The sequence below is a fragment of the Marinobacter sp. genome (genome assembly GCF_039977835.1).
In the GTDB taxonomy this organism is placed as follows: domain Bacteria; phylum Pseudomonadota; class Gammaproteobacteria; order Pseudomonadales; family Oleiphilaceae; genus Marinobacter.
On sequence record NZ_JBDWCL010000072.1, the window covers coordinates 1 to 389,696 of the forward strand.

The following is a 389,696-nucleotide window of genomic DNA, read 5'->3' on the forward strand; positions in this document are numbered from 1 at the left end:
GAGGAAGACCAGCCGGTTCACCTGAAGCTGTCTGACCCGGAGATTCCCATCAAGGAGAACCTGCCGAAGTACAACGAGCCTGCGCAGCGCTACTGCCCGGCTGGCGTGTATGAAGTGGTTGAGGCTGACGATGGCAGTGGCAAGAAGTTCCAGATCAACGCGCAGAACTGCGTGCACTGCAAAACCTGCGACATCAAGGACCCCGCTCAGAATATTACCTGGGTGACGCCGGAAGGCGGCGGTGGCCCGAATTACCCGAATATGTAATTCGGCGTATTGGAAAAACGGCCCTTGTGGGCCGTTTTTTTATGCCTGAACAAAAAAACGGCCCACAAGGGGCCGCTTTTCATACAACCGGAAAAGCGGTCAGTGAGCGTGACCGTGCTCTTGCTCTTCATCGGTTGCTTCGCGCGCTTCAACCACTTCCACATCAAAATGCAGGGTCTGGCCTGCCAGCGGGTGGTTTGCGTCGATAGTGACAGTTTCGTCGCCTACTTCCACAACACGAACTACCTGGGGGCCACCCGGAGTCTGTGCCTGGAATTGCATGCCCGGCTCGATGGTGTCCACACCTTCAAACGCGGAACGGGGAACCGGCTGAACCAGCTCTTCGTTGACTTCGCCGTAACCTTCACCGGGCTCAACAGATACTTTCACCTGATCGCCGGCGCTCTTTTCGTTCAGCGCATTTTCCAGTCCGCCGATGATGTTCTGAGCACCTTCCAGATAAGACAGAGGCTCGCGACCTTCTACACGGGAGGAATCCAGTTCTTCTCCCTGGTCGTTGGTGAGCGTGTAGTGGATGGTGACAACACGAGGTTGGGCCATGTGATCTCCTTGCGTGTCGCAATGACTGTTTGATTTAAATTTGGGTAATCGAAAGTGATCTTGAACAGCCAGACTGCACAGAGGGACTTACGACCACCGGGCCTCGTTAGAGAGCCAGGCTCGGTAACAAGTTCGAAAATACAGTTTAACAAGTGTCGTACTGCGTTTTCTACCGTCAGTTATTTGGGCCGGCGCCCCTGAATTCAACCGTTGGCGGCAATTTTATAGAAATTTCCGTTACTCCAGACACCTATAGCAGTTTCGCCTGCACCGGCCTCCTCGGTCACAAGATCTGCCAGATCGTAATAAGCGGCGGTGACAAGCCGCGCTTCAATGCCATAGCGCACATCTACCACTGGCCGGGGCTCATCGGTACCTGCGTAGGTTCCAACGTGTAGCGGGTGTGCCTCACCTATTTCCAGGGTTTCGCCGGTATTGGTTGTCACGGAGAGCACCTGCTCCATGCCTTCGCCGGTCGCATTGAGGGAATGAGCAAGAAGCGGCGCATCCTCAACACTAATCCGCCACTTCTCTACTGGCGTGACCAAGTAGTAGTGTCCATCCTCCTCACGCCGCAGGATGGTGGAAAATAACCGTACAATTGCCTCGCGGCCGATGGGCTTGCCCTCATAGAGCCACTGGCCGTCTCGGGCGATGACGATATCGATAGTTCCCGACAGTTCCGGATTCCACTTATCCAGAGGCGGCAAGCCTTTATCAGAGGCCTGGGCCTGCTCAACCTGCTCGGCAATGGTTTCTGGCTTCTGGGTCATAAACAAGATTCCTGAGTAAGTCCGGTTACGGCAGAAACTGCGCCCTGAGGTCTGCGCAACCCGGCCCGGCAACGGGCATTTCGAGTACGACGGCCTGGGCGGTCATGAAGGGAATACCTTTGCGGTGACCATCAACCAGCAACGTCGAAAGACTGCCGACAAAAGGCATATGAGAGACTATCAACAGCTGTGACGGCGCCGTTTCGATCAGCTCATCGAGGCAGCGCCCCGGGTCATCGTCCGGGGTGATGTAGTCTTTTTCGGTAACTGCACAATTGAGAATCTCTGAAGCGATCGCTGCGGTCTGGCGGGCACGCACCAGTGGGCTGCACCAGATGTATTCCGGTCGCCAGGGCGACTCCGCAATCTGCGCGGCAACCTCCGCTACACCCTGCCGGCCGAATTCGGTCAGCTCCCGCTCCCTGTCGAGGGTGTGCCAGCCGGCTTCACCGTGACGCATGATAATCAGATGCACTGTTTACCTCCGACTCACTATTGGCTAAGAGTTCGAGGCAGAATGAATTCTACGTCGGAATTCTGCACTGACATCATCAGACTGTTAATCACTGCGCTGATGGATGCACCATCATAAAGTATTTCATACAGCGCCCTTACCAGGGGCATGTAGATGCCAATGGACTCGGATTTTTCCTTGACCAGTTTGAGGGTGTAAATACCCTCGGCCACCTGCCCCAGTTCGGCAACGGCATCGTCCAGCGCCTGCCCTTTGCCGACAGCGTACCCCACACGGTAATTGCGACTTTTCGGGGAGGTACAGGTGACGATCAGGTCTCCGACGCCCGCCAGCCCCATAAAGGTCATCGGGTTGGCCCCCAGGCTGACAGCGAAGCGGCTCATCTCCGCCAGACCGCGGGTGATCAGCATCGCCTTGGCGTTTTCGCCAAGATCCCGCGCCGAGGCCAGCCCGGCCACAATGGCATAGATGTTTTTAAGTGCGCCTGCCAGCTCGACGCCATAAACGTCGACGTTCGCGTAAACCCGAAGGTATTCGCAGCCCAGAAGCTCCTGAACGGTCCGGCGGACATCCGGGTCCTTGGCCGCGATAACCGTAGCTGTCAGATCCTGACTGACAATTTCCCCAGCCAGGTTTGGGCCGCTGAGAACACCGATCCGGCAGCGGGGTATTTCTTCCTGCAGAATCTCGCTCATCAGTTTGAAACCGTGTTCCTCTATGCCTTTGGTGAGGCTGACAACAATCTGGCCTTCACGGAATTCGGCGCTGTTGTCGCGGATAACGGCCCGGAATGCTTTGCTGGGAATGGCGACCAATACGATTTCGGCCTTGCCTATTGCATCCGAAAGACTGGTTGTTGGCTGGATGTCACCAGTCAGCCTCACGTCCGGCATGTAGCGGCTGTTAATGCCGGTATCGCGGATCTCATCGGCCTGGGCTGAATCACGCATCCAGAAATGTACGGTATGGCCGTTTTCTCCAAGAACCTTGGCCATGGCGGTGCCGAAACTACCGCCGCCGAGAACTGCCACATCGTGGCCTGTCGGAGCAGTCTCCATTGGCCGTGGGGCTTTATTATCAGGCATAGTTGTTCCGTTGTTGCTTGCTTATCGTTGGCCCGGTACGGCCGGCAGGAATGGATAATACGATGACGGTCTCCGGTTTTAACCGGACTCTTCGCATTCCAGGGCGCGCACCAGGTTCCTGAATTCCTCCCGGTTACGGCTATTCAGTCCCATCAACACCCGGTGAGCTTCCAGAACCTTGTCCCGGACGTCCTGCTCGCTGGCACGCAACACGGGTATTTCTTCCAGCTCCTCGATGCGGGAGGCGGGTTCACGAACAATAATGAAAATCTTGTCGAACCCCATGGAAGTAATGATTCGGGTTATATCCGGGTTAGTGGAAATCATCGTTGGCAGGAAATTGCTGCGCTTCTGGGCGGCCATGGCTATCTTGGCGAGCAGCCCAAGGGTGGTGCTGTCGATAATCTCGGTTTCCGTGAGATCAATAACCACCGTTTTGAACTCGGGGTCCTGGGTAATGGACTCAACGAGATTGTCCAGCGTCGAACACAGGTTCAGCCGGATTTCGCCAATAAACTTGAGGACATAAATGCCCTGTTTTACAGCTTGCAGGATCTTGTAACCAGCCATTGAATCCATTGCCACTATTTCGACGTTGGGCTATCGGCGTCCGGCGCCGGAGCGATATCCGTAACTGATACGATAGCAATATCGTCAGGTAACTCTGTGATCTCGTCGAGATTCAGAGCGTCGCTCAGCGAAGCAATAGTGTGACTACCTCCCGAGACGAGTTCAAGTAATGTCTTTTCCTTTTCATCAAGGCTTTTGGCCTTGATGACCTCCAGTATACCGTCTGAGAACAATATAAGGCGAAATGGTTGCTCCAGTGGTACTTCGTACACTTCCCACTCAGGCGCCTCAAACAGCCCTACCGGCAACCCGCTACCTTCGAGAAAGGCCGTTGGGCCACCTTCGAACGACAGGATGGGCATGGGGAAGTGCGCACCCACGGAGTAGCGCAGGCGCCTGTCACTGGTAGAGATAATCCCCACAAACACCGTGACGTGCTTGCCAAGGCCCGTATCGAGCAACTCCGAATTGATTCGCTCAAGGAAGCGCTCGGGGTAAAGGATGTCGTCGCTGGAACCCCGTCGCAGGTTGCGCTGAAGGCGGTTCGTCAGGTTCTTCAGCAATACGGTTACGAACGCCGAACTGGCCCCATGGCCGGATACATCCGCAATGTAGACCAGCACTTTATCTTCAGAAATACGAAAGTAATCGAGAAAGTCACCACTGAGAAACAACGAAGGTTTGATCAGGTGGTTGATTGAAAGCCCGGCCAGCACCTGCTCGTTGTCTGGTAGCATGCGCAGCTGAACCTTGCGCCCTGCCCGCTGGTCGGCCCGCAACTCGGCAATCCCGTCACGCAGGTCGCGGTTGGCTTCTTCCAGTTCCTGCCGATAAAGCTGATTGAGACGGTTAACCCGCACCCGGTCAAAGAGCTTACCGATGACGTCATCCAGCGCACCCCGGTCGTCCGAACAGGGTTTGAGTACAATGTCAGCTGCACCGGCCCGCAGAGCGTTCACCACCTCCGGAGCATCTTCGGTGGAGTAACAGGCTACAATCGGTGTGAAGGTTTCGGCGTCCTCCAGCCTGGACGCAAGTTCACCAATGGCCTCGGGTGGCATGTCGGCGAAAATGATGTCCGGAATATTGTCATTGAACAGGGCGCGTGCCGAATTCAGGTCCGGATAGCCGGTCACGTAGAAACCCCGGGCTTCAAGGTACCGGCCCAGCTCCGAACGGGCGTGCTCATCCGAATCAATTATAAGAATGCGCTCGGTGCGCGCTGTCATGGTTCTTGCCCTAAACTACCATCGGTAAACGGGAAATTGGTTTTCTGATATCTATTCTGGCATGCCCCTGTGATATAACAAGACATGTTTGCTGTTTTTGGGAGGTTGTAATCTATGAGAAGTGCCGTAAATGATCTGCTCGGGGCCTATGACAAGCTGATCATGGACCCGGTTCATGGCGGCATTCCGCTATACCGGCATGAGATAAAGGTTATCGACCATCCCCTGTTCCAGCGTCTGCGCAATATCTGCCAGAACGACATCCTGAGCCTGGTGTTCCCGGGTGCAACACACTCCCGTTTCCTGCACAGCATTGGTGTCATGCATGTGGGCACCCGCATGTTCCGGTCGATGATCGACGCCTATCTGCGGGAGCGGCAATTGAGCGACCAGACCGACCTGAGTCTGAGCCAGCTGGATGCCATCGACTACCTGGCGAAAACCATACGCCTGGGTTGCCTGTTGCACGACAGTGGCCACTCCAGTTTTTCCCATCAGTTCACCCAGGCCCGCCGGATTCACGACCTTATGTCTCGCGCTGACCGTTTCGATGACCTCTGGGAAGGCGTTGATTACTCGCTGTACCACTCGGAGCGGCCGGTGGAGCTTGAGCACGAACATTATTCCGTCCGTGTCGCCCATGAGGTGCTCAGTTCCATCGACCTGGATTCCGCCGGACTGGACGCCAGAGACGTCATTGGAATCATGGAAACCACGGATGTAGCGCCCAGTGAGGCTTTCTGTCGCCACGCCCGCACCTTCTGGAACTTCATTGCCGGAGAGGACGCCGAATCCGGAGTGCTTAGCGAGGCCGATACGCCCGGGCTTGTCATGGACCTTTTGTCATCCATCGTGTCCGGCGAGATTGATGCGGACCGGGCCGACTATATGCTTCGGGACGGATTCCACTCCTCCGTGACCATTGGCGGGTTCAACCTGGACCATCTGCTGAGTAACCTGCGCTTCGGCTGGGATGTGCGCGAGCCGTGGCTTGGCCTGGCTATTACCCAGAAAGGTCTGGGTGCCCTGGAAGACTTTGTCTACAGCCGCCACCAGATGTACCGCAAGGTCTATGCCCACAAGACGGCACTCGGGTTCGACTGGCTGCTGAGAGAAGCCATTAACGAGGTACTGGAAGACCCTGAGATCTTCGACTGGGTGGACACCTGCCTCAGTAACATGCGGTATTTCGCGGAACTCACCGACAGTTTTTTCTGGGAGGCGTTTCGAAAGGTGGCGCGCAAGAAACCGTCAAGCTATTCCCGGTGTATTGTGGATCGTATAAAGCTGAATCACCTGGACACCCGCGAGGACCTGTCATCCACGGGCATCACCGAACACAGCGGCTGGCTGGCACGTGAACTGAACCTGAACCCGGAACAGGTAGTGACCTGCTCCATGCGGGCGCGGTTCTCCAATATTCAGGACAATTTCAACGGCATCAAAGTGCTGACCAGGGACCCGATCAACCGTTCCCGTTCCCTGAAAAAGATTACCGACGTCAGTGCGTTCTTCAGCAAGTTCAGTGATGGAACCATCAGCCACTTCTATGTGCGCCCGGATGTTCTTGGCCAGACCTGAGTCGCTGTAATGGCTCTGGGCCCGAAAAAAGAGTTCTCTCAACGGGCCAGTATTTTTTCCGCCAGCCCCTTGGCACTCTCGAACGCTCCTTCTACGCGTCCACCGCTCAGCCAGTCGCCAGCCAGACCTATGCGGTGGTCGGCAAACCAGCGGAAACCGGGATTGTCGCCGGATGACGATTTGGCGTAGAGCCAGCGATGGGAAACCAGCTCGTCAGGTCGGGTATCGCTCCCGATAACACGCTGAAATGCTGCGACCATTGCTTCGGCCACCTTGTCAGGCGCGGTGTCCTGGTGACGGTGGGACCACTCCGGGTTGGCATGCAGGATCCACCATTCGCCATGGTCGTCCCGGCCGGGTTTGCTGGAATTGTTGGCGATCCAGTAAAGCACGGCGTCCTGGCAGCGCATCCCTTCATAAGGTTGCTTCAGTGGCTGCGAAAAGTGCAATGCAGTCGCCCAGCACGGCTGGATGTGGCTGACAGACTCATCCAGCGCCTGAGCAAGCGTCCGCAGCTCGCTGTTACGGAAAAGTTCCTGCGTCTGTGCCGGTGGTGCTGTGACCAGAACCGCATCAAAGGGCCCGTATGAGTTGCCGTCAGTGTCCTGCAAGGTCCACTCCCGCCCCTCGCCAACCAGGCGTTCAATGCGTGTTTCGACGCGTAAATCCAACGTTGAGGACAAACCCCGGGTAATGGCGGTCATTCGGGGAATGCCGACATAGCGTTTTTCATCCGGAAAGGACTCCCACTCTCCACCGGGACTCTGATAGCCAAACCGCCCCTCCCATGGGCCAAAACAGGCCTCGCCCGCATGACGGGCGAGGAAGCGGAAAAATGCCGGGTTTCTGGCGGTGAAATACTGGGCGCCGATGTCGGCGGAACCACCAGGCACGCGTTTTGCGGCCATGCGACCACCCGGCCCGCGGCTTTTTTCGAACACAGTAACGGCAAGGTTTTCGTCCCTGAGCAAAAGACTGGCTGAAAGGCCGGCGAGCCCTGAACCAACTATCGCTACCCGGCGTATAACAGGCATCTGATCGGTTTGGTTAAACATCGTTTATCGTGCATCCAGGATCGGTTGAAGAAACGTAACAGAGTAAACCACGAACTAAAGGGCAATCAGGGTATGACCCGAGTGCAAAACTGGCTGACAAACATTCTGAGATGGTTCGACTCGACTGCGGGTTCAGATCACCTCGACACTAGCTCGCGAACGTTCAATTTTCTACGGGTGGTGCCCTTTATAGCACTTCACCTGGCGTGCCTGCTGGTCATCTTCACCGGCACAAGTACCTTTGCGGTGGTGTTCGCGGCGGCGTTCTTCGCCGTGCGTATGTTTGCCATTACGGGCTTCTACCACCGGTATTTTGCTCATAAAACCTTTAAAACCAGCCGTGTGGCACAGTTTCTCTTCGGGATGCTCGGGGCCAGTGCTGCTCAACGGGGTCCGTTATGGTGGGCTGCTCACCACAGGCACCATCACCAGCACTCAGATGACGAAATGGACCTGCATTCTCCCCATCAGGGCGGTTTCTGGTGGTCCCATATCGGCTGGTTCACCTGTGATGCCGGTTTTGCGATGAATGAACGCCGGGTAAAAGACTGGATGAAATTCCCGGAACTCCGGTTCCTCAACCGTTTCGACTCACTGGTGCCAGCTGCCGCCGCGATTGCCATCTATGCCCTCGGCGAAGGCCTGGCTGTATGGGCACCGGAACTGGGCACGAACGGGCTCCAATTGCTGGTATGGGGATTTGTCATTTCCACGGTCGTGCTTTTCCATGCCACCGTTTCCATAAACTCGCTCTCCCATGTCTGGGGCAAGCGTCGATTCGCGACCGACGACGACAGCAGAAACAACGTCTGGCTGGCCCTGATTACCATGGGCGAAGGCTGGCATAACAATCACCATCGCTGGCCACAATCCGTGCGTCAGGGATTCAGGTGGTATGAGGTAGATATGACCTGGTACGGACTGTGGATACTCGAGCGCCTGGGAGTCATCTGGGACATGAACCCGATTCCAGAGCACATTCAGGAAGAAACCCGCCAACTGGACGCAATGAGGAGGAGAAGATCATGAGTACCGCCTCAATCATAGATATGGGCAACAGAAACTCGTCAGTACACGAAACACTGGCGCGCTTCCGGCAGCTGTTCAACAACCTCTGCGCAGGCAACATGGCCGAACTGGGCAGCGTTTACGGTGACAACGTTCGGTTTACCGACCCCTTCGCCACCGTTCGTGGGATTGATGAGCTCACTGAGTACTTTACAGGGGCCTACGCGAATGTCATTTCCTGCGGCTTCGACTTCGGCGACCCGGTGATCAGCGGTGAAGACGTATGCATTCCCTGGGTAATGCACCTCCAGCACAAGCGCATTCGCAAAGGCAAGGCTGTTAGTGTGGACGGTATCAGCCAGCTGGTGATTCGCGAAGGCTGCGTGATCTCCCACCGGGACTACTTCGATGTAGGCCAGCTGCTGTACGAGAACCTCCCGGTGATGGGTGGCGTTATTCGCTGGCTGAGGAATCAGGCAGGATGAACCGTCGACTTGATTCAGCATCCAATATCTGGATTACCGGCGCCAGTTCCGGCATTGGCGAGGCTGTGACCCGGGAGCTGGTGCAGCAAGGGCATCGCCTGGTTATCACCGGGCGCAGGCGGGACGCGCTCGACCAGTTGTGCACCCACGCCCCGGACCGGATGAAGGCCGCCCCGGCGGACACCACAGACAGGGAGGCGCTTCAGGCCATCAGTGCCGAGCTGGAAGCCTTTGGCAACCTGGATATGGCAATCCTCAATGCTGGCACCTGCGAGTACCTGGAAATTGCGGAATACGACAGCAGCATCATCGACCATAACGTAACCACCAACGTGGTTGGCACGGCCCGTTGCCTGGACATTGCCCTGCCTGCGCTTCGCCGCACGGCGCGGCAGGGGCGGCCGGCAACTCTGGTTATTGTCAGCTCATCGGCCTGGTGGTTCCCGTTCGGTCGCGCCGAGGGTTACGGTGCCTCCAAAGCGGCGCTGACCTATTTTGCGCACGCGCTCAGGGCGGACCTGGCTGCAGAAGGTATCGATGTGGTTGTGGTATCCCCGGGCTTCGTCAAAACGCCCCTGACTGATCGCAATGATTTCCCAATGCCATTTCTGGTTTCGGCAGACGATGCCGCCCAGCGAATCGTCTCCGGGCTTCGTAATGGTAAAAGGGAGATCGCTTTTCCAAAACGTTTCACATGGACGCTCAGGCTACTCGGCGCCCTGCCCCAGGTCATCATTGACCGTATGGCCGCCAGCATGAGCCGACAAAGCAGAAAAGAACAGGAATCCAGTGAATGAGTGAAAACCGTCAACGTATTGCAGTCATTGGCGCAGGTGTATCGGGGCTGACGACCGCCTGGCTATTGTCGGAAAAATACGACGTTGAGCTGTTTGAAGCCGGCAGTTATGCCGGCGGGCACACCAACACCGAATCGGTGAAGGCCGGTGGGCGCCAATGGCCGGTAAACACAGGCTTTATCGTCTTCAACGACTGGACCTACCCCAATTTCATCAAGCTGATGGATCGGCTGGGGGTCCAGTCGGAAGTCAGCGACATGAGCTTCAGCGTTGACTGCCATTCCTCCGGCTTGCAATACAATGGCACCAGCCTGAACACGCTGTTTGCACAACGCAGCAATTTGCTGAATCTGCCGTTCCTGCGAATGATCCGGGAGATTCTGAGATTCAACAAGGAGAGCCGTGCAGACCTGGCGGCAGGTACTATCGGCGATGAGGAGAGTCTCGGGGAATACCTCAACCGTAACGGTTATTCCAGGTATTTCCGCAAGTACTACATCGTACCCATGGGTGCCGCTATCTGGTCCGCGCCCGAGATCGTGCTGGAGCAGTTCCCCATCCGGTTTTTCCTGCAGTTCTTCAACAATCACGGCATGCTGTCGGTAGATGACAGGCCCACCTGGCGGGTCATTTCCGGCGGTTCGGCCCGCTACGTGGACGCCATGATGGGCCGTCTGGAGAACCATACCCACCTCAACAGCCCGGTAACCTCAGTGGTCCGACAGCAGGACAGGGTGCTGGTAACCGTCAACGGCGAGCAGCAGGCATTCGATCAGGTCGTGTTTGCCTGCCATAGCGACCAGGCGCTGGAAATGATCAAGGATCCGACAGCCACTGAGCTGGAAATACTCGGGGCAATCACCTACCAGCGCAATGATGTGGTTCTGCACACAGACAGTTCTGTGCTGCCCTCTAACAGGCGCGCATGGGCTGCCTGGAACTACTTCATTCCACAGCACAGCACAGAGCCGGTTTCCGTCACCTACAACATGAATATTCTGCAGAACTTCCACGATGCTCCGGAAACTTTCTGCGTGACTCTCAACCGTAGCGCGGACATTGACGAGGACCGTATCATCAAACGGTTCGACTACGCCCACCCGGTCTTTTCACTGGAAGCGGTTGCCGCCCAGAAACGTTACGGCGAAATCGGCGGCCACAACCGCAGCCATTTCTGCGGTGCTTACTGGTTCAACGGTTTTCACGAAGATGGCGTACTCAGTGCGCTGCGTGTCACCAGTGCCCTGGGCGTGGAGCTGTAACGATGAACGCTGCCGTGCAAGACGTGCTGACGGGCAATTGCCTCAACAGCCAGTGGCTGGAAGGTAGCATTCGCCACCGGCGCATGACACCTGTACGCCATGAATTCAGCTACAGCACCGGCATGTTGGCTCTCGACCTGCGTGAATGGCAGACGGTGACCCACATAAGCCCTCTGTTTTCGCTGGAGAAATTTAACTGGCTTTCACTTCGGCGCAGTGATTACTTCCAGCCCGAGAAGGACAACCTGCTGCAGGCTGTGACCAACCAGGTCCAGAGCGCTACCGGCTGGAAACCGGACGGTCCGGTGGAGCTGATAACCCACCCTCGTTACTTCGGGTATGTGTTTAATCCGGTCAGCTTCTACTTCTGCTACAACGCCGGTGACAGGCCCGGCAACGGCGCGGTACCCCGGGTTATTCTGGCCCAGATTACCAACACGCCCTGGAAAGACCGCCACGTGTATTGCCTTGAGAGTACCGGCGTGGAGCCAACCAGTGCCGGTTGGCGCACGGAACGCTTCGGATTCGGTAAACGCTTTCATGTCTCTCCTTTCAACCCGATGGACCAGCACTATCAGTGGACCTTCAGCTTTCGGGGGTCTGAGGTTCGCATTCACATGAACGTATTTCAGGATGACCGCAAACATTTTGACGCTACCCTGGTGGTCCGTCGCACCCCCCTGGATCGTAAAGAACTTCATCGAAGCCTCAGGCGGTTTCCCGTCGAAGCGCTGAAAGTGGTGGGCGGTATTTACTGGCACGCGCTGAAACTGAAGCTCAAGGGTGTGCCCTTTTTCACCCACCCGGACAAACTTCCCGAGCGAGACCCTGCTCACAGACTCGGGAGCGATGATTCAGGCCTGGACATTACCGAGGCCACAGACCGAACAAAGACAACCGGAAAGGTAAGCTCATGGAGAACCTGAACACCTCACTCGAATCAGCAGGCGCAGGCACACATGTGCCGCTGACCAACCGGGCGTCCCGGCACCTGGTGTGCCAGCAATTGTCGCTGCTGAAAGACGGCTCCCTGACGATCCGTGAGGCGGGCCAGCCAACCATGAGCTTCGGTGACGGCGATAGTCGCTATGACCCGGCAGAGCTGATCATCCATGACAGCAGCACCTGGAAGGACCTGCTGACTGGCGGCAGTATTGGTGCAGCGGAGTCTTATGTGGCGGGCGACTGGTCAACGCCGGACCTGGTGGCCCTTCTGCGCTTCTTTACTCGTAACGTGGACCGGATGAACGAATTTGAGGACCGGTTCAGCTGGATTACCAAACCGGCACTGAAAGGATTGCACTGGCTGAACCGAAACACCAAAGAGGGTTCCCGCAAGAACATCAGTGCCCATTATGATCTGGGGAACGAGCTATTCGAAACTTTCCTCGACCCCACCATGATGTACTCGTCCGCTATTTATTCGCGCCCTGAGTCGACGCTTGAAGAGGCGGCGGTGCACAAACTGGACACCATCTGCCGTAAGCTCGACCTGCAGCCTGGTGACCATGTCATGGAAATCGGTACCGGTTGGGGCGGCTTTGCGGTGCATGCCGCTAAGCACTTCGGCTGCCATGTAACCACCACCACAATTTCCCGTGAGCAGCTTGAACTGGCAAAAACGAAAGTCAAAGCGGAAGGCCTGGAAGACAGGATCACCCTGTTGTTTGAAGACTACAGGGATCTGGAAGGTCAGTTCGACAAACTGGTCTCCATCGAGATGATTGAAGCCGTTGGCCCGCAATTCCTGGACAGCTATTTTTCCCAGATCAGCCGGTTGCTGAAGCCGGACGGGCTGGCACTGATCCAGGCCATCAATATGCCGGAGCAACGCTATCGGCGGGCGCTGAAGAACGTGGATTTTATCCAGCGGTTCATCTTCCCGGGCAGTTTCATCCCCTCATTCGGAGCCATCCTGGGTTCTGTGCGCATCGGATCGGACCTGGTGATGACCCACGCGGAAGATATTGGCTTCCACTATGCCCGGACGCTGCACGACTGGTGCGAGCGGTTCATGGCAAACCGCGAGAAGCTTGAAAGCCAGGGTTACGATGAGGCCTTCCGCAGGCTCTGGCATTTCTACTTTGCCTACTGTGAGGCCGGATTCAGCGAGCGGGCCATCGGCGTGTCCCAGTTGGTGTTTGCCAAACCCGGCAACAAACGCGCGAATATCCTCAGCGTATGATTCAGTCAGAGATGGTTCGCAACACCGTCAATTTCGTCCTGTTCCAGACAGGATGGTTCATCTGCGTTCTTTTCCCGGGCCTTCCTGCCGCAGGTTTGGTGTTACTGCTGGTGGCCTTTCACCTGGTGTTCATCAGCAGGCACCGGTTTGCCGAACTCCAGTTCATTGGCGCCGGTGCCGTGCTTGGCGGCGTGCTGGACGGCATCTGGTTCCGGACCGGTATTCTTGACGATGGAACTGGCAGCGTTGAACTCACACCGGTGTGGTTGGTCGGCATCTGGGCAATATTCATGACCACGCTCTCCCATTCCCTGTCGTGGATCAGCAGCAGGGCCTGGCTGCCTTTCGTGTGTGCGCCCATTGCTGGCCCATTCGCCTACTGGTCGGCGAGTAAACTGGGCGCGGTTGAACTTCCTGACCTGACGTTGTCGCTGGCTGCACTGGCACTCGGCTGGCTGGTGGTGTTTCCGGCCCTGCTCTATCTACGCAGATCCCTTTACCCGGAGTTGACCCGATGAGACGAACAGCCGTCGTTATTGCCTGCTCCGTTGTTGCACTTTCGACCACGGCAGCGGAAGTTCGATTTACCGGTGAAGCCACCGCGCCAGACGATGACAGGGTTATCTACGCAGAACACCACCTTGTTGAAGGCGAGTGTGCCGCGGGGCTTTTCCGGCCCGGCACGCAGACCGTCAGCTACGTTCGCAACGGGAACAGTGAATTTGCCGAAAAGAAACTGACCTACGACGATTCGGTATTACGTCCAACCGTGGAGTTCCGCCAGCCGGATTTCAATGAAGCCATGAACATCACCAATCTGGATGACAGCAAGCTGCGGATTGAGTGGCAGACCCCAAGCGGCGACACCGAAAACTACACGGTAGAGGTTACTGAGGCCCTGGTGGCAGACGCCGGTTTTGACCACCTTGTGCGGGAGCACTGGCCAGCCGTGACTTCCGGAGAGCGGGTGAAATTTGATTTCCTTGCCCCCACTCGCGGTAAGGCCTACGGGTTTGTTCTTGAGCCCGCTCAGGATGATCGTATCAAGGCCGCATATACGATCCGGATAAAGCCCTCTGGCACCATACTGAGCTTCCTGGTGGACCCCATTCTGCTGGGCTACAATGAACAGGGGCTGCTGACCGACTACGTTGGGCTGACCAATATCCGCAAGGATAGAGACACTAACTACACCGCCCATATCCGTTATAGCGTCGAAACCGTTCCGGATTGTGAACTGACCCGCTGAATCCGTCCTCACAGCCAACGCGGACACCCCGGCCTGTTATGATAGACTTTCTGCTTTCCGACATACCTACGACAGAGAGTTTCCGCCGATGATGTTCGTCTCCTTCAATGTCAACAGTATCCGTACCCGGCTACATCAGCTTGAGGCTGTCATCAAAGAGCTCAACCCCGATGTCATCGGGTTACAGGAAACCAAGGTGAGAGACGAAGAGTTTCCGGTGGAAGCTATCCGGGAGCTGGGTTACCACGTTCACTTCCACGGCCAGAAAACCCATTACGGTGTCGCCCTGCTTTCGCGTCAGGAACCGGACAGCGTTCAGAAAGGTTACCCGTGGGACGGAGAGGATTCCCAACGCCGACTGGTGACAGGCCACTTCACTGTGAACGGACACAAATTGACGGTGATTAACGGTTATTTTCCCCAGGGAGAAAGCCGTGACCACCCTGTGAAGTTCCCCGCCAAAGAGAAGTTCTATGCCGACCTGATGCGGTATCTGGACGAACTCAAGTCGTCTGGCAACGAGATAGTGGTGATGGGGGACATGAATATTTCCCCCACCGACCTGGATATTGGCATCGGCGCCGACAATGCCAAACGCTGGCTCCGCACCGGCAAATGCAGCTTCCTTCCGGAGGAAAGGGAATGGCTGGGACAGGTAGAGAGTCGCGGATTTACCGATGTGTTCCGCCATCTGCACCCGGAGGAGGCGGACACCTTCAGCTGGTTTGATTATCGCAGCAAAGGGTTTGAGAGGGACCCGCGCCGGGGTCTGAGGATCGACCTGATCATGGCCAGTGACAACCTTCTTCCAAAGGCAAAGGAAGCCGGAGTGAACTACGACATTCGTGCCATGGAGCGGCCGTCGGACCATTGTCCGGTGTGGGCCAGCTTCGACATCTGATCCACCTCCAGGCCGCGTCATGAAAAAAATCAAAACCCGCGACCGCATTCTGGAAGCCAGCCTGATGCTGTTCAACAGCATCGGAGAGCCCAATGTCACTACCCTGCTGATATCTGACGAGCTGGACATTTCCCCCGGTAACCTCTATTACCATTTCAAGAGCAAGGGGGACATTGTCGGGGAGCTGTTCACCCGTTACGAGCACGAAATGCTCGATCTCCTGGCCGTGCCTGAAGACGCTGATATCACTCTGGACCAGCAGAGTTTTTTTCTGCATCTGCTGTTTGAAACCGTCGCGCGCTATCGTTTTCTGTACCAGGACCTGGTGAATGTACTGTCACGCTATGATCAGTTGCAGACCCGCTTCCGCCGTATACTCAAAAAGAAAACCGGTGGTTTCAGCACAATCTGTGAGAGTTTTCGACGCCAGGGTATTATGGAAATCACCGATGGAGAGCTGAACGCCCTGTGCGAGCAACTGACCCTGACCGCCTGTTACTGGAGCAGTTTCGACAGCCTGTCACATTTGGAAGACCGGGAGTCCATGGACCCGGGCCGTGGTGTCTACCAGATGATGTACCTGCTGCTACCCTATCTGGCGCCCGAGGAAAAAGAGCAGATCTATCTGATGAGCCAGGACTATCTCTGAGCCCCAGAGGTTGTCGTGACCGGTCATTCCTCCTCGGAACGGTCTTCTGATTCTTCCCGTAACCTGATGAGCTCCGCTTCGAGCGCCTGAATACGACGCTCCATGGCCTCAATTTCCTCACGCCGGTGAATGCCGAGACGGCGCAATGCCCCGGAAACCCGCTCGTCAAACAGGTGCTCAAGCCTGTCCCAGGTACCAGTGGCCTTGTCTCGCACATCCCCTACGCGGTCTTCCACCGACCGAACGTGCTTCTCCACAACACCGCGGGTCTTGCTTTCCAGTTGCTCACCTTCCTGAACCAGGCGCTCGAAGAACTTGCCGGCGTCTCCTTCTGCCTTGGTGTAGGCGCCCAGCCCGGCAAGCCAGATCTGCCTTGCGGACCCCTTGATCTTACCCGCCAGCTGTTCGTCGTTATCCGGCTTGTTCCCGTTTTCATCAGACATGTAAAACCTCGGAGGACATGGACTCTCTTACCCAGTGATTGTATTACAGCAGGCCCCGGATTTCAGTCAGCAACCCGAAATCTTCCGTAACGGCCTCTGATCGCTTGCTCTGAAACCCGCTCAATGAGCGGCTTTAGTATAAGCACACATTCAATATGAAAAAATGTGATCAAACGAATCGTTCGCTGGCTTGAAGTGTTCAAAATATGGTCAATACTTCACTGTACCGGTATCCCTGCTGATGCCGGTTTGTCTGGAAGTCTTTCATGGATACTACTCGCACGCCTCTGCCCGGCCATTAGCGCCGGGCTTTTTTTATGCCTCAATTTAGATATATAGTTATTACATAAATGCATATCTATAGATTGATTGTTTCACGAGGATGCGCTGCATGATTGAAATTGCATGGGAGAACTTTACCCCGTGGTCGGCGTTGGCCGGCGGAATCATTATTGGTTTATCGGCTGCCGGGTTCATATTGCTGAACGGTCGAATTGCCGGTATCAGCGGAATTCTTGGTGGTTTGCTAGTGCCGCAGAAACGTGATGTGCTCTGGCGCATTGCGTTCCTGGCGGGCATGCTTGCCGCTCCCCTGCTGTGGATGATGACAGCGGAACTGCCAGCCATCGAGATCAAAGCAAGCTATCCGGTCCTTATGGTGGCAGGACTGTTGGTGGGTATCGGCACACGCTACGGCTCCGGCTGTACCAGCGGCCACGGCGTTTGTGGCCTGTCCAGGCTATCCCCAAGATCTCTGGTTGCAACGCTGACCTTCATGGTTGCCGGCTTTGTGACGGTTTTTATCATCCGCCACCTGATGACAGGAGCCTGATCCATGAAATTCAATCTTGCTTCCTTTGGTGCTGGCCTCCTGTTCGGTTTTGGCCTGCTTGTCAGTGGCATGGCCAACCCCGAAAAAGTACTTGGTTTCCTCGATATTGCCGGGCAATGGGATCCTTCACTGGCTTTGGTTATGGGGGGTGCCATTCTCGTGGGCCTGTTCGCCTTCACCGTCGCAAAAAAACGCACGATTTCGTTCCTGGGCTTCGATATGCGTTTGCCTGCTTCGGGTCGCCTCGACAAGCGGCTTGTCGTTGGCAGCTTGGTGTTCGGAGCCGGCTGGGGGCTGGCAGGCTTCTGTCCGGGGCCAGGACTGGTTGCACTGGGCGCCGGAAAATCCGGAGCCCTGGTATTTGTGGCGGCGATGGTTGCTGGTATGGGCCTGTTCGAGGTCATCGAGAAACACCGGGCCACGAAATGAAATAACCCATCATGCCAATGCTCCCCGTCCCTCTGACACAGAGGGACTCACTATGGCATTATGCACAGGCTTTTCATGACTGATCAGAGGATTCCCAATGGACATCAGGCGCATTGATGAGACGATCTCCGTGGCCCCGCAGCTGTCGGTGGACGACATAGCCGAGGCGGCAAAACTGGGCTTCAAAACTCTCGTGGCAAACCGACCGGACGGCGAGGAACCTGGGCAACCAGCCATGGCTGACATCGAAGCCGCTGCTCGTGAAAAGGGTATGGAATGGGTTTATCTTCCGGTTGAATCCGGCAACATCCTGGATAACGACGTAGACCGCTTCGATGCAATGATCCGTGAGGCGGAAAAACCCGTATTGGCTTTCTGTCGCTCGGGAACACGTTGCACCGTTCTATGGGCGTTGAGCTCCGCCCGCTCCAAACCGGCGCAGGACATCATCAGCAAAGCCCGCAACGCTGGCTATGATATCGGCAGCCTGGGCCCAAGAATGGCTGAGCAGGCAACGAAGAACTCCTGAGCCCCCCTTTCGCCCGGACACAAACGCTACCAGGATCCAGCACCATGCAGTACAAGGGTACCGCCAACTTTCGCCACGACCACCCGGAAAAGACCGGTGTACTGGTTACTAACCTGGGGACCCCGGATGCCCCGACCTCATCTGCTTTGCGCCGTTATCTGGGAGAGTTCCTGTGGGACCCGCGCGTGGTTGAAGTACCGCGCCCGATCTGGTGGCTGATCCTCCACGGCATTATTCTGCGGATACGGCCCAGCCGCTCCGCCAAGGCCTACGCCAGTGTCTGGCAACCGGACGGGTCGCCCCTTCTGACCCATACGGCCAGGCAGGCAGAGGGCATTCGCAGGGAGTTACAGGCAAGGTATGGCAACAATATAGTGGTCGGTTTCGCCATGCGCTACGGCAATCCGGGCATCTCCAAGGTCCTGGATGAAATGCAGGCTCAGGGTGTCCGCCAGTTACTGGTGTTGCCGTTATACCCCCAGTACTCGGCATCAACATCCGCGTCCACGTTTGATGCCATCGCCCATGACTTCACCCGGCGACGCTGGATACCCGACCTCCGGTTTGTTTCCCACTACCCGGACTATCCCCCCTACGTCGAGGCCATGGCCAAACACATCCAGGCGCACTGGAACGAACATGGTCGTAATGACAAGCTGATTCTTTCCTACCACGGTGTTCCCTTGAAGTATCTGAAGAAGGGCGACCCGTACCATTGCGAATGTCACAAGACATCGCGGCTGCTGGCCGAACGCCTTGGTCTGTCGAAAGAGGATTACATGACCACCTTCCAATCCCGCTTCGGCCGGGAGGAATGGCTCCAGCCGTACACCGACGAGACCCTGAAGTCCCTGCCCCGAAAAGGTGTGAAGTCCATAGATGTGTTCTGCCCCGGCTTCTCTTCAGACTGCCTTGAAACCGTTGAGGAAATCGATGAAGAAAACCGGGAATACTTCGTGGAGGCAGGCGGTGAAGGTTTCAGTTATATTCCGGCGCTCAACGCGACTCCGGGTCACATCACTGCGTTGACCCAACTGATTGAAGACAACCTGCAAGGCTGGAAGGTACCTACCAACCAGCCGGAGGAACTGGCTACACGGCTCAGGCTTGCGGAAGAACAGAAGCAGGCCCAGTACCCGGGCCGGGATCTGTGATCTGAAATCTTTTAACTTCCGGGATCGCTGCCCTCTGCACCGCTTCCGGAAGACAGGTCAGGTACCGATTGACAGAACGTACACTCATCAGTATCCACCGCAGCTCCTCCGGCTTCCACATATCGAAGTCTGTGCCTTGCCCCACCCCGATTGGCGGACACCGCAAACTTGCGGTCGTGTCGAACCTCCTGCATAGCCTGCTGTTCAGTCTTTGATTTCGGCATAACAAATCCCCTGCAAAGCGACAAGTCTATTATGGGGACGAATCGCGCTGGATCCAACGGAGGTTGCTCGTTCGAGGCGGAACTGGAGAAAATGGGAATCGAGGGGAACAACAGATTGACAAGAGAAAGTGGCGGTGGGCCAGGGATTCGAACCCCGGGAAGGCTACTAACCTTCGGCGGTTTTCAAGACCGCTGCATTCAGCCACTCTGCCAGCCCACCGTTTTCTCCACAGCCGTCATTGCGACAGCGGGGAGCATGATACCGGAATCTCCTGCCCTGTCAACGCCCTGCAAAATTCCTCGCTGGGTTGAGCCATTCAGAGAAATATAAACTGGAGTTAATGATATTTACGGGAATCTTTACCCACCGATTAAGTCAGAAACGATTGAAAGTTGGGAATTCGGCATTATGATGGAGTAAGAATTCGGATGCGGAGCCATGATGGGCTGCTGCGCCACACTAGCTGTTTTATCAACGGCTGTTAAAAACCGGAGAAGACTCAGAATGGAAAACAGACAGTATAACGTTCAGAAGAGTCAGGGCATTACGGTAAACCGTGGCTCTGGCACAGCCGCCATCAGTCCTGAGGCGACGAAAGTTCTGCGCAACACCTATAGCCTGCTGGCCATGACACTGCTGTTCAGTGCCGTGATGGCTGGCGTTTCCATGTCGATTGGCCTGGGACAAGGCGTAAGCCTCATCTGCATGTTGGGCGCACTTGCCCTCGTGTGGCTGGTTCTGCCAAGAACCGCCAACAGTTCCGCCGGTATTGGCGTGGTCTTCGCGTTCACGGGCCTGCTCGGTCTGTCGATCGGTCCCACCCTGAACTACTATCTGGCCATGTCCAACGGCGGCCAGATAGTCATGCAGGCCCTGGGCGGAACCGCCGTTGTGTTCTTTGCCCTGTCAGGCTATGTTCTGACCACCAAGAAAGACTTCAGCTTCATGCGAGGCATGCTGGTTGCCGGTCTGGTTGTGGTGCTTGTGGCCCTGGTGGGTTCTCTGGTTGCCGGTATGTTCGGCGTTGACATCGGCGCCTTCAGCCTCGCTATCAGTGCGGCAATCGTGTTTCTGATGTCTGGTTTCATCCTGTATGACACAAGCCGGATCGTGAACGGCGGTGAGACCAACTACATCATGGCGACAACAGGCCTCTTCCTGAACATCTACAACCTGTTCCTGAGCCTGCTTCACCTCATTGGCGCATTCTCCAACGAATGAGCAGCAGCCTGCCAGAGCAGACAAAAACCCCGGCACCTGCCGGGGTTTTTACGTTGGTGATTACCGGGGCACCCTACTCGTCGCAGGCACCGCAAACAGCCCTGCAGTTTGCACATGCCGTGCTCGCAGCCGGCAAGCGTATCGACCGGGTCTTCCTCTACGGTGATGGCGTTCACCTGGCATCCAGCCTGAGCACGCCACCGTCAGATGAACTGAATCTGTCTGAAGCCTGGTCCCGCTTTCTTACCGAGAACGCAATTCCCGGGGTCGCCTGCATTGCCTCGGCTCTCCGGCGAGGCCTTGTCGACGAATCAGAAATGCAACGCTACGAGCTGAGCGCTTCCAATCTGCGTGCACCTTTTGAGATAGGGGGCCTCGGCGAGTGGGTAGACAGCGCTGCCTCTGAGTCCCGGGTTTTGTACTTCCACAAGGGAGGCTGACGATGAGCACCCTGATCATTATAGACCACCCTCCTTACGGTTCCTGGGACGGCCGGGAAGCGCTGGACATGGCGTTCTCCCTGGCGGCGTTCGACCAACCTGTGTCACTGCTTTTCTGCGGTGCCGGGGTGAACTGGCTGCGCAAAGGCCAGGACGCCATGAAGGTTCAGCAGAAGTCGATTGAGCGAAATCTGGCTGCGGCGCCAATCTTCGGCGTGGAAGCGCTGCTGGCAGACAGTAACGCCTGTGGTCGGTATGGCCTGGCCGAAACGGATCTGCTCGAACATGCAACCATCACAGATTTCGGCCCGGAGCTGACTGGCCGTTATGATCACGTAGCGTTTGCAGGTTAGGAGTTGAACCGATGATCGCATTCAAAACCCTGCACATCCTCAATAAGCCGCCGGATCACAGCCGCTTCAGCTTGTGTCTCGCCGCCATCGGGCCTGAGGATGGATTGCTTCTGACCGAGAACGGCGTGCTGGCTGTCACCCAGCGATTGGCTATCAACCGAGAGCGATGCTTTGCGCTGGCGCCGGATCTCGACGCACGGGGACTTTCGTCGCATATCAGCAGGGAACAAGCTGTGACGTTCGATGGTATGGTAGGCTTGGTTGCCTCTGCAGAAAACGTCATTAGCTGGTGAACCATGACTGACATCCTGATGCCGGAACGAAACAATGAAGGTTTTCTGGAGTGTGCTGGAGACTGGAATCCGAAAGTTGCCGAAGTTATCGCTGGCGACGATGGCATCAGTCTTGGCGAAAACCACTGGGAAATCATCAGGTTTCTTCGGGATTTTTACAAGCAGCATGAGATGTCGCCGCCCTCTAACCGCCTGTTCGTAAAAGCGGTAAAAGAGGCGCTCGGCGAGGAAAAGGGCAACAGCATCTACCTGATGCAGCTTTTCCCCGGCACCCCGGCAAAGACCGCGTGCCGCATTGCCGGCCTGCCACGGCCAACCAATTGCCTATAGGTCGCCGCGTGGCTTCCTGCCCTGGCCCGGTACTTCGCCAAGAAAACTGCTCAGACCATTTTCGAACAGACCCGACCCGAAACGCAGAAACTGCCGCGTGGATTCCTTGACCGTACTTTCGGGAAGCTCCCTCAGGGTTTCCTCAACTCCCTGACGCACCCCTCTTTTAACAGCAGGTTCCACCTCCCTTGCAGCCTCAATGATTTCAGCCACTTTGCGGTCCAGGTGCGGTTTGATGACCACAAACCAGAAAAAGGCAAGCGCAGCCAGTACCGCTGCAGCGGTTACCAGCGCCTGAATAACGAGTGTCCATCCAAAGTTCATACACTGCCCTCCGGGTCAGTCGACCGTGCCAGGCATCACTGTCGGGCCTGTCACGCGAATACTGTGTTTAACATAAGAAACTGCAGCCCACCCGCGAGGGCGCCCAGAGCACCTCCAACCAGCATGAGCTGGAGCTCTTCCTCACGGAACGCCGGCCTCAGAATGTCCTGGAACTCGGCCGGGCCCAGGGATTTCATCTGGCTGGCCAGTACACCAGCGACTACCGGCGCTCTTTCCCGGTTGAATCCCGGGTCTCCGAACACGTCCCGTGTCGCCAGCACGGCTTTCTGGTTCATGGCTTTCTTGAGCTCAGTGTAACCCGTCATCCCCACAGTTACCTGGGCGGCCAGCTTCATCACCACCGAATTGTCCAGGAGCGGCCTCAAGTGTTTCTGGATAATCGCCCGGGTACGGTCGCCATGGCTGCCATTGATCATGGCATCAGCGACCTTCTCAACCGTGATCAGCTCCTCAGACACCAACCTCGCCCACACCTCACTGATCTCGGGCTGGCGCCTGAGAAACAGCCCCTGTACCTTCCAGAACAGAAAACGCCGGGGTGTCAACGGGCGGAATATAAGGTTAATAGCGATCCAGTTGGTCAGAAACCCCACGACAAAACCACCCACGGGTAATAGCCAGGGCTCGGGGTATCGCGCCCAGATCGGCGCCAGGATGGCGCCAAGGATGCCCCCGATGATCGCTCCCCGGTTAATCACGGAGCGGAGCTCCACCGAACCGGCCTGCTGGAATATCCGGTTCATCAGATCCGGGTGGGATTCAAGCTCCCGACTGAGAAGCGCCTTGAGATCCACCAGGTCATTCAGGTCGTCGCCAAAATCCTCCACCAGTGACTCGATCCGTCCCGGTAACTGCTCTCGCCCCCATTGATAGATGCGGTTGCGGACGAACAACGGCAGGTTGTCCCATAGTACGGGCTGGATGTCGTACATGACCTCATCAATATACTCATCCATTCGCGGGCCCACCTGGGAAATCACCTGCTCCACGATTCTCTGGGGTTCCAGCTTCTGATAGACAGCGTTCAGGTCGCCGAACTGCTGAAGAGTGCGGTCGATGCAGATATGAGCCATTTTCTCGGCCTTCCGGGGAATCACCCCCTGCCAGCCGAACACGCCGGCCCCCATGAACTGCACGGGATAGAACGACATCTGGATGGCCAGCCAGTTGGTCGCCCAGCCAACCAAAGCCGCCACAAATGGCACAGACAGAAGTGCTACATCAACCAAGACAAACCCCAGTGTATGAATGGCGGGCACCGTGCAGCGAGCGCGCCGTTAATTATGAGGCGGGAATGTTACCCGCTGTTTGATTCTGATTATGTGCCTGATAATGAAGTAATTGAAGTAAACCAACATTGGCCGTACCGCCAGAGTAAAGACGGTAGCGCGGCAGGCCCGGAGCTGACAAATATCAGTGCGCGCAAAAAAAGAAGCCGGCAATTGCCGGCTTCTGATCACAGTTGAACAATGCGCTTTATCTTACTGATAGTAAGCATTTTCTTTAACGGTATGGTCGGTCACATCCCGCACCGCGGAGATTTCCGGCACGCGCTCTTTCAGCGTCGATTCAACGCCCTGCTTGAGGGTCAGGCTGACGGCACTGCAGCCCTGGCAGCCGCCACCAAACCGGAGCACGGCCACGGAGCCGTCAACAATCTCAACCAGCGACACATCGCCACCATGGGCGGCCAGGTTCGGGTTAATTTCCGAGGCCAGTACGTACTGGATCCTGTCCGGCAAAGGCGCATCATCATCAACCTTGGGCACCTTGGCGTTGGGCGCCTTGATGGTCAGCTGACCGCCCATCTGATCCTTGGAGTAGTCCACATAGGCTTCTTCAAGAAAAGGAACCGAATTGTGATCAAGAAACAGGGTGAATTTACCAAGATCAATCTGTTCGTCAGTCGGCACAATTTCATTGGGCGGGCAGTACGCCAGACAGGTCTCGGCGTTCTTGGTTCCGGGCTGCGTCACGAAAATGCGGACGCCCATGCCCTCAACATCCTGTTTTTCGATAAGTTGTGCAAGGTAATCCCGTGCGGGATCTGTCACCGTAACCAATGCCATAATTGCAACCCGTTGGTAAGTTTAATCGTATTTTAAGTGAGTTCGCGCCAACATGAAAGACCAAGTAAAATAGTCGGACTTTACTTCGTCCATTGATGAACATCATGACGGCGTGGGACGACATCCACCAATTTTGCTATGATCCCGCGCCATTGAGACAAATACGACTTCCGGAAGTAATTTCTATGACCAATCGCAACTCTCGTCTGGACCGCCTGGAACAGCTTGGTAACGCCCTTAAAGAACGCATCGTCATTCTTGATGGCGGTATGGGCACCATGATCCAGAACCTGAAACTGGACGAGGAAGCCTTCCGCGGCGATCGATTTGCCGACTATGACCGTGAAGTCCAGGGTAACAATGACCTGCTCAATCTCACCCAGCAGGCCCTGCTCCGCAATATTCATGCGGACTACCTGGATGCCGGTGCGGATATTATAGAAACCAACACCTTCAACTCAACACAGCTTTCCCAGGCAGACTACGGGCTGGAATCGCTCGCCAAAGAACTGAATGTGGCTGCGGCAAAACTGGCTCGCCAGGTGGCTGACGAATTCACCGCCCGCAATCCGGACAAGCCACGGTTTGTGGCAGGTGCGGTCGGGCCCACCTCGCGCACGGCCTCCATCTCGCCCGATGTGAATAACCCCGGCTATCGCAACGTTGATTTCCAGACCCTGGTCGACAACTACTACGAAGCGGTTGAGGGCCTGGTTGAGGGCGGCTGTGACCTGATCCTGATTGAAACCATTTTTGACACCCTTAATGCCAAGGCCGCCATTTATGCCACCCAGCAGTATTTCATTGACAGCGGTGTAGAACTGCCAATCATGATTTCCGGCACCATCACCGATGCCTCCGGCCGCACCTTGTCGGGCCAGACCACCGAGGCCTTCTGGAACTCCGTGGCCCATGCCAAGCCGATCTCCGTCGGCCTCAACTGCGCCCTGGGTGCCGATGCTCTGCGTCCCTATGTGGAGGAGCTGTCCAACAAGGCAGATACCTACGTCAGCGCCCACCCCAACGCCGGTCTTCCCAACGAGTTCGGGGAATACGACCAGACGCCGGAAGAAATGGCCGACATCATTGAAGGCTTTGCCCGCGACGGCTTCCTCAACATCATCGGGGGTTGCTGCGGCTCCAGGCCGGATCACATTGAAGCCATCGCCAACGCGGTTGCCAAGTATCCACCACGCAAGGTTCCGGTAATCAAAAAGGCGCTTCGCCTTTCCGGCCTGGAGCCGTTTACCGGCGACGAAAACACCCTGTTTATTAACGTTGGCGAACGCACCAACGTTACGGGCTCCAAGCGCTTCCTCCGCCTGATAAAGGAAGAGCAGTACGAAGAAGCCCTGAGCGTTGCCCGTGACCAGGTGGAAAACGGTGCCCAGATCATCGACATCAACATGGACGAGGGCATGCTGGATTCGAAGGAAGTCATGGTGACTTTCCTGAAACTGGTGGCCTCTGAGCCCGACATCTCCCGGGTTCCGCTGATGATCGACTCATCCAAGTGGGAAGTCATCGAAGCCGGCCTGCGCTGCATTCAGGGCAAGGCCGTGGTGAATTCCATCAGCCTCAAGGAAGGCGAGGACGAATTCCTCAAGCGCGCCCGTGACTGCATGCGCTACGGCGCTGCCGTGGTCGTCATGGCGTTTGATGAAGACGGCCAGGCGGATACTTATGAGCGCAAGACAGAGATCTGCAAACGCTCATACGACCTGCTCGTTGGTATTGGCTTCAACGCCGGGGACATTATTTTCGACCCCAACATCTTCGCCATTGCGACCGGCATTGAGGAGCACAACAACTACGCGGTGGACTTCATCAACGCTACCCGCTGGATCCGCGACAACCTGCCCCACGCCGCCATTTCCGGCGGCGTGAGCAACGTGTCGTTCTCCTTCCGTGGTAACGATGCCGTGCGTGAGGCCATCCACTCAGTGTTCCTGTATCACGCCATCAAAGCCGGCATGAACATGGGTATCGTCAATCCGGGCCAACTGGTCATTTACGACGAAATCGACCCCGAACTCAAAGAGCTGGTCGAGGACGTGGTGCTCAACCGCCGTGACGATTCCACCGACCGGCTGCTGGAGATCGCCGAACGCTATCGCAGCAAGGGCGGAAAAACCCAGGAAGAGGACCTTGCCTGGCGTGAATGGCCCGTTGAGAAACGGGTTGAGCACGCCCTGGTCAAAGGCATTACCAATTACATCATCGACGACACAGAAGCCTGCCGCCTGCGCGCAACCCACCCCATCGAGGTGATCGAAGGCCCACTGATGGACGGCATGAACGTGGTCGGCGATCTGTTCGGTGATGGCAAGATGTTCCTGCCCCAGGTGGTCAAAAGCGCCCGGGTAATGAAGCAGGCGGTCGCACACCTGATTCCGTACATCGAAGCCGAGAAGACTGAGGAACAGAAAGCCAAGGGCAAGATCCTGATGGCGACGGTCAAGGGCGATGTCCACGATATTGGCAAAAACATCGTGGGCGTGGTGTTGCAGTGCAATAACTACGAGGTCATCGACATGGGCGTGATGGTGCCCTGTGACAAGATCCTCGAGACCGCAAAGAAAGAGAACGTGGATATCATCGGCCTGAGTGGCCTGATCACCCCGTCGCTGGATGAGATGGTACATGTGGCAAAAGAGATGCAACGGCTGGACTTCCACATCCCGCTGATGATTGGCGGCGCTACCACCTCCAAGGCTCATACTGCTGTCAAGATCGAGCAGCAGTACAAGAACGACATTGCCCTGTACGTATCTGATGCCTCACGCTGCGTCAACGTGGCGTCCCAGTTGCTCAGCAAGACCGCAAAACCTGGCCTGGTGGACGCCGCAAGAACCGAATATCACGACATCCGCGAACGCCGCAAGAACCGGGGCGAGCGCACCAAGCTGGTGTCACTGAAGGAAGCGCGCGACCGCGCGCCTGATGTCGCTTTCGTAAACTATGAGCCCCCGAAACCCGCCTTCACCGGCGTCCGGGCGTTCGAAACCTACGATCTTGAGAAACTGCTCGACTACATCGACTGGACACCGTTCTTTGTGTCCTGGGACATGTCCGGAAAGTACCCGGCCATATTCGATGACCCCAAGCGGGGTGAGGCTGCGAAAACGCTGTTCGAAGACGCCCAGGGAATACTGCGGCAGATGATCGGTGAAGAACGCGTATCTGCAAAAGCCGTCATCGGGTTCTGGCCAGCCAATCGGAGGGGCGACGATATTGTGCTCTACACCGACGAGAGTCGTCAGACCGAACTGACCACCCTGCACCACCTGCGCCAGCAGGATGAAAAGGCTCCGGGCAAGCCAATGATGGCGCTGTCGGATTTCGTCGCTCCCGAAGGCGACGGTCCCTGCGATTACGTTGGCGGCTTCGCAGTAACCACCGGTATCGGTGCCGAGGAATTCTCCCGGGAATTCAAGGACCGTAACGACGACTACAACGCGATTATGGTGAAGGCACTTGCTGACCGACTGGCAGAAGCCTTCGCGGAACACATGCACGAGCGTGTAAGGAAGGAGTTCTGGGGATACGCAGACGACGAATCCCTGAAGAACGACGACCTTATCCGAGAGCGTTACCAGGGCATTCGTCCGGCCCCCGGTTACCCTGCCTGCCCGGACCACACGGAGAAAGCGACTCTGTTCGAATTGCTGAATGCCCCGGAGAATGCCGGCCTGGAACTGACCGAAAGCTTCGCCATGTTTCCCACCGCTGCAGTGTCAGGGTGGTACTTCTCACATCCCCAATCCAAGTACTTCGCAGTGGGCAAGATTGGCGCAGATCAGGTTGAGGACTATGCTGAGCGCAAAGGAATCTCCAAAGTGGAGGCTGAACGCTGGCTGGCTCCCAGTCTCGCATACGACCCGGCAGAATAAACGCTGCCGGAAAGTCTGAACCTGGTTTGATGGAAAGATGTATGACCGAAGAACAGGATAACGAGAAGCAACCTGCCCGCAAAAAGGGCCCTGGGGTATTCAAAGTCATGCAAAGCATTCTCGCCGGCGCTCTCGGAGTGCAATCGGACAAGCGCCGGGAGGAAGATTTCGGAAGCCACAGTCCCTGGCCTTATATTATCGCCGGTATCCTGTTTACCGTGGGCTTTGTCGTCACCCTGATTGTGGTGGTAAACGTGGTGCTATCCAGCCAATAGGTTTATTGGCCGGATACCCAGATCACAGCGAAGGCAACTGCAAGGACTATCAGCAAAACGGCCGCTACGGCGTCCGCCTGGCTATCTGATCGCATTGTCTTCTTCATAGTCTTTCCCCTTTATTTTGTTATGTGTTTCTTCAAGCACGCCTCTTTAAATCTAGGCGGAAAATTGACATCCGTCCAGCAATATCTCGCTTCCTATATCACCCAAATCGATAAACATATTTTGAAATAATCATTTTAAGAATAATGACACGGTGATATTCTCCTCCGCAAGAACAGGCACCAAAGCCGTATTTCCAGCGTTTCAGCAGGACGTTCCACTATGTATGTTTATGACGAACACGATCGGCAGATGGCTGCCGAACGCGTTGCACAATTCCGTGATCAGACCGAGAGGGCTCTGGCAGGCGAGCTGCGTGAAGACGAATTTCTTCCGCTACGCCTGCAGAACGGGTTATACGTGCAGCGCCTTGCGCCGATGTTGCGTATCGCCGTTCCCTACGGAATGCTCCGCTCGGCGCAGCTTCGCCGACTGGCCCGGATAACGCGGGACTATGACAAAGGTTATGCCCACTTTACAACCCGCCAGAATGTTCAGCTCAACTGGCCGGCCATTGAAGATGTGCCGGACATCCTGGCGGAACTGGCAGAAGTGGAAATGCACGCCAACCAGACCAGCGGTAACTGTATCCGTAATACCACAACGGATCAGTTTTCCGGCGTCCAGGCAGATGAAATCACCGATCCGCGCCCCTATTGCGAGATCATTCGCCAGTGGTCAACGTTCCATCCGGAGTTTGCCTTCCTGCCCCGCAAATTCAAGGTGGCGGTGAACGCATCCGAACATACGGATCGCGCCGCGATTCAGGTCCATGATATCGGCCTGCAGATGGTTCGCAATGATCAGGGCGAACTGGGCTTCCGGGTCCACGTGGGTGGTGGCCTTGGCCGCACTCCAATGGTCGGGCCGGTAATCCGTGAATTTTTGCCGGAACTGGATCTTCTCACTTATCTCGAGGCGGTATTGCGTGTGTATAACCGCTATGGCCGTCGGGACAACAAATTCAAGGCACGCATCAAGATTCTGGTCAAGGCGCTGACTCCGGAAGGGTTCGCGGCCAAGGTGGAGCAAGAGTGGTCCCATATCAAGGACTCCCCTACCCGCCTGACGGAAGAAGCCATCAGCCAGTTCAAGGGCTACTTCACAGAGCCGGCGTACCAGACGGTTCCGGATGTCACCGCCACCCTGGCCACCCAGCGTTTCGAGAACCGCGAGTTCGACCAGTGGATTTCCCATAACGTGGATGACCATAAAAAGCCGGGCTACGCCATTGTAACGCTGACCATGAAGAAAACCGGTACGCCGCCGGGCGATGTGAGTGATCGTCAGCTTGAGCAGATTGCGGATCTCGCGGACCAGTACAGTTTTGGTGAGGTGCGGGTTACCCATCAACAGAACGTGGTTCTTGCCGATGTCAGAAAAGATGAGTTGTTCGAGCTCTGGCAGGCTATTACCCCCATGGGTTTTGCCACAGCCAACCTCAACACCCTGACGGATGTGATCTGCTGCCCGGGTGGCGATTACTGCGCCTTGGCCAATGCCAAGTCGATTCCGGTTGCCGAGGCAATACAGCGCCAGTTTGACGACCTGGATTTTCTTTATGACATTGGCAACATCGACCTGAACATTTCCGGCTGCATGAACGCCTGTGGACACCACCATGTGGGCAACATCGGTGTTCTTGGCGTCGATAAGAAGGGCCAGGAGTTCTACCAGATCAGTCTGGGCGGTTCGTCCCATCACGATGCGGCCATCGGCAAGATTCTGGGGCCATCGTTTGCCCGGGATGACATGCCGGAGGTAATCCAGAAAATTATTAATGTGTACGTCGATCACCGCACCGAGGAAGAACCCTTCCTGGACACCTATCGCCGTATCGGCATTGAACCATTCAAGGAGCGGGTTTATGCCTGATCTCATTACCAGCAACGGAAGTATCCGTCAGGACAACTGGGCGGTCGTTCCCCGGCCTGCTGACGGGGACTCTCTGGATATTCCGAATCAGCCTGCGCTGATTCCTGCAGACCTGTGGCTGGCCGGCAAGGAGCACTTCGAGAACCGTGATGATATCGGCGTCTGGCTTGACAGCCACGAGGAGCCGGAGATGCTGGCAGGCGTGGTCAACGAGCTACCGATTATTGCGGTCAACTTTCCGAAGTTCAGCGACGGCCGCGGGTATAGCATCGCCAGACTGTTGCGGGAGCGGCTGAACTACCGCAATGAGCTACGTGCGGTGGGCGATGTCCTGCTTGACCAGCTTCAGTTCATGAAGCGCTGTGGTTTTGACACCTATATACTTCGGGCGGACAAGGACATCAATAAGGCGGCACGCTGCCTGAACTTCTTCACTCAGGGCTACCAGGCTGCGACGGATACCGACGTCCCCCTGTTCCGCCGCCGGGCTTCCTGAGTTTTTGACTCGCCACGCGAACAAAGCGGGGGATTTACCCCCGCCCGTTGAAGACCTGTGGCTTTACAGGGAATGATCCAGGACGATTTTTCCTGAAGACTCTCCTTTCAGAAACGCCTTCAATGCGTCATCCAACTCACCACGCCCAATATCACGAGCCGACGCTTCCGTCTTCTCACACGCCCAGTCACCTGGGAACTTATCCCAAACGGCCTGCTTCTCGGCCAGCGGGATTTCTACCGAGTCCACACCCAGGAGGTTATTACCCCGAAGGATAAATGGCAGCACCGTAGTTTCCAGTTGTGGCCCTGCCACAAGACCGCAGCACGAAACGGAGCCGCCCGGGTGGATCTGTTTCAGAAGTTCTGCCAGCGGGCCGCCGCCGACCGTATCCACGGCATTCGCGAAGGCCGGCTTCAGTAATGGCTTCTTTTCGCTCGCCAGAGCATCACGGCCCAACACTTCGGTGGCGCCAAGGCTTTTGAGTGAGCCTGCCTGGTCCTGCTTGCCGCTGATGGCCACGACTTCGAAGCCAAGATTGGTGAGCAGCTCCACCGCCACACTGCCTACTGCGCCGCTAGCGCCGCTTACCGCGACCTTGCCCTGCTCCGGAGTGGCTCCCATGGTCAGTAGCTTTTGCACGCACAGGCCCGCTGTCAGGCCGGCGGTACCGTAGACCATGGCCGTGCGAGCGTCCCAGCCCTGGGGCATGGCCACGCACCAGTCAGCCGGCACGCGAATGTATTCGCCAAAGCCACCGTCTGTATTCATGCCGAGGTCATACCCGGTGACCAGCACTTTATCGCCAGCGGAGAAAGACCCTGTAGAGGTTTCGACCACTTCACCAGCAGCGTCTATCCCCGGCGTATGGGGATAGTTTCGCGTGACGCCCTTGTTGCCCGAGGCAGAAAGCGCGTCCTTATAATTGAGGGAAGAATGGCTGACCCGGATCAAAACGTCGTTCTCGGGCAGGTCCGATACACGTAGTGTCTGTTCGGAACCAGTGTACTGTCCATCCTGTTCCTGAACACGCCACGCCTTGAACTCGGTGTCGTTCGTCATGATCTTTCCCCGTTGTCGTTGGCTTTACTGGATCTTCTGGTTACGGAATGCACCCAATACCCGCCATACGGTGTGCTCAAGTGCCGCACTGGTGGCCAGGCCGAGCTTTTCCGGTAGTGTACGTTTACGTTCGTAACTTACCGAGATTACGTCCGCACGGTCACAGGCTTCAATCAGAAATTCGTCGGACGTCTTGATTTCATCGATCAGGTTGACCTCCAGAGCGCGGCGCCCGAACCAGATATCACCGTTAGCCACCGCGCTCAAATCCAGCCCCGGGCGGCGCTCGCCGACATACTCCTTGAACAGGACGTGGGTATCTTCAAGGTCTTCAAGGAACTTCGCCCTGCCCTTGTCGGTGTTCTCACCAAAAATGGTCAGGGTGCGTTTGTGCTCGCCGGCCGTAAGAACCTCAAAGTCCACGTCATTTTTCTGCAGGAAACGATGAAAGTTGGGTAACTGGGCAACAACACCAATGGAACCCAGGATTGCAAACGGGGACGCCACGATACGATCCGCTACGCAAGCCATCATATAGCCGCCACTGGCCGCAACCTTATCAACGCACACCGTCAGCTTGATGCCCCTGGTGCGGATACGGTCAAGCTGAGCGGCAGCCAGACCATAGGAGTGCACCAGGCCGCCTCCGCTCTCCAGACGAATCACCACTTCATCGGTTTCAGGCTCGGCAACGCTGAGCACCGCCGTGATGGACCGGCGCAGGGAGTCGGTATCGCTGGCCTTGATGTCGCCATCAAAATCCAGCACGTACACTTTCGGTTTTTCTTCCTCTGCGCCGTCACCGGACTTGCGCTTTGCCTTGGCCGCTTTTTCCTTTGCCTTCTCTGCTTTCTTGCGGGCCTTTTCGAAGGCTTTTCGCTCCGATTCACTACGCAGCCTGGCCTGAAGAGACTCCCTCAGCTTGCGGTACTTTTCGTTGAGCTTGCGAACCTTCAGTTCACCATCGCCGCCGTGATCATCCTTCCCTTTCTGGGCAGCGGACATAATCACGGAAATAATGACCATCAACGCCACCACCAGGGTAACCGTTTTCGCAATGAACAAACCGAACTCTGTCAGAAATTCCAAGTTGCTTCTCCAGGATTATTCTTGAGCGCTCGATTGTAACCGAGGTGCCCAGAGGTACAACCCATCGTCGCAATAAAGAAAATTAAAACAAGCGTTCGATCGAGCTTGACACCGCTATTCTCTCACCCTAAAGTCGAATGCTACGTCGGCTGCCCGCCGTCAATACGCCAAGACAAACACCAATAAGGGTAAAATAATGTCTGTAGCTCCTATCTTTGACAAGCTCGAACAGAATTTTAACGCAGACGCCGCTGAAGGCCTGGACCTGGTCTTCCAGTTCGATATCGAAGACGACACCAACTATCATGTGATCATCAAGGATGGCACATGCAAGTCCGTCGAAGGCACCCATGACGACCCTTCTGTCACGCTGATCATGAATTCCGAAACCCTTAAGGGCATTGTGTCAGGCGAAACCGATGGCATGCAGGCATTCATGGCCGGTCAGCTGCGCGCCGAGGGCGACATGATGCTGGCGACAAAACTGGGTGAACTGTTCAACATGGGTTAATACCCGCGGAGAGCAACCCATAAAAAAACCCTGCCAAGATGTGCAGGGTTTTTTTATTTCAACTTTTCAATGGCAATTATTGGCGTCACAAACCAACGTCATCCAGCGACGACTCGGCAAGCCGCAGTGGGTCGGCGTTACGCTCCTCGCGCTTGCCAATACTTTCAATATAGTATTCGAGGGAGGTAAGCGCATCCGCCAGGGCCTCCAGCACCTGGGCGGGCGGCGCCTCTCTCGCGTCCAGCAGGCGCTCCTGGATGGAGCCCGCCACCCGCTCAAGCACGGAGGCAGCCCCCGGATCGTCAAGCATGTGCAACCCACCCCAGATGCTGTGCAGGGTGCCCGGCAGGTTAGCCAGGTGGAGCTTGTCGTAGTCGGACTCTATAAAGGCGGTAATGGCCCGCTTTGCCAGGGTCAGCGCACTTCTGGCCTCATCGGCAACCACAAACGTGGCTTCCCTCAGATACAGCGATTCTTCCCGGCTCCGCAGGCCGCCTGCCAGTGCGTCGGTTTCCGAGGTAATGCCTCTTGTTACAATCTGCATGACGGCATCTTCTATGCCAAGCACCGAGTCAGCCAGCTTGTAGAGCTCGTCATCCGCCGGCAACCGCTTCTCTTCTTCCCAGGTTCTTAATTTGGCAGCTTCTGCCCGGGCCATGGAACCCAGCTGTTTCAGATCCAGCATCACCAGCGTATTTGCCATACGCTCCAGCGCTTCGGCAATGGATGACAGTTCAGCCAGGTCCGGCTCGATGCCGCGCTCAACAATATCCAGCTTGTCCTTGAGCTGGTTAAGCTCGTCCTGCAAGGCCGTCGAGAGGGATTTGAGTACGTCAGACCCCGGACCATAAAGCCGGCGGGCGTGGGCGTCGAGCATGGAGTCGGGAAATTCCGCCGGTGCCAGACGGAAAGCCGACAGCACGGAAGTTACCTCCGGGTTTGCCGACCCGCTGCGGTATAACAGGTAGACCAGGTCTTTTATCAGGGAATCCGGGGCATCCTTCGCGGTAGCCACCTTGCCGACATAAACCACTTCGCGGGAATATTTTTCAATTCTCATGAACATGCGCTTACGGGCTTTACTGAACCCCATGGCGCGGTCGAGCATGGTATCTGCAACAATCGCTACGAGGCACCACATCTGACCCATCGACTGCCCCTGGCATAAGCGGGCAAATCCCCGAGCGGCGCGACCGAAAAGCTTTTTGCTGACCACTTCGTTCTTATCACGGAGAACGCCCAGCAACGCAACCTGAAAGGTAAGTCGCATGCGGCGAGCCAGAACTTCGTAGTCAGCCTCGTTACCCTCGAACGATGGCACGGAGATTCCGGCACAGAAATCCGGCCGCGCTTTCACATCAACGTCGAAAAAGCAGGATTCGGGATAGGGTTTTTCCTTTCGGGCCTCGCGCAGGTCATTGATAACCGGCAACAGAAGCTCAGGGTGATCGGCACGCTGCTGGTGGTAGTATTCAACATAGCGACGCAGGATGAACAGCGCACTGTTAAGCGTGGTAAGGAGTATGTTCTTGTCATCGTTGGCGCCAACGGGAACGTCGTTCGCCATACTCACCGCTTCCTGGCACAGCAAGGTGCCGGCACGCAGTTCAACAAGAATGAAAATGCCACGGAGCTGGTTCAGAAAATCCACACAGTTCTGCAGGTCCTCACCGCTCTCGCGATTTTCCTGAAAGCGTTCCAGGCTGGACTCTGCCTGTCTTATGGTCTGCTCAATCTCACTTTTGACCAGATCAAATGACTGTGATTTCGTCGCCAGAGACGATTGAACCATAAACGCTTCCTGTAAATTATGCGGAAACTACCGCGTCCTGTTCTTGGAATGTGACCCTTTCGGTTTTTTTTCGGGCCTTTTTATGAGCCGGTTTTACCCTTCCCAGCTAAAACAAAAGTTCGCGAAAACTCGCGAACTTATCATTACTTATAACACAAAACTCAAGTAGCTCAAGAAAGGGGGAATGTAACAAAAAGTACAGTCCGGCACAGTTCTCATTGCCGGGCAGCTACCCGGCCCGGCTTCCTGTTATTCTTTCTGTGCCAGTTTTCCCCATACCGTCTCACCCGCCTGCTTGGCAAGCAGCTCCATAAACTCGTCATGGGCAGACACTTCCTCATTACTGGCGCGAACCACATTGAGCGGTTTTCGGTCCGCGGCCAGACGACGGATGCCACCCTCACCCCCGGCACCATCATTACCGGCATCCAGTGACAGCGCGGTCTGGCCACCGGTGAGAAGGAGATAGACTTCTGCAAGTATCTCCGCATCCAGCAGGGCCCCGTGGAGATCCCGGCTACTATTGTCGACCCCGTACCGTTTGCAAAGCGCATCCAGGTTGTTTTTCTGGCCCGGGTGCTTTTTTCGGGCAATGGCAAGGGAGTCCACCACACCACAGTGGTCGGCCGTCTTGCGGACGGGTTTCAGGCGGGCAAATTCCGCGTCCATAAAGCCGATATCGAACGCGGCATTATGAATGACAAGTTCGGTGCCTTTGATAAATTCAAAGAATTCCGCCGCAACGTCGGCGAATTTTGGCTTGTCGGCAAGAAACTCGTTTGTTATTCCGTGGACGCCGATAGCCTCAGCTTCCACTTCCCGCTCCGGGTTGATATACACATGATAATGACGCCCGGTGGTCTGGCGCTCCATCAGTTCAACGCAGCCGATCTCAATGATCCGGTGTCCCTCCGCCGGATCAATACCGGTGGTTTCCGTATCCAGTACAATCTGTCTCATTATCCGCCCTGCCTGTTATGCATTCGCCAGTTCTTCAACACCACGGTTGGCAAGCTCGTCTGCCAGCTCATTGCCCGGATTCCCGGAGTGACCTTTTACCCAGTGCCAGTTCACCGTATGTCGTGCCACTTCGGTGTCCAGTTCGCGCCAGAGATCTTCATTCTTGACCGGTTTCTTGGCCGAAGTTTTCCAGCCGTTGCGTTTCCAGCCATACATCCACTCAGTGATGCCCTTGCGCACGTACTGGGAGTCCGTATACAACTCCACTTCGCAGGGCCGCTTCAGAGCTTCAAGGCCACGTATGGCCGCCATGAGTTCCATCCTGTTGTTGGTTGTATTGGCTTCGCCGCCATGCATTTTTTTGGTGGCGTTACCATAGTTCAGCACAACACCCCAACCTCCTGGCCCCGGGTTTCCCTTGCAGGCGCCATCGGTGTAAAGAACAACCTTACCGGCCATCAGCATTCCTCGACTTGACTATTATTCAGAGCGGCCCCCCGGCCCGGCAAGGCAATCACCTTCTTGCCCTGCCAGACCGGCTTGCGGGGTATTCTGGAGTAAACCCTTTTTTTGGCAAGGATACAGTAATAGGCGCCTGCCGGCAGGAGCCGGTTACCACAGACCCGTTCCATTATCCCCTTTCTCTCACTCAGTACCGCCCGCTGAAGAGGCACCTGAAAAAATGAGGAGCCAGCCGATTCCACGGAGAAGTCCAGCAACCGAAGCCAGTCTTCCATCCGCCGCTTCATCATGAAACGGCCACCCCAGGGCCCGCTGTTGTGCCTGGACATCGCTTTCCTGAGCCCCCACAGACTGAACGGATTGAACCCGATCAACACCATCATCCCTTCTCCTCGAAGAACCCGGGATGCCTCACGCAAAGCCTGGTGGGGGTGGGGTGAAAAGTCAGCAGTGTGATGAAGTATTACCAGGTCCATGGAATCGCCGGGAAATGGTAGCTCATCCGCATCACACACCGCCACGCCGTCGGGAATCACTGAATTCCAGCGGGGCGTGGTGAGAATTCTCTGGGCGAAATCCGCTGTGCCTGCCAGCGGCAGGCGATGACTCAGGCCAACCTGCAACTGCCGGGCCCCCGACAATCTGGCAGTGTGATGATCAACGCAGGCCCTTTGGTCTGCCAGCAGAGAGCGGCCCAATGGTGTCTGGAACCAGCTCTCAAAGCTTTGCTGTCGGGCAGAGTAATCAATATTACCTGCTGTGGTCATTGCTGCGTTCCCCTGTTTCATCCCCGGCAGTGTTGGGACGTCGCTGTTAATGCACTATCATAACAGTCACACTCGTCTTGCACATGTGGGAGCCTATGCTGACCATTAGCGCTATTCCAGCTTTTAATGACAACTACATCTGGTGTCTGTTCAACACTGAAGACCGCCAGGCACTGATTGTCGATCCGGGCCAGGCAGAGCCCGCTATCCAGTTCCTGGCAGACAACGACCTGAAGCTGGATACCATTCTGGTCACCCACCATCATCCGGATCACGTTGGTGGCGTCGGTGCGCTGGCAAAGACGGCGCCTGGGTGCCGCATCGTCGGTCCCGCCAATTCGCCCTTCAAGGGGACCAATAGCGAGGTCCACCCCGGCGATGAAGTGGTATGGCAGGACCTGACGTTCAATGTGCTGGCCGTCCCCGGCCATACACTCGACCATATCGCCTACTTTACCGACTGCCCCGTGAACAATCGTCCGGTGCTGTTTTGTGGCGACACGCTGTTCGTCTGTGGTTGCGGGCGATTGTTTGAAGGCACACCGGAACAGATGAAACAGTCCCTGGAATCCATTCGGGACCTCCCGGACGAAACTTCAGTCTATTGCGCCCACGAATACACCATGGCCAATCTGAAATTTGCCAGACACTGGCTTCCGGAAGATGCGCCGTTGCGTGAATTCGAAGCCCAGTGCCAGAGGCTCCGCGACGATGGTAAACCGACGGTACCGTCCATTCTGGGTGATGAGAAACGGTTGAACCCCTTCCTGCGCTGGGACGACCAGGCGGTTATCGATTCGGCAAAAAAACATGCAGGCAAGGCAGGACTGACGATCACGTCAGAGAATGACGTTTTCGCAGTAACCCGTCATGGCAAGGACACCTTTTAATAGGCAAGAGGGGGTAACAATTTCTATCAATGCGGTAACGAGAGTCTTGTTGACCCCCCAAAAACTGTTCCAATAGAATCCGTATAACTTTTGCGCCGTAAACTATTAAATATGCCGGGATTTTAGACAGATCATCCCGGTGTCGCCCAGCCAACGGAAGTCTCTATATGTCGGTCTCGCGAATATCAATCCTTTTCCTTCTCGGCACCCTTAGCGGTGGTTGCAGCCTCTTGAGCCCAGGTGAGCGAGATCATACCGACGCTTCCGCAAACGTTCTTGAAACCGAAAAGCTAACCGTTGCTGCCGGTGACGAGGACCTCAAGGAATCCATTCAGTCTGACCCCGACGGCAAGGCCACCGACAGGTCCGCCCGCACTGAGCTTGACGATGCCATTGAGCCTTCGCTCAAGAAAGCAGCAGAAGATGCCAGAAGGAAGCTCGACACACCTGACCAGGACAGTTCCGTCACCGAAGCCGTTGCAGTCCCGGACCTCTGGCAGCGGATGAGATCAGGATTTGCCCTCGATCATGACGCCAGTGACCCCAGGGTTCAGGCCCAGCTCAACTGGTACAAAAAACACCCCCAATACATTGACCGGGTTGTTGAGCGCGGCAGTCGTTACCTGCACTATATTGTTACTGAAACCGAGAAACGTGGCCTTCCAACGGAACTCGCCCTGCTCCCGGTGGTCGAAAGCGCGTTCGATCCGTTTGCCTATTCCCATGGCCGCGCAGCCGGGCTGTGGCAGTTTATTCCCTCTACCGGCAAATATTTCGGCCTTACCCAGAGCTGGTGGCACGACGACCGTCGCGATGTCATTGCAGCTACAGATGCTGCCCTGACATACCTCGACAAGCTGGCCACGCGTTTTGACGGTGACTACATGCTGGCGCTGGCCGCGTACAACAGTGGCGGCGGCACCGTTTCCAGCGCAATGAGGCGCAACCGCAAGAAGAACGCAGCCACGGATTTCTGGTCACTGGACCTGCCCCGGGAAACCCGCCATTACGTGCCCAAGCTGATCGCGCTTGCAAAGATATTCGACCAGCCCGAAAAGTACGGCATTGAGCTGCCACCGCTGGCGGATGAGCCCTATTTCGAGGTTGTGGAAACCGGATCACAGCTGGATCTTGCCCAGGCCGCCGAACTGGCGGACGTGGACATTGACGAAGTCTACCTGCTGAACCCGTCTTTCAATCGCTGGGCCACGTCACCGGACGGCCCCCACCGCCTGCTGGTGCCCCGGGAAAATGCCAAAACATTTACCGCCGCACTTGAAAAGACCGACGCTTCGCAACGCGTATCCTGGAACAACTACAAGGTGGTTTCAGGCGATACACTCAGCACCATCGCCAAACGCTATTCCACCACGCCTTCGGTTATCCAGCAGGTCAACAATCTGGACAACCACATTATCCGTATCGGCCAACGTCTGATGATTCCCTCTGCAGCCAAACAGTCAGAAACCTACGCGCTAAGCGCCAGCGAACGTCTTGCCAGCAAGCAACAACGTAGCGGCAAGAATAATAACGGTACCCGCGTTGACTATACCGTACGCTCGGGCGATACGTTCTGGGACATTGCCCGTGAACACCGCGTCTCCGTTCGGCAAGTGGCCTCCTGGAATGGCATGGCGCCGGGTGACCCGCTGATGCCGGGCAAGAAGCTGGTGATCTGGTCCAGGTCCAAGCAGCCGGCCATGCTGGCAAGCAACGCCAGGGGCAAGGGTATGGTTCGGAAAGTAGGCTACCAGGTGCGCAAAGGCGACTCCCTGTCGACCATTGCCAACCGTTTCGCGGTGAATGTGAGGGACATCGCAAGCTGGAATGATCTCAACACCTCTCGTTATCTGCAGCCCGGCCAAAGTCTGGTACTCTATGTGGACATAAGAAACAGTCCCTGAGCCTGAACCGGATACGTGCGAGATCTATGACAAGAACACGGAAAGCCTCATCCCTGATCAGCATTTTCAGCGTTATCGCCATGGCCGTGGTGCCATGGCAGTCTCCTTCAGCCGCCACCGCAGCAGAGCATGCCATTGCCATGCACGGCGACACCCGATACGCCGAGGGCTTTCCCCACTTTGATTACGTCAATCCCGAGGCCCCCAAAGGGGGCACCTTGCGGATGGCAGTCGTGGCCAATGGCTTTGACTCTTTTAACCCCTTCGTCATTCGAGGCGTGGCCGCAGCCGGCATTAATGCCTACGTTTATGACACCCTGCTAGAAGCTTCGGCCGACGAGCCCTTCTCAGCCTATGGACTGATTGCTGAATCCATCGAAACACCCGAAGACCGGAGTTACGTGACGTTCAATCTCCGCGAAGAGGCGCGATTCCAGGATGGCGAGCCGATTACCGCCGAGGATGTGAAATTTTCTTTCGAGGTCCTGACCACCGAGGGTCACCCGTTCTATCGCAATTATTATGCGGACGTGACCGAGGTATCGATTGAGGATGAGCACCGAATTCGCTTCGATTTTGCCGAAACCAACAACCGGGAACTGCCACTGATACTGGGCCAGCTTCCCGTACTTCCCAGCCACTACTGGGAGAATCGCAAGTTCGGAGATAATGGCCTGACACCCCCAGTGGGCAGCGGGCCCTACCGTATAGGGCATTTCGAGGCCGGCCGGTCAATCACCTTCGAGCGAATCGAGGATTACTGGGCACAAGATCTCGGTGTCCGTAAAGGCAAGTTTAATTTTGACAGAATCCGCTACGACTATTATTCAGACGACACAGTAGCCCTGGAATCATTCCGGGCCGGCAACTTTGATTTCCGCGTGGAATCGTCAGCCAAAAACTGGGCAACTGCCTATACAGGCGATCAGTTCGAGTCTGGCAAGGCCAAAACCGAAGCCGTCGAGCATGGTCGCCCCGCAGGTATGCAGGCGTTTGCCATGAACACCCGGCGCGAGGTTTTCAGCAACCCGAAAGTGCGCGAAGCCCTCGCCTACGCATTCGACTTTGAATGGGCAAACAAGAATCTTTTCTATGGGCAATACACCCGCACTTCCAGCTACTTCGAGAACAGTGAACTGGCTTCGTCTGGCCTGCCCGAAGGGCGGGAACTGGAGATTCTGGAGCCCTACCGCGACCAGTTACCCGAGGATGTGTTCACCGAAGAATACCAACCACCTTCCACCGCCGGCGAAGGCGGCCTGCGCGAAAACCTCCGTACCGCCCTTACCATGCTGCGCGACGCCGGCTATGCCGTAAAAGACGGGACCATGGTCCATCAGGAAACGGGGGAGCCACTGGCGTTCGAAATCCTCATTTACCAGAAAACCTTTGAGCGCGTGGTACTGCCCTTCAAGAACAATCTGGCGAAGCTCGGCATAGAGGTGTCGGTACGCCTGGTGGATACCAACCAGTATATCCAGCGGATCCGTGAGTTCGACTACGACATGACGGTCCAGGGTATCGGGCAGTCTGACTCTCCGGGTAATGAGCAGAGGGAATACTGGCACTCATCGAATGTGGATGTGAAAGGGTCGCGCAATTATATGGGCGTTGAAAGCCAGGTGGTCGATGAACTCGTCGACCTGGTGATTCAGGCACCGAGCCGGGAAGAACTCGTTCACCGGGTACGCGCTCTGGACCGGGTACTGCTCCACGGTCATTACGTGATTCCCAACTGGTACCTGCCGAAGGACCGCATCGCCTACTGGTCTTTCCTGCAGCGTCCGGAAACTGTGCCCAAGAATGGCGTCGATATAAACAACTGGTGGGTAAAAAACACTGGCCAATGATGCAGATCTCTGAAGAAAACGAGACGGAGTTCCGCTGAATGGGCAGTTATATCCTCAGGCGTCTGGCGCTGATTATACCAACCCTGCTGGGCATTATGCTGCTCAATTTCGTGATCGTTCAGGCCGCCCCGGGCGGCCCCGTTGAACAGCTGATTGCGGAAACAGAGGGCCATGGCGGGGGAGCTCTCGCCAGGGCAAGTGGCGGCGGTTCCGGCGGCGAAGTTGTGTCCTCAAGTGGCGACAGTCGCGGCTCCCGCGGGTTGCCGGATGAGCTGCTGCGGGAAATCGAAGTGATGTACGGCTTCGACAAACCACCCCACGAACGCTTCCTGAAAATGCTCGGCGACTACGCCACATTTGATTTCGGCGAGTCCTTCTTCCGCGACCGTTCAGTGATCGAACTGATACTGGACAAAATGCCGGTGTCCATTTCCCTTGGATTATGGTCCACCCTGATTATCTACCTGATCTCCATTCCCCTGGGTATCCGCAAGGCCGTCACCGACGGCTCACGATTTGACGTGTGGAGCAGTTCCGCCATAGTAGTGGGCTATGCCATTCCCGGTTTCCTTTTCGCGATACTGCTGATTGTCCTTTTCGCCGGCGGCAGTTACCTGGACTGGTTCCCACTACGCGGCCTGACCTCTTCCAACTTCGATGAACTCGACTGGTACCAGAAAATCGGTGACTACTTCTGGCACCTGGCCTTGCCGGTCACTGCCAACGTCATCGGCGGTTTCGCCACCCTCACCCTGCTGACCAAGAACTCGTTCCTCGATGAAATCAGCAAGCAATACGTGGTGACTGCCCGCGCCAAGGGCCTGGAAGAAAAACAGGTGCTGTACGGTCACGTGTTCCGCAATGCCATGCTGATTGTGATCGCCAGCCTGCCAGGGGTTCTGGTTTCCCTGTTCTTTACCGGTTCCCTGCTGATAGAAGTGATCTTTTCCCTGGACGGACTCGGACTGCTTGGTTTTGAAGCGGCACTGAACCGCGACTACCCGGTGATCTTCGGCACACTCTTCATTTTCACACTCATGGGCCTGGTGTTGAAACTGGTGAGCGACATCACCTATGTTCTGGTGGATCCACGCATCGATTTCGAGAGCCGAGAGGGATCATGAGCCTGGTAAAGCTGACCCCGATCCAGCAACGCCGGCTTGCCAACTTCCGCAAGAATCGTCGTGGCTTCTGGTCCTTGTGGGTATTTCTTGCCCTCTTCGGGCTATCGCTGATCGCCGAGCTGATTGCCAACGACGTGCCATTGGTCGCCTATTACAAGGGAGATCTCTACTTCCCGGTGGTGGAAAGCGTACCCGAGGAAACTTTTGGCGGTTTTCTGCCAACGGAAGCGGACTACCGCGATTCGTTCATTGCCGATGAGATTGAAGCTAATGGCTGGATGATCTGGCCGCCGATACGTTTCAGCTACAACACCACCAATTACAACCTTGAGGTCCCATCACCGGCGCCCCCCAGTGCTGAAAACTGGATTGGCACCGACGACCAGGGCCGGGACGTTGCCGCCCGGGTGATCTATGGATTCCGGATTTCGGTTCTGTTCGGGCTTATACTCACCATTCTCAGTTGCATCGTCGGGGTCATTGTCGGTGCCATACAAGGTTTCTACGGTGGCAAGATTGACCTGATCGGGCAGCGCTTCATTGAGGTATGGTCCGGCCTTCCGGTTCTGTACTTGCTGATTATTCTCTCCAGTATTGTGCAGCCGAATTTCTGGTGGTTGCTGGGCATCATGCTGCTGTTCAGCTGGATGGGTCTGGTGGATGTGGTGCGGGCGGAATTCCTCCGTGCCCGCAACTTCGAGTATGTGAAAGCCGCCAGGGCCCTGGGACTGGGCAACCGCAAGATCATGTTCCGGCATATTCTGCCCAATGCCATGGTGGCGACGCTTACCTTCCTGCCATTCATACTGACCGGCGCCATCACCGGACTGACGTCACTGGATTTCCTGGGTTTCGGCCTGCCATCGGGGTCCCCGTCCCTCGGCGAGCTGATTGCCCAGGGAAAGTCCAATCTCCATGCGCCGTGGCTCGGGATTTCAGCGTTCATTTCCCTGTCCATCATGCTGACCTTGCTTGTATTCGTGGGCGAAGCGGTGCGTGATGCCTTCGACCCGAGAAAGAACTGATATGTCGCAGCTTCTGGAAATCAAGGATCTGTCCGTTACGTTTGACGCCTCCATACAGGCCGTCCAGCGACTGTCGCTGCGGATCGACCGGGGGGAAACCGTTGCTCTCGTTGGCGAAAGCGGTTCCGGGAAATCGGTATCGGCGCTGTCGGTTCTGCGACTGTTGGATGAACGCCACGCCAGCTACCCGTCCGGCGAGATCATGTTCCATGGCGAGGACATGCTTAAGGCCAGTCAGAAGCGGCTACGACAGATTCGCGGCCGCCAGATCAGCATGATCTTTCAGGAGCCCATGACATCGCTCAACCCCCTGCACACCGTTGAGAAACAGATCAGCGAGACGCTCGCCCTGCACAAGGGCATGCGAGGGCCACAGGCAAGGTCCCGATGCATGGAACTGCTCGAATTGGTGGGTATACCGTCGCCGGAAGAGCGCCTTGACAGCTACCCGCATCAGCTGTCAGGTGGTCAGAAGCAACGGGTGATGATCGCGATGGCGCTGGCCAACGAGCCCGATCTCCTGATTGCAGACGAGCCGACCACGGCCCTGGATGTTACCGTCCAGAAACAGGTGCTGGAATTGCTCAAAGACCTTCAGCACAAGCTGGGTATGGCCATCCTGCTGATTACCCATGACCTCTCCATTGTTCGCCGATATGCGGATCACGTTGTGGTTATGGAACGGGGCCTGTTGGTGGAAGAAGCGGCAACCCAAACCCTGTTTGACGATCCACAGCACCCTTACACCCGACGCCTGCTCGATGCGGAGCCGCCGGCCTCACCCTCAGGGGCCATGGTCAACAACAAGGCACTTCTGGATGTGGACAGCCTGGACGTTCGCTTTATTACCCGCAAAAGCCTGCTGGGCAAGCCGAAAGCCTGGTTTCAGGCCGTCGACAATGTCAGCTTTTCCCTGAACCAGGGCGAGACGCTTGGCATTGTGGGAGAAAGCGGCAGCGGCAAAACCACCATTGGCCACGCCCTGCTCAAACTCACCGGCAGTACAGGCAGCATTCGGCTGGCAGGTCAGGAGTTGTCCCGCCTGGACCAGAAACAGTTCCGTCCCTGGCGCAGTCGTATCCAGATCGTATTTCAGGATCCGTTCGGCAGCCTCAGCCCACGCATGTCCATTGCCGAGATTGTGCGGGAGGGGCTTGAAATTCATGTACCGGCTACCCCCGAAGAACAGGACCGGAAGGTAGTTCAGGCCCTGAACGATGTTGGCCTGGACCCGGACGCCCGACATCGTTACCCCCATGAATTCTCCGGCGGGCAGAGGCAGCGAATCGCCATTGCCCGGGCGCTTGTGCTTCAGCCAGACCTGATCATTCTGGACGAGCCCACCTCAGCGCTGGATCGCACGGTTCAAAAGCAGGTGATTACGCTTCTCAGGGATCTGCAGGACAAATATGGTCTAAGCTATGTGTTTATCAGCCACGATCTGGCGGTTGTGAGGGCGCTCAGCCATAAACTTCTGGTGCTCAAGAACGGCAACGTTGTGGAATACGGGGAAGCATCTGGAATTTTCAGTACACCGAAACACGAGTACACCCGTGAACTGCTTGGAGCGGCACTGTTCTACACCCGCTGACAATTACCCGCCAGCCCGGGCCGGACACTACGACCAATTGAGCGTTACCCGCACCGCTGCGGTTCATGGATAATGCCTTAAACTGAAACACAGGGAGAATCGATATGGGATTACTCAGTGGCAAGAAAGCACTGATTGTCGGCGTTGCAAGCAAGCACTCCATCGCCTATGGCATTGCCGAGGCGTTCGCCAGAGAAGGCGCCGAACTGGCTTTCACCTACCAGAATGAAAAGCTTAAATCCCGCGTGGAGACATTTGCCGAAGGCTGGGGCAGTTCGCTGATTTTTCCGTGCGATGTGGCCAGTGATGAAGAAATCGAGGCCGTGTTCACCGACCTTGGAAAACACTGGGACAATGTCGACGTGATCGTTCACTCCGTAGGTTTTGCGCCCGGCCATGAGCTCGATGGCAACTACGTGGACGTGACCACCCGTGAGGGCTTCCGTATCGCCCACGAAATCAGCTCATACAGTTTTGTTGCCCTTGCCAAGGCCGGCCGCAAGATGATGCACGAAAACAGCTCCATGCTGACCCTGAGCTACCTGGGCGCGGAGAAGGTACTGCAGAACTACAATGTGATGGGGCTGGCCAAAGCCTCACTGGAAGCCAACGTTCGCTATATGGCCGGCAGCCTCGGGCGCGACGGTATCCGCGTAAATGCTATATCCGCGGGACCGATCAGGACCCTGGCGGCATCCGGCATCAAGAGCTTTCGCAAGATGCTCACCGAGAACGCACGCAGGGCGCCACTGCGCCGGAATGTGACTACCGATGAAGTTGGCAATGCCGCCGCTTTCATGTGCTCCGACATGGCCAGTGGCATCACCGGTGAGATCATGTACGTAGACGCCGGCTTCAACATCACCGGCATGGGCGAACTCGAAGACTGACAACGGCTGTCGTTTCCCGGCGGGGCTTTCCCCCTGCCGGGAGCCGGCGTCAGCCTTCCGACATTGCTCTGGCGACCGCTTCAACCCACTCCAGATAGGCTGTATCGTCCGACTCCAGTATCTGCAGCCCCACCAGCCAGCCATTGGCATCAGCCGGCCGGCACCACACCACCTCAACCATCAACCGGAAAGGTTCAGACACCTCTTCAAGGCTCACCCAGGCAGGCAGTAATGCCCCGGTCGTTAACGGTTCAGAGGTGACAAGCCGGATTCCTCTTGCAGACAGATCACTGGTTCGCGAGATCAGCGACCGCTCCGCGCCTTCACCGGACTCCTCGGGAACCGATGACTCAAGCTCCACGGTCACCTTTGCGCTCGCCGTGAGCCGGTACTCGGAACGATTATCCCCGTGTTCCGGAGAGTCGTCATAGTCACCAAAGTTGTAGTCAATATCACTCATGATTTATTCACCTGACCTTCACCTGGCTACGCCGGTTGACGGATCAATTTCTGCCAACCCGGATGCGCCCCACGACCCTGGAGAGGGTGTCGTCAAATTCCGCGGAAGCTCCCAGTACCCGAATGCGACCTGACACAATGTCGTTCACCAGCTCGTCAAACAGGAACTCCCGGCGATTGAGGCCCAGCCGATCCACGAAAACCAGTTTTCGTGAGGCATTGATCCGCACGGCCAGTTTCAGGCGTACTGCATCCTGGTCAGCCCCGGAACTCTCTTCCACGATCCAGCCGCCCAGTTTAATACCGTCGACGAGTTCCCGGGCTGCCGCCAGTTTTTCGCGCATCAGGCGGTCCTGCTCGGCCTCTTCATCGGCCAGGCGTCTGGCTTCAGCCGCCTGCTCGCTGCGGGCCAGTTCCTCGCGCCTTGCGGTCTCCTCTTCCTGCTGGCGGCGCTCTGCCTCTTCCTTTTCCCGTCGCAATGCATCGGCACGGGCTTTTGCTTCTTTCGCAGCCTTGTCACGCTGAAGCTTCTGACGGTCAAGTACCACCGACAAAGAGGAAATGGTTTCTGCCAGCACCTCGCCAAAAGGTTTAAGCGGTGGCAAAGGCCTCAGCGTGCCTTGGTCCAGACCGGCCACAAACCGGCTCCAGGGCAACAAACCAAGCTTGACGCCAGCGCCGTTGGTCCAGAGCACTTCACAGGTATCCGGCATTAGTGCGAAGAAGAACCTGCGCTGCTCACTCGCGCCCTCACCTTCCACGAACCACTTACCCTTGAAGACGGATACATCCGATTCTGCCGGGGCGGAGAACGTCAGCCAGGCCGAATCCCAGGAAAACCGGTCACCGGCCGGAAGAGCGGGCACAAGATCGGGGGTTTCACCCCGCAGACGGGCAACCATGACAGTCTGGACACCCTCCAGGGCCTTGTCTGCCAACGGCGTTTTCTGAACCCGGTTCCACACGTCTACGATACGGTCACCAATCTGCTCACCTACCGTATAGAGTCGGTTTCGGTCTTTGTCCGAGAGGTGAGGATCGCCAATCCAGACCAGCCATTCCAGAAGTTTGCCGGCATGGCGCCAGTTATCACTCTCAGTACCGTCTTCCCAGACTATCTGTTTCAGAAGTCCGAACCAATGCTCGAAAATAAAGCTCACGACTGCCTGTGGCAATTCGCGATTCTGCAGCGCCCGCCCCACCAGTGCGCGCGCTGTGTGCTCCGCCCGACGTTGCCTGGCGGCGCCCTGCTCTGTTTCGAGCAGGCGTTGGCGCAGCCTGTCGTTCTGCTGCTCCCGCTTCGCGGCGTCTTCCTCCCACTGCCTGCAAAAAGCCAGGACCGGTTCGGTGTCGCCCGAATCAAAGCTGCCGGAGACCGCTATAACCAGAGCGTCCAACTGATCCAGCAGGGCTCTGTCGGAGCGTCCCCCAGATGCACTCCAGCCACGGCAATCCTGCAGGCTGTCCAGCCATTGAATGAGTGTATCCTGAAGCGCCTCAGCACCGACAAGGTTCATTCGCCAGGCCAAAAAGAATCGCAGGCGTGCAATCCGACGCGCGAGTTCCGGGTGCAGACCACTGGTTTTTAGGAAGACCCCCATGATGCGGTCAGCGACATAGGCAGAGTTGATCTGCCGCACCGACCAGGTCAGGGAAACGGAACGTATCACCTGGGTGACGGGCTCGTCCCTTTGCTCTGTCCAGCAGGAAAGCAATAACGGCCCCCAGTCGCTGACCGTGTCCGGTGACAGCTTGCGGGCCGGGTATGGAAGATCTGGTACACGAATGCCGGAGAGCACGTCGGCCATCTTCTCTGCGACCCGCTTCCGGGGCAGGACTTTCCCCTTGTTCTGCGTGCTCTGCTGCATCCGTTCTCCGCGCGTCAGAAGCGTTGAAAAGGTCTATCAAATAACGCAGTATAACCAACTCGCTGGGGTTTACTGCAACTTAACCCCGGTAGGTTATGTTTTATGCGACGGGGATAACATCAGAATGTCGGGCACCAAACTAGAGAATCTGAATGTGGCGAGTCAGGAACCATTGATTACACCTGAAGCGCTGAAGCAGGAATTGCCGCTTTCCGGCAAGGCTGCGGAAACCGTGGAAAACGGCCGCCAGGCCATCTATGACATCATGGACGGCAAGGATCACCGCCTGTTCGTGGTTGTGGGCCCCTGCTCTATTCATGATGTTGAAGCCGCCCGGGATTATGCCGTCAAGCTCAAGAAACTGGCAGACGAAGTCAGTGACACTCTCCTGGTTGTCATGCGGGTATATTTCGAGAAGCCGCGTACCACTGTCGGCTGGAAGGGTCTGATCAACGATCCGCACCTGAACGACACCTTTGATATCGAACAGGGCCTGCACATCGGCCGCCGTCTGTTGCTGGATATTTCAGAGCTGGGCCTGCCCACCGCCACCGAGGCCCTTGACCCGATTTCCCCGCAGTATCTTCAGGACACCATTTCGTGGTCGGCCATTGGCGCCCGTACCACCGAATCGCAGACCCACCGTGAGATGAGCAGCGGGCTGTCTATGGCCATAGGCTTCAAGAATGGCACCGATGGCAGCCTGGATGTCGCAGTAAACGCCATGAAGTCGGTCTCTCATCCTCACAGTTTCCTGGGTATCGACCAGCAGGGCAAAGTCGCCATCATCCGTACCCGCGGCAACAACTACGGCCACGTGGTTCTCCGTGGCGGCGGTGGCAAGCCCAACTACGATTCAGTCAGCGTTGCCCTGTGTGAACAGGCTCTGGAAAAAGCCAAACTCCGCCAGTCCATCATGGTTGACTGCAGCCACGCCAATTCCAGCAAAGACCCGGCTATCCAGCCGCTGGTGCTGCAGGACATCACCCACCAGATTCTGGAGGGCAACCAGTCCATTCAGGGTCTGATGGTGGAAAGCAACCTTAACTGGGGCAACCAGTCGATTCCTGAAAACCTGGCCGATCTCAAATACGGTGTGTCTGTGACTGACGCCTGTATTGACTGGGAAACCACTGAAAAAGCCCTGCGCGATATGCGGGACAAGCTCAAGGACGTGTTGCCGAAGCGCCGCGGCTGATCCGGCGCCGCGGCTGGTCGAGAGCGGCGACTGAAGAGTCAGCCGCCCACCCAGTCCAGCCTGCTTCTGAGGGGCACCACCCTGCCTATAATAACCAGGGTAGGAGCAGGCACATCATTTTCCTCGACCCGTTCAACGATATTGGAGAGGTCTCCGGTAACCACCTGCTGATGGGGCGTGGTGCCGCGGGAGACCAGCGCCACCGGCATATCCGGCGACATACCATTGGCAATCAGCTGTCGGCAGATAATGGGTAAGCCCACCAACCCCATGTAGAACACCAGTGTCTGGTTGTTCTGGACAAAGTCCTTCCATGGCAAATCGCAGGTATCATTCTTGAGATGGCCCGTCACAAACCGGACCGACTGGGCGTGATCTCTGTGGGTGAGCGGAATGCCGGCATAGGCTGCACATCCGGACGCCGCAGTAATGCCAGGCACAACCTGAAACCGCACGCCGGCGGCAGCCAGGGTTTCAATCTCTTCTCCGCCACGACCAAAAATGAAAGGGTCCCCTCCTTTCAGTCGCACAACTTTGAGCCCCTTGCGCGCGAGCTCAACCAGGCGGTTGTTGATCTGTTCCTGAGGCAAGGTATGGTTCGACCGTTGTTTGCCCACATGGACCCGTTCTGCGGATTCCGGAATCAGCGACAGGATTTCCGGGGATACCAGGCGATCGTACAACACCACTTCCGCTGACTGGATCAGGCGCCAGGCCTTCAACGTCAGAAGTTCCGGGTCCCCGGGGCCGGCACCGACGAGTGCAACCTCCCCCTCGGAGCTGTTGGGGTTTTCGGTGACCGGATTTTTCTGGTATCGAACTGGTGCGGGCTTCGCACCGACGCCCCTCCATGGTGCATCGTCGGATCTGTCACTCATTGGATTCTTTCTACGCCTCCCATATACGGCTTCAGAACTTCGGGAACCAGAATGCTGCCGTCTTCCTGCTGGTAGTTCTCCATGACCGCAATCAGTGCACGGCCAACGGCAAGGCCGGAACCGTTCAGCGTATGAACCGGCTCAGGCTTGTTGGTTTCCGGGTTACGCCAACGTGCATGCATACGCCGTGCCTGGAAATCCCGGGTGTTGGAGCAGGACGAAATTTCACGGTATTTATCCTGGCCCGGCAGCCAGACCTCGATATCGTAGGTGCGGGCCGCTGCAAACCCCATGTCACCACCACACAGATCCACTAACCGATAAGGCAGTTCCAGCAACTGCAATACCTTTTCGGCGTGGCCGGTAAGAGCCTCCAGCGCGGCTTCGGAGTCTTCTGGCCGTACCACCTGAACCAGCTCCACCTTGTCGAACTGGTGCTGCCGGATCATGCCCCGTGTGTCACGGCCGTAAGAGCCGGCTTCGCTTCGGAAACAGGGCGTATGGCACACCATTCTCAACGGCAGCTCTTTGGCGTCCAGGATGGTATCGCTCACCAGGTTGGTCGCTGGCACTTCCGCCGTCGGAATCAGGTATAACGGCTTCTCACCGTCCATGCGAAACAGGTCTTCCTCGAACTTCGGAAGCTGGCCGGTACCATACAGAGTCTCTGCGTTTACCAGATAGGGTACATAGGCCTCCGTATAGCCATGCTCTTCTGTATGCAGGTTCAGCATGAACTGAGCCAGTGCCCGGTGTAGCCGCGCGACCGGGCCGCGCATCACTGCAAAACGGGAATGGGCCAGACGTGTAGCGGTTTCAAAGTCCAGCCCGCCAAGCGCCTCGCCCAGGGCAACGTGATCCCTGGGTTCAAAGTCAAAGCTCTTCGGAGTGCCCCAGCGCCGGACCTCTACGTTGTCCTCTTCGCTTTTTCCCGCCGGTACCGTTTCATCCGGCAGGTTCGGAATCGCAGCCAGGAAGTCGTTCAGCTCTTCCTGAAGCGCGCGCAATTCCTCTTCAGCCTCCGACTTCTGCTTCTTCAGGTTTTCCACCTCATCCAGCAGCGGCTGAATGTCCTCGCCGGCGGCTTTGGCCTTACCGATGGATTTGGACCGGCGGTTCTGCTCGCTCTGCAAGGTTTCCGTTTTCACCTGGATCGCGCGACGGCGTTCCTCAAGCTGATCGAAGGTGGCTCTGTCAAAAGCAAAGCCCTTGATGGCCAGGCGACGGGCTATCTCTTCAGTCTGGGTGCGGACACGTTTGGGATCGAGCATGGTTATCCTGAGTTTTCCGGTTCAAAGGTGAATGGACTGGTGTCTGTTTTGACGGTTGACTGGGCATTATACCTGCGAGGATGGCTGTGGCTACATCAGGCACGGCCAGGCGGGGAATTTCAGTTTTGCGGGTAACGTTTGCGAGGGCTGCTACGGTTCCATTCATCCAGCCGGTCGCGCTTTTCAGCGAGTTTGATTTCAAGGCCCCGGTTTACCGGCTGATAGTACCGGCGCTGGCATACGGCTTCCGGCAGGTAGGACTCCCCGGCGGCAAAGGCATCAGGTTCGTCGTGGGCATAACGGTACTCGTCGCCATGGCCCATGGACTTCAACAGTTTGGTGGGTGCATTGCGCAGGTGCACCGGTACGTCGTAGTCAGGGTCGTTGCGGATATCAGCCATGCACTGATTGAACGCCTTGTAGACAGCATTGCTCTTCGGTGCCAGCGCCAGATACGTCACCGCCTGGGCAAGAGCCAGCTCGCCCTCCGGTGAACCCAGCCGCTCCTGGGCCTCCCAGGCGTCCATGGAAAGCTGCAGTGCCCGGGGGTCGGCATTACCAATGTCTTCGCTGGCAATTCTTGCCAGCCTGCGGGCGACGTAAAGAGGGTCACAGCCACCGTCCAGCATACGGCACAACCAGTAAAGGGAGCCATCCGGGTCCGACCCCCGGACCGATTTGTGCAGTGCCGATATCTGGTCATAGAAAACGTCGCCGCCCTTGTCGAATCGTCTGAGGCTGGTCTGTAGAACCTGCTCCAGATGATCGCGGGTAATTCTCGCGCCGCTTGCCTCGTCCGGCTCGGCAAGATCCGTGGCCACCTCGAGAATATTCAGCGCCCGTCTGGCGTCACCGCCTGAAGCGGATGCGATAAGATCCAGCACTGGCCCTTCTGCGGTGAAACGACCGCCCAATCCTTCCGGCGATGACAACGCACGCCTCAGCAATTCCAGGATATCGCCATCCGCAAGGTTCTTGAGGACATAAACCCGGGTACGGGATAACAGTGCGCTGTTCAGTTCAAAAGAAGGGTTTTCCGTGGTAGCTCCCACGAAGATGAAGGTGCCGTCTTCAATGTGAGGGAGAAAGGCATCCTGCTGGCTCTTGTTGAAGCGGTGAACTTCATCCACAAATAACAGGGTGTCCCGGCCTTCACTGCGTTTACGCTCCTTCGCGCGCTCAACAATCGCGCGAATGTCCTTAACGCCGCTCAGGACGGCGGAGACGGTCTCGAAGCTTAGATCACTGAGGTTTGCCAGCAGGCGGGCAAACGTGGTCTTGCCGACGCCGGGAGGCCCCCAGAGAATCATCGAATGAAGCTGCCCCTGCTCTACGGCCCGCCGAAGCGGTTTACCCTCTCCAACGAGGTGGCCCTGGCCAACATACTCGTCGAGATTTGCCGGGCGCATTCGTGCAGCCAGGGGCCGGAACCCCTGCTGTTCTCCGAACAGGCTTTCCTGCATCAGGCTCCGTCCCGGATCACATCCACGTCATCGGGATATTCAAGGACAAAGGCACTGTCACTCACTTCTTCGTTGAGGCGGATATCGTCAAAGCTCAGTACGCTCAACTGGGACAAAGAATCCCGCATCCGCATTTCCTGCAGCTCGCCCTTGAAAAAGGTCAACCGCAGGGATACAAAAAGCGAATCTTCGCTTCTCGGCTCGAGGGTGAATTCCCGGTTGTGCTCGCCGACAGAGCGCATTGACACCTTATAGGTCTCGTCAAGATTATCCACTTCCCCGCTGAGCAGCAATGCGGGGGTTGTCGACACTTTCTGATCCAGGCTGTGGATGGTGACCTGCTCCAGGTCCGGGTCGTAAACCTCTACCTTGTCGCCGTCACTGACAACAAACTGGGAGTGCGGCTGGCTGGTCTCCCAGTAAAACAGGCCCGGACGCTTAGCCTTGAGGGAGCCCCGGCTTTCCTGTACACGGTTGCCGTTTTCGTTGACCACAATCTGGATAAAGGTCGACTGAAAGGACTCGTAACTTTCCAGCATGGAGGCCAACTCGGCTGCGGCGTCTTCCCCACTTTCTTCCGCGTGGGCTGGCAGGGCGAACGCCAGTAGCAAACCCACTATGGATGCCGCCCAAAAAGCCTTTGTTGATTTCATCATTAACCTGTACTCCTAATCTCTTGGTGGCGGTGGTGCCAGTACCTCGCGGGCGCCATTGTGCCCGGCGGCGCTGACCACACCCGATGCTTCCATGGCCTCTACCAGGTTTGCTGCCCGGTTATAGCCGATCTTGAATTTCCGCTGCACGGATGAAATCGAAACGCGCCTGCCTTCCGTCACGAATGCCACCGCCTCGTCAAACAGGGCATCCCCTTCACTATCACCACCGCCGTCACTAAGACTGGGCACGCCAGGCAGGTTCTCGCCTTCTGCGCCGTTAAGCACATCGTCTACATAAACCGGCTCACCCCGGGCCTTCCAGGCGCTAACAACCCGATGCACCTCGTCGTCATCCACAAAGGCACCATGGACGCGCACCGGCAGACCGGAACCGGGAGGCAGGTACAGCATATCGCCATGGCCCAGCAACTGTTCGGCCCCGCCCTGGTCCAGTACTGTGCGGGAATCGATCTTGGACGACACCTGGAATGACATCCGGGTAGGAATATTGGCCTTGATCAGGCCGGTAATCACATCCACTGAAGGCCGCTGGGTGGCTAGAATCAGGTGAATTCCGGCGGCACGGGCCTTCTGGGCAATCCGCGCGATCAACTCCTCCACCTTCTTGCCCACAATCATCATCATGTCGGCGAATTCGTCGATCACCACCACGATAAAGGGCAGAGTTTCCAGCTCGGGCCGTTCCTGTTCATCGTTAGCCAGGTATTCATCCGGCTTCCAGGTGGGATCGAGCAAGGGTTCCCCCGCTGCGGCGGCATCTTTTACCTTACGATTGTATCCGGCCAGGTTCCGAACCCCGAGGCTTGCCAGCAGCCGGTACCGTCGCTCCATCTCTGCCACACACCAGCGCAAGGCGTTGGCGGCGTCTTTCATGTCGGTGACCACCGGCGCCAGCAGATGGGGGATACCATCGTAGATGCTCAGCTCCAGCATCTTCGGATCCACCATGATAAAGCGGACCTCTTCCGGTGTAGCCTTCAGCAGCATGCTCAGGAGCATGGCGTTAACACCCACCGACTTACCGGAACCCGTGGTGCCGGCCACAAGAAGGTGTGGCATCTTGGCTAGGTTAGCCACCATCGGGTTGCCCCCGATATCGTTGCCCAGCGCCAGGGTCAGCGCCGACGAGGAATCCTGGAATACGCGGGCATTTAGCACTTCACTCAGGCGGACCATTTCCCGCTCTTCGTTCGGGATTTCAATACCAACAACCGACTTACCCGGAATAACCTCAACCACGCGGACACTCAGGACCGCCAGTGAGCGGGCCAGGTCTTTGGCAAGGTTGGAGATCTTGCTTACCTTGACCCCTGGCGCAGGCTTGATTTCGAACCGTGTAATTACCGGCCCGGGGTTTACTTCCACCACTTCCACAGAAACGCCGAAATCTGCCAGCTTTTCTTCCAGCAGCCTCGACATATGCTGCAGAGACTCTTCGGAGTATCCCCTTTCCTTGTGTTCTTCTGGTGGATCAAGAAGCGAAATGGGAGGAATGGGGCTCTCAATATCTTCCAGCAGCGATGCCTGCTTATTGCCACCGCGACCGTTGCTTGCAGTCTGATCTTCCCGTTTGAATGGAGAAATCTTCAGAGACTTTCCGGGACTTGCGGGTGGCTTCTTGCCACTTTTCATGCCCGGTTCCGGCACATCTGAAATGGCGGCACCGTCATCCCGGGAGCTGAAACTTTCGAGTCGCGCGGGTTCGGCGTCATCCCCGGAATGCACACCTTCGAGCCCCGGCTCTCGCCGTTCTTTCGGCACCGCCGTGGGCCTGGATTTTTCCTTGCGGGGACCAAGGCCCAGCAGGCGCCTCCACCAGGACGCACCACCAGCACGCTTATTGCCAGCCGACGCCGCAACCTTATCCTGCACGACAGGAGGTTCTGCAGGCTTCCTCGCAGCAGGTGCTTTAGGGGCAGCGGGGGCTGCCGGTTTCGGCGCGTTCGACGGAGCAGGTTTCTTGCCAGCCGATGAAAACAGGCTCTTGATGCTGTTGGCGGCGCGCAGGGTCAGCTTGCCCAACTGATCCATCAGCCAGAACCAGGACAACCCCGTACTCACCGTCAACGCAAACAGGAATATGGAAATCAGCAACAGCGTCGTAGCGGGCAGATTGAAGAAGCGCACCATAGCTTCCGAAACGGCAGCCCCCAGCACGCCGCCGGACGTAACCCCGAGGCCGAACACGGAATACAGCGACAACAGGCTGGTTGCTGACAACAGGATCAGCAAAAATCCGCCGAACCGCACCATGAACAGCGGCATGTGCATGTCAATGGGATCATTCCGACGACGGATGAGCATAAGCGCGTAAGCCGCGATCATCACCGGAAACAGGAACGCAACGTGACCAAAGAAATCGCGCAGGAGGCTTGCGAGCCACGCACCCGTGCGACCGGCATAATTCTGCACACTGGTTTCATGACCTATGCTGGCCCAACCCGGGTCGGCAGGGCTGAAGGTCACCAGCGCCATCCCCAGATAAATACACAGCGCAATCAGTGCGATCACCGCCCCTTCCCGGGCCCCCTGGGCCAGAAAGCGACGGAATCGCAACTGTTTGTCTGTCAACTCTTCTGATCTTTTTGCTTTTGCGCTCTCAGCCATGAATGCTCAGACAGTTCCCTGACGGTAATTTTCAAGAATCTCAAACCCACGCTGCAAGTCGGTTTTGATATCCCCAACAGCTTCAATACCTACCGAGATCCGAACCAGGTTTTCGGTAATGCCCGCCTGTTCCTTGTCTTCCGGAGACAGACGGCCATGAGTAGTGGTGGCCGGATGTGTAATGGTTGTTTTGACATCGCCGAGATTGGCGGTGATGGAAATCATCCGGGTTGCATCGATGAACGCCCAGGCCTGCTCTCTTCCGCCCTTTACGGTAAACGAGAGCACCCCACCGAACCCGCTCTGCTGGCGGCTTGCCAGATCATGCTGTGGATGGTCCGGCAAGCCGGCGTAGAATACCCGGTCCACAGTGCCCTGCCCTTTCAACCACTTGGCCAACTCTAACGCATTGTCACAATGGGCGCGCATACGGATTGGTAAGGTTTCCAGCCCCTTGAGAAAAACCCACGCATTGAACGGGCTCATGGTGGGCCCGGCGGAACGCAGAAACCCGTAGACTTCTTCCATCAGCTTGTCGGGGCCAACCACCACACCGCCAACACAACGCCCCTGGCCGTCCAGATACTTGGTGGCGGAATGAATAATGATATCGGCACCATGCTCAAACGGGCGCTGAAGAACCGGTGTACAAAAGCAGTTGTCCACCACAAAAAGCGCATCATTGTCATGGGAGAGTTTCGCCAGGGCCGCCATATCCGCGACCTCGCACAGCGGGTTGGAGGGTGTTTCGATGAAAATCATCCGGGTTTCCGGACGCACCGCCGACTGCCATTGAGCCTTGTCGGTGAGGCCTACAAAGCTGGTCTTCACGCCGAATTTGGCCAGATATTTCTGGAACAAAACGTTGGTGGTACCAAACACGCCCCGCGAGCAGATCACGTGATCACCGGATTGCAGCAACGCCATGCAGGTAGCAAGTATAGCCGCCATGCCTGACGATGTGGCCACGGCCCGCTCACCGCCTTCCATCGCGGCAATCCTGGCTTCAAATGCCTGTACGGTCGGATTGGTGAAACGGGAATAGATATTGCCTGGCTCTTCGCCTCCGAACCGCGCTGCAGCCTGGGCGGCGCTGCCGTAAACAAAGCTGGACGTGGGGAAAATCGCGTCACTGTGTTCAAGCTGGCCAGTACGGATCTGCCCGGCACGGACCGCGAGAGTGTCCACCGACATGCCCTCAAGATCCGACTCAGGGATCAGGACGTGCTCTTCGCGGCGGTAGGTCATGACATACTCCTGTTTTCGACCATGCTCTGGTCAGTCTTCATCGTTATACAGATCAATAATACCGTTATCGCAAGAATCTCCGGAACCGGACTCGAAGCGATTTTCATCGTTCCGGGCAGCTTCAAGTTTGTTGAGATAGGCGGCGTCCACATCCCCGGTGATGTAATTGCCGGTGAACACCGAGCACTCCCAGCCTTCGATGTCGGGATTCACATCGCTGACGCAGGTGATCAGGTCTTCAAGGTCCTGATACAGCAACCAGTCGGCCCCGATCAACTCGCCGATCTCCTCAACGCTGCGATCGTGAGCGATCAGTTCATTGACCGACGGCATATCAATGCCATAAACATTGGGATACCGGACCGGTGGCGCCGCGGAGGCAAAATAGACTTTGCGGGCACCGGCATCCCGCGCCATCTGGACAATCTCCTTACAGGTGGTGCCGCGTACAATGGAATCGTCCACCAGCATAACGTTCTTGCCCCGGAACTCGAGATCAATCGGGTTCAGCTTCTGGCGCACGGATTTCTTGCGCATTTTCTGGCCGGGCATGATGAAGGTGCGGCCAATGTACCGATTCTTGATGAATCCTTCCCGGAACTTCACGCCGAGCCTGTGCGCCATCTGCATCGCGGAGGTGCGGCTGGTATCCGGTATCGGCATCACAACGTCAATATCATGATCCGGGCGCTCCCGCAGGACCTTCTCCGCCAGGGTCTCGCCCATTCTGAGACGTGCCTTGTAGACCGATACCTGATCAATGATTGAATCCGGCCGCGCGAAATACACATGTTCGAATACGCAGGGAAACAGGTGGGGCTCCTCGGCGCACTGCTGGGTGTACAAGGTGCCATCCGTTTCAATGTAGACCGCCTCGCCCGGAGCGATATCCCGTACCAGTTTGAATCCGGCCGCGCTCAGGGCCACGCTTTCAGAGGCAATCATGTACTCCTCACCGTCTTCAGTCTTGCGTACGCCATAACAGGCCGGGCGAATGCCATTGGGGTCGCGAAACCCAACGATGCCGTAACCGGTAATCATTGCGATCACTGCGTAAGCGCCGCGACAGCGTTTATGCACGGCACGCACGGCGGCAAAGATCTCTTCCTTTGTCGGGTCGAGTTTACCCAGCTTTTGCAGTTCATGGGCAAACACGTTCAGCAGTACTTCCGAATCCGAGTTGGTATTGATGTGGCGCAGATCAGTCCGGAAGAGATCATTGCTGAGATCGTCGGCGTTTGTCAGGTTGCCGTTATGGGCCAGGGTAATACCGTAGGGGCTGTTGACATAGAAGGGTTGCGCCTCGGCTGAGCTGGAGCTGCCGGCGGTAGGGTAACGGACATGGCCAATACCCACGTTGCCCACCAGTCGGCGCATATGGCGTGTACGGAAGACATCCCGCACCAATCCGTTGTCCTTGCGAAGGTAAAAACGCTCATCCTGAAAAGTAACAATACCCGCTGCATCCTGGCCCCGGTGCTGTAATACGGTCAGCGCATCGTAAAGCGACTGATTCACGTTGGAAGTACTGACTATGCCGACAATGCCACACATGGATACGGTAATCTCCGAAGCGTTAAAACTGAATGTTAGCGAGACGCGGAAGCAGGTTCCACGTTATCTTCCGGTTGCGATACTGAGGAGTCGTCCGTGCCTCCACCTGCGGGCCCGAGAAAGCGCGCGAATTCATCTCCCAGGGTTCTTCTTGACCAGTCCTCCACCACGGCCAGACGGTCAATCATCACAGAGGTGCGCCACCAGGTGTCTTCCGCAAGGGGGGTATAACGGGTGAAGGCGATCGCAACGATCACCACCACGAGGCCCCGCAACAGACCAAAACCCATACCCAGCACCCGATCGGTCGCCGACAGGCCCGTAGCCCGGACAAGATGACCTATCAGGTTGTTGATGATGGCCCCAACGATCAGGGTGGCGAAAAACAGGATGGCAAACGCCGCGATCAGTCGAACCAGCGGCGTCTCGACGGTGCCCTCGAGAAGAGACTGCATCTGGGGATGGAACGTCCGGGCAATAATGAACGCACCCACCCAAGTTATCAGTGAAAGCGCCTCCTTGATGAAGCCACGCTTGAGACTGATAAGAGTAGAAACAGTGATCAGGGCAATGATGACCCAGTCGATCCAGATCAGCGCATCCATGAAAAACCCGGTGGAGAAAAGGAAGCGCGAATTCTATCAGGAAACCTCACCTGACCAAACCGTCCATTACGCAATCCTGAACGCAGTTGGCTGCCCTACCTGTCGCCAGAGGTTACCAGGCTATTGAGGCCGAACGCTTTGTCGAGAACCTGCTTTGCTTTTTCGGCTTCCGTTTTCTCGGCAAAGGGACCACTGAAAACCCGGGTCAGCTCGGCGTCGCCACGGGTCACTTGCTGGAGGTGGGAGTTGTAACCCTTGTCACGAACCTTGTTCCGCAGGTTTCTGGCATTATCCGCACTGCCAAAACTGCCCAGCTGAACCACCCAGGCACCTTCCAGCGAACGGGTAAACTCAGCGGAGTCTTCCTCGCTGACCGGTGGTTCTTCCGGTTCAGGCTCACTGGTTTCCTGGCGAGCCACCGCAGGCTCCTCAACCGTAGGAGCTGGCTCGGGTGCGTCGGCCTCAGGGGCCTGCTGCGGCGCCCCTTCAAAGGACGGCTCCGGTACAACCGGCTGTTGTTCACCATTAGCGGACTCTTCAAGGCGGTAGGCTGGCGCATCAGCCACCTCGGGCTCCGGTGCTTCAACCTCCGGGAATGGGGGTTCCTCGGGAATTTTGATGGAAGTGGATTCGCGTTCGGAGTGTGGCTCATCAAACATCATCGGCACAAAGATAACGGCAAGCGACACCAGCACAAGCGCCCCGATGATTCTTTGCTTCAGTCCATCCACGTTACGTTATCCCCTGTTAATTCAAGACTCGCGACAATTTACCCAATATGAGCCCGATAGTAACCGCCACCTGTTGAGAACTCAAAGGCTCATGCCAGGCATGACGGATATTTAAGATGCATTATGTCCTCAGAGCTTCCCGGGCCGCCGCAACCGTATAGAACGATCCGAACACGATAATCAGGTCGTCCGCGTCCGCATCCGCCAGAGCCTGCTCGAGGGCCTCCCCGACCGACAAGAAAAGTGTTGGCGACTGCTCCCCGAGGACACCCTTCAAGCGAACCGCCAGTTCCTGGCAACTCAACCCCCTGGGAACAGTCAGCCCCCCAAGGTGCCAATGATCAACAGCCCCAATCATGGCGCCGGCAACCCCTTCTACATCCTTGTCCGTCAATGCCCCATAGATGGCGATGACACGCCCGGACGAGTGTCGCTGGCGGCCGATCCTGTTGGCCAACCAGGCCGCTGCATGAGGATTATGGCCGACATCGGCAATCACCCGGGGCGATGATCTCAAGACCTCAAAACGCCCCGGCAGGGTAAGACCCGCAAGCAGATGCTCAATAGCTGGCAGACCCAGGCCCGGTTCAAGCTGACGAACGGCAACAACCGCCGCAGCCAGACTATGCACGGGAAGCCCCGTATCCGGGAGTCTTACCTCATCACCATAGCGTGCCTGCCTGAGGATGAACCCGTAACCCCCATCGCCGCCTTCTGACGGCACCAACTGATAGGTCTCACCCGGGCGCTCAAGGTGAACCTTCTGGGCGGCCACCTGCTGAAGCACGGAGGCAGGTGGGTCGATATCCGCATAGATCGCATTAATGCCCGGGCGCAGTATGCCCGCCTTCTCAAAGCCGATCACCTCACGGTTGTCCCCGAGAAATGACACATGATCAATATCCACGGAGGTAATGATGGCCAGGTCGGGGTCCAGCACATTCACCGCATCCAATCGGCCGCCGAGACCTACCTCGAGAACCCAGTCATCGACGCCGGCTTCCTGAAACAAAACGAACGCAGCCAGGGTGCCAAACTCGAAATAGGTCAGCGTCGTGGTACCTCGGGCCGCCTCAACCTGCTCGAACGCGCGGACGAGACTCTCATCCGTCACATTCTTACCATTGATCCGGACACGCTCATTGTAATGCTGCAGATGTGGCGAGGTGTAGGCGCCGGTGGACCGGCCGGCCGCGATCAGCAGTTGTTCGAGCGCCGCGACAGCGCTGCCCTTGCCGTTGGTGCCACCAACAGTAATGATCCGCGCCGTCGGATTTCGGCGAAACAGTCGCCGCAAAACCAGAAGCACACGGTCAAGGCCAAGATCGATTTCTGCGGGGTGAATGGATTCCAGATAACCAAGCCACTGCTCAAGGGTGGCTCCAGTGCCCGGCACATTCGATTGCCGGGCACTGGAATCATTCTGCGGGGACATCGCTTTCCGGTCGCTCCGAAACCTCAAATTCGATCGGTGCTTCCGTGGCCGGCTTTTCCAGGCCGGTGAACTTGGCCAGAAGCGCCGCAATACGTTCACGCATCTGGTGACGATGCAGAATCATGTCAATGGCGCCGTGCTCCAGGAGGAACTCGCTGCGCTGGAAACCTTCCGGCAGCTTTTCACGGACCGTCTGCTCGATAACGCGTGGGCCGGCAAAGCCAATCAGCGCATAGGGCTCGGCAATATTGAGGTCACCCAGCATGGCCAGGCTGGCGGAAACGCCACCAAACACCGGGTCCGTCATTACCGAAATATAGGGTATGCCTTCCTGCTTCATGCGCTCCAGTACCGCCGCTGTCTTGGACATCTGCATCAGCGACAGGATGGCTTCCTGCATTCGCGCACCACCACTGGCAGAGAAACACACCAGGGGAATCCGCTCTTCCAGGCACAAGTTGGCAGCCTGGACAAACTTTTCACCCACTACCTGGCCCATGGAGCCGCCAAGGAAGTTGAATTCGAAAGCCACTGCAACCAATGGTGTCTCCAGACAGGTGCCACGCATGGCCACAAGGGCGTCTTTCTCCCCGGTCGCCTTCTGGTTCTGGGTCAGTCTGTCCTTGTAGCGTTTACTGTCCTTGAACTTCAGACGATCCCAGGGTTCAAGATCAGCCGCGATTTCCTGGCGGCCGTCCTTGTCCAGAAAAACGTCCAGCCGGCGGCGAGCTGTTATCCGCAGGTGATGCTGACATTTCGGACAAACATCCAGATTCTTGTCGAGCTCCGGTTTGTAGAGAAACGCCCCGCATTTCGGGCATTTCTTCCAGAGGCCTTCGGGAACTCCGGTCCGTTGCTTGGATTCCGAGCGGATCTTGCTCGGCATGATCTTGTCCAGCCAGTTACTCATGATCTCATCCTGTCCTTTGATGCCTGCCGGATACCTGTCTGTCAGGAGGCCAGGCTGTCCAGTGCTTCGCGCATCGGGTGAAGCAGATCTGACAACGCCCGCTTGAGCTGATCAGGATCTGCCTGATTCCGGGCTATTGTATCCACCAGCACACTGCCGACAATTACACCATCGGATACCCGCCCGACAGCGGCCGCCGTAGCTGCATCGCGAATACCGAAGCCGACACCTACCGGAAGTGCGGTCAGTTCGTGAATATGAGCGACTTTCGCGGCAACTTCATCCACATCAATTTTGCCGGCTCCGGTAACACCCTTGAATGAAACATAGTACACATAGCCGGAACTGTGCTCACTGATTGCACGAATCCGGTCATCGGTGGTGGTCGGCGCCAGCAGAAATATCGCATCCAGGTTGCGCGCAGTGAACAGTGGCGCCACCTCGTCCGCCTCTTCCGGTGGCAGATCGACGGTGAGTATGCCATCAACCCCCGCATCGACGGCCGCATCAGCAAACTTTTCCTGACCCATGGCTTCCATGGGGTTGAGATAGCCCATCAACACCACAGGCGTTGCATCGTCTTTCTCACGGAAGGTTTTGACCATGGCCAGTACCTGGCGAAGGGACGTTCCATGCTTGAGTGCCCGCTCACAGGCCTGCTGGATCACCGGGCCATCCGCCATCGGATCGGAGAAAGGGACACCCAGTTCAATAATGTCCGCGCCCGCACCCACCAACGTATGCATCAGGTCAACGGTCAGATCCGGGTGCGGATCGCCGGCGGTAATATAAGGAATCAGTGCCTTGCGACCCTGCCCTTTCAGGGCTTTCAGAACCCCTTCGATTCGACTCATGCCAGCTCCTTTGCTGTATTAAACCTCAATACCATCTATTTCGGCGATGGTCTGCATATCCTTGTCGCCACGTCCGGAAATGTTAATCACGACCACCTTGTCCTTATCCATGGAAGCGGCAAGTTTGATCGCGTAGGCAACCGCGTGGGCCGTTTCCAGTGCCGGCATGATGCCCTCGACGCGGGTAAGCTTGCGGAAGCCATCCAGTGCCTCATCGTCGGTTACTGACACGTAGTGTGCGCGACCGATATCCTTGAGCCAGCTGTGCTCCGGACCCACGCCCGGATAATCCAGGCCAGCGCTGACTGAGTGTGTGCCGGCGATCTGGCCGTTTTCATCTTCCATCAGGTAGGTCCGGTTACCATGCAGAACACCCGGCCGGCCGGCGCTCAGTGGTGCCGCGTGCTGGCCGGTATCGATGCCAAGACCACCGGCTTCCACACCGTACAATTCAACGCTTTCGTCGGTCAGGAACGGATAGAACATACCAATCGCGTTAGAGCCACCGCCGACACAGGCAACCAGCGCGCCCGGCAGTTTTCCGGTGCGCTCCAGACACTGCTCCCGGGTCTCACGACCAATCACTGACTGGAAGTCACGTACCAGCAACGGATAAGGGTGAGGCCCGGCCACAGTACCGATGATGTAAAAGGTATCGTCAACATTCGCTACCCAATCACGCATGGCGTCGTTCATGGCGTCCTTGAGGGTGCGGGTGCCACTGGTGACTGAATGAACCTCGGCCCCCAGAAGCTTCATCCGATAAACGTTCGGGGACTGACGTCTGATGTCTTCCTCGCCCATGAAAATGTGGCATTCCAGCCCCAGGCGGGCACAGACAGTGGCCGTCGCCACCCCATGCTGACCGGCTCCGGTTTCGGCAATCACCCGTTTCTTGCCAAGAAAACGCGCCAGCAACGCCTGCCCGATGGTGTTGTTAACCTTGTGGGCGCCAGTGTGATTCAGATCTTCGCGCTTGAGCCAGATCTGGGCACCTCCGGTTTCCCGAGTGAGTCGCTCCGCAAAATACAACGGGCTTGGACGGCCCACATAGTGCGCCAGATCCCTGTCGAACTCGGCCTGGAATTCCGGGTCGTCCTTGAGCCTTTTGTATTCCCGCTCAAGGGTCAGCAGCGAATCAAACAGGGTTTCGGAAACAAATCTGCCTCCGTAGGCACCGAAGTGGCCCCGTGCATCCGGAAGCGCCTTGAGCATTTCTTCAGTCAGTTTCATCGACACGGTGAACCTCGTTTATAAAATCAGTGATTTTTTCGTCGTCTTTGATGCCTTTGCTGCTCTCTACACCACCACTGACATCAACCGCCCAGGGCCGAACCTCCGCAACCGCGCGAAATACGTTATCAGAAGCCAGCCCCCCGGCCAATATCAACGGCATAGGGCGGGTTTGCGGAATCAACGACCAGTTGAAGGCCAGCCCCGTTCCACCATATTTATCCGGGTCCCAGGCGTCTACCAGCAGGCCACTGGCCATCCGGTAATCGCGGAAGGCATTTTCAATGTCCGAGCTTTGTCGCACCCTTACGGCCTTGATCCAGCGTACCCCGAAACTGCTGCAGAACGCCGGGGTTTCATCGCCGTGAAACTGCAGCAAGTCCAGAGGTACCTGCTCCAATACATCATTTACGTACTCCGCCTCAGGGTTCACGAACAGACCTGTAGCCGAGACAAACGGAGGCACAGCACTGAGCAGCTCCCGAGCGGTTTCCGGTGAAACGTACCTGGGGCTGGGCTCGTAGAACACAAAGCCTATGGCATCCGCTCCCGCCCTGGCGGCGGCAAGCACGTCCTGTTTCCGGGTAACCCCACAGATTTTCACTCGGGTTCTCATAAGGCGATTATCGCTGCTTTCGATGTATGTGCGTCGGGTTTCGCGGCCGGTTTTCAGCCCGGCTGAACCAGGGAGCCACAAAACCCGGGCCACAGAGCGCTGCGGGAATCGAAAATATCTCCGGATACCCCACATCCACCAGGTACAATCCATGCGGTGGCGCTGTCACGCCCGCTGCCGTCCTGTCCCTGGTTTCAAGTATCTCACGAATCCATTCCGGGTGCTGCTTCCCGGCTCCGACGGCCATTAGTGCTCCGGCGATGTTACGAACCATGTGGTGCAGGAACGCATTGGCCTGCACATCAATTACGACGAATTCTTCCTTTCGGGTTACGCTGATTGCTTCAAGAAACCGGACGGGCGATCTGGACTGGCAACCCGCAGCACGAAATGAAGAGAAATCGTGCTCTCCCCGCAGGAACTGGGCCGCCTTGTGCATCACCTCAGTATCCAGTGGGCGGAAGGTCCAGCTCACCTGGCCGTTGAGGATGCCTGGCCGCACAGGATGATTGTAAATCACGTACCGGTAACGCCGGTAGGTTGCCGAGAATCGTGCATGAAAATCACCAATACCACTGCCGGCCCAATGCACGGCAATATCCGGGGGCAGTGAGGTATTGATACCCATGACCCACGAGCGGGGGTTGCGTATCGAAGGGGTTTCGAAATGGGCAATCTGATAGCTGGCGTGAACGCCCGCATCCGTGCGGCCGGCACAGACAAGTTCAACATCGTGGTCCGCGACTTTTGAAACAGCACGGGTCAACTCGCCCTGTACAGAGCGTACACCGGACTTCTGGTACTGCCAGCCGTGAAATCCCCGGCCGTCGTACTCAAAGGCGAGCGCGACGCGCCCTGCCCCGATCGAGCTATCGGTGGTCAGTGGTTGCGATGAAAGAAACAATGGTTATCCGGATTTCGGTGCTGATAACAAAGCAAAACGCCGGCGTTTGGTCCGGGCTTGGCCCGGTAGCCGGCGTTTTGCGCTTCTGGTCCTGATTATAGCGAATCAGGAAAGATTTTTAAGGAGATCCTGCGCTTCCGCTTTCTGCTCCTCATTTCCTTCCAGCGCGACTTCCTCAAGGATGTCGCGGGCGCCGTCCACATCACCCATTTCAACATAGGCTCTGGCAAGATCCAGTTTGGTTGACGCCTCATCGGTTCCTGACAGGAAGTCAAAGTCATCATCGTCGCCCAGATCAGACTCGTCGATTTCAGCCGTCCGTGACGTCGCTGCCGTGGAAGCAACCGGAGGCTCCTCTTCCGCATCGTCACCCAGTTCAGGCAGTTCGTCCTCAACGGCTTCCGCACCAGCAACCGTTTCTTCGGGGCCCGCCGGTTCTTCGTCGCTCAGAGCGTCTTCAAGACCCAGCTCTTCATCGAGTGATGCCGCCTCGTCTTCCCCTTCCAGGCTCTCGACATTATCAACACCCTCGGTTCTTTCGATGCCTTCAGCACTGTAATCCGTACCTGCGGTATCGCCAGAATCGGCAAACTCTTCCATCAGCGCGAGGTCCTCGTCGGAAACATCAAGTTCGAGGTCATCCAGATCGTTTTCATCGCCTTCCGCAGACGCATCGTCGTCGCCGGCCACCTTGTCCAGTTCAGCGTCGAGTTCGTCGAGGAAAGACTCATCCAGCGAGTCGAGATCGCCTTCCTGCAAATCCTCTTCATCGAGACCAAGTGACTCGAACTCGTCCGCGTTTTCATCTGCCGGTGCTGGCTCACTCTCGTTGATGCCTGCATCCGACTCAAGGTCCTCGAGCTCAAGGCCCAGATCCTCATCATCGCTGGCTTTGACTGCCTCGTCGGCCGACTCGTCTTCCAGGGTGAAGTCGAAAGCATTGTCCGCCAGCTCATCAGTCTCGGCGCTCTGCAAGCTCTCCTCCTCAGGTGCATCCTTTTCGTCACCTGACGAGTCGATGCCCGACAGATCATACTCGATCAGGTCATCCGGACCAGCCGCTTTTTCAGTACCCGCTTCTTGCGGCTCATCGGGGTCGAGTTCGGAGAAGTCCGTTTCCAGGCTGCCAAATTCGTCCTCTTCCTCTTCGCCCGGACGGGCCTCGTAGCGGTCTGACGCGAATTCATCGGAAAGGCCGTCCTCATCGGATGCATCCACCCTTGCCCCGGTCGACTCGGCGCCGGTTTCAAACGAATCGGACCTCAGTTGCGACTCCAGGTCATCAATGCTTGGCATTGACTCCGCCTCTTCAAGGCGCGACCGCAGATCATGGGCCTCAGCGATGGCTTCGTCATCACCCAGCGCCTCAACCTCACCCAGTTGCTTCTCGAACGAAGCCCGGTCCTGAGTATCTGCATAAACGCCAAGGAGTTTCAGCCGGAGATCGGTGCGGCTTGGCTCGCGGGAAATAGCTGTTTCCAGTGACTGAGCAGCCTGGTCCATGCGGCCGTAGGCAATATAGGCGTCAGCTTCCGCCAGGGGATCCCCTTCAGGGCTCGCTGCGCCTTCTTCGTCGTCCAGCGTCAGATCAAAGGTATCAGTGTCGCCCTCGGTTTCCCCGTTGAGCTGTTCGTAGAACGCCTTTTCACGATTGGCATTGCGACGGGCCAGTAGCAGCAAAAGCAGCAACAGGATGACCAGGCCACCGCCCAGGGCGATCTGGTACATGGGGTTGTTGGTGATGGCACTGATCACATTGTCCGGGAAACCCTTGTCGGGCTGCACCGGTGTAGTGGTTGGCTGCTGGCTGGGCTGCTGCGAAGATGGCGCTGCAGTTTCTGCGTCTTCTTCACGCTCGTCATCTGCTGTCGGGTCGTCAGTACCGGTCGCGGCCAGGTCTTCTTCCTCCATGCCGCTCTCGTCAACGGTGGCTGGAGACTCTTCGTCGGTCACTGTCGGCTCTTCACCAACTTCAGAGGGTTCTCCATCGACCGCTGACGGCTCTCCACTCACTGCTGAAGGCTCTCCACCGAGCGCTGATGGCTCTGCGTCTTCGTCGGCAAGCGCAAGCCGATCATCACTCGCATCATCGGCGGCACCGGCACCGGCATCGGCGGCCTGCTGCCCTTCTGCATCGGTAGTCTCGCCTTCAGCGTCATCCGCTGCCTGTCCTGCAAGCGCTTCGTCATCAGGTGACTCGACAGGCTGCTGGCCATCCTCTTCGCCTCCGGCCTGCTGCATCTCCGCAAGCTGCGTATTCTTCAGTTCCAGCAACCGCTGAAGTGTTTCTACCTGCTCCTGAAGATCATCTACACGGCCCGTAAGTTCGTCGTTCTCACGACGGGCGCTTTCCAGCTCTTCCATCGCAATGGCAGAACCGGCATCCACACCACCTGCAGTGTCACCGTCTCCACCTGCCGAACCGCCTTCGTCAGCATTGCGCGAATTGCTTTCCTCGCTGGCAAGCAACCTCAGTTCGTCCCCGCGGGCTTCACCCTGAGCAGCCTGCCCAGAGGCCACGCCGGTATCAGCAGCATCGTCAGTAGCATCAACCGTTCGTTCCGGTCGCGAGAATGCTTCATTCTGAAGTGCCACCTGCCGGTTAGCTTCAGCCCCGGAACGGCTGCGAATGTCATTGATGTCTGGAACCCGGAGTACCTCACCGCGTTTGAGACGGTTGATATTGCCCCCGATGAACGCGTCCGGATTGGCATCCTGCAACGCGAGCATCACCTGCTGAATAGAGACACTGCTATCAGGACGAACGCTGGCGGCAATGTTCCATAGGGTGTCGGAAGGACCAGTGGGACCGAAGGTACGCGAGCGCTGCGTGGCAGTGCGTCCAGGCTCCTGCACCGTTGTCCGGGCCTGCGGCCGGGACTGCTGGCCAGACGGCTGCGCAGCCTGGCGAGTGGAAGGTGCAGTGATCTGTTCCTGCACACCGGATTCCTCAGCGTAAACCGGCGGATCAACCAGAACGGCGTATTCACGCATCAGGCGACCATTGGGCCAGGTTACTTCCAGCAGGAAATTGAGATAGGGCTCCCGCAAGGGCTCACGGGACGATACGGTCACCACCAGGTTCCCGTCGCTGGCTGTGGTGACCCGAAAATTCAGTTTGGTAAGGAAATAGTTCCGGTCGATACCTACCCGTTCATAGGCCGATTCGGGAGCGATGTTTACAAACACATCACCAGGGTCAACGCCCTGGCTTTTACGCAGATTGATCTCCGCGTCCAGAGGCTCATTCAGATAGGACTGTAATTCAATTGCTCCCAGACCCAGGGCCTGTGCGACGCCGGAACCGAGCCCTCCCGCCAGAGCCAGAGCAACCGCAAGCTTGCGTACCTTCATGCTTTTTCCTTACCAGTCTCCGTTATTCGTTACTGCTCCAGGGAACAGATATCGGACGAGGTTGGATGACTTCCGTCTTGATTACTATCGTTATTATGTAATGTTTTTAATATTCAGTTGCGCAAGTATTGTTGATAATACCTCTTTTATCAATCATGCAGCTGCAGACCTTGTACCATTTTTTCACAAATACTTGGTAACATATTGTTACCGCACGATGATCTGTTCGCCTTAACAACCAAAAACCGGCTTTTCAGAGCATGCCTAAGCGGGAACAATTACAAAACGCTTCCGAAAATAACAGGGGCGGAGGCTTATTTCAGCCTCCGCCCCTCGCCGGTTCTCTGAAACCGGACACAGTTGGCATAATCTCGCCAGCTGCGGGTCTGCGTTATTTTTCCTGAAGGATGCGGAGCATCCGCCGCAGCGGCTCCGCCGCGCCCCACAGCAACTGGTCCCCTACCGTAAACGCAGAGATATACTCCGGGCCCATGGCAAGTTTGCGAATGCGGCCAATGGGAACACTCAGCGTGCCGGTTACCTTCGCAGGCGTCAGTTCCCGGATGGTGGCATCGCGCTCGTTGGGAATAACCTTCACCCAGTCGTTGGCCTTCGCCAGAATTGCCTCAATTTCATCTATCGGCAGATCTTTCTTCAGCTTGATAGTGAGCGCCTGACTATGAGAGCGCATGGCGCCGATGCGAACGCAAATGCCATCGATAGGAATGGGGTTATCACTGCGACCAAGAATCTTGTTGGTCTCGACGCCAGCTTTCCATTCTTCCTTGCTCATGCCGTTATCAAGCTGCTTGTCGATAAACGGAATCAGGCTGCCCGCCAGCGGCACTTCAAAGTGCTCCGTAGGGAAACCATCGGAGCGCATGGTCTGGGTGACCTTGCGATCGATATCGAGAATGGCGGATGAAGGATCCGCCAGCTCGTCGCCGACAGCGGCCTTGAGCTCACCCATCTGGTTCAGCAACTCACGCATGTTCTGCGCGCCCGAACCTGAGGCTGCCTGGTAGGTCATGGGCGACACCCACTCGATCAGGTCCTGCTCCAGAAGGCCACCCAGGGCCAGCATCATCAGGCTGACAGTGCAGTTGCCACCAACGTAGTCTTTCACGCCTTTTGCCAGCGCATCGTCGATCACGTTGCGGTTAACCGGATCGAGCACAATCACTGAGTGATCGGCCATCCGAAGCGTGGAAGCTGCGTCAATCCAGTAGCCCTGCCACCCGGCATCACGCAGTTTCTGGTAAACCGCGCCTGTGTAGTCGCCACCCTGACAGGTAACGACCACGTCCAGGGTTTTCAGGGTGTCGATATCGAAAGCGTCCTGGAGTGCAGGAACTCCTTCTTTACCCACATCAGGTGCCGGTTTGCCGGCCTGGGAAGTGGTAAAGAAAATGGGTTCGATATCCGCAAAATCGTTTTCTTCGCGCATGCGCTGCATGAGGACAGAGCCCACCATACCGCGCCAGCCAATAAGTCCAACTCGCTTCATGTGCGACCTTTGAACCTCGTTTTATGCCCGCCCAATGCCTTTATCGCTGGCAGGGACAGGATGGATGATCCCGCGACAACAGCATCGCGTTGTCGTCGGGTCTCAAAATCTGCCGGCCTCAGAGCGCAGCCAGAACCGCATCGCCCATTTCACGGGTCGATACCTTCCGGCCCTCAGAGGACATGATATCCGCCGTTCTCAAGCCCTGATCCAGCACCTTGCTGACCGCAACCTCAATCGCCCCGGCGGCTTTTTCCTCGCCAAGACTGTATCGCAACATCATCGCGACACTGAGAATGGTAGCCAGCGGATTGGCAATGCCCTTGCCCGCGATATCCGGCGCGGAACCATGACACGGCTCATACATGCCCTGCTTCTCGGAGTTCAGGGAAGCCGATGGCAGCATACCGATGGAGCCTGTCAGCATTGCCGCTTCATCGGAAAGAATATCACCAAACATGTTGCCAGTCACAATCACATCGAACTGTTTGGGTGCACGAACCAACTGCATGGCGGCGTTATCAACATACATATGAGAGAGCTCTACATCCGGGTATTCCCGGCGCAAGTCCTCCATGACTTCCCGCCACAAAACGGTGACCTCAAGCACATTTGCCTTGTCCACCGAACACAGTTTCTTTCCCCGCTGCTGGGCCGCTTCGAAGGCGACCCGTCCAATACGACGAATTTCGGACTCTGTGTAAGCGTAAGTGTTGTAACCCTGGCGCTCTCCGCTCTCCAGCTCACGCACACCCCGCGGCTGGCCGAAGTAGATACCGCCGGTCAGTTCACGAACAATCATGATATCCAGCCCGGAAACCACTTCCGGTTTCAGTGAAGACGCAGAGGCTAACTGGGGATACAGAATTGCGGGCCGCAGGTTGGCAAAAAGCTCAAGATTGGAGCGCAGCCCCAGCAACCCTTTTTCCGGACGGCTGGCCATGGGGCGACTGTCCCACTGCGGACCGCCCACGGCGCCCAGCAAAATGGCGTCTGCCTTACGGGCCTTGTCCAGGGTTTCCTCCGGCAGTGGCGTATCCGTCTCATCAATTGCCGCACCACCGACAAGGGCAGACTCGAAATGCAGGTCCAGGCCGAAGCTGTCATTGACCTTATGAAGGACTTTCTCAGCCTCGGCCACAATTTCAGGGCCGATGCCGTCGCCCGGGAGCATCAGGATAGTTCGGGACATTGTGTTTCCTTTAATGTTTTTGAAATTTTGCGATCCAGTGTCAGCCACCGGCACCGAACAACCACGGCGCCGTCTCACGCCGGGATGTTTCGTAGGCCTTTATCAGCTCCGCATCCTCCAGCGTCACACCGATGTCATCGAGTCCGTTGAGCAGGCAGTGCCGGCGGAAATCATCCACCTCGAAACGGAACGACTCACCGGATGGGCTAGTCACCGTTTTTGCTTCCAGGTCTATTGCCAGCTGATAGCCTTCCTGCCCCTCCGCTTCCCGGAACAGCTGGTCGACAATTTCCTCATCAAGAACAATCGGTAACAAGCCATTCTTAAAGCAGTTATTATAGAAAATGTCGGCAAAACTGGGCGCTATGATAACGCGGAAACCGAAATCTTCCAGCGCCCAGGGAGCGTGCTCACGGCTTGAGCCACAGCCGAAATTGCGCCGGGCCAACAGTACGCTGGCGTTCTTGTAGCGGTCCTGGTTCAGCACGAAGTCCGGGTTAATCGGGCGCTGCGAACAATCCTGATCCGGCTTGCCCTCGTCCAGGTAACGCAGCTCATCAAATAGGTTGGGGCCGAAGCCGGTGCGCTTGATGGACTTCAGAAACTGCTTGGGAATAATCATGTCCGTATCCACATTGGACCGGTCCATGGGGGCCACAATGCCCTGGTGTTGCTTCAAAGCTCGCATGGGTGTCTCTCCTGTGGATCAGTTCATCATCTCGCGGACATCAACGAAGTGTCCGTTAATCGCTGCTGCTGCTGCCATCGCCGGGCTGACCAGGTGGGTACGCCCGCCAAAGCCCTGCCGCCCCTCGAAGTTGCGGTTGGAAGTGGAGGCACAGTGCTCGCCCTGCCCCAGCTTGTCCGCGTTCATGGCCAGACACATGGAACACCCCGGGTCGCGCCACTCAAGACCCGCTTCGATAAAGATCTTGTCCAGACCCTCCTGCTCGGCCTGCACTTTCACCAGTCCGGAACCAGGCACAACCATCGCCTGCTTGAGTGACGGCGACACCTTGCGCCCTTTCACAACCGCGGCAGCTTCACGCAGATCCTCAATACGGCTGTTGGTGCAGGAGCCGATAAACACCCGGTCCAGCCTGATATCGGTAATCGGCATGTTGGGCTTGAGCCCCATGTATTTCAGAGCCCGCACAATACCTTCGCGCTTGATGGGATCAGACTCCGCATCCGGGTCCGGCACCTGGCCACCAACGCCGGCGACCATTTCCGGTGAGGTGCCCCAGCTTACCTGCGGCATGATGTCGGAACCCTCAAGCTCCACCACCTTGTCGAATACCGCGTCGTCATCACTGTGCAGGGTGCTCCAGTACGCAATGGCCCGGTCCCGCATCTCTGCTTTCGGAGCAAACGGACGGTCTTTTACGTAATCGATAGTGGTCTGATCCACTGCCACCATACCCACGCGCGCGCCAGCTTCAATGGACATGTTACAGATGGTCATTCGGGCTTCCATGGAGAGATTGCGAATTGCCTCGCCCCCGAACTCGATAGCGTGGCCGGTGCCACCGGCGGTACCAATCTTGCCAATAATAGCCAGCACAACGTCTTTGCCAGTCACACCCGGCCCGAGCTTGCCATTCACCTTCACCAGCATGTTCTTCATCTTCTGCTGAACCAGGCACTGGGTTGCCAGCACGTGCTCCACTTCGGACGTGCCGATGCCGTGAGCCAGGCACCCGAAAGCACCATGGGTAGAGGTATGGGAATCGCCACACACAATGCTCATGCCAGGCAGCGTCGCGCCCTGCTCCGGCCCGATCACATGCACGATGCCCTGGCGTTGGTCCTTGATCTTGAATTCAAGAATGCCGAACTCGTCGCAATTTTTATCGAGGGTTTCCACCTGAATACGCGACACCGGGTCGACGATCCCTTCCACACCACGGGCACGATCCGTTGTCGGCACGTTGTGGTCCGGCGTGGCAAGGTTGGCATCCAGTCGCCAGGGTTTACGCCCTGCCAGGCGCAGGCCTTCGAAAGCCTGTGGTGAGGTGACTTCGTGAAGCAGGTGCCGGTCGATGTAGATCAAAGCCGAGCCGTCATCCCGCTGTTTGACGAGATGGTCGTCCCACAATTTGTCGTATAAGGTCTTGCCCGCCATGGTCTCTCTCACTTTCGGGGGTTTCTGTTGTTAACGCTATGGGGCTATCTTACCGCTTCACGCTGGATAACCTCAATTCATGTTTTTTATGTTGTGCATTCCGGCATGGAATACTAAGCTTTAACCTGGTGCTGCCTTTTCAGAACCTTCACCTTGAGCAGCAGACAAGGAAACCAGACCCGTGGATGCGAATTCTCTCAGAGCCTTCCTGACAATAGTCGACCAGGAGTCATTCTCGGAAGCCGCAGAGCTTTTGCACCTGACCCAGCCCGCCATCAGTAAACGCCTGGCTGCATTAGAAAACCAATTGGGCACGAAGCTGATCGACCGCAGCAACCGGCAAGTTCGACTGACGGATGCCGGGGCGCGCCTATTACCCCATGCCCGCCGGATTCTCGATGAAGTGCACAACGCCCGACAGGCGCTTTCGGATCGGGAAGGTTCCGTTTCCGGGCCGCTTTCGGTCATTGCCAGCCACCACATCGGGCTGCACCACCTGCCGGCGTGGCTGCGGCGGCTGAACCGGGACTACCCGGAGGTCTCGCTGGAATTGCAGTTTATGGATTCCGAGAGCGCCTTCGGACAGATGCGTAAACGTACCGCCGAACTGGCGTTCGTGACCCTGAGTGAAAGCATGGATCAGGCGTTTGAGGTGTATGTGCGCTGGGAGGATGCGATGGCGTTCGTGGTTTCGCCAGAGCACCCGCTGGCAGCGCTGAAGAAACCTGACCTTGAAGACCTGTCCGGGTACGATGCCCTGTTACCCGAAGCAGGAACCGCGACCTATCGAACCATCAGCCGGCTGTTTCTCGATGCCGGGCTGCCCCTGAAGATCCAGATGCCTACCAACTACCTGGAAACCATCAAGATGATGGCCAGTGTCGGGCTGGGCTGGAGCGTCTTGCCAACGAGCATGGTCGACGAATCTCTTACCGTGCTTCCGGTGCCCCACTCCGTCAGCCGGATCCTGGGCGGTGTGGGCCTTAAGGGCCGGTCGTTGAGTCCGCAGGCCCGGGCACTGCTGGACATTGCATCCGAACTGAAATAGAGCCACCTGAAATAGTGCCGCTTGAAATAGTGCCGCTAATGCTCCGGCGGCGGCCTCAGGCCCCGCCAGGTGATCACGATGGCGATCGCCATGGCAACGGCCCCGCCCCAGAAAGCGGCAGAGGTACTGAAGCCGTCCACAAGAAAACCCGACATCCAGGCCCCGATCGCCCCGCCGGCCCCGAATGTCAGCCCGCTGTATAACGCCTGGCCCTGGCCGTGATGGTGCTGACCAAAGAATCCCTGAATGTACTGCACGGAAATGGCATGAAGCGCACCGTAGGACGCCGCATGCAGCAGCTGCGCGAAAATCAGCACGGCCAGGACATCCGTCACTTCCGCTATCAACACCCAGCGGATCATTGTCAGGGCGAGCGCGCCAATTGCAATCTGTCGCACCGTGAAGTTCCTGGTCAACCGGTGCATCACCAGAAACAGCCCGATTTCCGCCAGCACCCCAAGCGACCACAGAAGCCCGATCGCCAGCTTGCCGTATCCATGCTGCTCCAGATGGATACTGAAAAAGGTGTAATAGGCCCCGTGAGACACCTGCAGCAGGAAGTTCATCAGAAAGAACGTCACCACCGCCGGGTGCGTCACAATCGCCTTCAGACTACCCTTTGGCGCCGGCGGTTTGCGCTCTCCCCGGTCCGACGGCACAAGAAACGCCGACACCGCAATCCCCGCAAACACAGGCAACAGCAGCCAGGGCAACAGATCAATCGGCACCAGCTCCAGAATCCCGCCCACCAGGGCCACAGCCCCAATAAATCCTACCGACCCCCAAAGCCGCACCTTGCCGTATTTATCCCGCTGGTTGCCCAACGACCTGAGGGTTATGACCTCGTAAAGCGGAAGAATGGCATTCCAGAAAAACGTAAACGCCAACATCACCAACAGGAGCCCGTAAAACCCTGGCTCCATAAACACACCGGCGAAAAACAACGACCCGGTGATCGCCCCGAACCGGACCAGTCGAACCCGCTGCCCGGTCTTGTCCCCCAGCCAGCCCCAGACATTTGGTGCCACTATCTTGGTCAACTGGATAGTCGCCATCAGGGTGGCGATTTCAAGGTAGGAAAACCCCCGGTCTTCCAGGTAAAGGGACCAGTACGGCAGCAAGCCGCCGAGGAGGGCGAAAAACCAGAAGTAGAGATTGGAAAGGCGCCAGTAGATAAGAATTCTCCAGTGAGTTATCACAGAAGTCCGATCGCCGTGGCAAGCACCGCGTGCGGTATCAGCGCTGGCCTATATCGGGCGTGGACACTGAAACGTCTCCGTTCTGGCCGCGATGGCGCAGGTAATGGTCCATCAACACAATGGCCATCATCGCCTCCGCAATCGGCGTAGCCCGAATACCCACACAGGGATCATGCCGCCCGGTTGTGATCACCTCCACCGGATTGCCATGCACATCAATGCTCCGCCCAGGCAACCGCAAGCTCGACGTCGGCTTCAACGCAATACTCGCCAGAATCGGCTGGCCGGAAGAAATGCCACCCAACACACCGCCGGCATGATTCGACAGGAATCCTTCCGGCGTCAGCTCATCCCGATGCTCGGTACCCTTCTGGTCAATGCAACCAAACCCGGCACCGATCTCTACACCTTTAACCGCATTGATGCTCATCAGAGCGTGCGCCAGGTCCGCATCCAGGCGGTCAAAGACCGGCTCTCCCAGCCCGGGGGGCACGCCATCAGCGACAACATTGATACGCGCCCCAATGGAATTACCTTCCTTGCGCAAGGCATCCATATAGGCTTCCATCTCCCCGACCTTGTCGGCATCGGGGCAGAAAAACGGATTCTGGTGAACCTGCTCCCAGTCCAGCTTTTCGATTTTTATTGGCCCCAGCTGCGAGAGATAACCGCGAATGGAAATGCCCAACCGCTGCTCAAGAAACTTCCGTGCCACCGCCCCGGCGGCAACGCGCATCGCGGTTTCCCTCGCAGAGGAACGGCCGCCGCCACGATAATCCCGCACACCGTATTTATGCATATAGGTGTAGTCAGCGTGGGCGGGACGGAACTGCTCCGAGATTTTCGAATAGTCCTTGGACCGCTGGTCCGTGTTTTCGATGACCAGGCCAATAGGCGTACCGGTGGTTCGGCCCTCGAAAACGCCAGAGAGGATCTTCACTTCATCGGCTTCACGGCGCTGGGTCGTGTGTCGTGAAGTGCCCGGCTTACGGCGGTCCAGATCCCGCTGCATATCCTCAACCGACAGCTCAAGCCCCGGAGGACACCCGTCGATAATGCATCCCAGCGCAGCGCCATGACTTTCACCAAAACTGGTGACCGTAAACAATTTTCCGAAGCTATTTCCCGACATGATTCAGTATCTTATCCAGGGTTCTTAATTAAGGTCTTCAGCAGTCAACAGAAACACTCCGTCACCACCGTTCTCGAATTCCAGCCATGTAAAGGGCATGTCAGGATAGGCTTCCTGCAGCGCTACCCAGCTATTGCCAACCTCCACAATCAGCAGGCCACCGGGGTTCAGGTGCTTTGCCGCTTCGGCCAGGATCCTGTGAGCGATGTCCAGCCCGTCGCCGCCAGCCGCCAGTCCAAGCTCCGGCTCATGGCTGTATTCAGCCGGCATGTCCGCCATGTCTTCAGCATCTACGTAAGGGGGGTTACTGAGGATGACATCGTACCGACCCTCGATGCTGTCAAACACATCCGAACGCACGGTTCTGACCCGGTCGCCCACTTCATGATACTCGATGTTCGCAGCGGCCACCTCCAGGGCATCCGGCGAGATATCCGACAGGTCCACTTCCGCCTCGTCAAACACAGTGGCTGCCGCAATCCCGATACAGCCGCTACCAGTGCAGAGATCGAGAACTCTCCCCACCGGGTGCTCCCCCAGCCAGGGTTGAAACCCGTTCTGGATCAGCTCCCCCAGCGGCGACCGGGGCACCAGCACGCGATCATCGACGTGAAAAGGAAGCCCCATGAACCATGCCTCGCCCAGCAGGTAGGCCAATGGCACACGCTCGCGGATCCTGCGCTCCATTCGTTCCACGATCAGTTGGCGTTCATGCCGGGTCAGGCGCGCATCCAGGAACAGGGTGTTGTTCTCCAGAGGCAGATTAAGGCTGCGCATAACAAGCTGGACCGCTTCGTCCCAGACGTTGTCAGTGCCGTGCCCGAAGAACAGGGGGGAGTCGGCGAAACGTGAGGATACGTAGCGCAGGTAATCCCTGATGGTATGCAGGTCATCAATGGGGCTGGTCACAAGCTGTCTTCCTGTCCGGAAATGGTCAAGGAGCGGAATTATACGCGTCCGCAGCCATGATTACAGTGCCAGCGGCCCGGAGCTATTAAGGTTTTCTTCGTATCGGTCCAGGGCAGATGCCATCCGCTCACGGCCCAGTTGTATCAGCTCCGGAGCCTTGTGATAGTCATAGCTGCGCCCGGCATTTTTGGGAATATTGACCAGCAGGTCCGGCGGGTACCCTGCAATTTTATACTGCACCAGTGCGCTCTGCATGGTTTCGATGGTCAGGTTCATCACGTCAAACTTGCCAATGCCCAGCTTGTCCCAATCGATGGTTTCGTGGTCATCTTTGTGCTTTGACGGCTCCGGTTTGATCGTGGGCAGTATCTTTCGGGTTTCATCTTTTTTAACCGCCTTACTGATCTTTTCTTCCGGTGATTCAGGCGCCTCGCCCCCCTTTCGTGCGGAGAATGTCTTGATGGCATCCCAGTCAAACCAGCGCGAGGCTTTACCGCGGATCTTGTCGACCCACTCTTCCATATCAACACCGCCCTCACCGATGGCCTCGAAAGCCGCATCAGGCAGGCGCCGTCCGCGGTCATCCTCACCGCTGAGATTAACGGCCACCACCATATCTGCATGGGAGGAAATGGTAGGTATGATCGGCAAAGGGTTCAGCAGGGCACCGTCCACCAGCACACGGCCGTTGAGCACCAGTGGAGTTACCACGCTCGGGATAGCGACGGATGCCCGGATGGCCTGGTCCAGCGGGCCTTCCTGGAACCAGATTTCCTTGTGAGCGAGAAGATCCGTCGCAACTGCGGTATAAGCCAACGGGAGGTCTTCGATGCGGGTATCTCCAATCATTTCCCGGACCACGGAAAAAATCTTCTCTCCCCGGATTGCCCCCACGGAATTAAAGGTGACATCAAGCAGTTTAAGCACATCGAACTGCCCCAGACCGGTCACCCAGTCCTTGTAATCCTTCATTTTACCGGCAGCGAACACCCCGCCGATCAGCGCCCCCATGGAACAGCCGGAGATGGCAATAATCTCGTAACCCCTCTCCACCAGTATCTCGATGGCACCAATATGGGCGTACCCTCGGGCACCGCCACTACCAAGCGCCAATGCAACCGTTTTCCCCTTGCCCGGCTTTTCCACAGCCGACGTCTCTTCAGACCGTGAGGACTGCGCTGCCGATATGCCCGTACTGGTGACTATCTGTGAGATGTCCTCTTTGGGCTTCTGGTCTTCATCCTGTGGTGTTGAATCTGTCGGCTTGCTCATCCCCTTCACCTGGTAATCACCATCACTTCAACCCGGTCGCCCTGGCGGTCGGGATTGGGTATCACGACCGCCGGACCTACCGTAATGATTGTCTGCCGGCTTTCGGACACGCCGCTCTTGGCCAGCACCTGTGCCAATGACTTTGCAGCTTTCTCCGCCCGCGCAGCAGACTCGTCGAAACTCTCATCTTCCTTCAGTTCCGAGTAAGCAGTGAGTATAACCCTGGCGCCCTCTTCACCGGCCCAGTCGTTAATAATCCGGCGGTCTGCGCCACTCCATTCGAAGCGGTAAGTAATGCCACCCTGCCAGGGTACGATAATCGGCCCCTTGATGCGGGCGCTTTCGTTGCCCAACCCCGGTATTTCGGTGCCCTGGGGCGCAACCAGATGCTCAACCCAGACATACTGGCGTTGATTGGCGCGGGTAACGGTATACACCAGGGTCAGCCAGGGTTTGCCGTTCTCATCGACCGAACCTGCCACTAGGTAATCCTGATTGTTATCGCGTCCATAAAGGCTGGATTGATCAAAGATCTGATTAGCCCAGACATTGCTACGCCCGCAGTTCCGACCGGAACACTCAAACAGGATCTGCGCACCACGGGACTGGAGTTCCCTCAAATAGTGGTCACGAGCTTCTTCGCGGTTGGCGCCGCCCCGGACTTCGTACAACTGGCCGACTCCCTTGACAGGAAGCCGCGCCATGGCGGCCGACCGGATTTCGTTGTTGACCTCACGCACCGGACTGAACAGTACCAGGTGCCCAGGAGAAGAAATCGTAACCTCCTGCTCCAGTTGTGAATCCGGAAAAGGTTGCGGGGGTGGCATCTGGGCCGACACCACGGCGGAGCCACCCACAAAAAATGCGGCGACCAACATGACAAACTGCGAGAAGCGCTTATTCTGCATCGTCTAAAAAGCCTCTGACTGCATCGACAACAGGCCCGACATCGCCCTCCAGGTGGCAGTGATGGCCACCGGGAACCTCCATCAGGTCAAGCTCTGCAATGGCATTCGTTCGTGAACCCAGATCGGGGCGACTCGCAAGCAGCCCTTTCTCGGCACGCAAAAAGTGTGTGGGAGTAACAACCTTTTCAAGGCAGGCCATTACCTGTGCTTCGTCCATCATGATCATCGACGGATGACGTAAACGGGGATCTGCCCGCCACACGAAACCCTCACCTGACGGTTTCATGCTTCGGGAAACCAGCATCCGCGCCGCCGGCGGCGACAGCGGAATCATTCCTCCCTCCCGGGCTTTCGCTGCTGCCGCGATATCAGGGTATACGACCGGCTTTCCGGAACCCGTCATTCGTTTGGTAATTGCCTTGCGCATCTGCCCGATCACCTCATCGGGTTTACGGCTGATTGGGCCGATGCTATCAATCATCACCAGTCGGCGTACCCGTTCGGGGAAAGCCGCCGCATAAAGCACGCTGACGATTCCGCCAAGGGAGTGACCAACCAGATCGATCCTGCCGTCCTCCGCCTTGTTGAAGTGGGTCTCGACCAGTTCCGCCAGGTCCGCTACATAATCCATCAACAGATAGCCCTGGCCCGGCGGCCGGTGCCCGGAATGGCCGTGGCCCGCCAGATCAATAGAATAGACATCCCGGGCCCCGCACAGTTCCGGCGCCAACCGTGCAAACGACAAGGCGTTGTCCAGCCAGCCATGAAGCATCAGTATCGGGCGGTCATTGGTGGTGCTGGCAGCGGGCCAGTGCAGCCCGGCGAGGGTGATGTGGCGCAGAGGCCAATCTATTTCCCGATGCGCAAGCCCGGCATCGGGAGGGGTATCCAGAACAGTGTCATTCATTGAAACGCTTACATGGTGTGGGTGGGTCGGTCAGAACTCAGTGATCCCGCCAGATAGGACTCAATCTTGGTGCGTGCAGTCTCGTCGTCGCCGTTGAATTGCACGCCGATGCCCGCAGCGCGGTTACCCTGAGCACCTTTAGGAGTAATCCAGATCACCTTGCCAGCCACCGGAATCTTCTCCGGCTCGTCCATCAGGTTGAGCAACAGAAAAACCTCGTCCCCCAGCTGATACTGCTTCTGGGTTGGTATGAACAGGCCTCCCTGGCGGATGTAAGGCATATAGGCAGCATAAAGTACCGCCTTGTCCTTGATCGTCAGGGTAAGAATGCCACTGCGCGCGCCAAAACCGGGCCCCATAGTAAACACCTATCTCTTTTTTGATGACCGGAGCTAAGAAACTCCTGATATTTCGCAATCATAGCAGTAGTTGCCGGAAACTGCCCTATCCTGCCAGACACCTTGCCGGGCAAATTATCCCGCTGCCGGGCGACGCACTGGCATGAGCTTTTGCCAGGCAATAAGCAACCGCCCTGCCTCAAGTTCCGGATTCACATTATAGACACCGGCAGACCGGGATTCATGGATGGCATCCAGAATCTCATGGGCACGCCATGGCGGGTTGTGGCTGGCCAGGAACGCCAGCATCTCCGCTGCATCTTTGTCCCGGGGCGGACTGCCAGCGCCGATACGTGCCAGATCACCGGCCCACCCCTCGAAAAGCCACAGGGCGTTTTCAAGCCCCATGGCCCTGAACGGCTTTGCTGCCTCGGCAACTGACAGCTGGCCTTTCATGAAGCAACGGAAATTTTCCAGAGCTTCGTCGCGTAGACCGATGAAATCACCGGTTGCGTATTCCAGCGCCAGGCGCGGCGCATTGGCAGCAAGCCCCAGGGCTTTCTCACATTGCTCCGGAGTCGGACGACTGTCTGCATCCAGTTCCGCCACGGCACTGACTAGCCAACCAGCGGCCTGATCCCTGGCGGGTGTGGCAATCAGCAGACTCTGGCAGCGAGAACGAATGGTCGGCAACACCGGACGACCACTCTCCTGCAGCAGAATCAGAGTTACATCGTCAGCCGGCTCTTCCAGTGTTTTCAGCAGAGCGTTGGCCGAATTGATGTTGAGCTGGTCAGCCCGGTCGATGATGGCCACCTTGCTTGAGGCCACCTGTGGGGAGCCCACCGCAAAGGAGGACAGGGCGCGTATCTGGTCGATCTTTATCATCCGGGACTTTTCCGGGGTATAAACACGGATATCCGGATGGGTGCCGGCAGAGGCCAGTTCGCACTGTTTGCACTCGCCACAGGGGGCGCCGGCGGTCATCTCCGGCCTCTCACAGACAAGCAGCCCCGCCAGGGCGTCCGCGAACAGGCGCTTGCCGACGCCATTTTCACCGGTCACCAGCAGCGCGTGGGGCAGCCGCCCGCCGGTCATGCGCTGCATAAGCCTGGCCCAGCTGTCCTTCAGCCAGGCCATTGTTGCTATGGACGTGTTCACTTGTTCACCTTCAGTGGTTTCCCTCTGGCACAGCGGAGGGCCGGCGATCAACCTGTGGTTTGCGGTCAGCCTGGCGTTTCATCGTTATCAGCAATCGCTTCATTCTGGCAAGATCGCTCCGTTTCTCAGTACCCGATTCGCTCCCATAGTAATGTTTGTTAACCATGCGGGCAAAAGCGTTTGCGGTCCCTGCCGCCGCGGGTCTGGCACGGGACAGCCTGTCCGCGAGCTGGGATGGCGTTTCGCCATGTCGCACAGGCACCCCCGCGCGATCGCACAGGCGGTGCCAGCGTGCGACGGTGCGGCCAAACGGGTCACGAATTTCAACGCGACGGTACTGCCAGGCGGTCACCAGTCCCGCCAGCAGCAGGCCGGCCCCAATGATACCGGCGGTAATATAACCAAGCTCCCGCAGGCCGATACCGCCCGGCAGCCGGGACATAAGGTCCATCTGGGACTGCCCCTGGTAGCCCACCACCCAACGTTGCCAGTGGTAGTTCATCAGGTCCAGTTTCAGCGAGGCCCACTGAAGCACCGCCATATCACCGTATCGCTGTGGCGAGGTCCATTCATTTTCCAGGAACGACCCCTCCTCCGCCACGGCGTCCCGCAGGCCCGACTCAATTCTTTGAGGGGCGATCGCGGCGGTCGGATCCACCCTTACCCAGCCCTGACCCGGCAACCAGGCTTCCACCCAGGCGTGGGCGTCATACTGGCGAATAATCAGGTACTGGTCATCGGCACCCGAGTCACCCCCCTGGTAGCCCACGACTACCCGCGCGGGAATGCCAGCAGCGCGGAGTACAAAGGTTGCAGCACCGGCATAATGGGCACAGAACCCCCGTTTTTCATCGAAGAGCAAGGCATCTATACCGTCATCGGGCATGGCGGGCGGTCGCAGGGTGTAGAAGTATTCCTGCTGGCGAAAGCGGTCCAGCAGGTGTTGAACAACACCCTCCGGACTGCTGTACTGGCCAGCCAGGTCTTCCGCAAAGGCCCTGGCTCTTGGATTCCCGGAACGGGGCAGTTGAAGGTAACGCTGCGCGTCATCCGGTTGCGCTCCGACCTGACCGGAACGGTCCTCCCCGGAAAGCGCCATACGGTACCGCACCGGACTGTCAGCCGGCCGGTCAAAGCGGAAAAGGCCCTGGTCGTTGGGCTTGACGTTGTCTGATACCGCCTCGGAGTTTTCCAGGGCGAAAGCCCAGACCTGATCCGTGGGCTCCATCAACACATCGTACTGATCCGGTTCCAGTTCACCCACGCCCCCGTCAACAGACACCCTGCCGGGCCTGCGGAACGGGCGCTCGAAGCCCTGTTGCCAGGTTTCGCCATCCAGCCGGTCCAGGATCAGCCCACGCCAGTAGCGATCCCGGTAGGCGGGTATTTCGCCTCCAAAAGTTACACGGAAGGCCCGCTCGCTGCTCTGGGCCAGGCTGGAGATGTCACCAGGAGTCATGGTGTCGCTGATACCGGTGCGCGCCTCCCCTGAAACCAACGGCACGCTCCACAAAGGCGCCATGCGAGGAAAGAACACGAAGAGCAGCACCACAATTGGCAGGGTTTTCACAAGCATCATGCCCAGGCGCCGCCAACCTGATTTCATGGCCCCCGGGATATCGGGTGCATTGACCACCTGCAGGCCGACAAGCAACAGGGCAACCCCCATCAGGTTAATGACGCTCCAGTGAATTTCCTGATGAAACAGGAAATTGACCGTGGCCAGGTACACCAGAATGAAGAAAAGCACATAAAAATCCCGCACCGAGCGGGTCTCCAGCCATTTAAGCCCTACTGCCAGCACGAAGAAGGAGGATGCTGTCTCCACGGTGAAGCGTCCGTGGACCGTGGCGATGTAGACCGCTACCAGGGCCAGCATAATACCGCTTCGAAACCACTTTCCAGGTAGCCTGAGGCGCCCGGACTGAGCCAGCCAGCGCCAGCCCGCCAGCCCGGCGCAACTGGCAATCAGCCAGAATGGCAACCGGTCCCATTGCGGTACCAGCAGCAGTGCGAAGCTGGCAATCAGCCAGATCAGCGCCCTGCCCGACACCAACTCAATGGTTTCTGCCGATTCACTGGCAAACCCTCGGTTTCCACGACCAAAGATCATAGAACGCCCCCGGTCACGCGTCCGGCACCTTCACCTGCACGAGTACCATGGGGAACAGGCGCTCCCTCCCGAGGCTGCTCAAGGCCGAAAATAGCCAGTGCCTTCAGGCAGCGGCTGGTGTGCGCAGCCCCGGTATCCGGCTCGATAACCTGGCCCGGCAAGTTGAGTCCGAAACGACTATTGCTCCTTGAACGCTCCAGAACCTGATGTGCGAGGTAGCCCAGCCGTAACTCCCGGTCCACACCGGCAAAGGCCTCGTAATCGAGCCAATGGGGGCTTCCCTCCTCACTCTCCCAGTCGGCAATCACCATCTCACCGGTGCGGGCATAGCGCTTCCATTGCACCCTCTGACTCATATCACCTTCGCGCCAGGGCCGGATATCCGCATGATCATTGCCATCGAGCGAGCGGGATTTCGACTGCTCGTTACCATCCTGCACCGTGCTTGCCACGTCTGGCGCTGCCAGCGGGTTGGGGTAGACAATGCCTGAGGTGACCGGACGCAACCAGGACCAGGCCCGGAACAGCCCGAATGGAAAGCGGGTTTCCACCAGGATGCGATCCGGTTGCAGGTAACCGCGCTGGTAAGAGGGCACTGAAAGGCTAATGTCCGCCTGCTGACCGGCCGTTATATGCTGCTGCGTGAGAATGACATCATCGCAGGCAAGGGACAGCGCCAGGGTATCGTGCCTGGGCGAGATCGCACGCAGTCGAAACGGAATCAAATCGCCTGCAAACCCCTCGCCGGCCTGAATCAGGGTCAGTTCCAGCCCTGACAGATTGCGATGTGTCTGGTGCATGGCCGCCACCACGACGGCGCCGAGAAGGAACGTCAGCAGGTAAATCAGGCTGTTCTGGTAGTTGATACCGGTGATCAGCATAATCAGCAACAGCGCGCCAAACACCACACCGGCACCAGTCGGCAGAATGAAAATGTTGCGCTGCCCAAATGCCCGCTGATCTGAGCGGGGTATCCGCTGATTCACCCAGTACTGCCAGCGTTTGCGAATTGCCTTCAACATAAATGCCCTGAAAAAACGGATCGATCAGCCACGACTATAAACACCTTTGCAGGCCGTTGCAGAAGAATACTGGAAATACTCCGATTCTGATCACAAATGCCACAGAAGCGGCTTGAATTACCGCCCGTGCGGCCGAATACTGGTAATAAGGAGCCTGCTGACTGCAGTCGACTATCAGCAGCGCCTCATCTTTTCGCGTTTGGACACGGCAAGAGGCTACGTCATGATACGCCGCACACCCCTTTTCATTGCACTGGCTGGAACTGCCGGCCTGGCTGCATCCTTCGCCTCGCCATTGATGGCAGGCGTGCAATCCATGACATCCGATGAAATGGTTGAAACCTATGTGAAGGATTCCGCCGTTATCGTGGTTCCGAAACAGCGGCAGAAATCGGAAGCGGATCGCCGGCAGATTATCCGCTCACTGACCATTTCCCCCGGGGAGCCGGTGCTGACAGAAGCGGAAGAAGAAGCCTACCGTGATGCCCTTGAGCGCTTCCAGCGTGAAGGCAAGGCCGATGCGCTGGAAAATGCCGAAGAAGAATTTCTCAGGCGTGCCCTCCTGCTGCCCCAGGAAGAACTCGCCCGGGCGCAGCCACCACGGGACCTGACACCGAACATTCCGCCCATCATCTTCGGGCAGCAGGCACAGATACCGGATGAGCCCTTCACCCAGACCTTCCTCAACGACCAACTGGGTATCGGCTTCGACGGCCAAAACCTGAACTTTTCCATCGGCAACCCACCGGGTATTGATAATATCCAGGTGCCCCATGGCATTAACGAGGGGCCGGTCACCCTGACGCCACGGCCCGGTGGCGGGTTTGATCTTTCTATCAAGGTGCCGGACCAGTAAAACCTTCCTGTTAATTCAACCACGGCACCAAAAAAAGAGCGGCAACCCTGAAAAGGCGCCGCTCTTTTTTTATGTGTGACCCGTCCTGAATATTTCACAGGCATAAAAAAACGCCCCGCAGGACGGGGCGTTCACACCAGAGGTGCTATCCGATCAGCTTAGCGACCGTATACAGCCAGCTTGGTGTTGCTGATGTGCAGGTTGTCGATACCGATAGTACCGATGTTTGCACCGCCGATAACGGTTTCGGCAACGTTGATGTCCATCAGGACGTCATCAACATCTACACGCAGTACGTCGGTCGCTGTGGAAGCGCCCAGACCGCTGCCCTTGTAGACGTCCAGACCAACGATAGCGAAGCCAGCCTGTGCCAGACCAACCTTGCGCTGCTCTTCTGGAGTCAGGTTTGCAGGATCGTCACCAAAGATCTGAGCCAGACCTGCTGCGCCCAGAACTTCACCACCAGATTCGGAGCTATTGATGGTCATACCACGAACACCGATGCCCAGGAATTCAACGTCGAAGCTCATTTCGTTCACGGTGAACGCAGCGTCGATGTTCAGTGTACCGGTACCCGCCTGGCCGTCTACGTCGTCAGTATCAACAACGATGTCCAGTGCGCCGAGAAGACCCCAGGCGTCCATGTTGGAAACCAGAACGGTGTTCTGGCCACCGTTACCGTCAAGCTCCATGGAGCCGGCGGTGAAACCCCAATCGATGGGAATCGGGTTGCCACTGCCATCTTCCTGCAGTGAGCCAACGTGAATGATCGCGTCGCCATCGTCAGCGATGTCGATGTCAATCTTCAGTTGGTCCAACAGAGCGCCAGCGCCAGTAGCGGCAGCGTAGTCGGTAGCTGACTGTGAGCTACTGGTCAGAGCACCACCCAGATTGATGTCCTTTACGGCGAAGGTACCTTCGTCCGTGTAGGTGAACTGACCGATGCTTACCTGGGTTTCCAGCTCGATGGTCACACCGGCCTGACCGGTGACGTTACCCATCATGCTGTCGTCCATCGCCTGCAGCTCGGCGTGAGCGGCGAAGGGCGCAGCGGCAACTGCGGTTGCCAGTGCAATTTTCTTCAGGCCTTTCATATTGTTCTCCTTGATTGAACTTATTGTTATCCAGTTGAACTTTCTATTATCCGATTTCTTGTGTGAGGCCTAACCTCACCACTCCATTTAAGATTGTTTTACACTCCGGTTCCGTGAATACATTCACAAAATGTCACAAAACAAATCACTTATTAATAGTTGAACGGATATATTCGTAAATTCAATCAGTTACCACTTTCAGAATTGTTTTCTTTTTCGTCATAAAAAATCTGGAATGGCTTTTCCTGGGACATGGGCTCACCAAAGCTCGCCTCTCCGTTTTCCAGCTTTACCGGAATCAACTTGATGCCGGAAACCCCCAGGCGGTGCTCGTGCTCGAGGGCCATGGCGCGAATGGTCTCGCCATCTTTCTCCACACTTCCCGGGTAGGCAATAATCGCAGAATGGATTTCACCCCGACGGGCGATCGACTTCAGCCCCGCCCGGTACATCAACACCTTGACCTGCCCGGGTGCCTCCTCAGCTTCGTCGGCCAGCCTCATCTGCTGGACCTTGTCGGACTTCATCACCATGAACGCCATGGGCCGGAAAATGCCCGCTTCCTCCAGCTCATCACCAGCCTTTTTGACAGCGGCGTCCGTCATCTCTGTAAGATGCCTCTGGGCAACCTTGACCACCGCCGCCAGGTCCTTGTCATCAATTTTTCCATCGGAAAGCACATGGTCTTCCATATCTATCGCATCCTGTGCAAAAGCCACTGTTGAAATCGCAAAACCGATGATGAGTGCCGAGACAAAACGCTTACCAATGCCGTTACAAGTCTTCATACTGGTTACTGCCCTCAGGTTTATTGTTTAGAATGCACCGGACACAACCCTCCCAGGCCTGAAAATCGGTGACTTGCCGCACAGGCTACCGTGAACCCATGCAAGATTTTGTTAAGTATGTAACATCGTGAAAACATTAAATGAGGAAGAGGCTGAACGCCTTATTTCACAGATCAGCACTCATCATGGGTTTATCGATTACACGGACGCAGGCAGACAGCGGCGGGTGGTCACGGCTTTGCCCCTCGAGCACTGGCCGGTACCGCAGGAAGAAGCTGCTTTTTTGGCGCTGACGGACGACATTGAAGCCATCTGGGCCAGGCTTGCGACGGAAGATGCCGGGCCCGGCGGGGTCATCGGTACACTGTTTTACGAGGCCGGCAACCATACCGTCCCGGGATTCTCGGGCTGCGACGACACCGACTGCGGGGACTATGGCTACGTTGGCGTCTACCTTTGGCAGCTCACCCTCGATACCTCCGGTAAGCACCCCCCCAGGCTCGAATTCCATGCCGCCTGCGACAGCGCGACCAGGGAGCAAGTGCTCAGCCTTGCCAGCCATGAAGCCGACTACCCCGCTCCATTGGTCATAACCCGGAATTTTGTGGCAGAAGAAACCCCAGAGCACTACCGGCGTGGCGTGTCCGAAGTGCTGCGCTACATTCATGCCGGGGACTGTTACCAGGTCAATCTGTCCAACAAGTACACCGGTGGCTACCGGGGCGCGCCCTATTCCGCGTTCAACGCGCTATGCCAGGCCGTTCCTGTTCCCCACGCTGCCTACGTCAATGCCGGCGCCTATCAAGTCCTCAGCATTTCCCCGGAACTGTTCCTCAGCATCGAACGGGGTCGAAAGGTGACCAGCAAGCCCATCAAGGGCACCCGGCCCCGGGATCTGATCTCAGCAGAGAATGACCGGAAGATCGCCACCGCTTTGGAATCCTCGGATAAAGACCGCGCCGAGAACCTGATGATCGTAGACCTGATCCGGAACGACCTGTCCCGTTTCTGTGAGCCCTTTTCCGTGTCGGTTCCCCGGTTGTTCAGCATTGAAAGCTACGAGAATGTGCACCAACTGGTCAGTACGGTGGAAGGAAAATTGCGTGCGGATATCACGCCGTTTCGTGCTTTTCTCTCCGCCTTTCCGGGAGGCTCCATCACCGGGGCCCCAAAACGCCGGGCGATGGAGATCATCGACGGGCTGGAGGCGCATAGCCGGGGCCCCTATTGCGGATCGGTGTTCCGCTGGGATTTTTCCAATAATCTGGAAAGCAATATCGCCATCCGAACCCTGATGACGGATTCGGACGGGCAGATTCACTGCTGGGCGGGGTGCGGCATTGTGGCAGACTCAGATCCGGACGATGAATACCGGGAATCCGTGGACAAGGTCCAGAAGCTGATGAAGGTGCTGGAAGCGCTGTAACCGGGAGAGCTCAGCCATCCCGGCATCACCAATAACATCAGTTGTGGATGGCGCTGGCCCTGAGGAACTCGGCTTTCAGTTCGTCAAAGGTATGTACCGCCGGGAATTGCGGAAATTCCTCGATCACGTTCTGCGGTGCATGAAACAGGATGCCCGCTTCCGCCTGCCCCAGCATGGTGGTGTCGTTGTAGGAATCACCCGCTGCAACCACCCGGTAGTTGAGCAGCTGGAACGCACGCACCGACTGGCGCTTGGGGTCTCGCTGGCGCAACAGGTAATCGGTAATTCTGCCCTCTTCATTCACTTCCAGCTTGTGACACAGCAACGCCGGGTAACCCAGCTTCGCCATCAGCGGCATGGCAAACTCATAGAAGGTATCGGAAAGAATCACCACCTGGAACCGTTCGCGAAGCCAGTTCAGAAACTCGCTGGCACCGGGCAGCGGGTCCAGTTCGCCAATCACTTCCTGAATTTGTGGCAGGCCATAGCCGTGCTGATCCAGCAGTTTCAGCCGTTGGGTCATCAGCACGTCATAGTCGGGAATGTCGCGGGTGGTCGCCTTGAGTTCCTCAATGCCGGTTTTTTCCGCAAACGCGATCCAGATTTCCGGGATCAGTACTCCTTCAAGGTCAAGGCACGCGAGTTCCACAGTGGTCTCCTGATAAATTGAACGCTAGTCAGCCCGGTGAAACACCACCGGAGATTGAAATCAGGCGGTATGATAAGAAAATCCGGCACGGAATGCATTGTGGATCTGTCCGGCTATAACGATATAGTCCGGCATTCCTTCAGACTTACCCATGTTAATGGTAGATTTATCACACATTTACACCCCAGGTGATGCGTTCAATGACGGATATTTCACAGCTACAGACCGAACTTGAGGGCCAGAGCCCAAGGGCCATCCTCAAGGCCGCACTGGCAAAGTACGACAACATCGCCATTTCCTTCAGCGGCGCGGAAGACGTTGCGCTGATCGAGCTTGCCCACAAACTGACCGACAACCTTCAGGTATTCACCCTGGATACCGGACGACTTCACCCGGAAACCTACGAATTTATCGACAGGGTTCGCGAGCATTACGGCATTGAGATTGAGGTGATGTTTCCTGATGCCACCGAAGTTCAGGACCTGGTTACCCGCAAGGGCATGTTCAGCTTTTATAAGGACGGCCACTCTGAGTGTTGTGGTATCCGCAAGGTCAACCCGCTGCGGAGAAAGCTGGCTAGCGTGGACGCCTGGATCACCGGGCAACGCAAGGATCAGAGCCCGGGTACGCGTAACGACGTACCCACTGTGCAGATTGACGACGCCTTCTCCACGGAAGACAGAGAGCTGGTGAAATTTAATCCGTTAGCGAACTGGAGCTCAAAGGAAGTCTGGGACTATATCCGCATGACGGAAGCGCCCTACAACAAACTGCACGAGAAAGGCTTTGTCAGTATCGGCTGCGAGCCTTGCACACGTGCCATATTACCGGGGCAGCATGAACGCGAGGGCCGCTGGTGGTGGGAAGAAGCCACCCAGAAAGAGTGCGGCCTGCACGCCGGCAACCTGATCGCCCGGGAATAGGCCCGGGCGACGACCGGTCAGTAGGTGGGCAACTCGACATCATTGAACAGAGCTTCGATTTCCGCCCGGCTACCTTGATGCGCAACCGCCTCATCAACCCGCTCACGGGTAAGGTGTGGCGCAAACCGCTGGATAAAGTCGTACATATACCCCCGCAGGAAGGTGCCCTTGCGGAACCCTATGCGGGTGACACTGGGGCGGAACAGCTTACTGGCATCCAGGGCCACCAGGTCAGTGTCAGTGGCCTCGTCAAAAGCCATGCTGGCAATAATGCCAACCCCCAGCCCAAGGCGTACATAAGTCTTGATAACGTCTGCATCCGCTGCGGTGAAGACCACCTTGGGCGTCAACCCGTAGGCCTGGAAGGCTTCATCAAGCTTCGAGCGGCCGGTAAAACCAAACACATAGGTGACCAGAGGGAACTGCGCCAGATCAGGCAGGGTCAGCTCTGGCTTCTGGGCCAGAGGGTGGTCCCTGGGCACGATGATACTGCGGTTCCAGCGGTAGCACGGCATCATGATCAGGTCGTTGAACAACTCCATGGCCTCAGTGGCGATGGCAAAGTCCACGGCACCGTTGGCCGCCATTTCCGAAATCTGCATCGGAGTGCCCTGATGCATGTGCAGGGACACGTCCGGATAGGATTCTATGAAGCCGCTGATAATCGGCGGCAACGCATAACGGGCCTGAGTGTGAGTCGTTGCAATGCTCAGGTCGCCCTTGCGCTGATTGCTGAACTCCTGGGCAATTTTCTTGATGCCTTCCACGCGGCGTAGAATCTCACCGGCTTCCCGGATAATAATTTCACCACCCGGCGTTATACGTGTCAGGTGTTTGCCGCTGCGGGCAAAGACTTCCAGGCCCAGTTCATCTTCCAGAAGGCGGATCTGCTTGGATATTCCCGGCTGGGATGTAAAAAGGCTCTGGGCAGTGGCGGATACGTTGAGCTCATGGTGCGCAACTTCCCAGATATAGCGCAACTGTTGTAATTTCATCTACCCTGTCGCTCCCCATAGGGCCCGGGCTGAGCCCGGGCATTTATATGCTGGTGTTATTGTAGAAGAATACGCATAAAGGCGTGATTTTTCATTCTTATTGAGCATAGAGAATCCTTTCCACCACAGTTTAGACCAAAATAACGAGAACACAGCATGGTGACGCGGTCATTTGTCTTTGCGGCCCTTGACTTAACGATGACAAAGCACACAATCCCTAATCGAACCATTCACCGGCATTCAGGGCAACAATGCTGTTAACCACCAAATTCCTCAGACCCACCGCGGACCCCCGCTCGGTAAAGCGTGAGCGCCTTAGTGCGCTGCTGCAACCGGATGGCGCGAAACGGCTGAATCTGGTGGTGGCACCGGCCGGCTTCGGCAAGACAACACTGGTGAGCCAGTGGTGTTCCCAGTCACCCACCACCGTGGCCTGGTTATCCCTGGATGAACACGATGATGAACCCCGGCGGTTCTGGCAGTACGTAGTCGGAGCCTTTGAACACAATGGCCTGGCGGGCCTGGAAGAATGCCGGCAACAGCTGAGCCATTGCAGCCAGCAGGAGCTGGAAGGCCCCATCACCGGACTGATCAACGTACTTGCCGCAGACGGTGCGGCATGGTCGCTCATACTCGACGACTACCATTTCATCCGTGATCCGCAACTGCAGCGGCAGGTATCCTATTTCATCGACTACCTGCCGCCCGATATTCTGGTGACTCTTGCCTCCCGTACCGAACCGGCATTGCCGCTTTCCCGCTGGCGTGTTCGCCGCTGGGTCGAGGATGTCCACCCGGGCCTGCTGGCGTTTTCCGAAGAGGAGTGCCAGCGGTTCTTTCACGACACCATGGGCCTGGCGCTTTCCGAGCAGGAGGTTCGCAGGATCTGCCGCAAAACCGAAGGTTGGGTAGCGGCCATGCAACTGTCGGCGCTTTCCGGTGGCAGTATTGAGGATCAAAGTACCGCCGACGGCCATCAGCGGGTTGACCTGGATGAACGGAAAATCAGCGACTATGTACTGACGGAAGTGCTGGAACAGCAGCCCGCACCGGTGCGTGATTTTCTGCTGGATACCGCCTGCTGTCCCCGTCTGTGCGCTTCCCTGTGCGATGCAGTACGGGGCACCACCAATAGCCAGGTATTGCTGGAGCAGCTGCTCCGTGAAAACCTTTTCCTGATTCCCCTGGACACCCGTAATGAATGGTTCCGTTATCACGATCTTTTCCGTGATGCGCTGTTGCAACGGGCCCGGCATCTCAAACCCGAAGACACCGAAAAACACTGGCAGCGGGCTGTGAACTGGTTACTCACACATGGCCACGTGCAGGAAGGCATTTCCCAGATCGTCCAACACCAGGACTGGTCGTGGCTTGCCCGGGTTCTGGCCGAACATGGTAACAACCTGATTCATGGCGGGTTTCATCTACCCGTACTGAGCTGGCTCGATTCCCTGCCCCCTCACAGCCTTCAGGAAAGCCCGCAGCTGCTGATGTTGCGAGTGTGGGCACTGTTCTTCGCCAACCGCGTGGATGTACTCGACCCACTGCTGGGCGAACTGGAAGACATGCTGGACAAGCAGGTGGCGGACTCCCACCCGGATGCCGAAGGTGCCCTGGGTCTGCAGAGCGAGATTTCCTTGATCCGTTCCTACCTTGCCCGCTCCAAAAGCGATGACAAGAGTGCCAGCGATCTCACCCAGCAGGTGTTACGGGATATCGACCACACCCGGATTCCGCTGAAATCGGTAACCTATTACGGCGTCGGACTGGACTATTATGGAAAGGGCGACCTCGCCGCTGCCGAAGATGCACTCAAGTCTGCTGTGCGTTACGGCGAGCTTGAACGCAAGCCCAGCACTGTGCTGTCCAGCGGCGGGCTCCTGGCCTGGATCCAGTACAACCGGGGGGATATTGACGAAGCACTGGACACCTGCACACGTATCCGGCAGTGGGTGGACCAGCACCACAGCGATCCCCGCCAGCCGATGCTGATCTCTTGCTGGCAAAACAGCGCACTGATCGAGATATACCGCGAACGCAACGAGCCCCAACTGGCGGCCTCCTATCTTGCACCGCTGCTGGACCACGTTAACAATGGAACCGAGCCTGGCCAGCATGTCATCATCCAGTATGTCCGGGGGCACCTGGCGTTCAGCGAAGGGCGCTACCAGGAAGCCATAGAGGCACTGGAAGATGCCGCCAGCGTCGCACGGCGCCGACGTGAACACATCCTCTTCGAGCCCCCCGCCTGCTCGGCCATGCTCGCCCGCTGCTATCTGGCCACCGGGCACCTGGACCAGGCGGAAGAATGGGTGCAACAGGTCGACAGTGCCGGCTTTACCAACCCGCTCAATCGCGAACAGAACCAGATCAGTGTCGCCCGGGTGCAAGTGGCACTGGGTGACCCGGAAACTGCTATGCAGACTTTGGCGCCCCTGCGCCTGAGCGCCGAGAAGGACCAGCATTACCGTCACCTGGTCGAGATCCAGCTGGTTTACAGTGATGCGCTTTACGCCGAGGGCAGGACCGAGGAAGCAGAACAGATGCTGGCTCGGGCCGTAAATCGGGCAGCCGATGCCGGCTTTATGCGCCTGCTGGCCGAAGAGAGCCCCACCATCCGAACGCTGTGTCTGGAGTCACCGCAACTGAAGTCACCGGGGCGCTGGAATACACGTGTGCTGGCCATGTTGCGGGACCAGACGGAGGCGAGCATCTCCACACCCGCCCAGGCACCCACGAAGGAAGGCACTCCCCCAGCGGGCTCCCGCAACGACGAGTTGGCCGAGCCTCTCAGCCAGCGGGAACTGGAAGTACTGGAACTTATTAACCAGGGGCTGGCCAATAAAGACATCGCCAACAGCATGGGCGTAGCACCCACAACGGTGAAGGCCCATATCCGTAATCTCTATGGCAAACTGGCCGTTGGGTCGCGAACCGAGGCACTGGCCAGGGCACGGGAATTACGGTTGCTGACCTAGCGACACGCCCTGGCACGTCCAGTCTCGATCCATTTTTGTGAATTGCGTCACATTTTCTATTGTATTTAGTCGCCCACTACGCCCTTTGGACGATCCGGATACGCCCCCTACTCCCTTATGATTCTTCCAACGCTGAGGGAAACCTTGGTAAGAATTCTGAAACTTCAGGCCTTCAGACTTCTTGTTCCGCGTTGTTTCGACGCCCGGGTTCGATAAGAGCCCACTCTATAAGAGCCACCCATATGGGTCGGCTCTTTTTTTATGGCTCAATGATTCGTCGGAAAGGCGGCAATGCATCCAGCAACAGTTGCCCGTACCGACGCGCAATGATGCGGCGATCCAGTATGGTGACCCGGCCCGTATCGGATTCGGTCCGCAACAGACGGCCAACGGCCTGAACCAGCTTGATGGATGCGTCGGGCACGGTGATTTCCATAAACGGATTGCCTCCGCGGTGCGTCACCCATTCTGCCAGGCTGGCCTCAATGGGATCGTCCGGCACCGAGAACGGCAGCCGCGTGATCACCACGTGGCTCAGGTATTGTCCGGGCAAGTCGATGCCCTCCGCGAAGCTGGCAACGCCGAACAGGACACTGGGGAGACCTTCATCCACACGGCTGCAGTGACGGCGCAATACTTCACCTTTTGCCATGTCGTCCTGGGTGGTGATCAACTCCGGGTAGTCTGGCGCCAGTGCGTCCCTTACCAGTTTCATCTGTTTGCGTGACGTAAACAGCACCAGAGTTGCCTTCTCGCCGGCCCAAAGGTCAGGCAGCCGCGACACCACCTGGTCGGTAAAGCTGTCGTCGGTAGGCATGGCCGTCATCGCCGGCACTTCTACTGTCGCCATATCGCCATAGCGAAAAGAGCTGGGAACCACCACAAACCGGCTGGTTTCCGGCAGACCGGCCCGGGCCTTCAGGCGGTCAAACCGGCCCAGCGCGGTGAGTGTTGCGCTGGTAAGGACGGCCCCATAGGCGCGCGACCACAGCCGGGAATACAACAGGTTGTCCGCCAGTACCGGGCTGCTGTAGAGGGTGATATCTTCCGCATGTTCCCAGCGTTGCCGCACTGCCCAGCGCGCGGCAGGCGGGCCGGCGCGCTGCTTTTTTGCCCCGTCCTGTTCACTGGCTTCCGGATCTTCCGCTGGCTGGCCAGGGTTGTCGCTCCATGCAGACCATAAACGCAGCTGGTCCTCGGCCCGGCTGTGGAACGAGCCAATCACGGGATACCAGGATTCCGCCGTATCCCGGTCGACATCGCTCGCCTTGCGTTCGTCGAAGGCCGTCTGCAGCTCCTCCACCATCACCCCTAGCTGGCGCGTGAGCGTTGCTGTGGCAATCCGGGCCTCAACTGCCAATGCGGCCATTGCTTCCGGCAATGCCCCTTCGGGATACCGCCACTGGGCGGAGCGGCGTTCTTCATTGAATTCCCAGCCGGTGTTCTGTTCCGCTTCCTCATAAACTTTCGTCAGGGTGAGATCCACGTCCCGGGACGCGGAGCCGATTCTGTCGATGGTTTTCGCCGCCTGAGTGCCAGGTGCGAGGAACGGCTGCATCTTGCCGAGCGCCTGGGAGAGCTGCTTGAGCCATTGGCGGGTGGAGTTCAGGGGGACGGACGCTGCGAAATGATTCAGCGCCTTGTCGGGCAGATGATGGGCCTCGTCGAAAATGAACAATGCGTTTTCCGGTTCCGGAAGAATCGCGCCACCGCCAAGAGCCAGGTCCGCCAGTACCAGATCGTGATTGGCCACGACTATATCGGCGTCGTCCAGATCCTTGCGGGCATCAAAGAAGGCGCAGCTGTCGAAATAACTGCAATGGCGATTGGTGCACTGGCGATGGTCCGTGGTGACCTGTCGCCAGACATCGTCGGGAATCTGGTCCGGCCAGTGATCCCGGTCGCCGTCCCATTTGCGGGAGCCATAGCTGGCGAGCATGTCCTCGAAGAAGGCCCGGGTTCCGGGTTCTTCCTTGCCGGGACCATCCAGGAGGAACAGCGGCATGGTATCGCTGTCACCATTGCCCTCGTCGTGAAGGCGAGCTTCCAGCCGGGACATACACAGGTATCGGCCGCGGCCCTTGGCCAGAGTCCAGGTGAAATCCTGCTTGCTGTGTCTTTTCAGATCCGGCAGGTCCTTGTGGACAATCTGGTCCTGCAGCGCCACGGTCGCAGTGGAAATCACCAGGGTTTTACCCAGTGCCCGAGCGACAGGAATAGCTGCAATCAGGTAGGCCAGGGTCTTGCCGGTGCCCGTCCCTGCTTCCACCACACAGGCGCCCGCCGGTGATGTACGCTGGCCGTCGTTCTCGGTGATATCGCCCATATAGCGGGCGATCTCCGCTATCATCAGCCGCTGGCCATAGCGAGCTCGGATGTCCTTGCCTGCCAGCACATCGCGGTAGGTCTGTTGTATCTGCTGCTTGACGTCCTCGGAAAGTGCCATTACCGGGGGCTCACCCAGTTCCGGACAACACCGACACGGAATCGGCGGCCGTCCATACTCAGCTCCACACCTTCCTCGGTAATCCGCTCGACGGTAATGCCCGAGAAGGACTCCCCCGGGCGCAGATAGTTGTCATTGATCATCACCCGCCTGGACGACGGCTCGGACGCATAGATGTGACTGTTAAAAATCAGGTCAGGTACTCGTTTCTGGAATGACAATGGCAGCTCGACAAGGTGTGGAGTGCGTGCAGCAGCCGCTCCGTCGTCGGCTGCACTTGAAGGATTAACCGCGCTGGGCTCCCTGGGGCTCGGAACGATTACTGTGGGCCGTTCCCGCTCCATTTCCTCAACCGTGGGCTCAACGGTCCCTGGCATGGGTATCTCGACCGCGTTGGCAAGCGTATTGTCAGGTGTCGCCGGCGTCGCCGCAGGCGCAGGCAGCGACTGGATCGACGACTCAGACCCGGACAGAACCGGCTCCGGCGCGGATGCAATGGGTTCTGCCTGCGGGACCGGGGCAACAGTGTCTGTTGAGGAGGTGGCAGGCACTTCCCGTGTCGCGGTTACGGAGGCCCGGGGCCAGAATACCCAGGCCAGGATGACGGCATTCAGGACAAGAGCAATGGTCACCACCCACACCAGCACCGGTACTGCCTTTTTCTTCGGCTTGTGGATCATCTGGACCTGTTGCCCGAGTTCCGGAACCCGCCCCTGGCGGCGCTCTGTTTCCGACTTTCTCAGGGCGTCAAGAATATAGGACATGTCAGTTTATCATCCCCCCTGAATAAAGCCGGGGACCATCGGATTCCAGGTCGTTATTCATCTGTATGATGGTCATGGCACCGGCAATACCGTCAACCGTCAGACCTTTGCGCTCCTGGTACCAGCGAACCTGTTCCTCAGCGGGCATACGGTTCACCCGGTTTTCTTCTTCACGGGAACTCGAGTAACGGCTGGCCAGCTCCATCATCCGCGAGCCCATCCATATCTGTTCTGACACATCGTCGTCGCCCCTGTCATCTTCGCGCTGCCGGATATGGGGAGGCAACTCCCAAAGCACCGTGAACTCACCGAACCAATAGGGCTCCAGGCTGGAGAAACTTACATCGCGCTGGCCACCCGGAAGCTCGATGGTTGCCCGGTTGTTGTCGAGGCCACTCAATACCGCGTAGCGGCTGCTCCCGTCATCATTGCGAAGCTGCAGAATCGCCGGCCGGTTCAGATACTCCAGGCTCCGTCGTGAGCCCCGGTTCTCCAGGCATCGGAGGCCCTCTTCCTCGGCATAACGGCAGGCGACGGGATTATCGGATACCCGGTACTCCCGTCCCCAGACACTGAACAACTCGGTAAATGCGGCCGGCAAAGACAAGGTATCACCGGAATATTCGAAGCCTGGCAGTGCCTCCTCCGTGACCACGGGTTCTGGTGAAACCTTCGGCGAAGACTCTGCGGAAAGCTCTGGCGAGGCTTCCTCTGGCAGCTCTACCCGTTCGATCATGCCGGAGAATGCCTCACTGCCCGCTTCTGCGGTCGCATCCCGAGTTGTCCCCCCTTCCCCTGGCAGGCGATCCAGCGCCCAAGCCGTCATGATAAAGGCCATGACAATACTGGCCACTACCAATAGAACGTGGGCTTTACCGGTAGACCCGCCGGATCGCCGTCGGGACCGGTTTCCATTCACTTCCCGTGCTGCCGTGCGTATGTGGGACGCTCCAATCTGATGCTCCCCCTCGGCATAAGCCCCCAGCAAAGCGCGATCACTGATCAGGTTGATCAGCCTGGGCACACCATGGCTGGCACGGAACAGGGCCCTGATGGCTGCATCCGTGAAAATCTCACCACGAAGACCGGCAACGCTGAGCCGGTAGCGCAGATAGGCTTCTATTTCCTCACGTCCCAGTGCATCCAGGTGATAACGCGCCGTAACCCGCTGGTTCAGTTGGCGTAACTCCGGCAGTTCCAGAATATCCTGTAATTCCGGCTGGCCCAGTAATACGATCTGCAACAGCTTTTTCTCGGCGGTTTCCAGATTGGTAAGCAGACGCAGTTGTTCCAGCACTTCGGCCGAGAGGTTCTGGGCCTCGTCGATCATCAGAACCTTGTGGCGACCGGCAGCATGGGCCTTGAGCAGATCATCATTGATCAGTCCCACCATGTCCTTGATGGACGCCCCTACCGGATGGGTAATTTCCAGTTCATCACAAATGGACGATAACAACTCCCGGGCGGACAGCCTGGGGTTAAGGATGAGGGCAATATCAACGTGATCTGGCACGTTTTCGATGAAACAGCGGCTGACCGTGGTCTTACCGGTACCGACTTCGCCGGTAATGACGATGAAACCACCCTGTCCCTGCACACCATACATCAGATGCGCCAACGCTTCTTTGTGGCGCTCGCTGAGATACAGGTAGCGGGGATCGGGAGCAATCGAAAACGGGGGTTCCCGAAAACCGAAGAAATCGTAGTACATGAGTGTCCAGTCAGGTGCTCAGGCGGAGCTTGCGGGAGCCGCCATCGGGCTCCCCGGCTATCGCAGTATCATACCGCCCGGCTCCCGGGGCTGTCATCTCATGATGTGCTCGAATCGGCACTGCTTACCAGTCTCAACTCAGCGCCGGAGCGGCGTTGCTGGGTTTTGAGCCTGCTAATGCAGCGCTCCAGCGTCTTGGAGATCCGGGCATGGGAGCGGATCATGGATATCTTCGGCCAGGTCGCCCGTTCACCCTGAAGTATCATCTCCCGCACCCACGCAGGGTCGGGGTTGGCCAGCATGCGGCGGTAATCCTGCAGCCGGTAGGACGGCGAAATCGTCACATCGCCGGAATATCGCTGCCCCATAATGGTGTGCATCTGGCCCGCCATCTGACGAAAAATTTCAGGCCGCACCCGCTTTCGCAGGTAATCAAAAATTCCCTGACCGTGAAACTGAATTTCCGACTTCAGCAGATGCAGCGGCAGGTTGGCAATACTGATTTTCTCGTCCCGTCCACGACGATTCAAAAACGGTACCACATGGGGATTGGTCTGGCTGACGATGGTGAAGTTCACGTCGTACAGGTGCATCAGTCGCTCGATTGGCAGGTCACTGACCACTGAGCCATCCACGAACTTGAGGCGGGACATGTAGGGCAGAATTTTACCCTCGATGTCTTTTTTCATCAGCGGCACCGGTGGAAAAATACCCGGCACCGCCGCACTGGCCAGCACCGCGCTCCACACCAACAGATACGGAGATGTATAACCGCACAACAGGCGGGCCTTCTGATGGGTCTGAACGGGAGAAACGCTCACATTGATCGAGCGACCACTTTTCTGGAAGGCTTCCTCGAAGGTGTATTCCCCGATATTGGCCCGCAGGCAACGCTTCAGTTGTTCCTGGTCCATCAGGCCGTCCCCGCGAATGGCACTGACAAGGCCTCGCCATTTCCAGGCCTTGAGGTCGTGATTTTCCGGCACCAGCATTTCCGGTACTTCGGCATCACTGTGGACACCCAGTATTCCGGCAATGATGGCGCCAATACTGGAGCCGGCAATTACCTGGGGTAAAAGACCTTTTTCCCAGAGTGCCTTGATTACCCCGAAATGAAACATGCCCAGAGTTGCACCACCACTTAGCAACAATGCCGGTCGCCCGAAACTGGTGAGCGTATCGCGGAAGAACTGCAGCTTGTCCGCAACCGGAAATCCCGGGACCGTGGTGTCGCAGAGAAAATCCAGCGACTCGCACACCTGGGCGATGTATTCCTCAATGAGATGCTTGGTGCCAACGTGGGAGCGAGTGTAAAGGGCCGTATTGCCCATGTTACCCAGATCGTGGTGCAGACCTTCCCGCAGGGCACGCTTCAGGCGCTCGAAGTCGTTCTGCTGGCGATAGCTCCGAAGGTTGCTGAGGCGGTCGTAGATCAGTTCGTAGTGGTACTGGTCGGATGCAAAATCTTCCTTCCACTCGACATTGCCTTCCAGAAAATCCAGCTCCAGGGCGGCCGCCTTCCACACCTCATAATTGGGCGCGTCCGCCATCATCTTACGGAACTTGCGGATACGGTCATCGGCCATCAGGTTAACCTCCCTTGTCGCTGCTGCTAGACTCTTCCGTCAGAAATCCTCCAGCATCAGATCTTCGTCATTATCGCTGGCAAAGGGATCATTCACTGTCCGGCCATCATTAATCAGGTAGGCGCGGCGTTGAAGATAGGCGTTCCGTACAAATGTATAGTTATCACCGGACATGAAGGCCTCGGCGGGAATCAGATCGGCGCGCTTGTCTACAACCTGCAGTGCCCTGGCATAATACTTGTCAGGGCTTTCTGCAAGATCCCAGGCCGAGGGCAATACCAGGATATCCGTGGCAAACCCTCCAAAGTCTCTGGGGTTCGAGGGGCCCAGGAACGGAAGCATCAGATAGGGACCGGATTCCATGCCCCAGTACCCGAGCGTCTGGCCAAAATCTTCCGGCCGTTCCGGCAATTCGAACATGGTGGCTACATCGATGAACCCACCAAGCCCGAAAACGGTGTTGTAGGTGAACCGTCCGGCGGCGACCACCGCCGCTTCGCCCTTGAGCTGAAAAATACTGTTGGCGAAGTTTCGGAGTTCTGTGAGGTTATTGAAAAAGTTGGTTACACCACGGTCGGCAAAACCCGGCATAATGGCACGATAACCCTTTGCAATGGGCCGCAGAAACCAGTTATCAATGGTTTCATTGAACCGGTACACCTTGCGGTTCCAGTCCTCGTAAGGATCGACCTCGCTCGCCGGCGCATCCAGCGCTTGCCCGGCCATCTCCGGGTTGGCAGGCTGAACGGTTTGCGCCTCCGCGCCGCTGGCGAAAAGGAACAGTGCAAGCAGGGCGCCAAATAGCCGGGGCCGGAAAAAAACTTGTCTCATCATCAAACCTGAGGTTGTTAAAAAAGGAGCACACCGATGTCAGTACCCGGGAATCTTGTCAGCACCCTTTCCATGCCGCTGCGCTGGGGTGATATGGACGCATACGGTCACGCCAACAATACGGTTTATTTCCGCTTTTTCGAAGAAGCCCGTATCACCTGGCTGGCATGCCTTGAACTTGGCGCAGAAAATGACCCCGACGGACCCATCATTATAAAGACCAGCGCTACCTTTCTGAAGGAACTTTCTCATCCGGCAACGGTGGAAGTGAAAACATACGCTGACAAGGCAGGCAATTCCAGTCTCGACACCTACCATACCCTGACAGATGCCGAGAGCGGGGAGCTTTACGCGGAAGGTTACGCAAAAATTGTCTGGTTTGACCGCACCAATCGCACATCCATGGCCCTGCCGGAAAAACTCAGGGCGTTAGCGGCCAGCTAACCGCAATCGCCCTTCATGCATGGCTTCGTTCTATCGGCGGCGAACCACAACGCTGCCGATGGAATAGCCGGCTCCGAACGAGCAAATAACCCCCAGATCGCCGGCGCTGAAATCATCCTTGTGTTTGTGGAAAGCAATAATGGAGCCGGCGGAACTGGTGTTGGCGTATTCGTCCAGAATAACCGGCGCCTCTTCCGTATCTGCGTCCCGCCCCAGAACCTTGCGAGCGATCAGCTGATTCATGTTCAGATTGGCCTGGTGAAGCCACATGCGCTTCAGATCATCCGGTGCCAGCGACAGACCGGAAAGCTGCTTGAGAATGGTCTCTGCCACCAGCGGCGATACTTCCTTGAACACCTTCCGGCCCTGCTGGACAAACAGCTTGTCCGGCTTGTTGATGCCGGATTTGTCGCCCCGGTTGAGGAAACCGAAGTTATTTCGGATGTTGTTGGAGTATTTGGTCATCAGGCTGGTGCCCAGTATTTCGAACCCCTGACCGCCGGCTACATCGGCGTCCCGCTCGACCAGAATGGCAGTGCAGGCATCACCGAAAATGAAGTGGCTGTCGCGGTCGCGGAAATTCAGGTGGCCGGAACAGATTTCCGGGCTGACCACCAGCACTGCCCTGGCGGTGCCATTTTCCACCGCATTGACCGCCGCCTGCAGGCCGAAGGTGGCTGAACTGCAGGCCACATTCATGTCGTAGGCGAAGCCCTCGATACCAAGGGCATCCTGAACTTCAACGGAAATAGCAGGGTAAGGGCGCTGCATGTTGGAACAGGCCACAATCACGGCATCCACGTCCGAAGCGGACTTACCGGCCTGCTTCAGCGCCTCGTTGCAGGCCGCCACCGACATCTCACACTGTACCGACGGCTCATCGTTGCTCCGGTCCGGAATGTTCGGACACATCCGCTCGGGGTCCAGGATGCCTTCCTTGTCGATAACATGGCGACGCTTGATGCCAGAGGCTTTTTCGATAAACGCAGAAGAAGACGGCTGAAGTGGCTCGACATCTCCTCGGTCGATGTCGTCGGCATGACGGGCATTGTGGAGTTCCACGAAGGCATTGAATGCCTCCACCAACTCGTCGTTGGAAATGGTTGCTGGCGGTGTGTACAACCCGGTCCCGCTGATAACGGCTCTAATCACGCTAACCCCACATCATAGTTATGAATGCACCAATATTGCCCAAATACTAACACAGTCTCGGAGTTTTGCCCGCGACGACCATCGTCTTAAACCCGCGTTTTCTCCCACTGCCTGTCGAGGCGCTTCACCGATACCGGCACCGCTGTACCCAGCTGCTGGGCAAAGGAAGACACCCGGAATTCTTCCAGCATCCATCGATACAACACCAGCTCCGGGTCGCGAATACCCTGACGTTGCTGCTCATCCCGTTTACTGGCGTAACGGGACCACAATGGCTCGATCGTGTGCAGGAACTCCCTTTCCCTGCCAAGCTCTCTTGGCATTTTTTCATAACGGAGACTGGCCGCCTCGAAATAGCGGCCAAAATGGGCCAGCCACGCTGGTGGGGTCGCAACAAGAAATCCTGGATAAACAAGATTCTGGAGCTGAAACTTCAAATCGGCCATACTGTTGGCCAGCGCCAGGCTGATTTTGCCCTTCAGTTGTTTCATTACTCCATGGTAGCCGATCATGGCTTGATGCAGCCTTTCGTCCGCCTCCTCCAGCGCCGGAATGAACTCTGCCCTGCCGGCGTCGAAAGCCCGCTCGAAGGCCAGGCTGTCACGGGGCACCTCGCCCGGTACGAAATGCTGCATGGCCGTTGCCACCAAGAGGTCGTCCAGCAGCACACGGGCCTTGCCCACCGGGGCAAACATCAGCGCAGAGGCTTTGAAATGGGGCAATTTGCGGTCGATCTCATCCAGCCTGCTGCCCAGCCGGATCAGGATCAGCCGAGCCACCGCCCTGCGGGTAGCATCCTCAGCGGTCAGCCGGTCGAGGAAACGGGTCTGGCGAACTGAGTCACCCTGATCTTCCAGCGCCGGGTATACTGTTACCTCCATACCGCCTTTATCGGTTCTGACCGATTGTGCCAGTTCCCCGAAATCCCATCCCGTCGACGTTGTTGCAGGAGTGTCCCCCGGCTGCGTTCGGGTTGCTGAAGACAACGCGGCTTCCGCCCGGCCTTCCAGTTCGCTCTGGAGCTTTTCCGTCTCCCGTCCTTCTGCGATAGGCTTTCCGGCATCGTCCACAACACGCAGGTTCATCCGCAGATGCCTTGGCAAATCTTCCTGGGGCCAGGCATCCGGATCTATCCGCACGCCGGTCATTCGACGAAGCTGCTCACCCAGTTGCAGCGCAAGGGGTTCATTGGACGGCTGGAGGTTTTCCAGTGCTGCTTCCACAAAGTCCGGAACCGGAACGAAGTTACGCCGCAAGGCCTTGGGCAAGCCTTTGACCAGTGCAATACATTTTTCCCGCAGCAGGCCCGGCACCAGCCATTCAAGGCGCCTGGCAGGCAATTGCTTAAGGGCCATCACTGGTGCCTGGAGGGTGACACCGTCCCGTTCGCTGGTGGGCTCGAACTCGTAACTCAGCGGGTAACGCACACCTTCCCATTCCAGATAATCCGGGTACAGGGCACCGGCCTGCTCGTCCACCGGACGCTGGAGAATGTCGGCCTCGGTCAGCTCCATATTACGGAGTTCGTCGGCACTCAATTGCTTCCACCAGCTTTCGAAATGCCGACCACTGACAATGTCGGCCGGCAGGCGCTGGTCGTAGAAATCCACCAGTACTTCATCTTCCACCAGCAGGTCCCGGCGGCGGGTCTTGCGTTCCAGGTTCTCGACGGTATCCAGCAACTCCCGGTTACGGGCAATGAACGGCGCCCTGGACTGGTAATCCCCTTCCACCAGCGCATGACGGATAAACAGAGTGCGGCACTCGGCCGGGTCCACCTTGCTGTAGGGAATCCGCCGCCTGGGAATAATATCGAGGCCGTAAAGGCTGACCTTCTCGTAACCCATCACCTGGGCACGCTTCTGTTCCCAGTGGGGCTCAAAGTAGTGATGCTTGACCACGTGGCCGGCAAGGGGCTCGATCCATTCGGGCTCGATTTTCGCCACCACGCGGGCAAAAACCCGGCTGGTTTCGACAATTTCTGCGGCAACAACCCACTTGGGCCCGGACTTCGATACCTTGGAGCCGGGAAAGATCATCACCTTGCGATTGCGGGTCGCCAGGTATTCCTTTTTTTCCAGTTTCACGGCCACCTGCCCCAACAGGCCCGCCAGTATTGCTTTGTGAAGCGACTCGTAACTGGCCGTGTCCCTGTTCAGCTTCAGCTTCTGCTCGCGGCAGATCAGCGTGAGCTGGCGATGGATGTCGCGCCATTCCCGCATACGCATCCAGGACAGAAAGCTCTTCTGACAAAGCTTTTTCAGCTGATTCTGGGATAGTTCCTGACGCTGCTCCTCGTAGAAGTTCCAGATATTCAGGAGCGTGAGGAAGTCAGACTCCTTGTCATTGAACGGAGCGTGGGCCTGGTCAGCAGCCTGCTGCTTGTCCTGGGGTCGCTCTCTCGGGTCCTGGACACTGAGCCCGGCGATGATCACCAGAGTTTCCGCCAGGCTCCCCTGCTCGGAAGACGTTACCAGCATTCGCGCCAGGCGGGGGTCCAGCGGCAACCGGGCCATGGTACGGCCAAGGCCGGTCACCCGGCGTTTGTCGTCCACCGCGCCCAGCTCTTCAAGCAGTTTGTAGCCATCGTTGATCAGGCGACGGTCCGGCGGTTCCAGAAACGGGAAATGTCGGATGTCCCCCAACCCGGATGTGGTCATCTGCAGGATAACGGACGCCAGGTTAGTGCGGAGAATCTCCGGGTCCGTATACTCCGGCCGGTTGATAAAATCCGTCTCGTCATACAACCGGAAACAGATACCCGGTGCCACACGGCCACACCGCCCGGCCCTCTGGTTGGCACTCGCCTGGGATACCGGTTCAACGGGCAGGCGCTGGATCTTGGAACGTACACTGTAGCGGCTGATCCGCGCCACACCCGTGTCGATCACATATCGGATACCCGGCACCGTCAGGGAGGTTTCCGCCACATTGGTGGAAAGCACCATCCGCCGGCCGCGATGGCCCTGGAATATGCGGTTCTGTTCCTGGTTACTCAGGCGGGAATAGAGCGGCAACACCTCGGTATGGCGCAGGTCGGCGTGACGCAGCACTTTGCTCAGGCTACGGATTTCCCGCTCACCCGGAAGAAACACCAGCACGTCGCCCGGCGGTTGTTTTTCCGCCCGCTCGTGCTGCTCGATTTCCTCCATGGCCCGCAGTACACCGTCAGTCCACCCCTGATCCCGGTCATCCTCATCACCGGTCAGCGGGCGATAACGGATATCCACCGGAAAGGTGCGACCACTGACTTCAATCACCGGCGCATCATTGAAGAACTGGCTGAATCGCTCTACTTCGATGGTGGCCGAGGTGATAATCACCTTGAGGTCGGGGCGCTTCGGCAAAAGCTGACGCAGGTACCCCATCAGAAAATCGATATTGAGGCTGCGTTCGTGGGCCTCGTCGATGATCAGGGTATCGTAACGGTCAAGAAAGCGGTCGTGCTGGACTTCCGACAGTAGAATGCCATCGGTCATCACTTTTAACCGCGACTGCTCGGAGGTGGTATCGGTGAAGCGCACCTGGTAGCCAACCTGGCCCCCGGTCTGCTCTCCCAATTCCTCGGCAATACGGCCGGCAACCGTTCGGGCAGCAATCCGCCTGGGTTGGGTATGGCCAATCAGTCCGCGGATACCGCGGCCACTGTTCATGCAGATTTTGGGGATCTGGGTCGTCTTGCCGGAGCCGGTCTCCCCGGCGATGATTACGACCTGATTCTGTTCAATAGCCTGGCGAATATCGTCAACCCGGTCTGATACTGGCAGCGACGATGGGAACGTAGCTGGCTTGTGCAGTGCCAGACGTTCCCGGACCCTGGCCTGACCGCGGTCAAGCCATTGCGCCATTTTTTCGAGGTCCTTCTGCCCCGGATGGCCTTTCTTCCGGGCCACCAGCTTGTGAATACGGGCTGCTTCAATCTGGTTGCAGGTATCCAGCTGCTCCAGGACGGCCTTCACGGCCGCCCTGCTGTCTGGTGTATTCGCTGGCTGTTCGGGTGGGGCTTGGGTCATCGGGCCTTTTACTTGTTGTTGGCTTCGTCCCGGAGCTCACGGCGCAGGATCTTGCCAACGTTGGTTTTCGGCAGCTCGTTGCGGAATTCGAATGACTTGGGCACCTTGTAGGCGGTCAGACGTTCCCGACAGAACTCTTTCAATTCGTTTTCGGTAACACCTTCGGCGGTGGGTACCAGGAAGACCTTCACGGCCTCGCCGCTCTTGGCATCTTCAACGCCGACGGCGGCACATTCAACCACTTTTGGATGACCGCTCACAACATCTTCGATTTCATTCGGAAAGACATTGAAGCCGGACACAATAATCATGTCCTTCTTGCGGTCAACGATACGAATGTAACCGTCTTCCTGAATCAGGGCGATATCCCCGGTTTTCAGGAAGCCATCATCCGTGAAGGACTTCTGGGTATCTTCCGGACGCTGCCAGTAGCCACGCATCACCTGCGGACCTTTCACGCAAAGCTCACCCGGCTCGCCGATCGGCGTCTCATTGCCGTCGTCGTCAATGGTTTTGACTTCGGTACCCGGAATTGGCAGCCCGATGGTGCCAAGCTGAATGGCGCTGTTGGGGTTGAAGGTAACAACCGGCGAGGTTTCAGTCATACCGTAACCCTCACTGATTTCACAGCCGGTGACACGTTGCCACATCTTGGCGGTGTCGCTGGTCAGCGCCATACCACCGGAAGACGTCAGCTTTAGGCCACTGAAGTCCAGCTCCTGAAATTCCTCGTTATTACACAGCGCCACGAACAGGGTATTCAACCCCAGGAACGCGGTGAACTTGTGGTTCTTGAGCTCCTTGACGAAGCCCGGAATGTCCCGTGGATTGGGAATCAGAACATTATGGGCGCCAGCTTCCAGCATGATGCCGCAGTTCAGGGTAAACGAGTAGATGTGGTACAGCGGCAGTGGCGCAACCACCACTTCCTTGCCCTCTTCCACGGTGTCTTCCATCATCGGGCGAACCTGAAGCAGGTTGGCCACCAGGTTGCCATGGGTCAACATGGCGCCCTTGGCAACCCCCGTCGTACCGCCGGTGTACTGCAGTACGGCAATATCATCTTTCTTGCATTCAACCGGGGTGAACTTTTCCTTGCTGCCAGCGCTGAGCACCGCCGGAAGTTTGTGGGCCTGAGGGAGGTTATAGGCAGGCACCATTTTCTTGAGGTGCTTTACCGCCGCGTTCATCAGCGTGCGCTTCAGCGGTGAGTGCATGTCTGCAATTTCGGTCACAATAACGTGCTCGATGCCGGTATGGGGGAGCACTTTCTCGGCGTTATTGGCCATATTCGCCAATACCACAAGCGCTTTGGCGCCGGAATCGTTAAACTGGTGTTCCATCTCGCGGGTGGTATACAGTGGGTTGGTGTTCACCACGATCAGGCCCGCGCGCATGGCGCCAAAGACAACAACGGGGTATTGGGAAACGTTGGGCATCTGAACCGCAATCCGGTCCCCGGGTTTCAGATCGGTCTTGTTCTGCAGCCAGGCGGCAAAATTCCGGCTCTGGGTATCCAGATCGCGATAGGTGAGCGTGGCCCCAACAGCACTGAAGGCAGGCCGGTCGGCGTATTTTTTCACCGCCTGATCAAATACATCCACCATGCTGGTGTATTTGTCCAGGTTTACGTCCCGGGACACACCGGCGGGGTATTTATCCTGATAGAACTGCTCAAAATCCATCACCATCTCCTGTTAGGCGTTTGTGCTTATAATGTTTACCGATATCGGTTTGATCAAAAAATCAACCAGACAAAAGTATCAGCCTCGAAAAGTCGGGAGAGAATAGCAGTTTTGTGACCGATGAGGTAGTTTTCGAAGCGGAACTGTAGCTTTTGTAGCCAACACGACAATAGCCCTTTCACCAATAACGACACCCAGCGGAGCCCCTATGAGCGATACTCTCGATACGCTTGAGAACATTACCTATGAAGAGCTTCAGGAAGGCGACTCTGCAACCTATGTCAAGACACTCACCGAAGACGAACTGGTGCTCTTTGCCGCCGTATCCGGCGACGTGAATCCGGTACACCTGGATTCTGAATTTGCGGCCGAGTCCGCGTTCCGGGAGCGCATCGCCCATGGTATGTGGAGCGGCTCACTGATCTCCGCAGCGCTGGCCACCGTGATGCCGGGGCCGGGCACCATTTATCTGGAACAGAGTCTGTCGTTCAAGCGCCCGGTGAAACTGGACGACACCCTTACCGTCCACCTGAAAGTGCTGGCCAAGGAACGAAAGAACCGCGTCACCCTGGCATGCGATGTTCGCAACCAGAATGATGAGCAGGTGGTCACAGGCGAGGCGAAGGTGATCGCCCCCACCCAGAAAATGTCATTCAGCAAGCCGCGCCTGCCAAAAATCACCATTGAGCGCTAGCCTGGCAGGAAATCGATGGGGAACCTCACCGTGCGGGCTTCCACATCGTCTTGCCCGAAATTGAACAGTCGTACCCGGGTGGCGATACGCTGCTCCAGGTTGTCGTTATCCAGCTCCGAACTGACTACCTCACAGCGGGATACCGAACCGTCGGGCTCGATCACCAGCTCCAGCATAACCTTGCCCTCCAGGGTTGGGTCCTGCCGCAGTTCCCGGCGATAAAGCGAATACAGTGCGGTTTTCTGGGCGTCAAACACCTGCCGGATGTTGCTCATGGCACGTTCGCCAGGGCCTGAATCCGGCGCTGGCGCTGGTTCGGGAGCGACCTCCTGGGCCACTTCGACCTCTCGGACTTCATGGCCGGCAACGGCAACTTCAGCCTCAGGAGCCAACTCACGACCTACCCCTCCGCTGCCAGCCAGGGCTGCCTCGCGGTCAGCATTCCCCGCGAACAGGTCGCCGGAATCGGGGCTACCCCCAGTGTCGACGTTTGCGGAAAGGGTTTCCACCTGCTTCTCTTCCGGCGCGCGCATACTTGCAAGCTGATCCTTCATCGCCAGGAGCCCCGAACGGGAAGCGGTTTCACGAGCCTGCTCCACGGTTTGGCTGGGTTTGGGCCTGTCAGGCTCCGGTGGTGTCGTTTTTTTGACCGTCTCGGCAACCGACGGGGCTGGCGCCTCCGGTTCTGCCGCCTCGGGTTCCACAGGTTCAGGTTCTGGCTCTGGTTCTGGCTCTGGTATGGCCACGGGTTCCGGCGGCTCGGGTTTCTCCACAAGCCGGGCCAGCTGGGGTGGTATCTCTTGGGCTTCGCTGCGCTCTGGCTCCGGCAAATTCACTGTCGGAATCAGTAATGCCGGTGGAAGAAACACCGCAAGCATGACCATAAGGGCCAGTAAAAAGCGGCGGCGCTCGCCTTTCTCCGCGCCCCAGGGCAAGCCGGAAGGGAGGTTCTGTCGGTCAGCCACTGCTTACCTCCCTGGCTGACTCCACGGCCAGCCGTACCTGGCGGAATTCTTCATCGATACAGGTCTGCATGATCTTTCTCAGCAGCCGGTAATCAGTCGAGCGCCCGGCCATAATAGTCACTTCGTGGCCCTGATCCGGCACCTCTCCCCGGCGCTCCCTGACCCATGCGAGTTCGTCCGCCAGACCACCGATCGTCCTGTCACCGGTCTCGATACTGTCCAGCCTGGCCACTTCACGCCCCTGAACCAGAATGGACTGGCCGATCACCTGCACCATCATGGATTCCACGGCGTCATTCGTCGCGGTGGACTCAGGAAGCGGTACCTCGGCCGTATTCTGCATGACCTTCACATCGGACGAGTTCACCATCAGAAAGAACACCAGGATGGTGAAGATATCCATCAGTGAGACCAGATTGAGCCCCCCAGGACGGTGCATACGCCTGTAGTGTCTCTGTATCCGGCGGGCGCGGCGGGATGTTTTCATGCGCCCTCCCCCGTACCCGTCAGCGTCCTGTCTTCCGGCGCATCGGCCAGTGCAACGTCCGGAAACAGCTCCCCTTCCACCACGCTGGCAGCCACCACGGCGGGATATGAACGAAGGGTATCCATGGCGGTGACCAGTGTCTGATAGTCAATATCCGGGCCGACCTCCAGGACGATATCGGTCTTGTCGGGAACCCGTTTCTTGACCAGCTTCAGAGTCTCCCTCAGGCCGTCGAAATCCTGCTCCCCCTCTACCAGCGGGAGTGTCCGAATCACGCCCCGCTCACTATCCAGCACTTCCAGGCCGGCCGGAATCAGGGCAACCACAAGCCGCAGCTCTTCGGCCTCGGGCGCCTCACCCGCATCCATGCCGGGGAAATTCAGTTCAATCATGCGAATCTGACTGAACACCATGCCCAACAAAAGAACCGGCACCAGCACGATCATCAGGTTCAGAAACGGCGTGATGTCGAGATCGGGATTGCTGACAAGCCTGCGATGCCTTCGTCTCATACTGCTAACCCCCGGCTCAGGCGGCGGATTGACGCGGTGAAGACTGCTCGGAAATGATGTTCAGCAGTTTCACACCAGCCATTTCGAAACTGTCGACAATTTCGTTGGTGCGGGTCTGGAGCAGCGCGTGAAACATCAATAGCGGAATGGCGGACATCAAACCGAAGGCGGTGGTATTCATCGCCACGGAGATACTTTCCGATAACAGGGACGCCTTCTGTGACGGGTCCGCTGAGGCCACCGCCGTAAACGCGGCAATCAGCCCGATGATGGTACCAAGCAGCCCCAGCAAGGTGGCTACGTTAGCCAGAGTCGCAAGGTACTGGGTGCGCTTTTCCAGCCTGGGCAGCACTTCCATCAGCCCCTCTTCCATGGCGTATTCCACGTCTTCGCGGGGATGATTGTTCAGGAGCCTGCCGATACCGGCGCTCATGATGGAGGCGATGGCGCTGTCGGAAGTGGTGGCCGCCTTCATGGCACGCTGGTAGTCCCGCTTTCGCAGGAGCGGCAGTATGCCTTTCTCGAACGCCATCCGGTTGCGGCGGCGCACGGAGGCCAGGTATACAAAACGTTCAATCGTAATGGCCAGGCCAACGGCCAGCACCAGGGCGATCGGGTACATGAAGGGGCCACCTTCCTGAAAAAAACCAACAACAGTTTCCAGCATATTCAGACTCCCGTTTTCACTGCAGGGACAGAGTGGAATCCAGAGACGGATTCAGCGTTTCACGAAATCTCCGGTGACGCTCCAGCGTCAGCGGGTCCTTGGGTTCAAGCAATTCGTCGTTACCGGCCTCCAGCTCCGCCCGGGTACGGCGTGGCAAGGTGGGTGGCTGCCAGGGCAGAATATAGAGCACTGCCGGATCATCGTCCCCGGTGTGACGGGTAATACCATCCACCGTAAGCGCTACGGTTTCAGCGTCGTTCGCCAGGGACTGTGGCGACATTGCGATCAGAAAAACCGTAAGCCCGGTAACGGTCATCAGCAGCGATTTGCGCATCTATTCAACCCTCCTTTCCAGATCCGCAATCCAGCCCGCTACCTGTTTACCCTCGGCTTCGGAAAGATCCTGATAACGCCTGTAATGACGTAATGCTGTGTCCAGGTCGAGCAGATAGAGCTCTGAGATGACCGCCAGGTTGTAATGCAGCTCTTCCGTATCCGGTGAGTGCTCCAGGCCTTTTCGCAATATTGATATGGCCTCTGCAAAACGCCCCTCTTCCCGCAACAACAACGCAAGGTTGTTCGCCGTCATGGCATTGCGCGGGTCCAGGCTGAAAGCCTGCCGGTACTGATCGAGTGCCTGGCCAGTGTTTCCCTGCTGCTGCGCATGCCATGCCTGGCGGACCAACTCGCCAGCCCCCGCGCTGTCAGTCTCCGCGGGTTGGGGTTCCGGCGTACTGGCACATCCGGCGACAAACACAAACAGCCAGAACATCAGCAAAACGGAGCGAAGCACGTCAGGCACCATCGTTAGACTCCTCATTCCATGTCATCCAGCGAACGTCCCGGTCATAACGGCCGGGAAAGAGTTTTGCCAGCACCTGAAGGCTTTGCTCAACCCACTGATCGAATACACCATCCGCCAGACGCTGATGATTCCTGGCATGCAGCTTGATGGCCTTCTCTTCGAACGGATACGCCTCTTCCTCCAACAGCATCTGATATTGCATGGTCTCGAGTTCGTTCAGTTCCGCAGGCGCTTCCGAGGCTATCAGGTCCTCCGCCATCACCCGGTAAAGTTCGGCCCGCCGGTAGAGAATTTCCGAACCCAGGGCCTCACCATCAAGCTGCTCAGCCTGTAACAGGCGGGTCCGGGCCGCCTCCAGTGCCTGCCGCTTTTTCTCAAGCGACGGCCCCAGGGGGTGTTGCAATGACACGTCGGCGAACCGCTGCGCTTCGCGCTCCCCCAACACAACCGCGGCCCGCCCGGCCCAGGCAAGGGTTTCGTCCGAGCGCCACTGACTGGCCAGTTCGCGCTCAACCAGTTCGGTGCGATATCTGAATGGTTCAACGTCAGCCTCTACCAGGCGCTGGCGCATCATCTGACTGCGGATGTGGGTGGTCGCGTCGGATACGGCAAGTGCGTCACCTCTGTTCAGCCACGCAACGTAAATGCGGTTTCGACGGTCCAGGGCATTGGCCTGGTGATACAGTTCCGCCGCTCTGAGCTGACGCTCCCACCCCGGTGACTCGCCCCCGGCTACCGCCATGAGCTCGTCTGCGGCACGAACGGGCTGGTCTGAAGACTGGTATGCGAACACCAGTTTTTCACTGACTGTGCTGGCAAGCTCGTGTTGCGGATAGTCGGTACGGAAGCGGTTCAGTTCATTAACCCCCGCCTGCCATCGCTCTGCCTGAAGCAACGTATTGGCTGCGTCGTAACGGCCCTTGATGGCAATATCAGACCCCGGGAGCACGGATTCCACCCGCTGATAATGAGCAACGGCCCGGTCGGTGTTACCTTCGACAGCGGCCTGCTCGCCCTGATAGTAGATACTGCTTGCCAGTTGGCGCTGGAGACTTTCACTGTCTTCGCCCTGCCTGTCCGGCAGTTCACCGGCTTCCAGTAACGTCAGCGACTTGCGCCAGGCGTTTTCAGCCAAACCGTACGACTCCCCGGCAAGATGGGCGTTGCCGGCCACCAGCCAGGCACTGTACCGCTCCTGGACACTGGCCGCCGGGTGGGCAATGGCGGCCTCGGCAAATCGCAATGCGTCGTCATGGCGGTTCCGCGCCTGAAACCGGTTGGCAATATCGGCGGCAAGCCCTGGCAGTCGCTGATCCTCCGGGAAGCTACCGTGAAAACGTTCTGCTTCAAGAGCCAGATCGTCCAGTGTCAGAGCCAGAGCGAACCGGTTATCAACGGCACCACGCTGAAGGACCACCGCTGCCCAGGCAGCATCGGCCGCACCCGGGTATCCGCTGGTGTCATAGGCCGCGTGTCGGAAACCGGCAAGCGCATTGCGGTAATCACCGGCCTGCAGGAAGGCATCGGCGGAAAGTCTGAGCACTTCACCGGGCTCGGCCATCCTCGGAGCCAGTTGGTGGTAGTATTCCGCGGCCAGGCGGAACTGTTCCTGCTTACGACCTGCGGCGGCCTCTGTCGCCTCGTCATAGTGATAATCCGCCAGCAGCCGGCTGAAATCCTTCCAGCGCTGACGATCAGCCCCGGCAAGCATCTGGTAACGCTCCCCGGCCGCAAACCCGCTCACGTACTGCGCACGGGCTTCCCGCGCCTGATCTGAGCGCCCGGCCATGAGCCAGACATCGACGTTCTGGGCAAGGAACGCGGGTACTGCGGGATGGTTGTGGTGCTCATCAACAAAGCGGCGGTTGACCGCAACACTCTGTTCGTACCGGGCATTGCCTGCATAGTAGTCAGCAAGCCGATCATAAAGCAGATAGTCGTAGGCCCTGCCACCAGCCCTGCTCAACCATTGAGCGAGTGAATCCGCACCCCGGTCGTTCGCTGCCATCTGCGCGATAATCCGGAAGGTGTCGTTGACCAACCCGGCTTCATTGGCAGGGATCTGGCGGAAGCTGTCGGTTTCGGCGCTGAACCGGTCCAGGACCGCCAGGAAAGTTTCTCCGGCTCGTTCCCAGGCGGAAACGCCCTGCTTGTACTGGCTCCAGCCCTGCATGTAGTGCGCCTTGGTTTTCAGGCTTTCCGCGCCGTCTCCCGAGATTACGCGGCTATACTCAGATTCCGCTACGGCGTAATCACCCGCCGAGAACGCCGATTCGGCGATCCGGAATCGGGCTTCGGGCACCAGGGGCGAAGAGGGGTACAGGCCCACAAGCTGCCGCAGACGATCAATAGACTCTTCCGCCTGCCCGGTGTAGGCATGGGCTTTAGCCATCTGGTACAGCAACTCATCAAGCCGGCCCTGGTAGGAGCCCCGGTCAAGAATCGACTCGTAGCTGTCCAGAGCCTGAAGATATACCTGCTGCTCCCGTTCGTTGCTGAAACTGACGTCCTGTTCCGTGACCTTCTGTATGTTCGATAACCGGTTCAGTGCATCAATCCGCACTTCAGGCTCGTCCGAGCTATCGAACAGCCGCTGGTAGCGCCGGGCAACTTCAGCGGGAGATATGGCGGGCATGGGGCGGGATTTGAACTCGAGAAACACTGGCCGCATATCACCAATGGTTTCACCGTCGCGCCCCAGTTCTACCCGGAACGACTCCTGGGCCATGGTGCTCTCGCCAGACAGCAACAGCACCAGAGAGAGATACGCAAGGCGCCTCATGGCTCACCCCGTTCGATGTTCTGCAAGGCCAGATATTCATAAAGATGCGCGATCTGTTGCTCAGTACGATCCAGGGCAAAGGCCATGCGATGGTCCTGCTCTTCGACATAGGCCAGCGCAATCTCGTCGAGGGTCTTTTCAGCGTCATTCCGGAGCCGGAGGGCCCTGCTTCGAATCCCTCGCACTCGCTCAAGAGCCTCACTCGTGCGGGTTAGTAATTCGTTGAGGTACTGGCCTCTCGCTGCCAGCCTCCGCTCCAGCTTCCCCAGAGACATCTTCAGGTCCGCTAATGTCAGGGCGGCACCGCGTAACGCCTCCTGTCGGGCAACCGAGGTGGCACGTTCGTTCAGCGTATTAATACGCCCGGACAATGCCTCAATCTCCTCGTTAAAGTGGTTGCCAGCGGCAGCCGAAGTCTTAGCAGACTCCAGACGCTCCCTGATAGCACGGCGGAACACTTCGAGACTGTCTTCACGCTGAGCAAACTGCTGGTCAATCTGCTCCAGTTCGGCTACACGTTTAACGGCGTTCTGCGCGTCGGGCTGTTCCATGAATCGCAGCAGGTAGGCGGTTCGTGGCTGGGTCAATGTCCTGCTGTCGGCGAGGAACCACTCGGCGTTGGAATCCCGGGCGTCCCGGACCAGGGCCTGGTAGGCGCCCTTACTTCGAATCTGGTCTGCCAGTTTCCGCAGGGTAACCCGCTCGCTCTCGAACGAGGCGTTTGCCGCCAGGTAAGCTTCCCCAGCCTGCCCGAGATAGCCGGAAAGATCGTACCCACGGCCCGTGCCAAGCCAGGCGTTAGCCACACCGGGGTAAGCCAGTGGGTATTTTTTGGCACGATGCCACGACTGCATTGCCGCCCGGTGGTTTCCGCTGGCGGATAGTGCCAGGCCATGGAGATAAAGGCCCTGCGGCGTGCTGTAACTTTCGAGGGGGACCTTTTCCAGAAAACTGATGGCCTTGTCGTGGTCCTCGTGCTTATGGGCGAGGTGCCCTGCCCGTATCAAAAGCCGGCTTTTCAGTTCATCGCTGCGGCGGCTGTCCGAGTCCTTTTCGGACATGGCCAATGCCACACGCAGCGCCACCAGTGCACGGGAGGGGTTCAGGTCCCGCTTGCCATAATCAGCCGCGATATTCATGTAACCCAGGGCCGACCAGTAACCCGGCTCCATGGACGCCAATACCTGCCCGGCCCTGTCTGTTTCCCCCGCCTCACGGTGGATTTCGGCCAGGCGGTACAGGGCCTGCTGGCGGGCGTCACCGTTGGCAAGTTTTGCTGCGGTTTCGAGATACTTCCTCACGTTCTCCGGCTCGCCCCTGCTGTCAGCCAGCTCTGCCAGCAGAAGCGCGGCCTGGCCACGGTAATACTGCCCTGTCAGGAGTTGCTCAAGCAGCTCCCGGGCCACGTTGCCACTACCGGTTGCCATCATCGCTCTGGCGCGGGCAAGCTGGCCCGCTTCAGTGGGCAGATTCCGGGTATAGCGCAATGCCGCGGCCGGGTCTCCGGAGTCCAGCGCAAATTTTGCAAGACCACCGAGCAGTTGCGAACCGGCATCACCCTCAGCATTGGCATGTACCGGCATACCGGCCAACGCGAGGACCATGGAACCAATGCATGCAACGAGCCTGAGCCTCAGCGCCATCATTCCGCCCTATTTCCATTCCTGAAACGAGACAACCGGTTCAAAATCGGGCGCCCGGGCATCCAGCGTCATCTGGATGCGGGATTCGCCGGGGCGTTTGCGGAAATCATGGGTGACTGCTCTGCGAACAAACCGCTCGTTCGCGGATCGGGCGGTCAGTACGGCTTTCAGTTGATGGGTGCCATGGGGGAGGTTGCCGATGTAGAGTCGCTGGACACCGCCGCGCTTCAGTGAACTGCGCTCACGTTCGGTATAAAGATGGGAAGCCACTGGCGTGTCATCGAGGTACAGCTCCACCGTGTCGAGCTCAAGCCCTTCCCGATCCTTGAGTGTCAGAAAAACTGCCACCTGGGTATCCGCAGGATACAGCACCTCTTCTTCGAGTTCGTAGAGAGTCTGGCTGAGGTCCGCCACGTCGGCTTTGAGGCGATCTATCTCGGTGTCGAGCGTATCGGCGAATCCCGCTGGTGCCGACAGAGCCTGGGTTACAAACAATGCCACAGCCGCGGCCACCGTAACTCCGAATCTACGCCGAACTGGCTCTGTTACCTGCGCTATAACCTGCGCTCCGGCGATCATACGCATTCTGCCTCCAGCAATGTTCTGTAACAAACTGGCGGAAAGAGTAACACTTGGTAACAGGCAAGAACGGTATCCAGATCACCAATTGGACATCCGAAAGCGTCGGTTTTTTTGACAAGAGCAAAACAGGGAGGAGTGTCACGTTACGGCAAGGTGGGGGACTATGGCACTAATTAATTGATTTTAAATACTTAGTTTTACATGGCCCCGGACTTGCACGTATTGAGACGCGGGGGAGCTATTTTAGCCACCCCGTTTGATATGCCGAGCTTAGCCGATGCCCTCAACCGCATCGGCTTTTTTTATTTGCTTAACTGCTTCATGGCCGATTCCAGGCCTTCGATCGTCAGCGGGTACATGTGGTCATTCACCAGTTGCCGCATCATACCCAGCGAACCACCCTGCCCCCAATAGCTCTCCGGAAGCGGATTAATCCAAACCACCTTGCGGAAATGATCGCTAATGCGCTGAAACCATGTTGCCCCGGCTTCTTCGTTCCAATGTTCTATGGAACCCCCAGGGTGTGAAATTTCATAGGGTGCCATGGTGGCATCCCCCACAAAGATCACCTTGTAGTCCGGGGTGTACTTGTGAAGGATATCCCAGGTGCTGATGGTTTCGTTCATCCGGCGAATGTTGTTCTTCCACACACTCTCGTAAACGAAGTTGTGGAAGTAGAAGTATTCCATGTGCTTGAACTCCATCCGGGCGGCAGAGAACAGCTCTTCGCATACCCGCACGTGAGGATCCATGGAGCCGCCGACATCAAAGAAGATCAGCACCTTCACCGCATTGTGCCGCTCCGGAACCATTTTAAGGTCCAGATAACCGGCGTTGCGGGCGGTGGAGCGGATAGTGTCGTCCATGTCCAACTGGTCCGCAGCGCCCTGACGGGCAAATTTTCGCAGCCGGCGCATCGCCACTTTGATATTGCGGATGCCCAGGGTAATGCTGTCATCCAGGTCCTTGAACTCGCGCTTCTCCCACACCTTCACGGCGCGGCCGTGCCGGCCCTTGTTCTGACCAATACGAAAACCTTCCGGGTTGTACCCATTGGCACCGAACGGGGAGGTACCACCGGTACCAATCCACTTGTTGCCCCCCTGGTGACGCTCCTTCTGTTCTTCCATGCGCTTCTTGAAGGTTTCAATCAGCTCTTCCAGGCCACCCAGGGAATCGATTTTGGCCTTATCTTCCTCGGACAACTGTTTTTCGAATTCCGCTCGCAACCAGTCGTCCGGAATCAGGGCTTCCATAAGGTCATCGAGGTTCTCAATACCCTCGAAATAGGCCTGGAAGGCACGGTCAAATTTGTCGAAATGGCGCTCGTCCTTGACCAAACACACCCGCGCCAGGTAATAGAATTCCTCCATGTTGGCAAAAGCCAACCGGTTCTGCAGGGCTTCCAGCAGGTCAAGGAATTCACGCAGGCTGGCGGGGACCTTTGCGCGCCGGACTTCGAGAAAAAAATCAATCAACATACAGTGTTGCTCTTGCCGGATTTCAGCCGCGACGACGGGCCATGAAGGCCAGTTTCTGCAGCAGGTGGACATCCTGCTCGTTCTTCACCAGAGCGCCGTAAAGTGGCGGCAAGGCGGAACTGGTGTCCTTTTCCTGCAACATTTTGGCAGACAATTCGTCCGCCATCAGCAGTTTCAGCCAGTCAATCAGCTCGGAGGTAGAAGGCTTTTTCTTCAGGCCCGGCACCTTGCGTACATCAAAGAATACCTCCAGCGCATCCCGCACCACCTGCTGCTGCAGGCCCGGGAAATGCACGTCCACAATGCTCTTCATGGTGTCGTGGTCCGGGAAGCTGATGTAGTGGAAAAAACAGCGGCGAAGGAACGCATCCGGCAGTTCTTTCTCGTTGTTACTGGTGATCACAATGATGGGGCGGTGTTTGGCCCGCACCAGCTTCTGCGTCTCGTAAACGAAGAATTCCATGCGGTCGAGTTCCAGCAAAAGATCGTTCGGAAACTCGATGTCCGCCTTGTCGATCTCGTCGATCAGCAGAACCACCTGCTCCTCCGACTCGAAGGCTTCCCACAACTTGCCCTTGACGATGTAGTTACTGATGTCCTTCACTTTCTCGTCGCCGAGCTGGGAATCCCGCAGACGGGAAACTGCGTCATACTCGTAGAGGCCCTGCTGGGCCTTGGTAGTGGACTTGATGTGCCAGGGAATCAGTCGCATACCAAGGGATGCTGCCATCTCTTCCGCCAGCAGGGTTTTACCGGTGCCCGGCTCACCCTTGATCAGTAATGGCCGCTGCAGCGTAATGGCCGCATTCACCGCCATTTGCAGGTCGTCAGTGGCTACGTATTTCTCGGTACCGGTAAACTTCATGCTGTCAGTATCCTGTTCAATTAACGATTAAACGGCTGTTTGAAATAAGCGCTCAAGTATAAAGAACCGAAGCCCTTCTGATAAGGGTCGGTTACTTTTTCCGCTCGTCAGGCTGATCTTCGTCGTCAAGGAGCCCTTTTTCATCGGTATCCGGCAGGTCGTCAAATTCAGACAGGTCGAAGTCCTCTAGACCAAACTCATCGTCTTCTTCATCCGCCGGTAGTTCATCTTCGCTTTTCTGATCTGGCTCGCTCGCCGGCTCTGGTTCCTCAATTTCAGCGTCGGCGAGAGGAACCTCATCCTCTGGCACTTCCTCGTCAAGTTCTGGCTCAGGCTCAGACTGAGGTTCAGGGTCAGGTTCCATTTCAGGCTCGGGCTCAGCCACAGCGACGGGAATCTCCTCTTCGGCTATCGGGTCCTCTTCGTCCTGGTCTTCCGCCGCTATTACGGGGGGCTCTTCGCCGGCTTCCGATTTCTTTCGGCGTATCACCAGAAACACAATCCCGGCAAGGATCACTACGCCCAGCCCACCAGTGGTGACGATCATCCAGAGGGGCAAGCCGGTGGGCTTCTCAGGCTCCGGCGAAGGCTCCGGTTCGGCTTCTTCAACCATACTGATATCGATGGGCCCGTCGTCGGTAAGGGGTGTTTCCGACACAGCAGGCTCAGGCTCCGGTTCAGGCGCTGGTGTTGGTTGGGGGGCCGGTTCAGGTTCGGGGGGCGCTTCGACAGGCTCTGGAACAGCAACTGCTTCCTCCCCCTCCGGCACTACGAACCGGGTTACGGCACTGAACCGCCGTGAAAAAGTCCGGCCGTCTGCGACGATATCAAGCTCGTATTCGCCCTCATCCGGAAGCCGGGCTATATCGTCGGTGTACACACCGTTTTCGGGGGGACTCTCTTCGGAGAGTATCTTGGTGCCACTGCGACCATCCGCCGATGTCAGCGTAAGCTGAACCTCAATCACGCCCAGAAAGTCGGCGTTATCAATTTTCTGCTCACCTTCAAAGAAGGCAACGCTGATATCAATCGGCTCGTTGGAAGTGAACGTGGGCGGCACAGGGCTGACCACCATTCGCAGGTCACTGACAACCGTCACCCGGCTGCCTTCACCCAACTCTCCATTGATCCGCCACTTGCCCGCCGCGGGGGCGGTGACGGTGATCAGGTCGTATTCGGTTTCCCTTACCCAGCGCATATTGTCGGATACGGAACCAGCGGTTGCTTCCTGCCCGTCGGGGCTGACCAGACCAAGCTCCCGGGTCGCAGCGGGTTCCTTATCCGCGCGGAAAATCAGCGCAGTGAACTCCTCAACGCCCTCGTCCACCGCAAAGCCGTTGGCCTCAATGGGTATCTGTTGCTGGGGGACAGCGGTGTTCAGCGCTTTCAGGAAGGCCCGGGTCAACGCTTCCGCTGACGGCGCCAGGGAATAGCTGCCGCCGGTCTCTGCCGCAAGTGTCTCAAGCAGTACCCGATCCGCCTCCCCGGACAGCGCAACGGTATGGATAGTCGCACCACGGCCCTTCAGGGTTTCCAGCAGCGAGCCCAGAATTCTTTCGCGCTCCTGCTCGTTGGCGCCAGCATCGTCGGCAATATCCACCTTGCCGTCGGTAAGCAGGATAAAGTCGGTAGCGTCCAGCTCGTCCCCGCCGGCCAGGTATCGATCGCTCGCCACCTGCAAGGCCTCGCCCAGGTTGGTTCTCAGGGCAACGGAATTGATCTGCCCGGAGCGCTCAACGGCTTGTCTGCGCCAGGCATCGTTAACCTCACCGTGAGGAACCAGCATGTTGACATATTGACCAAAGGTCCACACCCCGGCACTGGAGCCTTCCGGCAGCATACGGGCCAGCAGCCGGACTGCGGGCTGACGCAGGTTGTCGGGATCGTTAGCTTTCATCGAGCCGGAAATATCCACGATAATGCGGATATCGGCGTTGTCAGGCAGTTCGAGGGCAGGCGCCTGCTGAGCCGAGACCTGCTGGGCGGGCACCGCGAAAGGCAGACTGACTATGGCGACAAACAGACAGCGGAGTAGTCTTCGCATCGGGGCTCCACGCGGATTCTCGGTAAAGGACGGCTTCAGCGTTTCACCAGGCGGTATCTTACCAGGTCAAGGATCCACACCAGCAGCATGGCCGCAGAGGCCATGCCAAAGTTGAGGATGGCACGGCCAGCCTCACTGGCGTCACCCAGAATGGTTTCGTAGCCAGCGTAAAGCCAGGCCGGAATCCACCAATCGGCGACCTCGGCGGACTCCACTGGTGTCAGGAAGACAACGACCAGGGCCGCCTGCAGCAGCGTCCGGATTGCGTAAAGAGGAATGAGGCGGAACAGCCGGCCCATCATATAGAAGAAAATCACGAAGGCGACGGCGTAAAGGGCCCAGAAAATTCCGTAAGCGAGGTTCGTTTCAGCGTCAATCATTAAAGGATCCAGTGAATAATGTGTTCTTCCCAGTCTTGCTCTGCCACGTCGGCTTCCGACATCACCCGATGGCGAACCGACACTCCGGCGTCATGCACGGACTGTGGATCACCTGAGCGCAGCGGGTGCCAGTCCGCCAGCGGCCGGCCCTCCGCAAGTGTACGATACGCACAGGTAAATGGCAGCCAATGGTAATCGCCGAGTGACTCCGGCGTCAGCACAGTGCATGCCGGTACTTTCTGCAAACGCTCGGGATAGACCGTGCACTGGCAGGTGTCCTGGTCCATGTAACGGCAGGCCAGCTCAGTGTAGTAAACATCACCCGTGTCTTCGTCTTCCAGCTTGGCCAGACAGCATTTGCCGCAACCATCACAGAGAGATTCCCATTCTGATGGCGTCATCTCATGCAGACGCTTGCGCTGCCAGAAAGGAATCTCGGCAATCATTCCCGGCTCTGCTCCGGCTTGCGGCGAAAGTCCACCACATAGCCGCTGCTCTCTTCCGGCATCTGCAGGAAGAAATCCTTGTCAGCAATGGCATCCAGTACCTGCTTGCCAGTGGTGCGCGCAAGTTTCCGCTCAGGTGTCATGATCAGATCCATGGCGTGTACCGGACTGCCAAAAATTTCCCGCAGGCTGTCAGGCAACTCATCCCAGGCCTGACCCCGGCGAACATAAAGGTAGGTGTCCACTTTTTTGCTGCTGCGAAACACCGAAACAAAGGTTTTTCCGGTCATGATGTCAGTAATTCCTCAATGTGTTCGCGCACTGGCGCCAGGACTTCCTTCCGCCAGCCTTCATCAAACAGCCCAACAGACAGCTCTTTTTGGTTAACGACGGCCTCAAGGCGCTTGCGCGGTGCCAGTAACTCTACCGGAATATCCCGGGCCTCTGCCGCCTGGATCATCTGGCGCTTGACCTGTTTATAGAACATCTGCTGCTCCCTGGTCAGTGGCGGAGCAATGGTTTCGATGCCGGAGTTATCCGCGGACGCAGCATCAGCAACCAACCCGATGATTTTATCACCATAACGGCGAACAACCGCAGACGGAACGCCCTGCACCGACGATAGTTCCCGCACCGATGTCGGAAGCTTCTGAGCAATGGCAATCAACAACGGATCCGCAACCACACGGCCCCTGGGGCGGTCGCGGTTTCGTGATTCAGATTCGCGCCAACGTACCAGATCCCGCAATACCCCCTGCTGCTGCCGGCTCAGAGTCCATCCACCGCGCAATTTGAGGTAATGGTTGTCCGGGTCATCCTGAGTTGCAAGCTCCCTGGAGAATCTCGTCGATTCCTCCACCAATGCATTCTCAAGGCCTCGCTTCCGCAACTTCGACATCACCCAGTGATACATGGGCACCAGGAAGCGAACGTCGTCCAGCGCATAACGCTCCTGAGCGTTGGACAGCGGGCGCGAGACCCAGTCCGAACGGGTGACGGACTTATCAAGGGTTTCCCCGAACAGGGTTTCCACCAATCGGGCGTATCCCACAGAGAAACCGGCGCCGGCCAGTGCTGCACCAATCTGCAGGTCAACGAGCCCTTCCGGCTCCAACTGCAGCCAGTGGCGGAAAAGCTCAAGATCTTCGCTCATGGCATAGAGCAGCTTGGGCACCTGCGGATCGGTCAGAATCTGACGGAAACCGTGCGAAGCCTCTGCAACCGCGGGGTCTACCAGGCAGAAGTTGTCGCCCATTCCCAACTGGACCAGCCCCGGAATCGGGTAAAAGGTATTCACGCGCTCGAATTCGGTATCCAGAGCCAGCGGCTCTCCTTTGCCTTCAGCAATCCAGCGGTCGAGTTCCTCAGGCTCCCTGATCCAGGTAACAGTCTCGGGAGCCGCGGGAACGAGTGCGGCCGGGTTGGTAGCGTCCATAGTAAAAGCCAGGTCAGGGTCAGTCGGTCAGGGGTTTGCGGCCACGGAAGGCGTGAGTCAGGGTAAACCCGTCTACATATCCCAGCTCACCCCCCACGGGAATGCCATGGGCCAGGCGGGTAATGAGAATATTGCTGCCATCCAGCCTGTCGGCGATATAGTGGGCCGTTGCCTCACCCTCCACCGTCGGATTAGTGGCAAGAATCAGTTCGGTCACGCGTTCGTCGTGAATGCGCCTGAGCAGGCGTTCAATGCCGATTTCCTCCGGGCCAACACCGTCAATAGGAGACAGGTGGCCCATCAGCACGAAATAACTGCCGCGGTAATCACCTGCCTGCTCAATGGCGAGAAGATCCGAGGGGCTTTCCACCACGCAGAGGGTGCCGTTACGGCGCTCGGGATCTTCGCATATATTGCAGGTGGGCGTGTCGGCGAAGTTCTGGCAGCTTTCACAACGGCGAACGCCTGTCATCGCCCGCTCCAATGCACCAGAAAGCCGCGCTCCACCCGAGCGTCCACGTTCCAGCAGGTGAAACGCCATTCGCTGGGCTGTTTTCTGACCGACTCCAGGCAGACAGCGGAGCGACTCCACCAGCTCGTCCACCAACGGACTAAAAGCCATCAGCAATCCTCATCAGAACGGCATTTTGAAGCCCGGAGGCATGCCCATACCGGACATCATGCCGGACATTTTATCTTTCTGGTTTTCTTCCACACGACGAACGGCGTCGTTAATGGCCGCTGCCAGCAGATCCTCCAGTACCTCCTTGTCTTCGGTCAGCAGGGAAGGATCAATATCCACTTTTCGAACATCGTGGCGACCGTTCATGGTCACCTTGACCAGGCCCGCACCGGACTCACCGGTAATCTCGGCTTTGGCAGCCTCTTCCTGAGCCTTCTTCATTTCTTCCTGCATTTGCTGGGCCTTCTTCATCAGGTCGCCCATATTATTCATCATGCTCACCTTCTCCAGATTTGTCTCGAGAGCGCCTCACACAGGGCGGATACTCTGTTCGACTACCCTTGCCTCGAATCGTTCAACGATGGACTGCACCGCCGGATCATTACGAATAGCCTCTTCCGCCGCCTTCTGGCGAGCACGGCGCTGGCGCTCTTCCCAGGCCGCCGGAGTTTTGCCTCCGGCATCGCCCTGCTCTACTCGCAGGGTTATGGTGTCGCCGAACCGATTCCTCAATGCCTCGACGATTTTTTCTTCATGGCGGGCATTCAGCAAACGGGCATGGCCTTCGTCGATAGTCAGTACGATCTCATCGCCATGGCGGCTCATGGCAGCATTGCTGGCCAGGTTGCCCGGCATGCCGACAATCCCCAGGCTGCGGAAATCCCGCTCCCATAAAAATTCGCCGGTATTTGCCACCTCTTCGGGCACGTCCACCGGTTCGTCCCGCGGAGCTTCAGCCTTCGGCTCTTCGACGACAACACGCTCCGGTGCTTCGGGCTCTGGCTCTGGATCTGGCTCTGGCTCTGGCTCTGGCTCTGGCTCTGGCTCTGGCTCTGGCGCGGAAGCATAATCTTCAGCGTCCGCTGATTCAGCCGCTGCTGACTCGGCCGCCGCATCGAGACTCGCCAGCCAGGCATCGTCGGTTTCCACCGGCGGAGGGCCTGCCTCTGGTTCCTCTGCAACTGCCTCGGGTACACCATCGTCTGGTACAGACTGTTGCGGCTCGACTGTTTGCGGCTCAGGCGCAGCTGGCTTCGCAACGGGTTCTGCGAGCTGCGGCTCAGGCGTTGCCGGGCCAGGTTCGGGGTCCTCCCGTGATTCCTGGCTGGGCGACGAATCGCCTGACGCAATTGCCGGAGGGGCCCTGCGGTCAGTTCCCGGCCGGAAAGCGAGCATACGCAGCAATGTCATCTCAAAACCCATGCGGGCGTCAGGCGTTACCGCCAGGTCCTTGCGGCCCATCAGGGCTGCCTGGTAAAACAGCTGCGCATCTTCCGCGCTCAACCGGCGCGCCAGAGATTCCACCTGGGCCGCATCACCAAGGGCATTATCGACACTACCTGGCACCACCTGTTCCATGGTCACCCGATGGAACAGGGACAGCAGGTCTGCCAGTATCACGCTGTAGTCCGGGGCGAAATCAGAAATGCGGCCGATTTCCGAGAGCAGCGCCGGCCCGTCATTCTCAACGAGCGCGTCGACCAGTTTCTCGATATCCCTCTGGTCGATGGTGCCCAGCATGTTACTGACATCACTGCCCGAGAGCTTCTGGTTACCAAATGCGATGGCCTGGTCAGTCAGGCTCAGAGCATCCCGCATGCTGCCATCGGCAGCACGGGCCAGCAGCCACAGGGCCGGCTCTTCAAAGGGAATGCCTTCCTGTGTCAGCACGTGGCGCAAGTGCCCGGCGATATGCTCGGGTGTCATTCGCTTGAGGTTGAACTGCAGGCACCGGGACAGAACAGTAACGGGGAGTTTCTGCGGATCTGTCGTCGCCAGCAGGAATTTGACGTGCTCCGGTGGTTCTTCCAGTGTCTTCAGAAAGGCGTTGAAAGACTGGTTTGTCAGCATGTGCACCTCGTCGATGAGGTACACCTTGAATCGGCCACGGGAGGGCGAGTACTGGACGTTGTCCGTCAGCTCCCGCATGTCATCCACACCGGTGCGGGAGGCGGCATCGATTTCAATCAGGTCGACAAAACGGCCTTCCTGGATTTCCTGGCAGCTGGAACAGGTGCCGCAGGGGGTCGCGGTAACGCCGGTTTCGCAATTCAGGCAGCGGGCCAGCAAGCGGCCAATGGTGGTCTTGCCCACCCCGCGGGTGCCGGTAAACAGGTAGGCGTGATGCAGCCGCTGGTTGTCCAGGGCGTGGATCAGCGCCTGGAGCACATGCTCCTGGCCGACCATATCTTCGAATGTACGGGGGCGCCACTTACGGGCAAGTACCTGGTAGCTCATGTTCTGCCAACTGCCGTTAAAAATGGATCTAACGATAGCACGGTCTACGTATCAGAAGAAGCCGGCACGGAATCGCTCCGCCTTGGAATGCGCTGAGCTAAACTGATTCTGCCGCATTGGCTGAGGCTCGACATTTCGTATTGAAATTTCTACCGTGCGCGAAAATTATCGACCAAAAGGGAATTTGTCGTCTATGCCCCCAAAAAACTTACGGATCGTTGTAACCCCCATCCGCGTGACTACGCTGTTGTGCGGGATGTTTCTGGCACTTTTGACGGCCCATGGCATGGGTCTCCTCCTGACCTACGGGCTTGGACACGACTACGTCAAGGGCCTGGTGCCCTTGTTCAACATCGGCCTGGAGGGGAATGTTCCAACGTTTTTCGCCAGCTTGCTGCTGTTTTTTAACGGTCTTCTGTTCCTTTTCCTGTGGCGGGTCAGTGACACCCGAGACACTGGAAAGAAAACCTGGCTGCTGTTATCGGTCGTTTTTCTGTTTCTGTCACTGGATGAATTCGCCGCCATTCACGAACTGTTAATCAAACCTTTGCGTGAGGCGGTGGACACGGGAGGACTGCTGTATTTTGCCTGGGTAATACCCTACGCCCTGCTGGTGATTCTTCTGGGCATCATTATTGCTCCCACGCTCTGGAGATTAGGTACTCGTTACCGGGTATTGTTCGGGACTTCCGCTGCAATCTTTCTTACCGGTGCCATTGGGATCGAAATGCTTGGCGGCAATTATTTTGAGTCACAAGGCGGAGAGGCAGATCTAACCTATCGTCTGTTTCAAACTGCAGAGGAGTCGCTGGAGTTTTTGGGCTTGATTTTTCTGGTCTATACCTTGCTCGACCTGGTCCGGGCACCCCGAACCCAGATCAATATCGAAGTAAACGCGGCTAAATCAAGACCTTCGCCTTAACGATATTGATCGGCGTGCATCGTGACAAATCTTCAGGTATCAAACACAGGGGGGATATGGGGGTGACTCCATCAGCGACACTCCGGCACACAAGTCCACCGCTTCGGCTGCTCCCTTCCGGGCCTGACCGGGTTCACGGTTTATCGTTGCGGAGGCACCAATGGAGCCACCATAACGGGCTTTGGGGCGAAATCCCCGAAAGCGGCGCGCATATTAGCAAAAGGGTTCCGGCACTACAATGATAAAGACACTACAATGGCAACGGCACCTCATCGCACCGGAACCAGCAGGCAATACTGTAGCGGGTGCGGTTGGCGGGCAACACTTCGTGAGGAATTTCCTCGCTCATGAACAGCGCCATCCGTCCCGCCCGGGGCAGAACGATGCCACAAATTTCATTTTCGTTCTCACGATTGTAAACCTGCAGTGCCCCGCCATCGTCTTCATTCCAGCCTTTGTTCAGATACAGCACCAAACTCACAACCCGCGAGGCCCTGCCCTGAAAGCTGTCCACATGGCGACGATAGAAATCTCCCTGATGATAGGTGGCGTAATGGGCCTCAAACCTCCTCAAGCCCAGGAACAGGCGCTGGTTCAACCCAAGCCGAACGGTCTCGAAGAAAGCGAACAGATCCGCCTGCACCGGGGTCATGCCCTGAAGCCAGGCAATCTTGTCGCGGCGCACTGACCGATCCCGAAGCAGATCCGCCCCGCGCCCCACGCCAGCCCTTCTGAGCGATTGTGTGCGGTCCAGTATCTGAACTTCATTACACAGACCACTCAACAAACCTTCCCCAAGGCGACTCGCCACATCCTGGCTCATCCAGCCATTCTCCGTCAGGCCATCCGCAAGCTCATCGAGCCACTGATCGCTAATAACAGGCGCGTGCATTACGTGCTCTAAAGGAGCAGGAAGCGTGGGTGCAAAAAACGGGTCATTCATTAAACAGGCTCCGGCGGGGATTCGCGATTTTAGGCCGGATTCTCGCCGTAAAGACAGTTTTAATTTACCCTGACCGTAAGGAAATGCCGTAACACCCATAAGCGATCGTGTAGCCACGATACACTGCAGTGACGAGGCACCAAGTGACACTGAAACCCGGGCATTGGTCATTCACCCGCTGGGCAACCGTCGGGCAGCTGGAAGCCATAGAAGTACACCACCCCCAATTTCGCGCCCGCCTGTTTTTACAGGGAGCCCACCTCACCCACTTTGCGCCGCATGATGAACCGGAGTGGCTATGGCTCAGCGACACCTCCCGCTTCGAGCCCGGGAGGGCCATTCGTGGAGGCATTCCGGTGTGCTGGCCCTGGTTCGGTGTGCCTGACAGGAATCCACCGGAAGTACGGCGACGAATACTGACCGACGCTTCCCATGGCTTTGCCCGCACCGAGGTATGGAATCTGGAAGATGTGCGTGAAACCGCCCAGGAAGTCGAAATCAGCCTGTCTCTCGATGCCAACGCCGATTTCGCCGATACATGGCAGGGCCGCGCCCTGTTATTGATGACATTCAATTTCTCGGCGGATGGGTGCCAGCTTGTACTGAGCACTACCAATCCCGGTACCGAGCCGCTCGCTTTCAGCCAGGCGCTTCATACCTACCTGCCTACCCCGGATATCCGTGAGACCCGGGTCGAGGGGCTGGAGCACTGCGGCTACGTTGATTCCCTGAAGGACTGGAGTTACCACACGCAACAGGGGCCCGTGCAGTTTGACGGGGAAACCGACCGCATTTACGAAAGCGGTAATCCGTTGATCGTCTCCAGCCCGGCGGGATTCCGTAAGCTGACGGCCATTGGCAGTGACTCCACCGTGGTGTGGAATCCCGGCCCCGAAAAAGCCGAGCGATTGTCGGACTTCCCGGACGAGGCCTGGCAGTCCATGCTGTGCGTCGAAACCGCCAATGCTCTCAGTGATTATCGTGTGCTTAATGAAGGCCAAAGCCACACACTTGGCGTTATGATTGGACGAGTTTAATAGAACAGGGAGCCCAAATGGGTCTGGCATCGTTTCTGAAATCCAGGCTGATCCCAGCGGAGCTGGACAGTCACATCAATCGTATCCGCAAGCCCATTGGCTCGCTCGGATATGACCCCTGGGGCTACAACAACGAGGTAATGAAGTACGGCTTTTCCCTCACCCGTCAGATCTATGAAAAGTATTTCCGCGTGGAAGCGACGGGCGTTGAGAAAATACCGGCCGAGGGCCCCGTCCTGATTGTTCCCAACCACAGCGGCCAGTTGCCGATCGACGGCCTTCTGATCGCCTACGCCCTGGCGTCCCGCGAAGAGAAACCGCGCATACCGCGGGCAATGATCGAGCGTTTTTTTCCCACCGTGCCCTACCTTGGCAATCTGCTGAACGAATTTGGCGCGGTACTGGGTGATCCGACCAACTGCGCGAAGATGCTGGCTAACGGCGAGGCAGTGATTGTCTTCCCCGAAGGCGTTCGCGGTTCAGGCAAGTTGTATCAGGACCGCTATCAACTCAAACGGTTCGGCAACGGCTTCATGCATCTCGCGATGAAGTACAAGGCACCCATTGTTCCGGTTGGTGTAGTGGGTTGTGAGGAAACCATTCCTGCCATCGCCGATATCAAACCCCTGGCCAGGCTGCTGGGCATACCCTACGCCCCACTTGCCATGCCCGTGGTGCTGCCGGCCAAAGTGCATCTGAACTTTGGTGACCCGATGATGTTTGACGATCTGGAAATCCCGGAAGAACAGGTCACCGAACGTGTGGAGCTGGTGAAGGCGGCAATCAGCGAACTGATCGATACCGGGCTGAGCGAAAGGAAAAGGCTGTTCTGATGGAAGAACAACGCAGACCTCATATTCTGGTTACCGGTGCTGCCGGCGCCCTGGCACAACAAGTGATCGACCGCCTGAGGGAGACCTGTAACCTGGTAGCGGTGGACTTCCGTGAGCAGGTCTACCTGGGCGAAGACATTCCCAGCTACTGCATCGACTTTAACAAGCGCTCTTTCGAGGACCTTTTCCGGCGCTACCAGTTCGACGGCGTCATCCACCTCGGTCGTATCATGTCCAGCCAGCTCACCCGCATGCGCCGCTACAACGCCAACGTACTGGGCACCCAGAAACTGCTGGATCTCGCCCACAAATACAACATCAGACGGGTCGTGGTTTTATCCACCTTCTACGTCTACGGCGCAGTCGCCTACAATCCGGCACTGATCGATGAAGAAGCACCGCTTAAAAGTGCAGGCCTGAGCGCAGACCTTATCGACTCGGTGGAACTGGAAAACCTCGCCAACATCTATCTGTGGCGCTATCCGGACCTGAACATTACCATTCTTCGGCCCTGCAACATCGTTGGTCCGGGAGTGCGTAACTCCATAAGCACGCTGCTGGGCATGGAACGGGCTCCGGTTCTGGCCGGATTTTCACCAATGATGCAGTTTATCCATATTGACGATATGGCCGACGCCATCGTGCTTACCTACAACAAACCCCAGCGTGGCATTTTCAATGTGGCGCCTGACGACTGGGTAGCCTATCAGCACGCCCTGAAGCTCTGCGGCTGCAAACGGATCCCCATACCCTCCATTCCGCCAATACTGCCGAGGATGATATTACGGACCCTCAATCTACGAAGTTTTCCTTCGTATCTGATGCACTTTTTCAAGTATCCTGTCGTGATTGACGGCAGAGCGTTCGCCAGGGAGTTCGGTTTTAACCCCAGACGACCGCTCAAAGAAATATTCCGGTTCTACCGCGAGAACAAGAAACCGGTGTAAATTATGGCGCACAACGCAGGACGCGAGCCATGCTGAACGATTTCAGCCTGATAAGTCATTCCGTCGCAGCCATAGCCTATGGGCTGCTCGGCCTGGTTATCGCCACGCGATACCTTCGGCGGGATATCGACCGTTCCCTGGTACTGGCCTCTTTCATGACCCTGATCTGGGCCAGCTCACTGATTGCCCAGAGCCTGTGGGGCGAGCCCGGATTTTTCATCCGTTATACGCTGGAACTGCTGCGGGACGCCGCCTGGATCGCCGTCCTTTTCGCGCTTTTGCGGGATTCCTTCCGGACTGCCAACCTGGTCGGCCGGCTACGCCGTATCCTCGCAACCGCCACAGTGGCACTGGTCGTCCTGCTACTTGGGTCCGGGGTGCTGGAATACACCTTCGGGATGACCATTCTGGACGGTAAAACCAAGGTGGTGGGCCAGATCGCCCTCTCCCTGCTTGGTCTGTCCCTGGTTGAGCAGATCTGGCGGAACTCGCTGTCATTCGGCCGCTCCAGTATGAAGTATGTCTGCATCGCCGTGGCCAGCCTGTTCGCCTTCGACTTTTTCATGTACGCCGACGCCCTGCTGTTTGGCCAGGTGGCCGACTCCTTCTGGAACGCCAGGGGCCTGGTCAACGCAGCACTGGTGCCGCTGTTTGCCGTCAACGTTATCAACACCCGGAAACAGCCCGTGGATTTCCAGCTCTCCCGGTCGGCGGTCTTCCATGCGGGGACCCTGCTCCTTGCCGGGGCCTACCTGCTGTTCCTGGCGCTGGGCGGCTACTATGTTAAGACCCTCGGCGGCGACTGGGGAGAGGCGCTTCAGGTTCTGTTCCTGACCATCGCCCTGGTATTCCTCGCCACTTTGCTGACGTCCCGGCGCATCCGCTCCCGGCTGATGGTATTCATCAGCCAGAACTTCTTCGACTATAAATACGATTACCGGGAAGAATGGCTGAAGATGACCCGTGAAATGGCGGACCTCAGCGACAACCCCCCTCTGCCGGAACGGGTAATCCGCATACTCACCAGCCTGGTGGAAAGCAACGCAGGCGCGCTGTGGATCCGGGAAGATCAGGGAGATTATCTGCTCAAAACCGCCGTGAACATGGTAACGCCGAAATACACAACCATCGACGCCAAGTCCGAACTGGTCCGTTTTTTTGGTGAACGTGAGTGGATTATCGACCTGCATGAATACCATAGCGACCCGGTTTCCTACGAGCTACTCGAAATTCCCGACCCGATATCGAAGATCTCCGACGGGTGGCTGGTCATACCCCTGTATCTCAGCAACGATCTCTACGGCATCGCCATGATCGGTAACCCCTACGCCCGTGTGGAACTGAACTGGGAAAACTTCGACCTGATCAAGGTTGTCGCCCGTCAGACCTGTAACCTGCTGGCCCAGGCCGATGCCCAGAGTCGCCTGTCACGGGCCATGCAGTTCGAAGCGGTTAGCAAGGCGTCTGCTTTTATGGTCCACGACCTGAAAACCCTCATCGCCCAACTGTCGCTACTGGTGAAAAACGCTCCCCGACATCGGGAGAACCCGGCATTTATTGACGACATGATCAACACCACCGACCATGCCGTTCGCAAAATGTCCAACCTCGTGGACCATATCCGCAAGCCCGCTGACGAGACCATGGTGACCGAAGTGCTGGAACTGAGCGAGGTGGTCACTCAACTGGCAGAGCATTATTCCCGCCGCCAGCCAACACCCCGGGTAGCAGGCGACCCCGGGAAAATCTACATCAACGCCGATCGGGAGCAGCTCTGCAGTATCCTCGGCCACCTGATACAGAATGCCCAGGACGCCACACCACCAAACGGCGAGATCACCCTGACCCTAAAAACCGCCAGCGGCAGTGTGGTACTGTTTATCCAGGACACCGGGGCTGGCATGAGCGAAGACTTCATCCAGAGCCAGCTGTTCAAACCCTTTGAGAGCACCAAGGGATTGACTGGTATGGGCATCGGCGCCTATCAGGCCCGGGAATACGTGCGCAATGTGGGCGGCAATATCGACGTTACCAGCGAACCGGGCCTCGGTTCCTGCTTTTCGATCCGCTTTCCTCTTGCCCGGCCTGTCGATGAGCCGGAAGCAACTGAAATCGAGCAGGAACAACCGACTAGTGAACAGGCCGAGCCACAGAGGAACGCCAAATAGTTGACGAAAAGTGAATCCACCCAAGACTTTCATTGCAAAGTGCCAATGTTCGGTTAAGAATCATGGGGTGGGAGGATTCACCGCGAAGCCATCACAATACAGAAAGGGATTTGTAGCCGTTGTGAGTAGACGACTTTTAATAGTAGAGGACGACCCAGGCCTGCAAAGCCAGATGCGCTGGTGTTTCAGTGAAGACCTGGAGGTGGCCGTTGCGGCAGACCGGGAGTCTGCCCTGGCAGCCCTGCGCAGAACCGAACCCGACGTCATCACCCTGGATCTGGGCCTACCCCCCGATCCCGGCGGAGCATCAGAAGGCTTCCTGTTACTGGAGGAAGTCCTGCGACTCGCACCCATGACCAAGATCATCGTGGTGACCGGTCGGGAAGACAAAGAGAACGCCGTCAAGGCCATCGGCATGGGCGCCAGCGACTTCTACCAGAAACCCCTGGATGCCGATATCCTCACCTTTGTCGTCAACCGGGCCTTCAGGCTGGCGGAACTTGAACGTGACAACCGTGAACTGGCCCGCCAGCGCAACGGCACCAGCATCAAGGGCATTGTAGCCGCCAGCCCGCAAATGCTGTCCATTTGCCGCACACTGGAAAAAGTCGCACCCACGGATGTGACAACCCTGATTACCGGCGAAACAGGTACCGGCAAGGAACTGCTGGCACGTGCCCTCCACGACCTCGGCCATCGCGCAGAGAAACCGTTTGCGGCGATCAACTGTGCGGCCATCCCGGAAAATCTTCTGGAAAGCGAACTGTTCGGCTTTGAGAAAGGCTCTTTCACCGGTGCCACCCAGAGCAAGAAAGGCAAGATCGAAAACGCCAACGGCGGTACGCTTTTCCTGGACGAGATCGGTGATATGCCCATGCCCCTGCAAGCCAAGCTGTTGAGGTTTCTGCAGGAAAGAATGGTCGACCGGGTGGGCTCTGTAAAACCGGTACCCGTGGATGTGCGGGTGGTGTGCGCTACCCACCGGGACGTTCAGGAGCTCATTACCCAGGGTACCTTCCGCGAGGACCTTTATTACCGCATCAGCGAAATCACACTTGATGTGCCCGCCCTGCGCGACCGTGAGGGAGATGCGCTGGTCATCGCGCAGTCATTGCTGCAATCCCTTGGCAAAGAGATGGAGCGCCCCAACCTCGCCTTCACCGAGGATGCCATCAAGGCCATCAAGAGCTACGCGTGGCCCGGTAATGTGCGGGAAATGATCAACAAGGTGAAACGGGCTACCATCATGGCGGACGGCAAACGGGTTACCGCCGCCGATCTGCAGCTGAGTTGCGACCAGCAAGGCCCCGAAAGCCAGCTGAACCTGCGACAGGTGCGCGAAAATGCGGAGCGAGCAGCCATCATCCAGGCGCTTCAGTCCTGCAGCTTCAACATGGCGCAGGCCTCACGCCTGCTGGGCATCACCCGGCCAACGCTTTACAACCTGACCGACAAGTACCGGATAGAAACATCCTCTGAATCGTCGAGTGCCTGAATAACAGGCAGGGAATCCATAAGAATACCCAGAAAGGAAAGGAACAGGGACATGAAACCAGTATTAGCAGTACGTGCCACCCTTCTTTCAGTTGCCATCTCGCTGACCCTTGCAGGTTGCGGCGGCGAGAGCAACGAAATGAGCCAGGAAGACATCCAGTACCTGAGCCACCTGGACCAGTCGCGTTTTTTCCAGCGCCAGGGCGAGCTCAAGGCCAGCACGCTGGAGGCGCGTAGTGCGATTGACCTGCAGCCGGAGAAAATCGAACCCTATTTTCTGATTATCGACAATCTGTTGAAGGCCGGCGATGCTGTCAATGCTGAGCGGCAACTTGACTGGCTCATGGAACAGATCCCGGAGGCGGAGCTGAGTTCGGAGGTGAAAAACCGGGCCAACCTCATGTACGCCGAAGCAAACCTGATGAAAAGCGAGCATGAACAGGCCCTGGCCGCGCTCGACAAAATCAACTCTCCTGACCGGCCGGTAGAGACCGAAGCGACTCTGCTGAGAGGCAAGATATACCTGGCATCAAATCGGCTGGATGAAGCCAGTGCCGCATTCGAGGAAGCCAGAACAATCGACTCGGGTGAGGTTGGATCGGTAATCGGGCTTTCCAGAACTGCGTTCGCGCGAGGCGACATGGAAAAAGCCCGTGAGCTTGTGGCAGAGGCCGAAGAGATTGATGGTGAGGATACTGAACTGTGGCTATGGAAAGCCCAGATGGCTCATGCCGGGGAAGAATGGCAGAAAGCAGAAGACAGCTACATCCGAGCGCTTGAAGATATTGGCCAATACGATGTTATGACCCAGCGAAAATACGCCACTATTTCTGCCCTTATCCGCGTATTAAGAGCCCAGGGAAAACAGTCTGAGGCGTTTGTCTACGAAGAAATACTGGCCAAGTCGGCGCCTGGCACCATTAAAAGTAATCTGATGGCGGCCCAGGAAGCGATGCAGGAAGGCGACCTCACCAACGCCGCGCGTTACCTCGAGGAAGTGCGCGCGCAAGCGCCCGGGCATGAGCAATCTGCCCTGATGCTGGGGCTGGTGCGTTTCCGGCAGGGCCGCGTTGAGGAAGCCGAGAAGCTATTGGCGCCGGTTGCTGAAATGGGCGAGTCAGAGGTTGCAGGCAAACTGTTGGCAGCCACCCGGCTACAAATGCGCAACCCTGAGGGGGCGCAGGACATACTCGATAAACTCGAAGGCAAAGAGTCCGACCCGGAAACGCTGGCCCTGGTGGCAATAGCATCACTTGCAAGCGGGGATACCGAATCCGGTGAGGCGCTCATGGAAAAATCACTGGAGCTCAACCCCGACAATCACCAGTTACGGTTGCGGTATGCAAACTATCTGAGCCTGGGTGGAGAACACGCACGCGCAATAGAACTTGCAAGGCAGGTGGTCAACAAGGCGCCTGAGCTGGAACAGGCCCGCAGCATTCTGATTCAGGCCCAGGCGCGCTCCGGTGATGTTGCCGCGGCGATTACAACGGCGTCTGAATGGATCAAGGATGCGCCCGACAGTATCGCCGCCCTGGTGACTCGTGGAAACCTGGCGGCCAGCCAGAACAACGTTGGAGAAGCGCGCGAATACTTTACACAAGCGCGCAACAAGGACGCCACTGACCCCGGACCCGTTCTCGCACTGGGCAGATTGGCGCTGACCCAGGACAACAAGGCCGAGGCAGAAAAGCAGTTCCGCCACGCCGTAGAACTCGCCCCGGACAATCGCCAGGCCCTTCAGGGGCTGACCTCTGTTCTTGGGCAGGATGAAACAGAGCGTTTCATGAGACAGGTGCTGGAACAGAACCCCGACGCGACCGGACCACGCCTCGTGCTGCTGGAACTGGCGTTGCGTCAGAATAACAGTCAGGAAGCGGATGACCTGACGGCCACGTTGCTGGAGCGAGAGGAGGAAAATACGCCATCACGAGCAGCGCCTCTGGTCGCAGCTATATACAACAACATCGCGGCGAGCCTGAGAGAATCGGGAGAGACCGACCGCGCCTCGGCCGTTCTCAATCGAGCCAGGGCCCTCTTCCCTGACAATGAAGAGATTTCCCTGCAGGCTGCCCAACAAGCCTTCAGAGCAGAAAAAGAAGAGGAAGCCCGGAGCATTCTCCAGGAAGCCAAACAACAGCACCCGGATTCACCAAGGCCTTACCTGATGGAGGCGCGGTATTTTGAAAGCCTGGGACAATACCAGCAGGCAGCCGAATTCTATCAACTGGCAATGGACAAACAGCCCAGTGAAGGCATTATCAACGCCTACGCGGCAGTCCTGCAGGGCGCGAAGCGGCAAGACGATGCTCTTTCGCTTCTTGAGTCCGGCATTGAGACCTACCCCGATAGCCTTCAGCTGCGTCTGAGGCTCGCCCTGCTCCAGCAGACGGAGGGCCAGAAGGACCAGGCCAAAGCCAATTACGAGAAGATACTGGATTCAATGCCCGAGAATACCGTTGTCCTGAATAACCTGGCCTGGCTATATCACGAAACTGGTGATGAGCGGGCTGTGCCCATGGCCAGGAAAGCCTACGACCTTGCCCCGGAGAGCGCGGCTATCGTGGACACTTACGGCTGGATCATGCTGAAAGCCGGCAAACCCGAGGAAAGCCTTCCCATCCTAAAAAAGGCCCACGAGCTCCAACCTGACTCAGAGGAAATCGCACTGCACCTTGCAGAGGCGTACCGTGCTGTTGGCAGGAATGATGATGCACAACGAATTCTGGAAAAATTTGGTGACCAGGGCTAATAATGGATCGGAGTTTTTCAATGCGGTATCTCTGGCTAGCATCCATTCCGTTGCTGACGGTTGGGCTCTGGGCTGAATGGCAGTCGTTTTTCGACCTGTGGTACAACTCGATTATCTACCACCATGGGTTTCTGGTACTGGGTGGCGTCTTCTTTGTTCTCTACAAGAGAAAGGAGTCGCTCGCGGCCCTGAGAGTAACCGGCTCGCCCCTGGGGCTGTTTTTTCTGGCTGGCGCTGTCGTCGGGCTGATCCTCTCCCAGGCGGCAGACATCAGAGTGTTCCGACTGATGCTTGCGTTATTGATCATCCTCTTCTGGGGATGGTCAATATGGGGAAAGGGATTCCTGTCCATCGCAGGCGGCCCAATTCTACTGCTGATTTTTGCAGTGCCCATATGGGACGACTTCTCGCCCCTGCTCCAGCACATCACCGTTTTTTTTAACACCATCCTGCTGCAGGCATTTGATATCCCTGCCACCATCCATGAGTTCTACATTGTCCTGGATGTCGGGACCTTCCTTGTTGAAAACGGCTGTAGTGGTGTGCGGTACCTGATGGTGGCGCTTTTCCTCGCGACCTTCTACGGCCAGCTTTATTACCGCTCGAAGACTCGCATCCTTCTTCTGGTGGTTATTGCCGGCCTGCTGTCCATGGTGGCGAACTGGATAAGAGTCTTCAGCATCATTGCTGCAGGGCACTACACCAACATGGAAACCTCCCTGATCGAAGACCACGAACTCCTGGGATGGGTTATCTTCGTCATCGTTACACTGGTGCCGCTTTTCTTTATCTCCACCTGGCTCGAGCAACCTTCCTCCTCACCCACCGGGGACGGAACGGGCCAGCCCCAGCCAGAAACTGAACAGGCGGACACAAAATCGCGTGCCATCAAGTGGCCTCTGATAGCTTCACTACTTCTCCTAGTGCCACCGCTGATACCGGCTGCCCTGGATGCCAGAACCGAGCATATGGCCAGCTCATGGGAGCCGGACCTGCCTGAGCCTGATGCCGGCTGGAGTGGCCCGCTAAGACACGCAGATTTCTGGCAACCGGACTATTCAAAGCCAGACATTGATCTGAGCGGAATGTATGTGTCAGATGATCTGGAACGAGTGCAAATGCAAATCACAGGGTATCGCCGACAGGCGCAGGACAGGGAGCTGCTCGGGTATCGAAACCAGCTGTTTGACCGAAAGGAATGGAAGCTTGTCTCCAGGACAACACGGACTCGTAACGGCAGCAATACTGCCAGCCCGGATACCGTCAGTGAAACGGTCATCCAGAAAAATGCCGGTGGCGCTTACGTCATTTTATGGTCGTGGTATCAGATAGGCGGGCAGCTCACCACTTCGAATATCGAGGTAAAAATCCAGGGCGCACTAAACAAGCTCCAGGGCGATGCCCGTGGCGCCCTGTGGGCACTCGCCGGACGGTGTGAAAGCGCGTCGAGTGAAGGCGAGACAACGCCGGACTGTGCCGGGCAGAGAGCCACCTTCGAAAGATTCCTGAACGGCGCGCAACGCTGATAAATCATCCGGCTCACAAAAAAACCGGCGCTCATTCGAGCGCCGGTTTTTTGTTCAAGACCACTACAATCTTCGTAGGCAGCCTTTGTTGGTCTCAGGCCTTGCGACGACGCGAAAGTCCCAGACCGGCAAGCCCCAGACCGAGCAGCGCAAGAGTGCCGGGCTCAGGAACCTTGGTAAACACACCTCTAAGCTTGGCTACGTTGTCGCCCTGTTCAGAGGTGAACAAGTCACTCGTGGTAGGGCTGCCATCCTGACTGAACCCTCTCAGGTCAAGTGCATACAGGGTGCCGTCAATCTCGAAAGCCTCTGATGAAACGAGGCTGGCGAAGGACACAATGTCGTCGCAGCAGCCGTTGCCAGAGTTCGGGGTTTCTTCATGCAGGAATGTAAACGACAGAGGCGCTGCATATGGATTTCCATCAACAGAAATATCCATCGAAAGGCTCAGCAGAACACTGCTAACACCTGTACCCCGATCAATCTGGTAGTTGAAATGGGTGAAAGTACCCAGGTCAAACTCTTGGTTAGTATCCACCTCAAAGGCTGCGGGTGCAGATCCATCAAAGCGGTAGCCGCTTTGCTGCGTCTGGACACCACCCCAACGTACCTCCTGGCCATCATAGTTGACGTTAATACCTCCAACAGCATCTGACCACACGCCAGATACGCTATCAACGGAAATTACGGGCATTGCAAAGGCAGGTGCAACTAATGAAGCAGCGAACACTCCTCCCAACATCGACATCTTATTCATGGTAGATCCTTCTTCATTATGGTTACTGCGAAATACACCTCCGCCTATAAGCCATATCCATGCCATTAAATTATAATCGTTAATTTACATAGTGTTATAAGCCTGAAAACTCGCGAATCTTTCTAATGTGTAAAATTTACTGACAGGCACTGTAAAGCCAGCGAAACACTATGCTGATATCCAGTTGCGGTATAGACTCGACTCCGGATAATTCGCGAAACACCCAAATACGTGACAAACGAAAAGGACTTTGGAACATGCGTATTACTTTTGTGGCACTGATACCGGATGCCGGGCACGTTATTCCCCTGCTCCGCATTGCTTCGACACTGAGGTCTAAAAATATCGAGTGCCGCTTCATTCTTCCGGAAGAAGGGAAAAGCCTGCTAGCAACCCATGGGTTCGAGTACGAGCTGCTTCCCCCTGTTCTACCGGCCAATGCCGACTCTCTTCTTAACAAGATATCCCCCACAAGCCCGCTATACAGAAAGCTTTATTTCAGCCGGTATTTTGAGTCCCATTATTTCCAGCCGATTCAATATAAAGGCCTATCCGCCCTACCACTGGTCAAGGACATAATTCAGCAACGCAAACCAGACCTGATCATTACCGACGAACACCTGTTAGGGGCTGCCGTCCATGACCTGGGTGTCCAGTCAGGCATCCCGGTTCTGATGCATCGGGCAGCCGGGTCCAACCAGCAGTGCCAGAATCCTCAGCCATACGCTGACCAGCCGTCACTTCTGTCCAGCAAAATCATCCCCGTATTGGCAAAAATTATTGGAAAGCTCTCAGACGTGGTCCAATCAAAGCTGAACCACAAGCTATACCGCTCCATCAAGGAAATGAAGATTGAGGTAAACCGGAACTGGGGTGAAATCATCGAAAGAAGCAAACAGTCAGGCAAGCCCAAGCAGATCTTCACCACTGGCATGGCAACCACCGAACGGCGTCACCTCAGCTCCAGAATTAAGATATGCGGCGATGCTCAGGCATTTGGCCCGCTTCCGCCCCTGGTGGCCGGAGAAGTAGCCACGGAAGACCGGGCCTGGCTCGAAATCCAGCCGGACAAACCGGTCATTCTGGTCAGCCTTGGATCCATGGTGACCATAACCAACAAGCTCTCCCATTGCCTGATCCACGGAGCCAAAGAAAACCATTGCAGAATTCTCTGGGTGTCGCGCACGGACCCCGTACCAGCAGATTTCAAGGATGACCCGGATATACGATGGATCTCCTGGGGCCCACAACCGACGCTACTGGCAGACCCGTGCATACGTGGGTTTGTTTCCCATGCGGGGTCCGGAGCCGTGCAGGAAGCATTCTGGTTCGCAAAACCCATGCTGTGTATACCCCAGATCTGGGACCAACCCTACAATGCCTGGGTTGTGGAAAGCCTGGGGGCCGGGAAAGTTATCAATAAAAATCGATTTACTGGTGAGCAGGTATCCCGATACCTCGGCGATATCCTCAACGACAACTCGATAAAGCAGGCTATGGACCGTCACTCCCGGGAGGTCCGGGAGCTGGACAGTGCCAGACAGGTCGCTGAGTATATCCTGGCAGCAACCCCGGCCTACAACCGGGAATAGGTCCTGTTGATGTCGTTCACGACTTCCAGTAGGGCCTGTTTTTTCAGATCAATAATCTGTGGCGGGCTAAGCAGCGGCTCCTGAGTCGCGATGACCCGTCTCAGGTTACGTTTCAGGACCTGTCCCTTACCGCGTTTATACAACCGCTGAACGATGGTGGTCGGCTGCCGCCCTTCCCTGCTATCCCAGCATCGTGGCGACAAAGAGTGAACCATTCCGTTGTCCAGGCCCATAGCGTCCATCCAGTCACGCCATTTAAACTCATGGAACTCATGTAAGCCCACAGGAATCCAGGGAACCCGCATCGTGTCCGCAAGAATGGCTCCATGCATGGCTTCTGTGACAACGAAAGGGGCGCTTGCCACAGTGCTGATAAACTCTTCGGCATTGCAACTCGGGGTCAGGTAATCCATATCGAGTTTATCGGCAATGGCCGCCAGCAGTCGCCCCGTTGAAAGGTGGGAATTGACGTGGGGTATGAACACGGCTCTTGAAGACTTTTTCGTGGGCTTACCATAGAGCTCCGAAAGCAAGATGGCGCCATCGGCTATGGCCCTGTCCAGCCCAACACCAAGTGCCCTGGCCGAGCCCGGCCCCCTAACACAGGCAACATCCCAGGTCTCATCAAGCCTGGTTTCGAGCTTCCCATACCCCACGCCAGAACTGAAAATCACCTTTCTGGCGTAGTGATTATGAGTTTTTATGTTTTTGTCGTTCAGAATCGTGCCGATTCCGAACAGTGCAATATCCTCGGATGAGAGAATATCCTTGCTGATAAACCGGCTCATCAGAGCCGGATTTATGTCGTCACCGAAATTACCAACACCCGTTCTTTCCATGAATTTATCAAAGTAAACCAAGGCCACGTACGTCGCTCCTTAACGCTTTTAACCGGGAATCTGCGGCCTCGCTCGAGCAGGGAGAAGACCACACTATTCAATTATCGTAACTTGAGGTTCCGTATAATCACTCGCAAGCCCATCCGTGTCCACAGCTCGTATCTGAAATTCCCATGCACCGGTCGGGAGGTCACTGACGACATAGGACCGGGTCTTGTCAGACTCTATTCTGACCGGCTCTACAGCTTTCGTCACTGGCTCCAGTTTTATGGCATCCGCAATAACGTAGCCATCAGCATCATTCGCCAATAACACGGTTACCTGGCTGGAACCGGGGGTAACCGACCCCAGATCCTGCCATGAGCCACCACCGGAGGTCTGGTTGACAGTGAACTGGCTTTCAACAAGATTACCGTCCACCATTTCATACTGAACGGCATAAGTCGCGTTGGTTGCGCGATTCCTGTACGACGTCCAGTTGGCTGACACCCGGTACTCAGTACCGGGAGTGAGGTCGTTCACCGACCAGCTTGCAAAGTTATCGCCCGTCCCTGCGGGCATAACCACATAGTTCTGCCCCACATAGCCTTCCGTTACGGCCGAAGTGCCCGCATCAGGCCCGTAAACCACAAAGTCCGCCGATTCATTATCCGAGACGATTCCGGTGTTACTCTCATCCACAGCCTGGGCGTATTTCAGCTCGTAATAATCGATTTCTTCCGGGGCAAGTTCGCTGCCGTCAGTCCGCGCCAAAGGCGCGTCCCAGGTCAGCAAAACCGTATCCCCCGCCAATACACTCGTGGTATCCGTAGGGTCTGTTCCCGCCAGATATTCCTGGTAGTTCGTATACCCATCTCCGTCGGCATCCAGGTCGCCATCCGATACTGTCGGATCAAGACCCTCGTCATTTTCGTAACCGTCAGGCACGCCGTCACCATCAGTGTCGGCACTGAATGGGTCCGTCATTCCCAAAGATTCCTGCAGATTGGTCAATCCGTCGCCGTCCGGGTCCTGCTCAGCATCCAGGGCGTTGGTCGGGTCAAGACCTTGCTCAAGCTCCCAGGCGTCAGGCATGCCGTCATTATCCCCATCCACCGAGGGTGTTCCGGCAGCCTCTTTAAAAAGAATCGCATCGGCTATGACATAGCCATCTGCATCATCGGAAACAACAACGCGGCTGGTAAGCGATGACATCCGGAAGGTCCCGAGCTTGAACCACTCGCCACCAAAGTCTCTCTGGTCAACCTCGACGGTCGTGGTGGTCAGAAAGTCCTGATCATCAAGGTGGTGCACAACGTATTTGACGTTCGAGCCGCGGTTGCCATGCGCCGTCCACCTGGCATACACATCAAGCCGCTTTACGATGTTCAGGTTCCAGGTAGCTGTCTTTTCGCCGGTACCCGCTTCACCCGCAAAGTAGTTCTCACCGATGTAACCGCTCGAGACCGAAGACTCCTTCCACTGTCCATCGGTGTAAAAACCAGGGTTGGTATTATCGATAATATACTCGGCTTCAATGCCCGCCGCTGGCGCTGGTAGCTCGTCCACATCAGGCTTTGGCTTGAAGCTGCTACAGCCAGTTACCACGCTTCCTGAAGTCACCGCCAAAACCAGTAATTTCATCCTTTTCATCATCATCCCTCCCTCGTTGTGCAGAACAACTACAGGAAGGATGGCACAGATTCCGGCTTACACAGGCGGGGCGATAGTACGTTTAGCAATATAATCGTCGTCTTTATCGCAGATGGCACTTGTGTCGCTTAATGAGCAAAAAGGCAAGCCCAAGCACTGAAAGCACCAGGGTGCCAGGCTCGGGCACCTTCATAATGCGGGTAATTCTGCCGAAAAGGTCGTGCTCTGAACTCTGCGAGCTACCATCCATCTGGTTGAAGAACCAGAACTGAAAGCCCCCTGAGTGAAACTGATCCAGATTGATCTCGCCGGTGTCGCGGACTAACCGATTTTCCTCGGGTATTGGCACTGTGCCCGTTTGTTCCATACCCAACAACGTGAGGTAGATATCGTTGGGGTGCACCGTCGATCCGCTCCCTTCAGGGGGAGCAAGCGGAGAGAGACTGCCGGTTGTGTACAGGCGCTCCGGCGACCAGTCACCCCAATGGTAAAAACCGTTGGTCTCTTGCTCGAAGATAGTCCAACCGCCGATAACACCCTGAAAAGAAATGCTGTGCTCTCCGGAATCCTGCTTCCCGATATCCAGCCGGATAAGGAACTCATCCCCAATGTCCACATCAGCCAGCGAATCTGCCGCAGCAGCATCCCCTGTAACCGTTCCATACAGATCATAGGAATAAAAAGGCTTCGCGCTTACGTCACACGTCAAGGCAAGCAAAAGACTACAGAAGATTATACGTTTCATACTGCACATCCTATCCTTAGATAATTGAGGCCGGATGACCGGCAAAACCTCTTCCTGAAGTCAATACAGCGGCAGAAAAGACTAAAACAGCGGGAAGGACCGACTGGCCATGAACGACCAACTCGGGTCATTTTTTAGTTTGGCTGGTGATCTTGTCAAGCGTTGCTGCAATTATTGCCAGGTCCCTGTCGGTGACATCTTCATGACTTGGCAGGGTGAGCAATCTGCCAGCAAAGGATTCCGCATTGGGATAATCACTGGCCGCCCTGCCAAGGTAGCCTGGCACACCCTCTATGGCCGGCAATACCTGCCCGTAAAAGGCATTGGCACCGACACCCTTGTCGGTCAACGCCTCAATAGCTTTGTCCCTGCTTTCCTGGTCCGGCGCCAGCAATCCATATCGTAATGTCACCTGGCCTGCCCGGCTGCCGTCCGCAACTTCATTGGCCATAAACGGCTTCCAGCCGCGAGCCTCAAGGAAGTCCAGTTGCGTGACATAGTTCACCGCAATTCCGGGCCAGTGTTCGGCACTACGAATCCCCGCTTCAAGGAGCGCATCCGGAAGCGCTTCACGGCTTAGGCTGGCCAGAGGTTTGTACACCGTAGCGCCCAACCCGAGAAACGGAACCCGCCTCAGCAGGCCATAGCCGAACCGTCCCAGAAGAAAGTTGAAAATATATCGCCGGGCTTTCCACTTCCAGTCAATGTTCAACGGCTTTTCGGGCAGCGTGAACAATATTTCAGCGGCCCCTGCACGATGGTCGCTACGAACCAGTAAAGCTCCACCGCCCATCAGATTGATAGGCTTACCACGACCAAAACTCAGCACCACACAATCCGCAATCGGCTCGCGGGCACATTCTGGAGGAAAACACTGGGCGGAATCTTCAACAAGCCAGACGTCCCTTTCGCGGCACAGGCTCGCGAGCACAGTCAATTGCTCGGGCACCCCCAGAAAGCCCACGGCAATCACAGCAACGGTGGCACCGGAAAAGGCATTGGGCAATTCTTCCGGATCCATGAAAGGGCGGTCAGGCAGTGTATCGACCAGTACCGGTTTTGCACCCTGCGCCACCACGGCCGCAACAAGATCCGGGCACCCATAGGCAGGCAGAATGACTTCCGGCACCGAGTTGTTCAGGCCGGAGCTGCGGATCGCCAACAACACTGCGGCAGACAGAGCCTCTGTACCCGAACCCATGCGCCACGTGTCGTAACTATCCTCCCAGGGCAGGTGCAGGGCTGCACCTGAAGCAGGCGCCGGCACACGGCTTCCGACCGGTCTCAACATACTTATCACCGCTTGGAAGGTGTCCAGACCGTCATTCGCCGGCCTTTGAGAAAATCGATGGTGGCACGGGCGATGGCCAGGTTCACCTGAACAAAGAAATAGGGAATCTTGAACACAGTACGCTCCCGAAGCCCGGGCTTAACGTGCCCGACGATGACAACCCCGTAGAACAGCAGCTGGGCCAACAGTGCGAGGGAATAAATAGCTCCTTTGCCGGCCAGCAATACAGAAGTCACAAACAACAAGATCTGGAACCAGGGCACCGCCCACCGCATCAGCTTGTGGCCGAACACCTGAAAGGAAAACCAGCCGAACCGGAACGGGTTCAGTACTTCAGGATGACGGCTCAGCGCTGTCAGGCCCCGGATAATCGTGCGTATTTTGCGTTGATACTCTTTGGAGGCATCCGCTACATCGTGATAATAGCCAAGCACATCGGACGCAGTGACCGCCACAAGCCCTTTCCGGGCGCTGTTCAGGGCCGTATTGAAATCACTCGGGGAGTAGATATCCCAGTCTTCATCGCAGACTTCGCGCCGGGCGGCAAAGAAAGAGCCACTCAGCCCCACAAGGCCAGCCCGGTCGGATTCAACGCCTCGCAACCACATTTCATAGCGAACATAGGCACCTTCACCGGCCACGGTGCCATCACGGCTGACAAACCGGTCCTCACTGGATACAGCGCCAACGGCGGGGTCATCAAAATACCTGGCCATTCTCTCAATCGCATCTTCCGGAATGGATGTTGCCACATCCGAGAAAATCAGGATCTCCCCTGTAGACGCCTTAATTGCCTGTAACTGCGCGTGCTCCTTTCCTTTGCGTTCTTCTGCCCTGGCGAGCCGGACCCCCTGATCGGCATACTCCCTGACGATCTGGTCTGTTCCGTCGCCAGAGGCATCCGAAGCGATAATCAACTCCAGATCCGGATACGTCAGTTGGAGGCAGTTCTCGATTTTCTCCCGGATACGGCCTTCTTCGTTATGGGCAGTAACAATCAGGGAAACACGCAGAGGCACGGTCGATGCTGAATGTAGTTCTTTGGCGCCAGGCCGACGTGGGGAAAAGCGAAGTAGAAGAGGGTAAAGAAAATAGCTGAACAATACGCCGAAAACAGAAATCCAGAACAAGCCCTTCAGCATTACAATCCGTCCCTGTGAACCTGATGATGACTTTCAATCCAGTGACTGGCAGAATCACTGTGCCAGCAAACTATACATGGACGATTGCGCCAAAACCACAGGCTTGGCCGACGGAGGCAAAAGGCGTGGCTACCCTACGATCCTTTTTAAAATTCTGGATGCTCAGCGCGTTCGCCGCTTATGGATGGATGCGCCTGAAACTTACCCGCAGCCCTACCCTGATCATCCTGACCTACCACCGGGTGCTGCCGGAATACGCCGGCGAACGGACGCGGGAACAACCCGGGATGGTTATTTCACCCGCAAACCTGCAGCGGCACATAACGCTGGTTCGCTCGTTAGGCGCCACCCCTGTCCATCTTGATGAATGGCTCCGCAAGAAAAACGCCGGCGAAGCCCTGCCAGCACTATCAGTCGCCTTTACCTTTGATGATGGCTGGAGGGACAACTACCTGTACGGCTACCCCGTGCTCCGCCAGGAGCAGATACCAGCCACCATCTTTCTCGTTACCGGCATGGTAGACACACGCGACACCTTCTGGCCTGAAAAAGTTATCAGGTTGCTCCGCACTCCCGGTATCAGTCTGAGCGATCAATCACTTGCGTGGCTCCAGCCTTACCTCGGCGATGCTGGCAACAAATCCACGCCGCTGTCACTCCTGGAGGCCGATGAAATAATCAACCGCCTCAAAGACCTGGATGACGCCACTATTATCGGGCACCTGCAGCACGCCGCCTCTTCCCTCACCGCTGACACCAACGAGGCTGATCAGGCGCCCGCTATTTTGCAACACACGGAACTGGAAGAAATGTCCGGAGAGAATCTGGTCAAATATGGCGCCCACACCCGAAATCATTTCCGCCTTAACCGCCTGAACAGTAAAGAGGCGCTTGAGGAACAGATTGCCGGGTGCCAGTCAGACCTGGAGACGATGAACGTCGCCAGTGTGCCGATCTTCTGTTACCCCAACGGCGACATAACCGACGGCGGCGAACAGCTTGTTGCAGACCACTACCAGGCCGCCTGTACAACCAAAACCGGTTGGAACAGAGCCAGCCGAAACGATTTCGATCTCCATCGTTTCAACCTCCACGACGGAAACAGTTCAACCGCCCGCACGTTACTGGCCACCATAGGGCGCAGCCTGGCATGACTGAACAACCGACCACGCCCCCTGTTACCGTAACGCAGATTATTTCAGGAGACCTGTGGGCCGGAGCCGAAGTTCAGGTCTACAACCTGTGCCAGGCCCTCAGTGCTCGCGAGGATATTTCCGTGACCGCTGTCGTCTTCAACCCCGGCATTCTACACGACAAACTGTTGGCGCTCGGCATCCCCGTTACCCTTGCCGACGAGACCAGCACCGGCGCCCTATCCATCGCAAAAGCTATTGCCACCCATTGCAAAATGCAGGGTACAGACATCGTTCACACCCACGGTTTCAAGGAAAACGTGTTGGGCGTGCTCGGCAAGGAAATGGCCAGGGCGCCCTATTCAGTCAGAACCGTCCATGGCAACCCTGAGCACGGGTTCTCTTTCAGAAAGCCGCATAAATGGCTAACCAGCCGCCTGGACATCTGGCTTGGCCGACTACGCCAACAGGCTGCTATTGCGGTTTCCACCCAGCTTGAACAATCTTTGCAAGTGACATTTCCGGGTAAGGTGTTCAAGATTTTCAATTTCGTCAACGTTGAAGAACTCCGGCAAACCTGGCCCCCAGAAACTGACAAAGGCCCGAACAAGGAGGCCTTGCTGGGGATTGTGGGCAGGCTGGTCCCCGTCAAACGCGTGGACCTTTTCATCAGAATGATCGCCACGCTGAACGACTGGGGTTACCCCTGCCGCGGAGCAGTCATTGGTAATGGGCCTCTGGAAGAGAGCCTTAAAAAGCTGGCTTTGGAGCTGGGGGTCAGTGAGCGAATCAGTTTTAAAGGTTTTGTAAATCCCGCGATGAAGAAAATCAGAAAGCTGGATGCGCTGATAATGCCCTCCGATCATGAAGGACTGCCCATGACGTTACTGGAAGCCGCCACCCTGGGAATCCCGGTGGTTGCCCACAACGTTGGTGGAATTCCGGAGGTACTTTCTGGTTGGAAACGGGGGGCACTGGTGGACGAACAAACCCCTGCTGCCTATGCAGACAAGGTTCTGTCAATACTGCCACGACAGGCTCAAACTGGCGACACGGAAGCACCATCCCAAAGCCTAAGCTCCCCCCCTGAATTCGAAAACAAATTCAGTAGCCGGGAGAACGCCAGGAAATACGTGGAGCTATACACCAACATCCTGTCTTTACCCAGGGGTGTTAACCTGCCGACAACATCTTCCTGACCTTTGTCAGCAGTCTGCGCTTTAATCCCGGGTCCGGAGAGATCAGCTCTCTACGGCTATTCTCAAAATCCCGGACGAACTGTGCTACCCACTCGTCGTTAAGACTACTACCCTGCCTGGACGTTACGTGCTCCTCCTGCGTCTGGCTGTCATCTAGCTGGACACCCACAAAGTCGGCGATGGTTTGCACGCTGGTTCCCAGACTCTTCCGAACGGAATCAAAGTCCATTTCAATATAGCGGCAGCCATTCGCGGCGAGCGTGTAGCGCCAGGAAGCATTATCAAGGATTACTTCCCGCAGACATCTTTCAATCTGTTCGAAACGATACTGGGGAGGGTTATCGTTTTTCGGTTCCTGCCCCACAATCCACACTCCGGTTTGCCTGGCGATCGCCAGAGAAACAGCCTGCTTCAGAATGCCTTTACGGGAAAGAAGCACGTAGTGTGCGTCTGGAAAAAGCGACTGAACCCTGTCAAAGCCGCCAAGCACATTGATATGGGTGTAGTGAAGCTTGATACCAAACACACCATTCGGGGAGGTTCTTCTCTGTGTCAGCTCCCGGATAACGCGTTCTGTACTCTCAGTTTCAATCCGCCTTTTCCACTCCTTCAGGTTTACCGGGTTTGCATACTCCAAAGGGAAGCCGAAGGAACCAGCCTGATGTAAAGTATGGCCCAACATGTGACTACCGCAGCGAGGAGTGGAGGCAATAACCAGTGTTTTATCCGGCCCCTCCCGCCGCGGGAAGTCATGAGATTCCGAGAACTGGTCCTTGTACAAAGGCACGCCATAACCTCCTGTTATTAGTCCGGCAACAAAATCTAAACGTTGCTCCGCCGTTTAGCAAACTGAGACTTCAGGATATCCAGAACATCCGTTAACGCCTTGATTCTTAGTACAAAGGCGAACATTACATAAAGGCCTCCGCCAGCCAGTACCTGGATCCCGAAGGACCCCAGCGGGCCAATTCCATACAGCACCCGGTCGAGCAGAATAATCCCGATGGCCATGAGAACGGCTGCGGCCAATGTGCGGAAAAAAGACAACATCAGTTCAAGCAGGCTCAAATTAATCAACCGCCCCGCAATCGATAAGGTAATCAGGCTATTGATCCAGGTCGCCGTGGTCATTCCGATCACGATACCTTCTACCCCCCATGGGAGGCCGGCAATAACGCCTGCTAGCGCAATCGGGCGGGTCAGCAGGTTAACCTTGAACTGGAGCTTGGCGCGCCCAAGTGATAGGTATATCGCGCCGGTTACCGTCACGATGGAGCGGGCCACACCTGCCAGACAGAGTATCTGCAAAAGTGGCACAAGCTCTGCCCATTGCTCGCCAAGAACTCCGAACACAAAGTTTTCGGAAACGGCGAAGATTCCCGCCATCATTGGAAATGTAAGCAGAGCAATAGCCTGGGTGCTCCGCATATAGACTTTCCGGATTCGTTGTCTGTCGGACTGGATCAGGCTCAACGCTGGAAACATCACGCTGCCAACAGTGTGAGATACATTCTGAAGCGGGAAAAGCATCATTGAGTGCGCTTTGTCCAATAATCCTGCCGCATCACCACCTATATATTTGCCCGCCAGCAGTTTGTCCGCTTTCATCGTCGCGAACCGGATGACCCTTGTAGCAAATACATAAAAACTGAAGCCGAAAAGTTCTTTTAGTGCTTCACCACTGAAAGCCATGGCAGGCACCCAGCGCGCAGCGCCCCATACGTAGCATGTTGCCACAAACCGGAGTATTACCGGTTGCCAGGCAAGGCCCCAGTATCCATAGCCTTGGCTGACCATAAACACCGCAATGGTACCGCCAACGATCATCCCCAGCAGATCTGCTACCGCTGTAACCTGAAAGGAAAGATCTTTTACCAGGCGCTGGCGGGGCACCAGCCCGAGGGCTCCAAGAATAAACTGAAGGGAGAGAACCAGCCCCAGATCAGTCAGCTCTTCTCGTCCGTAAAATTCCGCGATGAAGGGAGAAAGCGAAGATACAAGTGCCCACAGCCCCACGCCCAATCCCAGGTTGGTCCAGAATACGGTGTTGTAGTGTATCTCCTGTACATCCTTTTTCTGAACCAGAGCTGACCCGAGCCCAACGTCCATCAGAAGGCCTGCGAAGCCGGTAAACACCATCATCATGGCGATCAGACCAAAGTCATCCGGGGTCAGCATCCTTGCGAGGGCAATGCCGAACCCCATCGAGATGACCTGGCTCACCACCTTTCCACCCGCTGTCCAGCTAAGAGCTTTGAGAACTCTACCTCTGAAGTCAGACATCAGGCAGTTTATCCATCACCGATATTGCCTGCCGGCTGCAGTCTTCCTGAACTGATCGTACCTTTTCCTGCCAGTCAATCAGGTTAACCAGCATGTCAGAGACCACTGCCCGTGATTGCTCAGGTCCCATGGACTTTGTCGAGAGTCTTGCTGCGTCCATTCCGAGCTGATGGAACAATTCTTCAAGTTTAAATTCGTAGGCAATGCCCAAAACTGGCGTACCAGCCACAAGCCCCAGAATGGCGGCATGCATTCGAGTAGCAATCACGAGATCGAATTCCTGATAGGCCTCAACTACTTCTACTGGCTGCCGAAAAGCTGTATCCAGGTTAACGTACGGTGTTACATCGGAAGAAAGATTCTCGAAAATCTTTTGTGCGTAATCCGCATCGTCTGTCCAATATTCATCAATGCCCTGACACGTAGAAAGGAAAGTAACTTCTGCGCCGAACTCTCGAACTACCTGCTCGACCATTGCAACTATGCAAGATACATAGTTGCTTTCCAGACCTTTATCCGGTTCGTCAAAAAAATGGAGACTTCTAACAGAGACAGCAACCTTCAATTCCTGTTTCGCTTCGAGCACACTATCCCGGGGAGCGGACAGTGTTTTCTGCGGTTTCAGAACAAAGGCTGCATCTTTTCCGAGAACAATATTGTTCTCGCCAACACCTAATTCAGCCACATGGCCCCAGGACTTCTCATCGCGTAGAAAAATGCCATACGAGTGCCTAAATATATGCCTGAATGCTGCTTGGTATTTTGCGTTATGGTAGGGCCCCAAAGATTGAGTAAAAAATACGAGCGGGCGCCCACAAGCAAGTGTCAAACGGTAATCATAGATCGCCGGCCATAAATTGTAGTTTTCAATTAAATAGGTCCCGCCAGTACTGATTACCACGTCCGCCGCACAATACTCTTTCAGTGCAGAGTAATCCTCCTGACGAATTAGAGTTCGGGGAATTATCGCAAACCCCGAACGAATAAGAGCTACACAAGATCGCAAAAACCAATAACGCAGACGGTCACTCCAGTGGCCGTAACCAAATCTTCGCAACCCACGAGCTATTTTTCCTTTGGGTGAATTACCAAAAACGGACTGGCGGAACGATGCCCAGGGATAGTATCTGGATGCTGCAGCAGCTAAACGGTCAAACACAACGATGTCGGCGTTTTCACCGTACTTCCGCCGTAATATCTGAAACATTCCCTGTAAAATCGCCGCATCACCCGGATTCAGAGTCACAATGTTTGTGATCAAAATCCGCTTTCTATTCTTATTATTCACCATACCCAAAGGGCTCCAGTTGCGGCCCGACAATCTGTTCAATCATTGAAAGATTCTCTTCACCAAAAAATGCTTCGTAGCTCCCTGAATTGTCGCCTCTGGGTTGATACTGAATATCAACCAGCCCCGAAATATCTTTTGTTGCTTTGAATCCAAGATCCGCAGCAAGCTGCCTCACCTGAGCGACTTTATCGGAGCGAAAGTCTTCATAACGAATCAATCGGAGAGGATGCCGAGCTTTCAAATAGTGCTCCGCTGATATTCGCCATCGCCATGCCATCTTTTCTAGATAGTTGTTGCCGGGGAGGTCTGGTGATACTCCGTTCAAAACATGAAACCAACCTCCTCTGGCGAAACGTGGAAGCTTGTGCTCGCCATGCAGAGGATCTGCCGGTAATTCGAGGCGGTTCAAAATACTACGAATATTATCGAATGGATTTCTGACAATAAACACACGTTTTGCTTCAGGCAAGAAGCTCTCAAAGTCATCCAGGAAAAATGGGAAGTTCGGATCTTTGACAACAGTACCGCTGAATACATCCCGATGGGCCCGCCATAGGCGAGAAAGTGGAAAATCGCCTGCAAACAAGTGCTCTCGGTACTTGACTTCCAACTCGTCCAGCCTGTGAAACGGGTCGCTACAGACATTTTCATCAATTGCTTTAGCGAGCAACGATGCGATGGCGGTTGTGCCAGACTTCGGCATACCAGCAACGATTACTTTGCCTCGCCCTGTTCCAAGCGGATACAAGGTGTGGAAGGCACGTTTGACTTTACTGACTGCCATTCACCGGGCTCCCGTTCTGCGCTGAATCGACCGATGGAAGGTATCTAAGGTCTCTCTTGCCACATTCGGCCAGTTAAGCTTCTCCTGAACCAACTCCCACCCAGCTCGTCCGACAGCCATTGCCAGGCCAGAGTCGTCACGAAGTTTCATAATTTGCGCCAGGATATCCGCAGGCTCGTCACTCGTAAGCAACCCATTCTTTTCGTGCTGGACCAACTCTGCCATTTGGCCACGGTTGGAAGTAACCACAGGGGTCATGCAGGCCATATACTCCCAAAGCTTTGTTGGAGAACCATGTACACCGTGAGGAGTCCAGTACCAATCGGGGTGCAAAGCAATGCATACGTCCGCTCTACATATCTCGTTGAGCACCTCGTCCCGTGGTATTTTCTCCTTGATAACAACATTGTCTCCCTGGGGAAGATTATCTGATCGCTGATTAACGGCGAGGACAAAACGGATGTCTGGCGCTTCGGTTTTAGCCAACTCAATTGCCGCAGCCAGCAAATCCAAGCCTTGCCAAGGGTAGATCGCGCTACCACTATAAAACACCGTGAATTTGTCGTTCTCCCTGTTTTTGCGACGACGAATAATCTCTTCCTCGGAGACTAGTGGTCCACCGTTCGGTGCCACTACTACCTGACCAATACCCAATTTATTACCGGCATACCTTCCCATCGATGAAGAAACACATACTGCAGCATCTACCCTCTGTGCCAGTTTCTTTCTGAAGCGCTCTTCCCGCCGAATTCCGGGCGCTTGCCGGGCTGCGTGAAACCAACGCCTTACCCACCTGAACCACGACTCACTTTGTCCGGCTTGCCTGCCGCCTAACCAAGAGAAGGCGAGATTTTCATCAGCTGGCGAATTTATCTCCCAAACTACTGGAACGCTCGAATCTGCCTCCTCCATGGCTTTTCTAAGGTGTCTCCAACTCTCCAGGGAGCGAGAATCGACCCGAGCGTAAATCACGTCGCAAAACGCAACGAAAGCAGAAACCGACGCATCACCTTCCCCGTCAAAATTCTGCACGTCTGGCATGGTGGGATCTCCCAGTACTGCGACGTTATGTCCACTATCAACAAATCCACGAATCAACTCAAACACATGGATATGATTCCCACCCTTAGGAGGGTATGCCTGGAGGTCGTATAAGTAACCAATCTTCATCTCGTTAGCTCCATTTGACGAGAACAATTCCTACGTAGGGCGTTACTATCAGCATGTTGCAAAGCGGATAATTTCCGCGAGTCGGGCGATACTCTTCTCTGACGTCCAGTTATCAACAACTGACTTGCGGGCTTTCTCCCCCATCTGTATGGCAAGCTCCCTGTTTTCACAAAGACATCGCATAGCCTGGGCCATCCCTTCCACATCGTACTCATCGACCAGGATTCCGGTCTCATTCTCCGATATGATGTCGCAAATGCCTCCATGTCGCGTACTCACGACGGGCAGTCCCAGCCCCATTGCTTCGAGCACTCCGACGGGCGTACCTTCCATGTCTCCATTGGGTGCCTCGACCGAGTGCTGCAGAAAGTAGTCGGATCTTTCCAGTACTGCCATCACAAAGTCGTGGGATTGTGCACCGTGCAGTGTCACCTTGTCTTCTATGCCTAGCGCTCGAACCATTTGCTGTGTCGCCGCAGTTAATGGGCCATCTCCAACTATTTCCAGCGTGGCGTCTGGGACGCTGGCACTAACCTGGGCAAAAGCCATCAAAGAGACAAACGGGGCTTTTTTTTCCACCAATCGCCCAATCATGGCAAAACGATGGCCACACTTCCGGTCATTTGGCTTTTTACGTTGACTGACCTCTGCCCCGCAAGCATTGAAGCGGACCTTTTCCGCAGGTGCCCCAAGCCGGATTAATTGATCACACATGTGCCGTGACACACCGATAATTGCACTGGAGATATCAAATAACCGACGGTACTGCGTGCCGAACTCTTCGATAATGTGAGTCATATACGCGTCGTAACCATGAAAATGAACGACCAGCGGCACACCAGCCAGCCTGCAAGCCTCCATAACTGAAACCGCTGTCGGACCGTACTCTGCTAGCACGACATCTATACGATCTCTCTCCAGCATTTTTACGAACGCACGGGTGTCTTGGGCCGCTACCGTGACTCCCATCACATGCCTCGTCAGCCAACGAGAAGCCAGCGGAACGAGGGCTCTGGAAGCCAGATACCTACCTGGCCCGCAAGATCCTTCGCGGACCACCCGATAACCCGGATTGCCAATCAGGGAAAAACACTGGTAGGGGAGATTATTGATGTGGGCGTGAAGAAAAGTTTCGGATGGTGATAGCTGGCTCCCATCCTTATTAATAACTACGGCTAACCTCGGCGACATCCTGTGCGACCTCTTTAAAGAATCCCTCTGCGACCTGCTGGAACCTATCATTACAGAACAACGAGGGATTCTAACAGATTATATTGGAAAGGATTATGCCAGTATCCTATTTTCAGCGTTGTATTTAAGCACTAAATCGTTATGCTTTTCGGAATGCTGTCGCAGCCGGGACGCTGCAGACCTTTCCCCTCAACAAAATGGACACCACGTGAGCTTATGGTACAAAACTGCGACGGAAATATTCTCTTGGTATCAAACTACCCCTCCGACGTCGGATACGCCTGGTGGCTGATGGAACATTTCTGGACCCTTATCGCAGATGCGTTTGCAGCATCAGGCTCAAAAACTTTTCTTGCATACCCAACTATCACCTCGCTTCCGGAGGCGCTCAGTGGCAGTAGCATCACTCCTATTGAGCTCGAGTTTCCAGCTTCGTCTCCCTGGCCAATGAAAAATATCAGAAATTTTATACAAGACAACAACATCCATTACATTTATTTCACGGATCGCGCATGGTACAACCCCCGGTATGCAGCACTGCGCCAGGCAGGCGTTAAAAAAATTGTCGTACATGACCATACCCCTGGCGACCGGCCTCCAGTTGGAGGAATTAAAGGCCTGTTCAAATTTATTAGACACAGACTTCCCTTTGTTTGCGCCGACAGCCAGTTGTGTGTGTCGGAGTTGATGCGCACCCGAAGCATCGAAAACGGGAGGTTGCCTGCCCATCGGTGTCACGTGGTTCAGAACGGCATTCCGCCGGTCCAGAAAACTCAAAGGTCCCGGGAATCGCTCCTGAGAAACCTGAATATTCCTACAGACAGTCAGATTTGTATAACAACCGGTCGGGCCCACCCCTATAAACGTTTTGATTTTATCATCGACACGGCAGCGGCGCTCCGGCAGCTCAATCCAGACCACAGCCTTGTGTTCCTGCTGATCGGTGATGGACCAGCATATCCCGAGCTCAAACAGAAAGTTAGTGACCTGGGGCTGGACAATCGTGTTTTAATGCCCGGGTTTAGAACCGACGCGCGGGATTTTGTCAGCGTAGCCGACGTCGCTATGCATGCTGCTCTGGGAGAGGGCTTCTCACTCTCGATCGTTGAGTACATGAGCGCCGGTTTACCAGTGTTGGTGCCAGACATCCCTTCCGTCAAACAAGCCATTGACCATGGGAAAAATGGCTTCGTTTACGAAAAAAATAATTGTAGTAACGCTGCTGCATTCCTGAATCGGCTGATATCGGACGACCAAGAAAGGCGGGTAATGGGATCGAAAGCTCGAGAGAAAGCTAACTCTCACTACAGCTTGGAAAACTGCTCACGGGAATTCAAAGCAGTTTGCCGCCACGTTTTTTAAATTAGCTAGCGCGAATTTGGTAGCAACAGCTTCTCCAATTCCTGAACGATGCGCTCTCCGGTTTTTCCATCCCAGAGAGGCGGTATACTTCCTTTCTTCCATTCGCCGGCGAATAATCGGGATAACGCGGGGCCTATCGCCTCTGGATTAGTACCAATCAGTTCGTTGGTTCCAAGGTCCACTGTCTCGGGCCGCTCTGTTGTATCTCGCAGGGTCAGACAAGGCACCCCCATTACGGTGGTCTCCTCCGTTATGCCTCCTGAATCGGTAATGACTGCCTTAGCATTCCTGACTAAATAATTGAACTGAAGGTAGGGCTGTGGCTCAGCCAAAATAAAATTGTCCGGGAGGTCAATAATTTCCCTGAGCGTCTTGGCAGTACGGGGGTGAACGGGGAATACAACGGGTAAACCGCGAGTGTGCTGACCGATTGAGCGTAACGTTTCTGTAAACCTCCCGGATGAATCAACGTTCGCCGGGCGGTGCATCGTAATAACAAAGTATTCTCCTTTTCTGAGGTTCTGATCGTCCCAGACCTGAGGCGGGCTCAGCCTAGCGAGGTTTGTAAGGAGCGTATCAATCATTGTATTACCTACCCAAAATATACGTTCCTCACCTATACCCGCCTTGCGCAGATTGCTTCCTGCCCACTCGCTTGTTGTGAAAAACCAGTTGGTAATACTGTCCGTGACCATACGGTTTATTTCCTCAGGCATTGACCAGTCACCCGACCGGATGCCAGCTTCAACATGCGCAACCGGCACCCCAAGCTTCTGTGCAGTTATCGCACACGCCATGGTCGAGGTCACGTCCCCGACGACCATGCATAGCGCGCTGGGAGACTCCATCAATAACGCTTCGTAACGAGCCATGATACCGCCCGTCTGTTCCGCCTGGGTACCTCCACCGACTTCAAGATTAACATCTGGATGTGGCAGGCCCAATTGCTCAAAGAAAGCTCCGGACATACTCACATCATAATGCTGCCCGGTATGCACCAGACGATAGGAAAGAGTACTACCGGCCTCTTGGCGCTGCTTTAACGCGCGGATAATGGGCGCAATTTTCATAAAGTTAGGTCGGGCACCGGCAACGATATCAATCAACATGAAACTAACTCCTTAGTAACAGCTAGGTATTCGCCAGATAAGCAGGAAAACCATAACCCTGCATACTCATTCTTTCATCAGAGGAAATATCAAAGGCAGGCCTCGTAAATCGACCGTAATTTTTCGCCAAAAAGCCGGGGGTCATGGAACGATCGAATATAAGAGAGTGCCTGGTGCCCTTTACGCTTTATTTGCGCCGGGTTTTCTAATATATCTTGAAAAATCTCCATTAGGCCATCTCTGATTGCTTGGGACAGCGCCTCTCTACGTTCAGGAACACGCAAATAGGCCTCACCCCCTATCGGTTTTTTATCAACAGGAATAAGCCAGCCCCGGTCATTACTATTAATCTCCGGAAACGCCCGAACGTTCGTTGTTATCACAGGGCGGCCACATGCCTGGAATTCCAGCACGGAATAGCCATAGGTTTCAGCGTAAGACGGGAGGAGGCCAACGTCACACGATCGCATCTTTACGAGCACCTCGCTATAAGGAAGGGACTGGTAATGCTCTATCCATTCTTGGTTATCTTCAAGCATCGCTCTAATGCGGACGATATCCTCTTCGTTCGTGCCAGTCGCATAGGAGTCCGGCTTAAGTCGACTAACAATGATTAACCGCACATCGACACCGCTGCTCCGGCGAGCCTCGGCAAGTGCAGCAACAACCTCTTCACCGCCCTTACGGAAAAATTCGTGGCCAATCATCATAAAAGTGATCCCCTCTTGACCTTCATAGGGGTACGATACCGCCGCCCCAGCATCCACCAATGGCCGCTGCGGCGGATGCAAAACGGTTGTTTTACGCTCAATACCATCCTTGAACTCAGGGAAATGATCGAGAAACTGCCCCTGCAACTGTCTAGCGCTATCAGACAATGCAATGAGACCCATACATCGATCTGAAGCGAGCAGCTCAACTGCTTGAATCGTTGCCGGTGACGAACGTACTGTTTGTGAATCCGACAAATGACTCTTCAACGCAAACCGGAAGCGTGGAACCAAAGTTTCATAAGTCGTAATCCACGGCGTTCGGGAGTAACTAATGCCGTTAAACAAATGGAGACAGTCAACCCGATTGAGGCCAAAATCGCGGAACTGGAATTGATGGTCAGAAGAAAGGTCAGAGGAAGGGTCCGCACCAAAAAGTGGCCCAACCTTTCTTAACAAGGAGTAGTAATCACGGCAAAGGTGGTAACTCGCACCCTCGACACAACCGATGATATTTCGCACTTCGGGATACTGCCTGGCGGCGTGCCCGATCTTTAGCGGTGACATGATGACAACCTTAAAAACGTTTAAACAATTGAGGTGGCCGAAGAATAGTTCTGACGTGTCTCGATATTTAACCGCCCCCAGAATTCACTACTTTGCTTCTCAATAGCAGGCGACAGACCCGGCTTGCGATTTTTGCTAACGGAACACGCGTAAACCTCATTGGTCATGGCGGAAGACCACTTTATCCCAAGAAAAGCGCAGGCCTCTCGCATGATTTCATCCGGCTCCTGTACCAAGCGTTCATACCGGATCTTGGTGAGACGGGGGTTCGACTGCTGATCGAGGAACAGGTAGAAGCTTTCATAAAGAAGCCACTTCAGTCCGGCAGCATTTTCAACGGACAGGTCAGCATGACACTGGTTCGGAATGAACTTCCTGAGGTCAGCGAGTGCCTGTGACTTCCGGGCAAAGTCTGTTTCTACCCAATTTTTGAACGCGCACACTTGAGCCTTACCGAAAAAGCGTACCATTGAATTAATCGCATAGCGGGGATTACGAACAACAAATATAACAGCAGCAAAAGGGCATTCGGTCAGGAACTCCCGTTCCCAAAGCGTTTCTGCAATGGGCCTTAACAACACTACTTCAGCTCCACTGGAGTCCACTGCCTGCTCGACCGCATCCAGACCCCTTAGGCGCCAGTTGGAAAAAGCTTTTGCGATATCCTGACTGACAAGCTCATCACTCCAGCCTTTGCTTGAATAATGAGCTAGGATGTCAGTACCTGACCGACAGCTACCAAGAACGAAAACTCGATGTACATATTGGGAAGGATTAAGACGTTGATACAGTCCCTTTACGCAACTCCGACCCCGCCTCTTTGCCCTATACAGAAGAACCTTCCGTTTGCTTTCGACATTCAGAGTCATCAGAAATCCTTTTCGTTTAACTGCGAGCACGATGGTACCGCAAAACCCAAATCAATCAACCAAAACCAATGGAAGCCGACGTTCGCATTCTCGTCCTCCGCCTAAGCAGACATAAGCGTGAACTGTATCTCGGCAGCTCACAAGCAGTAACCAAATCGCAACCTTACGGAACGCAAAATTGTGTCAAATCCGCTATACTGCCACCACATCACAGTTCGGGAGCATGATCTATATGGCACACCTCAAACACCTCACGGCGCTGGCCTTCGCGTCTCTTCTGGCTAGCACGGCCAATGGCGAGCCGCTGATCATAGAGTCCTTCGAATCCGGAGATATGTCAGCGACAAATGCGGCGGGGTTTGACTGGAGCCGAAACAACAGGACATCCATTGTTACTTCCGAAGCCGTGGTCTACAACAATGGCGACAGAGATGTAGCAATTCCTAGTGGACGTGATTGGGACCCTAAACATGGCGAGCACAGTTTGAGGTTTCGATATGCAGCTGGGAGTAACATGTCAGAGCAACGCTTCAATCTCGGAGGCGCTTATGAAAACCTTTGGCTCCAGTATTGGGTTAGAGTTCCGATAAACTACTATCATGGGCAATCCTCACCCAATAACCACAAATTTCTCTCGATATGGATGGACGGCTATTCTCAGCATGGAGAGGGCGCTACCGTTGTATGGGAGTTTTGGGGGACATCTGATGGCTCAAGCCGGCTTGCGGTCTCCTTCAACGAAGGAGAAGCAGGCGGGAAGGAAGGCCACCAACAACACCATGATTTCATATCACCAGCAGACCAAGGGCGGTGGATGGAAATCACCATTCACCTCAAAGCTTCTTCGGACACCTATACGCGGGACGGCATCATAGAAATGTGGCGTCGATGGGAAAACGAGCCTGCAAGCGAAAGAGAACAATTTCATAAACGAACTGATGTGTTGCTTTCGAAACCAAGCTCAGGCCCCCAAGGCTGGAACGCAGGTTATTTTATGGGCTGGGCCAACAGCCCTTACTCGCGATCCACCGAGTGGCTCATAGATCACATAACCGTTTCTGAGGAATCGCTTCTTGATTCAGCTGGCCTGAAAGCCGGGTTATCGGGAAATGCGCCCAATCCTCCTGTTTTATCTGTTTCAAAATAGGTGGAGGCCGGCAGTGCAACTTTCAAACGCCTAAATGCTGCCACTTAAGCTGATCAATCATTGGCAACCATGCCTGTCCTACTTTTGAATCCCGTCAAAAACGGCGGGATTATACTGGAGGATGTAATTGATAGTAATTGCCTTCGAAATCATATCAAAAAGCGGGTACATGTTAGCGGGGTAATGTGATTGCACAGCCGTGTTCAGTCTTTCGTGATTCCAGATCTTATCGGACAATAGATGCGAAAGCCTTTCTATCAATTCCTGACTAACAATTTCGCCGAAGTTATTCCATCCAAAACTGCGGTCCCCATAACGCGATAGCTTTTTGTACAGAGAGAGCACAACCGAATTGTTCTCGGCAAATTTTCTGGCGGCTCTGGAGCTTTCCTGGACCAATAAAGGCCTGCGGGCATTTGCCAAAGTTGCCGCCATAGGAAAATCGAGCAGTTTTGGGTTCAGCCTCTTAATGATCGCCTTATTAATCTTATTGTGCGCACGTTGTGAAAACGAAATCGAAGGACCGGCCGCAAGCAATTCTCTATTCGTAAATATATTACGGAACCCGCTTCCTTGCGCAGCATTCGTCAACTGCCGGTTAATGTATTGCCCTCCCCGGTGTTCCGTATAAAACCTTTCGAACATTGCCTGAGCATCCTCCATCCCTTGTTCTTCATAAGAATGAAATAATGCGCCTAATCGCAGATTAGATTGCTCAATCAGCTCCCTTGAACGGAGGTTTTCAGCTAGCTGACTCTCTACAAACCAGAACACTCCGTAATTGGACATTCTGAGGTATTTCAGCACGGTTTGCTGATCGTGCAGGTGCATAACGTCGTCTAGAAGCGCCCCTGCCCCGAGCATATGCATAAACAACGACGCATACTTTTTCTTTCCCGGAAGTGTGTTCAGGGTACCGTAGTGGCCCCCAAGAACCTCTCCAAAAGTACCAGCCGTCATCACCAACTCGTTCTGCGAAGCGTGTAAGCCCGCAGTGTGCCAATGTGCAAACATTGCTGATTCGTTTTTTTCCAAGTAATTGGAAAAAAGGCCTGCCCGGAAATCCCTTGGTTCGAAGCTATGCTCTACAAGAGGAAGGCCACAGGTCGACGCGATATCTCGGACTATTGCGACTTCCCTGCTTTGAAGGTCGCCATGGGTAAATAGCAAAGGTTTCTTGTGCTCCAGAACGGATAGCAACAGCCTCGAATCCCACCCTCCTGACATCATTACTTGCGCATCCCCGAAGCCTTCTGCTTCGACGCGAAAAATATCAATCAGGTCGTCTATGCTTGAATTAGCCGAAATGGTCCAGAAATTCTTCAGCGGGAACCGGGAAATCACCGGTTGCTCTTCACCATACTCGACCTTCAGGCCATGGTTGGCTTCCAGTCGGGATATACCGTGAAAGAGAGAGTGGCCACCAAAAATATATCCAAAACTGAGAAATTGGTAAAACGACGCCCAATCAATGTCCTGCCCTTCAAAGGCACGCATGGCGTCAGAAACGATTGGTTCCCCGGTTTTAGGTGAACTGTTTACATACACCGGAAACGAGCCATACCCATCATTGAAAACATAAAAGCAGCCATCAACCTTGTTGATCGCAACTAACACCCCGCGGAAGCCCCAAAGCTCGGTAAGATGGCCGGAGGCTAGCAAATCCTCCACGCGCTTGAGACCAGGCTCGGTATTTGCCTCTCCGTACCAGATGAAAGCCCACTCTCCCAGTTCTGTGTGCTTGGCCACACTTCCATCGAAGCGAACCCTCCACTTCGACCCGACCGTTAAAAGATGGTGTTCGGAGCTTTTTTTTTTTCGTCACCTTCAAAGTCAGTAATCTTGTCAATAGAGAATACAGCCATAACCTATTCCTTGTTTTCTGGCTAGAATCCAAAACTTGCATCGTCATGTTGCACAGGCTACGTATAATCGATAACTTCTCATTTTTAACTTAATTTAAATTTTATACCTTCGATATAACCGATCTAAATTTTCCGGACTTGTTTCTCGGTATTGATTTTACATACTCAACATCAATGCTAAAACTATCGCCTACCCTATCCCGCAAAAGACCGACCAATTTTTTCTCATCAATACTCGCACCATCGAACAGAACCAGACGGATCTCAATCAAATTAAAAGAATGCTGTACAATTTGAGCTTCCTTTATTCCCTTCAGCCCCTTTAGAATTGGGTCTAGCCGGCCGACTTTTACCCCTTCGATGGTCGTAATTACGTCATCTACTCTGCCACTTATGCGAGCCAGGTTTTTTGCAAAAGGAGTGCCGGGATAATATTCATGGAGTATAGCCCGATCACCAATGTCATAACGAATCAGCGGCATTGAGCTATTGAATAAATTTGTACATATTAATCGCCCTTCGTCGCCAGGTGAAACGGGATTACCTGAGTCGTCAAGCACCTCCACCAAACAATATTGAGCAGGAACAAAATAAGGTGCATTCTTTTCACTTTTCAATTGAAAAGCAACTACCGCTTGCTCTGCGCAGCCGTAATGGTCAAATACCGGGCAATCAAATACTTCTTCTATCAGTTTCCTTTGATAATGGAATAGTGTTTCCGAGGAGGTAACTATTGCTTTAAGATTAACGCTCGGCTTAATATCAAGCTCTTTAAACAACGAAGCCAACTCGTAAATTGCAGAAGGATAACTATCAATATAGGTCGGCTTCCATGACTCAAGTGCGTCAAAATATGCTTTAGCATTTTTTTTACTAATATGATACGAGGACAGCAAAAGTGTATTCATGGCGTAATTTTTACGCCAGAAAACAGATGACCGCTGTTTTTTTGGAACAATAATTCTTCCGGCGAATGTTGCTGAACGTTCAAACTCACTAACCCCGACTTCAAAAAGGAAACGATGAAAAAAAGCATAGTTAAATTGAAGTGCAAGGGCATTTGTTGTTATCTCTAGCGGAGTTCCGGTTGAACCGCTCGTGTGATTTATAAAAACCTTCGCTTTCAGCTTATTCGAGACATAAAACTTTTGGTTTTCTCTCAACTTATTCTTATCAGTGATCGGGAATTTTTTCAAAATTGAGACAACGTCATTAATCTCTTCTTCGTCTCTCAATGACGATTCCGATAGAACATCACCGTAAGCGGGAACGGAGTGGACCGCCTCCATCAAGAAATGGATTATACTACTCTCTAGCTTGCTATCTCTGGGGCTAAGGCTCAGATCGATATCTTGAAGTATCCTCCTGTACTCCACTCCATGCCTCTCACGTCTTAACTTAAACCCATAAATAGAGATAGCTAGGTTCTGAAAAAATATCGGAAGAATATCATATAGATTTTTCATATTTATCTCGATGAAGCCTCCCTCGGTGCGTATTTGACCATGACCGGGATATTTAAATGTAACGACACCCTAATAAGCATTTTCCATATAATTAAAAACGTTCACTGGAAATATTTAGATTTCCAAGCTGATAAGCATAGTCTCGGCCAATCCGATCATACGAATATTTCTCCCGTATCAACTTAGGACCCCATGACCTCAAGGACCTTTCCAATTCTGGGTCATCTATCAACCGCTGGAGGTTTGAGACGTACTCCTCGGGCGTGCGGGCAAACAACACATCTTTGCCATCAGTGACGTCAATCCCCTTACAGGCAAATGGGTCCGCTATGATGCAGGTCCCTGAGGCAAGGGCGTCAAGAATCTTAAGTTTTGTCCCACCACCTGTGCGGATGGGGCATAAATAAAACTGCGCTCGCCAAAGGTAGTCTCGAACATCATCGACGAAGCCATGAAGACGAAACAATTCATCCGTTGCTGCAAGCTTTAGCATCTCCGGAGTCGGCCCACGGCCGATGATATCCACGCTCATCCCCGGAATCCGCTCCTTGATCAAAGGCCATATCTCGCGGATAAAGTATTCCACCGCTTCGCGGTTCGGGTACCAGGATAGCCCACCGACAATCACAATGCTCTTCTCTGTCACACTGACGGAGGGGTTTGGATAAAAATAAGAGACATCAACACCATTTGGAACGGAGAGGAATTTACCACCAATGGCGGACCCCATTGCCTCGGCGTCGTCGTTCGAGCAGGTGATATTAAGATCTGAAGATCTACAATGCTGAGCCTCGCTTTTGAATAATCGCGAAGCCTCATATCTGTAGTAAAGACTTTTTATCGGGTTTTGCTCAGTTCTGGACCGCGATTCAAGCATGGCTGACTCGAAATTGTGATGGTTGAGAACCACGGGGATTCCCTTAAAAAGGTCAGAGTAGACGCAGAGACTGACGGTATCGATGTGCACCGCATCAAAGGAGTTCTCGGAGAGCAATTTAACGATGGCTTGCCTGGCCTCTGTCGACCTGAGCCATTCCATATTATAGGCTCGTGCACTAATCAATGCCTTCAATGCCGTCCGATATCTTCCTCCGACCAGGGCATCTTCCGGGATTGCCAGCACGTGGATGGATTCGACAATACTCAGTAATTCCTGTTTGGCAAATTCCAGTGGATCATCCTGATCAGGAAGGCTTGCCGAAAGGAAACCTGCCTGATTGAAAGCAACCAGGGTAATGTCATGATACTTGCTCACCTCTCTGATCATATTGTACGTGCGCTGCAAGACTCCCCCTTTTGGCGGATAAGGCACGAGGTGGGACAGCCAAAGAATTTTCATGGTCTTCCTTTTTTCCGTTTAGAATCTTCCATAAAACTGTTTCGCATGGACACTAAAAGCGCCAGATGAATCCAAAGGAATGGATAATAGGTAACCGTTACAAACTGGCCTGCCACAAAAAAACCGATTAACGAAAGATTTGCACAAGCGCCTATCAGTTTTTGATTATTCTCACACCCAACGGCACGGAATCTCTGAGCCTTTCTGAATGCGATAAGAAGTAGAGCCAAAAATATAGCTAAGCCGATAACTCCCGTGTCTGTGCCGACCTGAATAATAATATTATGAGGTAATTCGGCTCGATGAAGGAGAATGTCATCTGCATAGTAACGCGAAAAATACGGCACAAAGTTGAAATAACCCACTCCAAGAACCGGATGCTCTTTGATCATTTCAAGCCCGTTTTCCCAATACAAAATGCGCTGTTGAGAGGTTCTGTCTTCTCCCATCGTGCGGAACCGATCTTTTTGTTCTTCCGGCAGAAACGTCCACAAAAGGACCAATGCTATGCCACAGGATATGAGCACTTTGGGTTTGAAAACGGTTCGATAGTTCATCACTACAAGTTGAACGATTAGCGCAAGTTGCGCACCACGGGAACTGGCACCAAGAATTACCATAATGGCAGTAATGGGCATCAACATGAGCAGCCAGTACCAAGTCTTGGTAATGTGGGGCTTGAGCGAGTGGGCAAAAGCCCAGGCGATGGGCCAGAACACCAGCATTTGGATGGCTAGCTCACCGGAGTTTTGAAAAAACCCTGGTGGACCCGAAAGGCCCCAAGTGGTAAAGGAAAAGCCCCGCATTGCCCACGAAATCGCTAGCGACAAGGAAATCTTGAAAGAGGCCACCAGAAAGATACAAAGGAATATAAAAAAGCGCTTCCTGGTATTAACGATATTGATGATAAGAAAGTAGATAATCACCCAGAGGTAGTAATTTTCCAGTTTACCGAACGATACCGAGGGAAAATAAGCAAATGCACTGGATAGCAGAATTGTAATGAGAAAGAGAATCAGCAAAACGTTTACGGAGGAGGACACCCAACGTACGGTTCGGTCTGCAAAACACCCCAGGAGAGCACCGATAATACTTAACTGTGTCCAGGGCAAAAAATCAATAATTGGGTAGATCGATTGGGGGCGCACATACTCGAAAAACAGGTACATGCAGATCATCCAGAAGGCAAAGCTTTCGCTTTTAAAATATCGCCAGTTCATACCGATATTCAGCGAATAGAGATCCTCCTCAGAAATTTCTTTGGCTTTCTTACGCATAGAGCCCTCGCACAGATTCCATTACTGTTGTCTCGCACCGTGCGAAGAACGCCGGGCAGCAATTGAAGGGGTCGTGGATGTACGGTATCGGGTTTCGGCAATAGCTTCCAGCAAGCACCAGTGAGTACTGTGTTCCTACTTTTTCCTTGAACTGGTGTAGATGGGAGGGTTCCATTACAACGACAAGGTCCGAAGCCCTGAATTCAAAATCGCGGACATTGACCGTTTTATGGCCTTCAAGGCTCAGCCCTTGTTGCTTGGCAAATTCGCGGGCGCGGGGGTCTGCGGGATAGGCATCACCACAGTTCAGGCCGCAGGACGCCGCCTCAAGCCCAAGGCTACGGGCGTACACCTCAGCCAGAGGGCTCCGGCATATATTTCCGCTACAGATGAACACCAGCCGCCGGTCGGCAATAGAGCCAGGTTTCCGGGAGTACTGCCGGTAGGCGCCTGCATACGCCAGGGCGCGATGGTAGATGAATCGGACAAATCCCTGTTTCGAGCCAAACTGCTCGTACACCCACTGGCTCAACGAATAATCTCCCTTTAATTCAAACCGAACGCTGACTGATTTCCCTTTTGACTTCTATCATGCCACAAACAGGGTTGCCACTGGGACCTGTTGAATGCGTTTCCTACGTTACTGTAAGACGGCTGCGATAGAATTCGAGCTCATTATGCAGGATAATCGCCCCTCAGTTGAACACTTGGTAAAAACACAGGACGTTGCTACCTATGGAACCCAGAATTCTGGTGCTGGACGGAAATCAACGGGCAGCACTCGCGGCAGTGCGCTCACTGGGAGCGAAGGGGTTATGGGTAGCTGTCGGTGAGAGTTGTGCGCCCTCCATGGCTGGGCTTTCCCGGTATTGTCGCCAGAGCATCACCTATGCAGATCCTTTCAGCGCGCCCAGGCCGTTTTTTGACGATCTCCTGAGGCAGATCGATGAACAGAACATTTCGTTTCTGTTACCCATAACCGAAGCCACCACCTACGTTATTCTGGCCTATCGGGACGAGCTGCCCGCGCACGTTACGCTCCCCTTCCCGGAAACGGACTCGGTGGAGCAGCTTGCCAACAAGAACAATCTATTCCAACTGGCACTTCAGCAGAACGTACCCGTGCCGGAGACGATATTCTGCGCGAATGCAGAGGAAGGGCTTGAGGCACTGGAGACCATCAATCACTTTCCGGTGGTGCTAAAGCCTTTCAAATCAAAGATTCTGCAGTCCACGTCCATCGTTTCAACTCAGGTTATGGTTGCGCACTCCGCCCGGGAAGCCACCGATGCCCTGAAGAACCACTTTTTCTTTCAGTTCCCTTTCACCATACAGTCCTTTATCGAGGGCTCCGGTCAGGGCATTTTTTCCCTGTTTGATCATGGCGAACCCGTGTGTTTCTTCGCCCATCGCAGGCTGAGGGAAAAGCCACCGGGCGGGGGTGTCAGTGTTCTTTGCGAATCCGCGCCGGTCAATGATCAACTGCGTTCCCATGCAGAGAAGTTGCTTCGCAGTGTCGGCTGGCACGGTGTGGCAATGGTGGAATTCAGGGTTTCGCCCGGTGGTACAGGTTACCTGATGGAAGTGAATCCCCGTTTCTGGGGGTCGCTGCAGCTGGCCATTGATTCGGGAATCGACTTCCCCTGGTGGTTGTATCTGGCCAGTACCGGGCAAACGGTGCCGCAGGCAAGCTGGCAGCACCGGAGAGTGCGATGGTTGCTCGGCGATCTGGACCGGCTTTACCTTGTGTTGAAATCCTCAGCCGACGTCTACACGTTCGGCCAGAAACTTGTTGAGATATTGCGGTTCTTTACACCTGGATTGAGAACCCGTCACGAGGTGAACCGCTGGAAAGATCTTCGCCCTTTCTGGTTCGAGGTGAAACAATATCTACGTGCACTTAAAAGTTGACGATATCTATGAATCAACCCTATGTGATCATACTTGCGAACGGCCTTAACGGCCTTGGTGCGGTGCGCTCTGCCGCCGATGCAGGCCTACGAACCTATACCCTGCTGACCAGCCAGACTGACCTGAGCGCCTATAGCCGATACAGCCAATACCGGTTTATATTGCCGGCCAACCCCGGCGTGGAAGATGTAAGATCAGTTCTTAACCAGCTCCATCGCAATGAAGATGGCCCCGGGGTATTACTTGCCTGCTCAGACCTGGCGGCAGAACTGCTTGGCAAACTGAAAACCGAAGGTTACTCCAATCACCACCTGATTGTTCCTTCATCGGAAACCACTGAAATTCTCAACGACAAGAAACTGGAATGCAGGTCCATGGAGGAAGGCGGCATCACCCTGCCTAAAACCTATTACGAGTTGGCCAGCGATACCCCCGAATCATTCCCGCTGATTATCAAGCCCCGGACATTCCGTGAGTATGCGGTGCTGGGCGCAAAGAACGTCATTGTTAACTCCCAGGCGGAATTCGAGGATTTTCGTGAAGATTTCCGGGGTAAGCTTGACCGTTTTATTGCACAGGAAGTGATTGAAGGTGAGGACGACAACCTGTGGGTATGCAACGTTACCTTCGATCTGAACAGGCAATTAAGTGCGTGCTTTGTGTTCAACCGCCTGGGCACCATGCCTTCACACTACGGCGTGACATCGCTGGCGATCAGCCGGGAAAACCAGGCGCTGCGTGACGAGTGCGCAAAAATCGGCGAAGCCCTCAACTATGCCGGGCCAGCGATGATTGAGTTCAAGAAAGACAGGAATTCCGGGAACTATTACTACATTGAAACCAACCCACGCCTCGGCATGTGTAACTGGTTTGATACCCGTTGCGGTATCAATAACATTCTGGCGTGCACCCGGATTGCTTATGGCAACAAGGTGGCGTTCGCCCCTCAGAAGAATAACCGCCTGTACTGGAACTTCTTCGGCGACCTGGTAGCCCGGCTTGAAGACCGCGAGAACCTGTTTGCAATTGCCTTCCGCTATATCCGCCTGCTCCGCTACCGCCGGGTGGCGGCCCTGTTTTACTGGAAAGACCCGCATCCGGCATTCCGGTACTCTTGCACGTCTATCAGGGATATTGTTTCGCGGGTTATGCGGAAATTACGTGGGGAATCCGGTTAGCCCCGTAGTTTTTCTTTGAATGCTTCAAAGCGGTTAACGATCTGAAGAAAGTCCGCTGTGGACTCCGGCAGCGAATAACGCGGAAGCTGGTAGCGGTCCTGCCCTTGCCTTACATAGGCCGGAACCGTGTTAAAGACCATGTTGAACCCGGCCTGCTCAAGCTCTTTCATGTCGTCGCCATCGTAATCCGACGGGCGGCCTGTGGGATACGCAAACACCTGTGGGGAATACCCCAGTTCTTCCTCCACCCGTTTGAGGGAATCCCGGATTTCCTGCCGTTTTTCTGCCGGGCTCAATGTTGAAAGGATCCTGTGGCTACAGGTGTGTGGATAAACCCCATGCCCCCTCTCACGCAGGGACCTTGCATCGCTCCAGGACATCGGGCGGTATTCGGGCGGAGCAGAAGCCGGAAAATCCACGTCCAGCTTTCCGAACAGCTCCTCTCTCAGCCACTGGTAGATTTCGGTTTGGGGGCCCGCTTTCAGCGCTTCACGGATCTCCTTAACGGTTGTTTTTGCCGGTTTTATTTCAAGATTAACTGAATAGACCTTGCCAGACGGCAGGCGGATATCTGAGTTCACGATGCGGGAATGATTGAGGGCGTATGAAACCTGGTCGTCCCATGGCCACAGTTGGTTGTCCAGCAGGCCTGTAATAACGAAAAAGTTCAGCGGAAAACCGAACTCGTCAAACACTTTTGCCGCCACATCATGATGATCATAAAAGCCGTCATCGATGGTAAACATGACGGACCTGGATGGAATTGGCTGGCCTTCATGAAGACAGCTCCAAAGCTCATCCATTGTAAGGGCCTGATACCCCCTGTCAGTGAGGTACTGGAGGTGGCTGCGCAATTGATCGGCCGCCAGCCCGGACGGAACGCCATCATCGCCCTCCGTAACGCGATGTAACATGAACACCGGCAAGCGGCCTGGGCACAGCCGCCTATAGAGGCCCGTTTCGCCCAGTAGGTTTGCCCATTTCAGCAATTGCTCCTTCAATGCCCGGCTCCCGATAAAGTCGTTTTATGTCCTTGCGCCCCAGAACCGATCACAGGCCCTCCCCTATGCATCATCTAGAGCAATGCTCGTTTCAGTCGGATCAGTGCTCCATGCAGGAATATTTCATCCACCTCCTTCAGCACTTCCCGTTTTCTGAATCGAGCGAGTAATCGACCTATCGCCTTTTGGGCCTCAACATTTCCGACATCTTTCGCAAGTTGATAGTTTTCGGTCCAGAAGACATATTGGTTCTGTTTTTCCAGCCGAATGTCCTCCAGGCAGTCGAAGTTGGGCAGGTCGGGCAACGAGTCGACTTTTCTGTTACATAGTTTAAGGGCGGTCATTGTTCGAAGGCATTTTTCGCATTTCCCGCAGTTATAATCAGAGTGTACGTTACACACTCTTAGCTCATCCAATCCATGCGGCCAATCAATGATATCTCGGGTTTTGTCCGTGCGGAAAACGTTGCCGTGATGAATAACACGGGTCCGTCCGTTGCTTAGCAACGGATCGCTTACCGGGTGGCTGCCGCAGGGGAAAAGATCACTGTAACCATGGCTTGCAGGTACGAACAGTTTCTCCAGACCAATACCAATTCCGGTACTTACCAATATGGCGCCGTGGTTGTCGATCTCTTTGGTATCCAGGTGTTCTTTGACGTTGGTCGTTATCGAAATGAGGTTCAGGCCGCAGCTGCGGGAAAACTGCCGGCAAAACGTCAGGTTTTTTTCCCAGCGTTGCTTTTCTTTTATCGAGATATCAAGACCAAGACAGACTACCAGATGATCGAGCTCTTCGGCGGTTTTCGAGACGGTGTAAAGGCTATCGACTCCGCCACTAAAAAAGCATCCAGACCCGCTGCCAGGATATGAAGACTGTAGCTCGTTTTCGGCAATGATCTGTATTCGAGTCAGGCCCGGGTACCACTGGCCGAAGATCTGCTGATACAACCCCAGATTTTCCAGCAGGCCCCTGCTTACCGGCACTGAATCGTCGATGGAAAGGTTTTCTCCCCGTTTCATGGCCGGAACCAGTGCAGCCATTACGAACGCGTCACCACTGATGACTTCAGGACAACCGACACCCTCATAGGAAAAATAGATCTGCTGCTGATCAACCATTGCCGAGAGCGTCCAGCGCGGCTCATCACTGCTTTCGACCTTCAGATTCCGGATCTGCATCCTGCGCACCTTCCATAGTTAACGAAAAACATGCTAACTGGCAGGCCCCAACTTCCCGGACTGATGCTATGAATCGGCACCTTGCCTATTAGTCAGGTACATCAAGTTTAATGCGGACCACGCCTGTTCTGAGTTACGACTTACAGAATAGATTTTACAGTAAACTTCCTTTTCGGGAATTACAAAATCTTTAATCCATACCGGAAAAGGGGTCGGAAATCCCAGCTTTTCGAGGTATATGGCTTCCGGTTCAATAAACTGACAGGCGAGTTGTTTTAATAACGGCTTTACTTGTTTTGAAGTGTCTTTTCGGAAATTTTTACGAATACTCAGGTTGCTGGGGCCAAACATCTGACGGTTCGATAGCCTGTTTGAGAGGGTAACCATGCGTTGGTTATAGAAAGGAGTAATGATTTTTTTCCCCAGCAAAAGCGCACTGGTTTCTATTTCCAGCATGTGTTGCGAGCAATCCGTTCGTAAATTAAATTCAGTACCAGATATACGGGTAAACACCTTTTTCTGGTCAGTCATATCCTCTTTGGGGGCTCCAACACCGAGGGAATCAAGATTACTTTTAATGAAGCTCTCAGTAATGGAAGGTATTTCAATCAGCTGACCTAAACCATGGTTCTTTATTCCGGCGCAAATGGGCCTTATCCGATCCGGAATAACATAGTCCGGTATAAAACGAAGTATGCTGGCGTACTTTCTGTCCATAATTCCGGACTTTACAGGCCTGCTGCCAAACATCGTGTCTGCGTACTCCCCGTACAAAATAATGTCTTCAGGGATACGCTTGAATAAGGCGTGCAGAACCAGGGAACTGTAATTTCTGTTCGGAACACCACTTGCGTCAATCGTCTCAAAAAAAGACGACTTAAATTCGTCAGGATGTATTGTGACAATGTGATGCTCCAGGCCCAGCTTTTTGGCAAATACGATAGCCCGCGCTAATTCAGGGTTTTCACCTTTTTCCCATGTAGGGGTATAAGCTTTAACGTTATCGAAAAACTGGCAAGCGGTTGCAGCCAGAATAAACGAATCCACTCCGCCACTTAGCAGAACCGCAACAGGTTCTTGAGGGTTAATCTGTCGATAGGACTCAAATAGACTTTCTTTAATGCTGGCAATCAGTTCCTCATCGCTGGACCGATCACCACTTTCCTCGATCCTGAGCTTTTCCGATCCTGTTTCGATGACTGAAAAACCGTTTTCTTCATCGTAAGTGATCCCGTGCAGCAGAGGTAAAACTGAAACATCCTCCTCCAGAGCCACCTCGGTAAGAATTCGGGAGACCAGTGCATAGCGAAGCCCCAGGGGATTCCATCGGGTCTGGGCGTGCCTTATGGCCTGGGGATCTGTTGTCACGATTACATTGTCAGCTGACTCCCTGATAAGAACTCGCTGACTTCCGTATCGGTCACGGACCAGTGTCAGGTGGTTTCCGTTTTCTGAAACAAAAACGGCCAGAAAATTGTACTCAGCGGTGCCAATAAAACCCCACTCTTTTCTGACGATTAACGCAATAACATCCTCTTCAGACATGTTTGCGGGTAATCGCGTGTAATAGAGCGTTCCCGGGTTTGGTCCAGTCGATTGATAGACGCACGGAGCGGTAACATCAATTCTCGTGCTTCCACCCGAAATCGCGCCTTTATGGACCGTAACCGTGATATACATACGAGCGACACCCCTGATCGTGCCCACGTTAATCGACCAACCGGCTATAAATGTCTTTATATTTCAACAACATTGTCTGCAAGGAGAAGCGGTCAATCGCACTTCGCCGCGCCTCTTCTACCACGCCTTTACGCTTTGCGTGATCCATCATCTTCTGAATGGCCACTACGAGGGCCCCGGGGTCTTTTATTGGCACCAATATGCCAGACGCACCGTCGATAATGATTTCTTCAGGTCCTCCGCTGCGTGTCGCAATCACGGGCACCCCTGCCATCATCGCCTCTACGGTGGAAATAGAGAACCCTTCCGACACAGAGGGCAACAGGAAAATATCGGCCTGCCGAAGAATATCCGCGACATCTGGCCGAAACCCCAACCAGTGAACATTGGGCGATCTGGGAGCCTTGGCCATCTGGTTCATCAATTGATTGAAGAGTTGCTTTTTCTGGTGCCCCACGACAACAAAGTGTACTTTCGGGTCCCGCTCCGCCATTGTGATGGCGGCGTCCACCAGGTACTCATAGCCTTTCGCCGGGCGGATGTTGCCGATGGAGACCACAACTGTGGCATCTTGCGGCAACCCCAGTTCTTTCTTGAGCCCCGACGCGGGGGTTCTGGCGAAGGCCTGCGGGTCCACCCCGTTATAGATCAGTTCCAGCTTATGGGCCGGTAATGGGCTGCGGTCGGCCAATTCCTGCTGGAGTCGCTTTGATACGCAAACGATGCTGGAGGCACCGCACCCTATCAGGAAAAACTTCGCCTTGAGAAACCGCTCTCCCGCTGCAACATCCACAGCACCATGGAATGTTGCGATCATCGGCTTTCTGCATATCAGGGCCAGAAGAGCCCCGTAAACATTTGATCCAAGCAGGTGAGCGTGGATCAGATCCACCTTCTCGCTGATGATCAGCTGCCGAAGCGCCTTGATATAGTCAATGTTGAAGCTACCTTTGGAATCAATAAGGTGCGGTGTAATGCCGAGGCTGCGGACCTTGTCGGCCACCCATCCCTCGCCACGCAATACCACGATGTTACGGAATTCCGTTTGCTCCAATTCTTTCAGAAGATTGGTAAAGACGGTCTCCGCGCCACCGGGTCCCGTTGTATCTATAAGATGCAGAATGGTCGTCATCGCACTCCCTGCAACAGTGGTTTACCCTCTCATCCAGTAAAGGGCACGGAACAGAACGCTTTTTACAAGCATGATGGATATGAACTGGTACTGGTCAGTCGCAAACCGGGATTTATAGTCTTCTTTCTTGCCCCAGCCAGCCAGCAAGTCCAGACGGTGGGTGTCTTGAGCCTTGAACGCGCTTTCGATGGCGTAACCGAGATGCAATGAACCAAGGGATAGCTTCCTGTGGAAGTTTTCATCGAACCCCGCCTGGATATTATAAACAACACCCTGATACCAAACGTCATAGAGTACTGAAACCACCTCGTTGTCACAATACAGAGCGGATAGCAGAGGCCTGCCCCCCTCCTCCTCAATTCGTGACAGGAACTTCCGGTGGAACTCCAGGCTGGTAGGCGTAACACAGTTTTTCTTCCAGCGCTCCAGATGAAACCGGTTGAGGTACTGAAAGAAAGTCTCTACATCCGTTGGCCAAAGGTTTTCTTCACGGATGTGCCCAAGTGATTCCAGGACTTTCCTGCGGTTGTAGAGTCGCAACCGGCTGTTGGCACCGAGGGACGCAAGGTAGTTATCGAAGCTGCCGGATGTCGACACAGCGTAACCGTTATCTGACGCTGTAATCCTGAATGCCCAGTTATGGGTGGCCGCGATCGTTACCAACGCAGACAACTCTTCAGAGCCCGTACGCAAGTCATTAAAAACGGCCTCTGTCCACGGTTCAGCCTCGAGAATCTGCTCCATCTCTCGCAACAGTGGTTGCCCGCTGAGGTTATCCCGGCAAAACTGATTATATTCCGTTCTGGGCGTTCTCAGCTCACGATAACTGGTTCCAACGAACTGAAGTGAGCGTACGGGCAACATCCCTTTCAGCCGGTATCGGGACTCATACAGGCCCGATACCTGTCCATCCCATTTGCTGACCAGTCGGAAACCTTTCTGATTGCCCCAGGTTTCCCACCATGCACTTTGCCAGGCCTTGGTCTGGAACAGACTCATCATGGGAGCCTCTTGACGATATGAGGCCCCAACAGGTTTGTTACCATCACCGGCAACCGTTGCCACACGGCGATCATCATCCGGAATTTAGGGTTATCGGGATTGAGCGCCGGTAGTTCTTCACCATCCGGTAGCACATAGTCCCAGTAGAGTTTCAGTGGCTGGGCACCCCATTGCTGTTTGAAGCGATACGTACCAGCATCCTGGCTGCAGCGGCCGAAATCAAACAGGGCAAAGCCCTGGTGGACAGCGAACTCCAGAATTTTCCAGTACATACTCATATTGATACTGGTGTGGTTGTAGCGGCGCAAGGTCGACGCCCAGGGAATTTCCATTCTTCCGTTGTAGCCGGTCAGAAAAGCACAGCCAACGGCGCGCCCCTGTATCCGTGCAACTACCAGCCACGCTTGCCCTTCCAGAGTTCGTAACAGGTTGGCAAAGAAGTCCTTGCCGTAAACCGGGGTTCCGAGGTCACGCATGTTGACCGCAAACACCCGATAAAATTCGTCGAGCAGTTCCGGGCCACCAATGCTGAGCTCGGTCATTTCCCGCTGCCCCCGGCGGATCTGCGCGCGAACTTTGGGCTGGAAACTGTCCCAAAGAGCATCGGTTTTGTCTGGCAATGGCAGCCAGAACGCCACCTTGTCGGTCTTTTGCGGTAGCCCCAGAGCGTTGTCCTGGCAAAAACGAAGTTCCAGGTGCCTGGCATTCACCTCCCGACGCCACTGATCCGCGTAGGAAATCAGCTGCTGGGCAACGTCCCGGTTATCCGCCAACACACCGCCGTAGTTGAAATACGGCATCGCCACCAGAAAGTTACCGAACAGTCGACTGTTGAGCTGAACCAGGGGAAGCACCCCAACCAGCCTGTCGGAATCGTCAAAGGCACAGAAATATCGGGCCCGGTTTCCACAGGTTTCCTCGATAAATCTCGAAACTCCCGGGCGATGCCATACAGAGGTGGCGGGGTGTTCAGCCAGGTAGGCTTCGACGGCAGAACGGTCGCCGTCTGCACAGCGCCGAATGGTTATTGCACCGGAGGCGGTTTTATTGAGGATAGCCGGTGGCGTCTCAATGACCCCGGGCGTCCATTTTTTCGATGCAGAGGTTTCATTGCGCTGTTGTTTTAGCAGTTTCTGGAGCTGCTTTATCTCATCGGAAACCTGCTTGAGCTCATCGATCAGTTTGTCTGCATCGCCGCCGGACTGTTTGGCCTCGCCAATTAGCCGGCTCAGGCGACCTTTGTTAGCTTTCAGCTCATCGAGCCGATGTTTTGAGTCATCCAACCTCGGCTCAGGCATCTCCATTCCCATTGCGCTATCCTTAACGGTCCCTTAGACGACAACAGCACCAGCGGGTATCTTTGTCTCCGATAGTACATCTGAAACCGAGCCGAAACGGAAGTCCCCAAGCAATTGCTCGAGCCTCCCCATACATTTGTTCAGATTGTTATAGTGCCTGAAGCGTGACAGTGGTTTGACTTTTAACCGGGGCTGGCCGGTGTCGATCTCCCACGGATGGAGATAGAAAATGAACGGCTGCCCGGCCCTGTTGATCTTCCCAAGCCCCCATCGGCTCAGCCAGTACGGGTAAAGGCGGAAGTAACCACCGCCCGCTATCGGTAACCGGTAGCTACCCACCGGGCATGTCGAGAGCGGGAATTCGATCAGTGTGCCACCGCCAGGGGCCTGCAGCCGATACGGTTCGTGGGGCGTACCCGGCATCCCGTAGCGGTCATGATGCACGGGGAAAATGGAGGAGTCCCAGGTAAATCCTTCTTCGCACAGGATATCCAGTGCCCAACGTGACTGCGCCGTGATTGAATAACTGGCGGCCCTGTAACCGGTAACAGATTCACCGGTGATATCTTCCAGTATCTGTTTCGATTTTCGGGTTTCTTCCCGGAACACCTCCGGGGTCTGCTGGTAGACCAACTGATGGCTGTAACCGTGGCTTGCAATCTCGTGCCCGGCTTTCTGAATACGCCTGACGAGGTCAGGAGACCGCTCAGCAACCCAGCCCAACGTGAAGAACGTTGCCTTCACGCCACGCTGGGAAAACAGTTCCAGCAACTGATCTGTGTTGGCCTCTACGCGGTACTCCATTGAGGACCATTCGCTCCGGTCCACGGCTTCAGCAAGCGCCGCCACCTGGAAGTAATCTTCAACATCAACGGTCAGCGCGTTCTTTGTCACTTCCATATTGCTCCGGGTAATAGACTTTTCCTGTAACTGCAAATCAGAAAAACTGGTAGTTCAGGGCCAGTGATACCCAGTTCTCCTGGTATTCACCGAAACCTGAGTCGCTGTCTCTGGTGGTATGACCGACACGACTACTGACATCCAGAGCCTGAGTCAGCTCGTACGTCAGGCCGATATCCGCACTGTAGGTGTCGCTGTCAATGTTGTCGGAGTCGAATGAGCGGTGCCGATACCTTGCCCGGGTCTGGAGAGTCAGCAAGGTAGAGATCGTGCGGTTGTAGTTAACCGCGAAACCGACCGCTTCCTCAACTTCGTCTGTCCTGAAATAGTGTGACCGGTTGCCGAATACACCTACATCAATGGTGGATGCATCGCTGAATTGCCTGACAAAACCCGCGCTCAGCGCCGTTACCTCTACCGCACTGACTTCACGCAGGTTGAAGACAACTTCTCCGAACCGGATGTCGAAATCGGATGTCTGATCCGTCAGCTCGCGGCTGCCTCTGATATAAGCCTGGGTTACGGGGTTGATTTCCCGGTCAAGAGAGAAATTCCATACCACCCCATCGTTCTTCTGGGTGTTGCCTCCGAAACGGCTCTCGATCTCACTGACACCAACACTTCCCGACAGGCTTGTTGCCTGCCAGGATTTCGAGAAAACCACGGTGGCCACGTCAGTATCTATTTCCGCGCCAGTATCCAGTTCCGCCCGGTTGGTGCGGAACTGAAGCCCGCCTGAGAGGGTCTGGCTGAATATGTGGTTCCAGCTGGCCGTGCCGATGTAACGGTCACTGTCAGGATCTTCCGGCTCACTGTACTCGGTGTTCTGGTACTTCGCGGAAAACGTTAACTGGTCGAGTTGGCCAAGCATCAGAGAATAAACCGGCCCGGTGCTGAAAACGTTCTTTCGGGTGCGGTTGTCCTGGGTGTCGCTGGCTCTGGCGTTTTGTGTAACGTCTCGCAGGTTGTCTGACGCTTCCCAGGAAAGCCCTCTCGCAATTTCGCAATCTCCGTCAAAATCCAGAGCTACATAGTTCCTGGGGTCAAAGGTTTCGTCATGCCAGACACCATAGCCAAGCTCTGCCGCGGTTCGCGACTCACACTTGCCAGGGTCAGTCCGGTGCGTAAGTGCGAGGTTGGCTCGGGTTTCAGTATCACTGGTTTCGTTAGATGACGTGCGCGCTGCGTTGTCGGTGAACCGACTGGTCACCCCCCCTGACAGGTTCAGTGGCTCGGACTGGGCAATATTGGCAGCCGAAAAGACCGCACAGGCAATCGTAAACCTGAAGATTTCTGGGCACTTCCGTGGCCCGGCTGATCTAGCCATTGATAACAGCTCCAACAAATTTTTCCGGGTTGAATGCCGAGGCGGCATCTTCAACACCGTTGATGGTCATGCCTCCGTGCGGGATAACGAGCATCGCGTAATCACACAGATCGGCAAGGATACGGGCATCAGGCGATTCAGTAATCGGCGCTGTGTCCAGCACAATAAACCTGTCTGGATACCGTCTTCGAACAGCCTGCAGAAACTGCTTCATGCGGAACGAGGTGAAAAATTCACTCGGAGTTTCACGCCGGCTACCTGCAGGTATCAGACGTAATCTGGGGATACCCGTGGGATAAAGAATGCGGGAGATGTCAAAATCAGAATCGTCCAGGAAATCCGTCAGCCCGGCTTCCGGAATAATATCCAGGGTTGAATGGAGGGCGGGATTGCGCAGGTTGCAATCGATAATAAGCGCCGTCTTCGCCTCGTCAAACGCAAAAGCGGCGGCCAGATTCAACGACACGAATGACGCGCCGGCGCCGGTTCCGGCACCACTCACCACCATTGTAAAGTTGTTACCGCCCGATTTTTCCAGCAGTTTGGTACGAAGATTCCTGAAGTGGTTAACCAGCTTTCTGTTGCGGGACTCAGGATAGATTATTCGCCTTTCATCCAGGTCATCCGGGGTGAGCCGCCGCGGCTCCTGCATGCGGACGATCTGTTTGCTGATGACGTACCGGTCGACGGTACCCGGGCCAAGTTCAAGCGAACTTGGCACCAGCATCCGTGAGTCGTCCCAATCAGAGTGGTGTCTCCCGCCCGATACTTCACCGCCTTTGCCATTGCCACGGCTGTCTGACCCGGACTGATAGTCCCCACCCAGGCTTCTGACCCGGTTGTCTTTTCTGGCGGCTGAGTCCTGATTGCCGAAGGTTTCGTTTTCCTGATCCGTTCTGGATTCGTTCATTAGAATACTCCAAACACTGCGGCCAGAGCGACTGCGATATAAGCCCCTGCGACGATCACCGCCATTACGGAAACGGCCATCGTCACTCTGCGCTCCCGCCGTTTTTCAAAAGGCGTGCGCACTTCAGGAAACTGTTCCAGTATCGACAATTCGAGTACGTCCTCAATCTGTTCCCGGGAGCGTACTCTCGGGTCTACCTGCAACAGCGCCGCCACAGCACCGAACGGTGCAACCAACCCGATAAACAGCCCGGCAAGGGCGAACATCGAAAACTTCGGCCCGGACGGGCTATTGGGATACTGTGCCGTTTCATTAATGCGGTAATTCAGTCCCTGGCCTTCAATATCGAGGTGCATGGAAACCCGTGCCGTCTCCCGGCGTTTAAGCAGATCGTTATAAATCTCCTTGTTAACTTCCAGGTCCCGCGTCAGTTCTGAGTACTGAGCCTTGTTCGCCTGGATTCCCTCCATGCGCCCTTTTTGCTCGGCAATCAGCCTCTGGAGTGACTGGATCCGAGTTTCCACGGTCTCAATTTCCGTATTGGTGGTGACCAGTGTGGAGCGCATGTCCTGATAGACCGGGTTGGCTATATTCACATCCCCATACGATTCGGGGGTCCCTACCTGGCTTTCAAGCGCCCGCTCCCGCTGTTTTCGAAGCTCGGCAATCTGTTCGCGCAGAATAACGATGTCCGGGTAGGTGTCGTGGTAGCGCAACCGCAAAGAGTCCAACTGCTGCTCCATTGAGCTGATGCGCTCCTGGTAGGCATCACCGGTCTCCCCCTGTCGAATCCTGGGGTTGATTTCATTCATCTGCCGTTCAATCGCATTGGCTCGGGTTTCAAGCTCTTCCTTCTCAAGCTTGGCCATTTCCAGGCGGTTCTGGAGGTTCGATAAGCGGGAGTTTGCGCTGGACTCTGTTCCGTCGACGTTTTCTGACAGGAACTGCTTCAGCTCTTCCTCTACCCCGGCGATCTGCCGTTCATAACTTTTGACCTGTTTATCGATAAAGTCATAAGCTGAACGGCTTTCAGCCCTTTTCCGCTTACTGTTTTCCTCGATGAACACCTGCCCCAGTCTCTGAGCGATCTGAAACGCCTTGAGGGGAGACGGCGACGAATAGCCGATGCTGAAGTAATTGTCGCCACGGGTCGCCACCGACATATTACTTCGGATTGCGCTTATGCGGCCCGTCAGTGCGTTATCACTCATGTCATCGGCATTTTCGCCAAAAATCTCCGTGTCCCTGGCGATTTTCTCCATTACGCTGCGTGTCCACAGCAGCTCCCTGGCGGCCGACGCTTTTTCACTGATCCCGGTTGTGACGGCCCGCCCTTCCATCAAGGGCTGTATGATATTTCGGTCGTCCACAAAAATAATAACCTGGGACTGGTACTTGTATGGCCACAGGAATCCTGCCGCCAGTACGGCAAAACTGACCGCCGCGAATACAGCTAGAGCAAGCCACTTGCGGGTACGGATCTCACGAGCAATTTCTGTAGGTAACCGACTTAATGGAAGTGCCATAGTTATTACCTGCTACCTGAAGACGCCATCTGATTCACTATTCCGGACTGCATCAGATGCGTCGCTCTGGCACCGTCAGAATGTCTCCCGGACGAAGCCTGTAGTTGGTGGAAATATCACCCCGGGTCAGTATTTCATCCAGCTTGACGGGAATAGCCACAACTTCTCCATCAACCCTTCGATACAATACCGAGTTGTTTGCAGACGCAAACGGAGACAGGCCACCTGAGTTCAGTACCATATCCAGCACGGTCATGCCTGCGCGGTGTGGAACAGACGTTGGTTGCTGAACAGCTCCGGTCACCCGAACACGATCACTGAATTCGTGGCTCCCCATACTGGTCACAACAACACTGACCTGGGGCTCACGAATGTAGGACTCAAGGCGAAGCTCGATATCCCTGGCCAGTTCTTCCGGTGCCAGCCCACTGGCCTTTACGTCGCCTGCGAGGGGAACTGAGATTTTCCCATCAGGCCTGACGGGTACGGAAATGCTGAGATCATCGTTACGCCAGACTGAGACACGGACAACGTCCGTCGCGCCCAGAATGTACTGGTCGACGCTGTTCGTTGTATCAACAGCCAGGGCTCTCTGGATCTTTTCGGGCGATGACGTGCCGGGCCCGGCACAACCCGCGACAAGTGTTACTGCAGTCAGGGACAGCAAAAGTCCCTTCAGTGAATACTTCGACGACATTGTTAATCCTCTCTGGTTCCGTTTCTGTTTCCATGTCTCGGGGAGAGCTGGTCCCGAAACTACCTTGATCCTTTTTTGAACAATACCACTTCTACTGTCTGAATTATAATCAGTAAGTCGAGCAACAGGCTCTGATTCTTGATGTAGTAGAGGTCGTAGCGGAGTTTTTCCCGGGTGTCCTCTTCATTATCCGCATAAGCAAAACAGAGCTGGGCCCAGCCCGTCAAACCCGGTTTGACCCGATGACGCTCGCTGTAGAACGGAATCTTTTCCGACAGTTGCTCTACAAACACCGGTCTTTCGGGGCGCGGGCCGACGAAAGCCATGGTGCCATTCAATACATTAAAAATTTGTGGCAATTCGTCAATGCGGACTTTTCGAATGAATTCACCTACCCGGGTAACCCGAGCGTCATTCTTGCTGGCCCACACCGCCCCGTTCTTTTCAGCGTCGGTTCTCATTGAACGGAACTTGTGTACCTTGAAGACCTGCCCGTTAAGCCCTACCCGTTCCTGGCTGTAGAATATCGGCGCTTTGAAGCCGTCCTCAATCTTGATGGCAATGGCAGTCAGTAGCATCAGCGGCGCGCCCGCCAATAAAAGAACGGTTGCCGCCAGGATATCCAGGGAGCGTTTACCAAATCCGAACACGGACGAGACGGTGAAGCCGTCGGAAAAGACCAGCCAGCCGCGTGTCACCATTTCGAGGGCGACTTTTCTGGATTCCCGTTCATAGAACGAGGCGCCGTCTACAATCCTGACTCCTTCCATTTTGCATTCCAGCAGATCCTCCATGGGCAGGCCTTTGCGGCGATCATCCACTGCAACCACGATTTCATTGACCGGGTGTTTGATAATGTACTGCTGGAGTGTGGTGGGAATGTTCAGCAGGTAGTCTTCGCTGATTTCAATCGGCTCGTCCGGCAGGGGCACAAAGCCGGTCAGGATAAATCCCTTGCGGTTGAACGGCGTTCTCAGGTCTTCGTGGATCTGCCTGGCGCGAAAGCCTGCACCCAGGACCAGCACCTTCCGTTTGAAGGTTTCCTTGCCAACGGACGCAAAAAAGAGCAAACGGGCAATGCCCAGAAGAAAGAAACCGAAAACCGATCCGGTCGTCAGCACGTTACTGGACCCGATGTACCAGAGCCACTCATTAGACAGGAGGTAGGCAAAGCCACACAGCGGGATACTGACAATCAGCGCCATGATCGTACGCAGCATCATGCCCGACATTCCCTCTTCCAGGCGGGACTGATGAACTCCGAGCGCGACCATGACCAACAGGTTTATTGCGGAAAACACGCTCGCTGACGGCAACAGGAAAGCCAGGTTTTCGATAAAGAAGGAAAGGTCGCCGAAATAGCGAAAAAACACGGCGAGTGCGAAGGCAAACGCCAGCACCAGAAAATCGATCAGGCCAAGAATGACGTACGGAAGATGAATATAGTGTCTGAACAATCTGACGTGCGCCACGCCAACTCCTTTTGCTGCTCACAACTACGACAGAACGCATCCAGTGCGTTTACATACGCCGTTACGTGAACAGCAGTGTACTGTAATTTTCTGTAACTGCAATCACCAGTGAACATGCTAAGCCGCCCCAGTGCAACGAAAACTGACAGCCCAAAGCCCACGAAATGCCAGCAATCTCCGTTGATCGAAGGGTTTCCTGATTTTCAATGTGTACATTCAACTGACACAACCGTAACTTTTCCGTAATAACGTCATATCACAAAAAGCTCAACGAATTCCTGCACGGATGTGCCCTCCAGCGACTTCTGATCCTTACAGAGCTCAAATATCTGTTCACAGCGCTGTCCGGGGAATCGGGTGGCGAGATTGCTGCGGAACTTGTCTTCCAGCAGAGGGATTCCATCTTTTCGACGACGACGGTGGCCGATCGGGTATTCGACGGCGACCTTATCGGTGCTGCTGCCATCGTTGAAGAACACCTGGATGGCATTGGCGATGGAGCGCTTGTCCTCTTCAAGGTACTCGCGGGTGTACCTCTCATCTTCGACCACTTCCATTTTTTCCCGGATTCTGTCGATGACCGGGTTGGCGGCATGGAAGCTGTCTTCGTAGTGTTCAGCAATCAGGCTGCCAAAGATCAGCGGTACCGCCGCCATATACTGCAGGCAGTGGTCCCTGTCGGCGGCGTTGGCGAGCTTACCCTGCTTGGAGATAATACGAATGGCGGACTCGTGGGTGGTAATGACAATCCGGTCAATCTCATCAATTCGGTCTTTTACCTGTGGGTGCAGAGTTACTGCCGCTTCAGCGGCGGTCTGGGCGTGAAACTCAGCGGGGAACGAGATTTTGAAGAGAATGTTTTCCATGACGTAGGAACCGAAATCCTGGGGTAAAGAAAACTGACGTTCGCCCTCGGGTTTGAGTTTCTGGTCTTTATTGGTTTTGCTGAACAGTACGTCGTAAAAGCCCCACTGGGGCGCTGTCAGTGCACTGGGGATGCCCATCTCCCCTCTCATGGCAATATCCGCCAGGCGCACAGCTCGAGAGGTGGCATCACCCGCCGCCCAGGACTTCCGGGAGCCGGCGTTGGGGGCGTGACGGTAAGTGCGCAATGACTGCCCATCAACCCAGGCGTGGGATAGCGCCGACAGAAGCTGTTCCCGGTTTGCACCCATCAGCTTTGCGGTGACAGCAGTAGATGCCACCTTGACCAGCACGACATGGTCCAGCCCTACCCGGTTAAACGAATTTTCCAGAGCCAGAACACCCTGGATTTCGTGGGCCATGACCATGGCTTCCAGTACGCTCTTCATGGAAAGCGGCGCTTTGGCCTCCGCAACCCTTTTCTGGGAAAGGTGGTCCGCCACCGCGAGAATCCCCCCGAGATTATCGGACGGGTGCCCCCACTCGGCAGCCAGCCAGGTGTCGTTGTAATCCAGCCAGCGAACGATACAACCAATATCCCAGGCTGCTTTCACCGGGTCCAGCCGGAACGAGGTTCCAGGCACGCGGGCACCGTGTGGAACAACCGTCCCCTCGACCAGTGGGCCGAGATGTTTGGTGCACTCGGGAAATCGGAGTGCGAGCAGGCCGCAGCCCAACGTGTCTATCAGGCAGTTCCGGGCGGTGTTCATCGCCTCTTTGCTCTTTATCCGATAATTGAGCGTGTAATCGGCAATGGTCTGTAAGAGGAGATCGTAGTCGGGGCGCTCGTTGAGATCGAAAGTTGCTGACATTGAACTGTTTCCCTTGTTGGAAGCTTTATTGTTGCAGCCTAGTTGAAGAAACTTGGGAATTCAGTGTATACGTATGTATGATATCGATATATTCTCATATGTATGTATCATTTGAATACACAATTTATTAGCCAAAAAATTTTATATTTAATATTTTCAAATAGTTAACTATCAGCATCGGAATAACCTGCATTCGCTTACTTTTCCTAACCACTTCTTACATAAATAAGTTAACATTATCTTAATAAATAAACCCTATTTCATTACTCTGATTTCACTTTAACTTATTGTTTAAAATTAGGTTCTGCCTCATTATCCGTTTTCCAAGCTGTAATGCTACAACGTGTCGTGGTGGCCTTATCTCGCCTATAATCTCGCCCTAACGATGAACAACCCGTCAGCAAACGTTAAGAAAGACCTATTAACGATATCGATCAACCGTGGAACCGCCAGTGAACAGCACCTTTACCGAGTCTGCAATTGCCGAATGGGTCACTATTCTTGGTGAATCGGGAGTAGTGGCTGCTGGTACTGAAAATTTTGGTGCCTCTACAACTGGAGCCACCCGCTCTATTCCCGCCGTACTTCGGCCGGAGAACCAGGACCAGGTAGCGGAAGTTCTGCGGGTCGCGCAACGGTGGGAGGTTGCAGTCTACCCCGTAAGTACCGGCAATAACTGGGGCTACGGCAGCGCCAATCCTGTCGAGAACGACTGCGTTATTCTTGACCTGAGCCGGCTTGATCGTATTTCCGGCTTTGATCCTGAAATGGGTGTTATCACTGTTGAACCTGGCGTAACCCAGGGTGCGCTGCGAGATTTTCTCGACCGGCATGAGGGCAATTATCTTGTTCCGGTAACCGGTGCGGGCCCCACCTGCAGCATTCTTGGTAATGCACTTGAACGGGGATATGGCATTACACCCATCACTGACCATTTTGCGGCGGTGACAAAAATCGAAGCCATACTGCCCGACGGTACCCGCTACCAGACGCCTCTCAGTGAACTTGGTGCAGGAGAAGTGGACGGCCTTTTCAAATGGGGGCTGGGCCCTTATCTGGATGGGCTGTTCAGCCAGGGGAATTTCGGTGTGGTCGTGAATATGACCATCGCACTTGCGCCGGTTCCCGAGACTGTAACGGCCTTTTTCTTCTCCACAAAAGACGATGCGAAACTGGAAGCACTGGTGCCTACCGTCAGGGCCGTGTTACGGGCACTGGGCGGTTCAGTCGTGGCGATCAATCTGCTCAACAGCCAGCGCATGCTCTCGATGATGACGCCCTTTCCTGAAGACAAGGCTGTTAACGGTGTTCTTCCCGCCCATGACGTAGAGCGCATGGCCGACAGCCATGGTGTTCCGGCCTGGAGCGGCGTTGGTGCCATTTATGCCTCGAAAGAGGTGGCCCGCGCGGCCCGACGCACGCTGCGACGGCTTCTTGGCCCAGTGACGGACCGCCTCATCTTTATTAACCAGCGGAAAGTAGACACAGTCCGCAATGTTGCCCGCTTACTGCCCGGCAGGCTGGCTACACGGGTTAAAGGGATGGCGAATACGCTCTCGGGAGCGCTGGAGATCATGCACGGCAGGCCCAACGATGTTGCACTGTCGCTGGCCTATTGGCGCTCTGGAGAACTACCCGCGCCCGGACAAGCAAAAAACCCCGCACGCGATGGCTGTGGTCTCATATGGTTCGCGCCACTGGTTCCGATACGTGGTAACGACGTTCGCCGTTATGTCGACATGATTGAAAGAGTTTGCCCCCAGTACGGCATCAATCCGTTGATCACATTGACCACCGTAAATGACCGCTGTTTCGACTCCACGGTTCCCCTGCTTTTCGATCGCGGGAATGCCGATGCGACAGCACGGGCCAATGACTGCTATCGCGCTCTGGTAACCGAGGGACAAAAGGAAGGGTTCCTCCCCTACCGCCTCAACGTCGACGCGATGGGAATACTGAATACCAACGGCTCTGCTTTCTCCAGGCTTGCCAGCCAGCTGAAAGCGGCAGTCGACCCAAACTTCATCCTGGCGCCCGGACGTTATGTGCCCAGGATAAAGCGTTCCGAGGTCTGATGAGCTGTAACCTCGATACACCCGTAGTACACCGTCCGTTGCGGTTCTGACGGTGCTTTTTTTCCACTGCGACTATCGCCCTAACAGCTCCCTGAATGGGACAGAATGAGGATATAGAAATGCACACAGGGTTTGCACTTCAACACGACACAGAAAAAACAAAAAACAACCAGGCTCAGGAAGACGTCAGTACGATTTTCAACTCGGTCTTCAATGTCCAGTTGGCGACGTCTCCAGAGACCATTAACGAAGTCTTCGCAGTCCGATACCAGGTTTATTGCATTGATCGGCCTTTCGAAGACCCCAACTGCTTTGCCGACAAACGGGAGCATGATTCCTACGACCCGCAGTCCGCTCATGCACTGATCCGGCACAGAATAACAGGAGACAGCGTAGCCGCCGTTCGTCTCGTTATGGCAGGGGATAACCCGGAACAAAGCGACTTCCCCATGGAACGCCCCTGCCTCCCCCGCATGGACCAGAGTGCACAGAAGGCCTTTGCAGGCGCACGGCGGGAGCAGATCGCAGAAATATCCCGGATGTCAGTGAGCCGGGAATTCAGGCGGCGACTCAACGAGGACCTGTCTGCCACAGGCATCAGCGATTTCACCTGCTACACCGATGCGGAAAACGGCAAACGCGCCATGCCCTATATCAGCCTTGGGCTTTTCTCCGCTATCCTGCAGATGTCGGTCAGACATGGCATAACTCACTGGATGGCGGTCATGGAGCCCGCACAGCTGCGCCTGCTCAAGCGGTTCGGGGTGGAATTCGATCATGTAGGGCCCGTCATGGAGTACCATGGCCGCCGCCGGCCTGCTTTCACCGAGGCAGCATCGCTGATTGAGGGCATCAGGCAGCGTCGTCCGGATGTATGGTCGCTGATCACTGACAATGGCCGATACCTGCCGGCAAAACCGGATACAAAGTATAAGGTGAACGAAAGAGAGGTTGCCTGAAGCTGCGCCCGGGCAGATCTGAACTGCCTTCAGCTTTTTTTGCAAAGGGAAAGCCCCAGAACGACAAAAACCCCCGCCATATGGCGGGGGTTTTCTTTTAAAAGCACTTTCAGCTAAACGTCAGAATTTCTAAAACGTTATGCTTTTGCTGCTTTCTTCCTGCGTGACAGACCAAGCCCTGCGAGGCCCAGGCCCAGCAATGCGAGGGTGCCTGGCTCAGGCACTTCGGTAGCCGTGATACGGAACCGGGTATCGAAATCGCTCACCTGGCCCTCTTGAGTGATCAGGCCAATACAGGTAGCGGAAGCACCCGCTTCTGTACACGCGTCCTCTCCGAGGTAGCCCAGACCAGCCAGTTCAAGGAAGACAGTGTAGCTGTAGTCACCGATGGTGAACGACGGTGAGGCGAACTCGAAGCCGTCATCCGTTTCCACGAGACCCAGATCATCAATGTTATCAATGGTGAAAATGTCATCGCAGTTGGAGACTGATCCGCTGAAACAGTTACCATCGTTCAGAGTTTCATTGAAGAAGCTCTGGAAGGTACGAGATTCCGAAGGCAGAGGATCGCCGGCCGGGTCAGCTGGTGTCAGCGTCAACGTCGACGTCAGATCGAAGCTCGCCAGTGCATTACCTCTGGCAGGGAGCGTATTGTTGGTGTGGGTGAAGGTACCACCGTCCACATAGCCTTGGTTGGTCATCAGGCCATTCGGGGCAGAGACATTACTAGTGATTGAAACCGATGACTGCGGACCAGAAACACCCCATGAGAGCGTGCTGTCTGAGTCAGAGGCTGTAATGCTGCCATCTCCGCCGGTACCAGTCCAGTTGGAGAATGAGCTGTTAACCTCATAGCCCCAGTCTGTGATCATCTGGGCACTTGCAGACTGCGCACCCAGCGCGAATGGCACGACGAGCGATGCTAAAAGGGTTCTTTTGAGTGCAGTATTCATAGGTTTTACTCCTCCTTGATTATGGACACTGGCGACTTGAGTTCAAGTACACACGCCAGCGGTCTACTGTGAGAGTGCATCATCCATACCAGTTATTTAAACTCTTTTTATTTCAACGAATTACTTTTAAACACCAATTAAACAATCATGTCAGGTGTAAGCATATTCGACAGCTAAACAAGCACATATATATCGTGTTAGGCGCCATGTGTTTTACCACGATGCATTTAAGCGGGGAAAGTCCGATACGGAAGCGCTTTGGCTGGTTGGTTTATCGTTATTTCGTAATTAAAGACATGCTGGAAACGTCTTTAAACAAAAGGCTGCCCCGTAAGTGCGTAAATTATACTGACGCCGGCAGAAAGAACGAGAATGTAGTAAGTCGGTATTTGAAAGTGTTGGGTTTTTATACACTCACTGTTTCATTTCCGTTACACCTTGAACTGTAAAATAGTTAATTAGTTGTTTTATATGGAATGTTACTTGGCTGGTGCTTTTTTTGCTAAAAGCGAATCGCCTATCGCTGAAGTAAGCTGATACGCAAAACATACGGAAATCTACGAAAACCAAGGAGAACGAAAGGTGAAAGGATTAAACAACAACCTGTTTGCGGGCCTGGGACTGGCCCTGGCAGTGGCTGGCAACGTTTACGCAGCGCCCATCGTCAACGTAAATAATACTGACGGTGACCTCTACAATACAGGTGCTCTGACCGGGTTCCAGACCCAGGGCTCGGGAATGACCGGAATGGAGGTCACCACCTGCTTTGCCAGCGCCGTCTGCGAAACCATCGCATTCGACGGCACGGTTGGCTCATCCAGTTATGGAGAAGCGGTAGGCAGTGGCTGGAGCCTTTCTGTCGATGGCGACACCTTCAACTCGCCATTCACCTACACAACGGACCAGAGCATAACCAGCATTTTGCTGAATGGCCGCCCGGGCAATACGCTCTTTGATATTGTTGGTGGCGATTTTCTGTCCCCGGATTCTTTTCAGGGTAAAGCATTCTCCGTGGCAAACTCTGGCGACCTGACAGACGACATGACGGTGAATGTCGAATACTCTGACAAACTTGCTGTGGATGGCGTGTTCTACGAGGACCTGTTCACTACCCTGTCCATCGACTTTGGTGGCAGCGTCTTCTCAGGCATGTTCAGTTTCCTTTCGGACACGGACAACAACGACTTCGCCGGTGGAAGCCCTATTACCCCGGTAGACCCGAACCCGGTTCCTGAGCCTGGTTCCCTGGCTCTGATGGGGCTGGGCCTCCTGGGTCTTGGGATGCGTCGCCGTATTAGCAAGGCTTAACGTACGGTTGTCGGATTACGCTCGAAGGGCCGTAATCCGACACATTCTTCACACCGATTTCTGCGACACGAACGAATCCCCTGGCACCCTCACCCAGCCTTCCATAAGTACCCGCGCACTGCGGCTCATGATGGCCTTTGTGGCGGTCCACTGGCCATTTACCTGGGCGGCTTCCGCCCCTACCTGCAAGGTGCCGGAGGGATGGCCGAACGTCACTGAGGTGCGGTCGCCACCACCGGCTGCCTGGTTCACCAGCGTTCCCGGCACAGCTGCAGCAGTCGCTATGGCAACGGCGGCGGTGCCCATCATGGCGTGATGGAGCTTGCCCATGGAGAGGGCGCGCACAAGAACGTCGACATCCCCTGCCCCGATGGTTTTGCCACTCGACGAGACGTACTCCGAAGGCTTCGCTACGAAGGCGACCTTGGGGGTATGTTGGCGGCTGGCAGCTTCCTCCACCTGTTGGATCACTCCCATCTTTAAAGCACCGTGGGCGCGGATGGTTTCAAACATCGCCAGGGCTTCGGGGTTACTGTTGATGTCGTCCTGCAATTCGGTTCCCTTGTACCCGATGTCTTCCGCATTAAGGAAGATGGTCGGTATGCCGGCATTGATCATGGTGGCCTTTAAGGCCCCTATGCCGGGCACCTCCAGGTTATCCACCAGATTGCCGGTGGGGAACATGGCACCTCCACCGTCGGCCGGGTCCATGAACTCCACCTGCACTTCAGCAGCCGGGAAGGTAACACCGTCCAGTTCAAAATCACCGGTTTCCTGCACTTCCCCGTTGGTGATGGGAATGCGGGCTACGATGGTTTTCCGGATGTTGGCCTGCCAGATCCGAACGGTGGCGGTGCCGTTTTCCGGAATCCGGTCGCGGGCCACAAAGCCACCGTTAATGGCGAAGGCGCCTACGGCAGCGGTCAGGTTGCCACAGTTGCCGCTCCAGTCGACGAAGGGTTTGTCGATGGACACCTGGCCGAACAGGTAATCCACATCATGGTCTGGCTGCGTCGGCGCCGCCAGGATGACGGTTTTGCTGGTACTTGACGTGGCGCCGCCCATGCCGTCGATCTGCTTCTGGTATGGGTCCGGGCTGCCGATGACCCGGAGCAGGAGCCTGTCCCTGGCTTCGCCTGGCATTTGTGCGGCCTCTGGCAGGTCCTGCAGGCGGAAGAAGACGCCCTTTGATGTGCCACCACGCATGTAGGTGGCGGGGATTCTGATCTGAGGAGTATACGTCACGCCGCCCCCTCCGATTGAAGGAAGTCTTCTGCAAACCGCTGCAACACCCCACCGGCACTGTAGATGGACACCTCTTCCGCGGTATCCAGCCGGCAAATCACCGGCACACGCTCGGTGCTGCCGTTTTTGCGGTGGATGACCAGGGTAAGTTCGGCGCGGGGCGCAGCTGTGCCTTCCACGTCGTAGGTTTCGGTGCCATCGATAGCGAGGGTTTTACGGGTGGTGCCTTCCTCGAATTGCAACGGCATCACGCCCATGCCCACCAGATTGGTGCGGTGGATGCGCTCAAACCCTTCGGCCACGATGGCCTCCACGCCGGCCAATGCTACACCTTTGGCTGCCCAGTCACGGGAGGAACCCTGACCGTAGTCGGCGCCGGCGATGATGATCAGCGGCTGTTTGCGCTCCATGTAGGTTTCAATGGCTTCCCACATGCGGGTGACTTTACCTTCCGGCTCAATCCGCGCCAGAGAGCCCTGCTTCACGTTGCCGCTTTCATCCCGGACCATTTCATTGAACAGTTTCGGATTGGCAAAGGTGGCGCGTTGTGCAGTCAGGTGATCTCCGCGATGGGTGGCGTAGGAGTTGAAGTCCTCCTCTGGCACGCCCATTTTGTGCAGGTATTCACCCGCTGCGCTGTCCATCAGTATGGCGTTGGACGGCGACAGGTGATCGGTGGTGATGTTGTCCGGCAAAACAGCCAGCGGGCGCATGCCCTTGAGAGTTTTCTCACCGACCATACCGCCTTCCCAGTAGGGCGGGCGGCGGATATAGGTGCTCTGGGGCCGCCAATCATAGTTAGGATTGGTGTTGGCCTGGGCATCCCGGGTGATGTCGAACATCGGAATATAAGTGCTGCGGAACTGCTCGGGCTTGACGCTGGCCTTTACGATGGCATCAATTTCCGCATCATCCGGCCAGATGTCCTTCAGGGTAACGGGGTTACCGTCTTTATCGTAGCCCAGCGCATCTTTTTCGATGTCGAAGCGGATGGTGCCGGCAATAGCGTACGCCACCACCAGTGGCGGTGAGGCCAGAAACGCCTGCTTGGCGTAGGGGTGGATCCGGCCGTCGAAATTCCGGTTACCGGAGAGCACGGCGGTGGAATACAGATCCCGGTCGATAATTTCCTTCTGGATTTTCGGGTCCAGCGCGCCGCTCATGCCGTTGCAGGTGGTGCACGCAAACGCCACCACGCCGAAGCCGAGTTCTTCCAGCTCGGACATCAGGTTGGCTTCTTCCAGATACATTTTTACCGTTTTGGAGCCCGGTGCCAGGGAGGTTTTCACCCAGGGCTTCCGGGTCAGGCCCAGTTTGTTGGCGTTGCGGGCGATCAGGCCTGCTGCCACCATGTTGCGGGGGTTGCTGGTGTTGGTGCAGCTGGTGATGGCGGCGATGATGCAGGCACCGTCCGGCATTTTGCCCTCTTCCTGTTCCCATTTTCCGGCGATACCGCGCGAAGCCAGCTCGGAGGTGGGCAGGTGGGCATGGGGGTTGGATGGGCCGGCCAGAGTACGATTAACCTGTGACAGGTCAAACTTCAGCACCCGCTCGTACTCGGCGGCTTTCATGCTCTCGGCCCACAGGCCGGTTTCCTTCGCGTAGGTTTCAACCAGGGCCACCTGATCATCTTCGCGACCGGTCAGCTTCAGGTAATCAATGGTCTGGCCGTCGATGTAGAACATCGCCGCCGTGGCGCCGTATTCCGGTGTCATGTTGGAAATGGTGGCACGGTCCCCGACGCTCAGGCTGTCGGCGCCTTCGCCGTAGAATTCCAGATAGGCGCCCACCACCCGTTCCTTGCGCAGGAACTCGGTGATCGCCAGAACCATATCGGTACTGGTAATGCCCGGCTGAAGTTTACCAGTCAGTTCCACACCGACGATGTCCGGCAGGCGCATCATGGAGGCCCGCCCCAGCATAACGCTCTCGGCTTCCAGGCCACCCACACCAACGGAGATTACACCCAGCGCGTCGACCATTGGCGTGTGGCTGTCGGTGCCTACACAGGTGTCCGGGAAGGCAACGTTTTTCCCTTCACCGTCCGGGCGGCTCTGAACCACCGGCGACATTTTTTCCAGGTTGATCTGGTGCATGATGCCGTTGCCCGGAGGGATAACGTCCACGTTCTTGAACGCGGTTTTCGTCCAGTTGATGAAGTGGAAACGGTCATCGTTGCGGCGGTCTTCAACCTGGCGGTTTTTCTCGAAGGCGTCTTTCTCGAAACCTGCGTGTTCCACAGCCAGGGAGTGATCCACGATCAGTTGGGTTGGGACCACGGGATTGACCTTGGCGGGATCTCCTCCCTTCTCTTTAATGGCGTCACGCAGGCCGGCGAGGTCTACCAGGGCGGTCTGGCCCAGGATGTCGTGACAGACCACACGGGCCGGATACCAGGGGAAGTCCAGGTCGCGTTTACGCTCAATCAGCTGTTTCAGGGAATCCGTCAGTACCTCGGGATCGCAGCGGCGAACGAGTTGTTCCGCCAGGATTCTGGAGGTATACGGGAGCTTGTCATAGGCGCCGGGCTGGATGTCTTCCACAGCCTGGCGGGTATCGAAATAATCCAGGTCGGTGCCCGGGAGGGGTTTGCGGTACTCGGTGTTCATGGGCGCTCCTCAATCGGTACCCATTTCGCATCCGCCGGGCCAGTGTAGTCGGCGCTGGGGCGGATAATGCGGTTGTTCTCACGCTGCTCTTTCACGTGGGCAGTCCAGCCGGAGACCCGGGACATCACAAAGATGGGTGTGAACAGTTCGGTCGGAATGCCCATGAAGTGGTAGGCGGAGGCATGGAAGAAATCGGCATTACAGAATAGCTTCTTCTCACGCCACATGACCTCTTCGCAGCGCTCTGAAACCGGGTACAACACGGTATCGCCCACTTCGCCCGCCAGTTTCTTCGACCACTGCTTGATAATGGCGTTGCGTGGGTCAGACTCCTTGTAGATGGCGTGGCCGAAGCCCATGATTTTTTCCTTGCGCTCGAGCATGCCCATCAGGCCTTCTTCGGCTTCGTCGGGGGTCTTGAAGCGCTGGATCAGTTCCATGGCTGCCTCATTGGCACCGCCGTGCAGCGGGCCACGCAGGGTGCCAATGGCACCGGTTACGCAGCTGTGAATATCGGAAAGCGTGGAAGCACAGACCCGGGCGGTAAAGGTCGAAGCGTTGAACTCGTGCTCCGCATACAGAATGAGAGACACATTCATGACGCGTTCATGCAGCTCACTGGGCTTCTTGCCATGCAGCAGCTCCAGGAAGTGCCCGCCAATGGAGTCCACATCGCTCTCGGTCTCGATACGCACTCCTTCGTGGGCGAAGCGGTACCAGTAAGTGATGATGGACGGAAAAACCGCCAGCATGCGGTCGATCTTGTCATCCTGTTCGCTGAAATCCTGCTCGGTCTCCAGGTTGCCCAGCATGGAACAGCCCGTGCGCATAACATCCATTGGATGAGCGTCCTTGGGAATGTGTTCCAGTACGGTTTTCAGGGCATATGGCAGGCCACGCATGCTTTGCAGTTTCTTGACGTAGCCGTCCAGCTCCTGACGGTTAGGCAACTTGCCACGCAGCAACAGGTAAGCGATTTCTTCAAACTGGGCTTTTTCGGCCAGATCGGCGATGTCATAGCCGCGATACGTCAGGCCAGCGCCGCTCTTGCCAACGGTACACAGCGCAGTTTCACCGGCAACCTGTCCGCGAAGACCCGCCCCTCCGAGTTTTTTTGCTTCAGCCATGGTGTTTCTCCCTCATTTTGTTTCGGATGTCGGATTACCCTTTCTTTTGCTGGAACAGCTCGTCGAGCTTCTGCTCAAAATCGTGGTAGTTCAGGAAGTCATACAGTTCCATCCGCGTTTGCATGAGATCAACCACGTCTTTCTGGTCACCCTTTTCCAGGATGTTCTCATACACCGTCAGCGCGGCTTTGTTCATGGCGCGGAAGGCGCTCAACGGATACAACACCATACCGGCGCCGGCCTCGGCAAGCTCCTTGCGGTTGTACAGGGGCGTGGCGCCGAACTCGGTAATGTTCGCCAGGATCGGTACGTCCAGCGCCTCCGAGAAGGCCTTGTAGTGTTCCAGTTCGGTGACGGCTTCGGCGAAGATGCCATCGGCACCGGCTTCAATACAGGCCTTGGCACGTTCAATGGCCGCTTCCAGGCCTTCTTTCTGGAAGGCGTCGGTGCGGGCCATGATGAAGAAGTCGTCGTCTTCACGGGCATCCACGGCGGCCTTGATGCGGTCCACCATTTCCTCCTGGGACACGATTTCCTTGTTGGGGCGATGACCGCAACGCTTCTGGGCGACCTGGTCTTCAATATGGACCGCCGCAGCGCCAGCACGTTCCATCTCGCGGATGGTGCGGCCGATGTTGAAGGCGCCCCCCCAGCCAGTGTCGATATCGACCAGCAGAGGCACGTCGGTAGCGGCGGTGATCCGACGGACGTCCTCAACCACATCGTTCATCGATGTTATACCGAGATCCGGAAGGCCGTAAGAGGCATTGGCAACGCCGCCGCCTGAGAGGTAGATGGCCTGGTGGCCCACCTTTTCCGCCATCATGGCGGTATAGGCGTTGATGGTGCCCACGATCTGCAGGGGATGGTTCTCTTTCAGGGCTTTGCGGAAACGGGCGCCCGGGGATGGTTTTCTGGACATGGTGGTGGCCTCTTTTTTGGTCTTCGGGGTCTGACCCTTGGGGTCTGACCCCAGTATATTGATACATTGTCAGCATTATTGGGGTCTGACCCCGAGGGGTCAGACCCCGTTTACATTGATAGCTGGTCAGTATTTTTGGGGTCTGACCCCCAGGGGTCAGACCCCTGCAGCCCCCTATATAGTCAGGCTGCCGTTGTGAATCTTGGTCTCTATATTCCTGCGGGCAGCGTTGATATGGCGCTTCATCAGGAACTCCGCCAGCTCGCCATCGCGCTGAGCGATCGCATCTGCGATTCGTCGGTGCTCTTCCAGTGCCATATGAGGGCGGCCGGAGGAAGTGCTCAGGCGATACCGGTACATCCGGACCATGTAGTAAAGATCACCCAGCAGCATTTGTGCGAGTTTTGTATTGCGGCTGCCGGTGGCGATGCGGTGATGAAAGTCGTAATCCCCTTCGGCCTGATAGTAAGCCTGGCCCTGGGCCTGTTCGATCATTTTCTCGTGGTTGTCGAGCGTCGCCTGGAGGTCAGCTACTTCCTCATCGGTCATCCTTTCGGCCGCCTGTCTTGCAGCCAGGCCCTCCATTGTTTCGCGGATGCGGTATAGCTCCAGGAGTTCATCGGCACTTACCGACACCACTTTTACGCCGGCATGGGGCCGGCGAACCAGTAAGCCGCGGGATTCAAGCCGGCCAAGAGCCTCCCTCAGGGGGCCTCGAGTGAGGTTGAAACGGGAGCAGAGTTCTACCTCACCGATTTTCTCACCAGGAGCAAGATCCCCTTTCACGATTGCTGTTTGCAGACAATCGAAGGCTTCGTCGGCGCGGGTGTAGGTCTGGGTGGCGGCTTCGGGCATATATTGTCAACAATAATGACTGGAATGCCCTGAAACTTACGCCTAAGGAATTATATTGTCAACAATCCATCGACTAAAGAATGCTCCATTGTTGACATGAGTGCTTCATTTTCCCAGCAACTCCCCTACCGGTTTCAGCTTGCCAACGTGGTCACACAGCGTTTTGATGATCATCAGCAGTGGCGTTGCTATGACAAGCCCTATCGGCCCCCAGAGCCAGCCCCAGAACAGCAGCCCAATGAAAATGGCTATTTCGTTGAGACTGGAGACGCGGCTGGTGAGCATGGGTAACAGGAGATTGCCCTGGATGCTGGTGATCACCAGTGACACAACAGCGACGAGAGCCGCCATATCAAGGGCTCCGAACTGAATGAACGCCGCCATGCCGGCACCTATGAACACCAGGAACGGGCCCAGATAAGGTACGGCGCTTGCCAGCCCCGCAACAACTCCCCAAAAGATAGCCTGCTCCACTCCGATCAGGAAAAACGCCAGCCAGGTGAACAACCCCACGAATAACGCAGACAGGAACATCACAAACAGAAAGCGCCGCACCTGGAAATGAAACTCGTTCATGATCCGCGCGGTTTTTCGCATGCTGCCAAAAGAAGGGCCGGACAGTTTGACCGCCTTGCGTTTGTACAATCTTCCTGCTGCCAGCATGAAATACACCAGTAACAGCGCGGAAAAACCCTGGGACACGAACACCACAATCGTTGAGGACTCCTGCATCAGGAATTCCCTGATCCGGAACGGGTCATCGACAACTTTCACGCGCATTATCTCTGGCTGGCCGGGCTCTTCCTCCTCTTCTTCCCTGGTGCTGTCCTCAATTTTCTTGGCCACCGTCTGGGCTTTTTCCATAACGCTTTCTTCTTCGGGCTCCGAGCCCGATTCTCCGCGCTGGAACTGCTCTATTGCCAGGGGAGCCTTGTCAAGCATGGCCATGGTTTCCCGGTGCAAGGGGATGCTGGCTCCGGCAATGGTGGCAACCACAACAGTCAATATAACCGCAGCACCGAGGGGACGGGGGAACCGGAACCGTGCCAGTGCGGACACCAGAGGGTCCAGGGCGTAACTGATGATAATCGCCACCACGACTGGCAGCAGAACAGCCTGGGCCCAGGAAATGAAATACACCCCCACAATGCAGGTCAGAACGACAAGCGCCGCACCGCGCAGATTCACCCCCCGAAAATAGGACTCGCCCCCGTTTCTCTCTTCGTTCTTTTCCATCACTTCATCCTCTCCCCCTCTGGCGGCGGTGTGTACTGGTACAGCCAGGTTTCCGTCAGTACCTGATCACCCAGCTTCAACTGCAGCCGCAGGTCGATAGGCTCCAGGGAGTCGTCAGGGACCAGATCAAACATCGCCCGGTACCCGTCAATGGAGGCCAGCGGACGGGCCGAGGTGATTTCTACCCGGCCCCGGCTGGCGGTAATGACCGGCTCCACCTCTGCATCATCGGCCAGCAAAGGCAGGGAACCGCCTGCGAAATCCACTGCAAACCGCCATGAGAAATACTCTCTTTTTTGACCAACCACGCCACCAAGACCAGTGCGGGTTGCCTGGACAGTCGCCAACTCACGAGGCTGTTCGGGTGGCTGCGCCCCCCAACTCAGTGTGTAGGAGTACAGATACTCGTTGCCCGGTTCCAGTGGCTGGTCGGGATTCCAGAACGCGACAATGTTATCGAAGGTTTCGTCTTTGGTGGGAATTTCAACCAACATGACACTGCCGCTTCCCCAGTCCCCGTGTGGCGTTATCCAGGCACTGGGGCGCTTGTCATAGAACACACCGTCGTCCTGGTAACGGTCAAAATCACGGTCGCGCTGGATCAGGCCGAAGCCCCTCGGATTTTTGTCGACAAACGTATTCACCTGAACGGATCGCGGGTTCACCAACGGGCGCCAAATCCACTCTCCCTGCCCGTTATGAATCGCAAGACCGTCAGAATCGTGGATTTCCGGCCGCCAGTCGTAGGCCATCCGACGATCGTTCTCACCGGTCTGATACATGCTGGTCAGGGGCGCCATGCCAACCCGTTCCATGGTTTTGCGGGGATAGAGCGCCACGTCTATGTTCATTACCATGTTCCGCCCAGGGGTCATGGTGAACGCGTAAGCGCCTGTTGTGCTGGGAGAATCCAACAACGCATACACGACCATTTGATGGCTGCCCGGCGCCGGCTTTTCCAGCCAGAACGCGGTGAACTGGGGAAATTCCTCGCCACGATTCAGTCCAGTGTCGATAGCCAGCCCCCTTGCGGACAGGCCGTATTGCATATCAGAGCCCACCGCACGGAAATAGCTGGCTCCAAGAAATGCCACCAGGTCCCTTTCATAATCGGTGTGGAAGTGAACCCGAAATCCGGCATAGCCAAGGTCTTCAGGCAGTGTGCCGAGAGGCTCCTCTCCTTCGTATTTAAAGTACTCCGGCTTGTAGGCCAGTTCCCGGGCCTGCCCGTTCTCGACCTCGTGGATTCGTACCGGCGACTTGAAATACAGGCCGAGGTGAAACAGCTGAACCTGAAAGGCATTATCGTCGTTCCGCCAGAGAGCCTGCTTCGGCCGAAAACGAATGGCCTGGTAGTCGTCCCACGACAAGTGTTTCAAGGAGCCTGGCAAGCTCCCTTCCTCCGATTTCCACGGTTTTCCGGCCAGAGCCCTGGCGTGGCCCTTAAGCCAGGCATAACTGAACGGTTGCGCATCCCCAAACGAATCCGCCTGTGCGTGCCGGCTGAAAACCAGCGCAGACAAGGGCAGTGCCTGGATGCCTGCAAGTGCAACGAACGTCTTTATCAATTCCCTTCGGTCCATTGTGTGCTCCGTTATGTGCTCCGTTTTCTGCCTTTTCTGCTTAACGTGGTAATACGCCGGCCCCAGAAGCTGTCGGGAGGGGCTTGCCAGGCAAGCCGGTGGAGATCCGCCACTGACTGCCTGTCGCGGAATAAATGGCTGAGTTCGCTGCGGGACAGAGAATCCGGCCCATTGCTACTACAACGCTCTACCAGGGGCTCCAGCAGTTCCGCCCTTCTGGCCAGGCGGATGTTTCGCGCCAGAGCCTGATGAAGCCGGTTGAGGCTTGGCCGGATCACCGCTTGTTCCACGGCGTTCAGCATGGACGTGTTACCCCTGTTGCGCCGGGCAGCACGGGCATCTTCCAGCACCCGCACCGGCTCTCGCTCTTCCGGTATTAAAAGCATTCCCCGTTCAAGCAGGGCCTGACCTGCGCCAACACGACTCAACCACACGGAGGTCGGCGCCGCCAGCACCAACGGAATGGCAACCGGCAATGACCACAGAAAGAACATGGGGTCCAGGCTCCAGGCGAAAGTAGACCAGGCTGCCGCGACCACCATTCCGGGAAACTGTGTCAGAAAGGCTTCCCGCCAGGATGTCTCCTGTGTGCGGTTCTGGCCGGCCCAGGTCAGTGACAGATTCAGCAGCGCGCCAAGAACATAACGGCTATGAGCCATCATTCGTAGCGGGGCGAGCAGTACGGACACCGCAATCTCGATCAACACGCTGAGAAAGAGCCGCCATACCCCACCAAATTGCCTGGAAGTGCCGTGAATGACTGCGTCCAGAATCGCCAGGAACTTTGGGATGAACAGCAGCGACAAGGTACTTATAGCCAGGCCCAGCGCCCATTCGGGTCTCCACTCCGGCCACAGCGGGAACAATCCCTGATGCCCCTCGGGGAAGTAATCAATTCTGGCAACGGTCATCTGCACCGCTTCCACGGTGGTAAGAATCAGGAATGCGAGCCACAGGGGCGAGGCCAGATAGGCCATGACACCGTTCAGCAACGCCATCCGGTGGGCCAGGCGAAGCCTGCGCCCGAACAGCAGAATCCAGAGGTGCTGGAGGTTGCCCCGCGACCAGCGATTGTCACGGGATAACTCATCCGACAACGTGGGCGGCGACTCCTCAAAACTGTTGCCCAGGGCGGGCTCCAGCCACACTTCGTAGCCCGCCCGGCCCATGTAGGCTGCCTCCACGAAGTCGTGGCTCATGATCGGGCCACGGAACAGGCCAAACCCGCGCAGTTTGCGCAGGCCGCAGTGGTCCATAAAGGGTTTGATGCGAATAATGGCATTGTGGCCCCAGAACGCGGCGTCGCCCATCTGAATGGCGGCCAGCCCGGTGGCAAACAAGGTGGAATACAGGCGGTTGGCGAACTGCTGCACCCTGGCAAACAGCGACTGGCCATTGATGATGGAAGGGGCTGTCTGCAGTATGCCCACATTCGGTTCATGCTCCATCAGTTGCACCATCCGTACTATGGTGTCTGCGCTGAGCAGGCTGTCCGCGTCCAGAACGACCATGTAGCGGTAACGGCGGCCCCAGCGGCGCAGAAAATCCGCAACATTGCCACTCTTGAAGTTAAGATTTACACGCCGCCGGCGATAGAACAGCCGACCTTCTGCCCCCAGTTCCTTACAGAGGCGATGCCAGGTGGCCTGCTCTTCGAGCCACACATTCGGGTCGCGGCTGTCCGAAAGAATATGGAACTCGAACTGGTCCAGGTGGCCGGAACGTTCCAGGTCCTGATACACCGCTTTGAGCCCGCTGAGGGTCCAGTGCACGGGCTCATGGTAGACAGGCATGATGATGGCCGTTTTTGCCAGCGGTGTGCTCTCCAGAGCCTCAGCCGGATGCCGTTTCAACAGGCTATGGCGATCTCCACCAAAAAGTCTCAATACAAATCCCAGGATCGCAGTCCAGAAGCCTACTGCAATCCACATGTATAGCAGGGCAAAGAGGACGAGCAGCCCCAGTTCCACGAGAGTGCCACCATGATAAGGCAGAACCCATAGCAGAAAGTAGCAAGCGATGAGGGTTTGCCCCACGACGAAGATGGTCATCAGCAGCCGCCTGACGGTCGCTACCCGGCGCCAGCTGCCGGCACGTCTCCGAGCGAGTATCTCTGTTGCATCAGCCATGTCATTCATAGCCGATGCACCCGCGTTTCAGCGGTGGGGCGGCATCCGGAATGATTTCTTGAGGTCGCTCAAAGTACTCGGGAATGCTGGTGATACAACGGGCGGGCAGATCCGGGCCGGCGCCGTCTGCGAGTGCCGATTCAACAAGGCGAAGGGCCTGCCTGCAGGCCTCTGCAGTCAACACAACGCCATCGTCGCCCAGATACGCCAGCACACGTTCCAACGCGTGCTGGCAAAGGACCTCCGGCATGCTCAGTGCCCCCGTCATGATTCACCCTGTCGATTCCTGGCGGCCTCGGACAGCGAATAGGTCCAGACTTCCGTCAGGGGCTTGTCGTCGAGGAGCAACTGACCGCGAAAAACCGGATCTGCACCTCTGCCGGGCCGCACCAGCATCGACAGCCGCCAGTGGTTGTCTGCTTCAATGAATTCCACGAAGTGCTCAATGACTTCAGCCCCTTCACTACTGCCCCCTTCAGTGACATTGCTGACCACAGGAGCATTGGGTTCAAGTTCACCCAGAGGCCCGCCAGCAAAGTCTACGATGATACGGTAGGCGTTCTCCACATTACCGCCACCGGGCCGATTACCATCCCCGACGAAGGTTTTCTTCACCCGCCCCAGATCCTGTCCTGAAATGTCACTTCCACCAAAACTGAGGGTATAGTCCAGTTTACGGTGTTCTCCCTCGCTCGCGCCTCCCTCAGGTTTCCAGAACGCAACAATGTTGTCATTGGTTTCCGAGTTGGTGGGGATCTCCACCAGTACCACTTCACCGCCGGACCATCCTGGCCGGGGAGATACCCATGCACTGGGCCGCAAATCATAGCGCGCCTCCGCATCCTCGAAATGGCGGTAAGCCGTGTCTCTCTGGATCAGCCCGAAGCCCCCCAGGCGATCAACCTGCAGGTAACTGAGCTTGAGGCGATCGGGGTTGACCAGCGGCCGCCACAACCACTCGCCCCTGCCGGCGTCATGAATCAGCAAGCCATCAGAGTCGTGAACCTGGGGGCGCCACTCGCCGGCTGGCTGGCCGGTATTCTCGCCGTAATAGAACATGGAGGTCAGAGGCGCGAGGCCCGGCTGCTCGACCCCTGTGCGGAAAAACAGTTCTGCACTGACATCAATCCGTGTGGTTTGCCCGGGTTGTATATCGAAACGATAGGCACCGGCAACACTGGGGCCATTCAGCAATCCGTAAACCCGTATACGGTCACTGCTACCGCCGGGGCGTTCGAGCCAGAACTCGATAAAGGACGGAAACTCCTCGCCGGAAGGAAGGCCTGTGTTCAGGGCAATACCTCTTGCCGACAGCCCGAAGCGGTTATCAGCCCCTACCCCCCGCAGGTAACTGGCTCCGGCGAAAACCAGAAACTGATTCTGCTCGGTGCTCTCGCCAAGGGGATACGTCAACTTGAAACCGGCGTGACCAAGATCGGCCGGGACCCTTTTGGCGAGGTCATCGGGGTAGCTGTAGGAGGTTTTGTCAAAGGGGATCGGCCGCACGCCGGTGGCATCAATCTCGTTGAGCTTTACCGTGTGGGTGTAAAAATTCCCCGGTGGAACCATCATTACCCGAAAAAGCGACAGGCCTTCTCTCCAGAGACTGGCCTCCGGATTAAACCGAATGGACTGATAATCCCGGTAACTCAGATCCTTGAGGAATCCGGGCGCCTCGGGTGGCGGTTCGTATTTTCCTTCTGCCAGGGCTCTGGCTTTCTCCACCACATCTCCGAACACAAACGCATGAGCCGGAGCTGCGTAAAGAAAACACGACACTATGAGCAGCGCTAGCAATCTTGTCCCTGAGTGCATGGGTCTCCGACCTCTGTTACGTCCCTTAGATGTACTAATGTAGCACCTGCGGTCGAAACTTACTCAAGTGACAACTTTGTAAGGCGGCGGATCAGATCCCCATGGACAGCGAGAACCGCACGTCCGGATGGTCAGGCATTGTCATTGCGGTGCTGGACGTGCGAATCATCCGGCCCACGCTGACATTGGCAGTGAATGCACGGCCCTGCATTTTCAGGGAGACCTGGCCGGCACTGGCCTTGCCGTAGCGGTTTGCCTGGATGCTTGAATAAGGAACCCAGCCCTGCAGCACAGCGAAGTTCACGCTCGACAGCACGCCGTCGACGAAGGGCATCGGCCAGGTCGGGCTGGCCGTATCGAGGCGTAGCCAGCCACCCCGGACAACAGAAACCGACTGGCCGTTGAAGCCAGTGAGCATGGAAGGGCCAGCGACCGTCAGGTACTCGGACGAGGGAAGGTCTTCATCGGCAAACTGGTAGCGTCCTTTTATCCGCCAGCTCCACTGGAAAAACTCGTGCTCCAACGAGGCAGACAGGGCCACCTTATAGAATTCCTCGTCTTCGGAATTGCCCTCTTTCATCGGGTAGTCGACCGCTTTGTATTCACGGCCGCTCAATGCCAGCACGCTGGTATTCGCGAATATGCCGCCCCAGAGTTGGTGACCACCATTGGCCTGCAGACCAAACGTTGAAAGCTCATAGCTGGATTCTGAAACCAGACTGTTCTGCTCGAACGATGCGCTGTCGCGGCCCCGATGACTTGCGAGACCGTCAAAGGCCATGCCGAGGCGGGAGAACAGCGGCCGCTGAAAACCCAGCCCCATCACCCGGGATTCACCACTGGCGTTGACCCGACGGCTGGCATTACTCACAGCACGGTCGTAGCGGGATCTGCCCGCCTCAACCTGAAAACGGTTTGCTCCCGCCGGAAAGCGGTAGCGGAAGGAGGCTGCGCTGGAGTCGGTATCGTTTTTGTAGGAACGGGCATCGCGATAGTCGAAGCCGATGGCGTCTTTTTTGCCGATCAGTCTGTCCGCCGCCACGCCCACTGAGCCATCAAGACCGTCGCTGTTCAGTGCCGTCTTGCCCGAGAACTTCAGGCGTGACCGCAACCAGTGCTCACGCTCCTCCTTGAATGCATCTGCGCTACCGGCAAGGTTTCCCGACGAGGGTTGCCAGCCGTTACGGAGCCAGGATCCGTTTTCTTCGGCACAAAGGGGCTGAGTGATTGTGCACCATATCAGTGCAATCAACAGGGGTAGTCTCAATGGATATATTCCCGCCAGATAGCGCCGGCCACAATGCGAGAGGAAAGCCGGTTATTCTAAAGAATTTTTCATGGGGGGAATGTATTGCATCGAAAGCGATAAATCCAGCGGCTGTTGCCAAACTTTACAAACGAAATGTGTCTACAATACAGTCATTTACAAAGCTATCTGAAAGTTTTTTCTATGCAAATCAACACGCAATACCAAAGGTGATGAAATTGCGTTTTTTACGAAATTCTACATTTCGGTACCGGGGCCTCCATTTAGACCAACAACTTGGTTACACTTGGCACACTTCGTGAGTCAGCCGTCAAGGATGACTGACTTACAACAGGCCGTGACCCACGCGAATATAAGGACGAACATTATGATCAAGAAGTGTCTCTTCCCTGTTGCCGGATATGGCACCCGTTTCCTTCCCGCCACCAAGGCCATGCCCAAGGAAATCTTGCCGATTGTGAACAAGCCCCTCGTGCAGTATGGGGTGGAAGAAGCCGCGGAAGCAGGCGTTCACGAATTTGGTTTCGTCACCGGGCGGGGCAAACGTGCAATCGAAGATCACTTTGATATCAGTTATGAGCTGGAGCACCAGATTGCCGGGTCGGGCAAAGAGGATTTGCTTACCTCGATCCGCGACCTGATTGACCACAATTCTTTCGCTTTTACCCGCCAGAATGAGATGAAAGGCCTCGGCCACGCCATTCTGACCGGCCGCAACCTGGTGGGCGACAACCCTTTTGCGGTTGTCCTCGCAGACGACTTCTGCGTGGCGGACAGCGATGGCGAAGGCGTGCTGGGCCAGATGGTCAGGCTCTACAATCAGTTCCGCTGCTCTATTGTCGCCATTGAGGAAGTGCCTGAAGACGAGACCCACAAGTACGGTGTTATTGCAGGCGAGTCCATGAAAGATGGCCTGTACCGTATTACAGACATGGTGGAAAAGCCCGCGCCAGAGGATGCGCCAAGCAACCTGGCGATTATCGGCCGTTATATCCTCACGCCTGATATTTTCTCAATCCTGGAGCGGACGCCGGCGGGCAAGAACGGTGAAGTGCAGATTACCGACGCCCTGCTGGAACAGGCAAAAAATGGTTGCGTGCTGGCTTACAAATTCAAGGGTCGCCGTTTTGACTGCGGCAGCATTGACGGATTTGTGGATGCCACCAACTACGTCTACGAAAATATCTACAAGAAAGGCAAGTAGGAGTGCAACGGGTTATTGACCCAGGAGCTGCAGAATCATGCGCCGGTTTTCGCCGGAGGTTTTCCGGAACCGGCGCAGCAGTTCCGCCTCTTCGTCCGACAGCTGAACGCGGTTGATTTCCTGCTCCAGTTCCTTGAGCGCCGCTGACAGGTCATCCCCCTGGCTGAAGGCCAGGCCTGGCAACTCCAGTTGCCCGGTGTCCCCGGTGCCGTCCAGATCCAGCAGGTCTTCAAGCGGTGTTTCCGTCTTGAGGCACAGGTCGAGCAACTCAGTTACACCCGGATAGCCCCGCTGCCTGGCATCCGCTGCCTCCCAGTTGGCAACCCTCACCTCGTCTACCCCACACATCTGGGCCACGTCCCCGCGGGACAGTTGCCCGGCTTCCCGAATCTGCCGCAAACGGCGGTTGAAGGTTTGCAGGTACCGCATAAGGATTATTCTCTGCCGGGTTTCTGGGGGCTTGATCACGCCAATTGTGAATCAAACCGGAAATGTAACGTACATATAGCTTTACACACAATCTGCCTATAATGAATCCACCAGCAACGGAATTACTCGGTATGGCGGCACAGATACTCGACACCAACACAGCCTGGTCATTAATACTGGAGGCAGTGAACCGCAGTAACGTGACGCTGTCGTTACCTGGCAGCGACATCCCGGCACTGAAACTCGGGGAGGGAGGCAACTGGCAATTGCTGCTTCCCGCTGATACAGACGCCAGAAGCCTGTTGTCGGTTTTCCTGCCATTGTGTTGTCCGCTACCAAGAGAGGCTCCTTCCCGGGTGGTCGGCCAGATGGGTCAGAGTCTGGATGGCCGCATCGCCACCGTCACCGGCGCCTCGAAATTCATAAACGGGGAGGATGGCCTTACCCACCTTCATCGTCTTCGAGCCGTGTCAGAGGCTGTCATTGTGGGCGCGGGCACCGCTGCCACTGACAATCCCCGGCTTACGGTTCGCAAGGTTCCGGGCGTAAACCCGGTAAGAGTGGTGATTGACCGTAACCGACGGGTACCCGATGACCACCACCTGTTCTGTGACGAGGCGTCTCCCACTCTCAGGCTGGTTGCTGGCGAATACCGGGCGGGAAACAGACTGGCGCCAAGACACGGCGTTACCGAAGTTCCCTGTCTTGGGGGCGATGAAACAACAGAACCCGCCCATATACTGGAAATTCTGGCAGACTTCGGCCTGCGCAAGATATTTGTTGAGGGTGGCGGACTGACGGTCTCGGAGTTCCTTAATGCGGAGCTTCTTGACCGGCTGCATGTCATCGTTGCCCCGATGATTATCGGGAGCGGGCGACCGGCCTTTTCGCTCCCTGAGATCAGCCACCTCGGCAATGCCCTGCGCCCAAGGGCCCAGATGGTCGACCTGGGCACTGACATGTTGTTTGACCTGGATTTCAGCAACCGGTCCGGCGGCCATTGAGGAAAAACAGCACACCAGGCAAGCTCGAAACCAGTACCGCCAGCCCATAGCCCACGCTTAGCGCCACCCCCTGCTCCGGGGGCAACCCGACCAATGGCCACAACAGCGCCGCGACTCCCTCTCGCACGCCCCACCCCGCAACGCTGACGGGAACAGCCATCGCCAACAGCAACAGACTGCAGAGCGCCATCACCGTCAGTGCCTCTGACGGACCGGCCCAGTGCCCCGCACCGGTAGCCAGCACTGCGAATACCCCCAGATACGTTGCCACCACCACGGCGGACGAAGACACCTGCACCAGAATTGCCGGCCAGCTCAGCAGGGATTTGCGGATATCACGGCGCAATGCATGGACATAACCCCTGCCCCGCGCCCAGAACCTGGCGGCAAGGCCCAGCATAATCATGACAACAGCAGCAACGGCGACTGCGAGCCCGCCGAGATCCGACAACATCCCGATGATGCGTCCCTGGTAAAAAGCCAGCCATGTCCCCAGCCCCAGAGCAACGGAGATCATCACCAACTGACCAGAGAGTCTTTCGATCATTACCGCATGAACCGCCCCCAGCCTTGACCCGGAATCAAGGCCGTGGCGCCAGGCGCGGTTAACGTCCCCGAGCACACCACCGGGTAATACCTGGTTCAGGAACGTTGCCAGATAGTATTCCCGCACCGCGCCGGCAAAGGACAGATTGATGGCTAGCCGCCCCGCGGTGTAGCGCCAGCGCCAGGCCGACACCAAAACCTGGAGCACCGATATCGCCATAGCTGCCAGCAACATTGGTACTGGAAAGTCGCCAAGCTCCGCCCCGATCGCGGAGATATCGAGAAATGTTGCCGTTGTCGCCAGTAACAACAGGGTTAAAACCCATCGCAGCCCGATAGACAAGCCGCCTCGGAACACGCTAGCGGGCATAGTCGTAGTCGGGCCAGGCAAAAAGGTCCTGATGGTCAACACGAATAGCCAGCTGCTGCGCCCGTGCCTGGGCCAGTCGTTTGTCAAACCAGTGACTGGCCCGCTCACGCTCACCTGGGCACTGCTCCTGCACGGCCTGTTGCCAGCCTTCCAGTAATGCCACCTGTAAGGTCGACTGCTCCGATGTCAGCTGCCAGGGGCTGGGTGCTACGGATACCCGATAACCGTAGCTTTGCATGCGCGTCAGAAGATACGTGGTTGCATCCGGGCCCAGGGCAGCACCGGCCCCCTTCTCGCTGTGTTGATGAGCATTGACCGATTCCAGAATCCAGTGGTCGTCGGCCTCCGCTGGCGACAACTCAAAACGACCGTCGTAAGTCAGTGCGATCAGCAGCCCGGCGTGACGTTCCGCCACAGCACTGGCAAGGGCCCTCAGCCATTCCGCAGACATCAGGTCGATCAGAGCCGAGGCGGTCACTAGCCGGGTATCATCAGGAATCTGGCTGGCCAGGGTCTGAGGCGTCAACTGGCAGGCCCGGGTTTCCAGCGGCACATCCAGTTGCGCCACCCGTGCGGCGGCCAGCGAAAGCAGGTGTTCGTCCTGGTCAAGCAGAACCCAGCGTTGAGGCACGGTCAATGCCGGCACCAGATACCGGGCATTCGAGCCCGTGCCCGCGCCCATATCCGCTACCAGCAATGGAGGGGCATGCTGACCACTCGCTGTATCCGGGGTGTTGTACTCCTGCTCCGTCCAGTCCAGCACGTCTGCCATCAAAGACCGGCTGCGGGCTTTATGGTCCGCTGGCTCCCGCAGCGTTAGCCAGGCACTGTCGAAGGTTGTCAGGTCGTCAGCCGGGAGCAGGCTTTCAAGGGCGTTACGGAATTCCCTGACAGCCACGCTCCAGCGGCGCAGGGATTCTGACTCGGTGTCGGCCTGTTGTGTCACGCGGAGCAGCTCCTGTGGGTCACTCAGCCATTGTTCAAGGCAGGCCTTCAGTCGCGCCGTATCGCCGGCCGGGTACTGGCGTATTCCAGGGCGATTACCGGTGTTAGCCAATGCTCCGCCGTCAGTGGTAATGATCGGCAGCCCTACCGCCAGTGCCTCATCAATGACCATGCCATAACCTTCGTAAACAGACGGCAACACAAACATATCCGCACGTTCATAGGCCTGGGCCAGGCCATCATTATCCAACTCTCCTGTCAGCGTGATTCGGGTCGCAAGCCCCTGGCTTTCCACAAGATCCCGTATCCGGCGACCGTAGGCTTCGTCCCTGGCCGTGGAGCCGGCCAGCGTGCAGTGCCAGTCCAGGTGTTTCAGGCCACTGAGGGCTTCAACGAGATGGTGTTGCGCCTTGCGGGGAGAGAGGTGCGCAACACACAGCACATTGAGGCCAGTGCCAGGCGCTTTCGAAGGCTTGCCGGTACGTGCCTGGTTGGTGATGGTGTCGGACCCCGGCTCCACTACGCGAATACGCTTTGCAGGCACGTTATAGTCGTGTAACCGTTCAGCCGTGTGCCGGCTGGTGGTGATCACCCCCTCAACAACAGCGAGCGCCCTGCGCTCGACCCTGAACAGCCAGTCCCGGGCCGGATCTGCCAAACCGGTTTCGTCCGCCAGCGGGTGATGCACCAGCGCCACCATACGCAAGCGCCCTGCATGGGCGGCGACAACGTCCGGCAGCGCGCCCATGGCGAGCCCGTCGAGAACGACGATGGAACCATCGGTCAGGCTCGCCAAAAGGCTTTCCATCGAGGCCTCCGCCAGGTTATCGGCAACCGGGAAAACACCGTTCAGCCCTTCGCGAGAGGCCTCCACGCCAATGTCGTTAAGCCCCTCGGCAATACGACGAACGTACCGGTACCCCCCGGTATTCTGGTCTGGATCGCCTGGGACCACGAAAAGCACGTGTTGCGGCAGATCAGAGCTTGCCATGATAACTGGCCCAGGCAATGTGGGACTCGCCAAGGGTGACCTTCATGCCACACAACCCCTTACCGGTTTCGCCCAACTGGCCCTTATGGATGGCCGCCGCCATACGGTCGAATACCGTCGCAGCCATGAACTCCGTGGTGGTATTACGACCCGCAAATTCCTCAATATCGTCCAGATTCTTCATATTGAACTCGGCAATCACTTGCGACAGAACGTCGGACGCCAGCCCGATATCGACAATCAGGTCATCGTCATCCAGTGCTTCCCTTTCGAAGGTTACGTCGACAACGTACGTCGCCCCGTGCAGGCCCTGTGCCGGGCCGAAGGTTTCTCCGGTGAAGCTGTGGGCGATCATCATGTGATCCCTGACAGTAAGACTGAACATAGGGTCTGGTTCCTTTGAGTAAATGGGTGAATTCAATGTTGGTTATACACAATACGATGGCAGAGGGTTTCCGACGCAGATGGAAATGCCTTGCCGGTGGGGGAATCGCCGGCCAGCGATGCCATGATCTCGGGTAATGCTTCGAAGGGGCCTTCACCGGTTATGAGGTTGTCGAGCGTGTCGTTTTCCAACAGACTCAGAGCCAGGGACATACGGTCACGATGCGTCCAGCGCGGCACCCGTGACGGGTCAAGATGGCCAACCTGGCTCGAACGGATTGTCAGGCGCCGTGAGTGAAAGGCATGGCCAAGGGGCATGGGGACCGTTTTCGCCCCATACCAGCTCATTTCGACAATACGCCCTTCCATACCCGCGAGTTGCAGCGCCGCCGCCAGGCCTTCCGGATGGCCGCTGGCATGAATAACCAGATCATGGTCGTCCTGCCCGGAATGAGTCTGGAAACAAAGACCCAGGGCTTCGGCAACGCCCTGACGGCCGGGATTGGTATCGATCGCCGTTACCCGGGTGCCTGGTATCCGGCTGGCCAGCCATGCCACCAGCAGGCCCACAACGCCAAGACCTACTACCGCAATTCGATCCCCGATCCGGGGCGCCGCATCCCATAATCCATTTAACGCGGTTTCCATATTTGCAGCCAACACGGCCCGGCCAGGCGGCAATCCGTCAGGCAAAGGTACAACCGCCGAGGCGGGCAGACGGTAGCGGGTCTGGTGGGGAAACAGACAGAATACCGTCCGGCCCGTCAGATCATCGGGGCCCGACGTTACCCGCCCAACGCTGGCATACCCATACTTGACCGGAAATGGAAAATCACCTTCCTGAAAGGGCGCACGCATTGAACCAAATTCGGACTCAGGGACCTGATTGGTGTATACCAACGCTTCGGTTCCACGGCTGATGCCGGAATACAGTGCCTGGACCTCCACCGCCGGGGCATCGGCAGTCGCAATAGAGGGAGGATAATGGTCAAAAGTCGCCGGGCGAATTTCCCCTTCCAGAGGGCCCGTTACCCAGAATGCGTTTGTCATATCGTCTGTTTCCTTACAGCGCACGTAAGCAACTATAGTTCATGAAGATATAGTGCATAGAAAGCACATACGCAGAGGTTTGATGATGGATTCCCGAACCCGGACATTTCACCTGCCCGTGGCAGCAGACCTTACCTGGGGAGCCGGGCTGACGGCCCTGCTGGTTGCAGCTGCCGGCGCCGGGTTGCAGATGCCGCCGGTGCTCTATGGTATAGCGGCCTTACTGTATGTGGCCATCGCCCTGCCAATATTCCGCTGCTGGCCCCCAGGCCGGGATTTTGGCTGGGCCAACCGGGCGACCCTGGTCCGCGCAGCCATGGTTGTGTTGCTGGCGAGCCTGGCGCCATTTATCGCCGGGCTGGGCAACTGGCTGTGGCTCTATGGAGTGCTGTGCCTGCTTGCACTGGTACTGGACGGCGTTGATGGGACCATCGCCAGGGCCACCCATTCCACTACCAGTTTTGGCGCCCGCTTCGACATGGAACTGGACGCATTGTTTATTCTGGGGCTCTGCGTTGCCGTGCTGGCACTGGAAAAGGCCGGTACCTGGGTTCTGGCTCTGGGATTAATGCGTTATGCCTTTGTAGCGGCCAGTCATTGGCTGGATTTCATGAGCCAGCCACTGCCCGACAGCTTTCGACGTAAAACCGTGTGTGTCTGGCAGGTGGTCACCCTGATGATCGCCATCCTGCCCGTCACTTCCGTCGTATTTGCCACCTGGACACTCGGCATCGCACTGGCGCTGCTGTGTTATTCGTTCTATACGGACCTGCGCTGGCTTTATCAAACTGGGAGACAGCCATGAAAACCTTTCTATCAACGACTGTATTTGCCGCCACTATGGCCCTGGCCAGTCCGGTCGCAATGGCAGAACCGGAAACCTATGTGATTGACGACGAGCATTTCTCCATGGCTTTCGAGGTCATGCATATCGGTTATGCACCGGTGATGGGTATGTTCCGGGACGTGGAAGGACAGTTCGAATACGACGAGGAAGCGAACCAACTCACCTCCGGCAAACTGACCTTCAAAAGCAAAAGCGTATTCACCAACCACGATAAACGGGACGAGCACCTGCGCAATGACGATTTTCTCGCCAGCGGGAAGTTCCCGGACATCATCTTTGAAGTCACGGGGTTCGAATCAACCGGAGAGAATACGGGCATTGTCACCGGCGACCTTACCCTCCTTGGCCAGACCCGGCCGGTAGAGGTAAACGTTACCCTCAACAAATCCGCCAAGTACCCTATCGGTCACGAGGATTACACCCTCGGCCTCACCGCAGACGCCACGATCAATCGCAGCGAATGGGGCATGACCTATGGCATCGAGAAGGATCTGGTAGGCGACGAGGTACGCCTGCGGTTTGGCCTGGAAGCAGTGCGGGATTCAGGCTGGCTCTGAACGATGTGACAGACATCACACCCTGAACACATTTTGTTACATAAGCGGGCCAAATTTTTGCCAGAAACAAATTTGGCCCGCTATGTTAGGAGTACAACAAGAAAGGTGACACTCTCGTCATTTAATAAATAACACCAACAAGGATCTGACGATGCCACTGCGGGCTCTGTTGACCCTGACACTCGTTATATCCGGCGCTATCGGACTGGGCTATCTGCTGGCAGCCGAAAACCCGGCTCGCTTCGCCTGGAGTGACGGCATCAAGCACGCGGAACCACGCCCTGATAGCCCCGCCTCTCACTCGCCTGACCTTTCCCGAAATCCATCGCCTCCCCCGAAGCCCGAGCCACCGGATGACGCACTTGGCTTCATGCTGGCCAGTGCGGCGCAGCAGTACACGCAGAATATCCGCTATCCCGAATACTCCATCCCGCTCTCGGAAGAACAGGCCAAAGCCTACAGAGGCAATCGATTCGAGCCGATTGAGTTGCCCCTGGAGGGTGACGGCATATTTACCGTGACGCTTGAAAAGTATCGTTTCGTGCAGGACGAAGACATCCTTGTGGTGGCCACAATCACCGGTTCATCGGTAGTGGCCGACAGCCTGGAAGTCACTCTGGAGTCCACAGAAGCCCGCCGGCAGCATGCCAGTTCCTCTCTAACCAGGAACCCAAGCGAGGACTACTACGAAGGCATCATTCAGGCCGATGCCGAACCGGGAGAATACCGCCTGATTGTCGAAGCCAGTATCGACGGAAAACCCGTGCGCCACGCCTCTACCCTGATGATCGAACCGGACCTGGGCGAGTTCGAAGGGGTGGGTAGCCCACGGGTGAGTAATAATGACCTGGTAATACCGGTTCAGTTTGATGCCAACGAACCCGGCTTCTATGCGCTGTCGGCCCAGCTTTATCACAACGGCCGTGCAGTCGCGCAGTTACAGGACGAGAAACGCCTGGACGGTACCACGGACACTCTGGAGCTGAAGGCCCACGGCTCGGTTCTCGCCAACCGCAAGATTACCGGCGAGCTGGAACTGCGCCACTTGCAGATCCGCCGCCTGCCCGCCAGACCGGGCGACCGCACCGATTATGGCTTTGGCCCTGAGGAAGGCTATTCGTTTTCGCCGCCGGACCTGGACGGGCTGACCGATAGCCCGGCAAGCGATCCCGAATCAGAGCAACGCGCCGCCCTGCTCCATAAGCTGGCGGACAAGTTCTGATACAACAATAAAATAGAAACGGAGCATTTATGAAAACAAGAAAGCGAAGTGCCTGTAAGACCGCCCTTGCGGTCGCCCTGGCCGGTGGACTGTTTGCCGGCACCGCCCACGCTCAGTTGGCGGGCCATAACGTAGTTCTGGTTCACGGCTTCCAGCAGGAAGACCTGGCCGACCCACCTGCCAATCTCGATGCCGTAAAAAGTGCCGGCGAGGACTACTGGCGGACCTTCTGGTTATCCCGTTCCGACGCCCGCATTGACTGGGGCAGCGATGGCCGGGTTGAGGGCAACATTGCCCAGCAGGCTTACCAGCAACTGCGGCAGATCAGTCAACAGGGGCTGTGCAATGATTACTGCATTGTGGTTTCCCACTCCACGGGTGACCTGGTAACCCGCTACCTGCTGGAAAACCAGGCTCGGTGGCTTCAGGCCGAAGGCCTCCAGCCCCTGAGGATCCTCGCCGCCATTGACTACTCCGGTGCCGGCGGCGGTACCGAACTGGCGGACCTGGCCATGAGCATCGCCTACAACGACAGCTGGTATAACTGGCCACTGAAACAGGCAGTCCGTGCTTTTACCGGCATAGAACCTGAACCCGGCAAGCTTGGCGTGGTGAACGACCTGCAGACCAACGCAGCGCGTAATCTGGCAGTGAGCCCCAACAATATTCCACGATTGCGGTTTGTGGCCGGAGGTTCGTCCTATGGTGGTATCACCAAACCGTTCATTGCCGGCACTGACGACGGCGTGGTCCCCACCCACTCCGCCTGCGGCGCGACCACCAGCAGTGGTATCGATTCCTGTAGTTCGAACCTGAGCCTGGCAGGCAAGGTGTCCAGCCAGAATGGACCGTCCGACCTGTACTACAACCACTTCCCGATCCTGATGAACGAGGGTGTATCCCACAGCGGCGTTCTGGGTTCGGAGACCGGCAATATTTCTGTGCCGGTGGTAAACAATACAACCCTGAACGGGCTTCAGGTGGATTTCGCCAGCCGTACCTATAACAAACGCGCCTGGTGGCAATGGTGGGGCTCCGGCGACCGCTACGTAGAGGTGCCAGGCTCTGACCAGACGGACATGTCCACATTGGTCTACAACACACTTAATAACTGATAAAAGCAACCACAGGGCTCACCCGCCCAAAGGAGTACCCGCCGGCTCACGGAAGAGCCATTTTCGCCCGTCCATGATAAACTCCGCCGCTGCCCCGCCGTTCCCCGGGCCCAGTCGATCCTCTGCAAGGCGGTTTTGAATGCCTCTATCGGACACCCATAAATCCGACCTGTTACTGGTTGTCGTCACCCTGATGGCCGCCATCAGTTGGATGTTTTCCAAGGAGGCGGTACTGCTGATGCCGCCATTGATGTTTATGGCCCTGCGATTCTTGCTGGCGGGCTCTGTACTGGCCGTTATTGCATGGCCGTCGCTGAGACGGCTGAGCCTTGACCAGGTCAAGCGCAGTGCCGGCGTGGGGCTGGTGTTTGGCGTTGCCATGAGTTGCTGGGTCATGGGCCTCTTTTATGCCTCCCACGTGGGAGAAAGCGCCTTTCTCACCAGCCTTGGCGTCGTTATTGTGCCGGTGATTGCCCGGGTGGTGTTTCGGGAGGAACAACCCCTGAGCACTTGGTTTGCCATACCGGTGGCTGTAGGCGGGCTGGCATTACTTTCGTTAAGAAACGGATTCCGGCCGGAAATCGGGCAACTGTTTTTCGTTGGTGCTGCTTTGATCTTTGCGCTGTATTTCACGCTTAACACCCGCGCCGCCAACCAGCGCACTGTCGTCAACCGCAGGGGCGAGACCGTGGAAAAACATCGGGTACCCGCCCTGCCCCTGACCAGCATTGCCCTGCTTACGGTGGGGGGCGTCACGCTCATCGAATCCACCATCCTGGAGCCCTGGGCGCCCACCCTTGGCAACTTCTCGGGCATGCTGGCCATGTGGATCATTGCGAGCGCCATAGTCGGTACCGCGGGCCGCTTTCTGCTCCAAACGTACGCACAGAGCCTGTCTGCGCACAGCCACGGCGTGGTAATACTGGTGCTGGAGCCGGTGTGGGTGGCCCTCTTTGCCGCGGGCTGGTTCAGCGAAACCATGTCTGCCACCCAGGTGGCCGGTTGCGGGCTGATCTTCCTGGCACTGCTGATCAATCGCTGGGGCGTAATCAGCAAGGCGGTAAAAGGCTGGGCAAGAAAGCAGAAAACCGCCTGAAAGAGGTTGACCATGCCCATCGGAATCAGTATATTTCCACCCCGTTGCAGGATGTAGGACCATAGCTCAGTTGGTTAGAGCGCTGCCTTGACATGGCAGAGGTCGGCAGTTCAAATCTGCCTGGTCCTACCAATTTTTATGCGTAACGTGTTACCTGCAGCCTTCCTATCAGTAGTTTTCTCTTCGATATTTCTCCAGAACTGTCTCAACACAGCTTCCTGTACAGCTCTCTGGTTGACCTGCTGCCTAACCTGAAACACCGAGAAAAATCGGGACGTAAACCACCATAAGCAACACCGCAATCAAGCCCAGCAGGTAAGGAATGATAGCGCGGGTGATGCGCTCCAGCGGCAGGCCGGTGACCGACGAGGCCACATAGAGGTTGATTGCCACCGGTGGCGTTATCATACCGATGGCCAGGCCAACCACTATGATCAGGCCAAAGTGGATCGGATCGATACCAAGCTGGATGACCAGCGGCAACAGTACCGGTGTCAGAATTATCAGCGCACTGGCGGTTTCGATAAACACGCCCGTGAGCAGGATGATCCCGACAATGAGCAGCATAATGATGTAAGGGCTGGTTGAAAGCGACAGAACGGATTCCGCAATGGCCCCCGGTATCTGCCAGCTTGATAGTGTCCAGCTCAGGACCGCAGATGTGGCGATAACGAACATGATGACTGCTGTTGTAATGGCAGAGCGGATCAATATCCGGTAGATGTCCGGAAGTTTGAGGTCACGATAGATAAACAATGAGACCAGCAATGCGTAATTGACGGCCACCACTGCCGCTTCGCTGGGTGTAAACACGCCAGAAAATATGCCGCCCAGAATGATGACCGGTGTCATCAGTCCCCAGCTCGCACTCTTGAGTGTGCCCCAGATGGTCGCGAGAGATAATGCTGTGCCGCGCGGGTAGTTGCGACGGTAACCCTGAGTGATCGCAATGGCCATAAGCCCTATACCCATAACAAGACCAGGGACGAAACCATTCAGAAACAGCTTCGAAACCGATTGTTGAGCAATGACAGCGTAAATAATCATCGGCACTGATGGAGGGATAACTACACCAATCGTGCCGCTGGCGGCAATCAAACTGGCTGCTGCAGCCGGGTCATACCCCTTCTTACGAAGCTCCGGGACCAGGCTGGAACCAACCGCTGCCGTGGTGGCAGCTCCTGAGCCAGAGATTGCAGCGAAAAACATACCCGCCAGTACGGCAACAATGGAAAGGCCACCCTTGAGAAAGCCAAACAGCGAGTCCGCAAAACTGACCAGCTTCTCACTCACCTTCCCCTGAGCCATAAGGTCGCCAGCCAGTATGAACATAGGGACCGCAACCAGGGCGAAGGAATTGATTCCCTGAAACATCTGCTGGGTCACCACCATCAGTGGCACACCTTCAAAATACAGCGCCACCATTGAGCTGGCCCCGATTGCTACCGCAATCGGCACGCCAATGAACATGAACGCAAAGAAGAGTGCGAAGAGCAGGCCAGTCACGTTGGCGGCTCACTTAGATCAGAGCCGGTGTCGGCGGACTCTGGTCCCCCGGCCACGAGTTCCACCAGATCAACAAATGAGTACCAGCCCATCAGTGCCGCAGTAGCAGGGATAACCGAGTAAACGTATGTCATGGACCAGCCCAGAGACGCTGAAGTCTGGTAACTCTGCACCTGTGTGTAGCGATAGCCAACGAACACAAGCGCAATCATGAAGCCCAACGCAATGGCCACAGCGAGAATCCGTGTGAGCTGCCGTAGCCGGCCTGGGAGGGCATTCACCAGAAAGGTAACCGCGATATGCCGACCACGCTGAAAAGCGAGGGTAGCCCCCAAAAAGGTGATCCACACCAGTAGGAACCGTGCCACCTCCTCCGTCCAGCCAACAGCCGTAAAGAAAACCCTGGAGATAATCTGCAGTGTGATCACGGCGATCAATGCCACCATCGCCCCAAACACGACGGGCTGCATGACGGCATCGATTGCACGTTCAACTTTCTTCAGCATTCCCAACATAACTTCGTCGGGCCCTTTGGTTATTGCTGCTGCGCTTCACGAATCCGTTCGAGATAGTCACCAAACTGACTACCGTACTTCTCATAGACTGGCGCAACGGCAGACTGGAAGGCTTCCATGTCCGGGTCTTCTACTATTTCCATTCCCGATGCCCGCAGCTCGGCCAACTGCTCGGACTCCATTTCAGCGTTGACGCTGCGCTCATGTTCGGCGGCTTCCTGGGCGGCCTGTTCGATGACCCCCTGAGCGGCTTCCGGCAGGCCGTCCCATACCGACATCCCCATAACAAATATCGCCGGCGCGTAAGTGTGCCGCGACATTGTCATATGATTCTGGGTTTCATGGAGCTTGAAGGAGTGCACAACGTTGACCGGATTTTCCTGGCCATCAATGGTGCCTTGCTGCATGGCAGTCAACGCCTCGGTCCAGGCCATGGGTACGGCATTTGCCCCTAATTCACGGAAGGTGTCGACGTAGACAGGATTTTCCATAACACGTACCCGCAAGCCATCAATGTCATCCGGGTGGCTTACCGGACGCTCGCTGTTGGTGAGGTTGCGGAAACCACGCTCAGCATACGCGAGACCCTTGAGGTTGACCTCACTTAACTTGTCCAGCAGCTCCTGGCCAATGGGGCCGTCAAGCACCGCGTAGGCGTCTTCCGGAGACGAAAACAGGAACGGCAGCTCAAACACCGCCATCTCTTCTACGAAATTGGCAACCGGACCATTGGTGATGACGCCCATGTCGACCGTGCCAATCTGCATACCCTCGAGCAGGGTGCGTTCGTCACCAAGAGAGGCATTCGGGTAGATATCAATTGTTACCGCGCCATCTGTACGCTCACTGACCAGCTCCTGAAATTTAACAGCAGCAATGTGGAAGCCATCCTGCTCGTTAACCACGTGAGCCAGGCGCAAAGTCACCGGTTCCATATCCGAAAATTCACTGGCAGACAGCGAAGAGGCAAGGCCCAGCGTTAAGCCAAGTATCGCAGTAGCGTGGACGAGTTTATTCATCATCTTTTCCTTTTTATTTTGATTAATTGGTGGTGTGCCCTCCAGCTCCCTGGCTGTCAACGAGCTTACATTCCAAGCCTGTTCTCAGAATAACAGCAATCGACTACATGGCAAGCTCCGCTTGCTGTAGGCAACTGATTGTATTAAGCAAAAAGGTAGGCCTGCTCGAAACAGACTGCAAACAGGCCTACCCCGATCAATCATGAAATGTCGTTATCAGCGTTTGAGAATCCGCCTGCGGAATCCTAGTCCGGCCAGACCCAGCCCAAGCATCGCCAGTGTTCCCGGCTCTGGCACAGGATTAGGTGTGCCGGGTGTGCCCGGAGTCACTGAACCAAAGGTAATATCGTCGTAGCCTGTCTGGTTCGCAGTACCGGAAAAGTCGATTGAACGTGCCAGGCCATTAAAGCCCACTCCTATGGCATCCCAGTTGCAGAACTGTCCGGTTGGATCCCCTGAACAATTGTCACTGAATTGTGCAGTCAGGTTTAGCGTTGCCAGCAGATCACCCGTGGCATCCAGCCCGGAATATATGCCAATGGAAGCCGCGGTCGATGATGTATAGAAAAATGAAAATCCTGTGTCGAACCCGGCTGCCAGGTTCATCACCGAAGATCCACCTGATAACCAGAACATGATGGTATCGGGGCTTGGTTCGTTAGCAAAGTTTCCATTTCCACCCGCGTCCTGGTCAACTATGCCCAGCGTGTTACCTGAAAACTCCACCCCATAATCAGTACCGGAATTACCTGCCGAGTCGGTACCGCCATTATAGAAGTCCTGTATGCTGGCCTGGTTCCCTATACCTTCGAAGTCCAGTACGATCGGTGCTGCCATAGCTGCTCCACCCATACTGCACAGGCCCGCCGCCAGAAAAACTGTCTTAACCCTGTTCATGATAAACATCCTTGATTTTTCAGATTAATTGAGACTGCCCCGGGAATTAAGCATTTTCTATACCTGTACCCCAGAAAACACATAAATGAGATTTAAAATCCAATAATTACAACACTGTGATTATCGAAAGGACGGTTATTCCCGTTTTCAGGAAACCTGAATATCAGGGAGGCATGTAAAATTACATGACACTTTTTTAAGGTAAAAGCGCCCATTCACCTGACTCTTATAGCGGAGACAAAAAGCGCCCTTTGTCAGAGACTTATGGCGTATATCTGGCAGACTTTTTTACGGTTTTCCTGTAAGAACTGGCCGAGAAATCTGACTTGATCATATAAATCAATGAGGTGCGCTATTGGTCCTATATTTGCAACACGGAGCGCCAAGCGACAGATATTTTCTTCGCTTGTAGAGATCAGTCAGTAACAAATAAGGATATATCAAATGGATAGGTTTTTAGGAAAAGCGCTAGGCATAACTGCACTTTCTATGGCCGTTGGACTGTCATCGTTAATGGCTCCCACAGGCGCGCACGCTGCCGCCATCGTTTCAGGATTCGACAGCAATACCCTCGACCGTAATGACGACGGTTCCGATGGCCCCGTTAATTTTGGCTTTACCGCCAATTTCTTCGGCATTGAGCACAATGAACTCTATGTCAACAATAACGGTAACATCACCTTCGATTCGTCGTTGGCGACCTTTACGCCTTTTGATCTGACCTCTACCGGGCAGCAGATCATCGCTCCCTTCTTCGCCGACGTTGATACAAGGAGCGCTGGCGAAGCTGTCACCTATGGCACTGGCACGTACGAAGGGCGGAATGCGTTCGGGGTGAACTGGATTGATGTCGACTACTTTTCCAGCAGCCCCTCACACACTAATCGCAATAGCTTCCAGTTAATTCTGGTGGACCGTTCAGACGTCGCCGCGGGTGATTTCGACTTCATCTTTAACTACGACCAGATACAGTGGGAAGCCGGCACAGCCAGCGGCAGCGATGCGGATGGTCTTGGTGGCGACTCGGCCCGGGTGGGGTATTCAAATGGTACCGGTGACCCGGGAACATTTTTTGAGTTAGCCGGTTCGGCGGTGAACGGTGCTTTCCTTGACGGCGGGCCTGATGCCCTGGTTTCGAACCGCCGGAACTCGGATGTGGATGGCCGTTATGTGTTTTCAGCACGCAACGGAAGCGTTGACAACCCGGTTGAGGTACCTGAACCCGGTTCGCTCGCCCTGATCGGCCTTGGTCTGGCAGGCCTTGGCCTTGCGCGCCGCCGGCGTGCTGGCTGATTAGAGGCATATCTGAGGAAAGCTGAAACGGCGACCCAAAGGTCGCCGTTTCAGTGTGTGGATTAACAGCCTAAACCTTGTAGAAATCCCTGTACCAGTCGACAAAGTTGGCAATACCCTCTTCCACCGAGGTGGACGGTTTGTAGCCCACATCGGTAATCAGGTCATCCACATTGGCGTAGGTGGCCGGCACGTCACCCGGCTGCAGCGGCAGCAGGTTTTTCTCCGCCTTTTTGCCAACACGCTCTTCGATGATTTCGATAAAGCGGGACAACTCTACCGGGTTGTTGCTGCCAATGTTATAGAGACGATACGGTGCCTTGCTGGTGCCAGGGTCCGGTTTTTCGCCGCTCCACTGGGGATTGGGCGTGGCGACGCTGTCCAGGGTCCGGATCACGCCCTCAACAATGTCGTCGATGTAGGTGAAATCCCGCCGGTGATTGCCGTGGTTGAACACATCAATGGGCTCGCCGGCCAGGATCTTTTTGGTGAATATGAACAGCGCCATGTCCGGCCGGCCCCAGGGACCGTACACGGTAAAGAACCGCAGACCGGTGGTGGGCATGTTGTACAGGTGGCTGTAGGTGTGGGCCATCAGCTCGTTGGCTTTCTTGGAGGCTGCATACAGGCTCAGGGGATGGTCCACGTTGTCATGCACGGAGAACGGCATGGTTTCGTTGGCGCCATATACAGAGCTGCTGGAGGCGTAAACAAGGTGCTTCACGTCATTATGGCGGCAGCCCTCAAGGATATTGGTGAAGCCCACCAGGTTGGCGTCGATGTAGGCATGGGGATTCTCCAACGAATACCTTACGCCAGCCTGGGCTGCCAGGTGAACCACCCGTTCCGGCTTGTGTTCCCGGAACAGCGCTTCCATCGCGGGTCTGTCGGCAACATCCTTACGGACTTCGGTGAACCCCGGTTTACAGGTCAGGCGCGCCAGGCGCGCTTCCTTGAGAGTCGGATCGTAGTAGTCATTGACGTTATCCACGCCAATGACTTCGTCACCGCGGTCAAGCAGCCGATGCGCCAGATGGGAGCCAATAAAGCCCGCCGTACCCGTTACCAGAATCTTCAAAGTCCTTTCTCCCTGTTCCTTCAGAAGGTCAGCCCGGCACTGATAAACGGGCCGCCCAGTTCAATGTCCAGACGATCATCGCTGTCTTCGTAATCAATGCTGATCTGGCGATAGCCGGCACGGAGCTGCAACAGCGACAGCTCGTACTGGCCATAGGCGTTGTAGTCGTAAACCGAGTCACCGTCGAAGCTGATCAGGTTGGCTTCGCCACCCACAGACACACCTGTCAGGGGAAGATCAAACCGGGCGGCGAGATAACCCATGGGGATAACGCCGTCGACTTCGGTCTGGGAAACACTGCCGGCACCACCGACTTGCTGAACAGTCAATTCGCCATCAAGATTCCGGGCTGTCAGGCCAAGGTCCATATTGACCCAGTTATCGAGAACCTCGTAATAGAGCGTGACATCAAACTGGGTCAGATCAAGATCGGAGTCAACGGGGCCAACATCAACCAGGTCGAACTCTGTAGACAGTTCACCAGTTCCACTCTGCTCAATACGGGTGTAGTTGAGCCGTACATTCGGCAGTACCGGTACCGGATGCTCGAAATAGGCGCTCAGGTTGGCATTGGTGTCGTTATCCAGATCCAGATCATTTTCAACGTCGACAAAATCATTTTTTTTGCCCGCTTCACCGGACAAGTCGGAATCCCAGTAACTGATATTCGCTCCCACCCCGAGAACATCGGCAGAGACAACGGGAGCGGCAACCATCAGTGAGCCGCCGAGGGCGAGAATCAATTTACGCATAATGCACCTGTTTTCTGTTTGTTGGTTTTGAGGGATCAGTCAAAACTGATACCGAGCCGACGACCCACCTCTTCGTAAGTCTCGATTACATCGCCCAGTCCCTGACGAAAGCGGTCCTTGTCCATTTTCTTACGGGTTTCCTTGTCCCATATACGGCAACCATCGGGACTGAATTCGTCACCCAGAACTATCTCGCCCCCTGCGCGGCCGAACTCGAGTTTATAGTCCACCAGGAGCATGCCGGCTTCGTCAAACAACGCCTTGAGAACATCGTTAACCTTGTAGGTCAGCTCTTTCATTCTCGCAAGTTCATCGGCTTTCGCCCAGCCAAAACTGACCGCCAGCGACTCATTCACCATGGGGTCATGCATGGCATCGTTTTTCAAGAATAACTCAAACGTGGGCGGATTCAGTTCCAGTCCTTCGTCCACTCCCAGGCGGCGACACAGGCTCCCTGCCGATATATTGCGCACCACGCACTCAACCGGGATCATATCCAGCTTCTTGACCAGGGACTCGGTACCAGACAGCAGGCCTTCAAAGTGAGTGGGAATACCCGCAGCTTCAAGTTTCTCCATAATAAAGGCATTGAAGCGGTTATTGACCATGCCCTTGCGATTCAGCTGTTCTTTTTTCTCGCCGTCAAAGGCGGACGTATCATCTCGAAACACCATGACGAAACGATCGGGATCGTCTGTGCGATAAACAGATTTGGCCTTGCCTGCGTAAAGTTCTTCACGCTTTTCCATCTCGGGTCTCCGGATGTGCCCGCACTGCGCGGGCACTGCATGCTGTTAGTAAAGGTATTCGAACAGTTCCGACAACAGCTCCGGGGAGCGGTCGTCGCCGGTATAATCTTCGGCGCGGTTAACACTGACCACGATATCTCCGTCGTTCTGCTCAAGCCGCACGTCAAAGGTGTGTTCAGGCTCGGGATCCTCCGAGAACCAGCTGAACCAACCGGGTTCGCGTTCCGATTCCGGACGGAAGTCGACAAAGAAGTAGCCCTCTTCGCGGTTCAGATCCACTACCGGTATTTCGGCTTCATCAAGTGAGCGCTTCACCTCTGCCCAGGCGCGACCATAATCCAGGCTCATGACAATCTGCCGGGGAGTCTCGTCGTCAGAAACCAGGCGGACAAGCGGTTCACTGACCATACCCAATGCTGCGCGGGAATAGGACTTGGTATCTTCGCGGTTCTTCAGGTGCTCAGCCAGATCATTGAGCAGACGTTTGCTGGTCTCCAGCTGCTCCTGGGTCCGACGGTCCCGGGTACCCCATGCGAGCAATTCGGCAGGATCGCCCCCGACCTCAAACGAGCGAAACTGGATCTCGGTGGTTTTGCGCCGAACACCCGGGGCGATTCGGGCCTGCACCACAATTCGTGCTTCCTGCCCGTCGGGGTCGTCTGGCAGATCCAGGAGTTGCCTGGCCTGCTTACTGAAGTTCGCCAGTTCACTCTGAATCAGTCCCAGTTGAGGGTTATCGTAAGCCACCCCAAGCCCGTTCTCATTCATATACGTGGTCACCGCTGGCCACAACCGGCCCGGAACGTCGTTCACCAGAAGCCACACCTGGCCGTCCAGTTCCTCAATCACATAATTCTCGTCGAGGATATCGGACGTCATGTCAGGGGGATTGGGAATGGTGTCACGGTACATGCGGCCTGAGTCGGCCGCGCTGATTTCACGGATGGGCATTACCTGGGTGAACTTCCCCTCCTCCGCCGTAGGCGGTAACTCCAGAGGTGTTCCTTCCGGTTCGTCAACGTAGCGTTCGGAGCGATCTTCGATAAAGCTACAGCCGGCGAGGGCCAGAACAAGCATCAGGCCCGGGAGGGGCCTGATGAAATATGCGGATCTAGTGTTTTCTGTGCTGAACCTAAACGCCATCAGGCGACTCCAGTTACGATAGATGATACAGCCCGACTCAGAGTACGCCAGAGGCTCTCAATGCTTCTTCCACTTCGTTATGGAACTTGTCGCTCAGCGGGGTAAGTGGCAGGCGAATACCTTCACCAATCATGCCCATGCGATGGAGCGCCCACTTGACTGGAATCGGGTTCGCTTCAAGGAACAGTTTCCTGTTCAGGGGCATCAGCAGTTCGTTGAGCCTGTCGGTTTCCTCCTGATTGCCGGCAATAGCCGCTTCACACAGTGCAGCCATGGCGGCGGGTGCAACGTTCGCGGTCACCGAGACATTGCCCTTGCCACCGGCCAGCATCAGGCCGGCAGCGGTAGCATCATCACCGGAATAGACCACCAGCCGGCCCTTGACTGCTTCTATAAGCTCAGCGCCACGGGGAATGTTCCCGGTGGCATCCTTGATACCAATGATATTGGGGATGTCAGCCAGGCGCTCAACGGTTTCATTGAGCATGTCGCACGCGGTGCGGCCGGGCACGTTATAAAGGATCTGGTTTACCGGAACCGCTTCGGCAATGGTCTTGAAGTGACGGTACAGGCCTTCCTGGGTCGGCTTGTTGTAATAGGGCACGACCAGAAGGCAGGCATCCGCGCCCAGCTTGTGGGCTTCTTCCGTCAGCTCTATGGCTTCGCGGGTGCTGTTGCCACCGGTGCCGGCAATTACCGGAATACGGCCATCGACGCGTTTTATGATATGGCCCACGACCCGCATGTGTTCGTCCGGGTCCAGTGTTGCGGATTCACCCGTGGTACCAACGGCCACAATACCGTGTGTCCCGTTATCGAGATGAAAGTCCACCAGCTTATCAAGGTGCTCCCAATGGATGCTGCCATCGGAATGCATGGGCGTGACCAGTGCAACAAGGCTCCCCGTAATCATAAAAGCTCCGTACGAATAAAAACGATATGGTAATGTTGGGCACCACCTGACACAAGGGAATTAAAGGAGATGTCATGCCCGCCCCCGAACTGAATCAACCTGTCGATGATTTTGCGGCTCAGGCCACCGGAGATCAAACCGTTCGTTTGTCTGATCTCAAAGGCAAAAACGTCGTCCTTTATTTCTACCCCAAGGACAATACCCCGGGCTGCACGACCGAAGGCCAGGACTTCCGGGACCGCATCGAGCAGTTCGAAGAACTGGATACCGTCATCTTCGGCGTCTCACGAGATAGCCTGAAGGTTCATGAGAATTTCCGCAAGAAACACGGTTTCCAGTTTCACCTAATCTCCGACAAGGAAGAGCACCTGTGCCGGCAGTTTGATGTTATCAGACTCAAGAAACTCTACGGCAAAGAATACATGGGGATCGACCGAAGCACCTTTCTGATCGACTCAGCCGGAGTCCTTCGTAGGGAATGGCGCGGTGTCAGGGTCAAGGACCACGCCGACGAAGTACTTGAGGCGGTAAGGAGCCTTTAAGGCTCCTTTGTCACCGCTGAATGCGCCTTATTCACTGGCCATGCTGCAAATATCGCCTTGAGCATGGTTGCCAGCGGGATGGCGAAGAAGACACCCCATAGCCCCCAGATACCTCCGAAAAACAGAACCGCCACAATAATCGCTACCGGATGCAGGTTGTTCACCTCCGAGAACAGGACAGGCACCAGCACGTTTCCATCCAGAGCCTGGATAACACCATAGGCGACCATTACCCATATAAACTCGCTACCCCAGCCAAACGCGAACAGCGCTATCATGGCTACCGGGAGAGTAACGACTGCCGCACCGATATAGGGAATCACAACGCTCAACCCGACCATCAGCGACAAAAGTGCAGCGTAAGGCATCCCCAGCAGCTTGAACGACACGTAGGTCACACCACCAACAATCAAAATCTCAACGGCCTTGCCACGCACATAGTTGGCACATTGCAGATTCACCTCGTGCCAGATCCGGACCATCATCGGGCGTTGGGATGGCAGCATCCGGGACATTGACTCGAGAAGGACCCGACGATCCTTGAGAAAAAAGAACACCAGAATGGGTACAAGGACCATGTAGATCAGCAGGGCGACCAGGTCCGGTATGCTCGCCAGGGAAAACGACACCAGCCACTGGGTCATTCGCCCCGCTTCCGTCGTCACCTGGTTATAGATGGTATTGATACCTTCCATGGATATCAGTGTCGGGTACTGCTGGGGCAGCACTTCAAGGTAGGACTGCATCTCCCGGAAAATACGCGGAGCCTCACCAGCGAGAGACGTTACCTGGGTCCAGATCAGTGGTAACAGACCGAACAGGAAGCCGATCAGAACACCGAGGAATACGAAGAAGACGCCGATGATGGCGACGAGCTCCGGTACGCCCATTTTGTTGAGCTTGGTCACCAGGCCCTGAAGGATGAAGGCGATGATTATGGACGCTATCGCAGGCGCCAGCATTGAACCGAACAGGATGACAAAGACAACACCTGCCAGTATCAGCAGGAAGAGAATGACGGCTTCTTCATCTGAAAAGTATTTGTGAGCCAGGCCACGTAAAATTCTTATCATTCACGACTCCGAACGGTCATCACTGCGGGTTCAGCCGCCGCACTTTATCACAAAGATGAAGCAGCCACCCTGTTCGGATGAACTGACCAGCTCATGGTCAGATAACCGGAGGAACGCAGGAATATCCCGTGCGGACCCCGCGTCGGTTGCAATTACCTCCAGCTCCTGGCCGGGGGACATGCTGTTCAGTTCGAGCTTGGTTTTCAGTAACGGCATAGGACAACGAAGCCCCGATGCATCAAGTGTTCGGTCAGCCATGACAACCAGATACCCGTAAGGTCAAAATTAAGAGCCGGCATTATGCCGACAGTGTTACTTTAATGCATCACAATCGTAACGGGCCACACACACAGGAGCGAACTTTCAGTGGCACAATGCTGTCTGACAAAATCACATGACAAGGGACGCCGTCCATCCATGACCCCGAGAGATCAAAGCCCTGCGCTCTGGCAGGGAGTACTGGCATTCACGCTGATGCTATTGTTGGGCCTGTTTTCAGGTAGAACGCTGGCGCAATCGCCGGACAGCACCCTGCCCTCCATTGGCGGAGCCGGAGGCGGTTTGATTTCAGGCCAGCAGGAAGCCGAAATCGGTCGCCAGGTCATGACGTCTATCCGTCGGTCGGCACCGCAGATCACCGATCCACTGGTTTACGACTATCTCAGCTCGGTGATTTACCAGTTGGTTCCGTCGGCTCCGCTTTCCAGCAGTGACCTGACCCTGGCTATTATCGACAGCCCTGACATCAACGCGTTTGCGGTGCCGGGAAATATTGTCGGCGTCAACGGTGGGTTATTCCTGAATGCCAGCAGCGAACAGCAATTCGCCTCTGTACTGGCCCACGAACTGGCACACCTCAGCCAACGCCATTTTGCCAGGCGCCTGGAGCAACAGGAGGCCAGTACACCTCTGACTATTGCAGGCATGATCGCAGGCATTGTGTTGTCAGCGGTGACCCAGTCGGACATCGGCATTGCCGCCATTGCCGGCACCCAGGCGCTGGCAATACAGAATATGCTGGCCTATAGCCGGGCCCACGAGCAGGAAGCCGACCGTATTGGCATGGAAATACTGGCGGATTCGGGCATGGACCCGAGAGGGATGCCGGAAATGTTCGAGATCATGATGCGCCAGAACCGGCTTCAGGGAAACCGGGTTCCGGAGTATCTCTCTACCCACCCACTCACCCAGAACCGTGTTTCCGATACCCGCAATCGTGCTGAGCAATACCCTCGTCGGGACGTGGCGGATGCTCAGGAGTACCATCTGGTGCGTGCACGTCTCCAGGTGCGTTACGCCAAGTCACCACAGATTGCCGTAGAGACCTTCCGGGATTACCTGGACCGCCCGGATACCGAGAAGCCGGATGCCGTGCGCTACGGGCTTGCCGTGGCCTTACAGCACAGCGGGGACTATACCGAAGCGAGCAATGAACTTGAACGACTCCTTGATAGCGCACCGGGACGCATTACCTACCAGGTCACTCTCGCCGAAATCATGATTGAACAGGGCCAGCTGGAGCAGGCCCGCAGCATGCTTGAGGAAGCGCTGGACCGTAATCCGGGGAACTATCCGATTACCGATATGCTGGCGCAGGTTGAAACCGAGGACGGGAATGGAAAACGCGCAGCGGACTATTTGCACCAACTGACGCGGGAGCTACCGCAAAAAGAACATCTCTGGCTTCGGCTTGCGGAGGCCGAGGGGATGGCACGGAATATTGTGGGTGTTCACCGGGCCCGTGCCGAACACGATATCCTGATGGGGGATCTGGAGTCGGCCCAGCGACAGCTGCGCCAGGCTCAGGAAAGGCTGCCAGCCGGTGCGCCCCTGAGACAGGTGGTGACAGAACGCCTGTCTCAGGTTTCCGCCAGACTCAACCAGCAACGTAGCTGATATCAGGCGTTACCAGCGGCCTTCAGGTTCATGTTGGCGGTAAAGTCCAGCATCCTGTGAAGGGGCTTCAGCGCCTTTTCACGCAGCGCGGGGTCGACATGAACTTCCTGATCGCCGTTTTCAATGACTGATAACAGGTTCTCCAGCCCGTTCATCGCCATCCATGGACAATGAGCGCAGCTGCGGCAGGTGGCGCCGTTGCCTGCCGTTGGCGCTTCAATCAGGGTCTTGTTGGGCGCCAGTTGCTGCATCTTGTAGAAGATACCGTTGTCTGTCGCAACAATGAACTGTTCATTGGGCAGCGTCTGTACGGCATGGATCAGTTGCGATGTGGACCCGACCACATCGGCCATTTCCACCACCGCGTCAGGGGACTCCGGGTGAACCAGTACGGCGGCGTCCGGATACAGAGCCTGAAGATCCTCCAGCCCACGGTATTTGAATTCTTCGTGAACGATACAGGAGCCGTCCCACAACAGGACATCGGCCCCGGTGGTCTTCTGGACATAATGGCCAAGATGCTTGTCCGGGGCCCAGAGAATTTTCTCACCACGGGCATCCAGTGATTCCACAATAGCCTGGGCACAGCTGGACGTAACCACCCAGTCAGCTCTCGCCTTCACGGCGGCGGACGTGTTGGCGTAAACCACAACGGTTCTGTCCGGATGCTGGTCACAGAAATCCGCAAACTCGTCGGCAGGGCAACCAATATCCAGGGAGCAGGTTGCTTCCAGGGTCGGCATCAGCACCCGCTTCTCCGGGTTGAGAATTTTCGCGGTCTCGCCCATAAAACGTACACCGGCGACGACGACGGTCGACGCCTGGTGCTGATTGCCAAAACGGGCCATTTCCAGGGAATCCGCGACACAGCCGCCAGTCTCCTCAGCCAGGCGCTGAATGTCCGGGTCCGTGTAATAGTGGGCCACGAGTACGGCATCCTGAGCCTTCAGGGCGGCCCGGATGCGGAACTCAAGGTCGGCTTTTTCGGCCTCACTGAGGCTCTTGGGCTCAGCCTGGTGTGCCAGGTGTTCCTGAACCAGAATACGGTCTTCACCTCGTGTCATCACAGCATCTCTGTATTGCGCATTAACCTGCGGAGTATATCATCTGGAGTCGATTACGCTCCCTACGAACAGATGTATGACCGTACAGGCAAAAAAAAAGAGCCCTGAGGCTCTTTTTTCAGCAGATAGAATAAACTACCTGTTTTATTGGTGGGTCGTGAAGGATTCGAACCTTCGACCAATTGGTTAAAAGCCAACTGCTCTACCAACTGAGCTAACGACCCGCAACTACCAGCCCGCATCCGGACCCGGAACCAAACAATGACGCTTCCCACCACCTGGCTCGCAATTTGGTGGGTCGTGAAGGATTCGAACCTTCGACCAATTGGTTAAAAGCCAACTGCTCTACCAACTGAGCTAACGACCCAAACGAGGCGCATATAGTAATGATTTTTCAGCGCCGATCAACCCCTAATTCCCAGGTTTCTCAACATTCTTCACGCCGGGGGAAATCAGGTACTACCGGAATCCAGATACTTTTGCGCCAGCTCTGCGGCGCCGGTACCCGGGTAGTCCTCAACCACGTCTTCCATACGTGAACGGGCCTGCTCTTTTTTACCTTGCCGGTCCAGCGTGACACCAAGCTTGTAGACGGCGTCCGAAGCCTTGCGATGATCTCCGTAACGGGTGGCAACGATGGTAAACGCCTGCCGGGCCTGCTCAAGCTGGTTCTCAACCAGATACACTTCACCCAGCCAGTAATAGGCATTGACGGTGAGATCGCCTTCTTCGTACTTATCAATAAAGTCGTACAGGCCATTAATGGCCTGATCGTAGTTCTTGTCCTGGTGAATAAGCGTCTGAACCTTCTGGTAGGCGCTTTGCTCCTCTTCGGAAGGTTGTCGATAAATCTTTGTTTTTACTCCGGTTTTTTCTCCTACGGCGCCAGTACCATCAGTCTCCGGGGGCGGATTCGTCGGCGCTTCAGCCATACTTTCCGAGAGTTTGAGTATCCGCTGGTCAAGATCAATGTAACGATCCCGGGATTGCTTGGTCAGACGGTCTAACCGGTTTTGCTGCTCTTCCACGCGGCCCTGCAACCGGCGAACTTCGCCCTGCAATTGCTGGATCATGTAGAACAGCTCAGCATTGGCCTGACTGTTGCCGGCCTTGCGTTCAGCTTCCGAGGAATTGTTCTGGAACAATGGGGACACGGATTGCGCCAGAGCGCTACCCGCCGGCCCGAAGGCCAGCGGGAGCAACACTGTCGCCATGAGCAGATGTCTCATGGGATTCGCCTGTTACTGGAAAACAAGTTCAACGCGGCGGTTCTGGGCCCACGCACTGTCGTTGGAACCCATAACGGCCGGCTTTTCTTCACCGTAGCTGATGGTTTCCATCTGGCCGCGGGATGCACCGTTCACGATGAGAAAGCGCTCAATGGCGTTGGCGCGACGCTCGCCCAGTGCAAGGTTGTATTCCTTGGTGCCACGCTCGTCGGCATGACCTTCAATGCGTACATTCTGGCCGGGATTTGCCTGCAGGTAACGGGCATGGGCAACCAGCACTTCACGAGCTTCGGACTTGATTTCGGCGGTGTCGAAATCGAAGTAGAAGGTGGTGATTTCACGCATCGCGTCCGCTTCGGCTCGCTCTGCGCGGGCTTCAGCTGCACGGCGCTGCTCCTCGGTCATTTCGGAGGAGGACACACCGCCTTCCTCGTCACCGCCGTAAACGGTGCTGCCGCCATCCTGATCCACTGCACCGTAGGCGCCATCTTCAACGGGGTCGCCAGTGCTGCTACAACCGGCAATCAGGCCCAGGGAGAAAATCAGGGCCAACGCTTTGTGTTGTGCTGTCATTTTCATAATTACTTCCTTCCTGTTGATAGTCTCGTGTTCATGAGTACAAACGAACCCGGCGGGTTCAGGCTCCGGCTTACCGGACGATTGGTGACCACGCCGGCTCCCGGACGTCGCCCTTTGAAGCGGGCAAACTATAAGCTGCACCGCCATCTGCCGCAATTACGGTTAGTACACTGTTTCCACCCTGTTTCGTGGCATAAATCAGCATGCGGCCGTTGGGAGCAACACTGGGTGACTCGTCGGATTCTGTACGAGTGAGGATTGTCTCCTCTTCCGTTTTCAGATTTGTGCGTGCGATATGGAACGACTTGTCCCTCTGATGCACATAATAGACGTATTTGCCGTCATTGTCGGGACGTGGCCGGGCGTTATAACGGCTGCCAAAGGTAATCCTTCGTGGCTCCGCGCCTTCGCTGGCCTTGTGATAGATCTGGGGACCACCAGAACGGTCAGAGGTGAAATAGAAACCGTCACCGGTATGATCCCAGGTTGGTTCGGTATCGATGGACCAATGGTTGGTCAATCGTTTCAAGGAACGGCTTTCAATGTCCAGTTTGTAGATTTCCGCATTGCCATCCTTCGACAACGTAACCAGCAACGAGCGGCCATCGTCGGACCAGGAAGGCGCTGAGTTCAGGCCGCGATAATCCGCAACGCGGGTACGGTTGCCGGTCGAAAGCTCGTGGATATAGATGGCCGGTTTACCGGTCTCAAACGAGACATATGCGAGTTTTTTGGCATCCGGCGACCAGGCCGGTGAAAGAATCGGTTCGTCACTTTCCAGCCTGACTCTGGCTCGCTTGCCGTCGACATCACTCACCTGAAGTCGATAGAGCGGCTCACCGCCTGCGCGCTCAAGGGTCACATAGGCCAGCTTGGTGGAGAAAGCGCCGGGCACACCGGTAATGGCTTCGTACACCCGGTCACTGATGTGATGGGCGAGGCTTCGGGTGTTGTTGACCGACGAAGACGCTGTTGCCCCCATAATCCGCTCTTCACGGTTAACATCGAACAGCTCGTAGCGCGCTTCGACCTTGTCGCCCCTACGTGTCAGCTGGCCAACCAGGACATAGCGCTGGCCAAGCATCCGCCAGTCACGGAAGTAAACCTCTTCGCCTTTTGCTGGAAGGCTGAGCATTTTTTCCGCCGGTAGCGGCCGGAACTCACCGGTCATGGTGAGATCATCCCGCACGATACTGCTTACCTTGTCACCAGAGGGCATGGCTCCGGACTCTGAAAAGGGAACAACGGCGACCGGAATGGCAGCATCGGCCCCCTCGGTGATCCGTATCAGCAACTCGGCACTGGCGGGAGTGCTTCCGATCATCACGGCAATCGCCAACAACCATGTCACCACTATTCCTGAGAACTGCCTGCCTGTACTTGTCCGGTTTGTCATCTGTGTTCCCATCATCCTTATCTCAACCGCCGGGGATTGAACTCAATCGTAAACTGGCGGAAATAGCTTTCAAATGTGTCACGATCATCCGGAATCGGATACCTGCTCAACGATTTCACTGCCCCCAGTGCCGAGTTGTCAAATGCGGTATTGCCACTGCTGGAGACAAGCGTTACCGACGCAAGTTCACCGGTGGGCAGCAAGGTAATCTGCAGCCTCGCGGTCATTTCCTCGGTTGCCGACGACGGTGGATACCACGCCTGGCTCAAGCGTTCCCTGATCAACGCCTGGTACTTCTGGCTTTCCGACAGCATCTGGGCTTCGCGCGCTTTGGCCGCAGCCGCTTCGCGGCGCTCCCGCTCTTCCGCTTCACGCTGCTGCTGGGCCTCAGCCGCCAGGGCTTCCAGCTGCTGTTCCTGCAAGCGCCGCTCACGTTCTTTGCGTTTGCGCTCGGCTTCCAGCCGCTCACGCTCTTCACGTGCCTTACGCTCGGCTTCCTCCTTCCTGCGTTGCTCTTCTGCCCGTCGTTTTTCCTCGGCAGCCTTGCGGGCCGCTTCTTCCTGACGACGCTTCTCCTCCTCGGCTTTCTGGCGCTCCCGCTCCTTCGCTTCTGCCTCGGCTTTCTGGCGGGCGGCCTCTTCCTCCGCCTTCCGCTGTTGTTCCCGCTTGCGCTGCGCCTCTTCTTCCTGACGCTGACGCTCCTGCTCGCGCTCTTTTTCCTGCTGGATACGACGGGCTTCCTGGCGGGCGCGCTCCTCTTCCTCAGCTTTCTGTCGCTCTGCCTCTATCCGCCGCTGTTTTTCCTGCTCTTCCTGCCGTTGCTCTTCGTCCCGGTCCGGCTGATCCACCGGTTCAGTAACCGGGCTCGGCTCCGGCTGGTTCTGGGTGACCAGTCGCGCCGAAATACTCGGCGGCTGCGGTTCGTCCCTGGGAACAGACCAGGACCACCCCGCCAACGCCACCCCGAGAACCAGCCCATGCATCAGGATGGACAGTGCGACAGGCGACTTCCAGGGTGGCTGCCCCGTACTGATTAAATCACGCTCATGACCTCTCACAAAAACCTGCCTGCCCTGTGCTCACTCATCGTTGGTTGGTGCTTCGGTAATCAGGCCCACGTTGGTGGCGCCCGCCGCCTGCAACTGGGACATCAGACGAACCACCGTACCGTATTCCACATGCTCGTCGCCGCGCACCAGAACTTCACGGTCTGTCCGCTGGGACAGAATCTTGGATATCCGTTCACGAATATCCCCCAACGACATCGGGTCACTGCTTTCGTCTCCCACGTCCATGAAATAGGCACCATTGCTGTCTACTGACACCACTATCGATTCCACGTTCTTGTCGGACTGGATGGGCTCGGAGGTTGTCTCCGGCAGGTCCACCTTGACGCCCTGAGTCAACATTGGCGCTGTCACCATAAAGATGATCAGCAGTACCAGCATCACGTCGATATAGGGCACAACGTTGATTTCCGACATCGGCTTGCGGCGGTTTGCCGGCATCATTCCCATGCCTTTCATGTTCCTGTACTCCCGATTGTCTGTCTGTTACCGACAATGCTTGTCACGCAGCTGTTTGCTCGCTGCTGTGAACCCGACGGTGAAGAATGCTGGAGAATTCCTCGGCAAAGGTTTCGTAATTCTTCAGCAATGCATCCGAGATGGCTGAGAAACGGTTGTAAGCGATAACCGCGGGAATCGCCGCGAAAAGACCCATGGCGGTGGCAATCAGCGCTTCCGAAATACCCGGCGCAACCGTAGCCAGCGTGGCCTGTTGCACCTGAGCCAGCCCGCGGAAAGAGTTCATAATGCCCCATACGGTGCCAAACAGACCCACATAGGGACTGGTGGAACCCACTGTGGCGAGGAACGGCAAATGCATTTCCAGCCGCTCCTGCTCACGTGAAAACGCCACCCGCATGGCCCGTTGCGTGCCATCCATGACGGCGTCGGCATCACGGCTCTGCTGGCGCAGGCGGGAAAATTCCTTGAACCCTGCCCGGAACACGGATTCCATGCCGGAGAACGGAGTGGGGTTGCTATTCACTTCACGGTATAGCTGCCCAAGGTCCATACCGGACCAGAACCGCTCCTCGAAGGCATACTGCGCCTGTTTTGCCTTGCGGAACACCTGGAGACGCTGAAAGATTAGCGCCCAGGAGACAATGGAAGCCAGGGCAAGTAACAGCATGACCAGCTGAACCAGTACCCCGGCGTTGGCGATGAGATACCAAACAGAAACTTCTGACTCCACCTTTTACTCCTGGATTATTCCACTTGTGAATTGGTTTTTCGGTCGTTTTCCAGCAACTCCAGCATATTCGCGGGTAAACGCCGTGGCCTGCCGGAGTCCAGTGCAATACAGGCGACGCGAACATCCGCAGACGCAAGCACAGCATCATCCAAAATCCGTACTACCCGCTGACGAAAATCCATCCAGACCCGGCCAAAGGCCGTTGGTTCCGCGGTTACCCGTAACTCGTCGTCCAGCTTCGCTGGTATACCGTAATGGATGGACAGGCGCTGAACCACGTAACTGACATTTTCCCCCAGCCCCGCCCGCAAACCGACGCCACGACTGCGCACCCACTCTGTCCGGGCCCGCTCCATGTAGTGCAGGTATTTGGCATGGTACACAATGCCCCCGGCATCCGTGTCTTCAATATAGACCCGAACCGACAGACCGGCTGATGGTTCGTAGAACTCAGTCAAAAAGGTCCTCCCCCTCCGGCCTGGAGGGCACCACGCCAAAATGCTGGTAGGCGCTGGAGGTCACCATTCGGCCGCGTGGCGTGCGCAGCATATACCCTTGCTGAATCAGAAAAGGTTCCAGGACGTCCTCAATAGTGCCACGCTCTTCACTGATGGCTGCCGCCAGACTTTCGACGCCCACCGGGCCACCGTCAAACTTTTCAATCATTGCCAGCAACAATCGTCGGTCCATGTGATCAAAGCCCAGAGCATCGACTTTCAGCATGTTGAGCGCCTGGTCTGCAATGGTTTCACTGATGCAACCATCCGCCTTTACTTCGGCAAAGTCACGCACTCGTCTCAGCAGACGGTTGGCAATTCGGGGTGTACCCCGGGAACGACGGGCGATTTCGTAGGCGCCTTTGTTGTCGATAGTAACGGAGGACAGGCGCGCCGAACGCAGAATGATGTCGGTGAGATCCTTCGTATTGTAGAACTCCAGGCGCTGTACAATGCCGAATCGGTCCCGCAGTGGCGATGTCAGCAAACCCGCCCTGGTGGTGGCTCCCACGAGTGTAAAGGGTGGCAGGTCCAGCTTGATGGAGCGCGCGGCGGGGCCCTCACCGATCATGATATCGAGCTGATAATCTTCCATGGCGGGATAGAGAACTTCTTCCACGGCGGCGCTGAGGCGGTGAATCTCGTCAATAAAGAGCACATCGCCTTCTTCGAGATTGGTAAGCATTGCGGCCAGATCGCCGGCTTTTTCCAGTACCGGCCCGGACGTGGTCTTGATGGAGACGCCCATTTCATTGGCGATGATGTTGGCAAGGGTGGTTTTACCGAGACCTGGCGGGCCGAAAATAAGCACATGGTCCAATGCTTCCTGGCGCCCACGGGCAGCGGAGATGAAAATTTCCATCTGTTCCCGCACAGCGGGCTGGCCGACGTAGTCTGCCAGTATTCCAGGCCGGATAGCGCGATCCTGAACGTCTTCGTATTGTCCGGCCTGAGATGAAATCAGGCGATCCGATTCAATCATTGCACTACCCGCTCAGAGGGAATCAACAACATGCCTGTACACTCGTCTCGGGTTAATGGTGCCCCAATTGTACAAACCGTTCTTTGGCTGTCACGTTACGCTCTCTACACATTACGCGCCATACCGCCCGCTAATCGGGGGGGGTTTAGCTGGACGGAATCATGCTCCGCAACGCCAACCGGATCAGCTCCTGGCTCGACATTCCTTCCTCGGCAACCTTGCTGATGGCCTTCGAGGCCTCCTGCGGCTTGTAGCCAAGGGCAATCAGCGCAGCTTCGGCCTCATCCGCCGGATGGTGCCCGCCGGCTGTTCCGGCCCCGGAAACGCCAGTGCTGACTGTGGCATCGGGTGACCCGGCAATGAACTGTCCTTCAAGTTGCCCTATACGGTCTGCCATTTCAATAAGCAGCCGCTCGGCGGTTTTCTTGCCAACCCCCGGTAGCTTGACCAGTGCATTGGCGTCGCGGGCCTCTACACAGCGGATAAACTGATTGGCATCCAGCCCCGAGAGAATACCGGCGGCAAGCTTGGGGCCCACACCATTCACCTTGATCAACAGGCGGAACAGGTCCCGGTCCAGCCGGGAAGAAAAGCCGTAAAGGCTCTGGGCGTCTTCGCGGACCACGAAATGAGTATGGAGAACCAGTTCATCACCGGCTTCAGGCAGGTTAAAAAAGGTGGTGTAGGGGATGTCCACTTCATAACCCAGTCCGGCGCATTCCACCAGCGCCTGGGCGGGGGATTTTTCGATCAGGATGCCTCGGATACGACCTATCAACGGGTTTCTCCCTCGAATTCAATCTGGACTTCAATGAGTCTGTTATTGTCTTCTGACCCGGTTATTGCGCACCTTGCCGCCACCACCGGTGGCCAGCCGTGCCACGCTCTGGCTCATGTGGGCATGGCAGAGTGCAATGCCCAGAGCGTCAGCGGCATCCTCCTGTGGTTTTCGGGACAGAGCCAGCAATACCTGAACCATGTGCTGCACCTGGGCCTTGTCGGCTCCGCCCTTGCCTACGACAGCCTGCTTGACCTGGCGAGCGGAGTATTCGTGAACCTCCAATCCACTGTTGGCGGCGGCCACGATTGCCGCTCCCCTCGCCTGGCCCAGCTTCAGTGCCGAATCCGGATTGCGGGCCATGAACACCTGCTCGATTGCAAACTCCCCCGGCCGGTACTCGCCAATCAGTGTCGCCAGGCTGTGGAAGATGGTTTGCAAACGCTCCGCCATGGGCTTTTCGCCAACACGGATACAACCGCTGTCAATATACTCAATCACCCTGCCCTCGGCACGGATAATGCCGTAACCGGTGACCCTCGAGCCGGGGTCGACCCCCATGATTATGGACACGTTGCTTCCTGAGCCGCGTTACTTACTCGTTGCCCGCAGGTTCTGCGTTCCCCTCACCGGGCTTCACAGCGGGCTTGCGACGACGAATATGCAGCTCACGCAACTGCTTGTCGTCGACCTCCCCGGGTGCCTGAGTCATCAGACAGGTAGCGCTCTGGGTTTTCGGGAAGGCAATGACGTCCCGGATGGAGCTGGCGCCGGTCATCAGCATGATCAGCCGATCCAGACCAAAGGCCAGACCACCGTGGGGCGGGCAACCATACTTGAGGGCATCCAGCAGGAAACCGAACTTGGCGCGGGCTTCCTCATCACCAATACCCAGGGTGCGGAACACGCTCTCCTGCATTTTTTCGTCATGAATACGGATGGAGCCGCCGCCGAGCTCGGTGCCATTCAACACCATGTCGTAAGCGCGGGATAGCGCCGTGGCCGGTGAAACCTCCAGCTCGTCTGCAGAGCAAGAGGGCGCAGTAAATGGATGGTGGATCGCGGTCAGGCCGCCGTCCGGTGTCTCCTCGAACATCGGGAAATCCACGACCCACAGGGGCGCCCATTCGCAGGTCAGCATGTTCAGGTCGTGGCCCACCTTGATGCGCAGTGCACCGAGAGCTTCATTGACAATGTTTGTCCTGTCCGCACCAAAGAACACGATATCGCCATCCTCGGCACCCGCGCGTTCGATCACGGCCAGGGCGATATCATCACCCAGGAACTTGATAATCGGTGACTGCAGGCCTTCCACGCCCCTGGACAGGTCGTTGACCTTGATGTAGGCCAGGCCCTTGGCGCCATAGATACCCACAAACCTGGTGTAGTCGTCGATCTGCTTGCGGGTCAGCTCTCCGCCTCTGGGAACACGCAGGGCAGCCACGCGGCCCTTGGGGTCGTTGGCAGGGCCGGCAAACACCTTGAAATCCACACCGGCGACCAGGTCACCCACATCCACCAGCTCCAGCGGGATACGGAGGTCCGGCTTGTCGCTGCCGTAACGCTGCATGGCTTCGGAGTATGGCATGCGCGGGAAATCAGGCAGCTCCACTTCCAGAACGTCCTTGAACAGAGAACGAATCATGTTCTCGTTAAGGGTCATCAGGATTTCCTCGTCGATAAACGAGGCTTCTACATCCACCTGGGTGAACTCCGGCTGGCGATCGGCGCGAAGGTCCTCATCACGGAAACATTTGGCGATCTGGTAATAGCGGTCAACACCGGAGACCATCAGCAACTGCTTGAACAGCTGTGGTGACTGCGGCAGCGCGAAGAAAGACCCTTCGTGCGTCCGGCTGGGTACGAGGTAATCACGGGCGCCTTCCGGAGTTGCACGGGTGAGGATCGGGGTTTCCACATCCATGAAGCCGTTACTGTCGAGGAAGTTACGGATATAACTGGTCACGCGTGAGCGGAAACGCAGGCGGTTCAGCATTTCCGGGCGACGCAGGTCCACAAAACGGTACTTCAGGCGGACATCCTCACCTACATCCACATGTTCATCCAACGGGAACGGCGGCGTGGCGGCGGCGTTCAGAATGGACAACTGCTTGCCCAGCAATTCCACCTGCCCGGTGGGCATGTTGGCATTTTCGGTACCGGCAGGGCGACGGCGCACTCGGCCGGTCACCTGGATTACGAATTCACTGCGGACCTTCTCCGCCAGGGAAAAGCTTTCAGGGGTATCCGGGTCGAACACAACCTGGGAGATGCCATCCCGGTCACGAAGATCCAGAAAGATGACCCCACCGTGGTCGCGGCGACGGTGAACCCAACCGCAAAGTGTGACTTCCTGATCAATGTGAGATTCGTTGATTCCACCGCAATAATGACTGCGCATACCGGTTCCCGTTGTATCTGATGTGTGCGTAAAAGTTTGCAAAAAATGGTTCTGGCGGACCCTACTGCAAAAGCGGCCCATTATAAACACAATGACGATGAAAATCAGGCTTCCGACGCATTGGGTGACGGTAAAACTTTTCGTCGCTACACTGAGCCGATTTACCAGCCTTTGGAGCAGCCCTTGTCAGCCCGAGCCGAACAGAAACTACGCACCCGCCGCGCCCTGATGGATGCCGCCCTCGCCCAGTTGAGCGCCGATCGCGGCTTTGGCAGCCTGAGCCTGCGGGAAGTGGCAAGGGAGGCCGGAATAGCGCCCACCTCTTTCTACCGGCACTTTGCCGAGCTGGACGAACTGGGGCTTGCTCTGGTGGATGAAGGCGGCGTTGCCCTGCGCCAGCTGATGCGCCAGGCCCGCAAACGGATTGCCCGCAATGGCAGTGCCATCAGCACATCGGTGGAGACCTTCATGGAGTATCTGGGCAACAACTCCAATCTGTTGCGCCTGATGTTACGTGAAAGCACGGGGGTTTCGGAATCATTCCGCACGGCGATCAGGGCAGAAATCGATCACTTTGTAACCGAACTGGCGGCGGACCTGGCCCGCATTGCCGATGAGCAGAGCAAGCCACTTTCTGATCCGAAACTGGTGGCGGAAGCCATGGTGACTCTGGTGTTTAACCAGGGTGCGGACGCACTGGATGCAACGGCGTCGGAGAAGGAAGCACTGAAAGTAAAGCTGAAAACCCAGCTACGGATGGTACTGGTAGGCTCCCGAACTATCGCGCGGCACAAGTCGAAGTCTTAGCCCGGTTACCGGGAAAGTCGCTCCAGCAGCGGTTCCAGTCGCTTCGTTAACTCCGCCAGAGCATCGTCGCTGTAGCGGGCGGGAGGTAACTTGCCCCATACAGGCCCGGGCCAGGCCGGATCACCTTCGTGACGTACGATGTGATGGATGTGCAGCTGCGGCACCATGTTGCCCAGTGCGGCGACATTGAGCTTGTCACCGGTGAACAATTCCATCATGCCCTCCCCAAGCAGGGACGATTCTTCCAGCAACTGCAGTTGCTGTTCCTTCGCCAATTGATAAATCTCCCGGACGCCGGGTACACGGGGCACCAGAAGTATCCACGGCCAGTTGCTGTCGCTCATCAGCCGTATTTCACACAACCGGCTTTGCCCGAGGCTGACAGTGTCAGCCGCAAGGCGCTCATGGAGTACAAATGACTGCCTGGTCACTGTCATATCAACCTACGTGGAACTGGTTCCTGCCGCGGCCTATGGCGTAATAGATCAAGCCATGGCGCTCCAGCATATCGGGTTCGTACAGATTACGGCCATCGAACACCACGGGCTCGTTGAGAGCGGCCGCGATTGATTTGAAGTCCGGTGACCGGAATTCCTTCCACTCGGTGCAGATTGTCAGCACATCGGCACCTTTAAGGGCCTGTTCCTTGGTACCGCAGAGAGTCAGCCCGGGCTGATCCCCGTAGATGCGCTGGGTTTCCTCCATTGCTTCCGGATCAAAAGCCTGGACAATAGCGCCGGCACTCCAGAGCGCTTCCATCAGGGTGCGGGCGGAGGCTTCACGCATATCATCGGTATTGGGTTTGAAGGCCAGCCCCCAGAGAGCCACCACCTTGCCTTTGAGGTTGCCGTTAAAATAGTGGCTGATCTTGTCAAACAGGACATGCTTCTGGGCGTTATTGACGGCCTCAACCGCATTCAGCAGCCGCGAGTCGTAGTCACAGTCCCTCGCAGTGCGGGCCAGGGCCTGGACGTCTTTCGGGAAACAGGAGCCGCCGTAACCGCAACCGGGATAGATGAAGTGATAGCCAATGCGCGGGTCGGAGCCGATGCCGCGGCGAACGTTCTCGATGTCCGCACCAAGCCGTTCAGCAAGGTTGGCAATCTCATTCATAAAGCTGATCTTGGTGGCCAGCATGGAGTTGGCGGCGTATTTGGTCAGCTCTGCGGAACGGATATCCATGAAGATCATGCGGTCGTGACTACGATTGAACGGGTAGTAGACCTCGTGCAGCAGTTCCTTGGCACGTTCACTGTCAGTGCCAATAATGATTCGGTCCGGCTTCATGAAATCGTTGATCGCCGCCCCTTCTTTCAGGAATTCCGGATTGGACACCACATCGAACTCCAGCTCCAGGCCCCGCTTGTCGAGTTGCGAACGCACCGCGTCCCTGACCTTGTCTCCGGTGCCGACGGGCACGGTGGACTTGTCCACTACCACCTTGTAATCATCCATGTACTGGCCGATGGATCTGGCCACGGCGGTCACATACTGAAGGTCAGCCGATCCATCCTCATCCGGTGGCGTCCCCACCGCAATGAACTGTAGAACACCATGGCCAACGGCTTCTTCGGTATCCGTGGTAAAGACAAGTCGACCAGCCTCAACGGTATGCCTCACGATGGACTCAAGGCCCGGTTCGTAAATGGGGATCTGGCCATTCTTGAGCTTTTCGATCTTGCCCTGGTCTACATCCATGCAAAGAACATGGTGGCCCACATCGGCGAGGCAGGCTCCGGTCACAAGACCGACATAACCGGTACCAAAAATCGTGATTTTCATTCGTTAAAACCCTGACGTTTGCAATTCAGTTTGAAGCGGAACAGAGCTGTATCAGCTCTGTTTGTCTTGCCAGATCTTTTCCCAGGCCAGCGCTGTTCCCACGATGGTTTCCAGATCGTCGTAATCTGGTTGCCAACCGAGTACCTGTTTGATTCTCGTATTATCCGCCATCAGCGCAGCTGGATCCCCTGCCCTGCGGCCAGTTTCTTTCACCGGAAAGTCGTTGCCCGACTTGCGCTTCACCACGTCAATAACTTCGCGTACGGTAAATCCACGCCCATAGCCACAGTTCAGAACCTGCGATTCGCCACCTTTCGCCATGTAATCCAGCGCCATCACGTGGGCCTTGGCCAGGTCTTCCACGTGGATGTAGTCGCGGATGCAGGTGCCGTCTCGAGTATCGTAATCGGTGCCGAACACGCTCATACCGTCCCGCTTACCAGTTACACATTCGCAGGCCACCTTGATCAGATGGGTAGCCTCTGGCGTTGCCTGGCCCAGCAGTCCGTCCGGATTGGCGCCGGCCACGTTGAAGTAGCGCAGAATAACGTAATTCAGGGACGACGCGGCCGCCAGGTCCATGATCATCCGCTCACTCATCATCTTGGATGCGCCGTAGGGATTTATCGGAGCCAGGGGCAGGTCCTCGGTCAATACGGTTTGCTCCGGCATGCCATAGACCGCCGCCGTAGAGGAAAACACCATGTACGGAACCCGGTGTTGGTCAACCGCTTTCAGCAGGTTCAGTGTGTTGCGGGTGTTATTGCTGTAGTACTTGAGGGGGTTCTCGACCGATTCCGGCACGATAATATTGGCGGCGAAATGCAGCACAGCATCAAAGCGATGCTCGCCGAAAAGGTCGGCGATGGCCGCCTCGTCTGACAGGTCGCCCACCACCAGTTCGCCATGGGTGACTGCCCAGCGATAGCCGGTGGACAGGTTATCGAATACGACGATGTCATGGCCAGCTTCGCCCAGTTGCCTGACTACGTGGCTGCCTATATAGCCGGCTCCGCCGGTTACCAGAACTTTCATAATCGGTAATCACTCCTTCCCTGAAATTAACTGCCTCCGGCGGCGATTATCGGCCCGCCGACGTGCGAAAAAATCACTGATAATACCACTGCACTGATGAGCCAGAACGCCACTAACGGATTCAACGCGCCAGTTCAGGTGTTCCTCCTCAAGCGTTTGCCGGGTAGATTCCACCGCACCGGCTTTTGGCTCGGCAGCACCATAAACAAGACGACTGACGCGACTGTGCACGATAGCGCCCACGCACATGGTACAAGGCTCAAGGGTGACGTAAAGCGTGGCACCCGGCAACCGGTAATTGCCGACACGTCTGGCTGCATCGCGCAACGCACGGATTTCAGCGTGGGCGGTAGGGTCACACCCGCTGATAGGCGCGTTAAACCCGGCACCGATTTCTTTACCGTCAAGAACCACCACAGCGCCCACCGGAACCTCTCCGGCAGTCGCTGCCTGCCCAGCCAGTTGTAATGCCCGGCTCATCCAGGCCTCATCATCACCCTTACACGCCATCGTTTACCGCCTGTTCCGAATCGGCGGTGATTTTCCCCTGACTGGCATTGTCGTGCAAGCGATGCCGTTTTCTCACCACGTCGGGGCGAGTCTTACGAAGCCGAAAACTCTGCGGCTCGGCGCACAGCCTCGATATCGTCCTGAAGTGACATAGCACGCTCCGAACGTGCCACTGCCATGCGGGAATGCTTTTTTGCAGCGGCAGCCATCTCCGGACCGCCTGTTTCGGCCAACGCGCAAAACGCTTTCTGCAGCCGAATGGAAACCTCGACCATACCCGCGCCGTCACGGGCGATAGCCGTAAAGGCATCGTCAAACAGGTCGTCGATGACCAGTTCCGGTACCAAAACCCGGTCATAGGTGATTTCCCGCAAGCAGCCCTTCTCAAGCGGAGACTGCCAGCGCGTAAACAGTCGTACCAGTGTTCCAATAACATTGATCGCGGTTCCCGGGTCATTGATGCCCGGTGACAGAGCCTTGTCGGCAATCTCGGACAATGCGAGGAGTCCGAAGCGGGGATCATCTTCAAAGGCTCGGTTTGAACTGATCGTAAAAGCACCAGCAAAAGCATCCGGCCTGAAGGCTTTACGCTTTTCCACATCCCCATAAACATGAAGCAGCGGGCAACATGTACTCACAAATTTACCAGGCAATGCTGCCACGCTCACGCGACAATTCAGCTCTTCAGCGCAAGACTGCAAGGTATCCACATCAATATGCTGGACATAGCCAACCGTTGAAGACAGTACGGGAACGCTACCTTCCCCGGCGGAATGCGTCGTAACCGCCAATGCGCCCAACGTTGGCGCATACCGGCGACGATCCAGTGCGTCACCGGCTGCCGTTTCAGCTTTCTCTATGGTGTTCACCACCTGGCCCAGCCGGGCGATTCTGTCCACCCAGCGAACGAAGGTGACGATAACAACGGCGAACACCAGAAGTGTAAGCACGAATATCGCAAAAAGGCCCGCCGAGCCAAAGAAACTGTTCTGAACAGCGATCAGGGAAACAATACTGAAGATGAAGGCGCCAATAAAAGCAGACAATGCGTTCTGGGTTACATCATCGGCGATGACCAGCGGAATGGAACGAGGTGTCCCACCGGTGCTGGCGGAGGCATAGGCAGCCACCATGGAGCCTACGGCAAACGTCGCAATAACCAGCATACTGGACGCCATGATGGACAGCAGGGTCTCAACAGACTCCGGAGTGACCCCGGGTAATACCCCCGAAAGACCGGCGTCGTCGGCCAGCCTGGCGACGAATGTACCACCAACAGAAAGCACGCAAAGCATCAGTGGCCTGACCCACAAACGCTCCTTGATGCGGCTGAGCACGAAGCGCAGCCGGTCAGGACTCAACATGGGGAATGAGGCATGCTTACTCCCACTCGATGGTGGCAGGCGGCTTGGACGATACGTCGTAGGTTACCCGGGACACGCCCTCGATCTCATTGATAATGCGGTTGGACACGGTTTCAAGCAGCTCGTAGGGCAGGTGCGCCCAGCGGGCTGTCATGAAATCAATGGTTTCCACTGCCCGCAACGCAATCACGTATTCGTATCGGCGCGCATCGCCAACGACACCGACGGACTTGACCGGCAGGAAAACCGCAAAGGCCTGGCTGGTCTTGTGGTAGAAGTCGGCACGATGCAGTTCCTCCAGGAAGATGGCATCTGCCCGACGGAGGATTTCGGCATATTCTTTCTTCACCTCACCCAGAATCCGCACGCCCAGGCCCGGCCCCGGGAAGGGGTGGCGATACACCATGTCATATGGCAGGCCAAGCTCTAGCCCGATACGACGAACCTCATCTTTGAAAAGCTCGCGCAGCGGTTCCACCAGTTTCATCTTCATGGTTTCCGGCAGGCCGCCCACATTATGGTGGGATTTGATGACATGGGCATTACCGGTCTTGGACGCCGCAGACTCGATCACATCCGGGTAGATGGTGCCCTGGGCCAGCCAGTTTACATCACGGATATTGGCAGCTTCTTCGTCAAAGACGTCGATAAAGGTGTTGCCAATGATCTTGCGCTTCTTTTCCGGGTCATCTACACCCTTGAGCTTGGACAGGAACAGGTCTTCTGCGTCCACGCGGATAACCTTGACGCCCATGTTACTGGCGAACATATCCATTACCTGGTCGCCCTCATGAAGGCGCAGCAGGCCATTGTCCACGAATACGCAGGTTAACTGATCGCCAATGGCCTTGTGCAGCAGCGCTGCCGTAACCGAGGAGTCAACACCACCGGAAAGCCCGAGCAGCACCTTGTCTTCACCGACCTGTTTGCGAATTTGCTCAACGGCGTCATCCACAATCTTGGCCGGCGTCCAGAGCGCCTCACACTGGCAGATATTGAGCACAAAGTGTTCGAGGATGCGCTTGCCCTGCAGGGTATGGGTCACTTCCGGGTGAAACTGGACGCCGTAGAGATTACGGCTGAGATCCTGCATGGCGGCAATCGGCGCACTTTCTGTTGATGCCAGCAGTTCGAAGCCCTCGGGCATGACCACAACCTTGTCACCATGGCTCATCCACACATCCAGCAGGGAGTCGCCGGTAGCGGTCAGGTGGTCGGTAATATCCTGGAGTAAAGGCCCCTTGGCACGCACCTTTACCTGGGCATAGCCGAACTCCCGCTTCTCGGAGCTGGCCACCCGGCCACCAAGCTGCTCGGCCATGGTTTGCATGCCGTAGCAGATACCAAGCACCGGGATGCCTTTCCCGAACAGCCCTTCCGGCGCCCGGGGTCCACCCAGCTTGGTGACAGACTCGGGGCCGCCGGCCAGGATGATGCCCTTGGGATTGAAATCGCTGAGTTCCTGATCGGTGATATCGAAGGCCTTGATCTCACAATAGACACCGATCTCCCGAACGCGACGTGCGATGAGCTGGGTGTACTGGGAGCCGAAATCGAGAATCAGAATGCGGTGGTCGTGGATATTGTGGGCCATGAAATCCTCGGATCAGAAAGAAAAAGCGCGGCTCATACCCCTGGCCGCGCCTGGAACGACAATAATCAGCCGATACGGTAATTGGGGGCTTCCTTGGTGATGGTCACGTCGTGGACGTGGCTCTCGCGCATGCCCGCGTTTGTTATGCGAACAAACTCTGGTTTGGTTCGCATCTGCTCCATGGTAGCGCATCCCGTATACCCCATGGACGCCCGCAGGCCACCCATAAGCTGATGGACGATGTTCCGCATGGGGCCCTTGCAGGCCACACGGCCTTCAATACCTTCTGGCACCAGCTTCTCAATACCCTTGCTGGCGTCCTGGAAGTACCTGTCACTGGAGCCCTGCCCCATGGCGCCGATTGAGCCCATACCGCGGTAGGCCTTGTAGCTGCGACCCTGGTAAAGCTCTACTTCACCCGGTGCTTCATCAGTTCCGGCCAGCAGGCTGCCGATCATGACGCTGTAGGCTCCGGCGGCAATAGCCTTGGAAATATCACCGGAGAAACGGACACCGCCATCGGCGATCACCGGTATGCCACGGTCTTTCAGTGCCGCCGCTACGTTGGATACGGCGGTGATCTGGGGAACACCGATGCCGGCAACGATACGGGTGGTGCAGATGGAGCCGGGACCAATACCCACCTTGACTGCGTCAGCACCGGCCTCCGCCAGGTCAATGGCCGCCTGGGACGTGGCAATATTACCACCGATTACCTGCACATCCGGATAGTTGGACTTGATCCACCGGACACGGTCAAGCACCCCTTTGGAATGACCGTGGGCAGTATCCACCACGATCACATCAACGCCGGCCTCAACCAGTGCAGCCACCCGGGCGTCGGTATCAGCACCGGTTCCTACCGCTGCGCCGGCACGGAGACGACCCTGATCATCCTTACACGCCAGCGGGTAGTCCTTGGCTTTCTGGATATCCTTTACGGTGATCAGACCTCTTAACTCGAACTCATCGTTGACCACCAGAACTTTTTCGATGCGGTGGCGGTGGAGCAGTTCCTTGACATCTTCGAGGTCCGCCCCTTCCTTGACGGTTACCAGCTTGTCCTTTCCTGTCATTATCTCGGAAACCGGCGTATCCAGGCGACTTTCAAAACGAATGTCCCGGCCGGTCACGATGCCCACCAGGTCACGGCCGTCCACGACCGGCAGACCGGAAATGTTGTTCGCCATGGTAATATCAACCAGTTCGCGAACGGTGGTATCCGGGGTTACCGTGATCGGATCCTTCACCACACCGCTTTCGAATTTCTTCACCTTACGGACCGCTGCGGCCTGTTGCTCTACCGACATGCTTTTATGCATGATGCCGATGCCGCCCTCCTGCGCCATGGAGATAGCCAGATCCGCCTCGGTAACGGTATCCATGGCCGCCGACACCAGAGGAATATTAAGCTTGATACCTTTGGTCAGTTGCGTCTGCAGGTTGACCTGATGAGGAAGAACCTCTGAACGTCCTGGAACGAGCAGTACATCGTCAAAGGTGAGGGCTTCTTCGGCAATTCGCAGCATTGGGATCCGCCTTTTGAACGTGCTAGATTGGAGGATTGCGATGCCACTCCCGGCAGGGTGCAACAAAGCAAAATCCTTAATCGACCTATTATAAATGGGCCGTGGTTGACAGTAAACCGGCGTTATTTGACCACCGGGTTGCATCTTTTTGAATTTTCGTTATTTTTACCCTCCATTTTCGGCTTGTGCGTATGCATCAACACGGAGCGCCTCCCTTGGACAGCGGTTTTCAGGATTCCCGGCCCAGGGCACTGAGTGTCAGCGAACTGAATCACCAGGCGCGACACCTGCTTGAGGCCAGTTTCATGCAGGTCTGGGTCGAGGGCGAACTGTCAGGCCTCTCACGCCCTTCCTCCGGCCACTGGTATTTTTCCCTCAAGGACCGCAAGTGCCAGATCCGCTGTGCCATGTTCCGGGGCTTCAACCAACGTGTTAAGGAAGTTCCGAAAGAAGGCGAACAGGTGCGCATCCGTGGCAAGGTTACCCTCTATGAGAACCGGGGTGACTTCCAGATTATTGTGGAGCACATCGAGCCGGCCGGCCTGGGGGCACTGCAACAGGCTTTCGAGGAACTGAAACGGAAACTGCAACTCGAAGGGCTGTTTGATGCGGCGCGCAAGAAACCGCTGCCACCCACACCCCGCCACATAGGTGTGGTCACCTCGCCAACCGGTGCGGCCATCCACGATATTCTCACCGTGCTCGCGAGGCGCTGCCCCGCCATACCGGTCACCCTCTACCCGACAGCGGTCCAGGGAAAAGCGGCCACCGCAGACATCGTTCGCGCCATTGACCGGGCAGTTCGTCATGGCGTTGCTGATGTTCTGATTATTGGCCGTGGGGGCGGCTCACTGGAAGATCTCTGGTGCTTCAATGAGGAAGCCGTGGCTCGTGCGATAGCACAATGCCCGCTACCCACCATTAGCGCGGTAGGCCACGAAGTGGATGTCACGATTGCCGATTTTGTGGCAGATCTGCGCACGCCGACCCCGTCAGCCGCGGCCGAAAAAGTATCACCGGATCAGCACGACTGGCTGCGCCAGCTCAGGGAGCGAGAACTGCGGCTGGCCGGCGCTGCCAGTCGCGCCCTCAAGCGCATGTCGACCCGTCTGGAGCATCTTTCGGCCCGGCTACGTGACCCGCGCCGGGAACTGATGGAAAAAGCCCAGCGCATGGATGAACTGGACCTGCGGCTGAATACGGCCATGAGACAAAGGATTGAGCGGGACAGGGTCAGAGCCACCCACCTTGACCAGCGCCTGGGCATGCAATCGCCGGCCAGACGCCTCAGCGACAGCCAGGCCAGCGTCAGACAGCTTGCTGATCGACTGGTCCGGGTGTCGAAAGAAACCATCCTGCGTCGGCGCGAGCGTCTTGAGCATGTGGGCCAGACCCTCCACGTGGTCAGCCCCCTTGCTACCCTCGGCCGGGGCTATGCGATCGTCCAGCAGGAGAACGGCGATATTGTCCGCCATGCCAGCCGGGTCCGGCCGGGCGAAAAGATAACAGCCCGGGTAGCGAGTGGCCGCCTCGAGGCAAATGTGATTTCAGTCAATTCCGAAGACCAATAACCGCCAAAAAGACAGAAACTTAGCCTATGGTCTAGTAGTCCTGCACCTCAAAGCGCTTACAGTTGAGTGATATGCCCCACACAACAACAACTCTACGAGGTGGATGTTATGGACTACCATTCCGAATTCAGGCAATCCATCGACCGGCCTGAGGAATTCTGGCGCGAAAAAGCGTCTGCCATTGACTGGATTGAGCCGCCCAAGACCATCTGGAAACCAACCGATAACGGACATGGCCAGTGGTTCCCGGACGGCGTCCTGAACACCTCGGATGTCGCTCTTGATGCCAACATCCGTGCAGGTCGCGGCGAGCAGAAAGCACTGGTTTATGATTCCCCCGTTACCGGCTCCACCCAGTCCTACACCTATAACGAACTTACCCGGGCCGTGGCCACCTTTGCCGGCGTGCTTCAGGACCGGGGCGTCACCAAGGGTGACCGGGTAATCATCTACATGCCCATGGTGCCGGAAGCCGTGATTGCCATGCTGGGCTGCGCGCGCATTGGCGCCATCCATTCGGTGGTGTTTGGAGGCTTTGCCGCCCACGAACTGGCTGTGCGCATCAACGATGCCACGCCCAAGGCTGTGATTACCGCGTCCTGCGGTATCGAAGTGAAAAAGGTTATCGAGTACAAGCCCCTCGTCGACAAGGCAATAGACCAGGCGGATCACAAACCGGAATGCTGCATTATTTTCCAGCGGCCGCAGGTGCAAGCCGAACTGAAGAACGGCCGGGATTTCGACTGGAGCGAGCTCATGGCCCAGGCCAACCCGGTCGACCCGGTACCGGTGAAGGCTACCGACCCGCTGTATATCCTCTACACTTCCGGCACCACCGGCAAGCCCAAAGGGGTTGTCCGCGATAACGGCGGCCATGCCGTTGCCCTGCGTTACAGTATGCAGCTGGTTTATGATGCCAGCCCGGGTGACGTTTACTGGGCGGCCTCGGATGTAGGCTGGGTGGTCGGCCACAGCTACATTGTTTATGCGCCCCTGTTCGCCGGGTGCACGACGATCCTTTATGAAGGCAAGCCGGTAAAAACACCGGATGCCGGCGCTTTCTGGCGAGTTGTCCAGGACCATGACGTCAAACTGCTGTTCACGGCACCCACAGCCTTCCGCGCGGTTCGAAAAGAAGACCCCGAAGCCGATCAGCTGTCGCGATACGACATCAGCTCGCTGAAGCGTATTTTCCTGGCCGGAGAACGGCTGGACCCTCCCACTTACGAATGGCTCAAGGAGCACACCGGCCTGCCTATCCTCGACCACTGGTGGCAGACAGAAACCGGCTGGGCCATCTGCTGCAATCCGGTGGGCATCGAGATGATGGAGACAAAACCGGGATCTGCCACGGTGCCCTCACCCGGATACAACGTTCAGGTCGTGGATATGGAGGGCAGCCAGGTTCCAGCCGGCGAGCAGGGCCAGATTGCCGTCAGGTTGCCATTGCCACCGGGCTGCATGACCACCGTGTGGGGCGATGATGCCCGCTTCCGCAAGACCTACCTTGAACCCATTCAGGGCTTCTACAGTTCAGGAGACGGCGGCTATATCGATGACGACGGCTATGTGTTTGTCATGGGGCGGACCGACGATGTCATCAATGTGGCCGGGCACCGGCTTTCAACCGGCGAAATGGAAGAAGTTGTTGCCTCACATCCCGCGATTGCCGAATGCTGTGTTGTGGGTGCTCACGATGAAATGAAAGGCCAGATTCCCATTGGCCTGGTGCTGATCAAGGACGGAGCAACCATCGATCACGATGAGCTTGAAGACGAATTGATCGAGATGGTTCGCGAGAAGATTGGTGCCATAGCCTGTTTCCGCCGGGCCCTGGTGGTGGATCGCCTCCCCAAAACACGGTCCGGCAAGATTCTGCGCCGGGTTATCCGCCAGATTGCCGACGGTGAGGAATACGCTGTGCCCAGCACCATTGATGATCCGGCGATACTGGAAGAGATCAGCCAGCAATTCAAGCAGTGAGAAAAGCCGCTATGGCCGAGCGTCGTCCCCAACCGGAGCCTATCAACCAGCAAAGCTTCGGTCAGGTGACAAGCTTATTACAACTTGTTGTTTTTGCGGCTTAATAAACTTGAATAAAGTACTAAAAAAAGCGTTGACGGACTCCCAGCTCGGTCTATACTGAAAATGCTGTGAAAATACAGCGGTATTTTGTGAATGCGTTTCAACGGCCTGCCGCAGTGCTCTTCGTTGCCCCTTTCCTCAGTACTTTCTGGATTTTTACAGCATCGGTAATCTTACGGGATCATCCCACCGGATAACCCTAAAAGAGCACCGACGGTCCCGTGAGGGCAAAAATCTCGGAAACACAGGAAAGATCAATGTCAGATGATACAAAAACAGGCCACGTAAAGTGGTTTAACGAGTCAAAGGGCTTTGGCTTCATCGCCCAGGACGGTGGCAGTGACGTATTCGTTCACTACAGTGCAATCAACTCCAGCGGATTCCGCACCCTGACCGAAGGCCAGCAGGTGCAGTTTACCGTTACGCAGGGACCGAAAGGCCCCCAGGCGGAAAACGTAACCCCGGTCTGAGGTTTACGTGACCCCGCCCTATGCCCCTCACGGGCACAGGGAACATGAAAAGCCGGCCAGTGCCGGCTTTTTCTTTGTCAGGCGCCTTCTTCGACGCTCTCTTCGCTACCAACGCTGTGCTTGCGATCCTGGCCCACCACCTGGGCAACCGCTGAAAACAGCGCCTGGAGGGTTGCGGACGTGGTGTCCTCCGCCAGGGCCGCCGCGCTGCAGTGCTGGCCGTTAACGGTCACCCGGATGCAGGCCAGCGCATTGGCGTTGGTGCCCTCACCCAGTGCGAACTCATCGTAAGCCTCAACCGCCAGCGACACACCATATTCGGCCTCAAGGGCTGCTGAAACCGCCTCCACGGCACCAAGCCCGTGCCCCTCAAGGGTGACAGAATCGTCTACGGCACCAATGCTGACGGTAGCATTAACGCCCTCGTCATCACGATGAAGGTCGTAGGACCTCAGTTCCCAGGCGCCAATGACCTTCAGGTACCGGTCCTCGAACAGCCTGTGAATGGTCAACGAGTCGATCTCCCCACCGTTGGTTTCCGCCTCGCGCTGAACCAGCTTACTGAACTCAATCTGCAACCAGCGTGGCAAGCTGATGTTGTAGTCCCGCTCAAGAACGTAGGCAACCCCACCTTTGCCGGACTGGCTGTTGATGCGGACGACCTCCTCATAACGGCGGCCGAGATCCCTTGGGTCAATCGGCAGATAAGCCACGTGCCAGGGGTCTCCGTCCTTGCGCTTGCTCAAACACTTGCGGATCGCATCCTGGTGACTGCCGGAAAAAGCGGTGAAGACAAGTTCACCCGCATAGGGGTGTCGTGGATGGGTGGAAATTTCGGTACAGGCTTCCACCACATCGGTAATCTCTGCCATGCATGAAAGGTCTACGGTAGGGTCCACGCCCTGGGAGTAGAGGTTCATGGCCATGGTCACCAGGTCCATATTGCCCGTGCGTTCACCGTTGCCCATCAGTGTACCTTCCACCCGATCAGCCCCGGCCATGACGGCCAGCTCCGCTGCGGCTACTCCACAGCCGCGATCATTGTGAGTGTGAACACTGATACTGATGTGCTCCCGATAGCGGACATGGTCGCAGATCCACTCGATCTGGTCGGCAAACACGTTTGGGGTGGCCATTTCCACGGTCGCCGGGAGGTTGATCACCACCGGCTGGCCCTGGTCGGGACGCCAGACATCATTGACGGCATCAATCACTTCCGCCGCATAGTCCAGTTCTGTGCCGGTAAAGCTCTCAGGTGAATACTGGAAGGTCCATTCGGTATCCGGATATTGTTCCGCGTGAGCCTTGACCAAACGGGCACCGTTAACAGCAATATCCCTGACGCCGGCCCGGTCCATGCCAAACACCTGTTCCCGCTGGACCGTGGATGTTGAATTGTAGACATGCACAATGGCCTTGCGGGCGCCTTTCAGGGCTTCATAGGTGCGTGCAATCAGCTCTGGCCTGGCCTGGGTCAGCACCTGAATGTGAACGTCGCCGGGGATCCTGTCCTCTTCGATAAGCTTGCGGCAGAAATCGAAATCGGGCTGGCTTGCGGCCGGAAAGCCGATCTCGATTTCCTTGAATCCCAGCTTCACCAGCAACTCGAACATCCGTTGCTTCTGGGCCACCGACATGGGCTTTACCAGCGCCTGGTTGCCATCCCGAAGGTCCACGGCACAAAAGCGCGGAGCACGGGTGATGACTTTATCGGGCCAGCGACGATCGGTTTTCGCCACTGGCGTGAACGCAACGTATTTACGGTGATCAAAGGCCATTTGAGGTGATTCCTTGCTGTTCTGACTGGAAACTGATGACTGTGAAACAGGATAACGCGTGATTTGGGGAAAATGATTGCTTTTTTGACGATGGAAGCGGAATAATAGCTATATTATTCCATTTTTAGCAACGGGAACGGCATTTTATGTCAACCACGGCGAAATCACTTGTCAAAATCGACAGGATTGACCGAAACATCCTCGAACAGTTGCAGCAGGACGGCTCCCTGACCAACCAGGAACTGGCGGACAAGGTCGGTCTCTCGCCCTCCCCCTGCCTGCGACGGGTTCGTGCGCTGGAGGAGGCAGGGGTTATTGTCCGCCAGGTCACCATTCTCGACCATAAAAAGCTGGGGCTGTCGTTAACCGCGATCATCCTGATTGGCATGGACCGACATACGCCCGAGCGCTTCGCTGCCTTCGAGAAACAGGTGGGCGAATATCCGGAAGTACAGGAGTGCTATCTGATTACCGGCCAGGATGCCGATTATATGCTGAAGGTTGTGGTACCGGACATGGACCACTATCACCACTTCCTGCTCAATCGCATCACCCGCATTCAGGGGGTGAGCGGCGTGCACTCCAGTTTTGTGCTCAGACGGGTGATCGACAGTACGGCACTGCCACTGGGGTATCTTTCCTGAAACGCTACCGGACCAACTCCGCCAGATAGGCGCGGGCCATACTTTTGAGTTCGCTCACCATCGAACGGGCCTGCTGCTCCGGCAGTGTGGCTGCAAGTCGCAGAACGGTACCGGCAGTGCGAGGCAGCATAAGGCATGCCGTCCAGCGCCGGTTTTCCGGAACATGGGGGCACTCCCTCTTGAGACGGGCATCCATATCGCGGGCATGGCTGTACAGCTCGCGGATATCCAGCTCCCGCAATTCCGGTATGGACTCCACACCACTCCAGATAGCGGAGTACGCCGGCTCGGTCCGGTAGAATTCGTAGAACTGGTCAATCAGCACATCCACCGCATCCATAAGATCCAGGGTTTCAAGCCGGTCCCGTAAGGCGGACTCCATCCTGCTGACATGGTCTTCTGCAATGGCCTTTACAATGGCAGTCTTGTTGGGGAAGTAGCGATAGAGAGAGGCCAGAGACATACCTGACTGACGCGCAATGGCAGACATGCTGGTGGCGTCCACACCGACCTCGTGAAAGATCGCCGCGGCGTGCCTGAGAATACTTTCAACCCGTTCCCGGCTTCGTGCCTGCACTGGCTGGCGGCGGGGTGTTACATCGATGGATTCTTCAGTCATATCCCCTCATCAGTCGCCGTTATAGGGTAAAGCATAGCTGCCAGTAACGTGGGCGACCAGTTGCTGGTCATCCCCCTCCCCGGACAGCAGCCGAACGTCACAGAACGCAATCCGCCTTCCCATGCGTAAAACGGTAGCCTCGCCGATCAGATCGGCCGGCGCCGGCTTATGCAGGAAATTAATGGACAGGTTGCTGGTAACGGCCATTTCCACCTTCCCGAGAGCCGCCATTACGGCGGCATACATGGACGCATCCGCCAACGCCATCTGCACCGGCCCGGACAGGGTTCCCCCCGGGCGAATCAGCCGCTCCGAGAACAGCAGCCGGGTGCGGGCATAGCCCTGGCCGCCGGCCTCCTCGACAGTAAAACCGATATCCTCTGCCATGGGCACGCCGGCGCGTATGACAGCTTCAACTTCGGCCGCGGTAAGGGTCATGCACTACTCTCCCGATGTCCATCTGTACCTTGTGGTAAACGCTCCGTACAATAGCGGCCACCACGTAATTAATAAAGAATCCCTTTTCAACTGTTTACGGATAACACCATGCGAGCAAGCCGTTACCTGATTGCCACCCAGAAAGAAACGCCTGCAGATGCCGAAATCATCAGCCACCAGATGATGCTCCGGGCGGGGATGATCCGCAAACTGGCCGCTGGCCTGTACTCCTGGCTGCCAATGGGGCTCAGGGTGCTACGCAAGGTTGAGCGTATCGTGCGGGAGGAAATGGACAAGAGCGGCGCCCAGGAAGTATTGATGCCTGCCGTGCAGCCCGCCGAACTCTGGCAGGAGTCCGGTCGTTGGGAGCAGTACGGTGGTGAATTGCTGCGGATGAATGACCGCCATGGCCGTGAGTTCTGCTTCGGGCCCACCCACGAAGAGGTGATCACGGACCTGATCCGCAATGAGCTCAACAGCTACAAGGAACTGCCAGCGAATTTCTATCAGATCCAGACCAAGTTCCGCGATGAACGGCGACCCCGTTTTGGCGTGATGCGCGCCAGGGAATTCATCATGAAGGACGCCTACTCTTTCCATGTGAATGCAGAATCGCTGAACGACACCTACCAGGTGATGCACCGCACCTATTGCGCCATTTTTGATCGTCTGGGCATGGATTACCGCCCGGTGGAAGCAGATTCCGGCGCCATCGGTGGCAGCGCCTCCCACGAGTTCCATGTGCTGGCCTCGTCCGGCGAAGACGCTATTGTTTTCAGCACTGACAGCGACTACGCGGCCAATATCGAGAAGGCAGAGGCCATCGCGCCCGCCGGCGACCGGCCGGCGCCCTCGCAGGAACTGAAGGAAGTAGCGACGCCGGACCAGCGCACCATTGAAGCCGTTGCCGGTTTCCTCAATGTCGACGCCAGCGCCACGGTCAAGACGCTGATGGTCAAAGCTGAAGAGGACGACAATGGCGATGGCGGCCTGGTAGCCCTGGTCCTGCGTGGTGACCACACCCTCAACGATATCAAAGCCGAGCAGCTTGAAGGTGTTGCCGAGCCGCTGACCATGGCGACCGACGAGGAAATCGAGCAGGCCGCTGGCTGCAAGGCCGGCTCTATCGGGCCGGTGAACCTGTCGGTACCAGTGATTGTGGACCGGAGTGCAGCCCATCTTGCCGATTTCGTCTGTGGCGCCAACAAAGAGGGCTACCACCTGACCGGCGTAAACTGGGAGCGTGATGTTCCCCTGCCACGGGTGGAAGACCTTCGCAATGTGCTGGAGGGCGACCCCAGCCCCGACGGCAAAGGCACCCTGGAAATCCGCCGGGGTATCGAGGTGGGTCATATTTTCAAGCTGGGCAACAAGTACAGCAAGGCTTTGAACGCCACAGTGCTCGATGAAAACGGCAAGAGCGCCATTCTGGAAATGGGATGTTACGGCATTGGTGTGTCGCGAATTGTGGCCGCTTCCATTGAGCAGAACCACGATGACAAAGGCATCATCTGGCCGGAAGCGATTGCCCCGTTCGAAGTCGCCATTGTCACGTTGAACGCCCACAAGTCACCGGCCGTGATGGAGGCGGGTGAAAAGCTTTACGAACAGCTGCGCCAGGCCGGCTTTGACGTGCTGCTGGATGACCGCAATGAGCGGCCCGGAGTGAAGTTTGCGGACATGGAGCTGATCGGTATTCCCCACCGCTTCGTGGTATCCGAGCGCGGCCTGGCTGCGGAAACTCTGGAGTACAAGGGCCGCCGCGATGAAGACAAGCAGGATGTGCCGTTGACTGAAGCGCTTCCGTTCCTGATCAGTGCTTCGCCTCGTAACGGGCTCTGAGGGCCCGCTCCAGGAACTCTGGTAAAGCGGGAGTGGTCGAGCCCGGCTAGCCGCCGACCACTCCCGGCTCCATCTCCAGCGCGATACCAAAGCGCGCCTGGACATCATTGCGAATCCTGTCCGCCAGTGCCAGCACATCCTGGCCGCTGCCATTGGAATGATTCACCAGCACCAGCGCCTGCCGGTTGTGAACACCAACCTTGCCATTGCGATATCCCTTCCAGCCACACTGGTCTATCAACCAGGCCGCCGCCACTTTGGCATTGTCATCGCCCGGATAGCCGGCAATGTCCGGGTAGGACTTCTGCAGGGTGCGCCAGGTTTCCAGAGGTACCACCGGATTCTTGAAAAAGCTGCCGGCGTTGGGTAGTTGCGCGGGGTCGGGCAGCTTGCGCCGTCTGACCGACATCACGCCCCTGGCCACATCCAGAGGCGTCAGGTCATGAACATCCTGCCCCTCGAAATATTCCGCCAGGTCACGGTAGTCCAGAGAGAACGGCCGGGAGCGGGACAACCTCAGGCGGACGGTGGTAATAACGTAGCGACCGGGCTCGTGCTTGAACACGCTGTCACGATAGCTGAAATGACACAGACTGTTGGTGAGGGTGATTTCGTGGCCGTTGTGTCGGTCCAGGGCACTGACGTCTACCAGAGTGTCTCGCAGCTCGGTACCATAAGCCCCGATGTTCTGAACGGGGGCAGCGCCAACAGTACCGGGAATCAGCGCCAGATTTTCAATGCCACGATAACCGGCCGAAGCAGCGTACAGCACACTGTCATGCCAGTTTTCACCGGCGCCAAGCACCAGTGTGGCCTCGTCGCCATCAATACGCTCCCAGCAACGGCGGGAAATGGCCATGCGAATGACCAGCCCCGGGAAATCCCCCGCGAAGACCAGATTGCTGCCACCACCCAGGATCAACGGCTCTACCGCCCTGGCAGACGCCCAGTCCAGGGCCTGCTGAAGGGCCTCAACGGACGTCACAGACACAAAGTAACGCGCCCTCGCGGCGATACCCAGGCTGTTCAGGTCGCCGAGAAAGACGTTCTCTCTGAACTGCGGCTCGCTATTCAAGCCAACTGCTCCCGGATATGCTGAAGGAGTCCCTCACTGGCGTCGTTGATCAGATCCAGCACATGCTCGAAACCATGATCACCGCCATAATACGGGTCGGGGACCTCGTCGTGCGCGGAACTGCCAAAGTGCAGAAAAAGAACCGGCTCGGTACCTCCGTTCTGCCGCCAGACATCCCGCACATCCGCCAGATTCTGCCGGTCCATCACCAGTACATGGTCGAACCGGTCCAGGTCCTCACTGCTGAACTGGCGCGCCCGCAGGTGGGCAATATCAATTCCACGCAGGCTTGCTGCTGCAATCGCACGGTTGTCGGGCGCTTTACCCACATGCCAGTCACCAGTGCCACAGGAATCGATGATTATCCGGTCATCGAGCCCGGCCTGTTGAACCACGTTGCGGAAAACGCCCTCGGCACTCGGGGACCGACAGATGTTGCCAAGACAGACGAAAAGTACCCGTATCGGCGCTGTCATGGATTCAAGTCCTCCTTTTGCTTGGCGGCCATATACTGGCGTAGGCGCTCCAGATCTTGCTGTGTGTCAACCCCTGAAGGTGGCACCTGGCAGGCTTCTTCCACGTGAATGCGGGCGCCGTTATACAGCGCTCGCAGCTGCTCCAGGGATTCCGTTATTTCCGTAGGGGCTGGCGGCCAGGTAACAAAGCTCTGCAGCAGGCTGACCCGGTAACCGTAGATACCGATATGGCGGTAGTACCCTACCCCTTCCGGTATCTGCTTCTGGGCGCTTTCGCCCTGCCAGGCATCTCTGGCCCAGGGGATCGGAGCACGGCTGAAATAATGCGCCATACCACGATGATCAAACACCACCTTGACAACATTGGGATTGAACACCTGGCCCACGACCGAAATCCTTTCACAGAGCGTCGCAATAGCGGCATCAGGGTGAGCTTCCAGGTTGGCGGCCACCTGGTCAATCAGCTCGGGAGGCATCAGTGGTTCATCGCCCTGGACATTGACCACCCGTTCGTCGGGGCCAAAGTTCATCAGCCGGGCAACCTCTTCAAGCCTATCGGTGCCACTGGCGTGATCCGCCGACGTCATCACCACCTCTGCGCCGAACGGCCGGCAAGCCGCTTCAATACGGGGATCATCAGTCGCTACGATGACGCGGCTGGCGTGGCTTTCGCAGGCACGGTCATAAACATGCTCGATCATCGGCTTGCCGGCGATATCAGCCAGCGGCTTTCCCGGGAGGCGAGTTGACGCATAGCGAGCCGGGATCACAACGGTATAGGACATACAGGCTTCCTGTCAGCGTTTGGCAAGACGCTCGTCGGTGGTCAGAGTGCGGGCCTCGGTAGCCAGCATGACCGGAATTCCTTCACGAATCGGAAAGGCCATTGCATCCTGATAGCAGATCAGTTCGGCCTTGTCCTCGTTGAGCTTGAGGTCGCCTTTACATACCGGGCATGCCAGCAGGGCCATCAGTTTCTTATCCATGGTGTGTTCTCACAGTATCGTTGGAATCCAGTGATTGACGACAATGATTGACGCTGGCCATAAACGCTTCCGTAAACGACTCGGAAAGCACGGCCTTCACGACCAGCACCCAGGTGTTGTCCGGAGCAAACCCGCGGCATTTAACGGCGTCTTTCGCCGTCATTACCAGCCACTCACCTTCTTCTGTCTCCAGATCTTCAGGGGTAAAGCGGTGGTGATCCGGCAGGGCACGGGGCCGGACCTGCGCGCCCAGGCCTCTCAGTGTATCGAAAAACCGTTGCGGATTGCCTATGCCCGCAACCGCCCTCACCGACTGCCCCTGCAGACACTCCGGTGGGAGAATGTCGCCGGTAACCAGGTTGCGCAACTCGGTCGGCGCAAGGGTCATGATGAACTGATGTTCGTGGTCAATGTCGTCGAGGCGGCCACCATTGGTAATGACGAAGTCGACTGAAGCCAGTCGCTCCAGGGGCTCTCGCAGCGGCCCGACCGGGATCAGTGCTCCATTGCCGATGCCACGGGCAGCATCGAATACAGCCAGCTCTATGTCTCTGGGCAACCGGTAATGCTGTAGCCCGTCATCACATACCAGGATGTCACCCAACTGACGGTTCAGGGCCCACAAGGCACCGCGTTTACGATCTGGATCCACCACCACCGGGCAACCGGATTGGGCGGCCAGCATCACCGGCTCATCGCCCGCCACATCGGGCCCGGTCTCCCTGATAACCATCAGGGGATAGTGCTCGGCCTTGCCACCATAGCCCCGGCTGAGGATAACCGGTTGCCAGCCCCGTTCCTGCAATAACTCGGTCAGGGCCACAGTCAAGGGTGACTTTCCGGTACCACCGGCGGTAATGTTACCCACTACCACCACAGGAACCGGGATGCGTTCGTCACGAGCCTGCCACGCCCGTCGCCGGCGGCGTTCAGCAACGGTTCGGTACAGCCAGACCAGCGGATACAGTGGCCACAGCGGGCGTTTTCTGCCATACCATAGCCGGTCTACCAGCGTGGTCATGCCTGCTCGCTGAATTGCATCTGATGGAGCTGGGCGTAGGCACCGCCCTGGGCGAGCAGTTCGTCGTGCCGGCCTGATTCGACGATCTTCCCGCCATCCATCACCAGAATGCGATCAGCCTTTTCGATGGTGGATAGACGATGGGCAATGACCAGTGTTGTCCTGCCTTTCATGACGGTTTCCAGAGCATCCTGAATGTGACGTTCGGATTCGGTATCCAGGGCGGACGTCGCCTCGTCGAGAATCAGAACAGGCGCATCCTTCAGCAACGCCCGGGCAATCGCAAGCCGTTGGCGCTGACCACCGGAAAGCATGACACCGTTGTCACCAATCATGGTGTCCAGCCCCTCCGGCATGCGCTCGATAAATTCCAGTGCATGGGCCTTGGCAGCAGCGTCGATAATCTGCTCACGGCTATGATGGCGGAGGGCACCATAGGCAATATTGGCGGCGATGGTGTCGTTAAACAGCACCACATTCTGGGTTACCAGTGCAATCTGGGCCCGCAATGCCTCAAGAGTAAATTCCTTCAGAGAGTGGCCATCCAGCCGGATATCGCCACCGGTGAATTCATAGAACCTGGGCAGCAGACTGACCATCGTGGATTTTCCGCTGCCGGATCGTCCAACCAGGGCCACACTCTGGCCGGCGGGAATCGTCAGCGAGATGCCCTGGAGAACATCATCCAGCTGATCGCGATAGCGAAAACACACACTATCAAACTCGATGTTGCCTTCGACCCGTTCCGGCGCGTAGGTACCAGGGTCATGTTCCGGCTCCTCGTCCATGGTGCCGAACACGTCGTGGGCGGCAGCAACGCCTCGCTGAATCTTGGCATGCACCGATGTCACCTGCCGTATGGGCTTGGCCATGGTGGTCGCCGCAGTGATAAACGCCACCAGCTGGCCAGTGGTCATCTCGCCACGGAGTTCCGGCGCGAGCATGAACCAGACCAATGCGGCGATAGCGACGGCGACCAGCACCTGGATGATGGGGATGCTGATGGCCTGGGTCGAGGCCATTTTCAGGCTCTGTTCCAGGTTTTTCTCGCTCACCTTGCGGAACCGGTCCCGCTCATAGTGTTCACCGCCGAAGGTACGCACCACCCGGTAGCCGCTGATAGACTCCGAGGCCACATGAGTTATGTCGCCCATGGACCCCTGGATACGCTTGCTGATTTTGCGGAACCGTTTGCTGGCATAACTGACCACGAGGGCAATCAAAGGCCCCACTGCCAGAAACACCAGCGTCAGTTTCCAGTTGGTGTAAATCATGAACCCCAGCAGGCCGAGAATCGTCAAGCCTTCACGAAGAGTGATCGTCACTGCATTGGTGGTGGCTTCGGCGACCTGCTCCACGTTAAAGGTAAGCTTGGACACCAACCGGCCCGAGGCATTCTCGTCGAAATAGCGGGAGGGCAGGTTCAGCAGCCGGTCAAACACCTGCTTGCGCAGCGCATTGATAACCTGGCGCCCGACATAGCTTATGAAGTACTGGCTCATGAAGGTGCCCACCCCACGGAAGGCGAACACACCTACAATCAGCAGAGTCAGCTGGATACGGTTCTCATCGGTGGGGTTTTCCAGGGCGGTGATCACGTATTCCATGGCGGCCGCCATGCCGGTGGAAGCCGCTGCATATATGATGTTGCCCACCACAGCAAGCGAGAAAGCCAGCCAGAAGGGTTTTACATAAGCCAGCAAACGCTTGTATGTTGCCCAGTTTGATGCCGGCTCCCGGCCGGTGTCCGCTGGTGAGGTGGATGCGCTCACTGCCCTTCCGCCTCTCGCTCGGTGGTAATGCTGAGTTTGGCGAAACCAAGGCGACCGGCAACGTCCATGGCACGTACCACGAACTCATGGGGCGTGCGGGCATCGGCGGTGATGATAAAAGGTAACGAGACATCATCGCCTGCAAGTTCGCTGACCGCACGCTCCAGGGTTTCGCGCCGGTTATTCACCAGGGTACGGTCGTTGAGAATGTACTGCCCCTCGGCATTGATCACCACATCAATCAACCTGGTTTCGGACTCGGACCGTTCACCATTGGCTTCCGGCAGTTCGATATTGAGATGGCTCTCACGGGTGAACGTAGTGGAAACCATAAAGAATATCAGCAGCAGGAAGACCACATCGATCAGTGGCGTCAGGTCAACCCCGACTTCCTGACTTCTCTGGCGCTTGAACTTCACGGGGTTCAGGCTCCTTCCACGTCGATTTCGCGGTCACCATGCACAACTTCAACCAGCTTGATGGCCTCTTGTTCCATTCCCACCACCAGCTCATCAACACGACGGATGAAATAGCGGTGGCAGATGAGTGCGGGAATGGCCACGCTCAACCCCGAGGCCGTGGTAATGAGGGCTTCGGAAATGCCACCGGCCAGATTGCCGGCGTCACCAACCCCGGCCAACTGGATTTCAGCGAACACCTTGATCATGCCAATGACCGTGCCGAGCAGGCCGAGCAAGGGCGTAATGGTAGCAACAGTGCCCAGTGGATTCAGGAAGCGTTCCAGATCATGGATGACCTGGCTGGCCTCATGCTCAATGCTTTCTTTCATGATCTCGCGACCATGTTTTGCGTTCATCAGGCCGCCTGCCAGGATGCGGCCCAGGGGAGAAGAGGCCTGTAAGGCTTTGAGCTTGCGTCCGTTGAGCTCTTTTTTCTTTATCCAGCGCCACAATTCGTTAATAGTGTGCTGTGGCGTTACCCTGGACGGTCTGAGAGTCCAGAAACGCTCAAGGATGATGGCAAGTGCAAGAATGGAACAGGCAAGAATCGGCACCATGAGGATGCCACCGGCTTTCAAAAGCTCGAACACGCTTGGTCTCCCTGATTGTTAGCAAGCCGCGCTACTTTAGCATAGCTACCGGCGTAGGCCACACCCGGAATGTCACGGTTTTTATACGGGACATCAGTGGCTTTCCGGTTTTCTGACCCAGAATGGCGTTTCCGACCTCGCCTCCTTTACCGATACGCCTTCCAGCTGCCACACCAGGTGAACAGCACCGGATGTCGCGGTATTGAGCACGCGGCTGCCAGCAGAACGATACCGGTCCACCACATCCGGATGAGGATGCCCGAAGCGGTGCCTGTACCCCGCACTGAACACAACAAGATCCGGCGCCATCTGCGTTACCCATTGTTCTGACGAGGAGGTTTTACTGCCATGGTGGGGCGCCAGGACAACACGGAATTTCGCTGGCCCCGGCTGGTGGTCGGCGATGAACCTCTGTTCTGCACGCCGGGTAATATCTCCCGGCAGAATCACTTCAACGGCCGGCGAGCCGAACCGGATGGTCAGCACGCATGAGGCATCGTTGCTCTCAATTTCGCCCGGGCTTTGCCAGAACGAGAGTTCCAGGCGCCCCATACTACGGGTATTCTCTGCTGCACAGGCTTTCACCTTCACCGCTGCATCATCAGGCAGCATGCCCTTTACCCGCGCCAGCTCCCCGGTAACCACCTGTCGCACATTGAAGCTGTCAAACAACAACGGCAGCCCGCCAGCGTGGTCGCCATCACCATGACTGATGATCAGGGTATCGATCCGTCGTACACCCAGTTCCCGGAGATTGGGGATGAGTACTGAATCCACGGCGGAGTAGACTCCTTCCAGCGCCGGCCCGGTATCGTAAACGAGCACCTTGTCCTGATCCCGAACCATCACCGACAGCCCCTGGCCAACGTCCCACACCCAGAGTTCCGGAGTCCGCACTGGAGTGTTCCGGCCGCCGGAACCCGAATCCGCGACAAAACCAATCCCCACCCACAGTACCAACAGGCAAGTTACCGCTATGCGAAAACCACGGAACGGCACCAGCAATGCCAGCATAACCACAACCGCCAGCAGCAGGAGTACCGACACGCCCGGTGCCGGCACTGTCATGTTGATAGCTGCCAGCCATGACAACCCCTGCCACAGCATTCCAAACACCACGTCAAGAGCGCTTGCAATGATGCTGTCAGCCACCGGGGACACCGCCATGACCAGCGCCCCGACCGCCAGAACCGGCATGACCACCAGCGATACCCACGGGATGGCGAACAGGTTTGCCACGAAACCAACGACCACCTGGGACTGGCCAAGAACTTCCAGAATCGGCCAGAGCGCCACGAACACGCCCACCTGGGCCAGAAGCAACCCGGGAAGCCAGCCTGCCTGGCGCAGCCGAAGGCTGAATAGCAGTACAAGAACGGCCACCGCACCAAATGAAAGCCAGAAGCCCTGATCAAGAGGCGAGAACGGATCGCTCAGCAACACCACAACCAGAGCGCCAAGCAGGCCGGTCAAAGCACCGGTCTTCCGTGCGCCGAGCAATACCCAGCCGGCGATAACCACCATGATCAACGCCCGTCTTGTGGGCACGGAAAACCCTGCGGCAAGCGCATAAGCAAGGCTGGCAAGCGACACGCAGAAAAATACCAGGCCCCGCATTCGACGAGGTGGCACATAGTGCTGGGGCAGACAGAGCAATAATCGCCGGCAGATGAAGCCGGCACCCGCCGCTACCAGGCCAAGGTGCAACCCTGAAATGGCCACCAGGTGAATAGTGCCGGTCGCTTTGAGGACATCCCAGTGGCTGGCCTCCATGTGGCCACGGTAGCCGATCATCAGCGAGGTAATAAGCGGGAAATGCCGGGCGCCCGCAAGCCGCTCCGAAGTCGCGCTGACAAGACGGTTGCGCCAGCGGTGGTAGCGACACCCGAGCTGACAGTCAAAACTGCGGTCCGGAGCCAGCCCCCGTATGGTGCCGGTGGCACCGAATCCCTTCCGGTACAGCCAGGATTCGTAACGGAAACCCACGGGATTGACGGCACCATGGGGCCGTTTAAGGACAACCGTCAGCCTAAGCTGTTGAGGAAGGTTCGTTGTTGCCGCTTCGCCATACCAGGCGAGACGCACTTTGCGCGGCAAGCCTGAGGAATCCGAAGCTTCCAGATCCGCCGGCAGGTGCCATTCGTCAACGCAGAAAGAAAAACGGACACTGCCGAAGCTGCCCCGGGAGGGAACGTCACAGAGATAACCGGAAACCTCCAGCATCTCCCCTTCCAGAGTGACCGGTAGAGCGTTCTGTTGGCGAATATCGGCCTGCCAGCCCGCCCAGATCATACCAGAAAGCCCGCCTGCCACGATTATCGCGGCGCCTCGGAGCACCGCCGGGCCAGCCAGCATAAGCGTGCAAAGCGTGATTACCATCGCGGTAATCAGCCAGAGCAAAGGTGGTAAGACCGCAAGGCTATACAGTAAGATAACGCCGCAGGCGAAGCCCGCGAGGCCAACCCTGGCCATAAAACTTCCGGACAATCCTTGTCCTCCTGATAGTTGGTCCTCTCCGGGCGCCGCAAATTCCCGGAACCATCATTCTGAGCAGGCAGAACTTCCCGATGCCAAAGAAGTTCATGAAACGCTATCTACCATCGCCGGAAAAAGTGCGTGCGATCGAATCGCTGCACTTTCTCGGCGATATCCTTCATGAACCCAACCTGTGGCACATTAACCGGCACAGCGTCGCCCGCGCCTTTCTGGTGGGTATCTTTCTTGCGTTTATCCCCATGCCCTTCCAGATGCTTGCAGCGGCTTTTGTTGCCATCTGGTTCAATGCCAATCTGCCGCTGTCCGTGGTGCTGGTGTGGATCAGCAATCCCGTCACCATGCCCCCCATGTTCTATTTCAACTACAAGATCGGGGCCTGGATTCTGGACAGGCCGGTGCTGAATTTCGAGTTCCAGCTCTCCTGGTCCTGGCTCAGCGGGCGCCTCCTGGACATAGGCATCCCGCTTTATCTGGGGTCACTTCTGGTAGCCACCCTGTCGGCGTGCCTGGCCTATCTGGTCATCCAGTTCCTGTGGCGTCGCAAGGTGCGCTCTGACTGGCAGGAGCGCAGATCGGAACGCATCCGCCATCGACGGCTGGCAAGACGGACGCAGCGGGAACGGACCAGCGACAGTCAAAGCTCCTGAAACAGCTCTCCCTGCTCCAGCCGCAACACCCGCCCAAGACTCCGGGCCATTTTCATATCGTGGGTGACCAACACAAAGGCAATACCAATCTGATCCCGCAGTGACTCAATAAGATCGCGAACACCCTCCCCCGTCTGCTCGTCCAGATTACCGGTCGGCTCATCCATCAGCACACATTCAGGCTCATTCACCAGGGCACGGGCAATGGCCACCCGCTGCCGCTCTCCGCCAGACAGTTCACCTGGCTTGTGGCCCAGCCGATGTCCCAGCCCAACACGGTCAAGGATGGCGCTCGCCTTCGCCGACGCCGGCTTTACCCCGAGCCCTCCCAGGGCGCACGGCATCATTACGTTCTCCAGCGCCGTAAACTCGGGAAGCAGGTGGTGAAACTGATAGACAAATCCAAGGTGCCGGTTCCGGAAGCGGGCGCGTCCGGCCTCACTCATGCGATGAATATCCTGGCCACAGATTTCGATATGCCCTGAAGAGGGCTTGTCCAGCCCGCCGAGAAGATTCAGCAGCGTGGTTTTACCTGCACCACTGCTGCCAACGATACCAACGCTTTCTCCGGCCGATACCCGCAGCGAAATATCCGAGAAGATCGTGAGCTTTCCGGGGCCCTCGTTATAGGTACGGGTGACCTTTTCACAGTCAATCACCAGCGCCCTTTCACTGTTCATGATTGTCGAATTACTCATAACGCAAAGCCTCCGCCGGATCGACGCGTGACGCACGCCAGGCCGGATAAATCGTTGCCAACAGGCTCAGGGCAAGGCCGGCCCCGCTGATAATCCATACATCCTGCCACTGCAACTGGGACGGCAGATAGCTGATGAAATACACATCCGCACTGAGGAACTGGTGACCCATGAACGCTTCCAGCCAGGCGATGAATCCGCTGATGTTGTAGGCGCCAAAGACGCCCAGCGCCGTGCCGACTATCGTCCCGGTGATGCCGATTACGGCGCCCTGAATGATGAAGATTCGCATGATCCTGCCGGGGGTGGCCCCCATGGTTCGCAGGATGGCTATATCCGCGGTTTTGTCGGTGACGACCATCACCAGGGTGGAGACGATATTGAACGCCGCCACTGCAACAATAAACATCAGCAGCAGGCCGATCATGGTTTTTTCCATGCGGATGGCCTGGAACAGATTGCCATGGGTGCGGGTCCAGTCGGATATGTAGTGGCGGCCACTGAGTTCCGTCGCAACTTCCCTGGCCACATTCGGAGCCTGGAACAGATCGTCCACCAGCAGGCGTACCCCCTCAGCCTTGCCGGCGGTTCGCATAAGCTTCGAGGCGTCGTCCATGTGGATCAGGGTGTAGTTGCCATCCAGCTCGGCGCCTACACTGAACACGCCCTTTACGGTAAATCGTTTCAGGCGCGGCAACACGCCTGCAGGCGTCACGGAGGCCTCTGGCAACACCACTGTTACCCTGTCACCGATCTGTAGCCGCAGCGCGGAGGCCATGAGCTTACCAATGATAATGCCGAACTCCCCCGACTTGAGGTCGTCCAGCCCGCCCTCGATCATGTGATTTTCAATGATCGATACGCTTCGCTCCTGCTCCGGCAGAATACCGTTGAGCATAACCCCGCGGACATCGCCCCCGCCCGTCACCATGCCCTGCCCCTGAATATAAGGCGCTGCCGCAATCACCGATGGGTGTTGCTCGACCCTGCGGTCTACATCTTCCCAATCCTGAAGCACGCCGTCGGCCTGGATGGTGGCATGGGGCACCATACCCAGAATCCGCTGTTTGAGTTCACGGTCAAAGCCGTTCATCACCGACAGGACGATGATCAACACCGCTACGCCGAGCATAAGGCCGATCATGGAAGTCAGTGATATGAATGAAATAAAGTGATTACGTCGCTTGGCTGCGGTGTACCGCAAACCAACATACAGTGATAAGGGTCTGAACATTGGGAGGAGCCTGTCGCTACCTTCTGGTCTGTCGAAAATCCTGCCCCGATACGGCGTGGCAGGAAGCTGCTAAACTTCTATCATGAAACAATAATACCGAGTTCTGGAGTTCCGATGCCTGCAACGACACCCCGAAGTAACCCGGAAGAGCTCCCTTCTGACCGCAGGGACTTTTTTCGTATCAGCGATCATATCGGCCTGGAAATCCGCAAGCTTGACTCCGAAGACGCAGGCACGGAGAACCCCTTTAATGGCAGTCACCTGGAAAGCCTACGCTCGGAATTCAGACGCCTCGATCAGGACGTTCGGGCGCAGTTGGCCACACTGGCCGAGCGAGACCGCCTGCTGACCTCACTGATCAAGTCACTTAACGGGAAGCTGGATACGCTGGCGCGCATTATGGCCTTTGAGCAAAATCCGTTGCAACCTGAAGACTGGCAGGACGTCACGCTCAGCGAAGGCGGCCTGTCGTTCCACATGGCAACCGGCAGCGTCACGGCGGACGAAATTCTGGCCCTGAGGATGACCCTGCCCCCGGAACTGTTTCAGCCGGTTGCCATTGCTCGGGTACTCAGTGTTGAGTCGGACGGAAGCGGAGCTGCCAGGGTTCATACAGAATTTACCGACATCCCTGACAGTGACCGCCAGCAAATCGCCCGCCATGTGATGCGGTGGCAGATAAGGCAACGGCAAAAAGAATAAACTGTCCACAAATCACCGAATCCGGGCTGACTTTTGTTAGTCTTTATCAGATATTACGTTTTATCAATGTGATGCCAGGAGTAAGGCTCTGATGAAAAAAAGCACAATGAAAGCAGTCTGTGCCGCCACCACCCTCACCGCGTTGGCACTGGGACCTTTCACCCTAGTGGTGGCAGACGAAGTTCGGGTTCCGGTGAAAGCGCAGGCCGAACGCAGCAACGAAGCGAACCTTCCCCGTACCGGCATGAGCCAGTCCAGCGTTCGTAATGGCTGGGGAAACCCGCTACAAACCACGGGCCCGGTGGGGGATCCACCCATTTCCCAGTGGCATTATGAAAATTTCGTCGTGTATTTTGAAAGCGACAGGGTCATTCATGCTGTACTGAAGCCCCGACGTTGAAAAATCGTTCAATTATACCCTGACGCAACCCCTCCCGTTCGTTAGAATGTCGGTTTTTGAATAAAGGTGTTCGCAACTTGACTTCCAGACCTGTGATGCCCGCAGAGTGGGCACCCCAAAGCGCCGTAATGCTGACCTGGCCCCATCCGGGAACCGACTGGAGTGACTGCCTCGCTGAGGTGGAACCCGTGTTCCTGGACATTGCCCGGGCCGTGCTCCGGTTCGAGCATGTGGTTCTCAGCTGTGAACATGTGTTCCGCCTTCAGGAGCTGGAGCGGGATCTGAACGCCTGGGCACAGGAACAGGGGCTTCCGGGGCGCGTTATCGCGGTACCCGCCCCCGCCAACGATACCTGGGCACGAGACCATGGCCCCATCGCCATATCCGGCAAGAAAGGCCCGGAGCTGCTGGATTTTCGCTTCAATGCCTGGGGCAACAAGTTTCCCTGGGAAAAGGACAACGCCCTTAACAGCCACCTTGCTAATTTCGGCAGCTTCGGCGCTACTTCGCTGGTACCGGTAGAGTTCGTCCTTGAGGGAGGCTCCATTGAATCCGATGGCCACGGGACGATACTGACCACCAGTGAGTGCCTGCTGACACCATCCCGGAATCCCTCGATGGACCGTGCCTCCATCGAACACCTGCTCGGGGAAACCCTGGGAGCAGAGCGGATTCTGTGGCTCAACCATGGGTACCTGGCCGGTGACGACACCGACAGTCATATCGATACGCTCGCCCGTTTCTGCGCACCGGATCATATCTGTTATGTGGCCTGCCCCGACGTCAGCGATGAACATTACAGCGCACTGGCTGCCATGGAAGAGGAACTGCAACAGTTCCACCAGGCCAGCGGGCAACCCTATAAGCTGACTCCCTTACCCTGGCCCGACGCCATCTACGGTGAGGAAGGCGAACGCCTGCCTGCAACCTATGCCAACTTCCTGATCATCAATGGCGCTGTTCTGGTACCTTTCTACGGCGTGCCCCAGGATCAGGAGGCCCTGGAAGTACTGGCTGGCCTTTTCCCCGACCGGGACATGATTCCGGTTAACTGTCGCCCGTTAATCAGACAACATGGCAGTCTGCACTGCGTCACCATGCAGATACCCTCAGGAGTTGTTCAGGCATGATCCGCCCCACCCCCGCCGGTGCCCTGGCCATTGCCGCCATTCAGCAGTCCTGCAGTGCCGACAAGAACACCAGCCTGTCCATTACTGAACGCCTGGTCCGCCAGGCCGCAAACGAGGGGGCGCAGCTCGTGGTGCTGCAGGAACTGCACGCCACCCTGTATTTCTGCCAGACTGAAGACACCTCCGTATTCGAACTGGCGGAAGCCATACCGGGCCCCACCAGCGAACGCCTTTCCGCCCTGGCGTCAGAGCTGGGAATTGTCCTGGTAGGGTCGATATTCGAGCGGCGTATGAACGGCGTCTATCACAACACTGCAGTCGTTTTCGAGCGGGATGGAAGCATCGCCGGCCTGTACCGGAAGATGCATATTCCGGACGATCCAGGCTTTTACGAGAAGTTCTACTTCACACCCGGCGACGCCTTTTTCAATGACGGCACCAGCGGCTTCACCCCGATCGACACCTCCGTCGGCCGCCTCGGCGTGCTGGTATGCTGGGACCAGTGGTACCCGGAAGCTGCACGCCTGATGGCCCTGGCGGGCGCTGAAGTACTGATCTACCCCACCGCGATCGGCTGGGATATCACCGACGATATCGACGAACAGGCGCGCCAGCTCGAAGCCTGGGTAACGGTTCAGCGTGGTCATGCCGTGGCCAACAACCTGCCGGTGGTCGCCCCGAATCGCGTCGGCACAGAGCCTGATCCCGCCGGGTTGTCGGATGGTATCCGCTTCTGGGGGAACAGCTTTATCTGCGGTCCCCAGGGAGAGTTCCTGGCACGAGCCGACGGGCACTCCGAAACCATACTGTCCACGACCATTAACCGCTCACGCAGTGAATCGATTCGACGCATCTGGCCGTATTTCAGAGACCGGCGCATCGACGCCTACGGCGATATCCTGAAGCGGGTGAGGGACTGAGCATTTCATGAAGAAACTGACGGATACGGTTATCCGCGAGCTGAACAGCATCCTTCTGGGCAAGGATCACCAGGTTCGACTCTCCCTGTGTGGCCTGCTGGCCCGAGGACACCTGTTGATTGAAGACATACCGGGCATGGGCAAAACCACGCTGTCCCACGCACTGGCCAAAATCATGGGGCTGAGTTATCAACGCATCCAGTTCACCAATGACCTGCTGCCCGCCGACGTGCTTGGCTTCTCCATGTACGACAAGGAAGCCGGCAGCCTGGTTTTCCATCCCGGGCCCATCTTCGCCCAGGTAGTACTGGCCGACGAAATCAACCGAGCTTCCCCCAGAACCCAGAGTGCGCTACTGGAGGCCATGGAAGAGCGACAGGTGTCCATTGAGGGGGAAACCCGGCCATTACCGCACCCATTCTTTGTGATCGCCACCCAGAACCCGATTGAGCAGGGGGGCACCTATCCGCTGCCAGAGTCCCAGCTTGACCGCTTCCTGATGCGCATCCGGCTCGGCTATCCGGACCCGCGCGCAGAACGGGAACTGCTCGAAGGAGAGGACCGCCGGGCAATGACCGACCGCCTGCAGTCGATCCTCTCCGCAGAGAACCTGCAAACCCTGCAGGACGCCGTCAACCGGGTTACCACCAGCCCGGCACTGCTGGATTACGTGCAACGCCTGCTGGAGCAGAGCCGCCGCATGCCCGGATTGCTCTACGGCCTTTCACCCCGCGCCGGCCTTGGGCTGGTGCGTGCTGCCAGAGCCTGGGCGCTGATGGATGGCCGCCATCATGTATTGCCTGATGACATCCAGGCCGTATTTCCCGCAGTTGCAGAACACCGTCTTGAACAGGGAGAATCCGGAAAGAGCGCTGAACGAATCAGGCAACTTCTGACCTCCGTATCTGTCATTGAATAAATCGTTAACGAGAGATCCCCAATGAGCGAAACCAAGCACTCCCGACTGATCATCCTCGGCTCCGGCCCGGCCGGCTACACCGCAGCAGTCTACGCGGCCCGCGCCAACCTGAAGCCGACGTTGATCACTGGCATAGAGGTGGGTGGACAGCTGACCACCACCACCGACGTAGACAACTGGCCAGGTGATAACGACGGCGTGCAGGGCCCGGAACTGATGCAACGCATGCTCAAACACGCCGAGCGTTTCGAAACCAACGTGGTCTACGACACCATCAACGAAGCCGACCTGCGCAACCGCCCTTTCCGCCTCAAGGGTGACAGTGGCGAATACACCTGCGACGCCCTGATCATCGCAACCGGCGCCTCTGCCATGTACCTGGGCCTGGAATCGGAAGAAAAATTCAAGGGCCAGGGTGTCTCTGCCTGTGCCACCTGTGATGGTTTCTTCTACAAGAAGCAGAAAGTGGCGGTCATTGGTGGTGGTAATACCGCTGTTGAAGAAGCGCTGTACCTTTCCAACATCGCTGACGAGGTAACGCTGGTCCACCGCCGCGACAGCCTGCGCGCCGAAAAAATTCTGCAGGACAAACTGTTCGAAAAAGCCGAAAACGGCAACGTTAACATCATCTGGGACCACACTCTGGACGAGGTTCTTGGCGACGGCACTGGTGTCACAGGCATGCGCATCAAGAGCACTAAAGACGACTCAACCCAGGAACTGGACCTGGCTGGCGTATTCATCGCCATCGGCCACAAACCCAACACCGATCTGTTCCAGGGCCAGTTGGACATGGAAAACGGCTACATCCGAATCCGCTCTGGCCTGGAAGGCATGGCCACCCAGAGCAGCATCCCTGGCGTCTTCGCCGCCGGAGACGTAGCCGACCACGTCTACCGTCAGGCGGTTACTTCCGCAGGTTTCGGCTGCATGGCAGCCCTGGACGCTGAAAAATTCCTGGACCAGGACTAAGCTGAATATTGCGCAGGTAGCGCGATTCGGTGAAGGCAGGTAACTCCCAGGCCTGAAAAGGTGGGTGGGAAGGGCGTTCTGAAACTGTGCGGAGCCATGGATGGCGGAGCCCAAGCGTACATGGACGTATTCACAGCGTGTTTCAGAACGCCCTTCCCACGCACCGACACCCGCAAGCCAAAAGCATAACCAACGGCACCAGATGACCTCACTACCCTGGCTAGAACAAGACCACCTCTGGTTCCCCCCCGCCGAACAGGCCCTCGATGACCCCGACGGATTGCTGGCCATTGGCGGTGACCTGTCCACCGAGCGACTCAAACTGGCCTACCGCAACGGCATCTTCCCCTGGTTCAGCGACGAGCAACCCATACTCTGGTGGTCGCCTGACCCCCGCTGCGTTCTGTTCCCTGACGAAATACACATCGCCAAAAGCCTGAGGCGCACGCTTAACAGCGGACAGTTCACCATCACTGCGGACCAGGCTTTTGCCCGGGTTATCCGACTGTGCGCCAACACCCGCCCCGAGGGCACGTGGATTACCCAGGACATGATCGACAGCTACGGCCAGCTGCACAAACAGGGCGTTGCGCACTCCATTGAAGCGTGGAACCCAAAGGGAGAACTCGTAGGTGGAATGTACGGGCTGGCCATAGGACGCTGTTTTTTTGGCGAGTCCATGTTCTCCCTGGAAACCAATGCCTCGAAAGTCCTGATGGTCCATCTCGCCAACCAGCTCAGAGTCTGGGGGTACCGCATAATGGACTGCCAGGTTGAAAGTGGCCATCTGTTAAGAATGGGTGCCCGCTGTATTCCCCGCAGTGAATTTTTATCTATACTCAGAACATGCGTCGACACTAGCCCGGACCACAACCGCTGGGATTTTCAGTGGCACTGGCCCGGGGACCGGAGGTGTGAATGAGCAATCTCAGGACCCTGGTATTTTTTGCAACACCCGCTCATGACTGCAGCTACCTGCCTGATCGGGAAGCAACCACCATGTTCGTCGACCCGAGGGCACATGTTGATAAACGGCTATACAGCCAATTGACCGCGTTGGGCTTTCGCCGTAGTGGCTCTCATTATTACCGCCCCCATTGTGAAACCTGCAATGCCTGTGTTCCGGTCAGGCTGAAAGTGGACGACTTCCAGCCCGACCGCAGCCAGCGCAGGGTGATGAAGAAGAATTCCGACCTCGACTGCAGAATGGTCCGGGCCACTTTCTCTGAGCGGTACTACAGCCTGTACGCTCACTACATAGAACAACGGCACGCGGACGGCGATATGTACCCGCCCTCCCGCGAGCAGTTCATGTCCTTCCTGGTGGAAGGGGCTACTGACTCCTGGTTCGTTGAGATCATGGATGGCGACAGGCTGGCAGGCCTGGCCGCTGTGGATATGCTCGACGAGGGGCTTTCAGCCATCTACACCGTGTTTGATCCTGCCTACGAAAGCCGGAGCCTGGGCACCTTTGCCGTACTCTGGCAGATAGAAGAGGCCAGGCGATTGGGGCTTCCCCACCTGTATCTGGGGTACTGGATTGAAGAGTGCCGGAAGATGAACTATAAAACCCGTTTTCGTCCCATTGAGGCTCTCCGGGACGGCCAGTGGCGGAAGATGGACGTTAACTGATTTTGCCAAATGGCGGCAAATCAGGCAGAATTGCGCAATTTAAAATCACAGCAAGCCAATTTACGAGGTTTTTACTGAATGGCAAAGTCCGATGCTATTGAAATGGAAGGCGTTATTGTTGATACGCTTCCAAACACCATGTTTCGTGTAGAGCTTGAAAACGGCCATGTTGTTACCGCTCACATCTCTGGCAAGATGCGCAAGAACTACATCCGCATCCTGACCGGCGACAAGGTAAAGGTTGAACTGACCCCATACGACCTGAGCAAGGGACGCATCGTTTACCGCGCCCGTTAATAGCCTTCCGACACAAAAAACCCCGGCATCTCTACCGGGGCTTTTCCTATCAAGCTATCAGACTGAACCCAGCTTCCCTAAACCGCCTCGGCCGGTTCGTCTTCATACTCGAAATGCAGTTCGTCGTCCTTGAGATGAATATGCACGTCACCACCGCGCTCCGACAGGCGACCAAACAGAATCTGCTCAGCCAGTGGCCGCTTGATCTTGTCCTGGATCAGACGAGCCATCGGGCGTGCACCCATGGTGACATCGTAGCCCTTCTCGGCCAGCCATACCTTCGCCGCATCATCCACATGAAGCACAACATGCTTCTCATCCAACTGGGCCTGCAGCTCGGTAAGGAACTTGTCCACCACATGGGTAATGGTGGCTGGTTGCAGGTCGCCGAACTGGATAATGCCGTCCAGACGGTTGCGGAACTCAGGCGTGAAGGTCTTGGAAATAATCTCCATACCATCACTGCTGTGGTCCTGCTCGCTGAAGCCGATGGAACGACGGGCCATGCTCTCGGCACCGGCGTTGGTGGTCATCACCAGGATCACATGTCGGAAATCCGCCTTGCGGCCGTTGTTGTCCGTCAGTGTACCGTGGTCCATTACCTGCAGCAGCAGGTTAAAGACTTCCGGATGCGCCTTCTCGATCTCGTCCAGTAACAACACGCAGTGTGGGTGCTTGCTCACTGACTCCGTCAGCAGACCACCCTGGTCGTAGCCCACATAGCCTGGAGGTGCCCCGATCAGCCTGGACACCGTATGGCGTTCCATGTACTCAGACATGTCGAAGCGAACCAGCTCGATACCCAGCACCTTGGCAAGCTGTTTGGTGACTTCCGTCTTGCCCACACCCGTGGGGCCAGCAAACAGGAAGGCGCCTTCGGGCTTCTCGGGTGCCTTCAGGCCGGCCCGGGCCAGCTTGATCGCGGTGGAAAGTGACTCGATCGCCGGATCCTGGCCGAAGACCACCATCTTGAGGTCGCGCTCCAGGTTCCGGAGCAGATCCTTGTCGCTGGTGGACACATTCTTCGGCGGGATACGGGCGATGTTGGCCACCACATCCTCAATCTCTGATACATCAAGCGTCTTCTTGCGCTTGGCAATGGGCAGCAGGCGCTGATGGGCACCTGCCTCATCAATCACATCAATGGCCTTGTCCGGCAGATGGCGATCGGTGATGTAACGCTCCGACAGCTCTGCCGCCACCCGTAGTGCCTGGTCGGTGTATTTCAGGTCATGGTGCTTCTCGAAATGGGGTTTCAAACCCTTGAGGATCTGATAGGTATCCTCAACGCTGGGCTCGTTCACATCGATTTTCTGGAAGCGACGGGCCAGTGCACTGTCTTTCTCGAAAATGCCACGGAATTCCTGGAAGGTGGTGGAGCCGATGCAGCGGATTTCCCCAGAGCTCAGCATGGGCTTGAGCAGGTTGGAGGCGTCCATGACACCGCCGGAAGCGGACCCCGCACCGATAATGGTGTGAATCTCGTCAATGAACAGGATCGCATGCTTTTCTTTCTTGAGCTCCGCAAGCAGACCCTTCAGGCGTTTCTCGAAATCGCCCCGGTACTTGGTTCCGGCCAGTAATGCACCCAGATCCAGCGAGTAAACCACGGCATCCGAGATAATATCCGGCACCTGACCGTCCACAATACGCTTGGCAAGGCCTTCTGCAATCGCGGTCTTGCCCACACCGGCTTCGCCCACCAGCAGCGGGTTGTTCTTGCGACGGCGGACCAGGATCTGGACGACCCTCTCCACTTCGTGTTCCCGACCAATCAGCGGATCAATGCGCCCCTGACGTGCCTGTTCATTGAGGTTGGTTGCGTAACTTTCCAAAGGACGTGAAGCACTGCCCTCTTCGCCTGCTTCTTCATGAGAAGCCTGGTCATGCCCTTCCTGGTCTTCGGCACCCTGAACGCGGGAGATGCCATGGGAAACAAAATTCACCACGTCAATACGGGCAATGCTCTGTTTCTTGAGCACGTAAACCGCCTGGCTTTCCTGTTCACTGAAGATGGCCACCAGCACGTTTGCACCGGTTACCTCTTTTTTGCCAGAGGATTGCACGTGAAAGACAGCACGCTGAAGCACGCGCTGGAATCCGAGCGTGGGTTGAGTTTCCCGCTCGCTGTCGTTGCTGGGGATCAGTGGTGTGGTTGAATCCACGAACTCAACGAGTTCTTCCTGAAGCCGGGCCAGGTCTGCACCGCATGCTTTCAGGACGCCCACTGCCGAATCGTTATCGAGCAAGGCCAGCAAAAGATGCTCCACAGTCATGAATTCATGACGCTTGTCGCGGGCACTTTTGAAAGCCGTATTCAGTGTAATTTCAAGATCTTTGCTCAGCATGGGCCACCCCAAGGTCTATCAGTCCGCACGTTCAATCTCGCAAAGGAGCGGATGCTCGCATTCCGAAGAATACTGGTTCACCTGTGCTGCCTTTGTTTCCGCGATGTCTCGGGTATATACCCCACATACGGCCTTTCCCTGCGTATGGACGAGCAGCATCACCTGCGTCGCCTTTTCTTCGTTCATTCCGAAGAAGGTCATCAACACATCCACGACAAAATCCATGGGTGTGTAGTCGTCGTTCAGAAGCAGCACCCTGAAGCGTGCCGGACGCTTCAGGGCAGGCTTCTCGGGAGCAACACTGACGTCGTCCTGACGCCCGGGTTGTTCGTCCTCTCCCTGATTTAATACTAGTAGAGAATTCTGGATAGTCCGCATGATTCTTTACCGGAAATCGGTGCCTCTTCCTAAAGATGGTTGTCTGCCGCCCGGTTTTCAAGGTGCATGTCAGAACCGGGCGTGCGCTGGTTATCAATACTGCGATGATACAGGCTCAGGCACCGGTTCAACCATACATTCCAGCTATAACTGCTATTGACTCTGAACGAATATTGGTCAACAGTAAGATAGCAATGTAAAATATTGTAAATTGGCGTAAGCGGACTGTTACATTCATTGCTGTAACAACCCGGTATCCGTGCAAGGCAAAACGCCCGGAATAGTCCAATAACAAAGACACTGACAGTGAAAGAACAGGGGAGTTCATCATGCCAAGAGGCAAAGTAAAGTGGTTCAACAATGCCAAGGGTTATGGCTTCATAATTGAAGAAGGCTGCAGTGACGATCTGTTTGCTCACTTCTCTTCAGTGCAAATGGAAGGTTACAAAACTTTAAAGGCCGGCCAGCCCGTGACCTTTGAGAAAAAACCCAGCGACAAGGGGATCCACGCGGTCAACATTGTCCCTGAAGAGCAGCCGCAGAAGCAGGGTTCATCGGAAGCCAGCTCCGAAAAAAAGCCAGATAGTGACAGTAGCGGCGCCCGAGAGGATCAGAGCAGCGACTATCAGGATCATCCCCGCGCCGCCAACGCCTGACCCGGAATACCCTCGCCCTCGGCGGTTATCGGAATACCCTGCCCGACCGCCGCACGGCACTGCCGCTGCGTGAGCAAGCTTGCGGCGTGATACCCCTGTGCCTCCCGGAATCAGCGGGTCGCTCCGTAACGTCTGAGCGCTCCGATTCAACGCTGTTTCTGGCATACTACGCCTCTCCCACTTCAGATCGGAAGGTTACTCGCCGTCATGGCAATGCTGATCCTGTTTAATAAACCCTACCGCGTGATGTGTCAGTTTACCGATGAGAAAGGCGGCATGGACGGCGACCGCCGGGCCACTCTGGCAGACTGGGTCTCCGTTCCTGACGTGTACCCTGCCGGCCGGCTCGATTTTGAATCCGAGGGCCTTTTACTGTTGACCAACAACGGACAGCTGCAGCACCAGATCGCGTCTCCGCAGAACAAAATGCCAAAAACCTATTGGGTTCAGGTGGAAGGCGAGGTCTCCGACAAAGCATTGCAGCAGTTGCGTGAAGGTGTTGAACTCAAGGATGGTAAAACCCGTCCGGCAGAGGCGGCTTCCATGGAACCGCCCGATCTCTGGCCGCGGAACCCCCCGGTCCGCTACCGGGAAGCGATACCGACCAGCTGGATACGACTGGTCATCACTGAGGGCAGGAACCGCCAGGTCAGACGCATGACCGCCGCCGTAGGCTTCCCCACCCTGCGGCTGATTCGCTATGGTATCGGTGACTGGGCCCTTGATGGGCTCGCGCCCGGGGAATCCAGAACAATCGCGGTGCACGCGCCGGCAGCCCCACCACGGAAACCCGGACGTAAACCGATAAAACCCCGTAAACCTGCCGCCCGGAGAAGCCCTCGCCCATGACCTGGACACCCCACGCAACCGTTGCCGTTATTGTTGAAGATGATGAGGGACGCTTTCTGCTGGTCGAAGAGGTCAGTCATGGCCAGGTGGTTTTCAACCAACCCGCGGGACACGTGGAGGAAGGTGAAAAAATCATCGATGCTGCGCTGCGTGAAACGCTCGAAGAAACCGGCTGGACAGTGGATCCCGAGTATTTCCTCGGGGTATACACCTACAAGGCCCCTGCGAACGGTGTTACCTACTACCGCTTCTGCTTCTCGGCCAAAGCTGTGTCCCGGGTCACACGGGAACTGGATGATGGCATTATTGCCGCCCACTGGCTGACACCGGAGGAGATCAGCCAGCAGTCCGATAAACTCCGCAGCCCGCTGGTGATGCAATGCATAGACGATTACCGAAACGGGCGCCGTTTTCCACTGGATGTCATTGTCGAGCCGCAGACGTAACCGGGCTTAAATGCTAGAATCCGCCCCTTTGAACCCGACAGATCCAGACATGACTAAAGCACCAGAAAATACCCGAGTGATTGTCGGCATGTCCGGCGGCGTGGACTCTTCCGTGGCAGCCTGGCTCCTGAAAGACCAGGGCTACCAGGTGGAAGGCCTGTTCATGAAGAACTGGGACGAGGACGACGGCACCGAGTACTGTACCGCCATGACGGACCTGGCAGACGCCCAGGCAGTAGCGGATACTATCGGCATAACACTGCATACCGCCAGTTTTGCGGCGGAATACTGGGACCGGGTGTTCGAGCACTTCTTGTCGGAATACAAGGCCGGCCGCACGCCGAACCCTGACATCCTGTGCAACAAGGAAGTGAAGTTCCGTGCTTTCCTGGACTACGCCATCACCCTGGGCGCTGATTACATTGCCACCGGCCATTACACCCGCCAGCGGCCGCTGAACGATGGCAGCGGAAAGGCCCAGCTTCTCAAGGGGCTGGACCCCAACAAGGATCAGAGTTACTTCCTTCACGCCGTATCCGGTGAGCGTATTGCCCGCACCCTGTTCCCCGTGGGTGAACTTGAAAAGCCGGAAGTAAGGCGCATTGCCGCCGAACAGGGCTTCATCACCCACGATAAAAAGGATTCCACCGGCATCTGCTTTATCGGCGAACGCAAGTTCCGGGACTTCCTCAAGCAGTATATTCCGGCCCAGCCCGGCAATATTGAAACTCCGGACGGGCAGGTTATCGGCCGTCATCAGGGCCTGATGTACCACACCATCGGCCAGCGCCAGGGCCTGGGCATTGGCGGCTTGAGCGAATTCGGGGACGAGCCCTGGTACGTGGCGGAAAAAGATCTCTCCCGCAATGTATTGATGGCCGTTCAGGGCAAGCACCATCCCCTGCTGTTCTCCCGGGGGCTGCTCAGCGGGCCGGTAGACTGGATCTCAGGGGAACCGCCGGCAACGGAGTTCCGCTGCAGGGCCAAGACCCGGTACCGTCAACCAGATCAGGACTGCGTGGTCACAGCCCGCAGCGGCGGATTCCGAGTGGTGTTCGATGACGCCCAGCGGGCCGTTACACCCGGCCAGTCCGTAGTCTTCTACCATGGCGAGGTCTGCCTTGGCGGCGGTGTGATCGAGCAAACCTGGCGGGACGATGAGCAGGAACCGGCAGCGTCCACCCACAAGCCAGAGGGAGCCGGCGCATGAGCCGTTCCATACATGACCAGACCCTTGCTCTGGCAGGGGTTTTCCAGGCCTCAGCCCTGGTTCAGCAAATAGCCCATTCCGGGCAGTGTGCGGAATCCAGCTTCGAAACCTGCATGCGCTCCCTGTTTGCCACACAGCCGGAAACCACCCTCGATGTGTACGGCGGTGAGCTGAAAGACCTGCGGGAAGGCCTGTCCACCCTGGCCAGTGTTCTCAGCCAGCAGAGCAAGCAGCAGGACATCGAAGTACTGCGCTACGCCCTCAACCTGATCAACCTGGCGTCCAGGCTGCGACGCAACAAGGATATGCTGGATGTCATCGGCAGCCGTATTGACCAGGCCCGGCACACCGCCAGCCATTTTGGCTACAGCCATGGCAACCTCGTTGCCAATCTGGCATCTATTTACGCGGATACCATCAGCACTTTTCGCCAGCGCATTCAGGTCACTGGCGAGCCCACTATTCTCCAGCGCGACGAAAATGCAGCGAAGGTTCGTGCCCTGCTGCTGGCAGGCATCCGATCCTCAATACTCTGGCACCAGACCGGCGGACGTCGCTGGCAGCTGATTTTTAACCGCCGCAAAGTCATCGTGACCGCCCGGGAACTGGCAGAGAAGGCAAACCGGTCGGTTTACGACTGAATCCCGGCCGCCGCTGGTGTATCATGTGAACCCCCAGTTTTTCTTTTGACCGATTCTTGATGACTTGAGAGGTTTTCGATGGAACTCAACGCCCTGACCGCCATTTCCCCGGTGGATGGACGCTATGGCAGCAAAGTCAGCGTTTTCCGTGACATTTTCAGTGAATATGGCCTGATCAGGAACCGTGTGACCGTCGAACTCCGCTGGCTGCAGAAGCTCGCCTCCCACCCCGGAATTACCGAGGTACCAGCCTTTTCCGCTGAAGCCAACCAGTTCCTGGACGACATGATCTCGGGCTTCAGCCTGGCCGATGCGGAACAGATCAAGGGCATTGAGCGCACCACCAATCACGACGTCAAGGCGGTGGAGTACTTCATCAAGGAAAAGATCGCCGGGGTTCCGGAACTGCACGCGGTCACGGAATTCGTGCACTTCGCCTGCACGTCCGAGGACATCAACAACCTATCCCATGCCTTGATGCTGCGCGAAGGCCTGGACCATGGCCTGCTTCCGGCCATGGTCCGCGTTATTGACCGACTGGCAGAGCTGGCTCATGAGCATGCCGAACAGCCCATGCTGTCCCGCACCCATGGCCAGACCGCGTCACCGTCGACGGTGGGCAAGGAACTGGCCAATGTGGTTTACCGCCTGCGCCGCCAGATGAAACAGATTCGTGCGGTTGAGCTGATGGGGAAGATCAACGGCGCCGTAGGCAACTACAACGCCCACCTGTCCGCCTATCCCACCATCGACTGGGCACTGAATGCAAAGGACTTCATCGAAAGCCTGGGGCTGGACTGGAACCCCTACACCACACAGATCGAGCCCCACGACTACATTGCGGAGCTTTACGATGCCATTGCCCGCTTCAACACTATCCTGATTGACCTGGACCGGGATATCTGGGGCTACATTTCCCTGGGCTATTTCAAGCAAAAGACCGTAGAAGGCGAAGTAGGCTCGTCCACCATGCCTCATAAGGTCAACCCTATCGATTTCGAGAACTCCGAGGGTAACCTGGGCATCGCCAATGCCCTGTTCAGCCACCTGTCCGCCAAGCTGCCTATTTCCCGCTGGCAGCGGGACCTGACCGACTCCACGGTACTGCGTAATCTGGGCGTCGGTTTCGCCCACAGTCTGATTGCCTACGAAGCAACACTGAAGGGCCTGAGCAAACTGGAAATCAACCCGGCACGACTGGACGAAGACCTGAATCACGCCTGGGAGGTGCTGGCGGAGCCCATCCAGACCGTCATGCGCCGCTATAACATCGAGAAGCCTTACGAAAAACTCAAGGCCCTGACCCGCGGTAAGGCAATGACACCGGATGTGATCAAAGCCTTTGTGGACTCCCTGGACATTCCCGACTCCGCCAAGGCGGAACTGATGGAACTGACCCCGGGTACCTACATTGGCAACGCCACCCAACAGGCACGGGATATCTGAACCATGAAACTGCCCGGCGGGATGCCCGCGGAGGAATTCCTGCGGGAATACTGGCAGAAAAAGCCACTGGTAATCCGCCAGGCGTTTCCGGGCTTCGAATGCCCGGTGTCGGCGGATGAACTGGCGGGACTGGCCTGCGAGGAAGCCGTCGAATCCCGTATTGTGATCGAGAACGACAACGGCAAACCCTGGCAACTGCACAACGGTCCCTTTGCGCCCGAGCGCTTCGGCAAACTGCCGGAAAGCGACTGGACACTGCTGGTACAGGGCCTTGACCATTGGGTACCGGACATCGCCGATCTGCTGGACGAATTCCGTTTCGTGCCCAACTGGCGGCTGGACGACATCATGGCCAGCTATGCACCCAAAGGCGGGAGCGTTGGCCCCCATTATGATCAGTACGACGTGTTCCTTCTACAGGCGCAGGGACACCGGCGCTGGACCTTCGGCGGCCACTGTGACCATACGTCCCCCCGGGTGGAAGGCACTCCGCTGCGGATACTGAGCAGCTGGGATGGTGAGGAAACCGTGACCCTGGCGCCGGGCGACATGCTGTACCTGCCACCGGGCATTGGCCATCACGGCGTGGCCGAGGATGACTGTATTACCCTGTCCGTGGGTTTCCGTGCACCCACCATTGACGATGTGCTGACCGGATTCACGGACTTCCTGTGCAGCCAATCCGATGCCTCCGAGCACCTCAACGATCCGGACCTGCAGGAGCAGGTTAACCCCGGCACTATTGCCCCTGAGGTCATCGATCGCCTCGACGGTGTGATTCGTGAAAAACTGACCAACAAACGCCAGCTGGCACTCTGGTTTGGCCAGTACGCCACCGCCCCCAAGAGTCTCGACATTGTCGTACCCGCAGACGAACCGGTAACCCCGGATTACGTCAGTGAGCGGATTGCAGCAGGCAACCCATTGCGGTGGAACGAAGGCTCGCGTTTCGCCTACTATGAGTTTGAGGGTGAAACGGCTCTGTTCGTGGATGGTGAGCAATTTCTGCTTCGCGGCGATGCACGGCCTCTGGCGCCATTACTCTGTGCTGGCGCTACCCCGGATATGTCAGCGCTGGCCGGGTTTGTGGGTGACGATGCCATCTGCGGGCTTTTAAGCAACCTCGTCAACCAGGGTTCACTGTATTTCGAATAACGAGCGAGAGTGACAGCGCAATGAAGGTGCGGATTCGCAAGTACAGCTGGCAGTTGGCGCCGGCGGACATCCGGAACATACGCCAGGCCGTGTTTGTGGAAGAACAACAGGTGCCACCTGAGCTGGAGTGGGACGACACCGACGAGATTGCCGATCATTATCTGGCGGTATTGCCCGACAATTCCCCTGCGGGGGTCGCCAGGTTGTTCTCCACACTCGAGGAAACCGCTCACATCGGCCGTATGGCCATTCTGCCTGTCCATCGAGGCAAAGGCATCGGAGAAGCCCTGCTGCGTCATATGATGGTCGAAGCGGCGGGCCAGTTCAGCGAGATTCAGCTCTCCGCCCAGGAACATGCCATCCCGTTCTACCAACAATCGGGTTTTCACGTCTGCTCGGAGTTCTACGATGACGCGGGCATCCCTCATGTGGATATGCGTTGCCTGGCGCCTAAACTGGTGAGTGATGCTTTTGGTGTCCGCCAAACCCCCATGCTACTCGGACACGATCGCGAGGCCTGGCTGTTTGACAGCGAAAGTACCATGACGGCATTGATGGATTCGGTGGCCGGCCAGGCCCGTCAGCGGATCTGGTTGTACGACCGGCTACTGGACCATGACCTCTACGATCGTCTGCGCTTCCGGGAGTTGATCTCCACCCTCGCCCGCCACCACCGGCTGAGCGAAGTGCGCCTGCTGATTCACGACGACAAACCCCTGGTAAAACGCCGACACCAGATTGTGGAGCTGATGCGTCGCATTCCCAGCCGCATTGAGCTGAGACTGATCAACGAGGACTACCCGGTCGAAGACCAGCCTTTTCTGCTCGTTGACCGTGAGGGTGTGGTGTTCCGTCATGACTTCTACAAACCTGAAGGTTTCGCCAAATTTTCCGACAGTGGCCGGGCCAGGCTGCTGGCGGAATCCTTCCAGCGCATGTGGGATGCGGGAAAACGTTCACTGGAGCTGCGGGAACTACCGCTCTGAGTGATGAATGCCGGGAACGTCCGCGGATTCAAACTGCGCCCCGAACGGTGCAAACTCCGCGTCCACTTCCTCCGCCACTTCGGCAATCAGCCTGCGCAGCCACTGGTGGTCCGTATTGTGCTGCAACAGGGGGCTCCAGGCCATTTTCAGCTCGAACGGTGGAATCTCGAACGGCGGCACCTTGACCACCAGGTTGGGATTGTCTTTCTGCAGCCAGGCTGCCCTGGAGGGTAACGTGGCAATCAGATCGTGCTGCTCCGCCAGCAACATCGCGACCTGATAATGCCGTGTGAATACAGAAATCTGACGCTTTCTTCCCATCAACGACAGCGCCTCATCCACCCAGCCCAGACGCTGAACATCCTTCGGATTCACCCCCACCCCGACCCCAAAGCCGGTTTTGCTGACCCAGATATGGCTGGCATCCAGATAGGTATCGAGGGTGAACGGCTCCTTCAGAATGGGGTTACGTGCGTTCATCAGGCAGGCGAAGTATTCCGTCCACAGGGTTTTCTGGTGAAACGACTGGGGAATCTTGTCAAAGCGGTTGATGGCCATATCCAGTCTGCCCTGCTCGACATCCAGGAAGCTGACGTCACTGGGAGTCAGAACATCCAGGGTAACATGGGGGGCCTCCTGGCGAATCCGCCGGAGTACCCGTGGCATCAGACAGGACTCCGCATAGTCACTGGCCATGATGCGGAATACCCGCTGGCTTTCCATGGCGGCGAACGCGGTTTTCTCGTGCACGGCCTGTTCGATATCCGACAGGATGCCACGCACCAGTGGCTGGAGCTCTGTTGCGCGTTCCGTTGCCGTCATGCCCTCACTGGTTCGGACCAGCAAAGGATCACCAAACAGGTCCCTCAGCCGACGCAGGCCATTGCTCATGGCCGGCTGTGTGATGCCCAGGTGATTCGCCGCCTTGGTTACATTACGCTCCCTCAGAAGCACATCAAGATAGACCAGCAAATTCAGATCAACCCGGGAAATATCCATGCATTGGCACCTGTTGTAATAGCCAGCACCGCCTGAAGAAGGACCGTCGTTTGGTCCAGCGGCAGTTTTATTCACAAAAATAATAGGCACAAGCGTAGCAATTCACTGAAATGATATAAAGCCAAAATCGTTCACATTTCAAAACGGAATCGTTTCAGGTTTTCTGCTAGTCTTTCGGATACTTGCTGGATTTCTCCGGTTTATTTGCGTCACCGGAGCCCCCAGTGGCCGTCCACAAGCCGGAGCTGTAGCAATAGAATGGATACCACAATGATTGTGCTGCTATTGGCAGCTATCGTTATCGTTTCGATCGTTATTATTGTGGCCAGCCAGATGCGGGAACGGGCCCGCATTGAGCGCGCACGCAAGATTACTACCCTTGAAGACAGCTACAATCGTGCCAACCGCCTGCTTACCGAGATCCCCGGCCAGTACCTCACCACCGATCTCAAGCTGCTGCTGATCAGGCGCATGGAGGAATCCTGCAAGGATCTCCGGGCACTCAAGTCCGACCAGCCCGTGGGTGAATGGCTCAGTGCCGCCCAGCAGCTGAAAAAGCGGGTGATGGACAACGAAGACCAGCGCGCTCCCGTCAAGATCGATTCACCCGAAAAATCAGGCTATGTCAAAGAGCTGCTGCAGAATCTTTTCAAGATGATTGAAGGAATGCACAAGGCCGGCAAGATTGACAGCGCCACTGCCAAGAAAAACCTCAGGTTTGTGTTGTTCCTCGTGCACAAGACCCATGCCGACCTCCATGTCTTCCAGGCACGTGATTATGTGAAGCAGAACCAGATTCGCAAAGCGATTCATGCCTATCATCTGGCCAGCACCGAAATGGGTAAATCCAGGGATAACCCGCTGGCGATGAAGGCCGTCAAGAGTTTCCGCACCCGCATCAAGGAACTGGAAGCCATGAAAGGGGACGAGTCACCCGGCAGCACTGCCGAAGGGCAATCGCGTCTGGACCGCGAATGGGATACATTCCTCCACGATGACGAATGGCGCAAGAAGGCAGATTACGACGACTAGCCGCACGCCAGAGACACCTCCGCATCATCCGCAACGCTGACCGACAGGGACTGTAGAGATACTGTGACAACTCCATTCAAAAAACGGCTTTCCTATCGCCTGACCCGGGACACCGTTTTGATTGCAATGGTGCTGGGTCTGATACTCAATATTGTCCAGGTCACGCTCGATTATTTCAGCGCCCGGGACTCCATGGAACAGGAAATCCGGGCGCTTATTGAAATAAGCCACAGCCCTGCTTCGCAGATTGCCTATAACATCGACATCCGGCTGGCGGAGGAGTTGCTGGACGGCCTGCTGCGCCACCCCGCCACCATTGATGCCCGCATCATCGATAACAACGACCAGACCATGGCCGCAGCCAGCCAGAGCAGTCCGGATTCCCGCTACCGCTGGATCAGTGACCTGCTATTCGGCGACAGCCGCGTGTTCAGTCAGGAACTGATAGTGCCACAGTTAAGTGACCTTTCCCTTGGCCACCTGACAGTCACTATCGACACTTACCACTATGGACTGCAGTTCCTGCAAAGGGCTGCCTATACGCTGATCAGTGGGTTGCTCAAGAGCCTTGTGCTGACGGCGGCCCTGCTTGCCATCTTCTATTTCATACTCACCCGTCCCATGCTGAATGTGATTGGTGCCCTGAGCCGGGTCCGCGCGGAATCCCCGGAAAAGGTCCGGTTGCCGGTGCCCGCCAACCATCGTGAGGATGAAATCGGCCAGATGGTAGGCATCATCAATCTGCACCTGGAAACCATGGACGCCAGTCTTGAGCAGTTACGAAATGCGGAAAGCGCGATAAAGAATTACTCCACCCACCTGGAACAGGAGGTGGACGACCGCACACGGGAAATCTCGGAAAAAAATGAGGCCCTTCAGCGCGGCAACCGGGCACTGGTCAGAGCAAAGGAAGACGCCGTTCGCCGGGCCAGGGCACGGGCCAACTTCCTCGCCAGCATGAGCCACGAAATCCGTACGCCACTCAATGGGGTTCTGGGTATGCTTGGCCTGGCACTGGAAGGCGATCTGGAGCCGGCCCAGCGTAACCGATTGGAGATCGCGCTCAATGCGGGCCAAAGCCTGCTCGGACTGCTGAACGATATCCTCGACATTTCCAAGGTCGAGGCCGGAAAGCTGAGCCTTGAGAACATTCCCTTCAGTGTGCGCAACCTGATAGAGGAATGCGCGACACTGCATTCCCAACAGGCCCGGCGCAAGAACATAGACGTGGTAACCGATATTGAATGCGATCTGCCCGAATCCTTACTTGGCGACCCGACCCGTACCCGGCAGGTTCTCAATAACCTGCTGAGCAACGCCATCAAGTTCACCGAACAGGGCAGCGTCCGTATTCGCGCCACCCGCTTTAATGGCAATCTGCGGATTGATGTTATTGATACCGGTATTGGTATGTCCAAGGAGGGGTTGCACCGAATCTTTTCGCCGTTTTCCCAGGCAGATGCCGACACTACCCGACTGTATGGTGGAACAGGCCTCGGCCTGACCCTCTGCCGACAGCTGGTTGAACGAATGCATGGCCAGATTCTGGTGGATTCTGAAGAGCGCCGGGGCACGCATTTCACCGTAAACCTGCCTCTACCGGTTCATAACAACGCAAAACCGGGATTAACGCCGGCCGATATACCCGCAGTAGTCAGAACCTCTGGCGTGGATATGGGAATATCCCATGACCACCCGCACCGCCTGCCTATCGAGAGCCAGCTCAGGGCCTGGAACATTCCGGTGCGCGAGGCAGCCCGCAATGGTGGCGGCATCCTTGTAGTCGCGGCCGACAAGGACAGCGATGCCGACCAGCAACTGAGGGCCCAATGGTCGGGGGTCGGAGTCATTCTGGTCGACAGGGACGGCTCGGCAGCGGCTTCCGGTAATCAGCAGATACTGACCATGCCCCTCCGGCGCGACCAGCTCTTTCGCACACTCTGCGCCGCGGCAGGGCTGAAGCCGGCAACGGCAGGCTCAGAAACAGGTCTGGAGGCAAGCGCCGCCGTTACAAGGTCTCTGAACCTGTTGCTGGTGGAGGACAACCAGGTCAATCAGGTGGTTGCCAGCAGCATGCTCCGGAAACTGGGCCACCGGGTCACCCTGGCAGAGAACGGCAAACGGGCACTGGAGGCACTGAAGGCGGGAGGATTCGATGTTGTGCTGATGGATTGCCAGATGCCGGTCATGGATGGCTATGAAGCCACCCGCAAGATCCGCGAAAACGCTCAGTGGCGGGACTTACCGGTCATTGCCGTCACCGCCAATGTCATGCAGAGAGACCGGGATGATTGCCTCGAATCCGGGATGAACGATTACATTACCAAACCCTACAACCGGGCCGACCTGAAATCGGTTATTGATCGCTGGGCTCCCCCCGAGCCTCAAGAAGGCTGAGTACCGCACGCAGCTCCTCACGAAGTGCCACGATGCGCTCCTCGTCAATACCCGTGCCACACAATAATCGCTCAGGAATCTCCCGTGCCTGCCGGCGCATGGCTATGCCTTTCTCCGTTGGGGCTACTGCAACCACCCGCTCGTCGGCAGTATTCCGCTGACGGGTAACCAGATCCCGCTCAGCCAGTCGTTTCAGCAACGGAGTCAGGGTGCCGGAATCCAGACGCAACCGATTCCCCAGATCTGACACCCGCACTACGCTTCCTTCCTGGTGAGCTTCCCAAAGCACCAGCATGACCAGATATTGGGGATAGGTGAGATTGAGTTCCGCAAGCAAGGGGCGGTAGCGGGCGGTTACCGCCCGATTGGCCGCGTAGAGAGCGAAACACAGCTGATTATCAAGAGCCAGTACGTCGTCGTCAGTACTCATGATTTACAGCATTTTCTCAATGTCTGCACGAATGGCGGAAGGTCTGGTTGTGGGCGGATAACGGCCCACCACTTTGCCCTCACGGTTAACCAGAAACTTGGTGAAGTTCCACTTTACCGCCTCGGACCCCAACAACCCCCTGGCGTTACGCTTGAGGTAATCGAACAGGGGATGAGCATTCGGCCCGTTGACTTCAATCTTGCCAAACATGGGAAAATCCACGCCATAGTTCAGAGAGCAGAACTCGCTGATGGCCTTGTCGTCCGCCGGATCCTGGTTACGAAACTGGTTGCAGGGAAAGCCCAGCACTTCAAGCCCTTTTTCGTTCAGCTCCGTATACAGGGATTGCAGCCCTTCAAACTGAGGGGTAAAACCGCACTTGCTGGCCGTGTTGACGATCAGCAGCACCTTGCCGCGGAATTCGTCAAGGGAGTGTTCCTCGCCACGAATATCGGTTGCGGTAAAGTCGTAGACGCTCTGGCTGCTCATGATTGTTAGGCTCCTTTGTATTTTTCTCCATTATATTGCGCACAATCAGTTTTACAACCAGACCGGGCCCGATAATCCCACCAGTTCATGGAAATTATGAGCTTTGGGCGTTAAATCTCCGCTTCTGTGCCACAATTCATCACAATTGGCCTGTTGTCGCTGCCCTCTGCTCCGCTAGAATACAGGCTTGTGTCTATTAATGAGGAAATCCCGGGCTTATGCAGAACTATCTCAAATCCGCCAAGCTGGATAACGTGTGTTACGAGATACGTGGCGTGGTTCTGCGCGAGGCCCGCCGTCTTGAGGAAGAGGGCCACCGGGTACTCAAGCTGAACATCGGTAACCCTGCCGCTTTCGAGCTGGACGTTCCAGAGGAGATCCAGCAGGACGTTATCTACAACATGCACCTGGCTCAGGGATACGTGGAGTCCAAGGGGTTGTTCTCTGCTCGCAAGGCAGTGATGCACTACTGCCAGCAACGAGGCATCGACAAGGTGGATATCGACGATATTTTCCTTGGCAATGGCGTTAGCGAGATGATCGTGATGTCCATGCAGGCCCTGCTGAACACTGGCGACGAAGTACTGATTCCAGCCCCGGATTATCCCTTGTGGACTGCCGCTGTCACCCTGTCGAGCGGCAAACCGGTGCACTACCGCTGCGATGAGGCGCAGGAATGGTTCCCGGACATTGATGATATCCGCAAGAAGATCACCCGGCGCACCCGCGCGATCGTGCTTATCAACCCCAACAACCCGACCGGGGCGGTCTATTCCCGAGAGTTGCTGGAACAGGTCGTGGAACTGGCGCGACAGCACAACCTGATCGTGCTGTCGGATGAGATCTACGACAAGATTCTCTACGACGGCACTGAGCATATTCCCACCGCCTCACTGGCGGACGACGTGCTGTTTTTCACCTATAACGGGTTGTCCAAAAACTACCGAGCCGCCGGTTACCGCTCCGGCTGGATGATCATCAGCGGTGCCAAACACCGGGCACGGGATCTGATCGAGGGCATCGAAATGCTCTCCAACATGCGCCTGTGTGCCAACGTTCCGGCCCAGCTTGCCATCCAGACGGCCCTGGGTGGCTACCAGTCCATTGAAGATCTGGTGGCTCCGGGCGGTCGCCTGTTCGAACAGCGGGAAACCGCCTGGAACCTGCTCAACGATATCCCCGGGATCAGTTGCGTGAAGCCAAAAGGCGCTCTCTACCTGTTCCCCAGGCTGGACCCGAAGCGATTCCCCATCGTCAATGATGAAAAGCTGGTACTGGACCTGTTACTGCAGGAACGCATCCTGCTGGTTCAGGGGTCCGCCTTCAATATTGATGATAAACAGCACCTGCGCGTGGTCTTCCTGCCCCGGGAAGACACATTGGAAGACGCTATGAAGCGTCTGGCCCACTTCCTGTCTTCCTACCAGCTGTAACAGGGGGACTTATGGCGGATATTCATATTGAAGAATTCTACAAGGATGCCGCAATCGCGCTGGTACAGCTCTACAACGCCTTTCCCCGTCGCATAAACGTTTTCGTGGAGGACATTGCCGGCGCTGATGAACCCGACGAATTCGGGCTCCACAGCAAGCGGCACATGGCCTGTTTCGGAACCCTGCTCTGGCTGGCGGAGGAAGGCCTGCTGCGTTACGTCGATACCATCCGCCAGGAAGCCCTCGACCAGGCCGTGCTCACACAACAGGCCTTTGTGCGCATGAGTTCACCGGCCAGCCCGGATCTCCAGGAACAGGAAGTCGCCGCCGGCGGCGCCGAACTGCCGCCGGCCATCCGTGAGGACTTCTCTACCCATATCCACATGCTCCGCACAGCGCTCCGCAGTGGCAGTTCCGCAAAGATCAGCAGGGTGATGCAGGCAACCTTTTTCCGCGACAGTGACGATCATTAAATTGGTGTTAGCCTGTTGAAACCGGAAACACAGGCCACATAAAGCTGTCAGATACAGACTGCCGCGTGTGGCTGATGATTCAACAAGGAATTCTGGATGCGTATTCTGCTGTTTCTTGCGACTAACCTGGCCGTTATTCTTGTTGCCAGCTTTACCCTCAAATTGCTTGGTGTCGACAGTTACCTGGCCCAGAACGGGATCCAGTATGACTCCCTGCTGGCTTTTGCCGCCGTTTTCGGCTTTGCCGGTGCGATCATATCGCTGCTGATTTCCAAGCCAGTAGCCAAATGGAGCACCAAGGCCAGGGTCATCGAGTCCCCCAGAACACCGGCCGAGCGCTGGCTGGTGGATACGGTGCAAAACCTGGCTAAAAATGCCGGCATCGGCATGCCGGAAGTGGCCATCTTCCCGGCGTCCCAGTCCAACGCATTTGCCACGGGGTGGAACAAGAACAACTCTCTGGTGGCTGTCAGTGAGGGACTGCTCCACCGCTTCAACAAGGATGAGATTCGCGCGGTGCTGGGCCACGAGATCGGCCACGTAGCCAACGGAGACATGGTAACACTTGCCCTGATTCAGGGTGTGGTGAACACCTTCGTGATTTTCGCATCCCGGGTGATTGGCTCATTTGTGGACCGCGTGATCTTCAAGAACGAAAGTGGCCACGGTATCGGTTTTTTCGTGGTGAGTATTGCTGCGGAAATCGTACTGGGCATTCTTGCCAGCACCATTGTGTTCTGGTTCTCCCGCCGCCGTGAGTTCCGGGCCGACATTGCCGGCGCCCAACTGGCAGGCCGTGGCGCCATGATCAACGCCCTGGCCCGGCTCAAACAGGAAAGTGAGGTGCCGGACCAGATGCCGGACAGCCTGCAGGCATTCGGCATCAACCGCGGCGCAAGAGCCGGTATCAGCGCCCTGTTCATGACGCATCCGCCGCTGGAAAGCCGGATAGCGGCTTTGCAGAAGGCACAGCTGTAACCGCGAGAGAGGCTAGAGCTTCAGTTTGAAGCCAAGGGCGCGGAACGTGTCCTGCATGGACTTGCTGGTGCCCTTGAGCTGGATCTTTACACTGGAGAATTCCCGCCGCACCGGGTAGTCCCGCCGCAGCCGGTCGAAGGCCGGCCCCCGTTCGTCGGCCGGCAACGCCATTGCCAGGCGCATCCGTGCGTCATCCCTGCGGGGGTCATAGCAGGCACGTATGGCAATGTTTGCCGAGTCCATTTCCTGCGCCGCACTGGTGAAAGACAGCTTGGCCAACGCTGGCTCTGGCAAAAACTGGCCGGCCTTTTTGCGGGCAGGAAGGCCCATGTACCGACTTAGCGCCTGGTACACCATCTCACTACCCTGCACCTTGCCTTCAAGGCTGTAGCCCGCGATATGTGGCGTTGCAAGCCAGACCTTTTCCAACAGCTCGGCGTGAATGCGCGGCTCCTGCTCCCAGACGTCCAGGACGACGGCAGGCGCATTGGGTGCGTCCAGGCGCGACAACAGGGCTGAGGTATCAATCACCTCGCCCCGGCTGGTATTGATCAGCAGTTGATGCTCCTTCAGCGCGGACAAACGTTCCTGCCCGAACAGGTGCAGCGTGGCATGGTCGCCTTCCCGGGTGAGAGGCGTGTGCAGGGTAACCACGTCGCAGGCCATGGCCTCTTCCAGGCTGACAAAATCCGGACTGTCATCGCCCTCCCGCTCAGCGCGGGGAGGATCACAACACAGGACATCAAAACCCAGCCGCTCCAGCTTGTGAGCCAGCTCACCACCAACATTGCCGGCACCCACAATGCCCACACTGAGCTTCGACCAGTCGGCTACGCCCCGGCGCTCGGCATGCAATGAGATCACCGACATCACATACTCAACCACGCTGTTGGCATTACAACCTGGCGCAGCGGAGAAGGTGATGCCACTGGACGCCAGCCATTGCTGATCCACGTGATCTGTACCAATGGTGCAGGTGCCGACAAAGCGTACACGACTGCCTTCAAGCAGGGCCTGATTGACCCGGGTCACCGAACGAACCAGCAGGATATCCGCATTCTGCACGTCAGAAGCCGACAATGTGCGGCCCGAGACACGGTGTATCTCACCGATATCCCCGAAAAAAGAATCCAGCAATGGTATGTTTTCGTCCGCTACTATCCGCATGATCCTGCTTCCCGGCCCGTTAGTTCCTGCGTTGACGCTGGTTGCCACTACGACCGCCCTGGCTGCGGTTGCCCTGGGGGCGCCTGCCACCACGCTTGCGGGTGATTGGCGGTTTGGCGAGTGCGGTCATCAGCTCTTGGTCAGGAACGGCTGTGGTGAGCTTCTGGCTGATATAGGATTCGATAGCAGGCAATGAAAACGAGTCGTCCTCACTGGCGAAGCTGACGGAGACACCATGCTTGCCCGCACGCCCGGTACGCCCGATACGGTGAACATAGTCCTCGGCATTATCGGGAAGATTATAGTTGAAAACATGGGTCACGCCGTCAACGTGGATACCACGCCCGGCCACATCGGTGGCAACCAGCACCTGGATGCTGCCCTCCTTGAACTGCTCCAGCGTCTTGAGGCGCTTGTTCTGGGCGATTTCACCAGACATGAGTGCCACTTTAACGCCCTGGTTCCGCAAGTCCTCATCAAGATCACGACACTGGTCACGCCGATTGGCAAACACGAGCGCCTTCTCCACTTCCGGACGCCGAAGGTAATTCACCAGAACCGGCAGCTTCTCGTCCTCGCCTACCAGGTAGACAGTCTGCTTCACACGCTCGGCGGTTTTCTGTTCTGGCTCGATTTCCACAAACTCAGCGTTGCGGGTCCACATGGAGGCGAGGTTGAGCACGTCCTGATTGAAGGTGGCGCTGAACAGCAGTGTCTGGCGCTCTTCTTTGGGGGTACATTTGCGGATGATACGCTTCACATCGGGAATGAACCCCATATCCAGCATTCGGTCAGCTTCATCCAAGATCAGGATATCCAACTGGTCGAGAAAAACATCCTGGGACCCCAGGAAGTCAATCAGCCGGCCCGGCGTCGCCACCAGGATGTCAACAATTTCGTTCTGCAACTGGTCACGCTGCTTGTCGTAGTTCATTCCACCTACGACGGTAACCACGTTGTGGCCGGTGTAGCCGCACAGCTGCTCCGCATCCTTGGCAATCTGCATCGCCAGCTCCCTGGTAGGGGCCAGGGCAAGCACTCTGGGCTCCGAAGCAAATCGGTCCTTTGCGGGAACAGGTGTTTCCAGCATGCTTTGAATGGCGGTAATCAGAAAGGCGGCGGTCTTCCCGGTCCCGGTCTGTGCCTGGCCGATCAGATCCTGGCAGGCCAGTGTAAACGGTAGCGTTTCCGCCTGAATCGGCGTGCAATGCTCGAAACCGATATCGGTAATGGCGTCGAGTACTCGCTGGTCCAGGTTGAGATCCTTGAAACGGGTCTTGCCGGCTTCGGGTGCGTCAGATGTCATATTGCTTCAATTTACCTCGGTGTCTGTCGTGGAACATACGGGCATAAGGCGCCTGGCGTCTTTATTCCAGGCTTCGTAAAAGTCAGCCCCGGTTCCATAAAATGTGCTGAGCGTCTGAAAGAACATGTCAGCGCGAGCCGGCAAGCCATCTTCCAGGTAATCGTTAGCCTGCGCCGTCACATTCCTGCGAAAGGCATCTTCATCCCATGCGCCGTTGCCTGCCAGATTGTCGACGCTGATGTGAAATCGTGCGCCTGCGGCAACGGAAAACAGCCATTCCAGGGCCTGGGGTTTTATTTCCGCCTTTTCGAAAGCCTGTTGCTGCTCTCTGCTGCGGCCGTCCGGGCAGTACCAGTAACCAAAATCCCGGAGCGTGCGCCGGTGTTCTCCGGCAATGCACCAGTGGCTGATTTCATGCAGTGCACTGGAAAAATAGCCGTGCGCAAAAATAATCTGTGCGAAGCTGTCAGGCTTCGTCGCCGGCACATATTCGGGTTCATCGCCGCCGCTGACCAGAACAGTCCGGTATTTTTCCCGGAACAGGTCATTAAACAGCATGATAAGATCGTCTGGATCATGTCTCATGGGACCGGTATTGTGCGACTTTAGACGATTCAATACCAGAGGGAACTTTTGCCTGGCAACTGTGTCCATTGCAACCTGAAGCGGCGCTGTCTCAACCTCTCCGGATTCAGCGCTGGTCAACACCTGATCCACCAATGGTACGTTATTGACTATGACCGGCAGCAGCACGACCTTATGCAGTAATTCCCTTCCCCGGGTTTTAAGCCGTTTAATCCTGTTTCTGGCATTGTCCTTTCTCTCAACATTAACCGCCGGTGCCGGCAACTCACTGTTTGGCAATGGCAATGACTTTCTTCCGGTTGATGAAGCCCTGCCCTTCAGCTTTACCGCAGAGAACGGTGCTGTGGTGCTGTCGTGGAACATTGCGCCGGATCACTATCTTTATGAGGGGCGCATCAGTGTCAGCAGTAACACAGAGGGTGTTGAGCTGGGTGAGCCTGAGTTTTCTTATACCGGTACCGACACGGAGGATGAGTTCTTTGGCAAAGTCACAGTATTCTACGAGCCGGTCGAAGCCCGGGTTCCTGTAAAGGTTCCCGAAGGCATCCGCGAAGCCCAGCTGCAGGTGACTTATCAGGGCTGCGCAAGCGCCGGGCTCTGTTATCCGCCCCAGACCCGGGACGTACTCTATTACGCCAGCGCTGAAGCCGATTCACTATCGGTATCAGCCAGTGGCCCAGGGAGTGCGACCTCTTTGGGCAATAGCCTGCCCGGCCCCGAAAATACTTCCACGGCAACAGGCCTGGCTGGTTTCCTTGCCAATCAGTCCACGCTGGTCATTGCCGGCCTGTTTCTGCTGCTGGGACTGGGGCTGACATTCACTCCCTGCGTCCTGCCAATGGTACCGATCATCTCCTCCCTGGTGTCCTCCCGCAACACCAGCACAACGGCCCACGCCCTTCTGCTTTCCACCAGTTATGTACTTGGCATGGCCCTCACCTACGCAGCGGCCGGGGTGATCACCGGTTTGCTGGGGGCAAGTTTCAATCTGCAGGCCCATCTGCAGTCTCCCTGGGTTCTAGGCGTTTTCGCAACGCTGTTCGTGATATTTGCCCTGTCCATGTTCAATCTGTTCGAGATTCAGCTGCCACGGTTTATCCGCGAGCCTCTCGATAACGCCAGCCATCGCCTCACAGGCACCCGCGTCGCGAGCATTTTCGGTATTGGCGCCCTGTCGGCCCTGATTGTTTCCCCGTGTGTGTCCGCCCCGCTGGCCGGGAGCCTGTTATACATCAGTACCACCCAGGATGCGGTAATTGGTGGTGTTGCTCTGTTTTCCCTCGGCCTGGGTATGGGCCTTCCCCTGATTCTGGTAGCGGTTGGAGGGCGTAAACTGCTGCCGACAACGGGCCACTGGATGAACGTTGTCAAGGCCTTCTACGGAGTCATGCTGCTGGCTGTCGCAATCTGGCTAATCGAAAGAATAGTACCAGGGTGGGCGGCACTGACGCTGTGGGGACTGCTTGTGGCCATTACAGGTGTACAGCTGGGTGCCTTTGACGCCGCGAAGGCTGGCTGGGAACGCACTCGCAAGGGCATGGGGCTGGTCCTGTTTGCCTATGGCATAGCGCTGCTTGCCGGCGCTGTCTCCGGCGCCAGTGATCCCCTCAGGCCACTCGCGGCCTTCACAGCTTCCAGTCAGCCTTTGGCGGGAACCTCCTCCGCCGCGGCAGTCACACACGCGGAGTTTATCCGGCTCGACTCTCCTGCGGATATTCGTAACGAACTGCAACAGGCCAGCCGCACAGGGACACCGGTAATGCTCGATTTTTACGCCGACTGGTGCATCTCCTGTAAAGTCATGGAACGCAACGTCTTCAGTGACCGAAACGTTATCCAGGCGCTGGCGCCCTACAAACTCCTGCAACTGGACATGACGGATAACACGCCGGAACAGCAGGCTCTGCTGGACGAGCTTGGCCTTTTCGGCCCGCCGGCCATCCTGTTTTTCAATAACAGTGGCGCAGAGATGGAAGCCGCTCGCGTGCTGGGGGAGATGGACCGGGACCAGTTTCTGGGCCACCTGGATGCACTGGGCACTTCCAGCAGGCCCGGTCAGGGTTGATCACTCCCCACGGCGGATAAAGAACACGAATTCTTTTTCATCTTCACCGCTATACACCAGTTCATGGTCAAGAAACTGGCAGAAACGCGGAATGTCCCGGGTTGTCGAAGGGTCCGTTGCCACCACTTTCAACACCGCCCCCGGGCTGATCTCAACAATCCGGTTGTGCAACATCATGACCGGCTCGGGGCAAAACAGCCCCCGGGCATCCAGCTCTGCATCATAATCTGGCTGTCCCAACGTCTGTCCTCCTGAAATTCAACCTGAAATTTGAAAAATACGTGCTAAATTATTGTTTATAGGTGCCAAAATTATACGAGGTAAACAATGATCCGGGTACTGATTGAACGCCATATTGCCGAATCACTTGAAGCTGCTTATGAGGAGAGATCCCGTAAGGTTCTCCAGAACGCCGTAAGCGCGCCGGGCTTTGTCTCCGGCGAGACACTGGTTGATTCCCACGATGCCAATCATCGGTTCACCCTCGCCAACTGGCGCTCGGAGTCAGACTGGCAGCGCTGGTATCTGTCCGATGAGCGCCGGGAGCTGATGGCGGAACTGATCCCCATGATGGACCGTGACGAAATTATAACAGTGCTTCACCACGCCGACTGAGGGCTGGGATCAGCAGCCTGATAGTCAGTCCAGGCGCTCCACGAAGCAGGTAATTTCCTCACGGTCATGATAGAGGTGGCGGGCCCTGATACGGAAGGTCATTTCCGTCCGGCCCAGTCCCTGCTCCAGAATATCCCGGCAAATCAACCACTCGTCGTACCGTTTTTTCATCGGAAGCTTGAGGTTGAACACCGTGTAACGACAGAGCTTCTGATTCAGCCATTCCACCGCCATTGCCGCGGTACGGCGAGGGTGATCCACGATATCGCAGACCATCCAGTCCACCCCTCGCCTGGGTCGCCACTGATAGCCATCGGCCTCTACATGCTCAACATGACCTGAAGCCATGAGCTCGCTATTCATCGGCCCGTTATCAACTGCGGCTACCATCATACCCTGCCTGACCAGCTGCCATGTCCAGCCACCCGGCGCCGCCCCCAAGTCCACCGCCTGCTTTCCGCCACCCAGATAGTCAAGCTCTGACTCCGGTGACAGAAACACTTTCCAGGCTTCTTCCAGTTTAAGCGCTGAGCGGCTTGGCGCGGCAGCCGGCAAGCGCAGGCGGGGAATGCCACTGACGAAACGGGCCCGGTTATCTGCCAGACTCACACCAGCAATAACCCTGTCAAAACTCAGCAGCAACAATTCCAGCCGGGCTGGCAATTCCGCTTTGGGGTCGGGCTGCAGCAGTCCAGCCCCTCGCAGCCCCCTGGAGAGCGGCGATACCCATTTACGGGCGAAATTACCAAGGTCCGGATCACTGTTGTTTTCAGGCAAACGTATTTCCACTCGCGCGCAGGCCGGAAATTCTGCCTCCGCCAGCTTCAGCCCTTGGATCACCGCGCCCACACGGTCCGCAGCCGGCAAGGGTATGCCAGCCAGAACCACAAACCAGTCCCTGACAAAAACCAGCGTGTGGATAGAAACGCGGGCCAGCAGCGTATCCGCAAGCGCCGGGCCGGGAAGATTGAAAATAACAAACCCCTGGGAGTTCCCTGGCTCAAAGTAGCCGTAAACACCTTGGGCAGCAGCGGTATCGGTAAGCTCCCGGCCAGCCTCGGTTTCGAAGCCCGGTCGGCAGAAGGCAATTAATTGTTCCATCCGTCACCTGCAGCGGGTTCACATCGGGAACCCTTAAATTTGAATCTGTTTAACATCCACACGGCCCGCAATTGGCTACACTGTTCAGCTTCCCGTTGGCAGGAATACCTTTAATGCTGCTGTACCTGCGTTGTTTCATACCGTTTGTCGCATTACTACTTGCCACAGATGTGGCCGTCGCAGCCCATCCGGCGCAAACGGAACACTGCCCGCCATTGGAGGCCAACGACCCGCAGCAAAGAGCATCGCTGATGGACCACGTATGCTACCTCAGCGCCACACCCGGGGAGCCTGCGCACTCGGCCAGTAATCCAGCAGAACTGTCGGCTGACTCACTCTGGAAAGCCGCCAATGGCCATGACCTGGTGTTCAGTCACACCAACGCGGTTTACTGGGTCCGCCTAAACGTGCGCAATTCCGGCGCCACACGACAGCTGTGGTACCTCAAGCTTAACTACCCGCTGCTGGATGAAGTTACCTTCTGGCAGGCCGGCGAGGACGTGACAGAAGCCATTGCCACCGGAGACCAGTATCCGTTTATGTCGCGGGGCATAGATTACCGGTATTTCCTGCTCCCCGTCACGCTAGGCGGCAACGAGAACACGACCATTACCATCCGCATCCAAAGCAGTGGCGCCCTCAATGTTCCCCTGTCGCTGGAAACGCCTGCGGCGACCATTGCCCAAAGCAATCACCTCACTCTGGTTCACGGGCTTTTCTACGGCGCCCTACTGGTATTTTCTGCGTTCAACCTGTTGCTGTTCTTCAGCTCTGGCACCGCCTACTACTTCTACAACGCCTTTTATATGGCCTCACTGGGCCTTTTCCTGTTTGCCATGGGGGGCTTTGCCAACCAGTATTTCTGGCCCGACAGCACAGGCTTTGCCAATACCTCAATCCCCATGCTGATGTCGATCAGCTCCCTGGCAATGACCCTTTTTGGCCGTTCATTTCTGGAGGTTCATCCTCACTCCCGTGCCGACCGGGTACTTAAAGGTCTGGCACTGGTCAGCCTGGCTCTGCTCGCCTTCGCATTCATGTTGCCTTACAACAAATCCATTGTGCTGAGCACCACTGTTGCGCTGATGATTATTGCCAGTCTGTTTGTGATCGGGCTTGTCCGCTGGCGCCAGGGGTATCTGCCCGCCAAGTGGTACGTCATGGCATGGTCGGGAATGCTGGCGGGAGCTCTCATATACTCGCTTGCGGCGTTCGGATACCTCGCTGATTTTCTGGCACGGGAGATCTTCATGCAGGTGGCGGTTGGCGCCCAGGTGATTCTTCTGAACTATGCCATGGTTCAGCGGTGGCGACTGCTGAACCAGAAGCTGCTGGATGTGGAGCAGAATGCCCGCACCAACCTGGAGCTCAAGGTGCATGAGCGCACCGCCCAGCTGCGCAATACCATGAGAGAGCTGGAGCGAGCCAACCGGCAGTTGGCCACACTCAGCCTTAACGATGCACTGACCGGGCTACACAACCGGCGCCACCTCGACAACCTGTTACCTGAGTTGTGCGCAGAGTCCCGTCGCAGCGGTCTGCCGCTGACCATCGCGCTGCTCGACGCGGATCATTTCAAGGCAGTGAACGATGATTGGGGGCACGATTTCGGAGACCAGTGCCTGCAGCATATGGCCGACATACTCCGGCGCCACGTCAAGCGGCCAAGGGACGTGGCAATCCGTTTCGGAGGCGAGGAGTTTGCCATACTGTTGCCGGGGACCGGCTCTGACGGAGCGTGCAGGCTGTGCGAGCAGATACTGGAAGACCTGGCCGGTAGTCGGATAACGACCGGCAGTGGAGAGTCTGTCATCCTGACCATGAGCGCAGGTGTCGCAACCCTGGCCACAGGAGAGGACGAAAGAGAGCTCTTCCGACGTGCAGATGACGCTCTTTACCGGGCCAAAGCGGCCGGCAGGAACCGGGCGGAACAATCGGAACCGGAACCTTCCTGACTTACTTCCCACGGCGCATAAAATCTGCAGCCATGCTGGCCGCCTGCCTGATCAACTCTTCCTGGGTCTCCGGTTGCCGGGCCAGTGGATGGTAGTCGTGGTCTCCGCCTTCGAGCCATGAGAGGCAGAGGTTCCTCTCTGAGCCCGGCCCTTGCGCCTCTACTTCGTGCTTCCGGCCAAAGGCGTCACGGGTGCCCTGAATAATCTGAAGTGGACGCTGCAGATCCCCGAAATGCGATGTCCGCCAACGATCCGGCTTACCCGGGGGATGAAACGGGTAACCGAAACAGACCGCGCCGCAAACTTCAGACGGTATATCCGCTTCCGCAATAACATGACTGGCCATTCTCCCACCCATGGACTTGCCACCGATATACAGAGGGCTCCCGTCACCAGGCGCGGCCAACGCGGTCGCTATGGCCCTGCGAAAACAGCTCAACAACACGGGCTGCCGGTCCGGAGGCCTTTTCCGGCCATCCTGACGGCGTTTTTCCATGTATGGAAACTCAAACCTCAGCGTGCTCACTCCCTCTTCGGCTAGCCCTGAAACCAGCCTCTCCATGAAGACCGAGTCCGCCGGCGCGCCTGCTCCGTGTGCCAGCAACAGGCGGACCCTGGCGGGCCCTTGCCGCGCTTCAGACTTGTAAAATGTTACCGAATCCACTAGACCTCCCGATAAGGGCTCATATTGGTAGCTGGGACATCCTTTCACCGCGACCGGTTCTGCACCGCCCAGGTGCATTCCCAAATACTCTAATATATTCGCCATGTTACTGATTTAGCCGTATTTGACAGGGCTGGCGAGTTGATCTGAGTCATTGCAAACAGATAATGCTTTCTCCATACTTGCGCCCGCATCTTTCCCACTCTGAACCCATTGGTAAGGCTATGAGCACAGTAAATCCAAACCTGACATACAACTACAAGGTGGTAAGGCAGTTTGCCATCATGACGGTGGTATGGGGGATTGTAGGTATGGCCCTGGGCGTGCTGATTGCAGCACAACTGGTCTGGCCCGCCCTCAACCTCGACCTGCCCTGGACCCATTTTGGCCGTTTGCGGCCGTTGCATACCAATGCCGTTATCTTCGGCTTTGGCGGAAGCGCACTGTTCGCGACAGCCTACTATGTGGTGCAGCGCACCTGTCAGGCCCGTCTTTTCTCAGACGGACTTGCCGCGTTCACCTTTTGGGGCTGGCAGGCCATCATCGTGGCGGCAGCCATTACCCTGCCAATGGGTTTGACCACCTCCAAGGAGTATGCCGAGCTTGAATGGCCCATCGACATTGCCATCGCGGTGGTCTGGGTATCCTATGCTCTGGTCTTTTTCGGAACAATAATGAAGCGCAGCACGCCACACATCTACGTGGCCAACTGGTTCTATGGTGGCTTCATACTGACGGTTGCCGTACTGCATATCGGCAACAGCATGGCCCTGCCCGCAACCGCCTTCAAGTCCTATTCTGCGTATGCCGGTGTCACTGATGCCATGATGCAGTGGTGGTACGGCCACAACGCCGTGGGGTTCTTCCTCACCGCAGGCTTCCTCGGCATGATGTACTATTTCGTGCCCAAACAGGCCAACCGCCCTGTTTACTCCTATCGTCTGTCGATCGTCCACTTCTGGGCACTGATCGCCACCTACGTCTGGGCCGGTGGTCACCACCTGCACTATTCCGCACTGCCGGACTGGGCACAGACCGCGAGCATGGTAATGTCCCTGATTCTGCTGGCACCTTCCTGGGGCGGCATGATCAACGGCATGATGACCCTGTCAGGCGCCTGGCACAAACTCCGCACCGATCCGATCCTGCGCTTCCTGGTGGTATCCCTGTCGTTCTACGGCATGTCTACCTTTGAAGGCCCGATGATGTCCATCAAGACCGTGAACGCGCTGTCGCATAATACTGACTGGACCATTGGTCACGTCCACTCCGGCGCCCTGGGCTGGGTTGCCATGATCAGCATCGGCGCCATCTATCACCTGATTCCCAAACTGTGGGGCCTCCAGGCCATGTACAGCACCGCCATGATTAACGTGCACTTCTGGCTGGCAACGGTCGGCACTGTGCTCTATATCGTCGCCATGTGGGTGAACGGCATCATGCAAGGCCTTATGTGGAGAGCCGTCAACGAAGACGGCACACTGACCTACAGTTTTGTCGAGTCGCTCGAGGCATCCTATGCGGGTTACTTTGTTCGGTTCTTCGGCGGCGTGATATTCCTGTCGGGCATGCTGATCATGGCCTATAACGTGTACATGACCGTGCGTCAGAAAGAAGCCGTTGCTCAGAACAATACAGCAGCGCAAGCGGCGTAACGGGAGACATTACTGATGAAACACGAAATCGTTGAAAAAAACCTCGGGATAATGATCGTACTGATCATCCTCACCATCAGTGGTGGTTTCCTTGCCGAAGTGGTGCCGTTGTTCTTTATAGAAGAGACCAATGAGCCGGTAGAAGGCCTGGAACCGCTGTCCGCCCTGGAACTGGAAGGCCGGGATATCTATATCCGTGAAGGCTGCCATGTCTGCCATACCCAGCAGATCCGTCCGTTCCGCGCCGAAACCGAGCGCTATGGCCACTACTCGGTTGCCGGTGAATTTGTCTATGACCGCCCTTTCCTGTGGGGCTCCAAACGTACCGGCCCGGATCTTGCCCGGGTTGGCGGCCGTTACTCTGACGCCTGGCAGCGCCAGCACCTTTACGATCCACGCAGCGTGGTACCGGAGTCCAACATGCCGGCCTTTCCCTGGCTGTTCGAGGACCGCATCGACCATACCGACACGGAAGCCAAGCTGAAAACGCTCCGGACACTGGGTGTACCTTATACAGACGAGCAGGTTGCGACAGCCGCTGACGAAGTAAAAGGCAAATTCGAAATCGAAGCTCTGGTCGCGTACCTGCAACAGCTTGGTACCGTGATTTCAGAGAAGCGGTGATCCCATGGATATAAACGAGTTACGCGGCATTCACACACTGGTCATCATGGCCATGTTTCTGGGCATCATCTGGTGGGCATACAGCGCTCACCGGAAGAAAGCCAATGACGAAGCAGCCCACCTGCCCTTCGACGATGAAGAAGTTGAAAAGCGTACTCTTGAACAGGAAAAGACGGAGAAAAAACGATGAGTACCTTCTGGAGCATCTGGATCAGCGTGATCGTGCTCGGTACCGTGTTCGGTTGTTGGTGGCTTCTTCTTGCCACTCGCAAAAGCCAGACCACTGATACTGAAACAGACAAGACTGTGGGACATTCCTTCGATGGTATCGAAGAGTACGACAACCCGCTGCCCAAGTGGTGGTTCTATCTGTTCGTTGCCACGTGCATTTTCGCGCTTGGCTATCTGGCACTCTATCCTGGCCTGGGCAACTTCAAAGGCCTGCTGGGATGGACTTCCACCAACCAGTGGGAGGCCGAGGTCCAGCAAGCTGATGCCAGGTACGGCGAACTCTACGCGAAGTTCGGTGATACGCCGGTTCCACAGCTGGCAGAAAATGATGACGCCATGAGAATGGGCCAGCGGCTGTTCGCCAACAACTGCTCAGTCTGCCATGGATCTGCCGGTCGCGGGTCTCTCGGCTTCCCGAACCTGACCGACGACGACTGGCTGTACGGGGGCGACCCTGATTCAATCCTGACCACGCTTCACCAGGGTCGCAACGGCAACATGCCCGCCAAGGGCACCATGCCGAACATGACCAATGAGCAGGTCGACCAGGTGGTCAACTTTGTCCTGAGTTACAGTGGTCGTGAAAAGGACGCCGAAGCAGCACGCCAGGGTAAAGAGGTCTATGCCCAGGCCTGCGTGGCCTGTCATGGTCCGGAAGGTAAGGGCAATCAGGCTCTTGGGGCACCAGATCTGACGGACAACACCTGGCTCTACGGTTCCACCTACGACTGGATCAGGGAGACCGTTGTTAATGGCCGTCAGAACCAGATGCCCGCACAGGGCGGCCGGCTCTCTGATGATCAGATCCAGATCCTGGCTGCGTACGTTTACAGCCTGTCCAACTGAGTGTCCGGCCGGGGCTCGCCCCGGCCCGGTCTGCTCAACCCTGTGTCTGCCTCCGCGGGCACAGGCTTGAGAAGATCCCCTGCCCCACAGATCTCTGTGATACGGGCGCCACATCATCGGGAGGTTAACGATGAGCAGTGAGATTCCGGTCAAACAGGTTGACCCATCCTCTGACGCCTCCGACAAAAAAAACAACAACGCCGGAACTGTCGAGCTATACGCCAGCCGCAAGAAGATCTATGTGAAAGAGGTCAAGGGCTTCTTTCAGCGTATCCGCAATGTCAGTCTGACGGCCCTGATGGGCATGTATTTCCTGTTTGTCTGGATCACCGTGGATGGCCAGCCGTTGATTCACTTTGACCTGCCAGCGCGGGAATTTCACCTCTATGGCGCCACATTCTACCCTCAGGACTTTATCCTGCTCTCCGGCATGCTGATCATCTCTGCCTTCGGCCTGTTCTTTATTACCACGCTCTTTGGCAGGGTGTGGTGCGGTTATACCTGCCCGCAAACCGTCTGGACCTTCATCTTTATGTGGGTAGAAGAGCGCATTGAGGGCAGCCGCAACAAGCGCATGAAACTGGACAAAGCGCCCCGCTCGGCTGAGAAGATTGCCAAGAAATCCGCCAAGCATTCCGCCTGGCTGCTTATCGCGCTCGCCACCGGCGTTACCTTTGTGGGGTACTTCTACCCCATCCGCGAACTGATCGCAGACCTGTTTACCCTGCAGGCGAATGGCTGGGCCTACTTCTGGGTCGCTTTCTTTACCGTTGCCACCTACCTGAACGCGGGCTGGATGCGTGAGCAGGTGTGCCTGTACATGTGCCCGTATGCCCGCTTTCAGTCCGTGATGTTCGACCCCAACACCCGCGTGGTTTCGTACGACCCCAACCGGGGAGAGCCGCGGGGCAGCCGCAAGAAAGGCGTCGACCCTGCGGAACTGGGCCTGGGCGACTGTATCGACTGTGGTCAGTGTGTCCAGGTCTGCCCGACCGGCATCGATATCCGCGATGGCCTGCAGTATGAATGCATTGGCTGTGCCCTTTGTATCGATGCCTGTGACGAAGTCATGGACAAGATGAACTATCCACGGGGTCTTATCCGCTATACCACGGAGAACGAACTTGAAGGCAAAACCTCCAAGCTCCTGCGGCCCCGAACCTTCGGCTACGGTTTGGTATTGCTGGCGATGATGGCCGCCATTACCGTCACGATCATGACGCGGGTTCCTGCACAGCTCGACGTGCTCAAAGATCGTGGGGCACCCTTTGGCTACAATGGTGAGGGCCGTATCGAGAACAGCTATACCCTGAAGATCGCCAACATGACCGAAGTACCACAGGTCTTTACAATCTCGGCCTCGGGCCTTGAGAGCATCAGAGTGCTGACAGAAACCACCGTCACCGTCGACAGCGGCGAAAACCGCTCTGTTCCGACCGTGGTGGATGTCGACCCCGAAATCATCTCGGAAAGCAACAATGCCATCATGTTCAGGATTGAATCACAATCTGACGAATCGCTGGTACTGGAAACGGAAAGCCGTTTTATTGCCCCCAATCGCTGATTCCTGGAGTCAGCAGTGTGAGATACAACTATGACTGAGAACACATCCGCAGGTCCCTGGTACCGTCAGCCATGGCTCCTGTTCCTGCTGATTTTTCCGGGAGCCGCTATTGTCTGGTGTACTGTCGCGATCACGGTCGCCCTCAACACCGACAACTCCATGGTTACCGACGATTACTCCAAGGAAGGTCGCGGCATCAATATGGAGATCGCTCGTGACCAGGCTGCGAAAGATCTCGGCCTCAGCGCCGAAATGGCCTTCAAGGAGCGGGAAATCAGCCTGTCGATGAATACTTCGGAAGGCACTTCTGATTTCCCCTACCTGATCCTCAACCTTTTCCACCCGACCATCGCGGAACGGGACCGTACTATCCAGTTTCGTGCAATGGGTGAAGGACAGTATGTGGCGAACCTCAATCAACCCATTGAGGGTCGCTGGTACTTTGATCTGCGGGGACCGGATAACAACTGGCGACTCAAAGGTGAGTCCACCCTGCCATCAGAGCATCCATTGACTCTCGGCAAGGCCTCTGAAGACCGCGGGTGAAACCCTTGAATTGCTTTCACTGCGGGGAGCCGGCACCCGGCAAACCCGCCATCACACTCGAGCTTGAGGGAGAGCTGCGTCACTTCTGCTGCCAGGGCTGCAAAGCCGTCTGCGAGACCATCCGGGCGGAGGGTCTCGACGGCTTCTATCAATTCCGTACCGAGCCGGCCGTTACACCGAAGCAGCTGACGCAATCCGAGCTCAACCGGATAACGGAACTGGACCATCCCCTGGTCCAGAAATCCTTCGTATCGCCGGTCAAGTCAGGCCAGGAAGCCACCCTGCTTATCAACGACATTACCTGCGCCGCCTGCATATGGTTGCTGGAAAATCATATGGCAAAGCAACCCGGGGTAATCTCTTTCTCCGTCAATCATAGCACTCAGCGAGCTCGCCTGGTCTGGAATCCGGAGCAGGCCAGGCTCAGTGCGTTGCTGATTGCCATCCACGAACTGGGTTATCGGGCACGCCCCTACCAGGCGGATGAGGCCGAGAAAGCACTGAAAGCAGAGCACCGGTCGGCGCTGATCCGCCTGGCCGTTGCAGGCATCGGCTCTTTCCAGACCATGATGCTGGCTTTTCCATTGTATTTTGAGCTGGTCAGCGAGCTGTCTCCGGAGTTTGTCAGCTTCTTCCGCTGGTTCAGCCTTCTGGTGGCTACCCCTGTGGTCTTCTACAGTGCGCGTCCTTTCTTTACCAACACAGTGAGAGACCTCCGTAGCCGACATCTGACCATGGATGTGCCTGTAGCCACGGCCATCGGGCTGGCCTACATTGCCAGTGCCTGGGTGACCGTATTCGGGGGCGAAGAAGTCTACTTCGAATCCGTGTGCATGTTCACGTTCTTCCTCCAGCTCGGCCGTTACATCGAAATGCAGGCACGTTACCGGGCGGGGCTGACGGGTAATGCCCTGGCTGGTTTCCAGCCAATGGTGGCCAGCCGTCTACGTGGCAACGAAAGCGAGATTATCTCGACCCATGACCTGGCCAGGGGCGACGTGATCAGAGTCAGGCCCGGGGAAACCCTGCCGGCCGACGGCATCATTGTCAGCGGCAATTCGACTCTTAATGAAGCCGCTCTGACCGGCGAGTATCTGCCGGAAACCCGCCATCCCGGGGATGAGGTGCATGCCGGCAGTGTGAACGGCGAGAACCCGCTGGAAGTGGAAGTCCGCCGCGCGGGGGGGCAGACGCGGCTGTCGGGTATCCTTCGCATACTTGACCGGGTTCAGGCGGAAAAACCACCCGTCGCACTGATGGCGGACCGCATCGCCGGTGTTTTTGTCAGCCGTATACTGATCCTCGCACCCGTCATCTGGCTTGGCTGGTGGCTGGCGGGCGCGGACAATGCCTTCGACATCACCCTGTCAGTACTGGTGGTAACCTGCCCCTGCGCCCTTTCCCTGGCCACACCAACTGCCATTACCTCGGCCACCATGCGGCTCCGGAAGCTGGGACTGCTGCCCACCCGCGGACATACGCTCGAATCTCTGAATACCATCGATACGGTCATTTTCGACAAAACCGGAACTCTGACCCGGGGTGAGCTCAGCCTCGTAGACACCCACGTGGTCGGACCCTTCGGCCGTGAGCAATGTCTTGAAATGGCAGCGAGCCTGGAGAAACACTCTGAACATCCTGTTGCCAGGGTGTTTCACCATCTGCGAAGCCCCTCCGCGCAGAACGTACAGAACCATCTCGGCGGCGGATTGTCCGGCGAACTCGACGGGCATCACCTCTACATAGGCCACAAGGATTTCGTCCAGACCAGTACGGGTCATGAGTCGCCCCCATGCGACGACCATCGGGGCATGGAAGTCTGGCTGGCGAACGACTCGCAATGGCTCGCCCGATTCACCCTGGACGACCAGCCCCGGGCGGAGGCAAAAGAAGCAGTTCAACTACTGCAACAGGCCGGGCTGCGCACAATCCTGCTCAGTGGCGACCGCTCCGGCCATGTTACGCAGATTGCGCAAGCGCTGGGTATTGATGAAGCCATCGGCCAGGCATCGCCAGAAGAAAAGCTTCAGGTTCTTGAGGATCTACGTGAGCAGGGCCGCCACATCATGATGGTAGGGGATGGACTCAACGATCTGCCCTCCATGGCAGGCGCAGGTGTGTCGGTGGCTATGGGCAGTGCCGCTGATCTGACACAGCTCAAGGCAGACGCTGTGCTGCTGAACGGGCAGCTCACCCAGCTGGCCGAAGCGCTGAAAACCGCCCAACGCACCCGTCGCATCATTCGCCAGAACATGGCCTGGGCCCTCGGCTATAACCTGTGCGCCCTTCCCCTGGCAGCAGCCGGGCTGGTACCACCCTGGCTGGCAGCCATCGGGATGTCAATCAGCTCGTTGGTCGTGGTCCTCAATGCCATGAGACTGGGGGGAGCACGGCAACGGCCGGAATCGCCCGCGCCGACGGTTGGCGCCGAGGCAACGTCCTGATACCGTGGAAGAGAAATCACCCGCAATGCTTGAGGTAGCACCGTGAAAATCGTAATGATCCTTGTTCCGGTCATGCTGGTACTCGTAGCCTTGGGCATAGTCCTGTTCTCATGGGCAGTCAAAAACGGTCAGTACGATGATCTGGACGGGCCAGCCCATCGCATCCTCTACGACGACGACAAAGACAAAATCCCGGACGACGCGAAGCAGCCACAGCAGCAGACGGCCACCCGCAATAATCGCTCTCCGGTGAACAAGGTCGAGGGTAACAATTCCGGAGACGACCAGACCTCCTGATGGGCGAAGAACTTTACCTGAGTAATTCCAGCGCCTTCCTGATCGGACTGTTGGGCAGCACGCACTGCCTGAGCATGTGTGGCGGGATCAGCGCTTCCCTGTCCATGGCCCTACCGGTAGGCAAGGGGTTTCGTCTTCGCCAGACCTTCATGCTGCTGGCTTTCAACGGCGGGCGCATCGCCAGCTATACCCTGATCGCGGTGTTGCTTGCCTTGCTCAGTACCAGTGCCGCGGGCTACTGGACCCAACTGGGCCCCGTACTCCGCACTCTGGCAGGCCTATTACTCATTTTGATGGGACTGTCCATGGGGCAGTGGTGGCAGGGCATCCGCTATGTGGAGCGCATCGGGGGGCCGGTCTGGAAACGACTTTCGCCCCTTACCCGGCGCGTCCTGCCTGTACACCACGCTGGTCAGGCCCTGGCTCTAGGGGCACTGTGGGGATGGCTGCCCTGTGGTCTGGTCTACAGCACGCTGGGCTGGGCCGCCCTGCAGCCTACTGTAGGCAGTGCTGCTGCGACCATGATGTTCTTTGGATTGGGCACCCTACCCTCAATGCTGGCAACCGGCTACGCCGCCACCTGGATCAGCAAGCTCCGGGAACAGAAGCGTTTCCGGCAGTTAGCCGGGTTGCTGCTGATCGGATTCGGGATCTGGACCCTGCCAATCACTGCAATGATGCATTCAGGGCACGGCTAGTGTTCCGCCGTTTCCTCAGATATTGAGCACATCCAGCCGCCCGAAATCCGGGCCGTCCGGCTCAATGGTTTCAACCGCCTGACCACCGCCTGAGCGTCTGGTTCCTTCACGGAAATCATAAAGACCCGTATCGGCAAGATGGGAGGGCTCGACATTGCACAGGGCACGGAACATGCTTTCCAGCCGCCCGGGATGCTGCTTGTCCCAGGTCTGGAACATGTCCTTGATCACCTGGCGTTGCAGGTTTTCCTGGGAGCCGCAGAGGTTACATGGAATGATCGGGAATTCCCGCAGCCCGGCGTAGCGGGCAATGTCCTTCTCACGGCTATACGCCAATGGCCGGATGACCGTATTACGGCCGTCATCGCTGTGCAGCACCGGCGGCATGGACTTGAGCTTGCCGCCGTAGAACATATTCAGGAACAGGGTTTCCAGCAGATCATCCCGGTGGTGGCCCAGGGCAATCTTTGTCACACCGTGTTCTTCCGCAAAATTATAAAGAATTCCGCGACGTAGGCGTGAACAAAGTCCACAGGTGGTCTTCCCTTCCGGCACTTTTTCCTTAACAATACTGTAAGTGTCCTTCTCGATGATGTGGTACTCAATACCGAGCGCCTCCAGGTAGTCCGGCAGCACTTCCTCCGGGAAGCCCGGTTGTTTCTGATCCAGGTTCACGGCAATCAGATCAAAGCGCACCGGCGCGCTTTTCTGAAGGTTGAGCAGGATATCGAGCATGGCGTACGAGTCCTTACCGCCAGAAAGGCAGCACATGACTTTATCGCCGGCTTCAATCATCGAGAAATCAGCAATGGCCTGCCCCATTTCCCGGCGCAGGCGTTTCTGCAGCTTGTTGAATTCCAGTTTCTGCCTGCGCTCTGCTTCAGAGCTCAGGGCAGTTTCGAAGTGGGCAGTGATTGCTTCGGGCATAAATAAACGTCGTTCATAGGGTCAGTGAGCGTCGGATTATACGCGTGCAAATGTTCCAGGGACAGGATACAGACATGGATATGTCAGAGACAAAAAAAGAAGCCCGTGGCAAAAGGGAATTCAACCGTATTCGTAACCGCGAAGCCATACTGGACGCTGCCCGGGAGTGTTTTCGGGAACGCGGGTACGACAACTCCACCATTCGCGATATCGTACGCCGCACCGGCCTCGCGGCAGGCACTTTCTACAATTATTTTTCCAGCAAGCAGGACATTTTCGCGGCCCTGCTGACAGATTTTCTCGGCCAACTGAACCACAATCTTGCCGACAGCCGGCAGGCTGCCAATTCGGCAGACGATTTCATCTACTACGCCTATTTCGCGCTGTTCAAAGCCACCGCCAATGATCCTCTGGTTTATGAACTGGCCCATCGCAACGACCGCGCCATACGGGACCTGTTCGGTTCAGACATTCTCGGGCTCACCATGATTTCACTGGAAGATGATGTTAAGAGCGCCATTGAGCGGGGCCTGTTGCCTGATCTTGATCAGGAATACCTTTGCGCTGCGTTTTTCGGGGTTGGCTATGAACTCAGCCTGCGCCTTGCCCACCGGGCGCACAAGTATCCGACCCAGGCGGAAGCCGAGGCCAGAAATGCCACACGATTCGCGACCAATCTGTTTCTTAACGGTTTGAAACTCGACTCCCTCTTCCGTAATAACGCCCCGTCACCTACCATGACAGGATGAATCAACCTGATACGGCGGCGAAGGCCCCGCAAACTCCCCGTACCGGCTCACAGGACAACAAACTGAACTTCCAGATTCAGCACCTGCTGGTTGCCACCGAACACATACTCCGGCAGAACCCCGCCGGAATTAATGAACTCGGGCTTATCAAGACGCTACAAAAGGCGCCCTGGGAGTTGATCGGCGCCGTAAACTTTGCGGAGCCGGACAAGCTCTATCCGGTCCACTTCCTGCTGTTTCACGTGCTTTACCGTCTCCGTGACCAACTTGCTGCCAGTGGCGAGACGCTCACCATTTCTCCCCTGGTTATCCGGCTTCAGAAGAGCACCGTTGTGAGCGGCACAGGCGTCCCTGACCAGGCAGATGAGTTACGGAAGTTCTACCTGGACCTGTCAAAATATGAGATGCCCGAAGAATCCATCAACCGGATGATGGACGACTTCTGGGCGGGGCGCAGCGGGTATCGGCCGGAACCGGTGGAGATCCGCGAAGCAGCAGACACCCTGGGCTTTGACGGCATACCGGCGGGATTTGATGAGGTCAAACATCGGTTCCGCAGAGCCGTAATGCAGGCCCACCCGGACCGCGGTGGTGAAACCGAAGCCATTCAAGACCTGAATCAGGCGTTTTCCGTGCTGAAGGCACATTTCAGAAACTGACAGCTCCGGACATCCAGATCACAGAGGACGACACAATGGTGAAACGAATGACGACCCGATCTCTTCTGATGGTATCGCTGGCCAGCTTTGCCCTGGGCGCGAAAGCTGATCTGGTGGTGCTTCAGTATCATCATGTCAGTGATTCCACGCCCCCATCAACCAGCACCTCGGTTTCTCTGTTCGAGGGACAGATGGATATGATCGAAGACCTGGGAATTGACGTTGTACCTCTGGAGAGCGGCACCCGCGAGGCACTCGATGGCAAGCTGGATGGCGACAAGCAGGTAGCCATTACCTTTGACGATGCCTACGAATCAGTCTATTACAGCGCCGCACCAGAGCTCGACAAGCGAGGTTACCCGTACACGATCTTCGTGAACACCGATGCCGTAGGCAGTCATGGCTACATGACCTGGGAGCAGCTTGATGAGGTGCGTGAAAGAAATGGCGTGACCATTGCCAATCACAGCGAAGACCATGGCCACCTGGCAAGGCGTCCGGACGAAAGTCAGGACGCCTGGGCTCAACGCGTGGAAAACAGCCTGGATACCGCCCAGGAAACCCTGTCAGACAGGCTGGGCATTGATGTTCCGATGTTCGCCTACCCCTACGGCGAATTTGATGAAGCACTGGAGGAGAAGGTTGCTGAGCGCGGTTGGCTGGGCTACGGCCAGCAGTCCGGTGCCATTGGCGCTACCTCCGGCGCCACCCGCCTGCCCCGCTTCCCCATGGCAAATGCCTATGGCCAGCTCAACAGCCTTAAGGACAAGCTGCGCAGCAAGGCGTTGCCTGTTGATGCCAACGAGCTACCGGACGGTGTTATCGAGAACAACCCGCCAACACTGGAGTTCACGACCCCGAGTAATATCAGCACAGATCGGCTGACCTGCTTTGCGTCCGGACAGGGACGTATCGATTTCGAGACCGCCGGGAACACAATAATGCTCAAAGCCCCCGAGCGTTTCAGCAGTCGTCGTTTTCGCTATAACTGCACTCATCCTGCCCCGGATGGCAGCTTCTACTGGCTGTCCCAGCAGTGGCTCGATCTCAGCAAGCCGGAAGACTAGTGCCTGTTCACTCGCCTTCCCGTGAAAGGCCGAGCTCGCCAGTACGGGTGTGGGAAATGGCCTCGGGACCGTATTTTCCCTCAATGACGGTCTGACCCTCCAGGTCTTCGTCGCGCGTGAACAGTACCATCCAGCGCTCCTCCCGCCCTGGAAAGACCGGAATATAGGCCTGGAGGTAGCCGTGGCTGTGCCAGGATTCCGGCACGTACTCCGCGACCAGGTCAGTTACCACACGCACAGGCGCGAAGGAGGCATCCAGGAAAGCCACAGAGGGCACAAAGACCCCGTTTCTGGCAAACGACCTGAGACGAAGGATAAAGTCATTATGGGTTTCCGCCGGGGGCAGCCTTACCAGTCGATAGGGACTATCGCCGGTGCTGAACGGATGGACCGGAGCCGTTTCGTCCATATCAATGCCGAATTCCCGGCCCTGCTGCCAACCCTCTGACTCAGCCCTGTCCATAGTCCGGCAGCACTCCCGGGACCATTGCTCAAAGAAGGATTCACCCTCTGGCTCCATACCCAAAACCGCCATGGCCTTGGGGTCGGCGCCCTCCGGCAGGGCAGCTTCCCCGGAAACCGCTCCGGGCTGATGAATACTCGCCTCTGTCAGTTGAACCGGCGGTTTTATACGCCCCTTTTCAACAGCAGAGCGGGTGTCAGGCTGGTAATAGCTGACACGGACATTGCCCTCAGCATCCCGCCAGGTGAAATATGGCTGGGGCTCGCCGGGGCGGATATAGCCGTCTTTCTCCAACTGATTACCGTCGGGATAGTTTTCCAGATTGAATTCATCGTCGTATTCTTGAGCCGCTGAATTCTCAAGGCCTTTTCCCGGCTCTTCTCCCTTCGAATTCTGACCCTGATTGTCATCATCCTTGCCACTCTCAACGGCAGCTTTCGGTATCGGGGTATGTCGCACCCGCCCCTGTTCATCGACCCAGGTAAAATACCCCGACCGGTCACCTGATGAGTCAGGACCTGAAGACTGGCACCCTGCCAGGGCGACGACCAGACAGCTAACAACCAACAAACGGCACTTACACATGGGGGCTGATCACCTGTTTGCAGACGTTTTTGCGTCAGAATTTGGTGCGGAAACTGAGGCCCGCCATCACCACCCGGAGCGAGGTTTTTACATCAAGGCCCGCGTACGGGTTGTAGATGATGTTGGTTATATTGTCACAGTTCAGGTTACAACTGCCATTGGCCGGAATCGTTTCAATGGACTGCAGATAACTCAGGTTCATATCAATTTCAGTATCCTTGTCCCACTGGTACCCCATGCCGATACTGTATAGATTGGCACCACCAAACGGCGCCATGATACTGCGCTGGTCGTCGGGAATGACCGAATCGCGGATTTCGACACCTGCCCGGAGATCCAGACGGGATGAGGCGTGGAATTCCAGGCCGAATCCCCAGTTCCACTGGTCGGTAAATCCAAGTGGCAGTCGCAAGGTGTTCGGCGTTGCATTGTCGGGCGACAGAATTCTCGCGGCATTGAGGAATTCCAGGTTGCGGTCAAACCGGAACACAAATGCATCCCACTGTTTGTAATCGGTCCAGCCCACATCCACGTTGACCGTCAGCTTGGGGTGCACATCCACACTGATACCAGTCTGAAAATGCTGGGGATAGGTCAGGTCCATGGATACGTTACCGGCCTCGCGGGGCGCCCCGGACGGCAGGCTCAGAATAGCCGAGGTGATAGCACCCAGCACAGACCCATTCACACTTTGCCAGAAGCCTGACCAGTCATCGGTGTACTCGATCTCGAAGGTGCCCTTGAGATTCATGTCGGCTTCCGAGGTATAGCTTGCGCCCCAGGTAAACCAGTCCGTCGGCTCCCACATCACCCCAAGCGCGTAGGTGGGCGACAGTGTTTCCTGCACATTGATACTGAGCGCACCAATATCGTCCCAGGGGCCGACATTACCGCCGCAAAGTGCCAGCCAGGGCTGCAGAGGCTCGTCCCCACTTTCACAGTTGAAGGCGTCCTGAAGAACTTCGGCAACGCCCAGCAGCATATTCGGGGCACGCATGTACTGGTCAGCGGCAATGCCCATATGTGACAGGTGGATACCGGCACCAACGGCCCATTCATCATTGATTTTGTAGCCGACTGTGGGCGACAGATACGTTGTCCGCTGAAGCGCCGTAGCCTGGGGCATGTAGCGACCGGGATCGTCCTTGTCGCGATAGAAACCAGCAGCCAGAGGCAGATAGAAGGCATTACCGAAGGTGAGCTTCGACCCCGGCGGATTGATACTGATACCAGCTGATGGCGCCACAGCCGGCCCCGGAGGCGCCCTCAGTATGCCAACGCCGGGCACATAGAGAGCAACATTGTTGGTATGACTGTGCTTGTTGGCAACGGGGTCACGCTGTTTTCCGGTCAGTGGGTCTGTCTCAAGGCCATCAATGCCGAAGATCTCGTAGCCGTCCGGCGCGTGGAAATCCGCATCAATGTCGAGATAGATACTCATCAGGTTCACTTCAAGCTGGCGCCCATCAAGCTTGGTCAGGCCCGCCGGGTTGTAATGAATAGCCATGATACCGGGTGGATCTGCCGTAACGGCGTTCCCCAATGCCAGGGCCTTGGGGTGAATGGTAAGGTTCTGTGCCAGCTGCGCCTCGACACCACAGGTTACCGAGGCTGCGATGACGGCACCGGCAATCCGTTTTTTGTGGCTGGTTATACCCATGAAATCTTCCCTTCCCGTAAAACGTCAGAGGCTGAACTCACTCTTTGAGACCTGAGAATCTGATGGGCAGGGACACGCCCAACGAGAAATCCGGTGCGTCTTCGGTCAGGCCGATACCAAGGCTGGTATTAACAATCGTGGTATCACTCACACGGGTGCCGAGTGACATGCTGAGAAAGCCACTCATCTGGTCCTGGGCAACAGCCTGGGTTCCATCGCTGAAGGAGAGTATGGTCTCGTCGCTGTAACTCAGTTGCGCCGAAATGCTGAGAGAAATGTCATAGGAGAGTGAATAGGCGAAACCGCCAGAAGCAGAGAGACCAAAGCCCGGTTCAATTTCTTCCAGTACCCTTGCCCCCCTCACTTGCTGGAGGTCCGTTTCCGGGAGGTTGTAGGTTGAGCTGACAGAGCCGAACACGACCACAGGATCCAGAACCTTCGACGCACTCACACCAGCCGCCAGCGAGTAGTATCCACTGCCGGTGGACAACTGCTCATCGATATCGATTTCATAAGGGCTGACCCCGGTTTTGGAGGTAAAAGTACCAAAAACCGTGGTAGACATTTTCCCCGGCACGTAGGAAAAGGGCTGCCAGCGTGCCGTAGCGGAGATGTCGCCAAAATCGTAAACGCTGAGTTCGTCCTGTGTGTCGTGCTTGACCACCAGCGGAATTCGGGTACCCACCGTCAGGTTATCCAGCAGACCGTAATCGTAGGAGAATGCATTGGTGAAACTGTGCGTGGCGGAAGGCACAACATCCAGATTACGGACAGAGCCGTCAGTAATCGCCAGGTCCAGTCGCTGGTCGCCGGTGTAGGAGTAATCGAAGGAGTAGTTGAGCGCGTGAGTGCCCTTTTTCTGCAACGAATAACTGGTTTCAGCCGACTGAAAAACTTCCTCGAGCTGCTTGGCAGAGTCTTCATCACCCTCCTGTTTTGCAAGCGCCTCCCTGGCCTGGTCTACGTTTCCTTCCTGCGACAGTGCCATGGTTGAGTAAAGGCCAGTCACGGAAACAAGGATAAAACCTCGCACTAACCAACGATTCATCCTGACTCCCTTATTTTACTTGTAATGGTTCCTATGCAGGGGCTTAGGCGCCCCGCACGTTAATTGCGACGGTAGAACAGCTGCTTTCTGGTATTTTCGACACTGCCATCCGGGTTGTTCTTCTGGCGTTCCAGCATGTTCCGGATGCGGCGTTCGGTAGATTCGTGAAACTCGGGAATCTTCTGCAGCGCCAGCAATGTCATCGTGTCGTCATCCACAAACCGCAGGTCCTCTTCCTTCAGCTCCAGGTAATCCAGCGGTTTGTCGCTACCGGGGAACACGATGAAAAGAACATTGTCATCCCACTTTTCCTCGAACTGGGCGAGCGTGAAGGAAATATTGCCGACTGCCGGGTCGGCCAGGTACACACGTCCGTCCCGGATGGTTCTGAGAACCACAAAATGCTTGAAGCCAGCGTGCTGGATAGGAACGATGGCCGGATGGTCAAGGTCAATCAGGTCATCAATGGTGGCGCGAAAGCCTCCTGATGGATAACCAAGCGCTGTCACAAGCCGCTTCATATCAAGCATGGAGAAGGCACGTCGCTGGACGATACGCTCACTCTCGCCATAGTGAAGCAGGCCTTCCATCACCTGCCGTTCGCCAAGATTCCGGCCCAGGTAATAATTCAGCACGGTGGTTAACGCCGCGCTGCCGCAGCTGTAGTCATAGGCCTGCCGCACAATATTGCGAAACTGCTGTTCTACCAGCGGTTCCACACGGGTGTCGGTTCTCAGTTCTATCGGGCTGGTATCGAAATCCTGTTCAATCACGATGGTGCCCTGCTGATAGGGCTCAACAACGATGGCCTCCTGGGCCATGGTGAACGTGAGGATGGATCCTGCGAGTACCAGCAGCATGGTCAGACGAAGTCCCTGTTATTATTAGACATGACGTTTCCCGAGTTACATCTTGTTACGGTAAGATACCGAAATCGCTACTCCCTTAAAGATAACTGTGCCTCAAATCTGCCGCTGCAGAAGGGGCCCTCTCTGCCGGTTTTGAGAACTGGTTCATGCCCGTCAACACACACCAGAGAGAAGTTGACGCCGAAGCTCAAAGCCGGTATCACATCCCTTGCCACTGTCTGACAACAATTACTGAAGATCCTGATGACAACAACACTGAACCCGGGACAACTGACGTTCATTACCGCCAAAAACCAGAGCCCCCAGCCGCCCCCCGCATTGCTGCACCGGGAAAAGTTCAACGACCTTCTCCATGGCCTGGAGCCGATCAGCCTGTTGCTGGTTCACGCCCCGGCGGGCTACGGCAAGACCACCACCGTTGCTGACCGGCTCGGTGCACTTGAAGCCGATACCGCCTGGTATCGGCTGGAAATCGGCGACAATGATCCGGCCAGATTCGCAGGCTATCTGGCTAACGCTCTGGAGGTGGCTGTGCCCGGTAACTGCGCTGCCACGCTTAGAAAGCTGCAGGAAAAGGGTTACGACAATCTCGAGAATTTCCTTACTGATCTGCTGGCGGAGCTACCGCTGGAAGGGGACCCGCTGTACCTGGTGCTCGACGATTACCACCAGATCGACAACCCGGACATCCACAACGCGTTACGGTTTCTGCTCCGGCACCAGCCGGCCCGTCTGACGCTGGTACTGATTACCCGCACCATTCCGCCTATCGGCGTTGCCCAGCTCCGCATGCAGGGACGGATGTCTGAAATCACATCCCGCGAGCTGGCCTTTGGGGCCGATGAGGCCCAGCACTATTTTGACAGCCGGCTGCCGTTCGAAATTTCCCGTGAGAGCATAGAGAGAGCCGTGAGGCGTGTTGAGGGCTGGGTATCTGCCCTGCAGCTTTTGTCGGCCTCGGCCATGACCAGCCTTGAGTTCAACGACTTTGTTGACCAACTGGAGTTCGGAAACCAGCACATCTTCGATTATTTTGATGAACTGGTCGGCCACGGGCTGACCGAGCAGCAACGCAAATTCCTGTTGCGCACCAGCATACTGGACCGTTTCAATGCGCGGATGGTCATGCGTGTAATGGATGACAGCGACGGACAGGCGCTGTTAAGCAGCCTGCTTGCCATGGGGCTGTTCATCACCCCAGTGGACAATTCCGCCCTTTGGTTCCGCTACCACCCACTGTTCTCGGTTTATCTGCGGCATCTACTCAGCTGTACAACCGAGGAAAACAGGCAGCGACTGCACCAACGTGCCTGTGATGCCTGGCTGGAACTGGACCATGCCGAGGAAGCGGCACGCCACGCCCGGGAGGCCGACGACCCGGAACGAATCACCAGGGTATTGACCGTTCACGGACGCAAGTTCTTCACTGAGGGTCAGTTTATCCTGCTGCAGCGGTGCCTCGACGCCCTGCCCCAGGATGTCATTGCTCAGGACCCCACCCTTACCCTGCTTCGGGCATGGGTGGCCCAGGGCCAGTATCAGTTCGACGATGTGGAAAACTGGCTGTCTGCCGCCGAATCCAGGCTGGCAGCCTCCATGACCGAGGACACCCAGCGGGCCGTGTACGGCGAATTCAGTGCTATCCGGGCCCAGGTCGCCATGAACTACGGTGATGGGGAGCGGGCATTGGCGCTTGCCCGGGAAGCGATAGATCAGGAGGCCCGCTATCTGCCCACCTCCCGGGTAGCCGCCGCCTCGGTGATCGGCGAAGCCCTGTTCGTTCAGGGCGAGCTCGAAGAAGCCCTGGCCCGCATGCAGGAAACCGAGCACCTCGCCCGGGCCCACCAGGCCCACCAGAATGTCATCTGGGCCTTGTGCCAGCAATCTGAAATCAGTGTGGCAATGGGGCTGCTGCAAAAGGCCTACAATACCCAGGAACGCGGATTCCAGTATGCGGAGGAAAACAACCTCAACCATCTTCCGATTCTGGAGTTCCTGTTCCGGATCCGCAGCCAGATCATGTGGGAGTGGCATCACCTGGAAAATGCGGAACGCTGCGCACTTCAGGGTATCGAGATTCTGGAAGCGCAAGGCGAACGCTGGTACGTGCAGAGCTATACATCCCTGGCGAAGGTCGCCCATGCCCGGGGCCGCCAGAGCCTTTGTGCCGACTATATCGCCAAAATCCAGAAAATGCTGGCCTCGGGCGATTACCACCTGGACTGGGTCGCCAACGCCCACGCCACCATGCTGGCCTACTGGGATGCCGTGCGGGACCACGATTCAATCCAGCGCTGGCTGACCATTGCCCCGCCGGTTGATCCGGCCACGGCAACCAACCACTTCAACCAGTGTAACGGCCGCAACCGGGCGCGGGCCTATATGAGCCTTGGCCTCTGCAGCAAGGCGCAACCACTGCTATCGGGACTGCAGACAGTGGCTGAACAGGTCGGGTTGAAAACGGACCTGAACCGCAATCACATTGCATTGGCGCTGCTGTACTGGAATACCGAGGACCGGGAGAATGCCCTCAGGCACATGGTGACAGCGCTTCAGCTGGCCAGCACCACCGGCGCGGTTGGCAGCTTCCTGCGCATGGGAAAGGTGCTGATTGTCATTCTCAAAGCGCTGATTAATGATGAAGCCATCGATGGCATGGAACTGCAGCGGGCGGAACGACTGATCCAGCTGGCGCAGCAACAGCGGGACTTCAGCCGGGCGATTCGCATCTCGCTGGACGAAGCCATTATTCAGGACATTATCGATCGGCCCGATGTCCCGGAGCTGATCCGGACGTCACCACTGACCCGCCGGGAGTGGCAGATTCTGAGCCTGATCCACGCCGGCCTGTCCAATGATCAGATTGCCGAGCACCTGAAAGTAGCCTCGACAACCGTCAAGACCCATATCCGAAGTCTTTACCAGAAGCAGAACATCAGCCACCGTTCAGAGGCCATCGAACTGGCCAAGGATTTGCTGAGCAAGATTCAGGGAGAATGACATCGGGGCCTATTCAGCCCCGAGGTCAGATCGCGAATACCAGGCCAAGCAACAGGTAGCTCAGCGCTGTCACCACAAGAATACCGAGAATGTTGAGGGCAAAACCCGTCCTGATCATATCCTGGATTTTCATATGCCCGCTGGAGAAAACGATCGCGTTGGGCGGCGTCGCCACCGGCATCATGAACGCGCAACTGGCTGCAATCGCGGCCGGCACCGTCAGCAGCAGAACCGACAGTTCCTGGGACATCGCAAGCGCCCCAAGTAACGGCAGGAAGGCCGCCGCTGTGGCGGTATTGCTGGTGACTTCGGTGAGGAAAATAATAACCCCCACTACCAGGGCCACCATCATCAGCACCGGCAGGTGGCCAGCCACTGACAGGCTTTCTGCGATCCATTCCGCCAGGCCGGAGCTGCTGATTACGCCCGCCATGGCCAGTCCACCGCCGAACAGCAGCAATACGCCCCAGGGAATCCCCTGGGCGGTTTCCCAGTCGAGCAGGAATTCCCGCTCTTTGAGGTTAACCGGGGTCAGGAACATGGCAATGGCCGCAGCGATGGCAATGCCGGTATCACTGAGCCAGGGCATGAACCCATCTGACAACAGCGGCCGGAAGATCCAGGCCGCCGCCGTCACCAGGAACACCATGGCTACCAGCTTTTCGCCTCTTTGCAATGCGCCAAGTGCTTTTAACTCGTCTCGAATCATGTCACCACTGCCAGCCTGGCTACCCAGCCCGAAATCCCTTCGGGTCAGCCACCACCAGGTCAGGGACAGCATCACCAGCGACACTGGAATACCCAGCAACATCCACTGTGCAAACCCAACCGATATACCCTGATTCTCACTCAGGTAGGCCGCCAGCAAAGCATTGGGTGGGGTGCCAATCAATGTGGCTATTCCACCAATGCTGGCAGAATAGGCAATTGCCAGAAGCAACGCCGTGGCGTAGCGGCGCACACCTTCCGGGTTCGACGAGTCCATCATCGCAATCACTGACAGGCCAATCGGCAACATCATGATCGATGTCGCCGTGTTGCTGACCCACATGCTCAGAAAGGCAGTGGCAATCATGAAACCGGCTATCTGGCGCCGTGGCCTGTCACCCACCCCGCGCAGTGTCAGCAAGGCTATACGCCGGTGCAGATTCCACCGTTGCATCGCCAGGCCCAGCGTAAAACCGCCAAGAAACAGGAAAATGATGGGATTGGCATAGGGGATCGTCGCGTCGTTGATGCCCCCCAGCCCCAGCGCAGGTATCAGCACAATCGGAATCAGTGCCGTTGCCGGAATGGGTATCGCTTCCGTGGACCACCAGGTCGCCATCAGCAACATCAGCCCCAGTGCCGCCCAGGCCTCTGCGCCCATCCCTTCCGGGGCCGGCATAACCAGAGTCATGAGCAGAAACAGGGGACCGAGAATCAACCCGGCGACCCTGCTCTTCGGCAGGCCGTCGGAGGACGTTTCAGAACGGGCAGCTGCAGACATCAGGCTTCCTTGTTAACGATCAATCTTCCGCGCACTTCACACATACCGTGGTGTATGGCAGTACCTGCAACCGCCGCGGGTCTATCTCTTCCCCGCAGCTCTCACACTCGTCCCCAACTCCATTGGACAGCCTTTCCAGGGCTCGCTCTATCTGGGCCAGTTCACTGCGGGTTTCTGTCTCCAGCGAATCCACCACTTCATCATTCTGGGTCTGGACCGCCTGTTCTTCGGAATCCTTTTCCAGGGCCCCATCCTGACGGTGCTGATGGGCCTCATACTTTGCCAGCCGCGCTTTCAGGTCAGCGCGAAGGGTTTCCAGTTCCGACTTGCGATTGCTCATTTGAACCTCCTGTTATCGGGGCGTTTCCCGGATAAATTCCACCTACAGTAAAGCATAGGACTGACAGGTGTTTGATGCTTGTCAAAATTGACTCAACACGGATCTGTGTCACTATTCCGGGCTTCACGACCGGCGGAGAACACCATCATGTTTTACACCACCATAGCCGCTCTGGCAGCTGCCCTGATTCTTTTCACCTGGCTCGGAATGCGAGCGCGCCTGGCAGATGGCGGCCTGGACGACTATGTGACGGCCCGCAACAGCCAGGGAGCCCGGGCCCTGGGATTATCGTTCCTCGCTTCCGGCATGGGTGGCTGGATACTGTTTGCGCCTCCGGAAGTAGGCGCGCTGGTGGGGCCTATTGCCCTCGGCGGTTACGCCCTTGGGGCGGCGCTGCCATTTATCGTCTTTGCGTTCTGCGGCCCGGCCATTCGACGGTACCTGCCCCAGGGCCGCAGCATTGGAGAATTTGCCCAGGCTTGCTATGGCAATGCTGTGCGCCGCTACGTGTCATTGATCTCCGTACTTTACATGCTGTGTTTCGTCACTGCGGAACTGACGGCCATCGGTGCCATCACCTCGATGCTTTCCAGCGTCAACGGTAATCTGGCCGTGTTGGGCGTGGCCGTCGCCACATTGATTTACACTGCCTGGGGTGGCTTGCGCGCCAGTATTGTCACCGACCAATGGCAGGCATTTCTGCTGATTGGCCTGCTGACCATTGTCGGTGTCGTGGCCATGGAGCGGCTACCTGAACTGACCACGGCAACCGTGCCTTCGGCGCCCCTCGGCAGCGCTCTGGGCGTCGCCCTGACCCTTGTGATTGCCGTTACGGCCGCCAACCTGTTTCACCAGGGCTACTGGCAGCGACTGTGGTCGGCCCGTGACACTTCCGCTCTGCGCCGGGGGGCCCTGTTCGGTGGGTTCATCACCATTGCGGTGGTTGCCGTAGTGGGCGCCCTGGGTATTGCAGCCGCCATGAGCGGGGTGGATCTCGGGTCCCCGCCGATCCCCTTCTTTGCCCTGCTCTCCGGGGCGCCCGCGTGGCTGACGATCCCCGCCCTGGTACTGGCCCTGACCCTGGTCGCTTCCTCAGTGGATACCCTGCAGAATGCCCTGGCATCTCTGGCGGCCACTGAGAAGCAGGGACTTTCCATCACCTCGGCACGATGGATTACCGTCATCCTGATGATTCCGGTGGTGATCATATCTCTACAGGGGGTGTCCGTACTCAGGCTGTTCCTGATCGCCGACCTGCTCTGCGCCACCGCGGTTATACCGGTGCTGATGGGCCTCTGGAAGAGAATGACTACGACAGCAGCGGTACTGGGAGGCCTGGCCGGCCTGGCAGGGGCAATCCTACCCGGCTGGGTTGCCGGTGGCAGCCTGATGACCGGATTGGAAGTTGCGAGCTTTCCGGGCGGCATTCCGACTCTGATGCCATTTGTGGGTGCCCTGACCGGATCTACCCTTGCGAGCCTTGTGCTGGCTCTTGCTGCAGGGAAACGATAACTACCCTGTTTTATTGACTGAGCCCCCGCCGATCGCTTCATCGGCAGAGGCTCCCCTCACACTACCTCTACCCCTGCGCTCATCTCATCCCCTCTACGCCCCCCTCATCCCCCGGGCTACGCCAACAAAAAGTCCGGCAGGAGGATGAACGGTCTGTTGCTTGCTCGCACTATGTGTGAATGCAATTTCCACGGAAACCTTCCGTTCCCGACAAAAACAATCTTTCACCGCCAGGGTGTTAAGCGAGGCATGATGATCAAAAACCCGGACTGGTGGCGTGGCGCCGTCATTTACCAAGTTTATCCGCGTAGCTTCTACGATTCCAACGGCGATGGTATCGGTGATTTGCCCGGGGTTACCGCAAAGCTGGATTACATCGCCAGCCTGAACGTAGATGCCATCTGGCTGTCGCCGTTCTTTACCTCGCCCATGAAAGATTTTGGTTACGACGTTTCGGACTACCGCGACGTAGACCCGATATTCGGCACCATTGAAGATTTCGACGATCTGATTGCCGAGGCTCACAAGCGCGACCTCAAGATCATGATTGACCAGGTTCTGAGCCACTCTTCGGACCAGCACCGCTGGTTTATGGAAAGCCGGGCCAGCCGCGACAACCCGAAATCGGACTGGTATGTCTGGGCAGATCCCAGAAAAGACGGCACACCCCCCAATAACTGGCTGTCGGTGTTTGGTGGTTCCGCCTGGGCCTGGGACAGCCGGCGCAAGCAGTACTATCTGCACAACTTCCTGGCCAGCCAGCCCGATCTGAACTTCCACAACCCGGAAGTGGTGGATCAGGTACTGTCGGACGTGAAATTCTGGCTGGATCGGGGCGTGGACGGCTTCCGCCTGGACGCCATAAACTTCTGCTTCCATGACCCGAAACTGAGGGATAACCCTCCCAGCGACGCGGTTGCAGAAGGCTCCATTGGCGTCCGTAAGGAAAATCCCTACGCCTACCAGTTCCACAAATACGATAAGACCCGCCCGGAAAACCTGGCTTTTCTGCAGCGGCTGCGCACGCTGCTGGACCAGTATCCCGGAACCACCACCGTGGGAGAAATCGGCGACGACAATTCCCTCGATACCATGGCGGAATACACCGGGGGCGGCGACAAGCTTCACATGGCCTATTCCTTTGATCTGCTGACCGAGCAACGGGGCGCTGATTTCTTCAGGAAGACTGTCGACTCCATTGAGAAGAAGCTGACCGATGGCTGGCCCTGCTGGGCCATTGGCAACCACGATGTCGCCCGTGTGGCCAGCCGCTGGGAAGCGGCTTCAGCGCAGCAACTCAAAGCCTACATGGCCATGCTGCTGACCCTGCGCGGGAGTGTCTGCATCTATCAGGGCGAAGAACTCGGCCTGACCGAGGCAGAACTGGAATACCACGACCTGGTTGATCCCTATGGCATAAATTTCTGGCCAGAATACAAGGGCCGGGACGGCTGCCGCACCCCGATGGTGTGGCATCACAGGGAAACCCATGGCGGGTTCTCCGATGCACGTCCATGGCTGCCGGTTTATGATGAACACTACAACGCCGCAGTGGCTGTCCAGCATGACGAAGACAACTCTATCCTGCAGGCGTATCGCTCATTCCTGGGTTGGCGTGCGCAGCAGCCCGTTCTGCTCAAGGGTGACATCGAGTTTCAGAAAAGCCCGAAAGAGACTCTGGTGTACACCCGCAGCTATCAGGGGGAGACTTTTCTGGTGGCCCTGAACCTGACGGACAAGCCGGTTCGGATAACCGCGCCAGCGCCCGGTCAGCCAGTCGCAGGCACGCCTGATTTTGTCGGCGGTGCCTGGAGCGACCGGCAAGTTGAATTGCAGCCATGGGGTGTCGAGATTGCCTCACTCTGACCCCCTGCTTCCATAGACCAGACAAGAAGACATACGTTATGGCCAGCGTCACACTAAGAAACATCTGCAAGAGTTATGACGAAACCCAGGTTACCCGCAACGTGAACCTGGATATTGATGACGGCGAGTTTGTGGTCTTTGTGGGCCCATCCGGATGTGGCAAATCCACGCTGTTGCGCATGATTGCAGGGCTTGAAGACATCACCTCCGGCGACCTGTATATCGGCAACGACAAGGTCAACAATCTGCCTCCCAAGGAACGGGAAGTGGGCATGGTGTTCCAGTCCTACGCCCTGTACCCCCATATGAACGTGGCGGAGAACATGGCCTTCGGCCTAAAGCTGGCCAAGACCAACAAGGCCGAAATTGACCGCCGCGTCAGCGATGCCGCCAGACTGCTCCAGCTCGACAACCTGCTGGAACGCAAACCCAAGGACCTGTCCGGTGGCCAGCGCCAGCGCGTTGCGATTGGGCGAACCATTGTGCGGGAACCCACGGTCTTCCTGTTCGACGAGCCCCTGTCGAACCTGGATGCTTCGCTGCGAGTGCAGATGCGCATCGAGATCTCCCGCCTGCACAAGCGCCTGGACGCCACCATGGTGTATGTCACCCACGACCAGGTGGAAGCCATGACAATGGCCGACAAGATTGTCGCCCTGGATAACGGCACAATCGCCCAGGTGGGCAAGCCCATGGAGCTCTACCACTACCCTGCCACGCGGTTCGTGGCCGGGTTTATTGGCTCGCCGAAAATGAACTTTATCCACTGCACCGTGGACGAAGCCAGCAGTCAGTCCGTTACCGTAACCCTGCCCGGCAAACACTCCCTGGAGCTGCCCATCAACGGTCACGAGCTGGCTTCCGGCGAAACCGTCAGCCTGGGTGTACGCCCTGAGCACCTCACCACCGGTGATGAAGCAGATATGTACATGGACGGCGAAGTCACCGTAGTCGAACGTCTGGGCTACCAGACCCTGGTCCATATGGACGTCAACGGCGTGGATGGCGTTATCACCATGCGTACTGATGGCAGCGACCCGGTCCAGGAAGGTACGCGGGTTACTCTGGGCTTCAACGCTATCAAGTGCCACCTGTTCCGTGAAGACGGCAACGCCTGCCCCCGCCTGTACCGTGAACCCTGCATTGACTTCTAATCTGCTCTGAAGGTTTTCAGGGGTCGGTTCTGTCACGTACCGACCCCTTTTTTTGCCTTTCCGATCCCACCATGATCCGACCTGACCGCTAAACAGGCCGGTAGGTACTTCCGAAACACGCTGTGAATACGTCCGTGTACGCTCGGCTCCGCCATCCATGGCTCCGCACGGTTTCGGAAGTACCTACCGGCCTGTTCAGCTACCAAGGTGGCAGCCGAAAGCACGAGGGGGCATTCACCACGTGTTTCGGGAGGCCCGCGGCCACTGTTCAGCGGTCAGGTAACTGCAAATAGCGTTCAGGTAGCGGCAAAGGAAAGCAAAAAAGCCCGGTCAGCAGGGGGGGAATATTAGCCTGACCGGGTCGCGAAGTGCAAAAAGGAAGACGCAATGCTCGCGGAAGGGCCGCCCGGGATCATCCGTGGCGGCGAAGGAGAACTTTCGGCCTTACGCCCGTGGCATTATCCTTTGACGCCACCAGCTGTAAGCCCGCCAACAATCCATTTCTGGCAGTACAGGAATATGAGCGTGATGGGCAGTCCCGAGAGCACCGCGGCAGCCGCAAAGTCGCCCCACAGGTAGTTCTGCTCGTACAGGTACTGTTGCGCCCCCACGGCCAGGGTCAGCTTGTCGGTGTCCACCAGAAGCACGGACGCCATGGGGTATTCCATGATGGTCATGATGAACGCCAATATGAAAACCACCACCAGTATGGGCACCGACAAGGGCAGCAGGATGTAACGGAATGCCTGCCATGTGGTGGCACCATCTACAATCGCCGCCTCCTCCAGGGAACGGTCGATGGAATCGAAATAGCCTTTGATGGTCCAGATGTGAAGCGCCATACCACCCAGCGAGGCCACAATCACCGCGCCGTGGGTATTCAGCCCCAGCCAGCTGACGTGGTTGCCGATCTTGTCAAACAAAGCGTACAGGGCCACCAGTGACAGTACCGGCGGGAACATCTGGAAGATCAGCATGGACTTGAGCACGAAGCCTTTGCCCGCAAACCGCATGCGGGCGAAGGCGTAGGCGCTGGTGGTGGAAAGCGCCAGAATCAGCACGGCGGACACCACCGCAATCTTGATGGAGTTCCACAGCCACAGCAGCACCGGGAACGGCGGTTGGGTTACAGTGCCATCTTCCCCGGTGTAGGGGATGCCAAGCGCCAGATACCAGTGCTCCAGCGACGGGTTCTCGGGCAGCAGGCTGCCTGAGGCGAAGTTACCACTGCGGAAGGAGATGGAGATCACCATCAGCAATGGAAAGAGAATGATCACGATGAACCCCAGCATTCCCAGATGGGATGCCAGAACGCGATACTTGGTGGAGCGGGGTTGAACCATCGCCATGGGTAGCTCCTTATACTTTGACTTTGGACAGCTTGAGGTTAATCAGCGACAGGGCGCCAACCACCAGGAAGATGGCTGTGGCAATCGCAGCCGCCAGGCCAAAGTTCTGTCCGGAATCCTGGAACGCGATGCGGTAGGTGTAGCTCACCAGCAGGTCTGTGGTGCCTGCAGGCGTGCTGGCGCCGATAATATCGGGCGCGCCACCGGTCAACAGGGCGATCAGGACGAAGTTGTTGAAATTGAATGCAAAGCTCGCAATAAGCAGCGGCATCAGCGGCTTGATGATCAACGGCAGGGTCACGTTGAACAGATTGTTCACCGGCCCTGCCCCGTCCATGGCGGATGCCTCGTAAAGATCCCGTGGAATGGCCTGAAGCAGCCCCATGGAGAGCAGCATCATGTAGGGATAGCCAAGCCAGGTATTGACGATCAGTATCATGGTGCGGGCCAGTGCAGGATCACTGAACCAGTCCGGCCGTATCCCGAACAGGCCCTCCAGGACCAGGTTGATCTCACCGAAGTTCTGGTTGAACAGGCCCTTGAACACCAGTATCGAGATAAAGGCCGGCACCGCATAGGGCAGGATCAGCATGGTGCGGTAAAAGCCCTTGCCACGGATCTGGTCCCACTGCAGCAGGTTTGCCAACAACAGACCCAGTGCCAGGGTAAATACCACCGTCGCTACCGCAAAAGACAGGGTCCACACGAAGATCTCGAAGAACGGCCCGCGAATGCTGGGGTCAGACACCACCTTCAGGTAGTTGTCCCACCCGATGTTGACCGTCCACCCGGGTGACAGGGTCTGACCATCCGCACTGCGGTAGAAGCCGGTGTCGTGATCCGGAAAGTAGGTGATGTCGGTCTGGTTGTCGGTAATACTGCCATTGTCGTGTAGCGTGAACTGGTCGTTGATCGCCGCGAACGCTCGCAGGCTGGCCATGCTCAGTTCCCGGCCGTCTTCAGTCAGCAGCTCCAGCTGCGACAGTTCCGATCTGAGCTGGATAATATCCCGGATGGCCAGAGGCTCTCCTGCCGGTTTCTCCGAGGTCGGCAATACCGGCGCGCTGGAATCCGAACCATCGAGGGCCAGTGGCGCCGACAGCAGGTTCTGGTATTCCCCTTCGAGGTAGATCACGTACCCGGCGTCGGTCTCGTAAAGCTCGTAATTGTAGCGAACAGAATCAGACTGATAGGTGCGGTCCAGAAGGTTTTCCTGCACCCGCTCAAAGCTCAGCAGATTACTGGCACTGTAGTTGGTAAAACCAATACCCACTGTGTACATCAAAGGGAAAATAACGAACAGACCCATACCTGCCACAGCGGGGAAAATATAGCGGTGGGCGTACAGTTTCCTGTTGATAAAAACAAATACCGCGGATGCCGTCAGCACCAGGAAAAGCATCGCGAATACGAACTCCTGCTGGGCATACAGCGCCAGTATCAGATAGAGCGCCATTCCGACTAGCGCGGCCAGGGCGCCCCACTTGAGAATCATTCGGGTCATTGGAAGTCTGCTTTCGGTTCCGGGGGAGGACAGTGTTTCCGTTATCATTGTAGTCAGCCCGTTTAAAGCCGTCGCCGGGGATTACGACGGCAGGTTTGCATCAACAGTTCAGCCAAAAGGGAGAAGCCGCCGGCAAGAGTGCCAGCGGCGGTCACGTTTCCGGTGTTACCGGGTAATGCGCTTGGCTGCGGAGTTCAGGGCATCCTCAACGGATTGTCTTCCAGAAGTGATGTTCTGCAGCGCCGGCCCCATGGAGGACCAGAACGCCCCCATGGCAGGCACGCTCGGCATGGGCTCGCCCAGCTCGGCGTTCTCGAACGTTGCCGCAATGTTCGGATCAGACGACAACTCGTCCATGAATTCCTTGTTGGCGACCGCACCCAGGGGAACGTCGTTGTTCACCATCTTCAGGCCCTTGACGGACAGCGCGTAGTTCTCAAGGAATTCCACCGCCAGGTCCTTGTTGGGGCTTGCGGTGTTCAGGGTGGCTGCCATCACACCCACCATCGGCTTGCTGGGTTGGCCATCAACGGTGGGCAGCTTGGCAACACCAAAGTTGATGCCACTCTTCTCCAGGTTGCCCCAGGCCCAGGGGCCATTGATCATCATGGCCACTTCGCCCTTGTTAAAGCCGGATTCCATCGCGCTGTAGTCTGCCCCGCGGGGCATTACGCCTTCTTCAATCAGGGTGGCCAGCATATTGGCACCTTTCATCGCGCCCTCGTTATTAACGCCGGTGTCCTTGACGTCATAGGTGCCATCTTCGTTCTGGGCAAAGATATAGCCACCAGCGGCGGCGATCATCGGCCAGGTGAAATAGGTGTTGTTGTAGTCCCACAGAATGGCGCGCTTGCCCTCTTCCGCCAGTTCTTTATGGATGGCTGGAATGTCCTCAAACGCCGCAGGCGGCTCGGATACCAGATCCTTATTGTAAATCAGCCCTATGGACTCGACGGCCATGGGGTAGCCATACATCTTGCCGTCGACTGTTACTGCGTCCCAGGTGAAATCAAAATTGGCATCAACCACCTTTTGAGATGGCTTGATCTCGGAAATGATGCCGCTCTGAGCCCATTCGCCAAAACGGTCGTGGGCCCAGATAAAGATGTCTGGCCCGTTACCGGTGGCGGCGGATTGTTGGAACTTGTCAGTGGCGCTGTCCGGGTGGGCAACTTCAACAGGAATGCCGGTTTCCTCGGTAAACCAGTCGCCCACCTTCTGCAGGCCATCGTAGCCCTTATCCCCATTGATCCAGACCAGGAGCTTGCCTTCCTCGATCTCGGCGTGGGCGGGTGCAGACATCCCGAAAGTTGCTGCAACAACGGAAGCTGCGAGCGTGCTGCGGATAAAAGTTCGACGATTCATCAGGTAATTCCTCTGCTTGTTCTTGCCTTATTCTTGTTGGCCGCCCTGGCACAAGGTTGGCCGAGCGGGCTGAACGCAAATCTTTCTATTGCGAGTAACCGAACTGTGTTGCAATTTGCCGTTGCTGGCATCAGCCCTGATTTCATTCCCTGAGGCGTAGAACGGGGGAGTAGTGAGGCGTAGCAAATTCAGTCTACCACCCTCCCCCCAGGTCTGGTTTGATTAGGGTACGACAACAATAAATGCAACCGGAGCCCATTGCATGACCCCATCCCCGAAAACATTCAGGTTAACCGCCAGCCTTGTGACGTGCCTCTCCCTTGCCGGCTGCGCCAGTAGTCAATTCGAGACTGCGACCCCACCCACAGACAACACGTCCGCTTCAGTCAGTGGCGGCCTATGCGTCCCAACGCAGGCTGCAATGACGATTTCCGTGGGCGACACATTTGCCGAGGGTGAGTGGGTGCGGGACTTCTACAGCGGCGAAAAGGCCCGGGTGGAAAACGGCGAGGTCACCATGACTCCCGCCCCGGAAGCGGAAGGCCTGTTGCTGCTTGAGGCCGTAGACGCCCCGGAGCAAAGCTTCAACTGGGCCGGCGCGACTGTCTACTTTACCGTGACTGACCGTTTTGCCAACGGCCGGACAGACAACGACCTCAACTACGGCCGCCAGCCTGACGGCAAGGACGAGATCGGGACTTTCCATGGCGGAGATTTTGCCGGCCTGACCCAGAAGCTGGATTATCTCAGGGAGCTGGGCGTGAATGCCCTCTGGATCACCCCGCCCTTTGAGCAGATTCACGGCTGGGTTGGCGGTGGCGACCGTGGTGATTTCCGGCACTATGGATACCACGGCTATTACGCTTTGGACTTTACCCGTCCCGACGCCAACTTCGGCACCCGGGAGGAGTTCCGCACCCTGGTAAATGAAGCACACGCCCGCGGCATTCGGGTGGTGATGGACGTGGTGATGAATCACCCCGGCTACGCCACACTGCAGGACATGCAGACCTTTGGTTTCGGGGGGCTTCGTGAGGGTTTCGAGAAATACCTGCCCGACCAGTGGGGTGGCTGGCGGCCCGAAACCTGGGAAGACTTTCACGCCTACCATGCACTGATCGATTACGATCACCCGGACTGGTCCCACTGGTGGGGCGAGGACTGGGTTCGCGCGGGCATCGGTGACTACGATACCCCACCCAACGCCGCCATTGATCCGCTTCGGGGTTCACTGGCATTCCTGCCCGACTTCAAGACCGAATCCGACAAGACCGTCGACCTGCCGGTTTTCCTCAAAAACAAGGAAAACACCCGGGCGGAGCAACTCGACGATGCCACCGTACGGGATTACCTGGTTACCTGGCTGACGGATTGGGTGCGAGAATTCGGTGTTGACGGTTTCCGGGTGGACACCGCCAAACACGTTGAGCCTGAGGCCTGGCAGCAACTGAAAACCAAAGCCCAGAAAGCGCTGGAAACCTATCGCGGCAAGAACCCGGGGAAAGCGCTGCCGGCAGAAGACTTCTGGATGGTGGCAGAGGTATTCCCCCACACCGTCACCCGCAGCAGCTACTTCGATGCCGGCTTCGATGCAGTCATCAATTTTGACCTGCAGGAGGAAGCCCGGGGCGGTGCCGCCTGTCTGCCTTCGATGGAGCCCATATATAGCGAATACGCGAAGAAGATGAACGGCGACCAGCCCTTCAATGTGATGAGCTATATTTCGTCCCATGACACCCGGTTATTCAGCCGCATCGCCAACAATGACCCCGTTATGCAGAAGCGCGCCGCCAGTGCCTTGCTGTTTACACCGGGCACCAGCCAGATATTCTATGGCGATGAATCCCGGCGGCCGTTCGGCCCCACCGGTTCAGACAGCCATCAGGGCACCCGTTCCGATATGAACTGGGCCGAGATTGATAGCGGCACGGCGGCGCCGGTACTGTCCCACTGGCAAAAGCTCGGTCAGTTTCGGGAGCGACACCCGGCTATCGGCGCTGGTGAACACCAACGCCTGAGTACCGAGCCCTATGTTTTCTCGAGAACCCACGGCGACGACCGCGTGATCATCGCCTTTGGCAAGGAGTGACCGTGCAAACCACCGAAACCACCGGATTTACACCCCACACTCCACTGGTCCTGGGGATGATGCGGCTACATGACCATCCCGGGCTCATAAAGCCGGCCAGACTGGCCGACTGGGTTGCCGCACGGCTGGATGAAGGTCTGGACGTGTTCGACCATGCCGACATCTATGGTGGGGGCGAGTGTGAACGGTTGTTTGGCGATGCGCTACGGGCCCACCCCCTGCTGGGCAAAAAAGTCCGAATAATAACCAAGGCCGGCATTGTGCCGGCAAGCCAGGACCGCTCACCGTGGAAGGTGAAGCACTACCGGGCCGAAGCCGGGTACCTGAAAGATGCCATTGACCGTGCCCTTGCCTCGCTGGCGGTGGAAAAGATTGATACCTTCCTTATCCACCGACCAGATCCGCTGATGCAGGTGGACGAGGTTGCTCGCGCGCTGGAACGGGCGGTGTCAGCGGGCAAGGTACGCCAGATAGGTGTCTCCAACTTCCTTCCGGAACAATGGCGGTGGCTGGCTGCCAACACCGAACTGCCGTTAGCCTGCAACCAGAGTCAGTTGTCCCTCGCACATAGCGATCCGCTGTTCGACGGAACACTGGAAGCTCACCTGGCTGATGGACTGCACTGGCTGGCATGGTCTCCGCTCGGTGGCGGGAAGCTGGCGGACCGGATTCCCACAGATGTTCTCGACCGCGCACGGGAGGAAACCGGGCTGGATGAGACCGGGCTGGCCATCTCGTGGCTGCGTCAGATTCCGGGAACTCCGGTGCCCGTTCTGGGTTCCATGAATCCCGACAGGATCCACTCAGCCCTTCACGGCGCCCGGTACGACCTGCCCCGTCCGATCTGGTACCGGCTCCTGGAAGCTGTACGCAACAAGGCGGTTGCCTGATAAGCGTGCGTTTCGTGATCGCCATCCAAACCTGACAAATCGTTACACAATTTCCACTTTAGTATCATTGTTGCTTCGGCAGACTCCCGCGACACTGCTCATGCTTTATAAAAACAATACAAGGTGCCAGTGTTTAGCAGCACTGCGCGATCACGGAGACTTTTGTCGATGCTCTGCAAGAAGCTATTTGTGTTCCTCTTATTGACCCTGCTTGTAACCACCACCGTAGCAGCAGAATCTCTTAAAATCGGGCTCAACTACCCACAAACAGGACGATACAAGGATCAGGGCCTGCAACAACGTCTGGGTGCGTTCCTGGCCGTCGATGAAATCAACAAGGCCGGCGGCGTCATGGGGCGCGACCTGGAACTGGTGATACGGAATACCTCGGGCGAACCGGCCAAAGGCGCCAAAAACACCGCTGAACTGATCGACAGTGAAGGCGTACAGATGGTGTTCGGCGGGGTTTCCAGCGCCGTCGCCATATCGTCAGGCAGAGCCGCGAGAGACCGGGACAGGATCTACTTCGGAACCCTGACCTACTCCAACGCCACCACCGGCGCCGCCGGACACCGCCACATGTTCCGCGAACCCTACAATGCCTGGATGACGGCCAAGGCACTGAGCCAGTACCTCACCACCCAGCATTCCAACGATGAATACTTCTACATCACCGCAGACTATACCTGGGGCTGGTCCGTGGAAGAATCTGTCAGGAAGTTCACCAGCACCGACGACACCGAGGCACACCAGGGCGTTAAAACGCCCTTCCCCCGCGCGCTGATCACTGACTTCCGCGAGGCTCTGGAGCAGGCAGAACAAAGCGATGCCAAGGTACTGATGATGGTGCTGTTCGGAGACGATATGGTGCGTGCGCTGAACGTTGCCTATGAGATGGGTCTAACAAAAAAGATGCAGGTGGTGGTTCCCAACCTGACGCTCGGAATGGCCCGTCAGGTGGGGCCGACCATCATGGAAGGGGTTGTCGGTGGCGCGCCCTGGGTCTGGAGTGTGCCTTACCAGTATGACTATCCAAGAGGCAAGGAGTTCGTTGAAGCTTTCTCCAGCCGCTACGAAATGCGCCCTTCCACGGCCGCAGCCTCTGCCTATAGCATCGTCTACCAATACAAGGACGCTGTTGAACGTGCGGGCACCACCAACACCAGCCAGGTGATCCGCGCACTCGAGGGACACAGGTACACGTTCCTGAAAGACGAACAATACTGGCGGAAGTTTGACCACCAGAACGTACAGACCGTCTACGTGGTGCGGGTGAAGCCCCGGAATGAGATCATGGACGACGAGTACTCGAGCGACTATTTCGAAATTATCGATTCCATGCCGGGCGACGAAGCAGCACAGACACGGGCAGAATGGGAGGCCCGCCGCAAGGAGACGGGCCAACCAGTAACGCTGCAATAGTCTAACCGGTTGACGGTAGGTCAGGCCCCTGCCAACCTGCGATACTGCTGCGGGTTGGCAGGGTTACTTCCAGGAAAGGCCAGCCTTAGTTGGCCATCCACTCTTCCATCATCTGATCATACGGCTTGGTCTTGCCCTGGGGCTTTTCATTCTCCAGGGCCGGCTTTGGTGCGCCGGGTTGATCCAGCCAGTACTGCTCGTCACGTGGCTCGTTGAGTTCAGGTGCGTATTTCTCGAAGACATTCGCCCGGGCCAGACGCTCCATGGTGCGATCCATGGCCGTGGCCAGGCTGTCCAGGGCTTCTTTCGGCTCAACTTCACCATTGACGGCCGGGGCCAGGTTCTGCCACCACAGCGGGGCGAGACGTGGATAATCCGGTACGTTGGTACCTGTCGGGGTCCACATGCTCTCGTTTTCACTGCGGTAGAACTCGACCAGGCCGCCCAGCTTGGGTGCCAGCTCGGTCATTTCATCCGAGAAGATGTCGGAACGACGAATCGGTGTCAGGCCAGCGATGGTCTTTTCCAGCGACACAGTCTTGGAGACGGTGAACTGTGCGAAGAGCCATGCAGCGGTACGACGGTCTTCAGGCGTCGATTTGAAGAAGGTCCAGGCACCCACGTCCTGGTAGCCTACTTTCATACCCTCTTCCCAATAGGGGCCGGCCGGGGACGGGGCCATGCGCCATTTCGGGTTGCCTTCGTCGTCCGTGACCGGCAGATCCGGATCGGTCATGTCCGCGGTGAACGCGGTGTACCAGAAAATCTGCTGGGCAATCTGGCCCTGGGCAGGAACCGGGCCGGCCTCACCGAAGGTCATGCCGCGCGCACTTTCAGGGGCGTAATCACGCAGCCACTCGACCATCTTGGTGACGGCGTAGACTGAAGCGGGAGAGTTGGTCGCACCACCACGACTTACACTCGCACCCACAGGGTTCCCGTCTTCATTGACCCGGATACCCCAGTCATCAACCGGGTTGCCGAAGGGCACGCCCTTGCTACCCATACCTGCCATGGAGAGCCAGGAATCGTGGAAACGCCAGCCCAGGGAAGGATCGCGACGTCCGTAGTCCATGTGGCCATAGACACGCTCACCATCTATTTCCTTGACGTGGACACTGAAGAACTCTGCGATGTCTTCGTATGCAGACCAGTTCAGAGGTACACCCAGCTCGTACCCGTAACGCTCCTTGAACTGCTCCTGCAGGTCCTCACGATCAAACCAGTCAGCGCGGAACCAGTAAAGGTTGGCGAACTGCTGGGTTGGCAGCTGATACACCTTGCCATCTGGCCCTGTGGTGTACTGCAGACCGATAAAGTCATCAAGGTCCAGGCCCGGGTTGGTGAAATCTTTCCACTCGTTTTCGATCGCATCCGAGATGGCGATGGTCTTGCCATATCGAAGGTGAGTGCCGATGGCATCCGAGTCGTTCACATAAGCGTCGTAGATGTTACGATCGGACTGCATCTGTGTCTGCATGGTATCCACCACATCACCTTCACCGATGATGTTGTGCTCCACTTCGATACCGGTGATGTCCTCGAAGACCTCTGCCAGCACTTCGGCTTCGTAGGTATGAGTTGTCAGACCCTCTGCCACCGTCTTGATTTCCATGCCACGGAAGGGCTCGGCAGCTTTAATAAACCACTCCAGCTCAGCCAGCTGCTCCTCCCTGTTCAGTGTGGACCGGGGGAAATGCTCATCCAGAGCCTTTTCCGCCGCCGCCCTGTAGTCCTGTGCGTTTACCTGCGATGACGTCAGGAGAGCCCCCGAGATCACCAGCGACAGGTAATTGAGTTTTTTGTTTTTCATACAGACCTCATCTAGCTTAGTTTGCGTCCGTGCAAGGAGGTAAGTCCCTTTATTTGGATTAACCCCAGCGCATCAGAATGACCATCCAGACAACAGACACTGCGGTTGCTACCAAAACGTGAAGTTCAGTCGCCCCTATGAAAGCGAGGTGAATGAACGCGCTGGTCAGAAGACCAATAAACAGCCGGTCACCACGGGTTGTGGCGATCGGCAGGAAGCCTTTCCGCTCTACAGAGGGCGAAAAGTACTGCCATACGCTCATGCCCGTCAGGATCAGGGCAATCGAGATAAAGAAACCTGCCGTCGGGCCGGTCCAGTGCATCCAGCTCATAACAAGCCTCCTCAGGTACGGCCCAGGGCAAAGCCTTTGGCGATGTGATTGCGAACGAAGTAGACCACGGCGATTCCGGGCACGATGGTGAGCACACCGGCAGCTGCGAGTGTGCCCCAGTCAATGCCGGAGGCGCCCTGGGTTCGCGTCATGATGGCCTGGATGGGCTGGGCCCCGGTTGACGTCAGAGTCCTCGCCAGTAACAGCTCAATCCACGAGAACATGAACAGGAAGAACGCCGTCACGCCGATGCCGGACCGGATCAGCGGTATATAGATCTTTACAAAGAACTTCGGAAAGCTGTAGCCGTCGATATAGGCGGTTTCGTCAATCTCCTTGGGAACACCACTCATGAAGCCCTCAAGAATCCACACCGCCAGGGCGACATTAAACAAGGTATGGGCGAGTGCCACGGCAATATGGGTATCGAACAACCCCACTGACGAATACAGCTGGAAAAAAGGCAACGCGAAGACAGCAGGCGGCGCCATCTTGTTGGTCAACAGCCAGAAGAACAGATGTTTGTCACCTACGAACTTATAGCGACTGAAGGCATAGGCGGCCGGCAGGGCCACCGTGAGGCTGATGGCCATGTTCATGAACACATAGGTCATGGAGTTCACATAGCCCATGTACCAGCTGGAATCCGTCAGGATGTTTGCGTAGTTATCAAATGTCAGGTTCTTTGGCCAGAAGCTGAGCTCACCAAGAATTTCGGAGTTGGTCTGGAGTGACATATTGATCAGCCAGTAGATTGGCAGGATCATCACGACCAGGTAAACGATGAATGCGATGCGTGATTTCACGTCTGTCCCCTTGACTTTATTGTTGGGCTGACTTGTCTTTCTGCAGCGTCATGATGGCGGTGTAGAACACCCAGCTGACGGCAAGAATGATCAGGAAGTAGATGATGGAAAAGGCGGCAGCAGGGCCCAGATCAAACTGCCCCACGGCCATAGTGGTCAGGGCCTGGCTCAGGAACGTCGTGGAGCTGCCGGGACCGCCACCGGTGAGCACGAACGGCTCTGCATAGATCATGAACGAGTCCATGAACCGCAGCAGTACCCCAATCACCAGCACGTTGGTCAGTTTGGGCAGTTGGATGTAACGGAAAATTGCCCAGCGTGAAGCACGATCAATTCGCGCAGCCTGGTAGTACGCCTCCGGGATAGCTCGCAGGCCACTGTAACTAAGCAGGGCAATCAGTGGCGTCCAGTGCCAGACATCCATCAGGATGATGGTGAACCAGGCATCCACCGAATTGGCGTTGATGTTGTAGTCCATCCCCAGGCTGCTCAATGACCAGCCCAACAGGCCGATATCAGTGCGTGCAAGAATTTGCCAGATAGTTCCGACAACGTTCAGGGGTATCAGCAACGGCATGGCGACCAGGACCAGGGCTGCAGACGCTGCCCACCCTTTCTTCGGCATCAGCAGAGCAATACCGATGCCCAAAGGCACCTCAATGGCGAGAATCGCAAACGAGAAGGCAAACTGCCGTAGCAGAGCGGCCTGCAGATCCGGGTTCCGGAGCATTTCCCGGTACCACTCAGTGCCCGTCCAGTACGCTGAATCCGTTCCGAAAATATCCTGTACCGAATAGTTGACCACGGTCATCAGGGGGATAACCGCCGAGAAGGCCACCACCACGAAGACCGGAATCACAAAGAACCATGCTTTATTGTTTTCAATCTTATTCATGATCTGCCTCCACTAGCCGCTCGTCGACATACACTTTCAACCAGGGTTCCGGGAAACCGATACTCGCGGCTCCATTGGGAACCTGTTGATCTTCCGGAAGGCGCACTTTGACAGTGACAGGGCCGAACTCGGCGTCGACCATCCGATAGGTACCCAGATCTTCCACGCGGGTGACCGTTACTTCGTAACGTTGATCTCCCATATCGGTACCGAGGGTGACGAATTCGGGGCGTATCCCCAGCTTGATATTGCTTGAACCGCTCCGACGCACCTTCTCGAGAATCTGCTCATTGACTGGAATGTGCCTGCCGTTGAAAAGCAGCCCCTCGTCCGTGAGCCTGGGCTCGAAGAAGTTCATCCCGGGGCTGCCGATGAAATATCCGACAAAGGTATGGGCAGGGTTCTCGAACAATTCCTGGGGGGTGCCGAACTGGACGATCTGCCCCTCGTACATCAGGGCAATCTTGTCGGCAAAGGTAGAGGCTTCCAACTGATCATGGGTCACGTAAACCATGGTGATGTCAAAACGTTCGTGGATCTGCTTGAGCTTTCGGCGAAGCCGCCACTTCAACTGCGGATCGATCACCGTCAACGGCTCGTCAAATAGGATCGCAGTGACATCTTCGCGAACCAGGCCGCGCCCCATGGACACTTTCTGTTTCTGATCGGCGCTAAGGCCCTTGGCTTTACGAGTCAGCTCTCCCGAGAGCTCAAGAACGTCCGCCACCTCCTGCACTTTTTCCCGTATTTTCTCCTCCGAGAATCCCCCCTGGTTTCGCAGTGGGAACGCGAGGTTGTCATACACGGTCATGGTGTCGTAGATCACCGGGAACTGGAAAACCTGGGCAATGTTGCGCTTTTCCGGCGGCAGTTCATTCATTCGTTTGCCGTCAAACAGCACGTCTCCTTCAGAGGGCGTGACCAGTCCGGAAATAATATTCAGCAGCGTCGACTTGCCGCAGCCGGAGGGCCCGAGCAATGCATAGGCTCCGCCCTGGGCCCAGACGTGTTCCATTTTGCGGATGGCATAATCTTCCGGGCCGGAAGGCTTTGAGCTGTAAGAATGCGCCAGTGTCCTGAGTTTTATTTCTGCCATGTCAGAGCCCCTCCGACCGGCCAGGCACAAGAATTGTCGTGCCATCTGCCGCGAACGCATAAAGTTTATGGGTGGGGAAGTACACCTTGATCTGCTCGTCAGGGCTGAACTGATAGATGCCCTGCAAGTGTAAAACCAGCTCGAAAGACTTGCTGTGAACGTGGAGGAACGTTTCAGAGCCGCTGATCTCTGCCAGGTCGACGGTGACCTGAACTTCCAGGTCATCATCCGCATGCGGCACCAGTCCGATATGCGATGGACGGACGCCGAACATGTACTGCCCGGGGGCCAGGGAGTCGAGGTCCGAGTTGAGCCGGAAGTGCACCTGCTCATCAAAGGTCACCTGGCTTTCAGTCACTCGCCCTGGAACGATATTGATAGGTGGCTCGGAGAAAATTTCGGCGGTTTCGATATCCTGCGGCCTGTGATAGACCTTCGGGGTGGGGCCTTTCTGGAGCAAACGGCCTTCATGCAGTACCGCCGTTTCGCCCCCAAGTGCCAGTGCTTCGTGAGCCTCGGTGGTGGCATAAACCGCAATACAGTTACGTGCCTGAAAAAGATCTTTCAGCTCGCTGCGCAGAGCCTCTCGCAGCTTGTAATCCAGGTTGACCAGGGGCTCATCGAAAAGCACCATATCCGCATCCTTGACCAGCGCGCGGGCCATCGAAACCCTCTGCTGCTGACCACCGGAAAGTTCGAGAGGCAGGCGATCCAACAGATTGTCGATTTTCAGTAGCTCTGCGGTTTCCCGGACTCGTCTGTCGATCTCGGCTTTGCTTTTCTTTGCAAGCTTGAGTGGCGAGGCAATGTTCTCGAACACACTCATGGTCGGATAGTTGATAAACTGCTGGTACACCATGGAGATGTTGCGTTTCTGGACGGCAACGCCGGTCACGTCCATGTCATTCATCAGGATTTTGCCGCTGGTTGGCCTGTCCAGGCCGGCCATAATGCGCATCAGGGTTGTCTTGCCGGCAAGCGTCCGGCCAAGGAGGACATTGAAGGAACCCGGCTCCAGCGTCATGGTGACGTCCGATATCCAAGTCGCTCCGTCCACAACGCGCGATACATTCTGCAGCGTTAGAGACATGCTTTTTCCTTTCGTTTGTTGTTTTGACTTGAGGTTAGTCTACAAGAGCTGTGCCAAAACGAAAGGATACGAAAATATTTTTTCACACCCCTGTTATCAGGAGCGTTAGCAGAGGCTTTCGTTTCATGAACTTGCAGACGGAGTGTTCAGACTGTTCATATCGTTCAGTTTTGCCAGTTTTGGTGAACACCTCCGTGTTAAAAACATTTATCCTTAATTATCAATACCATAGCTCGACACCGCCGCCTGCAACATAACCAGACTGGTATACAACCGATAACGAACGTTGACCACGAGTGTGTTGATAAATAATACTTCTGGTGTTCGTAAACAAATTTTTTCGCTCAATAAAAGCGTAGTTTTCCCCATAACGAACACCACGGAGTGACAACCATGGACGATTTTTCCAGTGCCGAGTCATCAACCAGCAGCTCCGCGGCGGACCCTGTCGAGGCATCCTGGATCCGATGCCGGAGCCTGGGCGTGCAACCAGACCAGATGCCGGGATTCAGAAACCTCAGCCCCCGGGATCTGAGGGTACGTCGGGAACAACATGCGCAGTTGATACAGGTAGCCGAAAACGAAGTTGTGCCCTACTTCGACAACATGCTGAATAAAACCCAATGCCTGATTGCGCTGGCTGACTCCAAGGGCGCCATCCTGCATACCTGGCAACCAGAGGGACAGTCGATGTCCGCGTTTGACGGGCTCAGGCCCGGCAGCGTCTGGGACGAACTATCGGCTGGCACGAATGCTATCGGCGCCTGCCTGGCATGCGGCCATGCGGTCCACGTCCGTGGTGACCAGCACTATATCAAAGGCCACCATCATCTCGCGGGATCGGCAGTACCCGTTTTCGACGCCAACGGGGGACTTTTCGCCGCCATTGCCTTGTGCTCCACGACGAAAATGGCCGGGGATTACACGCTCGGCATGGTCAAACTCCTGTCACACGGTATTGAGAATCGTCTGATTTTCGAGACTTACCAAGGCAGTTCCTACATTCTCAAGCTGAACACCAGTGCCTCCAACCTCGACAGCAGCTGGGCAGGCCTACTGGTGATTGGCTCTGACGGCCAGATCCTGACTGCGAGCAGGCGTGCACGGACCATGCTGGGGGACCGTCTGATGAACCACCACCTCCAGCAAATCTTTGACGTTGATCTGGCAGAACTCGCCTCTATCGCTACCGAGCAGCCCCAACGGTTGCAAGCCAGCGGAAACTACCAGATTTTCGGCCAGCTTATGCTCCCCCTGGAAACTCGCCCCACCCATAAAGTCACACTGCAGAACTGTCTACCCGGTGCTCGGGGAGAGACGGATGGTGTAACGATTCCCGACGACGTAATAGCCCCGGAATACCTAGAGCATGGAGACAACAGAGTAAAACGACTGGTGAGTCAGGCTCGGAAGATGATGGAAAAGGACATCCCGATCCTGGTCTATGGCGAGACAGGATCCGGCAAGGAAATCCTGGTACGCAGCTTACACTATTACAGCAGCCGGGCTGCAGGACCATTAATTGCTGTGAACTGCGCAGCAATCCCCTCGGAACTGGCTGAGTCGCAATTGTTCGGCTACGATAAAGGTGCCTTTACCGGCGCTCACAACAAGGGATATGTGGGGCTCATCCGGCAGGCAAACGGTGGCACACTGTTTCTCGATGAGATCGGCGAAATGCCGCTGATGCTTCAATCAAGGCTTTTACGGGTACTGCAGCAGAGGGTGGTGACTCCATTAGGTTCCACGGAAAGCTACCCGGTAGACATCAAGCTGGTTTCCGCCACCAATCGGAGCTTGCGGGAAGACATCCAGCGAGGCTACTTCAGGCAGGATCTTTACTATCGAATCGCCGGCCTTAACCTGGAGCTTCCCTCCCTGAGGGAAAGATCAGACATCAGGGCGCTGATCGCATTCATCCATCATCATCTGCGACAGACAGAACCCGGGCCACCACTGAGCAGCGGCATGCTGGACCTGCTCGCCAGCCATCGCTGGCCAGGCAATATGCGACAGCTTGTGCATGCTCTCAAGGTGGGCATGGCCATGGCTGACGGGGGCCTGTTGGAAGAAGACCACCTGCCTGACGACTTCTTTGCTGACTCAACCGAACCGGTAAGCGTTCCGACTGAACCGCTCAGTGACTTGTTGCCCCGGCTATACCGGGCCAATGCCGGTAATGTATCACGCACGGCCAGGGCTGCCGGAGTCAGCCGCAACACCGTCTATAAATACGTCCGCCCTGCCCCCACCGGTTGAGCGCTGCTTTCTAGACGATACCTACGTTGGGGAATCGGAACTGCTTTGCAACTTTGCAACAGCGGAGCACCACCCGGCGTATAGTTTGTCCCGTTTTTCCTTGCTCATTTCCGGCTCAAAACGACGATCACACCGCCAGGCCTCCTGCAGCGCTTCGAGGGACTTGTATACGCCGGCCTGCAACCCGGCAAGGTAAGCCGCACCCAACGCTGTCGTTTCTACCATCCGCGGCCGGTCCACTGTGGCGCCGAGAACATCGGCGAGGAACTGCAGTACCCAGTTGTTGGCCACCATCCCACCGTCTACACGCAATGCAATCGGGCGTAAACCGTCCTTCTGCATGGCCTTCTGTAAATCCTTGGTTTGGTAGCAGACCGACTGCAGGCCGGCAGTGACTATTTCTTTAATGCCCGTATCCCGGGTTAACCCGAAAATTGCGCCACGGGCATTGGGGTCCCAATACGGGGCGCCCAACCCGGTAAACGCCGGCACCAGATATACCCCATGGTCCACGGGCGTACCCTCTGCCAGTGGTTCGGTTTCACAGGCGTTCCTGATCAGTTGCAGGCCGTCCCGCAACCATTGGACAGCAGCCCCGGCAATAAAAATACTACCCTCCAGCGCATACACCGGCTTGCCTTTCAGGCGGTAGGCTACAGTGGTCAACAACCGGTGCTCTGAAGTCAGGGCCTGGTCCCCAGTGTTCAGCATCAGGAAACAGCCGGTTCCGTAGGTACTCTTCGCCATCCCCGTGTCGAAACAGGTCTGACCGAACAATGCGGCCTGCTGGTCACCTGCAATGCCCATGACCGATGCTCCATTCAGGCGTCCATTCCCCACGATCTGCCCGAAGTCCGCCGATGAATCCATCACCTCAGGTAACAGCGATTCCGGAATTCCGAAGAGATCCAGCAGCTCCTGGTCCCACTCCTGTTTATGGATATTGAAGAGCATGGTGCGGCTGGCATTGGTGGCATCGGTACGGTGAACCTTGCCGCCTGTCAGCCGCCAGAGCAGGAAACTGTCGACGGTGCCGAAAGCCAGTTCGCCCTTGTTGGCCCGCTGCCTGGCTTCGGGAACATTATCAAGAACCCAGCGGATTTTCGTGGCCGAAAAATAGGGATCAATCAACAGTCCGGTCTTTTTGTTCACGGAGGGTTCGAGACTCTGCTTCTTCAGCGATTCACACCAGTCAGCGGTTCTGCGATCCTGCCAGACAATAGCCGGATACACCGCTTCACCGGTTGCGCGATCCCAAAGCACCGTAGTCTCTCTCTGGTTGGTGATGCCAACGGCGACAACTTCGTCATTCCCTGCGCACCCCTTTTCCATAACGTCGTCGCAGACTTCTCTGACTGTACGCCATATATCTTCGGGGTCGTGCTCTACCCAGCCGCTGGCCGGGAAATGCTGGGGAAATTCCTGTTGACTGCTGGCGTGTATATTTCCGTCCAGAGTGAAGAGAATCGCGCGGGAACTGGTGGTTCCCTGGTCGATCGCAAGAATGTATTGAGTCATAGTTGCTCTACCTCCAGTGTTCTTATTTTTTCGCATTTTTACTTTTTTGAAAACAAAAGCCAACCATTTTCACCTCAGGGAAATCAATCGAACGCCACAACTCCTTAAAAAGGCTGCACAAAGCCACAAAACCCTCTAAACTGAACGCGGCTACAGAATCGCTATTTCGTTCGTAACAGAAAAACCGGGAACCGGAGGGAGTTGAATGGCACAGCGACGCAGGCAGGATCTGATCATGGAGCTGATCCAGCAAAACGGCTTTGTGACGACAGAACAGCTGGTCGATCAGTTCAAAGTCACACCGCAGACCATTCGCCGGGATCTGAACGACCTCGCCAGCCAGAAAAAACTCCGTCGCCATCATGGCGGTGCAGGCATCGATTCCAGCACCGTTAACACCGCCTACCAGGCCCGCAAGATCATGGACCTGGAAGCGAAAGAGCGTATTGCCGCAGCCCTGGTGGAGATGATTCCGGACAACTCCTCCATGTTCATCAATATCGGCACCACCACAGAGACGATTGCCAAGGCACTGTTGGAGAAAAACAACCTCCAGGTGGTGACCAACAACCTGCATGTGGCCTCGATTCTGTCCGCCAAGGAAGACTTCCATATCATTATTGCCGGCGGCGAAGTCCGCAATCGTGATGGTGGCATTGTCGGTGAAGCCACCCGGGACTTTATCAACCAGTTCAAGATGGACTTCGGCATCATAGGCATCAGTGGCATCCACACTGATGGCTCATTGCTTGACTTCGATTACCGGGAAGTTCGCGTTGCCCAGTCCATTATCGAAAATTCCAGCCAGGTATTACTGGCCGCGGACCACACCAAGTTTGGCCGCAATGCCATGGTTCGCCTGGGCAGTATCGCCCAGGCAGATCACGTGTTTACTGATGAGCGGCCTCCGGTCGAGATCTGCCAGCTGCTTGGCGAGAACAACGTGGAACTCCACCTGGTCTGATCCTCCCGCCATAACACCACCCCCTCCCGATCGTTGTTCCGCGAGCGCTCTGTCCATTCGCGTACAGTTTTTCGTTTTTTTTCTATATTTTCCTTTACGAATATATTTTGCTTTCGCATAATATGAACATACGTTTCAGTAAAACCCGGAAAGAGCGCCCGGAAACGTCTTTTCATTGGCGTCAGGAGATGACACAAAATGACCGAGGAGAACAATAAATTTGACGTTGTCGTTGTCGGCGGCGGCGTGAATGGAACAGGGATCGCGATGGATGCTGCGGGCCGGGGTCTGAAAGTGTTGTTGTGCGAAATGAATGACCTCGCCTCGGCGACATCGTCCAACAGCAGCAAGCTGATCCATGGCGGCCTGCGCTATCTGGAGCACTACGAGTTCCGGCTGGTACGGGAGGCCCTGGCCGAGCGGGAGTCGTTATTAAGGAACTCGCCTCATATCATGTGGCCTATGCGCTTCCGGTTACCTCACCGCCCTCACCTGCGCCCGGCGTGGATGATCAGGACGGGGTTGTTTCTTTACGACCATCTTGCCAAAAGGGAGGTTCTGCCCGGGTCACGGTCCATAAGGTTTGATGAGAAAGATCCTCTGAAGTCCGACATAACCAGTGGCTTCGAATATTCCGATGGCTGGGTGGACGACGCCAGGCTGGTGGTACTGACAGCCAAGAAGGCTCAGGAGTGTGGCGCTACCATTCTGACCAGAACCAAGTGCATTAATGCCGAGCGTGGCGAGAACTCGTGGGATGTGTCACTCCAGGACATGAACAATGACAGCGTCCACCATGTCTCCGCAAAGGTTATTGTCAATGCGTCCGGTCCCTGGGTCAGCCGCTTGTTCAGCGAAAGTCTTGCCATGAAGGCGCCCAAAAATATCCGTATGGTCAAGGGAAGCCACATCGTTGTGCCCCGCCTGAACCGGGATACCGAGGCGTACATCCTTCAGAACGAGGATGAGCGCATTGTGTTCGTGATTCCGTACGAAGACGAGTTCTCCCTGGTGGGGACGACCGATGTGGATTACGAGGGCGATCCGAAGAAAGCAAAGATTTCACCGGAAGAAACCGAGTACCTGCTGGATATCGTCAATTCCCACTTCAAGCGCCAGCTGACAGACAGTGACGTGGTCTGGTCCTATTCCGGCGTTCGCCCATTGATGGACGACGAAGAGGGCGATGCCAAGAAAGCCTCCCGTGACTACTCCTTTGAAGTCAGCAAGGAAAAGGGCAAGGCTCCGGTGATCTCAGTCTTCGGAGGCAAGATCACCACCTACCGCAAGCTGGCGGAAGCAGCTACAGACAAATTATGCCAGTTCTTTCCTCACGCGCAGGGGCCCTGGACCAAAAAGGGAATCCTGCCGGGCGGGGACTTTGAGAATCACGCCACCCTGGAGGCCCGCATGTCGGCCGATTTCCCCTGGCTGCCCGAGGCGGTCTGCAGCCGCTATGTGCGTACATACGGAACCAGGGCCTACGACATTCTGGACGACTCAAAGTCCGTTCAGAATCTGGGCTACCGGTTTGCCGGCACCCTCTATGAACGGGAAGTGGAATACCTGATCAAGCAGGAATGGGCGATGACATCGGAGGATATTCTCTGGCGCCGCACCAAGCAGGGGCTATACGCCACGCAAGAAGATGTCCGTGAGCTGGACAGCTACCTGTCCGCTCAGGCAACCCCGCAACCACAGACTGTTGCTCTCCACCACAGCGCCTGAATCACTCTCTAAGACGCTTGCGCGGGCCGGCATTACCGATCGAGAATATCTCCGACCCGTCGCTGCAACTCGGGGATCACTTCCTGTTCAAACCAGGCGTTGCGGCGTAGCCACAAATTGTTTCGCGGGCTGGGGTGTGGCAGCGGCAGCAGCTCCGGCCATACCTCGCGCCAACGCTTTACCCGCTCGGTGACGGTCGCTTTCCTGCCAGGCATGTGCCAGGCATGGGCGTACTGGCCGATAGCCAAGGTCAGCTCTATGTGCTCAAGGCGCTCAAGCAGCAGGTCACGCCAGGCAGGTGCACATTCGGGGCGTGGTGGCATGTCGCCGGATTTCCCGGTACCGGGGTAGCAGAACCCCATGGGCAGAATGGCCAGTTGCTCTTCATCATAGAAGGTGTCGCGCGTTATACCCATCCAGTCTCGCAGCCGATCGCCGCTGGGGTCATTAAAGGGTAGCCCCGTCTCATGCACGCGACGTCCCGGCGCCTGCCCCACTACCAGAATGCGGGCGGAGCGTGAGATCTGGATAACCGGTCGTGGACCCAGGGGGAGGTTCGACTCGCAAATCCTGCATCGGCGCACCTGCGCCACCAGCTCATCAAAAGGCAGCCTGGATTCCGTACTGGTCATTCTTGCCACTCACTCCTGAAGAAAAAGCCATTGCATAAACAGCTCGCTACCGTCACCTTAAAGCCTGTTTCCCTTACCCACAAACAAGCCTTTCCAACGTTGGCTACAGAGACTACCCGACATGAATGCCAGGTCCGACATCGCAGCAAATCCCACCCTCGATGAATTCCGGAAAGTGGTGGGCAGCCGGCGCTCTGTACGCCGGTTTACCGATGAGGCGGTACCGGAGCACGTACTGGATGACTGCCTGGAACTGGCCATGCTGGCACCCAATTCCAGCAATCTGCAGCCCTGGGAGTTTTTTGTGGTGCAGACACCGGCCCTGAAAAGCAGGCTTGCCGACGCCTGCCTGGGACAGAACGCGGCAAAAACCGCGCCGGTTCTGATCGTGGTGGTTGCCAGAACGGATACCTGGCGACAACACTCGCGGATGGCACTGGAACAGTGGCCGGAAGAAAACCTGCCGGGCATAGTGAAGAAGTATTATTCAAAGATTGCCCCGCTCCATTACAACCAGGGCCCTTTCGGGCTGTTCGGAGTTGCCAAAAAAGCTGCGGGCTTGTTTGTAGGACTGACACGACCGGTCCCCAGGGGTCCCTACTCTCCCAACGAAATGAAAATCTGGGCCACCAAGTCCACCGCCCTGGCAGCGGAAAACCTGATGCTGGCGCTCAGAGCACACGGCTACGATTCCTGCCCCATGGAGGGCTTTGACGAATGCCGGGTACGACGCCTTCTGAAGTTGTCCAGAAAGAGCCTGGTGACCATGGTACTGGCGGCCGGCAAGCGTTCCGAGAAAGGAGTCTACAACCGCCAGTACCGCTTCGACAAGGAGGGGCTGGTCCACTACCTGTGAGCCACCGGAGCCATTCCCGCACGACCAGCGATGGCTGCGGCAACCTATACTTCCGGGTTGGTCAGCGCTTCTGCCGCACCCAACAGACCGGTATAGCCTTCCATCACAACGAAAACCGGGGTTGATTCAAGCAGTGGCCGCATCCGGCCCTTATCCTCAAAGCCTTTCTGGAAGGGACTCTCCAGAAAGAAATCAATAAATCGCGGAAGAATGCCGCCGCACAGGTAAACGCCGCCAGTACCGCCAAGGGTCAACACCCCATTGCCGGCGACACGCCCGAGAATCTCGCAGAAGTGCCGTAGGGTCAGGCGCGCCAGAGAGTCGGCGTTATCCAGTGCGGCGGCGGTTATTTTCTCCGGTGCGTCCAGAGGTGCAGCTACGTCCTGTATCTCGGCATGGGCCTGGTAGAGGTTCTGTAACCCCTGACCGCAGAGAATCCGCTCGACAGAGACGCGGCCAAACCTGGCCTTGAGAATACGCAGCACGGCCATCTCAGTGTCATCCGTGGGGGCAAAATCCACATGGCCACCCTCTGTCATCAGGGGAATCCAGCCATTCTGTAAGGGAACCAGGCCCGAAACACCAAGACCGGTTCCGGGGCCGATCACCAGTCTCGGCCGCGAGGCATTGCCCGGGCCTCCACAAACATGAATCAGTTTGTCGGCGGCCACGTGGGGAACACCCAATGCCATCGCGGTGAAGTCATTGATAACCTTGAATGCCCTCCATCCGAACTGGTGACGCACCTCCTCGCTGTCAAAGCGCCAGTGATTATTGGTCATCCTCACCCGGGTGCCCGAAACCGGAGACGCTACCGCCAGGCAAACCTCCTGCACCTCCCCTACGCCCGAGCGCTGGAGATAGTCGGCTATGGCAGAGTCGAGATTGTCATAATCGCTGCAGGCCAGTACCTCAACAGCCTCGGGCGTTACATCCCCGGTCCGTACGAGAGCAAAGCGGGCGTTGGTACCCCCGATATCCCCTACCAGCGAGTAGTTGGTTGTTGTCATGCGTCATGATTCCAGAAAAAGCTGGCGCCTTCTTCCGGGGTGCTGGCCGCTTTGCGCATCCAGCCAAACAGTTCCCGGCCCAAACCGTGATGATAACTGCTCAGGTCGGCTTTTTCCGCATCCCGGGCGGCAAGTTCCTCGGCGGGCACATCCACTTCAAGGATTCCGTTTACCGCATCCAGGGTAATGACATCGCCAGCATGTAACCGTGAAAGCGGGCCACCATTGGCTGCTTCCGGGTAGACATGAATCGCTGCCGGTACCTTACCGGAGGCGCCGGACATACGTCCGTCCGTTACCAGCCCCACTTTGAAACCACGATCCTGCAACACTCCCAGATAGGGCGTCAGCTTGTGCAACTCCGGCATGCCATTGGCTTTCGGACCCTGGAAGCGGACCACTACAATGCAGTCCCTGTCCAGATCACCGGCCTCGAACGCTGCTTTAAGCTCGTTCTGATCATTGAAGACCACCGCCGGCGCCCTGACGGTACGGTGTTCCTCGGCAACCGCCGACACCTTGATCACGCCCCGGCCAATGTTGCCATCCAGAACCCGCAAGCCGCCGTCTGGCGCGAAGGGCTCCTTCGCCGTACTGAGTACATCGGGTTTGGCGCTTTTCTCCGGAGCAGGTTTCCAGACCAGCCTGTCACCATCCATTTCAGGCATACGGGCGTAATGCTCCAGGCCGTGGCCAACCACCGTTTCCACATCGTTGTGGAGGAAGCCGGCATCGAGCAGTTCCCGTATCAGGAAGGGCGTACCGCCGGCTTCGTGGAAAGCATTCACATCTTCCTGGCCGTTAGGGTAAATGCGGGTCATGGAGGGCACTATAGACGACAGTTCGGAGTAGTCGTTCCAGTCAATGATAATGCCGGCGGCCCGGGCAATAGCGATCCAGTGAATGGTGTGGTTGGTTGAGCCACCAGTGACCAGCAGAGCTACCAGCGCGTTCACGATGCTTTTCTCGTCCACCATGTCGCCCAGGCCCAGCGTGCCACCGTGAGGTTTGGACAGGCGAATTACCTGTTCTGTTGCGGCGCGCGTCAATTTATCCCGCAACGGGGTGCCCGGGTTCACGAAGGCGGCCCCCGGCAGGTGCAGCCCCATCACCTCAACCAGAAGCTGGTTACTGTTGGCAGTTCCATAGAAGGTGCAGGTACCGGGACTGTGGTAGGACTTTGACTCTGCTTCGAGCAGTTCGTCCCTGCCGACCTTGCCTTCGGCATACAGCTGACGGATCCGCTGTTTTTCCTTATTAGGCAGCCCGGAAGGCATTGGCCCGGCGGGAATCAATACCGTTGGCAGGTAACCGAAGCTGAGGGAGCCAATCAGCAGGCCGGGCACGATCTTGTCACAGATACCCAGTAACACGGTGGCGTCGAACATGTTGTGGCTGAGCGCAACCGAGGTACTCATGGCGATGGTGTCGCGGGAAAACAGGCTCAACTCCATACCCGGCTGCCCCTGGGTGACGCCGTCACACATGGCGGGTGTACCACCGGCAAACTGTGCAACTGACCCCATGCCATGGGCCGCCTCACGGATCACATCCGGAAAAGTCTGGTAAGGCTGATGGGCAGACAACATGTCGTTGTACGCAGAAACTATGGCCACATTGGCCTTGTTCATCAGCTTCAGGGTGTCTTTGTCTGACTGGTTACAGGCGGCGAACCCGTGCGCAAGGTTACCGCAGGAAAGCGTGCTGCGCTGGGGGGATTGCGCCTTGAGCTCCGCCATCCGGCCCAGGTAATCCTCGCGGGTAGGACGACTGCGCTCGATGATACGCCGGGTAACCGCGTCTACGGTCGGGTGCATAGTGGGTCTCCTGAAATTTCTTTTTTGATTGCCTTTTTAATTCCCGTAAGTTTACTGTCTTTTTTTACCTCTTTCACCCGAATATCATTCATTTCTCCAATTTTTGTTGTTATATTTACTACATCACCAACAGATATGAACAATAAACAACCAGATTTGGAGCCCGAACATGACTATTCGCATCGCAATTAACGGCTTCGGACGCATTGGCCGCAATGTTCTCCGCGCACTTTATGAAAACGACTACCGCAACCAGATGCAGGTTGTTGCCATCAACGATCTGGGCGATGCCGAAACCAATGCCCACCTGCTGAAATACGATAGCGTGCACGGGCGCTTCAATGGCATTGTAAGCCACGACGCGGAGTCTCTTTCAGTCAATGGTGATCGTATCGCCATTACCGCCATTCGTAACCCTGAAGAGTTGCCCTGGAAAGACTACCATGTGGATGTGGTGCTCGAGTGCACAGGCCTGTTTACCTCTCGCGAAAAGGCCGAAGGGCACCTCAAGGCCGGAGCCCGCAAGGTCATCATCTCGGCGCCCTCTTCAGACGCAGATGCCATGGTCGTTTACGGCGTCAACGATGACATGCTGACGGCGGACCATCACATTATCTCCAACGCCTCCTGCACCACCAACTGCCTGGCCCCCGTGGTGGAGGCACTGCACAGGAAGATTGGCATCGAAAGTGGCCTGATGACCACCATCCATTCCTATACCAACGACCAGAAGCTGAGCGACGTCTACCACTCGGACCTTTACCGGGCACGCTCCGCCACTCAGTCCATGATCCCCACCAAGACCGGCGCTGCTGCAGCCATCGGCAAGGTGATACCGGAGTTGGCCGGAAAACTTGACGGACTGGCGGTGCGGGTTCCTACTATTAACGTTTCCCTGGTGGATTTCGGCTTTATTGCCAGCCGCGACACCACGGTAGAAGAAATCAACGAAGCCGTCAGGGCCGCAGCCGAAAACAGCCCGGTACTGGGTTACAATTCGGAAAAACTGGTCAGTGTGGATTTCAACCATAACGCCCTGTCCAGCATTTTCGACGCCAACCACACCCGGGCCATGGGCCGTCATGCAAAAGTCATGGCCTGGTACGATAATGAATGGGGCTTCTCCAACCGGATGCTGGATAATGCTGCGACACTGATGAAAAAGGCGAGTCAGTAATACGGGCTGCCTGTCAGGCCAGCAACTTCCGGCAACCATCTGAAAGCTCGACCGCAAAACAAAAGGAAACTCGAACCATGCTCAGGCGTACCAAGATCGTCGCCACCCTCGGCCCCGCCACTGACTCGCCAGAATCGCTGTCAGCCATTATCGCCGCCGGCGTAGACGTAACTCGTCTGAATTTTTCTCACGGCAGCGCTGAAGATCATATGGAACGCGCCCGCCGGGTGCGGGAATGCGCCGCCGCCAATGGCCGGTTCGTTGCCCTTCTGGCAGACCTTCAGGGGCCGAAACTGCGCATTGCACGCTTCTCCGAGAACAAGGTCACACTCAAGGCCGGCCAGCAGTTTATCCTGGACGCTGCCATGGACAAGGAAGCCGGTAACGAGGACCGGGTTGGCATTGATTACGAGCAGTTGATCGAGGACGTCAAGCCGGGCGACATCCTGGTACTGGACGATGGCCGCATCGAAATGGAGGTCGAAACCCTGGATGGCACGAGCATCACCTCACGGGTTCTTATCGGTGGCCCACTGTCCAACAACAAAGGACTCAACAAGCGCGGCGGCGGCCTTTCAGCAGAAGCACTGACTGAAAAAGACAAACAGGACATCAAGACCGCCGCTCGTCTCGGTGCTGACTACGTAGCCGTGTCTTTCGTGCGTACCGCAGATGACATGCATGTTGCGCGTCGCCTGCTAAAGGAAGCCGGCTCAGAAGCCCGCCTGGTTGCCAAGATCGAACGCGCGGAACTGGCCCACGACAACGCCGCACTGGATGCGGTTATTGATGCGTCTGATGCGGTCATGGTTGCCCGGGGCGACCTGGCCGTGGAAATCGGCGACGCTGAGTTGGTGGGTGTCCAGAAGCACATCATTAACCGTGCCCGTGCCCTAAATACCGTCGTTATTACTGCCACCCAGATGATGGAATCCATGATCGAAAACCCTATGCCTACGCGGGCGGAGGTTTCCGACGTGGCCAACGCAGTCATGGATTATACAGACGCTGTCATGCTGTCTGCCGAAACAGCGGTTGGCGACTACCCCACGGAAGCCGTGGAGGCGATGGTGCGCATCTGTATCGGTGCTGAAAAACAACCCTCGATGCACCAGTCAAAGCACCGGATTCACGAGACCATGGAGCACGTGGACGAGGCCATCGCCCTGTCCGCGATGTACGCGGCCAATCACCTGGAGGGGGTCACGTCGATCATCTGCATGTCGGAAACGGGCGCCACTCCCCTGCTGATGTCCCGCATCAAATCGAGCCTGCCGATTTTCACCTTCTCCCGCCATCATTCCACTCAGCATCGGGTGACGCTGTTCCGTGGTGTACAGACTGTGCCGTTTGACTCAGCGGCGATGCCGCCGGAGCAGACGAACTCCCGTGCGGTGGCTGAACTGGTCCGGATGGGTGTGGTCAAGGAAGGCGACCTGGTTGTCATTACCAAAGGTGACTATGTGAATGCCCAGGGTGGCACCAACACCATGAAGATTGTTCGTGTAGGGGCCGATATTCGCTGATTTTCTCTTAATTGGGAGGGGCCTTCCCTTGTAGCCTTCTGGTTTGGTGCTGGGAGACTGCGGGGCGGGGTGCCCCAAAACCGCTACGAGCACGTCCATGTGCGCTTGGAATTGGCCATCCATGGCCAATTACATTTTGGGACACCCCGCCCCGCAGCCTCTGTTTGAACCTTTCTGATATCGCCAGATATCACTGTTTTTGTAGGTCGGATTAGCGAAGCGTAATCCGACAAATGGCAACGATACGCATCACAACGTCGGATTACGCTTCGCTAATCCGACCTACATTTATTGGTGAAGCACCCAAAGCGTTATCTTCGGAGCCAGAACAAGCGGTTGGTGGTAGGGCCGTTCGGGAATGTAATTGGCCAAGGATGGCCAATTCCAAGCGCACATGGATGTGCTCGTAGCGTTTCCCGAACGGCCCTACCACCAACCGCGAACACCCCGATCTCTCAGGCTACAGTCCGCCGATAACTCAAAGGTCAGCAAGACTACCGCGAACTATCTCCGAAATCTGATCCCAGTCACCGGAGTCAACCGCATCAACCGGAGTCAACCAGGTACCACCAACGGCAGACACATTGTCGAGGGCCAGATAGTCTTTGGCGGTGTTCCGACGGATGCCGCCGGTCGGGCAGAAGGTGACGTCCGGGAAGGGCCCGGAAAAGGCCTTCAGGGCCGGGATGCCGCCAGCAACTTCGGCCGGGAAGAACTTGAATTCGCGGTAGCCAAGGTTGTAGCCCACCATCAGCTCGGAGATGGTGGAAATGCCCGGCAACAAAGGGGCTTCGGAGGTGACACCAAACTCGAGGATGGCCTCGGTAACACCCGGAGTGATCACAAACTGGGCACCGGCGGCTTCCACCTGGCGGTACTGGGCAATGCTGGTTACCGTGCCGGCCCCTACCCAGGCGTCGGGGATGGCTTTTCGCACCTCCTCGATGGCTTTTATGCCATGGGGCGTGCGCAGGGTAATTTCCAGAACGCGGATGCCACCGTCAACCAACGCCTGACACAAAGGCAACGCCTCATCCGGATCGTTGATGGTGATGACGGGAATCAGTGGTGAGGCGCTCAGCACCGACCGGACGCGTTCGCGGTGGAAGTCGGACAGTTGGTTCATACATTTCTCCGGAAAAACATGTCAGTAGCGAGCAGCTCTCAGGCGCTCCAGAAAATCTGCAACCCGGGCTTGAGGAAAGCCCGAACGGGCATTTCCTTGACCTGCGAGATATTACGGCAGGCAGCCTGCAGGGTTTCCAGCTTGTCGTCGCCCTTCAGGTGCAACGCTGTCAAGCCTGCCTGACTCAATGCCCGCAACGTGAGCGTGATCCGCTCCTGGGGCTGGGAAGGTGGGGTCATCGGCGAGACGATGGCCGCCGACTCGGGGTCCAGCGCCTGGTCCAGCTCAGGCGCATCCGGAAACAGCGAGGCTGTATGACCGTCATTGCCCATACCCAGAATCAGCACATCCAGTGGTAAATGAAGATCAGCGAGCGCAGCTTCCACGGCGGCCAGGCCATCAGCCGGGGTTTTACCGGGCTGCTTCAGTGCCAGGTATCTGGCTTCCGAAGCCGGGCCCTGCAGCAGGTTTTCCCTGACCAGGCGGGTATTGCTGGCGCCGTCGGTTTCCGGTACCCAGCGTTCGTCCGCCAGCAGGACATCAATCCTGGCCCAGTCCAGGGGTTTCTCCCGCAGAGCTTCGAAAAATGGTAACGGGGTTGAGCCACCGGAAACCACCAGGCTAGCCCTGGGCGCAATCAACAGTCGTTCAGCAAGGTGCCTGGCAACCGCATCCGCCAGGGCAAAACCGGCATCCTCAGGGGTATCAAAAAAATGCGCGTCCACCGCTTCCGGCAGATTCAGGTCATGCATCTTCATACCAGCTCCTTCCATCACGGGTTATCATGGCAATCGAGGCTACCGGCCCCCAGGTCCCCGCGGCATAACGCTTTGGCGGTACACCGCTGTCCTCCCAGTTACGCATGATCTGATCGACCCATTGCCAGGCGTGCTCGACTTCATCGCGGCGCACAAACAGGTACTGGTTGCCCTTCATGACCTCCCACAGCAGACGCTCATAGGCGTCGGGGATGCGGTCGGTCTCGAACGTTTCCGAAAAGGTCAGCTCCAGCGGCCCCTGGCGCAGCCGCATACCCTTGTCCAGCCCCTGATCCTTGGTGAGGATTTGCAGAGACATACCTTCGTCAGGCTGCAAACGTATGATGAGTTTGTTGTTCGCAAGGTGTTTCTGGTCCGGGTCGAAGATGTAGTGCGGTGCCGGCTTGAAGTGGATAATAATCTGCGACAGCTTCTCCGGAAGTCGCTTGCCGGTGCGGATATAGAACGGGACCCCAGACCAGCGCCAGTTATCAATCTCCGCTTTCAGGGCGACGAAGGTTTCGGTCTTGCTTCCCTTGATGGCACCCTCTTCTTCCAGATAACCGGGCACCGGCTTACCACAACTGGTTCCGGCGGTGTACTGGCCGCGCACCACGTGCGTATCCATCAGGTCCGGCGTTATCCGGCGCATGGCCTTCAGCACTTTCACCTTCTCGTTGCGGATACTGTCAGCAGAAAGGTCCGAAGGCGGATCCATGGCGATGAGGCATAACAGCTGCAGGAGGTGATTCTGGACCATGTCGCGAACCTGGCCTGCCTTGTCGAAATAGCCCCACCGGCCCTCGATACCCACACTCTCGGCCACTGAGATTTCCACATGGGAAATGTGGTTCTGGTCCCACTGGGAGGCGAACAGGTTATTGGCAAAACGCAGGGCAATCAGATTCTGTACCGTTTCCTTGCCCAGGTAATGATCAATACGGAACAGCTGGTTTTCGTTATAGACTTCACCAAGCTCGTCGTTGATCACCTTGGAAGATTCGAGGTCATGGCCGATAGGCTTTTCAACCACCACGCGCGTGTCCTGATCACAACAGCCGTTATTCCGCAGATTACGGGCAATCACACCGTACATGGAGGGCGGCGTAGCCATATAGACAATCAGATTGCTGACTTCTGTGCTGCGCCAGTCATTTAGGGCGCTGTAGCCATCGGGGTTGGTAAAATCGAGGAACTGGTAGTCAACGCGCTGGAGAAATCTTTCTGCCACATCAGCATCGAACTCGCTCTTCTTTACATGCTCACGGAGCTTATCGAGAAGCATTCCACGAACCTCCCCGGTGTCCGCCTTGTTTCTCGCGATGGCAAGAATTCGGCTGCCTTTGTGCAGCAGCCCGGCACGCTCAAGCTGATACAGCGCAGGAAACAACTTGCGTTGCGCCAGGTCGCCCAGCGCTCCAAACATCATCAGGTCACAGCGGGTATTTATCGGGTCAGCCATCGGTTCCTTCTCTCTGTGTTTTCGTGCGGAACTGCTCAGCCCGCACGAATCGAGGCGTCAATGTAGTAATTTTATGCAAATAATGACACCTGAAATGAAATTTTCCAAGGATATTTTCCAATTAATGACACTTTTACTACCACAAATTGCCACAAAACGCGCTATAATCACCGCGGATTTTGACAAGAAAGCCGATAAATCAGGGAGTATTCTCAATGGCTGCCAATCAGGCGCAACGCGACGACAATCTGCTCGAAGATATCCAGCTGAGGCTGGACACGCTTAACAAATCCGAGCGTAAGGTTGCCGAGGCAATTCTTCGCGACCCCAGCGCCGCAACCCGATACAGCATTGCTGCACTGGCCAGGGCCGCTGATGTCAGCGAACCGACCGTCAACCGGTTCTGCCGCGGGTTTTCCGCCACCGGCTTCCCTGATTTCAAAATACGCCTTGCCCAGAGTATAGCCACTGGCACACCTTATATCGGCCAGAACGTAGAGCCTGATGATACGGTGGCAGAGTTTGCGGACAAAATCATGCTGACGACCATCGCCGGCCTGGATAAAGCACGTCAAGCACTTGATCCCAAAGCGCTGTCTGCGGCCATCGATTACCTGATCCAGGCCAAGCAGATCAACTTCTTTGGCATGGGCGGTTCCGCCCCCGTTGCCATGGACGCCCAGCACAAGTTCTTCCGCTTTAATATTCCGGTGATGTCGTACGACGATGCGCTGATGCAGCGGATGGTCGCCGCTGGCTGCAGCACTGGTGATGTCATCGTTCTTATCTCCTACACCGGGCGCACCCGCGAAACGGTAGAGATCGCCCAGCAGGCCAGGAATAACGGTGCCACGGTAATAGGGATCACCATGCCCGGCTCACCGCTTGCCGAAGCCTGCACCGTGGTTATCGAGGTCACTGCACCGGAGGACACCGAAGTCTACATGCCCATGTCATCACGCATTATTCACCTGACCGTGATCGATATTCTGGCCACCGGTGTCACACTCAAGCGTGGCGCGGACTTCCTCGGCCACCTGAAGAAAATCAAGGAAAGCCTGAAACCGACACGGTTTCCGGTGTAGCCAATACCCCTGTTGGTGCCCGGAATCCACTGATTTGCGGACTCATCCCTCTACGCCCCTCCTCCCCCTGAAAACTCACCCCCCTTTTTCTTCAGGGCGGAGGATGTACTCATCCGCCGGTTACAGGACTATGAAATCCGGTTTCCCAATGTCTGATTGGCAGAAGCTGCAATCACGGGAACCGGAGGCCTGATCCGGAACCAGCTGTCCCCTGACAGAATGCCCGGAACTCCGCTTCCCTGACATTCAAAAAAGACAAAAAGCACAGGACACAGATGATGCAGAACAATAAGCGCTATTTCCCGAATAAACTCCCGCTTGCGGCTGCGGTCACAGCTGCCATCATGGCTACGCCCGCCATCGCCGTTGAGTTCCACGGTTACGCCCGCTCAGGCCTTTCCACCAACACCAGCAGTGGCGGGGAACAAACCTGTTTCGGTAGCGGTGCCAACGGCCACTTTGTCGGACGCCTTGCAGACGAATGCGACACTTATGCTGAACTGGCCTTTGGCGACCAGCTCTTCAGCCAGGACGGTAAAACGTTCCGCTTCGATTCCATGGTTTCCTACGAAGCCATCAACCAGGGTAACGACTACCAGGCATTTGACGGCGCCGACGATGTCAACGGCGTCGATTTTGCCGGCGAGGAAACCACTCACAACAACGGCAACCCCTATAGCGGCGGCGAAGTAGCGGTGCGTCAGCTTTACGTGTCCGGCACTAACGTCATCGAATCTCTGCCTGGCGCCACGCTCTGGGCTGGCAAGCGCTACTACAAGCGTCACGACGTGCACCAGCTGGACCTGTACTATATTAACAACTCCGGCTACGGTGCCGGCGTTGAAAACATTCAGGCCGGTGCTGGCCAGTTCTCCGCTGCATGGATCAACTTTGACAAGCAGGAAAGCGACACCATCGTTCAGAACAACAAGCTGGACCTGCGCTACGCCTTCCCGGTTGGCGAAAGTACGCTGACACTGGCGGGCATCTATGGCATGGCCGACCTGACCGATGAGCAGGAAGCGGCCGACATCATGGACGAGGATGGTTTCTTTGGTACCGTTGAGCTTGCGACGGGCTTTATGGGCGGCTTTAACAAGTTCGTCCTGCAGTATGCGACCGACTCACTGGGCGAAGCAGCATTCAATAACCAGGGTGGCAATTCAAGCCTCAATGGGCCCTACTACCCCGGTACGCTTGAGAAGAGCTGGCGGGTTCTGAACCATGGTGTAATCAAACTCGGTGGCCCGTGGGAGCTTGGCTACTCCGCCCTGTATTCCAAAGGTGAAACCTACGGCCCGATCAATGAAGAAGAACCCACCCGCCTGAGCGTTGTTGCTCGCCCGATCTACAACTGGAACTCCGTGACCAGCACGGCTCTGGAAATTGGCTACGAGGACGTGCACCAGCCCTATAACGACGAAGAGACCGATCTGCAGAAGGTAGCCATTGCGCAGCAGTGGAGTGCCGGTCCCGGTTACTGGGCACGCCCGGTGATCCGCGCCTACGCCGCAGCGTTCTTTGGCGATCAGGCGGAAGCCGCTCGCAGTGAGGGCATCGATGGCGACATCCAGATCGGTGCCCAGATCGAAACCTGGTGGTAAGGCTCTAAACCCCACACACTCTCGTTGGACCTCCTTGGGCCGGCTTTTCAGCCGACCTTTTTTGTGCGCTCTCCCTTTACTTTCTACTCCCCGTACGCCCCGCGGACTACGCCTGCAAAAGTCGGTTGCCGAAGGATGTGTGTCGCCTGTCATCGCGCAACCATGAAACTGCCACGTTTGCGTGCAGGTTCGCCCCTTCACGCAAGGTATTTATCAAACAAAAACAATGGAAAAAGGATATCTGTCATGCCTGACCATAAACTGGTTGCAGGCGGCTGGGCTCTAGCTCTGTCCCTGGCCCTTGTCGGCTGCAACTCTGGTAGCAACAGCTCACCTTCCGATTCCGGCGATAGCGGGGGCGGGGACTCCACCGCCCTGCTGGAACCCGGAGAGAACGAAGCCGTCCTCTACTATAACCGCCCCGCCGGAGACTATGATGGCTGGGGACCTCACCTGTGGAATGACGCAGCGGCCGGTTGCGATGGGCTCGCGGAAGGCGTCCCCACGGAATGGGCCAGCCCCCGCCCACCCAGTGGCGTGAACGACACCTACGGTGCCTACTACATCATCCCCATGCGCGAAGGCGGCGACTGCATGAACTTCATCATGCACAAGGGCGATGAGAAAGACCTGGGAGGCGATGACAAGCGCTGGCACTTCGGCGCCCTGGGCAATCGGATCTTTACCGTCAGCGGCAGCCAATTGCTCTCGCCCGATCCGATCGAAGCCGAAGAACTGGCCATCGACGGCGCCAAAGCACACTGGCTGGATGCCAACACTCTGGTCTTTGCGGACACCGCCACAGCAACCCGCGTGGAACTTCGCTACGACGCCAATGCCGGCATCACCGTGGATAACGCCAACAAGGCCCTGAACGGCGGCACCACGATTGAGCTGAGCGCAACCACTCTGTCGCCAGAGCTGGCAGAGGCCTTCCCTCACCTGGCGGACTGGCCCGCCTACACCGTGGAGGCCGACAACCAAACCACGGCAGACGCCTTGCGCGGACAACTGATTGCCGGCGCCTACAACGGCAATGATGAATTGATATCCGCCACGCGCCTTCAGATCCCGGGCGTACTCGACGACCTCTATGCCTACGACGGCACGCTGGGCGCTACCGTCAACGGCGCCGATACCGAGTTTGCGGTCTGGGCCCCAACAGCTCAGAGCTTGCGCCTGCACGTATTCAACGCCGATGGCAGCATGGTGAATGGCTACCCCGTGGACATGACTCGAGACAACAGCGTCTGGAGACATACCGGCAACACGGCCGATGTCGACCGTAAGTTTTACCAGTATGAAGTGACGGTCTACCACCCGCGTACCGATGCCATCGAAACCACCATGACGTCGGACCCTTACGCCCTGAGCCTGTCCGAGAACGGCGTGTATGCGCAGGTCGTCAACCTGGATGACAGCGATCTCAAACCGGCCAACTGGGACAGCCTGACGCCTCCAGCAGTGCAGGCACCCGAGGACGTCGTGGTGTATGAAACCCATATCCGCGATTTCAGCGCTACCGACGAAACCGTTGCCGCTGCCAATCGGGGCAAGTACGCCGCCTTTACGGAATCCGCCAGCGATGGTGTCACCCACCTCGAAAGCCTGGCCAACGCCGGCATTACGCATCTCCATCTGCTGCCGACCTTCGATATCGCAACGATTAACGAAGACCCGGCCAACGTCGTCAACATTGACGACGACTTCAGCAAGCTGTGCGACCTGTCTGACGAAGCCGCAGCGAACTACGCGGATCTTTGCAGCAGCGGCGATACCATCCGCACGGTACTGGCATCCTTTGACCCGACAACCGGCGACGCCCAGGCGCTGTATGGCACCTTCCGTGGCCTCGATAGCTTCAACTGGGGCTACGACCCGGTGCATTACACCGTCCCGGAGGGCAGCTACGCGTCTGACGCCAACGGTGTCACCCGGATACTGGAGTTCCGTGAACTGGTGCAGTCGGCCACCGATATGGGCCTCAATGTCGTGCTGGATGTGGTCTACAACCACACCAACGCTTCCGGACTTGCCGACAAGTCGGTGCTCGACAAGCTGGTGCCCGGCTATTACCACCGTCAAAACCCTGAAACCGGGGTGGTGGAACAGTCCAGCTGCTGCGAGAACACTGCATCCGAACACCGGATGATGGAGAAGCTGATGATCGATTCGCTGGTGACCTGGACCCGCGAGTACGGCGTGTCCGGATTCCGCTTCGATCTGATGGGCCACCACATGCTGTCCAATATGGAAAAGGCGCTGGAGGCGGTAACCGCCGTCGATCCGGACACCTATTTCTACGGCGAGGCATGGAACTTTGGCGAAGTGGCCAATAATGCCAGGGGTATCAACGCCATCCAGCCGAATATGGCGGGCACTGGCATTGGCTCCTTCAACGATCGCCTGCGCGACGCAGTGCGTGGCGGCGGGCCCTTCGACGGTGGTGACGCGCTACGGGCTAACCAGGGCTTCAGCAACGGCCTGTTCAGCATCCCCAACGATCGCAACAGCGGCAGTGACGCCGAGAAAAACCGGTTACTGCAGGTCAGTGACTGGATCCGCGTCGGCATCGCCGGCAGCCTGAGCGACTACCCACTCGTCACCGCCGATGGCACCACCAGGACCGGCGCGGAGATCGACTACAACGGCCAGAACGCCGGTTACACCAGCGATCCCCAGGAAATCGTCAACTACGTCTCCAAACACGACAACCAGACGCTCTGGGATAACAACCAGTACAAGGCGGATTTTGCCACCACACGCCAGGAACGGGCGCAGATGCAGGTGGTTGGTCTTTCGCTCCCGATCCTCAGTCAGGGCATTCCTTTCATCCACATGGGTTCAGAACTGCTGCGTTCCAAGTCCATGGAGCGGGACAGCTACGACTCCGGAGACTGGTTCAACGAAGTGGACTTCAGCTATCAGGAAACCGCCTGGAACCGTGGTCTGCCCCGGCAGGACAAGGATGGCGCCAACTGGGACCTGATTACCGAAATCATCGGCCAGTTTGAAACCGGCCCTGGGGCCAGCGAAATCAGCTACACCCGTGAACAGGTCGAAAAACTGCTGGCGGTTCGCAGCGAAAGCGAGCTCTTCCGGCTACCAACAGGCGAAGCCATCAACCAACGGCTTAACTTCCACAACACGGGGGCGGATCAGCTACCGGGCGTGATTCTCTTCAGCCTGGATGATGGACCGGACAATGGGCTGGCTGACCTGGACAGCGATGTCGACCAGATCGTGGTGGTCATCAACAGCGCCGGCTCGGCGCGATCCCTGGACACCGGCCTGAGTGACACCTTCACCGTCATGGCTGATACCTCACCAACCCAGAGCGCAGCTGCAGTGAACGGTACCTTCACGGTACCCGGGCTGTCCGTTGCTGTGTTCAGCAGATAGTCGCGCTACTGCGACCACAAAGGAGAAAACCATGAACAAGAAACTCACAACACTGGCAATGGCCTCCATAATGGCCCTCACCGCCGGTTGCGCCACATCGGGTGGCAGGGATTATAGCGACTCACTGTACCTGCGGGGTCAGTTTGCCTGGTGGGATGCACTGCCGGAATACAAGGTAAAGCAGGTGGAGAACGGCCTGTATCGCACGGAAGTCGAGCTCAAGGCTGACGGCCAGCCTTATGAATTCAAATTCGGCGATGCCAACTGGTCGTCTGGCACCAACTGCGGCTATCTCTCGGAAGAAGATAAAGACGTGGAACTGAATAAACCGGTGAAAGCCAACTGCTCCGCTGTGTTCGAGAACTTCCGCTTCACTCCGCCGGAGACCGCCACCTATGGGTTTTACTTTGACGTTCGTGGTGAGACACCGGAAATCTATATTAAAGAGGCAAACTGAAAGGCCGGGGACATAGCCCCGGGCCTGATTCAACGTGAACACCAAGGCACCCCTGAGCGGGTGCCTTTTTATTTACTGGCGCTCCACTTCCGCATTCTCACGGAGGTACTGCTGGTAGGCCTGATACTCTCGCTGCCCTTCCAGGGACGCCAGGAAGTTACGGAGCTGGCCGAACTCATCCCCATCACGGTTGACATCCCCTTCATTGACGCTCTCAAGTGCAATAATAGCCACGCCATTACCGGACATTACCGAGCCATAGACGTCCTCGCCACCCTCGGGGCGCTGGAGAGAAAACACACCGGCCATGACGGCCTGGCCCAGTGCGGGGTTGTTGCGCGGCTGATCGTCGTAGGACTGCCACTCCCCAACGCCAATTTCCTCAAGCTCCTTGCCGGACTCCAGCTCCGTGATAATGGTTTCGGCGCGTTGGTTCAGGGCTTCGCGGGTCTTCTCGCGCGTCAATGCCGCGCGGATCTCTTCCGACACTTCATCCAGGGGTTGCTGCTGCGCCTCATGGTACTGGGCCACTCTGGCCACCACAGACGTATTATCACCCACATCAATCAGTTCTGTATTGAAGCCGTCTTTCAATACATCCTCGGAGAACAGCTGACGAACAAGCCCCTCATGATCAAACGGTGCCTCGCCACCTTCACGGGTAATGTTGTCTTTCTCCCGCACTTCCAGACCAAGTTCCTGTGCCGGGCCTTCCAGGTCGTCAGCGGCATAAGCCAGATCGGCAAGTTCAGTGCGAACCTCGGCAAAACGTCCTTCGGATTGGCTGCGGGCAAGCTCTCTGCGGAGCTCACCTTCCAGCTCTTCCAATGGAGGCACTTCAGACTTCTGTACATCCAGTAACTTGATCAGGTGGATACCGAAACTGGTTGAAACCGGCTCCGAGACTTCGCCTTCCTCAAGCTCGAACAGGGTTTCCTCGAACGCTTCGTCGTAAACGCCTCGACCGGCAAAACCCAGGTCGCCACCCTCTTCGGCCGAAACGGTATCAATGGAATACTCTTTCGCCAATTCGGCAAAATCTTCTCCCCCAGCCAGTCGCTCCTGAATGGTCGACATGGTCTCTTCTGCGTCTTCACCATCCTCAATCAGGATGTGGGCGGCGCGTCGCTCTTCCCTGGCCAGATCTGATGAACGCTCCTGATAATATTCGCGAAGTTCCTCATCACTCACTTCGACTGTTTCAGCGAGCGCTTCCTGGGACAGCGCAATGTAACGGGCATCGACTCTTTCAGGCTGCTGGAACGCCTCCGGGTTGTCCTGGTAATAGGCTTCGATCTCGGCCTCCGTGACCTCAACCTGACCGCTTACAGCGTCTTCAGAGAGAGTCACCACCCGGAAATCGCGCGTCTGGTTCTGGATACGTAGCAGCTGCCCTACGTTTTCCCGGGCCGCGATGCCGCTCTGGGCGATGCCCGCGCGAATCTGGTTCACGACGTACTGCTTTCGCATGGTTTCCCGGAATTCGCCCACGCCCATGCCCATATTTCTGACCGTCGCTACAAACCGGTCGCGGTTGAACGTACCGTCAACCTGAAACTGGGGCATCTGGGTAATCAGTGAGTCGATGTCCTGATCCGACAATTCCAGGCCCTGATTCTCGGCGTCCTGGGTCATGACCTTTTCCTGGATCAGAGCCTCCAGCACATCCTGGCGGACCTGGTCTTCATCCAGCAGGGAGGGATCCGGATTATCCATTTGCGACAGACGTCGCTGGCTTTCTATCTGAACGACACGCAGAAACTCCCGCTCGGTAATATCATCACCGTTGACCGCAGCAACCTCGGGCTCGCCGGAGAAGCCGCCGACAATCGCGTCCATTCCCCAGATTGAAAGTGAAACAATCAGAAGGCCAATAATGATTTTGGCAATGGTGCCCTGGGCATTTTCCCGAATATCTTGAAGCATGTTTCTCCCGGATCCCTGATCAATGTCTGTAAGGGTCTCTTAACGTAAAAAGGCGCATTCATTCAGGAATGCGCCTTGAATTCATCAGAGCTGGCTGACTGCGGTATTGCCACCGGGCCAACCGCTCCGGCAACCCCCGCCGTTCCGGGTGCTGCCAAATGAAAGCTGCCGTTATTTAACGGCGTCTTTCAGGGCCTTGCCTGCCTTGAACCCAGGCACTTTGGAGGCCGGGATCTTGATCTCGGCACCAGTTTGCGGGTTACGGCCAGTACGTGCGGCACGCTCTTTAACGGAGAAAGTACCAAAACCAATCAGTGTTACCTGATCGCCTTTTTTCAGGGCGCCGGTAATGGAAGTGGTCATGGCATCCAGAGCACGGCCAGCGGCGGCTTTGGAGATATCTGCGGATTCTGCAATTGCATCGATCAGTTCGGACTTGTTCACACTAAACCCCTTCGATTTCAGGTTGAAGATGTTATAGGTTGGTTTGTTGTTTCCTGGACGTTCCCGACTATCGCATAAGCGGTCAGAGAATTCCATTCTTCACTATTTTTATTCCTTTCGGCTACTAACCGGTGTTCGGAATAGGCATTAACTGCGCGGGAGCCCTTGATATTGGCTGCTTCACGGCGAAACAGTTATACCAATGGGCTCTCTCGCATGTCAACAACACTGCACGGGTTTAATGTGTATTTATGCGCTCTGCCGCTTCGCCGTCATCGTCCCGGGGGGTACCGGTGCCCTTTTCCGAAGACGAATCGTCGGTGAGTGGCTCGGGTGGATAAGCCAGTGCAATATCCAGAACTTCATCAATCCACTTGACCGGACGGATCTCCAGTGATTCCTTGATATTGTCAGGTATCTCTTTGAGATCACGGACATTTTCATCCGGAATGATCACGGTCTTTATGCCACCGCGATGGGCCGCCAACAGTTTTTCCTTGAGCCCCCCAATGGGCAGCACCCGCCCCCTGAGAGTGATCTCACCCGTCATGGCCACGTCTGCCCGAACCGGAATCTGGGTTAATGCAGAAACCAGTGCCGTGCACATGCCCACACCGGCGCTGGGACCATCTTTTGGCGTTGCACCTTCCGGAACGTGGACGTGTAGATCGTGCTTTTCGTGGAAATCGTCACTGATACCCAGGCCGAGTGCACGGCTTCTGACCACCGTCAATGCGGCCTGAATGGACTCCTGCATGACATCACCCAGGGAGCCGGTCTTGATAACCCTGCCCTTGCCCTTCGTCAGTGCGCACTCCAGAGTCAGCAGTTCGCCACCGACCTGAGTCCAGGCCAGACCGGTTACCTGCCCGATCTGGTTCTTCTCCTCGGCCAGACCGTACTTGAACTTCTTCACACCCGAGTAATCCTCGAGCATCTCCGGCGTGAGGGTCACAGACGCCTTCTCACCACTCTCTACGTGATCACGTACCACCTTACGGCAAAGTTTGGCAATCTCCCGCTCCAGGCCACGTACGCCCGCCTCACGGGTATAGTAGCGAATCAGGTCACGAAGGGTTTCCTGAGGGATTTCCAGCTCGTTCTTGCGCAGACCATTGGCTTTGATCTGCTTTGGCAGCAGATACTTAAGCGCGATATTGACCTTCTCGTCCTCGGTATATCCGGGAATGCGGATAATTTCCATGCGATCCAGCAGCGCCGGCGGAATGTCCATGGAGTTCGATGTGCACACGAACATCACGTCCGAGAGATCGTAGTCTACCTCCAGGTAATGGTCGTTAAAGGTGTGGTTCTGTTCCGGATCCAGCACCTCCAGAAGAGCTGATGCGGGGTCACCACGGTGGTCCATACCCATTTTGTCGATTTCATCGAACAGGAACAGCGGGTTTTTCACACCTACTTTCGATAGCTTCTGCAACAGTTTACCGGGCAGTGCCCCGATGTAGGTTTTGCGGTGGCCGCGAATTTCCGCCTCATCACGTACGCCGCCCAGAGCCATGCGGGTGTACTTGCGGTTGGTTGCGCGGGCGATGGACTGTCCGAGCGAGGTTTTACCCACACCAGGCGGGCCTACCAGGCACAGGACAGGACCTTTTACCTTTTTAACCCGACTCTGGACTGCCAGATACTCAAGAATACGCTTCTTGACCTCATCAAGACCGTAATGATCTTCGTCCAGAATTTCACGGGCCTTCTCGATGTCGTGGCGAACACGGCTGCGCTTCTTCCAGGGAATGGCCAGCATCCAGTCAATGTAGCCACGCACCACCGTTGCCTCGGCCGACATGGGGGACATCATCTTGAGCTTGTTAAGCTCCGCCTCGGTCTTCTTGCGAGCCTCTTCCGGCAGACCGGCTTCTTCCAGCTTCTGCTCAAGCTCTTCGAAATCGTTATTGCCCTCGCCCAGGCTTCCCATTTCCTTCTGTATGGCTTTCATCTGCTCGTTGAGGTAGTACTCTCGCTGGCTGCGCTCCATCTGTTTCTTGACGCGGCCGCGAATGCGCTTTTCTACCTCAATCAGGTCAATCTCACCGTCAAGCTTCCCCAGCAGCAGATCCACCCGCTGGCGAATCTCAAGTGCTTCCAGTAATTCCTGTTTCTCGGGAATTTTCAGTTCAAGATGAGCCGCCATGGTATCGGCGAGACGCTCAAGTTCAGTGATACCGGTAAGTGCATTGGAGACTTCCGAAGGCACCTTCCTGGACAGTTTGACGTACTTCTCGAACTCGTCCATCAGGGTTTTGACAAGCACTTCCTCTTCCCGTGCCGGCAGGGAGTCTTCATCCATCAACATGGCCTTGCCGGCCAGGTATTCACCATCGCCAATGCCGGTAATGGTTGCGCGGGCATTGCCCTCCACCAGAACCTTGACGGTTCCATCCGGCAGCCGCAGCATTTGCAATACGGTCGCTACGGTGCCCATGGCAAATACGTCATCGGGGCCCGGCTCGTCTGTGGAAGCATCTCTCTGGGCTACCAGCAGGATTTCCTTGTTGCCCTCCATGGCCGCTTCCAACGCCTGTATGGACTTGTCACGGCCCACAAACAGCGGCACCACCATGTGCGGGAACACCACCACGTCTCTGAGCGGCAACAACGGGTATTCTTGCACAGATTCTTCAGGTATCAGGGTCATAGAAAATCCTCTGACGATGTTTGGTTCAGCATATCACCCTTCATTGGGGCGACAGCAAAAATTGCAATCTTTTTACAGTCCGGATGCGGGTTTGTGCCTTGTACTCAGGGCATAAAAAAAGGGCGTCGCCGCCCTTTTTCACTCTAACAGCCCAGAGGTTCAGTCCTCCGGAACCGCCTTGGCGTGGTCGCTGCTGTCATAGATCTTGAACGGCTCGGACTGACCGCTGATCACGCTCTCGTCAATGACCACCTTGGAAACGTCATGCTCGGATGGAATCTGATACATCGTATCCAGCAGCGTTGCCTCCATGATGGAGCGCAAACCCCGGGCGCCAGTTTTACGCGCCATTGCCTTGCGGGCCACAGCGCGCAGGGCATCCTCACGGAAGTCCAGTTCAACGCCTTCCATATCGAACAGTTTCTGGTACTGCTTGGTTAGGGCGTTTTTCGGCTCTGTCAGGATCTGGACAAGTGCTTCCTCGTCCAGTTCCGTCAGCGTCGCAACGACCGGCAGGCGGCCCACGAATTCAGGGATAAGGCCGTACTTGACCAGATCTTCCGTTTCCACGTCCTTGATGATGTCACCGGTGTTCTTGGTGTCATCCGGGCTTTTGACCGTAGCCGAGAAGCCGATACTGCTGCGCTCGGAACGCTCCTGAATCACCTTGTCCAGGCCGGCGAAGGCACCGCCACAGATGAACAGCATGTTGCCCGTGTCTACCTGCAGGAATTCCTGCTGCGGATGCTTGCGGCCACCCTGGGGTGGTACCGAAGCCACCGTGCCTTCAATCAGCTTGAGCAGGGCCTGCTGGACACCTTCCCCGGATACATCCCGGGTAATTGACGGGTTGTCGGACTTGCGGGATATCTTGTCAATCTCGTCAATGTAGACAATGCCGCGCTGGGCCTTGTCCACATCGTAATCGCATTTCTGCAGAAGCTTCTGGATGATGTTCTCAACATCCTCGCCCACATAGCCCGCTTCGGTCAGCGTGGTTGCGTCAGCAATGGTAAAGGGAACGTTGAGCATTCGCGCCAGTGTTTCAGCGAGCAGTGTCTTGCCGCTACCGGTAGGACCGATCAGCAGGATATTGCTCTTGCCAAGCTCTACTTCGGCCTTGCCTTCACCGTAGCGCAAACGTTTATAGTGGTTATAAACGGCCACGGAAAGCACTACTTTGGCACGGTCCTGGCCGATGACATACTCGTTCAGCGTGTCGCGGATTTCGGCGGGTGTCGGAAGACGATCGCTTGCTTCTTCCTGCGCATTCTCCTGGATTTCTTCCCGGATAATGTCGTTGCACAGGTCAACGCACTCGTCGCAGATGAACACCGAGGGCCCTGCTATGAGCTTACGGACTTCATGCTGGCTCTTTCCACAAAACGAGCAGTACAGCAACTTGCCGTTATCGTCGCCTCTGCCGTTTCTTTCATCTGCCATTGAAATACCTCTGAGCTTGGTTTACCGGCGTTATTACCTGAATACGCCGGCAGGGAATGTTGCGATTACCATCAGTATTATTTATTCGGTACACGCTTATCAAGTATAGAATCGATCAGGCCATAGTCCTTCGCCTGCTGCGGATCCATAAAATTATCGCGGTCCGTGTCCTTGGCAATGGTCTCCAGCTTCTGCCCGGTATGGTGAGCAAGGATGGAATTCAGTGTGTGACGGATCTTCAGAATCTCGCGTGTGTGGATCTCGATATCCGTCGCCTGGCCCTGGTAACCACCCAGTGGCTGATGGATCATCACACGGGAATTCGGCAGACAGGCCCGCTTACCTTCAGCACCGCCCGCCAGCAGAAACGCGCCCATGCTGGCCGCCTGGCCTACACACAGGGTAGCCACGTCCGGTTTGATAAACTGCATGGTGTCGTAGATGGACATACCCGCGGTGACGGAACCACCCGGGCTGTTGATGTACAGGTGGATATCCTTGTCAGGATTCTCTGACTCGAGGAACAGCAATTGGGCCACAATCAGGTTGGCCATGTGATCCTCAACCGGGCCTACCAGAAAGATTACCCGTTCCTTGAGCAGACGGGAAAATATATCAAAAGAACGTTCGCCTCGTGCGGTCTGCTCGATAACGATTGGCACCAGGCCGGAATTGGTAACCATTGCGGGACCATCAATTGGTTTCTGCGTCATGATGCGCGTGAACTCCTTCTGGACAATGAAATGGCGTTCGTTTGCCACCGCTTTATATATCGCTAAGCCTCGTACTGCTCTGTACCTACTCTGCCAGCAGCGGGCCAAGATGAAAACAGCCGGACGTGCCGGCTGTTTTCCCTGTCAGGCGTACCGGGGACCGTCAAAGCCCCCGTGCTTTCTAGCCTTGTTGCTGCTGACCGGCCTGGATGGCTTCTTCGTACTTGAGCTTCTTTTCCTTGACCTGGGCCCTATCCAGAACCAGATCAACCACTGCATCTTCAAGAACAGATGACTCGATCTGCTGCTTCTGCTCAGGGTTGCTATTGAAATGTGCGACAACCTCTTCTGGTTGTTCATACGTCGACGCAATTTCCTGGATCTTTTCATCCACTTTAGCAGGATCCGCTTTCAGGTCATTCTGTTTGACAACTTCCTGGAACAGCAGGCCGGTTTTCACGCGACGGCGAGCCTGTTCCTCAAAAATTTCCTTGGGCAGCTGCTGGAAGTCAACCTGGCCACCGAAACGCTGTACCGCGTCCTGGCGCAAACGGTCAATTTCCTGGTCAACCAGGGCTGTAGGCACTTCAAGATCCGTGCTTTCCAGAAGCCCTTCGACAACGTCATTCTTGACCTTGTTGGAGACAGCCTGCTTGAGCTCACGTTCCATGTTCTTCTGAACTTCTTCACGGAACGCCGCTTCGTCTTCCGCGTCGATACCGAATTTCTTGAAGAACTCGGTATCCAGTTCAGGCAACTGCGGCTCCTGAACCTCGTGAATCTTGATTTCGAACTTCGCCGGCTTGCCCGCGAGTTCTTCGTTCTGATAATCCTCGGGGAAGGTTACCTCAATTTCCAGTTCTTCACCGGCTTTACCACCGACGATGCCTTTCTCAAACCCGGGAATCATCTGGCCAGAACCAAGGGTCAGCTTGTGGTTCTCGGCAGCACCGCCCTCGAACTCTTCACCATCAACGAACCCTTTGAAATCAATCAGCACCACGTCCTTGTTCTTGGACTTGCGCTTGACGGATTTCATCGTGGCCTGCTGGCGACGCAGATTGTCGATCATGGTGTCGATGTCTTTGTCGGTAATCTCGGCCTTCGGCTTTTCAACAGAGACCTTGCTGAAATCGCCCAACTCCACTTCCGGCAGTACTTCAAAGATCGCCACAAACTCGAGGTCTTTGCCCTCTTCCATGGTCTTCGGCTCGAACTTGGGCCAGCCCGCCGGGTTGATATCCTGCTCCTGAAGCGCCTTGATGTAGTTGTCACGCATGACTTCGCCCACGATTTCCTGGCGGACGCTGTCACCGAAACGACGCTTCACCACACTCATGGGCACCTTGCCCGGACGGAAACCGTTCATTTTTACTGTGCGTGCGGTTTCCTGCAGGCGTTTCTGGACCGCCTGGTCAATTTCCTGGGCGGGCACACCAATCGTCATCCGACGTTCGATGTTGGAGGTCGTTTCAACAGACACTTGCATGGAAGATCCTCAAATTACAGGTTCGGTATGTGAATGAAAATAAAACCAAAAATCCGATTCAGGGCGAATTCCCGGAAAAGGACGCAAATTTAAAAGCGGGTAGTTTATCACGGTTTGCCATGCCGAGAGAATCACCCGGTACAGGCTCTTTTGTGGGACCAGGTCACAGACACTTCAAGGAAAGAAATCAGATAAGAATGGTGCGAGAGGAGAGACTCGAACTCTCACGGGTTGCCCCACTGGAGTTGGGTCACTAACCATGCCATCCACAATGTGGTAAGGACACAGCGAGTTCCCACCGAACTGTACGTGCGACTTTCACCGCATACAGCTCTCCAGAGGCCCTTCGGCGAGTCTGTAGGAGGTGGTTTGGTGCGGGGGGAGGGACTCGAACCCTCACACCTTTCGGCATCGGCACCTAAAGCCGACGTGTCTACCATTTCACCACCCCCGCTTCTATAGCAGAGGGCTATTCACCCTCGACAGCGACCCGACATTATACATAAGACGGATCATAATGCATCTCTTGGAGACGCATGCCATCATAGCGCCCCGCGTGGATATTTACATGGCACGGCTGACAGACCGGGATTTGTTTCCGATTAATCTGTGCCATCACGCGGTTGAAGCCTTTGACTACGGTCTTGCTCCCTTTGCGCAGATGCCGCAAATGATGCATGTGGATATTTTCATCACTGCCGCAGATGCAGCAGCTCATACCCAGCTTTGACCGAGTGGATTTGCTGTACCTTTTGTACAACTCGTGAGGGTTCCTTGGGTTCACAGTGAACGCCATAGGCTCCATCCCTAGTTTGCACTCCCAGTACTGCACCACTTTGATCTGCCCGTTGTGCTCCTTTCTGACCTTGAGACTGCGTCCCCTCTTCCGAAACTGTTCCTTCATCGAGGTTCTGTATTTCTGTGCCAGGGTTTTGGCCAGAGACAGCCTGAGCAAGTAATCAATGAACTGAAGCACGCTGATATTCACCACGGGCCTGTAATAATTCACCAATCCTCGCTTGATAGCATTGTACCGCTGCACAATGTCATCTGGGTCTAGGTGCACATAGCTGCGCTTGGCAATCGCAAAGGGTTCATCATTCTTGAACTTGATAAACCGCTCGCCTAACAGCTTCTTCAGCAGGTCTCCTTGAGGAGCCCAGACTTTGAGCTGGCTCGCGTTGGACGATCTGCGCATATGATAGTGCTCAGACCCTTCCTGCTTGAGTTTTACTCTACGAATCCCTCCGTAAACGGGAGTCCCGACCCGGAATCCAAGAAACGCTGCCTTTTTTGAGCAGTGTGTGATCTTGGTCTTCTCAAAGCTCAATTCGAGCTTCAGGCTTTCCCTAAAGTACTTTGCTGCATCCACTTTGATTGCTTCAGCTAGAGCCTTGGGGCCGGTGACCCCAATGAGCCAGTCATCCGCATACCTGACATACCGTACTCTGATAAAATCAGGATCGGCAGTATCTACCGACGGTGTGACCAGCAATTGCTCTTCCAGTTCCTTGAGCCTTGCCGCCTGCTCTTTACTCGGGCGGCCTGCGCACTTGTCGAGGATGTAAGACCTCTTTCGTACCAGTGATCGGTATTCCTTGTTAGGACGGCGTTTCTTTCCCTTTGTGTGCTTTTCGGCTAAATCCGTCACCCACTGATCAAACTCGTGGAGGTAGATATTCGCCAGCACCGGACTGATAACACCACCTTGCGGCGTTCCTTTCACCGTCGAAATTAGACGGTCATCTTCGATATACCCAGCTTTCAGAAACTTGCGAATTAAGTTGAGGAACCTGTCGTCCCTAACCCTCTTCTTCAACAGAGTAATGAGCACTTCATGGTCAATTTCATCGAAGAAGCTTTTGATGTCTCCTTCGACCAGCCACTTTGTGCCGTTCCAATGCTTACAAACCTCTTCCAAGGCTGAGTGCGTACTCCGACTTTCTCTGAACCCATGACTGTGCTCGGAGAACGTTGCCCCTTCCGGGGAGTCATATATGCACTCAAGGATGGTACGTACGACTTCTTGAACTAACTTGTCTTTGACCGTTGGTATGCCCAGAGGTCTCATCTTGCCATTGGCCTTGGGAATGTATACTCGCCGAGCGGGTTGAGGCTGATAGCTCTCATCCTTTAGCTCTTCGATGATGGCCGCAATTTGCGTCATCGACATCCCATCTAGGTTCTGGCCGTCAGTCCCTGCGGTCATATTGCCCGGATTTGACTTGCTTCGTTCGTACGCCATTACGTACAGCTCAGGCCTATACAATAGTCTGTACAGGTCTCGATTGATCCACTGGTTATCAGTGTTCAATCTCTGAAGCGTACACAGTCTGTGAAATGCTTTTGAAGTCATCCGACTCACACCTCCCTGATCTGTGTACTGGCCTCCTGCCCCCCTTCGTGTAATACACTACTATGAGGGCTCCGTAGCCATATCGGTTTCCCGACTTAGGCCATCCCGAAGTTACGTTTCCGACGAAGTACATGCTTAGGTGCCCCGTTCGTCACTTTCTCCTCATTGGGAGTGTGCCCCGTGAGCGGTAATCAGATGGCTTAGGTCCTACCTTCTGATTCACAGGGAGTCCGGTTTTGTTGACTCGTGAACCGGATGGGCCTGGTATCCCCACGTGACTGGGATTCAAACAGTTTAGTCTTCACCATACATGTCTTAGCTCGCACAACGTCCAAGGAGCATCGAGTCTTGTCCCGTGTTGTGCTTTAGCGGCAGGCTTTTGTCCCCTCAACCTTTCGGCGTTGGGTTAGCCGTTGCTTTACCTACGTTACCGCAGTAGGGGAGGCCAGTGCCTCCATCGTCGAGAACGCCTCATCGGCGCACACCTAAATCCAGCGCGTCTACCAGTTCCGCCACTCTCGCACACTATTTGCGAACCCTCTCCTGCAAGGCAAGGACAGAATTCAGCAACTGCGGAAATAAACCAGGAATCACTGAGGAGAAATTGGGGTGGACGAAGGGGATCGAACCCTCGACCGCAGGAGTCACAATCCTGAGCTCTACCAACTGAGCTACGTCCACCACATCCAGACTACCGCCGGGACAACCCCAACAGGTATTCCACACTAACTTTGCTGATTCGGTGTCTCCGGGACGGTTCAGACCGTCTGCGGTATGGCGCGCCCGGCAGGACTCGAACCTGCGACCACCGGCTTAGAAGGCCGATGCTCTATCCAGCTGAGCTACGGGCGCATGACCGTTCGCCCACCTGAGTGTCCAATACCCTCCGGGTGAACCAGAAAGTGGTCGGGGTAGAGAGATTCGAACTCCCGACATCCTGCTCCCAAAGCAGGCGCGCTACCAGACTGCGCTATACCCCGTCTGAACTGAACAACAGATACCTCAGCAAAGTTGGCGCGCATATTACCGGCGCCGGGCCGGCCCGTCAACACGCATTTGGGCTTTTTCCTCACCGATTGGCGGCAGGGCCCAAGCATGAGACAATGCGACGCCTTTATTTTCGCACAACCGACAAGACAAAGACATGAGCGCCAAACTGATTAATGGAAAAGAAATCGCCGCCACGGTTCGCCAGCAGGTAGCGGCAGGAACCGAGGCCCGGAAACAGCAGGGGCTTCGCGCTCCGGGGCTGGCCGTGGTGCTGGTAGGCAATGACCCGGCCTCGCACGTTTATGTAGGCAACAAGCGCAAGGCCTGTGACGAGGCGGGCATCATGTCGCTCTCCTACGATCTGCCGGAAGACACCTCGCAGGAGGCACTGGAAGCGCTCATTGACGAACTCAATGAAAACTCTGATGTGGACGGCATACTGGTACAACTCCCGCTGCCGGCCCACATGGATGCCGATCCCATCCTGCTGAAGATCCGCCCCGACAAGGATGTGGACGGTTTCCACCCTTACAATATTGGCCGGCTGGTGCAGCGCAAACCGGCCCTGAGGCCCTGCACGCCCGCCGGCGTCATCACCCTGCTGGATAGCATTGGCACCCCGTACAAGGGCCAGCACGCCGTTATCGTGGGCGCCTCCAACATCGTTGGCCGGCCCATGACCATGGAGCTGCTGCTCAAGGGCGCTACCGTTACCGTGTGCCACAGGTTTACCGACGACCTGGAGAGGTTTGTCAGTGAAGCCGACATACTGATTGCGGCTGTTGGCAAGCCGGGGCTGATCAAAGGCGAGTGGGTCAAACCCGGAGCAACCGTGATTGATGTCGGCATCAACCGGATGGAAGATGGCAAACTGCGCGGGGATGTGGATTTCGCAGCTGCCTCAGAGCGGGCGGCCTATATTACACCGGTTCCTGGTGGTGTTGGGCCGATGACGATTGCCACACTGCTGCAGAATACGCTTTATGCGGCGAATGAGCTGCACAAGGACTGAACAGTAATCCGACAAAAGCGGTCCACTCTAAAAGCGCCACCCACAAAAAAACCCCGCGCATGCCAAGCCATTCGCCTTAAGTGTGGCTGGCAGGGCTGACAAGGCCAAAAGAAGCGCTATACTACTGGATATCCAGACAGTATGGCGCTTTTTTTATGAGCACGAAATCTTGCCAAGACCAACTACCTCGAATCCCCGAAACC

The 389,696-nt window shown here is 56.5% G+C and carries 345 protein-coding genes, 8 tRNA genes, 1 other RNA gene and 3 pseudogenes; 132 read left to right on the forward strand and 225 right to left on the reverse strand.

All coding sequences use genetic code 11. From position 1 onward, the window contains the following. On the forward strand, positions 1-267 hold a 267-nt coding region (locus ABJM11_RS20655), incomplete at its 5' end, for a 4Fe-4S dicluster domain-containing protein (protein ID WP_348295241.1). Between the two features lie 99 nt (positions 268-366). Here ABJM11_RS20655 and ABJM11_RS20660 read toward each other — a convergent pair. The 6 genes from ABJM11_RS20660 to ABJM11_RS20685 all read right to left on the reverse strand — a co-directional run bounded on the left by ABJM11_RS20660 (position 367) and on the right by ABJM11_RS20685 (position 4,960). Then, positions 367-828 carry a peptidylprolyl isomerase gene (locus ABJM11_RS20660; protein WP_348295242.1) on the reverse strand — a complete coding sequence of 154 codons (462 nt, stop codon included), beginning with the start codon at positions 826-828 and terminating at the stop codon, positions 367-369. A 203-nt stretch (positions 829-1,031) separates the two neighbouring features. Beyond that, positions 1,032-1,601 carry a DUF1285 domain-containing protein gene (locus ABJM11_RS20665; RefSeq protein WP_348295243.1) on the reverse strand — a complete coding sequence of 190 codons (570 nt, stop codon included), beginning with the start codon at positions 1,599-1,601 and terminating at the stop codon, positions 1,032-1,034. A gap of 25 nt (positions 1,602-1,626) precedes the next feature. Beyond that, on the reverse strand, positions 1,627-2,076 hold the full coding sequence (locus tag ABJM11_RS20670) for a histidine phosphatase family protein (protein WP_348295244.1): 450 nt from the start codon (positions 2,074-2,076) through the stop codon (positions 1,627-1,629). Positions 2,077-2,093: 17 nt separating this feature from the next. Then, positions 2,094-3,161, reverse strand: a complete 1,068-nt coding sequence (locus ABJM11_RS20675; RefSeq protein ID WP_348295245.1) for an NAD(P)H-dependent glycerol-3-phosphate dehydrogenase — start codon at positions 3,159-3,161, stop codon at positions 2,094-2,096. A gap of 78 nt (positions 3,162-3,239) precedes the next feature. Then, the gene (locus ABJM11_RS20680) at positions 3,240-3,731 is read right to left on the reverse strand and encodes an STAS domain-containing protein (RefSeq protein WP_348295246.1); all 492 of its coding nucleotides are present in this window, start codon (positions 3,729-3,731) and stop codon (positions 3,240-3,242) included. A gap of 14 nt (positions 3,732-3,745) precedes the next feature. After that, complete coding sequence (locus tag ABJM11_RS20685; RefSeq protein ID WP_348295247.1) at positions 3,746-4,960, reverse strand: SpoIIE family protein phosphatase; 1,215 nt, start codon at positions 4,958-4,960, stop codon at positions 3,746-3,748. Between the two features lie 114 nt (positions 4,961-5,074). Between ABJM11_RS20685 and ABJM11_RS20690 the strand changes: the two genes are divergently transcribed. Beyond that, complete coding sequence (locus tag ABJM11_RS20690) at positions 5,075-6,541, forward strand: phosphohydrolase (protein ID WP_348295248.1); 1,467 nt, start codon at positions 5,075-5,077, stop codon at positions 6,539-6,541. A 38-nt stretch (positions 6,542-6,579) separates the two neighbouring features. Here ABJM11_RS20690 and ABJM11_RS20695 read toward each other — a convergent pair whose 3' ends face one another. Further along, a complete protein-coding gene (locus tag ABJM11_RS20695; RefSeq protein ID WP_348295249.1) occupies positions 6,580-7,596 on the reverse strand; it encodes an FAD-dependent oxidoreductase in 1,017 nt (338 codons plus the stop codon). Positions 7,597-7,668: 72 nt separating this feature from the next. On the opposite strand from ABJM11_RS20695, the gene ABJM11_RS20700 reads away from it, so the two are divergent. The 10 genes from ABJM11_RS20700 to ABJM11_RS20745 all read left to right on the forward strand — a co-directional run bounded on the left by ABJM11_RS20700 (position 7,669) and on the right by ABJM11_RS20745 (position 16,132). Further along, the gene (locus tag ABJM11_RS20700) at positions 7,669-8,625 is read left to right on the forward strand and encodes an acyl-CoA desaturase (RefSeq protein WP_348295250.1); all 957 of its coding nucleotides are present in this window, start codon (positions 7,669-7,671) and stop codon (positions 8,623-8,625) included. Then, positions 8,622-9,089, forward strand: coding sequence for a nuclear transport factor 2 family protein (locus tag ABJM11_RS20705; RefSeq protein WP_348295251.1), 468 nt, complete (start codon positions 8,622-8,624; stop codon positions 9,087-9,089). Before ABJM11_RS20700 ends, ABJM11_RS20705 begins: the two co-directional genes overlap by 4 nt. After that, complete coding sequence (locus ABJM11_RS20710; RefSeq protein ID WP_348295252.1) at positions 9,086-9,886, forward strand: SDR family NAD(P)-dependent oxidoreductase; 801 nt, start codon at positions 9,086-9,088, stop codon at positions 9,884-9,886. The genes ABJM11_RS20705 and ABJM11_RS20710 overlap by 4 nt, the downstream gene beginning before the upstream one ends. Beyond that, positions 9,883-11,148 carry an FAD-dependent oxidoreductase gene (locus ABJM11_RS20715; RefSeq protein WP_348295253.1) on the forward strand — a complete coding sequence of 422 codons (1,266 nt, stop codon included), beginning with the start codon at positions 9,883-9,885 and terminating at the stop codon, positions 11,146-11,148. Before ABJM11_RS20710 ends, ABJM11_RS20715 begins: the two co-directional genes overlap by 4 nt. Before the next feature lie 2 nt (positions 11,149-11,150). Beyond that, entirely contained in the window at positions 11,151-12,074 is a 924-nt protein-coding gene (locus tag ABJM11_RS20720) for a DUF1365 domain-containing protein (protein ID WP_348295254.1), read from the forward strand. Beyond that, on the forward strand, positions 12,062-13,333 hold the full coding sequence (locus ABJM11_RS20725) for a cyclopropane-fatty-acyl-phospholipid synthase family protein (RefSeq protein WP_348295255.1): 1,272 nt from the start codon (positions 12,062-12,064) through the stop codon (positions 13,331-13,333). Before ABJM11_RS20720 ends, ABJM11_RS20725 begins: the two co-directional genes overlap by 13 nt. Beyond that, positions 13,330-13,851, forward strand: a complete 522-nt coding sequence (locus ABJM11_RS20730; protein WP_348295256.1) for a DUF2878 domain-containing protein — start codon at positions 13,330-13,332, stop codon at positions 13,849-13,851. The genes ABJM11_RS20725 and ABJM11_RS20730 overlap by 4 nt, the downstream gene beginning before the upstream one ends. After that, a complete protein-coding gene (locus tag ABJM11_RS20735; protein WP_348295257.1) occupies positions 13,848-14,582 on the forward strand; it encodes a hypothetical protein in 735 nt (244 codons plus the stop codon). Before ABJM11_RS20730 ends, ABJM11_RS20735 begins: the two co-directional genes overlap by 4 nt. An 88-nt stretch (positions 14,583-14,670) precedes the next feature. After that, the gene (gene xthA / locus ABJM11_RS20740) at positions 14,671-15,483 is read left to right on the forward strand and encodes an exodeoxyribonuclease III (protein ID WP_348295258.1); all 813 of its coding nucleotides are present in this window, start codon (positions 14,671-14,673) and stop codon (positions 15,481-15,483) included. Between the two features lie 19 nt (positions 15,484-15,502). Then, positions 15,503-16,132, forward strand: a complete 630-nt coding sequence (locus ABJM11_RS20745) for a TetR/AcrR family transcriptional regulator (RefSeq protein ID WP_348295259.1) — start codon at positions 15,503-15,505, stop codon at positions 16,130-16,132. A gap of 23 nt (positions 16,133-16,155) precedes the next feature. Here the strand turns inward: ABJM11_RS20745 and ABJM11_RS20750 are convergent, their stop codons facing one another. Then, the gene (locus ABJM11_RS20750) at positions 16,156-16,575 is read right to left on the reverse strand and encodes a phasin family protein (protein WP_348295260.1); all 420 of its coding nucleotides are present in this window, start codon (positions 16,573-16,575) and stop codon (positions 16,156-16,158) included. Positions 16,576-16,966: 391 nt separating this feature from the next. Here ABJM11_RS20750 and ABJM11_RS20755 point away from each other — a divergent pair, with 391 nt between their 5' ends. From ABJM11_RS20755 to hemH, 4 genes are all read left to right on the forward strand, one after another. Further along, positions 16,967-17,407 (forward strand): YeeE/YedE family protein, encoded by a 441-nt coding sequence (locus tag ABJM11_RS20755; RefSeq protein ID WP_348295261.1) that lies wholly within the window; start codon positions 16,967-16,969, stop codon positions 17,405-17,407. A 3-nt stretch (positions 17,408-17,410) separates the two neighbouring features. Next, positions 17,411-17,836, forward strand: coding sequence for a DUF6691 family protein (locus tag ABJM11_RS20760; protein WP_348295262.1), 426 nt, complete (start codon positions 17,411-17,413; stop codon positions 17,834-17,836). 97 nt (positions 17,837-17,933) lie between these two features. Further along, positions 17,934-18,365, forward strand: a complete 432-nt coding sequence (locus tag ABJM11_RS20765) for a TIGR01244 family sulfur transferase (protein WP_348295263.1) — start codon at positions 17,934-17,936, stop codon at positions 18,363-18,365. 44 nt (positions 18,366-18,409) lie between these two features. Further along, entirely contained in the window at positions 18,410-19,519 is a 1,110-nt protein-coding gene (gene hemH, locus ABJM11_RS20770; protein ID WP_348295264.1) for a ferrochelatase, read from the forward strand. 353 nt (positions 19,520-19,872) lie between these two features. Here the strand turns inward: hemH and ABJM11_RS20775 are convergent. Further along, a tRNA-Ser gene (locus ABJM11_RS20775) sits at positions 19,873-19,963 on the reverse strand. A 285-nt stretch (positions 19,964-20,248) separates the two neighbouring features. Here ABJM11_RS20775 and ABJM11_RS20780 point away from each other — a divergent pair. Genes ABJM11_RS20780 through ABJM11_RS20800 form a run of 5 tightly spaced genes read left to right on the forward strand, consistent with a single transcriptional unit; the run spans position 20,249 to position 22,381 of the window. Next, positions 20,249-20,965, forward strand: coding sequence for a Bax inhibitor-1/YccA family protein (locus ABJM11_RS20780; RefSeq protein WP_348295265.1), 717 nt, complete (start codon positions 20,249-20,251; stop codon positions 20,963-20,965). Continuing rightward, positions 20,962-21,405 (forward strand): sulfurtransferase complex subunit TusD, encoded by a 444-nt coding sequence (tusD, locus tag ABJM11_RS20785; protein WP_348295266.1) that lies wholly within the window; start codon positions 20,962-20,964, stop codon positions 21,403-21,405. The genes ABJM11_RS20780 and tusD overlap by 4 nt, the downstream gene beginning before the upstream one ends. 2 nt (positions 21,406-21,407) lie before the next feature. Then, complete coding sequence (locus tag ABJM11_RS20790; RefSeq protein ID WP_348295267.1) at positions 21,408-21,758, forward strand: DsrE family protein; 351 nt, start codon at positions 21,408-21,410, stop codon at positions 21,756-21,758. A gap of 11 nt (positions 21,759-21,769) precedes the next feature. Beyond that, positions 21,770-22,051, forward strand: a complete 282-nt coding sequence (gene tusB / locus ABJM11_RS20795) for a sulfurtransferase complex subunit TusB (protein ID WP_348295268.1) — start codon at positions 21,770-21,772, stop codon at positions 22,049-22,051. Positions 22,052-22,054: 3 nt separating this feature from the next. Next, a complete protein-coding gene (locus ABJM11_RS20800; RefSeq protein ID WP_348295269.1) occupies positions 22,055-22,381 on the forward strand; it encodes a TusE/DsrC/DsvC family sulfur relay protein in 327 nt (108 codons plus the stop codon). Here ABJM11_RS20800 and ABJM11_RS20805 read toward each other — a convergent pair. From ABJM11_RS20805 to nfuA, 3 genes are all read right to left on the reverse strand, one after another. After that, the gene (locus ABJM11_RS20805; RefSeq protein WP_348295270.1) at positions 22,376-22,705 is read right to left on the reverse strand and encodes a hypothetical protein; all 330 of its coding nucleotides are present in this window, start codon (positions 22,703-22,705) and stop codon (positions 22,376-22,378) included. The two genes, ABJM11_RS20800 and ABJM11_RS20805, sit on opposite strands and share 6 nt — an antisense overlap. A 50-nt stretch (positions 22,706-22,755) precedes the next feature. After that, positions 22,756-23,955: a hypothetical protein gene (locus ABJM11_RS20810; RefSeq protein ID WP_348295271.1), complete on the reverse strand. Its 1,200-nt coding sequence runs from the start codon at positions 23,953-23,955 to the stop codon at positions 22,756-22,758. A gap of 252 nt (positions 23,956-24,207) precedes the next feature. Further along, positions 24,208-24,795, reverse strand: coding sequence for a Fe-S biogenesis protein NfuA (gene nfuA / locus ABJM11_RS20815; protein WP_348295272.1), 588 nt, complete (start codon positions 24,793-24,795; stop codon positions 24,208-24,210). A 185-nt stretch (positions 24,796-24,980) separates the two neighbouring features. Here nfuA and metH point away from each other — a divergent pair, with 185 nt between their 5' ends. The 4 genes from metH (at position 24,981) to ABJM11_RS20835 (ending at position 31,439) form a co-directional block, all read left to right on the forward strand. Next, positions 24,981-28,688 carry a methionine synthase gene (metH, locus tag ABJM11_RS20820; RefSeq protein ID WP_348295273.1) on the forward strand — a complete coding sequence of 1,236 codons (3,708 nt, stop codon included), beginning with the start codon at positions 24,981-24,983 and terminating at the stop codon, positions 28,686-28,688. 41 nt (positions 28,689-28,729) lie between these two features. Next, positions 28,730-28,963 carry a DUF2970 domain-containing protein gene (locus ABJM11_RS20825; RefSeq protein WP_348295274.1) on the forward strand — a complete coding sequence of 78 codons (234 nt, stop codon included), beginning with the start codon at positions 28,730-28,732 and terminating at the stop codon, positions 28,961-28,963. Between the two features lie 327 nt (positions 28,964-29,290). Then, complete coding sequence (locus tag ABJM11_RS20830; RefSeq protein WP_348295275.1) at positions 29,291-30,943, forward strand: nitrite/sulfite reductase; 1,653 nt, start codon at positions 29,291-29,293, stop codon at positions 30,941-30,943. Beyond that, entirely contained in the window at positions 30,936-31,439 is a 504-nt protein-coding gene (locus ABJM11_RS20835) for a DUF934 domain-containing protein (RefSeq protein ID WP_348295276.1), read from the forward strand. Before ABJM11_RS20830 ends, ABJM11_RS20835 begins: the two co-directional genes overlap by 8 nt. Before the next feature lie 63 nt (positions 31,440-31,502). On the opposite strand, the gene ABJM11_RS20840 is transcribed toward ABJM11_RS20835, so the two are convergent. Both ABJM11_RS20840 and sohB read right to left on the reverse strand, forming a co-directional pair. Then, positions 31,503-32,501, reverse strand: coding sequence for a YhdH/YhfP family quinone oxidoreductase (locus ABJM11_RS20840; protein WP_348295277.1), 999 nt, complete (start codon positions 32,499-32,501; stop codon positions 31,503-31,505). Between the two features lie 24 nt (positions 32,502-32,525). Beyond that, entirely contained in the window at positions 32,526-33,590 is a 1,065-nt protein-coding gene (gene sohB, locus ABJM11_RS20845) for a protease SohB (RefSeq protein WP_348295278.1), read from the reverse strand. Between the two features lie 196 nt (positions 33,591-33,786). On the opposite strand from sohB, the gene ABJM11_RS20850 reads away from it, so the two are divergent. Then, on the forward strand, positions 33,787-34,101 hold the full coding sequence (locus tag ABJM11_RS20850) for an SCP2 sterol-binding domain-containing protein (protein WP_348295279.1): 315 nt from the start codon (positions 33,787-33,789) through the stop codon (positions 34,099-34,101). An 85-nt stretch (positions 34,102-34,186) separates the two neighbouring features. On the opposite strand, the gene ABJM11_RS20855 is transcribed toward ABJM11_RS20850, so the two are convergent. The 4 genes from ABJM11_RS20855 to ABJM11_RS20870 all read right to left on the reverse strand — a co-directional run bounded on the left by ABJM11_RS20855 (position 34,187) and on the right by ABJM11_RS20870 (position 38,082). Further along, on the reverse strand, positions 34,187-35,893 hold the full coding sequence (locus tag ABJM11_RS20855) for a chemotaxis protein (protein ID WP_348295280.1): 1,707 nt from the start codon (positions 35,891-35,893) through the stop codon (positions 34,187-34,189). Positions 35,894-36,142: 249 nt separating this feature from the next. Next, positions 36,143-36,853, reverse strand: coding sequence for a DNA polymerase III subunit epsilon (gene dnaQ / locus ABJM11_RS20860; protein ID WP_348295281.1), 711 nt, complete (start codon positions 36,851-36,853; stop codon positions 36,143-36,145). A gap of 15 nt (positions 36,854-36,868) precedes the next feature. Then, positions 36,869-37,312: a ribonuclease HI gene (rnhA, locus tag ABJM11_RS20865; RefSeq protein WP_348295282.1), complete on the reverse strand. Its 444-nt coding sequence runs from the start codon at positions 37,310-37,312 to the stop codon at positions 36,869-36,871. Next, positions 37,312-38,082: a class I SAM-dependent methyltransferase gene (locus ABJM11_RS20870; RefSeq protein WP_348295283.1), complete on the reverse strand. Its 771-nt coding sequence runs from the start codon at positions 38,080-38,082 to the stop codon at positions 37,312-37,314. The genes rnhA and ABJM11_RS20870 overlap by 1 nt, the downstream gene beginning before the upstream one ends. 95 nt (positions 38,083-38,177) lie before the next feature. Here ABJM11_RS20870 and gloB point away from each other — a divergent pair, with 95 nt between their 5' ends. From gloB to ABJM11_RS20905, 7 genes are all read left to right on the forward strand, one after another. Beyond that, positions 38,178-38,972 (forward strand): hydroxyacylglutathione hydrolase, encoded by a 795-nt coding sequence (gloB, locus tag ABJM11_RS20875; RefSeq protein WP_348295284.1) that lies wholly within the window; start codon positions 38,178-38,180, stop codon positions 38,970-38,972. Positions 38,973-39,139: 167 nt separating this feature from the next. Further along, the gene (locus ABJM11_RS20880; RefSeq protein WP_348295285.1) at positions 39,140-40,876 is read left to right on the forward strand and encodes a LysM peptidoglycan-binding domain-containing protein; all 1,737 of its coding nucleotides are present in this window, start codon (positions 39,140-39,142) and stop codon (positions 40,874-40,876) included. Positions 40,877-40,902: 26 nt separating this feature from the next. Further along, complete coding sequence (locus ABJM11_RS20885) at positions 40,903-42,726, forward strand: extracellular solute-binding protein (protein ID WP_348295286.1); 1,824 nt, start codon at positions 40,903-40,905, stop codon at positions 42,724-42,726. 38 nt (positions 42,727-42,764) lie between these two features. Beyond that, on the forward strand, positions 42,765-43,850 hold the full coding sequence (locus ABJM11_RS20890) for a microcin C ABC transporter permease YejB (protein WP_348295287.1): 1,086 nt from the start codon (positions 42,765-42,767) through the stop codon (positions 43,848-43,850). After that, entirely contained in the window at positions 43,847-44,875 is a 1,029-nt protein-coding gene (locus ABJM11_RS20895) for an ABC transporter permease (RefSeq protein WP_348295288.1), read from the forward strand. The genes ABJM11_RS20890 and ABJM11_RS20895 overlap by 4 nt, the downstream gene beginning before the upstream one ends. 1 nt (position 44,876) lies before the next feature. Continuing rightward, positions 44,877-46,466, forward strand: a complete 1,590-nt coding sequence (locus ABJM11_RS20900; protein ID WP_348295289.1) for an ABC transporter ATP-binding protein — start codon at positions 44,877-44,879, stop codon at positions 46,464-46,466. Positions 46,467-46,570: 104 nt separating this feature from the next. Then, positions 46,571-47,356 (forward strand): enoyl-ACP reductase, encoded by a 786-nt coding sequence (locus tag ABJM11_RS20905; protein WP_348295290.1) that lies wholly within the window; start codon positions 46,571-46,573, stop codon positions 47,354-47,356. A 49-nt stretch (positions 47,357-47,405) separates the two neighbouring features. Here ABJM11_RS20905 and ABJM11_RS20910 read toward each other — a convergent pair whose 3' ends face one another. After that, positions 47,406-47,816 carry a PilZ domain-containing protein gene (locus tag ABJM11_RS20910; RefSeq protein ID WP_348295291.1) on the reverse strand — a complete coding sequence of 137 codons (411 nt, stop codon included), beginning with the start codon at positions 47,814-47,816 and terminating at the stop codon, positions 47,406-47,408. Between the two features lie 43 nt (positions 47,817-47,859). Beyond that, positions 47,860-49,683: a DUF1631 family protein gene (locus tag ABJM11_RS20915; RefSeq protein ID WP_348295292.1), complete on the reverse strand. Its 1,824-nt coding sequence runs from the start codon at positions 49,681-49,683 to the stop codon at positions 47,860-47,862. Between the two features lie 124 nt (positions 49,684-49,807). Between ABJM11_RS20915 and ABJM11_RS20920 the strand changes: the two genes are divergently transcribed. Further along, positions 49,808-50,881, forward strand: a complete 1,074-nt coding sequence (locus tag ABJM11_RS20920) for a 3-deoxy-7-phosphoheptulonate synthase (RefSeq protein WP_348295293.1) — start codon at positions 49,808-49,810, stop codon at positions 50,879-50,881. 38 nt (positions 50,882-50,919) lie between these two features. Here the strand turns inward: ABJM11_RS20920 and cobA are convergent. The 21 genes and pseudogenes from cobA to leuC form a co-directional block, all read right to left on the reverse strand. Beyond that, positions 50,920-51,741, reverse strand: a pseudogene (gene cobA / locus ABJM11_RS20925) (uroporphyrinogen-III C-methyltransferase); the annotation flags it as partial. 14 nt (positions 51,742-51,755) lie between these two features. Further along, the gene (gene serS, locus ABJM11_RS20930; RefSeq protein WP_348295294.1) at positions 51,756-53,030 is read right to left on the reverse strand and encodes a serine--tRNA ligase; all 1,275 of its coding nucleotides are present in this window, start codon (positions 53,028-53,030) and stop codon (positions 51,756-51,758) included. Positions 53,031-53,149: 119 nt separating this feature from the next. Further along, positions 53,150-54,493 carry a replication-associated recombination protein A gene (locus tag ABJM11_RS20935; protein WP_348295295.1) on the reverse strand — a complete coding sequence of 448 codons (1,344 nt, stop codon included), beginning with the start codon at positions 54,491-54,493 and terminating at the stop codon, positions 53,150-53,152. Then, a complete protein-coding gene (gene lolA, locus ABJM11_RS20940) occupies positions 54,493-55,149 on the reverse strand; it encodes an outer membrane lipoprotein chaperone LolA (RefSeq protein ID WP_348295296.1) in 657 nt (218 codons plus the stop codon). Before lolA ends, ABJM11_RS20935 begins: the two co-directional genes overlap by 1 nt. Positions 55,150-55,161: 12 nt before the next feature. Beyond that, positions 55,162-56,700, reverse strand: a pseudogene (locus ABJM11_RS22580) (DNA translocase FtsK); the annotation flags it as partial. Between the two features lie 546 nt (positions 56,701-57,246). Next, positions 57,247-57,777 (reverse strand): annotated as a pseudogene (locus ABJM11_RS22585) (DNA translocase FtsK 4TM domain-containing protein); the annotation flags it as partial. A 6-nt stretch (positions 57,778-57,783) separates the two neighbouring features. Then, positions 57,784-59,025 (reverse strand): O-succinylhomoserine sulfhydrylase, encoded by a 1,242-nt coding sequence (locus tag ABJM11_RS20950; protein ID WP_348295298.1) that lies wholly within the window; start codon positions 59,023-59,025, stop codon positions 57,784-57,786. Between the two features lie 30 nt (positions 59,026-59,055). Then, entirely contained in the window at positions 59,056-60,579 is a 1,524-nt protein-coding gene (gene purF, locus ABJM11_RS20955) for an amidophosphoribosyltransferase (RefSeq protein ID WP_348295299.1), read from the reverse strand. Between the two features lie 35 nt (positions 60,580-60,614). Continuing rightward, positions 60,615-61,184, reverse strand: a complete 570-nt coding sequence (locus ABJM11_RS20960) for a CvpA family protein (RefSeq protein ID WP_348295300.1) — start codon at positions 61,182-61,184, stop codon at positions 60,615-60,617. A gap of 95 nt (positions 61,185-61,279) precedes the next feature. Then, positions 61,280-61,915: an SPOR domain-containing protein gene (locus tag ABJM11_RS20965; protein ID WP_348295301.1), complete on the reverse strand. Its 636-nt coding sequence runs from the start codon at positions 61,913-61,915 to the stop codon at positions 61,280-61,282. Between the two features lie 121 nt (positions 61,916-62,036). Next, entirely contained in the window at positions 62,037-63,350 is a 1,314-nt protein-coding gene (gene folC, locus ABJM11_RS20970) for a bifunctional tetrahydrofolate synthase/dihydrofolate synthase (protein WP_348295302.1), read from the reverse strand. Continuing rightward, positions 63,334-64,260, reverse strand: coding sequence for an acetyl-CoA carboxylase, carboxyltransferase subunit beta (gene accD, locus ABJM11_RS20975; RefSeq protein ID WP_348295303.1), 927 nt, complete (start codon positions 64,258-64,260; stop codon positions 63,334-63,336). Before accD ends, folC begins: the two co-directional genes overlap by 17 nt. 41 nt (positions 64,261-64,301) lie before the next feature. Further along, positions 64,302-65,114, reverse strand: a complete 813-nt coding sequence (gene trpA, locus ABJM11_RS20980) for a tryptophan synthase subunit alpha (RefSeq protein ID WP_348295304.1) — start codon at positions 65,112-65,114, stop codon at positions 64,302-64,304. 18 nt (positions 65,115-65,132) lie between these two features. Continuing rightward, complete coding sequence (gene trpB / locus ABJM11_RS20985; RefSeq protein ID WP_407070029.1) at positions 65,133-66,341, reverse strand: tryptophan synthase subunit beta; 1,209 nt, start codon at positions 66,339-66,341, stop codon at positions 65,133-65,135. Continuing rightward, complete coding sequence (locus ABJM11_RS20990; protein ID WP_348295306.1) at positions 66,334-66,963, reverse strand: phosphoribosylanthranilate isomerase; 630 nt, start codon at positions 66,961-66,963, stop codon at positions 66,334-66,336. Before ABJM11_RS20990 ends, trpB begins: the two co-directional genes overlap by 8 nt. A 7-nt stretch (positions 66,964-66,970) precedes the next feature. Beyond that, the gene (truA, locus tag ABJM11_RS20995) at positions 66,971-67,867 is read right to left on the reverse strand and encodes a tRNA pseudouridine(38-40) synthase TruA (RefSeq protein ID WP_348295307.1); all 897 of its coding nucleotides are present in this window, start codon (positions 67,865-67,867) and stop codon (positions 66,971-66,973) included. Positions 67,868-67,972: 105 nt separating this feature from the next. Then, positions 67,973-71,221, reverse strand: coding sequence for a FimV/HubP family polar landmark protein (locus ABJM11_RS21000; RefSeq protein ID WP_348295308.1), 3,249 nt, complete (start codon positions 71,219-71,221; stop codon positions 67,973-67,975). A gap of 391 nt (positions 71,222-71,612) precedes the next feature. Further along, entirely contained in the window at positions 71,613-72,728 is a 1,116-nt protein-coding gene (asd, locus tag ABJM11_RS21005) for an aspartate-semialdehyde dehydrogenase (RefSeq protein ID WP_348295309.1), read from the reverse strand. Between the two features lie 118 nt (positions 72,729-72,846). Continuing rightward, positions 72,847-73,920, reverse strand: a complete 1,074-nt coding sequence (gene leuB / locus ABJM11_RS21010) for a 3-isopropylmalate dehydrogenase (RefSeq protein ID WP_348295310.1) — start codon at positions 73,918-73,920, stop codon at positions 72,847-72,849. A gap of 40 nt (positions 73,921-73,960) precedes the next feature. Continuing rightward, positions 73,961-74,608 carry a 3-isopropylmalate dehydratase small subunit gene (leuD, locus tag ABJM11_RS21015; protein ID WP_348295311.1) on the reverse strand — a complete coding sequence of 216 codons (648 nt, stop codon included), beginning with the start codon at positions 74,606-74,608 and terminating at the stop codon, positions 73,961-73,963. Positions 74,609-74,626: 18 nt separating this feature from the next. Further along, entirely contained in the window at positions 74,627-76,045 is a 1,419-nt protein-coding gene (gene leuC, locus ABJM11_RS21020) for a 3-isopropylmalate dehydratase large subunit (RefSeq protein ID WP_348295312.1), read from the reverse strand. A 181-nt stretch (positions 76,046-76,226) separates the two neighbouring features. Here leuC and ABJM11_RS21025 point away from each other — a divergent pair, with 181 nt between their 5' ends. Further along, positions 76,227-77,093 (forward strand): LysR family transcriptional regulator, encoded by an 867-nt coding sequence (locus ABJM11_RS21025; protein ID WP_348295313.1) that lies wholly within the window; start codon positions 76,227-76,229, stop codon positions 77,091-77,093. Between the two features lie 35 nt (positions 77,094-77,128). Here the strand turns inward: ABJM11_RS21025 and ABJM11_RS21030 are convergent, their stop codons facing one another. The 10 genes from ABJM11_RS21030 to ABJM11_RS21075 form a co-directional block, all read right to left on the reverse strand. Beyond that, entirely contained in the window at positions 77,129-78,292 is a 1,164-nt protein-coding gene (locus ABJM11_RS21030) for an MFS transporter (RefSeq protein ID WP_348295314.1), read from the reverse strand. Positions 78,293-78,329: 37 nt separating this feature from the next. Continuing rightward, the gene (gene aroC, locus ABJM11_RS21035; RefSeq protein ID WP_348295315.1) at positions 78,330-79,424 is read right to left on the reverse strand and encodes a chorismate synthase; all 1,095 of its coding nucleotides are present in this window, start codon (positions 79,422-79,424) and stop codon (positions 78,330-78,332) included. A 24-nt stretch (positions 79,425-79,448) separates the two neighbouring features. Next, positions 79,449-80,333, reverse strand: a complete 885-nt coding sequence (prmB, locus tag ABJM11_RS21040) for a 50S ribosomal protein L3 N(5)-glutamine methyltransferase (RefSeq protein WP_348295316.1) — start codon at positions 80,331-80,333, stop codon at positions 79,449-79,451. Positions 80,334-80,393: 60 nt separating this feature from the next. Further along, the gene (locus tag ABJM11_RS21045) at positions 80,394-81,605 is read right to left on the reverse strand and encodes a patatin-like phospholipase family protein (protein ID WP_348295317.1); all 1,212 of its coding nucleotides are present in this window, start codon (positions 81,603-81,605) and stop codon (positions 80,394-80,396) included. 5 nt (positions 81,606-81,610) lie between these two features. Continuing rightward, positions 81,611-82,513, reverse strand: coding sequence for a DUF4892 domain-containing protein (locus ABJM11_RS21050; RefSeq protein ID WP_348295318.1), 903 nt, complete (start codon positions 82,511-82,513; stop codon positions 81,611-81,613). Continuing rightward, entirely contained in the window at positions 82,503-83,420 is a 918-nt protein-coding gene (locus ABJM11_RS21055; protein ID WP_348295319.1) for an alpha/beta hydrolase, read from the reverse strand. The genes ABJM11_RS21050 and ABJM11_RS21055 overlap by 11 nt, the downstream gene beginning before the upstream one ends. Positions 83,421-83,428: 8 nt before the next feature. After that, positions 83,429-83,779 carry a PilZ domain-containing protein gene (locus tag ABJM11_RS21060; RefSeq protein WP_008171779.1) on the reverse strand — a complete coding sequence of 117 codons (351 nt, stop codon included), beginning with the start codon at positions 83,777-83,779 and terminating at the stop codon, positions 83,429-83,431. A gap of 114 nt (positions 83,780-83,893) precedes the next feature. Continuing rightward, the gene (holB, locus tag ABJM11_RS21065; RefSeq protein ID WP_348295572.1) at positions 83,894-84,898 is read right to left on the reverse strand and encodes a DNA polymerase III subunit delta'; all 1,005 of its coding nucleotides are present in this window, start codon (positions 84,896-84,898) and stop codon (positions 83,894-83,896) included. A 31-nt stretch (positions 84,899-84,929) separates the two neighbouring features. Then, positions 84,930-87,032, reverse strand: a complete 2,103-nt coding sequence (locus tag ABJM11_RS21070) for a transglutaminaseTgpA domain-containing protein (protein ID WP_348295320.1) — start codon at positions 87,030-87,032, stop codon at positions 84,930-84,932. After that, on the reverse strand, positions 87,029-88,054 hold the full coding sequence (locus tag ABJM11_RS21075; protein ID WP_348295321.1) for a DUF58 domain-containing protein: 1,026 nt from the start codon (positions 88,052-88,054) through the stop codon (positions 87,029-87,031). The genes ABJM11_RS21070 and ABJM11_RS21075 overlap by 4 nt, the downstream gene beginning before the upstream one ends. A 223-nt stretch (positions 88,055-88,277) precedes the next feature. Between ABJM11_RS21075 and ABJM11_RS21080 the strand changes: the two genes are divergently transcribed. Continuing rightward, positions 88,278-88,910 (forward strand): hypothetical protein, encoded by a 633-nt coding sequence (locus tag ABJM11_RS21080; RefSeq protein ID WP_348295322.1) that lies wholly within the window; start codon positions 88,278-88,280, stop codon positions 88,908-88,910. Between the two features lie 158 nt (positions 88,911-89,068). Here the strand turns inward: ABJM11_RS21080 and ABJM11_RS21085 are convergent, their stop codons facing one another. Together ABJM11_RS21085 and ABJM11_RS21090 are read right to left on the reverse strand one after the other, a co-directional pair. Next, entirely contained in the window at positions 89,069-90,004 is a 936-nt protein-coding gene (locus ABJM11_RS21085) for a DUF6160 family protein (RefSeq protein WP_348295323.1), read from the reverse strand. A gap of 185 nt (positions 90,005-90,189) precedes the next feature. Beyond that, a complete protein-coding gene (locus ABJM11_RS21090; protein WP_348295324.1) occupies positions 90,190-90,792 on the reverse strand; it encodes a hypothetical protein in 603 nt (200 codons plus the stop codon). 127 nt (positions 90,793-90,919) lie between these two features. On the opposite strand from ABJM11_RS21090, the gene pabB reads away from it, so the two are divergent. Then, positions 90,920-92,218 carry an aminodeoxychorismate synthase component I gene (gene pabB, locus ABJM11_RS21095; RefSeq protein WP_348295325.1) on the forward strand — a complete coding sequence of 433 codons (1,299 nt, stop codon included), beginning with the start codon at positions 90,920-90,922 and terminating at the stop codon, positions 92,216-92,218. A gap of 37 nt (positions 92,219-92,255) precedes the next feature. Here pabB and thrH read toward each other — a convergent pair whose 3' ends face one another. Next, complete coding sequence (gene thrH / locus ABJM11_RS21100; RefSeq protein WP_348295326.1) at positions 92,256-92,867, reverse strand: bifunctional phosphoserine phosphatase/homoserine phosphotransferase ThrH; 612 nt, start codon at positions 92,865-92,867, stop codon at positions 92,256-92,258. Between the two features lie 200 nt (positions 92,868-93,067). Between thrH and ABJM11_RS21105 the strand changes: the two genes are divergently transcribed. Next, on the forward strand, positions 93,068-93,790 hold the full coding sequence (locus ABJM11_RS21105) for a phosphoadenylyl-sulfate reductase (protein ID WP_348295327.1): 723 nt from the start codon (positions 93,068-93,070) through the stop codon (positions 93,788-93,790). Between the two features lie 17 nt (positions 93,791-93,807). On the opposite strand, the gene cysB is transcribed toward ABJM11_RS21105, so the two are convergent. Then, complete coding sequence (gene cysB / locus ABJM11_RS21110; RefSeq protein ID WP_348295328.1) at positions 93,808-94,785, reverse strand: HTH-type transcriptional regulator CysB; 978 nt, start codon at positions 94,783-94,785, stop codon at positions 93,808-93,810. Positions 94,786-95,036: 251 nt separating this feature from the next. Here cysB and ABJM11_RS21115 point away from each other — a divergent pair, with 251 nt between their 5' ends. After that, positions 95,037-97,763 carry a LuxR C-terminal-related transcriptional regulator gene (locus tag ABJM11_RS21115; protein WP_348295329.1) on the forward strand — a complete coding sequence of 909 codons (2,727 nt, stop codon included), beginning with the start codon at positions 95,037-95,039 and terminating at the stop codon, positions 97,761-97,763. Positions 97,764-98,022: 259 nt separating this feature from the next. On the opposite strand, the gene dinG is transcribed toward ABJM11_RS21115, so the two are convergent. The 5 genes from dinG to ABJM11_RS21140 all read right to left on the reverse strand — a co-directional run bounded on the left by dinG (position 98,023) and on the right by ABJM11_RS21140 (position 105,101). Further along, positions 98,023-100,209 (reverse strand): ATP-dependent DNA helicase DinG, encoded by a 2,187-nt coding sequence (gene dinG / locus ABJM11_RS21120; RefSeq protein ID WP_348295330.1) that lies wholly within the window; start codon positions 100,207-100,209, stop codon positions 98,023-98,025. After that, complete coding sequence (locus ABJM11_RS21125; RefSeq protein WP_348295331.1) at positions 100,209-100,973, reverse strand: general secretion pathway protein GspB; 765 nt, start codon at positions 100,971-100,973, stop codon at positions 100,209-100,211. Before ABJM11_RS21125 ends, dinG begins: the two co-directional genes overlap by 1 nt. Position 100,974: 1 nt before the next feature. Next, entirely contained in the window at positions 100,975-102,684 is a 1,710-nt protein-coding gene (locus ABJM11_RS21130) for an AAA family ATPase (protein ID WP_348295332.1), read from the reverse strand. Between the two features lie 98 nt (positions 102,685-102,782). Continuing rightward, on the reverse strand, positions 102,783-104,270 hold the full coding sequence (locus ABJM11_RS21135) for a DUF3336 domain-containing protein (protein WP_348295333.1): 1,488 nt from the start codon (positions 104,268-104,270) through the stop codon (positions 102,783-102,785). 39 nt (positions 104,271-104,309) lie between these two features. Continuing rightward, on the reverse strand, positions 104,310-105,101 hold the full coding sequence (locus ABJM11_RS21140) for a VacJ family lipoprotein (protein ID WP_348295334.1): 792 nt from the start codon (positions 105,099-105,101) through the stop codon (positions 104,310-104,312). A 36-nt stretch (positions 105,102-105,137) separates the two neighbouring features. On the opposite strand from ABJM11_RS21140, the gene ABJM11_RS21145 reads away from it, so the two are divergent. Next, a complete protein-coding gene (locus ABJM11_RS21145; RefSeq protein ID WP_348295335.1) occupies positions 105,138-105,545 on the forward strand; it encodes an acyl-CoA thioesterase in 408 nt (135 codons plus the stop codon). A gap of 30 nt (positions 105,546-105,575) precedes the next feature. Here the strand turns inward: ABJM11_RS21145 and ABJM11_RS21150 are convergent, their stop codons facing one another. From ABJM11_RS21150 to ABJM11_RS21160, 3 genes are all read right to left on the reverse strand, one after another. Next, positions 105,576-106,697: a beta-ketoacyl-ACP synthase III gene (locus tag ABJM11_RS21150; protein WP_348295336.1), complete on the reverse strand. Its 1,122-nt coding sequence runs from the start codon at positions 106,695-106,697 to the stop codon at positions 105,576-105,578. Positions 106,698-106,783: 86 nt separating this feature from the next. Further along, a complete protein-coding gene (gene hrpA, locus ABJM11_RS21155) occupies positions 106,784-110,710 on the reverse strand; it encodes an ATP-dependent RNA helicase HrpA (RefSeq protein ID WP_348295337.1) in 3,927 nt (1,308 codons plus the stop codon). Positions 110,711-110,718: 8 nt separating this feature from the next. After that, a complete protein-coding gene (locus tag ABJM11_RS21160) occupies positions 110,719-112,395 on the reverse strand; it encodes a long-chain fatty acid--CoA ligase (RefSeq protein ID WP_348295338.1) in 1,677 nt (558 codons plus the stop codon). A 208-nt stretch (positions 112,396-112,603) separates the two neighbouring features. Between ABJM11_RS21160 and ABJM11_RS21165 the strand changes: the two genes are divergently transcribed. Then, entirely contained in the window at positions 112,604-113,089 is a 486-nt protein-coding gene (locus ABJM11_RS21165; protein ID WP_348295339.1) for a MaoC/PaaZ C-terminal domain-containing protein, read from the forward strand. Here the strand turns inward: ABJM11_RS21165 and ABJM11_RS21170 are convergent. From ABJM11_RS21170 to dnaX, 19 genes are all read right to left on the reverse strand, one after another. Beyond that, entirely contained in the window at positions 113,086-114,054 is a 969-nt protein-coding gene (locus tag ABJM11_RS21170; protein ID WP_348295340.1) for an AgmX/PglI C-terminal domain-containing protein, read from the reverse strand. The two genes, ABJM11_RS21165 and ABJM11_RS21170, sit on opposite strands and share 4 nt — an antisense overlap. After that, positions 114,047-114,541 (reverse strand): biopolymer transporter ExbD, encoded by a 495-nt coding sequence (locus ABJM11_RS21175; protein WP_348295341.1) that lies wholly within the window; start codon positions 114,539-114,541, stop codon positions 114,047-114,049. Before ABJM11_RS21175 ends, ABJM11_RS21170 begins: the two co-directional genes overlap by 8 nt. After that, positions 114,538-115,053, reverse strand: a complete 516-nt coding sequence (locus ABJM11_RS21180; RefSeq protein ID WP_348295342.1) for a biopolymer transporter ExbD — start codon at positions 115,051-115,053, stop codon at positions 114,538-114,540. Before ABJM11_RS21180 ends, ABJM11_RS21175 begins: the two co-directional genes overlap by 4 nt. A 16-nt stretch (positions 115,054-115,069) precedes the next feature. Next, complete coding sequence (locus ABJM11_RS21185; RefSeq protein ID WP_348295343.1) at positions 115,070-115,720, reverse strand: MotA/TolQ/ExbB proton channel family protein; 651 nt, start codon at positions 115,718-115,720, stop codon at positions 115,070-115,072. Between the two features lie 16 nt (positions 115,721-115,736). Continuing rightward, positions 115,737-116,054, reverse strand: a complete 318-nt coding sequence (locus tag ABJM11_RS21190; protein ID WP_348295344.1) for a hypothetical protein — start codon at positions 116,052-116,054, stop codon at positions 115,737-115,739. Beyond that, a complete protein-coding gene (locus ABJM11_RS21195) occupies positions 116,055-116,540 on the reverse strand; it encodes a tetratricopeptide repeat protein (RefSeq protein WP_348461502.1) in 486 nt (161 codons plus the stop codon). Next, the gene (locus ABJM11_RS21200; protein WP_348295346.1) at positions 116,515-119,307 is read right to left on the reverse strand and encodes a tetratricopeptide repeat protein; all 2,793 of its coding nucleotides are present in this window, start codon (positions 119,305-119,307) and stop codon (positions 116,515-116,517) included. The genes ABJM11_RS21195 and ABJM11_RS21200 overlap by 26 nt, the downstream gene beginning before the upstream one ends. Next, entirely contained in the window at positions 119,304-120,953 is a 1,650-nt protein-coding gene (locus tag ABJM11_RS21205; protein WP_348295347.1) for a hypothetical protein, read from the reverse strand. Before ABJM11_RS21205 ends, ABJM11_RS21200 begins: the two co-directional genes overlap by 4 nt. A 6-nt stretch (positions 120,954-120,959) precedes the next feature. Next, positions 120,960-121,535: an AraC family transcriptional regulator gene (locus ABJM11_RS21210; protein WP_348295348.1), complete on the reverse strand. Its 576-nt coding sequence runs from the start codon at positions 121,533-121,535 to the stop codon at positions 120,960-120,962. Positions 121,536-121,834: 299 nt separating this feature from the next. Further along, entirely contained in the window at positions 121,835-123,013 is a 1,179-nt protein-coding gene (locus ABJM11_RS21215; protein WP_348295349.1) for a VWA domain-containing protein, read from the reverse strand. A 22-nt stretch (positions 123,014-123,035) separates the two neighbouring features. Further along, a complete protein-coding gene (locus ABJM11_RS21220; protein WP_348295350.1) occupies positions 123,036-123,878 on the reverse strand; it encodes a MoxR family ATPase in 843 nt (280 codons plus the stop codon). 91 nt (positions 123,879-123,969) lie between these two features. Then, a complete protein-coding gene (locus ABJM11_RS21225; RefSeq protein WP_348295351.1) occupies positions 123,970-125,922 on the reverse strand; it encodes a VWA domain-containing protein in 1,953 nt (650 codons plus the stop codon). Between the two features lie 35 nt (positions 125,923-125,957). After that, positions 125,958-126,302, reverse strand: coding sequence for a hypothetical protein (locus ABJM11_RS21230; protein ID WP_348295352.1), 345 nt, complete (start codon positions 126,300-126,302; stop codon positions 125,958-125,960). After that, positions 126,302-126,748: a YcgN family cysteine cluster protein gene (locus ABJM11_RS21235; RefSeq protein WP_348295353.1), complete on the reverse strand. Its 447-nt coding sequence runs from the start codon at positions 126,746-126,748 to the stop codon at positions 126,302-126,304. The genes ABJM11_RS21230 and ABJM11_RS21235 overlap by 1 nt, the downstream gene beginning before the upstream one ends. After that, complete coding sequence (locus ABJM11_RS21240) at positions 126,745-127,038, reverse strand: YcgL domain-containing protein (RefSeq protein WP_348295354.1); 294 nt, start codon at positions 127,036-127,038, stop codon at positions 126,745-126,747. The genes ABJM11_RS21235 and ABJM11_RS21240 overlap by 4 nt, the downstream gene beginning before the upstream one ends. After that, positions 127,035-128,183 carry an HRDC domain-containing protein gene (locus ABJM11_RS21245; RefSeq protein WP_348295355.1) on the reverse strand — a complete coding sequence of 383 codons (1,149 nt, stop codon included), beginning with the start codon at positions 128,181-128,183 and terminating at the stop codon, positions 127,035-127,037. Before ABJM11_RS21245 ends, ABJM11_RS21240 begins: the two co-directional genes overlap by 4 nt. Before the next feature lie 19 nt (positions 128,184-128,202). Further along, positions 128,203-128,805 (reverse strand): recombination mediator RecR, encoded by a 603-nt coding sequence (recR, locus tag ABJM11_RS21250; RefSeq protein ID WP_348295356.1) that lies wholly within the window; start codon positions 128,803-128,805, stop codon positions 128,203-128,205. Positions 128,806-128,817: 12 nt separating this feature from the next. Beyond that, the gene (locus ABJM11_RS21255) at positions 128,818-129,141 is read right to left on the reverse strand and encodes a YbaB/EbfC family nucleoid-associated protein (protein WP_348295357.1); all 324 of its coding nucleotides are present in this window, start codon (positions 129,139-129,141) and stop codon (positions 128,818-128,820) included. 33 nt (positions 129,142-129,174) lie between these two features. Beyond that, positions 129,175-131,103 carry a DNA polymerase III subunit gamma/tau gene (dnaX, locus tag ABJM11_RS21260; RefSeq protein WP_348295358.1) on the reverse strand — a complete coding sequence of 643 codons (1,929 nt, stop codon included), beginning with the start codon at positions 131,101-131,103 and terminating at the stop codon, positions 129,175-129,177. A 154-nt stretch (positions 131,104-131,257) separates the two neighbouring features. Between dnaX and ABJM11_RS21265 the strand changes: the two genes are divergently transcribed. Further along, on the forward strand, positions 131,258-132,025 hold the full coding sequence (locus ABJM11_RS21265) for a hypothetical protein (RefSeq protein WP_348295359.1): 768 nt from the start codon (positions 131,258-131,260) through the stop codon (positions 132,023-132,025). Between the two features lie 66 nt (positions 132,026-132,091). Here ABJM11_RS21265 and ffs read toward each other — a convergent pair. Both ffs and ABJM11_RS21275 read right to left on the reverse strand, forming a co-directional pair. Further along, positions 132,092-132,188, reverse strand: an RNA gene (gene ffs / locus ABJM11_RS21270) — signal recognition particle sRNA small type. 87 nt (positions 132,189-132,275) lie between these two features. Next, the gene (locus ABJM11_RS21275; protein ID WP_348295360.1) at positions 132,276-132,968 is read right to left on the reverse strand and encodes a 2OG-Fe(II) oxygenase; all 693 of its coding nucleotides are present in this window, start codon (positions 132,966-132,968) and stop codon (positions 132,276-132,278) included. Between the two features lie 143 nt (positions 132,969-133,111). On the opposite strand from ABJM11_RS21275, the gene ABJM11_RS21280 reads away from it, so the two are divergent. The 7 genes from ABJM11_RS21280 (at position 133,112) to xrtA (ending at position 143,725) form a co-directional block, all read left to right on the forward strand. Next, positions 133,112-134,005 carry a D-hexose-6-phosphate mutarotase gene (locus tag ABJM11_RS21280; RefSeq protein WP_348295361.1) on the forward strand — a complete coding sequence of 298 codons (894 nt, stop codon included), beginning with the start codon at positions 133,112-133,114 and terminating at the stop codon, positions 134,003-134,005. 17 nt (positions 134,006-134,022) lie between these two features. After that, positions 134,023-134,838 carry a lysophospholipid acyltransferase family protein gene (locus ABJM11_RS21285; protein WP_348295362.1) on the forward strand — a complete coding sequence of 272 codons (816 nt, stop codon included), beginning with the start codon at positions 134,023-134,025 and terminating at the stop codon, positions 134,836-134,838. Beyond that, positions 134,838-135,785, forward strand: a complete 948-nt coding sequence (locus ABJM11_RS21290; RefSeq protein WP_348295363.1) for an SDR family oxidoreductase — start codon at positions 134,838-134,840, stop codon at positions 135,783-135,785. Before ABJM11_RS21285 ends, ABJM11_RS21290 begins: the two co-directional genes overlap by 1 nt. 29 nt (positions 135,786-135,814) lie before the next feature. Next, complete coding sequence (gene prsK / locus ABJM11_RS21295; protein ID WP_348295364.1) at positions 135,815-137,953, forward strand: XrtA/PEP-CTERM system histidine kinase PrsK; 2,139 nt, start codon at positions 135,815-135,817, stop codon at positions 137,951-137,953. 121 nt (positions 137,954-138,074) lie between these two features. Then, entirely contained in the window at positions 138,075-139,448 is a 1,374-nt protein-coding gene (gene prsR, locus ABJM11_RS21300; protein WP_348295365.1) for a PEP-CTERM-box response regulator transcription factor, read from the forward strand. A gap of 51 nt (positions 139,449-139,499) precedes the next feature. Then, a complete protein-coding gene (locus tag ABJM11_RS21305) occupies positions 139,500-142,199 on the forward strand; it encodes a tetratricopeptide repeat protein (RefSeq protein WP_348295366.1) in 2,700 nt (899 codons plus the stop codon). 20 nt (positions 142,200-142,219) lie between these two features. After that, entirely contained in the window at positions 142,220-143,725 is a 1,506-nt protein-coding gene (xrtA, locus tag ABJM11_RS21310) for an exosortase A (protein ID WP_348295367.1), read from the forward strand. Positions 143,726-143,819: 94 nt separating this feature from the next. Here xrtA and ABJM11_RS21315 read toward each other — a convergent pair whose 3' ends face one another. Next, positions 143,820-144,482, reverse strand: coding sequence for a THxN family PEP-CTERM protein (locus tag ABJM11_RS21315; protein ID WP_348295368.1), 663 nt, complete (start codon positions 144,480-144,482; stop codon positions 143,820-143,822). 257 nt (positions 144,483-144,739) lie between these two features. Here ABJM11_RS21315 and ABJM11_RS21320 point away from each other — a divergent pair, with 257 nt between their 5' ends. Beyond that, the gene (locus ABJM11_RS21320; protein WP_348295369.1) at positions 144,740-146,074 is read left to right on the forward strand and encodes a glycosyltransferase; all 1,335 of its coding nucleotides are present in this window, start codon (positions 144,740-144,742) and stop codon (positions 146,072-146,074) included. Here the strand turns inward: ABJM11_RS21320 and ABJM11_RS21325 are convergent. From ABJM11_RS21325 to ABJM11_RS21345, 5 genes are all read right to left on the reverse strand, one after another. After that, entirely contained in the window at positions 146,059-146,940 is an 882-nt protein-coding gene (locus ABJM11_RS21325) for a polysaccharide pyruvyl transferase family protein (protein WP_348295370.1), read from the reverse strand. The genes ABJM11_RS21320 and ABJM11_RS21325 overlap by 16 nt on opposite strands. Positions 146,941-147,006: 66 nt before the next feature. Then, positions 147,007-148,545, reverse strand: coding sequence for a hypothetical protein (locus ABJM11_RS21330; RefSeq protein WP_348295371.1), 1,539 nt, complete (start codon positions 148,543-148,545; stop codon positions 147,007-147,009). Positions 148,546-148,648: 103 nt separating this feature from the next. Next, positions 148,649-149,290: a PEP-CTERM sorting domain-containing protein gene (locus ABJM11_RS21335; RefSeq protein WP_348295372.1), complete on the reverse strand. Its 642-nt coding sequence runs from the start codon at positions 149,288-149,290 to the stop codon at positions 148,649-148,651. A 127-nt stretch (positions 149,291-149,417) separates the two neighbouring features. Further along, a complete protein-coding gene (locus ABJM11_RS21340; RefSeq protein ID WP_348295373.1) occupies positions 149,418-150,581 on the reverse strand; it encodes a DegT/DnrJ/EryC1/StrS family aminotransferase in 1,164 nt (387 codons plus the stop codon). Between the two features lie 5 nt (positions 150,582-150,586). Beyond that, positions 150,587-151,600, reverse strand: coding sequence for a glycosyltransferase (locus ABJM11_RS21345; protein ID WP_348295374.1), 1,014 nt, complete (start codon positions 151,598-151,600; stop codon positions 150,587-150,589). 248 nt (positions 151,601-151,848) lie between these two features. Between ABJM11_RS21345 and ABJM11_RS21350 the strand changes: the two genes are divergently transcribed. Next, positions 151,849-152,877: a polysaccharide deacetylase family protein gene (locus tag ABJM11_RS21350; RefSeq protein ID WP_348295375.1), complete on the forward strand. Its 1,029-nt coding sequence runs from the start codon at positions 151,849-151,851 to the stop codon at positions 152,875-152,877. After that, positions 152,874-154,055, forward strand: a complete 1,182-nt coding sequence (locus tag ABJM11_RS21355) for a glycosyltransferase (protein WP_348295376.1) — start codon at positions 152,874-152,876, stop codon at positions 154,053-154,055. Before ABJM11_RS21350 ends, ABJM11_RS21355 begins: the two co-directional genes overlap by 4 nt. Here ABJM11_RS21355 and ABJM11_RS21360 read toward each other — a convergent pair. The 6 genes from ABJM11_RS21360 to ABJM11_RS21385 are packed head-to-tail and all read right to left on the reverse strand — an operon-like array spanning position 154,030 to position 160,825. After that, positions 154,030-154,842, reverse strand: a complete 813-nt coding sequence (locus ABJM11_RS21360; protein WP_348295377.1) for a Stf0 family sulfotransferase — start codon at positions 154,840-154,842, stop codon at positions 154,030-154,032. The genes ABJM11_RS21355 and ABJM11_RS21360 overlap by 26 nt on opposite strands. A gap of 35 nt (positions 154,843-154,877) precedes the next feature. Then, positions 154,878-156,338, reverse strand: a complete 1,461-nt coding sequence (locus tag ABJM11_RS21365) for a lipopolysaccharide biosynthesis protein (protein WP_348295378.1) — start codon at positions 156,336-156,338, stop codon at positions 154,878-154,880. Then, positions 156,331-157,629 carry a polysaccharide pyruvyl transferase family protein gene (locus ABJM11_RS21370; protein ID WP_348295379.1) on the reverse strand — a complete coding sequence of 433 codons (1,299 nt, stop codon included), beginning with the start codon at positions 157,627-157,629 and terminating at the stop codon, positions 156,331-156,333. The genes ABJM11_RS21365 and ABJM11_RS21370 overlap by 8 nt, the downstream gene beginning before the upstream one ends. Then, a complete protein-coding gene (locus ABJM11_RS21375) occupies positions 157,619-158,413 on the reverse strand; it encodes a sulfotransferase (RefSeq protein WP_348295380.1) in 795 nt (264 codons plus the stop codon). Before ABJM11_RS21375 ends, ABJM11_RS21370 begins: the two co-directional genes overlap by 11 nt. Further along, positions 158,414-159,583 (reverse strand): glycosyltransferase, encoded by a 1,170-nt coding sequence (locus tag ABJM11_RS21380; RefSeq protein WP_348295381.1) that lies wholly within the window; start codon positions 159,581-159,583, stop codon positions 158,414-158,416. Between the two features lie 48 nt (positions 159,584-159,631). After that, a complete protein-coding gene (locus ABJM11_RS21385; RefSeq protein WP_348295382.1) occupies positions 159,632-160,825 on the reverse strand; it encodes a glycosyltransferase in 1,194 nt (397 codons plus the stop codon). Positions 160,826-161,020: 195 nt separating this feature from the next. On the opposite strand from ABJM11_RS21385, the gene ABJM11_RS21390 reads away from it, so the two are divergent. Continuing rightward, positions 161,021-162,136, forward strand: a complete 1,116-nt coding sequence (locus ABJM11_RS21390) for a glycosyltransferase family 4 protein (RefSeq protein WP_348295383.1) — start codon at positions 161,021-161,023, stop codon at positions 162,134-162,136. Positions 162,137-162,141: 5 nt separating this feature from the next. Here the strand turns inward: ABJM11_RS21390 and wecB are convergent, their stop codons facing one another. The 3 genes from wecB to ABJM11_RS21405 form a co-directional block, all read right to left on the reverse strand. Next, positions 162,142-163,245, reverse strand: a complete 1,104-nt coding sequence (gene wecB / locus ABJM11_RS21395) for a non-hydrolyzing UDP-N-acetylglucosamine 2-epimerase (protein WP_348295384.1) — start codon at positions 163,243-163,245, stop codon at positions 162,142-162,144. Positions 163,246-163,334: 89 nt separating this feature from the next. Beyond that, positions 163,335-164,522 (reverse strand): glycosyltransferase family 4 protein, encoded by a 1,188-nt coding sequence (locus tag ABJM11_RS21400; protein ID WP_348295385.1) that lies wholly within the window; start codon positions 164,520-164,522, stop codon positions 163,335-163,337. Positions 164,523-164,542: 20 nt separating this feature from the next. Continuing rightward, positions 164,543-165,391, reverse strand: a complete 849-nt coding sequence (locus ABJM11_RS21405) for a sulfotransferase domain-containing protein (protein WP_348295386.1) — start codon at positions 165,389-165,391, stop codon at positions 164,543-164,545. Between the two features lie 232 nt (positions 165,392-165,623). On the opposite strand from ABJM11_RS21405, the gene ABJM11_RS21410 reads away from it, so the two are divergent. Then, positions 165,624-166,538: a hypothetical protein gene (locus tag ABJM11_RS21410; protein WP_348295387.1), complete on the forward strand. Its 915-nt coding sequence runs from the start codon at positions 165,624-165,626 to the stop codon at positions 166,536-166,538. 78 nt (positions 166,539-166,616) lie between these two features. Here the strand turns inward: ABJM11_RS21410 and ABJM11_RS21415 are convergent, their stop codons facing one another. The 5 genes from ABJM11_RS21415 to ABJM11_RS21435 form a co-directional block, all read right to left on the reverse strand. Further along, positions 166,617-168,287 carry a hypothetical protein gene (locus ABJM11_RS21415; protein WP_348295388.1) on the reverse strand — a complete coding sequence of 557 codons (1,671 nt, stop codon included), beginning with the start codon at positions 168,285-168,287 and terminating at the stop codon, positions 166,617-166,619. 217 nt (positions 168,288-168,504) lie between these two features. Continuing rightward, positions 168,505-169,638, reverse strand: coding sequence for an AMP-binding protein (locus tag ABJM11_RS21420; RefSeq protein ID WP_348295389.1), 1,134 nt, complete (start codon positions 169,636-169,638; stop codon positions 168,505-168,507). A gap of 322 nt (positions 169,639-169,960) precedes the next feature. After that, a complete protein-coding gene (locus ABJM11_RS21425) occupies positions 169,961-171,208 on the reverse strand; it encodes a glycosyltransferase family 4 protein (RefSeq protein ID WP_348295390.1) in 1,248 nt (415 codons plus the stop codon). Then, a complete protein-coding gene (locus ABJM11_RS21430) occupies positions 171,205-172,485 on the reverse strand; it encodes an O-antigen ligase family protein (protein ID WP_348295391.1) in 1,281 nt (426 codons plus the stop codon). Before ABJM11_RS21430 ends, ABJM11_RS21425 begins: the two co-directional genes overlap by 4 nt. Next, positions 172,478-173,017, reverse strand: coding sequence for a hypothetical protein (locus tag ABJM11_RS21435; protein ID WP_348295392.1), 540 nt, complete (start codon positions 173,015-173,017; stop codon positions 172,478-172,480). Before ABJM11_RS21435 ends, ABJM11_RS21430 begins: the two co-directional genes overlap by 8 nt. A gap of 203 nt (positions 173,018-173,220) precedes the next feature. Here ABJM11_RS21435 and ABJM11_RS21440 point away from each other — a divergent pair, with 203 nt between their 5' ends. Next, positions 173,221-174,396 (forward strand): ATP-grasp domain-containing protein, encoded by a 1,176-nt coding sequence (locus ABJM11_RS21440; RefSeq protein WP_348295393.1) that lies wholly within the window; start codon positions 173,221-173,223, stop codon positions 174,394-174,396. Between the two features lie 8 nt (positions 174,397-174,404). Further along, positions 174,405-175,574, forward strand: coding sequence for a hypothetical protein (locus tag ABJM11_RS21445; protein ID WP_348295394.1), 1,170 nt, complete (start codon positions 174,405-174,407; stop codon positions 175,572-175,574). On the opposite strand, the gene ABJM11_RS21450 is transcribed toward ABJM11_RS21445, so the two are convergent. The 13 genes from ABJM11_RS21450 to prpD form a co-directional block, all read right to left on the reverse strand. Further along, positions 175,571-176,488: a polysaccharide deacetylase family protein gene (locus ABJM11_RS21450; RefSeq protein WP_348426870.1), complete on the reverse strand. Its 918-nt coding sequence runs from the start codon at positions 176,486-176,488 to the stop codon at positions 175,571-175,573. The genes ABJM11_RS21445 and ABJM11_RS21450 overlap by 4 nt on opposite strands. A gap of 161 nt (positions 176,489-176,649) precedes the next feature. After that, on the reverse strand, positions 176,650-177,696 hold the full coding sequence (locus ABJM11_RS21455; protein ID WP_348295396.1) for a hypothetical protein: 1,047 nt from the start codon (positions 177,694-177,696) through the stop codon (positions 176,650-176,652). Between the two features lie 126 nt (positions 177,697-177,822). Next, positions 177,823-179,301, reverse strand: coding sequence for an asparagine synthase-related protein (locus ABJM11_RS21460; protein ID WP_348295397.1), 1,479 nt, complete (start codon positions 179,299-179,301; stop codon positions 177,823-177,825). A gap of 163 nt (positions 179,302-179,464) precedes the next feature. Beyond that, on the reverse strand, positions 179,465-180,568 hold the full coding sequence (locus ABJM11_RS21465; protein ID WP_348295398.1) for a glycosyltransferase family 4 protein: 1,104 nt from the start codon (positions 180,566-180,568) through the stop codon (positions 179,465-179,467). Positions 180,569-180,589: 21 nt separating this feature from the next. Beyond that, positions 180,590-181,570: a GNAT family N-acetyltransferase gene (locus ABJM11_RS21470; RefSeq protein ID WP_348295399.1), complete on the reverse strand. Its 981-nt coding sequence runs from the start codon at positions 181,568-181,570 to the stop codon at positions 180,590-180,592. Next, positions 181,567-182,880, reverse strand: coding sequence for a FemAB family XrtA/PEP-CTERM system-associated protein (locus ABJM11_RS21475; RefSeq protein WP_348295400.1), 1,314 nt, complete (start codon positions 182,878-182,880; stop codon positions 181,567-181,569). Before ABJM11_RS21475 ends, ABJM11_RS21470 begins: the two co-directional genes overlap by 4 nt. 21 nt (positions 182,881-182,901) lie before the next feature. Then, on the reverse strand, positions 182,902-183,768 hold the full coding sequence (locus ABJM11_RS21480) for an XrtA system polysaccharide deacetylase (RefSeq protein WP_348295401.1): 867 nt from the start codon (positions 183,766-183,768) through the stop codon (positions 182,902-182,904). A 37-nt stretch (positions 183,769-183,805) separates the two neighbouring features. Continuing rightward, a complete protein-coding gene (locus ABJM11_RS21485; RefSeq protein ID WP_348295402.1) occupies positions 183,806-185,095 on the reverse strand; it encodes an outer membrane beta-barrel protein in 1,290 nt (429 codons plus the stop codon). Further along, entirely contained in the window at positions 185,088-186,005 is a 918-nt protein-coding gene (locus tag ABJM11_RS21490; RefSeq protein WP_348295403.1) for a polysaccharide biosynthesis protein, read from the reverse strand. Before ABJM11_RS21490 ends, ABJM11_RS21485 begins: the two co-directional genes overlap by 8 nt. Continuing rightward, positions 186,005-187,531: an XrtA system polysaccharide chain length determinant gene (locus tag ABJM11_RS21495; RefSeq protein WP_348295404.1), complete on the reverse strand. Its 1,527-nt coding sequence runs from the start codon at positions 187,529-187,531 to the stop codon at positions 186,005-186,007. Before ABJM11_RS21495 ends, ABJM11_RS21490 begins: the two co-directional genes overlap by 1 nt. A gap of 52 nt (positions 187,532-187,583) precedes the next feature. After that, entirely contained in the window at positions 187,584-188,228 is a 645-nt protein-coding gene (locus ABJM11_RS21500) for an XrtA/PEP-CTERM system exopolysaccharide export protein (protein ID WP_348295405.1), read from the reverse strand. A gap of 59 nt (positions 188,229-188,287) precedes the next feature. Continuing rightward, positions 188,288-189,700, reverse strand: a complete 1,413-nt coding sequence (locus ABJM11_RS21505) for a TIGR03013 family XrtA/PEP-CTERM system glycosyltransferase (protein WP_348295406.1) — start codon at positions 189,698-189,700, stop codon at positions 188,288-188,290. A 251-nt stretch (positions 189,701-189,951) separates the two neighbouring features. Next, positions 189,952-191,436, reverse strand: a complete 1,485-nt coding sequence (gene prpD / locus ABJM11_RS21510; protein WP_348295407.1) for a 2-methylcitrate dehydratase — start codon at positions 191,434-191,436, stop codon at positions 189,952-189,954. Positions 191,437-191,888: 452 nt separating this feature from the next. Here prpD and ABJM11_RS21515 point away from each other — a divergent pair, with 452 nt between their 5' ends. Continuing rightward, complete coding sequence (locus tag ABJM11_RS21515; RefSeq protein WP_348295408.1) at positions 191,889-193,511, forward strand: FAD-binding oxidoreductase; 1,623 nt, start codon at positions 191,889-191,891, stop codon at positions 193,509-193,511. Between the two features lie 119 nt (positions 193,512-193,630). Next, the gene (locus ABJM11_RS21520) at positions 193,631-194,470 is read left to right on the forward strand and encodes a PEP-CTERM/exosortase system-associated acyltransferase (RefSeq protein ID WP_348295409.1); all 840 of its coding nucleotides are present in this window, start codon (positions 193,631-193,633) and stop codon (positions 194,468-194,470) included. A 137-nt stretch (positions 194,471-194,607) separates the two neighbouring features. On the opposite strand, the gene ABJM11_RS21525 is transcribed toward ABJM11_RS21520, so the two are convergent. Further along, positions 194,608-195,423 (reverse strand): THxN family PEP-CTERM protein, encoded by an 816-nt coding sequence (locus ABJM11_RS21525; protein WP_348295410.1) that lies wholly within the window; start codon positions 195,421-195,423, stop codon positions 194,608-194,610. A gap of 582 nt (positions 195,424-196,005) precedes the next feature. Here ABJM11_RS21525 and ABJM11_RS21530 point away from each other — a divergent pair. Next, entirely contained in the window at positions 196,006-196,731 is a 726-nt protein-coding gene (locus ABJM11_RS21530) for a PEP-CTERM sorting domain-containing protein (RefSeq protein WP_348295411.1), read from the forward strand. A 48-nt stretch (positions 196,732-196,779) separates the two neighbouring features. Here the strand turns inward: ABJM11_RS21530 and prpF are convergent, their stop codons facing one another. From prpF to ABJM11_RS21585, 11 genes are all read right to left on the reverse strand, one after another. Next, positions 196,780-197,976, reverse strand: coding sequence for a 2-methylaconitate cis-trans isomerase PrpF (gene prpF, locus ABJM11_RS21535; RefSeq protein WP_348295412.1), 1,197 nt, complete (start codon positions 197,974-197,976; stop codon positions 196,780-196,782). Further along, complete coding sequence (acnD, locus tag ABJM11_RS21540; protein ID WP_348295413.1) at positions 197,973-200,585, reverse strand: Fe/S-dependent 2-methylisocitrate dehydratase AcnD; 2,613 nt, start codon at positions 200,583-200,585, stop codon at positions 197,973-197,975. Before acnD ends, prpF begins: the two co-directional genes overlap by 4 nt. Then, positions 200,582-201,712, reverse strand: a complete 1,131-nt coding sequence (prpC, locus tag ABJM11_RS21545) for a 2-methylcitrate synthase (protein ID WP_348295414.1) — start codon at positions 201,710-201,712, stop codon at positions 200,582-200,584. Before prpC ends, acnD begins: the two co-directional genes overlap by 4 nt. A gap of 34 nt (positions 201,713-201,746) precedes the next feature. Beyond that, positions 201,747-202,634 carry a methylisocitrate lyase gene (gene prpB / locus ABJM11_RS21550; protein ID WP_348295415.1) on the reverse strand — a complete coding sequence of 296 codons (888 nt, stop codon included), beginning with the start codon at positions 202,632-202,634 and terminating at the stop codon, positions 201,747-201,749. Between the two features lie 174 nt (positions 202,635-202,808). After that, the gene (locus ABJM11_RS21555; RefSeq protein WP_348295416.1) at positions 202,809-203,489 is read right to left on the reverse strand and encodes a GntR family transcriptional regulator; all 681 of its coding nucleotides are present in this window, start codon (positions 203,487-203,489) and stop codon (positions 202,809-202,811) included. A gap of 105 nt (positions 203,490-203,594) precedes the next feature. Then, the gene (locus ABJM11_RS21560) at positions 203,595-204,725 is read right to left on the reverse strand and encodes an AI-2E family transporter (protein ID WP_348295417.1); all 1,131 of its coding nucleotides are present in this window, start codon (positions 204,723-204,725) and stop codon (positions 203,595-203,597) included. Next, a complete protein-coding gene (locus tag ABJM11_RS21565) occupies positions 204,725-206,308 on the reverse strand; it encodes a glucan biosynthesis protein (protein ID WP_348295418.1) in 1,584 nt (527 codons plus the stop codon). Before ABJM11_RS21565 ends, ABJM11_RS21560 begins: the two co-directional genes overlap by 1 nt. 11 nt (positions 206,309-206,319) lie before the next feature. Next, on the reverse strand, positions 206,320-208,437 hold the full coding sequence (gene mdoH / locus ABJM11_RS21570) for a glucans biosynthesis glucosyltransferase MdoH (protein ID WP_348295419.1): 2,118 nt from the start codon (positions 208,435-208,437) through the stop codon (positions 206,320-206,322). A gap of 1 nt (position 208,438) precedes the next feature. After that, positions 208,439-208,705: a hypothetical protein gene (locus ABJM11_RS21575; protein ID WP_348295420.1), complete on the reverse strand. Its 267-nt coding sequence runs from the start codon at positions 208,703-208,705 to the stop codon at positions 208,439-208,441. Beyond that, positions 208,702-210,252, reverse strand: coding sequence for a glucan biosynthesis protein G (locus tag ABJM11_RS21580; RefSeq protein ID WP_348295421.1), 1,551 nt, complete (start codon positions 210,250-210,252; stop codon positions 208,702-208,704). Before ABJM11_RS21580 ends, ABJM11_RS21575 begins: the two co-directional genes overlap by 4 nt. A gap of 91 nt (positions 210,253-210,343) precedes the next feature. Further along, a complete protein-coding gene (locus ABJM11_RS21585) occupies positions 210,344-211,519 on the reverse strand; it encodes a ShlB/FhaC/HecB family hemolysin secretion/activation protein (RefSeq protein ID WP_348295422.1) in 1,176 nt (391 codons plus the stop codon). Positions 211,520-211,886: 367 nt separating this feature from the next. Between ABJM11_RS21585 and galU the strand changes: the two genes are divergently transcribed. Then, positions 211,887-212,723, forward strand: a complete 837-nt coding sequence (gene galU, locus ABJM11_RS21590; protein ID WP_348295423.1) for a UTP--glucose-1-phosphate uridylyltransferase GalU — start codon at positions 211,887-211,889, stop codon at positions 212,721-212,723. A 12-nt stretch (positions 212,724-212,735) separates the two neighbouring features. On the opposite strand, the gene ABJM11_RS21595 is transcribed toward galU, so the two are convergent. Further along, positions 212,736-213,152 (reverse strand): helix-turn-helix transcriptional regulator, encoded by a 417-nt coding sequence (locus ABJM11_RS21595; protein ID WP_348295424.1) that lies wholly within the window; start codon positions 213,150-213,152, stop codon positions 212,736-212,738. Positions 213,153-213,283: 131 nt separating this feature from the next. Between ABJM11_RS21595 and ABJM11_RS21600 the strand changes: the two genes are divergently transcribed. Next, positions 213,284-214,156, forward strand: a complete 873-nt coding sequence (locus ABJM11_RS21600) for a RibD family protein (protein ID WP_348295425.1) — start codon at positions 213,284-213,286, stop codon at positions 214,154-214,156. On the opposite strand, the gene ABJM11_RS21605 is transcribed toward ABJM11_RS21600, so the two are convergent. Genes ABJM11_RS21605 through ABJM11_RS21620 form a run of 4 tightly spaced genes read right to left on the reverse strand, consistent with a single transcriptional unit; the run spans position 214,131 to position 218,442 of the window. Beyond that, a complete protein-coding gene (locus tag ABJM11_RS21605) occupies positions 214,131-215,045 on the reverse strand; it encodes a lysylphosphatidylglycerol synthase transmembrane domain-containing protein (protein WP_348295426.1) in 915 nt (304 codons plus the stop codon). The two genes, ABJM11_RS21600 and ABJM11_RS21605, sit on opposite strands and share 26 nt — an antisense overlap. Positions 215,046-215,061: 16 nt before the next feature. Beyond that, positions 215,062-217,008, reverse strand: a complete 1,947-nt coding sequence (locus ABJM11_RS21610) for a glycosyltransferase (protein WP_348295427.1) — start codon at positions 217,006-217,008, stop codon at positions 215,062-215,064. After that, positions 216,995-217,393 (reverse strand): 6-carboxytetrahydropterin synthase, encoded by a 399-nt coding sequence (locus ABJM11_RS21615; RefSeq protein WP_348295428.1) that lies wholly within the window; start codon positions 217,391-217,393, stop codon positions 216,995-216,997. Before ABJM11_RS21615 ends, ABJM11_RS21610 begins: the two co-directional genes overlap by 14 nt. Positions 217,394-217,425: 32 nt before the next feature. Beyond that, positions 217,426-218,442, reverse strand: a complete 1,017-nt coding sequence (locus ABJM11_RS21620) for a zinc-binding alcohol dehydrogenase (RefSeq protein ID WP_348295429.1) — start codon at positions 218,440-218,442, stop codon at positions 217,426-217,428. Between the two features lie 82 nt (positions 218,443-218,524). On the opposite strand from ABJM11_RS21620, the gene ABJM11_RS21625 reads away from it, so the two are divergent. The 6 genes from ABJM11_RS21625 to ABJM11_RS21650 all read left to right on the forward strand — a co-directional run bounded on the left by ABJM11_RS21625 (position 218,525) and on the right by ABJM11_RS21650 (position 223,411). After that, positions 218,525-219,247, forward strand: coding sequence for a CDP-alcohol phosphatidyltransferase family protein (locus ABJM11_RS21625; protein ID WP_348295430.1), 723 nt, complete (start codon positions 218,525-218,527; stop codon positions 219,245-219,247). Further along, positions 219,244-219,846: a YceI family protein gene (locus ABJM11_RS21630; RefSeq protein ID WP_348295431.1), complete on the forward strand. Its 603-nt coding sequence runs from the start codon at positions 219,244-219,246 to the stop codon at positions 219,844-219,846. The genes ABJM11_RS21625 and ABJM11_RS21630 overlap by 4 nt, the downstream gene beginning before the upstream one ends. Positions 219,847-219,997: 151 nt before the next feature. Continuing rightward, a complete protein-coding gene (locus ABJM11_RS21635) occupies positions 219,998-221,068 on the forward strand; it encodes a hypothetical protein (RefSeq protein WP_348295432.1) in 1,071 nt (356 codons plus the stop codon). A 29-nt stretch (positions 221,069-221,097) separates the two neighbouring features. Then, positions 221,098-222,183, forward strand: coding sequence for a hypothetical protein (locus tag ABJM11_RS21640; RefSeq protein ID WP_348295433.1), 1,086 nt, complete (start codon positions 221,098-221,100; stop codon positions 222,181-222,183). A 139-nt stretch (positions 222,184-222,322) separates the two neighbouring features. Continuing rightward, positions 222,323-223,279, forward strand: a complete 957-nt coding sequence (locus tag ABJM11_RS21645) for a DMT family transporter (RefSeq protein ID WP_348295434.1) — start codon at positions 222,323-222,325, stop codon at positions 223,277-223,279. 55 nt (positions 223,280-223,334) lie between these two features. Continuing rightward, positions 223,335-223,411 (forward strand) — tRNA-Val (locus ABJM11_RS21650). Between the two features lie 114 nt (positions 223,412-223,525). Here the strand turns inward: ABJM11_RS21650 and ABJM11_RS21655 are convergent. From ABJM11_RS21655 to ABJM11_RS21670, 4 genes are all read right to left on the reverse strand, one after another. Next, positions 223,526-224,785, reverse strand: a complete 1,260-nt coding sequence (locus ABJM11_RS21655) for a TRAP transporter large permease (RefSeq protein WP_348295435.1) — start codon at positions 224,783-224,785, stop codon at positions 223,526-223,528. After that, positions 224,782-225,291, reverse strand: a complete 510-nt coding sequence (locus ABJM11_RS21660) for a TRAP transporter small permease (RefSeq protein ID WP_348295436.1) — start codon at positions 225,289-225,291, stop codon at positions 224,782-224,784. The genes ABJM11_RS21655 and ABJM11_RS21660 overlap by 4 nt, the downstream gene beginning before the upstream one ends. A gap of 29 nt (positions 225,292-225,320) precedes the next feature. Next, positions 225,321-226,319, reverse strand: a complete 999-nt coding sequence (locus tag ABJM11_RS21665) for a TRAP transporter substrate-binding protein (protein WP_348295437.1) — start codon at positions 226,317-226,319, stop codon at positions 225,321-225,323. A 216-nt stretch (positions 226,320-226,535) separates the two neighbouring features. Next, a complete protein-coding gene (locus tag ABJM11_RS21670) occupies positions 226,536-227,216 on the reverse strand; it encodes a PEP-CTERM sorting domain-containing protein (protein ID WP_348300425.1) in 681 nt (226 codons plus the stop codon). Positions 227,217-227,729: 513 nt separating this feature from the next. Here ABJM11_RS21670 and ABJM11_RS21675 point away from each other — a divergent pair. Then, positions 227,730-228,509, forward strand: coding sequence for a nidogen-like domain-containing protein (locus ABJM11_RS21675; RefSeq protein WP_348295439.1), 780 nt, complete (start codon positions 227,730-227,732; stop codon positions 228,507-228,509). A 70-nt stretch (positions 228,510-228,579) separates the two neighbouring features. On the opposite strand, the gene ABJM11_RS21680 is transcribed toward ABJM11_RS21675, so the two are convergent. The 5 genes from ABJM11_RS21680 to dapA all read right to left on the reverse strand — a co-directional run bounded on the left by ABJM11_RS21680 (position 228,580) and on the right by dapA (position 233,144). Next, entirely contained in the window at positions 228,580-229,587 is a 1,008-nt protein-coding gene (locus ABJM11_RS21680) for an NAD-dependent epimerase (RefSeq protein WP_348295440.1), read from the reverse strand. A 20-nt stretch (positions 229,588-229,607) separates the two neighbouring features. Beyond that, complete coding sequence (locus ABJM11_RS21685) at positions 229,608-230,339, reverse strand: TIGR04219 family outer membrane beta-barrel protein (RefSeq protein ID WP_348295441.1); 732 nt, start codon at positions 230,337-230,339, stop codon at positions 229,608-229,610. A gap of 35 nt (positions 230,340-230,374) precedes the next feature. Then, positions 230,375-231,088, reverse strand: coding sequence for a phosphoribosylaminoimidazolesuccinocarboxamide synthase (gene purC / locus ABJM11_RS21690; protein WP_348295442.1), 714 nt, complete (start codon positions 231,086-231,088; stop codon positions 230,375-230,377). A 45-nt stretch (positions 231,089-231,133) separates the two neighbouring features. Next, positions 231,134-232,165 (reverse strand): outer membrane protein assembly factor BamC, encoded by a 1,032-nt coding sequence (gene bamC, locus ABJM11_RS21695; RefSeq protein ID WP_348295443.1) that lies wholly within the window; start codon positions 232,163-232,165, stop codon positions 231,134-231,136. Between the two features lie 103 nt (positions 232,166-232,268). Then, complete coding sequence (dapA, locus tag ABJM11_RS21700; protein WP_348295444.1) at positions 232,269-233,144, reverse strand: 4-hydroxy-tetrahydrodipicolinate synthase; 876 nt, start codon at positions 233,142-233,144, stop codon at positions 232,269-232,271. Between the two features lie 74 nt (positions 233,145-233,218). Between dapA and ABJM11_RS21705 the strand changes: the two genes are divergently transcribed. Next, positions 233,219-233,686, forward strand: a complete 468-nt coding sequence (locus ABJM11_RS21705; protein ID WP_348295445.1) for a peroxiredoxin — start codon at positions 233,219-233,221, stop codon at positions 233,684-233,686. Here ABJM11_RS21705 and ABJM11_RS21710 read toward each other — a convergent pair. Together ABJM11_RS21710 and ABJM11_RS21715 are read right to left on the reverse strand one after the other, a co-directional pair. Then, on the reverse strand, positions 233,683-234,759 hold the full coding sequence (locus tag ABJM11_RS21710) for an AI-2E family transporter (protein ID WP_348295446.1): 1,077 nt from the start codon (positions 234,757-234,759) through the stop codon (positions 233,683-233,685). The genes ABJM11_RS21705 and ABJM11_RS21710 overlap by 4 nt on opposite strands. Positions 234,760-234,789: 30 nt before the next feature. After that, positions 234,790-235,017 carry a sulfurtransferase TusA family protein gene (locus ABJM11_RS21715; protein WP_348295447.1) on the reverse strand — a complete coding sequence of 76 codons (228 nt, stop codon included), beginning with the start codon at positions 235,015-235,017 and terminating at the stop codon, positions 234,790-234,792. Positions 235,018-235,176: 159 nt separating this feature from the next. On the opposite strand from ABJM11_RS21715, the gene ABJM11_RS21720 reads away from it, so the two are divergent. Beyond that, complete coding sequence (locus ABJM11_RS21720; protein WP_407070026.1) at positions 235,177-236,655, forward strand: M48 family metalloprotease; 1,479 nt, start codon at positions 235,177-235,179, stop codon at positions 236,653-236,655. Positions 236,656-236,657: 2 nt separating this feature from the next. Here the strand turns inward: ABJM11_RS21720 and nadA are convergent, their stop codons facing one another. From nadA to aspS, 14 genes are all read right to left on the reverse strand, one after another. Further along, complete coding sequence (nadA, locus tag ABJM11_RS21725; protein WP_348295448.1) at positions 236,658-237,719, reverse strand: quinolinate synthase NadA; 1,062 nt, start codon at positions 237,717-237,719, stop codon at positions 236,658-236,660. Between the two features lie 148 nt (positions 237,720-237,867). After that, positions 237,868-237,943: transfer RNA gene (locus tag ABJM11_RS21730), tRNA-Lys, on the reverse strand. 67 nt (positions 237,944-238,010) lie between these two features. After that, positions 238,011-238,086: transfer RNA gene (locus ABJM11_RS21735), tRNA-Lys, on the reverse strand. Positions 238,087-238,171: 85 nt separating this feature from the next. Further along, on the reverse strand, positions 238,172-238,948 hold the full coding sequence (gene ybgF / locus ABJM11_RS21740; protein ID WP_348295449.1) for a tol-pal system protein YbgF: 777 nt from the start codon (positions 238,946-238,948) through the stop codon (positions 238,172-238,174). 12 nt (positions 238,949-238,960) lie between these two features. Then, positions 238,961-239,527, reverse strand: coding sequence for a peptidoglycan-associated lipoprotein Pal (gene pal, locus ABJM11_RS21745; RefSeq protein ID WP_348295450.1), 567 nt, complete (start codon positions 239,525-239,527; stop codon positions 238,961-238,963). 70 nt (positions 239,528-239,597) lie between these two features. Next, positions 239,598-240,851 carry a Tol-Pal system beta propeller repeat protein TolB gene (gene tolB / locus ABJM11_RS21750; protein WP_348295574.1) on the reverse strand — a complete coding sequence of 418 codons (1,254 nt, stop codon included), beginning with the start codon at positions 240,849-240,851 and terminating at the stop codon, positions 239,598-239,600. An 89-nt stretch (positions 240,852-240,940) separates the two neighbouring features. Next, on the reverse strand, positions 240,941-241,906 hold the full coding sequence (tolA, locus tag ABJM11_RS21755; RefSeq protein WP_407070030.1) for a cell envelope integrity protein TolA: 966 nt from the start codon (positions 241,904-241,906) through the stop codon (positions 240,941-240,943). A 96-nt stretch (positions 241,907-242,002) separates the two neighbouring features. Further along, positions 242,003-242,449 (reverse strand): protein TolR, encoded by a 447-nt coding sequence (tolR, locus tag ABJM11_RS21760; protein ID WP_137434713.1) that lies wholly within the window; start codon positions 242,447-242,449, stop codon positions 242,003-242,005. Positions 242,450-242,492: 43 nt separating this feature from the next. Further along, positions 242,493-243,182 (reverse strand): protein TolQ, encoded by a 690-nt coding sequence (gene tolQ, locus ABJM11_RS21765; RefSeq protein ID WP_348295452.1) that lies wholly within the window; start codon positions 243,180-243,182, stop codon positions 242,493-242,495. 14 nt (positions 243,183-243,196) lie between these two features. Further along, positions 243,197-243,640, reverse strand: coding sequence for a YbgC/FadM family acyl-CoA thioesterase (locus ABJM11_RS21770; protein WP_348295453.1), 444 nt, complete (start codon positions 243,638-243,640; stop codon positions 243,197-243,199). Beyond that, the gene (ruvB, locus tag ABJM11_RS21775; protein ID WP_348295454.1) at positions 243,633-244,661 is read right to left on the reverse strand and encodes a Holliday junction branch migration DNA helicase RuvB; all 1,029 of its coding nucleotides are present in this window, start codon (positions 244,659-244,661) and stop codon (positions 243,633-243,635) included. The genes ABJM11_RS21770 and ruvB overlap by 8 nt, the downstream gene beginning before the upstream one ends. 145 nt (positions 244,662-244,806) lie before the next feature. Next, the gene (ruvA, locus tag ABJM11_RS21780) at positions 244,807-245,439 is read right to left on the reverse strand and encodes a Holliday junction branch migration protein RuvA (protein WP_348295455.1); all 633 of its coding nucleotides are present in this window, start codon (positions 245,437-245,439) and stop codon (positions 244,807-244,809) included. A 42-nt stretch (positions 245,440-245,481) separates the two neighbouring features. Next, complete coding sequence (gene ruvC / locus ABJM11_RS21785; RefSeq protein WP_348295456.1) at positions 245,482-246,012, reverse strand: crossover junction endodeoxyribonuclease RuvC; 531 nt, start codon at positions 246,010-246,012, stop codon at positions 245,482-245,484. A gap of 22 nt (positions 246,013-246,034) precedes the next feature. Beyond that, positions 246,035-247,840: an aspartate--tRNA ligase gene (gene aspS, locus ABJM11_RS21790; RefSeq protein ID WP_348295457.1), complete on the reverse strand. Its 1,806-nt coding sequence runs from the start codon at positions 247,838-247,840 to the stop codon at positions 246,035-246,037. Positions 247,841-248,023: 183 nt separating this feature from the next. Here aspS and fabR point away from each other — a divergent pair, with 183 nt between their 5' ends. Further along, positions 248,024-248,647 carry an HTH-type transcriptional repressor FabR gene (gene fabR, locus ABJM11_RS21795; protein ID WP_348295458.1) on the forward strand — a complete coding sequence of 208 codons (624 nt, stop codon included), beginning with the start codon at positions 248,024-248,026 and terminating at the stop codon, positions 248,645-248,647. A 5-nt stretch (positions 248,648-248,652) separates the two neighbouring features. Here the strand turns inward: fabR and ABJM11_RS21800 are convergent, their stop codons facing one another. The 7 genes from ABJM11_RS21800 to guaB all read right to left on the reverse strand — a co-directional run bounded on the left by ABJM11_RS21800 (position 248,653) and on the right by guaB (position 256,461). Further along, a complete protein-coding gene (locus ABJM11_RS21800) occupies positions 248,653-249,084 on the reverse strand; it encodes an HIT family protein (RefSeq protein WP_348295459.1) in 432 nt (143 codons plus the stop codon). Between the two features lies 1 nt (position 249,085). Then, positions 249,086-250,429, reverse strand: a complete 1,344-nt coding sequence (locus ABJM11_RS21805; RefSeq protein ID WP_348295460.1) for a UDP-glucose/GDP-mannose dehydrogenase family protein — start codon at positions 250,427-250,429, stop codon at positions 249,086-249,088. 51 nt (positions 250,430-250,480) lie between these two features. Further along, positions 250,481-251,464, reverse strand: a complete 984-nt coding sequence (gene galE / locus ABJM11_RS21810) for a UDP-glucose 4-epimerase GalE (RefSeq protein WP_348295461.1) — start codon at positions 251,462-251,464, stop codon at positions 250,481-250,483. 9 nt (positions 251,465-251,473) lie between these two features. Continuing rightward, on the reverse strand, positions 251,474-251,974 hold the full coding sequence (tadA, locus tag ABJM11_RS21815) for a tRNA adenosine(34) deaminase TadA (protein ID WP_348295462.1): 501 nt from the start codon (positions 251,972-251,974) through the stop codon (positions 251,474-251,476). Positions 251,975-252,066: 92 nt separating this feature from the next. Beyond that, complete coding sequence (locus ABJM11_RS21820; RefSeq protein WP_348295463.1) at positions 252,067-253,338, reverse strand: DUF2254 domain-containing protein; 1,272 nt, start codon at positions 253,336-253,338, stop codon at positions 252,067-252,069. 16 nt (positions 253,339-253,354) lie between these two features. Beyond that, positions 253,355-254,932, reverse strand: a complete 1,578-nt coding sequence (gene guaA, locus ABJM11_RS21825; protein ID WP_348295464.1) for a glutamine-hydrolyzing GMP synthase — start codon at positions 254,930-254,932, stop codon at positions 253,355-253,357. Between the two features lie 65 nt (positions 254,933-254,997). Further along, positions 254,998-256,461: an IMP dehydrogenase gene (gene guaB / locus ABJM11_RS21830; RefSeq protein WP_348295465.1), complete on the reverse strand. Its 1,464-nt coding sequence runs from the start codon at positions 256,459-256,461 to the stop codon at positions 254,998-255,000. A gap of 191 nt (positions 256,462-256,652) precedes the next feature. On the opposite strand from guaB, the gene xseA reads away from it, so the two are divergent. From xseA to ABJM11_RS21845, 3 genes are all read left to right on the forward strand, one after another. After that, positions 256,653-258,032: an exodeoxyribonuclease VII large subunit gene (gene xseA, locus ABJM11_RS21835; protein WP_348295466.1), complete on the forward strand. Its 1,380-nt coding sequence runs from the start codon at positions 256,653-256,655 to the stop codon at positions 258,030-258,032. A 108-nt stretch (positions 258,033-258,140) separates the two neighbouring features. Continuing rightward, positions 258,141-260,015, forward strand: coding sequence for a propionyl-CoA synthetase (locus ABJM11_RS21840; protein ID WP_348295467.1), 1,875 nt, complete (start codon positions 258,141-258,143; stop codon positions 260,013-260,015). A gap of 359 nt (positions 260,016-260,374) precedes the next feature. Next, positions 260,375-260,587: a cold-shock protein gene (locus tag ABJM11_RS21845; protein ID WP_137434736.1), complete on the forward strand. Its 213-nt coding sequence runs from the start codon at positions 260,375-260,377 to the stop codon at positions 260,585-260,587. A 77-nt stretch (positions 260,588-260,664) separates the two neighbouring features. Here the strand turns inward: ABJM11_RS21845 and leuA are convergent, their stop codons facing one another. Then, the gene (gene leuA, locus ABJM11_RS21850; protein ID WP_348295468.1) at positions 260,665-262,365 is read right to left on the reverse strand and encodes a 2-isopropylmalate synthase; all 1,701 of its coding nucleotides are present in this window, start codon (positions 262,363-262,365) and stop codon (positions 260,665-260,667) included. Between the two features lie 146 nt (positions 262,366-262,511). Between leuA and ABJM11_RS21855 the strand changes: the two genes are divergently transcribed. After that, entirely contained in the window at positions 262,512-263,009 is a 498-nt protein-coding gene (locus tag ABJM11_RS21855; protein WP_348295469.1) for an Lrp/AsnC family transcriptional regulator, read from the forward strand. A gap of 4 nt (positions 263,010-263,013) precedes the next feature. Here ABJM11_RS21855 and ABJM11_RS21860 read toward each other — a convergent pair whose 3' ends face one another. Both ABJM11_RS21860 and ABJM11_RS21865 read right to left on the reverse strand, forming a co-directional pair. Next, a complete protein-coding gene (locus ABJM11_RS21860; RefSeq protein WP_348295470.1) occupies positions 263,014-263,628 on the reverse strand; it encodes a TetR/AcrR family transcriptional regulator in 615 nt (204 codons plus the stop codon). A gap of 9 nt (positions 263,629-263,637) precedes the next feature. Beyond that, positions 263,638-264,066 carry a PaaI family thioesterase gene (locus tag ABJM11_RS21865; protein ID WP_348295471.1) on the reverse strand — a complete coding sequence of 143 codons (429 nt, stop codon included), beginning with the start codon at positions 264,064-264,066 and terminating at the stop codon, positions 263,638-263,640. Between the two features lie 108 nt (positions 264,067-264,174). Here ABJM11_RS21865 and ABJM11_RS21870 point away from each other — a divergent pair, with 108 nt between their 5' ends. Further along, positions 264,175-265,908: a proline--tRNA ligase gene (locus ABJM11_RS21870; protein WP_348295472.1), complete on the forward strand. Its 1,734-nt coding sequence runs from the start codon at positions 264,175-264,177 to the stop codon at positions 265,906-265,908. A 46-nt stretch (positions 265,909-265,954) separates the two neighbouring features. Here ABJM11_RS21870 and murB read toward each other — a convergent pair whose 3' ends face one another. The 9 genes from murB to ABJM11_RS21915 form a co-directional block, all read right to left on the reverse strand. Then, positions 265,955-266,983 carry a UDP-N-acetylmuramate dehydrogenase gene (gene murB / locus ABJM11_RS21875; RefSeq protein WP_348295473.1) on the reverse strand — a complete coding sequence of 343 codons (1,029 nt, stop codon included), beginning with the start codon at positions 266,981-266,983 and terminating at the stop codon, positions 265,955-265,957. Beyond that, on the reverse strand, positions 266,980-267,459 hold the full coding sequence (locus ABJM11_RS21880; RefSeq protein ID WP_348295474.1) for a low molecular weight protein-tyrosine-phosphatase: 480 nt from the start codon (positions 267,457-267,459) through the stop codon (positions 266,980-266,982). The genes murB and ABJM11_RS21880 overlap by 4 nt, the downstream gene beginning before the upstream one ends. After that, complete coding sequence (gene kdsB, locus ABJM11_RS21885; RefSeq protein ID WP_348295475.1) at positions 267,456-268,244, reverse strand: 3-deoxy-manno-octulosonate cytidylyltransferase; 789 nt, start codon at positions 268,242-268,244, stop codon at positions 267,456-267,458. Before kdsB ends, ABJM11_RS21880 begins: the two co-directional genes overlap by 4 nt. Positions 268,245-268,256: 12 nt before the next feature. Then, positions 268,257-268,445 (reverse strand): Trm112 family protein, encoded by a 189-nt coding sequence (locus ABJM11_RS21890; protein WP_348295476.1) that lies wholly within the window; start codon positions 268,443-268,445, stop codon positions 268,257-268,259. After that, a complete protein-coding gene (lpxK, locus tag ABJM11_RS21895; protein ID WP_348295477.1) occupies positions 268,438-269,466 on the reverse strand; it encodes a tetraacyldisaccharide 4'-kinase in 1,029 nt (342 codons plus the stop codon). Before lpxK ends, ABJM11_RS21890 begins: the two co-directional genes overlap by 8 nt. Continuing rightward, the gene (gene msbA / locus ABJM11_RS21900; protein ID WP_348295478.1) at positions 269,463-271,238 is read right to left on the reverse strand and encodes a lipid A export permease/ATP-binding protein MsbA; all 1,776 of its coding nucleotides are present in this window, start codon (positions 271,236-271,238) and stop codon (positions 269,463-269,465) included. Before msbA ends, lpxK begins: the two co-directional genes overlap by 4 nt. Next, the gene (locus tag ABJM11_RS21905) at positions 271,235-271,657 is read right to left on the reverse strand and encodes a biopolymer transporter ExbD (protein ID WP_348295479.1); all 423 of its coding nucleotides are present in this window, start codon (positions 271,655-271,657) and stop codon (positions 271,235-271,237) included. The genes msbA and ABJM11_RS21905 overlap by 4 nt, the downstream gene beginning before the upstream one ends. A gap of 5 nt (positions 271,658-271,662) precedes the next feature. Then, a complete protein-coding gene (locus ABJM11_RS21910) occupies positions 271,663-272,289 on the reverse strand; it encodes a MotA/TolQ/ExbB proton channel family protein (protein ID WP_137434749.1) in 627 nt (208 codons plus the stop codon). Between the two features lie 93 nt (positions 272,290-272,382). Further along, positions 272,383-274,776, reverse strand: a complete 2,394-nt coding sequence (locus ABJM11_RS21915; protein WP_348295480.1) for a DNA internalization-related competence protein ComEC/Rec2 — start codon at positions 274,774-274,776, stop codon at positions 272,383-272,385. Positions 274,777-274,856: 80 nt separating this feature from the next. Between ABJM11_RS21915 and ABJM11_RS21920 the strand changes: the two genes are divergently transcribed. Next, a complete protein-coding gene (locus tag ABJM11_RS21920) occupies positions 274,857-275,432 on the forward strand; it encodes a DUF2062 domain-containing protein (RefSeq protein ID WP_348295481.1) in 576 nt (191 codons plus the stop codon). Here the strand turns inward: ABJM11_RS21920 and ABJM11_RS21925 are convergent. Both ABJM11_RS21925 and ABJM11_RS21930 read right to left on the reverse strand, forming a co-directional pair. Then, positions 275,420-276,130 carry an ABC transporter ATP-binding protein gene (locus ABJM11_RS21925; protein WP_348295482.1) on the reverse strand — a complete coding sequence of 237 codons (711 nt, stop codon included), beginning with the start codon at positions 276,128-276,130 and terminating at the stop codon, positions 275,420-275,422. The two genes, ABJM11_RS21920 and ABJM11_RS21925, sit on opposite strands and share 13 nt — an antisense overlap. Next, complete coding sequence (locus ABJM11_RS21930; RefSeq protein ID WP_348295483.1) at positions 276,123-277,364, reverse strand: lipoprotein-releasing ABC transporter permease subunit; 1,242 nt, start codon at positions 277,362-277,364, stop codon at positions 276,123-276,125. The genes ABJM11_RS21925 and ABJM11_RS21930 overlap by 8 nt, the downstream gene beginning before the upstream one ends. 114 nt (positions 277,365-277,478) lie before the next feature. Between ABJM11_RS21930 and ABJM11_RS21935 the strand changes: the two genes are divergently transcribed. The 9 genes from ABJM11_RS21935 to infA all read left to right on the forward strand — a co-directional run bounded on the left by ABJM11_RS21935 (position 277,479) and on the right by infA (position 284,336). Beyond that, on the forward strand, positions 277,479-278,066 hold the full coding sequence (locus ABJM11_RS21935; protein WP_348295484.1) for a PilZ domain-containing protein: 588 nt from the start codon (positions 277,479-277,481) through the stop codon (positions 278,064-278,066). 91 nt (positions 278,067-278,157) lie between these two features. Then, entirely contained in the window at positions 278,158-278,466 is a 309-nt protein-coding gene (locus tag ABJM11_RS21940) for a hypothetical protein (RefSeq protein WP_348295485.1), read from the forward strand. Positions 278,467-278,561: 95 nt separating this feature from the next. Next, positions 278,562-279,596, forward strand: coding sequence for an agmatine deiminase family protein (locus ABJM11_RS21945; RefSeq protein WP_348295575.1), 1,035 nt, complete (start codon positions 278,562-278,564; stop codon positions 279,594-279,596). Then, on the forward strand, positions 279,593-280,516 hold the full coding sequence (locus tag ABJM11_RS21950) for a carbon-nitrogen hydrolase (protein ID WP_348295486.1): 924 nt from the start codon (positions 279,593-279,595) through the stop codon (positions 280,514-280,516). The genes ABJM11_RS21945 and ABJM11_RS21950 overlap by 4 nt, the downstream gene beginning before the upstream one ends. Before the next feature lie 7 nt (positions 280,517-280,523). Next, on the forward strand, positions 280,524-281,435 hold the full coding sequence (locus ABJM11_RS21955) for an AAA family ATPase (RefSeq protein ID WP_348295487.1): 912 nt from the start codon (positions 280,524-280,526) through the stop codon (positions 281,433-281,435). A 21-nt stretch (positions 281,436-281,456) separates the two neighbouring features. Then, entirely contained in the window at positions 281,457-282,407 is a 951-nt protein-coding gene (gene trxB / locus ABJM11_RS21960; RefSeq protein WP_348295488.1) for a thioredoxin-disulfide reductase, read from the forward strand. Between the two features lie 202 nt (positions 282,408-282,609). Further along, positions 282,610-283,329 (forward strand): leucyl/phenylalanyl-tRNA--protein transferase, encoded by a 720-nt coding sequence (gene aat / locus ABJM11_RS21965; RefSeq protein WP_348295489.1) that lies wholly within the window; start codon positions 282,610-282,612, stop codon positions 283,327-283,329. Then, positions 283,326-284,039 (forward strand): arginyltransferase, encoded by a 714-nt coding sequence (locus tag ABJM11_RS21970; RefSeq protein ID WP_348295490.1) that lies wholly within the window; start codon positions 283,326-283,328, stop codon positions 284,037-284,039. The genes aat and ABJM11_RS21970 overlap by 4 nt, the downstream gene beginning before the upstream one ends. A gap of 78 nt (positions 284,040-284,117) precedes the next feature. Further along, positions 284,118-284,336, forward strand: coding sequence for a translation initiation factor IF-1 (infA, locus tag ABJM11_RS21975; protein ID WP_114613076.1), 219 nt, complete (start codon positions 284,118-284,120; stop codon positions 284,334-284,336). A gap of 77 nt (positions 284,337-284,413) precedes the next feature. On the opposite strand, the gene clpA is transcribed toward infA, so the two are convergent. Both clpA and clpS read right to left on the reverse strand, forming a co-directional pair. Beyond that, positions 284,414-286,684 (reverse strand): ATP-dependent Clp protease ATP-binding subunit ClpA, encoded by a 2,271-nt coding sequence (gene clpA / locus ABJM11_RS21980; protein ID WP_348295491.1) that lies wholly within the window; start codon positions 286,682-286,684, stop codon positions 284,414-284,416. Between the two features lie 18 nt (positions 286,685-286,702). Beyond that, on the reverse strand, positions 286,703-287,062 hold the full coding sequence (gene clpS / locus ABJM11_RS21985) for an ATP-dependent Clp protease adapter ClpS (protein WP_137434762.1): 360 nt from the start codon (positions 287,060-287,062) through the stop codon (positions 286,703-286,705). A 329-nt stretch (positions 287,063-287,391) separates the two neighbouring features. On the opposite strand from clpS, the gene ABJM11_RS21990 reads away from it, so the two are divergent. The 8 genes from ABJM11_RS21990 to ABJM11_RS22025 all read left to right on the forward strand — a co-directional run bounded on the left by ABJM11_RS21990 (position 287,392) and on the right by ABJM11_RS22025 (position 294,451). Next, complete coding sequence (locus tag ABJM11_RS21990; RefSeq protein WP_348295492.1) at positions 287,392-287,718, forward strand: cold shock domain-containing protein; 327 nt, start codon at positions 287,392-287,394, stop codon at positions 287,716-287,718. 207 nt (positions 287,719-287,925) lie between these two features. Then, positions 287,926-288,567: a pseudouridine synthase gene (locus tag ABJM11_RS21995; RefSeq protein WP_348295493.1), complete on the forward strand. Its 642-nt coding sequence runs from the start codon at positions 287,926-287,928 to the stop codon at positions 288,565-288,567. Then, positions 288,564-289,013, forward strand: coding sequence for an NUDIX hydrolase (locus ABJM11_RS22000; RefSeq protein WP_348295494.1), 450 nt, complete (start codon positions 288,564-288,566; stop codon positions 289,011-289,013). The genes ABJM11_RS21995 and ABJM11_RS22000 overlap by 4 nt, the downstream gene beginning before the upstream one ends. A gap of 10 nt (positions 289,014-289,023) precedes the next feature. Further along, positions 289,024-290,223: a tRNA 2-thiouridine(34) synthase MnmA gene (mnmA, locus tag ABJM11_RS22005; protein ID WP_407070027.1), complete on the forward strand. Its 1,200-nt coding sequence runs from the start codon at positions 289,024-289,026 to the stop codon at positions 290,221-290,223. Continuing rightward, positions 290,220-290,864: a high frequency lysogenization protein HflD gene (hflD, locus tag ABJM11_RS22010; RefSeq protein WP_348295496.1), complete on the forward strand. Its 645-nt coding sequence runs from the start codon at positions 290,220-290,222 to the stop codon at positions 290,862-290,864. The genes mnmA and hflD overlap by 4 nt, the downstream gene beginning before the upstream one ends. A gap of 78 nt (positions 290,865-290,942) precedes the next feature. After that, complete coding sequence (gene purB / locus ABJM11_RS22015) at positions 290,943-292,310, forward strand: adenylosuccinate lyase (RefSeq protein ID WP_348295497.1); 1,368 nt, start codon at positions 290,943-290,945, stop codon at positions 292,308-292,310. A 3-nt stretch (positions 292,311-292,313) separates the two neighbouring features. Continuing rightward, positions 292,314-293,465, forward strand: a complete 1,152-nt coding sequence (locus tag ABJM11_RS22020; RefSeq protein ID WP_348295498.1) for a cupin domain-containing protein — start codon at positions 292,314-292,316, stop codon at positions 293,463-293,465. Positions 293,466-293,485: 20 nt separating this feature from the next. Then, complete coding sequence (locus ABJM11_RS22025) at positions 293,486-294,451, forward strand: GNAT family N-acetyltransferase (RefSeq protein ID WP_348295499.1); 966 nt, start codon at positions 293,486-293,488, stop codon at positions 294,449-294,451. Here the strand turns inward: ABJM11_RS22025 and ABJM11_RS22030 are convergent. Then, positions 294,440-295,450 carry a LysR family transcriptional regulator gene (locus ABJM11_RS22030; RefSeq protein WP_348295500.1) on the reverse strand — a complete coding sequence of 337 codons (1,011 nt, stop codon included), beginning with the start codon at positions 295,448-295,450 and terminating at the stop codon, positions 294,440-294,442. The genes ABJM11_RS22025 and ABJM11_RS22030 overlap by 12 nt on opposite strands. Before the next feature lie 258 nt (positions 295,451-295,708). Between ABJM11_RS22030 and ABJM11_RS22035 the strand changes: the two genes are divergently transcribed. Both ABJM11_RS22035 and ABJM11_RS22040 read left to right on the forward strand, forming a co-directional pair. Beyond that, positions 295,709-296,482 (forward strand): hypothetical protein, encoded by a 774-nt coding sequence (locus tag ABJM11_RS22035; RefSeq protein WP_348295501.1) that lies wholly within the window; start codon positions 295,709-295,711, stop codon positions 296,480-296,482. 126 nt (positions 296,483-296,608) lie between these two features. Next, entirely contained in the window at positions 296,609-298,879 is a 2,271-nt protein-coding gene (locus ABJM11_RS22040; protein ID WP_407070031.1) for an ATP-binding protein, read from the forward strand. Here the strand turns inward: ABJM11_RS22040 and ABJM11_RS22045 are convergent. After that, positions 298,839-299,309: a transcriptional regulator, SarA/Rot family gene (locus tag ABJM11_RS22045; protein ID WP_348295503.1), complete on the reverse strand. Its 471-nt coding sequence runs from the start codon at positions 299,307-299,309 to the stop codon at positions 298,839-298,841. The genes ABJM11_RS22040 and ABJM11_RS22045 overlap by 41 nt on opposite strands. A gap of 3 nt (positions 299,310-299,312) precedes the next feature. Beyond that, positions 299,313-299,798, reverse strand: coding sequence for a glutathione peroxidase (locus tag ABJM11_RS22050; RefSeq protein WP_348295504.1), 486 nt, complete (start codon positions 299,796-299,798; stop codon positions 299,313-299,315). 218 nt (positions 299,799-300,016) lie between these two features. On the opposite strand from ABJM11_RS22050, the gene ABJM11_RS22055 reads away from it, so the two are divergent. From ABJM11_RS22055 to htpX, 3 genes are all read left to right on the forward strand, one after another. After that, positions 300,017-301,231, forward strand: a complete 1,215-nt coding sequence (locus ABJM11_RS22055) for a pyridoxal phosphate-dependent aminotransferase (RefSeq protein ID WP_348295505.1) — start codon at positions 300,017-300,019, stop codon at positions 301,229-301,231. An 11-nt stretch (positions 301,232-301,242) separates the two neighbouring features. Continuing rightward, a complete protein-coding gene (locus ABJM11_RS22060) occupies positions 301,243-301,704 on the forward strand; it encodes a hypothetical protein (protein ID WP_348295506.1) in 462 nt (153 codons plus the stop codon). Positions 301,705-301,800: 96 nt separating this feature from the next. Then, positions 301,801-302,682 (forward strand): protease HtpX, encoded by an 882-nt coding sequence (gene htpX / locus ABJM11_RS22065; protein ID WP_348295507.1) that lies wholly within the window; start codon positions 301,801-301,803, stop codon positions 302,680-302,682. Positions 302,683-302,694: 12 nt separating this feature from the next. On the opposite strand, the gene pdxB is transcribed toward htpX, so the two are convergent. The 3 genes from pdxB to ABJM11_RS22080 are packed head-to-tail and all read right to left on the reverse strand — an operon-like array spanning position 302,695 to position 305,740. Next, positions 302,695-303,849 (reverse strand): 4-phosphoerythronate dehydrogenase PdxB, encoded by a 1,155-nt coding sequence (gene pdxB, locus ABJM11_RS22070; protein ID WP_348295508.1) that lies wholly within the window; start codon positions 303,847-303,849, stop codon positions 302,695-302,697. A gap of 19 nt (positions 303,850-303,868) precedes the next feature. Next, the gene (locus tag ABJM11_RS22075; protein ID WP_348295509.1) at positions 303,869-305,155 is read right to left on the reverse strand and encodes a DEAD/DEAH box helicase; all 1,287 of its coding nucleotides are present in this window, start codon (positions 305,153-305,155) and stop codon (positions 303,869-303,871) included. A gap of 6 nt (positions 305,156-305,161) precedes the next feature. Beyond that, positions 305,162-305,740 (reverse strand): elongation factor P hydroxylase, encoded by a 579-nt coding sequence (locus tag ABJM11_RS22080; protein WP_348461503.1) that lies wholly within the window; start codon positions 305,738-305,740, stop codon positions 305,162-305,164. Positions 305,741-305,891: 151 nt separating this feature from the next. On the opposite strand from ABJM11_RS22080, the gene dsbD reads away from it, so the two are divergent. Continuing rightward, positions 305,892-307,805 carry a protein-disulfide reductase DsbD gene (gene dsbD / locus ABJM11_RS22085; protein WP_348295511.1) on the forward strand — a complete coding sequence of 638 codons (1,914 nt, stop codon included), beginning with the start codon at positions 305,892-305,894 and terminating at the stop codon, positions 307,803-307,805. Here the strand turns inward: dsbD and tusA are convergent, their stop codons facing one another. Then, the gene (gene tusA, locus ABJM11_RS22090) at positions 307,806-308,045 is read right to left on the reverse strand and encodes a sulfurtransferase TusA (RefSeq protein WP_348295512.1); all 240 of its coding nucleotides are present in this window, start codon (positions 308,043-308,045) and stop codon (positions 307,806-307,808) included. It abuts the gene before it with no gap. A gap of 87 nt (positions 308,046-308,132) precedes the next feature. Between tusA and ABJM11_RS22095 the strand changes: the two genes are divergently transcribed. After that, the gene (locus ABJM11_RS22095; RefSeq protein ID WP_348295513.1) at positions 308,133-308,420 is read left to right on the forward strand and encodes an antibiotic biosynthesis monooxygenase; all 288 of its coding nucleotides are present in this window, start codon (positions 308,133-308,135) and stop codon (positions 308,418-308,420) included. A gap of 24 nt (positions 308,421-308,444) precedes the next feature. Here ABJM11_RS22095 and rlmM read toward each other — a convergent pair whose 3' ends face one another. Further along, positions 308,445-309,521 (reverse strand): 23S rRNA (cytidine(2498)-2'-O)-methyltransferase RlmM, encoded by a 1,077-nt coding sequence (rlmM, locus tag ABJM11_RS22100; RefSeq protein WP_348295514.1) that lies wholly within the window; start codon positions 309,519-309,521, stop codon positions 308,445-308,447. Positions 309,522-309,634: 113 nt separating this feature from the next. On the opposite strand from rlmM, the gene ABJM11_RS22105 reads away from it, so the two are divergent. Beyond that, positions 309,635-311,476, forward strand: a complete 1,842-nt coding sequence (locus ABJM11_RS22105; protein WP_348295515.1) for a diguanylate cyclase — start codon at positions 309,635-309,637, stop codon at positions 311,474-311,476. 1 nt (position 311,477) lies between these two features. On the opposite strand, the gene ABJM11_RS22110 is transcribed toward ABJM11_RS22105, so the two are convergent. After that, positions 311,478-312,140, reverse strand: a complete 663-nt coding sequence (locus ABJM11_RS22110) for an alpha/beta family hydrolase (protein ID WP_348295516.1) — start codon at positions 312,138-312,140, stop codon at positions 311,478-311,480. A 224-nt stretch (positions 312,141-312,364) separates the two neighbouring features. Here ABJM11_RS22110 and ccoN point away from each other — a divergent pair, with 224 nt between their 5' ends. The 9 genes from ccoN (at position 312,365) to ABJM11_RS22155 (ending at position 321,045) form a co-directional block, all read left to right on the forward strand. Continuing rightward, positions 312,365-313,795, forward strand: a complete 1,431-nt coding sequence (gene ccoN, locus ABJM11_RS22115) for a cytochrome-c oxidase, cbb3-type subunit I (protein WP_348295517.1) — start codon at positions 312,365-312,367, stop codon at positions 313,793-313,795. A gap of 15 nt (positions 313,796-313,810) precedes the next feature. Beyond that, a complete protein-coding gene (gene ccoO / locus ABJM11_RS22120) occupies positions 313,811-314,419 on the forward strand; it encodes a cytochrome-c oxidase, cbb3-type subunit II (RefSeq protein ID WP_348295518.1) in 609 nt (202 codons plus the stop codon). A gap of 4 nt (positions 314,420-314,423) precedes the next feature. Then, positions 314,424-314,609, forward strand: coding sequence for a cbb3-type cytochrome c oxidase subunit 3 (locus tag ABJM11_RS22125; RefSeq protein WP_348295519.1), 186 nt, complete (start codon positions 314,424-314,426; stop codon positions 314,607-314,609). Then, positions 314,606-315,496: a cytochrome-c oxidase, cbb3-type subunit III gene (gene ccoP, locus ABJM11_RS22130; protein WP_348295520.1), complete on the forward strand. Its 891-nt coding sequence runs from the start codon at positions 314,606-314,608 to the stop codon at positions 315,494-315,496. Before ABJM11_RS22125 ends, ccoP begins: the two co-directional genes overlap by 4 nt. A 130-nt stretch (positions 315,497-315,626) precedes the next feature. Next, positions 315,627-317,060 carry a cytochrome c oxidase accessory protein CcoG gene (gene ccoG, locus ABJM11_RS22135; protein WP_348295521.1) on the forward strand — a complete coding sequence of 478 codons (1,434 nt, stop codon included), beginning with the start codon at positions 315,627-315,629 and terminating at the stop codon, positions 317,058-317,060. 30 nt (positions 317,061-317,090) lie between these two features. Continuing rightward, positions 317,091-317,606 (forward strand): FixH family protein, encoded by a 516-nt coding sequence (locus ABJM11_RS22140; RefSeq protein ID WP_348295522.1) that lies wholly within the window; start codon positions 317,091-317,093, stop codon positions 317,604-317,606. After that, positions 317,603-320,050, forward strand: a complete 2,448-nt coding sequence (locus ABJM11_RS22145) for a heavy metal translocating P-type ATPase (RefSeq protein WP_348295523.1) — start codon at positions 317,603-317,605, stop codon at positions 320,048-320,050. The genes ABJM11_RS22140 and ABJM11_RS22145 overlap by 4 nt, the downstream gene beginning before the upstream one ends. A gap of 42 nt (positions 320,051-320,092) precedes the next feature. Continuing rightward, on the forward strand, positions 320,093-320,347 hold the full coding sequence (ccoS, locus tag ABJM11_RS22150; RefSeq protein ID WP_348295524.1) for a cbb3-type cytochrome oxidase assembly protein CcoS: 255 nt from the start codon (positions 320,093-320,095) through the stop codon (positions 320,345-320,347). After that, positions 320,347-321,045, forward strand: coding sequence for a sulfite exporter TauE/SafE family protein (locus ABJM11_RS22155; RefSeq protein ID WP_348295525.1), 699 nt, complete (start codon positions 320,347-320,349; stop codon positions 321,043-321,045). Before ccoS ends, ABJM11_RS22155 begins: the two co-directional genes overlap by 1 nt. A 15-nt stretch (positions 321,046-321,060) precedes the next feature. Here ABJM11_RS22155 and ttcA read toward each other — a convergent pair whose 3' ends face one another. Continuing rightward, entirely contained in the window at positions 321,061-321,972 is a 912-nt protein-coding gene (gene ttcA, locus ABJM11_RS22160; RefSeq protein WP_348295526.1) for a tRNA 2-thiocytidine(32) synthetase TtcA, read from the reverse strand. A gap of 80 nt (positions 321,973-322,052) precedes the next feature. On the opposite strand from ttcA, the gene ABJM11_RS22165 reads away from it, so the two are divergent. The 3 genes from ABJM11_RS22165 to ABJM11_RS22175 are packed head-to-tail and all read left to right on the forward strand — an operon-like array spanning position 322,053 to position 324,447. After that, entirely contained in the window at positions 322,053-322,721 is a 669-nt protein-coding gene (locus tag ABJM11_RS22165; RefSeq protein ID WP_348295527.1) for a TetR/AcrR family transcriptional regulator, read from the forward strand. Then, positions 322,718-323,380, forward strand: coding sequence for a DNA-J related domain-containing protein (locus ABJM11_RS22170; RefSeq protein WP_348295528.1), 663 nt, complete (start codon positions 322,718-322,720; stop codon positions 323,378-323,380). Before ABJM11_RS22165 ends, ABJM11_RS22170 begins: the two co-directional genes overlap by 4 nt. 47 nt (positions 323,381-323,427) lie before the next feature. Beyond that, positions 323,428-324,447 carry a polysaccharide deacetylase family protein gene (locus tag ABJM11_RS22175; RefSeq protein ID WP_348295529.1) on the forward strand — a complete coding sequence of 340 codons (1,020 nt, stop codon included), beginning with the start codon at positions 323,428-323,430 and terminating at the stop codon, positions 324,445-324,447. Positions 324,448-324,454: 7 nt separating this feature from the next. Here the strand turns inward: ABJM11_RS22175 and ABJM11_RS22180 are convergent, their stop codons facing one another. From ABJM11_RS22180 to ABJM11_RS22195, 4 genes are read right to left on the reverse strand one after another with little or no spacing between them, the layout of a single operon-like run. After that, entirely contained in the window at positions 324,455-325,495 is a 1,041-nt protein-coding gene (locus ABJM11_RS22180; protein ID WP_348295530.1) for a MalM family protein, read from the reverse strand. A gap of 34 nt (positions 325,496-325,529) precedes the next feature. Next, positions 325,530-327,155, reverse strand: coding sequence for an outer membrane protein transport protein (locus tag ABJM11_RS22185; RefSeq protein ID WP_348295531.1), 1,626 nt, complete (start codon positions 327,153-327,155; stop codon positions 325,530-325,532). Between the two features lie 37 nt (positions 327,156-327,192). Further along, a complete protein-coding gene (locus ABJM11_RS22190; protein ID WP_348295532.1) occupies positions 327,193-328,203 on the reverse strand; it encodes a transporter in 1,011 nt (336 codons plus the stop codon). Between the two features lie 59 nt (positions 328,204-328,262). Next, positions 328,263-329,063: a C39 family peptidase gene (locus ABJM11_RS22195; RefSeq protein WP_348295533.1), complete on the reverse strand. Its 801-nt coding sequence runs from the start codon at positions 329,061-329,063 to the stop codon at positions 328,263-328,265. 252 nt (positions 329,064-329,315) lie between these two features. Here ABJM11_RS22195 and malT point away from each other — a divergent pair, with 252 nt between their 5' ends. After that, positions 329,316-332,072, forward strand: a complete 2,757-nt coding sequence (gene malT, locus ABJM11_RS22200) for an HTH-type transcriptional regulator MalT (protein WP_348295534.1) — start codon at positions 329,316-329,318, stop codon at positions 332,070-332,072. A gap of 25 nt (positions 332,073-332,097) precedes the next feature. On the opposite strand, the gene ABJM11_RS22205 is transcribed toward malT, so the two are convergent. Both ABJM11_RS22205 and ABJM11_RS22210 read right to left on the reverse strand, forming a co-directional pair. Then, complete coding sequence (locus ABJM11_RS22205) at positions 332,098-333,561, reverse strand: DASS family sodium-coupled anion symporter (RefSeq protein ID WP_348295535.1); 1,464 nt, start codon at positions 333,559-333,561, stop codon at positions 332,098-332,100. 19 nt (positions 333,562-333,580) lie between these two features. Then, complete coding sequence (locus tag ABJM11_RS22210; protein WP_348295536.1) at positions 333,581-333,901, reverse strand: TraR/DksA family transcriptional regulator; 321 nt, start codon at positions 333,899-333,901, stop codon at positions 333,581-333,583. A gap of 147 nt (positions 333,902-334,048) precedes the next feature. Between ABJM11_RS22210 and ABJM11_RS22215 the strand changes: the two genes are divergently transcribed. The 3 genes from ABJM11_RS22215 (at position 334,049) to malK (ending at position 338,433) form a co-directional block, all read left to right on the forward strand. After that, complete coding sequence (locus tag ABJM11_RS22215; protein WP_348295537.1) at positions 334,049-335,413, forward strand: sodium:solute symporter family transporter; 1,365 nt, start codon at positions 334,049-334,051, stop codon at positions 335,411-335,413. A 249-nt stretch (positions 335,414-335,662) separates the two neighbouring features. After that, a complete protein-coding gene (locus tag ABJM11_RS22220; protein ID WP_407070028.1) occupies positions 335,663-337,279 on the forward strand; it encodes an alpha-glucosidase in 1,617 nt (538 codons plus the stop codon). A gap of 38 nt (positions 337,280-337,317) precedes the next feature. Continuing rightward, positions 337,318-338,433: a maltose/maltodextrin ABC transporter ATP-binding protein MalK gene (gene malK / locus ABJM11_RS22225; protein WP_348295538.1), complete on the forward strand. Its 1,116-nt coding sequence runs from the start codon at positions 337,318-337,320 to the stop codon at positions 338,431-338,433. 458 nt (positions 338,434-338,891) lie between these two features. Here malK and malG read toward each other — a convergent pair whose 3' ends face one another. The 3 genes from malG to malE form a co-directional block, all read right to left on the reverse strand. After that, complete coding sequence (gene malG / locus ABJM11_RS22230; RefSeq protein ID WP_012137814.1) at positions 338,892-339,782, reverse strand: maltose ABC transporter permease MalG; 891 nt, start codon at positions 339,780-339,782, stop codon at positions 338,892-338,894. Between the two features lie 10 nt (positions 339,783-339,792). After that, on the reverse strand, positions 339,793-341,286 hold the full coding sequence (gene malF / locus ABJM11_RS22235) for a maltose ABC transporter permease MalF (RefSeq protein WP_348295539.1): 1,494 nt from the start codon (positions 341,284-341,286) through the stop codon (positions 339,793-339,795). A 165-nt stretch (positions 341,287-341,451) separates the two neighbouring features. After that, a complete protein-coding gene (malE, locus tag ABJM11_RS22240; protein WP_348295540.1) occupies positions 341,452-342,651 on the reverse strand; it encodes a maltose/maltodextrin ABC transporter substrate-binding protein MalE in 1,200 nt (399 codons plus the stop codon). A 262-nt stretch (positions 342,652-342,913) separates the two neighbouring features. Between malE and ABJM11_RS22245 the strand changes: the two genes are divergently transcribed. From ABJM11_RS22245 to ABJM11_RS22255, 3 genes are all read left to right on the forward strand, one after another. After that, positions 342,914-344,740: an alpha-amylase gene (locus tag ABJM11_RS22245; RefSeq protein WP_348295541.1), complete on the forward strand. Its 1,827-nt coding sequence runs from the start codon at positions 342,914-342,916 to the stop codon at positions 344,738-344,740. 2 nt (positions 344,741-344,742) lie between these two features. Continuing rightward, the gene (locus tag ABJM11_RS22250) at positions 344,743-345,630 is read left to right on the forward strand and encodes an aldo/keto reductase (RefSeq protein ID WP_348295542.1); all 888 of its coding nucleotides are present in this window, start codon (positions 344,743-344,745) and stop codon (positions 345,628-345,630) included. A 168-nt stretch (positions 345,631-345,798) separates the two neighbouring features. Continuing rightward, entirely contained in the window at positions 345,799-347,052 is a 1,254-nt protein-coding gene (locus tag ABJM11_RS22255; RefSeq protein ID WP_348295543.1) for a substrate-binding protein, read from the forward strand. Between the two features lie 85 nt (positions 347,053-347,137). On the opposite strand, the gene ABJM11_RS22260 is transcribed toward ABJM11_RS22255, so the two are convergent. From ABJM11_RS22260 to ABJM11_RS22285, 6 genes are read right to left on the reverse strand one after another with little or no spacing between them, the layout of a single operon-like run. Continuing rightward, positions 347,138-348,865, reverse strand: a complete 1,728-nt coding sequence (locus ABJM11_RS22260; protein ID WP_348295544.1) for an ABC transporter substrate-binding protein — start codon at positions 348,863-348,865, stop codon at positions 347,138-347,140. A 58-nt stretch (positions 348,866-348,923) separates the two neighbouring features. Beyond that, positions 348,924-349,196, reverse strand: coding sequence for a DUF2160 domain-containing protein (locus ABJM11_RS22265; protein ID WP_348295545.1), 273 nt, complete (start codon positions 349,194-349,196; stop codon positions 348,924-348,926). An 11-nt stretch (positions 349,197-349,207) separates the two neighbouring features. Beyond that, positions 349,208-349,963 carry a carbohydrate ABC transporter permease gene (locus ABJM11_RS22270; RefSeq protein ID WP_348295577.1) on the reverse strand — a complete coding sequence of 252 codons (756 nt, stop codon included), beginning with the start codon at positions 349,961-349,963 and terminating at the stop codon, positions 349,208-349,210. Between the two features lie 55 nt (positions 349,964-350,018). Next, a complete protein-coding gene (locus ABJM11_RS22275; protein WP_348295546.1) occupies positions 350,019-350,897 on the reverse strand; it encodes a sugar ABC transporter permease in 879 nt (292 codons plus the stop codon). Beyond that, a complete protein-coding gene (locus tag ABJM11_RS22280; RefSeq protein WP_348295547.1) occupies positions 350,890-351,993 on the reverse strand; it encodes an ABC transporter ATP-binding protein in 1,104 nt (367 codons plus the stop codon). The genes ABJM11_RS22275 and ABJM11_RS22280 overlap by 8 nt, the downstream gene beginning before the upstream one ends. A gap of 1 nt (position 351,994) precedes the next feature. Then, positions 351,995-353,083, reverse strand: coding sequence for an ABC transporter ATP-binding protein (locus ABJM11_RS22285; protein WP_348295548.1), 1,089 nt, complete (start codon positions 353,081-353,083; stop codon positions 351,995-351,997). Between the two features lie 393 nt (positions 353,084-353,476). Here ABJM11_RS22285 and ABJM11_RS22290 point away from each other — a divergent pair, with 393 nt between their 5' ends. Beyond that, a complete protein-coding gene (locus ABJM11_RS22290) occupies positions 353,477-355,342 on the forward strand; it encodes a sigma-54-dependent Fis family transcriptional regulator (protein WP_348295549.1) in 1,866 nt (621 codons plus the stop codon). A 21-nt stretch (positions 355,343-355,363) separates the two neighbouring features. Here the strand turns inward: ABJM11_RS22290 and glpK are convergent, their stop codons facing one another. After that, positions 355,364-356,860: a glycerol kinase GlpK gene (glpK, locus tag ABJM11_RS22295; RefSeq protein ID WP_348295550.1), complete on the reverse strand. Its 1,497-nt coding sequence runs from the start codon at positions 356,858-356,860 to the stop codon at positions 355,364-355,366. 205 nt (positions 356,861-357,065) lie between these two features. On the opposite strand from glpK, the gene ABJM11_RS22300 reads away from it, so the two are divergent. Beyond that, complete coding sequence (locus ABJM11_RS22300; protein ID WP_348295551.1) at positions 357,066-357,824, forward strand: DeoR/GlpR family transcriptional regulator; 759 nt, start codon at positions 357,066-357,068, stop codon at positions 357,822-357,824. A gap of 198 nt (positions 357,825-358,022) precedes the next feature. After that, positions 358,023-359,552 (forward strand): glycerol-3-phosphate dehydrogenase, encoded by a 1,530-nt coding sequence (gene glpD, locus ABJM11_RS22305; RefSeq protein ID WP_348295552.1) that lies wholly within the window; start codon positions 358,023-358,025, stop codon positions 359,550-359,552. A gap of 32 nt (positions 359,553-359,584) precedes the next feature. Here glpD and ABJM11_RS22310 read toward each other — a convergent pair whose 3' ends face one another. After that, the gene (locus ABJM11_RS22310; RefSeq protein ID WP_348295553.1) at positions 359,585-360,184 is read right to left on the reverse strand and encodes a uracil-DNA glycosylase family protein; all 600 of its coding nucleotides are present in this window, start codon (positions 360,182-360,184) and stop codon (positions 359,585-359,587) included. A gap of 121 nt (positions 360,185-360,305) precedes the next feature. Between ABJM11_RS22310 and ABJM11_RS22315 the strand changes: the two genes are divergently transcribed. Continuing rightward, a complete protein-coding gene (locus ABJM11_RS22315) occupies positions 360,306-361,040 on the forward strand; it encodes a nitroreductase family protein (protein WP_348295554.1) in 735 nt (244 codons plus the stop codon). A gap of 44 nt (positions 361,041-361,084) precedes the next feature. On the opposite strand, the gene ABJM11_RS22320 is transcribed toward ABJM11_RS22315, so the two are convergent. Beyond that, complete coding sequence (locus ABJM11_RS22320) at positions 361,085-362,050, reverse strand: glucokinase (protein WP_348295555.1); 966 nt, start codon at positions 362,048-362,050, stop codon at positions 361,085-361,087. Beyond that, positions 362,047-363,867: a phosphogluconate dehydratase gene (gene edd, locus ABJM11_RS22325; RefSeq protein WP_348295556.1), complete on the reverse strand. Its 1,821-nt coding sequence runs from the start codon at positions 363,865-363,867 to the stop codon at positions 362,047-362,049. The genes ABJM11_RS22320 and edd overlap by 4 nt, the downstream gene beginning before the upstream one ends. Before the next feature lie 169 nt (positions 363,868-364,036). Between edd and gap the strand changes: the two genes are divergently transcribed. Then, positions 364,037-365,044, forward strand: coding sequence for a type I glyceraldehyde-3-phosphate dehydrogenase (gene gap / locus ABJM11_RS22330; protein WP_348295557.1), 1,008 nt, complete (start codon positions 364,037-364,039; stop codon positions 365,042-365,044). 77 nt (positions 365,045-365,121) lie between these two features. Continuing rightward, on the forward strand, positions 365,122-366,570 hold the full coding sequence (gene pyk, locus ABJM11_RS22335; RefSeq protein ID WP_348295558.1) for a pyruvate kinase: 1,449 nt from the start codon (positions 365,122-365,124) through the stop codon (positions 366,568-366,570). Positions 366,571-367,048: 478 nt separating this feature from the next. Here the strand turns inward: pyk and ABJM11_RS22340 are convergent, their stop codons facing one another. The 3 genes from ABJM11_RS22340 to zwf are packed head-to-tail and all read right to left on the reverse strand — an operon-like array spanning position 367,049 to position 369,916. Beyond that, entirely contained in the window at positions 367,049-367,696 is a 648-nt protein-coding gene (locus ABJM11_RS22340; RefSeq protein ID WP_348295559.1) for a bifunctional 4-hydroxy-2-oxoglutarate aldolase/2-dehydro-3-deoxy-phosphogluconate aldolase, read from the reverse strand. A gap of 38 nt (positions 367,697-367,734) precedes the next feature. Further along, positions 367,735-368,454, reverse strand: coding sequence for a 6-phosphogluconolactonase (gene pgl, locus ABJM11_RS22345; RefSeq protein WP_348295560.1), 720 nt, complete (start codon positions 368,452-368,454; stop codon positions 367,735-367,737). Further along, complete coding sequence (gene zwf, locus ABJM11_RS22350) at positions 368,441-369,916, reverse strand: glucose-6-phosphate dehydrogenase (RefSeq protein WP_348295561.1); 1,476 nt, start codon at positions 369,914-369,916, stop codon at positions 368,441-368,443. The genes pgl and zwf overlap by 14 nt, the downstream gene beginning before the upstream one ends. Before the next feature lie 215 nt (positions 369,917-370,131). On the opposite strand from zwf, the gene ABJM11_RS22355 reads away from it, so the two are divergent. The 4 genes from ABJM11_RS22355 (at position 370,132) to ABJM11_RS22370 (ending at position 376,464) form a co-directional block, all read left to right on the forward strand. Further along, positions 370,132-371,001 (forward strand): MurR/RpiR family transcriptional regulator, encoded by an 870-nt coding sequence (locus ABJM11_RS22355; RefSeq protein ID WP_348295562.1) that lies wholly within the window; start codon positions 370,132-370,134, stop codon positions 370,999-371,001. 278 nt (positions 371,002-371,279) lie between these two features. Next, entirely contained in the window at positions 371,280-372,605 is a 1,326-nt protein-coding gene (locus ABJM11_RS22360) for a carbohydrate porin (protein WP_348295563.1), read from the forward strand. Positions 372,606-372,851: 246 nt separating this feature from the next. Continuing rightward, entirely contained in the window at positions 372,852-376,007 is a 3,156-nt protein-coding gene (pulA, locus tag ABJM11_RS22365; RefSeq protein WP_348295564.1) for a pullulanase-type alpha-1,6-glucosidase, read from the forward strand. Between the two features lie 31 nt (positions 376,008-376,038). Further along, positions 376,039-376,464, forward strand: coding sequence for a hypothetical protein (locus ABJM11_RS22370; protein WP_348295565.1), 426 nt, complete (start codon positions 376,039-376,041; stop codon positions 376,462-376,464). Between the two features lie 72 nt (positions 376,465-376,536). Here ABJM11_RS22370 and ABJM11_RS22375 read toward each other — a convergent pair whose 3' ends face one another. The 11 genes from ABJM11_RS22375 to ABJM11_RS22425 form a co-directional block, all read right to left on the reverse strand. Further along, the gene (locus ABJM11_RS22375; protein WP_348295566.1) at positions 376,537-378,390 is read right to left on the reverse strand and encodes a SurA N-terminal domain-containing protein; all 1,854 of its coding nucleotides are present in this window, start codon (positions 378,388-378,390) and stop codon (positions 376,537-376,539) included. A 171-nt stretch (positions 378,391-378,561) separates the two neighbouring features. After that, positions 378,562-378,834 (reverse strand): HU family DNA-binding protein, encoded by a 273-nt coding sequence (locus tag ABJM11_RS22380; RefSeq protein WP_027832426.1) that lies wholly within the window; start codon positions 378,832-378,834, stop codon positions 378,562-378,564. A gap of 238 nt (positions 378,835-379,072) precedes the next feature. After that, the gene (lon, locus tag ABJM11_RS22385; RefSeq protein ID WP_348295567.1) at positions 379,073-381,490 is read right to left on the reverse strand and encodes an endopeptidase La; all 2,418 of its coding nucleotides are present in this window, start codon (positions 381,488-381,490) and stop codon (positions 379,073-379,075) included. Between the two features lie 159 nt (positions 381,491-381,649). Further along, positions 381,650-382,933 carry an ATP-dependent Clp protease ATP-binding subunit ClpX gene (gene clpX / locus ABJM11_RS22390; protein ID WP_348295568.1) on the reverse strand — a complete coding sequence of 428 codons (1,284 nt, stop codon included), beginning with the start codon at positions 382,931-382,933 and terminating at the stop codon, positions 381,650-381,652. Positions 382,934-383,010: 77 nt separating this feature from the next. Beyond that, complete coding sequence (gene clpP / locus ABJM11_RS22395) at positions 383,011-383,646, reverse strand: ATP-dependent Clp endopeptidase proteolytic subunit ClpP (protein ID WP_027832428.1); 636 nt, start codon at positions 383,644-383,646, stop codon at positions 383,011-383,013. Between the two features lie 181 nt (positions 383,647-383,827). Beyond that, positions 383,828-385,135, reverse strand: coding sequence for a trigger factor (tig, locus tag ABJM11_RS22400; protein WP_348295569.1), 1,308 nt, complete (start codon positions 385,133-385,135; stop codon positions 383,828-383,830). A gap of 370 nt (positions 385,136-385,505) precedes the next feature. Further along, positions 385,506-385,589, reverse strand: a tRNA-Leu gene (locus tag ABJM11_RS22405). Between the two features lie 42 nt (positions 385,590-385,631). Then, the gene (locus ABJM11_RS22410) at positions 385,632-387,380 is read right to left on the reverse strand and encodes a reverse transcriptase domain-containing protein (protein ID WP_348295570.1); all 1,749 of its coding nucleotides are present in this window, start codon (positions 387,378-387,380) and stop codon (positions 385,632-385,634) included. Between the two features lie 716 nt (positions 387,381-388,096). Continuing rightward, a tRNA-His gene (locus tag ABJM11_RS22415) sits at positions 388,097-388,172 on the reverse strand. A gap of 94 nt (positions 388,173-388,266) precedes the next feature. After that, a tRNA-Arg gene (locus ABJM11_RS22420) sits at positions 388,267-388,343 on the reverse strand. A 51-nt stretch (positions 388,344-388,394) separates the two neighbouring features. After that, positions 388,395-388,471: transfer RNA gene (locus ABJM11_RS22425), tRNA-Pro, on the reverse strand. Between the two features lie 164 nt (positions 388,472-388,635). On the opposite strand from ABJM11_RS22425, the gene folD reads away from it, so the two are divergent. After that, positions 388,636-389,493: a bifunctional methylenetetrahydrofolate dehydrogenase/methenyltetrahydrofolate cyclohydrolase FolD gene (gene folD, locus ABJM11_RS22430; RefSeq protein WP_348295571.1), complete on the forward strand. Its 858-nt coding sequence runs from the start codon at positions 388,636-388,638 to the stop codon at positions 389,491-389,493. Positions 389,494-389,696 lie beyond the last annotated feature (203 nt).

Bases quoted from the DNA above. Each gene is read 5' to 3' on its own strand.
- ABJM11_RS20660 (WP_348295242.1), bottom strand. From the start codon at position 828: ATGGCCCAACCTCGTGTTGTCACCATCCACTACACGCTCACCAACGAC.
- ABJM11_RS20665 (WP_348295243.1), bottom strand. From the start codon at position 1,601: ATGACCCAGAAGCCAGAAACCATTGCCGAGCAGGTTGAGCAGGCCCAG.
- ABJM11_RS20675 (WP_348295245.1), bottom strand. From the start codon at position 3,161: ATGCCTGATAATAAAGCCCCACGGCCAATGGAGACTGCTCCGACAGGC.
- ABJM11_RS20680 (WP_348295246.1), bottom strand. From the start codon at position 3,731: ATGGCTGGTTACAAGATCCTGCAAGCTGTAAAACAGGGCATTTATGTC.
- ABJM11_RS20685 (WP_348295247.1), bottom strand. From the start codon at position 4,960: ATGACAGCGCGCACCGAGCGCATTCTTATAATTGATTCGGATGAGCAC.
- ABJM11_RS20690 (WP_348295248.1), top strand. From the start codon at position 5,075: ATGAGAAGTGCCGTAAATGATCTGCTCGGGGCCTATGACAAGCTGATC.
- ABJM11_RS20695 (WP_348295249.1), bottom strand. From the start codon at position 7,596: ATGTTTAACCAAACCGATCAGATGCCTGTTATACGCCGGGTAGCGATA.
- ABJM11_RS20700 (WP_348295250.1), top strand. From the start codon at position 7,669: ATGACCCGAGTGCAAAACTGGCTGACAAACATTCTGAGATGGTTCGAC.
- ABJM11_RS20705 (WP_348295251.1), top strand. From the start codon at position 8,622: ATGAGTACCGCCTCAATCATAGATATGGGCAACAGAAACTCGTCAGTA.
- ABJM11_RS20710 (WP_348295252.1), top strand. From the start codon at position 9,086: ATGAACCGTCGACTTGATTCAGCATCCAATATCTGGATTACCGGCGCC.
- ABJM11_RS20715 (WP_348295253.1), top strand. From the start codon at position 9,883: ATGAGTGAAAACCGTCAACGTATTGCAGTCATTGGCGCAGGTGTATCG.
- ABJM11_RS20720 (WP_348295254.1), top strand. From the start codon at position 11,151: ATGAACGCTGCCGTGCAAGACGTGCTGACGGGCAATTGCCTCAACAGC.
- ABJM11_RS20725 (WP_348295255.1), top strand. From the start codon at position 12,062: ATGGAGAACCTGAACACCTCACTCGAATCAGCAGGCGCAGGCACACAT.
- ABJM11_RS20730 (WP_348295256.1), top strand. From the start codon at position 13,330: ATGATTCAGTCAGAGATGGTTCGCAACACCGTCAATTTCGTCCTGTTC.
- ABJM11_RS20735 (WP_348295257.1), top strand. From the start codon at position 13,848: ATGAGACGAACAGCCGTCGTTATTGCCTGCTCCGTTGTTGCACTTTCG.
- xthA (WP_348295258.1), top strand. From the start codon at position 14,671: ATGATGTTCGTCTCCTTCAATGTCAACAGTATCCGTACCCGGCTACAT.
- ABJM11_RS20745 (WP_348295259.1), top strand. From the start codon at position 15,503: ATGAAAAAAATCAAAACCCGCGACCGCATTCTGGAAGCCAGCCTGATG.
- ABJM11_RS20750 (WP_348295260.1), bottom strand. From the start codon at position 16,575: ATGTCTGATGAAAACGGGAACAAGCCGGATAACGACGAACAGCTGGCG.
- ABJM11_RS20755 (WP_348295261.1), top strand. From the start codon at position 16,967: ATGATTGAAATTGCATGGGAGAACTTTACCCCGTGGTCGGCGTTGGCC.
- ABJM11_RS20760 (WP_348295262.1), top strand. From the start codon at position 17,411: ATGAAATTCAATCTTGCTTCCTTTGGTGCTGGCCTCCTGTTCGGTTTT.
- ABJM11_RS20765 (WP_348295263.1), top strand. From the start codon at position 17,934: ATGGACATCAGGCGCATTGATGAGACGATCTCCGTGGCCCCGCAGCTG.
- hemH (WP_348295264.1), top strand. From the start codon at position 18,410: ATGCAGTACAAGGGTACCGCCAACTTTCGCCACGACCACCCGGAAAAG.
- ABJM11_RS20780 (WP_348295265.1), top strand. From the start codon at position 20,249: ATGGAAAACAGACAGTATAACGTTCAGAAGAGTCAGGGCATTACGGTA.
- tusD (WP_348295266.1), top strand. From the start codon at position 20,962: ATGAGCAGCAGCCTGCCAGAGCAGACAAAAACCCCGGCACCTGCCGGG.
- ABJM11_RS20790 (WP_348295267.1), top strand. From the start codon at position 21,408: ATGAGCACCCTGATCATTATAGACCACCCTCCTTACGGTTCCTGGGAC.
- tusB (WP_348295268.1), top strand. From the start codon at position 21,770: ATGATCGCATTCAAAACCCTGCACATCCTCAATAAGCCGCCGGATCAC.
- ABJM11_RS20800 (WP_348295269.1), top strand. From the start codon at position 22,055: ATGACTGACATCCTGATGCCGGAACGAAACAATGAAGGTTTTCTGGAG.
- ABJM11_RS20805 (WP_348295270.1), bottom strand. From the start codon at position 22,705: ATGAACTTTGGATGGACACTCGTTATTCAGGCGCTGGTAACCGCTGCA.
- nfuA (WP_348295272.1), bottom strand. From the start codon at position 24,795: ATGGCATTGGTTACGGTGACAGATCCCGCACGGGATTACCTTGCACAA.
- metH (WP_348295273.1), top strand. From the start codon at position 24,981: ATGACCAATCGCAACTCTCGTCTGGACCGCCTGGAACAGCTTGGTAAC.
- ABJM11_RS20825 (WP_348295274.1), top strand. From the start codon at position 28,730: ATGACCGAAGAACAGGATAACGAGAAGCAACCTGCCCGCAAAAAGGGC.
- ABJM11_RS20830 (WP_348295275.1), top strand. From the start codon at position 29,291: ATGTATGTTTATGACGAACACGATCGGCAGATGGCTGCCGAACGCGTT.
- ABJM11_RS20835 (WP_348295276.1), top strand. From the start codon at position 30,936: ATGCCTGATCTCATTACCAGCAACGGAAGTATCCGTCAGGACAACTGG.
- ABJM11_RS20840 (WP_348295277.1), bottom strand. From the start codon at position 32,501: ATGACGAACGACACCGAGTTCAAGGCGTGGCGTGTTCAGGAACAGGAT.
- ABJM11_RS20850 (WP_348295279.1), top strand. From the start codon at position 33,787: ATGTCTGTAGCTCCTATCTTTGACAAGCTCGAACAGAATTTTAACGCA.
- ABJM11_RS20855 (WP_348295280.1), bottom strand. From the start codon at position 35,893: ATGGTTCAATCGTCTCTGGCGACGAAATCACAGTCATTTGATCTGGTC.
- dnaQ (WP_348295281.1), bottom strand. From the start codon at position 36,853: ATGAGACAGATTGTACTGGATACGGAAACCACCGGTATTGATCCGGCG.
- rnhA (WP_348295282.1), bottom strand. From the start codon at position 37,312: ATGGCCGGTAAGGTTGTTCTTTACACCGATGGCGCCTGCAAGGGAAAC.
- ABJM11_RS20870 (WP_348295283.1), bottom strand. From the start codon at position 38,082: ATGACCACAGCAGGTAATATTGATTACTCTGCCCGACAGCAAAGCTTT.
- gloB (WP_348295284.1), top strand. From the start codon at position 38,178: ATGCTGACCATTAGCGCTATTCCAGCTTTTAATGACAACTACATCTGG.
- ABJM11_RS20880 (WP_348295285.1), top strand. From the start codon at position 39,140: ATGTCGGTCTCGCGAATATCAATCCTTTTCCTTCTCGGCACCCTTAGC.
- ABJM11_RS20885 (WP_348295286.1), top strand. From the start codon at position 40,903: ATGACAAGAACACGGAAAGCCTCATCCCTGATCAGCATTTTCAGCGTT.
- ABJM11_RS20890 (WP_348295287.1), top strand. From the start codon at position 42,765: ATGGGCAGTTATATCCTCAGGCGTCTGGCGCTGATTATACCAACCCTG.
- ABJM11_RS20895 (WP_348295288.1), top strand. From the start codon at position 43,847: ATGAGCCTGGTAAAGCTGACCCCGATCCAGCAACGCCGGCTTGCCAAC.
- ABJM11_RS20900 (WP_348295289.1), top strand. From the start codon at position 44,877: ATGTCGCAGCTTCTGGAAATCAAGGATCTGTCCGTTACGTTTGACGCC.
- ABJM11_RS20905 (WP_348295290.1), top strand. From the start codon at position 46,571: ATGGGATTACTCAGTGGCAAGAAAGCACTGATTGTCGGCGTTGCAAGC.
- ABJM11_RS20910 (WP_348295291.1), bottom strand. From the start codon at position 47,816: ATGAGTGATATTGACTACAACTTTGGTGACTATGACGACTCTCCGGAA.
- ABJM11_RS20915 (WP_348295292.1), bottom strand. From the start codon at position 49,683: ATGCAGCAGAGCACGCAGAACAAGGGGAAAGTCCTGCCCCGGAAGCGG.
- ABJM11_RS20920 (WP_348295293.1), top strand. From the start codon at position 49,808: ATGTCGGGCACCAAACTAGAGAATCTGAATGTGGCGAGTCAGGAACCA.
- serS (WP_348295294.1), bottom strand. From the start codon at position 53,030: ATGCTCGATCCCAAACGTGTCCGCACCCAGACTGAAGAGATAGCCCGT.
- ABJM11_RS20935 (WP_348295295.1), bottom strand. From the start codon at position 54,493: ATGCAGGAAAGCCTGTTCGGAGAACAGCAGGGGTTCCGGCCCCTGGCT.
- lolA (WP_348295296.1), bottom strand. From the start codon at position 55,149: ATGATGAAATCAACAAAGGCTTTTTGGGCGGCATCCATAGTGGGTTTG.
- ABJM11_RS20950 (WP_348295298.1), bottom strand. From the start codon at position 59,025: ATGACCTACCGCCGCGAAGAGCACGTCCTGATCCCTGAGTCGGATCTT.
- purF (WP_348295299.1), bottom strand. From the start codon at position 60,579: ATGTGTGGCATTGTCGGCATAGTCAGTACTTCCAACGTGAATCAGTCG.
- ABJM11_RS20960 (WP_348295300.1), bottom strand. From the start codon at position 61,184: ATGGATGCGCTGATCTGGATCGACTGGGTCATCATTGCCCTGATCACT.
- folC (WP_348295302.1), bottom strand. From the start codon at position 63,350: ATGTCCCCGCAGAATGATTCCAGTGCCCGGCAATCGAATGTGCCGGGC.
- accD (WP_348295303.1), bottom strand. From the start codon at position 64,260: ATGAGTAACTGGCTGGACAAGATCATGCCGAGCAAGATCCGCTCGGAA.
- trpA (WP_348295304.1), bottom strand. From the start codon at position 65,114: ATGAGTCGAATCGAAGGGGTTCTGAAAGCCCTGAAAGGGCAGGGTCGC.
- ABJM11_RS20990 (WP_348295306.1), bottom strand. From the start codon at position 66,963: ATGAGAACCCGAGTGAAAATCTGTGGGGTTACCCGGAAACAGGACGTG.
- ABJM11_RS21000 (WP_348295308.1), bottom strand. From the start codon at position 71,221: ATGAAGGTACGCAAGCTTGCGGTTGCTCTGGCTCTGGCGGGAGGGCTC.
- asd (WP_348295309.1), bottom strand. From the start codon at position 72,728: ATGAAGCGAGTTGGACTTATTGGCTGGCGCGGTATGGTGGGCTCTGTC.
- leuB (WP_348295310.1), bottom strand. From the start codon at position 73,920: ATGTCCCGAACTATCCTGATGCTCCCGGGCGACGGCATCGGCCCTGAA.
- leuD (WP_348295311.1), bottom strand. From the start codon at position 74,608: ATGCGAGCTTTGAAGCAACACCAGGGCATTGTGGCCCCCATGGACCGG.
- leuC (WP_348295312.1), bottom strand. From the start codon at position 76,045: ATGGCGGGCAAGACCTTATACGACAAATTGTGGGACGACCATCTCGTC.
- aroC (WP_348295315.1), bottom strand. From the start codon at position 79,424: ATGTCGGGAAATAGCTTCGGAAAATTGTTTACGGTCACCAGTTTTGGT.
- ABJM11_RS21045 (WP_348295317.1), bottom strand. From the start codon at position 81,605: ATGAGCAAGCCGACAGATTCAACACCACAGGATGAAGACCAGAAGCCC.
- ABJM11_RS21050 (WP_348295318.1), bottom strand. From the start codon at position 82,513: ATGCAGAATAAGCGCTTCTCGCAGTTTGTCATGTTGGTCGCCGCATTT.
- ABJM11_RS21055 (WP_348295319.1), bottom strand. From the start codon at position 83,420: ATGAATGACACTGTTCTGGATACCCCTCCCGATGCCGGGCTTGCGCAT.
- ABJM11_RS21060 (WP_008171779.1), bottom strand. From the start codon at position 83,779: ATGGGGCCCGGTTTTGGCGCGCGCAGTGGCATTCTTACCCTGACGATC.
- holB (WP_348295572.1), bottom strand. From the start codon at position 84,898: ATGGCCTGGCTGAAGGACAGCTGGGCCAGGCTTATGCAGCGCATGACC.
- ABJM11_RS21070 (WP_348295320.1), bottom strand. From the start codon at position 87,032: ATGATCTTTGGTCGTGGAAACCGAGGGTTTGCCAGTGAATCGGCAGAA.
- ABJM11_RS21075 (WP_348295321.1), bottom strand. From the start codon at position 88,054: ATGTTGAAGGCAATTCGCAAACGCTGGCAGTACTGGGTGAATCAGCGG.
- ABJM11_RS21080 (WP_348295322.1), top strand. From the start codon at position 88,278: ATGATACGCCGCACACCCCTTTTCATTGCACTGGCTGGAACTGCCGGC.
- ABJM11_RS21085 (WP_348295323.1), bottom strand. From the start codon at position 90,004: ATGAAAGGCCTGAAGAAAATTGCACTGGCAACCGCAGTTGCCGCTGCG.
- ABJM11_RS21090 (WP_348295324.1), bottom strand. From the start codon at position 90,792: ATGAAGACTTGTAACGGCATTGGTAAGCGTTTTGTCTCGGCACTCATC.
- ABJM11_RS21105 (WP_348295327.1), top strand. From the start codon at position 93,068: ATGACGGATATTTCACAGCTACAGACCGAACTTGAGGGCCAGAGCCCA.
- cysB (WP_348295328.1), bottom strand. From the start codon at position 94,785: ATGAAATTACAACAGTTGCGCTATATCTGGGAAGTTGCGCACCATGAG.
- ABJM11_RS21115 (WP_348295329.1), top strand. From the start codon at position 95,037: ATGCTGTTAACCACCAAATTCCTCAGACCCACCGCGGACCCCCGCTCG.
- dinG (WP_348295330.1), bottom strand. From the start codon at position 100,209: ATGGCACTTTCCGAGGACGTCAAGCAGCAGATACAACAGACCTACCGC.
- ABJM11_RS21125 (WP_348295331.1), bottom strand. From the start codon at position 100,973: ATGTCCTATATTCTTGACGCCCTGAGAAAGTCGGAAACAGAGCGCCGC.
- ABJM11_RS21130 (WP_348295332.1), bottom strand. From the start codon at position 102,684: ATGTACTACGATTTCTTCGGTTTTCGGGAACCCCCGTTTTCGATTGCT.
- ABJM11_RS21135 (WP_348295333.1), bottom strand. From the start codon at position 104,270: ATGGCCGATGACCGTATCCGCAAGTTCCGTAAGATGATGGCGGACGCG.
- ABJM11_RS21140 (WP_348295334.1), bottom strand. From the start codon at position 105,101: ATGAGACAAGTTTTTTTCCGGCCCCGGCTATTTGGCGCCCTGCTTGCA.
- ABJM11_RS21145 (WP_348295335.1), top strand. From the start codon at position 105,138: ATGTCAGTACCCGGGAATCTTGTCAGCACCCTTTCCATGCCGCTGCGC.
- hrpA (WP_348295337.1), bottom strand. From the start codon at position 110,710: ATGACCCAAGCCCCACCCGAACAGCCAGCGAATACACCAGACAGCAGG.
- ABJM11_RS21160 (WP_348295338.1), bottom strand. From the start codon at position 112,395: ATGGATTTTGAGCAGTTCTATCAGGATAAATACCCCGCCGGTGTGTCC.
- ABJM11_RS21165 (WP_348295339.1), top strand. From the start codon at position 112,604: ATGAGCGATACTCTCGATACGCTTGAGAACATTACCTATGAAGAGCTT.
- ABJM11_RS21175 (WP_348295341.1), bottom strand. From the start codon at position 114,541: ATGAAAACATCCCGCCGCGCCCGCCGGATACAGAGACACTACAGGCGT.
- ABJM11_RS21180 (WP_348295342.1), bottom strand. From the start codon at position 115,053: ATGAGACGAAGGCATCGCAGGCTTGTCAGCAATCCCGATCTCGACATC.
- ABJM11_RS21185 (WP_348295343.1), bottom strand. From the start codon at position 115,720: ATGCTGGAAACTGTTGTTGGTTTTTTTCAGGAAGGTGGCCCCTTCATG.
- ABJM11_RS21190 (WP_348295344.1), bottom strand. From the start codon at position 116,054: ATGCGCAAATCGCTGCTGATGACCGTTACCGGGCTTACGGTTTTTCTG.
- ABJM11_RS21195 (WP_348461502.1), bottom strand. From the start codon at position 116,540: ATGAGGAGTCTAACGATGGTGCCTGACGTGCTTCGCTCCGTTTTGCTG.
- ABJM11_RS21200 (WP_348295346.1), bottom strand. From the start codon at position 119,307: ATGAGGCGCCTTGCGTATCTCTCTCTGGTGCTGTTGCTGTCTGGCGAG.
- ABJM11_RS21205 (WP_348295347.1), bottom strand. From the start codon at position 120,953: ATGATGGCGCTGAGGCTCAGGCTCGTTGCATGCATTGGTTCCATGGTC.
- ABJM11_RS21210 (WP_348295348.1), bottom strand. From the start codon at position 121,535: ATGCGTATGATCGCCGGAGCGCAGGTTATAGCGCAGGTAACAGAGCCA.
- ABJM11_RS21215 (WP_348295349.1), bottom strand. From the start codon at position 123,013: ATGTTGATTGATTTTTTTCTCGAAGTCCGGCGCGCAAAGGTCCCCGCC.
- ABJM11_RS21220 (WP_348295350.1), bottom strand. From the start codon at position 123,878: ATGAAGTTTACCGGTACCGAGAAATACGTAGCCACTGACGACCTGCAA.
- ABJM11_RS21225 (WP_348295351.1), bottom strand. From the start codon at position 125,922: ATGCGAAGACTACTCCGCTGTCTGTTTGTCGCCATAGTCAGTCTGCCT.
- ABJM11_RS21230 (WP_348295352.1), bottom strand. From the start codon at position 126,302: ATGATTGACGCTGAAACGAACCTCGCTTACGGAATTTTCTGGGCCCTT.
- ABJM11_RS21235 (WP_348295353.1), bottom strand. From the start codon at position 126,748: ATGATTGCCGAGATTCCTTTCTGGCAGCGCAAGCGTCTGCATGAGATG.
- ABJM11_RS21240 (WP_348295354.1), bottom strand. From the start codon at position 127,038: ATGACCGGAAAAACCTTTGTTTCGGTGTTTCGCAGCAGCAAAAAAGTG.
- ABJM11_RS21245 (WP_348295355.1), bottom strand. From the start codon at position 128,183: ATGGACGCTACCAACCCGGCCGCACTCGTTCCCGCGGCTCCCGAGACT.
- recR (WP_348295356.1), bottom strand. From the start codon at position 128,805: ATGGCTTTTAGTCCGTTGGTGGACGAGCTGGTGGAGTCGCTCCGCTGT.
- ABJM11_RS21255 (WP_348295357.1), bottom strand. From the start codon at position 129,141: ATGATGAATAATATGGGCGACCTGATGAAGAAGGCCCAGCAAATGCAG.
- dnaX (WP_348295358.1), bottom strand. From the start codon at position 131,103: ATGAGCTACCAGGTACTTGCCCGTAAGTGGCGCCCCCGTACATTCGAA.
- ABJM11_RS21275 (WP_348295360.1), bottom strand. From the start codon at position 132,968: ATGAATGACCCGTTTTTTGCACCCACGCTTCCTGCTCCTTTAGAGCAC.
- ABJM11_RS21285 (WP_348295362.1), top strand. From the start codon at position 134,023: ATGGGTCTGGCATCGTTTCTGAAATCCAGGCTGATCCCAGCGGAGCTG.
- ABJM11_RS21290 (WP_348295363.1), top strand. From the start codon at position 134,838: ATGGAAGAACAACGCAGACCTCATATTCTGGTTACCGGTGCTGCCGGC.
- prsK (WP_348295364.1), top strand. From the start codon at position 135,815: ATGCTGAACGATTTCAGCCTGATAAGTCATTCCGTCGCAGCCATAGCC.
- ABJM11_RS21305 (WP_348295366.1), top strand. From the start codon at position 139,500: ATGAAACCAGTATTAGCAGTACGTGCCACCCTTCTTTCAGTTGCCATC.
- xrtA (WP_348295367.1), top strand. From the start codon at position 142,220: ATGCGGTATCTCTGGCTAGCATCCATTCCGTTGCTGACGGTTGGGCTC.
- ABJM11_RS21315 (WP_348295368.1), bottom strand. From the start codon at position 144,482: ATGAATAAGATGTCGATGTTGGGAGGAGTGTTCGCTGCTTCATTAGTT.
- ABJM11_RS21320 (WP_348295369.1), top strand. From the start codon at position 144,740: ATGCGTATTACTTTTGTGGCACTGATACCGGATGCCGGGCACGTTATT.
- ABJM11_RS21330 (WP_348295371.1), bottom strand. From the start codon at position 148,545: ATGAAAAGGATGAAATTACTGGTTTTGGCGGTGACTTCAGGAAGCGTG.
- ABJM11_RS21335 (WP_348295372.1), bottom strand. From the start codon at position 149,290: ATGAAACGTATAATCTTCTGTAGTCTTTTGCTTGCCTTGACGTGTGAC.
- ABJM11_RS21340 (WP_348295373.1), bottom strand. From the start codon at position 150,581: ATGTTGAGACCGGTCGGAAGCCGTGTGCCGGCGCCTGCTTCAGGTGCA.
- ABJM11_RS21355 (WP_348295376.1), top strand. From the start codon at position 152,874: ATGACTGAACAACCGACCACGCCCCCTGTTACCGTAACGCAGATTATT.
- ABJM11_RS21365 (WP_348295378.1), bottom strand. From the start codon at position 156,338: ATGTCTGACTTCAGAGGTAGAGTTCTCAAAGCTCTTAGCTGGACAGCG.
- ABJM11_RS21370 (WP_348295379.1), bottom strand. From the start codon at position 157,629: ATGGTGAATAATAAGAATAGAAAGCGGATTTTGATCACAAACATTGTG.
- ABJM11_RS21375 (WP_348295380.1), bottom strand. From the start codon at position 158,413: ATGGCAGTCAGTAAAGTCAAACGTGCCTTCCACACCTTGTATCCGCTT.
- ABJM11_RS21380 (WP_348295381.1), bottom strand. From the start codon at position 159,583: ATGAAGATTGGTTACTTATACGACCTCCAGGCATACCCTCCTAAGGGT.
- ABJM11_RS21385 (WP_348295382.1), bottom strand. From the start codon at position 160,825: ATGATAGGTTCCAGCAGGTCGCAGAGGGATTCTTTAAAGAGGTCGCAC.
- wecB (WP_348295384.1), bottom strand. From the start codon at position 163,245: ATGTTGATTGATATCGTTGCCGGTGCCCGACCTAACTTTATGAAAATT.
- ABJM11_RS21400 (WP_348295385.1), bottom strand. From the start codon at position 164,522: ATGTCACCGCTAAAGATCGGGCACGCCGCCAGGCAGTATCCCGAAGTG.
- ABJM11_RS21405 (WP_348295386.1), bottom strand. From the start codon at position 165,391: ATGACTCTGAATGTCGAAAGCAAACGGAAGGTTCTTCTGTATAGGGCA.
- ABJM11_RS21410 (WP_348295387.1), top strand. From the start codon at position 165,624: ATGGCACACCTCAAACACCTCACGGCGCTGGCCTTCGCGTCTCTTCTG.
- ABJM11_RS21425 (WP_348295390.1), bottom strand. From the start codon at position 171,208: ATGAAAATTCTTTGGCTGTCCCACCTCGTGCCTTATCCGCCAAAAGGG.
- ABJM11_RS21430 (WP_348295391.1), bottom strand. From the start codon at position 172,485: ATGCGTAAGAAAGCCAAAGAAATTTCTGAGGAGGATCTCTATTCGCTG.
- ABJM11_RS21440 (WP_348295393.1), top strand. From the start codon at position 173,221: ATGGAACCCAGAATTCTGGTGCTGGACGGAAATCAACGGGCAGCACTC.
- ABJM11_RS21445 (WP_348295394.1), top strand. From the start codon at position 174,405: ATGAATCAACCCTATGTGATCATACTTGCGAACGGCCTTAACGGCCTT.
- ABJM11_RS21450 (WP_348426870.1), bottom strand. From the start codon at position 176,488: ATGTTACATCGCGTTACGGAGGGCGATGATGGCGTTCCGTCCGGGCTG.
- ABJM11_RS21455 (WP_348295396.1), bottom strand. From the start codon at position 177,696: ATGGTTGATCAGCAGCAGATCTATTTTTCCTATGAGGGTGTCGGTTGT.
- ABJM11_RS21460 (WP_348295397.1), bottom strand. From the start codon at position 179,301: ATGTCTGAAGAGGATGTTATTGCGTTAATCGTCAGAAAAGAGTGGGGT.
- ABJM11_RS21465 (WP_348295398.1), bottom strand. From the start codon at position 180,568: ATGACGACCATTCTGCATCTTATAGATACAACGGGACCCGGTGGCGCG.
- ABJM11_RS21470 (WP_348295399.1), bottom strand. From the start codon at position 181,570: ATGATGAGTCTGTTCCAGACCAAGGCCTGGCAAAGTGCATGGTGGGAA.
- ABJM11_RS21475 (WP_348295400.1), bottom strand. From the start codon at position 182,880: ATGGGAATGGAGATGCCTGAGCCGAGGTTGGATGACTCAAAACATCGG.
- ABJM11_RS21480 (WP_348295401.1), bottom strand. From the start codon at position 183,768: ATGGAAGTGACAAAGAACGCGCTGACCGTTGATGTTGAAGATTACTTC.
- ABJM11_RS21485 (WP_348295402.1), bottom strand. From the start codon at position 185,095: ATGGCTAGATCAGCCGGGCCACGGAAGTGCCCAGAAATCTTCAGGTTT.
- ABJM11_RS21490 (WP_348295403.1), bottom strand. From the start codon at position 186,005: ATGAACGAATCCAGAACGGATCAGGAAAACGAAACCTTCGGCAATCAG.
- ABJM11_RS21495 (WP_348295404.1), bottom strand. From the start codon at position 187,531: ATGGCACTTCCATTAAGTCGGTTACCTACAGAAATTGCTCGTGAGATC.
- ABJM11_RS21500 (WP_348295405.1), bottom strand. From the start codon at position 188,228: ATGTCGTCGAAGTATTCACTGAAGGGACTTTTGCTGTCCCTGACTGCA.
- prpD (WP_348295407.1), bottom strand. From the start codon at position 191,436: ATGTCAGCAACTTTCGATCTCAACGAGCGCCCCGACTACGATCTCCTC.
- ABJM11_RS21520 (WP_348295409.1), top strand. From the start codon at position 193,631: ATGCACACAGGGTTTGCACTTCAACACGACACAGAAAAAACAAAAAAC.
- ABJM11_RS21525 (WP_348295410.1), bottom strand. From the start codon at position 195,423: ATGAATACTGCACTCAAAAGAACCCTTTTAGCATCGCTCGTCGTGCCA.
- acnD (WP_348295413.1), bottom strand. From the start codon at position 200,585: ATGAACACCGAGTACCGCAAACCCCTCCCGGGCACCGACCTGGATTAT.
- prpC (WP_348295414.1), bottom strand. From the start codon at position 201,712: ATGGCTGAAGCAAAAAAACTCGGAGGGGCGGGTCTTCGCGGACAGGTT.
- prpB (WP_348295415.1), bottom strand. From the start codon at position 202,634: ATGTCCAGAAAACCATCCCCGGGCGCCCGTTTCCGCAAAGCCCTGAAA.
- ABJM11_RS21555 (WP_348295416.1), bottom strand. From the start codon at position 203,489: ATGCCCGAAGCCGCCACCCAGACCTACACCCGCGCCGACGAAGCCTTC.
- ABJM11_RS21560 (WP_348295417.1), bottom strand. From the start codon at position 204,725: ATGGAAAAGAACGAAGAGAGAAACGGGGGCGAGTCCTATTTTCGGGGG.
- ABJM11_RS21565 (WP_348295418.1), bottom strand. From the start codon at position 206,308: ATGGACCGAAGGGAATTGATAAAGACGTTCGTTGCACTTGCAGGCATC.
- mdoH (WP_348295419.1), bottom strand. From the start codon at position 208,437: ATGGCTGATGCAACAGAGATACTCGCTCGGAGACGTGCCGGCAGCTGG.
- ABJM11_RS21575 (WP_348295420.1), bottom strand. From the start codon at position 208,705: ATGACGGGGGCACTGAGCATGCCGGAGGTCCTTTGCCAGCACGCGTTG.
- ABJM11_RS21580 (WP_348295421.1), bottom strand. From the start codon at position 210,252: ATGCACTCAGGGACAAGATTGCTAGCGCTGCTCATAGTGTCGTGTTTT.
- galU (WP_348295423.1), top strand. From the start codon at position 211,887: ATGATCAAGAAGTGTCTCTTCCCTGTTGCCGGATATGGCACCCGTTTC.
- ABJM11_RS21595 (WP_348295424.1), bottom strand. From the start codon at position 213,152: ATGCGGTACCTGCAAACCTTCAACCGCCGTTTGCGGCAGATTCGGGAA.
- ABJM11_RS21600 (WP_348295425.1), top strand. From the start codon at position 213,284: ATGGCGGCACAGATACTCGACACCAACACAGCCTGGTCATTAATACTG.
- ABJM11_RS21610 (WP_348295427.1), bottom strand. From the start codon at position 217,008: ATGGCAAGCTCTGATCTGCCGCAACACGTGCTTTTCGTGGTCCCAGGC.
- ABJM11_RS21615 (WP_348295428.1), bottom strand. From the start codon at position 217,393: ATGTTCAGTCTTACTGTCAGGGATCACATGATGATCGCCCACAGCTTC.
- ABJM11_RS21620 (WP_348295429.1), bottom strand. From the start codon at position 218,442: ATGACAAACGCATTCTGGGTAACGGGCCCTCTGGAAGGGGAAATTCGC.
- ABJM11_RS21625 (WP_348295430.1), top strand. From the start codon at position 218,525: ATGATGGATTCCCGAACCCGGACATTTCACCTGCCCGTGGCAGCAGAC.
- ABJM11_RS21630 (WP_348295431.1), top strand. From the start codon at position 219,244: ATGAAAACCTTTCTATCAACGACTGTATTTGCCGCCACTATGGCCCTG.
- ABJM11_RS21635 (WP_348295432.1), top strand. From the start codon at position 219,998: ATGCCACTGCGGGCTCTGTTGACCCTGACACTCGTTATATCCGGCGCT.
- ABJM11_RS21640 (WP_348295433.1), top strand. From the start codon at position 221,098: ATGAAAACAAGAAAGCGAAGTGCCTGTAAGACCGCCCTTGCGGTCGCC.
- ABJM11_RS21645 (WP_348295434.1), top strand. From the start codon at position 222,323: ATGCCTCTATCGGACACCCATAAATCCGACCTGTTACTGGTTGTCGTC.
- ABJM11_RS21660 (WP_348295436.1), bottom strand. From the start codon at position 225,291: ATGCTGAAGAAAGTTGAACGTGCAATCGATGCCGTCATGCAGCCCGTC.
- ABJM11_RS21665 (WP_348295437.1), bottom strand. From the start codon at position 226,319: ATGAATAAACTCGTCCACGCTACTGCGATACTTGGCTTAACGCTGGGC.
- ABJM11_RS21670 (WP_348300425.1), bottom strand. From the start codon at position 227,216: ATGAACAGGGTTAAGACAGTTTTTCTGGCGGCGGGCCTGTGCAGTATG.
- ABJM11_RS21675 (WP_348295439.1), top strand. From the start codon at position 227,730: ATGGCTCCCACAGGCGCGCACGCTGCCGCCATCGTTTCAGGATTCGAC.
- ABJM11_RS21685 (WP_348295441.1), bottom strand. From the start codon at position 230,339: ATGCGTAAATTGATTCTCGCCCTCGGCGGCTCACTGATGGTTGCCGCT.
- purC (WP_348295442.1), bottom strand. From the start codon at position 231,088: ATGGAAAAGCGTGAAGAACTTTACGCAGGCAAGGCCAAATCTGTTTAT.
- bamC (WP_348295443.1), bottom strand. From the start codon at position 232,165: ATGCTTGTTCTGGCCCTCGCCGGCTGTAGCTTTATCGAAGATCGCTCC.
- dapA (WP_348295444.1), bottom strand. From the start codon at position 233,144: ATGATTACGGGGAGCCTTGTTGCACTGGTCACGCCCATGCATTCCGAT.
- ABJM11_RS21705 (WP_348295445.1), top strand. From the start codon at position 233,219: ATGCCCGCCCCCGAACTGAATCAACCTGTCGATGATTTTGCGGCTCAG.
- ABJM11_RS21710 (WP_348295446.1), bottom strand. From the start codon at position 234,759: ATGATAAGAATTTTACGTGGCCTGGCTCACAAATACTTTTCAGATGAA.
- ABJM11_RS21715 (WP_348295447.1), bottom strand. From the start codon at position 235,017: ATGGCTGACCGAACACTTGATGCATCGGGGCTTCGTTGTCCTATGCCG.
- ABJM11_RS21720 (WP_407070026.1), top strand. From the start codon at position 235,177: ATGACCCCGAGAGATCAAAGCCCTGCGCTCTGGCAGGGAGTACTGGCA.
- nadA (WP_348295448.1), bottom strand. From the start codon at position 237,719: ATGACACGAGGTGAAGACCGTATTCTGGTTCAGGAACACCTGGCACAC.
- ybgF (WP_348295449.1), bottom strand. From the start codon at position 238,948: ATGAGACATCTGCTCATGGCGACAGTGTTGCTCCCGCTGGCCTTCGGG.
- pal (WP_348295450.1), bottom strand. From the start codon at position 239,527: ATGAAAATGACAGCACAACACAAAGCGTTGGCCCTGATTTTCTCCCTG.
- tolB (WP_348295574.1), bottom strand. From the start codon at position 240,851: ATGATCGGAAGCACTCCCGCCAGTGCCGAGTTGCTGATACGGATCACC.
- tolA (WP_407070030.1), bottom strand. From the start codon at position 241,906: ATGCATGGGCTGGTTCTCGGGGTGGCGTTGGCGGGGTGGTCCTGGTCT.
- tolR (WP_137434713.1), bottom strand. From the start codon at position 242,449: ATGAAAGGCATGGGAATGATGCCGGCAAACCGCCGCAAGCCGATGTCG.
- ruvB (WP_348295454.1), bottom strand. From the start codon at position 244,661: ATGATTGAATCGGATCGCCTGATTTCATCTCAGGCCGGACAATACGAA.
- aspS (WP_348295457.1), bottom strand. From the start codon at position 247,840: ATGCGCAGTCATTATTGCGGTGGAATCAACGAATCTCACATTGATCAG.
- ABJM11_RS21800 (WP_348295459.1), bottom strand. From the start codon at position 249,084: ATGACAGTGACCAGGCAGTCATTTGTACTCCATGAGCGCCTTGCGGCT.
- ABJM11_RS21805 (WP_348295460.1), bottom strand. From the start codon at position 250,429: ATGAAAATCACGATTTTTGGTACCGGTTATGTCGGTCTTGTGACCGGA.
- galE (WP_348295461.1), bottom strand. From the start codon at position 251,464: ATGAAAGTTCTGGTAACCGGCGGAGCCGGCTATATAGGCAGCCACGTA.
- tadA (WP_348295462.1), bottom strand. From the start codon at position 251,974: ATGGCGTGTAAGGGTGATGATGAGGCCTGGATGAGCCGGGCATTACAA.
- ABJM11_RS21820 (WP_348295463.1), bottom strand. From the start codon at position 253,338: ATGTTGAGTCCTGACCGGCTGCGCTTCGTGCTCAGCCGCATCAAGGAG.
- guaA (WP_348295464.1), bottom strand. From the start codon at position 254,932: ATGGCCCACAATATCCACGACCACCGCATTCTGATTCTCGATTTCGGC.
- guaB (WP_348295465.1), bottom strand. From the start codon at position 256,461: ATGCTGCGAATTGCCGAAGAAGCCCTCACCTTTGACGATGTACTGCTC.
- xseA (WP_348295466.1), top strand. From the start codon at position 256,653: ATGCATCAACACGGAGCGCCTCCCTTGGACAGCGGTTTTCAGGATTCC.
- ABJM11_RS21840 (WP_348295467.1), top strand. From the start codon at position 258,141: ATGGACTACCATTCCGAATTCAGGCAATCCATCGACCGGCCTGAGGAA.
- ABJM11_RS21845 (WP_137434736.1), top strand. From the start codon at position 260,375: ATGTCAGATGATACAAAAACAGGCCACGTAAAGTGGTTTAACGAGTCA.
- leuA (WP_348295468.1), bottom strand. From the start codon at position 262,365: ATGGCCTTTGATCACCGTAAATACGTTGCGTTCACGCCAGTGGCGAAA.
- ABJM11_RS21855 (WP_348295469.1), top strand. From the start codon at position 262,512: ATGTCAACCACGGCGAAATCACTTGTCAAAATCGACAGGATTGACCGA.
- ABJM11_RS21860 (WP_348295470.1), bottom strand. From the start codon at position 263,628: ATGACTGAAGAATCCATCGATGTAACACCCCGCCGCCAGCCAGTGCAG.
- ABJM11_RS21865 (WP_348295471.1), bottom strand. From the start codon at position 264,066: ATGACCCTTACCGCGGCCGAAGTTGAAGCTGTCATACGCGCCGGCGTG.
- ABJM11_RS21870 (WP_348295472.1), top strand. From the start codon at position 264,175: ATGCGAGCAAGCCGTTACCTGATTGCCACCCAGAAAGAAACGCCTGCA.
- ABJM11_RS21880 (WP_348295474.1), bottom strand. From the start codon at position 267,459: ATGACAGCGCCGATACGGGTACTTTTCGTCTGTCTTGGCAACATCTGT.
- kdsB (WP_348295475.1), bottom strand. From the start codon at position 268,244: ATGTCCTATACCGTTGTGATCCCGGCTCGCTATGCGTCAACTCGCCTC.
- ABJM11_RS21890 (WP_348295476.1), bottom strand. From the start codon at position 268,445: ATGGATAAGAAACTGATGGCCCTGCTGGCATGCCCGGTATGTAAAGGC.
- lpxK (WP_348295477.1), bottom strand. From the start codon at position 269,466: ATGACCACGCTGGTAGACCGGCTATGGTATGGCAGAAAACGCCCGCTG.
- ABJM11_RS21920 (WP_348295481.1), top strand. From the start codon at position 274,857: ATGCCAAAGAAGTTCATGAAACGCTATCTACCATCGCCGGAAAAAGTG.
- ABJM11_RS21925 (WP_348295482.1), bottom strand. From the start codon at position 276,130: ATGAGTAATTCGACAATCATGAACAGTGAAAGGGCGCTGGTGATTGAC.
- ABJM11_RS21930 (WP_348295483.1), bottom strand. From the start codon at position 277,364: ATGTTCAGACCCTTATCACTGTATGTTGGTTTGCGGTACACCGCAGCC.
- ABJM11_RS21935 (WP_348295484.1), top strand. From the start codon at position 277,479: ATGCCTGCAACGACACCCCGAAGTAACCCGGAAGAGCTCCCTTCTGAC.
- ABJM11_RS21940 (WP_348295485.1), top strand. From the start codon at position 278,158: ATGAAAAAAAGCACAATGAAAGCAGTCTGTGCCGCCACCACCCTCACC.
- ABJM11_RS21945 (WP_348295575.1), top strand. From the start codon at position 278,562: ATGCCCGCAGAGTGGGCACCCCAAAGCGCCGTAATGCTGACCTGGCCC.
- ABJM11_RS21950 (WP_348295486.1), top strand. From the start codon at position 279,593: ATGATCCGCCCCACCCCCGCCGGTGCCCTGGCCATTGCCGCCATTCAG.
- ABJM11_RS21955 (WP_348295487.1), top strand. From the start codon at position 280,524: ATGAAGAAACTGACGGATACGGTTATCCGCGAGCTGAACAGCATCCTT.
- trxB (WP_348295488.1), top strand. From the start codon at position 281,457: ATGAGCGAAACCAAGCACTCCCGACTGATCATCCTCGGCTCCGGCCCG.
- aat (WP_348295489.1), top strand. From the start codon at position 282,610: ATGACCTCACTACCCTGGCTAGAACAAGACCACCTCTGGTTCCCCCCC.
- ABJM11_RS21970 (WP_348295490.1), top strand. From the start codon at position 283,326: ATGAGCAATCTCAGGACCCTGGTATTTTTTGCAACACCCGCTCATGAC.
- infA (WP_114613076.1), top strand. From the start codon at position 284,118: ATGGCAAAGTCCGATGCTATTGAAATGGAAGGCGTTATTGTTGATACG.
- clpA (WP_348295491.1), bottom strand. From the start codon at position 286,684: ATGCTGAGCAAAGATCTTGAAATTACACTGAATACGGCTTTCAAAAGT.
- clpS (WP_137434762.1), bottom strand. From the start codon at position 287,062: ATGCGGACTATCCAGAATTCTCTACTAGTATTAAATCAGGGAGAGGAC.
- ABJM11_RS21990 (WP_348295492.1), top strand. From the start codon at position 287,392: ATGCCAAGAGGCAAAGTAAAGTGGTTCAACAATGCCAAGGGTTATGGC.
- ABJM11_RS21995 (WP_348295493.1), top strand. From the start codon at position 287,926: ATGGCAATGCTGATCCTGTTTAATAAACCCTACCGCGTGATGTGTCAG.
- ABJM11_RS22000 (WP_348295494.1), top strand. From the start codon at position 288,564: ATGACCTGGACACCCCACGCAACCGTTGCCGTTATTGTTGAAGATGAT.
- mnmA (WP_407070027.1), top strand. From the start codon at position 289,024: ATGCTAGAATCCGCCCCTTTGAACCCGACAGATCCAGACATGACTAAA.
- hflD (WP_348295496.1), top strand. From the start codon at position 290,220: ATGAGCCGTTCCATACATGACCAGACCCTTGCTCTGGCAGGGGTTTTC.
- purB (WP_348295497.1), top strand. From the start codon at position 290,943: ATGGAACTCAACGCCCTGACCGCCATTTCCCCGGTGGATGGACGCTAT.
- ABJM11_RS22020 (WP_348295498.1), top strand. From the start codon at position 292,314: ATGAAACTGCCCGGCGGGATGCCCGCGGAGGAATTCCTGCGGGAATAC.
- ABJM11_RS22025 (WP_348295499.1), top strand. From the start codon at position 293,486: ATGAAGGTGCGGATTCGCAAGTACAGCTGGCAGTTGGCGCCGGCGGAC.
- ABJM11_RS22030 (WP_348295500.1), bottom strand. From the start codon at position 295,450: ATGGATATTTCCCGGGTTGATCTGAATTTGCTGGTCTATCTTGATGTG.
- ABJM11_RS22035 (WP_348295501.1), top strand. From the start codon at position 295,709: ATGGATACCACAATGATTGTGCTGCTATTGGCAGCTATCGTTATCGTT.
- ABJM11_RS22040 (WP_407070031.1), top strand. From the start codon at position 296,609: ATGGTGCTGGGTCTGATACTCAATATTGTCCAGGTCACGCTCGATTAT.
- ABJM11_RS22045 (WP_348295503.1), bottom strand. From the start codon at position 299,309: ATGAGTACTGACGACGACGTACTGGCTCTTGATAATCAGCTGTGTTTC.
- ABJM11_RS22050 (WP_348295504.1), bottom strand. From the start codon at position 299,798: ATGAGCAGCCAGAGCGTCTACGACTTTACCGCAACCGATATTCGTGGC.
- ABJM11_RS22055 (WP_348295505.1), top strand. From the start codon at position 300,017: ATGCAGAACTATCTCAAATCCGCCAAGCTGGATAACGTGTGTTACGAG.
- ABJM11_RS22060 (WP_348295506.1), top strand. From the start codon at position 301,243: ATGGCGGATATTCATATTGAAGAATTCTACAAGGATGCCGCAATCGCG.
- htpX (WP_348295507.1), top strand. From the start codon at position 301,801: ATGCGTATTCTGCTGTTTCTTGCGACTAACCTGGCCGTTATTCTTGTT.
- pdxB (WP_348295508.1), bottom strand. From the start codon at position 303,849: ATGCGGATAGTAGCGGACGAAAACATACCATTGCTGGATTCTTTTTTC.
- ABJM11_RS22075 (WP_348295509.1), bottom strand. From the start codon at position 305,155: ATGACATCTGACGCACCCGAAGCCGGCAAGACCCGTTTCAAGGATCTC.
- ABJM11_RS22080 (WP_348461503.1), bottom strand. From the start codon at position 305,740: ATGAGACATGATCCAGACGATCTTATCATGCTGTTTAATGACCTGTTC.
- dsbD (WP_348295511.1), top strand. From the start codon at position 305,892: ATGACCGGCAGCAGCACGACCTTATGCAGTAATTCCCTTCCCCGGGTT.
- ABJM11_RS22095 (WP_348295513.1), top strand. From the start codon at position 308,133: ATGATCCGGGTACTGATTGAACGCCATATTGCCGAATCACTTGAAGCT.
- rlmM (WP_348295514.1), bottom strand. From the start codon at position 309,521: ATGGAACAATTAATTGCCTTCTGCCGACCGGGCTTCGAAACCGAGGCT.
- ABJM11_RS22105 (WP_348295515.1), top strand. From the start codon at position 309,635: ATGCTGCTGTACCTGCGTTGTTTCATACCGTTTGTCGCATTACTACTT.
- ccoN (WP_348295517.1), top strand. From the start codon at position 312,365: ATGAGCACAGTAAATCCAAACCTGACATACAACTACAAGGTGGTAAGG.
- ccoO (WP_348295518.1), top strand. From the start codon at position 313,811: ATGAAACACGAAATCGTTGAAAAAAACCTCGGGATAATGATCGTACTG.
- ABJM11_RS22125 (WP_348295519.1), top strand. From the start codon at position 314,424: ATGGATATAAACGAGTTACGCGGCATTCACACACTGGTCATCATGGCC.
- ccoP (WP_348295520.1), top strand. From the start codon at position 314,606: ATGAGTACCTTCTGGAGCATCTGGATCAGCGTGATCGTGCTCGGTACC.
- ccoG (WP_348295521.1), top strand. From the start codon at position 315,627: ATGAGCAGTGAGATTCCGGTCAAACAGGTTGACCCATCCTCTGACGCC.
- ABJM11_RS22140 (WP_348295522.1), top strand. From the start codon at position 317,091: ATGACTGAGAACACATCCGCAGGTCCCTGGTACCGTCAGCCATGGCTC.
- ABJM11_RS22155 (WP_348295525.1), top strand. From the start codon at position 320,347: ATGGGCGAAGAACTTTACCTGAGTAATTCCAGCGCCTTCCTGATCGGA.
- ttcA (WP_348295526.1), bottom strand. From the start codon at position 321,972: ATGCCCGAAGCAATCACTGCCCACTTCGAAACTGCCCTGAGCTCTGAA.
- ABJM11_RS22165 (WP_348295527.1), top strand. From the start codon at position 322,053: ATGTCAGAGACAAAAAAAGAAGCCCGTGGCAAAAGGGAATTCAACCGT.
- ABJM11_RS22170 (WP_348295528.1), top strand. From the start codon at position 322,718: ATGAATCAACCTGATACGGCGGCGAAGGCCCCGCAAACTCCCCGTACC.
- ABJM11_RS22175 (WP_348295529.1), top strand. From the start codon at position 323,428: ATGACGACCCGATCTCTTCTGATGGTATCGCTGGCCAGCTTTGCCCTG.
- ABJM11_RS22180 (WP_348295530.1), bottom strand. From the start codon at position 325,495: ATGTGTAAGTGCCGTTTGTTGGTTGTTAGCTGTCTGGTCGTCGCCCTG.
- ABJM11_RS22185 (WP_348295531.1), bottom strand. From the start codon at position 327,155: ATGGGTATAACCAGCCACAAAAAACGGATTGCCGGTGCCGTCATCGCA.
- ABJM11_RS22190 (WP_348295532.1), bottom strand. From the start codon at position 328,203: ATGAATCGTTGGTTAGTGCGAGGTTTTATCCTTGTTTCCGTGACTGGC.
- ABJM11_RS22195 (WP_348295533.1), bottom strand. From the start codon at position 329,063: ATGCTGCTGGTACTCGCAGGATCCATCCTCACGTTCACCATGGCCCAG.
- malT (WP_348295534.1), top strand. From the start codon at position 329,316: ATGACAACAACACTGAACCCGGGACAACTGACGTTCATTACCGCCAAA.
- ABJM11_RS22205 (WP_348295535.1), bottom strand. From the start codon at position 333,561: ATGTCTGCAGCTGCCCGTTCTGAAACGTCCTCCGACGGCCTGCCGAAG.
- ABJM11_RS22210 (WP_348295536.1), bottom strand. From the start codon at position 333,901: ATGAGCAATCGCAAGTCGGAACTGGAAACCCTTCGCGCTGACCTGAAA.
- ABJM11_RS22215 (WP_348295537.1), top strand. From the start codon at position 334,049: ATGTTTTACACCACCATAGCCGCTCTGGCAGCTGCCCTGATTCTTTTC.
- ABJM11_RS22220 (WP_407070028.1), top strand. From the start codon at position 335,663: ATGATGATCAAAAACCCGGACTGGTGGCGTGGCGCCGTCATTTACCAA.
- malK (WP_348295538.1), top strand. From the start codon at position 337,318: ATGGCCAGCGTCACACTAAGAAACATCTGCAAGAGTTATGACGAAACC.
- malG (WP_012137814.1), bottom strand. From the start codon at position 339,782: ATGGCGATGGTTCAACCCCGCTCCACCAAGTATCGCGTTCTGGCATCC.
- malF (WP_348295539.1), bottom strand. From the start codon at position 341,286: ATGACCCGAATGATTCTCAAGTGGGGCGCCCTGGCCGCGCTAGTCGGA.
- malE (WP_348295540.1), bottom strand. From the start codon at position 342,651: ATGAATCGTCGAACTTTTATCCGCAGCACGCTCGCAGCTTCCGTTGTT.
- ABJM11_RS22245 (WP_348295541.1), top strand. From the start codon at position 342,914: ATGACCCCATCCCCGAAAACATTCAGGTTAACCGCCAGCCTTGTGACG.
- ABJM11_RS22255 (WP_348295543.1), top strand. From the start codon at position 345,799: ATGCTCTGCAAGAAGCTATTTGTGTTCCTCTTATTGACCCTGCTTGTA.
- ABJM11_RS22260 (WP_348295544.1), bottom strand. From the start codon at position 348,865: ATGAAAAACAAAAAACTCAATTACCTGTCGCTGGTGATCTCGGGGGCT.
- ABJM11_RS22265 (WP_348295545.1), bottom strand. From the start codon at position 349,196: ATGAGCTGGATGCACTGGACCGGCCCGACGGCAGGTTTCTTTATCTCG.
- ABJM11_RS22270 (WP_348295577.1), bottom strand. From the start codon at position 349,963: ATGATCCTGCCAATCTACTGGCTGATCAATATGTCACTCCAGACCAAC.
- ABJM11_RS22275 (WP_348295546.1), bottom strand. From the start codon at position 350,897: ATGAATAAGATTGAAAACAATAAAGCATGGTTCTTTGTGATTCCGGTC.
- ABJM11_RS22280 (WP_348295547.1), bottom strand. From the start codon at position 351,993: ATGGCAGAAATAAAACTCAGGACACTGGCGCATTCTTACAGCTCAAAG.
- ABJM11_RS22285 (WP_348295548.1), bottom strand. From the start codon at position 353,083: ATGTCTCTAACGCTGCAGAATGTATCGCGCGTTGTGGACGGAGCGACT.
- ABJM11_RS22290 (WP_348295549.1), top strand. From the start codon at position 353,477: ATGGACGATTTTTCCAGTGCCGAGTCATCAACCAGCAGCTCCGCGGCG.
- glpK (WP_348295550.1), bottom strand. From the start codon at position 356,860: ATGACTCAATACATTCTTGCGATCGACCAGGGAACCACCAGTTCCCGC.
- ABJM11_RS22300 (WP_348295551.1), top strand. From the start codon at position 357,066: ATGGCACAGCGACGCAGGCAGGATCTGATCATGGAGCTGATCCAGCAA.
- glpD (WP_348295552.1), top strand. From the start codon at position 358,023: ATGACCGAGGAGAACAATAAATTTGACGTTGTCGTTGTCGGCGGCGGC.
- ABJM11_RS22310 (WP_348295553.1), bottom strand. From the start codon at position 360,184: ATGACCAGTACGGAATCCAGGCTGCCTTTTGATGAGCTGGTGGCGCAG.
- ABJM11_RS22315 (WP_348295554.1), top strand. From the start codon at position 360,306: ATGAATGCCAGGTCCGACATCGCAGCAAATCCCACCCTCGATGAATTC.
- ABJM11_RS22320 (WP_348295555.1), bottom strand. From the start codon at position 362,050: ATGACAACAACCAACTACTCGCTGGTAGGGGATATCGGGGGTACCAAC.
- edd (WP_348295556.1), bottom strand. From the start codon at position 363,867: ATGCACCCGACCGTAGACGCGGTTACCCGGCGTATCATCGAGCGCAGT.
- gap (WP_348295557.1), top strand. From the start codon at position 364,037: ATGACTATTCGCATCGCAATTAACGGCTTCGGACGCATTGGCCGCAAT.
- pyk (WP_348295558.1), top strand. From the start codon at position 365,122: ATGCTCAGGCGTACCAAGATCGTCGCCACCCTCGGCCCCGCCACTGAC.
- ABJM11_RS22340 (WP_348295559.1), bottom strand. From the start codon at position 367,696: ATGAACCAACTGTCCGACTTCCACCGCGAACGCGTCCGGTCGGTGCTG.
- pgl (WP_348295560.1), bottom strand. From the start codon at position 368,454: ATGAAGATGCATGACCTGAATCTGCCGGAAGCGGTGGACGCGCATTTT.
- zwf (WP_348295561.1), bottom strand. From the start codon at position 369,916: ATGGCTGACCCGATAAATACCCGCTGTGACCTGATGATGTTTGGAGCG.
- ABJM11_RS22355 (WP_348295562.1), top strand. From the start codon at position 370,132: ATGGCTGCCAATCAGGCGCAACGCGACGACAATCTGCTCGAAGATATC.
- ABJM11_RS22360 (WP_348295563.1), top strand. From the start codon at position 371,280: ATGCAGAACAATAAGCGCTATTTCCCGAATAAACTCCCGCTTGCGGCT.
- pulA (WP_348295564.1), top strand. From the start codon at position 372,852: ATGCCTGACCATAAACTGGTTGCAGGCGGCTGGGCTCTAGCTCTGTCC.
- ABJM11_RS22370 (WP_348295565.1), top strand. From the start codon at position 376,039: ATGAACAAGAAACTCACAACACTGGCAATGGCCTCCATAATGGCCCTC.
- ABJM11_RS22375 (WP_348295566.1), bottom strand. From the start codon at position 378,390: ATGCTTCAAGATATTCGGGAAAATGCCCAGGGCACCATTGCCAAAATC.
- lon (WP_348295567.1), bottom strand. From the start codon at position 381,490: ATGACCCTGATACCTGAAGAATCTGTGCAAGAATACCCGTTGTTGCCG.
- clpX (WP_348295568.1), bottom strand. From the start codon at position 382,933: ATGGCAGATGAAAGAAACGGCAGAGGCGACGATAACGGCAAGTTGCTG.
- clpP (WP_027832428.1), bottom strand. From the start codon at position 383,646: ATGACGCAGAAACCAATTGATGGTCCCGCAATGGTTACCAATTCCGGC.
- tig (WP_348295569.1), bottom strand. From the start codon at position 385,135: ATGCAAGTGTCTGTTGAAACGACCTCCAACATCGAACGTCGGATGACG.
- ABJM11_RS22410 (WP_348295570.1), bottom strand. From the start codon at position 387,380: ATGGCGTACGAACGAAGCAAGTCAAATCCGGGCAATATGACCGCAGGG.
- folD (WP_348295571.1), top strand. From the start codon at position 388,636: ATGAGCGCCAAACTGATTAATGGAAAAGAAATCGCCGCCACGGTTCGC.